General features: G+C 64.4%; 413 protein-coding genes, 10 tRNA genes and 7 pseudogenes (1 of these 430 cut by a window edge). 214 read left to right on the top strand and 216 right to left on the bottom strand.

What is annotated here, in order from left to right:
- The first annotated feature begins 172 nt into the window (after positions 1-172).
- Positions 173-2,386, top strand: a complete 2,214-nt coding sequence (locus tag ACJ70B_RS08880) for a heterodisulfide reductase-related iron-sulfur binding cluster (protein ID WP_408960035.1) — start codon at positions 173-175, stop codon at positions 2,384-2,386.
- A 215-nt stretch (positions 2,387-2,601) separates the two neighbouring features.
- Here ACJ70B_RS08880 and ACJ70B_RS08875 read toward each other — a convergent pair whose 3' ends face one another.
- The 4 genes from ACJ70B_RS08875 to alaS form a co-directional block, all read right to left on the bottom strand.
- Positions 2,602-3,327: a type 1 glutamine amidotransferase gene (locus ACJ70B_RS08875; RefSeq protein WP_408960034.1), complete on the bottom strand. Its 726-nt coding sequence runs from the start codon at positions 3,325-3,327 to the stop codon at positions 2,602-2,604.
- A gap of 99 nt (positions 3,328-3,426) precedes the next feature.
- Complete coding sequence (locus ACJ70B_RS08870) at positions 3,427-4,671, bottom strand: AMP-binding protein (RefSeq protein WP_408960033.1); 1,245 nt, start codon at positions 4,669-4,671, stop codon at positions 3,427-3,429.
- Positions 4,672-4,933: 262 nt separating this feature from the next.
- Positions 4,934-5,719 carry an alpha/beta fold hydrolase gene (locus tag ACJ70B_RS08865; RefSeq protein WP_408960032.1) on the bottom strand — a complete coding sequence of 262 codons (786 nt, stop codon included), beginning with the start codon at positions 5,717-5,719 and terminating at the stop codon, positions 4,934-4,936.
- 69 nt (positions 5,720-5,788) lie between these two features.
- A complete protein-coding gene (alaS, locus tag ACJ70B_RS08860; protein ID WP_408960031.1) occupies positions 5,789-8,563 on the bottom strand; it encodes an alanine--tRNA ligase in 2,775 nt (924 codons plus the stop codon).
- A gap of 199 nt (positions 8,564-8,762) precedes the next feature.
- Here alaS and ACJ70B_RS08855 point away from each other — a divergent pair, with 199 nt between their 5' ends.
- Positions 8,763-10,892 carry a GAF domain-containing protein gene (locus tag ACJ70B_RS08855; protein WP_408960030.1) on the top strand — a complete coding sequence of 710 codons (2,130 nt, stop codon included), beginning with the start codon at positions 8,763-8,765 and terminating at the stop codon, positions 10,890-10,892.
- A 20-nt stretch (positions 10,893-10,912) separates the two neighbouring features.
- On the opposite strand, the gene ACJ70B_RS08850 is transcribed toward ACJ70B_RS08855, so the two are convergent.
- The gene (locus ACJ70B_RS08850; protein WP_408960029.1) at positions 10,913-11,914 is read right to left on the bottom strand and encodes a replication factor C small subunit; all 1,002 of its coding nucleotides are present in this window, start codon (positions 11,912-11,914) and stop codon (positions 10,913-10,915) included.
- A gap of 132 nt (positions 11,915-12,046) precedes the next feature.
- On the opposite strand from ACJ70B_RS08850, the gene ACJ70B_RS08845 reads away from it, so the two are divergent.
- From ACJ70B_RS08845 to ACJ70B_RS08825, 5 genes are all read left to right on the top strand, one after another.
- Positions 12,047-13,141: a polymer-forming cytoskeletal protein gene (locus tag ACJ70B_RS08845; RefSeq protein WP_408960028.1), complete on the top strand. Its 1,095-nt coding sequence runs from the start codon at positions 12,047-12,049 to the stop codon at positions 13,139-13,141.
- Positions 13,142-13,234: 93 nt separating this feature from the next.
- Positions 13,235-13,516 carry a ubiquitin-like small modifier protein SAMP2 gene (gene samp2 / locus ACJ70B_RS08840; protein WP_408960027.1) on the top strand — a complete coding sequence of 94 codons (282 nt, stop codon included), beginning with the start codon at positions 13,235-13,237 and terminating at the stop codon, positions 13,514-13,516.
- Between the two features lie 75 nt (positions 13,517-13,591).
- A complete protein-coding gene (locus ACJ70B_RS08835; protein WP_408960026.1) occupies positions 13,592-13,744 on the top strand; it encodes a hypothetical protein in 153 nt (50 codons plus the stop codon).
- Positions 13,745-13,747: 3 nt separating this feature from the next.
- Positions 13,748-14,182, top strand: a complete 435-nt coding sequence (locus ACJ70B_RS08830) for a GNAT family N-acetyltransferase (protein WP_408960025.1) — start codon at positions 13,748-13,750, stop codon at positions 14,180-14,182.
- A 108-nt stretch (positions 14,183-14,290) separates the two neighbouring features.
- Complete coding sequence (locus ACJ70B_RS08825) at positions 14,291-14,659, top strand: hypothetical protein (protein WP_408960024.1); 369 nt, start codon at positions 14,291-14,293, stop codon at positions 14,657-14,659.
- A gap of 62 nt (positions 14,660-14,721) precedes the next feature.
- Here ACJ70B_RS08825 and ACJ70B_RS08820 read toward each other — a convergent pair whose 3' ends face one another.
- Both ACJ70B_RS08820 and ACJ70B_RS08815 read right to left on the bottom strand, forming a co-directional pair.
- The gene (locus ACJ70B_RS08820; protein ID WP_408960023.1) at positions 14,722-15,132 is read right to left on the bottom strand and encodes a hypothetical protein; all 411 of its coding nucleotides are present in this window, start codon (positions 15,130-15,132) and stop codon (positions 14,722-14,724) included.
- Between the two features lie 156 nt (positions 15,133-15,288).
- Entirely contained in the window at positions 15,289-16,467 is a 1,179-nt protein-coding gene (locus tag ACJ70B_RS08815) for an aspartate kinase (protein ID WP_408960022.1), read from the bottom strand.
- 213 nt (positions 16,468-16,680) lie between these two features.
- On the opposite strand from ACJ70B_RS08815, the gene ACJ70B_RS08810 reads away from it, so the two are divergent.
- On the top strand, positions 16,681-17,118 hold the full coding sequence (locus ACJ70B_RS08810; protein ID WP_408960021.1) for a hypothetical protein: 438 nt from the start codon (positions 16,681-16,683) through the stop codon (positions 17,116-17,118).
- 160 nt (positions 17,119-17,278) lie between these two features.
- Here ACJ70B_RS08810 and ACJ70B_RS08805 read toward each other — a convergent pair whose 3' ends face one another.
- Positions 17,279-18,871, bottom strand: a complete 1,593-nt coding sequence (locus ACJ70B_RS08805) for a DNA-directed DNA polymerase II small subunit (RefSeq protein ID WP_408960020.1) — start codon at positions 18,869-18,871, stop codon at positions 17,279-17,281.
- A gap of 136 nt (positions 18,872-19,007) precedes the next feature.
- On the opposite strand from ACJ70B_RS08805, the gene ACJ70B_RS08800 reads away from it, so the two are divergent.
- Both ACJ70B_RS08800 and ACJ70B_RS08795 read left to right on the top strand, forming a co-directional pair.
- A complete protein-coding gene (locus ACJ70B_RS08800) occupies positions 19,008-19,865 on the top strand; it encodes a S26 family signal peptidase (protein WP_408960019.1) in 858 nt (285 codons plus the stop codon).
- A 90-nt stretch (positions 19,866-19,955) separates the two neighbouring features.
- A complete protein-coding gene (locus ACJ70B_RS08795) occupies positions 19,956-20,900 on the top strand; it encodes a S26 family signal peptidase (RefSeq protein WP_408960018.1) in 945 nt (314 codons plus the stop codon).
- Between the two features lie 233 nt (positions 20,901-21,133).
- On the opposite strand, the gene ACJ70B_RS08790 is transcribed toward ACJ70B_RS08795, so the two are convergent.
- Positions 21,134-22,921 (bottom strand): Cdc6/Cdc18 family protein, encoded by a 1,788-nt coding sequence (locus ACJ70B_RS08790; protein WP_408960017.1) that lies wholly within the window; start codon positions 22,919-22,921, stop codon positions 21,134-21,136.
- A gap of 1,341 nt (positions 22,922-24,262) precedes the next feature.
- Between ACJ70B_RS08790 and ACJ70B_RS08785 the strand changes: the two genes are divergently transcribed.
- The 4 genes from ACJ70B_RS08785 (at position 24,263) to ACJ70B_RS08770 (ending at position 27,537) form a co-directional block, all read left to right on the top strand.
- Positions 24,263-24,901 carry a GTP-binding protein gene (locus ACJ70B_RS08785; RefSeq protein WP_408960016.1) on the top strand — a complete coding sequence of 213 codons (639 nt, stop codon included), beginning with the start codon at positions 24,263-24,265 and terminating at the stop codon, positions 24,899-24,901.
- Between the two features lie 4 nt (positions 24,902-24,905).
- Positions 24,906-25,307: a DUF2073 domain-containing protein gene (locus ACJ70B_RS08780; RefSeq protein ID WP_408960015.1), complete on the top strand. Its 402-nt coding sequence runs from the start codon at positions 24,906-24,908 to the stop codon at positions 25,305-25,307.
- Positions 25,307-26,329 (top strand): Zn-ribbon containing protein, encoded by a 1,023-nt coding sequence (locus ACJ70B_RS08775; RefSeq protein ID WP_408960014.1) that lies wholly within the window; start codon positions 25,307-25,309, stop codon positions 26,327-26,329. Before ACJ70B_RS08780 ends, ACJ70B_RS08775 begins: the two co-directional genes overlap by 1 nt.
- A gap of 425 nt (positions 26,330-26,754) precedes the next feature.
- On the top strand, positions 26,755-27,537 hold the full coding sequence (locus tag ACJ70B_RS08770; protein ID WP_408960013.1) for a hypothetical protein: 783 nt from the start codon (positions 26,755-26,757) through the stop codon (positions 27,535-27,537).
- A 92-nt stretch (positions 27,538-27,629) separates the two neighbouring features.
- On the opposite strand, the gene ACJ70B_RS08765 is transcribed toward ACJ70B_RS08770, so the two are convergent.
- Positions 27,630-28,208 (bottom strand): hypothetical protein, encoded by a 579-nt coding sequence (locus ACJ70B_RS08765; protein WP_408960012.1) that lies wholly within the window; start codon positions 28,206-28,208, stop codon positions 27,630-27,632.
- A gap of 354 nt (positions 28,209-28,562) precedes the next feature.
- On the opposite strand from ACJ70B_RS08765, the gene ACJ70B_RS08760 reads away from it, so the two are divergent.
- Entirely contained in the window at positions 28,563-29,243 is a 681-nt protein-coding gene (locus tag ACJ70B_RS08760) for a class I SAM-dependent methyltransferase (protein ID WP_408960011.1), read from the top strand.
- A gap of 231 nt (positions 29,244-29,474) precedes the next feature.
- Here the strand turns inward: ACJ70B_RS08760 and ACJ70B_RS08755 are convergent, their stop codons facing one another.
- Positions 29,475-30,056 carry a DUF1684 domain-containing protein gene (locus tag ACJ70B_RS08755; RefSeq protein WP_408960010.1) on the bottom strand — a complete coding sequence of 194 codons (582 nt, stop codon included), beginning with the start codon at positions 30,054-30,056 and terminating at the stop codon, positions 29,475-29,477.
- A 463-nt stretch (positions 30,057-30,519) separates the two neighbouring features.
- On the opposite strand from ACJ70B_RS08755, the gene ACJ70B_RS08750 reads away from it, so the two are divergent.
- Complete coding sequence (locus ACJ70B_RS08750) at positions 30,520-32,889, top strand: ATP-dependent DNA helicase (protein WP_408960093.1); 2,370 nt, start codon at positions 30,520-30,522, stop codon at positions 32,887-32,889.
- Between the two features lie 45 nt (positions 32,890-32,934).
- Here ACJ70B_RS08750 and ACJ70B_RS08745 read toward each other — a convergent pair whose 3' ends face one another.
- Positions 32,935-33,243, bottom strand: coding sequence for a hypothetical protein (locus tag ACJ70B_RS08745; RefSeq protein WP_408960009.1), 309 nt, complete (start codon positions 33,241-33,243; stop codon positions 32,935-32,937).
- A gap of 252 nt (positions 33,244-33,495) precedes the next feature.
- Here ACJ70B_RS08745 and ACJ70B_RS08740 point away from each other — a divergent pair, with 252 nt between their 5' ends.
- Positions 33,496-35,412, top strand: coding sequence for an SLC13 family permease (locus tag ACJ70B_RS08740; protein WP_408960092.1), 1,917 nt, complete (start codon positions 33,496-33,498; stop codon positions 35,410-35,412).
- A gap of 55 nt (positions 35,413-35,467) precedes the next feature.
- Here the strand turns inward: ACJ70B_RS08740 and ACJ70B_RS08735 are convergent, their stop codons facing one another.
- The 4 genes from ACJ70B_RS08735 to ACJ70B_RS08720 form a co-directional block, all read right to left on the bottom strand.
- Positions 35,468-35,779, bottom strand: a complete 312-nt coding sequence (locus ACJ70B_RS08735; protein WP_408960008.1) for a carboxypeptidase regulatory-like domain-containing protein — start codon at positions 35,777-35,779, stop codon at positions 35,468-35,470.
- A gap of 79 nt (positions 35,780-35,858) precedes the next feature.
- Positions 35,859-36,896: an ABC transporter ATP-binding protein gene (locus tag ACJ70B_RS08730; protein ID WP_408960007.1), complete on the bottom strand. Its 1,038-nt coding sequence runs from the start codon at positions 36,894-36,896 to the stop codon at positions 35,859-35,861.
- Positions 36,893-38,806 (bottom strand): ABC transporter permease, encoded by a 1,914-nt coding sequence (locus ACJ70B_RS08725; protein ID WP_408960006.1) that lies wholly within the window; start codon positions 38,804-38,806, stop codon positions 36,893-36,895. The genes ACJ70B_RS08730 and ACJ70B_RS08725 overlap by 4 nt, the downstream gene beginning before the upstream one ends.
- Positions 38,807-38,810: 4 nt before the next feature.
- Positions 38,811-39,932 (bottom strand): thiamine ABC transporter substrate binding subunit, encoded by a 1,122-nt coding sequence (locus ACJ70B_RS08720; RefSeq protein WP_408960005.1) that lies wholly within the window; start codon positions 39,930-39,932, stop codon positions 38,811-38,813.
- A 137-nt stretch (positions 39,933-40,069) separates the two neighbouring features.
- On the opposite strand from ACJ70B_RS08720, the gene ACJ70B_RS08715 reads away from it, so the two are divergent.
- Positions 40,070-40,582 (top strand): DUF5518 domain-containing protein, encoded by a 513-nt coding sequence (locus ACJ70B_RS08715; protein WP_408960004.1) that lies wholly within the window; start codon positions 40,070-40,072, stop codon positions 40,580-40,582.
- A gap of 33 nt (positions 40,583-40,615) precedes the next feature.
- Here ACJ70B_RS08715 and ACJ70B_RS08710 read toward each other — a convergent pair whose 3' ends face one another.
- Both ACJ70B_RS08710 and ACJ70B_RS08705 read right to left on the bottom strand, forming a co-directional pair.
- Positions 40,616-41,923: an ABC transporter permease gene (locus ACJ70B_RS08710; protein ID WP_408960003.1), complete on the bottom strand. Its 1,308-nt coding sequence runs from the start codon at positions 41,921-41,923 to the stop codon at positions 40,616-40,618.
- Positions 41,920-42,684, bottom strand: a complete 765-nt coding sequence (locus tag ACJ70B_RS08705) for an ABC transporter ATP-binding protein (protein WP_408960002.1) — start codon at positions 42,682-42,684, stop codon at positions 41,920-41,922. The genes ACJ70B_RS08710 and ACJ70B_RS08705 overlap by 4 nt, the downstream gene beginning before the upstream one ends.
- Before the next feature lie 181 nt (positions 42,685-42,865).
- Here ACJ70B_RS08705 and rpiA point away from each other — a divergent pair, with 181 nt between their 5' ends.
- The gene (rpiA, locus tag ACJ70B_RS08700; RefSeq protein ID WP_408960001.1) at positions 42,866-43,573 is read left to right on the top strand and encodes a ribose-5-phosphate isomerase RpiA; all 708 of its coding nucleotides are present in this window, start codon (positions 42,866-42,868) and stop codon (positions 43,571-43,573) included.
- A 31-nt stretch (positions 43,574-43,604) separates the two neighbouring features.
- Here rpiA and ACJ70B_RS08695 read toward each other — a convergent pair whose 3' ends face one another.
- Both ACJ70B_RS08695 and ACJ70B_RS08690 read right to left on the bottom strand, forming a co-directional pair.
- The gene (locus ACJ70B_RS08695; RefSeq protein ID WP_408960000.1) at positions 43,605-44,060 is read right to left on the bottom strand and encodes a hypothetical protein; all 456 of its coding nucleotides are present in this window, start codon (positions 44,058-44,060) and stop codon (positions 43,605-43,607) included.
- 163 nt (positions 44,061-44,223) lie between these two features.
- Positions 44,224-44,391, bottom strand: coding sequence for a DUF1931 family protein (locus ACJ70B_RS08690; RefSeq protein WP_207586259.1), 168 nt, complete (start codon positions 44,389-44,391; stop codon positions 44,224-44,226).
- Positions 44,392-44,663: 272 nt separating this feature from the next.
- Between ACJ70B_RS08690 and larB the strand changes: the two genes are divergently transcribed.
- From larB to ACJ70B_RS08665, 5 genes are all read left to right on the top strand, one after another.
- The gene (gene larB, locus ACJ70B_RS08685) at positions 44,664-45,422 is read left to right on the top strand and encodes a nickel pincer cofactor biosynthesis protein LarB (RefSeq protein ID WP_408959999.1); all 759 of its coding nucleotides are present in this window, start codon (positions 44,664-44,666) and stop codon (positions 45,420-45,422) included.
- A 119-nt stretch (positions 45,423-45,541) separates the two neighbouring features.
- A complete protein-coding gene (locus ACJ70B_RS08680; RefSeq protein ID WP_408959998.1) occupies positions 45,542-45,691 on the top strand; it encodes a hypothetical protein in 150 nt (49 codons plus the stop codon).
- Positions 45,692-45,763: 72 nt separating this feature from the next.
- Positions 45,764-46,012: a GIY-YIG nuclease family protein gene (locus ACJ70B_RS08675; RefSeq protein ID WP_408959997.1), complete on the top strand. Its 249-nt coding sequence runs from the start codon at positions 45,764-45,766 to the stop codon at positions 46,010-46,012.
- A gap of 89 nt (positions 46,013-46,101) precedes the next feature.
- Entirely contained in the window at positions 46,102-47,142 is a 1,041-nt protein-coding gene (locus ACJ70B_RS08670; protein WP_408960091.1) for a hypothetical protein, read from the top strand.
- An 89-nt stretch (positions 47,143-47,231) separates the two neighbouring features.
- The gene (locus ACJ70B_RS08665) at positions 47,232-48,623 is read left to right on the top strand and encodes a phosphoglucomutase/phosphomannomutase family protein (RefSeq protein WP_408959996.1); all 1,392 of its coding nucleotides are present in this window, start codon (positions 47,232-47,234) and stop codon (positions 48,621-48,623) included.
- Between the two features lie 71 nt (positions 48,624-48,694).
- On the opposite strand, the gene ACJ70B_RS08660 is transcribed toward ACJ70B_RS08665, so the two are convergent.
- Entirely contained in the window at positions 48,695-49,282 is a 588-nt protein-coding gene (locus tag ACJ70B_RS08660; protein ID WP_408959995.1) for a hypothetical protein, read from the bottom strand.
- Positions 49,283-49,443: 161 nt separating this feature from the next.
- Entirely contained in the window at positions 49,444-50,895 is a 1,452-nt protein-coding gene (locus tag ACJ70B_RS08655; protein WP_408960145.1) for a hypothetical protein, read from the bottom strand.
- Here ACJ70B_RS08655 and ACJ70B_RS08650 point away from each other — a divergent pair.
- A pseudogene (locus ACJ70B_RS08650) lies at positions 50,896-51,654 on the top strand (phosphoglucomutase/phosphomannomutase family protein); the annotation flags it as partial.
- 71 nt (positions 51,655-51,725) lie between these two features.
- Here the strand turns inward: ACJ70B_RS08650 and ACJ70B_RS08645 are convergent.
- From ACJ70B_RS08645 to ACJ70B_RS08605, 9 genes are all read right to left on the bottom strand, one after another.
- Positions 51,726-52,244 carry a hypothetical protein gene (locus ACJ70B_RS08645; protein ID WP_408959994.1) on the bottom strand — a complete coding sequence of 173 codons (519 nt, stop codon included), beginning with the start codon at positions 52,242-52,244 and terminating at the stop codon, positions 51,726-51,728.
- A 46-nt stretch (positions 52,245-52,290) separates the two neighbouring features.
- Positions 52,291-52,470 carry a hypothetical protein gene (locus ACJ70B_RS08640; protein WP_408959993.1) on the bottom strand — a complete coding sequence of 60 codons (180 nt, stop codon included), beginning with the start codon at positions 52,468-52,470 and terminating at the stop codon, positions 52,291-52,293.
- Between the two features lie 99 nt (positions 52,471-52,569).
- Positions 52,570-52,908: a hypothetical protein gene (locus ACJ70B_RS08635; protein WP_408959992.1), complete on the bottom strand. Its 339-nt coding sequence runs from the start codon at positions 52,906-52,908 to the stop codon at positions 52,570-52,572.
- A gap of 136 nt (positions 52,909-53,044) precedes the next feature.
- Positions 53,045-53,362: a hypothetical protein gene (locus ACJ70B_RS08630; RefSeq protein ID WP_408959991.1), complete on the bottom strand. Its 318-nt coding sequence runs from the start codon at positions 53,360-53,362 to the stop codon at positions 53,045-53,047.
- Between the two features lie 152 nt (positions 53,363-53,514).
- Positions 53,515-54,207, bottom strand: a complete 693-nt coding sequence (locus tag ACJ70B_RS08625; protein WP_408959990.1) for a hypothetical protein — start codon at positions 54,205-54,207, stop codon at positions 53,515-53,517.
- Entirely contained in the window at positions 54,200-58,474 is a 4,275-nt protein-coding gene (locus ACJ70B_RS08620) for a VWA domain-containing protein (RefSeq protein ID WP_408959989.1), read from the bottom strand. The genes ACJ70B_RS08625 and ACJ70B_RS08620 overlap by 8 nt, the downstream gene beginning before the upstream one ends.
- 262 nt (positions 58,475-58,736) lie before the next feature.
- On the bottom strand, positions 58,737-59,246 hold the full coding sequence (gene cysE / locus ACJ70B_RS08615; RefSeq protein WP_408959988.1) for a serine O-acetyltransferase: 510 nt from the start codon (positions 59,244-59,246) through the stop codon (positions 58,737-58,739).
- Between the two features lie 203 nt (positions 59,247-59,449).
- Positions 59,450-60,118, bottom strand: a complete 669-nt coding sequence (locus ACJ70B_RS08610) for a metallophosphoesterase family protein (RefSeq protein ID WP_408959987.1) — start codon at positions 60,116-60,118, stop codon at positions 59,450-59,452.
- Between the two features lie 98 nt (positions 60,119-60,216).
- The gene (locus tag ACJ70B_RS08605; protein ID WP_408959986.1) at positions 60,217-60,807 is read right to left on the bottom strand and encodes an IMP cyclohydrolase; all 591 of its coding nucleotides are present in this window, start codon (positions 60,805-60,807) and stop codon (positions 60,217-60,219) included.
- 222 nt (positions 60,808-61,029) lie between these two features.
- Between ACJ70B_RS08605 and ACJ70B_RS08600 the strand changes: the two genes are divergently transcribed.
- Both ACJ70B_RS08600 and ACJ70B_RS08595 read left to right on the top strand, forming a co-directional pair.
- Positions 61,030-61,102 (top strand) — tRNA-Gln (locus ACJ70B_RS08600).
- A gap of 129 nt (positions 61,103-61,231) precedes the next feature.
- Positions 61,232-61,933 (top strand): rhodanese-like domain-containing protein, encoded by a 702-nt coding sequence (locus ACJ70B_RS08595; RefSeq protein ID WP_408959985.1) that lies wholly within the window; start codon positions 61,232-61,234, stop codon positions 61,931-61,933.
- 9 nt (positions 61,934-61,942) lie between these two features.
- On the opposite strand, the gene ACJ70B_RS08590 is transcribed toward ACJ70B_RS08595, so the two are convergent.
- Positions 61,943-63,310, bottom strand: coding sequence for an NADH:flavin oxidoreductase (locus tag ACJ70B_RS08590; RefSeq protein WP_408959984.1), 1,368 nt, complete (start codon positions 63,308-63,310; stop codon positions 61,943-61,945).
- A 147-nt stretch (positions 63,311-63,457) separates the two neighbouring features.
- Positions 63,458-64,501 carry an NAD(P)-dependent alcohol dehydrogenase gene (locus ACJ70B_RS08585; RefSeq protein ID WP_408959983.1) on the bottom strand — a complete coding sequence of 348 codons (1,044 nt, stop codon included), beginning with the start codon at positions 64,499-64,501 and terminating at the stop codon, positions 63,458-63,460.
- A gap of 186 nt (positions 64,502-64,687) precedes the next feature.
- Between ACJ70B_RS08585 and ACJ70B_RS08580 the strand changes: the two genes are divergently transcribed.
- A complete protein-coding gene (locus ACJ70B_RS08580; RefSeq protein ID WP_408959982.1) occupies positions 64,688-65,752 on the top strand; it encodes an amidohydrolase family protein in 1,065 nt (354 codons plus the stop codon).
- Entirely contained in the window at positions 65,752-66,564 is an 813-nt protein-coding gene (locus ACJ70B_RS08575) for an iron-sulfur cluster assembly protein (protein WP_408959981.1), read from the top strand. Before ACJ70B_RS08580 ends, ACJ70B_RS08575 begins: the two co-directional genes overlap by 1 nt.
- 18 nt (positions 66,565-66,582) lie before the next feature.
- On the opposite strand, the gene cgi121 is transcribed toward ACJ70B_RS08575, so the two are convergent.
- Positions 66,583-67,092 (bottom strand): KEOPS complex subunit Cgi121, encoded by a 510-nt coding sequence (cgi121, locus tag ACJ70B_RS08570; protein ID WP_408959980.1) that lies wholly within the window; start codon positions 67,090-67,092, stop codon positions 66,583-66,585.
- Positions 67,092-69,458 (bottom strand): ATP-dependent DNA helicase, encoded by a 2,367-nt coding sequence (locus ACJ70B_RS08565; protein ID WP_408959979.1) that lies wholly within the window; start codon positions 69,456-69,458, stop codon positions 67,092-67,094. The genes cgi121 and ACJ70B_RS08565 overlap by 1 nt, the downstream gene beginning before the upstream one ends.
- Positions 69,459-69,932: 474 nt before the next feature.
- On the opposite strand from ACJ70B_RS08565, the gene ACJ70B_RS08560 reads away from it, so the two are divergent.
- Positions 69,933-70,367 carry a universal stress protein gene (locus ACJ70B_RS08560; RefSeq protein ID WP_408959978.1) on the top strand — a complete coding sequence of 145 codons (435 nt, stop codon included), beginning with the start codon at positions 69,933-69,935 and terminating at the stop codon, positions 70,365-70,367.
- Positions 70,368-70,379: 12 nt separating this feature from the next.
- Here the strand turns inward: ACJ70B_RS08560 and ACJ70B_RS08555 are convergent, their stop codons facing one another.
- A complete protein-coding gene (locus ACJ70B_RS08555; RefSeq protein WP_408959977.1) occupies positions 70,380-71,585 on the bottom strand; it encodes an anion permease in 1,206 nt (401 codons plus the stop codon).
- Positions 71,586-71,680: 95 nt separating this feature from the next.
- A complete protein-coding gene (locus ACJ70B_RS08550; RefSeq protein WP_408959976.1) occupies positions 71,681-72,466 on the bottom strand; it encodes a class I SAM-dependent methyltransferase in 786 nt (261 codons plus the stop codon).
- Between the two features lie 114 nt (positions 72,467-72,580).
- Between ACJ70B_RS08550 and ACJ70B_RS08545 the strand changes: the two genes are divergently transcribed.
- Together ACJ70B_RS08545 and ACJ70B_RS08540 are read left to right on the top strand one after the other, a co-directional pair.
- Positions 72,581-72,826, top strand: a complete 246-nt coding sequence (locus tag ACJ70B_RS08545; protein WP_408959975.1) for a ferredoxin — start codon at positions 72,581-72,583, stop codon at positions 72,824-72,826.
- Between the two features lie 318 nt (positions 72,827-73,144).
- Positions 73,145-74,350, top strand: coding sequence for a carbohydrate-binding protein (locus ACJ70B_RS08540; protein ID WP_408959974.1), 1,206 nt, complete (start codon positions 73,145-73,147; stop codon positions 74,348-74,350).
- 67 nt (positions 74,351-74,417) lie between these two features.
- Here ACJ70B_RS08540 and mdh read toward each other — a convergent pair whose 3' ends face one another.
- A complete protein-coding gene (mdh, locus tag ACJ70B_RS08535; RefSeq protein WP_408959973.1) occupies positions 74,418-75,332 on the bottom strand; it encodes a malate dehydrogenase in 915 nt (304 codons plus the stop codon).
- A gap of 171 nt (positions 75,333-75,503) precedes the next feature.
- Between mdh and ACJ70B_RS08530 the strand changes: the two genes are divergently transcribed.
- The 4 genes from ACJ70B_RS08530 to ACJ70B_RS08515 all read left to right on the top strand — a co-directional run bounded on the left by ACJ70B_RS08530 (position 75,504) and on the right by ACJ70B_RS08515 (position 78,677).
- Positions 75,504-75,962, top strand: coding sequence for a TIGR00725 family protein (locus ACJ70B_RS08530; protein ID WP_408959972.1), 459 nt, complete (start codon positions 75,504-75,506; stop codon positions 75,960-75,962).
- A gap of 71 nt (positions 75,963-76,033) precedes the next feature.
- A complete protein-coding gene (locus tag ACJ70B_RS08525) occupies positions 76,034-76,822 on the top strand; it encodes an Sjogren's syndrome/scleroderma autoantigen 1 family protein (RefSeq protein ID WP_408959971.1) in 789 nt (262 codons plus the stop codon).
- Between the two features lie 245 nt (positions 76,823-77,067).
- Entirely contained in the window at positions 77,068-77,928 is an 861-nt protein-coding gene (locus tag ACJ70B_RS08520) for a phosphatase PAP2 family protein (RefSeq protein WP_408959970.1), read from the top strand.
- A gap of 254 nt (positions 77,929-78,182) precedes the next feature.
- Entirely contained in the window at positions 78,183-78,677 is a 495-nt protein-coding gene (locus ACJ70B_RS08515; protein WP_408959969.1) for a hypothetical protein, read from the top strand.
- 108 nt (positions 78,678-78,785) lie between these two features.
- On the opposite strand, the gene ACJ70B_RS08510 is transcribed toward ACJ70B_RS08515, so the two are convergent.
- Positions 78,786-81,221 carry a DEAD/DEAH box helicase gene (locus tag ACJ70B_RS08510; protein WP_408959968.1) on the bottom strand — a complete coding sequence of 812 codons (2,436 nt, stop codon included), beginning with the start codon at positions 81,219-81,221 and terminating at the stop codon, positions 78,786-78,788.
- A 159-nt stretch (positions 81,222-81,380) separates the two neighbouring features.
- Here ACJ70B_RS08510 and ACJ70B_RS08505 point away from each other — a divergent pair, with 159 nt between their 5' ends.
- Positions 81,381-81,881: a TspO/MBR family protein gene (locus ACJ70B_RS08505; RefSeq protein ID WP_408959967.1), complete on the top strand. Its 501-nt coding sequence runs from the start codon at positions 81,381-81,383 to the stop codon at positions 81,879-81,881.
- 24 nt (positions 81,882-81,905) lie between these two features.
- Here ACJ70B_RS08505 and ACJ70B_RS08500 read toward each other — a convergent pair whose 3' ends face one another.
- The 4 genes from ACJ70B_RS08500 to ACJ70B_RS08485 all read right to left on the bottom strand — a co-directional run bounded on the left by ACJ70B_RS08500 (position 81,906) and on the right by ACJ70B_RS08485 (position 86,714).
- Positions 81,906-83,117: an MFS transporter gene (locus ACJ70B_RS08500; RefSeq protein ID WP_408959966.1), complete on the bottom strand. Its 1,212-nt coding sequence runs from the start codon at positions 83,115-83,117 to the stop codon at positions 81,906-81,908.
- 116 nt (positions 83,118-83,233) lie between these two features.
- Positions 83,234-83,818, bottom strand: coding sequence for a dolichol kinase (locus tag ACJ70B_RS08495; protein WP_408959965.1), 585 nt, complete (start codon positions 83,816-83,818; stop codon positions 83,234-83,236).
- A 231-nt stretch (positions 83,819-84,049) separates the two neighbouring features.
- Positions 84,050-85,867, bottom strand: coding sequence for a glycine--tRNA ligase (glyS, locus tag ACJ70B_RS08490; RefSeq protein ID WP_408959964.1), 1,818 nt, complete (start codon positions 85,865-85,867; stop codon positions 84,050-84,052).
- A complete protein-coding gene (locus tag ACJ70B_RS08485; RefSeq protein WP_408959963.1) occupies positions 85,860-86,714 on the bottom strand; it encodes a CBS domain-containing protein in 855 nt (284 codons plus the stop codon). The genes glyS and ACJ70B_RS08485 overlap by 8 nt, the downstream gene beginning before the upstream one ends.
- Before the next feature lie 133 nt (positions 86,715-86,847).
- Between ACJ70B_RS08485 and ACJ70B_RS08480 the strand changes: the two genes are divergently transcribed.
- Complete coding sequence (locus ACJ70B_RS08480; protein ID WP_408959962.1) at positions 86,848-87,009, top strand: hypothetical protein; 162 nt, start codon at positions 86,848-86,850, stop codon at positions 87,007-87,009.
- A 15-nt stretch (positions 87,010-87,024) separates the two neighbouring features.
- Here ACJ70B_RS08480 and merB read toward each other — a convergent pair whose 3' ends face one another.
- On the bottom strand, positions 87,025-87,675 hold the full coding sequence (merB, locus tag ACJ70B_RS08475) for an organomercurial lyase (RefSeq protein WP_408959961.1): 651 nt from the start codon (positions 87,673-87,675) through the stop codon (positions 87,025-87,027).
- A 76-nt stretch (positions 87,676-87,751) separates the two neighbouring features.
- Here merB and ACJ70B_RS08470 point away from each other — a divergent pair, with 76 nt between their 5' ends.
- A complete protein-coding gene (locus ACJ70B_RS08470) occupies positions 87,752-88,108 on the top strand; it encodes a winged helix-turn-helix transcriptional regulator (protein ID WP_408959960.1) in 357 nt (118 codons plus the stop codon).
- A gap of 170 nt (positions 88,109-88,278) precedes the next feature.
- On the opposite strand, the gene ACJ70B_RS08465 is transcribed toward ACJ70B_RS08470, so the two are convergent.
- The 6 genes from ACJ70B_RS08465 to ACJ70B_RS08440 all read right to left on the bottom strand — a co-directional run bounded on the left by ACJ70B_RS08465 (position 88,279) and on the right by ACJ70B_RS08440 (position 94,886).
- On the bottom strand, positions 88,279-88,437 hold the full coding sequence (locus tag ACJ70B_RS08465) for a hypothetical protein (protein WP_408959959.1): 159 nt from the start codon (positions 88,435-88,437) through the stop codon (positions 88,279-88,281).
- Between the two features lie 203 nt (positions 88,438-88,640).
- Positions 88,641-89,978, bottom strand: a complete 1,338-nt coding sequence (locus ACJ70B_RS08460; RefSeq protein ID WP_408959958.1) for an ABC transporter ATP-binding protein — start codon at positions 89,976-89,978, stop codon at positions 88,641-88,643.
- A complete protein-coding gene (locus ACJ70B_RS08455; protein WP_408959957.1) occupies positions 89,971-91,134 on the bottom strand; it encodes an ABC transporter ATP-binding protein in 1,164 nt (387 codons plus the stop codon). The genes ACJ70B_RS08460 and ACJ70B_RS08455 overlap by 8 nt, the downstream gene beginning before the upstream one ends.
- 2 nt (positions 91,135-91,136) lie before the next feature.
- Positions 91,137-92,180, bottom strand: coding sequence for an ABC transporter permease (locus ACJ70B_RS08450; protein WP_408959956.1), 1,044 nt, complete (start codon positions 92,178-92,180; stop codon positions 91,137-91,139).
- A gap of 2 nt (positions 92,181-92,182) precedes the next feature.
- Positions 92,183-93,184 carry an ABC transporter permease gene (locus ACJ70B_RS08445; protein ID WP_408959955.1) on the bottom strand — a complete coding sequence of 334 codons (1,002 nt, stop codon included), beginning with the start codon at positions 93,182-93,184 and terminating at the stop codon, positions 92,183-92,185.
- A 115-nt stretch (positions 93,185-93,299) separates the two neighbouring features.
- Positions 93,300-94,886, bottom strand: a complete 1,587-nt coding sequence (locus ACJ70B_RS08440; protein ID WP_408959954.1) for an ABC transporter substrate-binding protein — start codon at positions 94,884-94,886, stop codon at positions 93,300-93,302.
- Between the two features lie 265 nt (positions 94,887-95,151).
- Between ACJ70B_RS08440 and ACJ70B_RS08435 the strand changes: the two genes are divergently transcribed.
- Positions 95,152-95,571, top strand: a complete 420-nt coding sequence (locus ACJ70B_RS08435; RefSeq protein ID WP_408959953.1) for a PPC domain-containing DNA-binding protein — start codon at positions 95,152-95,154, stop codon at positions 95,569-95,571.
- A gap of 1 nt (position 95,572) precedes the next feature.
- Positions 95,573-99,211, top strand: coding sequence for a DNA polymerase II large subunit (locus ACJ70B_RS08430; RefSeq protein ID WP_408959952.1), 3,639 nt, complete (start codon positions 95,573-95,575; stop codon positions 99,209-99,211).
- Positions 99,212-99,435: 224 nt separating this feature from the next.
- On the opposite strand, the gene ACJ70B_RS08425 is transcribed toward ACJ70B_RS08430, so the two are convergent.
- Entirely contained in the window at positions 99,436-100,347 is a 912-nt protein-coding gene (locus ACJ70B_RS08425) for an alpha/beta fold hydrolase (protein WP_408959951.1), read from the bottom strand.
- Between the two features lie 389 nt (positions 100,348-100,736).
- Here ACJ70B_RS08425 and ACJ70B_RS08420 point away from each other — a divergent pair, with 389 nt between their 5' ends.
- The 4 genes and pseudogenes from ACJ70B_RS08420 to ACJ70B_RS08405 form a co-directional block, all read left to right on the top strand.
- Positions 100,737-101,075: a hypothetical protein gene (locus ACJ70B_RS08420; protein ID WP_408959950.1), complete on the top strand. Its 339-nt coding sequence runs from the start codon at positions 100,737-100,739 to the stop codon at positions 101,073-101,075.
- Between the two features lie 96 nt (positions 101,076-101,171).
- Positions 101,172-101,465 (top strand): hypothetical protein, encoded by a 294-nt coding sequence (locus ACJ70B_RS08415; RefSeq protein ID WP_408959949.1) that lies wholly within the window; start codon positions 101,172-101,174, stop codon positions 101,463-101,465.
- A gap of 91 nt (positions 101,466-101,556) precedes the next feature.
- A complete protein-coding gene (locus tag ACJ70B_RS08410; RefSeq protein ID WP_408959948.1) occupies positions 101,557-102,462 on the top strand; it encodes a ketopantoate reductase family protein in 906 nt (301 codons plus the stop codon).
- 134 nt (positions 102,463-102,596) lie between these two features.
- Positions 102,597-102,785, top strand: a pseudogene (locus tag ACJ70B_RS08405) (ketopantoate reductase family protein); the annotation flags it as partial.
- Positions 102,786-102,877: 92 nt separating this feature from the next.
- On the opposite strand, the gene ACJ70B_RS08400 reads toward ACJ70B_RS08405, so the two are convergent.
- Both ACJ70B_RS08400 and ACJ70B_RS08395 read right to left on the bottom strand, forming a co-directional pair.
- Positions 102,878-103,243, bottom strand: a complete 366-nt coding sequence (locus ACJ70B_RS08400; protein ID WP_408959947.1) for a NifU family protein — start codon at positions 103,241-103,243, stop codon at positions 102,878-102,880.
- Positions 103,244-103,326: 83 nt separating this feature from the next.
- Positions 103,327-103,644, bottom strand: coding sequence for a DUF5783 family protein (locus ACJ70B_RS08395; protein ID WP_408959946.1), 318 nt, complete (start codon positions 103,642-103,644; stop codon positions 103,327-103,329).
- Between the two features lie 194 nt (positions 103,645-103,838).
- Between ACJ70B_RS08395 and ACJ70B_RS08390 the strand changes: the two genes are divergently transcribed.
- Positions 103,839-104,231 carry a hypothetical protein gene (locus ACJ70B_RS08390; RefSeq protein ID WP_408959945.1) on the top strand — a complete coding sequence of 131 codons (393 nt, stop codon included), beginning with the start codon at positions 103,839-103,841 and terminating at the stop codon, positions 104,229-104,231.
- 24 nt (positions 104,232-104,255) lie between these two features.
- On the opposite strand, the gene ACJ70B_RS08385 is transcribed toward ACJ70B_RS08390, so the two are convergent.
- Positions 104,256-105,074 (bottom strand): hypothetical protein, encoded by an 819-nt coding sequence (locus tag ACJ70B_RS08385; protein ID WP_408959944.1) that lies wholly within the window; start codon positions 105,072-105,074, stop codon positions 104,256-104,258.
- Positions 105,071-105,991, bottom strand: a complete 921-nt coding sequence (locus ACJ70B_RS08380) for a hypothetical protein (RefSeq protein ID WP_408959943.1) — start codon at positions 105,989-105,991, stop codon at positions 105,071-105,073. Before ACJ70B_RS08380 ends, ACJ70B_RS08385 begins: the two co-directional genes overlap by 4 nt.
- 930 nt (positions 105,992-106,921) lie before the next feature.
- Here ACJ70B_RS08380 and ACJ70B_RS08375 point away from each other — a divergent pair.
- Positions 106,922-107,677 (top strand): PHP-associated domain-containing protein, encoded by a 756-nt coding sequence (locus tag ACJ70B_RS08375; protein ID WP_408959942.1) that lies wholly within the window; start codon positions 106,922-106,924, stop codon positions 107,675-107,677.
- A gap of 120 nt (positions 107,678-107,797) precedes the next feature.
- Here the strand turns inward: ACJ70B_RS08375 and ACJ70B_RS08370 are convergent, their stop codons facing one another.
- From ACJ70B_RS08370 to hemC, 4 genes are all read right to left on the bottom strand, one after another.
- Positions 107,798-109,276, bottom strand: coding sequence for a DHH family phosphoesterase (locus tag ACJ70B_RS08370; protein WP_408959941.1), 1,479 nt, complete (start codon positions 109,274-109,276; stop codon positions 107,798-107,800).
- A 78-nt stretch (positions 109,277-109,354) separates the two neighbouring features.
- Positions 109,355-110,092, bottom strand: a complete 738-nt coding sequence (locus tag ACJ70B_RS08365) for a uroporphyrinogen-III synthase (protein ID WP_408959940.1) — start codon at positions 110,090-110,092, stop codon at positions 109,355-109,357.
- Between the two features lie 3 nt (positions 110,093-110,095).
- Complete coding sequence (gene cobA, locus ACJ70B_RS08360) at positions 110,096-110,905, bottom strand: uroporphyrinogen-III C-methyltransferase (protein ID WP_408959939.1); 810 nt, start codon at positions 110,903-110,905, stop codon at positions 110,096-110,098.
- 15 nt (positions 110,906-110,920) lie between these two features.
- Complete coding sequence (hemC, locus tag ACJ70B_RS08355; protein WP_408959938.1) at positions 110,921-112,066, bottom strand: hydroxymethylbilane synthase; 1,146 nt, start codon at positions 112,064-112,066, stop codon at positions 110,921-110,923.
- A gap of 206 nt (positions 112,067-112,272) precedes the next feature.
- Here hemC and ACJ70B_RS08350 point away from each other — a divergent pair, with 206 nt between their 5' ends.
- Both ACJ70B_RS08350 and ACJ70B_RS08345 read left to right on the top strand, forming a co-directional pair.
- Positions 112,273-112,638 carry a group I truncated hemoglobin gene (locus ACJ70B_RS08350; RefSeq protein WP_408959937.1) on the top strand — a complete coding sequence of 122 codons (366 nt, stop codon included), beginning with the start codon at positions 112,273-112,275 and terminating at the stop codon, positions 112,636-112,638.
- Between the two features lie 251 nt (positions 112,639-112,889).
- A complete protein-coding gene (locus ACJ70B_RS08345; RefSeq protein WP_408959936.1) occupies positions 112,890-114,062 on the top strand; it encodes a sensor histidine kinase in 1,173 nt (390 codons plus the stop codon).
- A gap of 9 nt (positions 114,063-114,071) precedes the next feature.
- Here the strand turns inward: ACJ70B_RS08345 and ACJ70B_RS08340 are convergent, their stop codons facing one another.
- The 3 genes from ACJ70B_RS08340 to hemB all read right to left on the bottom strand — a co-directional run bounded on the left by ACJ70B_RS08340 (position 114,072) and on the right by hemB (position 118,755).
- Positions 114,072-115,418, bottom strand: a complete 1,347-nt coding sequence (locus ACJ70B_RS08340; protein ID WP_408959935.1) for a glutamate-1-semialdehyde 2,1-aminomutase — start codon at positions 115,416-115,418, stop codon at positions 114,072-114,074.
- Positions 115,419-115,506: 88 nt separating this feature from the next.
- Positions 115,507-117,216, bottom strand: coding sequence for an ammonium transporter (locus ACJ70B_RS08335; protein ID WP_408959934.1), 1,710 nt, complete (start codon positions 117,214-117,216; stop codon positions 115,507-115,509).
- Positions 117,217-117,720: 504 nt separating this feature from the next.
- The gene (gene hemB, locus ACJ70B_RS08330; protein ID WP_408959933.1) at positions 117,721-118,755 is read right to left on the bottom strand and encodes a porphobilinogen synthase; all 1,035 of its coding nucleotides are present in this window, start codon (positions 118,753-118,755) and stop codon (positions 117,721-117,723) included.
- Between the two features lie 183 nt (positions 118,756-118,938).
- On the opposite strand from hemB, the gene ACJ70B_RS08325 reads away from it, so the two are divergent.
- The 3 genes from ACJ70B_RS08325 to ACJ70B_RS08315 all read left to right on the top strand — a co-directional run bounded on the left by ACJ70B_RS08325 (position 118,939) and on the right by ACJ70B_RS08315 (position 120,359).
- Positions 118,939-119,088: a hypothetical protein gene (locus ACJ70B_RS08325; RefSeq protein WP_408959932.1), complete on the top strand. Its 150-nt coding sequence runs from the start codon at positions 118,939-118,941 to the stop codon at positions 119,086-119,088.
- An 82-nt stretch (positions 119,089-119,170) separates the two neighbouring features.
- Positions 119,171-119,971, top strand: a complete 801-nt coding sequence (locus ACJ70B_RS08320; protein ID WP_408959931.1) for a TrmB family transcriptional regulator — start codon at positions 119,171-119,173, stop codon at positions 119,969-119,971.
- A gap of 64 nt (positions 119,972-120,035) precedes the next feature.
- Complete coding sequence (locus ACJ70B_RS08315; protein ID WP_408959930.1) at positions 120,036-120,359, top strand: ferredoxin family protein; 324 nt, start codon at positions 120,036-120,038, stop codon at positions 120,357-120,359.
- Between the two features lie 2 nt (positions 120,360-120,361).
- On the opposite strand, the gene ACJ70B_RS08310 is transcribed toward ACJ70B_RS08315, so the two are convergent.
- A complete protein-coding gene (locus ACJ70B_RS08310) occupies positions 120,362-120,526 on the bottom strand; it encodes a DUF6757 family protein (protein ID WP_006110911.1) in 165 nt (54 codons plus the stop codon).
- A 51-nt stretch (positions 120,527-120,577) separates the two neighbouring features.
- Positions 120,578-121,363 (bottom strand): PHP domain-containing protein, encoded by a 786-nt coding sequence (locus tag ACJ70B_RS08305; RefSeq protein ID WP_408959929.1) that lies wholly within the window; start codon positions 121,361-121,363, stop codon positions 120,578-120,580.
- A gap of 159 nt (positions 121,364-121,522) precedes the next feature.
- Between ACJ70B_RS08305 and ACJ70B_RS08300 the strand changes: the two genes are divergently transcribed.
- Positions 121,523-121,810 carry a DUF2795 domain-containing protein gene (locus ACJ70B_RS08300; RefSeq protein WP_408959928.1) on the top strand — a complete coding sequence of 96 codons (288 nt, stop codon included), beginning with the start codon at positions 121,523-121,525 and terminating at the stop codon, positions 121,808-121,810.
- 312 nt (positions 121,811-122,122) lie between these two features.
- On the opposite strand, the gene ACJ70B_RS08295 is transcribed toward ACJ70B_RS08300, so the two are convergent.
- Positions 122,123-123,187, bottom strand: coding sequence for a zinc-dependent alcohol dehydrogenase family protein (locus ACJ70B_RS08295; RefSeq protein ID WP_408959927.1), 1,065 nt, complete (start codon positions 123,185-123,187; stop codon positions 122,123-122,125).
- Between the two features lie 588 nt (positions 123,188-123,775).
- On the opposite strand from ACJ70B_RS08295, the gene ACJ70B_RS08290 reads away from it, so the two are divergent.
- Positions 123,776-125,494: a PQQ-binding-like beta-propeller repeat protein gene (locus tag ACJ70B_RS08290; protein ID WP_408959926.1), complete on the top strand. Its 1,719-nt coding sequence runs from the start codon at positions 123,776-123,778 to the stop codon at positions 125,492-125,494.
- A gap of 26 nt (positions 125,495-125,520) precedes the next feature.
- On the opposite strand, the gene ACJ70B_RS08285 is transcribed toward ACJ70B_RS08290, so the two are convergent.
- Positions 125,521-126,528 carry a DUF5784 family protein gene (locus tag ACJ70B_RS08285; RefSeq protein WP_408959925.1) on the bottom strand — a complete coding sequence of 336 codons (1,008 nt, stop codon included), beginning with the start codon at positions 126,526-126,528 and terminating at the stop codon, positions 125,521-125,523.
- Positions 126,529-126,644: 116 nt separating this feature from the next.
- Here ACJ70B_RS08285 and ACJ70B_RS08280 point away from each other — a divergent pair, with 116 nt between their 5' ends.
- Positions 126,645-126,818: a DUF5786 family protein gene (locus ACJ70B_RS08280; protein ID WP_408959924.1), complete on the top strand. Its 174-nt coding sequence runs from the start codon at positions 126,645-126,647 to the stop codon at positions 126,816-126,818.
- Positions 126,819-126,977: 159 nt separating this feature from the next.
- Here ACJ70B_RS08280 and ACJ70B_RS08275 read toward each other — a convergent pair whose 3' ends face one another.
- Entirely contained in the window at positions 126,978-128,024 is a 1,047-nt protein-coding gene (locus tag ACJ70B_RS08275; protein WP_408959923.1) for a YkgJ family cysteine cluster protein, read from the bottom strand.
- A 104-nt stretch (positions 128,025-128,128) separates the two neighbouring features.
- Between ACJ70B_RS08275 and ACJ70B_RS08270 the strand changes: the two genes are divergently transcribed.
- Positions 128,129-128,374 carry a hypothetical protein gene (locus ACJ70B_RS08270; protein ID WP_408959922.1) on the top strand — a complete coding sequence of 82 codons (246 nt, stop codon included), beginning with the start codon at positions 128,129-128,131 and terminating at the stop codon, positions 128,372-128,374.
- A 127-nt stretch (positions 128,375-128,501) separates the two neighbouring features.
- Here the strand turns inward: ACJ70B_RS08270 and ACJ70B_RS08265 are convergent.
- Positions 128,502-128,590: transfer RNA gene (locus ACJ70B_RS08265), tRNA-Gly, on the bottom strand.
- Between the two features lie 192 nt (positions 128,591-128,782).
- Between ACJ70B_RS08265 and ACJ70B_RS08260 the strand changes: the two genes are divergently transcribed.
- Complete coding sequence (locus ACJ70B_RS08260) at positions 128,783-130,621, top strand: helicase C-terminal domain-containing protein (RefSeq protein WP_408959921.1); 1,839 nt, start codon at positions 128,783-128,785, stop codon at positions 130,619-130,621.
- Positions 130,622-130,836: 215 nt separating this feature from the next.
- Here ACJ70B_RS08260 and ACJ70B_RS08255 read toward each other — a convergent pair whose 3' ends face one another.
- From ACJ70B_RS08255 to ACJ70B_RS08245, 3 genes are all read right to left on the bottom strand, one after another.
- Entirely contained in the window at positions 130,837-132,075 is a 1,239-nt protein-coding gene (locus tag ACJ70B_RS08255) for a class I SAM-dependent methyltransferase (protein WP_408959920.1), read from the bottom strand.
- Positions 132,068-133,216 carry a 60S ribosomal export protein NMD3 gene (locus ACJ70B_RS08250; protein ID WP_408959919.1) on the bottom strand — a complete coding sequence of 383 codons (1,149 nt, stop codon included), beginning with the start codon at positions 133,214-133,216 and terminating at the stop codon, positions 132,068-132,070. The genes ACJ70B_RS08255 and ACJ70B_RS08250 overlap by 8 nt, the downstream gene beginning before the upstream one ends.
- Positions 133,217-133,555: 339 nt before the next feature.
- On the bottom strand, positions 133,556-134,317 hold the full coding sequence (locus tag ACJ70B_RS08245) for a creatininase family protein (RefSeq protein WP_408959918.1): 762 nt from the start codon (positions 134,315-134,317) through the stop codon (positions 133,556-133,558).
- 130 nt (positions 134,318-134,447) lie between these two features.
- Here ACJ70B_RS08245 and htpX point away from each other — a divergent pair, with 130 nt between their 5' ends.
- From htpX to radA, 5 genes are all read left to right on the top strand, one after another.
- Positions 134,448-135,338, top strand: coding sequence for a zinc metalloprotease HtpX (htpX, locus tag ACJ70B_RS08240; protein ID WP_408959917.1), 891 nt, complete (start codon positions 134,448-134,450; stop codon positions 135,336-135,338).
- A 24-nt stretch (positions 135,339-135,362) separates the two neighbouring features.
- Positions 135,363-135,968, top strand: coding sequence for a PspA-associated protein PspAB (pspAB, locus tag ACJ70B_RS08235; RefSeq protein WP_408959916.1), 606 nt, complete (start codon positions 135,363-135,365; stop codon positions 135,966-135,968).
- 345 nt (positions 135,969-136,313) lie between these two features.
- A complete protein-coding gene (locus ACJ70B_RS08230) occupies positions 136,314-137,963 on the top strand; it encodes an ATP-binding protein (RefSeq protein ID WP_408959915.1) in 1,650 nt (549 codons plus the stop codon).
- Positions 137,960-139,144 (top strand): PQQ-binding-like beta-propeller repeat protein, encoded by a 1,185-nt coding sequence (locus ACJ70B_RS08225; RefSeq protein ID WP_408959914.1) that lies wholly within the window; start codon positions 137,960-137,962, stop codon positions 139,142-139,144. The genes ACJ70B_RS08230 and ACJ70B_RS08225 overlap by 4 nt, the downstream gene beginning before the upstream one ends.
- Positions 139,145-139,310: 166 nt before the next feature.
- A complete protein-coding gene (gene radA, locus ACJ70B_RS08220; protein WP_408959913.1) occupies positions 139,311-140,342 on the top strand; it encodes a DNA repair and recombination protein RadA in 1,032 nt (343 codons plus the stop codon).
- Between the two features lie 205 nt (positions 140,343-140,547).
- Here the strand turns inward: radA and sufU are convergent, their stop codons facing one another.
- The 8 genes from sufU to ACJ70B_RS08180 all read right to left on the bottom strand — a co-directional run bounded on the left by sufU (position 140,548) and on the right by ACJ70B_RS08180 (position 146,858).
- Positions 140,548-140,967, bottom strand: a complete 420-nt coding sequence (gene sufU / locus ACJ70B_RS08215) for a Fe-S cluster assembly sulfur transfer protein SufU (protein ID WP_408959912.1) — start codon at positions 140,965-140,967, stop codon at positions 140,548-140,550.
- A gap of 180 nt (positions 140,968-141,147) precedes the next feature.
- Positions 141,148-141,600, bottom strand: coding sequence for a response regulator (locus ACJ70B_RS08210; RefSeq protein ID WP_408959911.1), 453 nt, complete (start codon positions 141,598-141,600; stop codon positions 141,148-141,150).
- Between the two features lie 628 nt (positions 141,601-142,228).
- On the bottom strand, positions 142,229-142,888 hold the full coding sequence (locus ACJ70B_RS08205) for a helix-turn-helix domain-containing protein (protein WP_408959910.1): 660 nt from the start codon (positions 142,886-142,888) through the stop codon (positions 142,229-142,231).
- A 399-nt stretch (positions 142,889-143,287) separates the two neighbouring features.
- Positions 143,288-144,577, bottom strand: coding sequence for an aminotransferase class V-fold PLP-dependent enzyme (locus ACJ70B_RS08200; RefSeq protein WP_408959909.1), 1,290 nt, complete (start codon positions 144,575-144,577; stop codon positions 143,288-143,290).
- A 344-nt stretch (positions 144,578-144,921) separates the two neighbouring features.
- Positions 144,922-145,785, bottom strand: a complete 864-nt coding sequence (locus ACJ70B_RS08195) for a sensor domain-containing protein (protein ID WP_408959908.1) — start codon at positions 145,783-145,785, stop codon at positions 144,922-144,924.
- Positions 145,782-146,132: a hypothetical protein gene (locus ACJ70B_RS08190; protein WP_408959907.1), complete on the bottom strand. Its 351-nt coding sequence runs from the start codon at positions 146,130-146,132 to the stop codon at positions 145,782-145,784. The genes ACJ70B_RS08195 and ACJ70B_RS08190 overlap by 4 nt, the downstream gene beginning before the upstream one ends.
- A 64-nt stretch (positions 146,133-146,196) precedes the next feature.
- On the bottom strand, positions 146,197-146,514 hold the full coding sequence (locus ACJ70B_RS08185) for a hypothetical protein (RefSeq protein ID WP_408959906.1): 318 nt from the start codon (positions 146,512-146,514) through the stop codon (positions 146,197-146,199).
- A gap of 2 nt (positions 146,515-146,516) precedes the next feature.
- Positions 146,517-146,858 carry an ArsR/SmtB family transcription factor gene (locus ACJ70B_RS08180; protein ID WP_408959905.1) on the bottom strand — a complete coding sequence of 114 codons (342 nt, stop codon included), beginning with the start codon at positions 146,856-146,858 and terminating at the stop codon, positions 146,517-146,519.
- 102 nt (positions 146,859-146,960) lie between these two features.
- On the opposite strand from ACJ70B_RS08180, the gene ACJ70B_RS08175 reads away from it, so the two are divergent.
- Both ACJ70B_RS08175 and ACJ70B_RS08170 read left to right on the top strand, forming a co-directional pair.
- The gene (locus ACJ70B_RS08175) at positions 146,961-147,938 is read left to right on the top strand and encodes an ABC transporter ATP-binding protein (RefSeq protein ID WP_408959904.1); all 978 of its coding nucleotides are present in this window, start codon (positions 146,961-146,963) and stop codon (positions 147,936-147,938) included.
- Positions 147,935-148,810 (top strand): ABC transporter permease, encoded by an 876-nt coding sequence (locus ACJ70B_RS08170; RefSeq protein ID WP_408959903.1) that lies wholly within the window; start codon positions 147,935-147,937, stop codon positions 148,808-148,810. Before ACJ70B_RS08175 ends, ACJ70B_RS08170 begins: the two co-directional genes overlap by 4 nt.
- Positions 148,811-148,979: 169 nt before the next feature.
- Here the strand turns inward: ACJ70B_RS08170 and ACJ70B_RS08165 are convergent, their stop codons facing one another.
- From ACJ70B_RS08165 to ACJ70B_RS08155, 3 genes are all read right to left on the bottom strand, one after another.
- Positions 148,980-149,273: a DUF424 domain-containing protein gene (locus ACJ70B_RS08165; protein ID WP_408959902.1), complete on the bottom strand. Its 294-nt coding sequence runs from the start codon at positions 149,271-149,273 to the stop codon at positions 148,980-148,982.
- The gene (locus ACJ70B_RS08160; RefSeq protein WP_408959901.1) at positions 149,274-150,209 is read right to left on the bottom strand and encodes a tetratricopeptide repeat protein; all 936 of its coding nucleotides are present in this window, start codon (positions 150,207-150,209) and stop codon (positions 149,274-149,276) included.
- Positions 150,210-150,302: 93 nt separating this feature from the next.
- On the bottom strand, positions 150,303-151,976 hold the full coding sequence (locus ACJ70B_RS08155; protein ID WP_408959900.1) for an FAD-dependent oxidoreductase: 1,674 nt from the start codon (positions 151,974-151,976) through the stop codon (positions 150,303-150,305).
- 139 nt (positions 151,977-152,115) lie between these two features.
- Here ACJ70B_RS08155 and thpR point away from each other — a divergent pair, with 139 nt between their 5' ends.
- From thpR to ACJ70B_RS08130, 5 genes are all read left to right on the top strand, one after another.
- Complete coding sequence (thpR, locus tag ACJ70B_RS08150; protein ID WP_408959899.1) at positions 152,116-152,673, top strand: RNA 2',3'-cyclic phosphodiesterase; 558 nt, start codon at positions 152,116-152,118, stop codon at positions 152,671-152,673.
- A gap of 129 nt (positions 152,674-152,802) precedes the next feature.
- A complete protein-coding gene (locus ACJ70B_RS08145; protein WP_408959898.1) occupies positions 152,803-153,753 on the top strand; it encodes a hypothetical protein in 951 nt (316 codons plus the stop codon).
- A 118-nt stretch (positions 153,754-153,871) separates the two neighbouring features.
- A complete protein-coding gene (locus tag ACJ70B_RS08140) occupies positions 153,872-154,024 on the top strand; it encodes a 50S ribosomal protein L39e (protein ID WP_004267621.1) in 153 nt (50 codons plus the stop codon).
- Between the two features lie 2 nt (positions 154,025-154,026).
- The gene (locus tag ACJ70B_RS08135; RefSeq protein ID WP_408959897.1) at positions 154,027-154,305 is read left to right on the top strand and encodes a 50S ribosomal protein L31e; all 279 of its coding nucleotides are present in this window, start codon (positions 154,027-154,029) and stop codon (positions 154,303-154,305) included.
- Between the two features lie 2 nt (positions 154,306-154,307).
- Positions 154,308-154,973 carry a translation initiation factor IF-6 gene (locus ACJ70B_RS08130; protein ID WP_408959896.1) on the top strand — a complete coding sequence of 222 codons (666 nt, stop codon included), beginning with the start codon at positions 154,308-154,310 and terminating at the stop codon, positions 154,971-154,973.
- A gap of 51 nt (positions 154,974-155,024) precedes the next feature.
- Here the strand turns inward: ACJ70B_RS08130 and ACJ70B_RS08125 are convergent, their stop codons facing one another.
- Positions 155,025-155,336 (bottom strand): ASCH domain-containing protein, encoded by a 312-nt coding sequence (locus tag ACJ70B_RS08125; protein WP_408959895.1) that lies wholly within the window; start codon positions 155,334-155,336, stop codon positions 155,025-155,027.
- Positions 155,337-155,486: 150 nt separating this feature from the next.
- On the opposite strand from ACJ70B_RS08125, the gene rpl18a reads away from it, so the two are divergent.
- The 6 genes from rpl18a to ACJ70B_RS08095 all read left to right on the top strand — a co-directional run bounded on the left by rpl18a (position 155,487) and on the right by ACJ70B_RS08095 (position 162,164).
- Positions 155,487-155,663 (top strand): 50S ribosomal protein L18Ae, encoded by a 177-nt coding sequence (gene rpl18a, locus ACJ70B_RS08120; protein WP_408959894.1) that lies wholly within the window; start codon positions 155,487-155,489, stop codon positions 155,661-155,663.
- Complete coding sequence (pfdA, locus tag ACJ70B_RS08115; protein WP_408959893.1) at positions 155,660-156,118, top strand: prefoldin subunit alpha; 459 nt, start codon at positions 155,660-155,662, stop codon at positions 156,116-156,118. Before rpl18a ends, pfdA begins: the two co-directional genes overlap by 4 nt.
- 25 nt (positions 156,119-156,143) lie before the next feature.
- Entirely contained in the window at positions 156,144-157,721 is a 1,578-nt protein-coding gene (gene ftsY, locus ACJ70B_RS08110) for a signal recognition particle-docking protein FtsY (RefSeq protein WP_408959892.1), read from the top strand.
- A 71-nt stretch (positions 157,722-157,792) separates the two neighbouring features.
- Positions 157,793-158,422, top strand: a complete 630-nt coding sequence (locus tag ACJ70B_RS08105; RefSeq protein WP_408959891.1) for a hypothetical protein — start codon at positions 157,793-157,795, stop codon at positions 158,420-158,422.
- A 321-nt stretch (positions 158,423-158,743) separates the two neighbouring features.
- Positions 158,744-160,444 carry a nitrite/sulfite reductase gene (locus tag ACJ70B_RS08100; protein WP_408959890.1) on the top strand — a complete coding sequence of 567 codons (1,701 nt, stop codon included), beginning with the start codon at positions 158,744-158,746 and terminating at the stop codon, positions 160,442-160,444.
- Positions 160,434-162,164: a Coenzyme F420 hydrogenase/dehydrogenase, beta subunit C-terminal domain gene (locus ACJ70B_RS08095; protein WP_408959889.1), complete on the top strand. Its 1,731-nt coding sequence runs from the start codon at positions 160,434-160,436 to the stop codon at positions 162,162-162,164. The genes ACJ70B_RS08100 and ACJ70B_RS08095 overlap by 11 nt, the downstream gene beginning before the upstream one ends.
- 132 nt (positions 162,165-162,296) lie before the next feature.
- On the opposite strand, the gene ACJ70B_RS08090 is transcribed toward ACJ70B_RS08095, so the two are convergent.
- From ACJ70B_RS08090 to ACJ70B_RS08075, 4 genes are all read right to left on the bottom strand, one after another.
- The gene (locus tag ACJ70B_RS08090; RefSeq protein WP_408959888.1) at positions 162,297-162,656 is read right to left on the bottom strand and encodes a nucleic acid-binding protein; all 360 of its coding nucleotides are present in this window, start codon (positions 162,654-162,656) and stop codon (positions 162,297-162,299) included.
- Positions 162,653-163,843, bottom strand: coding sequence for a thiolase C-terminal domain-containing protein (locus ACJ70B_RS08085; protein WP_408959887.1), 1,191 nt, complete (start codon positions 163,841-163,843; stop codon positions 162,653-162,655). Before ACJ70B_RS08085 ends, ACJ70B_RS08090 begins: the two co-directional genes overlap by 4 nt.
- Before the next feature lie 123 nt (positions 163,844-163,966).
- A complete protein-coding gene (locus ACJ70B_RS08080; protein ID WP_408959886.1) occupies positions 163,967-164,182 on the bottom strand; it encodes a MarR family transcriptional regulator in 216 nt (71 codons plus the stop codon).
- Between the two features lie 225 nt (positions 164,183-164,407).
- Positions 164,408-165,382, bottom strand: a complete 975-nt coding sequence (locus ACJ70B_RS08075) for an AEC family transporter (RefSeq protein WP_408959885.1) — start codon at positions 165,380-165,382, stop codon at positions 164,408-164,410.
- A 411-nt stretch (positions 165,383-165,793) separates the two neighbouring features.
- On the opposite strand from ACJ70B_RS08075, the gene ACJ70B_RS08070 reads away from it, so the two are divergent.
- The 4 genes from ACJ70B_RS08070 (at position 165,794) to ACJ70B_RS08055 (ending at position 168,308) form a co-directional block, all read left to right on the top strand.
- Positions 165,794-166,399 (top strand): N-acetyltransferase family protein, encoded by a 606-nt coding sequence (locus tag ACJ70B_RS08070; RefSeq protein WP_408959884.1) that lies wholly within the window; start codon positions 165,794-165,796, stop codon positions 166,397-166,399.
- A 50-nt stretch (positions 166,400-166,449) separates the two neighbouring features.
- Positions 166,450-167,115 carry a thiamine phosphate synthase gene (gene thiE, locus ACJ70B_RS08065; protein WP_408959883.1) on the top strand — a complete coding sequence of 222 codons (666 nt, stop codon included), beginning with the start codon at positions 166,450-166,452 and terminating at the stop codon, positions 167,113-167,115.
- On the top strand, positions 167,112-167,942 hold the full coding sequence (gene thiM, locus ACJ70B_RS08060; protein ID WP_408959882.1) for a hydroxyethylthiazole kinase: 831 nt from the start codon (positions 167,112-167,114) through the stop codon (positions 167,940-167,942). Before thiE ends, thiM begins: the two co-directional genes overlap by 4 nt.
- 93 nt (positions 167,943-168,035) lie before the next feature.
- Entirely contained in the window at positions 168,036-168,308 is a 273-nt protein-coding gene (locus tag ACJ70B_RS08055) for a hypothetical protein (RefSeq protein WP_408959881.1), read from the top strand.
- Positions 168,309-168,659: 351 nt separating this feature from the next.
- Here the strand turns inward: ACJ70B_RS08055 and ACJ70B_RS08050 are convergent, their stop codons facing one another.
- The 3 genes from ACJ70B_RS08050 to ACJ70B_RS08040 form a co-directional block, all read right to left on the bottom strand.
- Complete coding sequence (locus tag ACJ70B_RS08050) at positions 168,660-169,292, bottom strand: rubrerythrin family protein (RefSeq protein ID WP_408959880.1); 633 nt, start codon at positions 169,290-169,292, stop codon at positions 168,660-168,662.
- Positions 169,293-169,368: 76 nt separating this feature from the next.
- The gene (locus tag ACJ70B_RS08045; protein WP_408959879.1) at positions 169,369-169,605 is read right to left on the bottom strand and encodes a hypothetical protein; all 237 of its coding nucleotides are present in this window, start codon (positions 169,603-169,605) and stop codon (positions 169,369-169,371) included.
- A gap of 197 nt (positions 169,606-169,802) precedes the next feature.
- Complete coding sequence (locus tag ACJ70B_RS08040; protein ID WP_408959878.1) at positions 169,803-170,660, bottom strand: sulfurtransferase; 858 nt, start codon at positions 170,658-170,660, stop codon at positions 169,803-169,805.
- 281 nt (positions 170,661-170,941) lie between these two features.
- Here ACJ70B_RS08040 and ACJ70B_RS08035 point away from each other — a divergent pair, with 281 nt between their 5' ends.
- Together ACJ70B_RS08035 and ACJ70B_RS08030 are read left to right on the top strand one after the other, a co-directional pair.
- Positions 170,942-171,742, top strand: coding sequence for a sulfurtransferase (locus tag ACJ70B_RS08035; protein ID WP_408960090.1), 801 nt, complete (start codon positions 170,942-170,944; stop codon positions 171,740-171,742).
- An 80-nt stretch (positions 171,743-171,822) separates the two neighbouring features.
- Positions 171,823-172,305 carry a hypothetical protein gene (locus ACJ70B_RS08030; RefSeq protein WP_408959877.1) on the top strand — a complete coding sequence of 161 codons (483 nt, stop codon included), beginning with the start codon at positions 171,823-171,825 and terminating at the stop codon, positions 172,303-172,305.
- Here ACJ70B_RS08030 and ACJ70B_RS08025 read toward each other — a convergent pair.
- From ACJ70B_RS08025 to ACJ70B_RS08000, 6 genes and pseudogenes are all read right to left on the bottom strand, one after another.
- On the bottom strand, positions 172,271-173,851 hold the full coding sequence (locus ACJ70B_RS08025; RefSeq protein ID WP_408959876.1) for a sensor histidine kinase: 1,581 nt from the start codon (positions 173,849-173,851) through the stop codon (positions 172,271-172,273). The two genes, ACJ70B_RS08030 and ACJ70B_RS08025, sit on opposite strands and share 35 nt — an antisense overlap.
- A 30-nt stretch (positions 173,852-173,881) precedes the next feature.
- A pseudogene (locus tag ACJ70B_RS08020) lies at positions 173,882-174,049 on the bottom strand (dihydrolipoamide dehydrogenase); the annotation flags it as partial.
- Positions 174,050-174,342: 293 nt separating this feature from the next.
- On the bottom strand, positions 174,343-174,501 hold the full coding sequence (locus ACJ70B_RS08015) for a hypothetical protein (protein ID WP_408959875.1): 159 nt from the start codon (positions 174,499-174,501) through the stop codon (positions 174,343-174,345).
- Positions 174,502-174,809: 308 nt separating this feature from the next.
- Positions 174,810-176,309, bottom strand: coding sequence for a dihydrolipoyl dehydrogenase (locus ACJ70B_RS08010; protein WP_408959874.1), 1,500 nt, complete (start codon positions 176,307-176,309; stop codon positions 174,810-174,812).
- A gap of 123 nt (positions 176,310-176,432) precedes the next feature.
- Positions 176,433-176,960 (bottom strand): hypothetical protein, encoded by a 528-nt coding sequence (locus ACJ70B_RS08005; protein WP_408959873.1) that lies wholly within the window; start codon positions 176,958-176,960, stop codon positions 176,433-176,435.
- 94 nt (positions 176,961-177,054) lie between these two features.
- Positions 177,055-177,276: a type II toxin-antitoxin system HicB family antitoxin gene (locus ACJ70B_RS08000; RefSeq protein WP_408959872.1), complete on the bottom strand. Its 222-nt coding sequence runs from the start codon at positions 177,274-177,276 to the stop codon at positions 177,055-177,057.
- Positions 177,277-177,463: 187 nt separating this feature from the next.
- Between ACJ70B_RS08000 and ACJ70B_RS07995 the strand changes: the two genes are divergently transcribed.
- Both ACJ70B_RS07995 and ACJ70B_RS07990 read left to right on the top strand, forming a co-directional pair.
- A complete protein-coding gene (locus ACJ70B_RS07995) occupies positions 177,464-178,855 on the top strand; it encodes a signal recognition particle protein Srp54 (RefSeq protein WP_408959871.1) in 1,392 nt (463 codons plus the stop codon).
- Positions 178,856-178,980: 125 nt separating this feature from the next.
- Positions 178,981-179,964 (top strand): hypothetical protein, encoded by a 984-nt coding sequence (locus ACJ70B_RS07990; protein WP_408959870.1) that lies wholly within the window; start codon positions 178,981-178,983, stop codon positions 179,962-179,964.
- Between the two features lies 1 nt (position 179,965).
- On the opposite strand, the gene ACJ70B_RS07985 is transcribed toward ACJ70B_RS07990, so the two are convergent.
- From ACJ70B_RS07985 to ACJ70B_RS07975, 3 genes are all read right to left on the bottom strand, one after another.
- Complete coding sequence (locus ACJ70B_RS07985; RefSeq protein WP_408959869.1) at positions 179,966-180,901, bottom strand: CBS domain-containing protein; 936 nt, start codon at positions 180,899-180,901, stop codon at positions 179,966-179,968.
- Between the two features lie 164 nt (positions 180,902-181,065).
- A complete protein-coding gene (locus ACJ70B_RS07980; protein WP_408959868.1) occupies positions 181,066-181,479 on the bottom strand; it encodes an RNA-binding domain-containing protein in 414 nt (137 codons plus the stop codon).
- Positions 181,476-182,060 (bottom strand): AAA family ATPase, encoded by a 585-nt coding sequence (locus ACJ70B_RS07975; protein ID WP_408959867.1) that lies wholly within the window; start codon positions 182,058-182,060, stop codon positions 181,476-181,478. Before ACJ70B_RS07975 ends, ACJ70B_RS07980 begins: the two co-directional genes overlap by 4 nt.
- A gap of 413 nt (positions 182,061-182,473) precedes the next feature.
- Between ACJ70B_RS07975 and ACJ70B_RS07970 the strand changes: the two genes are divergently transcribed.
- From ACJ70B_RS07970 to ACJ70B_RS07930, 9 genes are all read left to right on the top strand, one after another.
- On the top strand, positions 182,474-182,824 hold the full coding sequence (locus ACJ70B_RS07970; RefSeq protein WP_408959866.1) for a hypothetical protein: 351 nt from the start codon (positions 182,474-182,476) through the stop codon (positions 182,822-182,824).
- A 151-nt stretch (positions 182,825-182,975) separates the two neighbouring features.
- Positions 182,976-183,050, top strand: a tRNA-Arg gene (locus ACJ70B_RS07965).
- A gap of 53 nt (positions 183,051-183,103) precedes the next feature.
- The gene (locus ACJ70B_RS07960; RefSeq protein WP_408959865.1) at positions 183,104-183,283 is read left to right on the top strand and encodes a glycosyltransferase; all 180 of its coding nucleotides are present in this window, start codon (positions 183,104-183,106) and stop codon (positions 183,281-183,283) included.
- 87 nt (positions 183,284-183,370) lie between these two features.
- Positions 183,371-184,900 carry a cellulase family glycosylhydrolase gene (locus ACJ70B_RS07955; RefSeq protein ID WP_408959864.1) on the top strand — a complete coding sequence of 510 codons (1,530 nt, stop codon included), beginning with the start codon at positions 183,371-183,373 and terminating at the stop codon, positions 184,898-184,900.
- Between the two features lie 455 nt (positions 184,901-185,355).
- A complete protein-coding gene (locus tag ACJ70B_RS07950) occupies positions 185,356-186,021 on the top strand; it encodes a YIP1 family protein (RefSeq protein WP_408959863.1) in 666 nt (221 codons plus the stop codon).
- A gap of 111 nt (positions 186,022-186,132) precedes the next feature.
- A complete protein-coding gene (locus tag ACJ70B_RS07945; protein ID WP_408959862.1) occupies positions 186,133-186,741 on the top strand; it encodes an FAD-dependent oxidoreductase in 609 nt (202 codons plus the stop codon).
- Between the two features lie 63 nt (positions 186,742-186,804).
- A complete protein-coding gene (locus ACJ70B_RS07940) occupies positions 186,805-187,425 on the top strand; it encodes a VOC family protein (RefSeq protein ID WP_408959861.1) in 621 nt (206 codons plus the stop codon).
- Entirely contained in the window at positions 187,422-188,075 is a 654-nt protein-coding gene (locus tag ACJ70B_RS07935; protein WP_408959860.1) for an alpha/beta hydrolase, read from the top strand. Before ACJ70B_RS07940 ends, ACJ70B_RS07935 begins: the two co-directional genes overlap by 4 nt.
- 655 nt (positions 188,076-188,730) lie before the next feature.
- Positions 188,731-188,898 (top strand): hypothetical protein, encoded by a 168-nt coding sequence (locus ACJ70B_RS07930; RefSeq protein WP_408959859.1) that lies wholly within the window; start codon positions 188,731-188,733, stop codon positions 188,896-188,898.
- Positions 188,899-189,074: 176 nt separating this feature from the next.
- On the opposite strand, the gene ACJ70B_RS07925 is transcribed toward ACJ70B_RS07930, so the two are convergent.
- From ACJ70B_RS07925 to ACJ70B_RS07900, 6 genes are all read right to left on the bottom strand, one after another.
- Entirely contained in the window at positions 189,075-190,205 is a 1,131-nt protein-coding gene (locus tag ACJ70B_RS07925) for an anion permease (protein ID WP_408959858.1), read from the bottom strand.
- Between the two features lie 371 nt (positions 190,206-190,576).
- Entirely contained in the window at positions 190,577-191,671 is a 1,095-nt protein-coding gene (locus tag ACJ70B_RS07920; RefSeq protein WP_408959857.1) for an aminopeptidase, read from the bottom strand.
- 98 nt (positions 191,672-191,769) lie between these two features.
- Positions 191,770-191,919 carry a hypothetical protein gene (locus tag ACJ70B_RS07915; protein WP_408959856.1) on the bottom strand — a complete coding sequence of 50 codons (150 nt, stop codon included), beginning with the start codon at positions 191,917-191,919 and terminating at the stop codon, positions 191,770-191,772.
- Positions 191,920-192,346: 427 nt separating this feature from the next.
- Positions 192,347-195,781, bottom strand: coding sequence for a molybdopterin-dependent oxidoreductase (locus ACJ70B_RS07910; RefSeq protein WP_408959855.1), 3,435 nt, complete (start codon positions 195,779-195,781; stop codon positions 192,347-192,349).
- Positions 195,778-197,412 (bottom strand): NADH-ubiquinone oxidoreductase-F iron-sulfur binding region domain-containing protein, encoded by a 1,635-nt coding sequence (locus ACJ70B_RS07905; RefSeq protein WP_408959854.1) that lies wholly within the window; start codon positions 197,410-197,412, stop codon positions 195,778-195,780. Before ACJ70B_RS07905 ends, ACJ70B_RS07910 begins: the two co-directional genes overlap by 4 nt.
- 75 nt (positions 197,413-197,487) lie before the next feature.
- The gene (locus ACJ70B_RS07900; protein WP_408959853.1) at positions 197,488-197,691 is read right to left on the bottom strand and encodes a hypothetical protein; all 204 of its coding nucleotides are present in this window, start codon (positions 197,689-197,691) and stop codon (positions 197,488-197,490) included.
- A 139-nt stretch (positions 197,692-197,830) separates the two neighbouring features.
- On the opposite strand from ACJ70B_RS07900, the gene ACJ70B_RS07895 reads away from it, so the two are divergent.
- On the top strand, positions 197,831-198,103 hold the full coding sequence (locus tag ACJ70B_RS07895) for a hypothetical protein (protein ID WP_408959852.1): 273 nt from the start codon (positions 197,831-197,833) through the stop codon (positions 198,101-198,103).
- Positions 198,104-198,141: 38 nt separating this feature from the next.
- On the opposite strand, the gene ACJ70B_RS07890 is transcribed toward ACJ70B_RS07895, so the two are convergent.
- Positions 198,142-198,663 (bottom strand): metallophosphoesterase, encoded by a 522-nt coding sequence (locus tag ACJ70B_RS07890; protein ID WP_408959851.1) that lies wholly within the window; start codon positions 198,661-198,663, stop codon positions 198,142-198,144.
- Positions 198,664-198,817: 154 nt separating this feature from the next.
- Between ACJ70B_RS07890 and ACJ70B_RS07885 the strand changes: the two genes are divergently transcribed.
- Complete coding sequence (locus ACJ70B_RS07885; protein WP_408959850.1) at positions 198,818-199,768, top strand: cation diffusion facilitator family transporter; 951 nt, start codon at positions 198,818-198,820, stop codon at positions 199,766-199,768.
- A 9-nt stretch (positions 199,769-199,777) separates the two neighbouring features.
- Here ACJ70B_RS07885 and ACJ70B_RS07880 read toward each other — a convergent pair whose 3' ends face one another.
- The gene (locus ACJ70B_RS07880; protein WP_408959849.1) at positions 199,778-200,200 is read right to left on the bottom strand and encodes a hypothetical protein; all 423 of its coding nucleotides are present in this window, start codon (positions 200,198-200,200) and stop codon (positions 199,778-199,780) included.
- A gap of 160 nt (positions 200,201-200,360) precedes the next feature.
- Between ACJ70B_RS07880 and ACJ70B_RS07875 the strand changes: the two genes are divergently transcribed.
- Entirely contained in the window at positions 200,361-202,511 is a 2,151-nt protein-coding gene (locus ACJ70B_RS07875; RefSeq protein ID WP_408960089.1) for an ATP-dependent DNA helicase, read from the top strand.
- Positions 202,512-202,535: 24 nt separating this feature from the next.
- Here the strand turns inward: ACJ70B_RS07875 and ACJ70B_RS07870 are convergent, their stop codons facing one another.
- Positions 202,536-203,036 (bottom strand): 2'-5' RNA ligase family protein, encoded by a 501-nt coding sequence (locus ACJ70B_RS07870; RefSeq protein ID WP_408959848.1) that lies wholly within the window; start codon positions 203,034-203,036, stop codon positions 202,536-202,538.
- Positions 203,037-203,282: 246 nt separating this feature from the next.
- On the opposite strand from ACJ70B_RS07870, the gene ACJ70B_RS07865 reads away from it, so the two are divergent.
- From ACJ70B_RS07865 to argF, 10 genes are all read left to right on the top strand, one after another.
- Complete coding sequence (locus ACJ70B_RS07865; RefSeq protein ID WP_408959847.1) at positions 203,283-204,404, top strand: helix-turn-helix transcriptional regulator; 1,122 nt, start codon at positions 203,283-203,285, stop codon at positions 204,402-204,404.
- 475 nt (positions 204,405-204,879) lie between these two features.
- Positions 204,880-206,112 carry an argininosuccinate synthase gene (locus tag ACJ70B_RS07860; protein ID WP_408959846.1) on the top strand — a complete coding sequence of 411 codons (1,233 nt, stop codon included), beginning with the start codon at positions 204,880-204,882 and terminating at the stop codon, positions 206,110-206,112.
- A 2-nt stretch (positions 206,113-206,114) separates the two neighbouring features.
- Entirely contained in the window at positions 206,115-207,671 is a 1,557-nt protein-coding gene (gene argH, locus ACJ70B_RS07855; RefSeq protein WP_408959845.1) for an argininosuccinate lyase, read from the top strand.
- A 228-nt stretch (positions 207,672-207,899) separates the two neighbouring features.
- A complete protein-coding gene (gene lysW / locus ACJ70B_RS07850; RefSeq protein ID WP_005554620.1) occupies positions 207,900-208,064 on the top strand; it encodes a lysine biosynthesis protein LysW in 165 nt (54 codons plus the stop codon).
- 91 nt (positions 208,065-208,155) lie between these two features.
- Positions 208,156-209,031, top strand: a complete 876-nt coding sequence (gene lysX, locus ACJ70B_RS07845) for a lysine biosynthesis protein LysX (protein WP_408959844.1) — start codon at positions 208,156-208,158, stop codon at positions 209,029-209,031.
- On the top strand, positions 209,031-210,107 hold the full coding sequence (gene argC / locus ACJ70B_RS07840) for an N-acetyl-gamma-glutamyl-phosphate reductase (RefSeq protein ID WP_408959843.1): 1,077 nt from the start codon (positions 209,031-209,033) through the stop codon (positions 210,105-210,107). Before lysX ends, argC begins: the two co-directional genes overlap by 1 nt.
- Complete coding sequence (locus ACJ70B_RS07835) at positions 210,108-210,977, top strand: acetylglutamate/acetylaminoadipate kinase (protein ID WP_408959842.1); 870 nt, start codon at positions 210,108-210,110, stop codon at positions 210,975-210,977.
- Entirely contained in the window at positions 210,974-212,119 is a 1,146-nt protein-coding gene (locus tag ACJ70B_RS07830; protein WP_408959841.1) for an aspartate aminotransferase family protein, read from the top strand. Before ACJ70B_RS07835 ends, ACJ70B_RS07830 begins: the two co-directional genes overlap by 4 nt.
- On the top strand, positions 212,116-213,186 hold the full coding sequence (locus ACJ70B_RS07825) for a [LysW]-lysine hydrolase (RefSeq protein ID WP_408959840.1): 1,071 nt from the start codon (positions 212,116-212,118) through the stop codon (positions 213,184-213,186). The genes ACJ70B_RS07830 and ACJ70B_RS07825 overlap by 4 nt, the downstream gene beginning before the upstream one ends.
- A 23-nt stretch (positions 213,187-213,209) precedes the next feature.
- Positions 213,210-214,133: an ornithine carbamoyltransferase gene (gene argF, locus ACJ70B_RS07820; protein ID WP_408959839.1), complete on the top strand. Its 924-nt coding sequence runs from the start codon at positions 213,210-213,212 to the stop codon at positions 214,131-214,133.
- A gap of 427 nt (positions 214,134-214,560) precedes the next feature.
- Here the strand turns inward: argF and ACJ70B_RS07815 are convergent, their stop codons facing one another.
- Positions 214,561-215,028 (bottom strand): histidine kinase, encoded by a 468-nt coding sequence (locus ACJ70B_RS07815; RefSeq protein ID WP_408959838.1) that lies wholly within the window; start codon positions 215,026-215,028, stop codon positions 214,561-214,563.
- A gap of 125 nt (positions 215,029-215,153) precedes the next feature.
- On the opposite strand from ACJ70B_RS07815, the gene ACJ70B_RS07810 reads away from it, so the two are divergent.
- The 5 genes from ACJ70B_RS07810 (at position 215,154) to ACJ70B_RS07790 (ending at position 218,624) form a co-directional block, all read left to right on the top strand.
- The gene (locus tag ACJ70B_RS07810) at positions 215,154-215,402 is read left to right on the top strand and encodes a hypothetical protein (RefSeq protein WP_408959837.1); all 249 of its coding nucleotides are present in this window, start codon (positions 215,154-215,156) and stop codon (positions 215,400-215,402) included.
- Between the two features lie 79 nt (positions 215,403-215,481).
- Positions 215,482-215,859 (top strand): helix-turn-helix domain-containing protein, encoded by a 378-nt coding sequence (locus ACJ70B_RS07805; protein ID WP_408959836.1) that lies wholly within the window; start codon positions 215,482-215,484, stop codon positions 215,857-215,859.
- A 52-nt stretch (positions 215,860-215,911) separates the two neighbouring features.
- Positions 215,912-217,171, top strand: coding sequence for a threonine synthase (gene thrC, locus ACJ70B_RS07800; RefSeq protein WP_408959835.1), 1,260 nt, complete (start codon positions 215,912-215,914; stop codon positions 217,169-217,171).
- 98 nt (positions 217,172-217,269) lie between these two features.
- The gene (locus ACJ70B_RS07795; protein WP_408959834.1) at positions 217,270-217,626 is read left to right on the top strand and encodes a hypothetical protein; all 357 of its coding nucleotides are present in this window, start codon (positions 217,270-217,272) and stop codon (positions 217,624-217,626) included.
- Between the two features lie 98 nt (positions 217,627-217,724).
- Entirely contained in the window at positions 217,725-218,624 is a 900-nt protein-coding gene (locus ACJ70B_RS07790) for a transcription initiation factor IIB (RefSeq protein WP_408959833.1), read from the top strand.
- A 1-nt stretch (position 218,625) separates the two neighbouring features.
- Here the strand turns inward: ACJ70B_RS07790 and ACJ70B_RS07785 are convergent, their stop codons facing one another.
- Positions 218,626-221,262 (bottom strand): ATP-binding protein, encoded by a 2,637-nt coding sequence (locus ACJ70B_RS07785; protein ID WP_408959832.1) that lies wholly within the window; start codon positions 221,260-221,262, stop codon positions 218,626-218,628.
- 305 nt (positions 221,263-221,567) lie between these two features.
- A tRNA-Pro gene (locus tag ACJ70B_RS07780) sits at positions 221,568-221,640 on the bottom strand.
- Between the two features lie 157 nt (positions 221,641-221,797).
- Here ACJ70B_RS07780 and ACJ70B_RS07775 point away from each other — a divergent pair.
- Positions 221,798-222,046 (top strand): pro-sigmaK processing inhibitor BofA family protein, encoded by a 249-nt coding sequence (locus ACJ70B_RS07775; RefSeq protein WP_408959831.1) that lies wholly within the window; start codon positions 221,798-221,800, stop codon positions 222,044-222,046.
- A gap of 18 nt (positions 222,047-222,064) precedes the next feature.
- Here the strand turns inward: ACJ70B_RS07775 and ACJ70B_RS07770 are convergent, their stop codons facing one another.
- On the bottom strand, positions 222,065-222,751 hold the full coding sequence (locus tag ACJ70B_RS07770; protein ID WP_408959830.1) for a hypothetical protein: 687 nt from the start codon (positions 222,749-222,751) through the stop codon (positions 222,065-222,067).
- 148 nt (positions 222,752-222,899) lie between these two features.
- Entirely contained in the window at positions 222,900-224,966 is a 2,067-nt protein-coding gene (locus ACJ70B_RS07765; protein ID WP_408959829.1) for a DEAD/DEAH box helicase, read from the bottom strand.
- 191 nt (positions 224,967-225,157) lie between these two features.
- On the opposite strand from ACJ70B_RS07765, the gene ACJ70B_RS07760 reads away from it, so the two are divergent.
- Positions 225,158-227,554 (top strand): methyl-accepting chemotaxis protein, encoded by a 2,397-nt coding sequence (locus ACJ70B_RS07760; RefSeq protein WP_408960088.1) that lies wholly within the window; start codon positions 225,158-225,160, stop codon positions 227,552-227,554.
- A 98-nt stretch (positions 227,555-227,652) separates the two neighbouring features.
- Here ACJ70B_RS07760 and ACJ70B_RS07755 read toward each other — a convergent pair whose 3' ends face one another.
- The 7 genes from ACJ70B_RS07755 to ACJ70B_RS07725 form a co-directional block, all read right to left on the bottom strand.
- Positions 227,653-228,783 carry an ABC transporter substrate-binding protein gene (locus ACJ70B_RS07755; RefSeq protein ID WP_408959828.1) on the bottom strand — a complete coding sequence of 377 codons (1,131 nt, stop codon included), beginning with the start codon at positions 228,781-228,783 and terminating at the stop codon, positions 227,653-227,655.
- Between the two features lie 56 nt (positions 228,784-228,839).
- A complete protein-coding gene (locus tag ACJ70B_RS07750; protein ID WP_408959827.1) occupies positions 228,840-229,946 on the bottom strand; it encodes an ABC transporter substrate-binding protein in 1,107 nt (368 codons plus the stop codon).
- A 43-nt stretch (positions 229,947-229,989) separates the two neighbouring features.
- Complete coding sequence (locus ACJ70B_RS07745) at positions 229,990-230,847, bottom strand: ABC transporter ATP-binding protein (RefSeq protein ID WP_408959826.1); 858 nt, start codon at positions 230,845-230,847, stop codon at positions 229,990-229,992.
- A complete protein-coding gene (locus ACJ70B_RS07740; RefSeq protein WP_408959825.1) occupies positions 230,847-231,956 on the bottom strand; it encodes a FecCD family ABC transporter permease in 1,110 nt (369 codons plus the stop codon). The genes ACJ70B_RS07745 and ACJ70B_RS07740 overlap by 1 nt, the downstream gene beginning before the upstream one ends.
- A gap of 108 nt (positions 231,957-232,064) precedes the next feature.
- A complete protein-coding gene (locus tag ACJ70B_RS07735; protein WP_408959824.1) occupies positions 232,065-232,442 on the bottom strand; it encodes a cupin domain-containing protein in 378 nt (125 codons plus the stop codon).
- 92 nt (positions 232,443-232,534) lie between these two features.
- Positions 232,535-233,407: a hypothetical protein gene (locus ACJ70B_RS07730; RefSeq protein WP_408959823.1), complete on the bottom strand. Its 873-nt coding sequence runs from the start codon at positions 233,405-233,407 to the stop codon at positions 232,535-232,537.
- A gap of 127 nt (positions 233,408-233,534) precedes the next feature.
- Positions 233,535-233,729 carry a cold-shock protein gene (locus ACJ70B_RS07725; RefSeq protein ID WP_005554588.1) on the bottom strand — a complete coding sequence of 65 codons (195 nt, stop codon included), beginning with the start codon at positions 233,727-233,729 and terminating at the stop codon, positions 233,535-233,537.
- A 323-nt stretch (positions 233,730-234,052) separates the two neighbouring features.
- On the opposite strand from ACJ70B_RS07725, the gene ACJ70B_RS07720 reads away from it, so the two are divergent.
- A complete protein-coding gene (locus ACJ70B_RS07720) occupies positions 234,053-235,069 on the top strand; it encodes an NADP-dependent oxidoreductase (protein WP_408959822.1) in 1,017 nt (338 codons plus the stop codon).
- Positions 235,070-235,229: 160 nt separating this feature from the next.
- On the opposite strand, the pseudogene ACJ70B_RS07715 reads toward ACJ70B_RS07720, so the two are convergent.
- From ACJ70B_RS07715 to ACJ70B_RS07695, 5 genes and pseudogenes are all read right to left on the bottom strand, one after another.
- A pseudogene (locus tag ACJ70B_RS07715) lies at positions 235,230-235,520 on the bottom strand (ABC transporter permease); the annotation flags it as partial.
- A 175-nt stretch (positions 235,521-235,695) separates the two neighbouring features.
- The gene (locus ACJ70B_RS07710) at positions 235,696-235,953 is read right to left on the bottom strand and encodes a hypothetical protein (protein WP_408959821.1); all 258 of its coding nucleotides are present in this window, start codon (positions 235,951-235,953) and stop codon (positions 235,696-235,698) included.
- A 206-nt stretch (positions 235,954-236,159) separates the two neighbouring features.
- Positions 236,160-236,927, bottom strand: coding sequence for an ABC transporter permease (locus ACJ70B_RS07705; RefSeq protein WP_408959820.1), 768 nt, complete (start codon positions 236,925-236,927; stop codon positions 236,160-236,162).
- A gap of 112 nt (positions 236,928-237,039) precedes the next feature.
- Positions 237,040-238,074: an ATP-binding cassette domain-containing protein gene (locus ACJ70B_RS07700; protein WP_408959819.1), complete on the bottom strand. Its 1,035-nt coding sequence runs from the start codon at positions 238,072-238,074 to the stop codon at positions 237,040-237,042.
- 140 nt (positions 238,075-238,214) lie between these two features.
- On the bottom strand, positions 238,215-239,465 hold the full coding sequence (locus ACJ70B_RS07695) for a site-2 protease family protein (protein ID WP_408959818.1): 1,251 nt from the start codon (positions 239,463-239,465) through the stop codon (positions 238,215-238,217).
- 253 nt (positions 239,466-239,718) lie between these two features.
- Between ACJ70B_RS07695 and ACJ70B_RS07690 the strand changes: the two genes are divergently transcribed.
- Both ACJ70B_RS07690 and ACJ70B_RS07685 read left to right on the top strand, forming a co-directional pair.
- Positions 239,719-240,249, top strand: coding sequence for a 50S ribosomal protein L16 (locus ACJ70B_RS07690; protein WP_408959817.1), 531 nt, complete (start codon positions 239,719-239,721; stop codon positions 240,247-240,249).
- 315 nt (positions 240,250-240,564) lie between these two features.
- Entirely contained in the window at positions 240,565-241,437 is an 873-nt protein-coding gene (locus tag ACJ70B_RS07685; RefSeq protein ID WP_408959816.1) for a RimK family alpha-L-glutamate ligase, read from the top strand.
- Positions 241,438-241,471: 34 nt separating this feature from the next.
- On the opposite strand, the gene ACJ70B_RS07680 is transcribed toward ACJ70B_RS07685, so the two are convergent.
- Both ACJ70B_RS07680 and ACJ70B_RS07675 read right to left on the bottom strand, forming a co-directional pair.
- Positions 241,472-241,873, bottom strand: coding sequence for an Hsp20/alpha crystallin family protein (locus tag ACJ70B_RS07680; protein WP_408959815.1), 402 nt, complete (start codon positions 241,871-241,873; stop codon positions 241,472-241,474).
- 95 nt (positions 241,874-241,968) lie between these two features.
- Complete coding sequence (locus ACJ70B_RS07675; protein ID WP_408959814.1) at positions 241,969-242,982, bottom strand: type II glyceraldehyde-3-phosphate dehydrogenase; 1,014 nt, start codon at positions 242,980-242,982, stop codon at positions 241,969-241,971.
- 228 nt (positions 242,983-243,210) lie between these two features.
- On the opposite strand from ACJ70B_RS07675, the gene ACJ70B_RS07670 reads away from it, so the two are divergent.
- From ACJ70B_RS07670 to ACJ70B_RS07650, 5 genes are all read left to right on the top strand, one after another.
- Complete coding sequence (locus ACJ70B_RS07670; RefSeq protein WP_408959813.1) at positions 243,211-244,167, top strand: aminopeptidase; 957 nt, start codon at positions 243,211-243,213, stop codon at positions 244,165-244,167.
- A 125-nt stretch (positions 244,168-244,292) separates the two neighbouring features.
- A complete protein-coding gene (locus ACJ70B_RS07665; protein ID WP_408959812.1) occupies positions 244,293-244,874 on the top strand; it encodes an LURP-one-related/scramblase family protein in 582 nt (193 codons plus the stop codon).
- Between the two features lie 51 nt (positions 244,875-244,925).
- On the top strand, positions 244,926-245,579 hold the full coding sequence (locus ACJ70B_RS07660; RefSeq protein ID WP_408959811.1) for an HVO_0476 family zinc finger protein: 654 nt from the start codon (positions 244,926-244,928) through the stop codon (positions 245,577-245,579).
- Positions 245,580-245,734: 155 nt separating this feature from the next.
- The gene (locus ACJ70B_RS07655; RefSeq protein WP_408959810.1) at positions 245,735-246,364 is read left to right on the top strand and encodes a protein-L-isoaspartate(D-aspartate) O-methyltransferase; all 630 of its coding nucleotides are present in this window, start codon (positions 245,735-245,737) and stop codon (positions 246,362-246,364) included.
- 71 nt (positions 246,365-246,435) lie between these two features.
- Positions 246,436-247,206, top strand: coding sequence for a protein-L-isoaspartate O-methyltransferase family protein (locus ACJ70B_RS07650; RefSeq protein WP_408959809.1), 771 nt, complete (start codon positions 246,436-246,438; stop codon positions 247,204-247,206).
- A gap of 574 nt (positions 247,207-247,780) precedes the next feature.
- Here ACJ70B_RS07650 and ACJ70B_RS07645 read toward each other — a convergent pair.
- The 3 genes from ACJ70B_RS07645 to ACJ70B_RS07635 all read right to left on the bottom strand — a co-directional run bounded on the left by ACJ70B_RS07645 (position 247,781) and on the right by ACJ70B_RS07635 (position 250,541).
- Complete coding sequence (locus tag ACJ70B_RS07645) at positions 247,781-249,949, bottom strand: bacterio-opsin activator domain-containing protein (RefSeq protein WP_408959808.1); 2,169 nt, start codon at positions 249,947-249,949, stop codon at positions 247,781-247,783.
- Between the two features lie 222 nt (positions 249,950-250,171).
- A tRNA-Asp gene (locus ACJ70B_RS07640) sits at positions 250,172-250,244 on the bottom strand.
- A gap of 224 nt (positions 250,245-250,468) precedes the next feature.
- Positions 250,469-250,541, bottom strand: a tRNA-Asp gene (locus ACJ70B_RS07635).
- A 324-nt stretch (positions 250,542-250,865) separates the two neighbouring features.
- Here ACJ70B_RS07635 and ACJ70B_RS07630 point away from each other — a divergent pair.
- The 6 genes from ACJ70B_RS07630 to ACJ70B_RS07605 are packed head-to-tail and all read left to right on the top strand — an operon-like array spanning position 250,866 to position 259,056.
- On the top strand, positions 250,866-251,093 hold the full coding sequence (locus tag ACJ70B_RS07630) for a DNA-directed RNA polymerase subunit H (RefSeq protein ID WP_408959807.1): 228 nt from the start codon (positions 250,866-250,868) through the stop codon (positions 251,091-251,093).
- Positions 251,094-252,674, top strand: a complete 1,581-nt coding sequence (locus ACJ70B_RS07625) for a DNA-directed RNA polymerase subunit B'' (RefSeq protein WP_408959806.1) — start codon at positions 251,094-251,096, stop codon at positions 252,672-252,674.
- 6 nt (positions 252,675-252,680) lie between these two features.
- Complete coding sequence (rpoB, locus tag ACJ70B_RS07620; RefSeq protein WP_408959805.1) at positions 252,681-254,510, top strand: DNA-directed RNA polymerase subunit B; 1,830 nt, start codon at positions 252,681-252,683, stop codon at positions 254,508-254,510.
- Positions 254,511-254,513: 3 nt separating this feature from the next.
- Entirely contained in the window at positions 254,514-257,441 is a 2,928-nt protein-coding gene (locus ACJ70B_RS07615) for a DNA-directed RNA polymerase subunit A' (RefSeq protein WP_408959804.1), read from the top strand.
- Positions 257,434-258,627, top strand: a complete 1,194-nt coding sequence (gene rpoA2 / locus ACJ70B_RS07610; RefSeq protein WP_408959803.1) for a DNA-directed RNA polymerase subunit A'' — start codon at positions 257,434-257,436, stop codon at positions 258,625-258,627. Before ACJ70B_RS07615 ends, rpoA2 begins: the two co-directional genes overlap by 8 nt.
- A gap of 3 nt (positions 258,628-258,630) precedes the next feature.
- Entirely contained in the window at positions 258,631-259,056 is a 426-nt protein-coding gene (locus tag ACJ70B_RS07605; protein WP_408959802.1) for a NusA-like transcription termination signal-binding factor, read from the top strand.
- 31 nt (positions 259,057-259,087) lie between these two features.
- On the opposite strand, the gene ACJ70B_RS07600 is transcribed toward ACJ70B_RS07605, so the two are convergent.
- The gene (locus tag ACJ70B_RS07600) at positions 259,088-259,711 is read right to left on the bottom strand and encodes a DUF4255 domain-containing protein (protein ID WP_408959801.1); all 624 of its coding nucleotides are present in this window, start codon (positions 259,709-259,711) and stop codon (positions 259,088-259,090) included.
- Positions 259,712-259,803: 92 nt separating this feature from the next.
- Complete coding sequence (locus ACJ70B_RS07595) at positions 259,804-261,990, bottom strand: ATP-binding protein (protein WP_408959800.1); 2,187 nt, start codon at positions 261,988-261,990, stop codon at positions 259,804-259,806.
- Between the two features lie 280 nt (positions 261,991-262,270).
- Here ACJ70B_RS07595 and ACJ70B_RS07590 point away from each other — a divergent pair, with 280 nt between their 5' ends.
- From ACJ70B_RS07590 to ACJ70B_RS07570, 5 genes are all read left to right on the top strand, one after another.
- Positions 262,271-263,488, top strand: a complete 1,218-nt coding sequence (locus tag ACJ70B_RS07590) for a DUF4157 domain-containing protein (RefSeq protein ID WP_408959799.1) — start codon at positions 262,271-262,273, stop codon at positions 263,486-263,488.
- Positions 263,489-263,574: 86 nt separating this feature from the next.
- Complete coding sequence (locus ACJ70B_RS07585; RefSeq protein WP_408959798.1) at positions 263,575-264,447, top strand: hypothetical protein; 873 nt, start codon at positions 263,575-263,577, stop codon at positions 264,445-264,447.
- Between the two features lie 20 nt (positions 264,448-264,467).
- The gene (locus ACJ70B_RS07580) at positions 264,468-265,211 is read left to right on the top strand and encodes a DUF4157 domain-containing protein (RefSeq protein WP_408959797.1); all 744 of its coding nucleotides are present in this window, start codon (positions 264,468-264,470) and stop codon (positions 265,209-265,211) included.
- 5 nt (positions 265,212-265,216) lie between these two features.
- Positions 265,217-266,179 (top strand): hypothetical protein, encoded by a 963-nt coding sequence (locus tag ACJ70B_RS07575; protein WP_408959796.1) that lies wholly within the window; start codon positions 265,217-265,219, stop codon positions 266,177-266,179.
- Positions 266,180-266,523: 344 nt separating this feature from the next.
- Entirely contained in the window at positions 266,524-268,035 is a 1,512-nt protein-coding gene (locus ACJ70B_RS07570; protein WP_408959795.1) for an aldehyde dehydrogenase family protein, read from the top strand.
- 69 nt (positions 268,036-268,104) lie between these two features.
- Here the strand turns inward: ACJ70B_RS07570 and ACJ70B_RS07565 are convergent, their stop codons facing one another.
- On the bottom strand, positions 268,105-268,755 hold the full coding sequence (locus tag ACJ70B_RS07565) for a hypothetical protein (protein WP_408959794.1): 651 nt from the start codon (positions 268,753-268,755) through the stop codon (positions 268,105-268,107).
- A 312-nt stretch (positions 268,756-269,067) separates the two neighbouring features.
- On the opposite strand from ACJ70B_RS07565, the gene ACJ70B_RS07560 reads away from it, so the two are divergent.
- On the top strand, positions 269,068-269,496 hold the full coding sequence (locus tag ACJ70B_RS07560; protein ID WP_004267302.1) for a 30S ribosomal protein S12: 429 nt from the start codon (positions 269,068-269,070) through the stop codon (positions 269,494-269,496).
- A gap of 2 nt (positions 269,497-269,498) precedes the next feature.
- Positions 269,499-270,113, top strand: a complete 615-nt coding sequence (locus tag ACJ70B_RS07555; protein WP_408959793.1) for a 30S ribosomal protein S7 — start codon at positions 269,499-269,501, stop codon at positions 270,111-270,113.
- A gap of 434 nt (positions 270,114-270,547) precedes the next feature.
- Here ACJ70B_RS07555 and ACJ70B_RS07550 read toward each other — a convergent pair whose 3' ends face one another.
- The 3 genes from ACJ70B_RS07550 to ACJ70B_RS07540 all read right to left on the bottom strand — a co-directional run bounded on the left by ACJ70B_RS07550 (position 270,548) and on the right by ACJ70B_RS07540 (position 274,330).
- Positions 270,548-272,179, bottom strand: a complete 1,632-nt coding sequence (locus ACJ70B_RS07550; protein WP_408959792.1) for a hypothetical protein — start codon at positions 272,177-272,179, stop codon at positions 270,548-270,550.
- 540 nt (positions 272,180-272,719) lie between these two features.
- On the bottom strand, positions 272,720-273,418 hold the full coding sequence (locus ACJ70B_RS07545) for a hypothetical protein (protein WP_408959791.1): 699 nt from the start codon (positions 273,416-273,418) through the stop codon (positions 272,720-272,722).
- 156 nt (positions 273,419-273,574) lie between these two features.
- Positions 273,575-274,330 (bottom strand): DUF5781 family protein, encoded by a 756-nt coding sequence (locus ACJ70B_RS07540; protein WP_408959790.1) that lies wholly within the window; start codon positions 274,328-274,330, stop codon positions 273,575-273,577.
- 236 nt (positions 274,331-274,566) lie between these two features.
- Here ACJ70B_RS07540 and ACJ70B_RS07535 point away from each other — a divergent pair, with 236 nt between their 5' ends.
- The gene (locus tag ACJ70B_RS07535) at positions 274,567-276,753 is read left to right on the top strand and encodes an elongation factor EF-2 (protein WP_408959789.1); all 2,187 of its coding nucleotides are present in this window, start codon (positions 274,567-274,569) and stop codon (positions 276,751-276,753) included.
- A gap of 318 nt (positions 276,754-277,071) precedes the next feature.
- Positions 277,072-277,956, top strand: a complete 885-nt coding sequence (locus tag ACJ70B_RS07530; protein ID WP_408959788.1) for a hypothetical protein — start codon at positions 277,072-277,074, stop codon at positions 277,954-277,956.
- A 55-nt stretch (positions 277,957-278,011) separates the two neighbouring features.
- On the opposite strand, the gene ACJ70B_RS07525 is transcribed toward ACJ70B_RS07530, so the two are convergent.
- Both ACJ70B_RS07525 and ACJ70B_RS07520 read right to left on the bottom strand, forming a co-directional pair.
- Positions 278,012-278,890 (bottom strand): hypothetical protein, encoded by an 879-nt coding sequence (locus ACJ70B_RS07525; RefSeq protein WP_408959787.1) that lies wholly within the window; start codon positions 278,888-278,890, stop codon positions 278,012-278,014.
- A gap of 329 nt (positions 278,891-279,219) precedes the next feature.
- Positions 279,220-279,672, bottom strand: coding sequence for a MaoC family dehydratase (locus ACJ70B_RS07520; protein WP_408959786.1), 453 nt, complete (start codon positions 279,670-279,672; stop codon positions 279,220-279,222).
- Between the two features lie 103 nt (positions 279,673-279,775).
- Here ACJ70B_RS07520 and ACJ70B_RS07515 point away from each other — a divergent pair, with 103 nt between their 5' ends.
- Positions 279,776-280,009 (top strand): hypothetical protein, encoded by a 234-nt coding sequence (locus tag ACJ70B_RS07515; protein WP_408959785.1) that lies wholly within the window; start codon positions 279,776-279,778, stop codon positions 280,007-280,009.
- Positions 280,006-280,401: a PIN domain-containing protein gene (locus ACJ70B_RS07510; RefSeq protein ID WP_408959784.1), complete on the top strand. Its 396-nt coding sequence runs from the start codon at positions 280,006-280,008 to the stop codon at positions 280,399-280,401. The genes ACJ70B_RS07515 and ACJ70B_RS07510 overlap by 4 nt, the downstream gene beginning before the upstream one ends.
- 85 nt (positions 280,402-280,486) lie before the next feature.
- Here the strand turns inward: ACJ70B_RS07510 and ACJ70B_RS07505 are convergent, their stop codons facing one another.
- Both ACJ70B_RS07505 and serS read right to left on the bottom strand, forming a co-directional pair.
- Positions 280,487-280,633, bottom strand: a complete 147-nt coding sequence (locus ACJ70B_RS07505; RefSeq protein WP_408959783.1) for a hypothetical protein — start codon at positions 280,631-280,633, stop codon at positions 280,487-280,489.
- A 134-nt stretch (positions 280,634-280,767) separates the two neighbouring features.
- Entirely contained in the window at positions 280,768-282,147 is a 1,380-nt protein-coding gene (gene serS / locus ACJ70B_RS07500; RefSeq protein WP_408959782.1) for a serine--tRNA ligase, read from the bottom strand.
- 119 nt (positions 282,148-282,266) lie between these two features.
- Between serS and ACJ70B_RS07495 the strand changes: the two genes are divergently transcribed.
- Positions 282,267-283,475: a potassium channel family protein gene (locus ACJ70B_RS07495; protein ID WP_408959781.1), complete on the top strand. Its 1,209-nt coding sequence runs from the start codon at positions 282,267-282,269 to the stop codon at positions 283,473-283,475.
- A 150-nt stretch (positions 283,476-283,625) separates the two neighbouring features.
- Here the strand turns inward: ACJ70B_RS07495 and ACJ70B_RS07490 are convergent, their stop codons facing one another.
- From ACJ70B_RS07490 to ACJ70B_RS07475, 4 genes are all read right to left on the bottom strand, one after another.
- Entirely contained in the window at positions 283,626-284,207 is a 582-nt protein-coding gene (locus tag ACJ70B_RS07490; RefSeq protein WP_408959780.1) for a magnesium transporter, read from the bottom strand.
- Positions 284,207-284,782: a magnesium transporter gene (locus tag ACJ70B_RS07485; protein WP_408959779.1), complete on the bottom strand. Its 576-nt coding sequence runs from the start codon at positions 284,780-284,782 to the stop codon at positions 284,207-284,209. The genes ACJ70B_RS07490 and ACJ70B_RS07485 overlap by 1 nt, the downstream gene beginning before the upstream one ends.
- Before the next feature lie 145 nt (positions 284,783-284,927).
- Positions 284,928-285,350 carry a fluoride efflux transporter CrcB gene (gene crcB / locus ACJ70B_RS07480; RefSeq protein ID WP_408960087.1) on the bottom strand — a complete coding sequence of 141 codons (423 nt, stop codon included), beginning with the start codon at positions 285,348-285,350 and terminating at the stop codon, positions 284,928-284,930.
- A 32-nt stretch (positions 285,351-285,382) separates the two neighbouring features.
- Positions 285,383-285,790 (bottom strand): CrcB family protein, encoded by a 408-nt coding sequence (locus ACJ70B_RS07475; protein WP_408959778.1) that lies wholly within the window; start codon positions 285,788-285,790, stop codon positions 285,383-285,385.
- A gap of 160 nt (positions 285,791-285,950) precedes the next feature.
- Between ACJ70B_RS07475 and ACJ70B_RS07470 the strand changes: the two genes are divergently transcribed.
- The 4 genes from ACJ70B_RS07470 to ACJ70B_RS07455 all read left to right on the top strand — a co-directional run bounded on the left by ACJ70B_RS07470 (position 285,951) and on the right by ACJ70B_RS07455 (position 292,071).
- On the top strand, positions 285,951-286,865 hold the full coding sequence (locus ACJ70B_RS07470; protein ID WP_408959777.1) for a cation diffusion facilitator family transporter: 915 nt from the start codon (positions 285,951-285,953) through the stop codon (positions 286,863-286,865).
- Positions 286,866-286,953: 88 nt separating this feature from the next.
- Entirely contained in the window at positions 286,954-287,874 is a 921-nt protein-coding gene (locus tag ACJ70B_RS07465) for an MBL fold metallo-hydrolase (protein ID WP_408959776.1), read from the top strand.
- Positions 287,875-288,044: 170 nt separating this feature from the next.
- Positions 288,045-289,991, top strand: coding sequence for an AMP-dependent synthetase/ligase (locus ACJ70B_RS07460; RefSeq protein WP_408959775.1), 1,947 nt, complete (start codon positions 288,045-288,047; stop codon positions 289,989-289,991).
- Between the two features lie 190 nt (positions 289,992-290,181).
- Complete coding sequence (locus tag ACJ70B_RS07455; RefSeq protein WP_408959774.1) at positions 290,182-292,071, top strand: cation:proton antiporter; 1,890 nt, start codon at positions 290,182-290,184, stop codon at positions 292,069-292,071.
- 59 nt (positions 292,072-292,130) lie between these two features.
- On the opposite strand, the gene ACJ70B_RS07450 is transcribed toward ACJ70B_RS07455, so the two are convergent.
- A complete protein-coding gene (locus tag ACJ70B_RS07450; RefSeq protein ID WP_408959773.1) occupies positions 292,131-292,544 on the bottom strand; it encodes an EamA family transporter in 414 nt (137 codons plus the stop codon).
- Positions 292,545-292,694: 150 nt separating this feature from the next.
- Here ACJ70B_RS07450 and ACJ70B_RS07445 point away from each other — a divergent pair, with 150 nt between their 5' ends.
- On the top strand, positions 292,695-294,380 hold the full coding sequence (locus ACJ70B_RS07445; RefSeq protein WP_408959772.1) for an aldehyde ferredoxin oxidoreductase family protein: 1,686 nt from the start codon (positions 292,695-292,697) through the stop codon (positions 294,378-294,380).
- 34 nt (positions 294,381-294,414) lie between these two features.
- Here ACJ70B_RS07445 and ACJ70B_RS07440 read toward each other — a convergent pair whose 3' ends face one another.
- From ACJ70B_RS07440 to ACJ70B_RS07430, 3 genes are all read right to left on the bottom strand, one after another.
- Positions 294,415-295,203 carry a TraB domain-containing protein gene (locus ACJ70B_RS07440; protein WP_408959771.1) on the bottom strand — a complete coding sequence of 263 codons (789 nt, stop codon included), beginning with the start codon at positions 295,201-295,203 and terminating at the stop codon, positions 294,415-294,417.
- Between the two features lie 57 nt (positions 295,204-295,260).
- Complete coding sequence (locus tag ACJ70B_RS07435) at positions 295,261-295,575, bottom strand: hypothetical protein (protein ID WP_408959770.1); 315 nt, start codon at positions 295,573-295,575, stop codon at positions 295,261-295,263.
- A gap of 472 nt (positions 295,576-296,047) precedes the next feature.
- Positions 296,048-297,184 (bottom strand): thiolase family protein, encoded by a 1,137-nt coding sequence (locus ACJ70B_RS07430; RefSeq protein WP_408959769.1) that lies wholly within the window; start codon positions 297,182-297,184, stop codon positions 296,048-296,050.
- Between the two features lie 175 nt (positions 297,185-297,359).
- On the opposite strand from ACJ70B_RS07430, the gene ACJ70B_RS07425 reads away from it, so the two are divergent.
- The 4 genes from ACJ70B_RS07425 to ACJ70B_RS07410 all read left to right on the top strand — a co-directional run bounded on the left by ACJ70B_RS07425 (position 297,360) and on the right by ACJ70B_RS07410 (position 301,360).
- Positions 297,360-298,043 carry a DUF5806 family protein gene (locus ACJ70B_RS07425; protein ID WP_408959768.1) on the top strand — a complete coding sequence of 228 codons (684 nt, stop codon included), beginning with the start codon at positions 297,360-297,362 and terminating at the stop codon, positions 298,041-298,043.
- A 68-nt stretch (positions 298,044-298,111) separates the two neighbouring features.
- Positions 298,112-298,540, top strand: a complete 429-nt coding sequence (locus tag ACJ70B_RS07420) for a hypothetical protein (protein WP_408959767.1) — start codon at positions 298,112-298,114, stop codon at positions 298,538-298,540.
- An 82-nt stretch (positions 298,541-298,622) separates the two neighbouring features.
- The gene (locus tag ACJ70B_RS07415; RefSeq protein ID WP_408959766.1) at positions 298,623-300,095 is read left to right on the top strand and encodes an aldehyde dehydrogenase family protein; all 1,473 of its coding nucleotides are present in this window, start codon (positions 298,623-298,625) and stop codon (positions 300,093-300,095) included.
- A 107-nt stretch (positions 300,096-300,202) separates the two neighbouring features.
- On the top strand, positions 300,203-301,360 hold the full coding sequence (locus ACJ70B_RS07410) for an MFS transporter (RefSeq protein ID WP_408959765.1): 1,158 nt from the start codon (positions 300,203-300,205) through the stop codon (positions 301,358-301,360).
- Positions 301,361-301,522: 162 nt separating this feature from the next.
- Here ACJ70B_RS07410 and ACJ70B_RS07405 read toward each other — a convergent pair.
- The 4 genes from ACJ70B_RS07405 to ACJ70B_RS07390 all read right to left on the bottom strand — a co-directional run bounded on the left by ACJ70B_RS07405 (position 301,523) and on the right by ACJ70B_RS07390 (position 305,730).
- Positions 301,523-301,606: transfer RNA gene (locus ACJ70B_RS07405), tRNA-Leu, on the bottom strand.
- A gap of 78 nt (positions 301,607-301,684) precedes the next feature.
- Positions 301,685-302,023 carry a ferredoxin gene (locus ACJ70B_RS07400; protein WP_408959764.1) on the bottom strand — a complete coding sequence of 113 codons (339 nt, stop codon included), beginning with the start codon at positions 302,021-302,023 and terminating at the stop codon, positions 301,685-301,687.
- Positions 302,024-302,950: 927 nt separating this feature from the next.
- Positions 302,951-303,727, bottom strand: coding sequence for an IclR family transcriptional regulator (locus ACJ70B_RS07395; protein ID WP_408959763.1), 777 nt, complete (start codon positions 303,725-303,727; stop codon positions 302,951-302,953).
- A gap of 467 nt (positions 303,728-304,194) precedes the next feature.
- On the bottom strand, positions 304,195-305,730 hold the full coding sequence (locus tag ACJ70B_RS07390; protein WP_408959762.1) for an aldehyde dehydrogenase family protein: 1,536 nt from the start codon (positions 305,728-305,730) through the stop codon (positions 304,195-304,197).
- A 136-nt stretch (positions 305,731-305,866) separates the two neighbouring features.
- On the opposite strand from ACJ70B_RS07390, the gene ACJ70B_RS07385 reads away from it, so the two are divergent.
- The 7 genes from ACJ70B_RS07385 (at position 305,867) to ACJ70B_RS07355 (ending at position 313,415) form a co-directional block, all read left to right on the top strand.
- Positions 305,867-306,604: a helix-turn-helix domain-containing protein gene (locus ACJ70B_RS07385; RefSeq protein WP_408959761.1), complete on the top strand. Its 738-nt coding sequence runs from the start codon at positions 305,867-305,869 to the stop codon at positions 306,602-306,604.
- 85 nt (positions 306,605-306,689) lie between these two features.
- A complete protein-coding gene (locus tag ACJ70B_RS07380; RefSeq protein WP_408959760.1) occupies positions 306,690-307,529 on the top strand; it encodes a proline dehydrogenase family protein in 840 nt (279 codons plus the stop codon).
- 569 nt (positions 307,530-308,098) lie between these two features.
- A complete protein-coding gene (locus ACJ70B_RS07375) occupies positions 308,099-309,550 on the top strand; it encodes a sodium-dependent transporter (RefSeq protein WP_408959759.1) in 1,452 nt (483 codons plus the stop codon).
- A 2-nt stretch (positions 309,551-309,552) separates the two neighbouring features.
- The gene (locus tag ACJ70B_RS07370) at positions 309,553-309,876 is read left to right on the top strand and encodes a hypothetical protein (RefSeq protein WP_408959758.1); all 324 of its coding nucleotides are present in this window, start codon (positions 309,553-309,555) and stop codon (positions 309,874-309,876) included.
- Between the two features lie 93 nt (positions 309,877-309,969).
- Positions 309,970-310,968 (top strand): proline racemase family protein, encoded by a 999-nt coding sequence (locus ACJ70B_RS07365; protein WP_408959757.1) that lies wholly within the window; start codon positions 309,970-309,972, stop codon positions 310,966-310,968.
- A 608-nt stretch (positions 310,969-311,576) separates the two neighbouring features.
- Entirely contained in the window at positions 311,577-311,966 is a 390-nt protein-coding gene (locus ACJ70B_RS07360; RefSeq protein ID WP_408959756.1) for an EamA family transporter, read from the top strand.
- Positions 311,967-312,605: 639 nt separating this feature from the next.
- Positions 312,606-313,415: a DUF6498-containing protein gene (locus ACJ70B_RS07355; RefSeq protein WP_408959755.1), complete on the top strand. Its 810-nt coding sequence runs from the start codon at positions 312,606-312,608 to the stop codon at positions 313,413-313,415.
- Between the two features lie 134 nt (positions 313,416-313,549).
- On the opposite strand, the gene ACJ70B_RS07350 is transcribed toward ACJ70B_RS07355, so the two are convergent.
- Entirely contained in the window at positions 313,550-314,500 is a 951-nt protein-coding gene (locus tag ACJ70B_RS07350) for an oxidoreductase (protein WP_408959754.1), read from the bottom strand.
- A 126-nt stretch (positions 314,501-314,626) separates the two neighbouring features.
- Entirely contained in the window at positions 314,627-315,145 is a 519-nt protein-coding gene (locus tag ACJ70B_RS07345; RefSeq protein ID WP_408959753.1) for a peptidylprolyl isomerase, read from the bottom strand.
- 147 nt (positions 315,146-315,292) lie between these two features.
- Between ACJ70B_RS07345 and ACJ70B_RS07340 the strand changes: the two genes are divergently transcribed.
- Positions 315,293-316,264, top strand: coding sequence for a succinylglutamate desuccinylase/aspartoacylase family protein (locus tag ACJ70B_RS07340; protein WP_408959752.1), 972 nt, complete (start codon positions 315,293-315,295; stop codon positions 316,262-316,264).
- A 9-nt stretch (positions 316,265-316,273) separates the two neighbouring features.
- Here the strand turns inward: ACJ70B_RS07340 and ACJ70B_RS07335 are convergent, their stop codons facing one another.
- Positions 316,274-317,032, bottom strand: a complete 759-nt coding sequence (locus tag ACJ70B_RS07335) for an SDR family NAD(P)-dependent oxidoreductase (protein WP_408959751.1) — start codon at positions 317,030-317,032, stop codon at positions 316,274-316,276.
- 661 nt (positions 317,033-317,693) lie between these two features.
- Here ACJ70B_RS07335 and ACJ70B_RS07330 point away from each other — a divergent pair.
- The gene (locus tag ACJ70B_RS07330) at positions 317,694-319,067 is read left to right on the top strand and encodes an MATE family efflux transporter (protein WP_408959750.1); all 1,374 of its coding nucleotides are present in this window, start codon (positions 317,694-317,696) and stop codon (positions 319,065-319,067) included.
- A 328-nt stretch (positions 319,068-319,395) separates the two neighbouring features.
- Here ACJ70B_RS07330 and ACJ70B_RS07325 read toward each other — a convergent pair whose 3' ends face one another.
- The gene (locus ACJ70B_RS07325; protein WP_408959749.1) at positions 319,396-320,169 is read right to left on the bottom strand and encodes an IclR family transcriptional regulator; all 774 of its coding nucleotides are present in this window, start codon (positions 320,167-320,169) and stop codon (positions 319,396-319,398) included.
- Positions 320,170-320,363: 194 nt separating this feature from the next.
- Here ACJ70B_RS07325 and ACJ70B_RS07320 point away from each other — a divergent pair, with 194 nt between their 5' ends.
- Complete coding sequence (locus ACJ70B_RS07320) at positions 320,364-321,560, top strand: acyl-CoA dehydrogenase family protein (protein ID WP_408959748.1); 1,197 nt, start codon at positions 320,364-320,366, stop codon at positions 321,558-321,560.
- Positions 321,561-321,569: 9 nt separating this feature from the next.
- Positions 321,570-322,568, top strand: coding sequence for an MBL fold metallo-hydrolase (locus ACJ70B_RS07315; protein ID WP_408959747.1), 999 nt, complete (start codon positions 321,570-321,572; stop codon positions 322,566-322,568).
- Here the strand turns inward: ACJ70B_RS07315 and ACJ70B_RS07310 are convergent.
- The 3 genes from ACJ70B_RS07310 to ACJ70B_RS07300 all read right to left on the bottom strand — a co-directional run bounded on the left by ACJ70B_RS07310 (position 322,541) and on the right by ACJ70B_RS07300 (position 326,173).
- A complete protein-coding gene (locus tag ACJ70B_RS07310; protein ID WP_408959746.1) occupies positions 322,541-323,530 on the bottom strand; it encodes a TIGR03617 family F420-dependent LLM class oxidoreductase in 990 nt (329 codons plus the stop codon). The genes ACJ70B_RS07315 and ACJ70B_RS07310 overlap by 28 nt on opposite strands.
- 90 nt (positions 323,531-323,620) lie before the next feature.
- On the bottom strand, positions 323,621-324,559 hold the full coding sequence (locus ACJ70B_RS07305) for a D-2-hydroxyacid dehydrogenase (protein ID WP_408959745.1): 939 nt from the start codon (positions 324,557-324,559) through the stop codon (positions 323,621-323,623).
- A gap of 3 nt (positions 324,560-324,562) precedes the next feature.
- The gene (locus ACJ70B_RS07300) at positions 324,563-326,173 is read right to left on the bottom strand and encodes a class I adenylate-forming enzyme family protein (RefSeq protein WP_408959744.1); all 1,611 of its coding nucleotides are present in this window, start codon (positions 326,171-326,173) and stop codon (positions 324,563-324,565) included.
- Between the two features lie 166 nt (positions 326,174-326,339).
- Here ACJ70B_RS07300 and ACJ70B_RS07295 point away from each other — a divergent pair.
- Together ACJ70B_RS07295 and ACJ70B_RS07290 are read left to right on the top strand one after the other, a co-directional pair.
- Positions 326,340-327,419: pseudogene (locus ACJ70B_RS07295) on the top strand (acetyl-CoA acetyltransferase); the annotation flags it as partial.
- Between the two features lie 122 nt (positions 327,420-327,541).
- Positions 327,542-327,757, top strand: a pseudogene (locus ACJ70B_RS07290) (Zn-ribbon domain-containing OB-fold protein); the annotation flags it as partial.
- A 189-nt stretch (positions 327,758-327,946) separates the two neighbouring features.
- On the opposite strand, the gene ACJ70B_RS07285 reads toward ACJ70B_RS07290, so the two are convergent.
- Positions 327,947-328,981 carry a MaoC family dehydratase N-terminal domain-containing protein gene (locus ACJ70B_RS07285; protein ID WP_408959743.1) on the bottom strand — a complete coding sequence of 345 codons (1,035 nt, stop codon included), beginning with the start codon at positions 328,979-328,981 and terminating at the stop codon, positions 327,947-327,949.
- A 582-nt stretch (positions 328,982-329,563) separates the two neighbouring features.
- Here ACJ70B_RS07285 and ACJ70B_RS07280 point away from each other — a divergent pair.
- From ACJ70B_RS07280 to ACJ70B_RS07245, 8 genes are all read left to right on the top strand, one after another.
- Positions 329,564-330,337 (top strand): SDR family NAD(P)-dependent oxidoreductase, encoded by a 774-nt coding sequence (locus ACJ70B_RS07280; RefSeq protein ID WP_408959742.1) that lies wholly within the window; start codon positions 329,564-329,566, stop codon positions 330,335-330,337.
- A gap of 98 nt (positions 330,338-330,435) precedes the next feature.
- A complete protein-coding gene (locus tag ACJ70B_RS07275; protein ID WP_408959741.1) occupies positions 330,436-332,016 on the top strand; it encodes a class I adenylate-forming enzyme family protein in 1,581 nt (526 codons plus the stop codon).
- A gap of 93 nt (positions 332,017-332,109) precedes the next feature.
- On the top strand, positions 332,110-333,417 hold the full coding sequence (locus ACJ70B_RS07270; protein WP_408959740.1) for an MFS transporter: 1,308 nt from the start codon (positions 332,110-332,112) through the stop codon (positions 333,415-333,417).
- A 112-nt stretch (positions 333,418-333,529) separates the two neighbouring features.
- Entirely contained in the window at positions 333,530-335,071 is a 1,542-nt protein-coding gene (locus ACJ70B_RS07265; protein ID WP_408959739.1) for a molybdopterin-dependent oxidoreductase, read from the top strand.
- A 257-nt stretch (positions 335,072-335,328) separates the two neighbouring features.
- Complete coding sequence (locus ACJ70B_RS07260) at positions 335,329-336,681, top strand: ABC transporter substrate-binding protein (RefSeq protein ID WP_408959738.1); 1,353 nt, start codon at positions 335,329-335,331, stop codon at positions 336,679-336,681.
- Positions 336,682-336,831: 150 nt separating this feature from the next.
- Positions 336,832-337,785 (top strand): carbohydrate ABC transporter permease, encoded by a 954-nt coding sequence (locus ACJ70B_RS07255; protein ID WP_408959737.1) that lies wholly within the window; start codon positions 336,832-336,834, stop codon positions 337,783-337,785.
- The gene (locus ACJ70B_RS07250; protein ID WP_408959736.1) at positions 337,782-338,654 is read left to right on the top strand and encodes a carbohydrate ABC transporter permease; all 873 of its coding nucleotides are present in this window, start codon (positions 337,782-337,784) and stop codon (positions 338,652-338,654) included. Before ACJ70B_RS07255 ends, ACJ70B_RS07250 begins: the two co-directional genes overlap by 4 nt.
- 46 nt (positions 338,655-338,700) lie before the next feature.
- Positions 338,701-339,786, top strand: coding sequence for an ABC transporter ATP-binding protein (locus ACJ70B_RS07245; protein ID WP_408959735.1), 1,086 nt, complete (start codon positions 338,701-338,703; stop codon positions 339,784-339,786).
- A gap of 94 nt (positions 339,787-339,880) precedes the next feature.
- Here the strand turns inward: ACJ70B_RS07245 and ACJ70B_RS07240 are convergent, their stop codons facing one another.
- The 4 genes from ACJ70B_RS07240 to ACJ70B_RS07225 form a co-directional block, all read right to left on the bottom strand.
- Entirely contained in the window at positions 339,881-340,456 is a 576-nt protein-coding gene (locus tag ACJ70B_RS07240; RefSeq protein ID WP_408959734.1) for an RDD family protein, read from the bottom strand.
- A gap of 96 nt (positions 340,457-340,552) precedes the next feature.
- Entirely contained in the window at positions 340,553-340,834 is a 282-nt protein-coding gene (locus ACJ70B_RS07235; protein WP_408959733.1) for a hypothetical protein, read from the bottom strand.
- A 189-nt stretch (positions 340,835-341,023) separates the two neighbouring features.
- Entirely contained in the window at positions 341,024-342,274 is a 1,251-nt protein-coding gene (locus tag ACJ70B_RS07230) for an acyl-CoA dehydrogenase family protein (protein ID WP_408959732.1), read from the bottom strand.
- 168 nt (positions 342,275-342,442) lie between these two features.
- The gene (locus ACJ70B_RS07225) at positions 342,443-343,612 is read right to left on the bottom strand and encodes a thiolase family protein (protein WP_408959731.1); all 1,170 of its coding nucleotides are present in this window, start codon (positions 343,610-343,612) and stop codon (positions 342,443-342,445) included.
- 161 nt (positions 343,613-343,773) lie between these two features.
- Between ACJ70B_RS07225 and ACJ70B_RS07220 the strand changes: the two genes are divergently transcribed.
- Positions 343,774-344,559: an SDR family NAD(P)-dependent oxidoreductase gene (locus ACJ70B_RS07220; protein ID WP_408959730.1), complete on the top strand. Its 786-nt coding sequence runs from the start codon at positions 343,774-343,776 to the stop codon at positions 344,557-344,559.
- Between the two features lie 35 nt (positions 344,560-344,594).
- On the opposite strand, the gene ACJ70B_RS07215 is transcribed toward ACJ70B_RS07220, so the two are convergent.
- From ACJ70B_RS07215 to ACJ70B_RS07205, 3 genes are read right to left on the bottom strand one after another with little or no spacing between them, the layout of a single operon-like run.
- Positions 344,595-346,031: an amidase gene (locus ACJ70B_RS07215; RefSeq protein ID WP_408959729.1), complete on the bottom strand. Its 1,437-nt coding sequence runs from the start codon at positions 346,029-346,031 to the stop codon at positions 344,595-344,597.
- Positions 346,032-346,035: 4 nt separating this feature from the next.
- Positions 346,036-347,256 (bottom strand): acyl-CoA dehydrogenase family protein, encoded by a 1,221-nt coding sequence (locus tag ACJ70B_RS07210; protein WP_408959728.1) that lies wholly within the window; start codon positions 347,254-347,256, stop codon positions 346,036-346,038.
- A 12-nt stretch (positions 347,257-347,268) separates the two neighbouring features.
- Positions 347,269-348,906: a long-chain fatty acid--CoA ligase gene (locus tag ACJ70B_RS07205; protein ID WP_408960086.1), complete on the bottom strand. Its 1,638-nt coding sequence runs from the start codon at positions 348,904-348,906 to the stop codon at positions 347,269-347,271.
- 208 nt (positions 348,907-349,114) lie between these two features.
- Here ACJ70B_RS07205 and ACJ70B_RS07200 point away from each other — a divergent pair, with 208 nt between their 5' ends.
- Positions 349,115-350,770 (top strand): acyl-CoA synthetase, encoded by a 1,656-nt coding sequence (locus ACJ70B_RS07200; RefSeq protein ID WP_408959727.1) that lies wholly within the window; start codon positions 349,115-349,117, stop codon positions 350,768-350,770.
- Between the two features lie 30 nt (positions 350,771-350,800).
- Here the strand turns inward: ACJ70B_RS07200 and ACJ70B_RS07195 are convergent, their stop codons facing one another.
- The 4 genes from ACJ70B_RS07195 to ACJ70B_RS07180 all read right to left on the bottom strand — a co-directional run bounded on the left by ACJ70B_RS07195 (position 350,801) and on the right by ACJ70B_RS07180 (position 354,736).
- Positions 350,801-351,964 carry a CaiB/BaiF CoA transferase family protein gene (locus ACJ70B_RS07195; protein WP_408959726.1) on the bottom strand — a complete coding sequence of 388 codons (1,164 nt, stop codon included), beginning with the start codon at positions 351,962-351,964 and terminating at the stop codon, positions 350,801-350,803.
- 75 nt (positions 351,965-352,039) lie between these two features.
- A complete protein-coding gene (locus ACJ70B_RS07190; protein ID WP_408959725.1) occupies positions 352,040-352,972 on the bottom strand; it encodes a ribonucleoside-diphosphate reductase in 933 nt (310 codons plus the stop codon).
- A 79-nt stretch (positions 352,973-353,051) separates the two neighbouring features.
- Complete coding sequence (locus ACJ70B_RS07185) at positions 353,052-354,488, bottom strand: APC family permease (protein ID WP_408959724.1); 1,437 nt, start codon at positions 354,486-354,488, stop codon at positions 353,052-353,054.
- Entirely contained in the window at positions 354,485-354,736 is a 252-nt protein-coding gene (locus ACJ70B_RS07180; RefSeq protein ID WP_408959723.1) for a hypothetical protein, read from the bottom strand. Before ACJ70B_RS07180 ends, ACJ70B_RS07185 begins: the two co-directional genes overlap by 4 nt.
- A 148-nt stretch (positions 354,737-354,884) precedes the next feature.
- Between ACJ70B_RS07180 and ACJ70B_RS07175 the strand changes: the two genes are divergently transcribed.
- Positions 354,885-355,622: a 3-hydroxyacyl-CoA dehydrogenase family protein gene (locus ACJ70B_RS07175; RefSeq protein ID WP_408959722.1), complete on the top strand. Its 738-nt coding sequence runs from the start codon at positions 354,885-354,887 to the stop codon at positions 355,620-355,622.
- 229 nt (positions 355,623-355,851) lie between these two features.
- On the opposite strand, the gene ACJ70B_RS07170 is transcribed toward ACJ70B_RS07175, so the two are convergent.
- Positions 355,852-356,649 (bottom strand): enoyl-CoA hydratase/isomerase family protein, encoded by a 798-nt coding sequence (locus ACJ70B_RS07170; protein ID WP_408959721.1) that lies wholly within the window; start codon positions 356,647-356,649, stop codon positions 355,852-355,854.
- Positions 356,650-357,246: 597 nt separating this feature from the next.
- Positions 357,247-358,317, bottom strand: a complete 1,071-nt coding sequence (locus ACJ70B_RS07165) for an anthranilate phosphoribosyltransferase (protein ID WP_408959720.1) — start codon at positions 358,315-358,317, stop codon at positions 357,247-357,249.
- 435 nt (positions 358,318-358,752) lie between these two features.
- On the opposite strand from ACJ70B_RS07165, the gene ACJ70B_RS07160 reads away from it, so the two are divergent.
- Together ACJ70B_RS07160 and ACJ70B_RS07155 are read left to right on the top strand one after the other, a co-directional pair.
- A complete protein-coding gene (locus ACJ70B_RS07160) occupies positions 358,753-360,903 on the top strand; it encodes an Ig-like domain repeat protein (RefSeq protein WP_408959719.1) in 2,151 nt (716 codons plus the stop codon).
- Between the two features lie 83 nt (positions 360,904-360,986).
- Complete coding sequence (locus tag ACJ70B_RS07155) at positions 360,987-362,039, top strand: DUF1616 domain-containing protein (protein WP_408959718.1); 1,053 nt, start codon at positions 360,987-360,989, stop codon at positions 362,037-362,039.
- Positions 362,040-362,047: 8 nt separating this feature from the next.
- Here the strand turns inward: ACJ70B_RS07155 and ACJ70B_RS07150 are convergent, their stop codons facing one another.
- The gene (locus tag ACJ70B_RS07150) at positions 362,048-363,862 is read right to left on the bottom strand and encodes a hypothetical protein (RefSeq protein WP_408959717.1); all 1,815 of its coding nucleotides are present in this window, start codon (positions 363,860-363,862) and stop codon (positions 362,048-362,050) included.
- A gap of 151 nt (positions 363,863-364,013) precedes the next feature.
- Positions 364,014-365,354, bottom strand: a complete 1,341-nt coding sequence (locus ACJ70B_RS07145) for a sulfatase (RefSeq protein WP_408959716.1) — start codon at positions 365,352-365,354, stop codon at positions 364,014-364,016.
- 258 nt (positions 365,355-365,612) lie between these two features.
- Here ACJ70B_RS07145 and ACJ70B_RS07140 point away from each other — a divergent pair, with 258 nt between their 5' ends.
- A complete protein-coding gene (locus ACJ70B_RS07140; protein ID WP_408959715.1) occupies positions 365,613-366,503 on the top strand; it encodes an alkaline phosphatase family protein in 891 nt (296 codons plus the stop codon).
- Positions 366,504-366,551: 48 nt separating this feature from the next.
- Here ACJ70B_RS07140 and ACJ70B_RS07135 read toward each other — a convergent pair whose 3' ends face one another.
- Together ACJ70B_RS07135 and ACJ70B_RS07130 are read right to left on the bottom strand one after the other, a co-directional pair.
- Positions 366,552-368,090, bottom strand: a complete 1,539-nt coding sequence (locus tag ACJ70B_RS07135; protein ID WP_408959714.1) for a lipopolysaccharide biosynthesis protein — start codon at positions 368,088-368,090, stop codon at positions 366,552-366,554.
- A gap of 52 nt (positions 368,091-368,142) precedes the next feature.
- Positions 368,143-369,294, bottom strand: coding sequence for a glycosyltransferase (locus ACJ70B_RS07130; protein ID WP_408959713.1), 1,152 nt, complete (start codon positions 369,292-369,294; stop codon positions 368,143-368,145).
- Positions 369,295-369,485: 191 nt separating this feature from the next.
- On the opposite strand from ACJ70B_RS07130, the gene ACJ70B_RS07125 reads away from it, so the two are divergent.
- The 5 genes from ACJ70B_RS07125 (at position 369,486) to ACJ70B_RS07105 (ending at position 375,446) form a co-directional block, all read left to right on the top strand.
- Positions 369,486-370,667: a glycosyltransferase family 4 protein gene (locus tag ACJ70B_RS07125; RefSeq protein WP_408959712.1), complete on the top strand. Its 1,182-nt coding sequence runs from the start codon at positions 369,486-369,488 to the stop codon at positions 370,665-370,667.
- Between the two features lie 88 nt (positions 370,668-370,755).
- Positions 370,756-371,835: a non-hydrolyzing UDP-N-acetylglucosamine 2-epimerase gene (gene wecB, locus ACJ70B_RS07120; protein ID WP_408959711.1), complete on the top strand. Its 1,080-nt coding sequence runs from the start codon at positions 370,756-370,758 to the stop codon at positions 371,833-371,835.
- 66 nt (positions 371,836-371,901) lie between these two features.
- Complete coding sequence (locus ACJ70B_RS07115; RefSeq protein ID WP_408959710.1) at positions 371,902-372,819, top strand: NAD-dependent epimerase/dehydratase family protein; 918 nt, start codon at positions 371,902-371,904, stop codon at positions 372,817-372,819.
- Complete coding sequence (locus tag ACJ70B_RS07110; RefSeq protein WP_408959709.1) at positions 372,806-374,113, top strand: nucleotide sugar dehydrogenase; 1,308 nt, start codon at positions 372,806-372,808, stop codon at positions 374,111-374,113. Before ACJ70B_RS07115 ends, ACJ70B_RS07110 begins: the two co-directional genes overlap by 14 nt.
- Before the next feature lie 7 nt (positions 374,114-374,120).
- Positions 374,121-375,446: a glycosyltransferase family 4 protein gene (locus tag ACJ70B_RS07105; RefSeq protein ID WP_408959708.1), complete on the top strand. Its 1,326-nt coding sequence runs from the start codon at positions 374,121-374,123 to the stop codon at positions 375,444-375,446.
- 194 nt (positions 375,447-375,640) lie between these two features.
- Here ACJ70B_RS07105 and ACJ70B_RS07100 read toward each other — a convergent pair whose 3' ends face one another.
- The 5 genes from ACJ70B_RS07100 to ACJ70B_RS07080 form a co-directional block, all read right to left on the bottom strand.
- Entirely contained in the window at positions 375,641-376,294 is a 654-nt protein-coding gene (locus tag ACJ70B_RS07100) for a class I SAM-dependent methyltransferase (protein ID WP_408959707.1), read from the bottom strand.
- Positions 376,295-376,370: 76 nt separating this feature from the next.
- Positions 376,371-377,405 carry a glycosyltransferase family 2 protein gene (locus ACJ70B_RS07095; RefSeq protein WP_408959706.1) on the bottom strand — a complete coding sequence of 345 codons (1,035 nt, stop codon included), beginning with the start codon at positions 377,403-377,405 and terminating at the stop codon, positions 376,371-376,373.
- Positions 377,402-378,415, bottom strand: coding sequence for an NAD-dependent epimerase/dehydratase family protein (locus ACJ70B_RS07090; RefSeq protein WP_408959705.1), 1,014 nt, complete (start codon positions 378,413-378,415; stop codon positions 377,402-377,404). The genes ACJ70B_RS07095 and ACJ70B_RS07090 overlap by 4 nt, the downstream gene beginning before the upstream one ends.
- Entirely contained in the window at positions 378,402-379,406 is a 1,005-nt protein-coding gene (locus tag ACJ70B_RS07085; RefSeq protein WP_408959704.1) for an NAD-dependent epimerase/dehydratase family protein, read from the bottom strand. Before ACJ70B_RS07085 ends, ACJ70B_RS07090 begins: the two co-directional genes overlap by 14 nt.
- Positions 379,407-379,409: 3 nt before the next feature.
- Positions 379,410-380,582, bottom strand: coding sequence for an NAD-dependent epimerase/dehydratase family protein (locus ACJ70B_RS07080; protein WP_408959703.1), 1,173 nt, complete (start codon positions 380,580-380,582; stop codon positions 379,410-379,412).
- Positions 380,583-380,759: 177 nt separating this feature from the next.
- On the opposite strand from ACJ70B_RS07080, the gene ACJ70B_RS07075 reads away from it, so the two are divergent.
- From ACJ70B_RS07075 to ACJ70B_RS07060, 4 genes are all read left to right on the top strand, one after another.
- Positions 380,760-380,909: a hypothetical protein gene (locus tag ACJ70B_RS07075; protein ID WP_408959702.1), complete on the top strand. Its 150-nt coding sequence runs from the start codon at positions 380,760-380,762 to the stop codon at positions 380,907-380,909.
- A 73-nt stretch (positions 380,910-380,982) separates the two neighbouring features.
- On the top strand, positions 380,983-382,464 hold the full coding sequence (locus ACJ70B_RS07070) for a DUF58 domain-containing protein (protein ID WP_408959701.1): 1,482 nt from the start codon (positions 380,983-380,985) through the stop codon (positions 382,462-382,464).
- Complete coding sequence (locus tag ACJ70B_RS07065; RefSeq protein ID WP_408959700.1) at positions 382,461-383,105, top strand: hypothetical protein; 645 nt, start codon at positions 382,461-382,463, stop codon at positions 383,103-383,105. Before ACJ70B_RS07070 ends, ACJ70B_RS07065 begins: the two co-directional genes overlap by 4 nt.
- Positions 383,102-383,980, top strand: coding sequence for a hypothetical protein (locus ACJ70B_RS07060; RefSeq protein ID WP_408959699.1), 879 nt, complete (start codon positions 383,102-383,104; stop codon positions 383,978-383,980). The genes ACJ70B_RS07065 and ACJ70B_RS07060 overlap by 4 nt, the downstream gene beginning before the upstream one ends.
- Positions 383,981-384,021: 41 nt before the next feature.
- On the opposite strand, the gene ACJ70B_RS07055 is transcribed toward ACJ70B_RS07060, so the two are convergent.
- The 3 genes from ACJ70B_RS07055 to ACJ70B_RS07045 form a co-directional block, all read right to left on the bottom strand.
- Complete coding sequence (locus ACJ70B_RS07055; RefSeq protein WP_408959698.1) at positions 384,022-385,107, bottom strand: AAA family ATPase; 1,086 nt, start codon at positions 385,105-385,107, stop codon at positions 384,022-384,024.
- 58 nt (positions 385,108-385,165) lie between these two features.
- Entirely contained in the window at positions 385,166-386,308 is a 1,143-nt protein-coding gene (locus ACJ70B_RS07050; protein ID WP_408959697.1) for a DUF4350 domain-containing protein, read from the bottom strand.
- 82 nt (positions 386,309-386,390) lie between these two features.
- Positions 386,391-386,672, bottom strand: a complete 282-nt coding sequence (locus tag ACJ70B_RS07045; RefSeq protein ID WP_408959696.1) for a hypothetical protein — start codon at positions 386,670-386,672, stop codon at positions 386,391-386,393.
- 942 nt (positions 386,673-387,614) lie between these two features.
- Here ACJ70B_RS07045 and ACJ70B_RS07040 point away from each other — a divergent pair.
- Positions 387,615-388,655, top strand: a complete 1,041-nt coding sequence (locus tag ACJ70B_RS07040; RefSeq protein ID WP_408959695.1) for an Lrp/AsnC family transcriptional regulator — start codon at positions 387,615-387,617, stop codon at positions 388,653-388,655.
- Positions 388,656-388,683: 28 nt separating this feature from the next.
- Here ACJ70B_RS07040 and ACJ70B_RS07035 read toward each other — a convergent pair whose 3' ends face one another.
- From ACJ70B_RS07035 to ACJ70B_RS07025, 3 genes are all read right to left on the bottom strand, one after another.
- On the bottom strand, positions 388,684-391,767 hold the full coding sequence (locus tag ACJ70B_RS07035; RefSeq protein WP_408959694.1) for an FAD-binding and (Fe-S)-binding domain-containing protein: 3,084 nt from the start codon (positions 391,765-391,767) through the stop codon (positions 388,684-388,686).
- A gap of 209 nt (positions 391,768-391,976) precedes the next feature.
- On the bottom strand, positions 391,977-393,743 hold the full coding sequence (locus tag ACJ70B_RS07030) for a lipopolysaccharide biosynthesis protein (RefSeq protein WP_408959693.1): 1,767 nt from the start codon (positions 393,741-393,743) through the stop codon (positions 391,977-391,979).
- Between the two features lie 483 nt (positions 393,744-394,226).
- Complete coding sequence (locus ACJ70B_RS07025) at positions 394,227-395,114, bottom strand: 3-hydroxyacyl-CoA dehydrogenase family protein (protein WP_408959692.1); 888 nt, start codon at positions 395,112-395,114, stop codon at positions 394,227-394,229.
- Positions 395,115-395,298: 184 nt separating this feature from the next.
- Here ACJ70B_RS07025 and ACJ70B_RS07020 point away from each other — a divergent pair, with 184 nt between their 5' ends.
- The gene (locus ACJ70B_RS07020) at positions 395,299-396,441 is read left to right on the top strand and encodes a thiolase family protein (protein WP_408959691.1); all 1,143 of its coding nucleotides are present in this window, start codon (positions 395,299-395,301) and stop codon (positions 396,439-396,441) included.
- A 202-nt stretch (positions 396,442-396,643) separates the two neighbouring features.
- Here ACJ70B_RS07020 and ACJ70B_RS07015 read toward each other — a convergent pair whose 3' ends face one another.
- From ACJ70B_RS07015 to ACJ70B_RS07000, 4 genes are all read right to left on the bottom strand, one after another.
- Positions 396,644-397,783 carry an acyl-CoA dehydrogenase family protein gene (locus ACJ70B_RS07015; RefSeq protein WP_408959690.1) on the bottom strand — a complete coding sequence of 380 codons (1,140 nt, stop codon included), beginning with the start codon at positions 397,781-397,783 and terminating at the stop codon, positions 396,644-396,646.
- 189 nt (positions 397,784-397,972) lie between these two features.
- The gene (locus ACJ70B_RS07010; protein WP_408959689.1) at positions 397,973-399,589 is read right to left on the bottom strand and encodes a long-chain-fatty-acid--CoA ligase; all 1,617 of its coding nucleotides are present in this window, start codon (positions 399,587-399,589) and stop codon (positions 397,973-397,975) included.
- An 81-nt stretch (positions 399,590-399,670) separates the two neighbouring features.
- A complete protein-coding gene (locus ACJ70B_RS07005) occupies positions 399,671-402,034 on the bottom strand; it encodes a TRAP transporter permease (RefSeq protein ID WP_408959688.1) in 2,364 nt (787 codons plus the stop codon).
- Between the two features lie 63 nt (positions 402,035-402,097).
- Positions 402,098-403,147, bottom strand: coding sequence for a TAXI family TRAP transporter solute-binding subunit (locus ACJ70B_RS07000; RefSeq protein ID WP_408959687.1), 1,050 nt, complete (start codon positions 403,145-403,147; stop codon positions 402,098-402,100).
- A 245-nt stretch (positions 403,148-403,392) separates the two neighbouring features.
- Between ACJ70B_RS07000 and ACJ70B_RS06995 the strand changes: the two genes are divergently transcribed.
- The 4 genes from ACJ70B_RS06995 (at position 403,393) to ACJ70B_RS06980 (ending at position 407,283) form a co-directional block, all read left to right on the top strand.
- Positions 403,393-404,556 carry an acyl-CoA dehydrogenase family protein gene (locus ACJ70B_RS06995; protein WP_408959686.1) on the top strand — a complete coding sequence of 388 codons (1,164 nt, stop codon included), beginning with the start codon at positions 403,393-403,395 and terminating at the stop codon, positions 404,554-404,556.
- A 138-nt stretch (positions 404,557-404,694) separates the two neighbouring features.
- Positions 404,695-405,465: an IclR family transcriptional regulator gene (locus tag ACJ70B_RS06990; protein WP_408959685.1), complete on the top strand. Its 771-nt coding sequence runs from the start codon at positions 404,695-404,697 to the stop codon at positions 405,463-405,465.
- 203 nt (positions 405,466-405,668) lie between these two features.
- Positions 405,669-406,280, top strand: coding sequence for a rod-determining factor RdfA (rdfA, locus tag ACJ70B_RS06985; RefSeq protein ID WP_408959684.1), 612 nt, complete (start codon positions 405,669-405,671; stop codon positions 406,278-406,280).
- 643 nt (positions 406,281-406,923) lie between these two features.
- Entirely contained in the window at positions 406,924-407,283 is a 360-nt protein-coding gene (locus tag ACJ70B_RS06980; RefSeq protein WP_408959683.1) for a hypothetical protein, read from the top strand.
- Between the two features lie 234 nt (positions 407,284-407,517).
- Here ACJ70B_RS06980 and ACJ70B_RS06975 read toward each other — a convergent pair.
- Positions 407,518-407,591, bottom strand: a tRNA-Ile gene (locus ACJ70B_RS06975).
- A 67-nt stretch (positions 407,592-407,658) separates the two neighbouring features.
- Entirely contained in the window at positions 407,659-408,246 is a 588-nt protein-coding gene (locus tag ACJ70B_RS06970) for an FxsA family protein (protein ID WP_408959682.1), read from the bottom strand.
- Between the two features lie 179 nt (positions 408,247-408,425).
- On the opposite strand from ACJ70B_RS06970, the gene ACJ70B_RS06965 reads away from it, so the two are divergent.
- Positions 408,426-410,060 carry a DUF255 domain-containing protein gene (locus ACJ70B_RS06965; protein ID WP_408959681.1) on the top strand — a complete coding sequence of 545 codons (1,635 nt, stop codon included), beginning with the start codon at positions 408,426-408,428 and terminating at the stop codon, positions 410,058-410,060.
- Between the two features lie 82 nt (positions 410,061-410,142).
- Positions 410,143-410,946 (top strand): TrmB family transcriptional regulator, encoded by an 804-nt coding sequence (locus tag ACJ70B_RS06960; RefSeq protein ID WP_408959680.1) that lies wholly within the window; start codon positions 410,143-410,145, stop codon positions 410,944-410,946.
- On the opposite strand, the gene mptA is transcribed toward ACJ70B_RS06960, so the two are convergent.
- Positions 410,943-411,869: a GTP cyclohydrolase MptA gene (gene mptA, locus ACJ70B_RS06955; RefSeq protein WP_408959679.1), complete on the bottom strand. Its 927-nt coding sequence runs from the start codon at positions 411,867-411,869 to the stop codon at positions 410,943-410,945. The two genes, ACJ70B_RS06960 and mptA, sit on opposite strands and share 4 nt — an antisense overlap.
- Positions 411,870-412,346: 477 nt before the next feature.
- Positions 412,347-412,550, bottom strand: a complete 204-nt coding sequence (locus ACJ70B_RS06950; RefSeq protein ID WP_408959678.1) for a hypothetical protein — start codon at positions 412,548-412,550, stop codon at positions 412,347-412,349.
- Between the two features lie 620 nt (positions 412,551-413,170).
- On the opposite strand from ACJ70B_RS06950, the gene ACJ70B_RS06945 reads away from it, so the two are divergent.
- The 3 genes from ACJ70B_RS06945 (at position 413,171) to ACJ70B_RS06935 (ending at position 415,868) form a co-directional block, all read left to right on the top strand.
- Positions 413,171-414,091, top strand: coding sequence for a DNA polymerase beta superfamily protein (locus ACJ70B_RS06945; RefSeq protein ID WP_408959677.1), 921 nt, complete (start codon positions 413,171-413,173; stop codon positions 414,089-414,091).
- Positions 414,092-414,307: 216 nt separating this feature from the next.
- Positions 414,308-415,078 (top strand): DNA-directed RNA polymerase subunit epsilon, encoded by a 771-nt coding sequence (locus ACJ70B_RS06940; RefSeq protein WP_408959676.1) that lies wholly within the window; start codon positions 414,308-414,310, stop codon positions 415,076-415,078.
- A gap of 109 nt (positions 415,079-415,187) precedes the next feature.
- Entirely contained in the window at positions 415,188-415,868 is a 681-nt protein-coding gene (locus ACJ70B_RS06935; RefSeq protein WP_408959675.1) for a DsbA family protein, read from the top strand.
- Between the two features lie 8 nt (positions 415,869-415,876).
- Here the strand turns inward: ACJ70B_RS06935 and ACJ70B_RS06930 are convergent, their stop codons facing one another.
- Both ACJ70B_RS06930 and ACJ70B_RS06925 read right to left on the bottom strand, forming a co-directional pair.
- Positions 415,877-416,713, bottom strand: coding sequence for an NAD(+)/NADH kinase (locus ACJ70B_RS06930; protein WP_408959674.1), 837 nt, complete (start codon positions 416,711-416,713; stop codon positions 415,877-415,879).
- A 60-nt stretch (positions 416,714-416,773) separates the two neighbouring features.
- Positions 416,774-416,896 carry a hypothetical protein gene (locus ACJ70B_RS06925; protein WP_408959673.1) on the bottom strand — a complete coding sequence of 41 codons (123 nt, stop codon included), beginning with the start codon at positions 416,894-416,896 and terminating at the stop codon, positions 416,774-416,776.
- Positions 416,897-416,917: 21 nt separating this feature from the next.
- Here ACJ70B_RS06925 and ACJ70B_RS06920 point away from each other — a divergent pair, with 21 nt between their 5' ends.
- The 6 genes from ACJ70B_RS06920 to ACJ70B_RS06895 all read left to right on the top strand — a co-directional run bounded on the left by ACJ70B_RS06920 (position 416,918) and on the right by ACJ70B_RS06895 (position 421,916).
- Positions 416,918-417,955: a KaiC domain-containing protein gene (locus ACJ70B_RS06920; RefSeq protein WP_408960085.1), complete on the top strand. Its 1,038-nt coding sequence runs from the start codon at positions 416,918-416,920 to the stop codon at positions 417,953-417,955.
- 118 nt (positions 417,956-418,073) lie between these two features.
- Positions 418,074-418,313, top strand: coding sequence for an amphi-Trp domain-containing protein (locus ACJ70B_RS06915; protein ID WP_408959672.1), 240 nt, complete (start codon positions 418,074-418,076; stop codon positions 418,311-418,313).
- A 1-nt stretch (position 418,314) separates the two neighbouring features.
- Positions 418,315-418,677 carry a hypothetical protein gene (locus ACJ70B_RS06910; protein WP_408959671.1) on the top strand — a complete coding sequence of 121 codons (363 nt, stop codon included), beginning with the start codon at positions 418,315-418,317 and terminating at the stop codon, positions 418,675-418,677.
- 98 nt (positions 418,678-418,775) lie between these two features.
- Entirely contained in the window at positions 418,776-419,204 is a 429-nt protein-coding gene (locus ACJ70B_RS06905; RefSeq protein ID WP_408959670.1) for a universal stress protein, read from the top strand.
- A gap of 151 nt (positions 419,205-419,355) precedes the next feature.
- On the top strand, positions 419,356-420,846 hold the full coding sequence (locus tag ACJ70B_RS06900; protein WP_408959669.1) for a hypothetical protein: 1,491 nt from the start codon (positions 419,356-419,358) through the stop codon (positions 420,844-420,846).
- Positions 420,847-420,953: 107 nt separating this feature from the next.
- Entirely contained in the window at positions 420,954-421,916 is a 963-nt protein-coding gene (locus tag ACJ70B_RS06895) for a transcription initiation factor IIB (protein WP_408959668.1), read from the top strand.
- 87 nt (positions 421,917-422,003) lie between these two features.
- Here ACJ70B_RS06895 and ACJ70B_RS06890 read toward each other — a convergent pair.
- A tRNA-Gly gene (locus ACJ70B_RS06890) sits at positions 422,004-422,074 on the bottom strand.
- Entirely contained in the window at positions 422,060-422,197 is a 138-nt protein-coding gene (locus ACJ70B_RS06885; RefSeq protein WP_408959667.1) for a hypothetical protein, read from the bottom strand. The genes ACJ70B_RS06890 and ACJ70B_RS06885 overlap by 15 nt, the downstream gene beginning before the upstream one ends.
- A gap of 253 nt (positions 422,198-422,450) precedes the next feature.
- Between ACJ70B_RS06885 and ACJ70B_RS06880 the strand changes: the two genes are divergently transcribed.
- Positions 422,451-423,245 (top strand): NAD+ synthase, encoded by a 795-nt coding sequence (locus ACJ70B_RS06880; protein ID WP_408959666.1) that lies wholly within the window; start codon positions 422,451-422,453, stop codon positions 423,243-423,245.
- Here the strand turns inward: ACJ70B_RS06880 and ACJ70B_RS06875 are convergent.
- Complete coding sequence (locus ACJ70B_RS06875) at positions 423,242-423,793, bottom strand: GNAT family N-acetyltransferase (protein WP_408959665.1); 552 nt, start codon at positions 423,791-423,793, stop codon at positions 423,242-423,244. The two genes, ACJ70B_RS06880 and ACJ70B_RS06875, sit on opposite strands and share 4 nt — an antisense overlap.
- A gap of 72 nt (positions 423,794-423,865) precedes the next feature.
- Positions 423,866-424,570, bottom strand: a complete 705-nt coding sequence (locus tag ACJ70B_RS06870; RefSeq protein ID WP_408959664.1) for an enoyl-CoA hydratase/isomerase family protein — start codon at positions 424,568-424,570, stop codon at positions 423,866-423,868.
- Positions 424,571-424,630: 60 nt separating this feature from the next.
- On the opposite strand from ACJ70B_RS06870, the gene ACJ70B_RS06865 reads away from it, so the two are divergent.
- The 3 genes from ACJ70B_RS06865 to ACJ70B_RS06855 all read left to right on the top strand — a co-directional run bounded on the left by ACJ70B_RS06865 (position 424,631) and on the right by ACJ70B_RS06855 (position 426,411).
- Complete coding sequence (locus ACJ70B_RS06865; protein WP_408959663.1) at positions 424,631-425,362, top strand: hypothetical protein; 732 nt, start codon at positions 424,631-424,633, stop codon at positions 425,360-425,362.
- Between the two features lie 99 nt (positions 425,363-425,461).
- A tRNA-Thr gene (locus tag ACJ70B_RS06860) sits at positions 425,462-425,533 on the top strand.
- Positions 425,534-425,709: 176 nt separating this feature from the next.
- Entirely contained in the window at positions 425,710-426,411 is a 702-nt protein-coding gene (locus ACJ70B_RS06855; RefSeq protein ID WP_408959662.1) for a plastocyanin/azurin family copper-binding protein, read from the top strand.
- 209 nt (positions 426,412-426,620) lie between these two features.
- Here the strand turns inward: ACJ70B_RS06855 and ACJ70B_RS06850 are convergent, their stop codons facing one another.
- From ACJ70B_RS06850 to ACJ70B_RS06840, 3 genes are all read right to left on the bottom strand, one after another.
- Positions 426,621-428,258, bottom strand: a complete 1,638-nt coding sequence (locus ACJ70B_RS06850) for a preprotein translocase subunit SecD (RefSeq protein ID WP_408959661.1) — start codon at positions 428,256-428,258, stop codon at positions 426,621-426,623.
- Positions 428,255-429,127 carry a protein translocase subunit SecF gene (gene secF / locus ACJ70B_RS06845; protein WP_408959660.1) on the bottom strand — a complete coding sequence of 291 codons (873 nt, stop codon included), beginning with the start codon at positions 429,125-429,127 and terminating at the stop codon, positions 428,255-428,257. The genes ACJ70B_RS06850 and secF overlap by 4 nt, the downstream gene beginning before the upstream one ends.
- A gap of 142 nt (positions 429,128-429,269) precedes the next feature.
- On the bottom strand, positions 429,270-429,743 hold the full coding sequence (locus ACJ70B_RS06840; protein ID WP_408959659.1) for a DUF5812 family protein: 474 nt from the start codon (positions 429,741-429,743) through the stop codon (positions 429,270-429,272).
- A gap of 237 nt (positions 429,744-429,980) precedes the next feature.
- Between ACJ70B_RS06840 and ACJ70B_RS06835 the strand changes: the two genes are divergently transcribed.
- Together ACJ70B_RS06835 and ACJ70B_RS06830 are read left to right on the top strand one after the other, a co-directional pair.
- A complete protein-coding gene (locus tag ACJ70B_RS06835; protein ID WP_408959658.1) occupies positions 429,981-431,276 on the top strand; it encodes a glucose-6-phosphate isomerase in 1,296 nt (431 codons plus the stop codon).
- Between the two features lie 79 nt (positions 431,277-431,355).
- A complete protein-coding gene (locus ACJ70B_RS06830; RefSeq protein ID WP_408959657.1) occupies positions 431,356-432,489 on the top strand; it encodes a lysostaphin resistance A-like protein in 1,134 nt (377 codons plus the stop codon).
- Between the two features lie 40 nt (positions 432,490-432,529).
- Here ACJ70B_RS06830 and ACJ70B_RS06825 read toward each other — a convergent pair whose 3' ends face one another.
- Together ACJ70B_RS06825 and ACJ70B_RS06820 are read right to left on the bottom strand one after the other, a co-directional pair.
- Positions 432,530-432,988 (bottom strand): NOB1 family endonuclease, encoded by a 459-nt coding sequence (locus tag ACJ70B_RS06825; RefSeq protein WP_408959656.1) that lies wholly within the window; start codon positions 432,986-432,988, stop codon positions 432,530-432,532.
- 4 nt (positions 432,989-432,992) lie between these two features.
- Positions 432,993-433,238, bottom strand: a complete 246-nt coding sequence (locus tag ACJ70B_RS06820; protein ID WP_408959655.1) for a PRC-barrel domain-containing protein — start codon at positions 433,236-433,238, stop codon at positions 432,993-432,995.
- Positions 433,239-433,540: 302 nt separating this feature from the next.
- Here ACJ70B_RS06820 and infB point away from each other — a divergent pair, with 302 nt between their 5' ends.
- From infB to ACJ70B_RS06795, 5 genes are all read left to right on the top strand, one after another.
- Positions 433,541-435,340 carry a translation initiation factor IF-2 gene (gene infB / locus ACJ70B_RS06815; protein WP_408959654.1) on the top strand — a complete coding sequence of 600 codons (1,800 nt, stop codon included), beginning with the start codon at positions 433,541-433,543 and terminating at the stop codon, positions 435,338-435,340.
- Between the two features lie 451 nt (positions 435,341-435,791).
- Positions 435,792-436,217, top strand: coding sequence for a hypothetical protein (locus ACJ70B_RS06810; protein WP_408959653.1), 426 nt, complete (start codon positions 435,792-435,794; stop codon positions 436,215-436,217).
- A 155-nt stretch (positions 436,218-436,372) separates the two neighbouring features.
- Positions 436,373-438,064: a glutamine hydrolyzing CTP synthase gene (pyrG, locus tag ACJ70B_RS06805; RefSeq protein ID WP_408959652.1), complete on the top strand. Its 1,692-nt coding sequence runs from the start codon at positions 436,373-436,375 to the stop codon at positions 438,062-438,064.
- Positions 438,064-438,981 carry a glutamine-hydrolyzing GMP synthase gene (gene guaA / locus ACJ70B_RS06800; protein ID WP_408959651.1) on the top strand — a complete coding sequence of 306 codons (918 nt, stop codon included), beginning with the start codon at positions 438,064-438,066 and terminating at the stop codon, positions 438,979-438,981. The genes pyrG and guaA overlap by 1 nt, the downstream gene beginning before the upstream one ends.
- Positions 438,978-439,310 (top strand): CTP synthetase, encoded by a 333-nt coding sequence (locus ACJ70B_RS06795; protein ID WP_408959650.1) that lies wholly within the window; start codon positions 438,978-438,980, stop codon positions 439,308-439,310. Before guaA ends, ACJ70B_RS06795 begins: the two co-directional genes overlap by 4 nt.
- 457 nt (positions 439,311-439,767) lie before the next feature.
- Here the strand turns inward: ACJ70B_RS06795 and ACJ70B_RS06790 are convergent, their stop codons facing one another.
- The 6 genes and pseudogenes from ACJ70B_RS06790 to ACJ70B_RS06765 form a co-directional block, all read right to left on the bottom strand.
- Positions 439,768-440,523: a 5-formyltetrahydrofolate cyclo-ligase gene (locus ACJ70B_RS06790; RefSeq protein WP_408959649.1), complete on the bottom strand. Its 756-nt coding sequence runs from the start codon at positions 440,521-440,523 to the stop codon at positions 439,768-439,770.
- Positions 440,516-441,091, bottom strand: coding sequence for a molybdenum cofactor biosynthesis protein B (locus tag ACJ70B_RS06785; RefSeq protein WP_408959648.1), 576 nt, complete (start codon positions 441,089-441,091; stop codon positions 440,516-440,518). Before ACJ70B_RS06785 ends, ACJ70B_RS06790 begins: the two co-directional genes overlap by 8 nt.
- Before the next feature lie 145 nt (positions 441,092-441,236).
- Positions 441,237-441,524: pseudogene (locus ACJ70B_RS06780) on the bottom strand (transcriptional regulator); the annotation flags it as partial.
- 1 nt (position 441,525) lies between these two features.
- Positions 441,526-442,152, bottom strand: a complete 627-nt coding sequence (locus tag ACJ70B_RS06775; RefSeq protein WP_408959647.1) for a hypothetical protein — start codon at positions 442,150-442,152, stop codon at positions 441,526-441,528.
- 2 nt (positions 442,153-442,154) lie between these two features.
- Positions 442,155-443,078 (bottom strand): ABC transporter ATP-binding protein, encoded by a 924-nt coding sequence (locus tag ACJ70B_RS06770; protein ID WP_408959646.1) that lies wholly within the window; start codon positions 443,076-443,078, stop codon positions 442,155-442,157.
- Positions 443,066-443,923, bottom strand: a complete 858-nt coding sequence (locus ACJ70B_RS06765; RefSeq protein WP_408959645.1) for an ABC transporter permease — start codon at positions 443,921-443,923, stop codon at positions 443,066-443,068. Before ACJ70B_RS06765 ends, ACJ70B_RS06770 begins: the two co-directional genes overlap by 13 nt.
- A gap of 136 nt (positions 443,924-444,059) precedes the next feature.
- Between ACJ70B_RS06765 and ACJ70B_RS06760 the strand changes: the two genes are divergently transcribed.
- On the top strand, positions 444,060-445,085 hold the full coding sequence (locus tag ACJ70B_RS06760) for a zinc-binding dehydrogenase (RefSeq protein WP_408959644.1): 1,026 nt from the start codon (positions 444,060-444,062) through the stop codon (positions 445,083-445,085).
- Between the two features lie 51 nt (positions 445,086-445,136).
- Here the strand turns inward: ACJ70B_RS06760 and ACJ70B_RS06755 are convergent, their stop codons facing one another.
- Positions 445,137-445,382 carry a hypothetical protein gene (locus ACJ70B_RS06755; RefSeq protein ID WP_408959643.1) on the bottom strand — a complete coding sequence of 82 codons (246 nt, stop codon included), beginning with the start codon at positions 445,380-445,382 and terminating at the stop codon, positions 445,137-445,139.
- Between the two features lie 209 nt (positions 445,383-445,591).
- Here ACJ70B_RS06755 and ACJ70B_RS06750 point away from each other — a divergent pair, with 209 nt between their 5' ends.
- On the top strand, positions 445,592-445,891 hold the full coding sequence (locus ACJ70B_RS06750; protein WP_408959642.1) for a hypothetical protein: 300 nt from the start codon (positions 445,592-445,594) through the stop codon (positions 445,889-445,891).
- 18 nt (positions 445,892-445,909) lie between these two features.
- Here ACJ70B_RS06750 and ACJ70B_RS06745 read toward each other — a convergent pair whose 3' ends face one another.
- Complete coding sequence (locus ACJ70B_RS06745) at positions 445,910-447,181, bottom strand: M24 family metallopeptidase (RefSeq protein WP_408959641.1); 1,272 nt, start codon at positions 447,179-447,181, stop codon at positions 445,910-445,912.
- Between the two features lie 380 nt (positions 447,182-447,561).
- Positions 447,562-447,879 carry a hypothetical protein gene (locus ACJ70B_RS06740; protein WP_408959640.1) on the bottom strand — a complete coding sequence of 106 codons (318 nt, stop codon included), beginning with the start codon at positions 447,877-447,879 and terminating at the stop codon, positions 447,562-447,564.
- Positions 447,880-448,100: 221 nt separating this feature from the next.
- Here ACJ70B_RS06740 and ACJ70B_RS06735 point away from each other — a divergent pair, with 221 nt between their 5' ends.
- On the top strand, positions 448,101-448,158 hold the 5' portion of the coding sequence (locus tag ACJ70B_RS06735; protein ID WP_408959639.1) for a hypothetical protein. The gene runs 1,007 nt beyond the window's last position; only the first 58 of its 1,065 coding nucleotides appear in the window; the start codon lies at positions 448,101-448,103; its stop codon lies off the right edge, out of view.

Here is a 448,158-nt window from a genome sequence, read left to right as displayed (position 1 = left end):
ACTCCCGACGGGCGGCTATTTAAGCCTGTTGCCGACCTGCATCGGCTACCAGATAAAACACGTACAATTATTATAAACTCGGAATAGTATGCAAATTTTCGCAAGAAGGCGCGGAGGTCGTCTACCAGACGGTGTGGCAAGAACTAAGTTATAGCCTTCCCCCTCAATGGACATGAACACCATAGCGCAAACGGAGGTCTCGAGAGAGACGTACTGGGGAATCACCAGCGTGGAGTACGCGGTGTTCTACCTCCTCGCGTTTATCACGGTGGCCGTCTTCGCGTACGGCGTCTACCGGCGGTTCGCCCGCTACGCGCAGGGGGACGACGATTCGTTCCCCCGAGTCGACGACCTGCAAAATCGCATCGCGAGCGCGGCCAAGATCGTGCTCTCGAACGAGAAACAGTTCAACCGGGATCTCTACGGCGGGCTGATGCACTCGTTTATTCTCTGGGGATTCCTGACGCTGTTTATCGCAACATCCATTCTGATGATCGACGAGTACGCGGCCAAGAAAATCTTGCATATGACGTTCTGGGAGGGAGACTTCTATCTCGCCTACTCGTTCATCGTCGACGCCATGGGCCTGCTGTTCGTCGTCGGCATTGGGATGGCCATGTACCGGCGCTACTGGGTCCGTAATCACCGGCTCTGGGACCGCCACACATCCACCGAGGACGACCTCTTCATCTGGACGCTGTTCGCGCTCGGTATCGGCGGCTTCCTGCTCGAGGGATTCCGGATCTACATCTCGGGGTTCCCGGACCACGAGATCGTCAGTTTCGTCGGCTACGGGCTCGCGCTGTTGTTCGACGGACTCGGGCTGCCGACCACCGGCGCCGCACAGCAGGCACTGAACGGCGGCCCGGAGTACAGCGCGGTCGCGAATCTCGGTGCCAACGCCGAGACGCTCCACTGGCTCACGTGGTGGTCCCACTCCCTGATCGCCTTCTTCTTCATCGCGTGGATCCCCTACGCCAAGCCGTTCCACATGATCTCTTCGTTCGCAAACGTCGTCACCCGGGACGAGAAGGCCGGCCAGCGCCTGCCGAACGTCCCCTCTGATCTGGACGCAACCAACGCCGAGTCCATCGACGATTTCACCTGGAAAGAGATTCTCGACCAGGACGCCTGTACCAAGTGCGGTCGCTGTTCGTCTGTCTGTCCCGCCAAGGCCTCCGATCGCCCGCTCGACCCGCGCAACGTCATCCTCGACCTCAAATCCTACCGCGAGGAGGTAGACGCCGGCGGCGAAGAGAAACCGATCATCGCTGACGGCGGCACGAGCGTCATCAATTCGGAGACGATGGACTCCTGTATGGCCTGTATGGCCTGCATGGACGCCTGCCCCGTCGAGATCGAACACCTCAAGAGCTTCACCCGACTCAACCGCCAGCAGACCGATCAGGGCGACGTCTCCTCGAGCATGCAAGACGTCTTCCAGAACGTCATGCAAAACGGCAACACCTTCGGCGACTCGCCGCGAAACCGCGGCGATTGGGCCGACGACCTCGAGTTCGACGTCACCGACGCCCGCGAGGAGGAGGTCGACTACCTCTGGTACGTCGGCGACTTCCCGAGCTACGACGAGCGCAACAAGCAGGTCGCCCGCTCGCTGGCGACGATCCTCAAGGAAGCCGACGTCAGCTTCGGCATCCTCTTCGACGACGAGAAGTTCGACGGCAACGACATCCGCCGCGTCGGTGAGGAACTGCTCTACGTCGAACTGGCCGGCCACCACGTCGAGACGTGGGAGGACTGCGAGTTCGACAAGATCGTCTGTACGGACCCCCACTCCTACAACACGTTCAAGAACGAATATCCGGAGGTCAACTTCGACGAGTTCTCGGACGACCCGATGATGCCCTTCGAGTACGACGAGCAGTGGAACGAGGACGGCGAGATCGACGTCCTCCACTGGACCCAGGCCGTCGAAGAACTCGTCCAGGACGGGCGACTCGACCTCACCGGTACCGAACTCGACTACACGGTCACCTACCACGATCCGTGTCACCTCGGCCGGTACAACGACGAGTACGAGGCCCCGCGCGAACTCATCAGAGCGACCGGCTGTGAACTCGACGAGATGCCCCGCAACCGCAGCAACTCCTTCTGCTGTGGCGGCGGCGGTGGCGGCCTCTGGATGGACTTCGAGGAAGAACCGAAGCCGAGCGAAGAGCGCATTCGGGAGGCGCTCGAGGACACCGACGCCGGCAGCGGCGTCGAGAAGTTCGTCGTCGCCTGCCCGATGTGCATGACGATGTACGAGGACGGCCGCAAGACCGGCGGCTACGAGGACGAGATCGAGATCGTCGACGTGGCCGAACTCATCGTCGAGGCCATCGGCAAGGAAGACGAGGCGAAGGTCGAAGTCGCCGCCGACTGATCGGCTCTTAGCCGCGCTGTTTCTCCGATCGACTCGCGTTCCTCGCAGTGTGTTCGCAAAAACAGCCATCGGTCGTACGGTACCGACCGTTCAGCTATGGCGAAGAACCGTCACGGAACTGGTCGCCTACTTCGTCTTTCGACTCGAACGATCCGCTCGTGTCGAACGTTCGAGTGCCGTGGGGGGAAAACTAGCTACCTGCGGTGATTCAGCGACTAGTCGGAACGGCCGACCGAAGCCGAAGCGTCGGCGGCAGCATCGACCCGTTTCGTTTCGCGGACGAACTCGAGAAAGTTCTCGAAGACGAGTTTCGCCTCGCAGGCCCGTTGATAGTTCTCTTCGGTGATCTCGTCGAGGATCGTCTCGCGGCGTTCGTCGGAGAGTTCCTTGCGGTGGACGAGTTCGCGGGCGGTCTTGGTGTCGTACTCGGGATGGAACTGGACGCCGAAGACCCGGTCGTTGCGGAAGCCGTGGTTTGAGTACTCGTTCTCGGCCAGTGGCTCCGCGCCGGGTGGCAGTTCGGCGACTTCGTCAGAGTGGCTGGTAAAGGCGAGGAAGGTGTCGTCGATGCCGTCGAACAGTCGCGAGTCGTCGGTGTGCTCGATCTCGCTGTAGCCAACCTCGTAGACGCCCATGTCAGCGACGGTGCCACCGAGGACGTCGGCCAGTAGCTGGTGGCCCCAACAGACGCCCAGGAAGGGAACGCCGCGGTCGATCGCCTCGCCGACCCACGCTTTGACCGGCTGCATCCAATCGTCGTCCCAGTAAACCGAGGCGCGGGAGCCGGTGACCACCGCACCGTCGTAGTCGAAATCGTCGGGGACCGTGCCGTCGGTGGCGTCGAACTCCGCCAGCGAGGCGTCGAGTTCACGCCGGAAGTTCCGCGTCGTGTTCTCGTCCCGATGGGCCGCGTTCAGGACGGCAATTCGGAGCTGCCTCATTGGACGCTAGTGGCGACTCGAGGAGAATAGGCCTTGCGCACGGTGCCGTCGTTGCCGTGACCGCCGACGGCGGCCGCGCGGTCGACCACCACGTCACCGTCAATCACCGAGGTAGTAGCGCTTGCCCTCGTCCCGGCGGAACCGCTTGCCGGTGTCGAACCAGCCGTCGACGTACCGGCCGCGCTCGTCGGCCGCGTCGTACTCGGCGCTCTCGAGGTCGGCCGGCTCATACCAGTTGTCGTCGTCGGTCCCGGCAGCGGTGACGTAGCCGTCGGCGACCACCGGTCCCGAAAGCTGAAGCCGGCCGGTCGCCACACCCTCGAGCGCATCGCCCGCTTCGTCGACCAGTCGGGCCCGACAGTCCGGCACCGGGCGGCCGACATCGGGATCGTCGTCGCTCGAGCCGTCCCGGTCGCCATCGAACCCCTGACTCAGCGCGGTCGGGCACTCGAGGCGGCCGTACGCCTGCGCGACCAAAACGTCTCGCTCTCGGTAAGGGGCGACGACATCGGCGGCGGCCGGTCCCTCGCAGATGACGCGCTCGAGCGAGTCGGCCGCGTCGTCGAACGCGGTTTCGGCGGCGATATCCTGAATCGCCGTCTCGCGACCGGCCAGAAACGTCGCGTTTTCGGCGGCCATCGCGGTCGCGGCGTCGCCGGGGTCGAACGCGCGGTCGAGCAGGAGCGTCCCGCCGACGTACAGCGTCGACAACGCGACGCGGAGCAGCCCGTGGGCGGTCGACAGCGGCGTCGTGAGGGGGACGACGTCGGTCGCGGCGAGTCCCCACGCGACGACGGCCGTGAGGCAGTTTCGCTCGAGGGAATCGGCTGAATACCCGGCGATCGGCCGTCCCGAGTCGCCGTGGAGGGCCAACAACGGGCTCGCGTCCGTCCGCCGGCCGTCGAGGTCGACGGAATCGCGCTCCGTCTCGGTGAGTTCCTCGAGCGTCACGACCCGATCGAACGGGAGCGACCGCAGCAGGTCTCGCTGGGCCGCCTCGCCGACGACGAGGTCCGGCTCGAGGACGTCGAACGGCCGCTCGACCGATGCGGGCGTCAGGAGATGCGAGACCGGCGCGAAGGTCGCCTCGAGCCGTCGACAGGCGAAAAGCAGCGCGAGCGAAGCGACTCGGTTGCGCGTGACGAGACAGACGGTGTCGCCCGAGCCGACGCCGCGCGTCGAGAGCCGCTCGGCCGTCCACGTCGCGATCGTCGACAACCCCCCGTAGGAGACCCGATCCTCGTCGATCGTCTCCGCGGGGGCGTACAGCCGATCCTCGGAGACGTCGACGACCGCCGTCCGATCCGGGAAGTGCTCGGCCCGACGAGCCAGCGAGAGGGTCACGGCCGACTCTCCCACGCTCGAGCACGTAGTAGGTCGGGGGTCAGTCGCAAGCACGGCCGGCGATGGTCGGCGAGGCTCGAGGACGCCCAGTCGACGACCGAGTCCACCATCACCGGTTCGGCGCGCTGCTCGAAACGCGAGGGATGAGTGAACGAGCGCAGCGAGCGAACGTTAGCGCGGGACCGAACCGGCGGCTCGTGGACGGACAGTTCCCGTCCGACGGTTCACAGGTGCGACTCCGGAATCCCCCGGCCGAGCGCAGCTACTGAGAATCGTCCGTCTGTGCCTCGAGAAACCCGAGCAACCGATCGTTGACCGTCCGCGAGCGCTCGACGAAACAGAGGTGGCCCGCCCCCTCGAGTTCGACGGCTTCCCCGCGGGGTAGCCCCCGTGCCAGGTCCCGGCCCGCGTCGGGAGAGACCAGGTCGTCCGCCCCGCCGTGGAACACCCGCGTCGGCTGGGTGACCTCCACCAGCCACTCGGTCGCATCGAAATCCTCGAGCGCCGCGACTTGGGCCGCCCAGCCCGCGCGGTCGGCATCCCCCTCGGCCCGCCAGTCGACGATGCCGTCGAGCACGTCGGGGTGCGCCTCGCAGAAGTCGGCCGAGAGCCCCGCCTCGAGCGATCGGCGAAGCGCGCCTCGATCGTCCGGCGACGCAAAGAGGGGCTCGAGGTCGAAGGCCTCGCCCCGCGCCGCCGTCCCGAACAGCGAAAGCGTCGCGACGCGAGTCGAAGTCCGGGCCGCCGCCAGCGCGACCACACCGCCGAGGCCACAGCCGACGAGGTGGGCGTTACGGAAGCCACAATCGGAGAGGACCGCCTCGAGATCGGCGACGAGCGTCTCGAGGTCGTAGGGGCCGACCGGCGCGTCCGAGCGGCCGGTCCCCCGGAGATCCCAGACGACGGCCTCGTAGGGGCCGGCGACGGCGGCGTGTTGCCAGCCCCAGAGCCAACCGCCGAGGCTGGCCTCGGGGACGAAGACGACCGGGTCGCCCTCGCCCGCGCGGTCGTAGTACAGCGAGACGTTCCCGTTCGATGCAGTCGGCATGGACGACCCGAGGGGACGGATGGTGAAAGAAGGGAACGGTTTCGACTGGAACGGACCGGCGCGTGTCGATCAGGCGTTCAGGACCTGCCGCAGCACGTCGGGGGCGTCCTCGAGGGCGTCGTCCAAGTCCTCGACGTTGGGGCCGCCACCCTGAGCGAAGTCCGGCGGACCGCCGCCGCCGCCGCCGACCTTGGCGGCGAGTTCACCGACGACCTCGCCTGCGTTGACGCCGACGCCGTCGGGAACGGCGACGACGAACTGAGCACCGCTCTCCCCGCTGCCGAGCACGGCGATCTTGCCGTCCTCGGCGAGGGCGTTTGCCGTCGCGCGGAGTTCGTCCATGTCGGCGTCGATCCGGTCGACGACGGCGGTCGTGTCGCCGACCTCGACTTCCTCGCCGCCGCCACCGCCGCCGGCGCGGGCCTCGGCGAGCTGTTCTTTCAGGTCCTCGATCTGCTTGCCGCGGTCTTTCCACTCCTCGAAGAACCGCTCGGCGGTGTCGGGGACCTCCTCGGGCGAGACGTCAAGGATTTCGGCGGCCGCGTAGAGAGCGTCCTCTTTCGTCTGCGTCGCCTCGATGGCGGCCTCGCCGGCGGCGAAGGTGATCCGTTCGACGCCGTCCTGGACGCGCTCCGTGGAGAGCACTTTGATCGTGCCGATCTCACCGGTGCGGGCGACGTGGGTGCCACCGCAGGCCTGAACGTCTTCGTCGACGGTAATCAGGCGGATCTGCTCGCCCGGCGGGATGCCACCCTGATAGAGGTCGAAGCCGTGTTCGGCCTCCGCGTCGTGGCGGTCGGGCCACTCCTGAGAGACGGTGGTGTTGTCCATCACGATCTCGTTGGCGCGGTCCTCGATTTTCTTGACGTCCTCGCGAGAGATCCGGTCGTAGTGGCGAACGTCGATCCGCGAGCTCTCGACGCCCTTCTGGGCGCCGGCCTGCCGGATGTGCTCGCCGAGTACCTGGCGGGCGGCGTGGATGACGATGTGGGTCGCCGTGTGGTGGCGCATGAGCTGTCGGCGGTGATCGCCATCGATCTGGCCGTTGACCAGTTCGCCCTTCCCCGGGTCCTCGTCGGTTCGGTGGAGGATAACGCCGTCGGCGATCTGTACGTCCGAGATCTCGACGGTCGTGTCGTCCGTCGAGAGCGTCCCCGTGTCCGACGGTTGGCCACCGCCTTCGGGGTAGAACATCGTCTGATCCAAGACGACATCGTAGCCCTCCTCGCGCTCGAAGACGTCCAGCACGACCGCCTCGAACTGCGTGCGCTCCTGATCGTCGTAGTAGAGCTTCTCCGTTTCCGGGAGATCGTCGAAGCGCTCGTCTTCGCCTTCCTCGGCCTCGGCGACGGCGTCGGGCGTGTCGTGGCGCTTCGCGACGAGGCTGTAGAAGTCGTCGGGCACGGCGACCTCCGCGCCGGTCTCTTCGGCGATCTCCGCGACCATGTCCGGCTGGATGCCGTGTGAGTCGTAGAGTTCGATCAGTTCGTCGGTCGGGATCGGTTCGCCCTTCTTCGCGTACTCTTCGGCCAGCGTCTCGACCCGGCGACCGCCGCGCTCTAACGTCTCGCGGTACTTCTCGACCTCGGTGCGGACGATGTCCCGAATCGTATCGCGGTTCTCGTAGTCTAGGCGCTCGGCCTGCATATCGACGAGTTCGTCGAGCGGCGCGTCGACGCCGGCGGTGTCACAGAGCCGTTTGGTCCGGCGCAGAACCATCCGCGCGAGGTAGCCCGTGCCGACGTTCGAGGGGACGATGCCGTCGCCGAGCATGTAGGCCAGCGTTCGGCAGTGGTCCGCGATGGCGTAGATGTCCTCGAGTGGATCCATCAGGGCCTCGAGGTCGCCGGTGTCGACGCCGAGTTCGGCGGCGATCTCGCTGCGGGCGGTCTCCATGTCCTCGGCCTCGTCAATGTCCATGTGGCCCGCGAGTTTGGCGGCGCGGTGGACGAGGGCTTCCTCGTCGTCGGTGTGCTCGAGCCCCGCGTTGTCCTTCAAGAAGGCGATCATGTCGGGGTAGACTGCTTCGTAGACGGTCGGGGTGCCCTGAGAGACCCAGGTCCAGCGCTCGAGCCCGTAGCCGGTGTCGACGATGTAGGTGTCCATCGGGCTGTAGCGGTTCCCGTCTTTCATCTCGTACTCGCCGTCGGGGTCTTGCTCCATGGACATGAAGACGAGCGTGGCGAGTTCGACGCCGCGGTAGATGACCTCGATTGCGGGCCCGGCGTTGCCGCCGCCGACCCACGGGTCCTCGATGTAGATGACTTCGTCGAGGTCGACGCCCATCGAGTCGAAGAAGCCGTCGCAGAGTTCGACGGTGCGGTCCTTCCAGTAGACCTCGCCCTCGTAGGCGTACTCGTCCGCGGCGTCCTCGCGCGTGTTGAACGCGTGGTGGGCCATCATCTCGAAGGCCATCGTGTGTCGGCCGGTCTTGCCGACGTTGTCGATGTCCTGCATCCGGATGCAGGGCTGGGAGACACACAGCGGGTTGGCCGGCGGCGGCGTCTCGCCGCTGGTCACCAGCGGCTGGAAGTCGTAGATCGACGCCTGGGTCAGCAAGACATCGTCGCGCCAGCGGTTTGCCGCGACCGGATAGGGATCGATTCGCTCGTGATCGTTGGCCTCGAAGTAAGAGAGAAAGGCCTCGCGCATCTCTGCGAGATCGTACGACTCGTCGAACCCGGCATTGTCGATAAAGCCATACTCCTCGCAGGGCGGCTCACCACAGGTCACCCTGTCGCTGTCGCGCGTCCAGAAGTGAGCGCCACACTCCGGACACTCCTTGCGCTCGAACCCTTCCTCCTCGAAGTACTCGAGGCGGTATTCCTCCGCCAGTTCGCTCATTACGCATCTAGTGGCCCTGCAGCGCGTAAAACAGTTCCGCAAACCGCCCCACGAACGTATCGTCGGCCGCGACCCGGCGGACCGCGGTCGGACGGGAGCGACCGGCGATGTCGGTGTCCGACTCGAGCGCCGAGACGTCCAGTAGAATCTTAACGGTGTAACGAGTCGGAGCAGATAGACTGTCACCGATCCCGACAGAATGACGCAGCCTCAAGCGACCGCGCGACCTCGGACGATCCTCTACGTCGCCGCGACCGACGCGGCGGCCAGCGACGGCGCTGCGGCGCTCGAGAACGTCGGTACGGAATCCGACCACGCCGTCCAGCCGGCGACGACGGTCGAGCGCGTTCGTGACTGTGTGCCGGCGGTCGATTGCGTCGTCTTCGCCGAGACGCCGACGACTCCCGAGGGGTCGTCCCTGCTCGAGGTGGCCGACGTTTGCGACGAGACGCCGCTGCTCCTCTTTTCCGAGGCGTCGTACGCGCCGACGGCTGCCCGGTCGACCAACGGGATCGACGGCTACGTCCGTCGCGATACCGACGACGCCGTCGCACACCTCGCAGACGAGATCGAGTGGGTCTGTCACGACGCCGGTGCGGGCAGCTCGGAAACCGAGGACGGACCGGAACCGGTCGTCGCGGCCGGCGAGACGGTCGCGGGCGACCGGCCGATTGAGCGGCTCCTCGAGTCACTCCCCGAACTCGCCGCCTGCCGCGACCGCGATCGGCTCTTCGAACTGGTGATCGAGGCCGCGACCGACGCCTGCGATCACGACCGATGCTGGCTGTCGACGGTCCATTTCGGCGAGTTCGTCCCGCGGGCGACCGCGCCGGCGGTTTCGGACGACGACCTCGAGCCCGTCGCGCGGACGGGCCCGCTCGGTGACGCTCTGCAGACACACGAGCCGATCCGTATCGACGACCTCGCAGCCGACGACCGACTGGACGCCCCGCTCGAGGGAGTCGGATCGTTGTGTTGCGTGCCCGTCGGCGATGGTGGCGTTCTGCAGGTCGCCGCCGACGAGCCGAACACGTTCGACGAGCGCGACGTCGACCTGCTGTCGACGTGGGGACGGGTCGCGGCTGCGGTCCTTGAACGGATCGACGCGGAGGCGAGCCGGGACGACATCGAACGCCTGCGGGAGACGCGAGATCGGCTCGCGGCCGAACGCGATCGAATCGCCAGAGAACGAGACCAGGTCGCCGCCGAACGCGACCGCTACCGGTCGCTGTTCGAAAACGTCCCCGAACCGGCGATCCGCTATGAGGTCGACGCCGGCCGACCCGTCGTCAAGACCGTCAACGACACCTTCACCGAAGTCTTCGGCACCGAGCGCGAATCGGTCGTCGACCGGCCCGTCGACGAAGACACCGTCCCGTCGGGACTCGAGCACCGGCGGGCGGCGTTGCTCGAGGCGCTGCGATCCGGCGAGCGCCGCCAGCTCGTTAGCCGCCGGGAGGCTGCAGACGGCGTCCGCGAGTTCCTGCTGACGCTGATCCCGCTCGAGGCGAGCGCCGACGGCGACGGCGGCAGTGATGAGGCCGAGAGCGGTGCGGCCGACGCCGCCGACCATAACTCCGAGGGACTGATCGTCTACAGCGACGTGACCGAGTCTAACCGCCGAGAGCGCGAACTGGCCGCCGCCGAATCGCGCCTCGAGACGATCGCAGAGCTGGTCGACGACGACGTTCGAACCTCGCTGAACGTCGCCTGTGGCTACCTCGACCTCGCCGCGGAGACCGGCGACCAAGAGCACGTCGCGGCGGTCGACGACGCGCAAGGACGGCTCCGCGACCTCGTCGATCGACTGGTCACGGTCGCACGAGAAGACGACGTGATCGTCGACACCGAACCCGTCGCCGTCCACGATCTGGCCCGGCAGGCTTGGGTCGCCGTCGAAACGGGCGACGCGCGGCTCGTCACCGAAGCGCCCGAGAATCGCGTCCTCGAGGCCGACAAGGCGCAACTCCGGGAGCTATTCGAGTGTCTTTTTCAGGCCGTCGCCGATGGGATGGGCGAGCGCGACGAGACGTCGGCCGCGAGCGCCAGTGACGGCGATGCGACGGCGGTGGTCACCATCGGCGCGACCGACGACGGCTTTTACGTCGTCCGGCGGTCGCCGGAGACCGACGCGGCGGCCGTCGAGGGTGGCCGCGACCTCGAGACGGGCCCCGTTCCCGACCGGTTGGTCGCGACCGACGGCACCGGCGTCGGGCTCGATGCGGTAGAACGCATCGCCGACGCCCACGGCTGGAACGTCGGCGTCGCCGAGGACGAGGGGCGGATCGCGTTCGCGTTCCGGGGAGTCGACGCTCACGGCGGAGCGTAAAAGAGACCGTTGTCGGACGGCTATACCTCGTCTTCGAGCGCCAGCGACGCCAGCATCGCCTCGAGTTGCAGGCGCTCGTTCGCGCCTTCGGTGATCCGGTAGTCGACTTCGCCGAGTCGCTCGAGCAGTCGCACGGTCGCCTGTTCGGGAATGTCGAACTCCCACGCGGAGCGATGCAGTTGGTCGATCACGTCGCCGCCGGCCAGCCCGCGGTCGGTCAGCAGGTCCTCCAAGGCGGCGCGGGCGGCGGTGAAGTCGCCGTCGATGGCGTGGTCGACCATCGCTTCGACCTCCTCGGGGCGGGCGGTGGCGGTGATCGCGAAGACGGTCTCCTCGTCGACGGTCTCGCCCATCACGGCCGCGGCCTGCAAGGCGTTGATCGCTTTGCGCATGTCGCCGTCGGCCGCGTAGACCAGGGCGTCGACGCCGTCGTCGGTGACCTGAATGTCCTCGGTGTCGGCGATTTCGCGGACCTGGGCCTCGATTGCCTCCTCGGTGAGTTCGGTAAACCGGAAGACCGCACACCGCGACTGGATCGGGTCGATGATCTGGCTCGAGTAGTTACACGAGAGGATAAAGCGCGTGTTGTTGGAGAACTGTTCCATCGTCCGGCGAAGCGCCGACTGGGCGTCGGAGGTCAGCGCGTCGGCCTCGTCAAGAAAGATGATCGCCGGTTTGTACCCTTTTCGGCCGCTCCAGTCGGTGCTCGCGAAGTCTTTGATCTGTTCGCGGACGACATCGATTCCGCGCTGGTCGGAAGCGTTCAGCTCGAGGAAGTTCTCGCGCCAGTCATCACCGTAGACTTCACGGGCGATTGCCTGCGCTGCGGTGGTTTTCCCGGTCCCGGCCGGCCCCGCGAACATGAGATGCGGAAGGTCGTTTTGCGCAATGTAACTCTGAAGCCGCGGGACGATGTTCTCGTGGCCCTTGATCTCGTCGAGCCGCTCCGGTCGGTATTTCTCGATCCAAACTTCCGTCTTCCCGGGAGTCGGCTCCGCCGCCTCGGCGTCGGCCTCGCTCATACCGGTCGAAGGGGCGGGCGCAAGATAAATCGCCCGAAGGTGTCTCTCGCGTCTCGCGCGGCCGACGGAAACCGGCACGGATACTGATACCTGCGTAACACGTTTTTCTATTTGCTCGTCGGAGGGCGACTCATGGAAGGGGAGAACCACCGATCACGGCTCGTCGTCGCGCTGCTGGTCGCAGTCGTGGTCATCGGTATCGTTCCGATGACGACCGCCGCTCAGTCCGGCGCACAGGCTGGCGGCACGGTCGTGGTCGAAGAGGGGGAGACAGTCGACGACCTCGAGGCGTTCGGCGGAACCGTCGTCGTCCGCGGCACCGTCACCGGCGACGTCAGCGCCGTCGGGGGCGACGTGACGGTCGCGGACACGGGCCAGGTCACCGGCGACCTCGAGGCGGCCGGCGGGAGCGTGACCATCGCCGGAGCCGTCGACGGCGGCGTCGAGACCGCGGGTGGAAGCGTGACGGTCACCGAGTCCGGCACCGTCGGCGGCGAGTTCACGGCCGGCGCGGGGAACGTGATCATCGACGGGACGCTCGAGGGCGACGCAGTGATCGGGGCCGACACGATCCGACTGGGCGATACCGCCTCGATCGCCGGCGATCTGCGATACGACGGGGACCTCGAGGGGAACACCGATGCGGTCGCTGGTGACATTCAAGAGGATTCCTCGCTCGGCGTCGACGTTGCGCCGGCGATCCAGCCGTTCGCGTCGTGGCTCTTCGCGATCTACGCCCTCGCGGTGAACCTGCTGCTCGGGGCCGCCCTGCTCGCGCTGTTCCCGCGGTTCTCCGCCGGCGTCGCCGACAACGTCGCGACGGGGCCGCTGCGCTCCGGGCTGGTCGGACTCGGCGTCTTCGTCGGGATTCCGATACTGCTGATCGCGCTCGCAATCACCGTCATCGGCATTCCGCTGTCGATCCTCGGTGCGATCGCGTTCGCCCTATTACTGTGGATCAGCACCGTCTACGGCCAGTTCGCCGTCGCGGCGTGGCTCCTCTCGGCGATCGGGCTCGGAAATCGCTGGCTGGCGCTCGTCGTGGGGCTGATCGGCGGGGCCGCCCTCTCGAGGCTTCCTCTCGTCGGCGGCGCAATCAACGTCGTCTTCCTCCTGCTGGGACTCGGTGCGATCGCCCGCGGGCTGTACGGCCACCGGCGGCGGGCGCGAGAGCGAGAGCGCGATCGACGAGTCGGTCCCGGTCCGGACGAACCGACGACCGACTGACGCGGACCCGCGGACCGATCGCGGACCGACCGCGACGGGCGTGTCGGCCCCGCGGAGCGACGCGCTCAAAAGCGTCCTCCCGTAACCCGAGGTATGCACGTCACCGTCGACGTCAAGGGCGAGGACACGTACGAACTCGAGCTCGAGGCGGTGGCAGACGCCGCGGCCGAGGAGAGCGCCAGCGGCTCCGCGGCCGGCACAGAGCCGACCTACGCGGATCTACTACGCGAGATCGACTTGAGCCCCCACGAGGTCAGCGTCCTCGTCGACGGCCGGCCGGTGCCGGAGGATCGACCGGTCGAGAGCGAGCAGGTGACGGTCCTGCGGCTCATCAAAGGCGGCAGCGATGCCTCGTCGAGCGACGAGCCGAGCTGACGACCGACGGACGGGACCGGGAACGCGGGACGGTGAAAGCCTGGCAATTTTCCCGGATCGGGCAGAAGGGAAGGTATGCGTCGCAACCCCACCGAGGAGTCCCCGTCGACCGTCGAGCCGGAACCGGCTCCGCTCGCGCTATCGGAGCTGACCGCGTCGGTCGCGCCGACGGCCCTGCAGACGACCGACATCGACGCCCTATCGGCCCGCGCCGACCGCTGGTCCTGACCCATGTTCGTCCGCACCGCCACCCCCGACGACACCCTCGAGGTCCGACGGATCCTCGACGCCGCGTTGCTCGAGCCCGGCGACGTCGAGGGCCGAATTGCCGACGGTGACGTCCTCGTCGCGGGCGATCGACGGGGCGGAGTGAGTCGTGACGACGGCAGCGGCGACGACGGCAGCGAGCGGATCCTCGGCACGGCCGTCCTCGAGCCCATAGCGACCGGCTCCGGCGCGCACGTCGGCGCGATCGGCGTCCGGCGTCGTCACCGGGGCCGGGGGATCGGCCGCGCGCTGATCGAGCGGGCTCTCGAGCGCGAGGGACGGCTCACGGCCCGGTTCGACGACGGCGTGCGCCCATTCTACGAGCGGCTGGGGTTTTCGATCGAGCCGATCGACGAGCGACGAAACCGCGGCGTCGCGGTGACGACAGAGCGCGCCTGATCGTCGACGGTGCGACTCGCGAGTCGAGCGCGCGGCGGCCGGACCGTTCAATGGGCCGTCTCCTGCCGGCGCAACTTTATCCGACGGAACGTGGTAGCCATCCCTCGCATGGCGCTCCAACGGATGCTCAGCGGCGATCCGTCGAAGAGTTCGAAGGTCTACCTGGCGATCGGTGCGCTCTCGCTGGTGAAAGCGATCGCGGTCCGAAACGATCGAGAGCGGTTTCGGCGCGAGTTGCTCGACGCCGGGCTGTTCCTCGGTGCTGGGTTAGTACTGCGCCGGTTCAGCAAAATCAAGGCCGAGAAACGGCGCGATCTTGAGTCCCAGCTACCGGAATGGGCGGCCGACATCGCGACCTCCGATGCCGCCTCGCGCGGTGTTCGGTCGCTCGCCCGACAGCGGCTCCGCGCCCAGTCCGAACCGGAGCCGGAACCGACGCTTCGAGACCGAGCCCGCAGCGTCATCGCGAGCCTGTAGCGCGACCTCGGCGCTCGGTTGCGTGCTCGAGGAGAAACGCCGTCTCGACGGACTGACACCGACTACGCTTCGAACCAGATGAACTCGCCCGTCGCGTTGCCGGTCGGTTCGAAGTCGACGCCGCCGAACGCGTCGTTTTCGATCCTCGTTTCCGTCGGCCTGGGACCGATAAGCGTCCAGTCACCCGCGGCGTCGGCACACGTTCTAGACGCTGACTCGCGGTGAGCGGCCGTCGCGGTCGCCGGTTCGTCCGTCGTGTCGGCAGCGGCCACCTCGAGCGAGGTCGCCTTGAGGCCGGCGAACACCTCGGCGGCGGTCACGTCGTCTGCGTCGACCTCGGCGGGCGTCTGATCGTGCTCACCGCCTCCTTCGAAGACGGCTTCGGGGGAATCCGCATCGGACGCCCCGAGAATCGCGTCCGGGTCGGGCTCGATCTCCTCGAAGACCTCCGTCACTGTCGGTTCGCTGCTCATAGCGCTGATGGCACCGTTTCCCCTCTTCGTTACGATGCCGTTACCGGCTGCTGACAGTGTGTTGCAGTCACTGCAACGATAGTCACGAGTCCATATCGGTTCGCGATTCGAGGCCGAGAGTCGACGGCGGCGATCGAACGAGCGACTCGAGCGGAGCTAAAACAGGTCCTGGGTGAGCTCGAGGGTCTCCTCGCGGTCGTCCCAGTCGACGAAGAGGGCAACGCTCGTCGCGCTCGTGATGATGTCGTTGAGTTGGATGCGGGCCTCGGCGAGCGGATTGACGATCTCGCTGATAATCCCCGGCTGATTGGGGAGTTCGCCGCCGGTCACGCGGACGACGGCGACCGGCGAGTCGACGGTGACAGAAGAGAGTTCGTCGCGAGCGATGACCTCGCGGTGGAGAATGTTCTCGGCGCGTTCGGCCTCCTCCTCGTCGATATAGAACGTGACGGTGTCCATCCCGCTGGCGACGGCGTCGATGTTGACGTCGCTCTCGGCCAGTGCCTCCGAGAGGTGGTTGAAGATGCCGGGCTGGTTGCGGATCGCGCGGCCGGCGACGGTCAGGCAGGCCAGGGGCCGCTCGCGGAGATCGACGAGATTTCGGAACTCGCCTTCGATACTCGTCCCGCCCGAGAGGAGGTCACCGTGTTGGTAGTGGACGACGCGTACGTCGAGCGTGCCATCTTTGTACGACAGCGCGGAGGGGGCGACAACTTCGGCCCCGCGAAACGAGAGGTTGCGAAGTTCGTCGACGGAGATCTCGCCGACGTTGCGGGCCCCTTCGACGACGTGGGGATCGCCGGTCATGACGCCCTCGACGTCGGTCACGATGACGACCTCGTCGGCGTCCATGTATTTACCCATCATGACCGCCGTGGTGTCGCTGCCACCCCGGCCAAGCGTCGTGATCGAGCCGTCCGGCCCCTCCGCGAGGAAGCCAGTGACGACCGGCACCGTTTCGTCCATCTCGGCGGCGACGTCCGCGGCCCGTTGCTGGGTCTCCTCGACGTTGACCTCGCCGTACTCGTCGGTGACGACCGGCCAGTCCTCGCTGCCCGGCTCTAAGAAGGTCGCGTCGATGCCGCGGGCCGACAGCGCGGCCTTGAGCATCCGAACCGACGTCCGCTCGCCCATGCTGACGATCTGGGCGCGGTCGGCCTCGTCGGTCTCGAAGGTAATCTCGTCGAGCAGTTCGTCCGTGGTCGACCCCATCGCGCTGGCGACGACGGCAATCTCGTGGCCGTCCTCGACGGCCGCGGCGATCGAGTCCGCGGCGCGATTGATCCGGTCGCCGCTGCCGAGACTCGTGCCGCCGAACTTGGCTACGACGCGCATACTGCCACCTCGTGGAGGGTCCACACTGCGATGCTGTGACTCATACCCGAACCGTTACCAGAGCGGGCAGATAACTGTGTCCAATCGTCGGCGGTTTTCCCATCCGGGGTTTCGAAGCGGTCGGACGTACCTCCGCAGTCGGTTCGCCGGCTGGCGGTCGTGTGCCCGGTCGCGACCGGGATTTATTGTCGTGCGCGGCATTACCATACGTCGATGAACGTACGGGACGCACTCGAGGCCGACGCCGACGCGCTCGCGTCGATCGCGGACTCCCCAACCGACGTGATGCGAAATCTCGTCCACGACCGGACGGTGCGCGTCGCCGAGGACGGAAACCACGATCCGAACGCCGACATCTCGGACTCGCAGTACGACGGCTCGGATCCGGAGGATCTGCTCGGATTTATCAGCTTCGACGCGCGCGAAGACACCGTTCACGTCACCCAACTCGACGGAACGAGCGAGGCCTGTGAACGGTTGCTGGCCGAACCCGTTCGGTTCGCCGAGCGCGAGTCGATGGCCGTCGAAGTGCTCGCCGCACAGGACGCCGATCCTGTTCACCGCGCCGCCGAGGAACTCGGCTTCGAACGGCGCGGCCGCGGCCCGCGGTTCGACGGCTCGCCGACGGTCCGGTTTCAACTCGAGCCGTAGGAGAACGTGAGCGGAACTCCTCGAGGCAAGGAATTGTACCGCGAGCAAGCCCGAAGGGTGAGCGAGCAGGCCGACGACCGTCCTAACGGAGAGGGAGGAGGCTTTTGATCGAAATGTTGCCGAGGGAGCGGCTTCGACGCGACCGAAGGGCAAAATTTCGTTACGAGAACTTCTGGACCGTCACGTCGAGCGTGTCCAGATCGACGATCGGGGCGAAGCCGGCGTCGGGGTCGATGTTGACGCTCTTCTGGAAGTCGGTCTGGGCCTGCCAGCAGCCGGAGTTGATCGCGAGGACGTCATGGTACTTGCCGAAGCCGAGTTTGTGGACGTGGCCAGTGTGGAAGATGTCAGGCACCTCCTCCATGATGAGGTAGTCCTGCTCCTCGGGCGCGAGTCGCGTGTGGCCGCCGAACTGCGGGGCGACGTGGCGCTTCTTGAGGAGGTGGTACATCGCTTTGTGAGGATCGTCGTAGCTGGCCTTCTCTTCGGGGAGTTCCGCGATCACTTCGTCTAACGAGACGCCGTGGTACATCAGGACGGAGACGCCCTCGAGAGTCACCGTCGACGGATTGCTTACGATCTGTGGATCGTGGGCGGACATGATCTCCCGGAGGTCCTCGTCGAATCCGGGTTGGGGTTCCGCGAGGCGGACCGCGTCGTGGTTGCCGGGGATCATGACGATCTCGATGTCGCCGGGAACCTTCTTTAAGTGCTCGCTGAACGCCTCGTACTGCTCGTAGATGTCGACGATGTCGAGTTCCTCGTCCTGATCCGGGTAGACGCCGACGCCTTCGACCATGTCGCCCGCGAGCAACAGATACTCGACGTGGCGGGCCTCTTCAGTGTGGAGCCAGTCGGCGAAGGCGTTCCAGGCGTCTTCCATGAACTCTTGGCTACCGACGTGGACGTCGCTGATCAGCGCCGCCTGCACGTGGCGATCGGCCGTCGACGGCTCGTGGGTCCGGGGCACGTCCGGGAAGTACATCGAATCGACGAAGGCGATCCCCGAGTCGTCCGCCAGAGTCCCCTCCATCGCCAACACCTCGTCGCAAAGCAGTTCGTCGACGCGGTCGACGTACTCCCGGTCTTTCATCACGAGCCAGGGGAACGTCCCGGTCGCGTCCTCGAGTTCGATCAGCCAGTGGCCGCTGGCGGTCGACCGAATGTCGTTGACCAGTCCGACCATCGCGGCCTCGCTGCCGCCGGGCATGCTCTGGATCGCCGAGGCCGGCCGGTGGTTGACCCGTCCCCGGAGTTTCCCTCCGAGCCTGTCGAGTCGGTCGCGGAAGACGGAGACGAAGTCGCTGTACTCGCCGGTCCCCGTGCTCTCACCGGTCATATCGCCGACGATCTCGAGCGACCGCTGGTCGGGATCGACGGCCCGTTCGATGCGGGAAGACCCCTCCGTTTCAACTGGAGAGTGAGCGGCCGCTTCACCGGCCGGAGGGCGGTCAGTTCCGGTTGAAACGGAGGAGGTCGCGTTCGGGGGAGAAGTCGCATCCGCGTCCGCGATAGTCGCATCGACAGCCCCCCCATCGGCGAGCCCCTGTCCGGCGACACCCTCCGTCGAGAGTGCGGCCGTCACGTGATCGGCCTGAACGACCAGCGCGTCGTCGGGGATATCCTCGAGGACGCGTTCGAGCGCCGCGCTCGGATCCTCAGCGGCGGCGAGACGGGTCACCGCCTCGCGCTCTGCGTTGTATCCGCGGGTTGTGAGTTCGCTGACGATCCGAGCCGGGGCCTCGAGTGGCACAGACCAGACATTCGCGAGCGACGGCAAAAGGGTAGCGAATCCCTGCGCCGTCGGGTAACGAGACGAGGAACCGCCGGCGACGAAACGGTGGGATTCGTCGGAAGGTTGATGGCGTGGACCGAGAAACGGGTGCCCGATGAACGGTCGCGACGGCGGCGAACCGACTCGCCCTCGTTCTGACGCTCGAGGCGACCGCTCGGGGTCCGGCGCGAACCCGGCCGATAGCACCTCGGCTGCCGGCCGCGGACCGCCGGCCGAGACATCGCCTCGGACCCAAAACGAAGAGTCCGTCCGAATCGAGGACGGGCTCGTCCGCTGGGTTCTCGAGACCGACAACCGCACGATGTCGGCAGTTCGCACCGTCCTGACGAGCCTCGCCATCGTCGCCGTCGTCGGCCTCCTGCTGTTCGGGATTAGCGGCCAGTTTCCGGTGCTCGTCGCCGTCGAGAGCGGGAGCATGGCGCCGAACATGCACACCGGCGATCTCGTCTTCGTCGTCGAAGAAGGACGGTTCGCCGGCGAGGGTGCCGTCGACGGGACGGGCATCGTCACCCTCGAGCAGGGGCGAGAAACCGGCTATCGGCAGTTCGACAAGCCGGGTGACGTGATCGTCTTCCGGCCGAACGGCGATCCGACCGTGACACCGGTGATCCACCGCGCCCGCTTCTGGGTCGAAGCGGGGGAAAACTGGGTACGGACGAAAGCCGATTCCGAATACCTCAACGGTGCGACCTGCGCCGACATCGCTTCGTGTCCAGCGCCCCACGACGGGTTCGTGACGAAAGGTGACGCCAACCCGGCGTACGACCAGTTGCCGCGCTCGGGAGCCGAGACCACGGTCGTCAGTCCCGGTTGGGTCACCGGCAAGGCGATGGTCAGGGCACCGAATATCGGCGACGTTCGGTTGATACTCGGTCCGATTCGCCCGGTGACCGCCATCGGATCGATCCTCGTCGTCGTGTCTGGGGCGGTTGCACTTTCCAGTTCGGAGTAGTTGTCAGATCGGACTGGACGGCTCGTGGCACCGCGTTTTGCGTTCCGGCGAACAGAAAGTTGATTGTCTGGCCCAGCAAAACGGGTGACGATGAGCGGTTCTAGCCCCGGGAATCCGCCTGACGGTCCCGGCGACGACGATCACGGCCGACAGGACGGAAGCGTTGAGCCGTCTCGAGCGTCAAGCGGCCCATCGCGGTCCACCGCCGACGCAGACCCTGTGACGATCGAGGATGACGGGATCGTCCGCTGGTTTCTCAAGACCAACGACGAGAACGTCATGATGGTTCGCGATGTGTTGAGCAGCGTCGCTATCGTCGCCGCCGTCGGTCTGTTGCTATTCGGAATCAGCGGCATCTGGCCTCCGCTCGTCGCCGTCGAGAGCGGCAGTATGGAGCCACACATGCACACCGGTGATCTCGTCTTCATCACCGAGGAGGGGCGTTTCACCGGTGACGGTGCCGTCCAAGGGACTGGCATCGTCACTCTCAAGCAGGGACAGGAGAACGGCTATACGAAGTTCGGGATGGCGGGAGACGTAATCGTCTATCAACCTAATGGTGATCCAACGGAGACACCGGTGATCCATCGGGCCCGCTTCTGGGTCGAAGAGGGAGAAAACTGGGTGAAGACGAAGGCCAGCGAGGAGATCATTGGCGATGCGACCTGCGCAGAAGTCAGCTCGTGCCCCGCAGAGTACGCCGGGTTCGTCACAAAAGGGGACGCCAATGACGGGTATGACCAGTACGGAGCCGGTGTCAGCGACATCGTTAAACCCGAGTGGATCACCGGGAAGGCAAAGTACCGCATCCCATGGCTCGGCAACGTCCGCCTGACCTTCGATAAACTCCTTGGCGGAATGGTCGTTCCGACAGCGCCCTCGGACCCGGCCCTTCAGGGATCGGTCCCAGAAGCGACGACATCGACCACCGCTAGCCCCGTTCCCGCCGGCCCCGGGTTCGACGGTGAATTCGCCGGCGCGGCCGCCGTTGCCGGTGTCGGAACCGCGGTGGCCGTCGGTCGATATCGTCACTGAATCGTCGTCGGAATTCTTCGTTCCATTCGGCGCTGATACACCTCCATCATAAACGGTAAGCGAGGCGAAAAACACGGCAACCGAGGCGAAGCAACGGCTCCGATGAACACTCGAGTCGAACGAAGGGATGAGACGGGGCGGCCGTGGCCGCTGCGGTGGCTCCGATACTGACTCAGCGGTTGCAGGTCGCTCTCGAGTGCTCTTGCTCTCGCCGCCTAATTCTCTCTCGCCGCCTAATTCTCGAATCGGGCCTGAACGAACGGCTGGACGTCGTCGATGTCGCTCAGTCGCGAGTCACTCAGGAGCACGGCCTCCGTCTCCTCAAGTGGCACCGAGAGGCTGATCTCCTTGGTCCGGCCGTAGCGGCCCTTCGAGACGACGATGGCGTTGACGATCCCCAGCATGTCGAGTTCGCTGATGAGGTCTGTGACTCGGCGCTGGGTCAGGACGTCCGCGTCGATCTCCTCGCAGAGGCGCTTGTAGATGTTGAACACCTCGCCCGTGTTGATGCTGTGGACGCCGTTTTTCTCGAGCAAGATGATCGCAAAGAGGACGAGTTTGCTCTGGGTGGGGAGGGTACGGACGACCTCGACGACGCGGTCGAGTTCGATCTTGTCCTGGGCCTGCCGGACGTGTTCCTCGACGATTGTCTCGGCCTGGGAGCGCTCGGCGAGTTCGCCGGCGGTCCGCAACAGATCCAACGCGCGTCGCGCGTCGCCGTGTTCCTGCGCGGCGAAGGCCGCACACAGCGGGATCACGTCTGCCGACAGCGCGCCGCCCTTGAACGCGACTTCGGACCGGTGCTCGAGGATATCCCGGAGCTGATTCGCGTCGTAGGGCGGGAAGACGATTTCTTCCTCGCCCAGCGACGACTTGACCCGGGGATCGAGGAAGTCGGTGAACTTCAGGTCGTTCGAAATACCGATAATCGAGACCCGCGAGTTCTCGAGTTCGGAGTTCATCCGCGAGAGATTATAGAGCGTGTCGTCGCCGCTCTTCTCGACCAGTTTGTCGATCTCGTCTAACATGATGACGACGACTCGTTCGTCGTAATCGACGGCGTCGAAGAAGACGCTGTAGACCCGATCGGTTGGCCAGCCGGTCATCGGGACCTCCTCGAACGAGTCCTTGTCGTCTTCGAGTTCCGCGATCCGATCCTCGACCTCGTCGCGCTCGTCGAACGGCGTCGACTCGAGGGGGTGATCTGGCGGCAGCGCCGTCGTATCAGTTGCAGGGTCGCGGTCGGAACGAGGATCGTCTCCAGCGACGTCCGGGCGGGACGAGCCGTCGATCCCCGACGGGGCTTCGCCGTCGGCAAACCCCTCCATTTCGGGTGGAGAATCGGTAGACTGCGGTCGAGTTCCATCTCCAGGTGAAATGTCCGAGTCGGATTGGGACTCTCTCTCCTCGTCGGAAACGAAATCGAACGGGTCCGAGGCCGTCGAATTCGTCGCCGGACCTGTCGCGTCGTCCGCGCCGGATTCGCGCGCGGTGGACGCGTCGTAGTCGTCGAGGGCCTCGAGCAATGACTCGAGTTCGGCGATTCGGTCGTCGATTCGTCCCTTGTTCTTCTCGATGAACTTGTTTGCGAGTTGTGCGAGGACGCGATACTGCGTGTCGGTGACCTCACAGTTGATGTACTCGACGTCACAGGGGACACTGTACTTCTGGGACGTGCTCTCGAGTTCCTTGCTGACGAATTTCGCACTTGCCGTTTTCCCGGTCCCCGTTTTCCCGTAGATGAGGATATTTGAGGGCGTCTCCCCACGGAGCGCGGCGACGAGGATCGTCGCCATTTTGTTGATCTGATCGCTCCGATGGGGTAATTCGTGTGGCGTATAGGACGGGCGGAGGACCTCCTTGTTCTCGAAGATCGGTTCGCCACTGAGTAGATCGTCGAACAGTCCTTGGTTCGACTCCTCGTCGTCGAGATTCGCGTTCTCGAAGTTCGTCGAGAACCCGCTCGTTCCGTCGATTTCGACCTCGTCCGAATCCGCGATCTCTGAATCGTCGTCTGACATTCGTCGTACACATACCCCCTTATTTCGAGTGGAGCGCCGAACCGGGTGCCGGAAATATAACGGTTTGACGGCCTCTAGACGCTGATCTGTTGTTCTCAAGATCAGGCTCGGGTCCAGTTGATGCAAACGAAGCAGAGGAAAAGTACGCTAATAAATTCTTCCTTTCCCGCTATCAGTACGGAGCCAATACCGGCGCTCGTTCGATGCGACTTCGGTCGATCGATTCCAGCTGAAGAGACGACTCGAGCCGAATTGGAGGGGAGCAAGTAGCCAGTGCAAGCCATCGCACGCGAGGAGATTTACTCTCACGAGTTATCGATGGGGAGTGCGATAACCGTTGTCGGTAAATTGTTCTCGGCAATTCGAATTGGAAATGAATGAATGGTGAACAAGTATACGAACCAAAGCACAGCACACATAGTACACGTCAGCAAGAGCATCTATCTATAAGACATCATTTTCTTTGAGGATTGATCTTGTGAAGAGCGGTGATGCTTTGAGCCGACCGATCAGGACACTTGTGGTCACGGGATGTGGTCACAGGGCGAAGGATCGACGGAGGATTCCGTGACCCCCCCCACCCCTTCGTTTCAGGTGGAACGGCTGAAAGGGAGGGGTGGGGTTGAGAGGGGGTTTGAAAACAGGAACATTTACCACCATGGGTGAAAAACAGTATCCGTAGAACTAGCAAGACAAAGATTTCTACTAGATGTTGCTTTTTCTTGCTAGTGTCTGCTAGACGTACGCCTCGAGCTATCTCACCTTACTAGATATTTCCAGATATTACTAGAGCAGTTCGTTTAGCCGTAATCACCAGTAAGACCGCCCAAATCGGCGACTCAGACGGAATTTGGGGGTCAATACCCACTCTCTTTCGATTCAGTAGTGCCGTCACCCGCCGCTCACCTCAGCACTCTCCAGTTGAAACGAAGGGGTGGGGGGTGCCCGACTATCTCGATCACCACCGGCATAGCATGTTACCGGTACCCTCATGGCTCTCTTTTCCACGTGGTACTCACTTTCGCACAACTCTCACTCTCACATGATTCTCGCTCTTGAATGATACCCGCTTTCGGTGGCTCTCCTTGGCGTGCCATGCCGACACAGTCCCTGATCTCTTCGAGCTTCACTTGCGTTCTAACTGGATACGTGCTCCGGCCCGTCGCTCGAGCCACAAATAATAAAATATGTCATTTCGTACCGATTGCTTCGACTGTTCCGAACGATCGTGTACGTGAATAATTCCGTCTCCTCGGACTGTATACATGTCTGACGTAGGCTTAAGTGGGTTCAGTTAGTAGTACGCGCAGATGCACCCCGCGGTGCTGGAGGCCCCCACAGATGGGACTGTTCACAGAACTCAAAGATAGTATCTCTCGGGTCACGGATCGCCTGTTTTCGGAACAGGAGCCCAAACGAATCGGTATCTACGGTCCGCCAAACGCCGGCAAGACGACGCTCGCAAACCGCATCGCACGTGATTGGACGGGTGACGCCGTGGGCGCGGAGAGTCGTATCCCACACGAGACGCGTCGCGCACGCAGGAAAGAAAACGTCGAGATCGAACGCAACGGCAAGACGGTGACCATCGATATCGTCGACACGCCCGGCGTGACGACCAAAGTCGACTACGAAGAGTTCACGGACGAACTGGACGAAGACGACGCCATCCGTCGCTCTCGCGAAGCGACCGAAGGCGTCGCCGAGGCGATGCACTGGCTTCGAGAAGACGTCGACGGCGTTGTCTATGTCTTAGATAGCGCAGAGGATCCGATCACGCAGGTCAACACGATGCTGATCGGTATCATTGAATCTCGCGATCTCCCGGTTCTCATCTTCGCGAACAAGATCGACCTCGACGAATCCAGCGTCAAGCGGATCGAGGACGCCTTCCCACAGCACACGACCGTTCCTCTTTCTGCGAAGGAAGGTGACAACATGGACGAAGTATACGACAAGATCGCGGAGTACTTCGGGTGATACCATGCCGAAAGCAACTAACGCGGACGATTCGGACCCGTCGGATGGCGTACAGATCGACCTGATCAGCGGTGAACGCATGGACGGCATGGCGACGATGGAAAAGATTCGAATGATCTTGGATGGCGTCCACGACGGCAACATCGTCGTCCTCGAGGAGGGGTTGACCCCCGACGAGGAGAGCCGACTCATCGAGGTGACGATGGCAGAGATCAGTCCCGACGAGTTCAACGGCATCGAGATCGAGACCTATCCCAAGTCCGACACCAGCGACTCGTCGATACTCGGCCGCATCATGGGCAACAATACGGCGGAAACGAAACTCACGGTGATCGGGCCGGCCAACCAGATCGAAACGCTCCACAAGGACGAAACGCTCATCAGCGCGCTCGTGTCCCGCAATTAATGCCTCATCAGTGTACGAACTGCGGCCGGACGTTTGCCGACGGCTCGAAAGAGATGCTGTCAGGTTGTCCCGACTGCGGCGGGAACAAGTTCCAGTTCGCGCCGAGCACAACGGCCGCAGCCGAATCGTTCGATGAGGGCGGTGGTTCCGGTTCGGTCGCTCCTACCGAGACTGAATCCGTCAATACAGCCGAGTCGGACGAGGACACCAGCGGAGCCCGAACCGCTACCGCCGAGTCGGACAGCGTTACGACGCGGGCCGCAGAGACCGTTCGCGAGTTCGTTTCGTCTCGTTCTTCGGACCAACCGTCCGACGATGTCGACGGCACCAATCAGTCACAATCGGCGGGGACGACGGTCTCGAGGTCCGACGGCTCTCGCCCTTCGAGTGCGAACTCCGACACCGTCGAGCGAGAATCACCGACCGGCGGGGAGTTCGACGAGTGGCCCGAGACGGCGCGACGACCCGAAGATCGGACGGCAGACTCGAGCGAGTCGACCGAGTCCGATCGCGCCGATCACGATGATTACGAGGATCACGACGCCGGTTCGGATGTCGAACGGGCCGAGGGGGCCGCCGCCGCGTCCACGGACGGCGAGCATCCCGCTGCCACGCTCGCGGACGACGAGAATTCGGCACAGGCCGACGCTCGCAGCGAGGTCGTCCCGTCCGATGACCTTCCGCCTCGCGCTGCCGATCCCGAGCGGCGAGAGACGGCACACGAGGCGAGTGGCTACACGGACGATCGTGACATGTCCGCCACGGCGACGCCGGGCGACGATTCCCCACCGGAACACGGCCGCGTCGTCAGCGAACCGAGTGGCGATCGCCCATCGATCGAAGAGCTCCGTGCGGAACTCAACGAGCAGTTCGAGAGCATCAAGATCGTTCGGCCGGGACAGTACGAACTCAATCTGATGGAACTCTACAACCGCGACGAATACATCATCTCGCTGCAAGAGGACGGTCGCTACGTGATCGACGTCCCCGACTCGTGGCGTGGTGACGACGGCGACGATTAACTCGACGGCCACCCTCTCGATCGCCTACGTAAATCGGTTCTTCACCTCTCGTCGATCGACCGTTCCGAATCGCTATACACCACCGGTCCGTTTCGGCTGCAATTTCCCATTCCATGTCTCATCGATTCATCTTGAGTCCGAAACTGAGTCCACACGAAACAATGGTGGTGCGACGATCACCGTCGACGCGACGACTGCCGTTCGCGCTCGAACGGAGTAAACTCGAATCGAGTTCGGCTCTCGGTCCGAACGGCTCGTGCTTCGTGAGACCCCTTGAGCAGACGCGGACGGCCGGAGACAGATGGATTTAAGCGACACGGAGACGACGCCTCGCATATGAGTACTGCAACCAAGGTCGTTCTCACCACGGTCGCTGTATCGGCGCTGCTGTCGATTCTCCTCGTCTTCCAGACCGCCTTCGCCTGATGTTCGAGGCCCGCGCGCTCTCGGACCGGGTCGCGGCCGTCCGGGAGGCACACGCGCCGGCCGCTCGCGTCGTCGATTGTGACCGCGATTTCGAGACGCTCCCGCCGGCACAGGCCGAGGATCTCGGCCTGCTCGTCGATGCGCTCGAGCCGACGACCTATCCCGCGGCCTGGCTTCCTGACGATGTGCCGACCCTGCTCGCTCGCTATGCAGGGTCGGATCTCACGATCGGGATGCCGGGCGACGGCAGTATCGCCTGGACTCGCCAGACCGATCCGCCGGTAGTCATCGTGAAGCCGCGCGTCGAGGGCTCGCCCGAGCCGTTCGTTGATTTTCTACTCGCCGAGGCGTTCGTCCAGTTGGGCCTCGACGTGCCCGAACACTTCATCGGGTTCTTCGGGGAGACCTACCGCGATCTCGATCGCGCGGTCTCACTCGATCCGAACGGCACTTATCAGGTCGCCGCCGCGCTCTACGACGGCTGGGTCGGCCTCCAGACCCGCGAGGTATTTGCGGACTGGCGTGGCGATCACCCGGAACTCGCCGACGCCTGGCAGGACGCCGGGAGCAGACTCGAGGATCGCGTCACCGATCTCTCACGTGCCGTCGCACGCGGTGACACCGACTTCGCGGACGCGACGGAACTCGCCTGTGCGGCGATCAAACACGCGATCGAGTTGCCGGCCCCCTTCGCCGCGCTCGACACCGATGCGTATCTGGATCACGGGCCCGAGTACGCGATCCGCTGGGCCGAGAAGACGTTCGACTCGCTCGAGGAGTGAGCCAGCGTCGGCTTGCTGGCCCTTCGTTTCGACTGGAGTATCGTCTCGGCACGTGCAATTTTCTGACGGGAACGGATCCACAACGCTCGTGTTCAGAACTCGGCGTCGACACTGCCGTCTTCGTCTAAATCGACCACGCCGTCGAACAGCGCGCGGAACTCGTCAACGGTCGCCTCGTCGTGTGGCTCCTCCGAGAGGTGAAAGAGGCCGACGGCGTCGTGGTCTACGAGCAACGCGAGAATTCGCTCGACGGCCTCGAGCGCCTTATCTTCGCCGGCGTAGTAAGCGAGTTCGGTCACGGAGTCGAAACTAACGCGGAGTTTGCCGTCGTGTTCGTCGAGGAAGCCGTCGATGTGCTCGACGATGCCGTCGATATCGTCGGGGGCAGCGACGTAGTGGACGGTGTCTGAGGAGCGCCGAGAGTAGCCGCGTTCGATGCTCAAGGTGTCCAGGATCTCGGCGCGCTCTTCGTCGACGTCGTAGTGTTCGAGTTTCTGTCTGACTTCTCGAGCGGTGGTTCGCGTGGAGATAACGAGGAAGTTGTCGGTGTCCGTTTTGAGGAATTCAGTGTCGATGCGGTCCGTTTCACCGGTGCTCGGATGGAGGAGGAGAATGCCGGTCCCACCCGGTACGGTTTCGGGTGTCCCGTCGATTTCGAGTGTGTACTCCATACTGCCGTGAACAACTTTCGGCAATCCCTTAATGGTGCGGATGTATCTCGTCGCATTCGATGTCGAACGCGGAGGAAGGGTCTGAAGCGGGTCGGGTTGGGACAGTACGACTCACCGAGTCAGACCGAGATCCGGATGCCCACGGATGTCGGTCAGTGCGACCCTTCACCCGTTATAATTTAGGCCAGCCTAAAGAATCTGTCGCCGGTTCCCAAAGCAATGAGAACGGTCGTCATCGTTCGATCGGACCGGCCGACGCAGTGACGGCCGGCCGTCGCCGGACGACTCGAGACCGAGAACGGGCACACGGATCGCATGCGAACGCGTTTAGTTCTGGGGGCCTACCCATCGATCATGAGCGTCCGCGAGGAGTTCGACGACTGGGCAACGAGCGGCCGAGATAAGGGGATGGAGGAGCGCCACTGGCACACCGCCAAACACGCGCTGGCGCGACTCCCCGTCGAACCCGGCGACACCGTCCTTGATCTCGGCTGCGGTAGTGGTTACGCCGGACGAGCACTCCGCGATACCAAAGACGCCGGCCGGGTCTACGGCCTCGATGGGTCACCCGAGATGGCCCGCAACGCCGCGGAGTATACGGACGACGGTCCCGTCGGCTACGTCGTTGGCGACTTCGACTCGCTACCGTTCGCAGACAACTCGATCGACCATATCTGGTCGATGGAAGCCTTCTATTACGCCGCAGACCCCCACGAGACGCTCCGCGAGATCGCCCGCGTGCTCCGGCCCGGCGGCACCTTCTACTGTGCTGTCAACTACTACGAGGAGAACGTCCACTCTCACGAGTGGCAGGAGTTCATCTCCGTCGAGATGACCCGCTGGGACCGCCGGCAGTACCGCGAGGCCTTCCGCGACGCCGGCCTCCACGTCGCCGAACAGGACAATATTCCCGACCGAGAGATCGCGATCCCCGCCGAAGCCGAGTTCCCACTCGAGGAGTGGGACACCCGTGACGCGATGGTCGAACGGTACCGGGAGTTTGGCACGTTACTCACCGTCGGCGTCGCGCCCTGACGGGGCGGCGACTCTTCATCACCTTGTGACCCGCGTTCGTCGGTCGACTCCGTTCCGACGCTTCGAACCCCCTGATTTCCACTCGAGGAGCTAAATCACCCGGGACAGCCCGTGTCGAGCCCGCTGACTCGAGTCGAAACGCTCCGGTGGTGTCAGTGAAAATCACGGGTATCGATATGTTGCTCTCCCGAGTCGCTCTCGGCCCTTCGACGGCCAGCCGTCGCGTAGTCGTTACTCGAACCGCTCGCCGGCCGGAACGGCCACCTCGAGCCAGTTTTCCTCCGGCGGGAGCGGGCAGTCGAAGGTATCGCTGTAGGCACAGAACGGGGAGTACGCGAGATTGAAGTCGACGACGATCTCGTCTCCGTCTGAAAGTTCATCCTCCGGCGCGAGTTCCATGTATCGTCCGCCCTCGTAGGTCTGCTGGCCGGTCGTCTTGTCTCGGAACGGTACGAACAGCGGCTGTTCGCCCGGACTCTCCTGCTCGTAGCCTGCGAGTTCGAACGTCCCGTCCTCGAGGTCGTCGTCATCGCGGGAGAGGTCGAACTCGAGGGTCACGACGCGGCGGTAGCGCATCTCGCGACCTGCGGTAGTGTCCATCAGGACGACGTCGGGGTCGTCGTGGACCGTCGCGGTCGCGGTCACGCGGTAGGTTGGGTCCGGCGCAAAGTAGTCGAGGCCGTCGAAGGCGTCGCGTTCCTCGGGCGGGATCGGCGACTGCGGGTGGTCGGCGAAGAACTCGTCTTTCTCGGCTCGTTTCGTCTCGAGTTCGTCGCGCCAGCGGTCGACGTCGATAGATTCGGTATCGCTCATGGCGGGGATAGGGCGTCGGGAGGGGAAGGCGTTACGTTCCGCTCAGCTCGGTTCGTTCAGACGTGCCGTCTGGTAGATCCCAGTTGCGCTGTCTGAGACGGTGATGTAATCGTGGGGGTTGGTCAGTGGTGTGATCGTGGAAATAAGGCGGTGATGTAATCGCAGAGCATTCTGCTCACGTGGACACGAGGGATTTCACGTCCTCCCCAACCGACTCGCTCACGCCTTACGGCGCTCACTCGTCCCTCGCGCAGGATCGTGCCGGGACTCGCGATTCGCTCGTCACGGCACAGCGCGCGCCACCGCAGGTAATCTCGAGACCGCAGTTGATGTCGAGACTGCAGTTGATCCCGATCAGCGTCACGTGCTATCGCCTGACTCGTTCTTGCTGACGTTTAAATACCATTACGCGGCCAGTTCGGTCCGTCAACCCTATGAGCGACCGACGATGAGTACGGCAGGAATGACGAACTGGCGGACGGTGTTCGGCCACGATAGCCCCTACGAGCCGCAGATCGACGGCATCGAGGCCGCCATCGAGACTGGGCGAGAGGGCGGCTACACCGTCATCGAAGGGGCCTGTGGCACCGGGAAGACGATGATCGCGCTCACGGCGGGGATCGACCTCGTGCGCGATCCGGACACCGACTACGAGCGTGTCCTCGTGCTGACGAGCGTCAAACAGCAACTGCGCCAGTTCGAGGCCGACCTCGAGACGATAAACGAGAACTTGCCCGCCGACTGGGACCCGATTTCGGGGCTGACCCTCGTCGGGAAGGCCGACGTCTGTCCGTACAACCGCGAGAATGCGGCGGGGATCGACGACGGCAACGTCTACGACCGCTGTGAGACGCTGCGAGACCGCACCCGCGACCTCACCGGCGAGGGCGGCGATACGACGGCACAGAACCTGGCGGCCCGCGCCCGGAGCCAGCAGATCGGGCTGGCCGACAGCGGCGCGCAGGCTACGAGCACCTTCCTCGAGACCGCGGGTGAACCGACGCCGTATCCGCCTGACCTACCCGAGTACGGCGAGGGCGGTCCCGTCGGAGCCGAAACCGAGTACTGCCCGTTCTACGCGCAGTACTTGGAGGACTTGCCGGACGACGAGGACGGCTCCGCCGCCGAAGCGGTCCCCTACGACTTCACGGCCGCCGGTATGGTCACGCCCGAGGACCTCGTCGCCCGCTCGGCGAAACACGGTACATGCCCCCACTCCGTGATGGGGGCCGCCCTCGGTGAGGTTGAGGTCGTCATCGGCAACTACTACCACGCGTTCGATCCTCGAACCGTCGGCTCCTTTACCGGTGCCTTGCTCGACGACTCCACCTTCGTCGTCTGTGACGAGGCCCACATGCTCGAGCCTCGCGTCCGTGATCTGGTCAGCGAAGGCGTCGCCGATGCGACGCTCCGAGACGCCGAAACCGAGCTCTCGCGGGTGATCCAGCCGATCAAATTCGAACGCGAGGGCCGACAGGCACAGGGCGGCTCGAAGACCGCCGACGCCGACCTCGTCCGCGCGGAGCTATCGGACAGCGACATCTCTTACGAGGAACTCAACCGAACCCTCGAGTTCGTCCGCGACCTCCGAGCCGAACTCGACCGTCGGGTCACCGCGTATCTCGACCGGAACCACAGGGGGTGGGAGTCGAACCTGAACGACCTCCCGGACGCCGAACTCCCGCTTCGTGACCCCGGGATGCCCGCGGAGGACGACCTCACCGAGTGGGCCCGCGAGGCCGGCTACGGCGACGCCGACTGGGTCCGCGCCGAGGCCGTCGGTGCCGTCGTCGCGCGGATTCTCGACGAGGCCGAGGACGAGGACCGCACCCGCGCCGCGCCAGCCGTCGGCCGCGTTCTCGGCGAGTGGTACCGGCGGGGCCACACCGACTACTTCCGCGAGATCGAACTCGAGCGTACCTGGGACGACACCGAACCCGCCGACTCCTGGCGGCGGGCGTACAATGCTCGCCTGTCGCTGCACAACTGCGTGCCAAGCGATGCGATCGGCGACCGACTCGGCATGTTTGGCGGCGGAATCCTGATGAGCGCAACCCTCGAGCCGATGGACGCCTTCACCGACGTCACGGGCCTCCAGTATCTCGCGCGTGAAGAAGACCGGCCGGTCGTCGAGCGCCGCTACGGCCTCCACTTCCCCGCAGAGAATCGCGAGAGCTTCGCGGTCGCCGCCCCGAAGTTCACGTACGACAACCGCGGCCGGCCGGGCGAGGAGAACCCGACCCGAACCCACTACGCGGACGCCATCGCGAAAGTCGCCCGCGTCTCGGGTAACGTCCTCGTCGGGATGCCGAGCTACGCCGAGGCCGAGTGGGCCGCCGGCGTCCTCGAGAATCGGATCGACAAGCCGGTCCTGCTCGACGCCGCCAGCGACGACGAGACCACCCAGTCGCTCAAAGACGAGTTCTTCGCCGGCGAGGGGAAGGTGCTCGTCACCAGTTTGCGGGGGACGCTGACCGAGGGCGTCGACTACAGCGGCGACCGACTGGCCGCGGCGGTCGTCTGTGGCGTTCCGATCGTCAACACCTCGAGCCCGCGAACGAAGGCGGTCCGGCGGGCTTACGAGGACGAGTTCGGCGACGGCTTCACCTACGCGTTGACGATTCCGGCTGTCCGGAAGGCCCGGCAGGCGATCGGTCGCGTCATCCGCAGCCCCGAGGACGTCGGCGTGCGCGTCCTGCTCGACGAGCGCTACGCCCGCGACAGCTGGGACTCCGTCCGCCCCTATCTGCCCGACGACGGCGAGTTCCAGCCCGTCAGCCCCGACATGCTTGAGGTCGGCTTAGAGCGGTTCCGGTCGCGGCGCTCGCCGTAGTCGCGGGCGTCGAACCGCCGGTTGCGGTCAGTATCGGTCTGTCAGTCAGAGCTGAATCTCCGTGGTGACGGTCACGTCTGACGTTTCGGCGTACAGCGAGTAGAGCAAGATTGCAAAGCCGAGGGCGGTCACCGCGCTCTGGAGGACGACGCCAAGAGCCACCGCGTCCCAGACGAGATGGAAACCGCCGCCGAGCACCGAGCCGGCGACGATGACACCGAAACCGATTGCGACCGCTCGCAGCGCCGTGGAGCCGGTCCGGCGAAACGCGCGGTAGGCCAGCAACGCGACGGCACCGCCGGTCAGCACCGTCGCCGTGTTCGCGATCGCGATCGAGAGCGCGTATTCGTTCATGGGTCTGTCTCGTTTCAGTCGCTCCGTACGATCTCTCGCCGGGGATAGAACTTGAGTACCGCTACGGTTCCTGCCTCGAGAGAATTTAGACGAATATGTTCGCGAAACGTCGCGCGGCGATCGTCGAACGCGGTGGCTGCGTGAGCGTCGAGTTCTGTCTGCCGCTCCGTTGAACCGGGGGCTTCAAGCGGGATCGTTACAGAATCTGGAGTGTAAACTGTGTCCGGACTGTTCCCGTTCGGTGTCGGTTCGATGCCGCTGGCCGCCGAATCCGGCGAGGTCGCGGTGACCCCCGAGATGCTGGTCGTGTTCGGGATCATCGTCGTCGCGCTGGTGCTTTTCGTGACCGAACTGCTGCCGATCGACGTGACCGCCATCCTCATCATGGTCTTGCTCATGGTGTTGGGGACCGACGGGGTGATAAACGTCACCAACATTTCGACGACCGAAGGAACGTCGGGGTTCTCGAATTCGGCGACGATCACCGTGCTGGCGATGCTCATCCTCAGTTCGGGGATCAGCCAGACGGGAGTCGTCCAGATTATCGGGCGGAAGATGTCCGCGTTCGCGGGCGACGATCTCGACAGACAGCTGTTTGCGACGATCGGCGTCAGCGGCCCTATTTCCGGATTCATCAATAACACGCCGGTCGTCGCCATTCTCGTCCCCGTCATCTCCGATATCGCACACCAAGGAAAGACCTCGCCATCGAAGCTCTTGATCCCGCTGTCCTACGCCTCGATGTTCGGCGGCATGCTCACGCTGATCGGCACTTCGACGAACATCCTCGCGAGCGACGTCTCCGCACGCCTGCTCGATCACCCCTTTTCGATGTTCGAGTTCACCAAGCTCGGAATCGTCGTCCTCGTCGTCGGCAGTCTCTATCTCATGACCGTCGGCCACCGACTACTCCCCGAGCGCGTCCCCGTCGAAGAGGACTACGTCCAGGAGTACGCCATCGAGGAGTACCTGACCGAAGTCACCGTCGACGACGATTCGCCGCTGGTCGGCACCACCGTCGAGGACGCCATCGACCACGTCGAGTTCGACGCGGACATCCTCCAGGTCGTCCGCGACGGACAGGAGTTCATCGAACCGATCGGTCAGAAGACGATTCGGGCCGGCGATCTGCTCCGGTTGCGCGCCGACCGCGCCACCGTTCAGCAACTCGTCGATCGCGAGACGGTCACGCTCGTCGGGAGCCCCGAGACGGACGCGGAGTTAGAGCCCGACGAGGTTCCCGAGCGAACGCTCGTCGAGATCGTCGTCCCGCGGGGCTCCTTTCTCGTCGGTGAATCCCTCGAGAGCTCGACCTTTCGCCAGCGCTACGATGCGACCGTGCTGGCCTTCCGCAGCCGGGGCGAGACGGTCCGGAGCAACATGGACGAGCGTCGGATCCGCGTCGGCGACACGCTGCTCGTCCAGGCCGCGCCGGACAGCATCGACCGCCTCTCGCAAACCGACGACTTCATCGTCGCCCACGAGCCCGAAGAGCCTGACTACCGGACCGAAAAAATCCCGCACGCGGCGGCGATCATGGCCGGCGTCGTCGGGTTCGTCGCCGTCCCGTGGGGCGTGATCGGCTCCGCGCTCGCCGCCGCGACCGGCATCGGCGCGCTCGAGGGGCTCACTGCTCTTTCGCTGCCGATCATGGTCACCGCGCTGGCGGGCGTTGTCGCGATGGTCGCGACGGGCGTTCTCCGGCCGACCGAGATCTACGACGCCGTCGAGTGGGATGTGATCTTCCTCCTCGCGGGGATCATCCCGCTCGGGATGGCTTTAGAACAGACCCACGGTGCGGATCTGCTTGGCAGTCTCGTCGCCGCGACCGGCACCTTCCTGCCGACGCTGGGCGTGCTCTGGGTGTTCTACCTCGCGACCGGTCTCATCACGGGCGTCATCTCCAACAACGCGAGCGTCGTGTTGATGTTGCCCGTCGCAGTCGAAACCGCCACGCAGATCGACGCCGACCCGTTCGCGTTCGTACTCGCAGTCACGTTCGCGGCCTCGACGGCGTTTCTCACGCCGGTCGGTTACCAGACGAATCTCTTCGTCTACGGCCCCGGCGGCTACAAGTTCTCGGACTTCGTCCGGGTCGGCGCGCCGCTACAGCTGTTGCTGTCGGTCGTGACCGTCCTCGGAATCGCGTTCTTCTGGGGCCTGGCGTAGCTCCGATTTTGCCCGTTCGGTCTCAGACCGCTCTTCTGGGTTCGTCGGCCCGCTCTCACCGCGACTTCTCGAGCCGGTGTGGACGGCGTCGAGACGGACTCGGGACGATGCGAACGAGCGTCGAGGCGGGCGCGTACGCCACGCGGTCGGTCGGTGACTTCGCGGCGACGAGTTTCCAGAAGCCGGGCGAGCGGAAATCGAAGCGACACAGTCCGCGTTCGTCGGTTCGCGCGATTTTCGTTCCGGTCTCGATGACGGCCCCCTCGACCGGCCGCCGCCGGTCGTCGCGAACGCGGACGGCGATCGCTTCCCCGACCGCCGCTTCGTGCGGTTGCGTGTCGATTCGAAGCCGGCGAGTGTGCTGCACGCCAATTAATACCACGGTGGGTGTCGAAAAGGGAGTACTTTCGTGTTCCGGCGGCCCGATTCGGCAGAGCGATACCGCTTCACCGTCGTGCGACGATGTGTGCGTCCTCCGGAGCGAACCCGATCGTGAGTTCGTCGCCGTCGGGGATGTCCGCCAGCCGTAACGTGATCTCTCGCCCGTTCCATCGGCCGTGGACGCGGACGGTCTCACCGAGGAACTCGCTCGTCTCGACGGCCACCGAGATGCGGTTGCGATCGGCGGTCCGCGAGAGCGCGCCGGGTCGCACACAGACGGTCGCGCGCTCGCTCCCGTCGGGCAGCACCGGCACGTCGAACGCCCGATCGTCGACGGCGATGCGAGCCTTGTCCTCGCCGTTCGCGATCACTTCGCCTTCGAGGACGGTGTTGTCACCGACGAACTCGGCGACGAACCGAGTCGCCGGCTGCCGGTAGATTTCCTGGGGCTGGCCGACCTGTTCGATACGACCATCGCGCATCACGGCGAGTCGGTCTGAAATCGCCAGCGCCTCGGCCTGATCGTGGGTGACGTAGACGGTCGTAATCTCGAGGTCGGACTGAATCCGCGCTACCTGCCGGCGCAGTGACTTCCGGAGCCGCGCGTCGAGTGCGCTCATCGGCTCGTCGAGCAAGAGGAGATCGGGAGCGGGCGCGAGTGCCCGGGCCAGCGCGACCCGCTGGCGCTGGCCGCCGGAGAGCTGTTCGGGCTCCCGGTCGCCCATGCCCTCGAGGTCGACCAGCGCGAGCAACTCGTCGATGCGTTCTTCGACCGACTGCTCGTCCGGCGGGTCGCGAAAGCGCAGCCCGTAGCCGACGTTCTCGGCGACGCTCATGTGCGGAAAGAGCGCGTAGCTCTGGAAGACGACGCCGACATCGCGACGTTCGGGGGGGACGCCGGCCATCTCGCGCGCGTCGAAGCGGACGCTGCCTGCGGTCGGTTCCTCGAAACCGGCGATCGTGCGGAGCGTCGTCGTCTTCCCGCAGCCCGAGGGTCCGACGAGAGTGAAAAATTCCCCGTCGCGGACCGTCAGTTCGACGTCCTCGAGCGCGTCGGTCTCGTCGTAGGCTTTCGAGACGCCCTCGAGTCGGAGGTCGGTCATCGCTCGAACCTCCCGCCGACGCGGTCGACGACGACGAAGCTCGCGGCCGTGACGACCAACAGCACCGTTCCCATGGCGATCGCGGGGCCAGAGCGGCGACCGAGGTAGCGCTCGACGGCGACGGGCATCGTGTAGGTGTCGCCGCCCCCGGCCAAAATCACCGTCGAAGAGAACTCGCCGATCGAGATGGCGAAGGCGAAGGCAGCACCGGCGACGATGCCGCTGGCGACGAGCGGGAGTTCCACGTCGACCAGCGCCCGGTACCGGGAGGCTCCCAGCGCACGGGCGGACTCGACCATCGCGGGATCGAGGGTCGACAGCAGCGGCGAGACGTTGCGCGTGACGAAGGGATAGGCCGCGACGGCGTGGGCGGCGACGATCGCACCCGCGCCCGTCAGCTGGAACCGCCAGCCGCCGGGCAGCGGGATCCCGAAGACCAGCCCCCGTAAGAGGCCGATGCCGAAGACGACGCCACTGACCGCCAGCGGGAGCATCGCCAAGGCGTCGACCACGGCCCCGCCGCGGCCGGCCCGCGTCGTCACGACCGAGACGACCACGCCCATCGGCACGGCGACGGCAAGCGTCGCAACGCCGAACAGCAGCGAGTTCTGGATCGCGGTCCACGGCAGCGTTTGATAGGACGCCCCCTCGAGTTGCCGCTCGAGCAGGAACGCGTAGTGGTCCAGCGTGAGCCCGCCGCCGTCCGTGACGCTCCCCGCGACGAGGCTCGCCACGGGGCCGACGAAGACGACCAGCGCGACGATCCCGTAGCCGACGATCGCCAGCCGGCGGGGCGACAGCGCCGTCCGAACGTCGGGGAACAGCGGCTCGCGCGGCGGCGGGGATGACGCTCGAGCCAGCCCCGCCTGGGCGGACTCGTACCGGAGGTAGGCGTAGGTGAGTGCAAGCGAGAGCAGCGTCTCGAGGACCGCGAGCGTGGCTGCCTCGCCGTAGGCCAGTCGGCGGACGCGGTCGTAAATCCAGACCTCGACGGTCGCCAGTTTGAGCCCGCCCAGCGCGAGGACGATGGGGAACGTCATGAACGTGAAGATGAAGGTCAACAGCGCGCCGGTCAGGATGGCCGGCAGGAGCTGTGGGACGACCACGTCGCGAAACGCGCGGCGGGGGCTCGCCCCGAGGCCGCGTGCGGTCTCGACGGCCCGAGCGTCGACCGACTCCCAGGCGGCGACGGTGACGCGGGCCACAAGCGGCGCGTTATAGAACGCGTGGGCGACGATCACGATCGCGAGCGGGTTCCACTCGATGAAGGGGAACGGTCCGAGCCCGACGAAGCCGAACAACGCGTTGAGCGTTCCGGCCCGCCCGAACATCGCGTAGAACCCGACAGCGACCATGATTCCCGGCAGCACGAAAGGCAGGATCGTCAGCGAGCGGATCGTCTGCCGGCCTCGAAACTCGTAGTTCGCGAGAACGGCCGCGGCGGGCAGCCCGAGCGCGACGCTCGCGATCGTCGACAGCGTCGCCTGATAGGCCGTGAAGCCGAACAGCCCCTTGCGCACTGCGGGCACGTCGACCCGAAGCCAGGGTATCGGCACGTCGAGGCCCGGAACCGGCGTCTCGAGCGAGGCCGACACCGAAATCGCGGCGATCCAGCCGGCGAGCCCCGAAAGGTGTGAACGGAGCGCCAGCGGCTCCGCGAAGACGTCCGCGAGGACGCCGACATAGAACGGGTCCGTGAGGACGTCAGCGACGTGGGACAGCGTCAGCCGTCCCTCTGCGAGCACGGCCTCGACGAAGACGATACCGACCGGCAGATAGAGCATGACGACGAGAACCGCCGCCGTGGCCAGCGCCGTCAGGGTGAGCGCGTGTCCCTCGAGCCAGTCGCGAGCGGCCGCCGAGCGGCGTCGAAACCGGGGAGTCCACCCGGTCGCTTCCGGTCGAGACACCGTCTTACTGGCCGGCGAACTCGCGGGCCCAGTCCTCGATCCAGCCGCCGAGTTCGCCCTGCAGGGCCTCGTAGCCGACCGTCACCGCCTCCGACGGCTCGTGGGCGTACTGGTCGAACTCCGCTTTCAGGTCGACGTGCTCGGAGGCGACGGCCGGGAACTGGACGTTGCGCTGGGCGATGACGGCCTGGGCCTCGCTCGAGAGGGCGAAATCGAGGAACTCGTAGGCGAGGTCGAGTTCCGACGCGCGCTCGAAAATCCCCATTCCCTCGGGGTTCGCGTACCCCTGACCGTTCGGGAACGCGATCTGATGGCGGCTCATGTCGTACCCTTCCGCGCTGGCGTACACCTGGTCGGTCGAGTAGGAGACGACCATCGGCCGCTCCTCGTTCATATACGCACCGTAGTAGGACTCGGACCAATCGTCGAGGATTCGGACGCCGTTGGCCTCGAGGTCGCGCCAGTACTCGAGGTAGCCGTCCTCGCCGAAGGCGTCGATCGTCCACAGGAGGAACGCCTTCCCGGGGTCCGAACTCTGGGCGTTCTGGGCCAGCAGCGCGTCCTCGTAGGCCGGCTGGGTCAGCGCCTCGATCGTCTCGGGTTCGGCGACGACGGTCTCGTCGTAAACGAGGGAGATGTAACCCGTGTCGTACGCGAGCACTCGACCGTGGGGGTCACCCATGTCGAGTCCGTCGCGAATCCGCCCCGAGTTGTCGATACGGTCGACGTTGAGTTTCCGAAGGAGGCCGCCTTCGCCGAGGGTGTCGTCGATCCGGACGAGGTCGTCCACGTTGAGCCCGAGATAGACATCGGCCTCAAGGTCGGCGTGTTGCTGTTCTCGCTCGATGTAGTGGTTGAGTCCCTGACTCGGAACGGTCCACGTTAGCTTGGCGTCGGAGTACTCCGTCTCGAACGCCTCCTTGAGCCACGGTCCCGCCGGGTTGTCGCCGTTGACCATCGAGTCGTAGGTCGCGACCGTGAGCTCCCCCTCGAGGTCCGGATTGTCCGGCTCGGGATCGCCGCTCTCGCCGGTCTCCGTTTCGTTACCTCCGTCGCGTGTCAGACAACCCGCGAATCCGGCGACCGCGCTCCCACCCATCGCACCGATAAACGTCCGTCGTCTCATTACGCGGTGGTTGTACCAGGTGGTCTTAAGGCCCTTGATCGACAGTCACCGAGACCGAACGACCGATCGCGGGCTGGCGCGTTCGCCCGAGATGACTGACCAGTGGTACTTTTCCCGCTCCTCCCCGTTCGTTCAGTATGGTCCGCAGCCGAACCGCCATCAACGCGATCATCGGAGCCGTCGTCGGTGTCGTCCTCTCGTTTATCCCGCTGTCGCCGCTCCTCGGCGGCGTCGTCGCCGGCTTCCTCGAGGGACCGGACCACCGCGACGGAACGGTCGTGGGCGCGCTGGCCGGCGCGATTGCCTTCCTGCCGATCGCGGCCGCCGGGGTTTTCGCGTTCGGAGTCCTCGGCCTCGGACTCGCCGGTGGAATCCCCGTCAGCGGTATCGCCTTCCTCTCGATCGTGATCGTCAGCGGGATCCTCTTTCTCCTGCTCTACACCGTCGGTCTGTCGGCGCTTGGCGGCTATCTCGGGGCGTACCTCGCGGTCGAGTATCCCAACCGCCGGCGTCGGACGAGAGAGACGATCGGCTTCGAGACGGACACCCGCACTCGGACCGCCGACGCCGCGCCGATCAGAGATCGCGAGTCGGAACCGGAGTGGGGCGTAGAGCGGGACCAGGACCGAGAACGAGAACGGGATCGATAGCCCGGCCGCGAGCGCGACGCCGCCCGTCTCTCCTTACTCGTACCGGAGCGCGTCGATCGGGTCCGTCCGTGCGGCCCGCCAGGCCGGATACAACCCGGCGACGACACCGACGAGCATCCCGACGACGACCGCGAGCGCGACGTACTCGAGGGGGTAGACCAGCGGCAGATCGATGTACTGTGCGCCGAGATAGCCGCCGACGAGTCCCAGTCCCGTCCCCAGGATCGCGCCGATCACGCCGAGGATCACCGCCTCGGTCAGAAAGAGACCCAGGACGTCGCGGTTTTGCGCACCGACGGCTTTCATGATGCCGATCTCGCGGGTGCGCTCGGTGACGCTGACGAGCATGATGTTTGCAATGCCGATCGAGCCGACCAGCAAGGAGATGGCTGCGATCCCGACGATGAAGTTTCGCAGGAGTCCCAGCACGTCCTGTAGCTGCTGGAGCAGTTCCGTGCTCGTCCGCAGTTGCACCTCGAGGTCGTCGCCCATTAGTTCGCTTGCGTCCGAGCGACTGCTCTCGAGGTAGTCGATCGCCGCCTGACGGGCGGCGTCGATGGCCGCATCGTCGTCGGAGGGTGCCTCGACGACGATCGCGAGGAAGCGAGCGGCGCTGCTGTTGGCGCTCCCGTTGCCGCCGTCGCTCGCGTTGTTACTGCCGGTTCCTCCACCGCCGACCCCCAGCCTGGCCGCCTGCTCGACGTAGTAGGGATCCGTCGGGACGTAGAGCCGCGGTGAGGATTCAAACCCCTCGAACGGGCTCAGTCCCTCGCTGGTCGTGGTGATACCCACTACCTCGACTGTCGTCCGCTCGCCGCCGAGAAACGTCACGGTGAGTTCGTCGCCGACGGTGACGTTCTCCTCGAACTGGCCCGCTGCTGCGGGGTTGATCACCGCCTCGCGCTCGCCCATTCGGAACCGCCTCCCCTCGGCCAACCGATCATCGCGGATGTACGACGGCCCCGAGGCGATCAGCCCGTTCCCCTGAGCGACCGTCTCGTTGCCGTTCGAGATCGCCTGCGTCTGGATCGTCGCGTAGCCGTAGGCCGCCGATACTTCCTCCAAATCCTCGACGGCCGCGAGGTCGTCCTGTGTGAAGACGGGTTGGGCTCCTGCCAGCGGCCCGCCCTCCGTGTCGGGTTCGGCCGCCCAGCCGTAGAGGCTGCGCTGATCGTCGGGGCTGATGTCGCCGATGATCCCCGCCTGTAGACTCGCGCCGAGGCTGACGAACGCGATCACCGCCGCGACGCCGATGACAATCCCCAGCGTCGTCAGCGCAGACCGGAGCTTGTGGCCGCGAATGGAGCGCCACGCGAGGCGCAGGCTCTCAAGCGGATTCACTCGGAATCACCCCCAGTCCCCGACCCGCCCGTCGCCGAATCGGCCTGCGACGCGCCGGCCCCACCGGTCTCGTCTCCCTCCTCGATGCGCTCGATCTTCCCGTCGAGGAGGTGGACGATCCGCTCGGCGCGCTCGGCGACGTGGCGCTCGTGGGTGACGACCAGCATCGTCGTCCCGGCGTCGTGGAACTCGTCAAAGAGATCCAGAATCTCGGCCTCGGTGTCGGTATCGAGGTTGCCCGACGGCTCGTCTGCCAGCACGATTGCCGGCTCGTTGATCAACGCCCGTGCGAGCGCGACCCGCTGGCGCTGACCGCCCGATAGTTCGTTCGGCAGGTGCTCGCCTCGATCTCCAAGCCCGACGCGCTCGAGGAGGTCGCGCGCTCGCTCTCGGCGCTCCGTCCGACCGACGCCCTGAAAGAGTTGCGGCAGCGCGACGTTCTCGACGGCGTCGAGTCGCGGCATCAGGTTGAACGTCTGGAAGACGAAGCCGACCTCGGTCCCCCGAAGGCGGGTGCGCTCGCGGTCTCCCAGCGCACCGACTTCGCGACCGCCGACGACGACCTCGCCTTCGGTCGCCGTGTCCAGACAGCCCACGAGGTTCATCAGCGTCGACTTCCCGGAGCCACTGGGTCCCATGATCGCAGTGTAGGACCCTCGGGGCACCTCGAGTGAGATCCCGTCGAGGGCGTGGACGGGTTCGCCGATGCGGTAGGTCTTGCGGACGCTCGAGAGAGAGACGGCCGTGCCCGACGTCGCCATGCGCGTTGGACCACGGACGATTTAAAAAAGGTTCTGCGCAACGACGGCCGGCGTCGACGCGTCGCGGCAGTCGGTGCGTTCGGGCGATTGCCGCTGGGTCGCCGGCGGTTCGACGCCGTCGATTGCTGTCCGTTCGCGACGAGATGCAACGCTTTTCCCGTCGCCGCTCGCTTGGGAAAGCATGAAGACGGAGGGTGGCTCCGACGCAGCGAAGCGCCGCGCCGGCGAACGCGCGGCCGAGGACGTCGAAGACGGGTTCGTCGTCGGTCTCGGAACCGGCTCGACGACCGCCCACGCGATCCGGGCGCTCGGCCGGGCCGTCGACGACGGCCTCGAGATCCGCGGGATTCCCACCTCGTTTCAGTCCCGCCAGTTGTCGCTCGAGGTCGGGATTCCCCTGACCGACCTCGACGCAGTCGACGGCGTCGACCTCGCGATCGACGGCGCGGATCAGGTGGTCGACGAGCCCGAGACGGCGGCCCACGGCGCGCTAATCAAGGGCGGCGGTGCGGCCCACGCGCGCGAAAAACTCGTCGATACGGCGGCCGATCGGTTCGTCGTCGTCGCCGACCCCTCGAAGCTAACCGATCGCCTCGAGCGCTCGGTGCCGGTCGAGGTCCTCCCCGATGCCCATCCGGTCGTCGCAGACCGGATCCGCGAGGCGGGCGGCGAGCCGACGCTTCGGGACGCCGAGCGAAAGGACGGACCAGTCGTGACCGACAACGGAAACCTCGTCCTCGACTGTGCCTTCGGTCCGATCGCCGATCCCGCCGAACTGGCGGCGTGGCTCTCGGAGGTTCCCGGCGTCGTCGAACACGGGCTGTTCGTCGATGTCGCCGACGTGACGTACGTCGGAGCCGACGACGATGTCTCGGTTCGCCGGTACTGAGTGGCAGTCCGGCCGTCGCGTCTGTCGGCGGTTAGCTCGAGGCGAGTCGGAGCCGACACGTCGATTCCTCGCAACCGGCGTCTTCCTCGTCGGTCGTCGTCTCTCCGCCTGTACTTCGAGAGAGCAGGGTGACGGTCAGGTAGAGAACGCCGAGCAGCCGCGCCGCCGGAACCACCCACGGCTGGAGCTCGAGGTCGTCGGTGTTCGCGTAGACCAGGTGCTGGCTGAGCGTGATCATCGGCCGCGGAAGCAATACGAGCACCAGTCCGGCCAATCCTAGGAGCCCGCTGACCAGCGTCGACCCCTTCCGGCCGCGGACGAGCAGCCAGACGAAGACCAACCCCTCGAGCCGAGCGCCGGTCAGCGCCAGTGGCCGTCGCTGGGTCGACGAGGGGTTTCGCAGGCCGATCCGTTCGCACGCTCCGATGATCGGCTCGGGTTTGACGATCTCGACGAGACCGAACCCGATCAGGAGGTTGCGCAACATGTGTCCCGGCCGTACCACGGCGGAGTGCAAAAAACTCGAGCCGGCAACCGTCTACCGACCGCGTTCCGACGTGGTTCCGTCGTCACTACTATTCGATGCTCTCGTCTGGACGGACGCGTCGCTATCCGATCGGCGGCAGAAAAAATGTCTCGCGTGGCGTTCCTTACAGGTCGCGGGGCTGGACCGTCTTCCGGTCGTTGGCCTCCGCTCGTCGGGCGGCGTCGTCGAGCAGCTCGGAGACTTCGTCGTCGAGCGCGTCGTAGAAGTCCGAGGCTACGTTTTTGTCATCGAGCGCTTCTTTCACGGCGGCTTTGACGATAAGGTCTGCCATACGATGTATCCGTTTCGCGTTACCTCATATAAATGCTTTGGTTAGCGGCGGAAATACGGGGTTGCAGCGGTTGATTCGGCCGTTTCGGCGACGGTTCCACCGGAAAGTATATGTTTGATGAGCCGGGGTGGACGGGAGTCACCCCGGTCGAACGGCGGAACGCGGCTCGCGCGCGCTCTCGAGGGCTTGCACGCGTGTTTGCGTCTCAGTGGCACGATCCGCTCCCGACAGCGGGACGACGGATTCGAGTGCATCGACCGCTGAAGACGACTATGCGCGAACTCCTCGAGGCCGTCGCCGACGGCTCGCTGTCGCCGGCCGAGGCCGAAGCCGAACTCAATGGCTACGTCACCGGCGAGGCAGGGCGGTTCGACGCGGCCCGCGATCGCCGTCGCGGCGTCCCGGAGGCGATCTTCGCCGACGGAAAGTCGACCGCACAGGTCGTTGCCCTCGCCGAAACCGCCCTCGAGACGACCGATCGTGCCTTGCTCACTCGCGTCTCGGAGACGCAGTTCGATGCCCTCGAGACGCTCGTCGCCGAGACGGTTCCCAACGCGACGATCGATCAGCGCGGACCGACGGTTCGCATCACGACGCCCGACTACGAACGCCCGCCGCTCGAGGCGACGGTGGGAATCGCCACCGGCGGCACGGTCGACGAGTGGGTCGCCGACGAGGCGGAACTCGTCTGTGAAGACGCCGGTGTGACCGTCGATCGGGTCGACGACATCGGCGTCGCGGCGCTGTCCCGAACGCTCGACCAACTCGAGCGGCTCCGCGAGGCCGACGTGCTGATCGTCGCCGCCGGCCGAGAGGGTGCTCTGCCGACCGTGATCGCCGGCCTCGTCGATACGCCGGTCATCGGCGTCCCGGTCGCGAGCGGCTACGGCCACGCGGGCGACGGCGAGGCGGCACTCGCCGGCATGCTCCAGTCGTGCACCGTGCTGTCCGTCGTCAACATCGATGCCGGGTTCGTCGCCGGCGCACAGGCGACGCTGATCGCTCGCGCGATCGACGCTGCCAGCGACTGACTGCCACACTCAATCTCGGAAAAATACTTTCCACAATCGAAAACCCAGGCAGTGTTTGGAGAAGGTTATTTAACCGTTCACCCGATAGTATGTAGTACCGGCTTCGGCCGGTGTGACCAATGCCCAAGTGTGATCACTGCGGCGCGCACGTCTCCGAACGGTTCGCACGCGTTTTCGCCGACGAACACGGTGAGATCCTCGCCTGTGTCAGTTGCTCGGCGAACGCTGGAATCGCGGAAGCCGCGAAAGAGCGCGCTCGCGGCGCGTAACGCATCGCGACCGACCACCACACGCCCCCGCGGACGTGACGCTTTTTATGCGCCCGCACGTTCCCACGGCCGATGGCCGATCACGTCGTCTACGTCCTCGAGTGTGCCGACGGCTCGCTGTACACCGGCTATACGACCGACCTCGAGCGACGCGTCGCAGAACACGACGCCGGCGAGGGCGCAAAGTACACGCGCGGGCGGACGCCCGTCGAACTTCGATATCACGAGCGCTTTGACTCGAAATCGGCCGCGATGACTCGCGAGTACGAGATCAAACAACTGCGACGTGCCGAGAAGGAACGGCTCGTCGGCCTCGAGTAACGCTGTCCGTTCGTCGTCTCCGCGCGTCTATTATCTCACACCTGTTGTCCGAAAAATAGATGTCAATTGGGCGTGATACTCTCCTCGAGATGCAAATCGACGTCGTTGACGACCTCAAGCAACCCGAGTACACCGGCGAGAACCGGTGTGAACCGTGTACTGTGTTGAACCTCGTCATTGCGGCGGTCGTGGGTTCGCTCGTCGCGCGCAAGTCTCGACTCGGCGGCCTCGTCGCCGTCGGCGTCTCGATCGCGCTGATCTATCTCCGTGGCTATCTCGTTCCCGGGACGCCGACGCTGACGAAGCGGTACCTCCCGCCGGCGGTCCTGCGCTGGTTCGGCAAGGACCCCGAACCCGAGGTGGCAAGCGGGCTCGGCGGTATCGAGCCGGTGACGCCCCACGATGCTGACTCGACCGACGCAGACGAACAGTCTTCGTCGGTCACGGCAAACGACATCGCCACCGTCGACGATGGCGACGTCGACGGATCCCGCGACGCGACCGTCGACGGTAACGACGTCGACGAGACCGACGTGGCCGACGAGACGGGGTCGGCCACCGACCAACCTACGGCCGAGCCGACCACTGCCGACGACGCGACCGCGATCACCGACCTCGAGACGTTCTTCCTCGACAACGAGGTTCTCGAGCCGTGTGCCGACAGGGACGACCTCTGTCTCACCGACGAGTTCGAGGCCGACTGGTTCGACGAGATCGATCCGCTCGACGAGGACGGCGTCGATGTCCCGGCGGCCGTCGACGCGTTCGGCTTCGACGCCGACCCCGACGAGTTCGAGCTCGATTCCCAAAACGAGACCTACCGGTTGCTCTCCCAATCCGGCGGCGCAGGTCGCTGGCCGTCCCGTGCCGCGTTGATCGCCGACGTCGCCGCCAGCCGCACCCTCTCGTCGTGGGTCGACGACTGGGAGACCGTCCCTCCGGAGACGAAAGGCGAGATCCTCAACGGCCTCCGGATGTTCCTCGAGACCTGTCCGACCGACGGCGGCGACATCCACATGGGCGAAGAGGTCGTCGAGTCCTGCTGTAGTTCCCACGAGGTCGTCGCGGTCACCTGCGAAGAGACCGGCGAGCGCCTCTTCGAGCAGCGCCTCGCCGACGTCGACGCCTGATTCGGATCCGGCGCTCGATTCGGCGATCCGAGTCGCACGCACTGGGCCGTCCCGTCGCTTTTTTCGCACCGGCTGCCGAGGGTCCGCGCATGGAGACGATCAGCTTCGGTACCGACGGCTGGCGGGCGACGCTCGAGGAGTTTACGGCACCTCGGGTCCAGATGGTGGGGCAGGCGGTCGCGACGTATCTCGCCGACGAGGGGCACGAGGGACCGGTCGCGGTGGGGTACGACGCCCGCGAGACCTCGCGGGGGTTCGCCGAGGAACTGACGCGCGTGCTGTGTGCAAACGGCTTCGATGTCCTCCTTTCCGACCGGGATCGGCCGACGCCGCTGATCGCCCACGCCATCGTCGACCGCGACCTCGCGGGCGGCCTCGTCATCACGGCCTCGCACAACCCGCCGGAGTACAACGGCGTGAAGTTCATCCCCGAAGACGGCGCGCCAGCCTTGCCCGCCGTCACCGACGCCATCGCGGATCGCCTCGCCGAGCCCGACCCGCTCCCCGAGGCCGACCACGGGACCGCTCGCGAGGTCGACTTCGCCGCCTCACACGCCGACGCCGCCCTCGAGATCGTCGAGGGAATCACCGGCGACGCCGACCTTTCGGGGCTGACCGTCGCCTACGACGCCATGCACGGCAGCGGCCGCGACACGACCGACGCCCTTCTCGAGCGCGCTGGGGCCACCATCGAGCGCCTGCGCTGTGAGCGCGATCCCGACTTCGGCGGCGGCTCGCCCGAACCGGCCGCCGTGAACCTCGCGGACCTGATCGCGACCGTCAGAGAGGACGACGGCGTCGACCTCGGGATCGCCAACGACGGCGACGCCGACCGTATCGCGATCGTCACGCCCGAGCGCGGCTACCTCGACGAGAACCTATTTTTCGCCGCGCTCTACGACTATCTGCTCGAGGATGAATCGGGCGCGGCGGTCCGTTCTGTCTCGACCACCTACTTGATCGATCGAGTTGCTGAGGCCCACGGCGAGACCGTCCGCGAGGTCCCAGTCGGCTTTAAGTGGGTCGCCGAGGCGATGGCCGACGGCGACGCCTTAGTCGGCGGCGAGGAATCCGGCGGCTTCACCGTCAGGGGCCACGTTCGCGAAAAGGACGGCGTCCTCATGGCCTTGCTCGCAGCCGCGATGCACGCCGACGAACCGTTAGATGACCGCGTGGATCGACTGCTCGAAGACCACGGCACCGTCGTCCAAGACAAGATCAGCGTCGACTGCCCCGACGACGAGAAAGAGCGGGTGATCTCGGCGCTCGAGGACGTAATTCCGGAGACCGTGGCGGGAACCGACGTCGAGGACATCAACACCGCCGACGGGTTCAAGCTCCTGCTGGCCGACGGCTCCTGGTTGTTGGTTCGGCCGAGCGGAACCGAACCCGTACTGCGGGTCTACGCTGAAGCTGCGGATGACGAGCGGGTTCGGACGTTGCTCGAGGCGGGTCGAGAACTGGTCGAACCGCTGGTTTGAAACACGGCCGGTGAGGCTATTTCTGGCCGCTCTCTGGAACGGTTTCGGTTTCAACGGCTCATCGGCTCGTGTTACTTCCGCCAGATCGTGTCGCGGAGTTCCCCCGTCTCCGGGTCGAACCGATATTCGTAGCCGTCGGTCGCATAGCCACAGAGGTCGCCGTCGTCGAGCCAGATATTGGTAAACGGCGGGGCCGATGGCGGCGCATCGCTGCGGAGATGGTCACCGACCCACCAGCGTTCGGTCCCGTCGCGATCGAACACGTAGAGGTTCCGCCCGTCCGAATCCGGGTGACTCGACGTCTCGAGCATGACGGCGACGAGATCGTCGTCGACGGGGAGAACCTTCCCGACCCAGCCGCCGTTGAACTCGATCTTCTCGCTGTCGAGATAGAGGACGTTCGCCGGCACGCTCTCGAGTAGTTCGCCAGAATTCCGATCGACGCGGTAGGCGTACTGATTCTTGTTTCGGACCCAGAGGGCGTCTTCGATCTGCCACAGTCCCATGTAGTGGGGTTCCGTTTCCTCGGGCGGTTCGTGGGGTGCGTCGGGGATGTGCCACTGAAGCTCTCCGTCGGTACTGAGCCCGATTACGTTTCGATACCGGCTTTCGAGAGCGATATCCGTGTCCCGTTCCGCATCGCTGAGCTCGAGCCCCATTTCCTCCCAGAATTCGAAACTGGGGTCTTTCCAGCTTCCTAATACGATTACTACCGTTCCATCAATTACCGCGTGATCCGTCGCCCCATACGGTAATGTGAGGGACTCGTTCTCTAATTCTACCGACGATATCGGACCCAGCCCCTTTATTTCAACCATGTCTATTTTAACCCGTTTATGAAGTTTTCAACTGACGTTGGTTTCTGTGGGAACCATTTCTCTTCAAGTCCTCTATGATAGCGGCGCACTTCTATTTGTGTTCCTCCTCCTGACAGTTCACCTTGGCGTCCTACAATACTCACACGGATCTGTTCTCCTTCAGGAACAGTCACTTCTGAGACGTACTTTGGGGTTCCGTCTAGTAACGCATATCTGTCTTCGAGAGCCGATTTCCCTCCGTTGGTTGCAGCATTGCGGAATTCATTGACTGGCATCATCCATGGTCCTTGTTGTATCTCTTCACCGTGAACCCTGACGAAACGACTTTCGGACTCAAGTTTTGCTTCGACGACGATACTGCTGGATTTATGCGGCGGGGAATAACCCGGATAGTCGTCGTTCGGCCTGTAATTATCCGGCAACTCTCCGTCGACTAAATCGCTTTGCGAAACCTTTCCATACCATACAGCATAGTATGGATCCCTCGTGTTAGCGTCTGAACCGACGCGGAGTGCGGTAACATCGTGATCTTGACTGAGCCTCTGTGCCCGCGTCAGCCCACGGGTCACTGCCTGTTGATCGATATCACCCTCGTCAAGACCACGCGCAATCCGCTGGATATCGTCTTCGTCAATTATATGCTGATCATATGCCCGTACTATCCGGTCCGTTGTCGCAGCGTCGAGCGTATCACTTGTGACGATCTGTTGGAATACCGGACCTCCATCTGAGGCGAGTTCTGCTCCGTCGTCACCGTATCTGTTAGTGAATTCCCCGATTTTCCGTTGCTCATCCGGTGAGTGGCGGTTCAGTTTTTCCCCATCGATATCCTGCCGATCGAGCAGTTTCGACACTCGATACTGCTTTCCGACCGTCGGTACCGGACTGAGTATCCGCTCGCCGGTCTTCTTCGTGACGCCGATTCCTGTAGAGAGCCCACGTGAGAGCTGCAGTTTGCCGTATCTGAGGGCCGTCGTCTTACCGCGTTTTGCTCGAGTCGCAAGCTTCGCCGCCCGACGGATTTTGGGCGTGCTGATAGAGTCAGCTACCTTCTGGAAGCGTTTGGAACTTTTAACAGCCTTGCCGGCTTTCCCGGTTGGGATCGAGGATTCGATAACGAACCAGGCGATGTACCCCTCGTACCATCCCATGCGGTAGGACTGGTAGAGTTTCGAATTCTCGTCGGGATCATGGGGGTTGTTTTGCTTCTGTTTGTCTTCGATCGACTGGGGTATCGCCGCGATGATCGCGCGGAAATTGAGGATGGCAGCCGGAATCTCCCGCAGTGCAGTGATGCTTCCGATCGGATCGTTATACAACGCACGAAGCGAGTCGATCGATTTCCCGGCACCGGTCGTCATCCCCTGCAGGGTGCCAAGGTTCTTCTCGACTACAACGTTAGAGACGCCCTGGGATCGGATCTCTTCGGATGCCGCAGCCCACACGCCGCCCACTTCGACGGCGGCTCGCCCGAACCGGCCGCCGTGAACCTCGCGGACCTGATCGCGACCGTCAGAGAGGACGACGGCGTCGACCTCGGGATCGCCAACGACGGCGACGCCGACCGTATCGCGATCGTCACGCCCGAGCGCGGCTACCTCGACGAGAACCTATTTTTCGCCGCGCTCTACGACTACCTGCTCGAGGATGAATCGGGCGCGGCGGTGCGCTCGGTCTCGACCACCTACCTGATCGACCGGGTCGCCGAGGCCCATGGCGAGACCGTCCGCGAGGTCCCAGTCTGCTTTAAGTGGGTCGCCGAGGCGATGGCCGACGGCGACGCTCTCGTCGGCGGCGAGGAATCGGGCGGCTTCACCGTCCGGGGCCACGTCCGCGAGAAAGACGGCGTCCTCATGGCCTTGCTCGCAGCCGCGATGCACGCCGCCGAACCGTTAGACGAGCGCGTGGATCGACTCCTCGAAGACCACGGTACCGTCGTTCAGGACAAGATCAGCGTCGACTGCCCCGACGACGAGAAAGAGCGGGTGATCTCGGATCTCGAGGACGAGATCCCCAAGACCGTGGCGGGAACCGACGTCGAGGACATCAACACCGCCGACGGCTTCAAGCTCCTGCTGGCCGACGGCTCCTGGTTGTTGGTTCGGCCAAGCGGGACCGAACCCGTACTGCGGGTCTACGCTGAAGCTGCGGATGACGAGCGGGTTCGGACGTTGCTCGAGGCGGGTCGAGAACTGGTCGAACCGCTGGTTTGAAACACGGCCGGTGAGGCTATTTCTGGCCGCTCTCTGGAACGGTTTCGGTTTCAACGGCTCATCGGCTCGTGTTACTTCCGCCAGATCGTGTCGCGGAGTTCCCCCGTCTCCGGGTCGAACCGATACTCGTAGCCGTCGGTCGCGTAGCCACAGAGGTCGCCGTCGTCGAGCCAGATATTGGTAAACGGCGGGGCCGATGGCGGCGCATCGCTGCGGAGATGGTCACCGATCCACCAGCGTTCGGTCCCGTCGCGATCGAACACGTAGAGGTTCCGCCCGTCCGAATCCGGGTGACTCGACGTCTCGAGCATGACGGCGACGAGATCGTCGTCGACGGGGAGAACCTTCCTGACCCAGCCGCCGTTGAACTCGATCTTCTCGCTGTCGAGATAGAGGACGTTCGCCGGAACGCTCTCGAGTAATTCGCTAGAATCCGGATCGACGCGGTAGGCGTATTGGTTCTTGTTTCGAACCCAGAGGGACCCGTCGGTCTGCCACAGGCTCATGTAATAGGGTTCCTCGTCCTCAGGCGGTTCGTGGGGTGCTTCGGGGATTATCCATTGTGGGTTTGCATCGACATCGAATCCCACGACGTTCCGATATTTGTTCGCTAACTCGAAGTCAGCGCCGCCAGTTTTATGACTTCATATCGACCCCGAGGTCTTCCCAAAACTCGATGTCGGGATCGCTCCAGCCGGTAAGCAACGCAATCGCTGTATCATCGACGACCGTACAGCTTTGCGCTCCGTGAGAGAGGGAAATCGTTCGGTCGTTGATCACGATCTCGGAGTGTCCTGTGTTAATTTGCAGGATCATCGGTGTCCCTCGTGCCAGTAGCTTGCCCGCAGAGAAATCTGTGAGACAGTCTGAGAACTCCGAGAGAACGATACATCTTGTCTGACGGATACCATTCTATTATTTCCTGAATTTCTTCTCGATCTGCTTGCCGTTCTGGGAATCGAGCTTGTACTCCATCCCCTTCCAATCACTCGCCCAGAGATCACTCCCCTCTCGTCGAATGTGCACGTACGTATTGGCGTCGTTCGATGGTTCGACTACTGGTTCAGCTTTCCATACGTGACTCCCGTCCATATCGAACGCCCAGACGTTATCTCGAGTCGAAGAACGCCCAGCGGTCTCTAATAAGACGAGGACTAGCCCGTTGACTTCCAAGACCGTCTCGATCCGATTCGGAAGTTCGATGGTCGTTCCGTCGATCGTAAGCTCCCGTCCACTTGCGGTTACAGTGGTCATGCTTGGAATCAGTATACTGCATCTCGGCGGTTCGTCGGACTTCCTCTTTAGAGTCGGCGAGCGCGTCCTCGAGCGTCTCACATCCCAAACTTCCTGACAAGATTGTAAATATACTGCTCCAATGCCACCCTCGATGCTATTTTGCGAGTTCACTATCCTCGATTTCTCCTGTAAACGGATCTATTCGGTAGTCCCCTCCCTTCCAGTTATACGCCCAGAGCTCCCCATCTTCGATTCGGAGACCAGTGTAGCGATACGATTCGCCTGTCGGCATCGTCGCCGGTTCTATCGACCACTGTTTTGTCCCAGATCGGTCATAGGCGCGAATATTCCTCTCGCTTATTTCTCCAGGCGGTGGGCGAAATAGTACCACGACTAGTTCATTTATCTCTACAATCTTTTGGACCGGGCCCGGAAGAACTACGCTCTCCCCATTGATCTCGATCTCTACCATGTCTGGATTCGGGCTCAGATACCGAGGTGATCTTTGAAGCGGTTTTTCTTTTCTTCGGAGTACTGATCCGGATCGGCCGTAACCACGATTCCGATTCCGTCGTCAGAGAGGAATTCAGTTTTCCAGACCGGCGATGTCTGCAAGGTCTGGGCTCAGTTGGTGGAGTGAGGACTCAAGCCTAAATATTCACGGAGAGTATCGTCGGTACTCTGTCTACCTTCTGATAATGGGAGCGGTGATTCCCAGAGGAAAACGCCACCATCTTCACAGTCATCGATACGCCAGGCAGGCGCGTGCAACAGTCGCTCCCGGCCGATCTGCGTAGTCATATTTGGACCGAATCCGTTCACCCAGTATACCTCTTCTAGATGACCTGCTTCAATTCCTTTCGTAGAGAGCGGTGCTTCGTCGAGATACGTATCTCCGTAGACGTAGATTGGGGAGAGATAGTCGTACAAGTCAAGTACGAAATCGTGAATGAGATTCGGTCTATCATTACGCCACGGCTTCACGTACGATTCGTCGATCGAGAGTGAAAGGTTCGGGACGGTCGGTCTGTCGACTGACCAGCCATTAATATGAATTCCGACGTTGAGATCGCCGTACCATACCCATACCGTTCCGCCGGCTTGTCGTGTGAGGCTATCGATCGCTTCGTCGATCGAACCGCCGTACCGAATACCGTCGGTTTCTTCGGTGGTATAGCCAAAATCGTTTGTCCGCTCGTTTTTTGGTGGTGATCGCGAACAGTCTAAATCAGCGAAACAAAACTGAAGAAACCTCTCGATACGGTGGGGCTCCATTTCTTCCTCGAGCAGATATGGGATCGATAGAAATTCACTCATTGTAGATCTCTGCCTCGACGTTATTGGTGTTAAGCATATCTTTGATGTCACCGTGAGGTTCCTTTCGGAACACAACTTCAATCGTTCCTCCCTCAACCGCTGTGTATTGTTGATAGTGACCGATCTGGTTCTCTAGATCAGTGTATCTATCGCTACCTTTTCTGGCCTGGGTATAGTCTCCGCTCTTTGTTTCAATTACTCGCCCATCTGTGGTTTCGATATCAATTTCACCACGCGAGTACGGATTTGATTTCCCGATCGCCTCTACGCTATCGGTCCCGCGATCGACGGCAACCTCTGCTTCGAACGCTGCTCCTTTCACGTTACTTCGACCTCCGCTCTTTAGACGTTTTGCAAGGGCATCCACACCCTCGATATCGGCACCCGGTCGATTCAGCTCTTCGAGATTATCGATGACGCGTTCGAAATCGACCTCAGTACTATGTCTGAACAGGTTCGATACGAGGTCCTCATTATCCACATCAAGATCTAATTGATAGGCACGAGCGACGGGATCTGGGCCGCCGTCAGCCATTGCTCGGCCTGCATCGTTGCCGCTACGCGCTATCGCATTTCCAATGGCTTCCTGTCCGTCAGCATCAAGTCGATCTATTTCCGTGGCATCGATATCGTGTCGGCTGAGCAGTTTCGACACCTGGTACTGCTTCCCGATGGTCGGTACCGGACTGAGTATCCGCTCACCGGTTTTCTTGGTGACGCCGATTCCTGTAGAGAGCCCACGCGAGAACTGTAGCTTGCCGTATCTAAGGGCCGTCGTCTTACCGCGTTTTGCTCGAGTCGCAAGCTTCGCCGCCCGACGGATTTTGGGCGTGCTGATAGAGCCAGCTACCTTCTGGAACCGTTTGGAGCTTTTAACAGCCTTGCCGGCTTTCCCGGCTGGGATCGAGGATTCGATAACGAACCAGGCGATGTACCCCTCGTACCATCCCATGCGGTAGGACTGGTAGAGTTTCGGATTCTCGTCGGGATCATGGGGGTTGTTTTGCTTCTGTTTGTCTTCGATCGACTGGGGCATCGCCGCGATGATCGCGCGGAAATTGAGGATGGCAGCCGGAATCTCCCGCAGTGCAGTGATGCTTCCGATCGGATCGTTATACAACGCACGAAGCGAGTCGATCGATTTCCCGGCACCGGTCGTCATCCCCTGCAGGGTGCCAAGGTTCTTCTCGACTACAACGTTAGAGACGCCCTGGGATCGGATCTCTTCGGATGCCGCAGCCCACACGCCGCCCACTTCGACGGCAGCAACTTCGGTACTACCGACCCCGTCGACGACTTCGTGACGATCGTCGGCCTGAACCGTGACTTGCGTGCCAATAAACGCATCAGTGAACGTATCGACTGTCCCAACGTCGAACGTGACAGATGCGTCATCCCGTATACCGTTCAGCGAGACCGCCTCTTCGACGTTTCCATCGCGAACGACCCGCGCTTCGTCGAGACCGGCCGGGTCGGTTACGACGAACTCGACGTCATAACTTCCAGATACCCGCGCATCCCAATCACGGGGATCCCAGCCTGGTGTCTCCACGTTTGGATCGTTGAACGAGGCATACGTGACGATAATCTCCGGTGAGTTGATGTCAAACAGCGTCGGATCGTACTCGCCGTTCCGTATCCGTCCGTCCGAAATCCCATCGCCCGTCGTGTCACGGGATTGGGGATCCGTCCCGAGCCGCACTTCTTTGGTATCTGCCACGCCGTCACTGTCACTGCCGTTTAGAAGGGGATCGGCGAAAACGGTCTCTGTCTCGAGGATATTCCCTTCCGGATCCTCTAACTCGTCGACGCTTTCAGCGTTCTGGAGTTCCGAAAGGAAGTCGAGCGAATCTTCACGCGAGGACGTGTAACTTATTTGCCATCCATCGAGCTGTTCAGCGTCTGTTAGTCCGTCACCCGTCGTATCGATCCGCGCGGGGTGAGCTTTGGCACTGTCGACCTCCGCTGCAAGTATCTGCTTACCTGCGTCGTACTCTTCGTACCGCCACTCGATGTCGACGACCTCGCTGTCGCGAAGTCCGTTACCGCTGGTATCCGCCTTCGTCGGATCTAGATTAAGCGGTTTGCCGACGGTGAACGGGAGGCCCGTGGACATCCTGAGATCCAACTTCTCGACTTCGTCCGGGAAGCCGCTCCCGGTGGAGTCGACGAGGGTTCCGACGTAATCGACCGTCAGTTCGGCGGTCCCCCGGGTCTCGAACTGTACCGTCACTTCCTCATCCGCGAATGCCGACAGATCCGCCTCGTGGGTCTGCCAGCCCGTCGACCCCTGCTCGTTCACGTCGATGACTTCAGTGTCGGACTCGCCGGTCACGACGATCGCGGTGCTCCCCTCCGAGACGGTACTCGAGGCGCGAGTCTCGAACCAGACGCGCTCCGCGCCGGCCGGAATTTCGAACGTGCGGGTGAGCCGTGTGCTCTCGCCGCTTTCCTGCGTCGCAACCTCGGCCGCCGTCTCAGTGGTCGACGCGGTCGAGAAGGGGAGCCACGGAACCGACCAACAGCCGACGATCGGCAGACAGACCTCCGGTGGATCGTCACCGGTATCGCCGCCGTCGCCACCATCTCCGCCGTCACCGTCGTCACCGCCGCCGCCGATACCACCACCGCCAGTGCTGTTCTCGGCCTCGCTAGCGAGCGTTGCGTGGCCGTCGGCGACCGAAACGTTCCCCGCCTGATCCCATCCCGCTGTCGACTCGAAATCCTCGAGTTGCGGCCACTCGAGCGCCGTTTTGTCCCCGGTTGACGGGATGAACGAGGACTCGAGTACCGTAAAAAACGAGAACGAAGAGACGTTGGCCGTCGCCGTCAGATTGGCCGCGTCGATCTCGGTCTCGACCTTGTGCCACCGCCCGTCCGTGCTCGGATCCCACTTGTGGATCGACAGGTTTCCATCGGTTCGCTCGAGTGCGCCCTCGTCGATCGGAATCGTCACCTCGGCTTGGTCGAAGGACGTCTCGTTAGTGATCCGGACCATCGGACCGGCGAGATCGTCGCTGGCCGACGCAGACGACTGGTTCTGAACCGAAATCAGGCTCTCGTGAACGCCGCCTCCCTCGACGGCAACGGAGACACCCGATTCCTCGTCGGTCACTTCGGCCCGTGCGTGCTCGTCGGGTGCCGGGAGGTCCCAGAAGATGTTGTCTGGTGTGAGGTTGATGTCGAGCGTCTCGTTGACGCTCCGACTCGGATCGTCGGTCGACGTTGCGGTCACCGTGACGGTCTGATTCTCCGGTTCAGGACCGAGATCCAGGACGGTACTGCCCCTCGTACTCGAGACCGTTAGCTGCGGTCCGAACCTGACGGGCGCTGCCGTTCCCGACTCGAGGCTCACGTTCGCTTCGTCGAACGCGTGTGCACGAACGTCGGAGAGCTCCACTCCGAGAATGACTCGTATCGATCCGTTCTCCTCGAACGCGTGTCGCTGCCGCAGCGTTAGCCTCGGCTCGGTGTGCTCGGCGATCGTGACGAGTGCTCGCTCGGCGTGTCGCCACGCCGTCCGATAGTGGGTGATCGCGTTCGCGTTCGACTGAATCGCCCCTTTGAGCGAGTCTTTCGGCGGTCCGCGCCGCGGCGTCTCGTCCGTGGCTGCACTACTGCCCCGGTTGAACGCCGCTTTGGCGTTGATGACCGCCTGATCGGTCTTGCGCTGCTGTCCGTAGTTCGGAAACGCGTTTTTGTGCCGATCGAACGCGAACTCGGCGTGAAAGATCGCTCGCTTCGCGTTGAGGGCGCTCGCCTCGTAGAGCAACCGACTCACGTTTCTGACCGCCGTCTCGTTTTCGGTCTCCTTCGCGACGGTCTTGAGCCGTTTCTGTGCGTCTTTCAGATGTTCGAACGAAGCTTCCGAGTTGGCCCGCCGGAACGACCGCGATTCTTTCAGCGAGGCGTTGATCGACTCGAGCGTCGTATTGACCGCGTTTCGCCCGGCCTGACTGTCCGGTTCGAGTTCACTGAGCTTCCTCGCCGCCTCGAACAGCGCACCGGTCGAGGTATTCGCACTGTACGTTTCGTTAGCGATCGTGACGTTGGAATTCCCACGCCCTGGTGAGTTCGGTGCTTTCGAACGACCCGGCGGGCCGCCGCTTCCTGCGTGGTCCGGAGGACCGTTTCCACCAATGACATTCGCTTGCGAGTTTGTCGATGGTCTGCTCGGCCCGCTCGCCAGTGCAGGCGTAACGACCATTGACGTTGTTATTAGTACTGCAAATATTATCGCTACTGCCCCCTTAGTCCCAAACCCCATGCCCCGAGATTTCACCATCAGTATATAACATTTACTAGTCATAATGATGCGTAGCAACAACGATTCCGAAGACGAGTAGTTTCGGCTCCTGACTGAACCGTGTTCGCAGAAGCTGATTCGAACGTGATTCGAGGCGTTCACCCTGGCAGAACACGGCGGACACGAACCGTCAATCAGCAATGGAACACGAGCCCGACGGCGCCTGGTGACCAACGGAATTGCGACTCGTCGGTGACTCGAGCACCGTCTCGCCGCTGGTTCGTCAGTCCACTCGTTCCGCCGGCACGCCGACGACGGTCGCGCCGGGGTCGACATCCTGCGTGACGACTGAGCCAGCGCCGACGGCCGCGTCCTCGCCGATCGTGATGTCGCCCAGCAGCGTCGCGTTCGCGCCCAGTTGCGCGCCCGATTCGACCGTGGGGTGGCGCTTGACCGGTTCGTTCGTGTCGCCGCCGAGCGTGACGCCGTGGTACATGTGGACGTCGTCGCCGATCTCGGCCGTCTCGCCGATGACGACGCCCATCCCGTGATCGATCGTCACCCGACGCCCGACCTCGGCGGCTGGGTGGATCTCTACGCCCGTCAGCAGGCGTACGACGTTCGAGAGCAGCCGCGCGGTCAGCCCGAAGCCGGCGTTCCAGAGCCGGTGACACAGTAGGTGCGCCCAGACGGCGTGCAGCCCCGGATAGCCCAGCAGGACCTCGAGCCACCCCTTCGCCGCTGGATCACGTTCGCGCATCGCCCGGACGTCTTCGCGGATGCGCCTAAACATCGCCCTCGCCGATCGCCACTGCGGACCCGATCTCGCGACGCCGCTGGTCTCGAGTCGACGGCCGCGTCGACGACTGACAACACCGGCCCGTGGCGCGACGAGGATCGTTCCTGTCAAGACACGCGGTGGGGCCGGTGGATACCATACCCGAACGTAGCGGTGGGGGCAGTGTAAAAAGGTTCGTTTCGGCCGCTCGCGGCCGTTCACTTGCCGCGTGCCAATCGCGTCCCGATGCGCTTTGGCAGCCCGGCCGCGTCGACTGCGTCCTGGACCGCCTCGATATCGTACTCGACGCGGTGCGTTTCGACGGTCAGCGCCTCGAGATCGACGACGGCGTAGCCCGCCCGCGGGTCCCCGTCGCGAGGCTGGCCGACGCTGCCGGGATTGACGACGATTCCCTCTGCAAACCGCTCTGTGCCCTGCACGTGGGTGTGGCCTAGCACCAACACGTCCTCGTCGTCGAGCAGCCGGGGCGAGAACTCCCTCGGGTACGTATACCGGGTGTACCGATCAGGATCGTCCGGGTGCCCGTGGACGAGTTTCATCCGCCCATCGCACTCGAGACGCTCTCCTGGGAGCGAGGCCAGCCACTCGAGTTGGTCGTCCGACACCTGCGTTTCGGCGTGTTCGACGCCCGCCTTGGCCATCCCGTTAAACCGGAATGGGGTCTCGACAGCGACCGCGGCGTCGTGGTTGCCCATCACTGTCGGGACGTCGCGTTCTCGTAACGCATCGACGCACTCCGCCGGCCAGGGGTTATAGCCGACCACGTCACCGGCACAACACAGTTTGTCGACGTCTGGCATGTCCTCGAGGACGGCCTCGAGGGCGACCCGATTGCTATGGATATCCGAGATGAGTCCGACCTTCATGCTCGAAGGGTAGCGGCGCGAGGGATTTGTAGGTTTCCAGCAGTCGTCCAGATGTGACTACGCTCGACGGCGGGAACCCACGAATCACTCCCGCGAAATCAGTCGCCGTTCTCGATCGCCGTCTCGAACCCGCTCTCGGTCCGCGCCACGCCGGCCGCACAGACGGCGTGCTCGAACTTGAGGTCGTAGACCTCGCTCGCGGTCGCCGAAGCACCGTCGGCTGCGAGCTCGATCGGCTCGGGCGCGTTTTTCTCGTAGGTCGCGACCAGCGTCGGCTCGTCGACGGTCTCGACCAGCAGCGCGTCCTTGCGAACCGTCCCGATCAGCGCCTCGCCGTCGCCGCCGATCGTCGCCGCGATACGGGGCGTGTCGTAGTCGTCTTTCTCGTAATCCAGCGCCAGCAGGCTCTCGGCCAGCGCGTCGCGGGCGGGGTAGCCCGACTCGAGTTTCTCCGCGATCGGATCGACGTGCGAGCCGTTACCGAACGCCGCGGTCTCACCCGTTGGCGTCTCGACTACGCGGAGGCAGTTGTACGAGACGTACGGGTTGTCCGTCTCCGGGGCGTCCTCGGTGGGGCCCACGGTGAGCGCTTCCTCTCGAGCGGTGATCTCGCGGTTGGGAAACGATCGCGAAGACACGCGGTACGCCCCGACATCGGGGCCGACGACGACGAATCGTCCGACGTACATACCCGGGGATGGACGCGAAAGGGGAAAAGGGGTATCGGTTCGCGCTCGAGGGGATTCTCTCCGCAACCATCGTCGAAGATGATATCACCCCTACGGGCCTATTCGGTTCGGTACCGCATTCGCTTCTCGGGCACGGATTGCAACCGAGTTCGTAACACTCTAATACGGAACCCAACTATGGTGTACTACGCCGTCGGAAACGGAGACCGACGGAGACATATCAGTCCATTGGGGTAGTGGCCAATCCTGAAGCCTTCTGGGGGCTTCGACCCTGGTTCGAATCCAGGATGGACTACTTCTCTGCTGTTTCGACTCGAGTACCTCCCCGACTACGCCCTGCGATTTCCAGTCGAAACGAAGGGGTCCGGCGGTAACTGTGGCGTCACCAGAAGCCATATTTCATCGCCGTCGTTAGATATCGAGTATGAATCGACGGACGTTCCTCGCTGTCGGGGGGGCGGCGGGGCTCGGCGGGATTGCCGGCTGTCTCGGTGGTAACGGTTCGACCGCAGCGAACAAATTCGACTATAAGACGAAAACAACTCCTGATGGAACCGAAGTACCGCTGGCACCGGTCGACGACGTGTACGAGTGGTACAAAAACGACGAAGCGAAATTCGCCGACGCGCGCGGCCGCGCCCAGTACGATGCAACTCACATTGCGGGTGCCGTCTTCTCGCCCGCGCCAGACGGAACGGAGAACGATCCGGTCGAGGAGTGGTCGACCGATACGCGGATCGTCACCTACTGTCGCTGCCCGCATCACCTCTCGTCGCTGCGTGCCGCGTCGTTGATCAACTCGGGATACCAACACGTATACGCCATCGATGAAGGACTCGACGGATGGATCAACAACGGGTACCCGGTCGAGGGATCGAACGTTTCGGCGAACAGATCGACCTACACCATTCAGGGCCAGTCCAACGCCACCTATGCTGGCGAGATGGTCATGCTCAAGCAAGTCGGTGTGGCTCGCCGCGAAGCCGCGCCGATCGCTGACGACGGCTCCTACACCCTGCAACTCCACTACGCAGGCTCGACCGACTCGCAGTTCCGCGTCGAGGCTCCCGACTACACGGTCAAGGGGACACTCGAGGAACTGACCAGCACCACCGTCACGGCCTGAGCCAGCCCGTTACGGTTTGAGGCGTTCGTAGGCCCCTTCTCGCTCGAGTTCGCCTCGTTTTCGAAGCACAGCCGGAGTACGACAGATCCCCGGCGCACCCGTCACTTGTGGCACCGTGCAGTTGTTGCAACTCTCGCAGACGACGCGCGGATTCGCTGTCTGCGAGTTGCGCTCGAGCAGCCGCGCCCCGAGCCGCGGCTCGGCGTAGAAGGGGCGGGCCATACCGACCATGTCGCAGGCCGGCTTCCGCTCGCCGACACCGTTCGTGCCCTTCTCGCTCGAGCCGAGCAATCGATCCATCTGTGCCCGCTCGCGAATGCCGCCCTCCGCGAGGACGGGAATCGACACCCGTTCGCGAACCCGCCGGCAGACATCCTCGTTCCACGCGGGCTCGAAATCGTACTGGAACGACTGGAGCCGATTCGCTAGCGCGACGACCTGCCTGCGAGCCGCTCCGCCGAAGGCCGCGTCGTACCCCTCGCGGAGCGCGTCGTTCTCCCACGCTCGAGCCGGATACTCCCCGCGGACGATGCTCATATCCCACGCGACCGACGTCTGTACGGGGACGACCGCGTCGTAGCCGATTTTCTCGAGCCGGCAGGCGATCTCGATCCCGTCCTCGAGTGAGAGCTTTCGGCGGACGATCGGCGACGGCGGTGCCGGCGTCTCGGCCGGCACCTTGGTCATGATCGGTACGTCCCCCGCCCGCTCACGGATCTCGTCGTGGACGACCGCGAGGAACTTGAGACGGGCCTCGGGCGAGCCGCCGAACTCGTCGTCGCGACGGTTGTAGAAGGGCGAGAGAAACTGCTGGACGATCCCCATGTTGGCTCCGGCGAGGTGGATCCCGTCGTAGCCCGCCGCGACTGCGTTCGCCGCCGCACGGCCGAAGTCAGCCGCGAGGTCGTACACCTCGTCGGTCGAGAGGACGTGCGGGTCGTACGCGAGAAACCCCAGCCGGTCGAGCAGTCGTAACTGCCACGGCGGGCGCGAGACGGCGAGTTGCTCGAGGTCCGGATGCGCTTCCCGGTACTCGGCGTGCCAGGTCTCCATGCTCCGGAGCCCGCCGTGCTCAAGCTGAATGAAAATACGGCTTCCGTGGTCGTGGATCCGGTCGGTCAGCCGCGACAGGCGCTCGACGAAGTCGGGGTCGTGGATCCGGGTCATCCCCGGCGCGGCACAGCCGCCCTCCCCGCGGACGATGGTCGCGCCCTGGCAGAGCAGCCCGACGCCCGATTCTGCGGCGGGTTCGAGATCGTCGATCAGCGCGTCGACCGCGTCGGGGCCGTTGCCCGCACACTCGAGCAGCGGCGCGCGGTAGAGTCGGTTGGGGACCGTCACGCCGCCGATTTCGATGGGGTCCTCGAGCGTGGCCATATCGGGCGTATCACGCGGTCACACAAGAGCGTAGCGCCAATTCCGAGTGCCGTGTCTCGTCGACGTCCCGACCGCTGCGGACTGGCCGGACGCGAAACGCCCCGTTTTTCGACCGATCCGTTCACCCGAGACGCGGTGCCCCCTCCGTCAGGGCGGCTGGACGACCGCTCGCCCCTCGATTTCGTTGTGCTCGAGTCGCTCCGCGACCGTGTTGATCTCGCTCAGGTCGTGGCGCTCGGTGCGGAGTTCGACCGCGCCGCGTTCGACGAGCGCGACCAGTTCCTGAAGTTCGGCGTACTTGCCGACCAGCGTCCCGCGGTAGGAGAACTCGCCGTTGACCAGGGCCTGACTCGGCTGGTGGACGTGACCGCCGTAGCCGACAACGTGGTGGTCGCCGCCGGCGGCGACGATATCGGGGGCCATCCCGGTCGTCTCGTCGCCGCCGACGAAGTCGATCACCTGCTGAGCCCCCTCGTTGTCGGTCAGGTCCGCGATCACGTCGGCGAGGTCCTCCTCGGCGGAGTTGACAGTGTGTCGCGCCCCCAGGTCTTCGGCCAACTCGAGCGCCTCGTCTTTGATGTCGACGGCGACGATGTCGGCGGCGCTCATCGCCTCGAGACACTGGAGGCCGATGTGGCCGAGGCCGCCGACGCCGATGATAACGCTGGTATCGCCGGGGTGCAGTTCGTCGACCGCCTTCTTCACGGCGTGGTAGGCCGTGATTCCAGCGTCGGCGTGCGGTGCGATATCGGTCGGGTCGACGCCGTCGGGGAGGGGAATTACCGCGCGCTCGTTGGTCTGCAGGTACTCGGCGAAGCCGCCGTCGGTCGTGAGGCCGTTGAACGCGCTGTTCTCGCAGTACATATCCTCGCCGAGTCGACAGGGGCGACAGATACCGCAGGTCTGGACGGGATGGCAGATTACGGGATCGCCCTCCTCGACCAGCGTCACCTCGTCGCCGGTCTCGGCGACGACGCCGGCGTTCTCGTGACCGAGGGTCATCGGCAGGTCCTGGGGCGCGTAGTCGGCCCACATTCCCTCGATGATGTGGTTGTCTGTCTGACACCAGCCCGCGCCCTCGACCGCGACTAGAACGCCGTCGGACCGCTCGATATCGGGTCGGTCAACCTCGTCGATCTGCAATGCATCGCTCATGTCGTCGGTGTACTCGTGGAGCCTGGCTGCTTGCATGAGACTGGCTCACAATTCACCGTCATCGGTGATAACGTTCACCGCCCGTATCGCTTCGTACGACTGTTCGATTGTTGCTGTCGATACCAGAGAATCCTCATTTAGGCGGGTAACAGTGATGTCGGAGCGTAACTCAGTCGTGTCTGAAAAAGAGTAATGTAGTGTGGTAACGATCTTCAGTGTGCGATGTACCAGCACAACGGAGCTGAAATCTTCGTCATCGACGGGCACGTGCACCTGTGGGACGCCACGGCGGAGAACATCGACCACGACGGCGGCGAGGAGTTCATCCAGTGTTTCTACGACTATCACACGACGTTCACGCCGGAGGACCGCCAGTGGAGCATCGAGGAGTACCGGAAGTACGGTCCCGACCGGATGGTCGAGGACCTGTTCGGAAACGCGGCCGCGGATATGGCGATCTTCCAGCCGACGTACCTCTCTGACTTCTACGTCGAGGGATTCAACACCACCGAGCAGAACGCCGAACTCGCAACCGAGTATCCGGAGCGATTCGTCCTCAACGGCTCCTTCGACCCCCGCGACGGGGAGGCGGGCCTCGAGTACCTCGAGGACCTCCACGAGAAATACGAAATTCCGGGGGTCAAGCTCTACACCGCCGAGTGGCGCGGTGACTCGAAGGGGTGGCGTCTCGACGACGAGGACGCCTTCGAGTACCTCGAGAAGTGCGCCGAACTCGGCATCGACAACATCCACGCTCACAAGGGCCCGACCATTCGGCCGCTGAATCGCGACGCCTTCGACGTCGCCGACGTCGACGACGCGGCCTCGTCGTTCCCCGAACTCAATTTCATCGTCGAACACGTCGGTCTGCCGCGGCTGGACGACTTCTGCTGGATCGCCGCCCAGGAGAACAACGTCTACGGCGGACTGGCCGTCGCCGCGCCGTTCGCCCAGAACCGACCGGGCAAATTCTCCGAGATCATGTCCGAACTCCTCTGGTGGCTCGGCGAGGACCGCATCCTGTTCGGCTCGGACTATGCGCTGTGGAACCCCGACTGGCTCGTCGAGGAAGTCCTCGAGGCCGAACTCACGCAGGAACACCGCGTGGAGTACGGCGTCGAGTGGGACACAGAGACGAAAAAGAAGGTGATGGGCGAGAACGCCGCCGAACTTTACGACATCGACATCGAGGAGAAACGCCGAGAGTTCCAGGACGACGAGATCAGCCGGGAGTTCGGTCTCGGTGACCACTACGCCAGCGAGGAACCCGCGGCGGCCGACGACTAATGACCGGGACCGAACCCGACGGCTCGACGTCCGCGCTCACTCGGGCGGCCGTCCGCGACCGACTGGACCGGGTCACGGATCCGGAACTCGACCGCTCGATCGTCGCCCTCGAGTACGTCGATCGGATCGAAATCGACGGTGCCCGCGTCGCGGTCGAGTTCACGCTCCCGACGGCGTGGTGCTCGCCGGCCTTTGCCTGGATGATGGCCGTCGACGCTCGCGACGAGATCGAGTCCCTGCCGACCGTCGAGACCGTCCGGATCACGCTCACCGAGCACATGCACGAGACGGAGATCAACCGCGGCGTCAACGACCACCTCTCGTTCGCCGAGGCGTTTCCCGACGCCGACGGTGACGTCGCCGCGGTCCGCGCCGAACTCGACGAGAAGGCCCGAGTGGCCCGTCAGTACGACGCGGTCGAGGCGCTGCTCGGGTCTGGTTTGGATCCGAAGACGATCGTCGCTCTCCGGCGTCGCGATCTCGAGGGGCTCGACGCTGGCATAACGGACGACTCGGCCGACGGCACGGACGAGACCGTCGCCGTCTACGTCCGCGATCGCGCGTTCGCCGTCGCCGTTCCGGCGGCCCCGATCGAGCGCTATCTCGAGAAGGCCCGCGAGACCGACCGCGTCTCCGACCCGGCCGATCGACTCTTCCGGACGCCCGAAGGCGAGCCGATCGATCCCGACTCGTTCGACCTCGTCCACCAGCGCGGCCGACTTGCTAAAGTCAACATGTCGAGTCAGGGCGGGATCTGCGACGGACTTCGGGAGGCGAAGGAGGGACGACTCGAGAAGCCGGCCGACGACTGATGGCGGTCGATCCGCGGGCTACTTCTCGACCTCGAGCAGGGCGACCCGCTCGCGGACGAGCGCCGACAGCGAGGCGTCGGTCGCCCCGCGCTCGGCGTCGGTAATCTCGAAGAACTCGCACAGCGTTTCGGCATCGGAGTCGGCGAGCGTCGATGTTCGCTCTAGGAACGCGCCCAGTTCTTCGAGGTCCTCGATCGCGGTCGCTTCGTCACCGCCGCTCGCTCCGCCGTCAATGAGGATCGCGGCCCGATTCTCGCCTTCCCCGACACCCATCTCGAGCGCGCGGTCGATCTGCCGGCGGCCGGCGGCGTACAGCAGGATCTCGACGGCGCGGTCCCGGGCGACGTTCTCGCCGTGCTCGATGGCGCGATCTGCGAGTTCGACGGCCCGCTCGAGGTGGGGACGATCGGCGACGTAGCGGGCGTCGACGGCCTGTATCGTCACTTCGTGGCGGTCGCCGATTTTGCCGAGGTCGGCCACGAACGCGTCCAGATCGTCGATCGCGAGTCGACACTCAAGTACCTCCATCAGAAATCACCCAGCCGAGATTGGCTCTCCTCGGCGTCTGTTTCTGTCGCCGTCGGATCGTTCGCGTCAGAACGGTCGCTCGAAGCCGCCGTCGCTCCACCGTCGCCAGCCCCCGGCGATTTCGCCTCGACGCCGTCCATCGACGGGTCCTCGCGCCCGGCGTTCTCGAGGATGGTCTCGGCGGTTTTCTCTCCTTTGAGCGCGCCGAGGACGACGCTCTTGTCCGCGCTTCGCAGGTCGGCGGGCACCTCGACCCCCGCGTCGTGGAGCCGCCGGGCGCGCTTGCGACCGACGCCGCCGACCGAGACGAGCTCGAGCAGCTCCTCGCCGACGCCGTGTTCGACGCGGGCACGAGCCTCTCGGACCGCGACGGTCCACTCGCTGTCGATCTCGGCGGCCAGCGACTCGGCCGCGCCGAGCAGCCACTCGGCGGTGTCGACCTTCCCCCGTAGATCGCCCGGGCCGATCTTGTACCGGTCCGTGAGCTGCTCTTCGTCCGTTTCCTCGGCCCAGTCCTCGAGTAGCTTGCCGGTCTTGAGCGCCGAGAGCCAGTCCTCGAAGCGGTCCTCCTCGAACTCGCTGGGCGCGTCGCCGAGCAGTTCGGCCTCGCGTTCGTAGTAGAGCTCGCCGAATTTCTCGTCCTCGCCCGAGCGCAAGTAGAGCTCGTACATGTCCGGCGTCCGCGAGACCAGTTGGTAGAGTCCGAGCGCGGTCGGGCGCTCGTCGGCGTCCTCGAGGCCGTGGACGATCTCAGCGGCGCTCATCGGATCGAGGTAGAGCCGCGAGACGGTGTGACCGAGGCTCGTGGCCTCGAGTTCTTCGTCGCGGCCGCCGCTGTCGGCGAGATCCGCTGCCGAGGTGAACGCGCCGCCGTCGGCTCCGTCAGCGTCGTTACTTTCGCCGCTGTCGCGGACAATGAAGTCGTTCGACTCGAGATACTGCAAGACCGTATCGGTCACCGTCTCGAGGCGGCCGGGCTCGGTCGACTGGCTCGCATAGAGGGTGGCCTCAAGGAACTCGAGGAGTCCCTCTCGCGTGCGAGCGAAGCCGGAGGCGATTGTCGCGAGCACGTGCGTCCGGAGGGCGGGCTCGGCCGCCAGCTTCGAGCGGACGGGTTCGGGATCTGCCCAGATGTAGCGGTCGAACAGCTCCTCGCTCTCGTCGTGGCTCTTCGCGAGCAAGACGGCCTCGCCGTAGGGGTCGCGGCCGGGACGGCCTGCCCGGCCCATCATCTGGTGGACCTCGAGTACGTCCAGGGGAGCCATCCCGCCGGCGCTGGGGTCGAAGCGCCGCCAGTCGCGGACGATCACGCGGCGAGCGGGCGTGTTGACGCCGGCCGCGAGCGTCGGCGTCGCCGAAATCACCTTCAGCAGCCGGTCGCGGAAGGCGTCCTCGACGAGGCTTCGCTGGGTGCTCGAGAGGCCGGCGTGGTGGAAGGCCGCGCCGCGCTCGACGCAGTCAGCCAGATCGTTGCTCGTCTCGGTGTCGCTGTCGTCGCGGATCTCGTCGGCCAGGTCCGCGAGTTCGGTCCGTTCCTCGGCGGTCAGTTCGGTGTTCGAGACCTCCCCGAGCCGACCCGCGGCGGCCTCGGCGTTGCGCCGGGAGTTGACGAACACGAGCGAGGAGCCCTCCTCCTGTAAGATATCGCGGACGAGGGCGGCCTCCTGCTTCTCGCTTCCTTGCACGGGCACCTCCCGCGTCGAGCCGTCGTCGAAGTTCAGGGCATTACCGTAGTGGACGCCCATCTGCAGGTCGATCGGCCGCCAGTCGGTGTCGACCAGCGCGGCGTCGAGCCAGTCGGCGATTTCGTCGGCGTTGCCGACCGTCGCCGAGAGCGCGACGAGTTGCATCCGCGGGTTGAGCTTGCGGAGCTTGGCCAGCGTCACCTCGAGCGTCGGCCCCCGGTGTCGGTCGTCGATGAGGTGGACCTCGTCGCTGACGACGCAGGTCAACTCCGAGAGCCAGTCCGCGCCGTTTCGCACGAGCGAGTCGACCTTCTCGCTGGTCGCGACGATGATGTCTTTCGTCGCAAGCCAGTCGCTGGTGCTCTCGTAGTTGCCCGTCGTCACGCCGACCGTGACGCCGAACTCCTCGTAGGCCTCGAACTCTTCTTTCTTTTCGCTGGCGAGCGCTCGCAGGGGAACGATGTACAGCGCCTTCCCGCCGCGTTCGATCGCCGACAGCATCGAGCACGCGGCGATCATGGTCTTCCCGCTGGCGGTCGGGACAGCGGCGACGAGGCTCTCGCCGTCGGTCGCGCCGGCCTCGACCGCCTCCGCCTGGGGCGGGTAGAGCTCCTCGATGCCCTCCTCCCGGAAGTGCCGGGTCGCACCGGGCGGGAGCCCCGACAGCTCCTCGATATTCATTGCCCGTCCTTGGCGCGTCCCGTGGTTTAAACTGTCGTCTCGAGGGCTCGGGTCGCTCTCTCGAGCGGTCGATACCGAGGAAGAACGGTTCGACTCTCGGCCACATCGGGACGTGTTCGGTTCTTATGGAGTGATCGGCTTGTTTCTAGATACGCCAATACGATACATCGCGATAGCCAGCGCTTGGACGAGTAGAACAAGTAAAACGCTGTTCACGATAAATACAGCACCGATACTGCAAACGAATACGCTACCGGCTACAACGAGCGGCGAGCGGCGGTTGTGAGTGGCGGCCTCGTGATATACGAGACGTGCGATGAACGCTTGGATACCGAGGTAAATCGGGGTGATAATCCCGAATGCGGGCATATGGTGGATATTTTACCGAACTAACATATATTGTTCGGAGTCATCGACCGATTCGCCGACGGACCGGGCGACAAACCGATGAGACCGGCGACCGAACCCCGTTCCATGGTCGACCCCGACCGCATCCTCGTTCCGACACTCGGTCGTCCGCGCGCGAACGAGGCGCTTTCCTACGCCCTCGAGACGTTCCCTGACGCCGAGATCACGCTGCTGTCCGTCGTCACGCCGCTCGACGCGCCGCTCAGCGAGGGCGGCGTCTTGGAGCGAGACGAGGAACGGACCGCAGAGGCGCGAGCCAGCGCGGCCGCGGTGCTCGAGTCGGTCGCCGATTCCACGGCGGCGGACCGCGTTCGAATCGAGACGGCCGAGGGGCGACCTGGAAACGTTGTTCCCCGCTACGCGTCCGAGGAAGGGATCGACCACGTCGTGATGGCCGGCACCGGCGGCGGGACGGACGGGTTTCTCAGGCACTTCCTCGGCCGCGGGATCGCCGCGACGGTGGTCGAGCGAACGGCGGAGCCAGTGACCGTCCTCGAGTGAGTTCCGGACGGGTTAGCCGACGACCGTCGCGAACACCCGATACAGCCCGTAGCCGACGACGACGGAACTGCCGAGCGTCAGTAGCCAGAATGCGATCGTGACGCCGATCTTGCGCCGCGAGACGCCCGCGGAGCCGCCGGCGAGCCCGCCGCCGATCACGCCGGAGAGGACGATGTTGTTCAGCGAGATCGGGATGCCGAGTGCGATCGCCAGTTGCGCGACGATAAAGCCCGGCACGAGCGCGGCGATCGAGCGCCGGACGCCGAGTTGGGCGTACTCTCGCGACGTCGCCTGCAGCAGTCGCGGCGCGCCCATCCAGGCTCCGGCGAGGATGCCCGTGGCTCCGATCGCGAGCAGTGCGATCCCCGGCAAGCCGAGTTCAGAACGAAAGAGGTTCTCGAGCGGCCCGGTCGCGAGGCCGACCTGCGAGCCGCCCGAGGAGAAGGCGACGATGCCGCCCAGCACGAGCAGGAACGAGCGGATGCCGTTTTCGACGGCGATGAGGACGCGCCGGCGCACCCAGTAAAAGGCCAGCGCGCCGACCGCGATCGTGACGAGGACGGTGCCGAGGTCGACGCCCGCGGCCAGCGTCGGGCCACCGCCGAACTGCCGGGCGACGAACCCCGCGAGGGTGCCTTGCTCGGCGGTCGGATCCGGAATGATCCCGAGTCGGACGTTCGCAACGATCGCGCCGACGAGTCCCGCGAGCGCCGGGACGGCGATCGGCTCGGGGATGTCGTCGCGGCGCAACGAGACCGCCGTCACGTACGCCAGCCCACCGGACATGATCGGGACGAGCAGCCAGAAGGTGCCGAGTCGCCGGTAGGTGGCTATCGCCGGGTCACCGCCCAGCGAGAGCCCGACGCCGATCATCGCACCGGTCGTCGCGAACGCCGCGGGGATCGGATACCGCGTGTAGATCCCGATCGCCATGAACGTCGCCGCCGTCAGCAGGCCGGCGGTGGCGGCCAGCGGCGTGATCGCGACCCCGTCGATCAGTTCCGCGCCGACGGTCTCGGAGATGCTCCCGCCCTGTAAGAGCGCCCCTGCGGCGGCGAGCAACCCGATAACGAACGCCGCCCGCATCGTCGAAATCGCGTTCGCGCCGATTGCGGGGGCAAACGGCGGCGAGTTGCTGTTCGCCCCGAGTACCCACGCCATGAACAGACAGGTGAGGATGGCGGTCCCGACCAGGACGGCGAACGACAATGCGACCATTTCGACCTTGTACGTCTCCGTTCTACGACCCGCTGGAAAAGCGTTCCCTCGGCATCGCTGCGGCTTGCGCTCGAGCGCTCCCGTCGACCGACTCGTCAGCCTGGTTTCTCGAGCACCGCTCTGTAGCGAGCTGCCCCGTCGTCCTGGACCGCGTCGCGGACGTCCCACGGCGTGCCGGTCGTCGCCTCCCGAAGCCGGACGGGCGAACACAGCAGGAACTGGAGCGTCCGCCCGACTTCTCGTTGCCGCTCGCCGTCGGCCGTTTCGCGTTCGAACTCGAGGTGGAAACATCGGTGGGCGATCCCCTCGCGAGGGTCCGAACGGTAGCCGAAAAAGTCCGCATTCAGCCGGTTCGGGTTGTAGCTGTCGACGACGGCGACCCCGTCGGCCTCGGTGACGCGAGCGAATTCGGCGAGCAACTCGCGGATACCGGCCAGCGAACGGCCGAGGCCGATTTGCGTTCCGACCGCCTGAACCGCTCCGAACGCGTCCGTCGCGACCGGCAGGTCGAACATATCGCCGACGAGCACGGCCTCGAGCCCGCGCTCGCGGGCCGTGCGCACTGCGTTCGGGCTCACGTCGACGCCGGCCGCCTCGACGCCGCGGTCGGCCCACCACAGGAGGTGGGTTCCCGCGCCACAGCCCACGTCGAGGACGGGGCCGGCATCAGACAGGTACTCGAGACACTCGATCGTTTCCGGTGCCCACGACTCCGGCGGCGCGAAGTAGAACTCGGCGACGTTCCCGTCCTGTGCGTCGGCTCCGTCGCGATAGACGAGCCGTCCGGGATCGCCGCGCTGCTGTGCGAGCATCGCCCGGCCGAGCGGGTCGCCCCGCTCGAGCCGTCCCTCCGCCGACGAACGGGATCGGTCGCGAGTCACGCTCGAGTCGATGAGACGACCGACAATAAAATTACGATGACATCTGGCCCCGAATAACGTGTCACACGACCGGCGACCGCTAACGATTTACGGAGATCAACCCAACCCTCGCCTATGAAAGTCGAGTACGACGAGGATGTCTGTATCGGGATGTTCCAGTGCGTCGCCGAGTGGGACGCCTTCGAGAAGGACAAATCGAAGGGGAAAGCCGTCCTCCAGGAGGCCGAGGAGGTCGAGGACGGCGTCTTCGTCCGCGAGGTGCCCGCGGACGCGGAACTTGACGCGAAGTTCGCCGCCCGGACCTGCCCCGTCGACGCCATCACGATCTACGACGACGACGGCGAGCAACTGATTCCCTGACCCGCGTCGACCGACGACCGTTTCGATCCGTCTCCGCTCGAGGCCGACTTTTCCGGCGGCGTTTCCGCTTGCGCTCATGTACCTCCACAGGCGGTTTTGTGACCGTTCTCGAGCCATCGTTTCGCCGTTCCCATCGACTTACACAGTTTCCGGGATCGTTGCCAGAAATAGAATACTTCGTAAATTCAATGATATATTACCTATAGTATTGTAGAGGTCTCGGTGTGGCACTTATGTGGGTCGGCGCGGCCCCGATCGACGCTGGCACCGCGTTCGCTCGTTCGATCGGTGACGACGCGTCGGCACACGGCACGAGCCATGACACGAGACGATTCCGACAACACGACGACAGGCGATTCGACGGCAGCGCTCGAGCGAGACGACCAGGACCGACTCCCGACGGGTGGATCTCGCAGACGATTCCTTCAAGTCGGTGCGAGCGCGCTCGCGGCCACGGTATTGGGCACCTCGAGCGCCGCCGCCCGGACCCGAACCGCTGAAAAATGCGGTTCGTTCGCCACGCTCGAGGTCGGCGGCGGCGATTTCCTGCTGATCAACAACGACTGGGGGACCGACGCGGCCGGCGGCGACATCGATATGTGCGTCTGGACCGCCGACGATGGCAGCTACGGCTACGAGTGGGGAACCAGAACCACCGGAGGTGAACCCAATTATCCGCAGGCGCTCGTCGGGACGAAGCCGTGGGGCGACGATACGGGTATCGAGTCGTTCCCCGTTGCGCGCGGCGATGTCGACGAACTCGAACTCACCTTCGACGCCGACGTAAGCATCTCCGGCGGCGAGTGGAACCTCGCCGAAGAGTGGTGGCTCATGGACGGCCAGCCCAACAGTCAGAACCCGCCCCACACCCACGAGATCATGCTCGTCCTCGACTGGGGCGGCGGCCACGACCACGGCTCGCCGGTTGCCGAGGGAGCGATCGAGGACGACCACGGGAACGTCATCGATCACTGGGCGACCTACAATTCCGGCGGGACCAGCGCGGATTTCCACATTTTCCGACTCGCCGGCGGCGCGACGTCGGGCACGGTCGACCTCACGGCCATCATGTCCTACGTCGAAACCGAGATCAGCGGCGTCAGCGACGACCTCCTGCTTAGCGGCATCGAACTCGGCACCGAATACTGGGTCGGCACCAGTGGCGACGTCAGGTTCGATACGTTCGACGTGACGATCAACGGCCAGACGTACTCGAGCGGCAGCGAGACGGCCGACGGCGGGAGCGGCAGTAGTGACGGCGGGAGCGGCGATAACGACGGTGGAACCGGAAGCGACGGGGGCAGCGGTAGCGATAGCGGCGGCAGCGATGGCAGTAGCGGCGACGGGTCGGCACCGGATAACGGGGGCGGTAACGGTCGCTCCCACCCGGCCTGGAAGCCCGGTCAGGTATACCGTCAAGGGGACCGAGTGACCCACGACGGCACCGTCTGGGAAGCCCAGTGGTGGACGCGCGGACAGGAGCCCCACAACGAAGCGTGGTACGTCTGGCAACCGGTCGACTAGTCGAAAGCGCTGAGACGGCCATCGCTGGCCGGCCGTTCTCGCGGAAAAACGTCGGAGTCGGGCGGATTTAGCTGATTTCGTCGTACTGCTCCGAGAGCTTCTCGGCGGCCTCGCCGAGCTGGTTGCGCTCGAACTCGGTCAGGTCCCACTCGACGATTTCCTCGACGCCGTCGGAGCCAAGCTTGACCGGAACGCCGAAGGCGGTGTCCTCGTGGCCGAACTCGCCCTCGAGTTTGACGCTGCCAGGCAGCACTTCGCCGGTATCGCGCAGGATGGCCTCGACCATGTGGCCGACGCCGGTCGCCGGCCCCCACTGGGTCGCGCCTTTCTTCTCGATGACGTTCATCGCCGAGGTCTGGAGTTCGGAGAGGAGTTCCTCCTTTTCGTCCTCGTCGAACTCGAGGTCTCGCCCGTTGACCCGAACCTTGGAGAAGACGGGGACCTGCGCGTCGCCGTGTTCGCCGAGAATGGTCGCGTCGACGTTCTGGACCGGCGCGTCGAACCGCTGGGAGATCACGTAGCGAAAGCGGGCGGAGTCGAGCCGGCCGCCGAAGCCGATTACTTTCTCGCGGGCGCGATCGCCCGTCTCGTAGAGATGCCGATTCAGGAGGTCGACGGGATTCGACGTGGTGACGGTGACGAAGTCGTCGTTGTGCTCGGCGATCGAGGTGCCGATGTCCTCCATGATCGGCGCGTTGTCGCCCGCCAGATCGATCCGCGTCTGGCCCGGTTGGCGCGGGATACCCGCCGTGATGACGACGACGTCCGAGCCGGCGGTGTCCTCGTAGCCGCCCTGCCGGATCGTCGTGTTCGAGTCGTAGGCCACGCCGTGGTTGGCGTCGGCGGCCTGTCCGATCGTGTCGTCTTCCTTGTCCGGAATGTCGACGAAGACGAGCTCGTCCGCGATGTCCCGAAGCGCAATGTTGTAGCCCGCAGCGGCCCCGACGGTGCCGGCCGCGCCGACCACGCTAACTTTCGTCATACCACGTTTTACTCCACCCGCATCCGCGTTAAATCCGTCGAAACCCACGACTTCGGACAGTTTGACGATGCATATTACGACGAACGACGAACGCTGTGGCCGTGGCCCGATTTCCCACGGTTCGCCGCGAGACCGAACCGATCAAATCTCGGGCTCGCGACCGTTCTCTCGATGCGCGTCAGCGTCATCGGCGGCGGCACGGTCACCGACGAACAGGCGGCCCGCGCCGAGGCGGTCGGCCGCGAACTCGGCAGCCGCGGACACACCGTCGTCTGTGGCGGCCGCGGCGGAACGATGGAAGCGGTCTGTCACGGCGCGAAAGAAGAGGGCGGGACGACGATCGGAATTCTGCCGAGCGAGGACCGCGAACGGGCGAACGACGACGTCGATATCGCCATCGCAACCGGCCTCGGCCACGCCAGAAACGCCCTCGTCCCGCTGAACGGTGACGCCGTCATCGCGCTTGCAGGCGGCGTCGGCACGCTCTCGGAAATCGGCTTCGCCGGCATCTACGACCGACCCATCGTCGGCCTCGAGACCCACGCGCTGTCGGATCTCGAGATCGACCTCGAGACCGTCGAAACCCCGGCGGCCGCGGTCGACGCCGTCGAGGTCGCCACAGACCGGTGATCGGACCCGTCGCGACTCGTTGACTGTCGGGTGTCGCAGCTTTTTCGACGCTCGGACACGTCTCAACGGACATGAGCGACTTCGACAAGGAAGCCGAGCGCGAGAAGCTTCGCGAGAAGTACGAACGCGACAAGGAAGAGCGCGAGGCGACCCAGCGGATGAGCGATCTGCTGCTCAAGGGCGCGACGATGACCAACGCCCACTGTGGTACCTGCGGCGACCCGCTCTTCCAGCAAAACGGGACCACCTTCTGTCCCAGCTGTCACGGCAACCCCGACGCCGTCGAGGGAACCGACCTCGAGGCCCAGCCGGCCGACGGCCAGTCGTCGACGGACGAGTCCGCCACGGAAGAGCCCGCCGGGCAAGCGACGGCTGACGCTGGACGCGCCGACGAAACGCGGACCGACGCGACGACCGCCTCGACGCCGGAGACCGCCGCCACCAGCGCTGAAGCCGACTCGGTGGCCGACGCCAACGCGGACTCGACCGCTGTCCGCCGCCAGCGCGGCGACGACGGTGCCCGTGACTCCCGCTCCGAGGCGGCCGCCTCGAGTGCCGACCCACAGCCACAGTCGCCAGCGCCTCGATCCGACGACCGCCGGCAGACACCGCCGTCTGACGGCGCGTCCGCCTCCTCCGACGCTGCCGACGGCCGATCGGCCACTGCCGCCTCGTCTCGGCGTGACGCCGCGATGAGTCCTCCCTCGGTCGACGGCGGTCTCGAGGCCGCCCGCGACGACCTCGTCCGCGCCCTCGAGAAGTTCGCCGCGGAGGCCGCCGCAACCGACGATCCTAAACACGCACGCGAGTGCCTCGAGGCAGCTCGAGAGGCCGGCGAGACGCTGTCGACGCTGCGGTAACACCTTCGGCTATGCGAGAGCAGACGCGCTTCGATTCAAGCCGAGACCGCATCGATCGATTCCGACGGGAAACATATACCAGCAGGTATAAGTTTAGCAAAAATATATAACCGTTCGATAAATCGCGTTCGGCCGGCCGGTCTCGCTGCTGTGGCAGTCGGGTTCCGACCGCGCCCGCCCTCCACGGCTGCCGGCGTGCTCGCCGCGACCGATCGTCGACCCAGTCACCCACTACATATCCAACGATGGCACTTGGATTCGTCGTACTACTCACGATACTCGTCGTTTGCACCGGCCTCGTCGGAACCACCACGCTCTGCGTCGGCCGAACGGGCCTCCGTCGAACCGCGGCCGAACTCGACGATCGGCTCCTCGAGATCGCACCGTATCTCGGCGTCGCGGCGCTGTTTTTCCTGGCGAAGCGGGCGACACATAAACGTAGCCTGAAAATCTCGCGCGCGCTCGACTGGGACCTCACCGCGGAGATCTACGCTATCGAAGGCGAGTTCGTCGCGGTCCTGCAAAACGTCATCCCGCACCCGGGCACGCTCGAGTTCTTCTCGGCGATGTACATGTTCGGCTTCCCGTTCCTGCTGGTGACCGCGCCGATTCTCTATTTCATGCTGCCGACCCAGCGCCACCTCAAGGAACTCCTCGTCGCCTACGTGTGCAACTACGCGATCGGCTCGCTGTGTTACACGCTATTTATCGTCTACGGCCCGCGAAATCACCTCTCGTCGGTCTCCGGACTTATGTACAAGTTCTATCCGCAAACACAAGACATGACGGCAGCCGTCTCGGCGAACACGAACGTTTTCCCGTCGCTGCACACGTCGCTGTCGGTCGTCGTGATGCTACTCGCCTGGCGATCGCGCGAGGAGTACCCGCGCTGGTTCCGAATCGCCTCGATCGTGGCGACCTGCGTCGTCTTCTCGACGATGTTCTTGGGCATCCACTGGCTGATCGACGTGATCGCGGGAATCGTCCTCGCCGTCGGCAGCGTGTTCGCAGCCGAGCGACTCGTCGGCCGGGCGGAGGGAGGGACCGATCCGACGCCGCCCCTCGACGAGGCGACGGACGGAATTACCTCTGAGTCCGACGACTGACTCCGCCGTCGCTCACTCGTTGCGCCGTCCTTTCAAACAACCTACTTATTATAGCAACATATTTACCACCTTCATCTAAATACCCGATAGGATGACAAATGATGAATAGGAAATCCCATTCCTTTGGAGTAATCCTTGTAGCAGTTGTCGTAATCGCTGCCGTTACGCCTTCCACCGTCGCCGCATCGGAGTCGAGCGTTCGGCTGGAACAGTCCACTTGGACTGCCGAACAGGGTGAAACAGTCACCCTCAACATGACCGTTACCGGCACTGACAAAGCGACGGTACGGATCAACAACACGGCGATAGACGGGACAGAGGACGCTGATTTCAGCGCGACCGCCACCGTTATAGATACTGACGGTGACGGGAAAGCACCTGTCTTCCTTGACACCGGTTCGCTCGGCGATGGCCCCGCCGACGATGCGTTCAGCGCAGGCGATGGGGCAGAAGTCACGAACAAATCACAAACCGACCTCGGGAAACGCCTCCAACCGGACCAGTACCCCGTCGCGATAACGACCGATGGGAAACGAGAGGATGCCGGAATACTCGTCGTCAACGAGGCGGTCACTGAGGACAATCAATCGGCGACGGACACTGGGGATGGTGGATCGAACACCACCGGTACCGAGGGTACTGCAACTGACGGCGGCGATGAGATCCCCGGATTCGGTATCAGCACAGCGTTAGTTGGTATCGTCATCTCAGTCGTCTTTGCCTTGCGAACGTCACCGAATCGAGACTGAACTGCGCTCGGTCGGTAATCCGTTCTTCGTGACTCGAAATGAGACGGCTGGCTTCGCCTGCTTCGCTCCTACGTGGTATCGGAATATCGTGCCGTTGATCCCGATCCGCTACCCCGAATAGTCGCTCCCGACGACCTCCCGAATCCGCTCTGCAGTTACCGTCCCGACGCCATCGGCCGCCTGTAACTCGTCTTCGGTCGCAATCATCACGCCCTCGACGGTGCCGAACTCCTCGAGCAACGATCGTGCCGTGACGGGTCCGATTTCGGCGATGGAGGCGACGACGTACTCCTGTTGTTCGCTCAGGGTCTTGCTGCCCTTCTCGCCGTGGACCGACACCTCGCGGTCGGCGGTCGCCTGTTCGCGGCCGGCGATCACCGCGAGCAGTTCGGTCGTGTCGTCCTCGCGTTCGGTCCGCAAGACGCTCGCGCCGAAATCGACGGCGAGACTCGAGAGCGCGCCTCGTACCGCGTTCGGGTGCACGTCGCGCTGTTCGTACAGTCCCTCGCCCTCGACGATCACGATCGGCCGTGAGTAGTGGCGGGCCATCGCGCCGACCTGCTCGAAGACCGACCGGTCGCCGCCGACCAGCGAGTCGACGAAGTCCGCGACGGACTTGCGCTCGACGACGACCCGATCCGACAGGACGTAGTCGCCGACCTCGAGCGTCTCGAGGCGCACGTCGATTTCCTCCCGTCGCGAGAGGTCTCGGGCGATGTTGGCGTCCATCTCGCGCTGATCGGCGACGATTTCGACGGTCTCGCCCTCGGCGTGCGGTTCGTGCGTTTCGGCCGCGTTGTCTGCCGACTCAGCGGTGTCGGCTCCGTCGTCGAACTCCTGCAGTCCCGGCCGGTCGCCGACCCCTCCGCTTCCGCTGGAAGAGTCGCCGACGGCGTCGGGGGTCTCGCCGTCGCCGTTTACTTTCGCTCCGCGTTCTCCGTCGTCCTCGAAATCGGCAAGCGACTGCTGGGAGTCGTCGAGTTCATCCGCTAAGTCGTCGGCCATCCCCTTCAGGTCGCGCAGCTCGGACTCCATCTCCTTCTCACGGCGGCGCGAGATCCAGAAGTAGGCCTCGTCGCGGGTGTCCTCGGCCATGAGGACGACGACGCGGCCCTCGGACTGGCGGCCAGTCCGACCCTTCCGCTGGATCGAGCGGATCGCGGTCGGGACAGGCTCGTAGAAGCACACGAGGTCGACTTCCGGCACGTCCAGGCCCTCCTCGGCGACGGAGGTCGAAACCAGCACCTCGAACTCGCCGGCGCGGAACTCGTCTAACACCTCCTGTTGCTGTTTCTGGGTCATCCCGTCGGAGCCCTCGCGGTCGCCCTGTCCGACGAACCGCTTGGCGTCGAAGCTCTCCGAGAGGAACTCCGTCAGCGCCTCGGCCGTGTCCCGGGACTCGGTGAAGACGATGACGCGCTCGCCGCCCTCGAGCCCCAGCGTTTCGGCGAGTAGCATCCGCGCTTTGCTGTACTTGGGGTGGAGCTCGTCGAAGCTCTCGGCCTTTCGCATGGCTTCGCGGACGCGAGGATCGGAGACCATCCGCTGGCTCGCCTTCGACGCGCCCGACGAGCGAGCCTGATTGCGCTGGCGCTCGAAGTACCGGCGCAGCGCCTCGACGCTCTGGGTCTCCACGAGGGTGACGGCCTGTCGGAGCTTCATCACCTCCGCGTGGATCGACATCCCCTCGAATCCCTCCGACTGGTCGTTGTCGATCAACTGCTGTAGTTCGGCCCGTATCCGGTTGAGATCCTTCTGGGACTGATCGGGTTGGGTCGAACTCGCTACGCCCAGTTCCTTGAGCTTCTCGAGGCGCTCTGTGATCACCTCGTTAAGCGCATCCCGGATTTCTATGACCTCCTCGGGGAGGTCGATCCGCTCCCACTCGACGTCGGTCTCGTGTGTGAACTCGTCGACGTCGGCGTCCTCTTCGGTCATCACCTCGACTTCCTGGAGGCCGAGATTTTCGCAGACCTCGAGGATGGCCTCCTCGTCGCCGCCGGGCGAGGCCGACATGCCCGTCACGAGCGGCTGATCGGCGTCTTCGTGGTAGCGCTCGGCGATGTAGTTGTAGGCGTAGTCGCCGGTCGCGCGGTGGCACTCGTCGAACGTGATGTGGGTCACGTCCGCAAGCGAGATGCGGCTCCCGACGAGGTCGTTTTCGATCACCTGCGGGGTCGCCATTACGACCGTCGCCGACTCCCAGGTCTCGGCGCGGTCGTCGGGGCTCACGTCGCCGGTGAAGACGACGATTTCATCGTCGGGGATCTGCAGGGCCTCGCGATAGAAGTCCGCGTGCTGCTGGACGAGTGGTTTCGTCGGCGCGAGCATCAGGGATGTCCCGCCGACCTCCTCGAGTCTGCGCGCCGTCACGAGCAGGCTCACCGTCGTCTTCCCCAGCCCCGTGGGGAGACAGACGAGGGTGTGGTGGTTCGCGGCCGTGCCCGCGAGTTTCAGCTGGTAGAGTCGCCGTTCCAAGAAGTCGGGTTCGAGGAGCGGATGCTCGATCGACGGCGTCGTCGCGTCCTCGTCCGTCGCTGCCATTACCGGGCGTTCATCCCCGCTTCGAATAAGGGTTCTCGTACCGCGGTGAAAGTGGTCCGGCGCTCGAGCGGTGACGAGACGCCACGTCGCGCTACCGATTCAATCCGTCGAGCCGATGGTCGGCCATCGGTATAAGCCCGCTCGCGACGGAGAGTGCGTATGGAAACGCGTACGAACTCCCTCCCCGTCCCCGATCCCGGATCGCTGCTTCGGGCAGCCGGGTTCGTCCTTCTGGTAAACGTCGTCGGCGGTCTTCCGGGCATCCTCTCCTCGCCGGAGAGCGCCTGGTTCCGGAGCCTCGCGAAGCCGTGGTTCTACCCGCCGACGATCGCGTTTCCGGTCGTCTGGACGACCCTGTTTACGCTGCTCGGCGTCGCGCTCTGGCTCGTCTGGCGCAGCGACGACGACGGCCGGCGGCTCGCGCTGGGGCTGTTCGCCGTACAGATGTTGTTCAACGTCGTCTGGACGCCGACGTTTTTCACGCTCGAGGCGCTGTTCGCCGCGTTCGCCGTCATCGTCGTCCTCTGGGTGCTCATCGCCGCGACGATCCTCGCATTCCGCCGGGTCGACCGCCGCGCGGCGGCGCTGCTCGTCCCGTATCTCGCCTGGGTGACGTTCGCCGCCGTCCTCAATGCCGAGCTCTGGCGGCTGAACGCGTAGCCGTAGCGGCTTCCTGGCCGGGGGTCACTGTTCGGGCAGCCACCACGTGAAAGCGATCGCGACGGCCACGAGCGCGGCCAGCACGAAGTACGCCTTGTCGAAGTAGCCCCGGTCGGCGAGCGCGCCGAACGCGACCGGACTCAGCGCGCCGATGGTCATGTAGACGGTCCGCAGGAAGCCGAGTCCCGTTCCCTGCATGTCCGAGGGAAACGCCGAGGTCATATACGGCAGGGTGATCGTCCCGTAGCCGAGGATGCTCGAGAGAAAGACGGTCCCGACGACGAGCGGCCAAAACCCCTCGAGGAAGGGAAGTGCGACCAGCGAGACGACGACGACGCCCAGCACCGGCGGCAGTGATTTCCGGATGCCGAACCGGTCGTAGAGCCGGCCGGTCAGCGGCTGGACGACAATTCCCGCCGCGAAAAAGGCGCTGAAGAGTCCGGTCGCGACACCCTCGGAGAATCCCTTGACCCGAATCAAGTAGGTCGGATAGAAGCCGGTGAACGCCTGCCAGACGCAGTAGGTAAGAATCTGGATCGCCGCAACGGTGAGGATCTCCGGGCGGCGAAGTTCGGAGAGCACGTACCGAACCGTCTCGAGCGAGACGCTGTCGACGGCGCTGGTCGACCCTGAGGTGCGCGATGGGACGGCGAACCGGAGGCCGATCGCGACGGCGGCAAACGCCGGGACGACGAGCCCGAACCCGTACTGCCAGGCGAACGCCGACGCGATGCCGCCGGCCGCAAGCGGCAACAGCGTGTTGCCGGCCTGGCCCGCCGCCATCGTCACGCCGATCGCGGTCCCGTCGTTGTCGGGATAGGTATTCGACAGCGTCGTAAAGCGGGCGACGCCGTACAGCGCCGTTCCGAAGCCGAACGCCGCCGTGGCGACGTAGACAACCGGTGCGGAGCCGGCGACGGCGACGAATCCGAGCGTCACCGCCGAGATCACGGTGCTCGCGACGAGGACGTTCCCCTCGCCGACTCGGTCGGCGAGCAGGCCGCCGGGGAGCTGTCCCAGCGCGTAGCAGAGCCAGAGCGCGGTGAGTAGGAATCCGGCCGTCGTTAGATCGAGGCCGTAGGTGTCTCCGAGGTACGGAAGTAGTACCGGATACGCCAGCCGAACTCCGATCGAGAGAAACCAGCCGGCGGCGACGGCGACGAGAATCGAACCGCGCCCGTCCGCGACGAAGGCCCGCACGTTCGACAGTCGGTCGATCGCTCCCAGAGATGACACGGTGAGTACTGTCGTTTCGCAGCGAGCGCCTTGATAGCTCCAGAACGATACGGGTTTGCCGATTTCGGAACCGGCCGATACGCCGTCGCGCAATCACCGTGGGCCACGCAATGGGATCACGCGGCGACGAGTTTCAGCGCGGCGAACGCCAGACAGGCGGCGTAGATCGGAATCGTCAGGTTGTCGTCGATGATGTAGGTGCGGACCTCGAGGGTGACGCCGTCGGCGATGGTCGCGCCGACTGCGGCGATCACCGCGACGGGCAGCGGCAGGAACGGGATTGCGACGAGCGTGGAGACGAGAAACATCGTTCCGAGCACCTTCGGCGGCTTGATCCGCTGGAGGCTGTTGTCCGAGACCGTGCCGCTGATCGGGTCGCCAAGCGAGAGCATCAACATCGCGGGGAGGGCGATGTCCGGGTCAAACGCCACCACGACGGCGGCCATGCTGATCAGGTACAGGGCGTAGGCGGCGGGGTTATCCTGTTCGTACTCGCGGGTCAGCACCTCGTAGAGCCGCCAGTCGAGCCCGATCCAGAGCCGAAAGAACTCGAGGATAAGCGCACCGCTTGCGAGGACGATCATGAACGCACGAAAGTGCGTCCACGTCAGCCCGACCGCCAGATAGTCGGCGAGCAGCCAGAGCACGACGAGGCCCGAGCCGCTGGCGTGGACGAGCCGCCGCTTCAGTTCGTCGGCCATCGTATCGTGCCTCGAGTGAAGTGACCTTCAGTGCGTCGATCAATTCCAACCTTTTACGCTGCGCTCACTCGCTTCGCTCGTTCGCTCGGTAAAAGGTTGATCAAAAGCCTCCTCCTTCCCCGCCAGCCGCGCCGTGCGCGGCTTCTGGGTCAGTCGTCGGCTCGATCGCTCACCTCGTTCGCTCGCGGATGCGACAGAGTTGGATGCCGCCAGCGCTGGCGAGACAACCGCTTACAGCTCCTCGAACTCAAGGTCGCCGGCCCGGATCGCCGACAGCGTCTCGGGGAGGTCGTCGATCGGGAGCCGTTTCTGGGCCGTCGAGTCGCGTTCGCGGACCGTGACGCCGCCGTTCGCTCGCGGGGTATCCCCGCTCGCGTCATCCGAGGCGCGTTGCGCCTCGCTCTCCTCGATGCTCTCGTAGTCGACGGTCACGCAAAACGGCGTGCCGACTTCGTCTTGCCGGCGGTAGCGCCGGCCGATATTGCCCGAGTCGTCGTAGGTGACCGACAGTCCCGCCTCGCGCAGGTCCGCAGCGATATCTCGAGCTTCGGCCTCGAGTTCGTCGTCGCTTTGCAGTGGGAAGACGCCGACGAAGGTGGGCGCGACTTCGGGCTCGAGCTCGAGGAAGGTACGCTCTTCGCCGTCGACCTCGTCCTCGCGGTAGGCGTGGTGGAGGACGGTGTAGACCAATCGGTCGATGCCGAAGGAGGGCTCGACGACGTGGGGCGTGATATGCTCGCCGGCCTCGGTCTGTTCCTCGACCGCGAAGCCGGTCTTCTCGACGGGAAGCTCGTGGCTCTCGCCCTCGAGGTCGATCTCGACCGCCTCACCGTCAAATGCGGAGCGGTCGCGAGCCGCGAGGTCCTCGAGTTTCCCGACCACTGCCTGCGCGTTGCCCCCGAACTCGGGGCCGAGATAGCTCATGTCGGGGTCGACCGTCGCGCGCTCGACGGTCTTTGGCTCGTCGTACTGCCGGAAGATCGTAAAGCGGTCGCCGGAGTGTTCGGCGTGTTTCGAGAGGTCGTAGTTGCCGCGGTGGGCGAAGCCGGACATCTCGATCCAGTTGCCGTCGATCTCGCTCTCGGCGTCCCAGCAGTCGCTGGCGTAGTGGGCTCGCTCGCCCGAGAGGTGCTGGCGGTAGCGAAACCGGTCCATGTCCACGCCGACTGCCTCGTACCACGGCTTCGCGACGCCGAGGAAGTACGCGACCCACTGGTCAGTGATGATGCCCTCGGCGACGGCCTCGCCGATGGTCATCTCGATCTCCGAACCGTCCTCGGCGTTTTGCTCGCTGGCCGGATACAGCGTCACCTCGACGTCCTCGACACTCGATAGGTCGGGTTCGTCGGTCTCGGGGTCGACGAAGTACTCGAGTTCGGCCTGTGTAAACTCCCGCGTGCGAATGATCGAGCGTCGGGGGCTGATTTCGTTGCGGTAGGCCCGGCCGATCTGGGTGACGCCGAAGGGAAGCTGGTTGCGCGCGTACTCCTTGAGCCGGGGGAATTCGACGAAGATGCCCTGTGCGGTCTCGGGCCGCAGATAGCCCGGCTGGGAGTCACCGGGGCCGATGTTCGTCGCGAACATGAGGTTGAACGTCTCGACGGCCTGGCCCGCGAGTCCCGCGCCGCAGTTCGGGCAGACGAGTTCGTACTCCGCGATGACGTCCTCGACTTCGGGAACTGGAAGGCTCTCGGCGTCCTCGTACTCCGTCTCATCTTCGACGACGTGGTCCGCCCGGTGGCTCTCGCCGCACTCGGGACACTCGACGAGCATGTCGTCGAATCCCTCGAGGTGGCCCGAGGCTTCGAAGACGGGCTCGGGCATGATCGTCGGCGCGTCGATCTCCATGTTGCCCTCCGCGACCGCGAAGCGCTCGCGCCAGGCGTCCTCGACGTTGCCTTTCAGCGCCGCGCCCTGCGGGCCGAAGGTGTAGAAGCCGCCGACGCCACCGTACGCACCCGACGACTGGAAGAAGTACCCACGCCGTTTCGCCAGTTCGGTCAGCCTCTCGCTCGTCGGTTCGATCGCCGTGTCTTCGCGCTCACTCATAGAGGACCTCCAGCAGATCGACGTCACGGACGATGCCGACCAGCTGCTCGCCCGTGACCAGCGGGATCTGTTCGATGTCGTTGCTGATCATCCGCTGGGCGGCCTCTTGGACCGACGTGTCGGCCGAGACCGTCACGACGTCGTCGCTCATGAACTCCCGGATCGAGCCCGCCGGAATCTCGATGTCGCGGGTCGGGAGGTAGCGGCTGCCGACGGCCTTGATCCCCTCCCAGGACCACTCGTCGTCCTGATCGCCGAAGTTGTTGCCGGTCGCCTCCTCGCCCTCGACGATCCGGGCGACCTCGAGGATGTCGACCTCGGTGAGGACGCCGCTCATCTCTCCGTCATCGTCTAACGCGACGGTGTACGGAACGTTCGCGTAGGAGAGCTCCCGTTCGGCGACCGGCAGGGGCGCACCCTCGTAGGTCGTGTTCACGTCGTCGCTGACGTAGGCCTCGACGCTTCCCGACGTCTTCTGGTCGCCCGTCGCGATCGCGTGGATCACGTCCGTCACCGTGACGATTCCTTCGAACTCGCCGTCGACGACCGGGACGCGCCGTGCGCCGTTTTCGACCATCGTCTGTGCGACCTCCTCGAGTGCGGTCCCGGCGGTCGTCGTCGGCACGTCCTCCTCCATCAGTATGACGAGCTGGTCCTCGTCGGGCTGTTCGATCAGCGTCTCCCGGGAGATCAACCCCCGGTACTCGAGGCCGTCATCCGTCGGCTTGACGACCGGAACGGACGAAAACGACTGTTCTTGGAGATACTCGAGGACGTCCGAGCGAGTACCTGGCAGGTCAGCGGTCACCACGTCCTCGCGGGGCGTCATCGCGTCGGCTACGTTCATATCCCGTCGGTACGGCGAAAATGAGTATAAACCCAGTGTTTCATAGCCCGCCATCCGTCCGATTACCGATTGGTATCATAAACGGACAGTCCGATTCGATGAGTTTATATACATGTGGGAGTGGATCTCACTCATGGCGACGGACCCCCACGCCATGACGTCCGACGACACCATCGTCGGTTCGATCGATTCGACGGCCGCGAGCGATGAGTACGTCATTGCAGACATTTCCGCCGACGGTGCCTGGCTCTCCATGCAGGCGGACGACGCGCCGACGCTTCCGGCCTGGCGATAACTGGGGTGTCCGTGACTAATCGTCGACGAGTCCGGTCGCGACCCCCGTCGCGGCCGATAACGGCATACCGATAGTCGCTGCGTTCGTTTCTGTTGCCCACTGTTCGTATGCGTCCCGCGTCGGAAACGCCCGGACCGTCGGACAGATCGCGGCGTAGGCGTCCTCGAGCGTCGGCTTCTCGCTCGCGGTTGAAGCGTCGGTCGCGATCCCGAACGAGACGGCCGCCGTCGACGGCGACGCGGTCAGTCCGCCGTCGCCCGTCGCTCGTGCCTCGACGACTTCCCCGCTCGGACTCTCCGTGCGAATCTCGATCGGTTCCGACGCCAGTTCGGCGAGCGCGACGGCGTCGTAGAAACATCGGAAGTGGTACCGGGTGCCGTCGAGGTCGCCCCAATGAGCCGTCTCCCCGTCGGCGTGACAGAGGTCGTCGGCGTCGATCGACCCGCCGCCGGTCCGCTCCCGGAGTTCGGCGACCCAGTCCTCGAGCGTCGCGATCGATGCGTCGCCGAAGAACTCCGCCATCGCCGTCCGAACGTCGTCGGGCAGGGGCGTTTCCATGACGGACGCACCGCCGAGCCAACGGTCGCCCGACGGCTCGTCCGCTCGAGATCCCTCGGCGGACTGTCGTTCGACTGTGCCACAGCATTCGCAGGATTGCTCCGTCATACACCGTTACTTCGAGCCGCGAAGTACTTGTACTGTCGAGTCCGAAGTAACGGAGTAACTTCGGTGACCAAAAGCGATGAGCGAATCCGCCGACGACCGACTCGAGCCGACCGATTCGCCCTGTGACGTCGACTGCTACTGCCAACTCGACGGCTTGATGGAGCTTCTCAGCCGCCGGTACGCGATGCAACTGATCTGCGTCGTCGGCGCGATTGGCCCTGCGCGCTACGGCGAGATCGAGGACGCCTTCGAGGACGTAAGCAGTTCGACGCTCTCGAACCGGCTCGAGGACCTCGTCGACGCCGGCTACTTGGACCGAGAGCAGTACGCGGAGATTCCGCCGCGCGTCGAGTACGATCTCACCGACGACGGCGAGGAACTCTGCCGGCGGCTCCAGCCGCTGCTCGAGTGGGCCGCCGACCGAGAGGCGTAGCGACGCGAGCGGGATCAGACCGATACCGGTCGGTCGCCATCACGCGACAGTGGAGTGCACAGATTACGCGGGTAGACGGTCGACCAGAACGGTAGCTGTCAGATCACTGTGATCGAGGACGGTGGAAGGAAAGAGCGGTCGTCTGCGAGTGCCGGTCATCTGTCGCCGCCTCACCCGGTGAGGAAGCCACCGGGTGGAATACGCGTCGCAGGGCGGCCGTCCTCGTCCGGCGTCTGATCGTCACCGAACGTTGGGGAGTGAGCGATCGTTCGTCGCGCTTTCGCGATTCGCTGCGTGCCTGCCGTGACGGTGGCGAATATCTTACTCATACACGAGTAAAGAAGAGCGAGAGACGTATAAGTATTTTCGAGATGAAAGATCGTGTTGATTCGACGGTGCGATCGTGTCAGTCGGCGTCGCCTGATATCTGACTCTCGAGCGACTTAATACGATATACGGCCAGATTCATGCACTATCGGATCTCGAGTGACGGAGGCGGACGAAACATAGTTTATATTATATACTCGCCGGGTCACCGATGCAGGTGACACGCGGCGAACCGTTCGCCCGTTCCGTCGGCCGACTCGAGTTCGTACGCCGGCCGTTCGCGCGCACAGACGCTCCGGTCGGCGAAGGACGCGAGCAGCAGGTCGGTCGCCGCTTCCCACTGCACCGTCTCGTCTTCCTCGCGGTCGCCGTCGGTCTCGCAATCGGTCGCGACGAGATCGATCGCCTCCGCGACGATCGACCCCGCCTCGCCCTGCGGCGGGTCGCCGTCGAAGAACTCGGCTTCGATTTCGGCGGCTGACAGCGGCTCGAACGTCCGGCGCTTGACTGCGCGCATGAACGTTCGCGTTCGCTCCCACTCCCCGTCGGCCCAGTCGTACTCGTCAGGCGCGATGAGGCACGGACATCGCGTTCGGAACCGACACCCGGAGGGCGGATCGGCCGGGCTCGGCACCTCGCCCTGGAGTACCCCTCTGGACCCCGCTTCTCGCGGATCGGGGACGGGAATCGACTCGAGCAAGGCCCGCGTATACGGGTGCTGCGGGGTTTCGAACAGCTCCTCTTTCTCCGCGAGTTCGACGATGTGGCCCAGATACATCACCGCCACGCGGTCGGAGATGTGGCGGATTACGGAGAGATCGTGGGCGATAAAGAGGTAGGTGAGGCCGAACTCCGCCTGAAGCTCCGCCATCGTGTTCAGCACCTGCGCCTGAATGGAGACGTCCAGCGAGGAGACGGGCTCGTCGCAGACGACGAAGTCCGGATCGACCGACAGTGCCCGTGCGAGGTTGATCCGCTGGCGCTGCCCGCCGGAGAAGGCGTGGGGATACCGGTTGTAGTGGCGCGGGTCGAGTCCTACCTTCTCTAAGAGTTCCTTCGCCCGCGCCTCTCGGCCCTCATCGTCGAGCATCCCGTGGGCCCGCATCGGCTCCTCGATGATCCGGCCGACTTTCATCCGCGGGTCGAGCGACGACTGCGGGTCCTGAAAGATCATCTGCATGTCCGACCGGGTCTGGCGCAGCTCCTCTCCGCCGAGGTCGGCCAGGTTCTCTCCCTTGAAGTAGATGTCCCCCTCCGTGGGCTCGAGCAGCCGCAGGATCGTCCGTCCGAGCGTGCTCTTGCCACAGCCCGACTCGCCGACCAGTCCGAGCGTTTCGCCCGGCCGAATCTCGAGGGAGACGTCCTCGACGGCCTCGACCTGGCCGCGGTCGACGCTGATCGGCGGGAACTGACCGGGATCGAACTGCACGCCCGCCAGCAGCCCCGACTCCTGGGCGAAGTGCTTGGTAACGCCCTCGAGTTCGAGCAGCGGTCCCGCTCGCTCGTCGCTGCGTTCTTCGTCCAGTCGAATGCCGCTACTCACCGTCCTCACCTCCGCTGTCGTCCGCGACCGGATTGGCCGCGAGTTCCGACTCCGGCTCGACCGTCTGCCGGCTCTTCTCGGCCGTCGCCCCCTCGAGCGGCGGGCTCCTGTCGTACTCGACATCGAACGCGTCGTGTTTCACGCAGGCCGCGCGGTGGGGCTGGCCGTCGGCGTCGGCGACGATCCTCGTTTCGGGATGGACCCGCTTGCAGGCCTCGTGCGCGTCGGGACAGCGCGGGTGGAACCGACAGCCCGACGGCGGGGTTATGGCCTCGGGCATCACGCCCGCGATCGGCTCGAGGTCGTCGACGGTCTGATCGGGCCGGGGGATCGAGTTCAGCAGGGCGTTCGTGTAGGGGTGTTTGGTGTCATAGAACAGTTCGTCGACGGGCGCTTGCTCGACGATCTCGCCTAAGTACATGACGTTGACCCGGTCACAGATCTCGGCGACGACGCCCAGATCGTGGGTGACCCAGATGAAGCTCGTCCCGTATTTCGCCTGAAGGTCGTCGACGAGGTCGAGGATCTGGCCCTCCACCGTCACGTCTAGGGCCGTCGTCGGTTCGTCGGCGATGATCAGGCTCGGCTCGCAGGAAAGCGCCATCGCGATGAGCACGCGCTGGCGCATTCCGCCGGAGAACTGGTGGGGGTACTCCTCGTAGCGCTGCTCGGGGTCGGGGATGCCGACCTCGCGGAGCATGTCGATCGCCTCCGCGCGGGCCTCGTCTTCGGGCAGGCCGCGGTTGAGTTCGATGACCTCCCGGAGCTGTCCTCCCACGGTGAAGACGGGGTTGAGCGACTCCATCGGGTCCTGAAAGATCACCGCGATCTCGTTGCCCCGAATGCGGGTCCGGATCGCCTCGTTCGAGAGGGCGTCCTCCCGCTGTCGGGGCTCGCCGTCCGGTCCCGCTTCGATGCCGACGATCGTCTCGCCCCTGTAGGTGATCTCGCCGGCGACGATCTCGCCGGGACTCTCGACGAGGCGCAAGAGGCTCATCGAGGCGACCGATTTACCGGCGCCGCTCTCGCCGACGAGGCCGACGATCTCGCCCTCGTAGACATCGAAGGAGATGCCATCGACGGCGCGTACTGTTCCGGCTTCCGTTTCGAACTGCGTCTTCAGGTTCTCGACGTGAAGTAGTGGTTCCGAACTCATTGTCAGTCGTCGATTCGCGGATCGAGGGCGTCCTGCAGGCCGTCGCCGAACAGGTTGAAGCCCATGATGGTGATCATGATCGCCAGCCCCGGCCAGATCGAGAGCCAGACGTTCGAGTGCATGTAGCCGTGTGCGGTCTGGAGCATCGCACCCCAGTCCGGGGTCGGCGGCTGTGCGCCGTAGCCGAGGAACGAGAGCCCGGCCACGATGAGGATCGTCACGCCGATCTGCAGCGTCGCGTACACCAACACCGGCGCGAAGCTGTTCGGGACGACGTGTCGCATGATGATGTGTCGGTCTTTCACGCCGGCCGCTCGAGCCGCCTCGATGTAGTCCATCTCGCGGATGCTCAGGACCCGACTGCGGATGATGCGGGCGAAGACGGGCACGAACGCGATCCCGACGCCGAGCACTGCATACCAGATGTTCGCCCCGCCAACGAAGACGGTAAAGACAATGATCAGGATCAGCGGCGGGATCGCGTAGATCGTCTCGACGAGCCGCATCAGCGTGTCGTCGACTCGGCCGCCGTAGTAGCCGGCGACCGCGCCGACGACCGTCCCACCGGAGAGCCCGATGAACGTCGAGATCAGCCCGACGAACACCGACACCTGCGTCCCGTAGACGATTCTGGTGAAGTAGTCCCGCCCGGTACTGTCAGTTCCGAGGGGGTGCTCGAGCGTGCCGCCTGCCGGTAACGGGTTCCAGGGCTGTTCGGCCAGCGGGAAATACGGCGGCATGTGCTGCGTTCCCTCGCCTGGGTCCGGAATGTGCGTCGGATGGTCGAAGATCGGGAGGAGTTTCGCGAACGTGAAATCCGACAGCCGCCCGAACGTGAGCACCGAGAGGTGGCTGTCCACGAACGCGTAGACCGCGACGAACAGGACGGTCGCGACGATGTACAGCCCCCAGCGCGCCGTCGTGTCTCGTCGAATCTGCGCGACGGTGTGACGCCAGCCGACGCGCGCCTCGACCTCGTCTTCGGCCGCCGCACCGCCGGTCGCCGAGTCTCGATCGCCGTCGTAGTGTGAGTCGCCGATTGCCATGGTTACTCTCGCTCTCCGTAGGTGACTCGCGGGTCGACGTACGCATACGAGATGTCGGTGATGATGACGCCGACCACGAATAGGACGCCGAGCATCATCGTGACGCCCATCACGAGCTGGTAGTCGTTCTGCTGGATCGCGTTGACGAACAGCTGTCCCATCCCGTTGATGTTGAACACCGTCTCGACCAGCACCGCACCGCCCAGCGCCGTCGACAGGTTGAGGCCGATGATGGTGATGATCGGCAGCTGGGCCACCTGGAAGGCGTGCTTTCGTAGAATCGTCCGCTCGGGCACGCCGTAGGCCCGCGCTAACTTGACATACTCGCCCTGCAGCGACTCGATCATCTGCGTGCGCTCGACGCGCATGATCGTCGCCATCTGCAGCGTCCCCAGTGCGATCATCGGCAACAAGAGGTGTCGTACCGTCTGGTAGTACAACTCGAGCCGGCCGTCGATTCCCCGGTAGGAACTGGGCGGTCGCCACGGGTAGACCAGCCCGCTCGAGGGGAGCCAGCCGAGTTTCACCGCGAATATCAGGATTAGGACAATCCCGATCCAAAAGGACGGGGTGCTGACGCCGATAAGCGCGGTGATCCGCGAGGCGTGATCGGCCGGGTCGTTGCGCCGGTCGGCAGCGACGATCCCGAGCGGGATCGCCGTCACCAGCGCGAACGCGTACGCCGACAGGACCAACAGGAGCGTCGGCCCGAGCCGGTCGATCATCAGGGCGGCCACCGGCCGTTCGTAGTAGATGCTCTGCCCGAGATCACCTCGGAGCAGGCCGCCCATATACGTCAGGTAGCGTTCGTGTAACGGTCGATCGAGTCCGTACTTCCGTTCGATTGCCCTGACCAGTTCCTCGCTGTGTTCCTGGCCCTGGAGCATCAGACTGACTGGATCGCCCGGCCCCAGGTTCGCGAGCAGGAACGTGATGACGGAGATCCCAATCAGGACCGGAATCGCCTGCAAGAGTCTGTACGTCGCGTATTTGAGCAGTTTCATTGATCCGCGAATTGGTCTGGTATCTCGTCGCGTTCGTCTCGAGTCGCCGTCGCCGCTGTCGGGTCGGCAAACTCGTTCGACGCCTCGATCGGGGAGATCGCTCGAGCGAATGCCGTCACTCGAGCGAGACGTTCGTGTACTCCGCGACGAGGGTCGGGTTTCGCGTCACCTCCGGATGCGCCTGGAGGCCGGAGACGTAGTCGCGCGAGGCCATCGTGTTGTCTTGGGTGAACGCCGGCAATACGGGCAACTGCTGGACGATCTCCCGGATGACGGGCTCGTAGATGTCGTAGCGCTTCTCTTGGCCGGCCGAGTTGCGGCCTTCGGCGATCGCCTGGTGGAACCCGTCGCTCCCGCCGTAGTAGTGGCCCTGATTCGTCCCCGCCTGACTCTCGTGGAAGAGCGGGTAGAGGTAGTAGTCGGGGTCGGGACCGCCGGTCCACCCCAGTAGGTACATGTGATAGTCGCTGGCCTTCCCGGTGGTGTACTTCTCGACGAGCGTCGCGAAGTCGAGCACCTCCACGTTGGCCCCGTAGCCGATCTCGTCCAACCGAGTGGCGATTCGCTCGGCGAGTTGTGCGCGGATTCCCTCCGGCGTGATGATCGTCGGCGCGAAGCCCTGGGGCGCGTGTTGGTCGAGCAGCGACTGGGCCTGATCGGGATCGTACGACGGCAGCATGCCCTTGTACTCGTCTTCCGGGAACCCCCAGACTTCGTTGACAACCGGCGGGATCGGGCTGTACATCGGCGAGGTCACGTTTCCCGCGTTCGACTCGATGAAATCCGACATCGAAAACGAGTGGGCGATCGCCTTCCGCACCTGCGGGTTGGTCGTCGGGCCCTCGTTGCAGTTGAAGGCCATGTACATGAACGTCGGACTCTCTGCCGAGTGAAGCGTGACGCCCTGCTCGTTCTTGAGGACACTCCAATCGTCGTTCGGAATCCCCGCGATGGCGTCGGTGTTCCCCGCTCTGATGTCGGAGACCCGGCCCGCGTTGTCGTCGTGGGCGACGAAGCGGACGCTGGGAACGTTCGGCTCGAGGTCGTCCCAGTAGTCGTCGTTGCGTTTTAGGTCGACGTACTCGTTTTCCTGCAATTCGGCGAACGTAAACGGGCCGGAGCCGACCGGATTCGTGTTATACGCGTCCCGATCCTCGGTTCGAACGCTCTTCGAGACCACCGTGACGCCCATCGTCGCGAGTTCGAACGGGCCGTACGGCTGCTCCCCGAGGTCGACCTGCAGCTGTGAGTCGTCGATGACCTCGGTGGTTTCAATCATGTCGTACTCGGAGGCGTTCTCCGTCTCCTCCTCGACGGGCGCGACGAACGAGTGTTCGACGTCTTCGGCGGTCACCTCGTCCCCGTTGTGGAACGTCGCACCCTGCTCGAGCTCGAAAATGAACCGCGTTCCCTCGCGCTCGACCGTCGGCGGCCCGGTCGCGAGTTTCGGCTGTAACTCGAGGTTCTCGCCGTACTCGTAGAGCCCGTCGAAGACGAGCTGAACCACCTGAAAGCTATATGCGTCGTTCGAAACGACCGGGTCGAACTGTTCCTCGCGCGATTGCTCCTGCGTGAAGTGGAACCGATCGTTGTTTCCGGACCCACCGCCGCCACCGATACACCCTGCGATCACTGACGCGGAGACGGCAGCTCCCGTGCCGAGGAGTCGCCGCCTGGTAATTTTTGCCACATTCTGTGACATACCGTAACACGTCCCATGGACTCTCCCTTATAACTTTTGATATATGGTCCATTTACTGTTGGATAGTTGGGTTAATATTCACATATTCGTTCAATACTTCGACGAAGTTGGACTATCTGGCGCTATTCTGTGCTCTAACGGGCAAACGAATCCATTGGCTACTGTTTATGGCCATCAGTTCGCACTATTGCGTGGTGTGGTATCATGAGCCAGTTACCGTGGCCGAACGCGGGACTTTTTCTACCGGCAGATACTGGTGTGTCGTATGAACTATCGAGCCGTCGAACCCACTGAGGAGTACGTTGCTCGCCTCGAGACGGGAGCCGACTGGCGGGCCGAGGTCGAGGCGCTCGCGGACGCGGTCGAGGCAGACGCCGCCTGGTTTACCGCCCTAGGCGCGGTCCAGGACGCCGAACTGTGGTTCTACGATCAGGACACCTGTGAGTACCACCCGATCGAGTTCGACGAACCGCTCGAGGTCGCCGGCTGTACCGGGAACGTGTCGTGGCTCGAGGGTGAGCGGTTTGCTCACACGCACGCGGTCCTCTCGGGGCCCGACGGCGAGACGGTCGCCGGCCATCTGAACGAGGCGACGGTCTGGGCCGGCGAGGTCCACATGCGCGTTTTCGAGGAGCCTCTCGAACGTGAATACGACGAGGAGACCGAACTGGATCTCTGGCTCTGACATGCGGGCCGAAGACGAGCGCTACTTCGAACGCCTCGAGTCACAGCTCGACGAGGCGTTCGACGTGGCCGAGCGGGCCAAAGAACGGGGCGGCGATCCGAAACCCGAGGTCGAGATTCCGGTCGCCAAGGACATGGCCGACCGCGTCGAGAACATCCTCGGGATCGACGGTGTCGCCGAGCGCGTCCGCGAACTCGAGGGGGAGATGAGCCGCGAGGAGGCCGCGCTCGAACTCGCGGAGGACTTCGCCGAGGGCCGCGTCGGCGATTACGAGACGAAAGCGGGCAAAGTCGAGGGCGCGGTCCGGACCGCGGTCGCCCTGCTGACCGAGGGGGTCGTCGCTGCTCCCATCGAGGGGATCGACAAGGTCGAGATCCTCGAAAACGACGACGGGACGGAGTTCGTCAACGTCTACTACGCCGGTCCGATCCGCTCGGCCGGCGGGACCGCACAGGCGCTGTCGGTACTGGTCGCAGACTACACCCGTGCACTCGTCGGCCTCGAGTCCTACGACGCCCGCGACGACGAGACCGAGCGCTACGCCGAAGAGATCTCGCTGTACGACAAGGAGACTGGCCTCCAGTACACGCCGAAGGACAAGGAGACGAAGTTCATCGCGAAACACATGCCGATCATGCTCGACGGCGAGGCCACTGGCGACGAGGAGGTCTCGGGCTTTCGCGATCTCGAGCGGGTCGACACCAACAGCGCCCGCGGCGGGATGTGTCTCGTCCTCGCGGAGGGGATCGCGCTGAAGGCCCCGAAGATCCAGCGCTACACCCGAAACTTAGACGAGGTCGACTGGCCGTGGCTTCAGGACCTCATCGACGGCACCTACTACGACGCCGGCGACGAGGAGAGCGCGGACGACGGGGGCGACACGGACAGCGACGACGAGAGCGAGGACGCGGCCGACGCCGAGTCGGCGGCCGACGAGACTGACGACAGCAACGGCGAACTCGCAGGCCCGCCCCGCGTCGACGAATCGACGAAGTTCCTCCGGGACCTGATCGCCGGCCGCCCCGTCTTCTCCCATCCCTGCGCGAAGGGCGGCTTCCGGCTGCGCTACGGCCGGGCGCGCAACCACGGCTTCGCGACCGCCGGCGTTCACCCCGCTGCGATGCACCTCGTCGACGACTTCCTCGCGACGGGCACCCAGATCAAGACCGAACGCCCCGGCAAAGCGGCGGGCGTCGTCCCCGTCGATTCCATCGAGGGACCGACGGTCAAACTGGCAAACGGCGACGTTCGCCGGATCGACGACCCCGAGGACGCCCTCGAGATCAGAAACGGCGTCGAGGAGATCCTCGACCTCGGCGAGTATCTGGTCAACTACGGCGAATTCGTCGAGAACAATCACCCGCTGGCCCCCGCCTCCTACACCGACGAATGGTGGATTCAGGACCTCGCGGCCGCCGGCGCAGACACCCAGGCCCTCGAGGACGACCCCCGGATCGACCTCGAGCATCCCGACGCCGAGGACGCACTCGAGTGGGCCCGCGAGTACGACGCGCCCCTCCACCCCGAGTACACCTACCTCTGGCACGACCTCTCGGTCGACGCCCTCTGTGACCTCGCGGCGGCGGTCACCGACGGCCGGATCGAGGACGATGGAGACGATAGCGTCCTCGTCCTCACGTACGATGAGGCCGTCAGTGACGCCCTCGAGACGATCGTCATCGAACACTGCCAGCGCGAAGACGAGGACCGCATCGAGGTCGACGACTGGCGGCCGTTCGTCCACACGCTAGGCTGTCACCCCCGGCGGACGGCCGCCGACGGCGCTGCACTCGATCCCGACGGCCGGGAAAGCGAGTCCGCGATCGAACTCGAGCGCACGTGGACCCGCGCCGACCTCTCCGATCGCGCGCGAACGTGGGGTCACGAAACCGAGGGCGACAACGCCATCGAAGCGGTCAACGAGGTCGCTCCCTTCCGAGTCCGCGAACGCGCCCCCACGCGGATCGGCAATCGAATGGGCCGGCCCGAGAAATCGGAGCGCCGCGATCTGAGCCCGCCGGTCCACACGCTATTCCCGATCGGGGAGGCCGGCGGCGCACAACGCAACGTCGCCGATGCGGCCAAACACGCCGAGACGATGTCGGACACGCCCGGCGTCGTCGAAATCGGGATCGGTCGCCAGCGCTGTGAGTCCTGTGGCACGGAGACGTTCAAGAACCGCTGTCCCGACTGCGACGCCCGGACCACGCCGGACTACCGCTGTCCCGACTGCGACCAGCGCCTCGAGCCAGACGACGCCGGCCGCGTCGAGTGCGACCGCTGCGAGCGCGAGGGCACCTGCGTCGAACCCCGCGAGATCGACATCAACGATGAGTACCGCTCCGCCCTCGAGTCGGTCGGCGAGCGCGAGAACGCCTTCGACATCCTGAAAGGCGTCAAGGGGCTCACCTCGACGAACAAGATTCCCGAACCCATCGAAAAGGGAATTCTACGGGCCAAACACGACGTTTCGGCGTTCAAAGACGGGACCGTCCGCTACGACATGACCGACCTCCCGGTCACGTCAGTTCGGGCGAGCGAACTCGATATCGACGTCGGCCAACTGCAGGCACTTGGCTACGAAACGGACATCCACGGCGAACCGCTCACCCACGAGGACCAGCTGGTCGAACTCAAAGTACAGGACATCGTCCTCTCGGACGGCGCGGCCGAACACATGCTCCAAACTGCCGACTTCATCGACGATCTCTTGGAGCAGTACTACGGCCTCGAGCCGTTCCACGAGTTCGACGATCGGCAGGACCTCGTCGGCGAACTCGTCTTCGGGATGGCACCGCACACCTCGGCAGCAACTGTCGGGAGAGTAATTGGATTCACGAGCGCGGCGGTCGGATATGCTCATCCGTACTTTCACGCCGCGAAGCGAAGAAATTGCGACGGTGACGAAGACTGCGTCATGCTCCTTCTCGACGGCCTTCTCAACTTCAGTAAGTCGTTCCTGCCCGACCAACGGGGGGGCAAGATGGACGCGCCCCTCGTCATGTCCTCCCGGATCGACCCCTCCGAGATCGACGACGAGGCTCACAACATGGACGTCGTCTCGCAGTATCCCCGCGAGTTTTACCTCGCAACCCGCGAGCAGGCCGACCCCGGGGACGTCGACGTCGAGATCGCCGAGGAGAACCTCGGTACCGATCTGGAGTACACCGGCTTCGAGCACACCCACGACACCACCGACATCGCGATGGGTCCCGACCTCTCGGCGTACAAGACGCTCGGCTCGATGATGGATAAGATGGACGCCCAACTCGAGCTCTCGCGGAAACTCGAGGCGGTCGACGAGACCGACGTGGCAGAGCGGGTCATCGAGTACCACTTCCTGCCGGACCTCATCGGTAATCTCCGTGCCTTCGCCCGCCAGGAGACCCGGTGTCTCGACTGCGGCGAGAAGTTCCGTCGGATGCCCCTGACCGGCGACTGTCGGGAGTGTGGCGGCCGCGTCAATCTCACCGTCCACAAGGGCTCGGTGAACAAGTACATGCAGACCGCGATCCAGGTCGCCGAGGAGTACGACTGCCGGCCCTACACGAAACAGCGCTTAGAGGTCTTAGAGCGCTCGCTCGAGAGCATTTTCGAGAATGACAAGAACAAGCAAAGCGGCATCGAGGATTTCATGTAGGAAATTTGCGCTGCGTGCGGTCGCGAAGCGATCGCACTCGGGAAAATTTCCATCAAAAGCACTCCTCCCTCCCCGTTGGGTCGGTCGTCGGCCCGCTCGTTCGCGCCGTCGGCGCTCACTCGCGGTCAGTGACTGGGTAACCGCCTGCCCTCCCCCGGGTCGTGCGCCTCTCGCAGTCGCTCGAGGCGCACTCCCGGCCACCGTAGAACGGACGAACGTCGGACTCAATCGCTGCCGACGCGCGTGATGCCCGGCATCTCCGCTTTGGTGTACTGTGGTTGGGGTGCACACTGCGGGTCCGGCAGCCACTTCCGGAGGCTCTCGTTGAACCGCTCGGGGCGCTCACGCGGCGTCCAGTGGCCGCAGTTCTCGATCAGGTCGAGTTCCGAATTCGGAAGCAGGTCCGCCGCGCGGATCGACCATTCGACGGGGACCAGTGGGTCCTGTTTCCCGTGGACGAGCAGCGTCGGGACGGACAGCGACTCGAGGTCGTCGGTGAAGTTCGTCTTGACGCGGCCGCTGAAGGAGAGTTCGTTTTCCTGGAATTCGGTAAACGCCCGTATCGAGCCGGGCTCCATCAGCTTCCGCCGGACGTCCTCGACGAAGGGGTCGGGTAGCGCGTCGGCGTCGGCGACGAGGCTATCGAGGACGCTGCGGACGCTCGCCGTGGTGGTGCTGGCGGCGATCTTTCCGAACTCGGTCATACCGGGGACCTGCGACAGGACTTTCCACTGGAGGGCGTTCGGCAGGCGGGCCCCGAGGCCGTAGCTATCGACGAGTGCGAGCCGGTCGACGCGGTCTTGATTGGCCAGCGCGTAGCCAAGCGCGACGCCCCCGCCCATCGAGATGCCGACCAGCGAAACGCGGTCGAAGGGCAGCGTCTCGAGGAACCCCTCGAGGACGTCGACGTACGTCTCGACGGTGTGGGCCACGTCGCCCGTGCTGTTGCCGTACTCCGGCCAGTCGATGGCGTAGACGCGGTAGTCGTCCGCGAGGGCGTCGATTGCGTGCCGCCACGAGACGGTCGCATCGTCGATGCCGGCACCGTGACAGAGGACGACGGGTGGCCCACTCGTTCCCGCTCGCCGGTAGGCGATCCGACAGTCGCCGATGGTAGCGACGCCGGTTCCGCTCATGATCGAATCACGTCGTCAGTACAATGGCCCGCGCTCGTATGAGGGACCGCATTGCCACTGAAGTTTTTTATCCGTGACGACGGTGAATCCGTGTCGTCCGTTCGTACCGGGCACCTGGTATCCAGTCTTGCTCCACCGATCAACGCCGGTCTCGGTCGTCGTGACCTGCGGGCCCCCATTCCGTCCGAAAAGACACCGTCGACCGACGCTGGGGTGCGACAAACTATCATGATACGCGTCTCTCGCTGGAGCGTGTATATCGGTTTCTATTATCGCACTGGCATCCACCGAGCCTCGCGACGGTTGAATCGCCGCGCGTGCGTCCTCGAGCGGCCGGGTCGAATAATGCGCGCTTGGGCTTTATCGGCGTCGCTGGCGTAGGCACTTCCATGGTCGAAACTGGCGAGACACCGGCGAAGGAAGGCGACGAAGAGGCAATCGAGGAAATTGAGGACCTCAGTTTCGGGCAGACGGTATACGACGAGGACGGTGAGGCGCTCGGGCGCATCCGCGGCTTCGAACAAAGCGGGTTCTTCGTCACCACTCGCGACGGAGCCGAAGGGCTGAGCGTCGATCACGCGCGCTCGGGCCAGGGGTTCGGCGAGGCAGAACTCATGTGGCGCTGCATGGAGTGTGGCGAGATGGGCGACATCGACGGTGGACTCCCCGACGAGTGTCCGAACTGTGGCACCGAGAAGGAGAACCTGATGTACTGGACCGAAGACTAAGTGTTCGTCGGCCGGTTCGCCTCCGTGGCCACCCTATTTCATATCGCACTCATAGGTTTATCTCAAAACGGAGCGTAGCGTCACCCGGTGAGTCACATGGCCGAAGAACGACCGCGATTGGCGTTTGGAACGACTGTCTACACCGAAGACGGCACAGAAATCGGCCGGATCCGTGGCGTCGACGAGAACGGACTTTACGTCACCCTGCAGGACGGACTCGAGGGGCTGAGCGTCGAGCACGTCCGATCGGGCCACGAGTTCGGCGAGGCGGAACTCATGTGGCGCTGCTGGGAGTGTGGCGAAATGGGCCGACTCGATAGCGATATTCCGGACGCGTGTCCGAACTGCGGCGCTGACCGCGAAGAGCTGTACTACTGGACCGAAGACTGAGCACCGAAGACTGAGACGGGCTACTGTCACTGGGTACCGGCGTCCGGCCGCCGACGGCAACCGTTTTTACCGCGCCTGCACACCTCGAGCCATGGACATCGTCGTCTTCGGTGCGGGCAGCCTCGGCAGCCTCCTCGGCGGCCTGCTCGCACGCGACCACGACGTGACTCTCGTCGCACGCGAGGACCACGCCCGCGCCGTCCGCGAATCGGGACTGCGCCTCGAGGGTGCCGTCGACGGCCAGACCCGTGTCACTCCCGCCGCGACGACCGACGGGACGGGACTCGAGGCGGACCTCGCCGTCGTGACGGTCAAGTCGTTCGACACCGCCGCTGCCGCGGCCGCGCTCGCGACGGGCTCGTTCGACGCCGTCCTCTCCCTGCAAAACGGGATGGGGAACGAAGCGACGCTGGCCTCGCGACTCGAGACGCCGGTGCTTGCAGGAACCGCCACGTACGGCGCGATCCGTCGAGAGGCGGGCGTCGTCGCGTGTACGGGCCGCGGCGAGGTCGTCCTCGGCGCTCGGGACGGCGGCCCCTCGGCGCTCGCAGACCAGGTCGGTGCGGCGTTTGCCGCCGCCGGCCTCGAGACGGTCGTCGCCGAGGACATGCCGCGTCGCCTGTGGGAGAAACTCGCGGTCAACGCCGGTATCAACCCCGTAACGGCGCTGACCGCGACCGAGAACGGGGCGGTCCTCGCCAAGCCGGCGAACGACCTCGCGCGCGCGGCGACCCGCGAAACTGCTCGCGTCGCCCGCGCCCGCGATGTCTCCCTCTCGAACCGCGAGGCGCTGGCTGCACTCGAGGCCGTCGCCGAGGCAACCGCGGCGAATACGTCCTCGATGCAACAGGACGTGCTAGCTGACCGGCGCACCGAAATCGACGCGATCAACGGCTACGTCGTCGACCGTGCGGCCGAGGCCGGGCTCGAGTCGCCGACGAATCGGACGCTGGCGGCGCTGATTAAGACGTGGGAGCGCGGCCGGGACCTTCGATAGCGCGTCTCGCTCGAGGGGTCGATGGTGAGGCCGCGACTGACCGAGTAACAACGAAAAACGACAGCGTTGGACCGAACGGGACGACCGAGGCGCTAGAACGGTGCTTCCGGGCCTTCGTCAGCTTCGCCACCGTCGTCGCCGAGGCAACCGCGGCGAATACGTCCTCGATGCAACAGGACGTGCTAGCTGACCGGCGCACCGAAATCGACGCGATCAACGGCTACGTCGTCGACCGTGCGGCCGAGGCCGGGCTCGAGTCGCCGACGAATCGGACGCTGGCGGCGCTGATTAAGACGTGGGAGCGCGGCCGGGACCTTCGATAGCGCGTCTCGCTCGAGGGGTCGATGGTGAGGCCGCGACTGACCGAGTAACAACGAAAAACGACAGCGTTGGACCGAACGGGACGACCGAGGCGCTAGAACGGTGCTTCCGGGCCTTCGTCAGCTTCGCCACCGTCGTCGTCGACGGTCTCACCGGGGAAGGAGGGGCTCATGCCGCCGCCCATGTCGTCGCCACCGTCCATGCCGGTGGAGGCGTTGACCGTCTCGATCTCGGGAATTTCCTTGACCATCCGGCTCTTAATTGCCTGGATCGTCATCGGGGAGATGCCACAGCCGCTGCAGGCACCGCCGAGAGCGATGCTGACTTCGCCGCTCTCGCGATCGATGTCCTGAATTGCGGCGCTACCGCCGTGCATCTGGATCTGTGGGAAGTTGCGTCGCAGGAAGTTCGTCACACGCTCTTCGAGGTCGCCCCCGTCGTTCTGGGTCTCAGTACTCATAGTACTGCCTTGGGTATCGGCCCCCCTAAACCTTCCGTCCGCCACGTTCGGCTGCCGGCGTCGCCCGCCGGCTGCGGTCACCCTCAGACGAAGCCGAAGACGCGCCGCAGTTCGGTCTCGATCTCCTCAATGTGGGTCTCGAGGACGTCTTCGAACTTGGATTCGTCGACGACGACTCCGGAAATCCGCCCGTAGGGGTCGTCGGGGAGTTCGATGCGGAACTCGCCGTCGCCTTCGTAGAAAGGCTCGCTCTCGTTTAGCACCTGCTGGTCGATCGCGTGGACGAGTTGGGAGTCGTAGCGGTCGTTCATCCGGTTGAATGCGTTTTTGTACGCCTGCTGGAGCTCGGGGAAGTAGTTGGCGTACTTGTCCTCGAACTTCTCGGGATCGAAATCGGCCATACCGGAGACAAGCGGTGGCGAGGACAAAAGTCGGACGATCGGCCGCGCTCGTCGCTGATCCGCTCGAGCAGCGGCCTGATCGGCGGTTCGGTGGTCGGACTCGAGACGGATCGCCGGTCAGCGCGACGCTCACATATAAGCGCCCGCACTTGCAAGCGGAACGAACACCCTCGCTCTCGGCGAGAGCGCCGCATATGGCCGTTGATCAGGACCCCATTCCGCGAGAAGCGCTGCCGCCGCGGTGGGGGCTCGCCGAGTACTGCGGCGATCGACTCGTCTATCGTCATAATCGGCCGTCGATCGAACTGATCGCGGACAGCACGCTCGCCGATCGGTCGCACCCGGGACTCGGCCTCTGTCGATGTTGGGAACTGCGCTACCGATATTTCGTGACCGACCAGACGGTCACGCAGTCGATCGGGCGCGTTTCGACGCGTCGGGCCGCGGTCGATGGGCTCCTCGAGTGCATGCGGCGGATCCACGACACCGTCTCGGCGGCCGACGGCCCGATCGAGGTCGGCGAGGTACTCAATGGCGTATCGCTTCGGGACCTCGTTCCGGAGGGGCTGTCACGGCCCGTGGAGTAGCCGCGTCCACCGGCCGATCGCCGTTCAGACGCGGCGTGCGAGGTGTGCCCGAACCGTTCGCTGGCAGTCGCCGCAGATTCCGTACAGCCGTGTCGCGGTCGACAACAGCGGATACCGAACGGAGAGGTCAGCGTAAAGTGATATTACTAGCGACCGGTGGTGCGTTCCGCCGGTCTCGTTCCGGTTCGTCGACTCGGTAAGACAATCTTGTCGCTCGCTCGTGAGCGTCTCGAGCCGATTACGGTAGCGCTCGAGGCGGTCGTGTTTCGCCCGCAGCACGTCGAAGCCACACTGAAGCAGCGACTCGTCGGCCGTCGTCCGCAGCCATGCGACGATCTCGTCGATGTCGTCGATCGCCGTCTCGAGTGCCTGTCGTTCCTCGTCCAGTGCGTCGCAAACCGCCGTCGCCTCGCGTTTTCTGTCGGCGGTCGCCTCGAGGACGGCGCGTTTGAGCGCCGGCGACCAGCCGGTTTCGGCCGCGAGCGCGACGGCGATGTCCTCGGTTAGCTCCGTTGCGATCGCTTCGACGGGGGAGTCGTCGGTCGCGACGTCGGCGGTGCTGTGTTGACGGACCGTCTCGGCGAACGCCTCGCGGACGGTGACGCAGCGATCGTCCGACGTCGACGGTGTCGATCCCGCCACTCCAACCGCCGTCGCCATCGCCGCCGCCGGTGTCCCGGTGGTTCCCCGCCGATATCGGGCCCCTTCGGCAGTGGGTGGTTCGGCCGGCACGTCTCGGACGCGGCGCTCGAACGCCTCGAACGCCGCTGCCCGATCCGTGGCCGCCTCGCGTTCCATCTCGACACGCGTCAGCGCCCGGTGGACGGCCGTGGTATCGCTCACGCGTTCTCACCTTGCGTACAGACCAGACCGCCGCGTTCCGCCTCGTCGCTGGTCAGGACGAACCGCCAGTCTCCGTCCCCGAGAGCGGTCACGTCGGTGATTCCGAACGTCTCGGTCGGCGTCGTCGTCCGCCGCAGGAGATCGATCCCGATCGGCAGGGTCGGGAACCGTCGCTCGTCGCATTCGATGGCGTATCCCCGCAGGGAGACCGTCCAGGAATCCCCGGCACCATCGGACTCGCGGCACACGCCGTATTCGCTCATCAGTGAAAGCGAGTCCAAGTGTGCGAGACTCGCTTTCACCGGATCCGTCGCGGCGTCGACCGGCGGGAGAGTCGCCGCGGCCGCCTTCAGGATCTGCGTCCGCTCGGCCGTATCGAGGTGCCGCTCGAGCTCCGACGCCATCGTCTCGAGCATCACCAGACAGAACGTGTCCCGGTCGGTCGGCGCTTCGGCCGCGGCCAGATACGTGTCCATGATTCCCCGTTCGGCAGCCTCGTGGCCGCGAGACGAGAGCGCCTCGAAGATGGCCCCCGAGACGTCGTGACAGAACTCGATCAGCGGGCTCTCAATCCGTCGATTCTCTGTGTCGACCCGCCCGAACGGCTCGTCGTTCGCGTGCGGTCGATCCGAACTGTCGGTTTCGGTCGCGACCGCGTCATCAGCTGTGCTCGCCGGCGGCTCCTGGCAGACGATGGGATCGTAAAACGGCACCTGCGGATCGTAGCGTCTGAGCGCGGCGCGGTACTGTTCGGTCGCTCGAGCGGCTTCGGCCGCGCCCGTCCGGGTCGCAAACCGGTGACCGGCGACCGGGACGGGCCGTTCGCCCGAGCGCGCGCCGACGACGTAGAACGCCCCGTCGTCGCTGGCCAGCCGCTCGATGTGATCGCGGATCTCTCGGAGTGTCGTTCCGACCATGGTTCCCTCGCGTCGTCCATTCGTTTAGGCTAGCCTAAAATATTATAAGTCCATCGGAACGTCGACCATCTCCCGAATCGTTTTTTCTCTCAACGGCCTACACGCGGCTCGAGGCGGGTTGTTTCCGGATCGACTGCCTGAATTCGGTGTGGGGAGCGGTCCGCGAGTCCCGCACTAATCGGTTTTGCGCCCGTCCTGAGCGTCGATTTGTGCTCGAGCATCGCTACTCGGCGTTCGACTCGCCAAGCGATGACGCTCATCGGATCGGTTTCATATATCGTCATAGGATTCATTCACGCCATTTTCCGAGATCGAACACGGTGACTCCCGCTCGAGCGGTTCGCACAGTGGTCAGGAGTTGTCACCGCCTGTTTCTCAGGTCGGATCCCGGTCGAACCGGTCGCCTCTCGGTGCCCCGCTCCTTTGGACGGCTGCAGGCACTGACACACGACGCCGGCCACTGTATACCGCCGGTCGTGCCGGCGGCCGCCGCTTCCCGGCCACGATACCACTGCGTCACCACCGCCTCCACGGATTCCGGCGAACGGGAGCACTCGAGCGGGTCACTCGGCCCGTCGCCTTTTCGGTATCGGTCGCCGGCGCTGCGCTCGAGTCTTGTCGGCGTTTACTGCCAGCGTCGAGTCGGCAGCCCCGGACGACTCGGATCGGTGCGGAGACATTGGTGTACAGCCGACGCAACTGCGAGCTCGGTGTCCGTCGCTATGGTCGCTGTCTGCCTCTATCGCCGAGGAGTCGCCTCTCATGCTCTCCTCTATCGGTTCTCGGTATCGATCACTTGCCCCGATATACCATATAACGATATATTGAATGCGTCCGGCAGCCTGCCACCGGGCGGCAGCACAGCGTTTATGCGCGCCAACGAGCTATTAGTGGTACACCCCCCGCTGTATCCGACAGTCGCCACCTCCCATGACCACGCAGATTCCGTTTGCGATCGACTTCCACGTTCACTCCGACGACTCCTACGACGGGCACGAACCGATCGAACTCATCCTCGAGCACGCTGCCGATATCGGGCTCGACGGGGTGGTCATCACCGACCACGACGAGATCGACGAGTCCCGCCGGGCTGCCGACCTCGCGCCCGAGTACGGCCTGATCGGCATCCCCGGCGTTGAGGTCTCGACTGAGCACGGCCACCTGTTGGCGATCGGGGTCGAGCGACGTCCCGATCCCGGGCAGCCGTTCATGGAGACCGTCGAGACCGTCCGCGAGTTAGGCGGTGTGGCGATCGTTCCACACCCGTTCCAGCGTAGCCGTCACGGCGTCCGCAAGCGCTGGATCGACGACGCGGACGCGATCGAGACCTACAACTCGATGCTCTTTACCGGCTACCGGAACCGTCGCGCTCGGACCTTCGCGAAGCGACGCGACTACCCCCAGATCGGGGCCAGCGATGCTCACTATCTCCCCAACGTCGGCAAAGCCTACACCGAAGTCCTGGTCACGCCCGACGCGGCAACTCCCACGAAGGCCGACATCGACGGCAACGATCTCATCGAGGCGATCCTCGAGGGACGGACCCAGATCTACGGCAAGCGGACGCCGATTCGCAAGAGCGCCGTCCAGTACGGAAAGGGGGCGGTACGCAAGACGGCGTACGTGTTCACCTCGCGTGCACCGCTGGTGCCGACAGTGCCGGCGTCGATGGATAGATCGACCTAGTGACGACACGGAACTGACCGGCCGATTTTGCCGATTTCGCCGATTTCGCCGTCGTCTCACACTTCGCTGTTGCTCACTGTGGACAGCGCAACACCGCATGCCACCTCGCTCGAGCGGCCGTCAGGAGAGTTGTTCGCCGACGATTTCGTCGGCGCGCTCGACGAACGCCTCCTCTTGCCCTTTCGGGACCGTCGCGCCCGCTGCAACGTCGTGACCGCCGCCGTCGCCGCCGACGGCGCGGGAGGCCTCCCCCATCACGGCCGAGAGGTCGAGTCCCTTGCGGACGAGCGAGTGCGTTCCTCTGGCGGAGACCTTGAGTTCCTCGTCGTTTTTCTCTGCGAAGGCGATGATCGGCTTCGAGCGGCTGATCCCCTGATTTCCCATCGCCATCCCCGCGACGATGCCGACGATGGTCTCACGGATCTCATCGCCCGCGTGGAACCACTGGACGTGCTCCTCCTGGGTCGTCCCCGTCTCGGTGACGAGATCGATCCCGTTTGAGAGATTCCGCCGGTGTTCGTCCAGAAGTTGCCGTGCGCGCTCGAGCGCGCCGTCTCGATCGCCGAGGCAGACGCCCAGTCCCACGTCGGCGCGTTCGTAGCGGGCGGTCGCGTTCAGCAGCGTCGAGAACTCGCTGGCGTCGCGGAGTTCGGTGCCGACGGGCTCTTCGCTCAGCACGTAGGCCGTGCCGACGAGCCCGTCGATCTTCGACGCCGGAACGCCACTCGAGACCGCTTTCCGGACCAGCGCGCTGGCGACGGTCTGCTTTTCCTCGTTCGTCAGGCCGGCCCAGCGCCGCCACTCGCCGTCGCGTTTCAACTCGAGCTCGAGTCCATCGAGAAATCGCAATGCGCCGTTGGCGTCGTTCGAGACGCCGGGGATGTGGACGTCGGTGGCGTACTCGAGCAGTTTGGGCAGTGGCCGGGTCTGTTTCCCGTAGAGCGCGAGGTCCTTGCCCGTCTCGAGGACGCCGGCGTCGACGCCTTCTTCGACGATCTTCGCGTTCGCGCCGTGGAGTTCGCCGCCGGAGGCCTGCATGTCGCCGACGGCCCCGACCACTGCGAGGGCGGCCAGATCGCGGTTGTCGGCGCGGGCCGTCGTCCCCGTGGGTTCCGTAACGGCCCCACCGTCGGTGGCAGCACCTCGAGAACTGCTGGCGACGCCCGCGAGCGCCCGCGCGAGGACGTAGCTCGCGCCGGCACCCGACAGCTCCGACGCGCCGTTGATCCCGAATAACAGCGGATTGAGGTGGTACTCCGTCTCCCGGTCGGCGGGCTGGTGATGGTCCGCGATGACGGGGGTGAAATCGCCCGCATCCTCGCGCTCGCCGATGAGATCGAGCTGGCCGCTCCCGAAGTCGGTAAAGAGGACCGTCTCGTAGTCGGTCGCCGCGATGTCCGCGATCGCGGCCTCGTCGAGCTGTTTCTCGAAGACGGTCTCGAACGGGATTTCGGCCCGCTCGAGCGCTTGTGCGGCGATCGCGGCACTGGTGAGTCCGTCAGCGTCGATGTGAGACGCGAGCAGCACGCGGTCGGCCGCGGACAAGCGCTCGGCGCACGCAGTGGCGCGATCCTCGAGTTCGGGAACCGGCCCTGTCATCGGTGCATCTGTCGATGATGGGTCGCCATCCGGGATAAGTTCCCGGATGCGCGTTCCGGCACCGCCGCTCGAGCTACGCTACTCGTCCCCGACCGCCGCGACCGTCTCTCGAGCGAGCGCCTCGAAGGTCGCTTCCTCGGGTACCACGTCGACCTCGAGTCCGTGCTCGGCGGCGGTCTCTGCCGTCGGCTCGCCGATGACGCCGACGGTCGCGTCCGCGAGCCCCTCGAGAGCCGCTTCTCGAACCCCGTGCTCGGCGGCGGCCGCGAGGAAGTGCTCGACGGTCAGCGACGAAGTGAAGCAGGCGGCGTCGAGCTCGCCGGCGGCGGCCAACGCGGCCGACTCGCCGCTCCCCTCGGGTCGCACCAGCCGGTAGAGGATCGTCTCGTGGACGTACGCGCCAGCCGCCTCGAGTCCCTCGAGCAGGACCGCGCTCCCGTGATCGCTGCGGGCGACTTCGACGCGCGCGCCGTCGACGGCGTCCGAAAGCGCGTCGACGAGGCCGCTCGAGGTGAACTCCTCGGGGACGAGGTCGACCGCGTACCCCTCCGTGCGGAGCGCGTCGGCCGTCGCGGGACCGATCGCGCAGACGGTCTCGTCGCTTGGCTCCCAGCCCGCCTCGGAGACGAGTTCGGCCCCGGTCTTGCTCGTAAAGACGACGTAGTCGGCGTCGGTCCGCGGCGTCGCGTCGGTCGATTCGACGGCGAGCATCGGATCGGGAACGGGCTCGGCACCGAGATCTGCGAGCAGTTCGACGGCGCGCTCGAGGCGGTCGTCGTCGGGGCGGAAGACGGCGGTGGTGGGCGTTTCGCGCATCCGTTACTCCTCGGCCCCCGGTTCGGCGGCGGCCGCGCCGTAGTCGGTTTGCAGGAAGTCCACGACCGACGCGCGCGTGCCGGCCACGTCGCCGATCACCGTCACCGCGGGCGGCGAGATGTCCTCCGCGTCCCGGACGTCGACGATCGTCTCGAGGGTGCCCGTCGCGACCCGTTGGCCGGGCCAGGTGCCACGTTCGACGAGCGCGACCGGCGTCTCGGGTTCCATGCCGGCCTCGCGCAGGGCTTTCGTGTAGTCGGGAAGGCGACCGACGCCCATCAGGACGACGATCGTGCCGCCGGTCGCGGCCAGGGCCTCCCAGTCGACGGCGGATTCCGGCTTCGTGGGGTCCTCGTGGCCCGTGACGAAGGAGACGGAGGAGGCGTGATCGCGGTGGGTAACCGGGATGCCAGCGACCGCGGGCGCGGCGATGGCGGCAGTCACTGCGGGAACGACCTCGAAGGGAACCTCGTGGGCCGCGAGGTACTCGGCCTCCTCGCCGCCGCGGCCGAAGACGAACGAGTCGCCGCCTTTCAGCCGGACGACGGCCTTGCCCTCGCGGGCGAGTTCGACCAGCCGCTCGTTGATCTCCGATTGGGGCGTGCGCTCGCCACCGGCGCGCTTGCCGACGTCCTCGCGGCAATCCTCGGGCAACTGCTCGATGATCTCCGGCCCGGGAAGCTTGTCGTGGAGGACGACATCGGCCGCCTCGAGCAGCCGCTTTGCTTTCACGGTCAACAGCTCGGGGTCGCCGGGGCCGCTGCCGACGAGGTAGACGGTGCCGGGCTCGGCGTCGGTGTCGGGTCCTGCCATGTCGATACTCGCTAGCTACTTCCCCTCGGGCTTATCTTCCTCGGAGACGCCGTCCTCGCGCTCGTCGCCGTCGGTCGCCTCGCGTGCGTCCTCGATCAACTCGGCCGCGCCGCGGTCCGCGAGATCTCGCGCGAACGCGCGGGCGGCCGCGGCGTGGTCTTCGATCGGCAGGTCGCGGCTGCCGGCCACCGACGCCTCGCCGTCGCGGTCGAAGACGCTGACGGTCGCGTGGACGTACTCGCCCTGGACGACCGCGTAGATGCCGACCGGCGCGATACAGCCCCCGCCGAGTTCGGCGAGGATCGCCCGCTCGACGGTCGTCTCGACGCGGCTCCGCGGGTGGTCGATCGCGGTCTGAATCTCCCGGGCGGTCTCGCCGTCGGGCGCGGTCACCGCGAGCGCTCCCTGTCCGGGCGCGGGGACGAACGACTCCGTGGAGAGCTTCTGATAGTCCACGTGGTGGGCGAGCCCGCTGCGCTCGAGGCCGGCCTGTGCGAGGACGATCGCGTCGTACTCCGTTTCGACTTCACGGCTCAGCGCCTGCTTTTCGAGTTCGGACAGCTCGTCGAACCACTCGTCGACGGTGCGGTCGTATTCGGGCTCGAAATCCTCGTTTCCGGTGTTCCCTTTCCGCTCTTTATCGGCCTCCGTCCGCTCCTGATGTTCTGCCTGCAATGCGGGCGCGAGCAGCTTCTCGAGGCGCGTGTCGACGTTCCCCCGGAGCGGCTCGACCGCCAGATCCTCGCGCGTCGACAGCAACTGGGCGCGCCGGCGCAGGCTCGAGGTGCCGACGGTCGCGCCGTCGGGTAGCTCCTCGAGCGTCGACCCGTCGGGCGTGATGAGCGCGTCGCCCGGTCGGCCCCGTTCGGGGACGGCGGCGGTCACGAGTTCGTCGGGCTGTTCGGTCGGCATGTCTTTCATCGAGTGGATCGCGCCGTCGAGGTCGCCCTCGAGGACGCGCTCGTCCAGTTCGCGGACGAACGCCCCCGTTTTCCCGAGGCGGTGGAGCAACTCGTCTCTGATCTGGTCGCCCGTCGTCTCGACGGTGACGAGTTCGACCTCGTACCGGCGGTCCTCCAGAGCCTCCTTCACTAGTGAGGCCTGCCGCCGGGCGAGTGCAGATCCCCTCGTCGCCAGTCGCAACGTCCCGCGCGTTCTCATAGGCGTCAGTCGGTGCCTGGGGTATGAAAAGCGCACGCTTGTCCGACGCACGCAGGTCACGGTCCTCGCTGACGCACTATCCGCGGGCTGGCCGGGCCTCTGGCCGACACTCCCTGCTCAAGAGCATGTGTGATAATACCACACAACTATTCTGCGTGACGTGTTCGGGGTGATATTTATGTACCTAACATGAGGACGTATGCCCGATGACGGACTCACTGTACGAGCGACTCGGCGGCGAGGACGCGATCGCGGCCGTCGTCGACGAGTTCTACGACCGTGTCGTGGCGGATGAACAGGTCGCCGACTACTTCGATGACGTCGATATGCAACGACAGCGCGCTCATCAGGCCCAGTTTATCAGTTCGGTCACTGGCGGTCCGGTCGAGTACACCGGCGCGGAGATGGAAGCGGCCCACGAGGGAATGGGCATCACGCCGTCGGACTTCCGGGCGATCGCGACCCACCTCGACGACGCCCTCGCCGAGTTCGATGTCGACAACGACGACCGCGAGGCCGTCCTCGAGGAGATCGCGAGCTATAAGTCCGATATCGTCACCGCGGCCGACTGAGCTAGGTCCACGACTCGGGCGAGACGTTCCTCCGGGCGAGCGACATGAGCGCGGAGCCACCGGCCCGTCGCGCTCCGCTGGACCGACACCTGCGCTGGTCGTTCCGGTACCGTTCCGTCGAAGTCGCGCTGTTTTCTCACCCTTGCTCCTGGCAGCCGGCTTTCTCCGAGGGTCGTCGAGAGACGGCTCGTCGAACACGGCGCGGTCGGCAGGGCCAGAACTGCTAACAGAACCGAACCAGATTACCGATTATGCGCTGGTCTACGGGCACCGGTCTTTTCGTCGCCGATCGAGTTCCACGGTACGTGATCGGCTTCGCGATCGCGCTGCTGATCGGGTTGATCGGCGAAATCACGGTGTACACCGCGTCCGGAACCGAATTCGTCACCAGTGGGCAGTTTCTGGTCGGCGTTGTCACTACTGTTCCCGCCATCGGTGGGATCGCGTACGGCGGACAGTGGCTTCGGAACGCGGACTTCTCGGCGGATCGCTATTCACGGGTCGTCAGGTGGGTCGTCGGCGGGCTGGTGGTATTCCTGCTTATCAACCTCGCGCTCATCGCCACGATGCCGCCCGAATCGTGGGCGGAGGTCGTGTCGTGGATCAGGTGGGCCGTCGTCCTCGGCGCTGCCACCGGCTTACTGATCGGCTGTCTCGAAGGGAAAGCCATCGAGCGCACGCTGGAGGCAGAACGCGCCTCGCTTCGGGCGACACACCTCGAGGAGCAACGAGAGTACCTCGATTATCTCAACAGCATCCTCCGTCACGAGGTGTTAAACACCGCGACGGTCGTCAACGGCTACGCCTCGCTGCTCTACGAGGAGGCGTCGACCGACCAACAGCGGCGATGGGCCGAGATCGTGATCGACGAGTCCGAGGAGATGTCGACGGTGATCGACGACGTCCGTATTCTGTTGCGATCGGTCGACGGCGAGTGGCGACTCGAGCCGGTCGACGCCTCGCAGGTCCTGACAAACGAAGTGCGGAAACTGGAACACAAGTCGGGCCCCATCGACGTGGAGACGTCGATTCCCGACGACGTCTTCGTCCGCGCGGACGAGCTGCTCGCCCGCGTCTTCGGCAACCTCCTCTCGAACGCGGTCGAACACAACGACGCCGAGACACCTCGCATCGAGATCACGGTTGAGCCCGGCCCAGAGACCGTTCGCTTCGAAATCGCCGACAACGGCCCCGGAATTCCGGACGCAAAGCTTGAGTCGCTCTTCGACCGGACCGAAAGCCACGGGAGCACGCACGGGCTGGGGCTTTATCTGGTCCACCAGTTGGTGTCTCGGTACGGCGGCTCCGTCGAACTCGTCGATACCGGGCCGGAGGGCAGCCGCTTTGCGGTCGAACTCCCGGCGGCCTCGAGCGCCCGGCACGACGCCGAAGACGCGCCGACGACCGCGCTCGTACTACTGTAGACCGGTCGCCTACAGCGCTTCCTTGTACGCCTCGAGCGTCCGCTCGACGTCTTCGTCGGTGTGGCCGTAGCTGACGAACTGACACTCGAACTGGTTCTGTGAGAGGAAGACGTTCTGCTCTTTCATCTGGCTCCAGAAGATGCGCCGCCAGCGCTCGGTCTCGGCGTGTTTCACGTCGGCGGCGTTTTTGGGACTGTAGTCGTAGCGCGGACAGTCCGGATCCTGCCGACAGCCGGCCGGACACTGGTCCTCGAGCGTGTCGGGGCTCGGCCCCTCTCGCGTGAAGATGACCTTGAACATGCTGTCGGTGCCGGTGACGGTGTAGCTGGGGGCCTGGTCGGCGACGATGTCGGTTAGCCCGCGACGCAGCCTGTCGCCTAGCCCGTTGACGTGGTCGTAGACGTCGTTTTCCGCGGCGAACTGCAGGGTCTCGAGGCCGGCGGCCATCGTGACGGGGTGGCCGGAGAAGGTGCCGGCCTGGAAGACGTCGCCGCTGGGGGTGAACTGCTCGATGATCTCGGCGCGACCGCCGATCGCACCGACGGGGAAGCCGCCGCCGATGATCTTGCCGAAGGTGGTCAGGTCGGGCGTGACGCCGAACTCGCTCTGGGCGCAGCCGAGGCCGCCGACGCGGAAGCCGGTGATGACCTCGTCGAAGATCAGCAGGGAGCCGTGCTCGTCGGTGAGCTCCCGGAGGAACTCGTGGTAGCCGTCTTCGGGGTAGACGATGCCGTAGTTGCCCAAGATGGGCTCGGTGAGGACGGCCGCGATGTCGTCGCCGTGTTCCTCGAAGACCTCGCGGACCGCCTCCTCGTCGTTGAACGGTACCGGCAGCGTGTGCTCGGCGAACGACTGGGGGATGCCGGCCGAGGAGGGGCGCGGATTTTCGGCGTCGCCCTCGACCAGCGTCGACTCCTGTGCGCCGTGGTAGCCCCCTTGCATGACGACGATCTTGTTCCGTCCGGTGTACCCCCGCGCGAGGCGGACGGCGGAGGTGGTCGCTTCGGTTCCCGAATTGACGAAGCGGATCTTCTCGACGCTCGGGACGTGCCGGACGACGAACTCCGCGAGATCGACCTCGACTTCGGTCGGCGTGCCGTACATCGGCCCCTCGCTGGCCTTCCGCTGAATCCCCGCCCGCACGGGCTCGGGGAGGTCGTGGCCGAGCAGCAGCGGCCCGAGCCCCATCACCCAGTCGACGTATCGGTTGCCGTCGGCGTCGATCACGTGGCCGCCCTCGCCTTTGCGGACGAAAAACGGATACGGCTCGATCGCCGCTCGCACCGCGGAGTTGACGCCGCCGGGCATCACCGACAGCGCCCGGTCGTACAGCGCTTGCGAGTTGTCTTCGGACATACGCGACTGTTGGGATTCGGACGGGAAAGTAGTACCGAGGTCCGTCGACATCGGCGTCGTTCGGACGCCGAACGTGTACGGCTCGAGTTCAGACGGCGTCGGGACCGGTCTTGCCGGTCCGGACCTGGGTTGCGCCCTCGACGGGGAGGACGAAGATCTTGCCGTCGCCGGGCTCGCCGGTTTCGGCGGCGTCGCGGATGGCATCGACGACCTCTTGGGCCGGGATGTCGGCGACGACACACTCGATTTTGACCTTCTGGTGGAGGTCGACCGTGTACTCCTCGCCGCGCCACTGGCCTTTCTTCGCGGGCTGTGAGCCGCGGCCAGAGACGTTGGTGACGGTCAGCGACGGTGCGCCGGCTTCGGCGAGAGACTGCTTGATCTGGCCGAGGCGGTCGGGGCGGACGATCGCGGTGACCATCTTGATCTCGCCGGCGTTGGGGTCGCCGCCGTCAGAGCGAACCGCTGACGAGGATCGCGACGCATCGAGTCGCTCACCGCCGTCGGTGCGGAGGGCTTCATCGGAGTTACCGCCGTCGGTGGCGACCTCGGGCTCGCCGAACTCGGGGTAGGTGTCGACGCCGTGTTCGGAGACGTCGAGCCCTTCACGCTCGTGCTCGGGCGTGACACGGGCCTGACCGGCGAGCTTGAAGGCGAACCAGATGAGGCCGGTCGCGGCGATCGTCCAGCCGGCGATGACGACGACGCCGATGAGCTGTGCGATGAACACGTCGACTCGGCTGCCGCTAACGCCGCTCATGTATTCGGGTGTGGCCACGACCGGGAGCAACAGCGTCCCGAGGACGCCGGCCGAACCGTGGACCGGGAAGACCGCACAGACGTCGTCGATCTGTAGGTAGTTCTCGACGATGTCGAAGACGATGGGGAGCTGGGCACCGGCGAGGCCGCCGACCAGGAACGCACCCCACCAGCTCGAGGCGTGTGGAATCGCGGTGATCGCGGCCAGGCCGGCCAGCAGACCGTTGGCGACGTACAGGGTATCGACTTTGCCGGTCTTGAGCCAGGCGACGAGTCCGGCACCCATCGCACCGCAGGCCATCGAGACCGTCGTCGTCAGGGCGACGCGACCGAGCTGATCGCCGAGGAACGCGCCCTCGCCGATGATCGCCGAGGTACCGACGTTGAAGCCGTACCAGCCGAAGGCGAGGATCAGCGTCCCGAGCGCGGCGAAGGTCAACGAGTGCCCGGGAATGACGTTTGCGCTCCCGTCGCTGTTGTACCGATCCATGCGCGGACCGAGGATCCACGCGGCGGTGAGACCGGCGATGCCGCCCATCCCGTGGACGATCATCCCGCCGGCGAAGTCGTCGAACAGCACACCGTTGTACGAGAGCAGTTCGCCCGCCCAGGTGAGTCCGGTGACGACGGGGTAGATCACCGCGGCCAGCAGGAAGGTGTAGGTAACGTACGCGCGGAGCTTTGCACGACCGGCGACGGCACCCGAAACGATGGTCGCTGCAGTCATGGCGAAGACCGCACCGTACAGCCAGTCCATCCAGTTGACCGCCTCAGCGTTGTACTGGAACGCGAGACCGTTTCCGGCGACGAGCCCCTCCACGGTGGAACCGATCAGGAAAAACACCGTTACGCCGACCGACCAGGTGAGCAGGTTCTTCGTCAACTGGTTCGCCACGTTTTTCGAGCGGACCTGCCCCGCCTCGAGCATGGCGAAGCCGGCGTGCATGAAGAAGATCAGGAACGTAGCGACCAGAATCCACGTGTAGTTGATCGCCTCGATCAGCATCTCGGCGTCGGCCTGCAGGAGCGTCGGCTCCATCAGTCCTTCACCCCCGTGTAGCCCGCTCTGCCACCACTAGATTGTAGACGTTTGTCCATGTCTGGGACGATCGAACTCATGGTTGTATTCTGAATCACGTCTGAACTCGATGGACTAGCCCAATATAAGGATTAGCGTTGACGTTTGGCTAAAAATATTTGGCTGGTAGGAACGAGCGCACAGATCTAGAGGGGATATAATGTGTACAAGGCAATTCGATCTCACGAATTTTTCGAGCTGTGGTTATATATTCTCTCTTTGTAAGGCTGGAAAAACTCCGGCCGAACGATCTCCCTGCGTACCAGGCCGATAGAGCGCCCTCGAAAGCCGACTACCGCTCGCGCGCGGCAGATGTTGCCACATGTTCGGATCGCGGACGAGCAAATGGCGGTTCGTCAAAATAGTACCGCGTCGTCCGATTCCACCGCTTGCCAGCGTCGACGATGGCGATACCGAGGTGGCTTCTCGGCGCACCGCGGGACCGCACGAACCGACGACCGCCGTCTATCGGCGTCGATCCGCGGTGAGGTGCGCCGCGACGTCCTCCGCGAAGTAGGTCACAATAAGATCCGCTCCTGCACGTTTGATCGAGAGCAGCGACTCGAGGGCTACCTCCTCGAGATCGAGCCACCCCTTTTCGGCGGCGGCCTGTAGCATGGCGTACTCGCCGGAGACGTTGTAGGCGGCGACAGGATGGTCGAACTCCCGGCGGACGGCACCGACGATGTCCAGATACGGCAGGGCGGGTTTGACCATCATCATGTCAGCGCCCTGCTCGGCATCGAGACGGGCCTCCCGCAGGGCTTCGCGGGCGTTCGCGGGATCCATCTGGTAGTGTCGCCGGTTCCCGAAGGCGGGCGCGCCGTCGGCGGCGTCCCGGAACGGACCGTAAAAGGCGCTCTCGTACTTGACCGCGTAGCTCATGATCGGGACGTGTTCGAACCCCTCGCGGTCCAACGCCGATCGGATGACGCCGACCATCCCGTCCATCATCCCGCTCGGCGCGACCATGTCTGCGCCCGCACGAGCGTGAGAGATGACGATCTTTTCTAAGGCCTCAAGCGTCGCGTCGTTGTCCACGGTCAGCGTCGGTTCGCAGGCTGGTCCGTCCGCTTCGACGACGTCCCCGTCGGTTCGTAACTCCTCCTCGAGCGGGCCGCAGTGGCCGTGGTCGGTGTACTCACAGAGACAGACGTCGGTGATGACGTAGGCGTCGGTCTCGCTCGTGATCCGGCGCAGTGCCTCCTGGATAACGCCGTCCTCGGCCCAGGCGCGGCTTCCCTCGGGATCTTTCGACTCCGGAATGCCAAAGAGCATGACCGCTTCGACGCCGGTCTCGAGGACTTCCTTGACGCGGGCGACCGCGTCGTCGATCGGGACCCGCTCGTGGCCAGGCATCGACTCGATCGGGACCCGCTCGTCGGTCGTGGCGTCGACGAACACCGGCGCGATCAGGTCGGCGGGCTCGAGGCTCGTCTCGCTGACGAGCCCACGAACCCGGTCCTGTCGGAGCCGCCGGGGACGATCTGTGAGATCCATATACGAGCATTCGACGGGAGTCGCAAAAGCGCCTCGCTCGCGAACCCGGTCTCGCCGACCGCGCTCTCCCGCTCGCTCGAGGGCACTCATGGCAGTCGCCCGTTGTCATGACTGGAGTACCCGCCCGTGCACTCCGGTCTCACTCGCGACTGCCTTATTGGGCCTGCGTGAAAATGCCGTTCGATGGCAGCACAGTCACGCCGAAAGGGTGCGGCACGGTGTATGGACTGCGGCAGAGCGCTGGCGGTCTGGCTCTCGCCGGACGGGATTCGACCGATCGGCAGCGCCGACGGCTGTCCCTGCGGCGGGACCGCGTTCCGGCCGTTCGAGTAGCCGACTGACGACGGCCGCTCGGTTATGATGCCGTGGCGAGAGCAGGCAGCGTCCTTTCCCGGAGATTGGCTATACACCCGCTATGTCTGACGCCGAGGAGGCGGTCACGGCGCTCGAGGAACTCGGCCTGACGGAGTACGAGGCCCGGTGTTTCGTCGCACTGACTCGGATCTCGAAGGGGACTGCCAAGGAGATCAGCCAGGTCGCGGACGTTCCCCGCTCGCGAGTATACGACACTATCGAGCGACTCGATCGAAAGGGGCTGGTCAGCGTCCAGCAGACCGAGCCCCGCGAGTACAAGGCCGTCTCGGTCGAAACGGCGTGCCGGCGGATCCGCGAGGACTACGATTCCCGGATCAACGCCGCCGAGAACGCCCTCGGCCAGCTCGAGGAGCCGGACTCGCCGGACGACGAGGGAATGTGGGCGATCACCCAGCGCGAACACGTCACCGAGCGCGTCGTCACCTTCCTCGAGGAGGCTGAGGACACCGTCCACTACCTCGTTCCGGCGACCGAGGTTGCGGACCGAGAGATCCTCGCGGCACTCGAGTCGGCTGCCGACCGCGGTGTCGACGTGTGTATCGAAGTTCCAACGGACGACGACCGCGACGACTTCATGGACGCGGTCCCGAGCGCGGACGTCGTTATCGCCTCGGACCTCGAGACGACACACACCGTCAACACCCAGTGGCCGGCCCAGTTGCTCATGGTCGATCAACGATCGATCATTGCGGCCGGGATCAAGGAAAGCGACCTGCCGAACGTGGTCAACGAAATGGCCGTCTGGACCTACGGTCGCGATCACGGCTTCGCCGTCTGGATCCGCGAACTACTCGACAACCGCCTCACTGACCGCGACGGGGACGCTACCCCGAGTCGCTGACCTTTCGCGCGACCGAACCGAAGACGTACTTTTAAGTAAACGTCCCTCGTTTGATCTGTTAGCAATGGCCATAGACCCACAGTTCCACGAGAACCGCGAACAGGTCGACGAACACGAGGGACACGTCGTCTGGGGACCCGTCGACGAACCCGAAGAGCTCGGCATTCACGGCACCCACGTCGCGGTCGATTTCGACCTCTGTATCGCGGACGGGGCCTGTCTCGAGGACTGTCCGGTCGACGTCTTCGAGTGGGTCGACACGCCGGACCACCCCGAGAGCGAAGAGAAGGCGGATCCGGCAAACGAAGCACAGTGTATCGATTGTATGCTCTGTGTCGACGTCTGTCCGGTCGACGCCATCGATGTCGACGCCGGACGAACGGCGTAAAATTACTCGGCGCGGTCGACGTCGACCTTCTCCTTTAAGTTCTCGAGGCCGTCGGCTTCCGCAAGCTCCTGTAGCCGCTCGCGGAAGTGTTCTTCACAGAGGCCGACTTTGAGCCCGTCGGACTCCGCGGCGAAGGCGGCCTCGCGGTCACAGTAGTGACAGTTCATACACGCCTGTAGGGACCAGGGTGCATTGAACCCTCCGCTATCGGCGAGTGTTCAGGGTGATCCCGCCGGGAGGTCGAGTCGCTCGTAGGCCCGCCGGGAGAGTCCGTCGACGCCGAGTCGGTCGTCGTGGGCGTCGCTCCCGCCAGTCGCGAGCAGGTCGTCCCGTTCGATCGCCCGTTCGACCGGCTTGCGGTCGACCTCGCGACCGTAGGGATATCGCAGTTCGACGGCGTCGAGTTCGGCCGCCAGCGCGAGCGCGCTCTCCGGATCGCGGTACCGTAGCGGATGGGCCAGCGAGACAAGTCGACACGACTCGGCCAGCGCTCCGTGGCCGCGCTCGAACGACGGCACCTCGCGAGGAACGTAACACGGACAGTCGGAGCCGATCAGGTGATCGAACGCACCCTGATAGTCGTACTCTGCCTCGGGGTGGGCCTCGATCGCCCGTGCGATATGGGGCCGCCCGAACCCGCCGTCGATCGTCACGTCCAGTTCGATCCCCAGCCGCGATTCGACGCAGTCGACGATCGCCCGCCCGCGCTCGATGCGGTTCGCTTGAATCTTCTCGAGGATCGCCTCGAGCTCCGCGCTCGGCTCGAGTCCGTACCCCAGCAGGTCGATCCGCTGGCCCCCCTCCGTCCCGACCCGGAGCTCGATCCCGTGGAGCAGCGTCACCCCGTCGCGCTCGACGACCGGCCCGTCGAACGGCTGGACCCGGTCGTGGTCCGTCACCGCGACGACGGAGACCCCGTCGCGGCGCGCGGCCTCGGGAACCTCCTCGAGTGTGAGGTTCCCGTCCGAGCGCGTCGTGTGGACGTGTAGGTCCGCGTATGGCATATCGTACCCGAACGGCCCCGCTCCCAAAGGCGTTTCTCCGCCCCCGCGTTTGGTTTTCCGCCGTCTCTAGGGGTATACTAGGAATTCTAGGTATGCAGTGCGACTAGGAAACATAGATGGACAATGTTTATAATTATCGTTCACAGAGGATAGGGTGTAATGCTGCTCAATGGCACCGGTGAGGTCATCGACGACCACGAGTACCCCGCGACGACCGAGGAACTGATCGAGGAGTACGGGGACCGCACCCTCGAACTCCCCAACGGAAGCGAGACGGTCGGCGATGTACTCGCCCGCCTCGAGTCCGAAACCTTCGAAGGGCCGGAGGACGCCCGCTTCGCCGTCTACTCCGCCGTCAGCGACAAGGCCGTCGGCCGCGTCGGCTACAGCGACCGCGACCCGAACCCGGTCGGCAGTCCGTACGCGCCCGACGCCGTTTCCTTCTAAGAACGAAGTTTTTTACTCTCGGGTCGGCCTCCGGCCAACCGCTCGAGCTAAAAAAGGCCGAGCGCGCCGACGGCGCGCTCGGTACTGCCACTTGCACTTTCGGCAGGCGGGGGGTCCACTAGTAGCACCCGCGAGCGACCGTTGGGAGCGATCGGGCCGACGACTGATGTGAGCGAGCAGCGCGATCAAACGGAAGGAGGAGTGTTCTCGTGAACGTAGTGAACGAGAGCTCGGAAGACACGAAGCGTCTTCCGGTGCTTTTATACTAACTTTTGCCGAGGGCGCGGCGAAGCCGTGCCCGTAGAGCAAAATTTAGTTGAATGTGTCGATGACCGGGATGCCTTCGGTCTCGAAGTCCGTCATGGCGTCGAGTTTGTCGCTGACGTCCTCGAGACCGATCGTGTCGGAGACGACCTTTTCGGGCTCGAGCTTGCCCGTCGAGACCATTCGGAAGATCTCGTCGTAGCGGGTCGGCGGCATGCCCAGCGAGCCGATGAACTCGATCTCCTGCATGACCATCGCGTCGGACGGGAGGGGGATCACGCCCTGTTCGTCCTGGGTCGTGAGGCCGACCTGGATGTGCTGGCCGTGGGCGTCGAGACTCGAGACGGAGTTTTGGCTGGTCGTCGCGATGCCGAGCGCGTCCATCGAGACGTTGGCACCGCCGTCGGTGATCGCCGAGACCTCGCCGGGGACGTCGTCGGCGTCCTCCGCGCTGATCGTCTCGACCGCACCGAGGGACTCGGCTGTCTCGAGTTTCTCGTCCTTGAGGTCGATGGCGACGACGTTCGCGCCGAGCGCGTCGGCGATGTGGACCGCCGAGAGGCCGACGCCGCCACAGCCGTGGATCGATACCCAGTCGCCCGCGCCGACATCCGCGCGGTGGGCCAGCGCGTGGAACGAGGTCATGAACCGACAGCCGAGCCCGGCCATGTCGACCGAGGAGACGCCGTCGGGGAGTTCCACGAGGTTGTGGTCGGCGACGGGGACGTGGACCTGTTCGGCGAACGCGCCCTGGGCTTGCTCGATGAACCCGAGCGGCATCACGTTCTCGCAGATGTTCGAGTGGCCCCGCTGACACCGGGGGCAGGTCCCGTCGCCGAGGTTGAACGGAACGGCGACGTGGTCGCCCTCCGCGACGCTTTCGACGTCGTCGCCGACGGCGGCGACGCGGCCGGCGGGTTCGTGACCCAGAATCTGACCCGGCTGGGTCTCGAGGCCGAGCCATCCCCAGTCGCCTTGCCACCCGTGCCAGTCGCTGCGGCAGACGCCACAAGCTTCGAGTTCGACGACGGCCCCGTCCGGCGCGGGCTCGGGCGCGTCGACGTCTTCGATCGATAGCGGTTCACCGTGTTCTTCGAGAACAGCTGCTCGCATGAGTATGACTAACTATGTCACAGTATAAATACGTGCAACCCCGCTGCAGCGATTGATAGCGATGCGAGCGAGGCGGTTCAGGTCCGGTCAGTTCGGAAACTCGAGCACGGTATCGCGCGAGGACACCGACCCGTTCCGGTAACCGTCGACGTGACCGTTCGACCGGATGCGAGAGGCGACGGCGGGGCGGTAGCGAACGTCGAGTTGTTCGCCGCAGACGGTAGTTCAGAGACCGTCGTGAACCTTCGACCCTCGACCTGCGGCAGAGCGCGACGGACGCGTCGTGTTCTGCCGTTCGCTATCGGTGCTCGAACCGGGATGAGACAACTGACGTCCGTTCGAATCCGATCACGCATTGTTGAGAGACGTGAAACCGTCGACATGAACCGTTCATCGCGAGGACGACTGCTTTCGGAATCCGGGCGAGATGCCCACGAAAAACCGGTCGGGCACGGATACGTGATCGAACTCGAATACACTGTTCGCTGCTGTGAAATACCATTTCAAGATACTATTTAGATTGATCTTATATCTACGAAACATCTTACCGATCAGGTAGCTAACACCATTCGTCTGGACCGTGGACGTATGGGTAAAAACGACAGTGGTGGCAGTGAGGATCAGTCATCCGTACTATCCCCCGGTCGCCGACGGTTTCTGGGAGGCGCTGCGGGCGTCTGCCTTGCATCGACCGTCGGCATCGGGAGCGTCGGGGCGACGGAATCGAGTCCAGGTGACGAACGGTGGCGAGTCGATTTCAGCAGTCCGGACTCCCTCTCCGATCCCTCCCTGTCACCCGTGGTGGACGGCTCCCTCTTCGTGAATAATGATGCCGTCCACGCACTGACCGCGTCGACGGGTGACGAGGAGTGGCAGTTCGACGTCGGCGAGACGAGACTTCTCGATTCGCCGATCGTGTCCGATGGCACCGTCTTCGTCGCGACTGACGTTCCCTACACCTCGGAAACACGGGACGAGAGCGACACCGCCGTGTACGCACTAGACGCGGCGACGGGGACACAGAAGTGGCAGTTCGACGCGTACGACCGGTCGGTCGCACCCCTAGTAGTCGCGGACGACACAGTCTTCATCCCGAGACAGTTTTGCGTCTACGCGGTGGATGCAGCCACCGGAGACCAGCGATGGCAGTTCAAGGTCGGCTACGGGGTCGAGGACAGATTGACGGTGTCGGATGGCACGCTCTACGTCGGTGATTCTGAGGGGAACGTGTTCGCCGTGGACGTAGCCACGGGTGAAGAAGTGTGGCGCTTCGACGTCGGCACGCGATTGACCACCGAACTGACGGTCGCCGATGGCACGCTCTTCGTCGGTGCGATGGGCGGGTGGGAGCGATACGGCGGAGCGGATATGGAGTACTACGTCTCCGCACTGGACGTGGCGACCGGTGACGAACGGTGGCGTTTCACGTTGGATACGGCGACGGGAGAAGACGCGTCCAGCAGCGAAGATCCGAAAATCGAGTTCGTGACCGTGGAAGACGACACGGTCTTCGCCGGATCGGACGAGTGCTACAGCGATTCTTCGGCGTGTTCGAGCCTGTACGCCCTCGATGCGACGACGGGCGAAGAGACGTGGCAGTTCGAGGCGACCGATTCGGTCGACACGATGACGAAGGTGAACGGAACGATCTTCGTCGGGACCGCATTCGAGCGGGGGGGCGACGCGGCCGTCTATGCGGTAGATGCGGACACGGGCACGGAACTGTGGTGCTTCAACGCGGACAATATGATAGACTCACCGATCACGGTGGTGAACGGAACCCTCTTCGTCGTCAACAGAATCATCAGAAGCTCTTCCCCGGATTTCGAGGACGCCTATCGGTTGAACGCGCTGGATGCGGCCACGGGCGACGAGAAGTGGAATTTCGTCGCCGAGAACGGCATCGACTCGCTGAGGTTCGCGGACGACACCGTCTTCTTTTCGGCTGACCAGACGACGGTGCACGCGCTGGACGCCGGCACGGCGGACTCAAGCGAGGAGTCCGAAACGACCGATACCGAACCGGACGCTGACGGTGACGAATCAGCCGCGTCCCGATCGAATGCTGGCGAGGGGAGCTCGGGGGAGACGGCGAACGACGGATCGAACGAGAGTCGCTCGGGCGGTGATGAGAACGAGTCTGCCACCACTTCGGTGGCCGCTGACGACACCGAGTCCGACGACGGGGCGGAAAATCCCGAAGACGAGATGCCCGGGATGGGAATTCCGGCGGCAGTGACGAGTCTCGGCGGTGCCGGATACATGTTGAAACGGCGACTCGAGCGCTTCGACTCTAACGACTCGTAGTCGAACGACGAGCGACGAGTCCGCCGTCAGTCCAGGAACTCGAGTGCGTCGCCGAACTCGAGGGGTACCCCGCCTTTCCGGTAGCCTTCGACGCGGCCGTCCGGACGGGCACGATAGACGATGGCCGGTCGATGGCGCACGTCGGGTTGTTCGCCGCGGACGGCAGACCAGGCGTCGTCCCGGAAACTCGAGCAGTCGACGAACAGGGTTGCACCGCCGCCGTGTTCGGCCAACTGACCGTTGGTCTTGGTCTCGGCGGTGTCGCGGACGGCGGCGACGGGGCCGGCGGCGGCGCGGGTCCCCGGCGGCTGGGGGCGGGTGACTTCGACGAGGACGTTGGTGTCGTCATCTTCGGCCCGGAAGTCGAGCGAGTGGCCGGTCGTCACCTCGATTTCGGGCACCACGTCGTAGCCCGCGTCGGTGAGTATCTTCGCGGCGATGAATTCGGCCATCGCGGCGCTCATCCGGACGCGATCGACGTGAGTACTGGTACCGAGCTTGCCCGACATGACGTGGCGATACTCGTCTAAGACGCCGGTTCGGAGGAAGTCCTCGAAGAAGCGAGTGGCCTCGCGGCTGCCGGTGTCGGGGAAGCCGGCGGCGTGTTCGCTGAAGAACGAGCGAGTGGAGTCGCGCCCGTCTTTGGACATAAATACCGGCAGGAAGAACCACGAGAGGTGCGGATAGTCGGCGAGCCAGGGGGATTCCTCGTGGAGCGTCGCGGTCAGTTCTCGCTTGGCCCACCGCGAAACGTGGTGGGGGACCTCCCGCCAGCCGAACTTGTCGGTCTTCCACAGCGAGGAGGGCGTTTCCGTATTGCCCATCCAGTAAGCCTCGTCGTCGGCGCGTGCAAAGAGGGCGACGTCGCCGTTGTCCATCTCGAACCGGTGTGATTGCCAGTCGCCGCCGATCGCAAACCACGGCGTGACGGCGCGAGCGCCGATATTCGATCGCAGGGGCTGGAGAATATCGTTGTGCACTCGCCCATCACTCCAGGACTGGGGCGAGTATCGAAAGCGAAGCGGCCGTGCCACGGTTTCCCGTAGGATCCGGGGGTGCATACGTCTTACGCGATTCGCGGACGAGCGGAAACGGTGTGAGGGACCGTTACATTAATGGTCGACAGCCGCCTATCTTGCGTATAGTTACCATGTCAATGGGTGCCTACGACGAAGACGAGCACGAGCGCCGTGAACGACAGGCCTCCGCGGTCGATACGGAGTTCGACGACGAGCGGACGGTTTACCACGGTGAGGTCGAGTACGACTCCGGCGACTCCACGGAGGAGCTTCTGGATCAGTTCGAGCGAATCAAGTCCGAGTGACGACCGGCTCTCGACCTGCGTCTTCCTCTCCGGACGATCGCTGCGGAAGCCGCTCCTCGAGTACGAACGGAACCACCGCGAACGGAACCACCGAGTCGGTAGACCGCCTCAATCGCCATCGCGGACTCAGTGCCGGACGCGGATAGCGCCGCTGCCGGCTCACTCGAGGTCGTCCCAGCCCGGCGTTTCGGGTGCGCCGCGGTCGCCCTCGACGGTGTCGGCGAGCTCCGGCGCTGGAACCGTCTCGCCGGCCTCCCGGCAGCGTCGGTGCCAATCGCAGATCGCCGGGCCGACCCAGGACTCGCCGTCCGAAGACGCTGATTCGGACGCTTCGTCGCTTTCACCGTCCTCGAGCAACCGCGATTTCGCCTGCTCGTAGTGGTGTTCCGAGATCGCGAGCGTCCCGGGACTCGAGGCCGCGGCCACCGCTACGGGTTCGGCGCGGTCTTCCCGTCTGAGCTCCCCGGCCGCGGCGCGGTCGACGATCCCCTCGAGATCGGCCGGTCGCGGGTGGCAGAACAGCTTCGCGCCGATCGCCTGTGAGCCCAGTAGCAGGCCGTCGGGATCGCCGTGCTCGGCGTCGCGCAGTCGGTCACCGCCGAAGGCCGCCTCGACGCGTTCGCACTCGGTCTCGTGCTCGAGCGCGAGGTTGTGTTCGGGATACGCGCCACACTCGTCGGGATACAGGTCGTCCCCGTGGATCCGACACTGCAGCGTCGTCGGGTCGAGGAAGACACAGGTCGGGAGCCACGTCGGCTCCTCCCGACCGAAGGGAGCGACCGGTTTCGGCGGCTTCCGCAAACCCACGAAAAACGCCGGCCGATCCGCGATGGCGGCGACGTTGCGGCCGTCGATCTCGACGCTGTCGCCCTCTCGTGGTGACTCTCCGCTCGAGGTGTCCGAGGCGCGTGGCTCTTTGCTCTCGCCGCGGACGTGCCAGAACCGCGGCGTCAGCGCGTCGCCCATCCCGTTCTCGAGAAACGCCCGCACCTCGTCGCGAGTCAGCGGGACGAAACTGGGATCGTCGTCGAGCGGGTCCCGCGACGGCGTCGCGTCCTCGCCGCCGTCGAACGGATCGCGTCGCCGGTGTCGCCAGTCGGCGTCCGCGCCGTCGCCGGCGTCTCGAGTGTCGGGCTCGGCTCCGTCCTCGAGCAGCTCTCGCCAGTCCAGACAACAGCCCGCACAGCCCTCGCAGTTCACCTCCATGCGCGCGGGTACGTCGCTTGCGCGTATAACCGCTGTGCGAGCGCGCGCCGCTTGGCAGCCCGCGCTGGGGAACGACTTTCACCCTGTGGCACCCACGCTCGCGTATGTCGAAAACCTCCTGTGACGGCTGCGGCCGAACGGTCACAGTCTCCGGCGGGATTGCAAACCTCTGGTCGTTCGGCACCGACGCCGGCACCGTCGGGACCGCAATGACATTGGAACTCGAGGACGGGACGTCGCACCTGCTGTGTTACCCGTGTATCGAAGCCGTTCCGGACTACCCGACCGCCGAGGACATCGAGCGCCTCGAGCAGGTCGACGAGGAGTCCTCGCAGTTTCGGACGCCGTAGGCTCGGCGGTCGTTCGATCGCTTCGAAGAAATGATGACGGTCGGGGAGTGGAGGCGATGTGACAGACGGCGCGACCGCCCGTGACAGGTATGGGGACGACGCGCCGCGGTGTGACTGCGGCCGTGAGCGGAAGGGGTGGGATTTGAACGCCACGGGGCGAAATGCCGCCGCGGAACCAGGTGGCACCGCGGTGCTCTACCGCTGAGCGACCCTTCCGCACGTCAGTGCAACGGCGGAGTTCGTATTTGTAATCGGTCGGCTACCCGCAGCGATCGTCCCGTAGGCGGTCGATAGCGAGCGGTAGCCGGCGGTTTCGGTGTCGGTAGCCGGCGGCTGTGCGCCGCCGCGAGTCACGGCGGGCGCGACGGTCCGCAGGGTTTAGGATGCGGCCGCGCCCTGCATCGAACGGTGAATTCCGAGCGGATCTTCGAGGCGTTCCCCGCGCCGAGCTACCGCGGGGCCCAGGAACAGGCCCTCCGCGACATTCGCGACGCCTTCGCGGCCGGCAACGACGTCGTCCTCGTGCGCGCGCCGACGGGCAGCGGCAAGTCCCTGCTGGCCCGCGCCGTGGCCGGCTGTGCCCGTCGCGCCGAGGAGGGCGACCCCAGCGACGCCACGGGAGCCTATTACACGACGCCGCAGGTCTCACAGTTAGACGACGTGGCGGCCGATGACCTACTGGCCGACCTCAACGTCATCCGCGGGAAGTCGAACTACACCTGTATCCTGCCCGACGAGCGGGACACGCCGGTCAATCAGGCCCCCTGCGTCCGCGAACGGGGCTACGACTGTTCTGTCAAACACCGGTGTCCGTACTTCTCCGACCGGGCGATCGCCTCGAACCGGGAGATCGCGGCGATGACGCTGGCCTACTTCATGCAGACCGCCGGCAGCGAGGTCTTTCGCAAGCGCGACGTCGTCGTCGTCGACGAGGCCCACGGCCTCGCCGAGTGGGCCGAGATGTACGCGACCATTCAACTGGGGCCCCGAACGGTGCCGTTCTGGGACGACCTCCGCGTCCCCGCGGTCGACTCGATCGAGCGCGCCGTCCGCTACGCCGAGAGCCTCGCGGGGACCTGCGAGCGCCGGAAAGATGACTTGCTCGCACAGGACTCCCTCTCGCCCGGCGAGGTGCGCGAACGCGACCGCCTGCAGGAGCTCATCGGCGAACTCGAGTGGTTCGTCTCGGACTTCCGGGACCCCGAGAGCCCGACGACGTGGCTGGTCGATCAGTCCGAACCGCGCTCCGGCGACGGTGGCGACGCCGATGATGGCGACGATCCGCAGGGCGGCCCCCTGACGATCAAGCCGATGAACCCCGAGAAGTACCTCCAGCACACCGTCTGGGATCGCGGGAACAAGTTCGCGCTCCTCTCGGCGACGATCCTGAACAAGGACGCCTTCTGCCGACAAGTCGGGCTGACCCCCGAGAACGTTGCGCTGGTCGACGTCGAGCACACCTTTCCCGTCGAGAACCGGCCGCTGTACGACGTGACCCAGGGGAAGATGACCTACGAGGAACGCGACGAGACGACGCCGAAGATCGCCCGCACGATCGTCCGGCTCATGCAGCGCCACTCAGACGAGAAGGGGCTGATCCACGCCCACTCCTACAGCATTCAAGAGCGCCTCGCGGACCTCCTCGACGACTTCGGGGTCGGTGACCGGGTCCGAACCCACGACCGCGACGGCCGCGACGCCGCCCTCGAGGCCTGGAAAGCGAGCGACGACCCCGATGTCTTCCTCTCGGTGAAGATGGAGGAAGCGCTCGATCTTAAGGGCGATCTCTGTCGCTGGCAGGTGCTGTGCAAGGCCCCCTTCCTCAACACCGGAGACTCGCGGGTGGCACATCGCTTAGAGGAGGGTCAGTGGGCGTGGTACTACCGGACGACGCTCCGGACGGTGATCCAGGCCTGCGGCCGGGTCGTCCGCGCGCCCGACGACTACGGCGCGACGTATCTGGCGGACTCGAGCCTGCTGGATTGTTTCGAGCGCGCTCGGACGGACATGCCAGACTGGTTCGAAGCGCAAGTCGACCGGATGGAACGACCGGAGTTGCCGGCGTTCGAACCACGAGCGGCGCTTTCCGACGCGCCGAACTCGGGTTCACGGACGAACACGAGAGCGACCGGCGGCGGCTCGAGCGGGACCGATTCCGGCGGCCAGCAGAACTCCAGCGGCTCGTCGCGCTCGCGGCGCTCGTCGCGCTCGAGTCCGCTCGCGGACGTCTGGGACACGGACGGCTGAGCGCTCGGTTCGGCGGGCCGTCGTCGGAACCACATTCGACCGCCGGATTGCGTTATAGGAACGCCGTCGCGCTGTAGGCGACCACCGAAGACACCATGAGGAACGCGAAGAGGAGAGCGATGAGCTGATTTCTGTCCATACGCCCCGGCAGTCGCCGCTCGAGTATCAATCCAACGACCTTCTCGACGTCTCAGCAGTAGCCGCGAGGGACGGCGCTACTCGAACCGAGCGTCGACGACGACGTGTGTGACGCCCGCACTGTGACTCTTCACCCGCCGTTTCTCGAGCACCTCGAACTCCCGTCCGGCCTCGTCTGCGGCCGACTCGAGGCGCTCGAGCGGGCAGTCCCACAGCAGCGATTCGGGCGTCGCCTCGTGGTAGTGGACGACGCCGCCGGGGGAAAGCGCCTCGAGGGCGTCGGGGAGGAACTCGTGGGCCTCGTCGGTGCGAACGCCGTGATCCGTCTCTTCGTCTTCCGCCGCGGTCGCGTCGGCGTCCGAACTGCCGTAGTAGCCCATGACGACGCGGTCGGCCTCGAGGTCGCTCGCGAGGTCCCGACAGTCGGTCAGATAGGCGTCGACCCGGTCGCCGACATCGTTGAGCACGGCGTTCTCGAGCAGGTAGCGGAAGGCGGTCGGGTTGAGTTCGGTGGCGGTCACCCGCGCGCCGGCCCGCGCCATCGGCAGCGTGAAGTAGCCGATCCCGGCGAACATGTCGAAGACGTGCTCGTCGTCGCCCGCGAGTTCGCCCATGCGTGCGCGTTCGGCCTGATTGCCGGGCGAGAACATCACCTTCGCGGGGTCGAGTCCGTATTTCGTGCCGTGTTCCGTGTGGATCGTTTCCGTTTCCCGCTGCCCCGCGATGAGCCGAGTCCGCGGCTCGCGGTAGGTGCCCGCGTCGCCGTCGTTTTTGATTCCCTCGTCGGCCAGCACGCTGTCGGCCTCGCCGTGGAGCTCGAGCAGGGCCTCTCCGAGTTCCGTCTCGTCGGGACACCCTTCAGGAACCGTGACGAGGATTACCGAGCCGATCACCGCCCACGAGCCGGGCGCGGACTCGCGGGCCGCCTCGCTCCAGCCCCGCTCGGCCAGTAGGTCCTCGAGATCCGGACTTCGAAGCTCGGGCTCGAGTTGTTTGACGACCTCGAGCACCCGCGTTTCGCTCGGCGGTTCCGTGACGGGGAGGGCGACTCTCTCGGAGCCACCTTCTCGGGTCGCCGACTCGTTCGCGCGGTCTGCAGGCACCGCGTTACGTCCCCCTCGTGCCTCGCGTACGCGCCTCGAGTCGTCGTAGACCCCCTCGGCGCGCAGCGACTCGATGGCCGTCTCTGCGCGGGGCGTCTCGACGATCACGGCCAGCGGGGCGTCGGCCTCGGCTCGCTCGAGGACGTCGTCGGCCGCGGGCTCGAGCGCGTCCGTCTCGGCTTCCGGGGACCGGTCGGCTCCGTCCTCAGTCATCGCGTTCGTCCGGCAGGATGTGCAGACCGGCGCGGCTCTTCAGCACGGGCACGGTCTCGGCGTCCGGATCGAAGTAATCCGGCCGCGAGACGGTTTTCGCCTGATAGGTCTCGGGATCAAGGACCTGGACGGCGTTGTCGTCCTCGACGGTGACGACCGTCGTCTCGACGGCGTCTTCCAGTTCGCCGAGTTTCCGCGCGTCGGGCGAGTTCCCCGCCTCGTAGCCGGCCTCGTAACGCTCGCCGGTCGTCGCGCGGACGCCCTTGAGGTTGCCGCGGGCGCTGCGGACGATGACCGGCCCGCTGTCGTCCTCGTCGAGGTCGATCACGTCGCCGGGGGTGTACGGCGGGAGGCGGACGGCGAAGGTAACGCGGTAGACTTCGTTGCCGTCCTCGTCCTCCGTGACGAGGGTCTCGGCGTCGTTGACGGTGCCGCCGAACTCCTCGATCATCTTGTTCGCGATCTTCTTGCCGATCTTGTTGGTCGAGACCTTGATGTTCAGCCCGTCGTCGATCTCACCGATTTCGGTGACGAAGGCGTTTCGGTCGCCGGTCGCTTCCATGTCGGCGACGATCCCGTTTGCGATCTCTTTGGCGCGTTCGGTCTCGTCGGTCGTCGGGGTGCGGTCCTCAGCGCGGATCTGGACGACGCTCGCGTAGTAATCGCCGGCGATCCGCCCACAGCGGGTGCAGGTCTGGCGGGAAATCTTGACCGGGACTGTCACCTGCTCGTCGACCGGCGTCCCGCGTACGACGCCGGTGAAGTAACAGTGCATCCGGATCGTGTTCTGATCGACCTGTTCGGGGTCAATCTGCCAGGCGACGTCTTCGACGTCGACGTGGACAGCGAGCGCCTCGCTGACCTCCTCGATGGCGATGTCGGTATAATCCTCCGCGCCGACGTCGACCCACCGCTTTCCCCGGTGGACCGCGCCACAGCGCGAACAGACGCGAACGTCGATCCGATCTGGCGCGTCCACGAAGTCGAAGTCCTCGAAGTAACACGAATCGCAGAGTTCGACCTCCGAACCGGGCCGTAGCGGGTCGTTTGCGTGTCCGCCGGCACCACCGTCAGCGTCGCTCGCCGACCGTTCGGGTATCGCGTCCCCGCATCGGGGACAAAACGCACGCGACTTACTCATTGCCCCCGATTGGGACTTCGCGGAGTTAAGCCACCCGCTCCATCCGCCGTTGCTGTTCCCCGCTGCTGTTCCCGTACTTTCCCGCTCGAGGCTCGAGACCAGTCGCCGTCCGTGACTGTCGCGTCCTTCCACGCGAAACGAAGGGGGTGTGTCGAGCCAACACCGATCAGACGAGCGTCAGCCGTCGTCGAATGCGAGTTCGTCAGACGTACCCGTGTCCCGTGGTCTCCATGCGAAACGAAGGGGTTCGACGGGGCCGCTGAACCGAGTCTCGATAGCGACCGAACGCGCCGCTGACCCGCCCGATGAGGCCGAGAATCGAGGGCAAACCTCACATCGCTATCGAACGGCGTCGCGTTCGGCTTCGATTCGCTCGACATACGCGGCCGTGACGGCCTCGAAGATCGCCTCACCGGCCTCGGCGGTGGCCTCGTTCGGATCGCCGAGCACGCCGCTTTCGGTGATCGATTCGAACCCCTCGCTCAGGAGTCGCGCGGTGGAGATCGATCCCTCCGGCCCCGTCTCGAGCCGATCCGTACGGACGAGCCCCTCGTCGATCGCGAGGATCATGGCGGTCTCGGCGGCACCGGCGTGAATGACGTCCTGCTGGTAGTCGACGCCAGCGTCGTGAAGCCCCTCGTTTAACAGTTCCATATGGTCGTCGAGATCGGCGAGGGCGATCACGTTCGCGTCGATCTCGCGGGCGATCTCCGGTGCAACGGTGGTGGCCGGCGCGAAATTTCCTCCGTGAGTCGGAACGAGAACGATGTGTTCGAACCCGTGGTCGTCCAGCGATCGACAGTAGGCCCGAATCAGGTCCATCAGGGTCTCCGGCGGCACCGTAATCGTTCCCGGGAACGCCATGTGGTGGCCCGAGCAGCCGGGCCGAATCGTCGGCGCGGCCAGCGCGTCGCCGAGTTCCGCGGCGATGCGCCGCGAGAGTTCATCACCGTCGAGCGCATCCATGTTCAGCGGCAGGTGCGGCCCGTGTTGCTCGATCGAGCCGACCGCCACGATTACCGTTCGCGTGTCGTTTTCGAGCGCCGTTTCGACCTCCGGCCACGTACACTCCTCGAGGAGTAGTGAATCGGGAGTAGCCATTCGACATGTCGACGGAACGAACCGACGGGAATACGTCTTCGGGTAGTGGTAGTGATCGACCCTGACTCGCCGTCTTGCAGTTGGTCGTTTCAACAGGGCACTTATTTCGTCGGAGCACGTCGTTTGAGATATGAACTGGCAGGCGGATTGGGGGCTGCGCGTTCGGATGTTCGTGACGATGTTCCTGCTGTTTGCGCTGTACATCGTCTTCGCCGGAGCGATCGCCGCCTACATGGGGAGTTTCGTCGTCTTCGTCGTCCTGTTCGGCGGCATGTCGCTCGCACAGTACTTCTTCAGCGACACCCTCACGCTGAAGAGCATGGGTGCGAAGACAGTCTCAGCCGACGAGTACCCGCAACTCCACGCCTCGATCGAACGGCTCTCCCAGCAGGCCGACCTCCCGAAGCCGAAGGTTGCGGTCGTGGACTCGCGGGTTCCCAACGCCTTTGCGACCGGGCGCAACCAGAAGAACGCGGCCGTCTGCGTGACGACCGGACTCATGAACACGCTCGATCGGGACGAACTCGACGGCGTGTTAGCCCACGAACTCTCCCACGTCAAAAACCGCGATATGATGGTGATGACGATCGCGTCGTTCCTCTCGACGATCGCGTTCATGATCGTCCGCTGGGGCGCGTTCTTCGGCGGCGGCCACAGCCGCGGCGGCGGTCGCGAGGGTGGCGGTGGCGGGATCATCGTCGCGATTCTCGTCTCGCTGGTCGTCTGGATCATTAGCTACCTGCTGATCCGGGCGCTCTCGCGGTACCGCGAGTACGCCGCCGACCGCGGCGCGGCCGCTATCACCGGCAACCCGTCGGCGCTGGCCTCGGCGCTGCTGAAGATCTCGGGACAGATGGACAACGTCCCGAAAGAGGACTTACGCGAGGAGGCCGAGATGAACGCCTTCTTCATCATCCCGATCAAGTCCGGCATTATCGGGCGGCTGTTCGCGACGCATCCGTCGACCGAGCGCCGCGTCGAACGGCTCCGCGACCTCGAGCGCGAAATACAGACTTTCTAAGGCGCTCGAGCCCTCACTCGAACTATGGGACTACTGGACGGGCTCCGGTCCATCCTCGGTTCGCGCGCCGAGACCGACGCCGGACGCGACGCCGACCCCGACGACCTATTCGGAATGAGCACTGCCTACCTCACGATGGAGGCCGATCTGGGCTACGAGTCGCTGGACGTCGGCGCGCTCTGTTTCTCCGGCGTCGATTCGGCGGACTTCCGGGACGCCGTCGACGAGGTCGAGGCGATCTTAGCGGCCGGCCAGGAGGAGACCGGCACCGACTTCTCGGTGACGGAAGACGACCACGGCTACCACTGGGTTGTCCTCACGGACGACGACCCCGAGGACCTGATCACGAGCATGCACTTCGCCGCCGATACGTTCATCGAGCACGGCTACGGCTCGCGGCTACTGGCGGCGGTGTTTGCGTATGCGGATCGCGATGGCACCGCCTACTGGATCTATTCGTTCCGGCGGGGCCGCTTCTATCCGTTCGTCCCGCGCGACGGCCGAGAACGCGACTCGAGCGCGGAGTTCACCCTCGAGTCGGCCTTGGACGGCGAACTCGAAGTCGAGGACGAGAAAGACTACTGGTATCCGCTCTGGCCCAGCAAGCGCGGCACGCATCCTTGGGAGTGAACGAGGGCGAGCGCCACCGGTCTACGTTCGCGGTCGGCGGACACCCAAATTCTGTTGGGAACAGCGGTATTGCGATGTGGTGCATACGATGAAATAGGCGGCAGGAGCCCACCAAAACCACTTCGAACCCATTGAAACCACATCATCACAACTGCGCACCACCCAGTTGCTCCCCTTTTCCTGCCGCTTTCCGTTTTCCGTGCCGAGCCACTGCTCGGCCGTCCCGCAGTTCGGGCATCCAGCGGTCGATCCAATGTGCCGTGGCTGTCACCGCTCGTACGTGTAACACCAATAACACCGGCCAGAGCACCTATATGGGCCGCTCCGTATGTCCGGATAAGCCGAATGCGTGATATTTCGAATCGACTCGTCGGTGGCATCCTCGCCACCGCGGGCGCGCTCCTCTCGCTGTTTCACGCGCAGACGCTTCTCGAGCCGAGTTCGGCCGTAGCGGGTGCGCTCGTCGCCGGCATTCCGCTCGTGTTGTCACTCGCCGTGACCGCGATCGGCTACTCGCTCGCTCGAGAGCGACTGCTTTCGAGCCAGTATCCGGGTCGGATGCTGGCCTGGACCGGCAGTGGTGTGCTGGCGCTGTCTGCGCTTAGCGTGTGGGCGTTGGCGGCGACCGCCGTGGTCGGCACCGTCACGATCGATCCCGTGACCGTGGTGCTCAACGTCGCGACCTTCGGCGCGCTCGTCGGCTTGCTGGTCGGGCTGTACGACGTTCGCGGACTGGAGCGCCAGCGGTCGATCGAGCGACTGAACCGAATCAACGACACGATCCGGATCGTGACACAGGAGGTGGCTAACAATACCGAACGAGCCGCCCTCGAGCAGGGGGTCTGTGACCGGCTCGACGAATCCGAGCCTTACGAGGGCGTCTGGATCGGTCGGTACGACGCCGACGACGACCGAGTACGGCCCCAGGTGTGGGCGGGCCTCGACGACGACTACGTCACGTCACTCAAGATCACCGTCGACGACAGTCCGACCGGGACCGGTGCCGGCGGTCGCGTGATCAAGACCCGCGAGATACAGTGCGTCCCCGATGTCTTCGCGGATCCGACGATGGAGCTGTGGTGGGAGGAGTTCGAGCGCCGCGGCGTCCGGTCGATTGCCGGTGTCCCGATTGCCCACGGCGAAACGGTCTACGGGCTCATCAGCATCTATGCTGACCGACAGACCGTGTTCGACGAGCACGAACAGTCAGTGCTGTCGGAACTCGGCGAGACGATCGGCCACGCTATCGCGTCGCTCGAGGCCCGCGAACGGCTCGCGGAGCACGAGGCCGAACTCGCGCGACAGAACGAGCGGCTGGACGCTTTCGCCGGTATCGTCTCGCACGACCTTCGGAACCCGCTGAACGTCGCGCTGGGTAACCTCGAACTCGTGCGCGAACAGCGTGACGTGGATGACGACCCCCTCGACGATGCCGCGGCCGCGTTAGAGCGCATGGAGGGTCTGATCCGCGATCTGTTGACGCTCTCCCGGCAGGGCGAGACGGTCGACGATCTCGAGGTCGTCCCGCTCGAGGCGGTCGTCGACGCGGCATGGTCGACGACGGCCGCGTCGGCATCGGCGACGCTCCGCGTCGACGGCGAACTCGGTGCGATCGCCTGCGATCGGGACCGATTGCAACGATTACTGGAGAATCTGTTTCGAAACAGCGTCGAGCACGGCTCCCGCGCCGACGACGGCGAGAAAGACACCGGACCGAACGTGACCGTCACCGTTCGGCGGACCGACGCTGGATTCGCGGTCTTCGACGATGGCCCCGGCATCTCGTCGGACCTCGAGCAGACCGTTTTCGAAGCCGGAGTGACGACGGACGACGAGGGAACCGGGTTCGGCCTCAATATCGTCCAGAGCATCGCCGACGCCCACGGCTGGGACGTCTCGCTTCGTGAGGCCCCCGACGGCGGTGCCCAGTTCGAATTCGCCGACGTCGAGACGCCCGACAGTTATACTCGTGGCGTCGGTACCGATACGCAGTGACCAAGTGGACCCAGTCCAACGGCGATACGCGCAACGCCGGCCTTCGACGCGATCTCGAGGGGCCGTCCCGCGTGACCGAATCGTGGACGGCCGAGTTAGACGGCCGACCGGGATCGCCGGTGTGCGACCGCGACACCGCCTACGTCGCCACGAGCGCCGGACCCTGCTACGCGCTCGAGCGGGAAACGGGCCGTCGCCGGTGGACCGTCGAGACGGCGGCGACGGTCGACGCGACGCCGGTGGTCACCCGCGACCGGCTCTATCTGGGAACCGACGATGGGACCGTCCGCGCGCTCGATCCCGCCACGGGCGACGAGGAGTGGCGGGTCGACCTCCCGGCCGCTCTCGAGTCTGCGCTCTCCCTCTCGGACGGCCGGCTCTACGCCGGACACGCGGCCGGCGTGTCGGCGCTCGAAGCCGAGACGGGCGCGGAACTGTGGACCCACGAGACCGAGTCGGCGGTGGTCGGCCGACCGGTGATCGCCGACGGCCGGGAGTACGATCCGTCGCGATCGACCCGGACCCCGCTTTCGGGACCGGTCGATTCGGACGTGCTCGCGGACGAACGGCGGGAACCCGAACGGCAATGGACCGACGAGCGCGTCTTCGCCGGAACCGCACACGGAACCGTGTTCGCACTGGAGGCCGAGACTGGCGACGAAACCTGGGCCGTGCCCGCCGCCGGCGCAGTCGCTGTCGGACCGACCGTCGCGGACGGCCGGGTCTACGTCGCCGACGACGCGGGGACGCTGCTCGCGCTGGACGCCGCAACCGGCCAGTCGTGGTTCACCTACGAGACCGGGACCGCCTTTACCACGTCTCCGACCGTGCTCGCGGCCGCCGAAACGACGTTCGTCGGAGCCGCCGACGGCCACTGCCACGTCACCGACACGACTGTCGGCCGACGCAAACTCCGCGGCCGGCTGTTCTCGCGGAAGGGCGTCGAACTTGACGGGCCGATTTGCTCCTGTCCGGTCGTCGTCGGCGACGTGCTCTGCGTCGGCGATGCCAGCGGCTCGCTCTACGGGATCGATATCGACGACGCCGACCCAATCTGGACCTTCCGAGCCGAGGAAGCCATCGCGGGCACGCCCGCGGTCGCTCCCGGTCGGCTCTTCGTCGGAAGCGACGACGGACGACTTCATTGCCTCGAGTGGGACGCGGACGACCGGGGCCGTTGAACCCGATCCGCGTTGCCCTCGCTCGCGGCCAATCTCGTGTCGGTACAGTCTCCATTCGTTCATAATCCGTGACTGTCGATTCGAACTCCCCCGACGCCCGCCGGCACTTTCACTTTCACTTCCCTGTAAACGGGGGTTTATGGGGGAGCCGGAACTACGGAGGAGTATGCCCGAAGCAGATCTCGAGACGCTCCCCGGCGTCGGACCGGCGACCGCAGACAAACTCCACGACGCTGGCTTTGACTCCTTCCAGAGTCTGGCCGTCGCGTCCCCATCCGAGCTGTCGAACACGGCGGACATCGGCGACTCCACCGCGGCGGACATCGTCAACGCCGCCCGCGACGCCGCCGACGTCGGCGGTTTCGAGACCGGCTCGACCGTCCTCGAGCGACGGAACAAGATCGGCAAGCTCAGCTGGCACATCGACGAGGTCGACGACCTGCTCGGCGGTGGGATCGAGACCCAGTCGATTACCGAAGTCTACGGCGAGTTCGGTGCCGGCAAGTCCCAGGTCACCCACCAGATGGCCGTCAACGTCCAGCTTCCCGAGGAAGTCGGCGGCCTCCATGGCTCCTGTATCTTCGTCGACAGCGAGGACACCTTCCGCCCCGAACGGATCGACGACATGGTCCGCGGGCTGCCGGACGACGCCATCGACGCGACGCTCGAGGACCGCGAGATCGAGGGCTCGGCCGACGACGAGGAAGCGGTCGACGAACTCGTCGACGACGTCCTCGAGAAGATCCACGTCGCGAAGGCGTTCAACTCGAACCACCAGATGCTACTGGCCGAGAAGGCCAAGGACCTCGCGAGCGAGCACGAGGAGTCAGAGTTCCCCGTCCGACTGCTCTGTGTCGACTCGCTGACCGCCCACTTCCGCGCCGAGTACGTCGGCCGGGGCGAACTCGCGGACCGACAGCAGAAGCTCAACAAGCACCTCCACGATCTGGACAAGGTTGGGAACCTCTACAATACGGCCGTCATCGTGACGAACCAGGTCGCGTCGAACCCCGATTCGTTCTTCGGCGACCCGACACAGCCGATCGGTGGCAACATTCTGGGCCACAAGTCGACGTTCCGGATCTACCTCCGCAAGTCCAAGGGCGATAAGCGGATCGTCCGACTCGTCGACGCGCCGAACCTCGCCGACGGCGAGGCCGTTATGCGCGTCCAAGACGAAGGCCTGAAGCCGGAGTAACTACTCGAACGTCCGTTCGTCCCGCCAAACCGAGTCCGTTACCGCACACGGCGGTCCCCGTCGTTCGTCGTCCCGCAGACGCCAGGCTATCTATGCGGTACAATACCCGCGACCGAACGACGGAAGCGTGCGGCTCGTTTTCAGTCCAGAGTCCCGCTCGAGCGGTGAGCGAGCGCAGCGGGCGACCTCGAGAGTAATACTGTCGTTAGTCCTCGGTCGTCGTCTTGTCTACGTCGAGTTCGCCCTGATAGATCTCCGCGCCGTCCTGTGCGACCTTCTCGGCGAGGACGGCGCACTTGACCCGCATCGGCGAGATATCGACGCCGAGCATGTCGATCACGTCGTCGCGGTCCATCTCGTGGAGTTCCTCGAGGGTCGTCCCGGCGAGTTTGCCCGAGAGCATGCTGGCAGAGGCCTGGCTGATCGCACAGCCGTCTCCCTGGAAGGCGACCCGCTCGATGGTCTCTTCGTCGTCGGCGAGTTCGACATCCATGCGAATCTCGTCACCGCACATCGGATTCTCGCCGACGTGGGTGAACGTGGGATCCTCGAGTTCCCCGTAGTTGCGCGGGTTCTTGTAGTGGTCGAGGATCTGCTGTCGGTACATATCCGAGCCCAGTCCCATTGCTGTATATGGATAGGCCAGTGAGTTGTAAAAGGGTTCCGGGGGGCGACACGGTGGTCGCGTCCGTCATCGGCGTCCTCGAGGCTGGTTTTCCTGGTTCGTCAAAAACCGATCCAGGACGCTCCCGCTACTGGCGCGTCGGTTCAGCGGGACCGCCACGTTCGCGAACCGATCAGCGGGTCACTGCGATGACTTCTCGACGATCGTAAACCAGAACTCCTCGACCGAGTGGACGAACTCGACGAACTCCTCGGGCGCGACCGGTTTCTGTAGGTAGGTGTCCGCCTCGAGACCGTGAGATCGCACGACCTTCTCTCCTGCGTCCGAACTCGTCAGCACGACGATCGGAATTTCCTCGAGTTCCGGCTCGTTTTTCACCGCCGAGAGGACCTCGATCCCGCTTTTGCCGGGCAACTGGGGCTCGAGCAGAACGATATCGGGCTGTGGCTTGTCGGCGTACTCGCCGCGCTGGGCGACGAAATCGAGCGCGGTCTCCCCGTCAGAGACGGTGTGGATGGTGTTCAGAAGCTTTGCATCCCGGAAGTTCTCTTCGAAGAGACGGCAGTCACCGGGATTGGGTTCGACGAGCAGAATCTCGATCGGGTCGGTCTGCTGTCCGCCTTCTGAAGACATTTGCATTACATAGCATGCGGACCAGTAAAAACTCGCAGTCACCGCGATCGGTCTTTCCTTTGTTCGGACGATTCACGCCGCTCACACAGGTGGCCGTAATTTCGTCTCCTAACGCTGAGCTGACGCTCTCTCGTTCTGTCGATGGCAGTCGCGTTCGGCGTTGCTCGAGCCGTCCGCGCCCATTTCTCCGGGGTGCTATAGGAGCCACTGAAACGATTCACACTGATTGCGATGAGGAGAAGTGGGTGATGGCGCAACACCGATTCATCTACGAGAGGAGACCCTGCGTGCCGAGTGCAGAGGATGTGTTCAGTGCGATCGTTTTGAATATCGCCTCCGATTTTCGAGTAGCCCGGTGTCTCACTAGTTAGCCGACCCCGTCTTCAGAGAGATCGGTAGCGGCCGTCTCTTCGACGATCTGAAACTCCGTTGAGCCACATTGGCAACCGTTTCTCGTTCCGATCGGTTGAATCGTTCCGTCTGGCCATTCCTTCGCCGCATAGGCATTTCCGCAACCGAGACATTCGGCGATTGTCCGTTCGCTCTCCCCGTCAGGCATATTTCACGGCTCTCTTAGCCGGAGACCGGGGTTAGCACCACTCTTGATTATACAAAATGCTTAAGTGGATTACCGGTTCGAGTCCGTCGTTTCAGAAAGGGTGCTCTCGAGAATATGGTTCATCCCACGGCGGAGGCGAGACGCGACGGCTTGCTGGGAAATTCCGAGCTCGTCGCCGAGTTCTTCCATCGTTGTCTGACGTGGAGACTCGAAGTAGCCACGATCATATGCAAGTACCAGCGCCTCTTGCTGGGCGTCAGTAAGTGCTGCTTCGCTCTCCGTTTCGACCGGGGTGAGTGCGTGTATCTTCGTGAGCGTAATCGGAATGTCCGACTCTATACAATAGCTCTGAAAGTCCGCGATATCGTTTCGATCGTCGCCACGAACCTCGAACGTCCATTGTTGACTCACACCAACGGCTTTGACGAGTGGAATCTCCATCTCGGTTAGCGCGCTTAGAACACCGGTGTATTCTCGTGCCCACTCGACACGTAACAGATACTCATCTTCAACGGAATCGACGAGACGTATATTCTTCACTCCGGGGTGGTCGGTGAACGCTCCCTCAATATCATCGACGGTAGTTCCTCGCACCCAGAAGTAGGGCACTACGACGTCCTGTGACGGGACAATTCGCTCCAGCGTCACCGTCACATCGGGTAACTGATTGAATACGGTTCCCAAGGGAAATTCGTCCGATGGGATGGTAAAGGTCGCTTCGGTGGCCATCAGTCGAATAGTGCCACGTTGCTCGTAAATATTCTCCCGGGAAATCTGACGCAGAACCGATAATTCTCACAAATATGTCTTTCAGACGACATGGTGATACGCGCTGTGTATTCTGCCTGACCCTGTCACCATCACCGATAGCTGCTCGTCGTACCAGCGGTAGATTCGCACACGTCCATCCCGAGCCGGCTGTTCCGATTCCATATTCCGAACCGATAGTGCCAACTGCCGTTATCGCACCGGCGAAAACAGGGTTCTCGCTGCCCTTCGCTCTGCGTTCGCGAAGACGCTCCGCAGTCAGCGAACGAGCCGACGCGCCCGGCGAGAGCGACACTCTCGCTGGCCGTTGTTCACTCACTCCGTTCGTTCATAACGACGCCGTCGACACCTCCTCGCGCGTCAGCGAAAGAGTTGACGCGCGTCGTCGATGGCGGCGACCAGCTTGTCGACCTCTTCTTTCGTGTTGTAGACATAGAACGAGGCTCGAGCGGATGCCGCGACCCCCAGTTTGTCGTGCAGCGGCTGGGTACAGTGGTCGCCAGCGCGGATCGCGACCGCGTGGTCGTTCATGATCGAGGCCAGATCGTGGGCGTGGACGTTTTCTAAGTTAAACCCGACAAGACCGGCGCGGTCGGGGCCGGGCTCGGGACCGTAGATCTCCACGTCCGGCTCGGCGTCGAGTTGCTCGTAGGCGTAGCGGGCGAGTTCCTCCTCGTGGGCCGCGATGCGGTCCATGCCGATTTCCTCGAGCCAGTCGATGGCGGCGACGAGACCGACGGCTTCGGCGATCTGGGGCGTGCCGGCCTCGAACTTCCAGGGAAGTTCGTTCCAGGTGGCGTCCTCGTAGGTGACCTTCGTGATCATATCGCCGCCGTAGAGGTAGGGATCCATCGCCTCGAGCAGCCCCTTCTTGCCGTAGAGCGCGCCGATGCCGGTAGGGCCGGCCATCTTGTGGCCGGAGAAGGCGTAGAAATCGGCCCCGATGGCCTCGACGTCGACGGACCGGTTGGGGACGGCCTGTGCGCCGTCGATGAAGGTCAGCGCGCCGTGGTCGTGGGCGATATCGACCAGTTCGGAGACGGGGTTGACGGTGCCGAGCGTGTTCGAGACGTGGACCGCCGAGACCATCGCAGTATCGTCGGTGATGATCTCGCGGGCATGGTCCATGTCGAGGCGGCCCTCGTCCGTGATCTGGACGTACTTCACGTCGGCCCCGGTGCGCTTGCCGATCTGTTGCCACGTGACCAGCGAGGCGTGGTGTTCCATCTCCGTCAGTACGACCTCGTCGCCGGGCCCGAGTTCGTTCAACCCCCATGAGTAGGCGACGAGGTTCTCGGCCTCGGTCGTGTTCTTCGTGAAAACGATCTCTTCGCGGCCGTCTGCACCGATGAACTCGGCGACGCGGTCGTGGGCCTCTTCGTAGGCGATCGAGGCCTCCTGGCTCAGGTGGTGGATTCCGCGGTGGACGTTGGCGTTGTACCCGCGGTAGTAGTCGCTCATCGCGTCGATGACCGGGTCGGGCGTCTGGGTCGTCGCCGCGTTATCGAGGTAGACGAGCTGCTGGCCGTCGTCGCCGGCGTCGCCGTCTGCTCGTTGCGTCTCCGACGCAACGTCGAACGTGCGCTCGAGGATCGGGAACTCCTCCCGGATCGAATCGACATCGAGCGACTCGAGATGTTGGTGACTCATTAGTGACTAAAACGAACCCCACGCAAAACACTTCTTCGGTCCGACCCCCGTCCGCGACTGCGGTCGTGTGGCTCGAATCACCGTTGTGGAACCCGACGGCTTCGGACTGTCGGCGTGATGAACGGAAAGGGGGAAGGGGAGGTGGGAGGGGGTGGTGGGGGTGGGGGTGGTCGGGTTCGGGAGGGAAAACGGCAGGAGTGGGGAAGTAGTACCCTGGTGGGTGCCCCTGCCGCGATATATCGTTTGTTGCCCTCGGAGATATCGGTGTCTCCAAACTTGTTTGGCACTCGGATGTGACACGAACGCGACGGCTCGAGAAATAGCGCTTTCCGACGGCCAGCGCGTTAGTCCCACGGCGGATCGGTGACGACCGACGGCTGCGTGTTCCTCAGCAGCAGCTCCGTGTACCTCGCGAGGAGCCAGCCGACGGCGTTGAACAAGTGTAAGACGACGAGCCCGACGAGGACGCCGACCGCCGAGACGGCGAGCGCCGCCGGGAGCGAATCGACGTACAGCGAGATTAGTTCGCCGTCGGCGATCGAGAGCGTGACCGGCGAGATGTCGATGGTCCAGCCCTCGTGTTGATAGGTGAACTGGGGGACGAACTTGATCGGATCACCGATGTGGATGCCGACGGTCTGATTCCGGTAGTGAAGCGGCGCGGCGACCAGCGCGTACGTGAACACGACGCCGAACGTAACGGCGACGAACGCGGCCGTCCCGTACAGGAACTTACTGAACACGTAGCCGACCCCCTTCCACGTTCCGCGGTCGGCGACGAGCCGTCGCGCCCGCTCGCGGACGCTTCGGGCCGGTTCCGCGGTCGGAATCTCGGCCTCGAGCAACCGTTCGGCGAGGAGTCGCTCGAGGGCGGTCAGTTCGGTCGCGGCGAACAGGGTGACCAGCGCGGCCGGCACCCCAGCCCCGAGTCCGAGCAGCGCGATCGGAATCCCGGCGAACAGGAACACGACCGGATCCGAGAAGCCGATCTGGACGAACGCGAACGCGAAGCCGGCGGGGAGCGCGAAGCCGGTCACGAGCACCGTGAAGTAGCCGATCCCGAGCGGGAACGCGAGCAGGAGATAGAGCAGGGTGTAGTAGGTCCGTCTTCGGGCGACGACGCCGACGAACCGGCGACACCACGTTCGAACGCGAGCGAGCGCGGCCGTGACCGCGGCGAGCGGAGCGGACGTGCGTGACGAACTCATGTGGGATCTGGTCTCCTGAACGAGCGAACGATCGCGACGAGTCCCAGCAGATGGCAGACGGTAACGACGAGCAACACCGTCGCATCGGCCGCGTCGGTCACTAAATCGACAGTATGCGAGAGGACGAACGGTACAACTGTCAGGAATGCGACGCCGACGGCCAGAAACAACATCGGCTGACTCTCGTTGCGAGCGTAGCCCCGGTAGGCCGTCCACGCGACCACCGATCCGAGCGCGGCACTGGCCAACCCGACGAAGAAGATCGTCGTCTCCTCGTCCAGCCCGAAGACCGTCGTCTCGAGGACGGTGCCGACGCTGGCTCCGACGGCGGCCGCCAATCTGATCATCGCTCCCACCTCGAGTGGCCGGCGGGCGCGGTCACGTGCGACGGGAGCGGGCGCGGTGTGGCGTTCATGGTCTGCCGTAGACGGTGTAGAGGATCGCCGTGAGGCCGGTAATCTCGCTCGTCGCCGCGACGACGCTCGTCGTCAACGAGGTGGCCCCGAGCAGCGTCGGCAGCAGGAACCGAACGACCGTCGGGACGGCAGCCAGCAGCGCGATTCCGAGCGCGAGCCAGAGCAAGGCGGGCCGGCGTGCGTCCCGATAGCCGTCGTAGGACCGCTTTGCGATCCAGCAGGCGAGTACGAACGCGATCGCCTGGCCGACAAAGACGGCGACGGCGACCGTTGGCGTACCGCCATCGACGGTCTGCAGCGGAGCCTCGAGCATCGTCACAGGTCCTCGAACAGCCGGGTGAACCGGTCGGCGGGGTCCTCGTCGCGGCGGTACACGTCCAACTCCATCGAGCCCTCGGCGATCTCGATCGCCACGCGCTCGAGTCGCGTGCTGTAGGTCTTGTAGTGGTGGCCATCGGGATCGAGCTCCTGGTATTCGTCGAGGAACCCCTTCGCCTCCAGCCGGTCGATCCGTCGATAGACCGTCGGCGGTGAGGCGTCACAGCGGTCGGTGAGTCGGTCGACGGACATCGGTTCCTCGCTGGCGGCGATGAGGATGCGGCGGGCGTACTCGTCGTCGAGTAACGCGAGCACTTCTTGGCCCTCATCGTCGGTCATCTGATGGATCGTATGGAAAGAAGATATAAAAGCCTCCACAGTTTCCGAGCGTGAAACCGTGGCTGACGGACTATTTATACGTCAACTGAAGTCGGCGGTGAGATGACCGCGATAGAGACGTCCGGTTTAACGAAGGAGTACGGCGACCTCACCGCCGTCGACGACCTCGATTTGACCGTCGACGACGGCGAAGTGTTCGGCTTCCTCGGCCCGAACGGGGCGGGGAAGTCGACGACGATCAACATGCTGCTGGATTTCACGCGCCCGACGACGGGCTCGGCGACGGTGCTCGGCCACGACGCGCAGACCGAGGCCGACGCGATCAGCCCCCGCGTCGGCGTCCTCCCGGAGGGGTTCGACGTCTATCCGCGCTTGACCGGCCGGCGGCACATCGAGTTCGCCATCGAGACGAAGGGCACGGACGACGATCCCGCCGAAATCAGAGAGCGGGTCGGGCTCTCGGCCGAAGACGCGGCCCGGCCGGCCGGCGACTATTCGAAAGGGATGCGCCAGCGCCTCGCGACCGGCGTGGCGCTGGTCGGCGACCCCGACCTGTTGATCATGGACGAACCCTCGAGCGGGCTCGACCCTCACGGCATCCGCGAGATGCAGGAACTCGTCCGGAGCGAGGCCGAACGCGGGACGACGGTCTTCTTCTCGAGTCACATTCTCGAGCACGTCGAGACCGTCTGTGACCGAGTCGGCGTGCTAAACGAAGGGGAACTCGTCGCCGTCAACACGATCGCGGGCCTCCGCGAGGAGATCGGCGGCGGCGCGACGATGACGCTCTCGCTCGGCGGTCCCGCGGCCGAACTGCGAGCGGTGGCCGACGACGTGCCAGGGAGCACCGACGTGATCGCCTCCGGTCGCACGCTCGAGTGTACGATCACCGATTCGGCGGCGAAAGCCGGCGTCGTGACCGCACTCGCAGATGCCGGCGCGACGATCGAAGACATGCGACTCGAGGACGTCTCGCTCGAGTCGCTGTTCACCGCGCTGACGAACGGCGACGCGGCCGAGTCGGGAGCGCCGGTGGAGACGCCGGACGCGCTCGAGGCGGAGACGGGGGTGGCGCGATGACCGCGCACATCACCACCGTCGCCCGCAAGGAGTTCGACGATGCGGGCCGGTCGAAGCTGCTCTGGGCGCTGACCGGGCTGCTCGTCGGCCTCGTCGCGATCGGCTACGTTGCGATCTGGTACACGATGGACGACGTGAGCGCGGCCGAGGTGCTCAGCTTCCTCGGGATGCCGCTGCAGGTGATCCTCCCGGTCGCCGCGCTGATCGCCGGCTACATGGCCGTCGTCGGGGAGCGCCGGTCGGGCAGTGTCAAACTCCTGTTGGGCCTGCCGCCGAATCGGACCGACGTCGTCGTCGGCAAACTGCTCGGTCGCATGAGCGTCGTCGGCCTCGCCGTCGCGCTCGCGTACCTCGTCTCGCTCGCCCTCGGCGGCCTCCTCTTCGGGTCGGTCCCGTTCGTCGACTGGCTCGGCTTCGCCGCCGTCTCGTTGCTGTTCGGCGTGACGTTCGTCGGGCTGGCCGTCGGCGTCTCCGCCGGCGTCTCCACGCGCGGGAAGTCGATGGCCATCGTCGTCGGCCTCTACATGGTGTTCGTCGCGCTGTGGGAGCTGCTCACCGCCGGTCCCTACTACCTCATCTACGACGAGGGACCGCCGGTCGCGGCCGAGACGTGGTATCTCCTCCTCCAGCAGTTCAACCCGATCTTCGCGTACGCACACCTCTCGAGCCAGGTTGTCGACGGGTCGGTCTTCCCCTTCCAGTTCCAGTACGGGCTTCAGTCGATGGAAGCCTACGGGATGACGCCCGCCGAGCGGTATCCGGGCGAGGCTCCGTTCTATCTACAGGAGTGGTTCGGCCTCGTCGTCTTGCTGTGCTGGCTGGTCGTGCCCGTCGCGATCGGTTACTACCGGTTCCGGAAGACGGATCTGTGAGCCGGCCCGCCGAGTTGGGTCGGCCGTTTCACACACCGCCCTGACGCGACGACCGACTGGTGTGTTCAAGACCTGCGTTCACAATCGCGGTCGCTGTCCCGTCAGCGAAGCGTTGGCGTCTGCTGTCGGGCGTGGGAGTGTCGACAACGAACCGGCTGCCAGACCGCGGTCACTGCATCCACAGTAACTGCGCGTGTAGCGTTGGCCCGATCTCGAGGACGTTCGCCTCGTCGACGAACCCTTCCTCGATGGCCAGTTCGACCGCGCGGGTGCCGACGATATTGGCAACGTCCGCTTGCGCGAGATGCTCGATGACCGCGGACTCGTCGGCCGCGTCACCGCCGTAGAACTCCTCGGTGACGGTCAGCGAGAGGTCGCCCTCCTCGAACGTCTCGCCGAGAATGTCCTCGTCGCAGACGGCGACGAGCACCCCCTCCTGAGTCTCCCGTTCGTTGACGAGCATCTACTCGAGTTCCCACTCGCGGTCGTCCTCGTCTGCGGCGTCGCCCGTGAGGTCGCCGAGCCCGAGGTCCTCGAGCCCGACATCGCCTCTCTGGGGTGACTGTCGTCCGGCTCCGAGTCCGGGCTGGCCGCCGGCTCCCGGTCCGGCACCCATACCGGCCCCGGCACCGCCGCCCGGCCCCTGGTCGACCATCTCCTCGCGGTCGTCCATCATTTCCCGCTCGGCGCGCTCGCGCATCTGGTTTGCTTCTTCTGCGATCTCTTCGGCCTGATCGAACTCGCCGAGTTCTTCCAGAATTTCGGCCTTCTCCTCGAGCACTTTCGCGTTGCGCAGGCCGAGCCGAATCGCGTTGTCGATGCAGTGTAAGGCCTCCTCGGACAGCCCGCGCTCGGAGAGGAAGAACGCGCGGTTGAACCAGCCCGCGGCGAAGCGCTCGTCGATCTCGATGGCGCGCTCGGCGTGTTCTAGGGCCTCGGAGGTCTCGCCGAACTCCCAGAGCGCGTAGGCGAGGTTCGTCTCGGCGGTCGCGGCGTGTTCACTCGAGTCGTCGAGCCGCAGCGCCTCGCGGTGGGCACCGATGGCCTCGTCCCACTCCTCGAGTTCGCCGTGGGCGACGCCCTTGTTCACCCAGGCCTCCTGCTCGAGTCGCTCGTCTTCGGCGAAGCGGGCAGTCCGCTCGAAGGCCTCGGTGGCCTGTTCGTAGCGGTTGATCTGCATGTAGTTCAGTCCAACGTCGAGCAGTTCGCTCGCGTCGACGTCGTCCCGGTCGATGTTGTGCTCGTCTAACGTGTCGGTGACGACGCGGGAGTCGACGGGATCGACCTTCGACGGGTCGACACCGAGCTCCGGCGGATCCAGGTCGAACTCCTCGTAGGGATCGTCGAACCCCTCTCCTTCGGAGAAGCGATGGTCGCGATCGTCGTCTCGGTCGGTCATTGCCCTGAATTGGCGGCGACGACTGTTAAGGGCTGCGACCCGGGTAGCGTCGGCGGCTCGAGGACGGCGCGCTGGAGTTTGGAACACCGCCGTTCAGACCCGCCCGCCGAACCGTCTGGTGACTCCTCGAATCGACTGCGTGACCGCGCCCGGATGGGGCAGGCCGAGGCGATAGCGTACCCGATCCTGGCGTTTGAACGGCTCGAACACGGCGGGCTCCGCGAGCGGCCAGATTCGGGCTTGCGACCCTCGACTTCCGCGCCGCTCGAGGACGGCGTTGGCCGCGCGCCGGCCGGCTTCGTTGGCCGACTCCATCGAGGCCAGATCAGCGTTCGTCCGGACGTAGTCGCCCGCCACCGTCAAGTTCTCGACCACCACGTCGGCCGGCGGCCGGTTTCGCAGCGAGCCGACGGTGTTGATCAGCAGCGGCGAGCGGTTCTCGACGCCGCCCTCGTCGACGGTTTCACCGTCTTCTCGTTGCGTCTCCGACGCAACGCTGGTCTCGACGATCGCCGGATCGAGAAACCAGTCGACGAGATGCTCGTCGCGCAGCCGTTGGTCGGGGCCGTTTAGATGGTGCTTCAACTGTTCCCAGATCTCCGTCGCGATCTCCTCGGGCGTGCACTCCCTCGCCGGCTTGCCGTAGACGATCCCCGGCGTGTCCCAGTCTGACACGATCACCGAGAGGACGCCCTCGACCGCCTCGGGTCCGTGTTCCTCGAGGTCGTAGCCCGTCCAGAACTGCCGCTGGGAGATCGATGTCAGCGCCCACGGCGCGTCGGCGTAGACCTGGTGACCGCGCGTCAGATCGACGTCGTCGGCGAGATAGAACTGGATGCCGTTCATCCAGGCCGTATCGAGCCGGTCGATCCGCTCGAGCGCCGGCGCGTTCCGGGCTAACTCCGTCGGGATCAGCTTCGGAGCGACCTCGACCGGCACGGCGAGGACGTACTCGTCCGCCGCGATCGTCTCCCCGTCGGCCAGCGTCGCGCCGGTGATGCGGCGGCCGTCGGTCTCGAGCCGCCGGACTGGGGCGTTCGGCCGGAACTCGACCCCCAGTGACTCGAGGTGACGGAGCCAGGGGTCGATCCAGGCCGCGCTCGTCGGTGCGTTCAGGACCCGCTCGGTGGGCCGCGTCGGGTCGAGCTGGCCGAACAGCAACTGGAGGTAGACGGTGCCGATCGTTCGGGCGCTGCCGACCTGCGGCCGGAGTGCGACCAGCGATTGGACGGCGAACGCAAGCCGATCGCGAAGCGCCGGCGAGCGGTTCTCGGCGTCGATGAACTCCCACCAGGAGATATCGTCGAGTTCCTCCTCCCGGCGGGCCTCACAAGCCGTCAGCAGGTAGAACAGCCGCTCGAGCAGGAAGCGGACGTCCCTGGCGGGCAGGTCCTCGGCGAAGGCCGGGCGCAGCGCCTCGAGCCAGCCTCGAACGGAGTCAGGCGTGCGCGTCTCGGCGATCTGGCCCGGCCCCGTCGTGTTCGCGATGAGCGTCGCCTCGGTCTCGACGAGGTTGTCCGCGACGGTGCCGTCGCCGTCGGGAATGCGCTCCATCGTGTCGATGACGTGGCGGTAGAACGCCGGGAAGAACCGAAAGCCGTGCTCGCCGTGTAAGGGTGCCGGCTCGTCGGAGATCGGCATCGATCGGGCCTTCCCGCCGAAGCGGTCGTTCGCCTCGTAGACGGTCACGTCGACCTCACGCTCGGCGAGTTCGTGCGCCGCAGTGAGACCACCGATTCCGCCGCCGAGGACGGCAACGTCAGTCATACGCGTACCAGGAAGCCCACGGGAATAACCAGCGCCCCTACCGATCCAAGGTTCCCGTATCCGCGATCGATTCGACGGTCGACGCGTCGCGACCGCGACGACCGTCATCGTTGAGTACGCCGCTCACGAGGACTCGAGTATGCGACTGTTCGTCAGCGTCGACCTTCCCGACGACCTCGCGGACCCGGTCGCGGACCTACAGAACGAGTTCGCGGACGCAAGCGGGCTCAATTTCACCGATCCGGAGCAGGTCCACGTCACGATGAAATTCCTCGGCGACGTGGGAAACGACCGGCTTCACGACCTCGAGCGAGAGCTCGCCGCCGCGGTCGCGGACGCCGACGTCGATCCCTTCACGGTCCGCTACGGCGGCCTCGGCGTCTTCCCGAGCCTCGACTACATTAGCGTGGTCTGGTTCGGCACCGAAACGGGCGGCGAGGAACTCACGCGGCTCCACGAGGCGGTCGAGGACCGGACGACCGCGATGGGGTTCGACCCCGAGGACCACGACTTCACGCCCCATGTCACGCTCGCGCGGATGGAACATGCCGGCGGAAAGGACCTCGTACAGGACCTCGTCCGGGAGCGCGATCCGACGATCGGCGAGGCCCGCGTCGACGAGTTGCGGCTCACCGAGAGCACCCTCACGGACGAAGGGCCGGTCTACTCGACCATCGAGTCGTTCCCGCTCGAGTGAGGCCAGCGGCGTCCAGTCGCCGAACGACGATTGTCTGCTATTCGTGATCGATAATGGCGCTCCCGCCGGTATAGTCAGGAATTACAGAACTAGGTATGATGAGCCGCTTCGGCGTACCGAGCGGGCACGATGCCGGACGACGATACCGCGAGCGCGAGGAGTCGGCTGGCCGTCACGCGACGGGAGGCCCTCGCTGCGATCGGCGGTGCGGCCCTCACGACTTCCACTGGCACCACCGCGACCGCCGTCGCCGGTGACCGTCGCGTCCCCGTTCTGGTTCGCGTCTATCCCGGAGCCGTGCCGCTCCGGGCGCGACTGTGGTACGGCCGCGACGCGCTTCGCGGAGACTGGCCGCCCCCGTTTCGGGACGCGCTGGCCGCCGTCGAGTCCGCCTTCGAGCAGGTCCTCGCCTACGCCCGCGACCGTGAGCGGCTCGCGGACCTCGATATTCGCGTCGAGCGCGGCCCGCCGATCCGATTTCCGCCCGCGGAGACACCGCTGTCGGCCGACGCCGTGGTGCCGTCGCTCGAGACACTGCTCGGCCGTTTTCGCGAGCGACTGCGAAAACGGGACGCGCTCACCAATCGGACCTGTCACCTCCTGTTGTGCTGGTCGCCGCTCAACTACCGCGTCGGCTACGGCGGGACGCTATCGCCGAACGCGCTGATCGGCGACCCCGACGGCGGCGGTGACGCCCAGACAGTCGCGAACGTCGGCGCGACCGAGGTCTGGGACTCGCGGTCGGTGAGCCGAAACGTCGCGATCCACGAGACGCTCCACACCATTCTCTCGAGCGACGTCGTCGCCGACATCGGCGCGGCGGTCTGCGACCACGAACTGGGGGCGGCCGTTCGGACGGCTCCGGACACCCTACGAATCTCGCCGATGGCGACCGCCTACGCCGGCCCGGACCGGCTCGGCGGCGGCACCCGGTTCCACGGCACCGGCTGCTACGATCACGACCGATTTTATCGCCACGACGGCACCGAGGGTATCGAGAACTGGAGCTACACGACCGAACTCAGTGAGGCCACCCGCGAGGGCGTGACGCGCTCCCTCGAGCGGCGATTCGGGGATTGACGTCGTTCCGACCGCCGATCACGGCTTGATCACGCTCGCAGTGCCGTCATCGGCGGTCAGCGCCGGTCCCTGCAAGATGGACAAGATTTTAAGCCAGCGTGGGCTACGTTCGGCCACTATGGGTAAGAAATCGAAGGGCAAGAAGAAGCGACTTGCCAAACTCGAGAACCAGAACAGCCGCGTGCCGGCCTGGGTCATGATGAAGACTGACATGGAAGTTCAGCGAAACCCCAAGCGACGCAACTGGCGGCGCAACGATACTGACGAATAACGATGAGTGCCAGTGATTTCGAGGAACGCGTCGTTACCGTTCCCCTGCGAGACGTCAAGAAGGGCGCGAACCACGAGGCCGCCGACCTCGCGATGCGACTCATCCGCGAGCACCTCGCAAAACACTTCGCGGTCGACGAAGACGCCATCCGACTGGACCCCTCGATCAACGAGGAAGTCTGGTCGAACGGCCGATCTAACCCGCCGCGAAAGCTGCGCGTCCGCGCGGCTCGCTTCGACGAGGAGGGCGAAGCCGTCGTCGAAGCCGAGGTCGCCGACTAAACTTGCAACGCCTCGCCTTCGCCGGGTCGGCGTACGTCGGCGTCTTCGCCCGCGCGACCGACTCGTGCGTACTCGTTCGCCCCGACGTCGATGACGACGTCGTCGCCGACCTGACCGACGAACTCGAGGTGCCCGCCGTCCGGACGACCGTCGGCGGCTCCTCGACGGTCGGTGCCTTAGCGACCGGTAACGAGAACGGTCTGCTCGTCAGCGCTCGCGTCCTCGAGTACGAACGCGAGACGCTCGAAGAGGAGGTCGACGTTCCCGTCGCGGAACTGCCGGGCAACATCAACGCCGCCGGCAACGTCGTCCTCGCGAACGATTACGGGGCCTACGTCCACCCGAACCTGCCCCGCGAGGCGCTCCAGATCGTCGAGGACACGCTCGAGGTGCCGGCCGAGCGCGGCGACCTCGCTGGCGTCCGGACCGTCGGGACGGCCGCCGTCGCGAACGACACCGGCGTCCTCTGCCATCCGAAGGCGACCGACGAGGAACTCGACGCCCTCGAGGCGGCGTTAGACGTCCGGGCCGATGTCGGGACGGTCAACTACGGTGCGCCGCTGGTCGGTTCCGGACTCATCGCGAACGAGGCCGGCTACGTCGTCGGCGAAGACACGACCGGTCCCGAACTGGGCCGGATCGAGGACGCGCTCGGCTATCTCGACTGACGCGGCTGGCACGACCATCCGACGCTCGAGGAATCCCTTCTTTGACCGTTCTCACTGTCGTTCGAACCGGTGTAACACGACCTCGCTGTCGTCGTTCCACTCGAAGTTCTCGTGGGCGCGCTCGAGCAGGCGCTCGTAGGCCTCGAGGTCTTCCATCCCCTCGGCCCGCGCGTCTTCGTCGGTCAGCTCGCCGAGCGTGCGGTCGCGGACCTCGGTGACCTCGAACGTCGTCCCGTCGATCGCGAACGTGTCGCCTTCGTCGGCGTACTGATGGCCGCGGTGGATTTGCGTGACCTCGCCCTCGAGGGCCTGCGTCCGCATTCGCTCGCTTGGCAACAGCTCGTCTGGGTCGAGTTCGCTCATGTTTGCGGGTTCGAGCCGATGACGTAAAACCGTTGACTGTTCGATCGTCGAGAGATCGGTGTCGATCAGTTCGGCGTTTTCCCTCGCGCCGGCTGCGAGGACCGGACCCGGAAGGGAAGATTCTTCCGACTGCCCGCCGGATGGAGACGTATGAGTCAATTCACGGTCAGTGGTCGGTTCAAGAGCCGCGACGGCTTCGCGCCGTTCGAGACGGCCATCGACGCCGAAAACGAGGATGTCGCCCGCGAACACGCCTACTCCCAGCTCGGGAGCCGACACGGGCTCAAGCGAACCGAAATCGAACTCGACGAGGTATCCGAACAATGAGTCAACAGCAGCTCCAGCAGCTTTCTCAGGAACTCCAGGAAATCGAAGAACAGATCGAGGCCCTCCAGACCAACGTCGAGGACGTCCAACAAGAGCAGACCGAGATCGACGAGGCCATCGAGGCCCTCGGCTCGCTCGAGACCGACTCGACCGTGCAAGTGCCGGTCGGCGGCGGCGCGTACCTCCGTGCGACCGTCGAGGACATCGACGAAGTGATCGTCGACCTCGGTGCTGACTACGCCGCGGAGTTCGAGGAAGACGACGCCGTCGACGCCCTCGAGAACAAGCAGGAGCGACTCGACGACCGGATCGACGAACTCAACGAGGAGATCGCCGAACTCGAGACCGAGAGCAGCGAGCTCGAGCAGCAGGCCCAGCAGCTCCAGCAGCAGGCGATGCAACAGCAGATGCAGGGAATGGGCGGCGGTCAGGGTCCGCAGGGCCCCGACGAGTAACGCGTCGGTCCTCACTCGATAACCCATGTTCGACAACCTGAAGGACAAGCTCGGAAGCTTCCGCGAAGACGCCGAAGAAGCCGCCGAAGAGAACGCCGAGGAAGTCGACGACGACCTCGAGGAGACGGACCTCGAAGACGCCGCCGACTCCGAGGCGGAGCAGCCCAACGCGGAAGCGGCCGATACCACCCCCGAACCGGCCGACGACGAGCCGTCCGAGACGGTGGCCGCGTCGACGGCCGATCCGGACTCCGAACTCGAGGATCCGGACGCGACGGGCGACTCGGTGGCGGCACAGACGGCCGAGTCTGCGGGCCAGAAGCCGGCGGGCGACACCGCTCCCGATTTCACGGAACCGGACGAGCCCGACGCCGCCGAACCGACGTCCGATACGGCGGCCCCTGACGAAGAAGCGGTCGATACGGCGACCGTAGACGAGAACGCGGCCGTCGCGGAAGACGAAGACGAGGTCGGGGCCGAAGACGAGGAAGCCACCGATGACGGCGGCAGGACCGGCTTAGGTGCACGAGCCAGGTCCCTCTTTGGCGGTTCGTCCGACGAATCGGACCCGACTGAGGCCGACGAGCCACAGCCGGAACCGGCCGAGACGGCTCCCGACGAAGAGCCAGCCGAGACAGCGACCACAGACGAGGACACAGCCGTCACGGAAGACGAGGCCGAGGCGGAGGAAGCAGCCGATACCGGCGGGACCGGGTTCGGTACCAAGGCGAAATCCCTCGTCAAGGGGAAATTCGTCATCGAAGAGGACGACCTCGAGGGACCGCTGCACGAACTCGAGATGGCGCTGCTCTCGAGCGACGTCGAGATGGGCGTCGCCGAGGAAATCCTCGACAACATCCGCGACGAACTGGTCGGCGAGACCCGTACCTTCACGACGTCGACCGGCGAGGTCGTCGAGGAGGCCCTGCATAACGCAATCTACGACGTGATCAGCGTCGGCCAGTTTGACTTCGACGAGCGGATTGCTATCGAGGACAAGCCGGTCACCATTATCTTCACCGGCGTCAACGGCGTCGGAAAGACCACGACGATCGCCAAACTGAGCCGCTACTTCGAAGAGCGGGGCTATTCGACGGTGATGGCCAACGGCGACACCTACCGCGCCGGCGCGAACGAACAGATTCGGGAACACGCCAACGCCCTAGACACGAAGTGTATCAGTCACGAACAGGGCGGCGACCCCGCGGCGGTGCTCTACGACGCCGTCGAGTACGCGGAGGCCAACGACGTCGACATCGTGCTCGGCGACACCGCGGGTCGACTTCACACCAACGAGGGACTGATGGACCAACTCGAGAAGATCGACCGCGTCGTCGGCCCCGATCTGACGCTGTTCGTCGACGAAGCCGTCGCCGGGCAGGACGCTGTCAACCGCGCTCGAGAGTTCAACGAGGCCGCCGAGACCGACGGCGCAATCCTGACGAAGGCCGACGCCGACTCCAACGGTGGTGCGGCGATTTCGGTCGCTCACGTCACCGGGAAACCGATTCTCTTCCTCGGCGTTGGACAGGGCTACGGCGACCTCGAGCGGTTCGACCCCGACGAGATGGTCGATCGGTTGCTCGAGGACGACGAGGAGTAGCCGGGGCGCTCGCCCCGTCGGCCGTCTATCGTTTCAGAAGACACTTATTGTACGATTGAGATGTCTCGCGTATGGACCGGTCCCGCTCTCGGCGTGCCTTCCTCGCATCGGCCGCGACGACCGTCGGGGTCACGGCGGGCGGCTTCGAGTACGACTCAAGTAAAACGAACTCGTCGCTCGAGTCGGGAACCGTTCCCGACGGCTGGTACGAGTGTAACGAGGTCACGCGCCCCGATCCCGACGCGCCGAGCGATGAGAACGCACTCGAGCCACGGACATACCCGTCGCCGCCGTCGTCGCTCCTCGACGGCGAGAGTGGCGGTTCGACGGACCGCTCATCACCGTCGGGAAACACGGCCAGCGCGGGCGAGTACGTCACTGCGTTCGAACAGGTGTATCGACGGAACGCGTTCGTCGCCCGGTACGGCGGCGTAACGCGGACGTTCGAGTTTCGACTCGACGCCCGTCGGACCTCGCCCGTCGGGTCAGACACCGACCCGGCCGCCGTTCTCGTGGCGCTCGTCTACGATCTGACGACCGAGACACGACGGTCACCGCCGAACGACGAGTGGGACATCCGGGTTACGTATTATCTCGACGAGAACGTTCTGCTCCGGGCACAGTACGAGGGCATCGCGGACAAACCGAGTGTGACGCCGGACCCGCGACGGCAGGGCGACCTCGTGGCGTGTTTTCAGTGAGGGTGTCCCGCGGTAAATCCGGCGGGGATCACACGCGGTGATCGCAAACTACAGGCAATAATTTCTGATATCACCGACGCTCCTGTCGCAGTGATCGGCGTCGGACGACGCGTTCCGATGTGCCGTCGGGGTTTTCGACTGCCTCGATCGGTTGTGGCCGGCTGAAGGGGCAATACTTGCTGGTGGAAGCGACCCACGTCAGGATTCGCCGAGTTGCGGGAGCGTATAGGGTCGGGGGAGAATGACCCGGTAAACGATGGTCCATCAGTCTCTCGAACGCGCAGATTCTTCCGACGTCGCACGAACCGCGTGGTGGTTCGTATGAACACAGTCGAAGAGCACAAACAGGAGAAACATCCCCTCGACGTCGTCGACGACGTCTACGACTACGCCGAGAACGAACTCTCGTTCGAGGAGATCGAAGCGCGCGCTGGCGGCGGCGAGTGGGAGCGCCTGAAGTGGGCCGGCATGTACGCCCAAAAGCAGGAGGGCTACTTCATGATCCGGACCAAGGTGCCGGGCGGGAAGCTCACCCCCGAGCAGGCCGAGGTCATCGGCGAGGTCACCGACGACCTCGCGGTCGCCCCCGAGGAGTACGGCGGCGAGGAACAGAACGAACTCTGGGGCGACGCCTACCTCGACATCACGACCCGGCAGGACATCCAGAAACACTGGATCCGCGTCGAAGACGTCCCCGAAATGTGGGACCGCTACGACGAAGTCGGCCTGACGACCGTCCAGGGCTGTGGTGACTCGGCCCGAAACGTGCTGGGCTGTCCCGCGGCCGGGCTCGATGACCACGAGTGTTTCAACGCTCAGCCGGTCATCGACGCCGTTTCGGAGTTCTTCACGAACAACCGCGAGTACGCCAACCTCCCGCGGAAGTTCAAGATAACGATCACCGGCTGCGCCCACGACTGCGCGCAGTCACAGATCAACGACGTCGGCCTCGTCCCGGCGAAAAAGGAGATCAACGGCGAGCATCTCTACGGCTTCCACGCCCGCGTCGGCGGCGGTCTCTCCGACGGACCGCGGATGGGCTCCGAACTCGACGTCTTCGTCAAGCCCGAAGACGCCGTCGAGTTCTGCCGTGCCGTCGCTCAGACGTTCAAAGAGATCGGCGACCGCAACAACCGCGGCGTCTGTCGCATGCGCTACCTCGTCGAACAGCTCGGCCCGGAGAAGTTCGAGGAAGCGATCCGCGACCGCTGTACGGTCGACCTGCCCACCGGCGGCCGGAACCTGACCGTCGGCTACCAGGGCGACCACGTCGGCGTCCACGACCAGAAACAGGACGGACTGAAGTACGTCGGTTTCAACGTCATCGCCGGCCGCATGGGCGGCGACGAGTTCGCCGAAGCCGCCCGCGCCGCCGAGAAGTACGGTACCGAGGACGCCTCCGTCCGCCTGGCGACCGATCAGAACTTCCTCATCACCCACATCCCCGAGGAGAACGTCGACGACCTCCTCGCGGAGCCGTTCGCCCAGGAGTACAGCCCCGATCCCGGCCCGTTCTCGCGGGGTGCCGTCGGCTGTACGGGCAACGAGTTCTGTAACTACGCCATCATCGAGACGAAAAAGCGCACCAAGCGCTGGGCCCGCGAACTCGACGAGCGCATCGACGTGCCCGACGACATCGAGGCCATCCGGATGCACATGTCCGGCTGCTCGGCCTCCTGTGCACAGCCCCAGATCGCCGACATCGGCTTCCGCGGCGAGACCGTCAAACTGGAAGACGAGGACAGCCCCAACGAGGAGGGCGACAACCTCGTAGAAGGGATGGACTTCGGCCTCGGCGGCTCGCTCGGTGCCGACAACGAGTTCTTAGACTGGATCCAGAACGCCGTACCCGCCGATTCGGTGATCCCGGCGCTCGAGCAACTGTTCGACGCCTACAGCGAGGATCGCAACGACGGCGAGAAGTTCTATCAGTGGTGTCGCCGCGTCGACAACGACCGGCTCCGGCAGGTTATGAACAGCGCGGACGCGCCAGTTGCGCGAGGTGTTGCCCATGGGGACTGATAGCGAGGACGAGCGCAGTGAGTCCTCGAAGAAGCGAGCGGGAGCGAAGCGACACGCGAGCCGCGAGGCCGAGCGCAGCGAGGCCTCGGACGGATCAAGCGGGGAGCGAAGCGACCCGCGAGGGAGCGAGGACGAACCCCGTTTCCCGCACGTCCCGGAATCGGACGACGATGACGACGCCGTCATCGTGCCGGACGCCGGCGCTGGCGCATCTCGCTCCCGTGAGCACACGGATCACGCTCGAGAGGGCGCAATCGCTACGGACGGCGGCGCGAACGCGGAGGGCGACAGCTGTTCGCCCGACACCTGCACCTGCGGCGAGAAGACGGCCGCCGACGTCGAGTCCGAAACCCAGCCCGTCGCCACCGACGGCGCAGGCGTGGCGAACGTCGACGAGATGGGCGAACTCGGCGACCTTGAGTTCACCGAGCCGGCCGAGGACGTCAGCCAGGACGTCGATAACGGCGCGCCAGATACGCGCGTCGGGGTCCCCGAGGGTGTCGATCTAGACACGCCGGAGTACTCGATCCGGTCGCAGATGAACGACATCGAAACGCCCGACGAGAAGACCTGGTTCATGGAACTGGACGAGGCCGTCATCGACGAGGGACGGTGTATCCAGTGTGGGACCTGCGTCGCCGCCTGTCCGTCGGACTCGATCGGCGTCGGCGACGACGGCCTGCCGAAGCTGGTCAAGATGTGTACCGGCTGTTCGCTCTGCTGGGACTTCTGCCCCCGCGGTGGGATGCGCTACGAGCGCCAGTGGAAGATCACCGGCGGCGAGGACAACGTCAAAGGTGCGGGGGACCCGATCACGGAATTCTCCGCGAAAGTCGAGGACGACTGGACCGACGAGGCCCAGGACGGCGGCGTCGTCACCGGCATCCTCGCGACCCTGCTCGAGGAAGGCGAAATCGACGGTGCGCTCGTCGCCACCGAGAGCGACGAGGAGGCCTGGAAGGCCGAGAGCTACCTCGCGACGACGACGGAAGAACTCATCGAGAACGCCGGCACGGTCTACAACCAGACGCTCGCGCTTGGCAACCTCGACCTCGAACAGTGGAAGCACAAACTCCCCGACAAGGACTGGGACGACCTCAGCCTCGCGATCGTGGGCACCCCCTGTGAGATCGAGGGCATCCGCGCGCTCCAGGACTTCGAGTGGGACTATCAGGCCCAGAACGAGGGTATCCGCGCGGTCGACTACACGATCGCGCTGATGTGTACGAAGAACTTCAACTACCACAGCCTCATGGGCGAACAGCTAGAGGAGCAACGCGGCATCTCGCCGTCGGAGATCGGCAAGATGGACGTCCTCAACGGGAAGATGATGGTCTACGACCACGACGGCGAGATGATCGTCGAGGAAGACATCGAAAACTTCCACGACGCCGCGCTCAAGGGCTGCGACGAGTGTGCTGACTTCACCGGCTTCTGTTCGGACATCACCGTCGGCTCCGTCGGCTCTTCCGACGAGTACTCGAGCGTCATCGTCCGCACCGAACAGGGGATGAACGCTTGGGACATGACCGAGCCGAAACTCGACTACCACGATCTCGAGGACAAGTCGGCAGTCGGTAAGCTCCAGGGCTGGGACAAGAAGAAGGCCTTCGAGAGCCTCGAGCGCCCGTTCGACCCCGACGCACCCCGCTTTATCGACTACACTGATCACGCCGAGAACTACGATACGGCGCTGAACCCCCACGACCAGGGACACTGATCGGACACGTTCGAGCACCGCTTTCTGCTGTTCGGTTCAGATATCCCCTCGCTGCCGTCCGTCTTGTGCCGGTTCAGCGCCGAGCGCGACCAAGCCGACGGCGGCACGTCGGAACGCCGGTCTGATACGTTCTCACACTGGCTCGAACTGGTAGCCGTCCCACGCTTGACTGTCGGGTTCTCGGATGCCGGCATCGGGATCGCGGAGTTCGTCGACGTGGACGGGCTGGACCTCGTCGCCGGTTTCGATATCGCCGGTGGTCAGTTGGCCGATCGCGCGAACCGTCTCCCCTTCGACGTCGAACTCGACGATCGCGAGATGGTTGGGTTCGCGGACGCCGGGCGGGGTCGCGGTGCTGGTCGTCCAGGTGACGATTTCGGCGGTGTACTCGCTGAGATCGATCGTTTCGGCCGGTTTTGCGCCGTTGGGGCCGCGGGGGTGGCCGGGATAACTGATCGTGCCGTCCTCGTATCGGGTCGCGTCCATGCTCATTGTGCGGCCTCCATGATGGTGGTGATGACGCAGTTGCCGAAGCCGCCGACGTTACAGCACAGCCCGACATCGGCGTCGACCTGTCGGGGGCCGGCCTCGCCGACGAGTTGTTCGTAGATCTCGACGCCCTGGGCGACGCCGCTGGCTCCGAGCGGATGCCCTTTCGATTTGAGCCCGCCGGAGGTGTTGATCGGCAACTCGCCGTCGCGCTCCGTATATCCCTCCTCGAGGAGGTGCCAGGCCTCGCCCTGGTCGGCGAAGCCCAGCCCTTCCATCTGCAAAAACTCGAGGATGGTGAACATATCGTGAAGTTCGGCCACGTCGATATCGTCTGGCTCGAGGCCGCTCATCTCGTAGGCTCCCTCGCCGCTCTTGACGACGCCGTCCATCACGGTCGGGTCCGCGCGCTCGTGGACGACGTGGGTATCGGTCGCGCCGTCGATACCCGAAATGACGACGTACTCGTCCGTATACTCCGCGGCGACGGACTCGGGACAGAGCATGAGCGCCGCCGAGCCATCCGTGATCGGACAGAAATCGTACAGCCGCAACGGGTCCGCCACCATCGGCGACTCGAGGACCGTCTCGAGATCGACTTCTTTCCGGAACTGGGCGTTTGGATTGTCGACGCCGTTCGCGTGATTCTTGACCGCAACCTTCGCGAGACTTTCGCGGGGCGCGTCGAAGCGCTCCAAGTAGTGGCGCGCGGTGAGCCCGGCAAACGAGGGCAGCGTGACGCCGTGTTTGTACTCGACTGGATGGCCCACGGAGGCGATGACGTCGGTCGCTTCGGTGGTCGACCGATGGGCCATCTTTTCGCCGCCGACGAGCAGCGTCATGTCGCTGTCTCCGCTCGCCACCGACCGACAGGCGGCGTAGATTCCCGCGCCGCCGCTGGAACTCGTCTGGTCGACGCGCTGGGTGTACGCCGGCATCGCGTTCAGGTCGTGAACCAGCGCGTTCATCACGCCGGTCATCCCCTCGAACTCGCCGCTGGTCATATTCGAGACGTACAGGTGCTCGACGTCGTCGGCGTCGACGCCCGCGTCCGCGAGACACTCGATTCCGGCCTCCGCGAGGAGGTCTAGTACCCATGCTCCCTCGCGCTGCCCGAACTGGGTCATCGATGCGCCGATCACGGCCACGCGGTCCGTCTGTTCCGCCGACGGGTGTCGGTGAGCGGTCATACGCGCTCACCGTCTGGTTTCGGTCGTCGGACCGTTCGCAGACGGTTCAACGAGCGGGGCTGAGCCGACGGAGCGGACGAACCGGTAAGTCCCGACGACTCGACCGTCGTGGAGAGAACGCACCTAGTGGCACTCATATGTGCCCTCCGTCCGTTGGACGTATCCCTGTGAGACGAGCGATCGGAGGATCGGTAGTAGCGTCAGCTTCGGGAGTCCGAGATAGTTCTGTAGTCGGTTTACCGTGGTCTCTTCGGTGACCCGAACGGTCACGTAGACGAGCTTGGTCTTCGGTGATGTCAGTTCTCTCGGCACCGTCAACGGTTGTTCGCTCGCGGACATCGACGTGACATCCAACGAACGTGTACATAAATTCGGGTGTGGGAAACCCTATCGAAGTTGTCCGGAAACGGCGGATCAACGGCGAACTATCGACGACGTCGGGGTAATGAACTATTAATAGTTTATTTTTGGCGGCCGCGATACGAGTTCGTTCGCTACGGTCGGACGGTCGTGCAACGACCACGTCTTTGGGCGATACAGAGCTGCGAACGGCGGTCGGTCGTTTCAGATCACGATTCCGGATTGTAAGAGCGCGATCAGGCCGGTGAGCGCCGGAATCGCCAGCACGGTCGTTAGAAACACGCAGGTCGAGACGTACTCCGAGACGAGCACGCCGTCCGAGCGAGTGTTGCCGGCAAACTCGATGACCAGAATCAGCGGCGTCACGGCGGCCGGCATCGCCGTCTCGAGGACGAACACGCGTGCGACGGTCGGGTTCTGAAAGCCAGCGCCGAGAACGGTATCGAGACCGAGCACGACTCCGAGGCCGACGACCGGCGCGACGCCGAGTTTCAGCGCCATCGCGGGCCACGCCCGCGAGACGGCTGCGGTGTCCGAACGGGCGAGCTGGATCCCGAGAATGAGTAGCATGAGCGGGATCGAGGCGTCGCCGACGAGCTGCAGGGTTTCCATCGCCGCCGTGTCCGCCGGCGGGACGAGCGCCAGCGCACGCGCGCCCAACGCGGCGACGACGGCGTACACAAGCGGGATGTAGAATACTCGCCGGACGCCCTCGAGCCCGGCGGAGCCGCTGCTTCGGGAGGCGACGTAGACGCCGACGGTGTACATCAGGACGGACTGGACAGAGAGGAAGAGGACGGCGGTCTGACGGCCGACCTCGCCGAACGCGAAATCCGAGACCGGAATCCCGAGGTTTCCCGAGTTACAGAAGATCGCAACGAGCACGAGACCGCTCAGCGCCGGTTCGCGTTCGCCGACGGCGCGCCCGGCGAGTTCGGCGATCAGCCACATCACTGCCGTGAACACGGCGATTCCGACCGTGACCCGTACCAGCGTCGCCGCCTCGAGGTTCGTAGTGGCGAGGCTGTGAAACACCAAGGCAGGTGCCAGCACGTAGACGACGGCCGTGTTCAACGGTTCCGGATCGATCTCTTTGACGGTTGCGAGCACGTAGCCGACGCCCGCGATGGCGACGATCGGCCCGACTGCGGAGGCGAAGATGCTGAGGAGGTCCGCCATTAGTCAGCGCGTTTCCCTGTACTGTCAGGGTCGTCTCGAGGTGCTTGTCGGTTCCAAACGGTCGTACCCTGCATTACAGCGTCAGCTACTCCCCGTGTTCACTATGGGAGTTACGATGCCGGCGTCGCGATCCGATCAGCGACCGACACCGCTGCTCGTCCTTGAAGTGTCTTTGATCACAAGGTGAAGCTATGACGGGACGTTGTCTTCTGCGTGATCTCTTCCGTCGGAGCGACGGCAGTGGTCTACCTACTCGAGCGTGACGCGGTCGACTCGCCACGGGCGGTTGCCCTTTAAGTGCCTCTGGTCACAAGGTGAAGATACGACGGGAGGCCGGTCGTTCTCGCGGGTATTCTGTTCGACCAGCCCGAGGTTCGGCGCGTTTATCCAGTCGGCCCCGAAACCCGGCGTATGGCATCCGACGTTCGGATTCGAGTTGCGACGCCGGCGGACGCAGCCGCCGTCCGTGACATCTACGCGCCGTTTTGTGAGTCGACGGCGGTCACCTTCGAGGAAGCCACCCCAACCGAAGCCGAACTGGCAGATCGAATCGGATCGACCCTCGAGAGCCATCCGTGGCTCGTCTGTGAAACCGACGACGAGGTCGTCGGCTACACGTACGCGGGGCCGCTGCGAAAGCGCCGCGCCTACGAGTGGGTCGTCGAACTGTCGATCTACGTCGCCGAGTCGGCCCGCCGATCGGGGATCGGCCGGGCGCTCTACGAATCGCTGTTCGCCGTCCTCGAGCGCCAGGGGATCCGGGACGCCTACGCCGTGACGACGGTTCCGAATCCCGAAACCGAACGGTTCCACGAGCGGCTGGGGTTCGAACGGCTGGTCGACTTCCCGGGAATCGGTTACGCGGACGACGAGTGGCGGGACGTGGCCTGGTGGCGGCGGCCGCTCGCCGAAAAGACCGACGACCCCGATCGCCCGCGCCCGCTTCCGGCGGTCCGCGAGGACGATGACTGGGAATCGCTCGTGCGGACGGGCGAGGCGTCGCTCGAGCGATTCTAACTGTTCGATCGACCGACACCGCTTAGTGCGACTACCGACTGGTATCGCGCATGAATCACTCGAGTTGGCGGACTTACCTCGTCACTCAGGCGTCGCTATCGAACGGCCGACCGACGACCGAGGTCGTCCGGGCGGCCATCGACGGTGGCGTCGACGCCGTCCAGTTACGCGAGAAGGACGCGAGCGCCCGCTCGCGGTACGAACTCGGACACGAACTGCGCGAACTGACGGCCGCAGCGGGGGTCGACCTGATCGTCAACGATCGGATCGACATCGCGCGGCCGATCGACGCCGACGGCGTTCACGTCGGCCAGTCCGACTTGCCGGTTGCGGTCGCTCGCGACCTGCTCGGGCCGGAAGCGATCGTGGGCTGTTCGACCTCGACGGTTGCGGAGGCCCGAGCGGCGGCGGCCGACGGAGCCGATTACCTGGGCGTCGGCGCGGTCTACGGCACCGCTTCGAAGGACGTAGACGACGATAAGAACGGGATCGGTCCGGAGCGGATCGCCGCGATCGCCGACGCGGTTTCGATCCCGATCGTCGGCATCGGTGGTATCACGACCGACAACGCCGGGCCGGTCGTCAAGGCCGGCGCGGCCGGCGTGGCCGTCATCAGCGAGATCACGGCGGCCCCGGACCCGCAGGCGGCGACGGCGGCGCTCGCGGCGGCCGTCGAAACCTCGAAGGCCGTCGGTCACGGAGGGGGAGACGAATGAGTGTCACTGACATAGAACCTGCGGATCTCGCGGACTCGGTCCGAACGCTCCGGGAGACCGAGCCGCTCGTCCAGCACCTGACCAACACGGTGACAATCAACGACGTGGCGAACGTGACGCTGCACTGGGGCGGCCTGCCGGTGATGGCCGATTCCGTCGGCGACGCCGGTGAGATGGCCGATCTCGCGCGCGCGGTGCTGATCAACAGCGGGCAGGTACCCGACGGCCGCGTCGAGGCCATGCACGAGGCCGGTCGGAAAGCCAACGAACGGGGGATTCCAGTCGTTCTCGACCCTGTCGGCGTCGGCTCGACCCCCTCGCGGCAGGCGGTCGTCGAGAGCCTCCTCTCGGAAGTCGACTTCGCCGTCATCAAAGGCAACTACGGCGAGATCAGTGCCCTTGCGGGCCTCGAGGCCGAGGTCAAGGGCGTCGAATCCGTCGGCGACTACGAGGAGATCGAGCGGACGGCCCGCTCGCTCGCCGAATCGACCGGCTCGATCGTCGTCGCCTCTGGCGTCGACGATGTCGTCGCGGACGAAGACAGGGCGGTCCGCGTCGCCGCCGGTCACGAGATGCTCGGCGAGGTCGTCGGCACTGGCTGCATGCTCGGCGCGACCGTCGCCACCTTCTGTGCCGCGCTCGAGGACGCCCGCAACGCGGCCATCCACGGGACGCTCGCGTTCGGAATCGCCGGCGAACGCGCGGCCGACCTCGAGTACGCGGGGCCGGGCAGCTACCGAACGAACTTCCGCGACGCCGTCCGCGGGGTCACCGGCGACACCGCCGCCGATCTCGACCTCGAAGATCGCCTCGAGGGAGTTCTCTGAGCGCGACCTGCCGGGACGTATCGTTTTCGGTGTCAGTCCCACCGTCCGGAACGTATTGAAACCGTTTTCATACCCCCGGGCGAACCGTCACGTATGGCTCGAGACGAACTCGAAGACGCGGCCGAGTCGATCGAACGGGCAGCCGACGCCGCAGCCGACGAGGAGGCGGCCGAACGGCTCCGGAATCAGGCGGCCAAGTTCGCGGACTACGCCGACGCCGACCGCGGGCCGGACCACGGCCAACTCGCGCGTCACGAACACATCCTGACCGACATCGCCGACGATGAGAGCGGCGATGTCGCGTCGAATCTCGAGGACGCGCTCGAATCGATCAGCGCGTTCCGGGAGACGGTCGAGGGCGTCTAGCGGTTGGGTTCGCGAGGCGATTTCGCGTTGCGGACGCGAACCAACCCGTCGTTTTTCAGCCGCTCGTCCGGATCGGACCGACCTCGAAATAGACGAGGCCGGCGTAGATCGAGCCGAGCACGAGCGGACCGGCGAGAAGAGCGACTAGCGACGGCACCGATGAGCGGATGGCGCTGATTCCGACTCTGATTGAGAGCACCCCGATCGCGATCGTCACGCCCTGTTTCGTGGCGTATCGAACTCGCTGGTTGCCTATACGGAAGCTACGTGTTGGAACTAAAATGTCTTTCTCCGGCGGACAGTCTGCGTTTCTGGGACGACCGCTATCGACGGGATCGTGCGACCGATCCGTCAACAGACGGGTTTCGGGTTCGCGCCCATTCCCTCGAGCGTCTCGACGTACTCGTCGTAGGCCGCCTGGATCGCGCCGGTAGCGGCCTCCTCAGCGCGGTCCCAGTCCTCGTCGGTCTCGCAGACGGCCGCGAGCAGTTCCGTAGCGCGCTCGAGTTGTTCATCTAAGTCCTCGCCGAAGCCGCGGAACAGGCTGGCGGTCTGGGGGTCGGCGTCGCCGACGAAGTAGCCGATGACCTGATCTTTCGAGCGCTGGCTCGCCAGAATGCGGCCGACGAACGCGCCGACGCGAGACACGGTGTCCTCGCGGTCGCGCAGATACTCGTGGAGGGTCGGGACCTCGTCCGGTTCGTACTCGTCGTCGAGCTTTCCGTCGACGGTCTCGTAGTGGTCTTGCTCTTCGTCGGCCGTGGCCTCGAAGGCCGCGCGGGCCTCGTCGTCGGCCTCGTCGTCGGCCCACGTGAGGAAGGTCTGCCAGGCGGCGTACTCGGCGTCGGCGGTCGCCTCGAGGACGGGTTCGGTGTCGATGTCGCCGCCGGTGTCGGCGTACAGCGACTTCGAGGAGCCGAGTCGCGAGAGGGCGGTCTGGTTTTCCTCCTGGACGGTCTCGACGAACGTGTCGGCGTCGGTCATGGACGGTCGTTCGGGGGGCCGGGAGTTAGGCCTATCGTCATCGGCGGTGAGTTCGCGATCTCGAGGCGGCAGCTGCCTATCGGTCGCCGTCTCGAGGATGCGCTCTATCGGCCGGAGGGGGACTGACAAGCTTGCCGAGAGCCAGGAGTAGCGCACTGGCGAGGACGACTACCAACAACAGTTTTGCGACCGCTCGTAAGCCACCGTATCCCTCGCCGATGCTGACAAACCCCGCAGCGAGGACGACGATTCCGACACAGAGCAGTTGGTTCGTCGCTTTGTGACTCGAGAACCATGAGTCGGCATCAGCCACCATTTTAGAAATCCAACTAGAGCGCGGTAACGGTTCTGGTTTATTACGGGATAGGACGGCTGCGCTCGAGTGGACGCAAAAACTGGAACTAGGTTCGACCGGCGAGAACGGGAGTGTGAGCGACAGCGACGGCTACGGCTACGGACTCGCAATAACAATAAAACCGATTCGGATCGCTTCGAACGACTACGCTGTCGTTAGTTGCCCTTCTCGATCGGGGCGTTGACGAGGTTGCCCCACTCGGTCCAGGACCCGTCGTAGTTGACGGCGTCGTCGTAGCCGAGCAGTTCGTGCAGGGCGAACCAGGCGACCGAGGACCGCTCACCGATGCGGCAGTAGGCGACGGTCGTTTCGTTGCCGTCGATGTCTTCCTCGGCGTAGAGCTCCTCGAGCTCGTCGCGAGTCTTGAAGGTGCCGTCGTCGTTGGTCACGGCGGCCCACGAGATGTTCTTTGCGCCGGGGATGTGGCCGCCGCGCTGGGCGGTTTCCTGGAGTCCTGGGGGCGCGAGGACCTCGCCGGAGTACTCTTCGGGCGAGCGGACGTCGACGAGGGGAACGCCGCGATCGATCGCGTTCTCGACGTCTTCGCGGTAGGCGCGGATGCTCTCGCGCGGACCGGCGGCGTCGTACTCGGTCTCGGAGAAGTCGGGCTCCTCGTCGGTGGTCGAGTAGTCGTTCTCGAGCCAGTACTCGCGGCCGCCGTCGAGCAGTTTGACGTCGTCGTGGCCGTAGTACTTGAACTGCCAGTAGGCGTAGGCGGCGAACCAGTTGGAGTTGTCGCCGTAGAGGACGACCGTGTCGTCCTCGCTGATGCCGTGGCTGCCGAGCAGCTCCTCGAAGTCCTCCTTCTCGAGAATGTCACGCTGGGTCTGATCCTGGAGTTGCGTCTCCCAGTTGAACCCGATTGCGCCGGGGGCGTGCTCTTCTTCGTAGGCTTCCGTGTCGACGTCGACCTCGACCAGCCGGAGGTCAGAGTCGTCGTCCTGGAACTCGTCGAGACGCTCCTCGGCCCAGTCGGCGGACACGAGGACGTCGTTGGCGTAGTCGCTTGCCATACTCGAGCGTTCGATGGCGACACACAAAGGGACTTCTTAACCGGTCAATTCGGACACCGATCGACTCTATCGGAAATATTTGCCTGTTCTGACGGCGCTCGAGCGCCGCTTTCGCCGTTTTCGCGGTCGAATTAGGCGGTGACGGGCCTCGTTCGATCCGTCGCCATCTCTACCGGTCAGCTAGCTCACTGGACACCAGCAATAGTTGCCACTGTCCCGGTAGTCCCAACGCCGTTCGAAACCGGTGCGTACTCGGGTCTGCGTCTCGTATGGCCTCCCTAATGGACGAAACCGTCGTCGTTTCTCCCGACTGGCTCGCATCGCGTTTAGACGATCCCGCCGTGTGCATCGTCGACGTCAGGGACGCCTGGGAGTACGACGGCATCGGCCACATCCCCGGCGCGGTGAGCATCCCGTTCGACAGCTACCGCGATGAGAGCGACGTCGACCGCGGTACCCTGCCCGGTGCCGACGCTTTCGCCGACCTGCTCGGCGAGGCGGGCATCGAACCCGACGACACGATCGTCGCCTACGACGACACCCACGGCGTCTTCGCCGCTCGCTTCGTCCTCACCGCCCTCGAGTACGGCCACGACGACGTGCGTCTGTTAGACGGCGACTACAGCGCCTGGAACCAGAAGTACGAGACGACGAGCGACGCCCCCGAGGTCGACTCGACCGACTACGAGCCCGATCCGCTCGCACCCGAGGAGAGCCCGCTGGTCGGCTACGATGCCGTCGCGGACGCCCTCGAGCGCGACGCCCTCTTCGTCGACACGCGCGAAAAGGACGAGTTCGAGGAGGCCCGCCTGCCCGGCGCGGTGCGCTTCGACTGGCGCGAGGTCGTCGACGACGAGACGCGGCGATTGAAGCCCGAGGCCGAACTCGAGGCGCTGCTCGCCGACCGCGGTATCACCCGCGACCGCGAAATCGTCCTCTACTGTAATACCGCACGTCGGATCAGCCACACCTACGTCGTCTTGCAAGCGCTGGGTTACGAGGACGTGGCCTTCTACGAAGGGAGTCTGACGGAGTGGCTCGAAAACGACGGCGACGTCGAGAGCGGCCCGGTCGACGCGTAATCGCCCCGGACGACCGATCTGTGGTCCTGAGTCCTGTCGTTGCCCCGTACGTTGATGGGCATCGACACGAATCGAGAGCCATGAACGAAGCCGTCGACCGGCGTCGGTTCCTCCTTGCGACCGCCGGCGCGAGCGCGCTCGCAGGCTGTTCGTCCTCGCCCGCCGGCGAATCGCCCTCGAGTCCCGACGCGTCGTCCTCGAACGAGACCGACGGACATCCGGACGCAGCCGCGACGGCGGACCTCGAGGGAATCTCGGCGGCGCTCCAGTACGTCCGTCCGGCGACCGATTCGCGACGGCCCGAGGTCCTCGCGACCGAGGGACGCCAGTATGTCGTCGTCACGGTCGGCGAATCGACGGTCGAGGCACGCGACGTCGCCCTCCGACTGGACGGGACCGAATACGCCAGTTCGTTCACCGCAGCGGCGGACGGCCGTCTTCGACACCGGATTCGAGCGGTACACCGTCCCGTTCACGGTCGTGACATCCGACTCGAGATAGTGCTGCACCCACCGACCAACCCGTTCGTCAGGCTTCGTCTCCGTCGACGGCCGGTAACGTGAACCGAAACGTCGCGCCCTCGCCGGGCTCGGTGTCGACCCAGATCTCGCCGTCGTGGCGCTCGACGATACGCCGACAGAGCGCGAGTCCGATCCCCGTTCCGGCGTGTTCCTCGCGGCTGTGAAGGCGCTCGAACACCTCGAAGATACGCTCCTCGTCGTCGGGATCGATACCGATCCCGTCATCGGCGACCGAAACGATCCACTGGCTGCCGTCTCGTTGGGCCGTGATATCGATCCGCGGAGACTCGTCCCCGCTATACGCGAGCGCGTTCGACAGCAGGTTCTGCAACACCTGTCGCAACTGGTCCGGATCACCTTCGACGCGAGGCAGCGACTCGCTCGAGAGGGTCGCGTCGGTCTCTTCGAGTCGCAGCCGCAGATCGCTCCGCACATCCTCGAGGACGGCGTCGAGGGCGACCGGCTCGAAGGGATCGCCCCGCGTTTCGACACGTGAGTACGCGAGGAGGCCGTCGATCATCGTCCGCATGCGCTCGGCCCCGTCGACGGCGTAGTCGAGGAACTCTTCGCCCTCTGTGTCAAGCTCGTCGCCGTAGCGGTTCTCGATGAGCGAGAGGTAACTGGAGACCATTCGCAGGGGCTCTTTGAGGTCGTGGGAGACGGTGTATGCGAACTGCTCGAGCCGTTCGTTCGACGCCTCGAGTTCGCGCTCGTACTCTCGGCGCTCGAGTTCGGCACCCATCCAGTTGCCGAGCAGTTCCACGAACGTGACCTCCCAGTCGGAGAACCCCTCGACGCGCGCCTCCATATCGTAGAAACAGAAGGTGCCATACACGTCGTCGCCGACCGAGACCGGCGTGCCGAGATAGCTGGAAATCCCCCACTCGGCGTTTCCCGCTCGGTCGGCGAGATCCGGCGCGTCCGCCTCGACGTCCTCGAGGACAAGCGTCTGTCCGGTGTCGACGACGCGCTCGCAGTTCGTTGTCGACAGCGAAACGACATCTCCCGCCGTGAGGTCGGCGTCGCTGGGCGCGTCGACGGCCTCGAAGATGTACTCGTCGGCGTCTTCGTGGACGCGCGACAGCGTCGCGTAGTCGGTGCCGATCGTGTCCCGAACGACGCTCAGCAGCGATTCGATCTGATCGGAGAACTGCCGATCGGGAGCCGCGATCACTTCGTAGGCGTCCTGTAACGCCCGTTCGCGCTCTCGGATTTGCGTCGTTCGTCGCGAGTGCTCGGTATCAATGCGTATCGAGACCGTCAGCCCTGTTTCGGAGGGATACGCGCGCCCGTCGAGGCCGACGGCGAGTAACTCGGAGACGCCCTCGAACGAGACCGGCTCTCGAGTCCGCATCGCTCGCTCGTACTCGTCTCGGCGCGCCGACCCGATCGCGTTGGGCACGGCGTCCCAGACGACCGTTCCGAGTAGCTCCGCCTCGGGCCGCTCGAGCAACCGTTCGATCCGCTCGTTGCAAAACGTGAGCCGCCACTCGTCATCGACCGCGAAGACGGCGTCAGTGATGCGCCCGTAGGCCGCCAGCGCGGCGTCACCGTCGTGCGGCTCGGGCAATTCCGGTCGCTCGACCATTGCTACCGTGAGGGGCTTGAGGCTCATAAGCTATCCGTCGCTCACGTTCCGCCAGTCGGGTGCCGTCGAGTACGTCGCGTCCGAGCGTTCGTCGAACGCCGAATAGACGACCTCGTGGAGCAGCGTTTCGGCCTGCGGGCCGACGATGTGACAGCCCAGAGTCTCGCCGTCGGGCGCGGCGAGCACCTTCGATCGACCTAATCGTGAACCGACGAGGTTCCGTCGCAGGATGAGCACCACGCACGTACGATCTCTTCGAACAGGTTGAGACCGATCTTCAGAGAACTGAATCGAAGCGGGTGCTGCCGACAAGGAAGCGACGGTTCGTGCGTTGTTGATGAGAACCACCTCAGCAGAGTAAATTCCGAAAATATACCAAATACGCTGATATATCTGGATATTATAACAAGAATATGTCGTTTGCACGATATCTCCGCCCTGTTCGAGTCCCGGCCTCCTTAACCCAAAAATATAAAATACCCAATACAATATTATAGGTGACCCTCATCACCATATTGTTGATAGAATGTCTCACCCATACCAAATCCTAATACCAGCCCAAAACCGGCACCATATATGTCAAAAAGCAAATAACCAATTATCATCCACATCATACCGGGTATTAAAATCGAGGCTGCTTTTGAGGTCATGTATTTACTTTAGGATCGGGAGCATTTATTCTTTCATGCAGCGTAAATTGATGGCCAATGGGCCTGATATGCCTTAATAGCTATCGCTAGATCGTACTGCTCCTGGCTTATCTATCGCCGAGTCGTTCGCCCACGAGAGGGCTCGATGGCAATCGATTCGAGCCTGATTCTCGACGGAAGCGTGACTCGAGTCATTGGTATCCCTCCTAACAGAGTAGCGGATTGAGGGTCCAATCGTGATGCGCCTCTCGAACTCTCACACGATCTGTTTTGATCAGCCGGTTCAAACATAGTCTATTGACGCCTCGTCACCCTCGATCGCTCACGTCCCGCCAGTCGGGTGCTGTCGAGTACGTCGCATCCGAGAGCTCGTCGAACGCCGAATAGACGACCTCGTTCAGCGCCGGATGGATGTGAACCGGCTCCGCGACATCGTCGACAGTCCCGTCGGCGCTGTCCATCGCAACGACCACCTCGTGGAGCAGTGTTTCGGCCTGCGGGCCGACGATGTGACAGCCCAGAATCTCGCCGTCGGGCGCGGCGATGGCCTTCACGAACCCGTCGTCGGCCTCGAGGATCATCCCCAGCGGCGCGGCCCCGTAGGGCGTGATCACAGCCTCGTACTCGCGGCCCTCGTCCGCGAGTTCGTCCTCCGTTTGCCCGACGCTCGCAACGCGCGGGCTGGTGAAGATCGCGTGTGGCACGGCCCGATAGTCGACCGCTTCCCCCGCGTCGTCTAAGACGTTCGCCGAGACCACCTTCGACTCGTAGTCGGCCGCGTGCTTGAACGGCCGTTCGCCGAGGACGTCGCCGAGCGCCCAGATTCCGTCCGCGGTCGTCTCGAGTCGGTCGTCGGTTTCGATGTGGCCCTTCTCGTCTACCTCGACGCCGGTCGCCTCGAGCTCGAGCGTGTCGGTGTTGGGTCGGCGACCGGTCGCCAGCAGGAGGTCGTCGCCGGTGAGTTCGACGGTCTCGGCGTCGCTCTCGTCGTCGGCCGGCTCGGCGGTCACGGTAACGTCACCGTCGGACTTCGGGTCGTCGACGGAAGTAGCCTCGTAGCCGGCGTACACGTCGCAGTGAGCCTCGAGCGACTCCGTCACGGCCGCGCTCACGTCGTCGTCCTCTCGAGGAACGAGCCGGTCGCTCCGGCCGACGATCGAGACCTCGGTTCCGAGCGCGCCGAAGAAGTAGCCCAGTTCGGCTCCGATGTAGCCACCGCCGACGACGACGAGCTCGTCGGGCCGTTCGTCGAGAAAGAGCGCGTCGTCGCTCGTAAGAAAGTCAGCGTCCTCGAGTCCGTCGATCGGCGGAACCATCGGCCGGCTCCCGACGGCGATGACGACCGTCTCGCCGCGGACCCGCCCGCCGTCTTCCCCCTCCTCGGTCGCGCCGTCTGCCCTCTCCTCAGTTGCGCCGCTTTCCCTCTCTTCGGTCGGTTCGACCGCGAGCGTCCGGTCGTCGACGAATCGTCCCTCGCCGCGGTAGAGGGCGACGTTCTCGCTGTTCCGGAGACTCGAGGCCTGGTTCGCCGCCTTCTCGAAGACCGTGTCGTGAATCGAGGTGGTGATCTCGTCGTAGTCGACTCCCGTTAGCTCCGCGTTGACGCCGAACGCGTCGGCGCGTCGCAGTTCGCGGACGACGTCCGCCCGGTGGATGAGCGCCTTCGAGGGAACGCAGCCCCGCGTCACGCAGGCCCCGCCGAGCGGGCCGCGCTCGATCACGGCCGCCTCGAGTCCCTGTTGGGCCGCCGCGGTGGCGACTTGACTTCCCGATCCCCCGCCGATGACGACGACGTCGTACTCGTCCATACGGGCGTCGACCACCGCCGACCGCCTAAAATAAGCGCCTGCGATACGATCGCCGACCGGCGCTCCGCAGTCGGCCGTTCGCTCGCCGCCTACGGCGCGCGGCCGACGCTATCGACGCCGTCGCTACTCTCTGTAGTGTCGACCGACGATCGTCACCGGCCCGGTACCGGCGAGTCCGTGGTGGCCGTCCTCGGTGCGCTCCCACTCGAGTCGGCCCACCGATTCGTCACCGTCGAACCCGGTCTCGTCGGCCCGGAAGAACAGGAGTCGGTCCGCGCATCCATCTCCGGTTACGTCGATGGCGTGGCCGTCGTCGATCGGTCGGGCCCCGCCGCCGTCAGCGACGACGTCCGGTGCGCCGAACCGGTATCGAACCGGTTCGCTCGCCGGATCGAACTCGTCCGTCCGGAGAACTGCGACTGGGACGATGCCATGGCTGTCCGGATTGATCGGCGCGCGACCGCCTCCCGGTCGGATGTCGATCTCGAGGTCCGTCGGGAAGTGTGCGGCGGCCTGCCCACCGAGGGTCGCGATTCCGAGCGCCGTCGCCGCGACCCCCGTCCCCGCTTGGAGGGCGCGTCGCCGACCAATCGCGTCATTCGTCTTCGTCGAGTCGACCTGCCGTTGCGGATTGTTCGGATTGTCTGCCATGTCGCAATCGACGATTCACTGCCGATGGTAATATTCAATCTGGTGCATGCATCGAAAAAATCAGCCCGAGCGCCCGCGTCGTCGTACGGCGGCGTCAGAGCCAGTCGTCGCCCGGGTCGTCGTCCACCGCCTCCTTGTGAGACTCGACCGCCGCTGCGAGGTTCGAAAGCGCCTCCTCGGGCGTCTGTCCCTGGCTCGAGACGCCGGTGATCTCGTCGTCGGCGATGTGGAGGCCATGCTCGTTCTGTCGCATCGTCACGTCGGCATCCTCGAGCGCCTCGTACTCCGAAGGGTCGACGTCTGCGTCGGAACTCATACGCGGTGGTTGTCGCGGTCGAGTGAAATACCCACCGACGCCGCTCGAGCGACCGTCGCGTCGACGTTCGGTGTCGGGAGATCGGTCGGCCACTCGAGACAGCGGCGGCCCGTCGAACGGTCGAGTCGGCACTCGCTCGTCAGACGTAGAAAAAGCCTTTAACGCCATCGCCCCGTAGACGAGGCAAATGGTACTCGACGATCTCGGGAGTTCTCTGCGGGGCACCTTGGACAAGCTCCGCGGGAAGTCGCGACTCAGCGAGGAAGACGTCGAGGAGATCGTCAAGGAGATCCAGCGCTCCTTGCTCTCCGCCGACGTCGACGTCTCGCTCGTGATGGCCCTCTCGGACAACATCAAAGAGCGCGCCTTAGAGGAAGAACCCCCTGCGGGCACCCCGGCGCGGGACTTCGTCCTCCGCATCGTCTACGAGGAACTGGTCGACCTCATCGGCGACTCGACCGAGTTGCCCCTCGAGGAACAGACCATCCTGCTGGCGGGGCTGCAGGGGTCGGGGAAGACGACCTCCGCCGCGAAGATGGCCTGGTGGTTCTCGACGAAGGGGCTTCGCCCGGCGGTCATTCAGACCGACACCTTCCGACCCGGCGCGTACGACCAGGCCGCGGAGATGGCCGAGCGCGCGGAGGTCGACTTCTACGGCAACCCGGACAACGACGACCCCGTCGAGATCGCCCGCAAGGGCCTCGAGGAGACCAGCGAGGCCGACGTCCACATCGTGGACACGGCCGGTCGCCACGCCCTCGAGGACGATCTGATCGACGAGATCGAGCAAATCGAGGGCGTCGTCGATCCTGACACCTCGCTGCTCGTCTTGGACGCCGCGATCGGACAGGGCGCAAAAGAGCAGGCCCAGCAGTTCGACGAGTCGGTCGGAATCGACGGCGTCGTTATCACGAAGTTAGACGGGACCGCGAAAGGTGGCGGTGCGCTGACCGCGGTCGATCAGACCGACTCCTCGATTGCCTTCCTCGGGACCGGCGAGGAAGTCCAGGACATCGAGCGCTTCGAACCCGACGGCTTCATCTCGCGACTGCTCGGCATGGGCGACCTTTCGCAACTCGCCGAGCGCGTCGAGCGCGCCATGCAGCAGACCGACATCGAGGAAGAGGAGTGGGACCCCGAGGACATGCTGCAGGGCCAGTTCACCCTCAAGGACATGCAAAAGCAGATGGAGGCGATGAACAACATGGGGCCGCTCGACCAGGTGATGGACATGATCCCCGGCTTCGGCGGCGGGATCAAAGACCAGCTCCCCGACGACGCGATGGACGTCACCCAAGAGCGGATGCGCACGTTCTCGGTGATCATGGACTCGATGACCGAGGCCGAAAAGGAGTACCCCAAGGCCATCGGCGCGAGCCAGATCGAGCGCATCGCCCGCGGCTCGGGAACCACCGAAGAGCGGGTCCGTGAACTCCTCCAGCAGTACAAGATGATGGAACGCACGATCAAGCAGTTCCAGGGAATGGGCTCCGATCAGGAGATGCAGCGCATGATGAAGCAGATGCAACAGGGCGGCGGTGGCGGCGGTGGCATGGGCGGCATGGGTCCGTTCGGGTAACGCCGCCTGCGCGTTCGTCGCGCCCTCGGAGTGCGCTCGCTTCCGGTTCCCGCGTTCGTTCTCGTTTGCCTGACAGTCGCGCTGCCGCTACGTTAATGCAGCTCTAGACGAACCCTCGAGTAGCAATGCATCGTCGACAGTACCTGACTCGCACCGGCGCAGTCGCCCTCTTCGCGGGCGGTGCCGGCTGTTTAGGCGGCCTCACTGGGTCGTCGGACGATACCGGTAACACCGACGTCGCCAGTCGGGCCGGCGTCCGCGCGCTCGATCGTGCCGCTGGTAAGCTGAACAAGGCCGCCAAATCGCTGAACGAACTCTCGCTCGAGACCCCCGAAACCGTCACGTTCGACCCGTCGGAGCCGCGAGCCAAGATTTCGGACGCGCGCGACCACCTCGAGACCGCCGAGTCCGAACTCGGCGACGATCGACAGGCCGACATCGAGACGCTCCGGTCGTACGCCGACGCGCTCGAGGGGCTGATCGCGGTGACGGTGACCGTCACCGACGACACGATTACCAACGATATCGACACCGTCACGACGGCGATCGAAGAGCAAGGTGACCTCGAGGCGGCCAGCGAGACCGTCGACGCTCGCCATACCGACATTTCGTCGGCCTACGAGCGGTTCAAGCAGGCGGAGACGACCATCCAGAATCTCGACGGCGATCGACTCACCGACCTGACCGGCATCGACCTCGCCGACCTCAAGGAGGGGGTGAGCGCACTCGGCACCGCCGTCGGCTCGCTCGAGACGCTCGCGGCGGCCTACGACTCGACGCTTGATACCGAGTCGGGCTACGGCGCGCTCGAGCGGGGCCGGACGAAGTTCGAGAACGGCGAGTACGCGGCGGCACAGAGTGAGTTCGCCACCGCCGAGTCGACGTTCGCGGACGCACGGCAGTCCCTCGAGACCGGAACCGGGTCGGCCCCGGAGGGGCTCGTCCAGTACTTCGAGACGGCGTCGTGCCAGACCATGCACCTGACGACGGCGGCGGGGGCGTTCGCCGAGGCCGCGGAGGCCGCAGCCGACGGGAACGCGGTCACGGCCAGAAATCGGAAGAACGACGGCGAGGACGCTCTCGAGGACCTCAGTAGCTGTACGAACTGACCTACTGCGTCACCGTCGCGTCGCGCTCGCGGGCCGCCGTCGGCGGGAGGTCGTCGACGAGGACGACCGCATCCCCCTCGAGGACCGGGGTCTCGTCGCCGTCGAACACGGTCGTCTCGATCCGATACTTCGCCCGGCCGAGGTCCTCGACGACCTCGCAGACGGCGGTGGCGCGTTCGTCGATCGGCAACGGCGCGCGGAAGCCACTCTCCTGTGAGAGGTAAATCGTCAGCCCCGGCAACCGAGCGAGCGCCGCGCTGATGAGGCCGTTCGCGAGGACGCCGTGGACGATCCGCTCGCCGAAGCGCGTTTCCGCGGCGTAGGCCGCGTCGAGATGGAGCCGGTTGGTGTCACCGGTCACGTCCGCGAACGCCTCGACGTCGTCCGCCGAGAGCGTCTTCGAGAACCGGGCGGTGTCGCCCACCGAAACCGTCGATTCGTCTGCACCGCGATATTCGAAGTCCCAGTCGTCGCGCTCGTAGAGGGTGTCGGTCCGGGTCCGTCGCTTCGGGTGCTCGGCCTCGCGGCGACCCGCTTCGTGGGCCAGATGCGGCACGTAGTAGGTGAGTTCCGTCGTCGTGAGGATGCCCGCCAGCGAACCGCGGCCGTCGCCGTCCGCGACCACCGGTAGGTGTTCGATCTCCGACGAGCGCAACAGTTCGGCGGCGTCGACGATCGAGGCGGTCGGCGCGACCGTCGTCAGCGGACGTGACATGACCGCTGACAGCTCGAGACGGCCGAGATCCCCCCGCTCGCAGAGTTCGGTCGCGAAGTCGCCCTCGGTGACGATGCCGACGGGGTCGCCGTCTCGAGCGACGATCACCGAACTCACGCGTTCGTCGCGCATCAGCGTCGCCGCCTCGGTCGCGGTCGCGTCCGGCGGGGCGGTGACGACGTCTTCGATCATGATCTCGGCGACGGGTATCGTGTCGTACATTTGACGGTCGTACACCGTCCAGCGGTATCAGTCGCCGGGGGTCGCTACTCAATCTCAATGGCAACGGCTTCTGTGTCAGCGAGTACGACCAGCAAGCGACCGCGAAAACGGCTCAAGACGACCGGTGAAACGGAGGACTGACGGGACGGCGAAATCGAACCGGTTCAGGCGTCGACCGGCCGGCCGTCCTCGGTCGGCGGCGCGATATGGTCGATGTACGCCTCGAGGCTCGGCTCGTCGACCCGCACCCGCACCGCAATCTCGCCGAGTTCGTCGGGTTCGCCGACCGAGAAGTTCACGCGGTCCTCGAAGGCAGCCTGCTTTTTCAGCGCGAAGGAGAAGGTGTCGCCCTCGCGGTTCGCGAAGAACTCGCCGCGGGCGGTATCAAGGATCTCCTGGCGGTGGAGCAGGTCCGAGAAGTGATCGAGCGAATGCGCCTCGCCCCGAACTTCGCCAAACTCCTCCTCGAGGTCGGCGGTGGGGAAGATGTTCGCTACGGCGTCGATCACGCGACTCGTGACCTCGGTGTCGTAGATCGGTGCCGTGATTTCGACGTCGACGCGGTAGACCTCGCTCATGGTTCGAGTTCCGGGTCCGCGGGTTTCTTATCGTCGGTTCCGTCTCGGATAACTGCCCGAATCCGCTCGCGGAACGTCTCGAGCGAATCGGCGTTTTCGACGACCACGTCGGCCCGCTCCATCGCGTCGTCCATTCCGAAGCCCCGTTCGCGCTCGTCGCGGGCGGCCAGCCCCTCGCCGCCGTCGTCCTCGCTCGCGTCCCGGCCGCGGGCGTCGATTCGTTCTGCGCGGAGGTCGAAGGGGGCCTCGATGCTGACCAGCGTGAACGCGTCGCCGAACTCGTCTTCGAAGATGTCGACCTCGACGTCCGAGCGAATGCCGTCGACTAGGACCGTCTCATGGTCCTCGAGGCGATCCTCGATCATCGGCAGCGACCGTTCAGCAATCGCCGTCGGGCCGTTCTCCTCGCGCAACGCCTGCGCGACCGTGCCGTGATCCTTCGCAGGATCGAGGCCACGGTCGGCCGTCTCCTGGCGGACGACGTCGCCCATCGTCACCACCGGGATTCCGTCCTCGCGTGCGACGGTGGCGGCCTCGCCCTTGCCGCTTCCGGGGAGTCCCACCGTTCCGATGACGTGCATCGAGCACACGTACCGGCGAGACGTGCATAAACGCTGTGTTCGCCGCTCGTCGAACGGGCTATCCCCTCGAGCGCCCGTCGTCACGCCGTCGACGCCCGAATCGCTTTCCCGTCTCAGTGCAACTGTTTTAGGATCGTCTTTCACGCGTTGCAGTTGCCTTCGGTGCACCGTTTAGATCTGTCTCGATATGGTCAGTCACTGTTCGAGGCGAAACCGGCACGCTTCGGCCTCGCTCGAGCGGGCTCCCTTATGTCCTCGTTAGCCGTCTTTTCTGTCGAATCAAAACGGACGGTTCGACGGTAGCGTCCCGCCAAACCGTTCGAATTCGGCGCAATTAGATAAAATCCAGACTGACGCGCGAAACGGACTCTCGCCGTTATATGCCAATCCGTTGCGGCCTCGAGTGTCGCACTATGACAGAAACGCGCATCAACCGGCGTCAGTTCGCGGCAGGACTCGGCGTCGGACTGGTCGCAGCAGTGGCCGGGTGTATGGACAGCGGCGAATCGAGCAACGAGTCGGGCAACGGCTCCGGCGACTCGAGCGCCGACTCCGGCGGCACCGGCGACCTCGGCTCCGACGATTCCAGTAGCAACGAGTCCGATAGCGGTGGTCTCGGTAACGAATCCGACGACGGTGGGCTCGGCAACGAGTCCAGCAACGAGACGAACGAGAGCACGACCAACTCGTCCACCAACGAGTCGGGTGCCGACACCGGCAACGAGACGAACGAGAGCAGCGAGGGCTCAGAAATCGAGTTTTGACGCCGGTTAGGCCGACGCTCACGCCATCCAGGACTTCTCTTTTTCGAAGCCGACGTCGATCAGTTCGTGACGCGTCGCGTTCGAAGCCGACAAGCGACAGCGGCCTACAATCCACACCGCTTATGCCGTTCCGCCGTGGATTCGGACTCGAGGGCACGTAGCTCAGTCCGGAAAGAGCGTCGGACTTCTAATCCGACGGTCGTGGGTTCAAATCCCGTCGTGCCCGTGATTCTGCGACGAACAGACCCGATAGCGAACTGAGAGGACGAATTGCCGCCGGTGAGCGTCGTTATTCCGGCCTACAACGAGGAACCGGTCTTGCCGGCGACGATCGAAGCCTGCAAGAACCTCGACTATCCCGCCGAGACACTCGAGGGTGGTCCTCTGTTACGAATCGGTGGTGCTATTGTGGCCACTTACCGCCGGTCTACGAGCATAGTTCGTCGTCCCTTCTTCTAGCCGTGACTTATCAGAGGAACGTGCATGCAACAGCCCCCATCGGTCTTAACCGCGCTTCCATCAAACACTCGAGGGACGGAACGACGGATGACACGCGAGCGTGTTTCGCGCCGCACCGCGATGAGGGGTGTCGCTGGTGGCGTCGTTGGAAGCCTGCTAGGGCGTCTTCCCGGGTGGTTCTCCGAGGGGTCGACGACCAACCGGTACGGCCCCGCGCTCGATCTGTCGGTGCCGGACGGGGGCTGTCCGCGACCCAGTCCGTCAAAGCTCCAAGCCCACACGTCGTCCAACGGTTCGTTCTTCGTGCGCGACGACGGTCGGATCGCCATCCTGCAGGGCGCGAATATGGTGGACAAAACGAAGCAGCCGCCACACTATCCGGCCTCGGAGATCAGCTCGGCCGACATCAAGCGGATTGCCTCGTGGGGCTTCAACTTCGTGCGCCTCGGAATTCAGTGGGCGAAACTCACGCCGACACGACCGCCGTCGCCGTCGGCCGTCGATTCCGCCGTCGACGAATCATACGTGACTCGGCTCCGCACGCTCGTCCGGAACCTCGCCCGTCATGACGTATCCGTCCTGCTCGACATGCACCAAGACTTTTTCAGTGATGTGTTCGACGGCAACGGGGCCCCGAAATGGGCGGTCTACGACGACAATATTCCGTTCGTAGATACCGATCCGTGGTGGACGAGCTACCTGCAACCTGCAGTGCTGGCAGCGTTCGACAACTTCTGGGAGAATCGAGGGCGGATCCAAGAATATTTCGCCCGGATGTGGCGGACAGTCGCCGACCGGTTCGGGACAGAGACGAACGTCGTCGGATATGATATCTTCAATGAGCCCACACCCGGCAGCGGGTCGCCGATTTCCTTCGAACGGGAGTGGCTCACCCCGTTTACCAATCGCGTCATCGAGCGCATTCGAGAGGTAGACGACGACACGGCTATCTGGGTCGAGCCCGGCATCTTCTTCGGCGGTGGTATTCCGAGCCGCATCGGACGCGTCGACGATCCGGCAGATAACGTGGCGTTCTCGTTTCATAGCTATCCCGAACTCCTCGCCGATGCGGATCGCGTGACGAACCGACTGCCGGTCGATTTCGACGTCAGTGCCGTCGGCCATCGACACATCGCTCGGAACGCCGTAGAGACGGCCGATCGACTCGGAGCGGTCCCCGTGATGACCGAGTTCGGCGCTCATCCCGATCCGGCGGACGTCCGCGACGGGCTGACCGCCGCCGCGGACGCAATGATTGGCTGGGCATATTGGCAGTACAAGCCGTGGAACGGAACGCCGCGGAGTTGGCTGTACAGCGACGGACACGTCAGCAAGAACCTCCATGAGTTGGTGCGCCCATATCCGCAGGCCATCGCGGGCTATCCGGAGTCGTGGTCGTACGACCGCGAGTCGCGACGATTCGCCCTCGAGTATCGGCCGCGCCGCGGCGTGAATCCGGACACCGTTGTGTACGTACCCGAACGCGCGTACGGCGGCGCATACGAACTGACGGTCAACGGCGGAACACCGGTCTGCCGAACCCGGGAGTACGTCCACGTTCGCCACCAGACGGCGGAGAAAAACGTCACGATCAGTATTACACCGGAAGACGCCTGACCGCTGCACGATGTGGCTCCCAACGCGGACTGAGAACGACGCGATACGTCGTCTACGGACTTTCGCTCGTTCCGGCGTCAGTACCGGGCGGTCGCCGAACTGCTGCGATCGAACGCTCGCCGCTCCTCTCGAGGACGCTCGCTTCTGAGTGGGCCGGTACTCGCACGAATCTCGAGCGAAGCGATATCTAAAATGACTGGTTCCGATACACTAATGTCGGCCACTAACGTTATATAGAATGTCGGCAGGGCCGACTGATGGCATCACAGGGGATACGGGGGAGCACCGATCATCGCCACGCACACACGACGATCGCCATCCCCGCTGCCGACTGTGTACACCCTTTCACCGGTTGCCACTCGTTTGTGAGCGGTGAGCCCCGTTTTCAATTCGCTATCTTCCGTCCCCCTTCGTGAGCCGGAACGCATGAATAGTCGGGGCGACGACACGACGGTATGGACGGGCGTATGCGACAGTTGGTGGTCGATCCCGCGTCGTTTTTTGACGCCGCATCCCCCTCGCTGTCGCAGTCGGCCGGCGTTCCCGCGGCGCTCAGCGCCGTCTGTCTGGGCGTGATCCCGCCGGTCCTCGCCCTGTTGCGCTCGCCGGTGATCTCCGACGCGGCGGTCTTCGACGCGTTTCCGCCGATCCGGTACGCCACGGCCGGCTGGGAGGTGTCCCTGCCGGGGGTCGTCGGCGTCCTCGTCGGCACGCTGATCGCAGAGCCGATAGTCGCCTGGATCGTCTTCGCGGCACTGTTTTATCTGCTCTCGTGGCCGATCGCGCGCGAGCGCGGGTTCGGCCGAACCGTCAGGCTCGTCGCGTGGGGGTTCGCTCCGCAACTCGTCGCGAACGTGTGCGTACTTGCCGTTTTGGCCGTGAAGTTCCCCGCGACGCCGACCGAGATCTGGGGACTCGGGGTGACGGTCCCCGCACGGATCTACGCCTATCCGCTCGAGTCCGAACCGCTGTTTGTGGCGGTGAACGCCGTCGGTGTGCTCTGTACGCTCTGGTCGGGATACCTCTGGGCGCACGCGGTCGCCGCCGCCCGCGGACTGACGGTTCGACGGGGGCTCGCGGTCGTCGCCGTGCCGACGGTGCTCGTTCTCGGGCCGATCTGACGCCCGCAGATCTCGTCGTCGGATTGCACGGACCACTGACATCAGTGTTACGTGGTAGCGTCGGGGTTGCTACCGGATTGATACCCTTGTAGTAACATTGTGCAACTACAGATGAGCGACGAGACGCCTGTAGACGATGCGCGCGTAATCGTTGTCGGTGGCGGCCCCGCCGGACTGAGTGCGGCGCTGTTCACCGCGAAAAACGGCCTCGAGACGACCGTGTTCGACACCGATGAGACGTGGATGCACAAGGCCCACCTCTTTAACTACCTCGGGATCGGCTCGGTCGGCGGCAGCGAGTTCATGGCGACGGCTCGCCAGCAGGTCGACGACTTCGGTGTCGACCGCCGGCAGGGCGAGGAAGTGACCGCGGTCAGCGAGTCCGGCGACGGCTTTACGGTCGAGACCGAAGCGGACAGCTACGAGGCCGAGTACGTGGTCCTTGCGACGGGCGCGAACCGCGACTTGGCCGAGGAGCTGGGCTGTGACCTGACCGAGGAAGGACCCGTCGACGTCGGCGTCTCGATGGAGACCAGCGTCGATGGCGCGTACGCGACCGGTGCGATGGTCCGCGCCGAAGAGTGGCAGGCCGCCATCGCCGTCGGCGACGGGGCCGCCGCAGCACTCAACATCCTCTCTGCCGTAAAGGGAGAACACTACCACGACTTCGATGTCCCCGACGACGCCGCGCAAGTCTTCGGGGAACACGTCGCGGAGTAATCGCAGACGAGCCACGAGACGGCTACGACCGATCGAATCGGTCCACGATCCACCCACCCTACCATGTCTAACGAATCCACGAATCCAGTCACGCCGGAACTGCCCGACAGCCCCGTCCACACGACCGGAACCGACCACATCACCGTCTGGGGGAGCAACGAGGCCGATACGATCGAGTTCTATCGCGATCTGCTCGGCATGCCGCTCGTGCTCCGCCAGCCGAACCTCGACGACCCCTCGCAGACGCACCTGTTCTTCGACACGGGCGACGGTCGTATCCTGACCTTTTTCGTCAGCGATGACCGCCCGTCCGCCAACGGCCAGCGCGGTGGTGTCGGTGCCGTCCACCACCTCTGTTTCAGCATCGCTCCCGACGAGTACGAGGACACGATGGACGCCCTCGAGGAGGCCGGCTACCATTACAACGTCTTCGACCGGGGCATCTTCCACTCGATCTACACCCGCGACAACAACGGGCTCGTGATCGAACTCTCGACGGACAAGTACGAGGTCCCCGACGACCGCCGCGGCGAGGTGCTGGCGAAAGCCCAGGAGCTTCGCGAAGAAGACGGCGCTGACTACGCGAAAGACGAGCACCTCCGCGGTGCCATCGAGGCCGTCGGCCTCGAGGTCGTCGAGCACGACCTGCCTGATGCCAGCGCCGGCGTCGGTGGTGTCGAATGAGCGCCGGCGCGGACGTGGACGGCCCCCATCAGGGCCAGCAACTCGTCACCGGCGGCACCGACCTCGCAGACGCCGAGGCGGCGGTCGTGCTCACCCACGGCCGTGGAGCCACGGCTCGAGGCATGATCCAGATGGCAGACGAGTTCCACCGAGAGGGCGTCGCTCTCCTCGCGCCGCAGGCGGCCCGCCAGACCTGGTACCCCAACTCGTTTCTCGCGCCCGTCGAGCGCAACGAGCCCGGCCGATCGTCGGGGCTACAGGCGATTACCGACGCCATCGAGCGAGCCAACGTCGCCGACATTCCGACCGAACGCGTCATGCTCGTCGGCTTCTCGCAGGGGGCCTGTCTGGCCAGCGAGTACCTCGCGCGCAATCCGCGCCGCTACGGCGGCCTCGCAGCGCTCAGCGGCGGGCTGATCGGCGAGGAACTCGACGACGAGTACCCCGGCGACCTCGAGGAAACTCCCGTCTTCCTCGGTTGCAGCGACGTCGACCCGCACATCCCCGAAGAACGGGTCCACGACACCGCCGCCGTCCTCGAGTCGATGAACGCCGACGTGACCAAACGCCTCTACGAGGGGATGGGCCACGGCGTCAACGAGGACGAACTCGCGTTCGTCTCGGACATGGTCGCAGACCTGCTCGACTGAACGCGACCTCAAAGCCCGACTCGCGGATCGAATCACGACGCCATTCGACGGCTGCCAGCGCCACGGCCCCACTTCGCTCTGTTCTCCGGCGTCGCGGTGGCGCGCGCTGGGCTGCGGTGAGCGAACGCGAGACGCGGCCAGACTGTGTGCGAGGGATGAGCGAGTGCAACGAGCGAATCGGCTGGGGAGGACGTGGAAATTCCCTGTTGTCACGTATGCGGATCGTGGCCCGCTACTCTGCTTCGTCTATTGCTCTGCTCCGGCTGCTACTCTGTTCTGTCCCTTCCTTCGATGCGGCGAATGAGACGCGTCGACCTCCGTCTCCCCTCGAGTGGTGTGAAAGCCGGCTCAGCGCTCCGTTCGAGGGGCGTGCAGACGACGCCGAACCCCATTCCGATGCATTTGCAGTAGATATAAGTCACTACTGACCAACAATTAGAACGGAAGCCATACTCCATCTGTCGCGGGGGGCATGCGCCGAAATGCCCCGGGTGCTGGAATCACCCGAGACGTGGCTTCCAAGCCGCGAGGCTTCGAAAGCCATGATTGCGTACATTCTGTCGGGATATAAACGTCCCGCACGACGATCGAATCGCACGCCACGACCAGCCTCGAGTCCGCGTTCGGCCTCGAGACGAACCGGAGGGCACGGCCAGTGAGTCCCGACCGCGAGCCAAGCGACGACGAGGACTCGCCGTTTCCGGCGTGCCCGCGCTGTGGCGACCCGGTGCTGTTCTCCGTTGCCACTGGTCCCCATACCGGCTCCGTCGGCCCCTGTGGCTGTTCGGTGCCGCCGGATGTGTTCGCACTCGAGCGCGAGTGATATGCCCGCCGGGCGCGTAGAGGAGTCGCTCGAGCCCCGGCGGACAGCCGACCGTCGCCGTCGGTCACCGCATCGAAACCACCGTCGACGGCGAGCGGCCGGTCCGAAAGCGGGGCTCGCGCCGTTTCGATCGCGCTCGTTCGCACTCGGCTCACGGTGGACGACGGTCGACCGTTTCAGAACTCGAACAGCGGACCGAACCGGAACAGGACGAACGCGCCGACCGTGGCGACGACCGGCACGACGTTTTGCATGAGCAGCACGCGAGCCGTCGTCGTCGGATCGAACAGCTCTGGTGTCGCTGTCACGCTGTCGGGATCGCCATCGACGGGGTCCGGTCCCTCGCCGTCAGTGGCGGTGGGACGGGTCGTCGTCCGCGTGGCCCGGCCCCAGCCGAGGCCGACGATACTCGTCGTCGCGATGACGACGAAGCTCGCGGGAATACCGAGCCAAGAGAGGAAGACGACGAGACCGGCGCTGATGACGGCGACGACGATCGCGGCCGTCAGCGGTAGCTTCGTGATGTCGCTGCCGAGCGTCTCGAGCGTGCGACGAGCGATCGTAAACGCGCCGATCGCGACGGCGGCCGAACCGAGCAGGGCCAGCGGGGTGAACGCTATCACGCCGGTCGCATAAAGGGGGGCGATGGCGTTGGCGATATTGCTCGTGCCCGACGCGTACGCCGTCACACAGCCGATGGCGATGACGCTCAGCGAGCCGGCCATTTCGCGTCGGTCGGCGCTCGAGCCGAGCCGAAGCCGAGGAACGAACCCGGACGCCCTCACGGACACCAGCGGCCGGTCTCGTGTGCGATCCTCGAGCGCGAGCCACTCCTCGAGTTGGGGGTAGAAGTACCGACCGACGACGCCGGCCACCCAGAAGCCGGCGATCGGTGCGACGAGCCACCAGACGGCGATTGCTCTGAGGACCGACCAGTCGAGGGTGCCGGTCGCGAGCCCGAGTGCGCTGATCGCGCCGACAGCGGTCATCGACGTCGAGGCGGGAACGCCGGCGTAGTTGCCGAGAAGCAGCGCGCTGCCGATCACGAAGAGGACGGCGGCGCTCGTCCGGAGGGTGAAGACGGCCGGGTTGCGAATGAGGTCTTGAGCGAGCGTCTCGACGACGGCCGGGCCGACGGTGAGCGCGCCGAGCAGGAAACAGACGGACATGAACGCGGCGGCGATGATGTTGCCGACGACACCCGCACCGACGGCCGGGCCGAACGCCGGCCCGGTCGTTGCGCCGCCGATGTTGTAGCCGACGAACGCCGCGACGAGGAGTCCGGCGGCCAGTAGCAGTACGTTCATCTGTCGTACGTATATTATATTGTGGTTATCGCTATTATATTTACTGACGTTCTCAGTAACTGGTCAGATCGATTTTACGCCGAAACTCACCTTCGATCGCACTGCCACCGCTTTCCGGACCGCCGCATCGACGGTGCAACGTCTGTTTCGGGCGCGAAGCCGTCTCGGTTGCTCGTGCTTGTCCGCCATCGAACCGAACGGGACCGTCTCGCCCACCGCGTCACGGTCACGTCGACGAACGAGTCACGCCGACGGTTGTCCGCTCGGGGTCGCTCTGCGACCGCTCTGTTGCTCGCGGGCGCTTTGCGCTCGTTCGCACGGCTCGCGAGATTTCACGCGCTGGCGCAAAACCGTCGATACAAAGCCGCTCGTTACTCCTCGAACCCGTCTTCGAACCGGAACGTTCCGTTACGCTGGACGACTTCCCCGTCCACTTCGATGAACGAGTCCTCGCTCATGTCGACGATCATGTCTACGTGGACCGCGGAGTCGTTGGCCTCGTTGCCCTCGCCGACGGTGTCGTCGTAGGCCCGACCGACGGCCATGTGGACCGTATCGCCCATCTTCTCGTCGAACAGCATGTTGTAGGTGAACCGGTCGATGTCGCGGTTCATCCCGATGCCAAGTTCCCCGAGTCGGCGCGCGCCGTCGTCCGTGTTGAGGACCTCCGTGAGCACGTCCTCGTTTTTCGCCGCCGAGTGGGAGACGACTTCGCCGCCCTCGAACTCGAGTGAGACGTCCGTGATCTCCCGGCCCTGGTGATAGAGCGGCATGTCGAACAGCACCTCGCCCTCCACGCTGTCGGGTTGGGGAGCGGTAAAGACCTCGCCACCGGGCAGGTTGTGCTCGCCGTGGTCGTTCAGCGTCGGATTGCCCGCGACGGACATCGTCACGTCAGTCGTGTCGCCGCTTTTGATGCGGACCTCCTCGGCGGGGTCCATGATCTCGACCATATGCGCTTGGTGTTCGCGTTGCTGTTCCCAGTCTTTGTTGACGGCGTCCCAGACGAAGCCCTCGTAGCCCTCGGTGCTCATCTCGGCGAGTTGGGCGTTCGCGGGCGCGGGAAACTGCGTGAGACACCACCGCTTCGAGAGCCGTTCCTCGAGGATGGGCCGGTGGGCCTGCTGGTGGGCCGCGCTGATCTCCGGATCGACGTCGCTGGTCTGGGTGACGTTGTCGCTGGCCCGGATGGCGATGTAGACGTCCGCGTTCTGGATCAGCGCGAGTTCGTGTTCCGGCGTCTCGAACTCGCCGTCTGACGCTCGCAGGTAGGCGCGCTGGCTGCGCTTGCCGGTTCGCTGGCTCGTTGTAACGGGGTTTGCACCGCGGTCGCCGATCACTTCGTGGAGCGCGACGACCAGGTCTTCGGCGACGGGGTGGGCGTCGATGATGACGTTGTCACCTTCTTCCAGATCGACCGAGTGGTTCGCGATGATCTCGGCGTGCTCGCGGATGCGTGGGTCCATGTCTCGCTATTGAGGCGGGGAGGAAAAAACGGTTCGTGATGAGGCAGCGGGCGGGGACTCGAGTCGACGACGGCCGTGCGATCGACCCGTCGTCGACATCAGCGCTCGCCGCCGCGCATCCCGTCGCGGAACTCGAGGACGGTCCGGCGCAAGAGCAGATAGAAGAAAAAGACCAGCGCCAGCAGGATCAGGACGACCGCGATGATGACGGGATCGTCGGGAAGGAGGCCGGTGATGAGGTCCAGCATACGCGCCGGCTACTCTGTCACCGCGGTTAATCGTTTCGACCCCGAGTCGTCGAAATCGACCCCGGCAACTAGCTGAAATCGACGCTTCAGCTTGCGCTGCGTATAACGTGGGTCGGTGCATAGGTCATCGTAGGCCTCGATCGCTGCCCTCTAGCCACCACCTCCCGTCCGAGGCTCGACCTCGGGATCGAGGCCTGCCGCCCGTCCCCACCGGCCGCGCCGGTTCGGCCGCCGCTCGCTCCCGTCTGACAGTCCGGTCCCGTTGCGGCGGCACCCCCCTCTGACACCGTTTTCGATTCAGTTCCCCGCTGGCGTCGTCGCTCGTCTCGCGACCGGACCCAGTCATCGCTCGAGCGACCGAGGCTCGCGCGTCCGTCGGGTTCCGTGTTCTTCCGATCGTGGGAAATGGGAGACGCGCCGTGGAGCGTTAGTCGGTTCCCGCCAGCGATTCGGAGTCGTCGTCGGCCAGCTCGTCGGGCGATGTCGGTTCGACGGCGGGATCCGTTCCGAGCGGTTCGACGCGGACGTTCGTGATCTTGTACTCCGGAATCTTGCTCCGCGGATCGAACTCCTCTTTGGTCAACGTGTTGACGGCACCGTGGACGAAGTGCATCGGGATGAACAACACGTCCGGCCCCGACGTTTCCTCGACGTTCGCCTTCACGACGATTTCGCCCTGTCGGGACTCGACACTGACGTACTCGCCGTCCGCGATGCCGAGCCGATCGGCCGCGTCCGGATGGATGGTGACGAAGCTCTCTGACACCTGCTTCATCGATGCGGTTCCGCGGCGCGTCATCGACCCCGTGTGCCAGTGGTAGAGGACCCGCCCGGTGGTGAGCGTGAACGGGTACTCCTCGGTCGGACCCGGATGCAGACCGTCCGCCAGTTCCGACGGCACGAACCGCGCGAGCCCGTCGTCGAAGTTGAACGCCTCCTCGTAGAGGTACGGCGTTCCGGGGTGATCCTCGTCCCAGCACGGCCACTGGAGGCCGTCTTCTTTCTCCTCGAGGCGGTCGTAGCTGACGCCGCCGTAGATGGGGGTGAGATCGCTGATCTCGTCCATCACGTCGGCGGGACTCTCGTAGTCCCAGTTGAACCCAAGCCGGCCGGCGAGGTCCCGGAGAATGGCGGCGTCCGTCCGCGCGTCGCCCGGTGACTCGACGGCCGGCCGAACGAGCTGAATCCGGCGCTCGGTGTTCGTGGTGGTGCCGTACTTCTCGGCCATCGACGCCGCCGGTAACACCACGTCGGCGTGCTTCGCCGTCTCGGTCATGAACAGCTCCTGAACGACGAGGAAGTCAAGCGCCGCCAGCGCCGCCTCGGCGTGTTGGATGTCTGGCTCGGACAGGGCGGGGTTTTCGCCGACGATATACATCCCGTGTAGGTCGGTGATCTGGGGACTGTATCCCTCGCCCGCGCCCGGATCGTCGGTACCGCGGTCCCCCTCGCCGGAGGTGGGATAGTCGCCGCCGTACGCGTCGGTCCCCGTCCCGCCGGCAACGGTCTCCTCGACGCCCGGAATGGCGCTGAACATCTCGGTGATACGGAGGCCGACCTCGTCCGGCGGCCGGACACCCCACGACGCTTCGAACTTGTCCAGTACGTCGTCGTCGGTGACGGACTGGTAGCCCGGGAGGTTGTTCGGGATCGGTCCCATATCGCCACCGCCGCCCTGGACGTTGTTCTGGCCGCGAAACGGCGAGAGCCCGGACCGCGGCTTGCCGACGTGGCCACAGAGCAGCGCCAGGTTCGCGATGGCGAGTGCGTTGCGCGTGCCGTGGGCGTGCTGGGTCAGCCCCATCGCCCAGCCGTAGACGCAGGTGTCCGCCGCTGCGATGGTCTCGGCCGCGTTCGTAAGCTCCGCCGCTGGGACATCCGTCACCTCCTCGACCCGGTCGGGAGTGTACGGTTCGACGGTCTCCTTCAGCTCGTCGAAGTGTTTCGTGCGCTCGTCGACGAACGCCTCGTCGTAGAGTTCCTCCTCGATGATGTGGTGCATCATCCCGTTGAGCCACGCGGTGTCCGTGCCGGGCTTGGTCCGGCTGTACTGGTCCGCATGCTCCGCGATGGTCATCTCCCGCGGGTCGAACACGAACAGATCGGCACCGTCACGGACGTTCTGGACGATCCGCGTCGCTAACACCGGGTGGCTCTCGGTCGTGTTCGAGCCGGTGATGAGATAACAGTCGGTCTCGCCGATGTCCTCGTTGATGCGGTTGGTCATCGCGCCGTAGCCGACCGTCTGCTTCAACGCGGCGACGGTCGAGGAGTGACAGAGCCGCGTGCAGTTGTCGACGTGGGGTGTTCCGAGCACCTGCCGGGCGAACTTCTGGGCGAGAAAGTTCTCCTCGTTCGTGGCCTTCGAGGAGGACGTTACCGCCAGCGAGTCTGCGCCGTACTCGTCGCGGATTTCGGTCAGGCGGTCGACGATGCGAGTCAGCGCCTCGTCCCACGAGGCCTCCCGGAACGTCCCGTCCTCCTTGACGAGCGGCGTGGTCAACCGTTCGTCGGAATTGACGTAGTCGTAGCCGAACTTCCCCTTCACGCAGGTCGAGAAGTCGTTAGCCGGCGTCTGGTCGGGGTCGGCGGGCCGGACGCCCAGGACCTCCTCGCCCCGACCGTACAGCTCGAACCGGCAGCCGACGCCGCAGTAGGTACAGGTCGTGTCGGCTACGGTGAGCTCGCGCTTCCGAACGCCGCTGACGACCTGTGCGGCGTCGAAGAGCTGTCCGATCGTCAGCGACTTCTCCGCGACCGACTCCGCGGCGTGCTCTACCGTCTCGGCCGCCCGGTCGGGAAGTGCCGACGCCCGCCGTTTCGCCGTCGCCATGAACTTCGAGACGCCCTCGAGCGCCTCGGCGTCCGTCCGGGGCTCGCCGTCCGGGTGATCCTCGACCTCGAGTGTGCCCCCGCCGAACGACGGCACCTCGCGGTTTGGTGCGTCGGCCGTGTCGGTCGTTTCGACGGGGCTCCCCTCTCGTACTTTTCCGATGGAGACCTTCTGCGTGAATCCGGGAAGCGGGATAGTTGTCGCGTCGACGAGCCCCTCTTCGACGAGTGATCCGGTCGGGCAGACGGTGACGCAGTGACCACAGGAGATGCAGGTCGAGTCCTCCATCGTGTCGGCGTCGGGTTTTTGGAAGTCGATGTGGATGTCGTCGCCCGTCCCGGACATCCGGAGGACGCCCGCGTTCTGTACGTCGTTGCACGCCTCGACGCAGCGATTACAGAGGATGCACTTGTTGCGATCGATCTGAATGACCGACGTGTCGTCGATGGGAGCGTACGCGTCGCGCTCGTCGAACACGCCGTACCGGGGCCGATTGACGCCGTGTTCGATGGAGACGTCCTGCAGTTCACAGCGGCCGTTCTGGCCGCAGGTCGTACACCGCAGGTTGTGGTTCCCGAGGACGAGGTCGAGGTTGACGTCCCGCGCCTCCGCCGCGTCGGTCGCGTCGGTGGCAACCTCGAGGCCGTCCTCGGCCGGGAAGCTACACGCTGGGACGACGCCGTACGCGTCGGTTTCGACCATACACGTCCGGCAGGTGCTGCGCGGGCCGATCTCGTCGGCCTGTTCGGTGTCGCGGTCGTAGTAACACAGCGCCGGCACGTCGGACGCGGTATCGACCGTCTCGAGGGCGTCGATGAGCGTCGATCCGGGGGCGACGGCGACGGGGTGGCCGTCGACCGTTACGGTCGTCATCTCGTCGCTCTCGACGCCGACGTCGGGGTCGTTTGCCGTCCCCGTGCGGAAGTCCTCGGTCAGCGGCGTGCTCGAGCGCGGGTCGTCGACGTCGGGAACGCCCGGCAGGTGTTCGGTCGGCCCGTGCTCGGTCGGGCCGGGGTCGTCCGCGCTCACGATCCGGACACCTCGCAGGCACCGCTCGGGCAGCGACCGGCCGCGTGGGCCTCGATTTCGGTCTCGAATCGGTCGAGGGCCGTCTCGACGCTCCGTGCCGCCGACCGGCCGACGTCACAGAGGCTCGAACTGTCCATCGTCCGGATGAGTTCTCGTACCATATCGTCGTCGTACGTTCCGTCGTAGATCTCTCGGAGGAGGCCGAGGAGCTGTTTCGAGCCCTCGCGGCCGGGGAAACAGCGACCGCAGTTCTCCTCGCTGGCGAACCGGATGCGCTCGCCGGCCGTCGCGAGCACGCAGCGATCCCGATCGAACAGTTCGACCACGCCCTCGGTGCCGAGATCGGCATTTCTCAGTGCCGACGCGGTCGCGGTGTGGTCAAGCGATCGAGTGAAGCCGCCGAACTGACCGCCGATACACGCCATCTTGATCTGATCCGGCGCGTCGACGGCGTCGCGGACGGCCGAAAGCAAACTCCCGGTCGGCACCTCGACGGTCGCCGGCGTCCCTACGTCGCCGGTGACGGTGACGAGCCGGGTTCCGGGGTCGGCGTCAGCGGCGTCGAAAGCACCGGGCTCGAGGAGCGCGGCGCGCACCTGCGCCAGCGTCCGGGGCGTCTGTACGATCGTCGGGCGGCCGTACAGCCCGTGTCGGGCGGGTCCCGGCGGGCGCAGGCGCGCTTCCAGCCGGTCGTTGCCCTCCAGGGCCTCGAGCGCCATGGTGAACTCCCCGGCGATGTACTCGTCCGGACCGGCGACGACCTGCGGAGACTCCGCGTCGTCGGCCGCGTCTTCGCCGAGGGCGTCGGTGACCGCAACGGCCGCGCTACGGGTTCGGTGACGGACGAGGTCGTCGTCTTCGTTCGTGTACACGACGATGTCGCCGGGGTCCGCGCCGACGATTTCGGCGATGGCGAGCGCCCCGTCGAGCACCGCCGCTGGCGACCCGCCGAGCAACGTTCGGTCGGTCTCGTTTCGGCGGTCGCTCTCGTTGGCGTTGACCACCACGACCGGATCGCCCGCGGCCTCGCGCACGGTGGCCACGGACTCGGCGAGCGCGGTGTCCTGACTCGCGTCGCCGCGACCGCGTCCGAGGAGGCCGATCTCGGACAGACGCTCGAGCGCCGCCGCCGGATCGTCGCGCGCGAGCGCCGTGGCGTCCGCGGTCGCGCCGGCGCTCTCCTCGGGATCCGTCCACCCGCAGCCGCCCAGTACGCGCCGCGTTCCGATCGCGAGCGGCCCGTCCGCCGGGGTCGGCAGCGTCTCGGTGTCGGGGTCGTGTTCGACGACCCACGCGGCGTCGTCTGCGCCGACGGTTCCCGCTTCGGCGCGGTCGACGAGCGTCTGCACTCGCTCGGACGAGGGTTGCGGATGGTAGGCCGTCCGCCCCTCGGTCGTAACGAGCACGAGCGGTTCGAGCGCGCGAGCGCCGGTCGAACCGACCTCGAGCACGGCTACTCGTTCGGCGGCGGTGCGGGCCGTCTGGAGGGTTTTCCGCCCCCGTTCGAGGGGGTGAGCCGTTTCGTCGGCATCGTCACCCGCCGGTTCTCGAGCAACGCTCGGCGGCCTACCGCGGCCGACAGTGACGCGGACGATCGGCCGTTCGTCACGGGAATCGTATGTGTTGTTCACTGCCGTAGCGTTCGGCGAGACCGTACGAAAAGATAGGACCTGCCGTCTCCGGTCCGTGACTGTCGTCGCGTCCGATCAGATCGGGTCCGTTCCGGGCGTCCGTTGCGGGTTCGGTCCGCGTTGCGTGCGTTCGTCACGCCGTCGTCGCGTCCGTCGGTACCACCGCGAGAGGGGGGCCGCCCGTCGCCACGCCAAGAAGGCGGCTCCGCCGACCGCCACGGACAGGGTGATCGCGATGAGGAGTTTCGAGACGCCGCTCGAGTCAGCGCTTCGGTCCATACGCCGCGTACGTCGCGAGGGAGGGTAGTGATTTCGGCGGTCGAGACGCGCTGCTCGGACCGGTGGTGAGCCGACTGAGTCGTCGCGGAGAGCGCCGGCCCATCCCTTGACTACGCTCCGCGTTGTTCTCTTCGACGCGATGACAGACCTCGAGTTCGAGGCGTTCCAGACGCGGGTGTCCGAAGCGGTTTCCGAGGACGAACTCCGATCCGTCTACGCCGGGATCGTCCACGAGAACGGCCAGTACGAGTACTACTTCGGAACCGACACCGAGGACGTCAGCGAGTTGCGATCGACGGCCGCGGTCCAACTCGGCATGCTCCTCAAAGTGCTCGCAGACCGATCCAATAGCGACATCGACGAGATCACCGACCTCGCGGTCGAACGCGCAGCAGAGATGCAACTGCGGTGACCCGTTCGGCGCGCCCGCACAGGCCCGCCGCCCTCGCGTCACACCGTCGGAATCTCGAGCGGTTCGATCACCGTCCCGTCGGGCTCTCGAATCTCGCCCGTCAGCCCGCCGTCCGCTTCGGCTGCAGGCTCGAGGACGGCGAATCCCGGCCGGTTCCCGCGTGGGTCGGCGTGGCTGCCGGGGTTTAACAGCGTCACGTCGTCGGTCTCGACGACCGTCGGCCGGTGGCTGTGGCCGAAGACGACGACATCGGCCCCTTTCGAGCGGCCGAACATCGCCAGCCCCGTCTCCCCACCCTCTCGACGGTGGGTGACGGCAACGCGGACGCCGCCCGCCTCGACGACGCGGGCCGTCGGCAACCGGTTGCGGACCGCCGCGCTGTCGGCGTTGCCGTGGACGGCGAACAGTCGGTCGCACTCGTCCTGAAAGACCTCGAGCGCGGCCTCGGTCGTGAAATCGCCCGCGTGGATGACGGTATCGGCGTCACGGGCCGCGGCCAGGGCCTCGCCCTCGAGGTCGTGGCCGCCGCTGCTGTGGGTGTCAGAGAAGATCGCGATCATAGTCGCGCTTCGGTCGCCGTTGTCAGATTCCTTTCGATGCGGTCGGGCGACGTTCGTCGCCTCCCAGCGAGATACGGTCTCGGCCGGCTTTCGGCGGCGGCCCTTGCTCTAGAACCGCTTACACTTTTAGGTGCCCCTTTCGTAGTCGCCGTCGATGGCCAGTAGCACTTCCGTCGTCATCGCCGCGCTGTTCGCCAACGCCGCGATCGCGGCGCTGAAGTTCGGCGGATTTCTGTTGACCGGGAGTCCCGCGATGCTGTCGGAAACATATCATTCGGTGTCGGACACGGGTAACCAGATCTTCCTGCTGGTCGGGATCAAGTACGGCGCACAGGAGGCGACCCGCGAACACCCCTTCGGCCACGGGAAAGCGCAGTTCTTCTACAGCCTGCTCGTCAGCGTCATGCTCTTCGGGATCGCCGGGTGGGAGAGCGCCCGCCACGGCTACAACGCCCTGACCCACGGCGGCGTCCACCGCGCCAGCGAGGACGTCACGCTGCTCGGGCAGCAGTTCGACCCCATCTTGGTCAACTACGCCGTGTTGATCGGCGCGATCCTCTTCGAGTCCTACGCGCTCTGGAAGGCCTACCAGGGGATGAGCCGCCAGATGGACGAGTACGGCTGGTCGACCTTCCGCGAGGCTTTCAGGAAAACGAGCGACGTGACGACGCTGACCGCGCTCACCGAGGACACGATCGCGCTTTCTGGCGCGGGGATCGCCCTGCTGGGGATCTACCTCCGCCGGGTCACCGGAAACCCGATGTACGACGCCGGCGCGGCGCTGATCATCGGCATCATGCTCATGGGCTTTGCCGTCGCGCTCGCTTGGGAGAACAAGCGGCTCATCATCGGGGAGAGTCTCCCGAAGGCCAAGGAGGACGAACTCCGCCGGATCGTCGCCGACTGGGACGGCGTCACCGAACTCATCGATTTCCGGACCGTCTACTTCGGTGCTGAGGAACTGCTCGTCACCGCCGACGTGGCGTTCGAATCCGACCTCGACGCCGACACGATCGACGAGCGCATCACGGCACTCGAGCGCGCCCTGCGAGAACACGACGATCAGGTCAACCGAATCTACATCGAACCACAGACGAACTCGTAACGACCGACATTACGCGCTCGCGTCGTCGGACTCCTCGCCCTCCCCTTCGTCGTGGGCCGCGACGATCGTCGAGCCGGGCGGCCGATCGTTCAACACCGCCGTCACCGTCGTCTCCTCGAGATCGACCGTCGAGTAGAGCGGTTCCCAGCCCTCGTCCGTTTCGACGGCGACCGTCACATCGGTGGGACTCGCACCCGGTGGCAGCTTCGACGGATCGTAGACGAGCGCGATCCGAACGGCTTCGACCGCTTTCAGGTCCTCGCAGGCCACGAGGTCGACCGGATCCGCGAGGCTATCCGCCGGCGGCTCGCTGACGCTCTTTTCGAGCCCGAAGGCGTCGGGAACCACGCCGGCGACGAGATCGACGCGTGCCCCCGCGCTCTCGAGGGCGTACTCGGAGACGCTACTGGAATCGTATCCGGGAATAGCCATACCGAGGGCAAGCACTCGAGATATATGGCCCTGTACCGCGCGCTCGCCGGCCGGTGATAGTCGTTCCCCCGCAGCTGTTTAAAGGGGATGACCGAATCGAGACGAATCCTTTTATCGCAGCGCGGACCTATCACGCACTGTGTCCGAGACTGCCGGGTACATGCGCTTTTTCCCGTACGATCAGCCGTACGAGAACCAGCGCGAGGCGATGGACCGCATCCACAACTCCCTCCACCGTGGCCAAGACGTGCTCTTCGAGGGTGCCTGTGGAACTGGTAAGACCCTCTCGTCGCTGGTGCCGGCCCTCGAGGTGGCCCGAGAACAGGACAAGACGGTGGTCATTACGACCAACGTCCACCAGCAGATGCGCCAGTTCGTCGCCGAAGCCCGCGCGATCACGCGCGAAGAAGACATTCGCGCGATCGTGTTCAAAGGGAAGTCCTCGATGTGTCACATCGACGTCGACTATGAGGAGTGTCAGGCCCTGCGGGACAACACCCGCGCCGTCGTCGACGCCGAACGCGACCGCGAACAACTCGAGCGCCGCCAGCGCGAACTCCTCGCGGAGAGTCAGGACGGCGACGGGTCGGCGGCCGACGCTCGCTCGGCGGTGATGGAGGAACTCGAGGACATCGAGGACCGACTGGAGGATCTCGAGGAGCAGAACGTCTGTGAGTACTACCGAAACAACCTGACCGAAGACACGGACGACTTCTTCGCGTGGCTCTTCGACGATGTCCGCACGCCCGACGAGATCTACGAGTACGCCGAGCGCCAGGGGTTCTGTGGCTACGAACTCCTGAAAGAAGGGATCGAGGGCGTCGATCTGGTCGTCTGCAACTACCACCACCTGCTGGATTCGACCATTCGAGAGCAGTTTTTCCGGTGGCTCGGCCGCGATCCCGACGACGTGATCGCCGTCTTCGACGAGGCCCACAACGTCGAGGACGCCGCCCGCGAGCACGCGACCCGGACCTGCTCCGAGCGCACGTTCGACTCCGCGCTCGATGAGCTGGCCGATACCGACGACCCGCGCTCGGAAGATGCCGCGAACGTTCTCTCGGCCTTTCACCGCGCACTCGTCGAGACCTACGAGGACTCCTTTGGCTTCGGCGACCGCGAAGCCGTCGGCGGGACCTGGGAAGATGTCCCAATCGCCAACGAGGACCGCAAGGACGACCTCACCCTCGAGTTCCTCCAGCGCTATTCAGGACGGGGCATCGACGACGATCTCGAGGCCGCGATGAAACTCGGTCAGGAGTTAGACGAGGAGTATGAGGAGGCCTACCGTGAGGGCGAGACGGCCACACGCACCGAGTGTCAGACGCTGCAGGCCGCCGGCTTCGTCAGCGCGTGGATGAACGAGGGCTCGAAGGAGGGGCTCTATCCCGTCGTCTCCGTCACGCGCGACGCCGGAACCGACGAGATCTACGGCCGAGCGGAGCTGTACTCCTGTCTGCCGCGCCAGGTGACCGGCCAGCTGTTCGACGAGATCTACGCCACCGTCCTCATGAGCGCGACGCTGCAGCCCTTCGACGTCACCGAAGACGTGCTGGGGCTCGAGAATGCCGTGACGATGGCCTACGGGCTGCAGTTCCCCGACGACAACCGCCGGACGTACGCCGTCGAGACGCCGCCGCTGTTCTCCTCGGATCGCGACGATCCCGCGGTACAAGACGAGGTAACGGAGGCGATCCGTGACGCCGTCCGCATGACGCCCGGCAACACGCTCGCCTTTTTCCCCAATTACGGCGAGGCCGGCCGGTACGCCGACCGACTCGAGCGCCGCGGCGACCGGCCGGTCTATCTGGACGAACCGGGCCAGTCCGTCGAGGAACTCCGCCAGGAGTTCGTCGCCGATGACGACGCAGTGTTGTGTACCTCGCTGTGGGGCACCCTCGCGGAGGGAGTGAGTTTCGACGGCGACGACGCCCACACGGTGCTGGTCGTCGGCGTTCCCTATCCCCATCTCGACGACCGGGCCGAGGCGGTCCAGGAGGCCTACGACGCGGCCTTCGACGGTACCGATACCGGCTGGCGGTACGCCGTCGAGATTCCGACGGTCCGCAAAACACGGCAGGCGCTCGGCCGCGTCATCCGCTCGCCCGAGGACGTCGGCGTCCGCGCGTTACTCGATCGACGCTACTCGCGCTCGGCGAAGTCCGATCTCGGGAAATACAGCGTCAACGGCACGTTCCCCCACGAGGAACGCGAGGAGCTGATCGATATCGACCCGGACAAGCTCAAATTTGCGATGCTCAACTTCTACGGCGACCACGGCGCGTACGACGGCGAGCCGCCGGCTCCCTGATCGCTTTGCCGTCGCGGGCCGCGCTCAGGACGGGAGCGAAACCCGACTCACCGGCAGCTTGTACGACCCGTCCCAGAACTCGAGTTCGCTGACCGTCCACCGGACGGGCTCGATCTCGCGGTCGGCCAGCCGTTTCGCCGTCGCGAGGTCACCGCCCCGGGCCAACGTCACGTGGGGGACGTAGTCGCTGCCCTCGAGTCCCTCGACGGTCTCGAAGGCCTCGGTGAGATCGGCGTGGATCCCCTCGAGGCCGGGGCTCTCGACGGCCAGATAGACGACCGGCGCGGAGCCAAGCGGCGGGTCCTCGAAGTAGTCGATACCCGTGATCTCGGCCTCGACGGCGGGCGCTCCCTCGAGCGCGCGGTGGGCGCGGTGTTGAAGCTGTGCGACGTGGTCGGCCTCGCCCAGCCGTTTGAGCAGACACGAGTGGTCCTCGCGGACGGTGTCGAACCCGACTAGATCGGGATAGAGCCGATCCGCGAGCCGGCGGACGCGGCCGGGGACAGGGACGTTGACGCTGTACACTTCGCCAGATATCGGGCCGCGACGGCTATCAGTCTGGTGATCCGTATTCGAGGCCCGCGGTGGAGCCGATCGAGCGGCCAACGGACGAGCAAACCGACGATCGGTCCGAGTGCGATCGACACAGCGCTTCGGCCTCGAGTTCACCGCGTCTGTCAGCCGTCCGTTCACGCTTGGATGACTCTCTGCAAAACGAACTACCGCTGTCGTCGGAAAGACCTATTTGGACGGCCACGGCATGTCCGGGTAATGGACGGGAAGGGGCTTCGAGCCCTTATCTGGGTGCTCGTGGTGGCCTGTTCGATCACGTCCGTGCCGGCCTCGACCGCCGCTGTGGCGGATACCAGTGCCCACCGTATGGCGCTACAGGCCGACAACGGCGGTAACGAGAGCATGACGCTCGAGGACGCCGATAAGATCCATATCGACGTTTTCATTGCCGAGAACGGTTCGGCACAGCTGTCCGTCGACTACCAGTTCCATCTCGATCGAGGGAATAACTCCACGTCTCAATGGGACCGGCTCCGCACCGATATCGAGACGAATACGTCTGCGTACGTCGCCGACGAACGATCGAAGTGGATTAAAACCCTCGCTGCGGGGGAAAACGCGACCGACCGGGACATGAATATCTCGAACGTCTCGATCACTACGGAGGAAAACACCGCACCGCGGACGATCGGCCACGTCACGGTCTCCTTCCAGTGGTCTAAGTTCGCGTTCGTCGAACTCAACCGCATCGAGGCGGGGGCTGCGCTCTCCGGGCTCACGCTCGACGACGGGACGACCCTGCAGTTCCACTGGCCGGAGTCGTACGCGATCTACCAGCACGAGGGCGAGCCACAGGTCGACCCCGCGCCCAGCGAGACGCCCGACGGCTCGGTCACCTGGAACGGTAAGGGGACATCGTTCACCGACGGCCAGCCACGGATCATTCTGGTCGAGAACACCGGTGCAACGACTGAACCAGCCAATCCCGATCAGGGGCCGCCGATGCCATGGACCATCGTCGCTCTGGCTCTGGCCCTGCTTGCAACCGTCGGTGCCGTCGGCTGGCTGCTCGGTCGACGCCGGCGGCACAATACCGTGCCGACGGACGCCTCCACGGAGACCGTCCGACGGACCGACGGCTCGAGCGACGACGATTCGACCGTCGACGAGCCACCGCCGGAACTGCTGAGCAACGAGGAACGAGTGTTGCGCCTGCTCGAGAACCGCGGCGGCCGGATCAAACAACAGGAAGTCGTCTCGGAACTCGATTGGACCGAGGCCAAGACGAGTCAAGTCGTCGGCGACCTGCGGGAGGACGACAAGATCGACGTGTTTCGGATCGGCCGGGAAAACGTCCTGACGCTGCCCGACGAGGAGTGATTTCGACCTGGCCTTCGGTGTTCCTACTCGCCAAGGACGCTGAGACGTCTACGAGGGAGCAGCTATCGTAGCCACTGAACGTCACTCTCATTCCGCGTAACGGCCTTCGACTGTCGGCACGTTGCCTGTTTTCCTCACGGCTACGACGCCACCTCGGGCTTCGAGACCGGTGCGTTCCGCTTTCACCCGCGAGCAGGCTATGTAGCAGGATTTAATACTGTGGATCGACACCGTTTCCCCAATGACCCAGTCCGTCGGCACTCTGCTCGCCGTTTTCGCCACCGACGGGACCGTCGCTCGAGTGCGGCGACCGCGACGGGCCCTTTGAGCCCGTATTCTACTTCACTCCACGTTCCTGGATCGTTCCACTGGCCCCGAAACCGCATAATTCTCCGTCAGCAGCCGCTCTATCGTTTATTTCCGGAAATGAAACCAATGATCTTAAGTCCTTCCTGGGAGTGGCTTCGAGTACGACATGACCCGCGTGGCACTTGCGTTTTCGGGCGGCCTGGACACGACTGTCTGTGTCCCGCTGCTCGAGGAAGAATACGGATACGATGACGTGATCGGCGTCACCGTCGACGTTGGCCAGCCGGCCTCGGAATTCGAGGAAGCCGAGGAGACCGCTGAAGCGCTCGACCTAGAGCACTACGTCGTCGACGCGAAAGACGAGTTCGCAAACCTCTGTTTCGACAGCGTTCGCGCGAACGCGACCTATCAGGGCTACCCGCTGGGAACGGCGCTCGCCCGTCCGGTGATCGCGGAAGCGATCCTCGAGGTCGCACAGGAACAGGACTGTACCGGCATCGCCCACGGCTGTACGGGCAAGGGCAACGACCAGCTGCGGTTCGAGGCCGTTTGGCGCGACTCGGACCTCGAGGTCATCGCCCCCGTGCGCGAACTCGGCCTCACCCGCGAGTGGGAACAGGAGTACGCCGCCGAGAAGGACCTCCCCGTCGAGGGTGGCAGCGGCGGTGACTGGTCGATTGACACCAATATCTGGAGTCGCTCGGTCGAGGGCGACGACTTGGAGGACCCGAGCTACGTTCCGCCGACGGATATCTACGAGTGGACTGACGAGCCCACCGGCGAGACCGAGGAGATCGAAATCGCCTTCGAGAACGGGTATCCCGTCGCCGTCGACGGCGAGGAGTACGAGCCCGTCGAACTCATCGAGCATCTGAACGAACTTGCCGGCAGCTACGGCGTCGGCCGCACCGACATGATGGAAGACCGCATGCTCGGGCTCAAGGTGCGCGAGAACTACGAACACCCCGGTGCGACGACGCTGCTGTCCGCCCATGAGGCCCTCGAGGGCCTCGTCCTCACCCAGGAGGAACGCCAGTTCAAACAGCAGATCGATCAGCAGTGGTCCCAGAAGGGCTACGAGGGCCTGATCGACGCGCCGCTCATGAGTGCACTCGAGGGCTTCATCGCCGAGACCCAAACGCGCGTGACGGGGACCGTCACGATCCGCTTCGAGGGCGGTCGGGCCCGTCCGGTTGCCCGCGACAGCGAGTTCGCAGCCTACTCCGCTGAACATGCTTCCTTCGACACCGAGACGGTCGGGAAGATCAAACAGGAGGACGCGACCGGCGTCGCGAAGTACCACGGCTTCCAGCGCCGTCTCGCGAACGAGGCGATCGCCGCCAACGCCGCGGATGAGGAGACCGAGATCGCAACCGACGGCAGCGGCGAGGACGAGTAACCATGACCGAGGAGAGTGCTCCCGACGACGGTACGCGGTCCGATGGACTGCGGACTGACGGCGGGGACGACGACGGAGTCGTCCGCCGGGACCGCTTCAGCGGCGGCCCCGCCCGGAGCTTCCTCTCCTCGCTCGCAGCCGACGAACGAATCTTCGCGGCCGACCTCGAGGTCGACCGCGCGCACACGGTTATGCTCGCCGAGCAGGACATCACCGCGGACGACGTGGCCGGTGAGATCCTCACGGCGCTAGACGCGATCGAGGTCGACGGTCACGGCTCCCTGCCCGACGGCGAGGACGTCCACGAGGCCATCGAGACGGCTGTCATCGAGCGCGTCGGCGCTGACGGCGGCAAGATGCACACTGCGCGTTCGCGAAACGACGAGGTCGCGGCCTGCATCCGATATCGCCTGCGCGAGGACGTCCTCGAGGCGATCGAAACGACGCTCGCCCTGCGCGAGTCGCTCGCCGAGGTGGCCGACGAGCACCGGGAGACGATCATGCCCGGCTACACCCACCTCCAGCCCGCTCAGCCGACCACCGTGGCCCACTGGGCGCTGGCCTACGAGGGTGCGGTGCGCCGCGACACCGAGCGCCTGCGTGAGGCCTACGCGCGGATCAACGAGTCGCCGCTCGGCGGGGCCGCGTTCGCGGGAACGACCTTCGACATCGACCGCGAGCGCACCGCCGACCTGCTTGGCTTCGAGGATGTCGTCGCCAACTCGATGGACGCCTCCTCGAGCCGCGATTTCCTGCTCGAGACGGTGCAGGCGCTGTCCACTCACGCGACGACGCTGTCGGGGCTGGCGGAGGACGTGATCATTTTCGCAAACCGCGGCTTCGTCGATCTTGCGGACGACTACTCCTCGACGTCGTCGATTATGCCCCAGAAGAAGAATCCGGACACGCTGGAACTCGTCCGCGCGGTCGCGGGCGACGCGGCCGGCGGCGTCCAGGGGCTAACGACGACGCTCAAGGGACTGCCCCGCGCATACAACCGCGATCTGCAGCGGGCGACGACCCACGCCTGGGAGACCGTCGACGCGGTGACGGAGGCCAGCGAGGTCGCTGCCGGCGCGGTCGCGACCGCCGACTGGAACGAGGAGACGCTGGCCGCCGAAGCCGGCGCTGGCTTCTCGACGGCGACCGGCGTCGCGGACCTGCTGGCGGCGAACGGATTGCCGTTCCGGACCGCGCACGAACTGGTCGCGATCGCGGCCGAAAATAGCGCGGAACGCAGTTCCGTGGAGAACGCGAGCGGTGACGAACCACGAGCGAACGGGGCGGACTACGACACCCTCGAGTCCGCGGCCCAGGAGGTCCTCGGCGAATCGCTCGAGGCCCACGTCGAACCCGAAGCCGTCGAGAGCGCGCTCGACCCCGTCGAGAGCGTTGCGAGCCGCGACTCGCAAGGAGGGCCTGCCCCCGAGGCGGTTGTAGACCAACTCGAGGCGGCCCGCGAGGCGCTCGCGGCAGACGAGGACGGACACGAAGAGCTGACTGAGGCGCTCGAGGCGGCCCACGAACAGCTTCGGTCGGCGGTGAACGACTATGTCTGAGCTGTCACCGCCGACGAGACCGACGAGTGGGGCGCCGCGATCGCGGCTTGTCGGGCGGCCGGTTCGGCGACGATCCCCGCGAGGGGATTACCTACCGACTTCATGATATGTCAAAATAAAGCTGCGGTTTGATGGCGTCCTCGTCCCGTTAGAGGGGTGTGCAGATAGTATAATTTTGCTGTTAAGTTCGAAGGCTTTAAGGGATCCGCGCTCCCACGTGCGAGTACAATGACTGAATGCGTCGAGTGTGGGGCCGAGGTGTCCCTGCACGACGATCTGGAAGTCGGAGAGATCGTTGACTGTACGACCTGTGGCGCCGAACTGGAAGTCGTCGACACCGAGCCGCCAGTCCTCGAGCGAGCCCCCGAGCTCGAAGAGGACTGGGGTGAGTGACCTTGCAGACGGGCACGACATCGGCCCGCCCTGCACACACGACTCGAGGGGCTCGTAGCGAGCCTCTCACGACTAGCCAGAGGTGGCTCGCGTGAACGTAGGTATACTCTATTCACGAATTCGCAAAGACGAGAAGCTCCTCTTGAACGAGCTCCGCGAGCGCGATCACGAGGTGACGAAGATCGACGTTCGCAAGCAGACGTTCGACATTTCGGACGCCCCTGACGAGTTTGCGGACCTCGATATCGTCGTCGATCGCTGTCTCGCCACGAGCCGGAGCCTGTACGCCACGCAGTTCCTCGAGGCGTACGGCATCCCCGTGGTCAACAGCCACGAGACCGCCGATATCTGCGCGGACAAGGTGAAAAATAGCCTCGCGCTCGAGCAGGCGGGCGTGCCCACGCCCGAGACGAAGGTCGCCTTCACCAAGGAGACCGCGATGGAGGCAATCGAGGACTTCGGTTATCCCTGTGTCCTCAAACCCGTCGTGGGCTCGTGGGGCCGTCTGATGGCCAAGATCGACTCCCGAGATGCCGCGGAGGCGATCTTAGAGCACAAGGCGACGCTGGGCCACTACGAGCACAAGGTGTTCTACGTTCAGGAGTTCGTCGAGAAACCGGGCCGCGACATCCGCGTGCTCGCGACCGACGGCGAGCCCATCGCCGGCATGGTCCGCTCCTCGGACCACTGGATCACCAACGCCGCCAAGGGCGCAGAGACGGACGTCTTCGAGCCGAACGAGGAAGCGAAAGAACTCGTGCAGAAGGCCAGCGATGCCGTCGGCGGCGGCCTACTCGGCATCGACCTCATGGAGACCGAAGACGGGTACACCGTCCACGAGGTCAACCACACCGTCGAGTTCAAAGCGCTCGACGGGGCCGTTGAGACCGATATCGCCGGCACCGTCGTCGACTGGCTCGAGGAGAAAGCGCAAGCGGCCGATCCGGAACTCGAGGTGACCGCCTGATGGCGGTCGGCACCGAGACCGGCGCGGACGCAAACGCTGAGACGGTCACCGCGAGCGTCATCGGCGGCAGCGGTTTTACGGGCGGTGAACTCCTTCGCCTGCTCGCGGGCCACCCCAATTTCGAGATCACGGAGGTCACAAGCCGCTCGAAGGCCGGCAAGAGCGTCGGCTCTGTTCACCCGCCGCTGCGCGGGTCGGACCTGCGCTTTACCGAGCCTGACGATCTCGAGAGCGTCGACGTGCTGTTCGCGGCGACGCCCCACGGCGTTTCGATGGGGCAGATCGACGACTTTTTCGAGATTGCAGATACGGTCGTCGACCTCTCGGCGGACTTCCGCCTCGAGAGCGAAGCACAGTACGACGAGTGGTACGACGGCCACGAGGCCCCCGAGTATCTCGAGAAAGCGGAGTACGCCTTGCCCGAGATCAACCGCGAAAACCTCGCGGGTGCCGAACTGATCGCCGGTGGCGGCTGTAACGCCACCGCGACCATTCTGGGCCTGTACCCGCTGTTCGAACACGACATCCTCGAGGGCGGCGAGCAGGTCGTCGTCGACGTCAAAGTCGGCTCCTCGGAAGGGGGAGCCGGCGGCGGCGAGGCCTCGAGCCACCCCGAACGCTCGGGCGTCGTGCGTCCCTACGCGCCGACGGGTCACCGCCACGAGGCCGAGATCGAGCAGTTCCTCGACACCTCGGTCGCCTTCACTTGCCACGCCGTAGACATGATCCGCGGCGCGAGCGCGACGAACCACGTTTTCCCGAGTTCGCCCGTCTCGAAGGGCGACCTCTGGCAGGCCTATCGCGGCTGCTACGAGGATGAGCCGTTCGTCCGCATGGCCGCGGGCGGCTCCGGCGTCTACCGCTACCCAGAACCGAAGGCGGTCGCCGGCACGAACCTCGCCGAGGTCGGGTTCGAACTCGACCCCTCGAACAAGCGCATCGTCGTCTTCTCGGCGATCGACAACATGATGAAAGGCTCGGCGGGTCAGGCGGTCCACGCCGCCAACGTCGCGCTGGGACTCGAGGAGACGGCCGGACTCGAGTTTACGGGGCTGCACCCCGTGGGGGCACCGTAAATGACCGTCGTCGTCAAGATCGGCGGCGCACGCGCCGTCGACCCCGAAGGCGCGCTCGCGGACGTCGCGAGCCTCGTCGCGGACGGCGAGGACGTGGTGCTCACCCACGGCGGCTCCACGGCGGTCGACGAGACCCTCGAGGACCTCGGCGAGGAGCCCACCTACGTCGAGACCCCCGGCGGCGTCGTCGGGCGCTTTACCGACGAGGAGTCGATGGACGTCTTCAAGATGGTGATGCCCGGCAAGCTCAACACCGATCTGGTCGAGAGCCTGCACAACGAGGGCGTCGACGCGGTTGGCCTCTCGGGCACGGACGGGAAGTTGCTCGAGGGCAAGCGCAAGTCCGCCGTCCGCGTGAAGGAAGACGGCAAGAAGAAGATCAAGCGCGGCGACCACTCGGGCAAAATCGAGTCGGTCAACGCCGACCTGCTCGAGACGACCCTCGAGGGCGGCTACACGCCCGTCGTCTCCGTTCCTATGCTCGGAAAGGAGAAGTCGGGCGGGTACACCGCCGTGAACGCCGACGCCGACCGCGCCGCGGCCGCGATCGCGGGCGCGCTCGAGGCCGATCTCGTCGTCCTCACCGACGTGTCGGGGATCTACGAGGATCCCAACGACGAGTCGACCAAGATCGAGTCGGCCGCCACACCCGCGGAGTTCGAAGCCGTCACAGATGCCGCGGAAGGGTTCATGACGAAGAAGGTCATGGCCGCCGAAGAAGCGCTCGAGGGCGGTGCGTCCTCGGTCATCGTCGCGACGGCGAACGCCGATGCACCGATCACGAGCGCGCTCGAGGGCGCGGGCACGACGCTCGAGCCCGGCGCGCTCGCCGACGAAGCGGACGAAACGGAAACGGAGGCTGCAGAATGAGCGATCTTGACTTTATCTCCGGCAGCAAGCCGATCGGCATCGAACGCGGCGAGGGACCGTCCCTCTACACCGCCGACGGCACAGAGTACCTCGACGCGGGTGCCAGTTTCGCCTGCACGCCGCTGGGGCACAGTCACCCGGCGGTCGTCGAGGCCGTACAGGAGCAGGTCGGCGACCTGACGTTCGTCGACTCCTCCTATCCCGTACAGTCGCGCGAAGACGCCTACGCCGCGTTCGTCGCGTCGACGCCAGACGGGCTCGAGCAAGCGTGGTTCTGCAACTCGGGGACCGAGGCCAACGAGGCCGCCTTGAAGTTCGCCCGGTCGGCGACCGGCGAGTCGAAGATCGTCGCCGCGACCCGTTCGTTCCACGGGCGGACGATGGGGTCGCTCGCGGCTACCTGGAAGGACAAGTACAAGAAGCCCTACGAGCCCCTGGCCGGCGACGTCGAGTTCGTCCCCTACGGCGACGGCGAGGAACTCGCCGAGGCCGTCGACGACGAGACCGCGGCCGTGATCCTCGAGCCGATTCAGGGCGAAGGCGGGATCAACGTCCCGCCCGCGGGCTACCTTGAGACCGCCCGCGAACTGACTGACGAGGCCGGTGCGGCGCTTGTACTGGACGAAGTTCAGACCGGCATGGGCCGCACGGGTTCGATGTGGGCCTGCCAGAACGCGGGCGTCACGCCCGACGTGCTGACGACCGCGAAGGGGCTGGGCAACGGCCTGCCCGTCGGCGCGGTCGCGGTCCGCGACTGGATCGCCGACGGCGCGGCCTCGCACAACGCCACCTTCAGCGGCGGCCCCGTCGTCGCCGCGGCGGTCCACGCGACCGTCTCGACGCTGGTCGAAGAAGAGTGGCCCACCCACGCCGCCGAGCTCGGCGACTACCTCGTCACCGAACTCGAGGCGGCGCTTGGCGATTCGGTCCGCGAGGTTCGCGGCAATGGGCTGCTCGTCGGCATCGAGTTGAAACGCGGCGCGAACCGCGTCGCTCGCGATCTGGCGATGAACGAGCAGGTGCTGGCGCTGCCCGCCGGCCGGACCGTGCTCCGCCTACTGCCGCCGCTGGTGATCGGCGAGGCAGAGGCGGATCGGCTCGTGGACGCGCTGACCGAGACCGTCGTTGACACCGAATCATGAGCGCGAACGTTGACCCCTCGAGTGACGTGTCGGCCGCCGAGGCCCGCGAGTTGCTCGTCGATCTCGTCTCGATCCCCTCGCCGACTCGCGAGGAACGCGAAGCGGCCAAGCGCCTCGTGGACTTCTTCGAGGCCCACGACCGGGAGGTCTGGATCGACGCGGTCGGGAACGTCCGCGCGCCGGCGGACGACGCCGTGTTGTTGACCTCACACATCGACACCGTCCCGGGGGACATTCCCGTCGAGGTCGAGGAGACCGGCGACGACGAGGTCCTCTGGGGTCGCGGCAGCGTCGACGCGACGGGGCCGCTCGCGGCGATGGCGGCCGCCGCCGTCCGTACCGGCGTCTCCTTCGTCGGCGTCGTCGGCGAGGAGATCGACTCGAAGGGCGCGCGCTATCTGGTCGACGACCGCGAGGAGCCACCGGACGCCGTCGTCAACGGCGAGCCCTCCGGGGCCGACGGGATCACGCTGGGCTATCGGGGACTGATCGCCGGCACGTACGTCGCGACCAGCGAGTCCGGCCACACCTCCCGGCCGGACCCGAACGCGATCCAACACGCCGTCCGCTGGTGGTCGGCCGTCGAAGAGCACTTCGAGGGCGACGAGTACGAGCCCGTCTTCGAACAGGTGACGACCAAGCCGGTCGACATCGAGGGCGGCGTCAGTGACGACGGGCTCTCCGTCGAGGCGACGATGGATGTCCAGTTGCGCGTCCCGCCGGCGCTCGATGTCGGCACCGTCCGCGAGGCCGCGGAGGCCGAACTCGAGGTCGGGACCGTGACCTGGAAGGACAAGGTCCCGCCGGTGATGATGAGTCCGCGAACGGAGGTCGCACGGGCGTTTCGTGTCGCCATCCGCGAGGAAGGCGGCGATCCCCGCCTAGTGCGAAAGACCGGCACGAGCGACATGAACATCTACGCTGGGGACTGGGACTGTCCGATGGTCACCTACGGGCCCGGCGACTCGGACCTCGATCACGCGCCCGACGAGCGACTGGCGCTGTCGGAGTTCGACCAGTCGGTGGCGGTTTTAGAGCGCGTCGCGCGGACGCTCAGTGAGCAATAAGATTTCAGACGAGTTTGCATACCATGACAACGAACGATACGCAGCCGAGACATTTCCTCGACGTCGACGACCTTTCCGAGGAGGAACTGCTCGCAGTGCTCGACAGGGCCGACGAGTACAAACGCGCCGTCGAAGCCGGCGCGGACCACGCCGACCTGTCCGGACAGACCCTGGGGATGCTCTTTCAGAAGGCAAGTACCCGGACCCGGGTCTCCTTCGAGACGGGGATGACCCAGCTGGGCGGTCACGCGATCTTCCTCGGGGAAGACGATATCCAACTCGGGCGGGGCGAACCGCTGAAAGACACGTCGCGTGCGCTCTCGCGGTACGTCGACGCGGTGATGGCTCGCGTCTTCAAACACGAGAACATCGAGGTGCTCGCGGAGTACTCCGCCGTGCCGGTGGTCAACGGCCTCACCGACGACGCCCATCCCTGCCAGACGCTCGCGGACCTGCTGACGATCCGCGAACACGAGGACGGCTTCGAGGACGTCTCGGCCGCCTGGATCGGCGACGGCAACAACGTCGCCCAATCGTTCGCGCTCGGCTGTGCGCTGACCGATATCGACTTGACGATTGCGACGCCTGAGGGGTACGAAGTCGACAACGACGTCGTAGAGCGCGCCCGCGACCTCAGCGGCGATCCGACGACCACGACCGATCCCGTCGAGGCGGCGACCGACGCCGACGTCATCTACACGGACGTCTGGATCAGCATGGGCCAGGAAGACGAACGCGACGTCCGGATGGCCGACTTCGAGGGCTTTCAGGTCTGCTCGGACCTGCTCGAGCACGCCCCCGAGGCGTCGGTCATGCACTGTCTCCCGGCCCACCGCGGCGAGGAGATCACCGACGACGTTATCGAGGGCGAGCGCTCGATCGTTTTCGATCAGGCTGAAAACCGGCTGCATGCCCAGAAGGCACTGTTGAGTTGGCTGCTCGAGTGACCGGCCGCGAACGAAGTGAGCGGGCGGGTTTTTTGGTCCAGATTTTTTCGTGAGCGGCGAGTGAAACGAGCCCAAGCGAAAAAAGGTGGCCCTGGAGGCGCTGTTGAGTTGGCTGCTCGAGTAGCCGGCTGTACGCCGGCGGCTCGACACGCCGTTGAATGTTGCTCTCGTCGAAGAAACCGATCGTTTACTCAGTCAACACTGTCTTGGTAGCTCTCTCTGAGCGTACTTATTTTCTAACTATCTGGCACAGTTATATTGGGTGGCGTCGATGAAACGAGTGGACAATGTCGTTCAGATTGCTGCTTGCGGCGCTACTCATGCTGGCAGGGCCCGCGGCCCTGATGGCGCTGGTCGTGCTGTGACGATTGGGGATGGGGTATCGGCGACTGATCGGGGGAGTGCGTTGCTCCGCCGTTGCGATTTCTCACTCGAGCAACGCGTACGCCGCGCCGAGGACGAACCCGTACGCGACGTGGCCGATGAGGCTCTCGACCGCGACGTTTGGCACGCCGGGTGCCATCGCGAAGCCGACCGCCGAGAGCCAGATCGGCATGACGACGGCCGCGAGGAGCGCCCAGACGACGATGCCGTAGCCGAGTCCGAGCGCGCTGCTGGTCGCGATCCCCGGATCGGGGTGGCCCGTCGCGACGAGCACCGCGGCGAAGACGACGCCGAGGACGGCCCCGTGAGCGACGTGAAGAATCATTCCCGCGAGGCCGCCCTCGAGGCCGTACAGCGCCGGAATCGCGGTCTCGAGGACGCCGGGCGTTTGCATCGCCAGCATCGCGCCGAAGACGATCGCACCGGCGATTCCGCCGACGGTGCCCGCCTGCCAGGGCTCGAGTTTCGTTTCGGTTCGGTCGGCCGTTCGAGTGGTGGTCTCTGATGCCATACGAGACCAGACGATCGTACTGCGTGTAGCGCTATCTCGGTCTGGTAACGGTGCTGCACAGCCGTCGGCAGGCGCGAACCGTCCGACACGAAACTTCATTGGACCGGCGGTCCCAGAACAACTCGATGTCGAACCCGCTTCGCATTGCGGCGGGCGAACTCGAGACGGACGCGATCATGGCCGCGATCGAGGACGGGCACCGAGTCGTGATCACGACGACGGCGGCACAGGACGAGTACGAGGTGACGCTGCGGTACGACGGGTCGGTGTACTACTGCGATACGCCGACGCGGCTCCACCGCCACGAGAGCGAACGGGAGATGCGGGCCTGTATCCAGAAGATGGGATATGGGGCGGACGGTGGGGACGCGTAACGTCGTAGTGGCCGTGGGGTCCTCGGCTTCGAACGCCGGCTGCGGCGATTTTTTCACGTTTTCGCCCGTACGGATGGGCATGACTGACACCCCTCAACACCGCCTCGGGGAACTGATGGAGCGGTCGAACCCGCCGTTCGAGGAGGTGATGAGTTGCGTGTTCGGAATCGAGACCCACGAGACGCGGGCGTACCTCGTCCTCTGTGAGCAACCCGGCAGCACGATCGAGGAACTGGCCGCCACGCTCGACCGAGATCGCAGTACGGTCAACCGCTCGCTGTCGACGCTGCGCGATCGAGGGCTCGTCCGACGGGACCGACGCCTGCTGGACGGTGGCGGCTACGTCTATCAGTACACCGCCATTGCGCTTCCGGAAGCCAAGGAACTGCTCCACGAGGCGCTGGACGCCTGGACGGCGACGGTCCACGACGTGATCGACGACTTCGACGCACAGTGAGTGCAGCGCCGAATCCGCTCACTTTTTCCCCTTCGCCTCCGTCTCGCCGACAATGAGTCTCAGCCTCTCCGCTGACCGGCCGGACGTTCCCGACAACGCCGACGACGGCGTCTGGCTCGAGTGCATCGACTGCGGCGAGACGTTCGCCCCCTTCGACGACGTCCGATACACCTGCGACGACTGCGATAGCCTGCTCGAGGTCCGCTACGCCGACCTCCCGACGTTCGACGACTTCGAGGGGCAGGGCGTCTGGCGCTACGCCGACGCACTCCCCTTCGAGACGGGCGTTTCAATTCAGGAAGGCGCGACGCCGCTGTACGAGGTTCCCCGCCTCGAGGACGATATCGGCGTCGAGGCCCTGCGGATCAAACACGAGGGAATGAACCCGACCGGCTCGTTCAAGGATCGCGGGATGACCGTCGGGGTCAAGGTTGCGGAGGAACTCGGCGTCGACCGACTCGCGTGTGCGTCGACGGGTAACACCAGCGCCGCGCTGGCGGCCTACGGCTCCCGCGGCGGGATGCAGACGCTCGTGCTCCTCCCCGCAGGAAAGGTCGCGGCGGGCAAGATCGCCCAGGCGAGTCTCCACGGTGCGCGCATCCTCGAGGTCGACGGCAACTTCGACGCCTGCCTCGACATCGTTCAGGAACTCGCGGGCCAGGGCGAGGCCTACCTGCTGAACTCGCTGAATCCCTTCCGACTCGAGGGCCAGAAGACGATCGGCCTCGAGATCCTCGAGGGCTTCCTCGCGGACTACGACACCGTCCCGGATCGGATCGTCCTTCCGGTCGGCAACGCGGGCAACACGTCGGCGCTGTACAAAGCCTTCCGCGAACTCGTCCAGGCCGGCGAGCTCGACGAACGCGACGTGCCGAAACTGACCGGTGTCCAGGCCGAGGGTGCCGCGCCGATGGTCGAGGCGATCGAGAACGGAGCCGACGAGGTCCGTCGCTGGGACGACGTAGAGACGCGCGCGACCGCCATCCGGATCGGTAACCCGGTCAACGCGCCGAAAGCCCTCCCCGGCATCCGCGAGACCGACGGCACCGCCGTCGCGGTCTCCGACGAGGAGATCACCGAGGCCCAGCGCGATATCGCAGGCGAGGGGATCGGCGTCGAACCCGCCTCTGCCGCTTCCGTCGCCGGACTGCGGAAACTCCGCGACGAGGGCATCGTCGGTGACGACGAGCGCGTCGCCTGTCTCACCACCGGCCACCTGCTCAAAGACCCCGACGCCGCAGCCGCCGCCGGTGGCGATCCCGAACCCGTCCCCGCCGACATGCAAGGGGTGCTCGAGCACCTCGACCGCTAACGTCGTCACGTCGGTCGGACGCACGACGCTCGTCGGACGCGTCTGACACCCGACTGACTGACCTTTTTCCGAATTCGTGTGGTAATCTGTGACGAGCCATGTCCGCCGAGCAACGAGGCTACACTCCCGTCACCGCCATCGACGAGCGGTCCCGGATCACGTCGATCGGTCCGACTCCCGGCACGGACTCCCGCTTCGAGAGTCCGTTCCGACGGTCGTCCACCGTCGACGCTGGCCGATTCGAACTCCCGCTCACCTACCGAATTGAACGAACAAGACTCCGCGCTCGAGTCGCCGCGCTCGAGCGAGCGGTCGAAACGAGCGAGCAACGGCGTCAAGACGTCATCGATCAGTACGAACGGCTGCTGGCCGACCGTGACGATGCAGACGGCCCAGAACGGTCCGGGCCGGCGTCGCGGTCACGCCCTCTCCTCTCGCGGTTGATCGGTCGATGACACTCCAATTCCGCCTTTCGACTCTTTTCTGATCCGTTAAACATCTCCACTTCTTTAAATACTACAGGCGTGATAGTAACGGACGGGAGGAGGTATTCATGTCAAACGCTGATTCGTCTGTGGTCTGCCCCGAGTGCAACAGCAGATTACGGTGGAGCGGTACCGAAGCGGTGTGTGAAGAGTGCGGACTCGTCGCCGGCGAAGACGCGATCGACCGCGGACCGGAGTGGCGATCGTTCGACGACGATGACGTCGACCGACGGCGGACCGGTGCACCGTTGACCCGCTCGAGACACGACCGCGGGCTCTCGACGAAGATCGGCTACGGCACCGGTTCCGGGTCGGCTCGGCGGACTCGACTGACCGGTCGAAAGCGCCGACAGATCACGCGACTCCGTCGGGAACACAACCGCGCTCGCATCGCCACGAAAGCCGACCGAAATCAGGTGTACGGCTTCACGGAGATCAGACGGATCACCGCTCGACTCTCGTTGCCCGACGCCATCCGGGAGCAGTCCTGTGTCCTCTTCGACTCCGCACAGTCCGAGGGGCTCTTTCAGGGCCGCTCTCTCGAGGGCTTTGCCGCCGCTACCGTCTACGCGACCTGCCGGACCAGTTCGAACGCCCGAACGATCGACGAGATCGTCGCTATCGCGCGCGCCGACGCCGACGAACTCTCGGCGGCCTACGACGCAATGAACCGAGAGCTCGGTCTGCCGACCGGGCCGATCGATCCCGCTGAGTATCTCCCGCGGTTCGCCTCGGAACTCGGCCTTGAGACACCCATCGAAACCCGAGCAATGGACCACCTCGAGGCGTTGCTCGAGGCAAAGCGGATCGGCGGCCGAAAGCCAAGCGGCGTTGCCGCGGCCTGTCTCTACAAAGCCGCCGGCGAACGCGAGGACTGGCCGACGGTAACGCAGGCCGACGCGGCCGATGTCGCCGATGTCGTGCCGGTAACGATTCGGTCGACGGTCACTGCGATCGACGACCTGTGATCTACGTCGTCCGGAGCGTGTCCGTACTCGGCTCGTAGACTTCGCCTTTCTGTTTGAGCTTGTCGATCTCGTGTTCGGCCTTGGACTGGTCCATCCCAATCTCGTCGGCTCGTTCCATGACGATGTCGACCGGCGCGCCGTCGTCGTACTCCTCTTCGATGTCGCTGATGAGTTGCTTGAGGTTCTTGATCCGGTCGCGCTGGGACTTCGAGGTGCCGGCCTCGACGATGTCCGCGTCGAACTCGCCGGTCTCGGGGTCGACGCCGATATCCTGCAGACACGAGCGGACGATTTCGACGGACCGTTCGGCGTCGTTCTGCTCGACCGTGTCCGAGAGCCGAACGCGGGCACTCGCCTCCGCGAGTCGAACCAGCGCCTCGAGCTTTCGGGCCGTGACCGGAACGGCAGCGTCCTCGTCGGTCCCTTTCGAGCGCAGGTCTACGTAGAAGTCCCGAATCGTTTCTTGGGCCGCTTCGGTCATCCGCGGGTGACAGTTCTGCTTGGCGTAGGCGATGTACTTCCGCAGAAGTTCGGCGTCGACCTCTGGATTGACCTGCTCGGTCATCTCGCCGATCTCGTCGGCGCTGACATCGAGCGAACTCATCTGCTCGCGCTGGGTGGTCAATTCGCCGGCGTAGTTGGTCGTGATGATGTGCTCGGCGAGGTTGCGGTCTTTCTCCTCGTCGGGCGTGTCCGTGACCGTGAAAATGAGGTCGAACCGCGAGATCAGCGCCGGCTCGAGGTCGATCTGCTCGCTGATGGGCTCGTACTGGTCGAACCGGCCGTACTTGGGGTTTGCCGCGCCGAGTAACGAACAGCGAGATTTAAGAGTTGCATTGATACCGGCCTTACTCACAGATATTTTTTGCTGCTCGAGGGCTTCGTGCATAGCTGACCGGTCTTCCGACCGCATTTTGTCTAGCTCGTCAACTGCTGCGATCCCTTGATCGGCGAGGACGAGTGCGCCGGCCTCGAGGCTCCACTGCTGGCCGTCGCCGAAGTCGTCTCGGACGGCGGCGGCCGTCAGCCCCGCCGAGGACGACCCTTTCCCGGAGGTGTAGACGGACCGGGGTGCAATGTTTTCGATGTACCCCAGCATCTGAGAGTTATGTGAGACAACCCCGTTCGAGATGTAGTTGTGGGTGCCTTCGACCTCGAGGTCGTATACCCACTCGTAATCGGGTTCGACCGTCTCGATCGAACTGATTCGATCGGTGGTGACAGTCGTCGGTGTAATAGCCGCCCCGCCGTCAGTGAGTACGGGGGCCGTAGCCGGCTGACCGCCTGTACCGGTACCACTCGTGACGACGGCGTCCCCGATCGAGAGGTCGTCGGCACGAACTGGCCGAACGCCGTCGGTAGTGGGTACGAACAGCGGATGCGACGGCGTCACCTCGAGTTCACGACCGCTCGAGGTCTGCACGCGATACATTCGGTCAGGTGCTTCGCGCTTCCAGACCTTCGTCGCTCGCTGCAGGGCGATCGAGCCGTCGTCTTGCAGAGACGGAACCTCGAGATCGATCTCGTCGTACCAGCCATCGTCGATCGGCGTCGGAGCGTCGAGATTCGATTCGACGAGTTCGCGAATCGGAACGTCTTGGCCGTCCGCGAGTGTGACCATCGTGTTACCGCGAACGCACTTCCCAGTACCGGGGTCCCCGATCAGGAGCATGTGAAGGTCGCCACGAATCCTCGAGCCGTCGGGTAACTGCTTTGTCACCCCCGAAAATAGCTGGAGGATCATCGCGAGCTTCTCCTGTTCGTAGCCGTAGATAGACGGCGCGATGGAGTCGACCATCTGCTCGTAGATATCCTCGCTCGAGGAGAGCCGGACGATTTCTTCCTTGTCGTCGTCGGTGATGTCCATGTCCTCGAACTGCTCTTCGTCGATGTCGACGGACATGCCCTCCATGTAGAAGTCGAAGACGGGCGATTTCTCCTGTTGGTCGCCCTGTTGCTCGAGTCGGAGGACGCCGGTCGCGGAGACGTGGTCGCCGGGGGTGACCTCACCGGTGATGTCGTCTTCGATGTTGACGTCCAGTGACTGGGGCGTCTCGCCGCCGCGGAGCCCTTCGGGGCTCTCCTGGATGCGGATCTTCTGGGAGTCGACAAATTCGGACTGGTCGAAGTTAACGCGGAACGGTCCCTGCCGTTCACAGCCCTGACACTCGTGGGGTTCCTGGAAGTCACCGCTGGACTGGGGGACACGGGTGAGCGTGCCACAGAGCTGACATTCGAAGGCGGCTTCCTCGATTTTCGGGCGGACGTCCGTTGCTTTGCGGACGATCCCGTGGACCTGGACGAGGGAGTTCATGTCCCGGGCGCGGATCTCCCGAATTTCGGGGGACTCGGTCTCGGGGAGGTTTCGAACGCGGACGTGGGCCTGCCCGAGGCTCACGTCGATCGGGAGGTCGTACAGCCGAAGCGCTTCCTCGGCGTAGCGCTGTAGCTGTTCGGGCTGGGCGATGAAGTCGTCGGCGAGATCGGGATCGAATCGATAGAGGTCCTGCCAGTCGACGTGCAGCGATCGCTGTTCGTTGGGGTAGCGCTGCGCAAGCCGTTTGATCTCGTTGTCGTAGTAGTTGCGAAAAAACTGCTCGAAAGAGTCGACGAGTTCGGAATTACCCGCTTGCGCCATTGCACCCTTCTAGGGCTGCCATCGGGTATAAATGGTCGTATACCGCGGTGAAACTGACCGAGTCCGTCGGGGGTCGTCCGCCGGCATGTCGGGGTCTTGCCTCGAGTCAGATCAGTGCCCAGTCGATGAACGTCGGTCGTCCGCGCGGCCACGATGATGGACTGCTTTGCGATTGGTGTGGAAATCGTTTCAGCAGCTACTATCGGACGCTGCCGTCACCCCAATAGTAGCCGGGATCAGCCACTGACCGGTATGAGAACGGACGCAGAGAAATGGCGAACCCCTCCACTTCGATTTTGTACGTATGGGATCGCCCGGATTTGAACCGGGGTCACGGGCACCCAAGGCCCGAAGTATACCAAGCTAACCCACGATCCCGTATCCCTGCTACCGTCCCGACCTCATAAAGCGTTTCGTTCTCCTCTCGGTGTCACTTGTCGGTCGGTCGCCGTGCCAGATTGGATGGTTTCCCCTTATGTCGCAGCGACGGAAGCTAGGCCGAACGATTTTGGCCGTTGCCGTGATAGCGTTCGCTATGACTGGCCTCGAGATCCTGCTTCTGGTCCTCGTGCTCGTCGTCTTGGTTGGCGCGGCCCAACTCGTTCAGACGGCCAGACCCTTCATCGTCAACGCGGTGGCCGGACTCGTGGTGCTGTATATCGCACAGGTCGTCTTCGGTGTCGGCGTCGCGGTGACGCCGATCGTCCTCGCGGTCGTCGCGATCGGGGGTGTCCCGGGCTCTGTACTCGTGATCGCGCTGTCGCTGGTCGGCGTCGCGTTCTGACCGCTCTCGCAGTCGGACTCACTTGCCGAGAATTCGGGCGATGTCCTCGTCGGTCGCCTCGGTACTGGCGTCGGGCTCGAGGTCGATCGTCGGCTCGTCTTCCCACTCGGCGAGGAGCGTTGCGACCTCCTCGTCGGTCGCTTCCGGGAGCGATTCGTCGGCGTCGTCGGCGACGACCGCATCGAAGATCGTACCGAACGTCGAGACGACGCGGTCTTCGTGGCGCGTCGGGTCGAAGTGGAAGTGAGCGTAGGCGTCGACGTTCGCGAGTCGGTTAGTGAGGACGTGTGTAAACTGGAAGACCTCCTTCGGCGAGGTGTGCCGAAGCAGGCCGTCGAGCGAGTCGAAACAGACCGTGATGTCCTCGTCGGCCTCGGACCAGTGTTTGCAAAAGCGGCTGATCGCGACGCCGATCGCCGAGAGGTCGGTCGGATCGGTCACCGAGTCGGTGACGACCGACCGGTCGAAGTCCGGCACTGACTCGTCGGCGGTCAACACGTTCCCGACCGTGAGCTGTCCGTGCTTTCCGTCGACTGCGTCCTCGTCCGGATAATCTGGCTCTTCGTCCGCGAACGTGACCGAGAGACGTGCCGTGCCACCGTCATCGTGACATAGCTGATCGCAGGTCTCCGGCTCCGTCCGTTTCGGATGGACGAGCAGGACATTCGCCGGTGGGTCGATCGCGGCTGGCGTACTCGTGTCCATGGTGACAATGCTGCGTGCGGTTCCCCGCGTCGGCCATCGATTGGTCCCTCTCGTCCTTTATCGTTCCGGCCGCAAACAGGTCAGCAAAAACGGTTACGGCCGCTCCGAGCTTCGCTATCGGTGGGTATCGATCTGCAGTGACACGGCGTTATAACTCTTCGTCGCGGAGTTCGATGTCCGCAACGAGGTCGTAGGGGTGGGCGTCCTTCCGAATGCCGTCGACGAGGGTAAACGCCTCGCCGGGTGCCAGGAAGTGTTCGGTGACGACACGACCGAGCGGCGTGGGTTCGAAGCCGTCGATGAAATCGTACTCGAGCAGTTTTCCGATCGCGTGTTTCGTCGGGATCTCGCCGATCATTCGGTCGCTGAGCGCCTTCGTGGCTTTTCCGCCGACCGTGACGTTGGCCAGCGTCTCCTCGACGGCCGCGGCCTCGTCGTAGTGGGTCATCACCGATTCCATCTCCCCTTTGAGGAGTTTGAAGGCGACCTCGTCTTCGGTCATCTCCATCGAGTTGTGGTAGGTGCAGTCGGGTTCGACGAGGACGTACACCTTGCCCTCGTCGTGGTAGTCTGGCCGGCCTGCGCGGCCGAGCATCTGGTGGAATTCCTGGACCGAGAGCCACTCGATGCCCATCGCCAGCGAATCGAAGACGACCTGTGAGGCCGGGAAGTCGACCCCCGCGGCCAGCGCGGCGGTCGTCACGACCGCCGACAGCTCCTGGTCGCCGAACTTGCGCTCGACTTCCTTCCGGCGTCCGTAGTCCAAGCCGGCGTGGTACGGTGCGGCCGAGTAGTCGAGTTTCCGCGAAATCTCGTGACAGCGCCGCCGGGAATTCGTGAAGATGATCGTCTGGCCGCGATACCCCTTCGAGGACTCGGTGTCGAACTCGCGTTTGACCAGCTTGTTCTCCACCCGGACTTTCTCTTGGCCGTCCGCGAAGGTGACGTGGCGCTCGATTGGGACGGGCCGCTCCTCGAACTCGATGAGCGTCGACTCGAGGCCCGCCGCCAACTGCTCGGGGTTTCCGACGGTCGCCGAGAGGGAGATCCACTGCGCTCCCTGGTAGTCGTCGCGGCGCTTTGCCCGTTGCTCGCAGACGTACTTGAGCCGCGAGATCAGGCCGTCGAGGCGGTGGCCGCGGTCGTCTTCCTTGAGCGTGTGGACCTCGTCGATGACGACGGTGCCGATGTCGCCCATGTCCTTGCCCGTCCGCAGGGCGTGGTCGATTCCCTCGTAGGTGCCAACGATCACGTCGGCGTTGGGGTCGAACTGGTTGCCGTTGTCGGCAATCCGGCTCGCGCCGACGCGGATGGAGACGTCGACGAGGTGGCCGTACTCGTCTTTGAAGTCCTCGTGCTTCTGGTTTGCCAGCGCGACGAGGGGAACGAGAAAGAGCATCTTCCCCTTGCCGTTTAACACGCGATTGATCCCGGCCATCTCGCCGATGAGGGTCTTCCCGGTCGCCGTCGCCGAGACGACCAGTTGGTCCTCGCCATCGAACAGTCCGTTCTCGACCGAGAGGCTCTGGACGGGTAGTAGGGTCTCGAACCGGTCCTCGAGTAGTCCCTGGAGCCCCGGGTGCAGGTTCAGCGAGTCCGTCCGAACGGGATCGACCTCGTCGGTCGTCGCCGAAATGGTATCGAACTTCGTGAGGTCGGGATCGAGACGGCCCTTGAGCAGGTTGACGATCCGCTCTAAGTCCTGAACCTCCATCATGAGGTCCTCGAGGCGCTCTTTCGCGGCACCGGTCACGTCGCCGCCGCCGGAAAAGGAGAGCTGGCGCTCGAGTTCCTGGCGCGCGCAGTCACGGCAGATCCAGTCTTCGTCGTCCTTGACGGCGGTCTCGGTCGTCACCGGCGAATAGCGGCCTGCGGAGGCGCAGTACCGGCAGGTCCGGACGGCTTTGGCCTTGTCCTCGAGCTGGTAGCCCGCGAGCATCTCCGTCAGCTCCCGGCGGGCTTCGGGGGAGGTCTGCTCGGAGACGCGGATACGCTCGGCACGGCGAGCGAGTTCGACGAACTCGTCGGGCTGGCGGGGCTCCTCGCTCGAGCCGTCCTTGAGCCGGAACTTCGCGGGGCGGGGGCCGGCCGAGGTCTCCGAGAGCTCGAGTTTCGCTCGGAAGAGCCGTTTTCCGTCGCGTTCGACGACGACGAGGTAGTCGTCGCCGGTCTGGTGACAAAAGATCGTTTCGACCTGCGGGACCTGCTTCGACACGCACGTTCGTATGGTGGCACGGTATTTCAGCGGTTCGGACTGGGGTGGCTGTCCCGATACCGGCGGCCGCTCGTAGGGCCGAGGCCTTCCGGTGAATTCGGTTGCGAGTTCAGTATCGAATGCATGCTACCTATAGTCATACGTAACACTCTTAGCGACTTACATGAATGGTGCATCGAATCCCCTATTCGATGATTCCGAATCCGTGGGAGGGTGTTCCGGGCGTTCGGCGCAGCTATGCGCTTCGATTTCTCTCCGCGCTCGTCGTCGTCTTTCTGGTGGTAGGGCTTTTCGGTGCGAGCATCTATGCGCATACCGGGAACGAACTCCGGACCGACGTTGAGTCGCAACTCGTCAGCGACGCACAGAAGGACGCCAATCGACTCGATATCTGGTTTCGGTCCACCGAGCGCTATCTGGGATCGCTGCCCCGGTCGGTCGCGTTTCGCAACGACGACCGGGTCGCGATCGCCGACTCGTTACACCGCATGAACGACCGGACCGCGTTCGAGGGGGCCTACTACGTCGACGCGGAGACGGGGGCCGTCCGCGCCAGCGCGGGAACGAACGCGGTCATCGACGACGGTAACCTGAGCGCCACGGTCCGCGATCGGCTTGCTGCCGCCACGGCAGACGAGTCTCAGGTCGTCTTTTCTGCCCCGTTCCGCACCGACGGCGGGCGGCCCGCGCTACTCGCCGTCAGCCGCGTTCCGGGTCAGGCCGATCGCATCGTCGTCGGTCTCGTCGACCTCGAGTCGCTGTCGCAGTACATGATCGGCTCCGACGAGACCAACGACGTGATCGTCGTCGATGGAAACGGGACCGTCGTTCTCGCGGAGGATCGATCGCTGTTGCTCGAAGACGACGCCCTCGATTCGTCGGCCGTCTCGGCGGCCAACGGGACGACCTCGCTCGCGGCCGACGGAAACACGTCGGGCGACACCGTCGTCGGCTACGCGGCGCTTACAAACGCGGACTGGACGCTGACGGCTCGCGTCCCCGCATCGCAGGCCTACTCGCTGCAGTCGGACATCTCGACGCAGATTCTGGCGATGCTCGCCGTGGTCTTCGGGAGCTTCCTCCTGCTCGGCGCGACCGTCGGTCGGAACACCGCCGGCTCACTTCAGGACCTCGCCGAACGGGCTGCGGCGATCGAGGACGGCGACTTGGACGAATCCCTCGAGTCAGACCGGTCCGACGAACTGGGCGACCTCTACCGGTCGATCGACCGGATGCGCCGGTCACTGCGCGAGCGCCTCGAGGAGACGGAGGCGGCGCGGGCCGAGGCCGAGCGGGCTCGGACCGAGTCCGAGCGCTTCTCCCGGCAACTCGAGCGGACGGCCGACGCCTACGGTGAGACGATGCGCGCCTGCGCCGACGGCGACCTCACGCGACGGCTCGACCCCGACGCCGAGAGCGAGGCGATGGCGACGGTCGCGACCGAGTTCAATGCGATGATGGACGACCTCGAGACGACGGTGGCGGCGACGCGGGCGTTCGCCGATGCGGTCGACGAGGCCGCCGCGTCGACGGCCGACGGCGTCGTCGAGGTCCGATCGGCCTCCGAACAGGTGACGACGTCCGTTCAGGAGATCGCCGACGGTGCCGAGCGCCAGAGCACCCACCTCGCGGCGATCGGCGACGAGATCGACGAGCTTTCGACGACCACCCAGCAGATCGCCGCGACCTCCTCGCAAGTCGCCTCCCTCGCAGAACGGACTGCGTCGACGAGCGCGGACGCCCGCGAGGCCGCCCAGCGTGCGATCGCCGGGATGAACGCCATCGAGGACGAGGCGACCGACGCCGTCGCGGAAGTCGACCGGCTCGAGGCCGAAATCGAGGCGATCGACGACCTCCTCGAGTTCATCGGTGACGTAACGGCGGAGACGGACATGCTCGCGCTGAACGCGAGCATCGAGGCCGCACGCTCGAGTTCCGAAGACGCCCAGTTCAGCGCGGTCGCCGAGGAGGTCAAGTCTCTCGCCGCGGACACGCAGGAGGCCGCGACGGATATCGAAGAGCGCCTCGAGCGGGTCAGCGCCCAGACCGAGCAGGTCGCGGCCGTAGTCCGGGAGACCGACGCGCGGATCGCGGACCACCGGAGTGCGGTCGAGACGACGGTCGATGCGCTCGAGGAAATCTCGGCGTTCGTCGAGGAGACCAACGACGGCGTCCAGGAGATTTCGGCGGCGACCCAACAGCAGGCCGGCGCGACCCAGGAGGTCGTCACGATGACCGACGACGTGACGGCGATTAGCGAAGAGACCAGTGTCGAGGCGGAGACGGTCGCGGCAGCAGCCGAGGAACAGACCTCCTCGCTCGTCGAGGTCTCGCACACCGCCACGTCGCTGTCCGAGCGCGCGCGAGAACTCGCCGACGCGCTCTCCTCGTTCGAGGTCTCGGCCGAACCATCCGATTCCGCTGCGATCGAACCGGCGGCGACGGACCGCGGCCTCCCGTCCGCCGACGCCCACGTAGTCGACTCCGCTGTGGCGGACGACGACTCGGAGTCCACTGTAGAGCCGAGTACCGACGACGAGGCGGCGTCAGCGTCACCTCGAGATTTCGACTGGACGAGTTCACAGTAGCCGGCGCTCGGACCGGTCGTCACGGCTCGCCTCGAGGTGGCCTCGTGACTCGAGTGTCACCGTCGGACGCGCCGAAAACGGGGTCGCGAAATCGCTCGTCAGCTATCGCTGTTGACGATGTTACTGACTTCCTGACGGTCGTAGAGTTCCTTGTCGATGTTGTACACCTGCCGAGCCGCTCGCTCGGTGACGACGAGGTTCGTGATTGGTCCCTGATAGAGCGGGCCGCCACGGTAGACGTTGCCGTTTTGAACGGCGCTCAGTTCGCGGGCAACGTCGTCGTTTTCCATCTGGGAGACGATCGCGTTCTGGAACTCCTCGGCGGTCTTGTCTTCCTGCCCGCGGAACATAATGTAATCGGGGTCGATCTCGAGCAGCGTCTCGTAGCCGACCTTCCCGCGCGTGCTGTGGAAGTCTCGCACGTCCGTCTCGGCGAACGCGTCTCTGACTTTGAGGTCGCGCCACTGCTTGAAACTCGTTCCTTCGCCGATCAGGTACGGCGAGAACGAGCCCATCTCGCCCTCAGTTGCCCACATGATGGCGACGTTCGGCCGCTCTCCCTCCGGTGGCACGATCTCCTCGACGCTCGACTGGAACTCGTCGTGGAGGGAAGCGAACTTCTGGTAACGCTTTTCCTGTTTGAATACCTGTGATAGCTTCTCGAAGGCTTCGTACAGCGAGAGGTAGTCGTAGTCGTGCCAGCCGTAGCCGGTCGAGAAGATGCTATTGCCGAAAAACGGCGTTCCGGTCGCCTCTATTCGGTCGATGTCCTTCTGTTTCCAGCCGTCGGCTCTCCCGACGACGAAGTTCGGGTCCATGACGAACATGTCAACGTTCTCGCTCAGCGTCATGAACTCCTCCGAAGTCAGACTTCCGTCTCCCCAGAGCGATGTCATGCCGCTCTTGTCGACGCTCACGTCCGGAATCTCGTCGTAGTACTGCGTGTGGTACCGTCCCGTCTTGTACATTGCCGCGGGCGGCTTCTGGCCCAGCGCGACCCCCATGTCGGCCCAGCTACCGTTATTGGTGGCCCAGTTTTCCGGGACGCTCTCGAATTCGACCTCGCCGACCGGCGGCATCGACACGGTGTACGGCCCTCCCTCCGACGATCCGCCGCCGTTTCCGCTGTTCCCGTCGCCGCCGATACAGCCGGCAAGTGCACTCACGCCAGCGATCGCTCCTCCCGTTCGAAGGACGTTCCGTCTCGTCCACGCTCCTTGGTCGCTCATCAATATTTAGGCTAACCTAAAACAGTAAAAGTCTTGCGGACTCACTCGTCCGCCGGTCAGAAGTCGCCGGTGACGATCGCTGCGACTCGCTCCCGGTCGAACAGTGCTTCGCCCCCGAACGTGTCCGGATAGAGCCCTTGCGCCGTCCGTTCGAGCTGAAAGAGATGGATGATTGGCCCCTGATAGGTCATACCGCCGTAGATGACGCGATCGTCCCGTACCGCTCGTAGCTCGCTCGCGGCGTCGTGATTGCGCATGTACGCGACGATTCCACGTTCGAACTCCGACTCCGTGACCGCACCCTGCTGTCTGATCGCGATGACGTCGGGATCGATCTCGAGGAGCGTCTCGTAGCCGATCGCGCCGCCGGTCGCTTGGGCGTCTCCGACGCCGTTCGCGGCGAGCGCGCCGTCGACTCGGAGATCGTTCCAGTGTTTGGACTGCGTCCCCTCGTCGATGTGATACGGATAGAACGCGTCGGGCTCGGCCGATTTCGGGACGAGGACCGCGACTGTCGGTCGCTCGTCGGGGAGCCGTGTGTGGACGTCGGTTAGTACCTCCTCGTGGAGGGTCGCAAACGCCTCGTAGCGTGCTCGCTCCTGAAACACGTCGGCGATCTTCTCAAAGGCCTCGTAGAGGGTGTAACGCGTGTAGTCGTGCCAGTCGTAGTTGACCGAGAAGATCGTGTTGCCAACGAACGGTCCAACGACCTCCGCGATTCTGTCGACGTCGTCTCGGCTCCAGTTCAACCGGTTGATCGCGAAATTCGGATCGACGACGTGGACGTCCGCCTCGAGTTCGTAGAAAAGTTCCGTGTCGGTTCCGCCGTCCCAGAGTTGGGTCAGATCACCGGGGTCGATCGCGACGCCCGGTAGTTCCTCGTAGTGATGCGTGGCGTACCGGCTTCGAAGTCCGATTCCCACCAGTCCGTCACCTTGGCCGAGCGCGACACCCATGTCGGCGTAGTCGCCCGTAAAGGCGAGCCACGTCTCCGGGACGGCGTCGAACTCGACGGTTCCGACGGGCTCCATCGTCACCGAGTACGCGCTCTCGCCATCGGCCGGCCCGGACGTACCCAGGCAGCCGGCGACCGCGCCGACTCCCGTTGCCGCCACGCCCGCTTTCAGCACAGTCCGTCTCGTCTGCCGCGTCTCGGCCACCATCAAGTTTTAGGCTGGCCTAAAAGTACAAAACCGTTCCGATCGGTCACCGGTCCGGCAGCGCCCGCTTTGGCAACACCTGTAGCTCGGGTTCGTACTCGACGGTCGCTTCCACGCCGAAAACATCGGCGAGTAACTGTTCGGTCACGACCTCCTCGGGCGGCCCCCAGTCGTAGAGTTCGCCGTCGCGCATCGCGACGAGGTAGTCCGCGAAGCGGGCCGCCTGCGAGATATCGTGGAGAATAACCGCCACGGTAACGCCTTTCTCCTCGTTCAGCTGGCGGATCGTCTCGAGGACGCGAAACTGGTGGTGGACGTCCAGAAACGTCGTCGGTTCGTCGAGCAAGAGCACGTCCGTGTCCTGTGCGAGCACCATGGAGATCCAGGCCAGTTGCTTCTGGCCGCCGCTTAACTGGCCGAGTTCGGTGTCTCGCAGGTGCTCGATCCCGGCCAGATCGAGCGCGCGCTCGACCGCCCTGCGATCGGTCTCCCCCACGCTGTCGAAGAACCCCCGATGGGGGTAGCGGCCGTGGTAGACGAGGTCCTCGACGGTGATCGAACCCAGCGAGTCGTTTTCCTGGGAGAGGACGCCCAGTTCGCGCGCCAGTTCCTTCTGACCGAACGAATCGAGGTCGTCGCCGTGGATCTTCACCGTCCCCGTATCGGGCTCGAGATGGTTCGAAAGCGCCTTCAGTAGCGTACTTTTCCCGCTGCCGTTCGGGCCGACGAGCGCGGTCACCGCCTCCTCGGGAACGTCGAGACGCGCACACTCGACGATCGTCTCCTCGCTTGTCGGGTAACTCAACTCGAGGTCGTCGCCGACGAGTGCGCTCTCGACGGCGACGCCGTCGCCGTCGGTGATCCGATTCGTTTCGCCGCTCGCGTCTTGATACGTTCGTGACATTATAGCTCACCCATCGATTGCTGCTTGCGCATCAGATAGAGGAAGTACGGGCCGCCGACCAGCCCGGTGACGACGCCGACCGGTAACTGAAGCCCGGGGATCGCGAGCCGAGCACCGACGTCGGCGACGACCATCAGCGCGGGGCCGGCGAAGAGACAGCCGACGATCAGCCGTCGGTAGTCGCCACCGACCGTGTTCCGGACGATGTGGGGGACGACGAGCCCGAAGAAGCTGACGATGCCGGCCACGGCGATCGCGACGCTCGCGGCTAAGATAGCCACGACCGAGAGGAGAAACCGGGTTCGCTCGACGCGCATTCCGAGCGAACGGGCGGTGCGCTCGCCGAGCATCAAGACGTTCAGCTGTCGTGCGCCGCCGATCGCGATCGCGATCGAGAGCAGCGCCGGCAGGATCGCGATCCGGACCTCGTCCCAACCGGTCCCGGTGAGCGATCCGGTGAGCCAGGCGATCGCCGTCTGGACGACGCCGAGGTCGTCCGCGAAGAAGAACAGTCCCTGCTGGAGCGACTGGAAGACCATGTTGACGATGACGCCGGCGAGGACAAGCCGAACGGGACTCGTACCGCCCTTCCAGGCAATCGCGTACACGGTCAGGAACGCCACCGCGCCGCCGACGGTCGCGACCAGCGGCAACATGTGAGAAAGCCCGCTGAAGACGATCAGCGTCGCTAAAACGGCAAAGCCCGCGCCGGAGCTAACCCCTAGCACGAACGGGCTCGCGAGTTCGTTGCGCGTCACGGCCTGAAAGATCGCGCCGGAGACCGCGAGCGTCGCGCCGGCGATGATCGCGACGAACACCCGCGGTAGCCGAAGTTCCCACACGACGATGCTGCCGGTGCTCATTTCCGGGATCTCAGTCCCAAGGAGGAACGCTGACCAGGCGTTGAGGTTGAATATCACTTCGGGGTTGAACACTGCCTGCCACGCCTCGACGAACGTCATCGAGTACTCTCCGAAGCTTACCTGTATCAGGCCGGCGACGACGGTGATGACTGCACTCGCCAGACAAAAGAGGACGAGCGTCCCCGTAACCCATCCCTCCCGCTCCCGGGTGGCCGCCTGCTCACCGACCGACTGCGCTTCTGCCATCGCATTTAGGTGTGCCTAAAAGACGTTTAGTAGTTGCGGTTGCGAGACGGCATGACAGAACCCAGCTACGAACCACGCCGTGTCGGCCCGCGGTCGGATAGCATCCGATTACTCGCGACTGCGCTCGAGCAACCGAATTTCGTCGTCCCCGTTCGGAACCGCACAGATGAACGCGCCGGGCTCGTCGCCCTCGTTGCGGTACCAGTGGGCCGTCCCAGCGGGAATCAGCAGTGAATCTCCCGGCTCGACTTCGTATTCTTCGTCCTCGATACCCACCGTGTACTCGCCCGCGAGTACGTACTGTTCGTGCTCGACATCGTTTGTGTGTTTCGGCACCTCCCCGCCGGGCTCGAGAGTGAACCGTCGAATCGCGAAGTTCGGCGCGCCGTGATCGTCGGCGATCAGAACGCCCTTCTCGAGGCCGTCGGCGGCCTCGACCGGTTCGTATTCGATCTCGTTGCCGCGTCGTAGTTGCGGATCGGTCACACCGTAAGTCGGTGGCGGAACCACAAAATCGTCCGGTTCGCCGGACGCTGATCCCCTAAAATGGGACTGAGCCCCGCTCGAGAAACACCGTGTCAGGGCTTTCGAACGGCCAGCGCGAGGAACCCGACTCCGAAGCAGCCCATCAGCAATGCGACGTACGAGAGGATCACGAGCGCATCGCCCCCGCGCTTGAATCCCAAGAACGCAGCGCCGACGGCCACGACGAGCACGCCGACGCCGAAGACGGCGAGGAGGACGCGTTCGGTCCGACTCCCTCGAGTCGTCCGCTCCGTCTCGCTCGCGGCGGCCTCAAGCACCGGTCGGGCCTCCTCGTAGACGTCGCGGGGCAGCGTGACGTACCCCGGTGCCGTTACCCCTCGCGTCTTGGTCGCGTACGATAGTCGGAGCACGACGACTTCGACCGCCGGCACGCGGTAGCCGCGAACGGCCGCGAGTTCCTTGAGCTCGAACGATTGGTCGTTTACGCAAACTGTTCCCGCCTTAGGATCGATCTCCCCATGGGAGGTCAGCGGCTGCATACCGACCACTGTTCCGAACAGGACTACGAGGAACAGCACGAACGGTGTTACCGGAGACACCGCGACAGAGCCGACGATCGCGATTGCACCGGCGAGGACGCTCACCGCTGCGGGGAGCGGACGGAGCCGATCGTACCCGGTGTGGCTCGCCCAGGTCCGTACCGAGGATCGAGCCGTCTCGTCCTCGATCAGCGGGAGCACATAGAGCAGTGAGAACGGGCCGCCGATTAGCAAGAGCAAGGCGAGTAGCGCGAATTGTTCGTACGCGCCATCGACAACGGAGAGAACGAGCGCCGTTGCTCCGAGTACGACCACGAGTAGCGCCATCCCGCCGACAAAGCCGACCTGAAGGTACAGACAGAACCGGCCGACCGTCGACGCCGACGCGGGTCGCGTCCACGTGATCGCGCCGGACCGATCCGTCATTACGTCCTGTACGTGTCAACCGTCTATAAGAATTCCGAACGAGGTGTGCCGACTTGCAATCGATGGCGCTATCGCTCGGGGGGAGTAAAATACTGCAGTCAAGTGCCGATACCGTTACGAATCCGCCTTACAGGCGCTCGACGTTCGTCGCGCGCGGGCCCTTGGGGGCCTGCTCGATGTCGAACTCGAGCTCCTGACCTTCTTCCAGATCCGGGCCGCCGATGTCTTCCATGTGGAAGAACACGTCGTCGTCCGCGTCCTCAGTCTCGATGAATCCGTAGCCGCCAGTGTCGTTGAAGAAATCAACGGTTCCTTTCGCCATTGCTTCTAAAGAGAACGGCCCGGGACTGATAAACCCTCCGACTCCGATCGACTCCCGTCTCTGTCTCTTGCGTGCCGTCTCGGACGGGGTACGCGAAACGACGCGAGGCGTTCGCGGTATGTGTCGGCTTCTTTTGATCTCATCTGCAACCCCCTCTCGGCATGTCTCGACGCGGCTTGAAGGCGCGTCCCCCGGTTGCGTCCGGCGACCGGACTGCATCGCCGGCGGCCGTTCTCGGCTCTCGGTCTCGAGCGGCCCGCGCTTGACCAGTTGCGAGGTTCCGCGAGCCCAATATTCACGTACCGGCGCACCTATACGAAGCTATGGCAGAGACCAGACAGTGGCGACTCGCGAGCCGTCCCGTCGGGGAACCGACTATGGAAAACTTCGAACTCGTCACCGTCGACCGACCCGAACCGGGTCACGGCGAGGTCCTCGTGAAGACGCTGTATCAGTCGGTCGATCCCTACATGCGCGGACGGATGCGCGACGCGGAATCGTACGCCGAGCCCTGGGACGTCGGCGAGCCCATGCAGGCCGGCGTCGTCGGCGAAGTCGTCGAATCCAACGCCGCCCGGTTCGACGAGGGCGACGTCGTCACGGGCAATCTCCTTTGGGCGGAACACGCTATAGCAGACGCAGACGACCTCCAGCGGGTGAACCCCGAACTCGGGCCGATCTCGACGGCGCTGGGCGTCCTCGGCATGCCCGGCGTGACCGCCTACTGGGGCTTGCTCGACGTCGGCGATCCCAAGCCCGGCGATACAGTCGTCGTCTCCGCCGCCGCGGGCGCGGTCGGCTCCGTCGTCGGCCAACTCGCCCGGATCAACGGCGCACGCGTGGTCGGTACCGCCGGCAGCGACGAGAAGATCGACTGGCTCACCGACGACCTCGGTTTCGACGCCGCGATCAACTACAAGACGACCGACGATCTCTCGAGCGCGATGGCGGAGGCCTGTCCCGACGGAGTCGACGTCTACTTCGATAACGTCGGCGGCCCCATCACGGACGCCGTCTGGCCCCGCCTGAACGACCACTCGCGGGTCGCGGTCTGCGGCCAAATCGCGCTGTACAACGAGACCGAGGTCCCGACCGGTCCCCGGAAGCTCACGAAACTCATCGAGACCCGCGCGAAAGTCGAGGGACTGCTCGTCGGCGACTACGAGAACCGGTGGGGCGAGGCCCTCGAGCGCCTTTCGAAATTCGTTCGGAACGACGAGATCCGGTACCGCGAGAACGTCGTCGAAGGCTTCGAGAACGCGCCCGACGCCTTCCTCGGGCTATTCGAAGGAGAAAACATCGGCAAGCAGCTAGTCAAAGTCGGCGAACGGAACGACTGATTCTCCCGTGACCGCAGACGTGGCGGTTCCGGCCACGGACTAGCACCTATCGCGGGCGAGCGTTCCTGCAGTGGGTGATTCTTGGTCGGCTTCCGGGCCGGAGTTGGGTTCGACCCTAATACGGTCCTTGACGCGGACAGCGGCGTCGGTGGGCCGTTTCTCACTCGGTAATCCCGAACCCGCGTTTGAACAGCAATAGGTCGATGAGGAGAACGACCGCAGTCGCGGCTGTGAGCACGAGAAGGGACGTATTCGGGTTGATTTCGGTGACTCCTAACATCCCGTATCGGACACCGTTGACCATGTAGACCATCGGATTAAGCAGGGACGCGGTGTGGGCCGCCCCCTCGAGTTGCGTCAACGAGTAGAACACCCCACTGAAGAACACCAACGGTCGGAGCAGGAATCGGTTCATGACCGTCAGGTGGTCGAAGTCCTCTGCCCACAGCCCAATAAAGAATCGAAGCAGTTTGCCAATTTCTGAAAATATGGATCTCTATATCTCCAAAGTGGAGGCTCGATCCTGTTCTTAGCGCACCGAGGAACCACTTCTACGTGCTTCTCAGAGAGGGCGTATTATGCACCGCAAGTACCATCAAAGAATCCAAGAAGAGAGGATTACCGATCTACTTGTCGTCTACTTTAATCTGGACTTCTTCTGCAGTGAAGTACTTGTAGATGGCATAAGCAAGATTGCCAATACCAAGAGTCCACCAAACTGTAAGAATGCCAATAATAAGATGTGTTCCTCCGCTTCCCCAAGTCTTCTTTTTCATCAGGGTACTGCGTTCTCCCTGATTTTTGACTTTATACCCTTGCGTAATAAAGTCATCAATCACTCGTTCCATCTCTCTTTTATCGTCAACCCGACGGATCCTTGCCATATAGCTGTCCCAGACATTCTGGTCTTAAAAGTATTAGGAAATTCTATTGCTATATGAAGTCTCCCTATTTAAGTTCGTATAATCACCATCGTGTCAGAATAGCACCATTTGGTCATCGTTTTCTTCGTCATAAGGATAGCCCCCTGTCTATGTTCTATTCGTGTCAGAGAGCACCGGCGCGCTGAGGATGCGGTGTCTGATCGTCTTTATTCGGAAATTCCAAACCCCCGTTCAAATAGTATAAGATTTATAAACAAGACAATTATGGTAGTGGCTGTAAGTACAATTAGAGATACATTTGGATTGATCTCGGTAACGCCCAACATGCCGTAACGAACCCCATTGACCATGTAGACCATTGGGTTGAATAGTGATACAGTGTAGGCTATTCCCTCAAGTTGATCCAGTGAATAGAAAACCGCACCAAAGAATACCAACGGTCGGAGAAGGAATTGGTTCATGACCGTCAGGTGATCGAAGTCTTCTGCCCATAGACCACCGATTATTCCTAAACCGGCGAAGAGAGTAGTGGTTACGATACCGAAACTAAGCAGGTAGAACGGGTGTGTAAAGGGAATTGACGTAAATATAAAGCCAACTCCGATTATCAGACACCCAATGATAATCCCACGAAGTGCGCTTGCTATTACGTAGCCAGCGACTGTGTGGGTATGGGACAATGGGGATGTAACCACCTCGTGAATATATTCGTTCCACCTCCCATGGAAAATGCTGAAAGATGCGTTTTCAAACGAGTTCGACATAGCACCCAGTACAACTAGACCGGGCAACACGTACTGAATGTAGGTTACGTCATTCACTGTTCCAATTCGACCGCCGAGAATCACCCCGAACACGGAGAAGTACAACACGTTCGTTATCAGTGGGGGGAGGAAGGTGTTGTACGGCCGTCTAACGAATCGAAGCACCTCTCGTCGGATCAGGGTCTGTAGCTGTGTACTGGTAACGCTCATGCTCGATCACCGTTCCGTGTGTCTCGAGTCCGAGTAGGACGGACGCGCTCGTTCCACCGACCGTGAGAGACCGCCTCGCGCCGGAACAGTGCGCGGAAACTAACCGCCGACATCAGACGACCCCCTCTTGTTCCCGCTCGCGGTCGCTGTTTGACTGCGCTTCCGCCTCGTCGCTTCCGGTCGCCGCTTCCTCGGTATCCGCGCTCTCTGCCGACGATCTCGTCACGGTTCGGTCCTCGCGCTCGGTCAGATCCACGAAAATCTCCTCGAGCGAGGTTCGCGTGATCTCGAGGTCGGCGATTTCGAAGCCCCGCGCCTCGAGGTCGTTGAGCAGGCGCGGCGCGGTCGAGCCGCCGTCGTCGACGCGGACCTCGAGGTGGTCGCCCGAGACCGTCGTTTCGTGTGCGTACGCGCCGAGGTCCGGGGCGGTGGCGGGTGGTGACTCGAGTCCTACGTCGATGGTGTCGGTACCCCGCTGTTTCAGTTCGTCCGGGGTCGCGACGGTTACCTTCCGGCCCTCGTTCATGATCGCGACGCGGTCACAGAGGCGCTCTGCCTCCTCGATGTAGTGGGTCGTCAACAGGATCGTCGTCCCCTCGTCGTTGAGTTCGGTGACGAGTTCCCAGAGGTCGTGGCGCAACTGGACGTCGACCCCCGCCGTCGGCTCGTCTAAGATAAGGAGGTCGGGGTCGGTGACGAGGGCGCGAGCGAGCAGTAGCCGGCGTTTCATCCCGCCGGAGAGCCAGTCGAAGCGCTCGTTTCGCTTGTCGTAGATGCCGACGCGTTTGAGCACCTCGTCGGCCCGCTCGGCGGCTTCGTCCTCGGGGATTCCGTGGTAGCCGGCCTTGTGCAGCAACACCTCTCGGATCGGGAAGAACCGGTCGACGTTGAACTCCTGTGGCGCGAGCCCGATCGCGTCGCGGGCCTGCTGGTAGTCGTCCTCGACGTCGTAGCCGAAGACCCGCGCCTCGCCGCCGGTCTTGCGGACCAGACCGACCAGCGTGTTAATGAACGTGGTCTTCCCCGCACCGTTCGGTCCGAGCAGTCCGAAGAATTCGCCCTCCTCGACGGTCAGCGATAGTTCCCGCAGCGCGCGCAGATCGCCGTACTCCTTTACGAGGTCGACGGTCTCGATGGCCGGTGACATCGGCCCAGCCTCGGCTCCGACGTCGGTTAAGAATAGTGGTAGCGGCACGCGAGCTATCCGTTTCTGTCTGTACCGTGGTCACACCGCACTAGCCACATCGCACTGTACCGTGTCGACGGATCCCCGGTGCGTCAGTGCGGTCAGTCCGCAGTTCGCGGACGGCTCGAGGGGGATATCGAGCCGCTCTGGCGGACGATGTCGAGGGCGGTCATCACGTCGCTGCGCGAGATCAGTCCCACGAGATCCCCGTCGTCGGGCGACGATTCCGCGGGGGTGCCATCGGCGGACGGCCGCCGACCGGAATCGATAACGAGCAGCCGGCCGATCCCGTGTTCCTGCATGCGCTCGATCGCGGTCATCGCATCTGAGTCGGGAGCGATCGTCTCCAGATCGGTCGTCATCACGTCCGCGACGGTATAGGCATCGCGCTCGACCGGCTCGACCTCGCGGGCGTCGGACAGCGTCACGAGCCCGATCAGTCGCTCGCTCTCGACCCCGCTGCTCTCGATGACCGGATAGCCGGTGTGGCGTTCGGTGAACATCCGCTGGATCAGCTCCGCGACCGTCGTCTCGGGCTCGACGGTGTGAAGTTCGCTCGCCGGCGTCATGATGTCGCCGACGGTGACGTCCTGAAAGGCGGCTTTCATCGTCACCTGTTGGGCCTCGCTCGAGGCGGCGATGAAGACGAAGAAGGCGACGCCGATGAGGATGATGTTGAACGCGAAGAGGCCGAACAGCCCCATAAGCACCGCGAACACCTTGCCGACGCTGGCGGCCTGCTGGGTCGCTCGAGCGTAGGGTTTGCTCCGAGCGAGCAGCGCACGGAGCACTCGCCCGCCGTCCATCGGAAACGCGGGCAGCATGTTGAAAATCGCAAGCGAGACGTTCAGGACGGCGAGATAGCCGAGGACGAACCGCGTGCCGTTGAGCAGCGCCGGCGACGCGTCGGAAAGGACCTCGGGGACGACCGCGTAGAGCCCGTACGAGCCGATGCCGACCAGCACGCTGACGATCGGTCCCGCGATGGCGATCGTGAGCTCCTGGCGCCAGTCCTCGGGCATCTCCGTGAACGAAGCGATGCCGCCGAACAGCCAGAGCGTGATCGAGTCGATCGGAAACCCATATCGCTGGGCGGTCAGCGAGTGGCCGAGTTCGTGGAGGACGACACCGACGAACAGCCCGACCGCGGCAGCTAACCCGAGTAGCCACGGCGTCGCGCCGCCGCTGATCACGCCGACGTCGATCCCTGCTCCGAGCGCACCGTTTAGGATCTCCGCGACGGGGTCGATCCGCGTCCCGATGAGATACGCGAACAGCGGCAGGACGAGCAGGAACGTGAGATCGAGCTTGATCGGGATGCCGAACAGCGAGCCGATCCGAAAACTCCTCATACAGACTAGTTTCGGCGGCGGAACCTTAAGCGCGCCGCCGATACTAGTTTGCGCGCACATCGCGCGCACATTGTTGCAGCTGTGGTAGTCGTCCGTTGCTCGCTCTCGAGTCGACGGTTCGTGTCGGGTCGACGGTGATGCTCCCACGTCGATCCGGACCGGCTCGCGGTCCTCGCCCGCAGAACCGGCCGACGCGGCGCTTCGAAGCCTTTATCCGCCCGGTGGGCCTGCGTTTTCGTAAGTAACCACAACCATGTCCGACAAACCCGCCTCCATGTACCGGGAAATCAGCAAGCCGGCGTACACGCGACGCGAGTACATCACCGGCATCCCGGGTTCGAAGATCGCACAGCACAAGATGGGCGACACCGCCGCGGACCCCGAAGACTACCCCGTTCAGGTCAGCCTCATCACCGAAGAAGAGGTCCAGATTCGCCACGGGAGCCTCGAGGCCTCGCGGCTGTCTGCCAACCGTCACATGCTGAAAAACGCCGGTGAGAACAACTACAAGATGATCCTGCGCAAGTTCCCCCACCACGTCATCCGGGAGAACAAGCAGGCGACGGGCGCGGGTGCAGACCGTGTCTCCGACGGAATGCGTCAGGCCTTCGGGAAGATCGTCGGCACCGCCGCTCGCATCGACGCCGGCGAGCGTATCTTCACCATCTGGTGTGACGTCGACGACGCCGAGTTCGCAAAGGACGCGCTCCGCCGTGCCTATAACAAGGTCTCGCCGCCGTGTCGCGTCGTCGTCGAGAAGGGCGAAGAGCAGCTAATCGCATAACGAAATTTTACGCTGCAGTCTATCGCGGTCGTGTCACCGCGACCGCGATGTCCTTCGGTAAAATTTCGATCAAAAGCACTCCTCCCTCCGTTCCGAACGCGTAGCGTTCTCCACATCGGTCGTCGGCCCGCTCGCTCACTGCGCGGCGCGTAGCGCCGCGCACGGCTTCGCTCGCGGTCGGTGTCGGGTAGCGGCCTGCCCTCCCCCGGGTCGTGCGCCTCTCGCGGTGCTCGAGCCACACTCCCGGCCACCGCGTTTTGAGCTCTCGGTCTCGAGCAGCGCACCTTTTTGCCGCTCTGCTCCCGAGTCCCGAGTATGATCGATCTCGCCGTGGCAAACGCAAAGGAGACGTTTCAGCGGATGCGAGAGCCGCTGGCCGAGCGCGGCATACGGGTTCATCACGTGCCCGCGAGCGAGCGCGTGGTGGCGCTGGGCGACCCGCCGTGGTCGCCCGACGACTACGACGTCGGCTTCGTCTATCCCGGTCGGCTCATGGAGGGCGGGGTCGCCGACGCCCTGCTCGAGGTCCCGTGGCTCAACGACCACGAAGCGGTGTTGACCTCGCGGAACAAAGCCGAGGTGCTGGCGCGCCTCGAGCGCGCGAGCATCCCAGTTCCGGACTCCGTCTACGTCTCGAACGACGTCTCGGAGCGCGAACTGGTCGACGTCTTCGAGCGGTTCGAGCCGCCGGTCGTGGTCAAGCCCAACTCGACGACGCGGGGCGTCGGCGTCGCGAAAGCGCACGATCTAGACTCGTTTCTGGGGATCTGCGACTACCTCTCGCTGGTCCACGACTACCGAGCGACTGGCGATCGATCGTTTCTCGTCCAGGAGTATCTGCCGAACGCGACCGACTACCGCGTGATGGTACTCGAGGGGGAGTACGTCGGCGCGGTCGAGCGTAAACTCCCCGACGAGGCGGTACGTGAGGGCCAGTGGAAACACAACGTCCACCGCGGCGCGGAGGCGACCGGGGTCGATCTGCCGGAGCCGTGGCGCGAACTGGCCGAGTCGGTCGCCGCCGAACTCGAGATCCCGTTTCTCGGCGTCGATCTGCTCGAGACGGGCGAGAAGCTGGTGGTCAACGAGACGAACGCGCGGCCGACGATCGACGAGGAAACGAAGTACGAACCGGAGTTTTACGATCACCTCGCGGCCGCGATTCGACGGGCCGCCGACGAGACGTAATCGAAACCGAGCAGCGACGACCGCGATCGGCCGCTCACTCGAGACTGATGTCCGAGGACTGCTCGGCGGGGTCGAAGACGACTTCGAGGACGCCGTTGTTGTAGGTTGCGGCGGCGGTGTGTTCGTTGACGCGGGTCGGCAGGGAGACGCGCTCGTCGTACTGACGGTGTTCGCTCTCGGCGGAGATGGTCATGGTCTTGCCGTCGCACTCGAGTTCGATGTTGTCCTTCTCGACGCCGGGGAGGTCGGCGACGACGCGGACTTCGTCGTCGGTCTCGTGGATATCGACGTGGGTGTCCATGCCGAAGCCGTTGTCGACGTTGGTCGTAGAGTCGAAGTTCACGTTAGTGTCGGCCCCGTTCATCATCTCGTTCATCATCCGCTCGATCTCGCGAAACAGATCGTCGAAGGGTTCGTCGCGGTCGTCTCGGCGCATGGGGGTACCTAGGGGACCGTGTGGCAAAAACTTTCTGTCGACCCTATACGAAGACAGGACGAGCGGAGATCGGTGTAGTCTCCCTTCTCGCGGCGTTACAGGCCGATTCCGAGCGTTTCGTTGGTCGTCTCGATGCTCTCTTCGGCGTCGGCGCTGCCGGTGACGGCGCGGATCGCGTCGACGTTCTCGGGGACGACGTCTGACTCCTGGTGGATGCCCTGGAAGAGGTAGAGGTCGTTGCCGACGGTCGAGACCGATTCCTCCCAGATGCAGTTCTCCCAGACGTCGCCGCGGGGCCGGCTTGCGTCGAGCGCGTACTCCTTGAGTTTGCCGCTGCCGTCGATATCCATCCGCTCGGGGATCAGGAACAGGCGCGACTCGTCGGCGAACAGGTCGCGGACCTCGGCGGCGTCGACCTCCTCCGCCAAGGTGACGTTGAGACTGTGCATGTGCATCAGCGTCGCGGGCACCTTCATCCCGAGGGTGTCGATGTCCAGATCGTCGAAGATGGTCTCGACGTCGGGGCCGTGATGCGAGGGGATCGTCACCGGGTTCGGCAGGATGTCGTTGATCGGACCGCGATCGGTCTGGCTGGGGTCGCCGCCGCGGCGGACGAGCGTCGCACGGACCTTCTCGACGCCGTATTCCTCGCGGAGGGGTGCGATCACGCGTGAGAGCCCGGTCGTGTTACAGGAGACGACGCGGACGTGGTCAGCGTCGACGGCGTCTTCGAAGTTCGAGCGCGCGTTGAAGCTCGTATCGACGAGATCGGCGTCCTCGCCGCCCTGGTAGAGCGCGGGCGTGTCATGGTCCTCGTAGAGGTTCTTGTTCTGCGCGCCGATTCCGGAGGGCGTGGCGTCGACGACCACGTCGGCCTCGGCCACGAGGTCCTCGACCGGCCCCGCAATCTCGAGGCCGGCCTCGTCGAACAGCTCCTCGCGCTCTTCGACGGCCGCGTAGAGCGGGAATCCCTTCTCGACCGCGGTCTCGGCCTCAAAGTTCGGGCGTGTCTTTGCAACACCCAGTACCTCCATGTCGGGCTGTGCCCGGACGGCGTCCGCGACGCGCTTGCCGATCGTGCCGTAGCCGTTGATGGCGACCTGTTGCATATACCCGGGAGTGATCCACCGAACGGGATAATCGTTTCGAGGACTCGTAGCCGATTTTTACTCGGAGCGGAGTTCTCGATCGCTCTCGAGGCCGATATCGTTGCTCGTTTACACCACACTTTCGATCCGTCCGATCTGTGAACCGGTGCCGGTCGAGGATGAAACCGCTCGAGAGCCCGGAGCCGACCGAGGGCAAGACATATCGGCCCGCTCGCCGCACACGCACGTATGACAGCACGTCGAGGTGCGGCGGAGACGGCGGTCCGCCAGTGTCTTGGTCTCGAGGTGGGGGAGTCCTGTACGATCGTTACCGACGACGAACGGCGTCCGATCGGGGAGTCGCTCTACGAGGTGGCACGCGAGATCACCGACGACGCGGTGATCGTCCGCTATCCGCCGGGCGAGACCCACGGCGGCGAGCCGCCGGAACCAGTCGCGGCGGCGATGGCCGGGGCCGACGTGGTGCTCGCGCCGACGACCAAGAGCCTGAGCCATACCCGCGCCCGAACCGAGGCCAACGAGGCCGGCACGCGAGTCGCGACGCTGCCGGGGATCACCGAGGACGTCTTCACGACGGGACTCGAGGCCGACTACGAATCGATCGCGTCCCACTGCGAGGCGGTCCGTCAGCAGGTCGCCGGTGCCGATGAGGTCCGTGTGACGACCGAGGCCGGTACCGACATCACGTTCGGCGTCCGCGACCGGGAGTGGCTCGCCGACACCGGCATCGTCCACGAACCCGGTACGATGTCGAACCTCCCGGCTGGCGAGGTGTTCATTAGCCCCGAGACCGCAAACGGGACGTTCGTCGTCGACGGAACGATGATGCCCCACGGGTTGCTCGAGGACGGCCGGACGCTCTCGTTCGTGGTCGAGGACGGCTTCGTCACGGACATCTCGGACGACGACATTCGCGAAGAGGTGGAAAGCGCGGCCGACGAGGTCGGCGATGCCGCGTACAACCTCGCCGAATTGGGAATCGGGACGAACGTCGCCGTCACCGAACTGGTCGGCTCGGTCCTGTTGGACGAGAAAGCGGGAGGGACCGTCCACATCGCGATCGGCGATGACGCGGGGATCGGCGGCGATACGGACGCGCCAATCCACCTCGACGGAATCATCCGCGAGCCGACGGTCTTCGCCGACGGAACACCGATCGACCTCCCCGCGCCGGCCGACACGTAACGCCGTCACCGCTCCGTGATTCTCGACGCTCGAGCCCCGATTTCACCCGATTGAACCGGGTTAAATCTTCGACCGAACTGTGTGTACCTAGTGGTTTCAAGTGCCCCTGGCGATAGTTCGGGACGATGAGCGACACGCGAGGATACGATATTCGGGGGATCGAGCTCACCGACGATCTATACACGGTCGAGCAGGGACTGATTCGAAACAAGTACAGAGCGCTCGACGCAGACGGGAACGTCGTTCTCAGGGGGAAACAGAAGATGCTCAAAATGAAAGAGGAGTTCCCCTTCGTCGACGCCGACGGCAACGAGGTCTTCACGGTGAAAGCCGGTGGGATCATCGACGTCGCGGGGAACTACGTCCTCACCGACGCACAGACCGGTGAGGACATCATCGTTCTGGACAACGACTACTCGATCTTTCAGGATACGTGGAAGATCCGCGACGCGACCACCGAGGAGAAACTGGCCGAGATCAACTCTCGGGGAGCCGCCGTGACGGTCGCCCGAAACATCGTTCCGTTTGGCGGCTGGATCCCGCACAAGTACGAAATCTCCGACCAGCAGGGGACCCACGTCGGCTCCATCAGCGGGCAGTTCTCGCTGCGGGACCGCTACGAGATCACCATCGACGACGCCAGCACGGTCCCGAAAGAGCCGGTCGTGGCCGCGGCGATGGTCATCGACGCCATTCAGGGGAACTAGACCGACGACCGCTTCAATCGCCTTTTAGGTACGTAGCCGCTACGGTGTGATATGAGCGATACTCCGGATCGGATTCCGACCCCCTGTCCGTCCTGCTCGCCGGACCTCGAGACGGTCCACGAGGTGCTGACGGAAGGCGGCGGTACACTGACCGTCCGCTGCAGCGAGTGCAGTCACGTCCACAAAGTACAGCCCGACACCGAGCGCGAAGTCACGCTCGACGTAGTTGTCTCTCAGGGCGGCGAGTCTTTCACCGCGAACGTCACGACGCCCGAGGGCGAATCGATCGAAGTCGGCGACGAGTTCATCCTCGAGACCGAGGCGGTCCTCTCGACGGTTCGCGTGACCAGCGTCGAACTCGACGGCCAGCGCCGGGTCGACGAGGCCCCAGCCGACGAAATTGAGACCGTCTGGACCCGCGAGGTCGACAACGTCGCGGTCAACGTCACGGTTCACCCCCAAGACGGATCGCGAGACGACAGCCGCGGTATCACCGTCCACGTCCCCGGCGACTACGAGTTCGAGGTCGGCGCGGTCGAATCGTTCGGCGACGACGAGTTTGAAATCGACGCCTTCGTCGTCCGCGACGACGCCGCAGGCTACGAGCGCGATCGCTATGAGATGGACGGCGATACCGTCCTAGCGAAGGACGCGAAACGGGTCTACGCCTACGACGAGCAGAGCAGCGCCTGGTCGGCCTGGTAACTATAGTCGCGACTGAAACGATTTACACGCTGATCGCAGTGCCGTCCAGCGATCGGGTGTCCAGTGACGGTCAATGGCCACTATCGGTCGGTCCGCCGAACCCGGTACTCGCCACCGAACGCCTACTGTTCTCGAGCGCGTACTCGAACCGATCCATGTCCGACAGCTACAAGTCTGCGCGCCAGCGGATGGTCGAGACCGTCGCGCCGCGCGTCGACGACGACCGCGTCCTCGAGGCCCTCGAGGCGGTGCCGCGCCACGAGTTCGTCCCGCCGGATCGGCGAGACAGCGCCTACGCGGACCGCCCGCTGCCGATCGGCGACGGGCAGACGATCAGCGCCCCGCACATGGTCGCGATCATGGCTACCCTGCTTACGGTCGATCCCGGCGACGACGTCCTCGAGATTGGTACCGGCTGTGGCTACCACGCGGCCGTCACGGCCGAACTGGTCGGCGACGAGCACGTCTACAGCGTCGAGTATGGTCCGGCACTCGCCCGGGAGGCCCGCGACCGGCTCGCGGAACTGGGTTACGACGGCGTCTCGGTCCGTGTCGGCGACGGCCGTGAGGGCTGGCCGGAACACGCCCCCTACGACGCCGCTTATTTCACCTGTGCGACGCCGGAACTCCCGTCGGCCGTCGTCGAGCAGGTCCGTCCCGGCGGTCAGGTGATCGCCCCCGTCGGAACCGGCCGCCAGACGCTCGTCGACGCGACGAAACGCCCCGACGGCTCGCTCGAGCGAACCGGCCGCGGAGGCGTTCGATTCGTACGGCTGCGTGGCTGAACCGAGCGCTCTCCGCTCTCGGCTGAGCGCGCAAGCGCGCCATTGATAACGGCCGGTGCGATAGCTGGCGTATGGACCCCGCGGTACTGCGAGAGGACATGGTCGACGGCCTCGAGGCCGCGCCCAAGAACGTCTTGGTCGACGAAGACGTGGCCGTCGCGATGCGTGACGTCCCGCGCCACGTGTTCGTCGACGACGAGCGGACGGCCTATGCGGACCGAGAGCACGAGGCGCTCGGAACTCGCGTCCTCGCCCCGCGGACGGCCGCTCGCCTCCTCCAGGCGCTGGCACTCGAGGACGACGACTCCGTCCTGATCGTCGGCGTCGGCGTCGGTTACACGGCTGCCGTCGCCGCCGAACTCGTCGGCGAGACCAACGTCCACGCCGTCGACATCTCGCGACCGCTCGTCGTCGAGGCACGCAGCAACCTCGCCGAAATTGGATACGACGGCGTCCTCGTCGACTGCCGCGACGGCGCGAACGGTCTCCCCGAATACGCTCCGTTCGACCGAATCCTGCTCGAGGCGGCCGCCGTCGAGCCGCCTCGCCCGCTGCTCGAGCAACTCGCCAAGGGGGGACGGCTGGTGTTTCCACGAGGGACGCACCGCCAGTCACTCGTCTCCGTCTCGGCCGACGGCGAGACCGATCGGTTTGACCCCGTTTCGTTCGATCCGTTGCTGGTCGAGGGCGAACAGTCGGGTGCCGTCGAACGCAACCGAACGACCCGCGAGGACCGCGAACGCGCCCGGCGGCGCGCCGAATCTCGCCGCGGCTGGGAACAGGATTGGATCGAGTGGGAGGAGACGACCGACGGCAACTCACAGCGCGGCCGATCGCGGTAGAACGCTGCTTTTGACGGGCTCACCGGCGAAGCGCCGATGAGCCGTCGAAAAGCGGCACCCGGCCCGTCGTTCGGCTCGCACCGCTCAGCCGGGTAACTCTCGAAACGCGGAAGGGGGAAAGGATGGGGGGTGGGGGGGGGGGAGTGGGGGGTGGCGACAGTCTGTCTCTCGCCGCCATCTATCGGTACGAACTACGGGACAGTAAATATGACTTCTAATCGTTTGGTGGAGTTCAGACAATGGCACTAATTAATTAGTACGTGCCGCGTCAGCGCCGACGACTACCCGCCGGCACCGACTCGTCGGGACTCGAGCCAAGGATGGCGATGACACGTCCGAAGCTGGCGCTCGTCGGTGATCGCACTGACCGTGCGGGAGAATCCGACTCGATACTGCAGAGACCGGTCGACCGACTACGCGAGTGCCGTCGCTATCGATTGTTGGTCTAAGGGGGAAAGGGGGTGGGGGATTAGGGGGTGGCGACAGTCTATCTCAGATCGCCACTTACGGGTAAGTCCGGGTGCTTGTTAAGTATACCTTCTAACTCTTTGGTACTCTGGTGACCCGGTACTAATCAATTAGATGTCCCATCAAACGCCAACGTGACGAGCTTGCGCTCTGCTGCGCGAAGGTGGTAGTGATACGTTGGCGGAGACACGTCCAGCGCACTTGCGAGGTCCTCCCCGGTGCTTTCCCGGGGCCACTCGAAGAACCCGCTGTAGTGTGCTGCCTGCAGCGCTTCGAACTGTTTGTCCGTCAGCCGTTCCGCGAGATGCGTATCGAGCTGTCGCGCCGACGGCGTGTCGGTCGTCTCTCGTTTGGCGATCAGTTCCGATTCGGGATACTCCTCTCCGATCGCCTCGACTAACGACCGCGTCTCGACCTGCTGTGGCACCTCGAGTATGAGCGTGGACGTGCCACCGTTGGCCGTCGCTATCCGTATCTGTACGTCGTACGTCCGCAAAACACTGAGAAGCGGCGTCGACGTCACCGTCAGTTCGAACAGCGTCTCGTCGTCCCCCTCGGAGACGACAGAGAGCGTTTCGATCGACGCCCACGCGTCCTCGAGCGATGCGAGCTCCGCTGTCGTCGGCGCGCTGAGAAACAGGACGATCCCGTTCTCGCCCCGATCGACGACGCCCTCGAGCGTTATCGGTTCCGCGTTCGGCGCGTGCTCTGACAGCCGATTGAGTAACAGACGCGAGTCACTCACGGCGAGTTCGAGCTCGAGCCGGCTGTCGGTGAGCATCGCCTTGGTCCGCTCTACCGACCGGAGCGCGTGCCCGATCGTCTCCCCGAGTTCTGCCAACACTTCGCGTTCGCGCTCGCCGATCGAATCGGCTCCTGCGACGTGTACTACTAGTACACCGTACTTGCGCTCACCGGCGGTCAACGGGACGCCGAGGACCGTCTGAAACCCGTATGTCAACGCCGCCTTCCGTCGCGCCTGCCACCCCCCAGTCTCGAGGACGTCGTCTATCAGTCGCACCCGGCTCGATTCGAGGACGTCGCGGACGAGGTCGATCTCGGGCGCGCACTCGCCATCGTCACGGATCCGATCGATGTAGGCCGTGTCGATACCGGACCAGGCGGTCGGAATCGGCGGATCGTCATCGCTCGCGCCGATCCAGGCGAAGCGGTACCGATCAGTCTCTGCGAGGCGATCACACACCGTCTCCTCGATCGCCGTTCGCGTCGACGCTTGTGCAACGCCGTGGTTGATCTCGCGAACGATCTCGTTGGTGTGATTGAGCCGCGTTAGTTCCTCGTTTTGCTGCGTGAGCGTCCGATCGTGGTCGCGGAGCAACTGCTCGCGTTCGGCGCGATCGAGCGCGGCCTCGGTGTTCGCCCCGAGGATGTGCAAGAGCTCGGTCATCGTCTCGTCGAACCCGTCGACGCCCTCGGTCCCGGCAACGAGAACGCCGTGGGTCCCGAGCGGCACGATCAGTTCGCTTCGGCTCGCCCTCTTCGCGGGTTCGACGCCGTCGACGGCTTCGCCGTCCACACACGGTGCTTCCAACCCCTCGCTGTCCTCGCAGGTTACGTCCTCGTAATAGGCGCTTTCGCCCTCCGAAAATACCTCCCAGACAAGTCCCTCGCCGCGTTCGAAGGTCCGTTCCGGATCGATCCGTCCGGGAGACCGCCGCGTCGACGCCGCGTGCTCGAGCACGCCGTCCGTCGGCTCGAATGCGTAGGCCGCCGCGACCGCCACGTCGAGAATCTCGCCCGCCGTTTCGACCGCCGACCGATAGATCTCCGCTTTGGTCTCCGCCCGCATCAGATCCCGCGTCGTCTCGTGTAACGTCGTCAGCGTCCGTTCGTAGCGGCGCTCGCTCTCTCGAAGCTCCGTCTCGGTGCGATACTGCGCAACCGCGTTCGTGATCTGATTCGCCAGCAACGCATACTGTTCGTTACCCGACCCCTTCTGGAGGTACTGGGTCACCCCTGCTGCGATTGCCTCGCTGGCGATCTCCTCGGATCCTCGCCCTGTAAACAACACGAACGGTAGATCGCGGTCCTCCTCGCGAACCGTCTCGAGCAACTCCAGTCCCGTCATCTCCGGCATCTCGTAATCGCTGACGATACAGTCGATCTCCCGGCGCTCGAGTATCGACAGCGCCTCCGTGCCATCGGTCGCTGCGAGCGCGGTGATCGAATCGCGCTCGCGCTCGAGCATCTCGCCGGCCAGTTCCGGGAAGCCGGGTTCGTTATCGACGACGAGTACGGTGATCGGTTTCGTCATTGCCCTGGTGGTGCCGACGGATTGTCGTCACGGACGGCCGTCCGCCGATGTGCTCGTCGGCTCACATTAGTGGGTATCACAGGGGCACTAATACATTCGGATATGGCTCCTACCTATGCTAACCGTTTAGAGCCTGCTTTCGCTACTCGTCTGATCGGTGTTCGGAATTCAGTCAGTCACACCACAACAAACCAGCTGCTCACGGATCAGCCGTCGAGAAAACGCCCGAGGCGGGATTTGAACCCGCGTCACGACCGTGACAGGGTCGTATGATGGGCCACTACACCACCCGGGCTCGCAACTCTCCGTTTCCCCGTCGAAGTATTAAGGGTTTTGCTCCTCTATCGTTATCATCGATTGCTGACAGAATTTGGTTCTTGTGTCTTCGTGTGTGTCTGTCTGCCTCACACTGGGTCGGTGGTGACTACCGATTAGCCGGTTTTCCCTACGAAGCGACGTTTCCACTACGAATCCGAAGCTAATAGCTCGTTTCACTCGTCGATTGATTTTGCGGAAAAGCGCCCGAGGCGGGATTTGAACCCGCGTCACGACCGTGACAGGGTCGTATGATGGGCCACTACACCACCCGGGCTTGCAATACACCGTTGCCCGCTGGTGGTATTAAGGCTTTTCAATCGGAGAGCGTGTGGTACGGCCAGCCTCAGCACGATCGCTCCCTCGAGCCCGGGTCTGTCGCCCACATCGTGCCACAACATCGCACGACCCACAAGGAATATAACCGAGAACCGGATACGTTCGAATGAGATCGTTCGTTCCGGTCCGGTTCGTCCGACCGGGTAGCCCTGCTTGTGCGTCGAGTTAGTAACCGTTAAATGCCTCCCGCCGGTATCTACCTGTAGTATCTCGTGACAGCCGCTTCTCTCCCGATAGCCGACATGCACACCCACACCAATCCATGGTAGACGTAAGCCAACACGACCTGGTTCCCGAGCACACGGTCCTCGAGGAGGATGTCCTCGACGAGGTGCTCGAGGAATACGATATCGACCGTACAGATTTACCGAAGATCGAGCGCAACGATCCCGCTCTGCCGGACGACGCCGAGATCGGCGATGTAATCAAGATCGTCCGGGACTCGCGAACAACCGACCAAGCAGTCGTATACCGACTTGTGGTGGAATAAATGGCAATGGAACTCAACCGCGACGAACGGCGAGAGATCTCGCGCGAATATTTCTCGAAGGAACGGATCGCCGAACACCACTATCGCTCCTTTAACTCCTTCCTCAACCGAGGGATGCAGGAGGTCGTCGACGAGAAGGAGACGATCGACACGGACATCGGCGATAAGGAAGGCGAGGAGCCGGTCCACGTCGAACTGGGCGACGTTCGCGTCGTCACTCCGCGGGTTCGGGAGGCCGACGGCTCCGAGGAGCTCCTCTACCCGCAGGAGGCCCGGCTTCGTAACATCACCTATTCCGCGCCGGTATTCATGGAAATGTCCATCGTCAAGGGCGAGGAGGGCGACCAACGAGTCGTCGACTCGACCGAGACGAAGATCGGTCGGATGCCGGTTATGGTTGGCTCCGACAAGTGTAACATCGCCGGCTTCTCCGACGAGGAACTGATCGAGATCGGCGAAGACCCCGCCGACCCCGGCGGCTACTTCATCGTCAACGGCTCCGAGCGAGTGTTGATGACCAGCGAGGACCTCGCGCCGAACAAAATCCTCGCCGAATACGACACCAAGTACGGCGATGAGATCCAGGTCGCCAAGACGTTCTCCCAGCGCCGTGGCTACCGTGCGCTGGTGCTCTGTGAACGGACGCGCGACGGCCTGCTCGAGGTCTCGTTCCCCTCCGTATCGGGTTCAATCAACTTCGTCACTCTCGTGCGCGCATTAGGCCTCGAGTCGGACGAGGAGATCGTCCACAAGGTCTCGAACGACCCCGAGGTCGTCAAGTACATGCTCGAGAACTTGGAGGAAGCGGAGGTCCAGACCGAGGAAGAGGCCATCGAAGCCCTCGGGAAACGGGTCGCCTCCGGCCAGGGCAAAAACTACCAGCTCAAGCGCGCGAACTACGTCATCGATCGATACCTCCTGCCACACCTCCACGAGGACGGCGTCGAGGAGGAAGACGTTCGGATCAACAAGGCCCATTACCTCTGTCGGATGGCCGAGGCCTGCTTCGAACTCGCGCTGGGCCGCCGTGAGGCCGACGACAAGGACCACTACGCGAACAAGCGCCTGAAGGTCAGCGGCGACCTGATGAAAGACCTGTTCCGGACCGCACTGAACAAGCTGGCCCGGGACGTGAAATACCAGCTCGAGCGCGCCAACATGCGCAACCGACAGCTCTCGGTGAACACTGTCGTTCGATCCGACGTGCTGACCGAACGTCTCGAGCACCCGATTGCGACGGGCAACTGGGTCGGTGGCCGTTCCGGCGTCTCCCAGCTGGTCGACCGAACGGACTTCATGGGCGTTCTTTCACACCTTCGCCGGCTTCGTAGCCCGCTCTCGCGCTCGCAACCGCACTTCGAGGCGCGGGACCTGCACGCGACTCAGTGGGGTCGCATCGGCCCCTCCGAGACGCCGGAGGGTCCAAACTGCGGACTGGTGAAGAACTTCGCGCAGTCGATGGAGCTCTCCCAGAACGTCGAGGACGAACAGGAACTCAAACGCGAACTGGCATCGATGGGCGTCGAGGGCATTCCCGGCCTCGAGGGGATCGAACGGACGACATCGGCCGCAGACGACTGATAAATCATGAGCAGCCAAGAACGAGAGGCGAAAGTCTACGTCAACGGGTCGCTGGTGGGGACCCATCCCGATCCGCACGAACTGGCAGAACAGATCCGCGAAGCGCGTCGTATCGGCGATGTCTCCGAGATGGTCAACGTCTCGGTGAAAGATCGCACTCGCGAAGTAATCGTCAACGCCGATGCGGGTCGCGCCCGACGACCGCTGTTGGTCGTCGAGGACGGCGAACCCCGCATCTCCGACCAGGAGATCGAGGCGCTCGAAGACGGCGACCTCGAGTTCGAGGATCTCGTCGATCACGGTTACATCGAGTTCATCGACGCCGAGGAGGAAGAGGACATCTTGGTCGCCGTCGACGAGGACGATCTGACCGAGAAACATACACACCTCGAGATCGACCCATCGCTGATCTTCTCGATCGGCGCGGGGATGATCCCCTACCCCGAGCACAACGCCTCACCGCGTATTACGATGGGTGCGGGGATGATCAAGCAGTCGCTGGGGCTGCCGAGCGCGAACTACCGAATTCGACCGGACACGCGCCAGCACCTGCTGCACTACCCGCAGCTCTCGATGGTCAAAACCCAGACGACCGAGCAGATCGGGTACGACGAGCGCCCGGCGGCGCAGAACTTCGTCGTCGCCGTGATGAGCTACGAGGGGTTCAACATCGAGGACGCGCTGGTCATGAACAAGGCCAGCGTCGAGCGTGCGCTCGCTCGCTCCCATTTCTTCCGCACCTACGAGGGCGAGGAACGGCGTTACCCTGGCGGTCAAGAAGACCGCTTCGAGATCCCGAGCCAGGACGTCCGCGGTGCCCGCGGTGAGGAAGCCTACAACCACTTAGACGAGGACGGCCTCGTCAACCCCGAGACGGATGTCGACGAGAACTCCGTCCTGCTCGGGAAGACGAGCCCGCCGCGGTTCTTAGAGGAACCCGACGATATGGGCGGTCTCTCGCCGCAGAAACGGCGCGAAACCTCCGTCACCATGCGCTCGGGCGAGTCCGGCATCGTCGACACCGTCACCCTCATGGAGGGCGAGGACGGTTCGAAGCTCTCGAAGGTCTCGGTGCGCGACGAGCGCATCCCCGAACTCGGGGACAAGTTCGCCAGCCGCCACGGCCAGAAGGGAGTCGTCGGCCACCTCGCACCGCAGGAGGACATGCCCTTCACAGAGGAGGGCGTGGTGCCCGACCTCGTGCTCAATCCCCACGCGCTGCCCTCGCGGATGACCGTCGGCCATATCCTCGAGATGATCGGTGGCAAACTCGGCGCGATGGAGGGCCGTCGCGTCGACGGGACGCCGTTCCTCGGCGAGGACAAAGACGAACTTCGCGAGGGACTCGAGGATGCCGGCTTCGATTCGGCCGGCAAGGAGACCATGTATTCGGGCATCACTGGCGAGAAGATCGAGGCGGAGATCTTCGTCGGCGTGATCTTCTACCAGAAGCTCTACCACATGGTCTCGAACAAGCTGCACGCCCGCTCGCGCGGGCCGGTGCAGGTGCTCACTCGGCAGCCGACTGAGGGTCGTGCCCGCGAGGGCGGGCTGCGTATCGGGGAGATGGAACGCGACGTGTTCATCGGCCACGGGGCGGCCATGACGCTGAAGGAACGACTGTTAGACGAGTCCGACCGCGAGTTCATCCACGTCTGTGCGAACTGCGGGATGAGCGCGGTCGAAAACGTCGAACAACGGCGCGTCTACTGTCCGAACTGCGACGAGGAGACCGATATCCACGAGATCGAGATGAGCTACGCCTTCAAACTCCTGTTAGACGAGATGAAGGCCCTGGGTATCGCGCCGCGACTCGACCTGGAGGACGCCGTCTAAACCATGCAAAACAGCACACCAAAAGACATCGGACAGATTTCCTTCGGGCTCATGGAGCCCGAGGAATATCGGGAGATGAGCGCGACGAAAATCATCACCGCAGACACTTACGACGACGACGGCTTCCCCATCGATATGGGGCTGATGGACCCGCGGCTGGGCGTCATCGACCCCGGACTCGAGTGCAAGACCTGCGGGAAGCACTCGGGGTCGTGTAACGGCCACTTCGGCCACATCGAACTAGCCGCGCCGGTCATCCACGTCGGCTTTACGAAGCTCATCCGGCGACTCCTGCGCGGAACGTGCCGAGAGTGTTCGCGACTGCTGCTAACTGAGGACGAACGCGACGAGTTCCACGATCAGTTAGAGGAGTCCCGGAAGCTAAGCCGGGACCTAAACGACGTGACCAAGGCCGCGATCCGGCAGGCCCGCAAGAAGGATCGCTGTCCGTTCTGCGGTGAGGTCCAATACGACATCGATCACGAGAAGCCGACCACCTACTACGAGGTCCAGCAGGTCCTCACTAGTGAGTACTCCCAGCGCATCGCCGGCGCGATGCAGGGCGACGAGGAGGCCGGCGTCGAGCGGACGACGCCGGACGAACTCGCCGAGAAGACCGACATCGAACTCACTCGAGTCAACGAGATCCTCTCGGGCTCGTTCCGGCCGCGTGAGAGCCAGCGCAAGGCTATCGAGAAGGCCTTAGATATCGATCTGACCGAGGAGGACACGAACAAGCTGATGCCGAGCGACATCCGGGACTGGTTCGAGAACATCCCGGACAAGGATATCGAAGTCCTCGGTATCAACCCCGAGCGATCCCGGCCGGAGTGGATGATCCTCACCGTCCTCCCCGTGCCGCCGGTCACCGCGCGACCGTCGATCACGCTGGACAACGGCCAGCGCTCCGAGGACGACCTCACGCACAAGCTGGTCGACATCATCCGGATCAACCAGCGGTTCATGGAGAACCGCGAGGCCGGCGCACCCCAGCTGATCATCGAGGACCTCTGGGAGCTCCTACAGTACCACGTCACGACGTTCATGGACAACGAGATCTCGGGCACGCCGCCGGCGCGACACCGCTCCGGCCGGCCGCTCAAGACCCTCTCTCAGCGGCTGAAAGGCAAGGAGGGTCGCTTCCGGGGCTCGCTGTCCGGCAAGCGCGTGAACTTCTCCGCCCGAACCGTCATCTCGCCGGACCCGACGCTGAGCCTGAACGAAGTCGGCGTTCCGGACCGTGTCGCCAAGGAGATGACCCAGACGATGAACGTCACCGAGCGCAATCTCCAGGACGCCCGCCGGTTCGTCTCGAACGGCCCCGAGGGACACCCCGGCGCGAACTACGTCCGTCGGCCTGACGGCCGCCGGCTGAAGGTGACCGAGAAGAACTGCGAGCAACTCGCCGAGAAGGTCGAGGCCGGCTGGGAGGTCAACCGCCACCTCATCGACGGCGATATCGTCATCTTCAACCGCCAGCCGTCGCTCCACCGGATGTCGATCATGGCCCACGAGGTCGTGGTCATGCCGTACAAGACGTTCCGGCTGAACACCGTCGTCTGTCCGCCATACAACGCCGACTTCGACGGCGACGAGATGAACATGCACGCGCTGCAAAACGAGGAGGCCCGCGCCGAGGCCCGCGTGCTCATGCGCGTTCAAGAACAGATCCTCTCGCCGCGCTTCGGGGAGAACATCATCGGGGCCATCCAGGACCACATCTCCGGGATGTACCTGCTGACCAACGACAACCCCCGGTTCAACGAGACCCAGGCGCTGGACCTGCTCCGTGCGACCCGGATCGACGAACTGCCCGAGCCCAGCGGTGTCGACGACGAGGGCAAGCCGTTCTGGACCGGCTACGATGTCTTCTCCGAACTCCTGCCCGACGATCTCAACCTCGAGTTCACCGGCACCATCGGCGACGAGGTCGTCATCGAGGACGGCCAGTTGCTGCAAGGTACGATCGCCGAGGACGAGGTCGGCGAGTTCGGCGGCGAAATCGTCGACACGATCACGAAGATCTACGGCAACACCCGCGCCCGGATCTTCATCAACGAGGTCTCGACGCTGGCGATGCGTGCCATCATGCACTTCGGGTTCTCGATCGGGATCGACGACGAGACCATCCCCGAGGAGGCCCAGTCCCGCATCGACGAGACGATCGAGGACGCCAACGACCGCGTCGAGGAACTGATCGAGGCCTACGAGCGTGGCGAACTCGAGAGTCTGCCGGGGCGGACGATCGACGAAACCCTCGAGATGAAGATCATGCAGACTCTTTCGCGTGCGCGTGACAACGCCGGGAACATCGCCGACGAGCACTTCTCGGACGAGAATCCTGCTGTCGTCATGGCCGACTCCGGCGCTCGCGGTTCCATGCTCAACCTGACCCAGATGGCCGGCGCGGTCGGCCAGCAGGCGGTTCGGGGCGAGCGGATCAACCGCGGTTACGAGGACCGCACCCTCTCTCACTACGAGCCGGACGACCTCTCGGCGGAGGCACACGGCTTCGTCGAGAACTCCTACACGAGCGGCCTCACGCCTCGAGAGTTCTTCTTCCACGCGATGGGGGGCCGCGAGGGGCTGGTCGACACTGCGGTCCGGACGTCGAAATCCGGGTACCTGCAGCGCCGGCTGATCAACGCCCTTTCCGAACTCGAGACGCAGTACGACGGCACCGTCCGGGACACCTCGGACACGATCGTCCAGTTCGAGTTCGGCGAGGACGGCACCTCGCCGGTCAAGGTCTCCTCCGACGACGAGAACAACATCGACGTCGCACAGATCGCCGACCGCGTCCTCGACTCCGAGTTCGAGTCCCAAGAGGAACGCCAGGAGTTCCTCGGCTCGCGCCCGCGGCCGACGAACCTCTCCGAGCACGCCGACGATCGCCTCACCGAGGGTACGGAGGTGAGCTCCGATGACTGAGGTCGAGTACAACGTCGATGACGACTCGATCGCGGTCGTCGAGGACACCGACCTCCCGCGACGACTCAAAAACGAGGTCTACGAGACGCTCGAGGTCCGCGACGGTGCCACCGTCGAGGACGCCGACGAACTCGCAAAGGCCGTCGAGACTCGCTATCTGGATACGCGAGTTGATCCGCTCGACCCCGTCGGCACCGTCAGCGCGCAGTCGATCGGCGAACCCGGCACGCAGCTGACGATGAACACGTTCCACTACGCGGGGGTCGCCGAAATCGACGTGACCCAGGGGCTGCCGCGGCTGATCGAACTGGTCGACGCTCGGAAGACCCCGGACACGCCGATGATGACTGTCTACCTCGAGGGCGAGTACGCCACCGAACGCGAGAAGGCCCACGAGGTCGTCTGGAACATCGAAGCGACCAAAATCCTCGCGCTGGGCGACGTCTCGACGAACGTCGCGGACATGCGCGTCCAAATCTCGCTCAACGAGGATACCCTCCGCGAGCGGATGATCACGCCCGAGGAGGTCGCCGAGATCATCGAGGACTCCCTCGGTGTGAGCGCGGTCCAACAGGGGACCCAGATCCAGTTCGGTCCCGAGGAACCGTCCTACCGCGACTTACTACAACTGGTCGAGGAGCTTCGCGACATCACCTTCAAGGGGATCGAGGATATCTCCCGCGTCGTCATCCGTCGCGAGGAACTCGAGGAGGGCGAGGAGTTCGTCCTCTACACCGAGGGGTCGGCCTTCGGCGACGTGCTCGAGATCGAGGGCGTCGACGCCTCGCGGACGACGTGTAACAACATCCACGAGATCCGGCGTAACCTCGGCATCGAGGCGGCCCGCGAGGCCATCATCGAGGAGACGAATAACACGCTCGCCGAACAGGGGCTGGACGACGTAAACGTTCGACACCTGATGCTCGTCGCGGACATCATGACTAACCGCGGCGAGATCGAGTCCATCGGCCGGCACGGCATTTCGGGCTCGAAGGAGTCCGTGTTAGCCCGTGCAGCGTTCGAGGTGACGGTCAACCACCTGCTCAACGCCGCGATCCACGGCGAGGTCGACGACTTAGACGGCGTCACGGAGAACGTCATCGTCGGCAAGCCGATCAAGCTCGGCACCGGCGACGTCGACCTCCGGATGGGATCGACCGCATCCGACGGCAGCCAGGCCGACTGATCGATGGGCGTCACCCTCGATGACGACGCCCGGCGGTACCTCGCCGTCTTCGAGGACGTGACGGGCGTCGACGGTCGGGACTGCCTCGTCACCGACGGCGGCGATCGGCTATTGATCGTCGTCGCGAGCGGCGGAATGGGCGAGGCAATCGGTCCCGGCGGCCGGACGGTCAAACGGTTCGAAGAACGAGCCGACGCGCAGGTCCGCCTCGTCGAAGGGGCCGACGATCCCGAAGCGTTCGTCGCGAACGCGCTCGCACCGGCGGCCGTCTACAACGTCACCATCAGCGAGAACAACGACACCGTCGCTTACGTCGAAGTTGCCGAGGACGATCACGGCGTTGCGATCGGTACCAACGGGCGGACGATCGACGCTGCCCGCACGCTGGCGGACCGTCACTTCGGGATCGACGACGTGCAATTGCTGTAACCGATCGTCCGTTTTCGACCCGATCCGGTCGCTACGACGAGTCATCGGACTCGTCCGACCGTCGGCCGATCGCCGTCTCACGTTCTTCGACACGTGCAAACGCCGCTTCGTTCAGCGACCGAACGACTACCGGGCTCACCTCTATCGTCGCCGATGGCTGGTGGGTCGCCTCCGGGAACTGCGACCACAGCGATAGCACTTCCTCGATCGGCTCGTCGATAATCGAAATCGAAAGCGGTCGCTCCTGGATCAGTGGAGCCGGTGCGTCGCTTGGTTCGATCCGACTGTTATCGTGGAATAGCTGGAGGGCCGCACCGAGGAGCTGCTGGCGGCGGAGCGGGTCCGTCTGCCCCGAGTCGTCATCGTCTTCGCCACCGTCATCGACGGCGTATGCGGTCACGAGATATCGGACCGAAAGCGCCAGCGGTGGGTCCTCGCGAGACGTTCCCTCGGTCTGTCGGTTGACCGATCCCAGCGTGGCGTCCGTTTCGATCCGATACGGATAGAGAGCGAGGTCGACGCTCGAGAGCGAATCGATATCGGCCGGCGAGGCCACCTCGACCCCATTCGGGTCGAGTGGACTCCGCTCGTCGGCGTTCGCCTTCACGAGTTCGGCCAACACGTTGCTGACGTCCGCGATGGCGCTGTATGTCATCGGTTATCTGCTGCCATTAGCGGCCAGTGCCATTACTTCTTCCACCTGAATATCGGCCTCGAGCGAATGGTGCCTGTGTCGCTGACGCCGGTTTATCCATCGCGTCGCTCCCGGTGGAGCCGTTCCTTTTCCTCTCGCTCGCTCGGCCCCTGCAGGTACTCGAGATACGGCTCGAAGTCGGGTTCGCGAATGCGACTGTTCCGATTCCGTTTGTACTCCTCGAGGGCTTCGACGACGTGGCGCATGGTGATCACGTCGTCGTCCCGACCGGCGACGTAGATGGCGATGTGTTTGGCGAGCTTCTCGATGTTGCCGCCGCTGTAATCGAACTCGGCGAGCCACTCCCAGTCGATTTCCTCGAAGGGACAGTCGTCGGGGAAGACGTGTTTCCAGATTTCCTCGCGTGCGCCCGCATCGGGTTCGTCGAACCGGACCGAGTGGGTAATGCGCCGGGTGAAGGCCGTGTCGATATTCTGGGCGTAGTTGGTCGTCAGGAAGATGACGCCGTCGTATGTTTCGACCCGTTGGAGGAGATAGTTCACTTCGACGTTGGCGTAGCGGTCGCTCGCATCCGAGACGTCCGCGCGGTCGCCGAAGATGGAATCAGCCTCGTCGAACAACAGGACGGCGTTTGACTGCTCGGCGGCACGGAAGATCCGTTCTAAGTTCTCCTCGGTCTCACCGATGTATTTGGAGACGACACTCGAGAGGTCGATCCTGTAGATGTCCATCCCGACGGAATCGGCGAGCACCTCGGCTGCGAGGGTCTTTCCCGTGCCCGGAAGCCCCTTGAACAGCGCGACGATGCCCGTGTTGCCGTCTGCCTCCCTGAACCCCCAGTCGTCGTAGATTCGCCCTCGGTTCGTGATGTGTGCCTCGAGAGTCCGCAGTTGTCGTTCGGTTCGGTCGTCGACCTCGATGTCAGCGCAGGTTTTCGCGGGTTCGACGTGTTGGGCCAGCTCTGCGAGTTCGCTACTAGACTGAGCGCGACAGCCCGCCCGCACGTCTTCGAGCGTCGGCTCGTCGCCGCCGGCCAGCGACTCGGCGGTCGCCAGCGCCGCCTCGAGTTGCCCCTGTGCCAAATCGAACGTACTGGCCATCGCCTCTGGATCGAGGTCGCTCGGAAGTTCGTCGGTGCGGGCGTCCCAGAACTGGCGGCGGAGCGCGATCGAGGGCCGGGGAAGCTCGCGGATGGCGTCGACGCAGGGCTGGCGACTTTCGGCGGGCGTCCACGACTCTTCGCCGGTCGCGAACAGGTCCCTGTCGAACGCCCGGAAGCGCTCGAGGACGCCCTCGAGAGTGTGGTCGGTCTCTCGGTCTACGACGGTGGCCGCGTCCGCGTTAGCAAGGTGAACGGGTCGGTTCTGAAGGAGCGCTTCGCGCACGAGCGCGTCCAGCGCGTCCGCCTCGAGGACGGCCGCGAGGTCGGCCCGGAGGTAGCGGTCGTTCCCACAGCAGGCCTCGACGGCGCGACCGACGCCCGACCCCGGCGGTCCGTGGAGGTAGACTCGACGGCCTGTTCCGTCCTCGTCCGCGGGCAGCGACGCCAGCGCCGCCCGGTGTTCGTCGTCGATCAGGAGGTCCTCGAGGGAGGCATCGGCGGCCGCCACGGTTAGATGGTCGTCGAGGTCTACCGGACTGCGGGCGTCAACGGCCGCCTCGAGGGACGGGTCGACGCCGTCGTAGCCCTTGAGGTACTCGAGGATGCGGTCGTCGACGCTGAACTGGCGGCCGCGTTCCGAGGGAAACCCCTCGGGCGGTGATTCGGCGGTGAGTAGACCGTGTTTTCGAAGCGGGGAAGTACTAGCGACGAGTGCACCGGCGGTGAGGCGTTCTTCGGGCGTACGACTGAATAGTTCCTCGAGAAGAATAATCGTCAACCGAGGGAGCGCCGAATGGTCCTGAATATACTGGTACTGGCCTGCGATGGTATCGTCGAGCCGTGGGGCGAGTGCCAGCAAGAGCACGTCAAGATGTCGACGGGAGAGACCGAAGCAATCCTTGAGGACGCGCAGGCGCAACGTGACGTTGGTAGCAGTTTCCTCGCAGTTTCGCTCGATGCTTTCGGTCCGTTCACTGATCTCGCGCCGATCGCCCTCGGGCAGTGCCAGCCGGAGATCCTCTGGCTCCGTCGCCACGGTTACCGCGTTGGGTGTCTCGTCGTCGAGCGCGGACTGCTGTGGGGCCCCGGACTCCAGCGCTGCCTCGTAGCGGTCGAGCATCGTCTCGATCCGCTCGAGTTCCGCGAGGAGGTGTTCGTGCGTCGTCGCATAGCTCATGGCTCCATCTTCATGCTAACCGTTATACCGATTTTGATTTACTATGATATGTGTCCTGGTCAAATAAATGGTGGTTGGGACGAAGCAGATCACGGCCCGATAGATTTTGTAAAGTTCATCTAACGCACAATATTTATGATGGTGGTGGGGAAACGCAACAGCAAGAATACCACGGATGGGATATCGATCATCGCGGTCAGCCGAGTCCGACTCTTCGGGTGTCAACACGACGCACACTCAGCTCGCGAAGGGGGCAGAGACGGCTGCGTCGGGTGGCTCAGTGGCGAGACACTGGTCGACGGGACCGACTGACGAGGCGGCCGAAGAGAAGTTCGGAATGGAGATTGCAGATCAGGAGACGAAAACGGAACTGGTGCGCCAGGAGAAGATGAACGGGCTCTCGCAGGTCCAGCGGTGGGTCGACGAGGGGATGACCGTCGAGGACATGGGCTCTCCGCGGTCGATGGAGGCGTTTCGACAGCGACAGGCCGAACGCCCTACAAGCGTCCCTCACAACATCGAGCGCCAGAATCGGCGCTCAGTTCTTCGCAGCGAGAAGGCCGCCAGCGACACGAATTCGGCCGGGAACGCAGGCGTTCCCGAATCCGTCCGCGAAGTAATTCAGTCGAAGGGACAGCCGCTAGACGGCGAGATCCAGCGCGCGATGGAAGACCGAATGGGCGACTCGCTGGGCGACGTCCGCATTCATACTGGGCCGAAGGCCGCTCAAGCCTGCCAGCAGATCAACGCGCGGGCGTTTACCGTCGGGAATCACGTCGCCTTCAATAGCGGCGAATACGATCCCTCGAGTCCGGAGGGTCAACACGTTCTCGCCCACGAACTCACACATGTGAGACAGCAAACCGGCGGGGCGGTGTCGATGCTTCCCCAAGAGGACCTCGGCCTCGAGATCGACCCGGATCCACGTTTAGAGCAGGAAGCCGAAGAAACAGCACAGCAAGTAATGAGCGGCGGGGAACTGGGCGTTCAGCGGCTGGCTCAGACCGAGGTTCACGTCCAGCGACTGCCAGAAGGCGACGGGATGCTCTACGGAGTGGTTGAAGACCTCCAGCAGCAGATCAGCGAACACGAAACTAGCATTGAGCAGAACGAATCAAACATTCAGGGTCTCGAAAATCGTCAAGAGCAGGTGATGGGGACGCTCTTGGAAGCCGCCCCAGGAGCACCCGACGAGTTCGATTGGCAAGGCGCGGCCACCAAGGGCGCGACCGGTGCCGGCGTCGGCTTTGGTATCGGCGCGATGACCGGCAGTCCTACCGCTGCTAGCACAGGCGCGTTCATCGTCGGAGGCACCGCCATTGCCAAGGACATCTCAAAGGAACTGATGGGAACACTGGTGAATAATCGGCCGGGCGGCGAAGCCGACAAACTCGAACAGATGTACCTCGAAATGGCCCAGATGTACCAGGAGTTCATTGAGGCTAAAGAGGGTACTGGCTTAGGTGACTCGACTGGCGATGCACAGAGTCGGAGGTAATTCGTATGGATGCTATCATAACTGGGGAATCTGAGAGAATCGGCCTGAGTATTATCGATAATGATGACATCGAACATCTCATTGAGATGGATGAAGCCGGCGCGATCAAGTATCACGAGCAGGACGGTTATCCAGACGACCCAGATGAGCGAACGAGCACAGACAACGAACACGTGAACCAGGCCCGTCGTTATGCGAAGTACTACGTCTTCGCCGAGCGTGGCTACGACACTGTCGAACACATCGAGAACCCGGCATACATCGATGCCGTCCGTCAGGCAATCGCTGGGCTCTCAGACGGTGAGTTCGAGCGGTATTTCGGCGCACTGTACCGCCAGTTGCGCAGCCACCACGACAATACCGACCGGCCCCGAGAACTCCCGTCAGGCGTGCGTAAACCCGACGCAGTCGTTTACGAACCAGAAGTCTACCTCGGCCTCGAGGTAGTCGGCGAGGACGTCACTGACCGCGCTATCGCGCTCGCGGAATCGTATGGACTCGCCGACGATGACACCACCGTCCAGCCCGCCTCCGAACTGGACGACGGCACCGTCGAGCGCTGGCAGGCCTTCGGTGACGAACTTGCCGACATCGTCGCCGCGGACGACCTCGAGACGGAGTTGACAATCACGGGCGTCTCGGGGCTGCATATCGGCTATCCGAACCGCCGTGGGCGTCACGAAGTCGATGAGGCCGACTCGCCGTTCACTCACCAGGCACAGGCGCGACTTTCGCTACTCCCACATGCGCCTGACAGCATCGACAAATTCAGTGACTACCTCGACCATCATCTGCGGTGTCAGGTGCGGGATTGCTTCCTGAAAATGGGTGTCGTTCCACCGAAACCGTATCGCGTAGTCGGGTTCGGAAAGTTCCGGGACGCACGCCGATACGATCACTTTGAACTGTATCCCGAAGTTCACAAACGAGATGGCGACCGCTGCCCACTACTGCAGTAGCAAAATACCCGACTCGCTCGATGTATTGTCATGAACTCGCGCACGTCCGGCAGCAAACCGCAAACCGGCGGGGCGGTGTCGATGCTGCCCAAGCAGATTTCGGCCTCGAGATCGATCCAGATCCACGCTTAGAGCGGGAGGCCGAAGAAACAGCACAGCGAGTAATGAGCGGCGGGGAACTGGGCATTCAGCGACTGGCTCAGACCGAGGTTCACGTCCAGCGTTCGGTCAAGAATGCACTGTCGTCGGTCCGTGACCGCTTTTCTAAAGAGAGTGAGTCCGCCCAGTCGCAGCCACAGTCACAGTTCCGAGAGTTCGACGGTGGCGATCTCGAGGAGACGGTGGGGACGCTCGTCGAGAACCAACAACAGCTACTCAAAGCGCTCGAGGCGTCCCAACAGTCAGCTGTCGAGAAGGTTGGTGTCGAAGCCGGGAAAGGCACGATGGGTGCACTGGGTGGGACGCTTGCGACCAGTGGTGGACTGGTATTGGGTGCGACCGTCGGGTCAGTCCTGCCGGGAGTCGGAACGACGATCGGCGCCGTAGCAGGCGGTGCAACCGGAAAGGTTGTTGGTGGTGCCCTCGGCGGTGCCATGGGTGCAGTCTACGAGCGCAACTTCGACGACGCTACGCAGACGCTGACCGACCAGACCCAACAGGCCAGCACCTGGCTGAATCAACTCATCGAGGAGAAGGTTCTCTCTGTCCTCGACCGCAACAATACTGGCTCGGGCAATACACAAGCTGACGAACTCGGTAAGTGATATCTATGGAAGCGAACATAACCGGCCAAAACGATGAACGAGTTGGCCTCTACGTATACGACAACAACGAAATCGAGCACTGGATTGAGATGGAGTTCGACGGCGAGATCAAGTACCACGAACAAGACGGCTATCCGGACAAGGCAGTAAAACGGACGAAAGACGGGAACGAACACGTCGAACAGGCGCGGAAATTCGCCCAGTACTACGTGTACCGCCAACGGGGCTACGACACGGTCCCGGCGTCACGCCACCCTGAACGGATCGAAGCCGTTCGGCAGGCCATCCACGGTTTGTCTGACGACGCGTTCGAGGACCTGTTCGGCGGCCTCTCCCAGCAGCTAGCGAGCTATCACGACCCGGAAGTCGACCGATCGATTACGATCCCACGTGGGGCCCCCGACTCCGACAGCGTGATCTACCGCCAGAATCTCTACCTCGAGATCGATCTCGGAGCAAGCGAGGTGGCTGATCAGGTAGCGGAACTCGCGGCCGTCCACGATATCGACCTCGAGGAGTTTGCAGATCGGTCGGCGACCGATCTCTCGAAGACCAATCTCGAGCGGTGGGACGAGTTCGTCGGCGAATTCACCGCTCTCGTCAGTGAGAGTGAAACGGACATCTCGGAGTCGGTATCCCTCGGGACGGTCTCATCGTTGTACACGTCGTACATCGACGAGACTGGTGACCAACAATTTCAACAGCCCGACCGTGATCCCCTCGAGCGGGAACCGGACACGGTCTTGGAGCTGCTCCCGGTCGAACCGGGCTCGCTGTCGGAGTTTCGAATGTATCTTGACCATCATCTGAAATGCCAGGTAAGAGATTCGTTCGTCCGGATGGGACTCGAACCGCCAGAGCGGTTCCGAGTCGTCGGCAACGGCCGGTTCAAGGCGGCTGTCGCGTACAACCTACTCGACCTGTACCCCAAGTACTATGACCCTGACTCCCTCGACGGACGATTCTGAATGAGGCTCGCTCACGAACTGGTTCACATCCGACAGCAAACGGGCAGGGCGGTGTCGATGCTTCCTCAGGAAACGAGCGGCCTCGAGATCGACGCTACCCGCACGCGGACCAGCACTTCGAGATCGACAATGTGCAGCTGATCTGACCGTTCCCGCTTTCTCGCCTTCTTTCCTTCCTCCGATACGGACCATCCGATAGCGGTTACTGATGGGCGAGTGAGACGCCGCGCGATTCGTGGTCGATCTTCTCCGACGGTGGCGCCCTCCTTCGAATGTATCTTAATATTCTCGATTGATATTATCATAACCAAACCAATAAACGCACTCACCGAAAACGGATCCGTATGACGGGAACGGAGACGCAATCTACCGACGAACGAGACGTAAACGAACTCGATATCGCACCAGAAAACGGGTGGAACGCGCTGTATCTCGACGGAGAGTGGATCTCGGACGGCAACCGCGACTCGATCGAAGTCGAAAACCCCGCGAGTCGGACGACCGTGACCACGGTGCCGTCGGGAACCGAGGACGACGTCGACGAAGCGTACGCGGTCGCGGCGGCCGCTCAAGAGGAGTGGGCCGAGCGACCGCCACAGGAACGAGCCGCGATCGTGTCCGAAGCCTGCGAGTTACTGGGCGAGTACGCCGCCGACCTCGAGACGCTGTTCGCCGTCGAGTGCGGCGGTGTCCAACTGAAAGCCGGCTTCGAAACCCAGCTCGCACAGGGGACGATGGAGGTCGGCGCTGGGCTGGCGATGCGCGACGGCGGCCGCCGCAAGGACTCGGTTACGCCGGGCAAGGAAAACCTGCTCGTGCGCGAACCGGCCGGCGTCGTCGGCGTCATCACACCGTGGAACTTCCCGCTGTATCTCTCTAGTCGAGTCGTCGCACCCGCCATCGCGCTGGGCAACAGCGTGGTGTTAAAGCCCGACGAGCACACCCCGATAACGGGCGGACTCGTGCTCGCGAAGGTCTTCGAAGAGGCCGGCCTTCCAGAGGGCGTCCTGAACGTCGTCCCCGGCTACGGCCACGAGATCGGCGATCACTTCTCGGGTCACGACGTTCCGTCGGTGATGTCGTTTACCGGTTCCTCGGAAGTCGGACGCGGTGTCGGCCAGCGCGCTGTCGGCTCGTACACAGAGCCCGCGCTGGAACTGGGCGGTAACAACGCTCACGTCGTGCTCGAAGACGCCGACCTCGAGCGGGCGATCGACGCCGGGGCGTTTGGGTCGTTCACCCATCAGGGACAGGAGTGCATCTCCATCAATCGCCACCTCGTCCACGAGTCGCTGTACGACGAGTACGTGGCGGGACTGGCCGACCGCGCCGAGCAGCTTCCCATCGGCGACCCGCTCAAGGAGGGGACCCTCGTCGGACCGGTAATCAACGAGAGTCAGCGCGACAAGATCGTCGGTTTCATCGAGGAGTCGGTCGAACGCGGCGCAACGGTCGAAACCGGCGGGGACCACGACGACCTGTTCGTCGAACCCACGGTGCTATCGGGCGTCTCCAACGACATGCCGGCGGCCTCCAACGAACACTTCGGGCCGGTCGCGCCGGTCATCCCCTTCGAGAGCGACGAGGAGGCGATCCGGATCGTTAACGACACCGAGTACGGCCTTTCGGGATCGGTTCACTCGACGGACGTGGCTCGAGCGCGCGATGTGGCCGATGCGATGGAGACGGGCATGGTCCACATCAACGATCAGCCGTTAAACGACGAGCCACATGTCGCGTTCGGGGGCGTCAATGCCTCGGGAATGGGCCGGTACAACGACGAGTGGATCATGGACACCCTGACGACGTTGAAGTGGATCTCGATCCAGCGCGAGCCGCGCGAGTATCCGTACTGATCCGGATTCGACACCCCCGACTCCGAAGAAAATCACGAGAGCGATTACGCGTCGCGACGCGGAACGCGATCAGATCCAGTTGACGCGATACTCGCAGTGCTGCCCCCCGTCCGATCGACACTCGTCGCCGACCTCCTCGACGTCGACGGGGTTGTCAGCGAACTTTCTGGCGACGCCTTGAATGAGTCCCTTATCGAACTCGCACGGATAGGGGTTCTCACAGGTCATCACACCCTCGTTTTCCCCGTCCATCCGGAACTCGTAGGACCCGATTCCGTCGCCGCGGTGGTTCTGGTGGTAGGCCTGATCGATCCCCCGTAACGCGTTATCGACGTCGGTGAGATTCGGTGGGAATTCGACGTGCTTGGGAACGTTCTGACCCATGTTCCGCATCCTGACGCCGCCGTACTCGTCGCGCATATCGTACAGCATAGCCAGCGGGATGGCGAGCGGGTACCACTCCTCAGACTCGATGTCCTCGAGTCCGTATTCGGCGAGTTTGTTGGTGATCTGTTTTCCGACGAACGACGAGACCGATTCGCCCGCGGCGACGTACGATAGCGGGCTCCGCCCGATCACTTCCGCGTCCTCGAGTGATCCGTCGTAGCCGATTCGGTCGTTTGTCGCCGGCAATTCGGTAGACTGGGACTCTTCGTCGCCGTTCCCGACGAGTCGCTTGAGCCAAGACGTCGTGATTAGTACCGTATTGATCGTACTCATAACGAGTGCAGAACGTAAGCGGTATAACTAATATCCTCTTGTTACTGTTCGGTGTGAGATCGCCATTTCATCGGGCGGAATACACTTTACGTCCCTGGGGCTCCTGTATCTCGGTCGACGAATCACCTGCCCTTACCCGAATTTGACATTCTTGTTACAGTTCCGGTGGTAGAACGCGGCGGACATCCTGAGAGCTTCCGCGCGGAGGTGAAACCCGCTCACATCTCTTCGTTGGCCCTGATCGAGCAATCTCGGGCCGTAACGGCGACTCGAAACAGGTCGCTTAAGTGCCTCCGACGGATAGCGGCCCCTATGGCAAACGGCAAATACGCCGCGCGCAAGCTCAAGAAGGACCGCCAGAACCAGCGGTGGTCCGACTCGGACTACGCGCGCCGCGCCCGCGGACTTCGCGAGAAGTCCGACCCGCTCGAGGGTGCACCCCAGGCTCGCGGTATCGTACTTGAAAAGGTCGGCATCGAGGCGAAACAGCCCAACTCGGCGATTCGAAAGTGCGTCCGAGTGCAACTGATCAAAAACGGGAAGCAGGTCACCGCGTTCTGTCCTGGTGACGGTGCGATCTCGTTCATCGACGAGCACGACGAGGTCACCATCGCCGGTATCGGTGGGGCAAAGGGTCGTGCGATGGGTGACCTCTCTGGTGTCAACTACAAGGTTGACAAGGTCAACGGTGTCGCGCTGAAGGAACTCGTACGCGGGAACGCAGAAAAACCGGTGCGATAACCATGGCGGCAGAAGATCAACCGGATCCGGATGCGCCGGCTGGCGGCGCAGAGGCAGACGTTTCGGCGAAGCTCTTCGGCCAATGGGAGATCGGCGAGATCGAGTACGCTGACCCCTCGACCGAACGCTACATCACGGTGACCCCCGTTGCTCACACCGCAGGTCGCCACGCCAGTAAGCAGTTTAAGAAGTCTCAGGTGTCGATCGTCGAGCGCTTCATCAACCGCCTGATGCAGACCGAGGAGAATACGGGCAAGAAACAGCAGTCGCTTAACTACGTCCGTGATGCCTTCGACCTCATCAACGAGCGAACCGAGGAGAACCCGATTCAGGTGCTCGTGACGGCCGTCGAGAACGCGGCGCCACGGGAGGAGACCGTCCGCCTGAAGTACGGTGGTATTTCAGTCCCGAAGGCCGTCGACGTCGCCCCGCAGCGCCGGGTTGACCAGGCCTTGAAGTTCCTCGCCGAGGGCGTTCACAGCGACTCGTTCAAGACGGCGACCTCCGTCGAAGAGGCTATCGCCCGCCAGCTTATCGGCGCGGCCAACTACGACGTTCAGACCTACGCGGTCAGCCAGAAAGAAGAAAAAGAGCGCGTCGCGGCAGCTGCACGCTAACGCGATTCGGTTTCTTTCGTTTCATTTTCGTTTCGATCAGCGGCAGTCTTCCGACTTAACTGAAGTTCCCTTTTATTCTGTCTGTGTCCATTAGACGAATATCGAGCAGGTAGGTCGGCGGAACTGTCCGTTGGACATCCGAATATAATTTTATAAGTTCAGTCTGGCGTTCTCATTCATACTCTCCTTCAGCTCGTTTAATTGACTTATTACCAATGGTGTATAATATTGATATTATCGGTTTTAGGAATAGTATATTGAGATAAATTAATTAACATCAGCACCGACATCATGGGTGCACCATGACGGGCATTACAGACCACTTAAAGAACCACCCTCGAACGATCGGCGTCCTGTTTACGACTTTGCTGTTGCTGGCACAGGCTGGGAATGCCGCAGCAGCAAATGCTGGTGTCTTTATGGGGCCGTAAAACTCAGACGCTATTCGAACGTAATTCGTTACTCCATCGGACTTCACCATCAAGCAGTACTGGGAATTTGCCTTCGCGATAGAATTCTTCAAGTTGTGATTCGGTCACCGATACATCATTAATTCCGTTTGGGATAATACTGTATAGATCAACTGGCTCCAGATATGGTGAAAAAACACCACCTCTTCTCATCTGTGCAGAGATGTAGGGTATTACATCTGCAGTTATTTCGTCGTCAGTTTGATCTAATAGGCATACGTTTGGTATCCGCGTCTCAGATTGCGCTATTGTAGTCCTAGAATCGCCAACCATGCAGTATTGTTGCCCAACAATACTCTTCTGACGGGCAATATCGAGCGCAGCGTAGAGCGGGAAGCCAAGGTTCAACAATTGAGCAATGAGGCATCCCACTCTAACTGCCCCGCTATTAACGATGTTGCCTAACGTTACGATCCCACCAATGCTCCCTGCTCTAATTAGGTGTAGCCCCTGTCTGTGCGACTGACACGCGTTTAGCAAGAACGCTTTCGCACTAACCGTGTCAATGGATACAGCGTCTAGTTTCCCGTTTGAGCATTGGAACCCCTCTTCATCAATGTGTCCAATATAGTGTAGAAAATCACTGTCGCGTGCTAGTACGCTTTCGAGAGCAGACGTAGTAAGCTCATAATGGATTGTAATATCAAACGGCAACTCTTCTCGATCCCCGTATGTCTCATTGACACTATTCATCTCCTCTACCATCTTCGAATCATTACAGATGACCTCGATCTCGATAGGACCGTCTTTCGGAGTCCGTCCGATATTGTTTTCGTACGCCACCAGCGGGGCTGTACTGCTAATTTCTGTATCTCCAATTCCTTCCCACCTTTGTGATATTTTTGTTAAGTCTGGCGGATCTATAGTCCGTGATATGGTCTTGTTGCCGCGAACATCTTTCGACCATGAACGTCTCACAAAATCGTTGTTAGCTCGAGTAAAATCGCTTACTGCTTTTTCCACTCTCTGGGTAGGTGATGGTGGTGTAATTGAATGATCTTGAATTTCAACGGTAGCGAGGTCATTCGCAACGAAGGGGAGAAATCGAATATATTCTGCACTTGGCTTGAGTTGTGTCTTCAACTGCCAGTTGGGTAGATACGATTGCAAGGCCGAATATGGGATATCAAGATAAGTCTCGACCCGTTCCGCGAGGGGTTGGTTGTACACGGTTTTAGGGTTAAATTCGAGTACGTCCTCTACTGCTTCACGCTCGTATAGTGAGAGAGGAGTTGATCCTTCGGTGCGGACGACGCAATCGAGAAAAAATATTTGTTTTAGTACTCGTGCGATCGCCGTTTCGATGTTATCTTCTTCTCCTATCGAATACCTGTATCCGGAGCTCGTTGTTAATTCTGGACGAGAGCCCGATATTACATCTGCGTTGAGATAATACGCTAATGGCGTAACTATGAATGCATTTTGCAGTGTTTCGGGTATCTTTATACGAATATCCGTTTCTGTCTGATTAAACTTCTCAGGAACGTGGAGCTCATCGCCAATTTCAACGCGGGGAGGATGGCCACGGAGTGTTGGATACGTTCGTTCTGGTGTCGTTGTTTTCAATGCCGAACCGAAAGCGGATACCGCTGCCATCACGTCCGTTGGCTCGGTTGTCGTGGTAATTGTCCCCGCTGGCCGCTCATGAAATGATCGCGCGCCGAGAGTTACTCGCGTTACCTCACCAAAGTTGATATACGTTTGCTCACTGTCTGAATAAATGTGAACTGGACTGGTGATGCGAGCATATACCTTCATCGGCCCAGAGATATCTAGTATGTACCGTCCGTGCGAGAAATCGCCCTGTTCGTTCGGGCGAACTTCTGCTAACATCGTTTTATCTGAATCACGAACCAAGATGTGGTCCGTGGTCGGCAACGTGACCGAATCAGCGGTAAATTGAACCACTCTTCTAACTGGAAACTCAATTTGATCAGTAGCCACTGACTCGAGCGAGACTGATTCGCCGGTTGTTAACAGATATCGGTGGCGTTCGATCGGATCGATTATCTCTACCCCATTCGGTGTTGGCTCGAATTTCGGTTTCATCGGAGCGGATGCTCGTATTAGACGGCCATGGTTAGGTCGATTGCAATACCGTCTCGAGGTTTGGCCCGACGCTGTGACGACGAGACGTTACTTCGGGTCGACCGATAGCCATCCGGACGAACGGTCTCCGTCATCCATAACCCACCGCTCTTGCCAGTCGCCGTTTTGCTCCCGAAGTTCGACGACCACGTCGAACAGCGGTGAGAGGGTCGGAACGATCTTTGCATCCCGTTCTACCGGCAGATGATAGTGCGCCATTCCGTTGGCGTTTCGGGTTCGCCCGTTGGTCAGATGTAGGAACTTGAAGAGCTGTTGTCTGCCGTACTCTTCGAGTAGGGGGAGCAGCGAGTCGACGCCGACCCGCAACTCCGCGGGCTCGAGTCGGGTCGTGTCAGTTTCGAAGGAATCGATCGCACTCGAGATGGCGATGCCAAGATCGGCGAGGGTGTCGACCTCGTTCGATGATGCGGGAGTTGATGGTCCGGCCGACGGGGTGCTCACAGTGGCGTTGCGGGCCTGTGCCTTGTAGCTGATCGGTGAGATCGTTTCCGGATCGACGTCGTCGACGAGGAAGGGAAGTCGATGTGGGTCATCGGTCGTCGAGACGAGGACCCGTCGGCGGACCTGATCAGATCGCTGTCCTAACAGCCGCTGACAGGTATCGCGCCACTGGCTCGGACGGACGGATCCGACGACGAGGACGCTTGCCCCTCGGCGTTTCAATCGCGAGAGTTCGTCGGAGAACGCGTCCCCGTTTGCTTCTGTGCAGTCCGTTCCCGAGAGCATCACGTATATGTTCCAACAATCAGAAGTCTCAAACAATAAACGTTCGGGTTGAAGCGTACACTATTGGCCGCGACTCTCGAGTACTGTGGCTTGTTTTTGTCTCCGTTCTCTGCCTCTCGACGGCGGTAGTACGGTGCTGGTCGCGGCTAGCTACGGTCAGTCGGCAGCGGGGCCGTCACCGCCGACGTACGAGCGAGTCGCGTCGACGAGTACCTGGCGGTAGGTGCTCGCGTCGGGCTCACGAGCGAGTTCGCGAAACCGGCGCTTGAACTCTCTGAAATCGATCTCGGGGGCGTCCATCGCGGCCGCGTGGGCGAGGTCGTAGAGCCGGTGGTCCTCGTCGACGAGATCGTGGCGCTCTGCGAGTGCCAGCGCGAAGGCCGCGTTCACCGCCGTGATCTCCGGATCAGCACTCGGCGACAGACGCTCGAGTCCTGGTCGGGGCGGTGTCTCGGGTCGGTTAGCGACCGCGACGGCGAGACTCGACTCGAGGAACGAAAGCAGTTTTTCGCCGGGGCCGACGGAGAGGGTGATATCGTCGGCGTAGATGTCTTTCATGTGGTTTGCGATCTGGTAGCAGTGGGAGAGTTTGCGGCGCTCGACGCTGCGGCCGGTCAGTGCGAGATAGAGGACTTCCTCGGTCGATTGCGTATGCGACGGATGTTGTTGTTCGTGACGGGCCATGTGGGAAAATTCGTGGAGGGCGAGTTCGCGAGCCATCGCCGACGAGGCGGCCTGTCGCGAGATATTCAGGACGTGGCGGTCGTCGTAGTGGGCGGCCCAGGTCCGTTCGTCAGGGTCGTCCCGGAGCTGGACCTGCACTGGCAACGAGAGATCGTGTTCGGTCTCGAAGAGATCTTGGGCGCTGAGAAACGGCGCGGTCGGGCCCGGTCCCTGTACGCGTATATTCATGTGTGTCGATACCAGGGGCTGTCGCTGTATGTCTCTTACGCCCCGCTGTAATTTCGGTGGACGCACGGTGTCTGCCGGATAGCGGTACCGACGCCGTGACCGCTGCCGTCGTTGCTAGCTGCGTGGTATTCACTCACGCAAATTAGACGTTCCGGCGTCCGGACGGGGTAAGGCGACGAAATCCGGCGGCGACGAAACACTACCCTTTTGACCCCGCTGGCGGTAAAGGGGTGTATATGGGCCGACGCAAGAAGATCGTCCAAGAATGTGAACGGCTGATGGACGAACCGGAGAACATCCGGAACATCGCCATCGCCGCTCACGTCGACCACGGAAAAACAACGCTTTCTGACAATCTCCTCGCCGGTGCCGGCATGATTTCCGACGAGACCGCCGGCGAACAGCTCGCGATGGACACGGAGGAAGACGAGCAAGAACGTGGGATTACCATCGACGCGGCGAACGTTTCGATGACCCACGAGTACGAGGACACCAACCACCTCATCAACCTCATCGACACGCCGGGCCACGTCGACTTCGGTGGCGACGTGACCCGGGCGATGCGCGCCGTCGACGGTGCGCTCGTCGTCGTCGACGCCGTCGAAGGGGCGATGCCCCAGACCGAGACGGTGCTGCGACAGGCGCTCCGCGAGGGCGTCAAGCCGACCCTGTTCATCAACAAGGTCGACCGTCTCATCTCCGAACTTCAGGAAGGTCCCGAGGAGATGCAAAAGCGACTCCTCTCGGTTATCCGCGACGTCAACGAACTCATTCGCGGGATGACCGAGGACATGGACGACATCGACGACTGGACGGTCTCCGTCGAAGACGGTACCGTCGGCTTCGGTTCGGCCCTCTACAAATGGGGCGTCTCGTTGCCCTCGATGCAGCGCACCGGCATGGACTTCGCCGATATCATGGAGATGGAGCGCAACGACAAGCGCCAAGAACTCCACGAGCGCACGCCGCTGTCAGACGTCGTCCTCGACATGGTCTGTGAACACTTCCCGAATCCCGTCGACGCTCAGCCCCGCCGCATCCCGCGGATCTGGCGCGGCGACGACGACACGGACCTCGCCGAGGGAATGCGCCTCGTCGATGAGAACGGCGAGGTCGTCTTCATGGTCACCGACATCTCGATGGATCCCCACGCCGGTGAGATCGCATCCGGTCGCGTTTTCTCCGGCACTTTGGAGAAGGGTCAGGAGCTCTACGTCTCCGGGACCGCGGGCAAGAACCGTGTCCAGTCCGTCGGTATCTACATGGGTGGCGAGCGCGAGGAAGTCGAGGAAGTCCCTGCGGGGAACATCGCGGCTCTCACCGGCCTCAAAGACGCCATCGCCGGATCGACCGTCTCGAGCGTCGAGATGACGCCCTTCGAGTCGATCGAGCACATCTCGGAACCGGTCATCACGAAGGCCGTCGAGGCCCAGAACATGGACGATCTGCCGAAGCTCATCGAGACGCTTCGACAGGTGTCCAAGGAGGACCCGACGATCCAGATCGAGATCAACGAAGACACCGGCGAGCACCTGATCTCCGGGCAGGGCGAGCTCCACCTCGAGGTCATCACCCAGCGCATCGAGAAGAATCAGGGCATTCCGGTCAACACCGGCGAACCGATCGTCGTCTACCGCGAGCAGCCCCAGAACCCCAGCGACGAGGTCGAGGGAATCTCGCCGAACCGCCACAACCGCTTCTACATCTCCATCGAGCCGATGACGGACGAACTCGTCGATACGATCCAGCTCGGCGAGGCGTCGATGGACATGCCCGAGCAGGAACGCCGTGAGGCCCTGCAAGACGCCGGTATGGGCAAGGACACGTCCCAGAACGTCGAGCATATCCACGGGACGAACATCCTCATCGACGACACGAAGGGGATTCAGCACTTGAACGAGACGATGGAGCTCGTCATCGAGGGGCTCGAGGAGGCGCTGGACAACGGTCCACTCGCCAACGAGCCCGTTCAGGGGACGCTTATCCGCCTGCACGACGCCAAGCTCCACGAGGACACCATCCACCGCGGTCCGGCACAGGTCATTCCCGCGACCCGCGAAGCCGTCCACAAGGCACTGATCGACGGTAAGATCAAGATGCTCGAGCCGATGCAGGACGTCCGTATCGACGTGCCCAACGACCACATGGGTGCCGCCTCCGGCGAGGTCCAGGGTCGCCGTGGCCGCGTCGACGACATGTATCAGGAAGGCGACCTCATGGTCGTCGAGGGCATCGCGCCCGTCGGCGAGATGATCGGCTTCGCGTCGGACATTCGGAGCGCGACCGAGGGTCGGGCCTCCTGGAACACCGAGAACGCCGGCTTCGAGGTCATGTCCGACTCCCTCCAGCGCGAGAAGATCATGGAGATCCGCGAGCGCAAGGGCATGAAGCTCGAGCTCCCGCCGAGCATCGACTACATCTAACTGTTGTAGCCGGCCACCTGCGGTTTCTATTTTTTATGGTTAGTGCCCCGAGTAGTGACAATCATTCCTAATGCGATAAGGAAGATCTCAAAACCAATCTTGAAAAAGTGTTTTGATGTAGGAATAAGACTCTACAAAGAATTAAATATATAGTTATTTCATTCTATACTTTCTGTATTGAATATTCTGGCACTATAGAAATATGTTTGGCCTCTGCTACTTAGGCTTGTTATCGTTATAATAGTTAATATAGAAAAGTGTTTAACCAATGGTGAAAAGAACATAATTGCGGATAGTAGATAATATCCGCAATAAAAAATGAACAGGAGAAAACTCTTAGAAACGCTTGGAGGTTCAGCGCTGATCGGAGTAACACCGGGATTAGCGGGCGCAAACGCCGGAGAGGCCGACAGTGAATTACGAAAGTCAGAAAAGACTCCCTCAAAGCGTCGAGTTGAGACCGCACTCGATAATCCAATTTCGAATAATATATTCGACGTATTAGGACTACCACCTAAAAAATCAGGAGAACCAACTCAAGTCGAAATACATATTGATGGCAGCCGCATATCGCATTCGATCCACATACCGACCCATCTTGGTAATCTCTCGGTCTGCTACAAGGATGCTACCCTAATGTATGCTGCTCTTCAGTTAGACCGTCAGAACGTCTCCTCTCACATACGCCGCAAGATTGCAGGCAAAAGAGGCTGGCCGTCTAATACAAACGGTCAGATCATCAATTTTAAAACGAGGGATGGTATCTATTTCACTAGGTCTGCCACCCGTGGAGAAGCAGTGAGGGCTACGAACGAAATAGGGGGAGATATTGAACATAACAAAGTCACTTGGAGGAATGAGATATCCAATAAGACTTCTTCTGGTGAGTATACCGTAACAAATAAGAATGAAGTATACACGCTCTCCCATTCACCTATTGAAGTAAAGACAAGGAAACCTGTTGGAAAGAGACAAGGAGTTAGTATACAAGCTTCAAGATGTTCAGGTAGTATCGGAGCCTGTGCTCTGGATATCGTTATGTCCACCCCCCACTGTGGTCTTGCCGGAATTGGATGCATGACTTGGGGCCCTACCTCACTTGCCTGTTTATTGGTCGTAATTGATCTCTGTTTGCCGAATGCTTATATCATGCACGTATCCGGAAACTGTTATGATGTGGCGAAAAACTGTGATTTGCCGTGATCGGCCCATATGGATACATTCGATAATGGATAGGATGGAGTTGAATATTACTTGATCAAAATCCCATCTTCCTGAAGTCACGAATAGACATTACAAGAAATACCAAAGCAAGGACACCTACGAGTGAAGCTAGCCAATACAGTACTGCCCCACCTTCTTGAGTACCCATATAGACCAACCCAATAGCGCCAATGAGCGCTCCAACGCCGAAAACTGCAAGAATAATCCTCTCTACAGAACTTGACGGATTTACTGGTTCTGTTTTATTTTCCTGCGCTGCTACGAGTACTGGCTCTATTTTCTTATATATGTCTGCTGGAATAGGAATTATTAGTGGAGTGGTTATCCAAGCTATTTCGTTCGCAAAAGAGAGCCGAAGAAATGCGAATTCATCCCATTCATAAACGGAGAATTCGTTAATGTCCTCGATGGCATACGACTGGGATCCAACGCGAAACGTTCCCGTTTTAGTGTTAATTTTCCCCTGAGATTCAAAGAGACCGACGCCACCAAATGCGACCACAGGGCCACCGACAAATACGATCAATATCAGTAGTGGATGCGTGAAAAAAGAACTAATGGAGATCACCGCTCCGAATACTGAACTTATAACGACCCAGCCAATACTCAGCCGATTATAGCTGGTGAGACCAAACTGTCTGCTGAAGGAAGCGTCCCGCCCTGAGTTACTTATTGATGATAAAAGATAGAGTATCGAAACTGGGCCGCCTATTAAAATAGCTAAGACAAATAGGATAAGAGTCTGAGATTCCCCCACATCAGTAGTGGCAGCAGTAGCTAATAATAGTAAGTAAATTAGAAGAGATACCACTCCGCCTATCAACGCGATCTGTAGATAGAGAAAAAAACGCCCTTGTCGAGATTCCGATGCCCGATATGACCAAGTGATAGTATCAGAGCTTTCCATTACCATCAATAACGACGAGGTCAGGCATAAAATCAACGCTTTCACCAGTGATCCCATTTTGTAATTGAAGTGGCAACAAGGTTACACAACTAAATCTATCCTGATATTCGATGGATGAGTTGGCGCAGTTTAAGAACTAAAAATTATAATAAAATAATAACTATCAATGAGAATAGGGAAACGTCTCGAACCGTTACTCCTGTTCGCCGGCACCGAGCGCGCTCGACGCGCTTCCAGCGCGGTTGCGGTTTTTCTTCCGCTTCGGCGATCGACCAGCGACGGCCGTCGACGGCGACCGGCAGTGAGCGCGGTCGGTCCCGCCAGGTCGCCGCCGGTCAGCCGTCGGCCGGCTCCCGTCGCTCGATCAGCCCCAGCGCGACGTAGGAGATGATCGGCTCGTCGCGTTGGTTGTAGCCGGTCGTTCGGGAGTGAATGCGGCCGATCGACGGATGCTCCGGGTCCGGTCGTTTCTCGACGAACTCCGTCTCGACCGACAGCGTGTCGCCGGGGCGAAGCGGTCGGATCCACCGCAGGTCGTCGATCCTGCGGGCACCGGCGATCGCCTTCTCGTCCATCTGCTGGACTTTCAATCGCATACAGAGCGCGGCGGTCTGCCAGCCGCTGGCGACGAGCCCACCGAGGAAGCTCTCCTCGGCCGCTTCTTCGTCGACGTGGAACGGCTGCGGGTCGTACTTCTCAGCGAATTCGATGATCTCGGCCTTCGATACCTCGTAACTGCCGCAGTCGGTGGTCTCCCCGACTTCGACGTCTTCGTAGTATCGTGTCACGTGCTGACTTGACAAAGCGACACGAAAAGCCGTTCGACCGCGGATCGGTCAGACTGCTGAGACCAAAGAAACGCTTTTGACTCTGTAAATTCCATTTTACGGCATGGCCAAGATGATTCGCGTCCCCGACGAGTACCACGCGTGGGTAAAAGCACACAATGAAGAGGGGGAAACGATGTTCGAGACGCTTCGGCGATTGACTCGAGAGCCGGATCCAGAGGCGCTCGCGGGAATTCTGTCTTCTGACGAGGTCGACGACGCACGGCAGGCAGCGGAACGGTTCGGCGGGAGAGACGAGGAGCGACTGAAGCGAGCGCGAGAGGCGTTCGAAGAGTGATTCTCGATTCGTCGTACATCTTCGATCTGATGGACGGCCGTCCGGAAGCAGTCGAGGAGGGGCATCGACTGACGAAAACGGGAGAGGTGCAGTGGCTCCCATCGCCGGTGGTGGCCGAGGTGTACTACGGCGTGGCGTATACGAGAAGCGAAGACGAACGGCGACAGGTACAGAACGCGCTACTCGGCTACCCGAGAGTAGACGTCGACGAAGAAATAGCTCAAGTTGCAAGTACGCTCCTCGCAAAAGCCGACAGAGAGGCGAGCGGGGATAGCGGTGTCGAGACGAACGACGCGTATATCGGCGCGGTTGCCGACGTCCTCGACGATGCTGTTGTAACGGCTAACCCAACGGACTTCGAGACGTTGGGCGTCGACGTCGTCACGTACTGATGGTTCGACCGTTCGCCAGTCCATTCCCCGTCTCACGACCGCGGCGACTGTCGGTTCCGTCTCGGTGTGCGGACGCGTCGGACCGTCAGGCGGGGAGAATCTTCACGTAGAAGGGCGCGAGGACGAAGGCGACGAGCAACGCGACCCACCACGGGAACAGGGCCAGCGCGCCGACGACGAACGCCACGCCGACGATCGACGCGACGACCTTCTGGCGGAGATCGACGTGCATACGTCCCGACTCTCCGTTCGGTCTATAACTGTTTCGCTGACAGGAATCGAACGTGGCTCGAGCGGCGCTCCGGGTTCGCGTGCCGGATCGGCCGCGTCGTCGAATCGCGACGGGCAGAAAAACGCGGTCCCGCGCTACTCCCGCTCGCCGGCACCGAGCGCGCTCTCGCCGACCTTCTCGTGGCCCTCGATGACCTCTTTGCCGCCCATGTACGGCCGCAAGGGCTCGGGAATCGTCACCGTGCCGTCCTCGTTTTGGTAGTACTCGAGGATGGCCACCATGACCCGCGGAATCGCGAGCCCAGAGGCGTTCAAGGTGTGCAGGTACTCGGCCGACTCGTGGCGTTCGGGGCGGTAGCGCAGGCCGGCCCGGCGGGCCTGAAAGTCCTCGAAGTTCGAGGCCGAGGAGACCTCGAGCCAGCGGCCGCCTTCCTCGGGGCCGTCGTCCATGTCGTCGCCGGGTGCCCAGACCTCGATGTCGTAGGTCTTGGCGCTGGCAAAGGTAAGATCGCCGGTACAGAGCTCGAGGATGCGGTAGGGGAGCCCGAGTCGTTTGAGGACCGTCTCAGCCTCGTCGAGCAGGTTCTCGAGGCGGTCGTAGCTCTCTTCGGGTTCGACGAAGTTAACGAGTTCAACCTTGTTGAACTGGTGGACGCGGACGATGCCGCGGGTCTCGGTGCCGTGCTCGCCGGCTTCGCGCCGGAAGTTGGGAGTGTAGGCCTGGTGTTTGAGCGGGAGATCGTCTTGAAGGAGGATCTCGTTGGCGTACATGTTGGTGACTGGCACCTCCGCGGTGGGACAAAGCCAGAGGTCTTCCTCCTCGTAGTCCTCGTCGTTGCTGTCGCCGAGCCGGTAGGCGTCGTCGGCGAACTTCGGGAGCTGGCCGGTGCCTCGCATCGACGCACTTTTGACCGGAATCGGCGGGAAGAGGTCGACGTAGCCCTGCTCGCGGTGGAGGTCCATCATAAACTGGATCAGGGCGTGCTCGAGCTGTGCGCCCTCGCCTTTGAGGAAATAAAAGCCGGAGCCGGTCGTCTTGGCGGCGCGTTCCTCGTCGATGATGTCTAGGTCCTCGCCGAGGTCGTAGTGGGGCGTCACGTCGGCGGGTAGGTCGCGTCGGTCGTCGAAGCCCCAGCGCCGGTCTTCGACGTTGTGGCGTTCGTCGAGTCCTAGCGGAACGCTCTCATGGGGGATCTGCGGGATCTCGAGGATCCGCTTGTTGAGTTCCTCCTGTAGTTCGACGCCTTCTTCCTCGACTTCCTCGATTTTGGCTTTGAGTTCTCGCGAGCGCTCGATGGCCTCCTCTCGCTCCTCGTCTTTCCCCGCGGCGACGAGTTTGCCGATCTTCTCGGTGATCCGGTTGCGGTCGTGGCGCAGGTCGTCGCCTTTGGCTTTGAGTTCCCGCCAGCGCTCGTCGAGTTCGAGGAACTCGTCGATGTCGACGTCGGCCCCGCGGTTCTCTAAGGCCTCGCGCACCTCGTCGGTATTCTCACGCAGATAGGTCCGGTCGAGCATTGGTATTGCTCGTGCGTTCTTTGCGCCCGGCCAAAACCGTGTCGGAAGGTCGCGTCGCGCGCCGACCGAGACGCCGCCGGCGGGAAACGCTTTTTCCGCGGGGCTTCGTCTCTCGAGGTATGGACCCGCTCGAGGGCGAGACGTCGTCGGCCCCGATCGAGTACGAGCCCGTCAGCGTCAAGGACGTACTCGTCGAGATGAAAGACACCGCGGAGTTGCTGATCGACCTCTCGTACTCGGCCGTCCTCCACCGCAGCGAGGAGCTCGCGACGGAGGTGCTCCGATTAGAAGAACGGATGGACGTCCTCGAGATGCGGGCGCGAATGAGTCTCCTGATGGCCGCTCGGAAGCCGGCCGACGCCGAACAACTCGCGCCGGTCTTGGGGATCGTCGGCGCGGCCGACGAGATCAGCGACGCCGCCGGCGATATCGCGAAGATCGTCCTCGAGGACATGGGGCTGCCAGAGGCGATGCGGGCGGCCCTGCCGGACGCCGCGGGAACCCTCGTTCGAGGCGTCGTGGCGTCGGGGTCGACCTACGCCGGGCACAGCTTACAGGAGATCGACCTCGAGTCAGAGACGGGCGTGCGCGCGATCGCGCTCCGGCGGGGCAGCGATTGGCTGCTCAATCCGGGGCCGAACACGCGGATCGAGGCCGACGACGTGGCGTTCCTTCGGGGCCCTGACACGGCGATCGGCGACGTCTACGAGACGCTGACCGGCGACGGCTACGAAGCCCCGACCGCTGCGGATCCGGATATTGACGACTTAGAGCGGGCCGTGGACACGATCGTCCACATGAAGGACTTCTCCGAACTCGCGGTCGATCTGGCCTACAGCAGCGTGTTGTTCGACAGCGAGGAGCTCGCCGAGGAGGTTCGTAACCTCGAGGTGGAAGTCGACGCGATGCAGTCGCGGTTCGAGGCGTGGACGCTCCGGGCGGCCGCAGACGCGGCGGATCCGGTCGTTCTGCGAGGGTTGATCCAGCTGGGAAGCAGCACCGAACGGATCAGCGACACCGCGATCGAGATCAGCGAGGGCGTCCTGCGGGACATCGACGTCCACCCGGTCGTGCAGTTGGCCGTCCAGGAGAGCGACGAGATCATCACTCGCATCGCGGTCGAACCGGGGAGCGACCTCGACGGCACTCCGGTCACGGCCGGCGTTCCTGACGCCGAGTCGACGATGTCGGTGATTGCCATCCGCCGACCGAGCGACGGCTGGCTGCTGGTTGCGGACGCCGACGCCGAACTCCGCGGCGGCGACGTGCTCATCTCGAAGGGGACCCGAACCGCCGCGGCTGACTTTCGGGAGCTCGCGTCCGCGTAGCTGCGCCGGTCCGGATTCGGGGATTCGATCTTTACGTGCTTCCCGTCACAAAGCAAAGCTATGACGCGAGGCCGTCCATTCTCGAGTCGGTACACCGCGTAGCCGATGGCTTTTCTCGTGCAGTATATTGCCTTTCTTCCGCAGCATCGGTCAGTTCAGGACGATGAGCGCGACCCCCGAGAGGACGACCACACCGAGGATGTCACAGAGGTTCGTGACGACTGGAATCGTCGTGTCGTCGGGGTCTAACCCCTGCGTGTAGGAAACGTACGTCGCACCGACGCTCAGTACGACGGCGATAACGGCCAGCAGCATGCCGCTGACGATCGAGATCAACAGGAGATCGACGAGGGGCATCGGTTGGGCGATGACCTGCCCGACGAGCCAGGCGGCGATCCCGAGCGCGGAGAAGACCGTCGCAGCCAGCCCCAGAATCGCCAGTATATTCGTCCAGAGTACGTCGTCCCGCGGATCGAACTCGAGCACCCCCAGATGCAGTCGGGTCGAAAGCCGCGAGGAGAGGATCGCGCCGAGGTTGCCGCCCATCCCGATCATCACGGGAACGAGTACGAGCAGCGTCGGGTTCGAGAGGTACGTCTTCTCGAGTTCCTCGAGGACGTAGCCCGATCCCATCTCGAGTACCGAGAGCGCGAGGAGGATGGGGAACATCGTGGCGACGATGTGGCGAATCGACCACGCGTCGAGCGAGTCGTCGGGACCCGCGGCGGCCATCAGAAGATCACCTCGACGACGGTAAGCGCGATGAAGAGGAAGACGACGCCGAAGACGTCGCCGAGGGTGGTGACGATCGGGCCGATCAGGTTGTCAGGATCGAGCCCGTACTCGTAGCTCGCGAAGACGAGCGCCAGCAGGCCGAAGATGAGCGTGAACGAGGTCAGAATTCCCGAGACCAGCATGATGGAGACGAGTTCGACGAGTCTGGCGGATTCGCGCCCGAGGACGTGCAGGATGCCCCACGAGAGGACGGCGATGAACACCGAAATGCTGATTCCATTGATGAACGATGCTGTCACGGCGTTGACCAGCCGCCGGTCCCACGAGAATTCGGGGTCGATCATCCCCTGATGGAGGCCACTCGAGATGCGCGCGCCCAGCGCGCCGTAGACGTTCCCCCGCGTCGCGAGAAAGGCCGGCAGCAACAACAGCATGCCGGGAAACCGCTGGAAGCCTTCGGTCATCCCCTCAGAGCCAAGCACCGACCCCGCGAAGATTCCGCCGGCGAGGCTGACTACGAGGATCGGCAGCGACTCGCGGTAGATTCGCCACGCGGATTGGCGAGCCTCCATACCGGCGTCTCACGCAGGCCGAACATAAACCTACCGCGGGTCGAACGCGAGCGTATCGCTCGAGGTAGTGTGGTTCGGTACCACTTTTGACCGATCGCTAACCCGTTCCGAGTTCGACTCGAGCGGGCCGCTGTTCACCCGCGTTTCAGAGCGGTATCGTGACGACGAGCCCCCACGCGAGGCCGATCGCCGCGAGCGAACACAGCAGGTTGGCCGCGGCGTTGCCGACCGCGAGCGCCCGATCCCCGCGCTCGTACAGTCGGACCGTCTCGACCGAAAACGAGGAGAAGGTCGTAAAGGAGCCACAGATCCCGGTCCCGACGAGTCGCAGCGTCGACTCGTTCACCCCCGCAAAGACGAGCAGCCCGAGGGCGAAGCTACCGACGACGTTGACCGCGAACGTCGCCAGCGGGAACCGGGAACTCGAGACGCGACTCGAGACCTGTCGGCCGACCCAGTGTCGGCAGACCGCGCCGATCGCGCCGCCGGTGCCGACGACGTGGGCCGGCGCTGGATCGACGGCGACGATCCCATCGGCGAGCAGCGGTCCAAAAAGCGCGGTTGCGATGACACCGATGTCTGAGAGCACGCTCGCCGCGTTCACGCCGTCTCACCACCTGTTGGCTGTGACTCGCCGACGCGGCGGGCCAGCGCCCGACCCGCGAGGACGCCGACAGCGCCGAGACCGTAGTTGGCGGCGACGATCCCGCCGATCGCGAGCGGCCCCGACGCGGACACGGTCTGCAGCGCGAACGTGCTGTAGGTAGTCAGCGAGGAGAGAAAGCCAGTCGCGAAGACGGTCCGCGTCTCGGAGCCGATGTGGCCCGCGTACTCGGCCTCGTAGACCAGAAAGCCCAGCACCGCGCTCCCGACGCCGTTGGCGAGGACGATCGAGGGGACCTCGGAGACCAGCCCCATCGCGAACAGCCGGAGGTTCGCGCCGGCGAAGCCACCGACGGCGATCAGCGCGACCGTCTCGAGTCGAACGAGGGGGTGATCGGCTGTCATGGCTGTGTCACGGTGCTCGAGCGGCGTGATCCCGTCGCTCAGTTATCTCTGGACTCTCACGGCGTCCGTATGAGCGTTGCGAAAGTCCCGAATCGACGCCGATACTCCCGCCAACGGTGGAAGGAAAAGAGACAAGGTTAGACTGCCTCTAAACCAAGCCATGGACGGAGACGTTGCCGCGGACGGCGGTCGAAGCGGATTCGCGCGGGCGTCGTGGGTGAACGTCCTCGGGAACGTCGCCAAAATCATCGCCGAGGGGGCGGCGGGGTACGTCTTCGGCAGCGTCGCTCTGCTGGCGGACGCGGCCCACTCGCTTGCGGACCTAGTCGCCAGTGTCGTCGTTCTCGTCTGGGGCCGGAGCGCGTTCGACGAACCAGACGATACGCATCCCCACGGCCACGACCGGATCGAACCGCTGACCGCACTGTTCGTCGGAGCCGTCATCGCCCTGCTCGGGCTCAACTTGCTCTACCGATCCGTCCAGGGGCTGCTATACGGCACCGATATCGAGTTCAGCGTGTTGCTGCTCGTGGCGCTTGGCTTTGCGATCGCTGACATGTACTTCGTCTACCGCTACACCGTCGCCGTCAACGAGGGACTGCAGTCGACCGCGCTCGCGGCGCTCGCCAAGGACTGTCTGAACGATATCTACACGTCGATCGCGGCCATCGTCGGTGTCCTCGGCGTGCTAGTGAACCTGCCGCTGCTCGATCCCGCCGCCGGCGGCCTCGTCAGCCTGCTGGTCGTCTACCAGGGCATCGAGGTCGGCAAGGAGAACGTCGACTACCTCATCGGTGCCGCGCCCGGTCCCGAGAAGCGCAGCGAGATCACGGGGGCGCTCCGGCGGCATCCGGCCGTCGAAGGTGTCCACGACCTCGCCGTCTTCTACGACGGCACCGTCCTCGAGGTCGAGGTCCACGTCGAGGTCGACGGCGACATGCCGTTTCGCGAGGCCCACGATATCGAGTCGGAACTGGTCGATCGACTGCGCACACTCGAAGAGGTCGGCGACGCGCACGTCCACCTCGATCCCTCGGGCATCGGCGAATGGAAGGAGTCTGCCGACGAGCGCTGACCGGGACTCGGCCGCGTCGCCGGCGTCGCCCGGGAACCAGGCCGCCGCGACGGGTGCTTTTATCCCGCCCGGTGACGGGGTTCTCGATATGGATGTCGGAGACGTCCGCGAAGTCACGACCGGTGACTGTTCGGACCTCTACTACCTGGATACGGGAATGTACGGGACCAGCGGGTACGGAGCCGTCTACATCATCGACGACGACCGACCCGCAGTCGTCGACACCGGTATCGGCACGAATTACGACCTGCTTCTCGAGGCGCTCGCCGAGGTCGGCATCGATCAGGCAGCCCTCGAAGTCATCGCCGTCACGCATATTCATCTCGATCACGCCGGCGGTGCGGGCTTTCTCGCTCGCGACTGTCCGAACGCCGACGTCTACGTCCCCGCGCTCGGGGCCGATCATCTGGCCGACCCCTCGCGGCTGGTCGCAGGGACGAAAGCGGCCGTCGGCGAGCAGTGGGACTACTACGTGGAGCCGCAACCGATCCCCGAGGACCGGATCGTCGAAATCGAGGACGGCGACGCGATCGACCTCGGAATGCACGACCTGCGCGTCCACGCGGCCCCCGGCCACGCCCCGCATCAGGTCGTCTTCGAAGACCCGGCAAACGATGCGGTCTTCGTCGCTGACGCGGCCGGGATCTGGGTGCCACAGACCGAGGAGATCAGGGAGACCTCGCCGCCCTCGCAGTTTGATCTCGAGGGGTGTCTCGCGGACGTCGAGACCCTGACGGAACTCGATCCGAGCGTGTTTCTGTACCCTCACTTCGGGCCCCGCTACGTCGGCGACGACGCTGCCGCGGCGCTCGACGAGTACGCGACCGTCCTCTCTGAGTGGGTCGCGGCGGTCGAGGCAAAGCACGACGAACTCGCGGACGACGAGGCGGTTGTCGAGCACTTCGCCGAAACGGCGACGATGGACGACGTTTGGGGCGAAGAGAAGTCGAGCGCGGAGGCGGCGATGAACGCACGCGGCGTGCTGGGCTACCTCGAACGGCGGGAATGAGCCGCCGGAGACCGCCGGGACGGCCGAAATCGATAGTTTGAGTCCCGCGAGACGGAAGGTTGCGACGGCACAAGTGGGGGTTCAGCGCCGCGATCGAGAACGGTAAACGCGGTGGTGAATGAAACCCGTTTCAGCACATTTTATCGCGCAGGCGCAACTTTCACGCGTATATGGACTGGCTGGACGCCGAACGGGACTACCAAGACGAGGTCGTCGGAGAGACGACGCTCGCGCGGATGTTCGAGGAGTCAGCCGACCGGAACGCAAATCGGCCGGCACAGAAGTACAAGGGGGGAATCTACGACCGATCGCTGACCGAGTCGGTCCTGGCCGCCGCGACGCCCGGTGAGTTCCGGACGATCTCCTACGCCGAAATGCGCGATATCGTCCGCACCCTCTCGGCCGGCTTTCGAGACCTGGGGGTCGAAACGGGGGATCGCGTCGGCCTCTTTTCGAACACGCGAATGGAATGGGCCCAATCCGACTTCGCTTTGCTCTCGGCCGGTGCAGTCGTCACGACCGTCTACACGAGTTCCTCGCCCGATCAGGCCCGGTACCTGCTCGATGACCCTGACGCCACCGGCGTCGTCGTGGAAAATCAGGCCCTCCTCGAGACGGTACTCGAGGTCGAGGACGACCTCAACCTCGAGTTTATCGTCTCGATCGACGAACTCGAGGGCTATGACGACCGCGACGACGTCTGCACCCTCGGCGAGGTCTACGCCCGCGGCGAGGAGGCGTTCGATCTCGAGGCTTACGAGGACCGGATCGACGAGACGGAGTGGGACGATCTGGCGAGTCTGATCTATACAAGCGGAACGACGGGACAGCCAAAGGGCGTCCGGCTGACCCACGGTAACTTCCGGTCGAACGTCAACGCGATCCGGAAACGGTTCGCACCGCGCCCGGACAGGGACGACGACGTGCCGGTATTAGACGAGGAGTCGCTGGCGATGTCGTACCTGCCATTGGCCCACGTCTTCGAGCGGACGGCGGGACACTTCGTGCTGTTTGCGAGCGGGTCCTGCGTCGCCTACGCGGAGGGCCCGGACACGCTACAGGCTGACTTCAGTATCGTCAATCCGACGACGGCGACGAGCGTCCCGCGTGTCTACGAGAAAATCTACGATAGCATCCGCGAGGAGGCCAGCGGCTCGAGCGTCTCCGAGCGGATCTTCGAGTGGGCGACGGACGTGGGCGTCGAGTACCAGCAGACCGAGTCGCCGGGGCCGATTCTGTCGGCCAAACAGGCGGTCGCGGACAAACTCGTCTTCTCGTCGGTCCGCGAGGCGCTGGGCGGTGAGATCGAACTTCTCATCAGCGGCGGCGGCAGCCTCTCGCCGGAGCTCTGTCGGCTCTATTACGCGATGGGGCTACCGATCTCCGAGGGGTACGGATTGTCCGAGACCGCGCCGGTCGTCTCGACGAATCCGCCGGACGCCGCCAAGATCGGCACGATCGGCGCGCCGCTTTCCAACGTCGAGGTGACCGTCGACGAGACCGTCGCCGATCAGGACGCCTTCGCCGACGATCCCGGCGATGTCGGCGAACTCCTCGTGAAGGCCCCAAGCGTCACGCAGGGTTACTGGGACAAGCCCGGCGCGACCCAGGGCGCGTTCACGGACGACGGCTGGTTCAGGACCGGCGACATCGTCCACATCCGCCCCGACGGCTACCTCGAGTTCCGCGATCGCGTAAAACAGATTATCGTCCTCTCGACGGGGAAAAATGTCGCACCTGGGCCGATCGAGGACGCCTTCGCGGCGAACGAGGTCGTCAAACAGGCGATGGTCGTCGGCGACGGTGAGAAGTTCATCGGCGCGTTGTTGGTCCCCAACGCGGATCACGTCCGCTCGTGGGCCGCGACGGAAGGGATCGACCTTCCCGATGACCCGAAGGCGATGTGCGACGACGAGCGAGTCCGCGAATACGTCCAGCGAGAGGTGGACCGAGTCAACGAAAACTTCGAGAAACACGAGACGATCAAGCGATTCGAACTCGTTCCCCAGGAGTTCACCGAGGACAACGACATGCTCACCCCGACGATGAAGAAAAAGCGCCGTGTAATTCTCGAGCAGTTCGAAGACCGCGTCGATCGGATCTACGAGAACGCGTAACTGCACGCGATCGAGAGACGGGGCGGCCGACCGATCCAACACGTCCCTCGACCGCTACTATCTTGCGACAGATTCGCACGATTCGCGTCGATTCTCGTAGGAGTTAACCGCCTGGGGTGAGTCTGCCGACACGAATGGACGTGTCAGCAGTGTCGTCGCGCCGACCGTTTGCGGACCGACAGTCGCAACGATGACGGGTGCTGCTGGTGGCGGGAATCTGCTTATTCTCGTCGCCGCGATCGTCGGGCTCGGAGTCGTCTCGCAGCTCCTCTCGGCGAAGTTCCGCGTGCCGAGCGTCCTCTTTCTCATCGTCGCCGGAGTGGCGATCGGACCGGAAGGGATCGGCGTGTTGTCCGTCGAGTCGTTCGGCGGGAGCAGCGGCCTCTCGACGATCGTCGGGTTGAGCGTCGCAATCATCGTCTTCGAGGGCGCGTTCCATCTCAAGATCGACAAGATCCGAGAAGCACCGTCGGCTGTGTTGCGGTTGACGACCGTCGGCGCGGCGATCGCGCTCGTCGGAACAGCAGCCTCGGTCCGGTTGTTCCTCGGGGCCTCCTGGGAGATGGCACTGTTGATCGGGGCATTGCTGGTCGCGACGGGCCCGACGGTGATCACGCCGATCCTGAACGTCGTCGCCGTCCGCGACCGCGTCGCGGCGACCCTCGAGACGGAGGGGATCGTCAACGACGTGACGGCAGCGATCATCGCGGTCGTGGTGTTCGAGGCGATGGCTGAAAGCGAGCACGCGACCTTGAACGACTACTTACAGCTGTTCGCCGAGCGACTCGGGACCGGGCTACTCGTCGGCGTCATCGTCGCCCTGGTCGTCTGGGGTGTGCTCCAGTACATCGACATCTCGCCCGATGACGCGCCGCGAAATGCCCGATTGCTCACGCTGGCCGGGGCGATCGTCGCTTTCGGGACGGCCGATTACATCTTCCCCGAAGCGGGCGTCGCGGCCGCGGCGACCGCCGGACTCATTCTAGGCAACGCCGACCTCCCCTACGAAGGCGACATCGAGTCGTTCAAAGGCGACGTGACGCTGCTCGTCCTCTCGTTCGTCTTCATCACGCTCGCTGCGTTGCTCGATTTCGACCAGCTGTTCGCGCTCGGCCTCGGCGGCGTCGCCGTCGTCGTGATCGTCATGTTCGTCTTACGGCCGCTGCTGGTCATCATTTCGACTCGAGGGGACCGATTTACGTTCAGGGAGACGCTGTTCATGAGCTTCGCCGGTCCGCGCGGGATCATCCCGGCGTCGGTCGCGACCCTGTTCGCGATCCGACTGCAAAACGACGGCATTCCGGGTAACAACGCCGGTGCGGACCTGCTGGTCGGCACGGTCTTTCTCGTGATCCTCGTGACGGTCGTCATCGAGGGCGGGTTCGCCAGACAGATCGCAGAGAAACTCGACGTGATACCTATGCGTGTACTCATCGTCGGCGGCGGCCGCGTCGGTCGCTCGCTGGCAGAACGGCTGGAAGTGCGCGGTGAAAACGTGGTCCTGATCGAGGAGGACCGGTCGGTCCTCGAACAGCTCCGCAACGAGGGCTTCACCGCCCGGCAAGGTGACGGGACCGATATCGACGTGTTACGCGGCGCGGGCGCGGATAACGCCCGAATCATCGTCGCCGCGACCGGCGACGACGACGCCAACCTCCTTGTGGCACAGCTCGCAAAGTCGAACTTTGACGTACAGACGGTGATCGCCCGAGCGAACAACCCATCAAATGCGGCGGCGTTCGAGGATCTGGGCGTCGAGACCATCTCGGCGGCCGAGTCGACCGCGTGGGCGATCGACAACGTGATCGAACGGCCCGCGCTCTCGAACTGGATGTCCGAACTCGGCCGCTCCGGCGACGTTCAGGAGATCGAGGTCACAGACGAGGACCTCGTCGGTCGGGAAATCGCCGAAGTCGGGAGCGAACTCCCTAACGGTGTCCTCATCGCGCTCGTGAGTCGTAACGGTACCAGCGAGGTGCCGACGCCGGACGTGGTACTTGAGCGCGGCGACCACATCACGCTCATCGGCCGGACCGAGGCGGTCCGCGAAGGGATCGAACGCTGCGGAACGCCGGTGTAGCGCCGACGGTCGCAACCGCCGCGATCGCGACGGCTCGTCTCTCGAGCGGGTGGTTCCGCTCAGGCCGCGACGAGGACGACGGCGACGACTGCCAGTGCCAGTCCGGCGACGTTCGTCGCGGAGAGCGCGGCATCGAAGTAGACGACGCCGACGATCGCCGGTACGACGAAGTAGAGCGCGGTGATCGCCGAGACAATCGCCATGCTTCCGCGGGCGAGGCCGGCGTAGAAGCTGATCGAGGCGGCCGCGAGGAACGCACCAGAGACGAGCGCGGCGGCGACGTCGACGCGCGCTCCGTCGATGGGACGGCGCAGCCAGAGGACGTAGCCGCCCACGATCACGAGACTTGCGACGTACGAGAGGAATACCGCGTTTACGGGCGAGAGCGACCGTGTCGCGATGCCGCCGGCTACCGCCCAGCCGCCATACAACAGTAACGCGCCGAACGCGAACGCGATCGCCGTTCCGACCATGCCCGCGGCTGTCGCGTCGGGCCGGAAAACCGTTTCGCTCGAGAGCCGTCAGTCGCGATCGGCCACAGTCGACGTAATCGTTGGATACGCGGCTCGTTACCGCTCGAAAAACCGATACCGTTTTGCGCTCGTGACCACCACTGTGGCACCATGAAACACGTACGGGGGCCGCTGTGTTCGATCGACGTCGGCGAGCGAACCGCCGAGACCGAGGCGATCGACGACATCCTCGAGTCCTACGTCGGCGGGCGGGCGCTGGGGACGAAACTCGCCCACGACCGAGTTCCGTTCGACGCCGATCCGCTGGGAGCAGAGAACCGGCTCTACTTCGCAACGGGGCCGATGCAACACTCGACGATGAGCTTTACAGGGCGGATGTCCGCAACCGGGGTCTCGCCGCTGACCGACGGGTTGCTCTCCTCGAACGCCGGTGGGTTCCTCTCGCGGAACTTCACCGGAACCGGCTACAGCGCCGTCGAGCTCACCGGTGCGAGCGACGAACTCGTCATCGTCCACGTCACCGACGAGGGCGTCGAGTTTGAGCCGGTACCCGAACTCGAAGAGGCGACCGTTCCCGAGACCTGTGAGTATATCGAGGACGAACACGGCCTCGGCTCGGAGCACACCACGGTCATCGGTCCGGCCGGCGAAAACCAGGTGCGGTTCGCCTCGATCATGACCTCCGAGGAGCGGGCCTTCGGCCGCGGTGGGCTCGGCGCGGTGCTGGGCGCGAAGAACGTCAAGGCGATCACTTTCGACGGCGACTCGACTCGTGAGGTCGAAGTGCCGCCGATCCAGATGGAGATCCACGGCGAGGCCGCCCAAGCCGAACATCCCATGAAGGCTCAGGGGACGACCTCGGTCGCAGAGTACGCGAACATGGTCGAAGCCCTGCCGAGCTACTACTTCGAGGAACTGTCCTTCGAGGGGATCGACGGGATCAGCGGCGACCGCGTCGAGGAGAAGAAGTACAAGAAGGGCACCTGCTCGTCGTGTGCGTTCGCCTGCAAACTGCCGACCAAAGACGAGGAGTCCGGCCTCGAGACCGAGGGGCCGGAGTACGAGACGTTGATGGCGTTCGGCTCGAACTCCGGTATCGACGACATCGTCGACCTGATGAAGTCGAACAAGCTCTGCGACGAGTACGGTCTCGACACCATCTCGGCCGGTGACACCGTCGCGGCCTACCTCGCAAGCGAAGACGAGTTCGGCAACGCCGACCTCATCCACGATCTCGTCGAGAAGATCGCCTACCGCGAGGGCGTCGGCGACACGCTCGCCGAGGGTGTCGACCGCGTCCACGACGAACTTGGCGTCGAGAACTGGTCGGTCAAGGGCATGGAGTTCGCCGCCCACGACGGCCGCACGTTGAACGGGCAGGGTCTCGCCTTCGCCACCTCGAACCGCGGCGCAGACCACATGTACGCCGAGTTCTACCCCTACGAGTACCCGCTGGTCGACGCCGACGACGCCTTCGACAAAGCGGGACTGGAGGGCAAGCCGCCCAAGCTCGTCGAACTCGAGAACGTCAACGCCGTCAAGGACAGCGCCGTCTTCTGTAAGTTCTCGCGGGACTTCATGACCGAAGAGCGCATGGAGACCCTGCTGGACGCCGCTTACGAGGAGCTGCTCGAACTCGGCGGCGAAGTCGTCGCGATGGAACGTCACTTCAACAACCAGCGCGGCTTCGACCGCAGCGACGACGCCCTGCCATACGAAATTCCGGACTTCGAGCAGGGACTGGCGGAGTACTACGACGAACGCGGCTGGAACGACGACGGCACCGTCCCCGAGGCAGCGTTCGAGAGTGGCCACGGCGCGCCGGCCGACGACTGAGCGGTCGCGGCTGTCGGCTGCTTTGCCGTCCGCCTTACTGAATCGGAATTCGGGTCACCGACCGAGCCGGCACTCTGATCGGCACGGTCGTTGTCGAGACGTCGTCGATACCGGCGGCGTTCGACTCGAGGTCGGCGAGAGCGCGCTCGATGCCGTTGTGATGACCCGCGCCGATCACCGCGACCACGTCGTAGCCCTCCTGACGGAGTACGTGGAGTCGCTCGGCCATCGCGCGGTCGCGCCGGTCGATCAGTACGTTGGCGACCTCTGGGAGGAGGTGTCGCAGGTGATCGATCGCCGGTTGCACGTCGTCGCCACTTCGTACGTCCTGCAGCGGCAGCGACACCATTTCGAACTGGTTTGCGTACTCTTCGGGCCCCATCGCCCACGTACGAACCATGACCTTCGGGAGCGTCTCCGGCCCAAGCCGGTTCGCGATCGCGGTCATGGTTTCGGAAATCGGTTCGTCGATGAGCGCGACCTGGCGATCCAGTTCGGCGGCGGTCTCGATGGCCGCCTCCATATCGGTCTGTTCGGGATCGAGCCCATACAGCCGGACGACCGTCCGCTGGATCGCCTGCAGGGTAGCGTAGGCCGCCGCGGCCGGTACCGGTAGCTCGGGAGCCAGTTCGCCCGGCACCGGCCGGTCGTGTTGCTCGAGCCGGTCGAACCGCGTTTCGTCGAGTTCGACGGCGATGAGGTCGGGCTCGGTCTCGCGGATCGTCTCCCGAACCCGGCGGCGGTGGGCCGCCGAGAAGTGGACGCTCGGGACGAGGGTGATGGTACCGGTGGCTGTCATCTCGGTCGCCCGTTCGACGGCCACGTGCTTGAAGTTACGACCCCGGCGGCGGTCGGGCGTCGACTGCGCTCGAGTACCACGTTACCCGTCTTCGTCGTCCTCAAGCGGCGAGAGCCGGTCGTCGCCCCGCGACGGCAGTGGCGTGTCGTCGGCTCGAGAAGGGTGGACGTTGAAGTTGTTCCCTCGATAGGGGTCGGTCTCCGGGTCGTATGAGAGTTCGCTGCGCTCGAAGAGGTAGATGAAGAAGCCGATAATCGGGAGACAGAAGGTGATCGCCGCCCACTTTTTCGGGGGCTCGAGGCCGACGCGGCCGGCGTCCCAGTATGCGACGGCGGTCAGGCCGAGGTGCCAGGCGAGCGGGATCCCGACGATGATCGCCTGTAAGACCGTACTCATACGCGTCTCGACGCGCTCGAGTACCCTAAATCGTCGGTCGTTCGCTCGACGTGACCAGTCAGTTCCCAGTGGCTCGAGCGTTGACGAGAGGTCGACCGTACTACCAGAGTCGGTGAGGAGGCGAGCGTTCTACCGAATCCGATGCGGAACGCAGCGTAATCCGCTATCGTGGCGGCAGGGAATCGCCACGTCCTCCCCAACCGATTCGCTCACTTCGTTCGCTCATCCCTCGCACTGCTTTGAGCTGCGGTTCGCATTCGCTCACCGCTGCACAGCGCGCGCCGCCGCTATGGATTGCATCCGCTGTCGCTCTTTCTCGGCAAAAGAAACACAAAATGCGGGTTAGCCGACTCTCCGTCTCAGTTGACGTCGAACTCGATCGCCGCGCCCTGGCGCAACCACCTTTTGTCTCGGTCGGCTGCTACGCAGCCTCCCTCGCAAAATCTGGACCAAAAGGTCCAGTTTCCGTTGCTCAGTTGACGTCGAACTCGATCGCCGCACCCTGACCGAAGCCGACGCAGAGCGTCGCCAGCCCGAGGCCGCCGCCGCGCTTCTGGAGTTCGTTGATCAGCGTGACCGGCAGGCGGGCACCCGACGCGCCGAGCGGGTGACCGAGCGCGATCGCGCCGCCGTTGACGTTGAAGATCTCGGGGTCGATTCCGAGTTCGTCGCGGGAGTAGATCGACTGGCTGGCGAAGGCCTCGTTGAGTTCCACGAGGTCGTAGTCGTCGATGTCGCGGCCGTTGCGCTCGAGCAGGCCCCTCGTGGCTGGGACTGGGCCGATGCCCATAACGGTAGGGTCGACGCCAGCGACGTTGTTCTGGCCGACTTCGGCCATGATCTCGAGGTCGTGTTCCTCGGCGAAGGCCTCGCTCGTGACGAGCAGGGCGGCCGCGCCGTCGGAGATCTGGGAGGCGTTCCCGGGCGTGACGCTGCCGTCTTCCTTGAAGACGGTCGGGAGTTCGGCGAGTTTCTCGGCGGTGGTGCCGGGGCGGAGGCCCTCGTCTTCCTCGACGGTGCCGTCCTCGGTCTCGATCGGGACGATCTCGTCGTCGAAGCGGCCGGATTCGGTGGCCTCGACGGCGCGTTGCTGACTTCGCGCGGCGTACTCGTCCTGTTCCTCGCGGCTGACGCCGTACTTCTCGGCGACCTTCTCGGCGGTCATCCCCATCTGGAGATCGCCCAGATCGTACATCTCGGCCAGTCGCGGGTTGATGTCCTCGAAGCCGCCGCCCATCGGGACGCGGCTCATGCTTTCGACGCCGCCGGCGATGATGGCGTCGCGGTTGCCGGCCGCGATGGCGTCGGACGCGGAGATGACCGACTGCATCGAGGAGGCACACCAGCGGTTGATCGTCGTCGCAGGCACGTTCTCGCCGAGTTCCGACAGTAGTGCGATGACCCGGGCGAGGTTGTTGTCCTGCTCGCCGCGCTGCTGAGCGCAGCCCCACATCAGGTCGTCGATCTCCTCGCCGGTGAGACCGGTTTCGGCGAGAATCTCGTCGATCAGCGGGACCGAGAGCGCCTCGCTACGAACGTCGGCGTACACGCCGTCTTCTTTCCCCTGTGGCGTCCGCACTGCCTTCACCACGACTGGTGTCTGTGACATGTACTATCGAATGTCCCTCACGGACTTAAATCCGGTCGAACTCGCGTTCCTCCGTAAAGCGTTTACAGCCGCCGACGGCACCGTCGCGGCCGATATCCGGACTTCGACCGTGAGTCGTCTATGACCGTCTCGCTCGAGAACAACCCTTATCTCGGGCTGCTGGTAATACGCGGGCATGGACGAGGACGGACCGAACGCGGCTCGAGTCGACGACGACGCGGAATCGGCGACCCGTGAGGAACGTGACGCCGATGACGCTGCCGAGGCTGCTCCCGGCGGTGACCCCGACGCGGGTGCCCCCGAAGACGCCGCTGGAGACTCCATGCCGAGCGTTCCGGATCCCGAACCCGAAGCGAACGACGTGCCGGAAGACGTACAGAAGTACGCCCGCTTCAAGAAAATGGACGGCGCACAGTACGAGCGCGTCAACGAGTTCTTGCGCGATCGGACCTACATCACCGCCCGCGAGTGGGCCATCGCGCGGCTCTGCTCGGACTTTCGGACTGAGACCGGCGTCGAGATGACGAAGATCGGCGAGAACCTGCCCGAACTCGTCCCCTTCATGACCGACACTTACACGCCCCAGGCGGTCAATCAGGCCCGCTCTTCGTTCGAGGAGAAGGTCCGCACGGCCGGCGCGACGTTCCTCTACGGCGCGATGTGTGACTTCTTTACCGCCGAGGAACTCGACGACGTGATGTACGAGGCCACCGAGGTCGCTAAGTTCCTCCTCGAGGTCGAGGGCGTCGACCTCTCGGTCGAGGACGAACTCGAGGCCGAAGAGCGCATCTCGAGCGTGATGCGCGAGGTCCGCGAGGCCAGTGAGGAACTCCGCGACCGAGACGAGGACGCCGAGTAGACCACCGAGCGACGAAACGGGCCGACAGAGAACTATAATATGGCTGCAGTGACTCGGTCGGCATACGAATGAACGGCTCACGCGACGCACAGGAGAGTTCCGTCGACGATGGAGGACCTCCGCTTCAGCTGATCGCGCTCGGTGCCGGTGCGATAGACGTCCCGGTGTTCGCCTACGTCAGCCTCGTACTGTTCGACGATCTGGCCTTCGGCGCGTTCGTCGGCCTCGTCGTCGGCCTCGGGATGTACCTGCTGTTGCCTGAGATCATGGCCGACAACGGTGAAGCCGACGACGAGGTCCCGTCGGTCGAGGTCGGGACGCGACTCCGCGGCTTCCACCGGACGGCGGCCGGACTCGCGCTCCCGCCGGCCGCGGTCACGCTATTTGGCTGGCGGTTCGTCTCGGAGGCCCTCCTCATGGGCGTGCTCGTCGCTCTTTTCATCGCGGCGGTGATCTACGTCTCGCTCGCGGTGTTGCTCCCCCAACGGCTCGCGTAGCGACGGCGGGGCCGCTTGAGCCCTCGACCCGTTGCGTCTGCGCGTCCGCTCTTTTTGCTCGCTCGAGGGATAGCCTACCTGCATGACCGACCTTCCTCTCGAACCAGAGAACGGCTGGGAGTCGCTGTATATCGCCGGCGAGTGGACCGATGCCGGCGATCGGGAGACGATCACCGACGAGAACCCCTATACGCGCGAGGAGATCGCGACCGTCCCCGCGGGAACCGACGGCGACATCGATGCGGCCTACGAGGCCGCGGCCGAGGCACAGGAGGCGTGGGCCGAACAGCCGCCCCAGGCCCGTGCGGGCGTGATCAACGCCGCGATCCAGTTTGTGAGCGACAACCGCGAGGAGATCGCCGACCTACTGACCCTCGAGGGCGGCAGCACGCAGGTCAAGTGCGAGGCCGAGATCCAGACCGCCCGTGGGATGATGCAACAGGCCGCGAGCTACCCGTTCCGGATGGACGGCCAGCACATGGACTCGATCACTCCCGGAAAGGAGAACATCGCCGAGCGGGTGCCTGTCGGCGTCGTCGGCGTCATCTCGCCGTGGAACTTCCCGCTGCACCTCTCGATGCGTGCCGTCGCACCGGCGATCGCGGCCGGCAACGCGGTCGTCCTGAAACCCGCCTCGAACACGCCGATCACTGGCGGCCTCCTGCTCGCGCGCATCTTCGAGGCGGCCGGCGCGCCCGAGGGGATCATCAACGTCGTCACTGGCCGGGGCTCCGACATCGGCGACGCGGTCGCCGACCACGAGACGCCACGGGTGTTGGCCTTCACCGGCTCGACCGAGATCGGCCAGCGCGTCGCCGAGAAGGCCGCCAGCAACTGCGCGCTACCGGCCCTCGAACTCGGCGGGAACAACGTCCACGTCGTCACCGAGAACGCCGACATAGAGCGGGCCGTCGACGGCGGGACATTCGGCTCGTTCCTCCACCAGGGCCAGATCTGCATCTCGATCAACCGCCACCTCGTCCACGAAGACGTCTACGACGACTACGTCGACGCACTGGCCGACCGGGCCGCTTCGCTACCGACTGGCGATCCGCGCGAGGAGGACACCGTCGTCGGCCCCATCATCGACGAGAGCCAGCGCGACCAGATCATCGAGTACGTCGAGGGATCGGTCGACGAGGGCGCGACCCTCGCGGCCGGCGGCGATCACGACGATCTCGTCGTCGAGGCCACCGTCCTCGCCGACGCCAACAACGACATGGCCGCGGCCTGCAACGAGCACTTCGGCCCTGTCGCGCCCGTGATCCCCTACTCGAGCGACGAGGAGGCGATCGAACTGGCAAACGACACGATCCACGGGCTTTCGGGCTCGGTCCACAGCGAGGATCTCGAGCAGGCTCGAACGATCGCCGACGGAATCACCACGGGGATGATCCACATCAACGACCAGCCAATTAACGACGAGCCCCACGTTCCCTTCGGCGGGATGAAGCAATCCGGCATGGGCCGGTACAACGGCGACCAGATCCTCGAGGAAGTGACGACGACGAAGTGGATCTCGGTCCAGCACGAGCCCCGCGAGTACCCGTTCTGAGGCGCTTGGGCCGTCCCCGGAAGAGGCGCTCGGTTGACCTTCGGGGCTCCGGTCGACGAATCGGCCGGTTTCGGAACACTTGAGCCCCGGCGGTAGAAAGAGCGGCCGTGTCCCGCGATCGCCTGTTCGCCTCTCTCTGCGGCTTCGTCTTTCTCATCAATCTCGCCAGAATCGTCTTTGCGCCGCTGCTGGACGTGTTCATCGCCGAATTCGGGATCACCGAGGCGACCGCCGGCCTCATCGCGACGCTGGTGTGGATCGGGAGTGCGTCCCTTCGACTGCCGACCGGCTGGCTACTCACGAAAGTCCCGCGTCACCGCGTCGTGCTCGGCTCCGGCGTCGTGCTCGCGCTCTCGAGCGGGATCGCCGCGACCGCGACGACGGTCCCCCACCTCATGGCTGGTTCCTTCCTCATGGGCATCGCGTCCGGAATCTACTTCGTTTCAGCGAACCCGCTCCTGAGCGAACTCTATCCGGCCCGCGTCGGTCGTGTCATGGGAATCCACGGGGCCTCGAGCCAGATAGCCGCGGTAGTCGCCGCACCGTTCGTCGCACTCGCGCTCGTCGTCGACTGGCGGCTCTCGCTGTGGGCGATCGCCGCGGGTGCGGCGGTCATTACGGCCGCGACGTGGACCGCCGCGAAGCGAACCAAACTGCCGACGGCCGGCGCGGCGGATCGAGACTTCGTCGACGGCGCGCTCTCGGAGTGGCGCATCATCGCGACGGCGCTGGCGCTCGTCGGCGCGGCCGTGTTCGTCTGGCAGGGCGTCTTCAACTTCTACGAACTCTATATGCGGTCGAAGGGGCTCTCCGAGCAGGCCGCAGGTGCGTTGCTCACGCTCGTTTTCGCCGCCGGCGTGCCCGCGTTTTTCGTCAGCGGTGATCTCGCCGACCGACTCCCGCACGTCTCCTACCTGCTCGGTATCGTCGGCGCGTTCGCCGCGAGTCTGCTCGTACTGACCGTCGTCGAAGGCCTGCTCGCGATCGCCGCTGTCACCGCGGTCCTCGGCGCTACTGTCCACGCGGTGTACCCGGCCGCGGACACCTACCTCCTCGATACGCTGCCGGATTCGACGCGGAGCAGTGCCTACGCCACGTTCAGCTCCGTCTGGATGCTGACCCAATCGCTGGGATCGGTCGCCGTCGGCCTGTTCCTCGAGCGCGGGTACACCTACGACGCGGTGTTTACCGGTGCTGCACTGTGTCTCGGCGCGACGATCGTCGCTCTTGCCGCGCTCGAGCGGGCGGGGCGGCTGCCGAGTTGAACCGTTTCAGAACGGATGGCCGCTGCTCGAGCATCGCTTGTAGCGGTATACGAGGGGTGTTGAACCACGCGAAGACGATCACCTCGCTTCGCTCGGTGCTGTGACTTCTCTCTTTCACATCCCGCGTCTCGCACTCGTCACTCACGAGTTGCTCGTGACGAGTGCGAGGGTTGGGATTTGAACCCAAGGACCCCTACGGGAGCGGGTCTTAAGCCCACCGCCGTTGGCCTGCTTGGCTACCCTCGCACAGAATGCAGTCGGTCGTTGTCCCGGGGTGGGGATGTGCGTTTCGATGTTCGTGCCCGCTCGAGGCGCGACGTCGGCCTACCAGTCGACGCTCAGCGTACCGTCGCCGTGTGGGTCGGGTGCGATCTCCTCGTCGGTCCGGCGGTCGACGACGTGGATGCAGCCGTCGTCTTTCTTCGCGGGACAGACCTCCGCCGCGCGGACGTTGTGTTCCAAGTCCTCCTCGCCGAAGAAGTACTCGTCGGGCTGGGCCATGCCCGACGCGATGGACATCTCCCAGTTGTCACTGACCTCGGCGCACTTGCCCGCGCCGAAGCACTTGTTCGCCTCGAAGATGATCTTGTAGGGTTTCTCCTCGACTGGCGGCGCGTCGCTGGAGCCGACGTCGCTGGCGCGCTGGATACCGTCGTCGCTCATGTGTACCCGTTCGAGCGAGCCGTCTTTCGCGTTACGGTTGGCGCGAACCGTGACGAGAAGCGACTCGAGGTCGCGTCTCCGGACTGATCGCTTTTGCGAGCCGACGCCGATTCCATGTCGGGAAAGACGACCACTTCAAAAACATTCAATGAGTTTATTCTCTATCGAGAACTATCGAGAAGACCAATGTGACAGAACGAGTACGAGTATACAACTCCATGTCAGATACGTATCGACCTGGGGGCGATTCGTCCGGTTACGGTTTCGGCCGACGGCGAACGACTCGACGCGACAACGAGTGAGACGGGCGTCCGCTGTGATCGTGCACGGGGCAGGCGATACTGTGGCCCACGGCGAATCGGACTGAGCGACTTCGCAGTAAAATTGCACACTCGAGACTCGCATGCGGCCGCGTCGTCGACGCTGAGTCCGTGTCTCGCCGGTGAACCGTCGACCGATCTCTGATAGCGTTTCGGTTTCGGTCTCGGTTCCGAAATCGATGACAGTCCGTTGGCCACCCACGCCTGCGTTGGTAGGAATATTTAATTCCATGGATGTTTATATGTCTATCCACACCCAGAAGTAAACTATAGAGAAGTTTATCAACTATCTTCGCACTATCGACTCTTTCGAATGGCGCTTGGCTCACTGTCTCTTCGAGCCGCCCGTACTCGGTCGGGCGCGTCAATTCTCTCGCTTCGGCGTCGGTCTCTTGAAGCGACCGTCCGACGGATGGTGATTTGATCGGTAATCACATCGGTTCGTTCTCCTTCGGCCTAGTTCGGTGTCCAGCGGCGGCGCGACTACCGCTTACGGAAACCGCGGTGCCGGAACAATGTATCCCGTGAACGCGCTTGTCGACGGTTGGTATCACCGAGATAGCGCTTGGAACGCAAGAGGGTTACAAGCATAGGTCTGTAATGGATATCAGAACAGTTCCGACTCGAGCGATCCGACTTCGTCCAGTAGCACCTGTCCGATCTCCTCGGTGGTCGACTCGTCGATGCCCAGCCGATACGTCGGCCCCCCGATCGAGAACGCGCCGACGACCTCGCCGTCGGGACTCATCACGGACGCGCCGACAGAGCGGTAGCCGTCGATCAGTTCTTCGTCGTTGATTGCGTACCCGCGGCGCTGTACCGCCTCGAGTTCGTCGTACAGCGTCGACTCGTCGGTGATGGTACGATCTGTTGTCGCCGGTAGCCCCCAGCGGTCGATAATATCGCGTACACGAGAGTCGGACATCGACGCCAGCATGGCCTTCCCGGAGGCACAGTTGTGCATGTGAAAGCGATTGCCCGCCCGAAACGGGCCGGATTCGGACAGCCCCCGGTGATTCGATTCACCGATCGCGTACTCGAGGGAGTACGCGCGGCCGTGTTCCTCGACGATGAAATCGGCTTCGTGCCCGCTCCTCTCCGCGAGGGTGTGGACCCGTCGTCGCGCCGTCGCATACTGCGGGTTTCGCTCCCGCGCGTGTTCGCCGAACGGCAGGAACTCGAGACCGACGTGGTACGTGTCCTCGTCGCGGACGAGAAACCCCTCGTCGACCAGCGTGTGGAGGTGGTTGTGGACGGTGCTTTTCGCCAGATCGAGACGGTCGGCCAGCTCGCTCAGCGTGGCACCGTCGTCGTCGTAGACCGCCCGAACGAGTGCGAGCGACGTCTTCGTCGTCTTGACCGGTCGGGGGCGATCGTTCGTCATGGGTTTAGCTCCCATCCCGTCGGCGCATAAGCGTTCGGGATGTGTGAACAGTATTTTGAAACATCTTCCGGAATCTCTGTTATTTTCTTTATAGAGGGATCGAAAGTATGATTTCGGAGACGCGATATGCCGACCGGCTTACGAGATCGACCGCGACGACGGTTGACACCCGATCAAAGCTCGTCCGACGGGTTGCTTCGACGGAGTCGCGTTCGGACTGTGTGAACTGACGAGAGCGCGCGCCGCTCCGTATCGGTTAGGCACGGTCATCGGCCGCACCGCCAGCGAACGTCCGGCGGACCGTTCACACGTTTCGAAACAGGGGCCGGGCATCGGGACCGTCGTCTCGGTCCGCGTGTAGCGTGGACGGGCGGCGTTAGTCGGCACCGCAGCGACCAGTCCACCCACACCGTCGACACCACTCGTCCGACGCGTCGGTCGGTCGCCCGCAGAGCGGACAACTCGTTTCAGTCATCGTCGGTCGTGATGTCGGCGGACAGCCCCTGTGCCATTTCGATGTCGTTCGAGTTGTTCAGCGTCCACGCGGTGCGTTCGGTGACGGCCTCGATCACTTCCCGACCGCTCGGATAGCCGTTGCCGGACTTGCCGACGCCGCCGAACGGCAGGTGAACCTCCGCGCCGATACACGGCAGGTTGCCGTACGCGAGCCCGACCTCGGCGTTATCGCGGTAGTAGTTGATTTCGCGGTAGTCCTCGGAAATAATCGCGCCCGCGAGCCCGTACTCGGTATCGTTGTGGATTTCGACGGCGTCCTCGATATCGCCCGAGTACTCCATGAGCGCGACGTGGGGGCCGAAGACCTCCTCTCGCGTACAGCGGCGGTCCGCCTCGTGATCTGCCTCGTAGACGAACGGGCCGATCCAGTGGCCTTCGTCGTGGCCGTCCGGGATTTCGTCGTCGGCCAGTTCGTCGCGGTCGACGAGGACGTTGACATCTTCGCTTCGCGCGAGTTCGTTATACTCGAGGACCTTCTCCTTGTGCTCGCCTTCGATCAGCGGGCCCATGAAGGTGTCTTCGGCGAGCGGATCGCCGACGGCGACGTTCTCGGCGACCTCGACGAATCGCTCCTTGAACTCGTCGTAGATGTCCTCGTGGACGATCAGGCGCTCGGCCGAGACGCAGCGCTGACCGGTCGTCTTGAACGAACTCATCACGGCCGAGTGGACGGCCGTGTCGAGGTCGGCCTCGTCGGTGACGACGACCGCGTTCTTCCCGCCCATCTCGCAGGCCGCGATCTTTCCGGGCTGTTCGGCGACGGTCTGGCCGACTTGTTGGCCGACCTCGGCCGAACCGGTGAAGAGGACGGTGTCGACGCGCTCGTCCTCGACGATGGCCTCGCCGGCGTCGCCGAAGCCCTGCACCATGTTGAAGACGCCGTCGGGGATGCCGCTCTCCTCGAACATCTCGGCGACGATGTGTGCACACCACGGCGTCTGTTCGGCGGGCTTCCAGACGACGGTGTTGCCCTCGACCAGCGAGACGGCCATGTGCCAGAAGGGGATCGCGACCGGGAAGTTCCACGGCGTGATACAGCCGACGACGCCGCGAGGTTTCCGCCGCATGTACGCGTCCTTGCTCCCGATCTCCGAGGGCACGACGTCACCGTGGGGATGGCGGGCGTTACCGGCGGCCCATTCGACCATGTGTGCGGCCTCGACGACGTCGGCTTTCCCTTCGGAAATCTCCTTGCCACACTCTTTCGTGACGATCTCGCCGAGTTCGTCAGTCCGCTCGCGCAGTTCGTTGTAGATCTCCCAGAGGTACTCCGCGCGGTCGATATGCGACAGGGAGCGCCACTCGGCCTGGACGCTGTCAGCCGCCTCGAGTGCCGCGTCGACGTCCGCTTCGGTTCCCCGGTGGAAGGTCCGGAGCGTCTCGCCGGTCGCCGGGTTCTCGCTCTCGAAGGTCTCGTCGCCCGCACCGTCGGTCCACTCGCCGTTGATGTAATGACGTTCGGGCTGGGCCGTCGTCTGTTGACTCATATGATCTCCCTCGCGGATCAGTCCGGAATAACAGTGGCCTCCCATGGTCGGGCACTCCCACCACCGGCTGACACGCCGGTCGGCAGACAGTATGCTTATGGTGCTCACACGAAAACGAACGATGCGAAACCGAGCCATGAGCAGCACGAGTTCTACAACGACCGCGACAGGGTCCGGGGCGGCGGATGGGACGCGACTCACACTCGAGATCTGGCATCCAGACTGCTGGGGACTGCAGGCGACCGAGGCGGCCGATGCCGGATTGCTCGTCCACACTGCCCACCGGACCGTCGAGGGAACGGTCAAGGGTCACTTCACCGCCTACGCCGATACGGCGGGTCAACTCGACGAGTTCGTCGCGTTCGCCGACGAATCGCCGCTGACGCACTCGACGGTCGAGCTTGGCCAGGGCTCGACGGGGACGGCACCGGATCCGGGAAACGTGACCCGCGAACTGTTCGTCGAATACGAGCCGGAACACAGCATCAGCGACACGCTCGCCTCCCACGGGTTCATCCACGAGGCGTCGGTCCGCGTCGAGGCCGGCCTCGAGCACTGGCCGGTCTTCGTCGCTGACGACCGGACGGCGATCCGGGACCGACTCGAGGCGATCCGTGCCGAGACCGACGCCACCATCTCGGTCAGCAAGATCGCCTCGCCGGCGGGCGATCCGTCGGGGACGCCGGATCGAATCGATCGCTTGACGCCTCGCCAGCGGGAGGCGTTCGAACTCGCCTGCGAACACGACTACTACGCGTGGCCCCGCGAGATTAGCACGCGCGAACTCGCCGACGAACTCGGCGTCTCGAAGACGACGCTGCTCGAGCACCTCCGAAAGGCCGAGGCGAAACTGCTCAACCCCGACGACGCCTGACCGCGGCCCGATTAATTCACTCCGAAAACGAACGAATCTTGTGGTCGGGTATCCATTTAGGATCGCTCCGTCCCAGCGATACGGTATGATTCCGCCGATCGCGAGCCGCTTCGTCGCCGATACGACCGTTTCAGGGACGTTAGATCACGTCTCAGACTGCAACGACGAGGACCTGGGCGCTATCGTCAATCTCCTCGGCGAACACTACCACGAGCGTAGCCCCGCGGACGAGGACGCCGACGAGTACTGCCGGCTCGCGTCCGAACTGGCTAGCCGCGATCTCAACGGTTGTCTCTCGGTCAAGCCGTCCCAGATCGGGATCGACGTCGGCCCCGACGTCTTCACGGCGAACTTCGAACGGATCGTCGAAGCCGCGGCCGCCGAAGACGTGTTTGTCTGGTGTGATATGGAAGATCACACGACGACCGACACGACCCTCGACGCCGTTGAAGCGACGGCCCGCGACCACCCCGACGGCGTCGGCGTCGCCATTCAGGCGAATCTCAAACGGACGCGTGAGGACCTCCGCCGTCTCGCCGACGTTCCGGCCGCAGTCCGACTCGTCAAAGGTGCTTACGACGAACCGCCGTCGGTCGCCTACGAGTCGAAGTCGGCCGTCAACGACGCCTACGAGGAGCACCTCGAGTACCTGTTCCGCGAGTTCGACCGCGGCGTCGCGGTCGGGAGTCACGACCCGCAGATGCTCGAGCACGCTACCGAGCTCTACGAGGAGTACGGAACGCCGTTCGAGATCCAGATGCTCATGGGTGTTCGCGAGGACGCCCAACGCGAACTCGCCCGGAAGGGCTACGAGGTCAACCAGTACGTTCCGTACGGCGATAAGTGGATGCAGTACTTTTACCGACGGGTACGCGAGCGCAAAGAAAACGCGTTGTTCGCGCTTCGGGCCGTCCTCGGCGTCTGATCGAGTGCAGGTCAGTAACGCCGAGGAACCGCTCCTACTGACGACAGCGCATAAGACCCGTTTCAGACGAGAGACGATACTATTCCTGTCGGTTCGCGAATCACCGAGTACACGTGCTCAGCGTACACGGAGTTCACAGTTTTAGTCATTGATCGCTGAACGCATCAGCCACCGGCAATATAGACATCTGTGCGTAATCGTATAGTACTGCGATCTGCTGTTTGCTCAGCGAGACATTGATAGATCGAGGCTGAGCCGAAGGGAGTTCCTCCTTGGAGAATGAACACTGATCGAGGACCCCCGCACTGACCTACGGGTTCTTCGAATATACTGATTTTGAGACCGATACAATGGGGGACCGAACGATTTCACGAGATATGGTACGGCAGTCAGACCAGCACAGAGCGATGGCTGATCGCCTCCACGACCTCTACAACTACTTTAGAATCACCAAGTACTGGAGGGTCGACCCTGGTTATAGCATTCGAGCAGGCGGTTTGATATAACGATATCCACGATACGAGAACAGGAAGGTTTATACAAACGTATCATTCATGTTTTTTCGTAGCATGGGAGAAGATACAGGACTCGCCCGTGATCAGTGGGCAACACGGTTTGGTTTCGTTATGGCACTGGTCGGAGCTGTGGTGGGGTCTGGCAACATCTGGCGAATGCCGTATGTTGCTGGAATGAACGGAGGTGGGGCGTTTCTGGTTATATATCTCGTCCTACTGTACCTCATCGCCGTCCCTGGATTAATGGCAGAAACGCTTCTCGGCCGGTACACGCAAAGTGGAGTCATTGGCGCGTTTAAGAACTTCCTCGGAGAGGGGTGGTCCGAAGGGTTGGGCCTCGTAGTCGTCATCGTCAATATCGGGTTGATGTCTTACTACGCCCCGGTAATCGCGTGGACAATCTACTATCTAGTGCACGCAGTACTGGGAACGTTCTACCAACCTGGATTCGACCCCACGGCGTTCTGGGCCGCGTTCTCTGGGTCACCACTGTTAGTCGTGGGACTGCACACGTTAGTTGCGGTTCTAGTCGGATTCGTCTTACTTTTCGGTATCTCGGATGGTATTGAACGAGTCGTTAAATGGATGATCCCGGCTTTGGTGGTGACGCTGTCCGCAGTCGCTATCAAAGGACTAACGCTCCCTGGAGCAATGGAAGGGCTCGCGTTTGCGTTCAATCCTAAGTGGGAGTACATGACCGATGCAGATACGTGGATTGCTGCTCTTGGTCAGGCACTCTTCTCAACCGGGCTGGGATGGGGTATTGCACTCACTTACGGTAGCTACCTCGGAGAGAACGACGACGTTCCGCTCGGCGGCGGTCTGATCACCGCGGTTGGGAACACGAGCATCGGTTTACTTGCCATCTTTACCGTGTTTCCTGCCGTCTTCGCGTTCGGTCTAGAACCGACTACGGGAACTGAGTTGACCTTCGTTTCGCTCGTTTCTATCTTCCCAAGTATGACCGGCGGCTACATCTGGGGCCTTCTGTTCTTCCTTGGCTTCCTGTTCGCTACATACTCGTCCGGCCTCGGTATCACAGAGGTCGGGGTAACGACGGTCAAAGAAGAGACGCGTCTGACCCGTACTCAGTCCGTGATAGCAGTTGTCGGCGCTTGGTGGTTGCTCGGGATTCCGAGCGCGTATTCCTCTGAGTTCCTCGGATGGATGGACTTCATGTTCGGCAACTTCGGACTCCCGCTCGCGACGTTGATGATACTCCTCCTTGTCGGCTGGGTGATTGATTCGAAACGCGCTCGCATCCTCGACTTAAATCACAACAGTGACGTCTATATTGGCTCTTATTGGGATCCGATCATCAAATACGTGATTCCGACCGTGATGGTCTTCATTATGGGATATTACTTCGCAACCAATATCGAGGACCCGCGGGCAATCAGCGGTCTCGCCCTCATGGCTGGGCTTACTATCGGGAGTATCCTACTCATGCAGTTCATTCGGAGAGGAAAGACGAATGAACCCGCTCTGACGCCAGGAGGTGACTGATAATGGCGGAGACATTAACTGCATTCGGTTGGGGCGTCATGCTGTCGATGATAATTACTCTGTGGTGCGCTTCCCTATTGGCTCTCAGAAAAACCCTTTCTGAAGAGGACAAGAAAGCCGAGTTAATCACCCAACAGGGGGCGATAGAGAGCTACTCCCCACGCGCTCTGTTCGAACTCCGTGAGTGGATCGAGAACCACCCTAACGACCCGTATCGTGAGATAGCGGTCCAGCGGTACAACGAGTGTGTTGAGACTCTGAAAGAGATCGATGAGCCGTTTTACAACTGGAACGACTCTCAGATATCCAACTTAGAGAGACTATAGGTTGCCGTTGCGGATCTAACTGCCGTCTTTTTCATTGGCACTGAGATCCCCCAGGAGCGAAATCATTATACTTGAACTTGCGGATGATAGGATATGCAGTCTGACGTGCTTATTGAGTCGATCGACACGCATACAGGTGGCGAGCCGACTCGCATCATCACTGGCGGTCTCAATCGAGAAGTATTCGAGGGCGGAACAGTTCAAGAGCAACGCGATAAGTTTGCCGAAGAATTCGACCACTTACGTAAGTTCCTAATGAAGGAGCCACGGGGCCATGACGATATGTTCGGGGCGATTACGGTCCCACCCTCTTGTGACGAAGCAGACCTTGGATTATTCTTCATGGATAATGAGGGGTACCTCGACATGTGTGGGCACGGGACTATGGGCGTCGTGACCGCATTGATAGAAACGGGACGACTAAAAGCGAAATCACAGTTACGAATCGAAACGCCAGCAGGTATCGTCTCAGCGCGTCCAGAGATGAGTAAGGACGGGAGGGTTGACCGAGTTGCGGTCCAGAACATCACCTCATATATTGTTGATAAAGTCGAAGTTACCCTGTCGCTTGGCAGCAGAACGGTCGTAGTACCGGTAGCCGTTGTCCACGCTGGTAACGTATTCGCACTCGTCCCTGCGTCCGCAGTTGACCTCGCAGTTACGACGGAGAATACGGACAACTTCGTGGAATTAGGTCTCGAAATTCGGCGGACCATCAACCAAGAGATCGACCTTCAAGACCCACTTTCTGGACAAAGTACGACAGTAGATATTACGGAGTTCTACGAGTCAGCCAACGACGCCGACCGAAACGTCGTTATTTTCGGCGAAGGGCAAGTTGATCGGTCCCCGTGTGGAACCGGGACTTGTGCCAAAATGACCCTTCTTCACGACGAGGAGGAACTTGACCTTAACGAGCCGTACCGGTACGAAAGCGTGGTCGGAACGCGTTTTGAAGGCGAACTTCAAGACCACGAGGACAGAGACGGTACCCGTGTGATGACATCGGAGGTTGCCGGATCCGCGTCTATCGTCGCGACCCACAAGTTCTTACGTGATCCTGACGACTCGGTCCCACATTTCAGTGTCTAAATCTGACAACATTTCGATACTAAGAAATTCGGGCTAAACGACGTTAGGAGGGTCAGTAAGTCGAAGGGGTTGGATCGGAGAGGATTCGGTTGTTCAGAACGAAAATTTCCTGCTCCACGAGGGTTGCGTCGCGGATAAAGAGTTACGAGAGAACGAGCGAATCCACTGCCCCAAGCGGTAGCGGTGGATTCTCCGCTATACCCTGATTTCGTTGTTGGCCTTCCCCAACTACGGGCTCTCGTTCGCCGACGCGCGTCCGTCGGACGGACAACTAAAACCCTCGGTCATGATCAATCGCAGCCCAGCGGAACTGTCGAGCACGAGCCGGTTCTGCCCGTACTGCGGTGGTGGCAAGTTCGTAGAAACCGATCTAACGACGGCGAACGAAGGTTCAACGATTACCGTTCTCACGCCCGCGTTCACCCTCGCGCTTGGAGTTTCCCGGTCGGCAAGGACGTGACGGCTCGAAAGCTCGTTGGGACGGCGATCGCGCTCGGCGGAACGACGCTCGTCCTCGCCGACTAGTACGAACTGGCGACGATCGGAACTGGGAGCCTCGTCAGAATCGCGTTGCTCGTCGTCGGGAGCGCGGGCTGGGCAGCCTATAGGTGTATGGAAAGCCGTTGGTCCGTCGGTACTCGGCTCTCGAAACCGTGACGTACTCGACGCGGCTCGCGGTTCCGATGCTCGCGGTCTTGGTGCTAATCGAACTCAGCCGTTCGAACGCGACGGTTCGATCGATCTCGGTGACCGACCCGCTCGTCGCCGCCGTCCTCTATCTCGGCGTCTTGAGCACCGCTATCGCCTGGGTCTGCTGGTACAAGGGGCTCGAGCGCAGCGACACGGGAACGGTAGCGGTTTCGTTTTTCGCCCAGCCGGTCGTCGGCGCGGCCCTGGGTGTCGTATTCCTCGGCGAATCGGTCGGCACCGCGTTCCTCGCCGGCGGGGGACTGCTGGCGCTTGGCGTTTCAGCCGTGATGACCTCGCCGTCCTCGTAACAGCGGCGAATCGGCGATCTATCTGACTCGATACTATTCTGTATAGGCGATACTAACGTCCGAGAAGCCTTACGGAGGTGGCCGCTCGAGGAAGACGGCAACATCAGATCGAGCGCGGTCTCGGTTCGCTCGAGGTTCCCGAAGATGGCGGGAAGAGGGCGATAGGCGACCGATATCGAGAAGACGGTGATATCGAAGTAGGTGATCCGCCGTCCACAGACTGCAAGGAACGAAATCGGGACCGGATTAACCACGGAAAGCGCTGTTCTGCGATAATGGGCGCGTATCGTCCGTAGACAGGCAAATCTACTCAGACGGAGTCGTCGTTGTGTGGCTGGCCGTCCACACCGCGCTCCCAGTGAGACGGTCGGCTGCTGTATCGCTCTGAACTACGCTCTTATTGAGACATATATTGTAATATATTTGAGTTCCGAAACGAGAACGGTCGTCAGTGATTCCCTCATCGGTGCGGCGGTCGAGGACACGGACGCGGCCGTTGTCGTTCCTCGCGGAGTCGCTGTTGTCGCCTACATATACCGTTCGAGCGCGGTCTTTCGCGGTACGGGTGAGACGGAGATCTGCGCCTGCAGAAAGTGAAAACGAATTGCTATATAACGCAGAATGCTATACGGGACAGTAATGGCCAGTGAATTGAACGTGAACGCTCGAGGTGGACTTTTGCTCCTCGGGAATCTATTTCCACTTGCTGAAATCGCAGTTCTCGGATGGCAACTGCATGAAGTGCTGTTCGTGTATTGGCTCGAGGTCGGATTCATTGTCATCCTCTACAGTGGACTAGTACTGTTTGCGAGCCGAGAACCGAAACCGGATGATCGGGATCTCAACCCACCGAAGCCCAAGATTCCGCTTTTGGATACACGGTCGGGTGTCATACAGCCGGTCGACTGGCTACCACCACTATACCGCCGAAATGTTCCATACGCTGTCGGACAATTCGTCTGGGGAATCGTTTTCTGGTGGTCTCTCTCGGTACTGCTGATCATCTTTTCGTATCCCGGATCGGTCGAGACCGGTGCCGAGGGACGGGCCCTTTTCGGCGAAGGGCTAGCCGCCATAGTAGCGACATCCTCTCCCGTACTTCTCCTCAATGGACTCGTACTGCTCGTCTCACAGCTTCTATTTATTCGTCATTTTTTCGCACATCACACGTACAAAACCCTCTCAGCACCCATGATCGCTGAAATCCCAGCTCGGAAGATCGGATTTTGGATAGTTGTGGGGGTCATCGCACAAATCGTCGTCCCGCTACTACTCTGGCCAGTGGCTATCGTGTTCGACGCGAAAAGCGCTATCGAGAGCGCGATTCCCCTGTTCCCGATTTTCGCAAAGCTCACGATGGAGTGGTCGATCTACGGGGAACGCTGGGTCGATCAGTCCGATGGCCTTGCCCGTTGGTTCACTCCCAGTGATCCACGAACAGGTAAGTGATGGTCGGTAATCGCTGCACGTGCCTCTCTTCTTGCGCTGCGTCTCTCTGCTCGCGCAGTCATTCGAGAACTTCGACGGACGAAGCGTGAATTCGACGGAGCCATTCGCTCGCGAACAGATCTGTCGTAAATCGATTACGCCGGGACCTCCCCTTTTGGCTTCGGCAGATCGTACGTGACGCCGGTTAGCTCGCTCGAGACCCGCCACAGCCGGCGGGCCGTCTCCTCGTTGTAGGACCGGTCCGAGGAGGCCTGGCGTTCGGGCGTGCCGCGCATGTTCTGGAAGCCGCCGGGGCCGTAGTACGCGCCGCCCTCGGCGTCGGGCGAAGTGGCGGCGTACAGCGTCGGCAGCGCTCCCATTTCGGCGGATTGTGCGGCCACCGTGTTCATGACTTGCATCGCAGCCTTCCGGAGGCGGCTGCCGCGCTGTTCGGGGCCGCGCAGCTGTAGCTGGGTGTCGGCGTAGCCCGGATGCACCGCCATGCTCTTGGCGTGTGCGTCGGCGGTGAGCAGCCGGCGTTGGAGTTCGTAGGCGAAGAGGACGTTCGCCAGCTTCGACTGGGCGTAGGCGTCCCACTCGTCGTACGAGTCCTCACTTTGGAGATCGTCGAAGTCGATCTCGCCGCGTTCGTGGACGCCGCTCGAGACGGTGACGATCCGCGAGTCGGGCTCGTCGTCGAGGCGCAGGTTCTCGAGCAGGAGGCCGGTGAGCGCGAAGTGGCCGAGGTGGTTGACGCCGAACTGGGTCTCGAAGCCGTCCTCGGTTTCCGAGCGGGGGATCGCCATCACGCCGGCGTTGTTGATCAGGACGTCGATCGGCTCATCGCCGAGGCGGTCGGCGAACGTGTGGATCGACTCGAGGCTGCCGAGATCGCACTCCTCGACGCGGAGATCGGCGTCGGGGATGTCCTTGCGGACATCGTCGGCCGCCTCTCTGCCACGCTCCGTGCTCCGGCAGGCCATGATCACCGTCGCGCCGTTGCGCGCGAGTTCGCGGGTCGCCTCGAGACCGATGCCGCTGTTCGCGCCCGTGATGGCGATCGTACGTCCGTACTGGTCGGGAACGTCGTCGGCTGTCCAGCCCATATCCGCGCTACGCCGTCCGTGACCTAAATAGCCACCCTGTAAGCAGCGCTCGAGCGGGGCGAAAATCCGCACTCGAGCGAGTAACCTGCGAAAAATTGTTTCGGACTCGGCCGCAGTCGGGCTGTCTTACTCGTAGTCGACTGAAACCGACTCGAGGACGACGTCTTCTTTCGGCTGGTCGTTCGCGTTCGTGTCGACGTTTCCAATCTCGCGGACGACGTCCATGCCGTCGGTGACCTTGCCGAAGACGGAGTGGCGGTCGTCGAGGTGGGGCTGGGCGTCGAGCGTGATGAAGAACTGCGAGCCGTTGGTGTCTGGCCCGGAGTTCGCCATGCTCAGGATGCCCTCGTCGTCGTGGCGCAGGTCGTCGTGGAACTCGTCGTCGAACTGGTAGCCGGGGCCGCCGCGACCGGTCTCGGTCGGGTCGCCGCCCTGAATCATGAAGCCCTCGATAACGCGGTGGAAGGCCACGTCGTCGTACAGCGGCTCGCCCTCGACCTCTTCGCCCGTTTCGGGGTCGGTCCAGGTCGTGCCGCCGGTCGCCAGGCCGACGAAGTTGTCGACGGTCCGCGGCGCGCGCTCGTCGTAGAGTTCGACCTCGATGTCGCCCTTGTTCGTGTGCAGCGTGGCAGTAACGTCTCCCATACGTCGGAATCGACGGGCCGACTGAAAACGGTAGTGGTCTCGAGTCGACGGTCGTCCGCATTTCGCTCGACGCCGCGGACGACACGACCGGCGCTGCGGTCGACGGCCGGCCGCAGCTACATACCGCCGGACGTGGAACGGCGTCTTATGAGCGGTGGTACGCACACGGCGGAGGAACTAACGCTCGCGCGGTTACCGTCGGGGGTCGAACTGACGACGACGGTTCATACCTACCACGGCGACGAGCCGGGGCCGACGCTGTACGTGCAGGCGGCCCAGCACGGCCGCGAGATCAACGGTACGGAAGTGCTCCGGCGGTTCCACGACCGCCTGCCCCTCGAGTCGCTATCGGGTACCGTCATTGCCGTTCCGGTCGCGAACCCGCTGACGTTCGACCGCGTCTCCTACACTACGCCGGAGCAACTCGACAGCGCCAACCCGAACATGAATCGAATCTGGCCGGGCGACGAGGATGGCAGCCTCCACCAGCGCATGGCCGCCCGCCTCTGGGAGTCGGTTACGACGGCCGACGCCATCGTGGACCTCCATACGGGCAGTCCGGACATGCTTCCCCACGTCGTCTACCGCGAGGGCGACGAGCGCTCGCGGCGACTCGGCGAAGCTTTCGGAACCGACCTCCTGCTGTCCGAGCGGGCCGACGATGACGCCACCGACGAGTGGCACCAACGAGGCTTTGCGGGCAAACTCCGCGTTGCCGCCGCCGACGAAGGGGTCCCATCGATCACGCCCGAACTCGCGCACAACAGACAGATCGTCGAGGAGGTTGTCGAGAAGGGCGTCGAAGGCCTGCTCGACGTTTGCCGGTCCCTCGACTCGCTCCCCGGCGACGTCCCCGACCGTGATCAGACGATCGCCCGGAACCACCTCGGACGGCTCACCGCCGCCGAGTCGGGACTCTTCCGGCCGAATCCGTCGCTCGAGGTCGGTGATGCGGTCGACGAAGGTGTCTCGGTCGGCACCGTGTATCATCCGACGACGTACGAGCCGCGCCACGAAACGTCGGCCGATCGGAGCGGTATCCTCTACGCACTCACGCGAGAAGCGACCGTCACCGCGGGCGACCAACTCGCGAGCGTCGCGCTCGTCCGCAATGAGTGACGCCCGGTTTCAGGCCGAGAACCCGCCGTCGACGACCAGTCCGTGACCGTTGACGAACGAGGACTCGTCGCTGGCCAGGAACAAGATCGCGTCCGCGATCTCCTCCGGTTCGGCGAGGCGCTTGAGCGGATACTGCTGAATCATCTGCTCGCGAGCGGCCTCGGGATCGTCCTGCTCCTCGAGGTACTGATCGAGCAGGGCGGTCTCGGTGAAACCGGGACAGACCGTGTTTGCGCGAACGCCGTGAGGGCCGGCCTCGGCGGCGACGGCTTTGGTCATGTTCAGGACCGCACCTTTGCTCATCGAGTACGCCGACTGCTGGGGCAGTCCGAGGATGCTTGCCAGCGAACCGACGTTGACGATCCGGCCGTGGCCCTGCTCTTTCAGGTGTGGCAACGCCGCGTGGCAGCCGTTCCAGACGCCCTTGACGTTGATATCGATGACGAAATCGCGGATCTCGTCGTCCAGATCCTCAAGGCTCCCGCCGGGATGGCCGGTACCCGCATTGTTGACCATCACGTCCAGTCCGTCGTCCTCGGCGACCGCGTCGACGACCGCGTGGAACTGATCGCTGTCGGTGACGTCGAGTTCGTGAAACTGAGCCTCGCCGCCGTCGGCCTCGATGGCCTCGGCGACCGCTTGGCCCGCCTCGGTATCGATGTCCGTAACGATGACGCGCGCTCCCTCTTCGGCGCAGCGCTCGGCCGTCGCCCGCCCGATTCCCGTCGCTGCTCCCGTGATAACCACCGTTTCGTTCTCGAGTCGCATAGCTTCCGTATCGAACGGCTGATACATAAATTCGTTCATGGCTGTGCGCCACATGGCCGATATTGTTTGCAAAGTGGTGCATTATATCGAACACTGGTAACTAACTCTCCCTCGAGCGTGGCTAGACCCCGGCCGATGCGCTCGTCCGACTGCGGTTTCGTCGATCGATGGCGGCTCGAATCGCCACTGTCGACTGTGTCGCGACGTTGCAATCGCGTCGCTCCGGATAGCATAAACAGGCCAACTTATATCTGATACTATCTACTCACACACATCTATCTCGGCCGTGCGTCGTTCCTCGTCGTCACAGCCACGGCCGCGAAATTCGAACGACGAAGCCGTCGGATACCGTCCGCTCGAGCCGTGATACCGCTATCACGTATCGCCGAACGTCTTCCCGAAGATGGACGAGACGAACCAAAGCCTCGGCGCGGAAGAACGTGGACGAGACGGTTTCATTCGCCGAAAGGAACGGAAAGCAGTGACCCGCTGTGCCTCGTGTGGCGAGCGAGATCGATTTCGGCTGCTCAGCGAGAATCAACGCCTACCGGAGCTATCGAATATATTATCTACCTCTAATAGTGGTAGGTTTCGCCGATCTCGCGTCGTTTGGATGCGTATCAACACCTTGATCCGTCAGGTTCCCGTTTTCGGACGACGTATGGCCGACTCCGGAGTTCGGGTCCGCGACGTGTGGCGACGGACCGCCGCCCTCTCGTGGCCGGTCGCGGTCCAGCAAACGCTTAACACGCTGATGCGGACGGTCGACATCCTGATCACCGGTGTTTTCTCGCCGGCGGCCGTCGCCGCGGTTGGACTGGCGGACCTCTACGCCCAGCTTCCTTTACGGATCGGGCTCGGACTCGGGACGGGGGCGATCGCCCTCTCGAGCCAGGACACCGGTCGCGGTGCCGAGGCGACTCGAGACGAGGCGATCACGCAGGCGCTTAGCATCGGATTTCTAATGGGGGTGCCGCTGGTCGTCGCCGGACTGACGCTGTCGGAGCCGCTGATCGCCCTGCTGGGTGCCGATCCTGCGGTCGTCGAGATGAGCGGCCGCTATCTCGCGCTGATCTTCGCCGCCGCGCCGATGCGTATCGTCGGTATCGTCGGCGCGCGCTCGCTGCAAGGGACCGGCGACACGCGGACGCCGATGGTCGTCAACGGCACCGCAAACGGCATCAATATCGCGGCGACGGTCGGTCTGGGACTGGGTCTCGGCCCGCTCCCGTCGCTCGGGATCGTCGGCGTCGGGCTGGCGACGGCGATCGGCCGAACGCTCGAGGCCGTCGCGATGACGGTCGCGATTGCCAGCGAGCGGACGGCGCTCTCCCTCACTCGGCCAGAGAGCGCGGTGATCACACGACAGCTCGTGGCGGTCAGCCTGCCGAACTTCGCCGAGGGACTAAGCACCTCGCTCGCGAACTTCCCTTTTAACGCCCTCCTGCTCACCTTCGGGACCGAGGTGACGGCCGCCTATTACATCGGTCGGCGGGCCTATCAGCAGTTTAGCGGCCCGCTGTATCGCTCGGCCAGCGTCGCCGCGAGTATCGTCGTCGGCCAGACGCTCGGCGAAGGCCGGCCCGACGATGCGCGCTTTGCGGGGCTTGCCATCACCGCGCTGTCCCTCCTCGCGCTCTCCTGCTCTGCGACCGTCCTCGTCGTCGGTGCGGGGCCGATCGCTCGACTGTTCACCGACGACGCGGCCACGCTCGAGTACGCCGTCACCTTCACTCGCGTCTTCGGCGGTTCGATGGTCGCCTTCGGCCTGTTCTTCCCGCTGTCGGGGTGTCTACGCGGCGCGGGCGAGACGCGAACGCCGTTTTACGCCCGCTTTACCGGTTCGTTCGGGTTCTTGCTCGCCTTTTCGTATCTCGCCGCGATTACCGCCGGCTACGGCCTATCCGGCGTCTACGCGGGCATCGTGTTGAACTACGCGTGGTGGGTGCTCGTCGTCGGGGTCGGGTTCGTGCGCGGCGACTGGGCGGAGACGGCGGCGACGATGATGGCCGAGCGAGCGGACGCGTCTGACTGAGCGCGACCGCCAGACCGTGACCGCCCGAGCGGTCGATGCCCGCAAGCGTGTTCCGCTACTCCGTCGGCGATGCGGGCGAGAGCGAGAGGGCCCGATCGGTCGGGCCGCCGTTCGTTCGTCTCGAACGCGACGGGACCCCCCACGCAAACGGATCGACCGCCTTTGGATTACATCCCTATGATTGTAACTCTCGTTGGGCGAACGGATTCGGTGGTGGCCGATAATCGCTCGAGTACCGGCCTACGCCCGCGCGGACCCGGTGGGGAACGCAGTCTCATCAATTGAATCATGTTGGCAGTGTGCACGCTCGTTCAACAGGGCCGAACGGTTAGGAAAACATCACGTTCACTTCGATCGTGTTCGCCGTCGACAGCAACTTGGTCCGAAGGTCGTTTTCCTCCCACTCGTTCTCGAGTCGGTGCTCGGGGCCAGTGACGGTGACCGCGCCGTGGACGGTGCCGTCGTTGTCGAGGATCGGCGCGCCGACGGCACTGATTCCGGGCAGGTACTCCCCGCGGTTGTACGCGACGCCTTCGTCGCGAATCGTCGTGAGCTCGTCGAAGAGGGTTTCTCCGTCCGTGATCGTTTTTTCGGTAAAAGCGGGCAGGCCCCACTGATCGATGATCGCGTCGACGCGTTCCTCCGTGAAGTGTGCGAGCATGGCTTTGCCGCCGGCCGAGCTGTGGAGGTAGACGTGCGTACCGACGTCGATGTCGCTGGTAAACGATCGGCTCCCCTCGCTGACGTTGATGATCGTCCCGAGCCCGTTCTGATGTGTCGAACAGAGCACTCGCTGGCCGGTTTCCGCCGAGAGTTCGTCGATCGGCGTCTCGGACGCGGCGTATAGCGGTTCGGCGTGTTTGACGTGTTCGCCGAAGGAGAGAAACCGGAGGCTCAGGCGGTATTCGTCGCCTTCTTGGACGACGTATCCCTTCGAGCGAAGCGTCGTCAGATGGGCGTGGACCGTGCTCTTTGCAAGTCCCGTTCGCTCGGTGAGTTCCGTGACCCCGGCACCCCCAGCCTGCCACAACGCCTCGAGAATGTCCAAGGTCTTTACCACCGCCGCCACCCGGCTTCCCCCGTTCGTGTCCGGTGTTGCCATACTACTCATTCCACGAAACGGATCAAAACTGTTCCGCTCTGCTGAACGCGAACCTCGGACGAAAAAATCTCGCCGGTTCGAATTCCGCCGCGTTCATCACCGGGCTGGCCGATATCCGCCGATCGCTCGTTTCCGTGCTAATTGAAAGTCAATCACACGGTAACGTTTAAGTAGTACGTTATGTGACATTGGCTATGGACTTCAGCGAACCGTCCGAAGCCGTGCAGATCAAGAAGGCCCTCGACGACTTCATCGAACAGGAGGTCGCGCCCCTCGAGAACGAGTACGATCAGTTTCTCGACGCTGACTACGAGAAAGAGATCGTCGACGACGAGCACCGACAGATTCCCGAGTACCGCAACATCGTCGAGCAGATCCGCGAGAAGTCCGTCGAAGCCGGCTTCTACGGGATGACGATGCCCGAGGAGGTCGGCGGCGGCGACGTCGATATCCTCACGCGAGCGATCGTCGGCGAGCACATGTCGAATCGGCCGCCGGGCTTTCACAGTTCGATTTTCGGCGGCGCGGGGGGGCCGACCCCCATCCTGCTCGCCTGCGACGAGCGACAGCGCGAGCAGTACCTCGAGCCGCTGATGGACGGCGAGATCACGACCTGCTTCGCGCTGACCGAGCCGGGTCACGGCAGCGACGCCCACCACATGGACGCTCGGGCGGAGAAAGACGGCGATGAGTGGGTGATCAACGGACAGAAGTGTTACATCACGAACGGTCCGTACGCCGACTTCGCGATGGTGTTCGCTCGCACGAGCGGCGAGGACGGTGATCTGGGCGGCATCACGTGCTTCCTCGTCGACGACGACAACCCCGGCTTCGAGGTGGGCACGATCCACCGCGCGATGGGGATGACCCCCGGGACGCACTCCGAACTGTACTTCAACGACTGCCGCGTCGGCGAGGAGCAGGTGCTCGGCGAGGTCGACAAGGGCTTCCAGTCCGCGATGGACTGGATCGGCGGCGGCCGGATCAACATCGCCGCCGGCTCCGTCGGGACGGCGCAGTTCCTGCTCGACATGTCCGTCGAGTACGCCCGCGACCGGGAGACGTTCGACAAACCGATCGGTCACCGGCAGGGGATCTCGTTTCAACTGGCCGAACTCGCGACGGACATCGAGCAGGTCCGCCAGCTCTATCGCTACGCCGCTTGGAAGATGGACAACGGCGAGCGCGCCCGCAAGGAGGAGTCGATGGCCAAACTCCGGGGCGCGAAGCTGGCGAACGACGCCGCCGATATCGCCATGCAGGTCCACGGTGGGGCCGGCTTCATGAAGGAGCTCCCGATCGAACGCAACTACCGCTCGGCCCGCGTCTTCCGCATCTTCGAGGGGACCGACGAGATCCAGAAACGGACGATCGCCCGCGAACTCATCTGAGAGTCGACGATGGACGATCCGACGGAACAGCGGACGACAGCCGTTACGACGCAGGTTTCCAGGCTCGACTTCGATATCGAGTGGCCGCCGAAACACGCCGCGGCCTACCTCGTCGAGGAACCAGTCCCGATCCTGATCGACGCCGGCGATCCGCAAGACCGCGCCGAAGCGACCATCCGCGAGGGGCTGGCCGCGAAGGGGTACGACCGCGAGGACGTCGAGGCGGTCGTCGTCACCCATCCGCACAGCGACCACATCGGGCAGGTGCCGCTGTTGCGCGAGGCCGGCGCGACGGTGTACGCCTCCCGACCCGTCCTCGAGCAACTCGAGCGCGACGCGGCCGACCTCGCCGACGGCGTCCGCGAGGTCGGTCGCTCGGCGGGCTACCGCGGTGAGGCGATCGACCGCGAGGTCGAACGCGCCCAGTCGTCGCTGGAGCGCAATCGGCGGTTGCTTGCGCCCAATGAGGCCGTCGCCTTCGAGTTCGGCGAGCCGTTTACCGTCGCGGGCCGCGAGTTCGAGGCCCTGCACACGCCCGGTCACCAGATCCACCACGCGAGCCTCGCGACGGACCTGAACGGCGAGCGCGCGCTGTTCAGCGGCGACGCGCTCATCGAGCCGTTCCGGCCCGGCGCGATCCACGTCGGCATCGATTACGGGGCCTACGACGCCGTCGACGCGTTCCACCGCGCGATGGACCGCCTCGAGGGCCGTAAGATCGACCGGGTCTACCCCGGCCACGGGCCGGTCTTCACCGACTACGAGGGTGCCATCGAGGGCACGCGCTCCGCGCTCGAGTCGCTCGCGGGCGAGACGTTCGAGGCGGTCGCGAGCGTCGGCCCCGCGACGCCGATGGAGGTCACCCGCCACCGCGCCGGCGAGGTCCGGTATCCGGCGCAGTTGCTCGACACGCTCGGCGCGCTCGGCACGCTTGAGGGCCGCGATCGGGTGCAGTACAGAGAGCGTGACGGGGTCCGCCACTACTCGGTCAGGAAGGCCTCGCCGTGATCGAGCGGGAGGACGACGCGGTCGGCGATGCCGCCGTAGACGTCCTCGGCCTCCGCGAGTAACGCTTCGGGCGGCGCTTCGATCGCGAACGTCGCCACCATCTCGTCGGTAATCAGGTCGGTCATTTCGTCCCAGCGCTGCTCTTTCGAGAGTTCGTGTAGCTCCTCGCCGACGGAGCGCCAGCCGTGGTGGTCGAGCACGTCGTGATAGGTCCGCGTGCTGCCGTAGAAGGCGATTCGCCGCTTAACCTCCGCGCGGGACCGCTCGCGCTCGGCTTCGGTCTCGCCGGTCACGACGAACGGGCTCGCCGAGAGCGACACGTCCTCGAGCGAGCGGTCCCCGCGGTCGGCCCCCTCGGCGACGGTGGGAGCGATGACCTCGTCGGTGTAGCCGGGGGTGTTGAAGACGTGCATGTCGAGCCCGTCGCAGAGCTCGCCCGCGAGCCGAATGTTGTACTCGTTGACGCCCGCGATGTAGATGGGCACGTCGGGGTGGTCGATCGGCCCCGGATTGAAGTTGTCCGTCATCAGCGAGAACGAGTAGTGCTCGCCCTCGTAGTCTAAGTCGTCCTCGCCCTGGAACACGTCGAAGATGTGCCGGAGGGACTCGACGACCTCGCGCAGCCGCGGCCCGGGCGACTCCCAGTCGACGCTGAAGCGCCGCTCGTTGTGGCCCTTGACCTGCGTGCCGAGACCGAGGACGAACCGGCCGTCGGAGTATCGGGCGAGGTCCCAGGCGGTGTAGGCCAGTGCCATCGGACTGCGGGTAAACGACAGCGCGATGCGCGTCCCCTGCTGGATCTCGTCGGTCCGGTCCGCGATCAACGGGTGGGGAAGGAACGCGTCGTTGTCCATCTCGGGCGTCCAGACGCCGTCGAACCCGAGTTCCTCGGCGCGGGCAGCCGCGTCGCCGGAGTCGGTCGATAGGCCGGGCACCATCGCGTCAATGCGAAGATCTGACATACCTGACAGTCGACGTGACGGGGCTTCAATCTATGGCCGCGGTGCGGTCCGCTCGAGCGGAAACCGCCCCACGAAAACCCCCCGCCCTACTCAGACGACGCGGTTCTCCAGGGCCTCGCCCTCGCGGAACCGGTCGTAGTTTCGCAGGAAGACGTCGGCGCAGCGCTCCCAGTAATGGGGCGTGCTGCCGGCCATGTGAGGGGTCACGAGCACGTCGTCGCGGTCCCACAGCGGCGATTCCTCGGGGAGGGGCTCCTCTTCGAAGACGTCCAGCGCGGCCCCGCCGAGTTCGTCCGTCTCGAGCGCGTCGACGAGGGCGGACTGGTCGACGACTCGCCCGCGGGCGATGTTGACTAGCACGGCATCGTCCGGGAGGGTCGCGAGGGCGTCTGCGTCGATCAGTCCCTGCGTCTCGTCGGTCAGCGGGCATGCGAGCACGAGGTAGTCGCTCGCCTCGAGGACGGACTCGAGGGCGTCCGACCCGTAAATCTCGTCGACGGCCTCGGGCGCGTCGGTCGGGTCCCGTTTCGTCCCGATCACGCGGGCGTCGAAGGGCCGACAGTACTCGGCCACTGTCGAGCCGATCGCGCCGACGCCGACGATACCGACCGTGCGGTCGCCGAGTTCGCCGCCCGTGTACCGCTCCCACTCCCGCCGGCGTTGCTGGGCGACCGCCCGGTCGAAGCCGCGCTCGAAGTGCAGCAGGTAGCCCAGCACCTGCTGGCCGATCGGCTTCGCGTGGATCCCCGAGACGCTCGTCAGCGCCACGCTGCGGTCGGCCAGCGCGTCGTGATCGAAGATGTCGGTGCCCGCGCTCAGCGCCTGCACCCACTTGAGGTCGCCGGCGGCCTCGAGCACCGCGTCGGGGAGCCGGTGGGTGACGAACACCTCGGCGTCGTCGACGGCCGCCGAGAGCTCGTCCTCGTCCTCGACGTGCTCGAGGTCGATGTCTGGCCGGCGTTCACGGATCGCCGCGACCAGCCGCGGCCCGCCGCCCGAGAGGATGTGCGGGCTGACGACGATCGTCACGAGTCAGTCGTCCTCCGAGTCCTCGGCATCTTCGGTCTCGTTCGATTCCTCGGTCTCATCTCCTTCCTCGAGCTTGTACTTCTGGATCTTCCCGCTCGTGGTCCGCGGGAGTTCGTCGATGAACTCGATCTCGCGGGGGTGCTTGTAGGAGGCGACGTTGTCGAGAACGTACTCTTTGAGCTCTTCGGCGGTCACGTCTTCGCCGGGCTCGACGCCCGGTGCGGTGACGACGTAGGCTTTCGGTACCTCGTTGCGGCGCTCGTCCGGAATCCCGACGACCGCGCCCTCCGCGACGGCTTCGTGTTCGGCCAGCAGTTCCTCGAGCTCGCTGGGGTAGATGTTGTAGCCGGCGGAGTTGATCATGTGCTTTTTGCGGTCGACGATCTCGTAGTAGTTGTCGGCATCGCGGCGGGCGATGTCGCCGGTGCGGAACCAGCCGTCCTCGGTGAACGCCGTCTCGGTGGCCTCGGGCATCCCGTGGTAGCCCTTCATCACCTGCGGGCCGCGAACGAGCAGTTCGCCCTCCTCGCCGATGGCGACCGTCTCGTCGCTATCGTCGATGATCGTGGCCTCGGTCATCCGGGTCGGCTGGCCGATCGTCCCGTGTTTCAGGCCGAACGTCGATCCCTGTTGGGAGTGGGTCGCGCCGTTGGTCTCGGTCAATCCGTACCCCTCGGCCATCTCGACGCCTGCGGTCTCCTCGAACTCCTCTTGGACTGCGACGGACATCTTCGCGCCGCCCTCGCCGACTGACTCGAGGCTGGTCAGGTCGTACTCGCCGAACTGTTCGCTGTTGACCATGTCGACGTACATCGCGGTAACGCCGACGTAGTGGGTGATGCCTGCCTCCTCGATCAACGCCATCGCGGCGTCGCCGTCCCAGTTGGCCGCGCTCCGCAGGTAGACGCTGCCGCCCCGGATGAGCGGCTGCCACGCGGTGTGGGTAAAGCCGGTGATGTGGTACAGCGGCAGCCAGACGAGACTCTTGACATCCTCGTCGTCGAGCGCCTGCTCCTGGGAGAGCACCGAGAACATCTGGGCACGGAAGTTGCGGTGGGTCAACTGGACGCCCTTCGGTTTCCCCGTCGTTCCCGACGTGTAGGGCAACAGCGCCACGTCGTCGTCGGCCCGCTCGACGAACGTCTCCTCGCCGCGGACGTCCTCGAAGGCGTGGACTCCCTCGCTGTCGGTGTCCACCGAGATGACTTCCGGGTCCCAGTCGATGGCCGCGAGCGCTTCCTCGAGGTGGGGCTCCAAGGCGATGTGAGTGAACACGGCCGTAGCTTCGGTGTCCTCGAGTTGGTAGGTCAGTTCGCGTTTGCGGTACTGCGGGTTGACCGGCGAGACGATCGCGCCGGCTTTGAACGCGCCGAGCGCGCCGATCAGGTACGGCCGACAGTTCGGCAGGTACTGCAGTATCACGTCGCCGGGTTCGATTCCGAGGTCGGCCAGCCCGCCGGCAAAGCGCGAACTCGCGGCCTGCAGGTCCCCGTGGGTCAGCGTCTGCCCGTGGTACTCGATCGCCTGCGCATCGCCGTGGTGGCGCACCGTCTCGTCGTGGAGTCGCGCGACGTTCCCGGCGCTGGCAGCCTCGCTAACATGTGCCAAATCCATGGGCCATGCTATCATGGAATAATATAAAACAGTATCCATGTGTCTCCGGGGCTGTGGCTGCACGATTCGGAAACCACGTTCATTGGTGCCTCCTACCACAATCTATTTGCGTCCGGTTCCGATATCGGGAAGACGATGACACGGTCCGTGAGACGGAGGGACACCCGTGGCTGAACCGATCCTGGCGGGCGTCGCCGAGAGCGATCTCGGCGAGACCCCCGACCGAAACTGGCTCGACAACGCGGCGATCGCGACCGTCCGCGCCTTAGAGGACGCCGGCTGTCCCCTCGCGGACGTCGACGGCGTCGCGGTCGCCGGCGGCGACGACTACATGCCGGCGCTGCTCCTCTCGGAGTACCTCGATCTCGAGGAGCCTTCGTTCCTCGAGGGCACCGAGATCGGCGGCTCGTCGTTCGAGCACTTCTGTGGCCACGTTCGTGACGCGATGGCCCGCGACGAGGCCGACGTGGTGGTCGTCGCCTACGGGTCGACGAGCAAGACCGGCCCGAGCGACGAGCGGTCGCTCGAGGTCACGCATCCGATCGACGGCTTCGTTCGGCCCACCGGCCTGTTCCGGCCGCCGGGCGCGTACGCGATGGCCGCCCGCCGGCACATGCACGAGTACGGCACGACCGAGGAGCAACTCGCCGAGATCGCCGTCGCGACCCGCGAGTGGGCGTCGATGAATCCCAAAGCGGCCCAGCAGGAACCGATCACCGTCGACGACGTACTCGAGTCGCGGCAGATCGCCGAGCCGTTCACCCTGCTGGACTGCTGTTTGGTCTCCGACGGCGGCGGCGCGGTCGTCCTCGTTTCCGAGGAGAAGGCCCGCGAACTCGGCGTGCCGCCGATCTCGGTCGCGGGCGTCGCCTCGACGAGCACGCACCGCCAGGACGTAAGCGAGATGCCCGATATGACGACGACCGGCGCGGCGGTCACGGGTCCGAAGGCATTCGAGCAAGCCGGAATCTCCCACGACGACGTCGATGTCGCCCAGCTATACGATTCGTTTACCTACACCGCGCTGGTCACCCTCGAGGACCTGGGCTTCTGTGAAAAGGGCGAGGGCGGCGCGTTCGTCTCGGGTGGGACGACCGCTCCCGGCGGCGAACTGCCGATGAACACGCAAGGCGGCGGGCTCTCCTACTGTCACCCCGGCCACTTCGGCGTCTTCGTCCTCATCGAGGCCGTCCGCCAGCTGCGGGGCGACTATACGGGCGAGCGCCAGGTCGACGACGCCGAGGTCGCGGTCGCCCACGGCACCGGCGGCGTGCTGTCCTCGAGTAGCACCGTCGTCCTCCGGAGGGACCGGTTCCCGTCCCGTCCGGCGCGACGCAACCGTTCTGGGAGGCGACGCTCGAGGGCGACCTGCTATATCAGGAGTGTGAGTGCGGTCACCGCCAGCTCTACCCGCGGGCGATCTGTACCGACTGCGGCGCAGAAGACCCGCCGTTCGAGGAAAGCGAGGGCGTCGGGACGATCTACACCTACACCGTCTGCCACGTCCCCGGCGAACCCGGCTTCGGCGATCGAACGCCGTACGTCGTCGGCGCGATCGAACTCGCCGAGGGACCGCGCCTTCTCGCGATGATCGACGCCGCTCCCGACGCCCTCGAGGTCGGGATGCCCGTCGCGGTGCGGTTCTGGCGGATTTCGGACGAGGCTGCGATGCCGGTGTTCGCGCCGGAGTAAGCCGGGAGGAGCGCGCGAGCGCCGCGCTGCTTGCTCGGGAAGTGCGCTCGCGTGCTCGTCTCGAAAACAGCGCGCGGGTGGCTACTCGAGGTCGGCCGTCGCCGTGCCGGTGAGCAGCGTCTCGCCGTCGTCGGTCCACGCCTCGAGTTCCGTTTCCACCGTTCCGTCGCCCTCGTCGATGTCGACGACCTCGCCGCTGGCGACGACGGTGTCGCCGGGGAAGACCCGCGACTGGAACCGGACGCCGAAACTGGCGATGTCCCGCAGTTCGAACCAGTTCGCGACAACCCGAGAGGCGACGCCGGCGGTGAACATCCCCTGGCCGAAGACGCTCTCGTTGCCCGCGGCCGTGGCGTAGGGCTCGTCGTAGTGAATCGGATTGAAGTCCCCGCTCGCGCCGGCGTACTTCACGAACTGCTGGCGGTCGAGATCCTCGACGACGACCGTGGGACCCGTATCGCCGACCGCGATGTCGGCGAGGGCGCGGACGTGATCGAACTTGTCGACGGTCGCCGGCGGGACCGCTGCCTCGGCCGCGGCGGTGCCGCCGTTTGCCGCGGGTGCAGTGGACTTGCTCGAGGCGTCGTCCGCCTCGCTTTCGGCGCTCTCCTCATCGCCGGCGTCGTCGTCGACCGCGCCCGAGGTCTCGATCGCGGTCGAGCGATCGGTCAACACGAGGTCGCCGTCCCGATTCCGATATTCGGTCTCGAGGACGGCGAAGGTCATCGTGCCCGCGCGACCGCCCTCGCGCTGGAAGACGTTCGCGAGCGTGGTCGTCCCCTCGAGCACGTCGCCGACGGCCATCGGGCGCTCGTACTCGTGGTGTTGCTCGCCGTGGAGGACGTACTCGGGCTGAAAGCCCAGCTCGAAGCCCTTCCCGTCGACGTCTGCGGGCGTGTACCGCGGGAACCGGCCGACCTGGCTGTAGGTCAGCGGCGCGGGGACGTGGTCGTAGCCCCGCTCGGCGGCCGCCGCCTCGTCGCGGAAGACCGGGTCATCGGCCGTGATCGCACGCGCGAACTCCTCGACCTTGCCGGCCTCGACGCGGAACTCCTCGACGGTGACGCGGGTGTCCCCGACCATCGCCTCGAGTTCCTCGAGCGGTCTAGTTGGCATCTCGAGTCACCTCCGCGGGGTCGCTGCCGAGCGTCGCCGGTCGTTCGGTCGTCCTGCGCTGTCGGTCGGGGCCGTCTCCGCCGTTCATCGCCACGACGGTTTGGGCACGATCGGCATAACAGTACCTCTCTCGGAACTCGGTTCGATCGATCGTATTCTGGGTAGTCGCGATCGATGCCCATCCACGCCCGTCTCGAGCAGACCGAACGTCTTGCTCACGTGGACACGAGGGCTCTCCACGTCCTCCCCAGCCGATTCGCTCGCTGCTCACGGTTCCGTTCGTCACCGTTCGCGTTCGAGGCCTCACTCCGTTCGGCCTCGCACCGCTCGCTCATCCCTCGCGCAATTTCGGACCGCGGTTCGCCGATGGCCAACCGCGCCCTAGCGCGCGCCGACCGCACGTAGTCAGTCTCTTCGGGCGCTGTCCCCGATCCCGGATTCATCGACTCGAGCGATCCCCTCGTTCTGGTCGAATGGCTTATGCTGTCCGTCGATGAACCCGTAGACGCGAATGTCAGACAGTGTCACTCTTGGGATAGGAGTATCGGCTGTAGGGATCACTACGCGGACGGAGGGGCGGCGATGACGACCGACCAGTTCAGCGTCGCGGGCCAGACGGCGATCGTCACGGGCTCCTCGAGCGGGATCGGGAAAATGATCGTCGAGCGGTTCGCCGACGACGGGGCGAACGTCGTCGTCACTTCGCGGGAACTGGAGAACGTCGAGCCGGTCGCCGACGCAATCAACGAGAGCGACCGGCCGGGCGAGGCGCTGGCGATCGAGTGCGACGTGACCGACCGCGAGGCGGTCCAGGAGATGATCGATGAGACCGTCGAGGAGTTCGGCGGCCTCGATATCCTGATCAATAACGCGGGGGCGAGCTTTCAGGCCCCGCCCTCGGAGATCAGCGAGAACGGCTGGAAGACCATCGTCGACATCAATCTCCACGGCACCTTCCACTGCTCGCAACTCGCCGTCGAGTACATGCGCGACGACGGCGGCGGTCGGATCGTCAACTTCGCTAGCGTCGCGGGCACTCGCGGCTCGAAGACGATGAGTCACTACGGCGCGGCCAAGGCCGGCGTCGTCAACTTCACCACCTCCTCGGCGGCCGACTGGGCCGAAGACGACATCTGGGTCAACTGCATCGCGCCCGGCCTCGTCGCGACCGAGGGCGTCCGCACCCAGATGGGTGTCGAGGACGATGCCGAGGAGATCGCCCGCGACACGCCGGATCGCACCATCGGTAAACCCGAGGAGGTCGCCGACCTCGCGCAGTTCCTCGCCAGCCCGGCTTCCTCGTATATGGTCGGCGAAACGGTCGAGATCAAGGGACTGCCGCGTCTCGGAGAGTAGCCCGATTGGGGCCGAGACGTGTCGCTCGTGAGACCGAAACACGTCCTCTGTTACCACCACCCGTATATTTTTCATCCCCAGCGACAAACGCGGGGCACATGGAACTCGATGTCGTTCCCGCGGAGACGCTTTTCGCGGCACCGTACGACGGAAACGTCGCCCATCTACTCGAGCGAGCGGTGGCAGACCAGCCCGAGACGATCGCGATCGAACACGCCGGGGAAATGATCACTTACCGCGACTTTGGCGACCGCGTCGCGCAGTTCGCCGACAGCCTCCGGGAACTCGGCCTCGAAGCGGGCGATCGGGTCGGGCTCTACATGCCGAACGGGATTCCGTTCTGTACCGCCGTTTGGGCCTGCTGTCACGCCGGGATCATCGCGAGCCCGCTGAACCCCGAGTACCGCCGCCGGGAGATCGCCTACCAGCTTGAGCACGCCGACGCCGAGGCGGTCCTCGTCGAGGGCGAGCCCGACGACCACGTCGTCGAGGCCGTCGCCGACCTCGAGACGGACATCGTCAGCGCGACGGCCGGCGGCGACTTCCGGTCGCTGCCCGACCTCGGCGCGGCCGACGCCGACCCGGCGATCGTCGACCGCGAGGACGACGACGTGTTGCTCCAGCCCTACACCTCGGGGACGACGGGGAAACCGAAGGGCGTCCTGCTAACCCACCGCAATTTCCGGGTCCAGATCGCACAGAGCGTCTCGAGTTACAGCGCCGGCCCGATCGAGGGCGACGGGATCATCGTCCTGCCGATGTACCACATCACCGGGATGATTCAGATGATGGCCTCGCTGTGTGCCGGCCGGACGCTGCACCTGCTCCGGCCCGATCAGTGGGACCCGGAACTGGTCCTCGAGAAACTCGACGAGCACGACATCCCGGCCTTTACCGGCGTCGCCGCGATGTTCGTCGACCTGCTCGAGGCCCACGACCCCGACGAGTACGACCTGTCGACGTTGATCAAGGCGGGGCAGGGCGGGGACAAGCTCCCGAAACCGACTCAGGAGCGGTTCGAGGAGGCGTTCGACGTGCCGCTCTCGGAGGGGTACGGCCTCACGGAGACGACCGCGACGAGCCACACGATTCGGTGGTCGTCGCTGGGCAACAGACCCGGGAGCGTCGGCCAGCCGGTCGGCCACACGCGCTCGAAGGTCGTCGACGAGGAGGGGAACGAACTCGGCGCGGGCGAGGAGGGCGAGATCCTCATCGCCGGCTCGCAGGTGATGAAAGGCTACTACAAGAACCCCGAGGCGAACGAGGCGGCGTTCACCGAGGACGGCTACTTCCGCACGGGCGACATCGGCATGCGTGACGAGGACAACTACTACTACATCAAGGGCCGCGAGAAGGAGATGATCCTGACCGCGGGCTACAACGTGTACCCGCGCGAAGTCGAGGACCTGCTCTACGAGCACCCCGATATCCACGAGGCCGCGGTCTTCGGGCTCCCTGACGAGCGCCGCGGCGAGACCGTCGCGGCCGCGATCACGCCGACGGAGGGCGTGGAACTGACCGACGACGACGTCGAGGAGTACGTCCTCGGGGAGCTCGCCCCCTACAAGCACCCTCGAGTCGTCGAGATCCGCAGCGAACTCCCGAAGACCGGCAGCGGAAAGATCCGCAAAACGGCACTGCGAGACGAGTTCGCCGAGGAACGCGGGCTGGAGTCGTGACGGGACGTACGCGACGGGCCGCTCGAGGGGTTGCCGGACGGAGTGCGACGCCGCCCGGGTCGCGAACGACTCCGGCGACCGCCTGGATGACCGATGACTGACGAGACCGCCGACTCCACGTATTCGAACGGAGAGATCCGGACGATCGCGCTCGCGGTCATCGCCGGCATCTTCTTCGGTGGCGTGGCGACGGGGGTCGCGTTCCCGACGCTGCCGCTGTTAGACGAGAAGCTGGTGATCAGCGCGGTCATGCTGAGCGTGATCCTCTCGGCCAACCGCATCGCGCGGTTGGTGATGAACACGCCCGCGGGGACGATCATCGACCGGTACGGCTCGCGCAAACCGATGATCGTCGGCCTGTTCACCCAGGCGCTGGCCCCATTCGGCTACGTCGTCGGCCTCCATACGCCGCCACTCGAGCTCGGCACGGTGGCGATACTCGGGAGCGTCTCGCTCCCGGGCGTCGTCTTCGTTCTGGCGCGGCTGTTCTGGGGCGTCGGCAGCGCGTTCGTCTTCATTGGCGCGTTCGCGACGGTCACCTACGTTACGACGGCCGACAACCGGGGCCGATGGGTCGGCTACATGCGCGGCGGTCAGTCGCTTGGCTTCCCGACCGGGCTCATCCTCGGCGGCATCCTGACCGACCTCGCTAACATGAAGACGGCGTTTCTCGCCGCCGGCGGACTCGCGTTGCTCGCGGGGATCGTCGCGACGCTCGTCCTGCCGGACGTCCACGCGGGCGCGGGCTCGGAGAGCCGGTCGGTGAGCCTCCGCGAAGTCCCCTCTCTGCTGGCCGGCAATCCGACCGTCGTCCTCGTCGGCTACGGGAACTTCGCCGTGCGGTTCCTCTGGGGCGGCGTCATCCTCTCGACGCTCGCGAGCTACGCGAGCGCCACCGGCCTCGAGCTGTCGTTTCTGGACGCGGCCGGGATCAGCGGCATCGTGATGGGACTGGGCGTGCTCACTACGGGGTCGCTGACGATCGTCACCGGTTGGGCGTCGGATCTGGTCGACGATCGGACGGTCTTGACGGTGCCGGCGTTTCTGTCGATGGCGGCGGGGTTTCTGATCATCGCCTCCGTCCCGACGATCGAGGCGCTACTCGGCGCGATCGTCCTCATCGGGGGCGGGATGGGCGCGGCTGCGCCGTCGCTGCTGGCGATCATGGGCGATCTCACGCCCGGCGACGAACTCGGCCGGATGGGGGGTGCCTATCAGGTGATGGGCGACATCGGCCTCAGCCTCGGGCCGCTGCTGGCGATTCCGGCCGTCGATAGCTGGTTTGGCTACCAGTTGACGTACCTCCTCTGTGCGGTGCTCGTGTTGAGTTGCCTGACGATCGTCTCGCTGCCGCTCTTGCGAAACCCCGAGGTCACCCGCTCGAGGGTGAAAGCGGACTGAGGGCCGATCGACCGGCAGATTCCATCGTTGGAGCTGCCAACTCGACCGCGAAACTGCGACACGACCGCCGGTCGCGAAGCGTTCATAACCGTCCACACCATATTGTGACACAATGTCTCCCACACGGAAGCAGTGGGCCGCCCGCGTCCGCCCGTGGCTCCCACCGATCGCCGTGGCACTCGCCGCGGGACTCGCCGCAGTGGGGGGCTCGTATCTGTCCGTCGGCCGACGGCCGGCGTTCGTCGTGACGCCGATCGACCGCTTCGTCATCACCCACAGCCCCGACGCGCTCGTGACCGTCGCGATCACCGTTCTCGGACCGCTCGGTCATCGGTTGGCCTTCCTGACGGCCATCGCACTGACGTGTGCCGTCCTCGGGCTCGCGGCCCTGCCCGGCGTCGCGATCCTCCTTGACGGCCCGCCTGTCGTCGGCGCGATCTCTCGCCCGGGTTCCGTTTCCACCGCCGTCGGCGTGCTCGTCGGAACGGCCCTTCCGGCCGCCGTTGCGTTCGGACTGACAGGGTCGCCGGCCTCGAGCGCCGGAGCCGCCGCCGGGGCCGGGCTCGTGGCACTCGTAACGGTCGGGATCGGCCTCCTCGCGGAAGGAGACGCCGCAGTCGACTCGTTCGGGCGGCGGCGCGTCCTCGGGGCCGTCGGCGCGGCGATCGGCTCGAGCGCGCTCGGACTCTTCGTTCGTGGCACCGGTACGACGTCGTTCCCGCCTCCGTTCGATATCCCCGAGGATGCCCGGCCAGCGGTGCAAACGTTGCTCGAGCGGGCCAACGACCGGTCGCTCGCCGTCGAGGGGCTCGAGCCGCTTGTCAGCACGAACTTTTACCAGGTCGACATCGGCAACGTCGATCCCGCCGTCGACCGCGAGGAGTGGACGCTCTCGATCACGGGGGCCGTCGCGGAGGCGGCGGAGTACGACTTCGCCGATCTCGAGACCATGGCTATCGAGGATCGGTTCGTCACGCTGCGCTGCGTCGGGGATCAACTCAACGGGCGACAACTGGACACCGCCCTCTGGAGCGGCGTGCCCGTCCGAAAGCTGCTCGAGGCGGCGGGTCCCGAGGGCAACTACGTCGTCCTTCACGGGGCCGACGGCTACTACAACGAGTTCCCGCTCGAGGCGCTGTGGCCGGGATTGCTGGCCTATCGGATGAACGGGCGCTCGCTGCCGCGGGCACACGGCGCTCCGGTTCGCGCGCTCGTCCCGGGACACTGGGGCGAGATCAACGTGAAGTGGCTGACCGAGATCGAGGTCCGCGAGGAGGAGACAATGGGCTACTGGGAGCACCGGGGCTGGCACGGCACCGGCCCGGTCCACACCGTGGCCAAACTCTGGCAAACGAACCACCTCGGAAGCGGGCGCTTCGAGGTGGCCGGACACGCCTACGCCGGCACCAGAGGCATCGGGGCCGTCGAGGTCTCAACCGACGGCGGCGACACGTGGGACGACGCCGAGTTGTCCGAGCCGCTTCCGGGCGACGACGTCTGGCGGCAGTGGCGCTACGAGTACGGGGCGGCGGGAAGCCACGAGGTGATCGTCCGGGCCCGCGATGCCGACGGCACGCTTCAGATTCCCGAAACGGACGGCCCGAAGCCCGACGGTGCCACGGGGTGGGTGTCCGAAACCGTCGACCCTCGATGACCGCTCTCGTCTTTCACGATTCGGCCCGATTGTGCGTGTCGTTCGGGCGATGAGACATCCGTGTGATGACTTACAGCAGCGGCCGAAACGGGTCGGAGCTAAAAACAGCCCCATACATTATCCGGAAAAAACGTGAACGTTTATGTGGCTGTGCTTGGATGGTAGCAATGGACAAGAGTGATTGTGTACCAATGACATGGGACAATATCGACAGGCGTCGAGTACTCACGGGTGCTGGTGCAGGACTCACCGCAGCGATGGCAGGGTGTATCGGTGGCGGTGGTGGTGGGAACAACGAGATACACTTCATCACGGACTACTACAACAGCTCCTGGGAGGGCTTGTGGAGTGAGATGGAGTCACAGTTCGAGAGCAATACCGACCACTCCATGAACATCGAGAACGGCGGGATGTCCGGTACACAAGAGGGCCGGCTTGCCCGCCTGATCCAGGCGGGCAATCCGCCGGACGCGAACACCTCCACGTTCGACCAGGTAGCGGACATCTGGGCGACCGAGCAGCTCAGCTCCGTCGGCGACGTCGTCTCGTCGATCGAGGAGGTCAACGGAAAACTGAACGTCGGCGGGGCGTTCCTCGGGGGCGACGAGATTTATCAGGTTCCCCACGGCGTGTACGTCTCTGACTTCGTGTACCGGCAGGACGTCTACGACGAACTCGGTCTGTCGGAACCCCAGACCTTCCAAGACGTCCTCGACAACGCCAAGGCGATCGACGAGGCCGGCGGCCAGTACTCCGACATGCGCGGCTACGGGCTCGCGGGGATGCCGACCGGTAAGAGCCAAGACGAGTTCCAGGTTCTCCTCTCGAGTGCGGGCATCTCCGGGCTCGGCATTCGCTGGAAAGATCCTGAGGCCCAGAACGAACTCGAGATCCACTTCCCCGAGAACGTGGTGACCACGGTGTTACAGTATATGAAGGATCTCGCGCAGTATTCGCCCGACCCGACCAGCATCGGCTGGTCGAAGTCGCTCAGCGGGTGGCTTCAGGGACAGTACGCCCAGCAGTACCACCTCAACGCCTGGCCGATCGGGCTCACCGCGGCACAGGCCGAGGCCCAGGACAGCGACGCCTTGCGCGGGCTGGCCAAGGCCACGCAGGTCAGGGCGTACCCGACGTGGGGGAACATCGACAAGAACGAGAACTGGCTGTCCGCCCCGGCACCCGACGGCTACCACGTCTTCGCGAACGGTGGGAACACGCAGGGGGCCAAAGAGTGGTTCAAGTGGCTCTACGCCGACAGCATGGAGAAGACCGTCCAGTTCTACGCGGCGGACCCAGGGCGGTTCCTGCCGAGTTACGCCGACGTGCTCGGCTCCGATGCGTTCCGGAACCAAGATATCATGCAGGCCCACCCCCACCTGCTCGAGAAACTACAGTACGTGCAAAACGAGATCTGGGGCAACCACTACGGCAGCGTCGACGCGGCCAACATCTCCTCGCCCGTGGCGCTGTACCTGCAGCGCCAGTGGTTCTACGGAGAGATGGTCAACCGCGTCGTCACTAACTCGATGACCGTACAGGAAGCCTACGACTGGGGCTACGGCCAACTCGAGAGTGCATTCGCGGACGCACAGGAACAGTTCGGATAGCCGACCGCGGCTCTATCCATCTCCCGTTTGAACCGGGCGGTGCGGAACGTAACCTACACGAACAACCGTGAGATTAACATACATGGACGGAGAGAATCGCACACGGATGACCATGAGATTGATAGACACGGATGCAGAGGAGAGCTAACTATGGCCGGGAAAACTGGTGAATCGGTTCGACCGCACGGGGCGTATATCCCGTGGGACGACCTTCCCGTGAGCCGGGAGACGATCGCCGGAATCGGGACCGTCCTGCCGGTCGTCGCCCTGTACATACTAATCGCGTTGCTCCCGATCGGCTTTGCGTTCTGGGCGTCGTTGCACAACATCCACACGCTCAACCCCGTCTGGGAGTGGGCCGGCGTCTCGAACTACTCGGCGGTCCTTGAACTCTCTCGGTTCTGGGGCTCGCTGTGGCGAGGGATCATCTACATGGTTGGCAGCACGCTCATCCAACTCGCCGTAGGCCTCTGGATGGCGCTCGTGCTAAACCGGATCACGTACGGACAGAAGCTGCTGACTGCAGTGGTCTTTACGGCTTACCTGATCCCGACGATCATCGTCTCGCTGATCGCGCTTCGGGTGTTCGACCCGCAGGGTGGCGTGTTTCAGATGATGGGTGCCGAGTGGCTGAGTCTGTGGGCGGCCGGTGAGGCACCGCTGGGGTCGCGCCAGTGGGCGATGCCCCTGTTGATCCTCATCGGTACCTGGAAGTTTTCCGTCTTCATCACCATCTTCACGCTCGCGCAGCTACGTGCGATCCCGAACCGGTTCTACGAGGCGGCGAAGGTGTGCGGCGCGAACCGATGGCAGATGTTTCGGGACATCACGCTGCCGCGTCTCATGGGGATCATCCTGGTCGTCGTCTTGCTCCGGTCGGTCTTCATGTTCAACAAGTTCGACATTATCTGGCAGCTCACGCAGGGCGGGCCCGGCAACGCAACGACTACGCTCCCCGTGCTCGCGTACAAGACGGTCTACACCGATCAGGCGTACGGACTTGCGAACGCGATCTCCGTCGTTATGTTCCTCTTCCTGCTCGCGGCGGCGATCGGCTACTTCATGGTCTTCAATCCGAGCGAGGAGGTGGAAACGACGGCATGAGTCAGAGCGAACCCCCGGGAGGCGTCTTCGGCCTCTCATACGACCGCGAAAGTCACGTCTTCGAAGCGCTGAAACTCGTCAGCACCGCGATCATCGTTCTCGTCGGTGTCTGGCCGATCTACTGGATGGCCCAGCTCGCCTTCACCGAGTACAGGATCGTCGAAGGCACGGTCACCGCCTTCCCCACGCCAGACATATTCACCCTCGATAATTTCACCATCCTCACCGACCCGAAGATATACACGTACATCTTCAACACGACCGTGGTGGCCATCGGGACCATCGTCACGGTCATCGCCATCTCGCTGATCGCCGGCTACGGGCTCGCGCGGCTGGACTTCCCGCAAAAGGAGAATTTCGCGCGAGTCCTCCTGATCGGCTACCTCTTTAGCCCCATTGTCATCGGCATTCCGCTCTACCAGATCTGGCGGGGCCTCGGGCTGCTTGGCACCCGCGTCGGGCTCATCATCGCACTGTCGGCGATCTCCATGCCCTTCGCAGTGTGGCTGATGTGGAAGTACATCATGACGATCCCGGAGGCCCACGAGGAGGCCGCGTGGGTCGACGGAGCCTCGCGCTGGCGGGGCTTTCGCGACGTCGTCGTGCCCCAGTGCCGACCGGCGATCATCGCCGCGGCCCTGTTCGCCTTCGCGCTGGCCTGGAACGACTTCACGTTCGCACAGATCCTCCTCCCGTCGACCGAAACCACGACGTTCGCCCCCGGCATCCTTCGGGAGATGAGCCAGTCGCAGTTCCTGCCGGACGCCTACCTGATGGCGGTCTCGCTGGCCATGACGCTGCCGCCGCTGCTGTTCGCCTACTTCATGCAGAGCTACCTGCTGAAGGGGTTCCAGGTCAGAGCGCTCTGAGAACGTATCGAATTCCGACCACCATTCACAACTAACACGACAACATATGCCAGACATCGAAATCCGGAATCTGACGAAGGTATACGAGGAATCGGGTAACAAAATCGTCGCCGTGGACGACGTCGACTTGACCATCGAGGACGGCGAGTTCGTGACGCTCGTCGGCCCCTCGGGCTGTGGGAAGACCACGACGCTTCGCTGTGTCGCCGGGCTGAACAAGCCGACGAGCGGCACGGTCACGTTCGGCGACCGCGACGTGACGGACAAGCCGGTCCAGGAGCGCAACATCGCGTTGCTCTTCCAGGACATCGCGCTGTACCCGCACATGAGCGTCAAGGAGAACATCGCCTACGGCCTCAAGATCGCCGGCTTCTCCAAGGAAGAACGGAACGCCCGCGTCGAGGAAGCGGCCGAGTTGCTCCAGATCACCGACCAACTCGAGAAGATGCCCTCGGAGCTCTCGGGTGGCCAACAACAGCGCGTCGCGCTCGGCCGGTCGCTCGTCCGCGACCCGGAGGTCTTCCTGTTCGACGAACCGATGTCGGACTTAGACGCCAAACTCAAGGCCGAGCTGCGGCCGGTCATCGAGAAGGTGACCGACGAGATCGGCTGTCCGACGCTGTACGTAACCCACGATCAGGAAGAGGCGATGACCATGTCCGACCGCGTCGCGGTCATCAACGACGGCGAACTCGAGCAGGTCTCTCCGCCGAAGGAGATCTACGACGAACCCGACTCCCAGTTCGTCAGCCAGTTCATCGGCCAGCCCTCGACGCAGTTCTTCGAGGGGAACGTCCAGTCGGTCAACGGGACCGCCGAACTGGCCGTCGGCAGCTACGAGTACGACCTCGCCCGCGACGGCCTCGAGGGCTGGGCCGGCGAGGACGTCCGCGTCGGCCTTCGGCCGCAGTACATCCGCGTCAGCGACGACCCCGGTGCCGGCGTTCCGGCGACGCATCTGCTCGACGAGCCGCTGGGCGATTCGACGCACAGCTTCTTCGAGACGGAGTTCGGCGAGATCGTCGTCGTCACCGACCCGGACTTCGAGGGGAACGGCGAGGAGTACGGACTCGTCTTCGAGCAGGATAACATCCAGCTGTTCGACGCCGACTCCGGCGTTCGAATCGCCTGATACGGGCTGGTGTCACTGGGTACCGGCGTCCCCCGAACGCGGCGGGTGCCGGAACTGCCTTCCAGTGGGCCGTATGAGTCGCTGTTTGTGACGATCAGTTCGTTCGGTTTTCGCCGGCTCGAGCGGCGGCGCTTGCGTCTGTGTCCGCAGACACGCCCTCGCCGTGGTCTGGCGGACGCGTCGTGCGAACGACGACCGTCCCGGCGGCGAGATCCCCGAGGCGACGGCCGTCAGTCGCCAGCGCCGTCACGAGGCCGATCACGAGCGGCGGAACGCCGAGTAGATCGACGTATAGGAGGAGATTCCGCACGGCGCTGGCGCGGTAGGTACACGGGCGGCCGTCGGCCGTGACGACCAGCAGACCGCGATTGACTTTTCCCGGCGTCCGGCCGTAGCGCCACTCGAGGACGAACGAATAGGTGGCGAAAACGGGAAAGAGCGCGAGCAACGAGAGGAGGACGACGTAGCCGCCGAGGGCTTCGTAGGTCTCGCCAAACGCCACGCTCGCGACGTAGATCGCAGGCATCTCGAGGAAGACGTAGCAGACGAACAGGTCGATCGCCGCTGCAGCGCCGCGAGCGAGCACCACGTCGCGGTCGTCTGCGGTTTCGAGTACCGGTGCCGGTTGTCGTTCGGTCGGGAGGAAGGCGTCTAATTTCCAGTCGATCACGGTGCGACCGCCTCGCCGTTCATGGCGAACCCATTCGCTAGCGCGTACAAAATACCTGCCCCTCCGCCGGCGATGAGGGGGCCGACGCGGCCTCGATCACTCGAGGCTGACGTCCGTCCGGAGCGTCGTGAGGAAGTAGAGCAACAGGAGGATGGTGATGCCGCCGAACACCTGCGAATCGATCGACAGGTAGCCATCCATGCGGTACAGCATGACGCTGGTGGCTGCCAGCACAATGATGGAGCTGACGGTTCGCCACCGTTCGACGGTCTTCTCGACGGTTATCGCAAGCGTTGACTTCTCCACCGCGTCCGACGCCTCGCGGATGTTTTCCAGACTCACGTCTTCCGAGGCGCGTCGCGTCGTATCTCCGCTCATGTATGCCATTCATTGGCAGCCGACCATATATAGCTGTGGGTGGCCCAGAGCGCGTCTCTCCCGCCGGTGACGGTGATCGCGGCTCGGTGCGATCGCTGGGGACAGCGAGGCGCTTCTCGAGCCGTGCGTCGCTCGGCGAGCCGTCGAACGAGAGAGCTAGAGAACGAGAGAACGGAAGAACGTGGTCGGCTACTCGTCGAGGGCGTCGATTCGCAGGTTCTCGTCGAACTGCAGGGTGTTCTCGATTTCGGTCTCGTCGACGTCCTCGAAGGCCCAGCGGGCGATCGAGCGACGGTGGACCTCGTCGGCCCCGTCGACGATGCGGAACGCGCGGACGTTCTCGTAGAAGTGCGCGATTGGCAGGTCCTTGCCGATCCCGTTGCCGCCACAGCACTGCAGCGCGAGGTCGATAGTCTCGTTAGTGACGTTCGCGGTGAACATCTTCGACATCGCGACCTCGATGCGGGCGTCGCTTTCGTCGAGTTCGCGCGCTGCGTGGCGGACCATCGTTCGCGCGGCGTGCAGGCGCGTCTCGGCGTCGGCGATGCGGTGGCGCAGCGCCTGCTTCTCCTCGAGTTTCGAGCCGAAAGCCTCGCGCTCTTGCAGGTAGGCTTTCGCGATATCGAGCGAGCGCTCGGCCATCCCGGAGTAGCGCATGCAGTGGGTGAGGCGGCCGCCGCCGAGTCGGAGCTGGGCGATACGGAACCCCTCGCCTTCCTCGCCGATGGTGTTCTCGACGGGGACGCGGACGTTGTCGAACTTCACCTCGGCGTGGCCGCCCTCGCGTTCGGTGATCCCATGGCCGCCCAAATGGGGGATGTTCCGCTGAACTTCGACGCCATCGGCGTCACGCGGAACGAGGATGATCGAGGTGCCCTCGTAGGGGTGGGCGTCCAGATCGGTCCGCGCCATCAGCAAGTAGAAGTCGGCGTCGAGTCCGTCGGAGGTCCACCACTTGTGGGCGTTGATGACCCACTCGTCGCCGTCTTTGACGGCGGTGCTCTGGAGCATCTTCGGGTCCGAGCCGGCACCGACTTTCGGCTCGGTCATGGCGAACGCCGAGGAGATGTCGCCCTGGACGAGGGGGCGGAGGTACTCCTCTTTCTGGTCTTCGGTCCCGGCGAACTCCAAGGTGTGCATGTTGCCCTCCTGAGGTGCGTTCGCCCGGATCGAGAGCGCGCCGATCAGCGAGCGGCCGACCTGTTCGAACGAGGGCAGCATGTCGCTGAAGTCCAGTCCCTGCCCGCCGTACTCCTCGGACACCTGTGGCGCAAACAGGTCTCGCTCCTTGGCCAGATCCCACATGTCGTGGATCTCGTCCATCGTGATCTCCTCGCCCGTGGCGAGTGCCTCGCGCTCGCGCGGGATGACGACCTCGTCCATGAAGTCCGCTACGCGACCCGCAACCTCCTTCGCCTTCTCGGAGTCGTGGTACTCCATATCACTCATGATCGGATACAGCATTGTAAAGCTATAGGTAACGGATCGCATTAATTGGCAAGCGGCGGCGAGACTATCGGCTCCCCGAGACCCGCCGCCACCCCATCCGATCGCGTCGCCCCGATCTATCCGTCGCCAGTTCGCCGCGTCGGTCCCCGCTCGAGCGGCTCAGACCCGTTCTATGATCGTCGCGATCCCCTGGCCGAAGCCGATACACATCGTCGAGAGTGCGGTGTCCTGGCCGGTGCGCTCGAGTTCGTGGGCCAGTTTCGTCAGTAACGTCGCGCCGGTCGCGCCCAGCGGGTGGCCGTGGGCGATCGCGCCGCCGTTGACGTTGACGTCCTCCCAGGACGCGCCGGTCTCCTCGAGCCAGGCCGCCGGGACCGACGCGAACGCCTCGTTGACCTCGAACAGGTCGATGTCGCCGATCGTCATGTCGGCCTGCTCGAGGACGTTCTCGGTGGCGGGGATCGGTCCCTTCAGCATCGTAATCGGGTCGACGCCGACGACCTCGGTCTGGACGATACGGGCCATCGGCTCCCAGCCGTGTTCCTCGGCGGCCTCCTCGCTGGCGATCAGCAACGCGGCCGAGCCGTCGACGATCCCCGAGGAGTTGCCGGGGTGGTGGAATCCCTCGCCCTCCTCGCGGAACGACAGCGGCAGTTCGGCCAGCGTCTCCTCGTCGGTGCCGGGACGCGGGTGCTCGTCCTGCTCGACGACGACCTCCTCGCCGTCGAGTTCGGTCTCGACGGGCGTGATCTGGTCGTCGTAGCGCCCCTCGTCCCAGGCCTCCTTCCAGCGGCGCTGGGAGTCGGCGGCGATCTCGTCGAGCTCCGAGCGGGTGAGGCCGTAGTTCTCGGCGATGCGTTCGGCACCCTCGCCCTGATGGGTCACTTCGTCGAAATGCTCGAAGTAGGTGTCGGTGAGGCTGTCGGCGCTGTCCGCCCCGTCGGCACCGTCCGACCCCATCGGGACGCGAGTCATGTGTTCGACCCCGCCGGCGATGAGCACGTCGTGCTGGCCGGCCATGACGTTCGCCGCGGCGAAGTTCGCGGCCTGCTGGCCCGACCCGCACATCCGGTTCAGTTGGACGCCGGGGACGATATCGCCCCAGCCGGCGACCATCGGCGCGAGTCTGGCGATGTTCAGCCCCTGCTCGTCTACCGGCGTGACACAGCCGTAGATAACGTCCTCGATCGTCTCCGGCTCGAAGCCGTTGCGCTCGCGAAGCGCCTCGAGCGGTTCGGCGGCCAGATCCTGCGGGTGCGTATCTCGGAACGAGCCGCCGCGTTTCCCGAACGGCGTGCGAACGGCGTCGACGATGACTGCTGAGTTCATGACGTACTCGTGAGTATTCCGCCATCGTTCATAGAAGTTGTGCATAAATTCGTGATCGAGGGAGTTGGAGACTGTACCGTCGAATATTTCCATCGGTCGATAGCGGACTCTGGTACCATTCCCCAATGATTAAGTCAGATAGCGAAGTAGTCTCTCGGGCGATGGATTTCGGAATTCAAGACCGGACCGCGGTGATCACCGGCGGGGCCGGACGCATCGGAAGCGCCGACTGTCGAACGCTCGCCGAGGAGGGCGCTGACGTCGTCGTCCTCGACGTCGACGCCGACGGCGCACACGCAGTCGCCGACGAAATCGACGAGACGGCCGACACCGGCGAGGCGATGGCCCTCGAGTGCGATCTGACCGACCGAGGAGACGTGGCGGACTCGATGGACGAGGTCCGCGACGCCTTCGGCGGCATCGACATCCTCGTGAACAACGCCGCGATGGTCGACGCGCGCTCGAGACTGGCTGACTACGACGACGACGTCTGGAACCGAGACGTGGAGATCAACCTGACCGGGACGTACAACATCAGCGCGGAGATCTTCCCCGAGATGTGCGACCGCGGCTGGGGTCGTGTCGTGAACATGTCCTCGATGGCCGGCTGGTACGGCGGCTTCGGCCAGATTTCCTACTCGGCGACGAAGGCCGCCATGATTGGCGTCGGCCGCACGATGGCCCTCGAGGGGGCCCAGTCGGGTGTCACCTCGAACGTCATCGCGCCGAACATCGTCGTCGGCCAGTGGGCCGATATGAGCCCCGACGAACTCCGCGAACAGGTCGACGAGTACTACGCTCGCATCGCCGAGGCGACGCCGATGCGCCACCTCGGGACGGAGGAGGACGTGGCCAACATGGTCGCCTACCTCTGTTCGGAGCAGGCCTCCTACGTCACGGGACAGATCGTCGGCGTCACCGGGGGGATCGACCTCTTCAGCTTCTGAACGGGAATTCGCCCTCGAATTCGCCGTGCGTTCCGTCACTCGGGATACGCGTCATGCCACGGCCGCCGGCGCTCGAGGGCGGCGCTGGCGGCGAGCACGTCGCCATCGGCGTGTCGCGGACCCGCGATCTGCATTCCGACGGGGAGTCCATCAACGAATCCGGCCGGAACCGAGGCCGCCGGCTGCCCGGTGAGGTTGAACGGCTGCGTGAGCACCCAGCCGCGGTACGGCTCGATCTCGACGCCGTCGATCTCTTCGGGCTCCTCGCCATGTGGGAACGGCGTGGTCGCGCAGGTGGCCGTCGCGAGGAGGTCGTACTCCGCGAACAGGTCGACCAGTCCGTCGAGGACGCGCGTCCGAACGACGTCCGCGCGCTTGTACTCCCGCGTAGTCGGTTCCTCGGCATCCATAATGAGATCGACGAGAGACGGCCGCAGGCGGTCGCGGTCCTCGCCGAGCGGGTCGAAGCCCTCGTCCTCCAGGGTCTCGAGCAGCGACCCCCACCGGACGGTCGCCATCGTGTAGTAGGCGTCGAGGATCTCCTTGTTACTGTGCCCGAGTTTGGGATCGACTTCGTCGACGGTCGCGCCGGCGCGCTCGAGCGCCGAGACGGCCTCCTCGAGCGTCTCTCGCACGGCGGGATCGACGGGATAGGTTCCCATACCGGGGCTGAAGGCGATTTTCAGCCCGTCGATCGGGCGGTTGACCGCGTCGCGGTACTCGCCTTGCTTCGGGACCGAAAAGGGGTCGCGCGGGTGGGTCCCGGCCATCACGTCCAGTGACAGCGCCGCATCTTCGACCGTCCGGGCCAGCGGTCCGTTCGTCGAAAACGGCGTATGGCTTGCAAAGGCGTTCGGTCGGCTGACGTTCGGGATCACGCCCTGCGTCGGTTTGAGTCCGTAGACGCCGCAGAAGCTCGCCGGAATTCGGACCGAGCCGCCGGCGTCGGAGCCGGGTGCCAGCGGCACGAGCCGATCGGCGAGCGCCGCGCCGGCTCCGCCGGAGGAGCCCCCCGAGACCCGGTCGGGATCGAACGGGGTCCCCGTCGGCCCGGCGACGCGGTTGTCGGTCGTGACGCCGAGCCCGAACTCGGGCGTGTTCGTCTTCCCGACCACGACCGCGCCCGCCGCCTTGAGCCGGGCGACGAACGGCGAATCCGACTTGGCGACGCGGTCCTCGAAGAGCAGCGAGCCCGAGGTCGTCCGAACTCCCTCAACGTCGTCTAAGTCCTTGATCGCGACTGGGACGCCGTGGAGCGGCCCGAGCGGCTCGCCTTCGTCGATCGCGCGCTCGGCCTCGGCGGCCACCTCGCGGGCCAACTCGTCCGTGACCGTCACGAACGCGTTCGTCCGGTCGTTTCGCTCGTGGATGCGCTCGAGGACGGCGTCGACCACCTCCGTGGGCGAGTGCTCCCCGTCTCTGATCGCTCTCGCGAGCCCGGCGGCGGTCAGTCGCGTGGGTGGAGAGACCATCGGGTCAGTCCGTGATCCCCATCGATTTCGCGATGGTGTTCAGCTGAATTTCGTCGGTCCCCTCGACGATTCGCAGGATTCTGGCCTGATGAACCAGATCCATATAGGGGCTCTCTTCCGCCAGCCCGTTGGCCCCGTTGACCTGGACGGCCGCGTCGGCGACCTCCCAGAGGACGTTCGTCGCGAACCACTTCAGCACCGACGAGTCCATGATCGTCCGTTCGTCCTGAGCCATCTTCCAGGCGAGTTTGAGCCCCGCCGCGTCGGCCGCGTAGGTCTTCGCCCGCCCCTTCGCGAGCTTCGCGGAGACCTGCTGGAAGTTCCCGATCGGCTCGCCGAAGGCCTCGCGCTCGGTGACGTACTCGCCGGCCTCCTCGAGTAAGTACTCTGAGTACCCCACGGCCTCGGCCCCCAGCTCGAGCCGGCCCAGCGAGAGAAAGTCCATCGCGGCGTAGAAGGCCTCGTCCACCTCGCCGAGGACGCGGTCGTCGGGAACGCGCACGCCGTCGAGAATCACTTCGGCCTGGGTCCCCTCCGCGCCGACGGCGTTGTTGTACGACCCGATTTCGTACTCGTCTGCCTCGACGATGAAGCAGGTGATGCCGCCGTAGCGGCCGGCCTCCTCCTGGGGCGTCGTCCGCGCGAAGAGCTGGATGAAGTCGGCATAGGGAGCATTGGTGATCCACTGCTTGCGCCCGTTAATGATCCACTCGTCGCCGTCCTTCTCCGCGGTCGTCTCCATGTTCGGCGAGTCCGACCCCACGCCGGGCTCGGTCTGGCCGAACGCCGTCGACTTCTCGCCGCGGACCACGGGCTCGAGGTAGTCCTCGCGCTGGTCGCCCTCGGCCTGCAAGAGCAGCGGCTTCGGCCCCTCGGGACCGGCGAGGACGTAGCGCTCGAGGCCGCCGCCGTGGGTCGCGAGGTGCTTTTTGGCTCGATACCACGTGACCGGCGAGATGCCGTCGCCGCCCGCGTCTTCGGGCAGGTTCATCGCATAGAAGCCGGCTTCGGCCGACTTCCGCCTGATCTCCTCGCGAGCCGCGAGCAGTTCGTCGGTCCAGCGGCCGTTCTCGTGGTGGCCTTTCCGCGGATTCGTGTAGGTGTCGCCGAGATCCTCGACGATCGGCTCGACCTCCCGGTCGATGAACTCGTCGATGCTATCGAGGATCAGTGCGGTCTCTTCGTCGGTGTCGAAACTCACGCCGCCTGTGGTGTTTGATACCATTTATATATCACTTCACTGGTGCGGCGCGGGCTCGTCGTCCTCGGCCTCGAGGACGATATCGAACTCGTCGCGCAGCGATTTTTTGTCGAACTTCCCCGTCGAGGTCTTCGGAATCTCCTCGACGAACCGGTACTCGTCGGGCAGCCACCACGAGGGGAACGTCTCCGCGAGGTGTGCCTCGAGGTCGTCCTCGTCTCCGTCCGCGTCGGCGGTCGACACGACGACGGCCAGCGGCCGCTCCTGCCAGCGCTCGTGGTCGACCGCGATGACCGTCGCCTCGCGGACGCCCTCGTGGGCGATGAGTTCGTTCTCGAGTTGGACCGACGAGATCCACTCGCCGCCGGACTTGATGACGTCCTTGTCCCGGTCGACGACGTCGATGTAGCCCATCTCGTCGCGAGTGGCGATGTCACCGGTCCGCAAGTAGCCGTCGTCGGTAAAGGACTGCTCGTTCTCCTCGGGCCGGTTGTGGTAGCCGTCGGTCACCCAGGGGCTACGGACCTGGAGTTCGCCCATCGTCTCGCCGTCGTGGGGCACTTCCTCGCCGTCGTCGTCGACGATGCGGGTCTGCATGCCCGGTACTGGCAATCCGGCCTTCGCGCGGTACTCGTACTGGTCCTCGCTCGGCAACTCCGCGGTCTCCTTGCGGAGCGTGCTGAGGGTGCCAAGCGGCGAGGTCTCGGTCATCCCCCAGCCCTGCATGATCGGCGCGTCGTACTCCTCGTCGTACTTCCGGATGAGCGACTCGGGTGGCGCGGAGCCCCCGACCGTCAGCCGGTCGATGTTCGAGATGTCGACCGCCGGGTTCTCGTCCAAGAACTCGGCCATCTCGAGCCAGATCGTCGGCACCGCGGCCGAGAACGTCACGCCCTCCTCGTCGATCAGACGGGCGATCGACTCTGGATCGGTGTGGACCGAGGGGAAGACCTGCTTCGCGCCGACGAACGTCGCGCCGTAGGGGATCCCCCAGCCGTTGGCGTGGAACATCGGGACGACCGGGAGCACGGTGTCGCGCTCGCCGATCGCGTTGGCGTCGACGTGGCCACCCATGACGCTGTGGAGGTACATCGCCCGGTGGGAGTAGGCGACGCCCTTGGGCAGCCCCGTCGTCCCGGAGGTGTGACACATCCCGTACTCTGCGTCCTCGTCGATATCGGGCCACTCGTACTCCGTCGACTGCCCCTCGAGGAGCGACTCGTAGTCGGTCACCGGCTCGAGGCTCGTCTCGGGCACCTCGTCGTCGAGGACGACGTACTGCTCGACGGTGTCGAGGTCGTCGGCGTTGGCCTCCACCTTCTCGATGAGCCCCGGATCGACGAAGATCACCCGGTCCTCGGCGTCGTCGATCGTGTGGACGAAGTGGTGATCGGGCAGCCGCATGTTACACATGTGGATCGACCGCCCCGAACACGCCGGCCCGAAGTAGAGTTCGTAGTGGCGGTAGTGGTTCGTCGCGACGACGCCGACCCGGTCGCCCGTCTCCAGACCGAGGTCGTCGAGCGCGCCCGCGAGCTGGTTGATTCGATCGTACGCGTCGGCGTACGTGTACCGGTGTGTGCTCCCGTCGGGCAGTTTCGTCACCAGTTCCCGGTCGGGGAACAGGTCGACCGCCCGCTCGAGGAGCTTGTCAAGTGTTAACTGGACACCCATCATGGTCGTCTGCAGAGATTTTGTCCAGCGACTTATGGTTTGGGTCGATAGCAGTTCTGCACACACGTCGCGGAAACACCACCTGCCTCGTTCGCCTGCTCAACGCGGTGTTTCAGGGGTCGACATCGCGACCATCGCCTACAGTTCACCGTCGAATTTCTGTCAACGTGGGCGAAGAATTATGTGCGCGGTCGTGGATCGGTGGGCCGTGTTATACGATAGCATATACGAAGCAGTCGCCGACCGGTACGAGTCGGGGATGGGCTGGGACGAACACGTCCACGTCGGCGACGAGGAGTCGCTCAACGTCGCCGAGGAGGCGCTGGGTCGCCACGCCGATGCCGACGAGACGGGCCTTCGCATCCGCGACTTCGAGCGCGGCGAGACCGAGACGTACACCTTCGCCGACCTCGCGGCGGCCGCCAACCGCGTCAGTAACTACGTGGTCGAACACACCGAGCGCGGCGACCGCGTCGGCGCGATGCTCCCGACGCGACTCGAGCTCTACGCCGTCGTCTTCGGCACCATCGCGGCCGGTCGGATCTACCTCCCGCTCGCGCCCGTATTTGGCCCTGACGCGCTGAACTACCGGCTCGAGGACTCGGGCGCAGTCGCGCTGTTCACGACGAGCGACGGCTGCGAGGCCGTCGACGGGAATCTGCCGGCGCTCGAGCGCGTCGTCACGGTCGACGATGGAGACGCCGGTAGCGGGACTGGCGACGATGGCGAGGCGGTCACGGGCGACGCGACGGTCGACGACTACGACGCCGTCCGCGCCCGTGATGACGAGTTCGAGACCGTCGAGACGCACCCGAACGATCCCTACTCGCTGACCTACACCTCGGGGACGACCGGCCCGCCGAAGGGCGTGCCGACGAGTCACCGCGGCCCGATCGAGCTCTACGCCTACACCGAGTACGTCGTCGACCTCCGGCCGGACGACGTCTACCTCGTCGCGGCGTCGCCGTCGTGGTCCTACGGGCTCACCATGGGCACGATCATGTCCGGCATCCGGGGGACGGCCATCGGCTGCTATCGCGGCCAGTTCGACCCGCACGCGTTTTTCGAGACGCTCGAGGCGTGGAACGTCGACAACGCGATGATCCCGCCGACGGCGCTCAGGCAGTCCCGGGCCGCCGGGATCGACCTCGAGGCGTGGGACATCGACCTCCGGGTGCTGATCTCAGCCGGCGAGTCGTTAGACGAGGAGACCGTCAACTGGTGCAAGGACGGACTGGGCGCGCCGCCACAGGACGCCTACGGGCTGACGGAGGGCGGGATGGTCGTCTGCAACTACGCGTTCGACGATTGGGAAGTAAAGCCCGGCAGCATGGGGAAGGTCACCCCCGGCGAAGAGGTAGCGCTGCTGGACGAGGACGGCGACGAGGTCGATCGAGGCGAGGTCGGCGAGATCGCGATCAGGCGCGACGAAGACGCGCGGGGGTCGTACTGGGGGCGACCCGAGGAGACCCTCGAGACCTTCACCGGCCCCTGGCTCCGGACCGGCGACCTCGCGCGTCAGGACGAGGACGGCTACGTCTGGTACGTCAGCCGGGCCGACGACGTCATCATCTCCGCGGGCTATCGGATCGGCCCTGCGGAGGTCGAGGAGACGCTGCTCGACCACCCCGCGGTCGAGGAGGCCGCCGTCGTCGGGGATGACCACGAGACGCGCGGTCAGATCGTCACAGCCTACGTCACGCTGGTCGGCGACCACGAGCCGTCAGCGGAACTCGCGGACGAACTGAGCGAGTTCGCCCGCGCGGAGCTCTCGAAACACGAGTATCCACGTGAGATCGCGTTCCTCGAGCAACTCCCAAAGACCGCCAGCGGGAAGATCAAGCGCTCCGCGCTCGCGGAGTAAGATCGGATTGCTCCCCGACCACTGCGCCGCTCAGAGGATCGACCCGGCGTCGCGGAGGTTGGTCAGTTCGTCCTCGTCGTACCCCACCGACGCGAGCACCTCGTCGGTGTGCTCGCCGTGATCGGGCACCGATTCGTCGTGGCTCTCGGGAAGGTCCGATCCGACTGCGGGGAAGCCGACTCGCGGCGGCGCGTCGTCGGGTCGCTCGACCAGCCCGCGGGCCTCGAGTTGCGGGTGTTCGACGGCCTCGGCCGGCGTGCAGACCGGCCCGGTCATCGTCTCGTCGCTCAGTTCGTCGAGCCACGCGTCCCGCTCTCGGCTCGCGAACAGGGTCTCGAGCTCCTCGCGAACGGCCGCCAGTTCTGCGGGATCGTCGGTCCCGTGTGCGTCCGCGAGGTCCTCGCGGCCGGTCTCCTCGCAGAAGGCCTGCCAGAACTTCGGCTCGAGCGCGGCGAACGTGACGTACCGGCCGTCGGCGGTCTCGTAGACGTCGTACCAGGGGACCCCGCCGGTCAGCGCCGTCTCGCCGGGCCGCGGATCGCCGTCGGAAAGCGCCTCGTGGGCGACGGCCTGCGAGAAGGAGGCGACCACGTCGGTCATCGCCACGTCGATATACTCGCCGCCGTTGCCGAGTTCGCGTGACAGGAGCCCGCCGACGATCGAAAAGGCCGCGAACAGCCCGCCGCCTAAGTCGCCGATCTGGTAGCCTGGGAGCTGCGGGGCCATCGCCTCGTCCTCGCGGGTCATGTCGAGCAGGCCGGCGACGCCGACGTAGTTCAAGTCGTGGCCCGCGCGCTCGGCGTCGGGACCGGTTCCCCCGTAGCCCGACAGCGAGCAGTAGATCAGGTCCTCGTTGTACTCGCGCAGCGTCTCGTCGTCGATCTCGAGGCGTTCGGCGACGCCGGGCCGGAACTGTTCGAAGACGACGTCGGCCTCCGCCACGAGCCGGTAGAACGCCTCGCGTCCGCCCTCCGATTTCAGGTCGAGCGCGACGCTTCGCTTGCCGCGGTTGACGCCGTCGAACAGCGCGCCGACGCCGCGTTCGGTCGTCGGCGGAGTATAGCGGGCGTAGTCTCCCGCGTCGGTGTCCTCGACTTTCACCACGTCGGCCCCCGCGTCGGCCAGCAGTTGCGTCGCGTACGGCCCTGGCAGGAGCCGCGACAGATCGAGTATCCGCACCGAATCGAGTTGCATGCTACCATGTCCCGGTCGCGTTCCAAAAGCCTACCGTCGCCGGGTTGCAGTGAGTCGTCCGCCGACTCGCCGTCCTCAGTCGTCGCCCTCGAGCGAGACCAGTTCGTCGACCTCCGGGATGTCGGCCGCGGCGTCGGTGATCTGTCGCATCCGGTCGGTGTGCTTGTCGACGGCGTAGGCGGCGAGTTTCCCCTCCTCCAGGCCGACGCGCTCATCGGGGTCGTCGGGCTGGAACCGCTCGTCTTCGGTGATCCCCTGGACGAGTGGGAGGAGGTCGTCGACGGTGTCCTCGATGAGGTTGGGGTCGACGCCCTCGGCGATGAGCTTCTTGAGCTGGTTCATCCCGAAGCCGACGTGGCGGCCCTCGTCGCTGCGGATCTTCGTAAAGCCCTGAACGAGCCCTGGGAGGTGGGGCAGTTCCTCGAAGTCGCCGCCGTAGGATGTCTGCATCCCGTAGTAGCCGGTCTGGGCCAGAATGCCCTCGACCGTGAGGTGGTAATGGCAGTACGCTTTCGCCCGATTTTCGGGGGTGTCCTCCTCGAGCAGCCGGAACTGCGCCTTCCGGTTGCGGTCGAACAGCTCGATGTAGGGTTCGTTGAACCACCTGTCATGGCGGGGGTTCGACCGCTCCCAGCCGAGTTCGTCCTCGACCGTCCAGACGACCTCCCGCCAGTACCGGTCGAAGAAGTCCGCGTGTTTGGCCTCTTCATACATCTGGGTCGTCAGGAACAGCTGATCGTCGATGTTATCGAGCACTGCGCCAAGCGGTGCGAGGTCCTCGGTGACCGCGTCCTCGCCCGCGCCGAACTTCGCGATGCCGTTTAACGTGCCATACCACGATTCCCGATCGTATTCGTCAGCGCCCTCGATGTACGCGAGCAAGTGCTCGACGTCTCGCTCGAGGTCGATCTCCCCCGGGTCCCAGTGGCGCTCGACCGCGTTACGGTAGTACCGGTTCGATCGTGACTCTCGGTCCATCATCTCCGTCGGTGTGTATTCAGTTGCCATATCACACACTACTCGCCGCAGCTATTAAATGTGCAGTCTCTGTCATTCGGTCGATCGCGATATCGACCCCCTCGAGCGCTCAGTCGTCGGTCTCGTCGGCGTCCGCTCGCGGGGTGTCCCCGCTCGCGTCACCCGAGGCGCGTTGCGCCTCGCTCTCCTCGACGCGCTCGTGACGCTCGAGGGTGGTCATCGTTCGGTATGTCTCGACCCGGTCGGTCTTCGCGAGCCGGTAGCGATAGTAGCCGTACGCGACGACGAACCAGCCGATGAGGACGACGCCGACGAGCGGCCGCTGGAGGAGCGTGATGAGCCAGAACGCGCCCGTCGCGAGCGCGCCCCCGAGGACCGCGAGGAGGAGGCCGCGGTATCGACGGAGTGTAAACGGGGCGTTGGCGTAGTGGGCCGGGAACTCCCGGGGGAGGTTCCAGAGCCCGATCGCGCAGAAGAAGTACGCGGTGAGGCTGGCGAGACCGATGAACACCGAGAGGCCGACGATCTCGTTCGCGATCGGGACGAGCAGAAACGGCGGCACGCCCAGTATCGCGACGGCGTAATGGGGCGTCTCGAACCGCGGATGAAGCCGCGATAGCGACGCCGGGAGGATGCCGTCGCGACTCGCGCGCATGAGCGTCCGGGAGAAGACCAGCAGCGTCGTGTTCACGGTCGTAACGACCGCGAAGACCGCCCCGGCGGCGACGACGGACTCGCCCCACCACGGGAGGAACCGGGAGGCGGCGAGCGCGAGGTCGGCCTCGTTGCCCAGGTCGGTGTAGGGGACGACGCCGACGAGAACGGCGATCAGCGCCACGTAGAACAGGGCGACGATCCCGATGCCCAGTCCCAGTACGAGCGGGATCGTGCGCCCGGGATCGTCGATCTCCTCGCCGAGTTCGACCAGCAGTCCGAACCCGAGAAACGGATAGAACAGGGCGACGACGGCGAGGCCGAACGCGCCGTAATCCGGGACGAAGGGTGTGTAGTTGGCGGCGTCGACTGCAGTTGCACCAGGGACGATGAACGTCAGCAGGGCGAGTACGAGGCCGACGACGAAGACGAGCTGGACCCGTGTGACGACTCTGAGCCCGATCAGATTGATGAGCAAAACGAACGCGAGCAGGACGTAGACGAGCAGCGTCGACGGCACGTCGAGAAAGAGCCGCGTGTACTCGGCGAAGCCGGTCGCCGTGATGAGCAACGACGCCCACGCGACGAGCGGGATCGTAAACGGTACCAGAAATCCCCAGTACGGTGCCGTGAGCCGAGAGATGTAGACGTACAGGCCGCCGGCGACCGGCATCGCGGAGCCGAGTAGGGCGTTGTAGAGGACGACGAACGACGCCGGAATCGCCGCGAGGACGATCGCCACCACGAGCGCCGGTCCGGCGGCCCCCGCCAACGGCCCCGGCAGGACGAATATCGGCACCGAGATCGCGTTGCCGACCAATAGGGCGAGCACGCCGACAAGACCGATGCTCGAGGAGAGCGTCTCCGCGTCTGTGCCGCCGATGTCGCTCATTCCCCCGTCGACCGATCGGCCCGCCGGCGTCGGACGGCGGCGTCGCGGACCCGTCGGCCGAGGGTGAACCCGAGGACACCTCCGAGAAACGGCGCGACGACCAGCAGCGCCGGAACCGTCAGCAGCGGGAGGACGATCCCGAGTCCGAGGCCGACCACGAGCCCGCCCTCGGGGTACTGTGCCGCGGCGACCTCGCGTTCGATATCGTCCATCTCCGACGGCTCGTCGCGGTACCGTCCGATTGCCATGTCATAACTCACCACACTATAGGTGAAATATCTTCGGCCGGTTGACAACCCGTGGAGCGTCGATCGCCAATCGGCGGCGTCGGGTAGTCAGTGCCGGTCTCCACGATCGTTGATAAGAACTAAGTCGATACCCGTGAAGGATGGTGCCATGGCACAAGAGAGTGCTGCCGTCGTCGGTGGCGGCATCATGGGAGCCGGTATCGCACAGGTACTCGCACGCAGCGGCTACGAGGTCTCCGTCCGCGAGATCAACGAGGAGCTGGCCGAGGAGGCCGAGGAGCGGATCGTTTCGGGCAACTACGGCCTCGACGACGCCGTCGACGGCGGCTACCTCTCCGAAGCGGAGAAGGCAGCCGTCCTCGAGCGGCTGACGTTTACCACCGATCTCGACGAGGCGACCGACGGCACCGACTTCGTCATCGAGGCGGTGACGGAGGACCTCGCGATCAAGGGCCAGGTCTTCCGCGACTTGGACGAGGTCACCGACGACCAGCCGCTGTACTCGAACACGAGCGGCTTCGCGGTAACCTCGATCGCCAACGCCGTCTCCGACCCTTCCCGCGTCGCGGTGACTCACTTCTTCAATCCGGTCCCGATCATGTCGATGGTCGAAATCGTCCGGGCTCCTGAAACCGACGCGGCCGTCGTCGAGCGCGCCGAGGAACTCGTCGACGAACTCGACAAAACCAGCGTCACCATCGACGACGACCCCGGTTCCTACGGCTTCATCGCTAACCGCTGTCACGCCGCCATGCGCGAGGAGGCCCAGAAGATCGTCGACGAGGGCATCGCCACGGAAGAGCAAGTCGACACGGCCCTCGAGGAGGGGTATAACCTCCCCGTCGGGCCGTTCTCGCTGCGCGGCATCGGCGAGGAGTGGGACTAACGGACACTTCTTTCGTTCCCGTTTCGGAGTGACGTCCGATACCCGATGGCGCGCACTGTCGACCGTCCGAGTACTGTCGACCGTCCGTGTATCACGAGGGCAGTCGACGACGCTGCGTGGTTCGTTGAACACTCACCCCGACACGGCACACGCCACCGCAACGTAAAATCCGGGCCGTTTTCTGCGTTGCACCGGTCCGGTGTCGGACGACGGTCGCCCGTCTAGTGCGTTACTTCCCTTCGAACTCGGGCTCGCGGTCCTCGGAGAACGCCGCTGCGCCCTCGGCGTGGTCCGCTGTCTGGAGGAGCCCCTCGAAGAGCCGCCGGTCGTACTCGAGGCCCTCCTCGAGCCCGCTGTGAACCGCCATGTCCGCGGACTGCTTGATCGCCTGGATGGCCAGGGGGGCCTGACCGGCGAGGTCGGTGACGAACTCGTCGACCGCGTCCTCGAACTCGTCGTCGTCGTAGACGTGGTTGACGATGCCCTCCTCGCCCGCCCGCTCCGCGGAGATGTGCTCGCCGGTCATCGCCAGCTCCTTGGCGACGGCGGGACCCGCGATCTTCGTGACGTACTGGACGCCGCCGGCCCCGGGGAGGATGCCGAGGTTGACCTCGGGGAAGCCGAACGTACTCGACTCGCTGGCCAGCCGGAAGTCACAGGCCAGCGCGGTCTCTAAGCCGCCGCCGAGACAGTAGCCGTCGATCTTTGCGATGATGGGCGCCGGGAAGTCCCGGATGAAGTCGTAGTGAGACCGCGCCGAGGAGCCACCCGCCGACTCGTCGGAGAAGCCGCCGATGTCCGCACCGGCACAGAAGGCCTTCTCGCCGGCCCCCTCGAGCACGACGGCGCGTAGCGCGACACCGTCTGCGTCCTCGTTTTGCTCCTCTAAGAGCTCGAGGCCCGCGATAATATCGTCTCGAAGCTGGGCGCTCAGCGCGTTCAGCGCGTCCGGCCGATTCATCGTGAGCGTGCCGACGCCGCGGTCCTCGTCGTACTCCACCAGGACAGTATCCAGTGATTCGTCCATAGAGGTCGGTCTCGGGCGACGATCAAAAAGGTACGCTCGCCGGCGAATTCGCGGGGTCGGCCGACGACGCAAGGCGACTCGAGTTCGAAGCCGCAGCGTCCGTTCGGCGGCGCAAACCGTATTCGAATGCTGATCGAATGCTGATGGGTATTGGATTGTCTCTTCTGTCGGACAAGTCTCCGATCCGTTTCACGATCGGAGTCCGTCCCGTCTACACTCCGCGGTCGGGCTATCGACAAGAACGTCGCTGTCGTCACCTGAGACCTGGTTACACCGGTGTTTTCACCGCGAAGACTCGAGATCGGTCGAGGGCTGCCGTCGAACCGGGGTCCTTAGCTCGACCGGTGATGAATACCATCGAGACAGCGCCAAACGTGGCCGTGTCGCTTCGTCACCGCCTCTCCCGGGTCGTCACAGCGACTATATCGCTCGTCTCGCTGACCGGAGAGTAAGTGCCCGCTGTGGTTCTCCGCTGGCCGACTGAGGAGCAAGACATGACACGTTCGAATATATGTTCGAATACGTAGAGAAATACGAGGGCGCAATCGAGCGCAAGCCACGAAACGGAAGCGAGCCGCCGCGAAAGTGAGCCGCCGCTTAGAACGACCGCAGGTCCTCGAGGACGGCTGCCGCGCTGCCGTCGGCGATGACCTCGCGGGCTCGCTCGAGTCCGTCCTCGAGGCTGTCGACGTCCTGCCGGGCGTACATCCGGAACGCACCGTTGAGTGTGATCGCGTCGGCGAAGTGGTCCTCGCGGTCGCCGGCGAGGACCTCCTCGGTGATCGTCGCCGAGTCGACGGTCACGTCGTCGACCTCGAGGTCCTCGGCTTCCATCTCCATGCCGTACTCGGCGGTCTCGATCTCGTAGTCCTCGAGCGCTTCGCGTCCGGCATCCCATTCGGCCACCTTCGTGTAGCCGGGCCGGATGTCGTCGTACCCCTCCATCCCTTGGAAGAAGATGGCCCGGGAGTAGTCGAGTTGCTCGCTCTCGATGAGCGTGTCGGTTAGTTTCTTCGCGAACGCGAGGTGGTAGAACGAGCCGAGGTGGACGTCGGCATTCGCCGGGTTCGCGATGGTCTCGACGGTGTTGACGAACGTGCGCACGCCCATCTGGTCGCGCCGGCCGTGGAGTTCCTGAACCCCGGGATTGAATCCGGGCTGGTAGTAGAAGCCAAAGCCTGTCTCGTCGACCATGTCGGCGCTCTCCGTTGGCTCGAGGTCGGTCCGGACGCCGAGTTCGTCGAGGACGTGTTTGTACGCCGTCGCTTTCTGTGTAGGGACGCGGTCCCCGGAGTGGACGACGACGGGGGTGTCGGCCGCGGCGGCGACGATGCCGGCCCCGACGCCGAGGACGGCGGAGGTGTGTTTGCCGTCGTAGTTAGCCCCACAGTCGACCGGATCGCAGTCTGGCTCGGCGGTGACGACCGATTCCTCGCGCATGACGTCAGTGTAGGCCGCCAGCTCCTCGGGGTTGTTTCGCTTCCAGCGGTTGGCCAGCCAGAACGCGCCGAGTGTCGTCGCGTCGGGCTCGCCCGCCAGAATGCGCTGGAACGCGTCGCGGGCTTGTTCGCGGGTCATGTCGTCGGCCGACTTCGGGCCGGAGCCGACGACGTCGGTCATGAGCCGCTTCAACGGCCAGTCGCCGAATTCCTGGGTTGCCTGCGTCATATCGTGCGAGGGTTGGGTCGGACCGCGCAAAAATCTCCCGCTTCCGGCGGACGTTCGCCCGTCAACGGTGGGCGTTCGCACTCTGCGGTCCGATTCTTCTCGGCCTATCGACGCGTGTCGACCTGTCCCAGCGAGTACAATTGGGCCGAGAGGCGCGATAGCTGGGCCGAGAAGTGAGTTGCTTGCTGACAAGACACATACGTACGAAAAGCACATTTTACTCACGTTTTAACCGAAACTATTTCCCGTGTCAAGCAAGTAATGGACGGTTCTCGGACCACGTCGTCGGCTCTCATCGCCACCGTTGTTGACCGACGGGCCGGCTCGCTCTTTCGACGAACCAGTACGGCGTAAGGACGGATTGAACGCGGCCGAAACGTTTCCGCGAGCGAGAACGGCACGAATAGCTATATATCGGCAGCCGAATGAAAGACCGTGGTCGAGTTACGCACCGGGAGCGTCGTCTTCGTCACCGTCGTCGTCGTTCTCGCTAGCGGTGGCGTTGGCGTCGCTGCCGCAAACGCCGCGATCCCCGCAGCGGCGTCTCCCGATCAGGTCGGCGATGCGCCACCGTCTCGGCTAGCGCTGCAGTCAGACGGCACTACCGATAGCAACGATACCCGCCAGCACAGAAATCCTCGCCAATACGATGAGAGCGGGGATCTCACCGGACTGGAAAATCGACTCGCGACCCGCTTAGCCCAATCCCTCGAGACGGGCGCGATCAGTCTCGAGGACGGCGAGTACGCGGCTGCGGCGGCATCAGTCGACGAGGCGTACGCCGCCGATCTGGCCCGGTACGCCGACGTTGCGGACGCAACGGCGGGCGAAGACTACGGCGACCTATTCGAACTCGCGGGCGAAAATCAGGCGCGCCTCGTCGAGGCGGTACGCCAGTACAACGCGACCAGATCCGAATACGAGCGGGCGCGGGCGATCGGCGACGATGAGCGGGCGCGCGCGCTCGCTCGCGAACTCGAGTCGCTCGCGGGGACGGTCAACGAATCGAGCAGCGAGCTGCAAGCCACTTACGACGGCCTCGAGAGGTCGACCAACGCGAACCTCTCCGAGTCCGACGCGGCGGTCGAGTCGGTCGCCGCGGAGATCCGGCGCGAACAGGCGGCGATTCGCGAGGCGGAGTTCGTGACGACAGAACTCACCGTCGAGGCAGAGCGCGAGCAAATTTCGTTTCGCGAGCCGTTGACGGCGACCGGGCAACTGCGAACCGCCGACGGCCGGCCGGTCGGGTCCGAGACGATCCGACTCGAGATCGGGAACGGATCCGTTCGAACCGAAACGGCCGCCGACGGCTCGTTCTCGGTGACGTACCGACCGACGACCGAGTCGCTGTCGACCGACCGGCTCAACGTCGAGTACGTCCCGATCAACGAATCGATCTATTTGGGCAGCGAGACGAGCGTGCCCGTCTCGATCTCGCAGGTCGAGCCCACCGTGTCGAACCTCGAGACGCCCGATACGGTCGCCTACGACGAGAACACGACCGTTCGCGGAAATCTCCTGGTCGGCGAAACGCCCGTCGACGGCGTCCCGCTCGCGGTGACGCTCGGTGACAAGCGGATCGCGACCGTCGAGACGTCGAATGGGTTCTTCGAGACGGACGTGACGGTACCCGCGTCGGTCGCCGACGGCGACCGCGAACTCGGCGTTCGTTTCGACCGCGAGGGCCGGGCGTTGGCCGCGATGACGGCGACCAACGACGTGACGGTCCGCGAGACCTCGACCGATGTCACTATTTCCGCGACTCGCGTCGGCGACGACGAGCGCACGGTCGCGGTCGACGGCACTCTCGAGACGGTCAACGGCTCTGCGATCGCCGGCCGCTCGATCCGTCTCAACGCAGGCGACACGACGATCGAGACAGTGACGACCGGCGACGACGGCTCGTACGCCACGACGATCGAGATCCCTGCCACGGCCGGCCGCGACGTGCGTGTCGTCGCGGCGTACGACGGCTCCGGATCGAACCTCGAGTCCGAAACCGCCGCGTCGACCGTGTCGTTCTCGAGCGGTTCGCGTGCGTGGTCTGGCCTCCCCGCATGGGCGTGGCTCGGATTCGGCGGCGGGGTGGCCGCGTTCGCGGCTCTCGTTGCGTTCGCGTGGCGCTCGCGTGCCCGCTCGAGCGACCGCGAGTCGGCGACCGCACCGGGTGACGGAACGGCAGACCGGGGGACGACGCCGGGCGACGGCCGTTCGCGACCCGAAATCGCCCGATCGGTGCTCGAACACGGACACGACGCCCTCTCGAGCGGACGGCCGGACAGGGCCGTCGAACTGGGATATGCGGCCGTGCGTCACGCTCTGACCGGGGCCGTCGATTCGAGTACGACGAGTACCGCGTTGACTCACTGGGAGTTCTATCGGCGGTGGGCCGACCGTCGGGACGACGGGGCTGACGACTCCGACGCCGATCTCCTCCGGACCGTGACCGAACGCTACGAGCGGGCGACGTTCGACGTCGCGACCGTCTCGGCCGCGGAGGCCGAGCGCGTTCTCGAGGTCGGTCGTCGCCTGTGCGATCGATACGCGGACGGCGATGACGCTCGTTCGGCGGTGGACGACGAGTGACCGTGTGGCCGGTACCGTTTGCTTCGCAGCCATCGTAAATCATCCCGGTTAATTTTCACCCTCGATCACGTCTGTCGATATCAATGGCAGTGTTCAGTTCGCTGTGGCGACTGCTTCCCCGATCGATCCGTACCATGCCGGCCGACCTCGTCGCGGTCGTCGTCGTCGTCCTCGCGACGGATCTGGCCGTCGTCACGCCGGTACTCAAGGAAACGGCGATCCGCGTCCCGCTCGGACTCGCGTTCGTGCTGGTCGCGCCGGGGTATGCCTTCGTCGCGGCGCTATTTCCCGAACGCGGCGCTCAGTTCGGTCGCAACGGTACCACGACGGATGATGCCGACGGACCAGCGACGGGAATCCGTCGGTCGCTCCCGCTTGACGATCCGATCACCGACGTTGAACGGATCGTTCTTACTGTCGCCTCGAGCGTCGCGATCACGCCGCTGCTCGGTCTCGCGATCCACTTTTCGCCGGTGTCAGTCCGACTGCAATCGATCGCGGTCGTGCTGACCGGGACGACGGTCGCGCTGACGGCCGTTGCGACGTACCGTCGGCGATCGGTTTCTCCGGAAGCGCGCTTCCGAGCGCCCTATCGACAGTGGCTCGCGTCGACCCGAGAGCGGGTGCTCGATGCGGATTCGCGGGCCGAAACGACGCTGACGCTGTTGCTAGCGACGACGCTCGTCCTCTCGGTCGGTGGCGTCGGATACGCCGTCACGTACTCCCAAACCGGCGAGACGTTCACCGAAGTCGCCATTCAGACCGACGACGGCGAACGCGTTACCGACTCCTATTCGTCCTCGGTCGGTGCCGACGGCCGGGACCTCGTCATCACCCTCGAGAACAGGGAACAGCGTTCGATCAGCTACTCCGTCGTCGTCGTCGAGCAGCGGATTGCATCCGACGGCACCGCCATCAACGCGACCGTCCGTGAGCAAAACGAGCTACGACGGTTCGAGACGCGACTCGCCCACGGCGAATCGTGGTCGCGTTCGCACGATGTCGAACCGACTTTGACCGGCGATAGCGTTCGCATCGCCTGGCTCGTCTACGCAGACGGGTCCGTTCCACCGACGCCGTCCCTCGAGAACGCCGACTACTCGACGCACCTCTGGGTCAACACGTCGACGGGCTAGCCCTCGAGTCACCCGTCTGGAGCGACGAACCACACGCTGAAATCGCCGTTGTTGTAGATGCGATGGGCCGCGGGATCGGCTTGCAGTCGGGCGAGATCGGACGCGGTGTAGTAGGTAATCTCCGCTTGGCGATCCGGCGATCGGTCACTTGCCCACTTGACGTCTGCCGTCTTCGTGACGAGGTACGTTTCGTTCTCGTAGACGCCGGCGACCGATTCGTTGCCGTCGTACCCCAGTCTCGTCGGGAGCTGATATCCCGGGAGCGACCGATGGAACTGCCGGTCGCCGGGTTTCGCGCCGGTCGTCCCCTCGAAATACCGCTGGAGCTGTTCTGACATCCGGAACGCTCGCGTGTTGACGCCGGGCTCGTGGTTTTCGTGTTGCCACTCCGCGCCGGCCATCGTCGCGTGGGTCACGTGGCGATTCTCCTCATACGCGACCGCACCCGCCAGCAGCGCGACGAGGATGACGGTCACGCAGAGACCGCCGAGTGCGACCGTCGCTCCACGGCGCTTCCAGCGACCGCCAACACCGTCGCGGGCCGAGGCCAGCCCCGTGACCGCCAGTCCGAGCAGCAAGATCGCCCCGATCACGGTGTAGTGGTTGATCCGGACGATGTTTCGGGAGAGCACCCGCGCACCGATAAAGAAGACTGCGACCGTGAGCCCCCCGCCGTACTGAACGGCACAGAGTAGCTCGAGGCGGCTACTTCGCCGCCGGAGGACGCGGACAAGGATCGCAGCGCTGATACATGCCCCGATACCGGCATAGGCGAGTACTGTTCCCCATTTCAGAACGAGGAACTCCCAGAGCAACTCCCACGCCGAATAGCTGGTCTGCTGGGCGGTGTCGGCGTAGCTGGCGGCACCGCCGTCGAGGTCGGTCGTTAACACCGTCTCGAGGAAGTGAGTGATATGGCCGATCGAGAGGTACCACAGAGCGCCCGCGATCGCAAGGATGATCGGATACCGGTACGGGATCGCGTACGCGTGCACAGAGCGCTCGGCTTCTGCGCCGCCGAGCGAGAGGTGTCGACGGAGCCGCGGCGCGGCGATGCTACCCGCGTACAGGACGAGCGCGAAGACGGTCACGAGTGCCGTAATGGGGTGATAGAACACGAGTGCGACGCCACAGACCAGCGTCACGCCGACGATCCCTGTCCGATTCGAGCGGCGGCGGTTCGCCCAGCGGTGAGCGAAGTAGAGCGAGAGCGGGAGATACGGCAGGGCGAACAGCCAGGGGAGCGTCGTGAGGTGGTGCGAGACGAGGATAAGCGGCGTCGCCGCACCGAGGGTCGCAAGTCCGCCGCGTCGGCCGAACAACGACAGGCCGAGGAGGAGACACGCCCCGATGAGCAACAGGAAAAAGCACAACGCGACGAGCGGTTGTAACTCGCGTACCGGAACGCCCGTGACGAGCGTCAGTGCAGAGTACAACAGGTGCGTGGCCGGATAGCCGGTTTCGGGGAGAGAACCGGTTTTCAGCACGTCCCGGACGATCCCGAAATGGTAGAGTGCATCTGACATCGGCGTACCGTAGATATAGTACCCGCGAAACAGCGGGAGTGCGAAGAAGACGGCGTAGGTGCTTCCGAGCGCAATTGCGCCGTGACGCCAGCCCGAACGGCCGGTGATCGCCGAGCGAAACACCAGCGCAATGCCGCCGACGAGGGCCACCCCGAACCCCGCCCACGTCCACACGGAATAGGCGTCGTAGATCGACGATTCGTATCCGGTCGCCGGTGGCGTCACGAGGACGCTTCCGACAAAGCCGATCGCGGCAAGCGCCGTCACCGCCGAACCGATTCGCCACCGATCGTTCATGAAGTCCGTCTAATTCCGACTGCCATTCCGACCGGTAAAAGCCCATCGCAACGGGTCCGTCGCCGAAAACGACCGGTCTTGGTCGATGCACGTCGGGCCGACTCGAGGCGATGGCTTGAGGGCAATCTCGCCCGCGGTCCGTTCGCTGCCGTCATTCTAAGTAGCCAAGGTCGCTGAGATTCTCCTCGACCGCCGCCGAGAGGTCGTCATCTCGCTCGAGAGCCGCCGTTCCGCCGCCTACACGGTCGATTTCCAGTCTGCGCTCGAACGCGTCCAACCGCGCGTGAACGTCATCCGGAACGGCACCGTCGTCGGCCGCGTCCGTCTCGCGTTCCGTCCGCGTTAGTGCATATCCCGTCCGGTCGCCGTCGCGCTGGACGAGTTTCCAGCGGTCGGTCTGTACGCCGAGATGGCCAGACTCGAGCGAGTAGCACGTCGGCGTCGACAGCGTGCGATCGTCGACGCGTTGTAACGGGTCGCCGACGTACTGCTCGGGAACCGAGATGTCGGCGGCCACGAGCAGCGTCGGAGCGATATCGACGTGCTGAGCGAAGTGATCTTCGACGACGCCCGCCTCGAGGCCGGGCGCACGCACGATAATGGGAACGTTCGTCATCGACGAGTACAGGGAGGCCTCGTGGAACTCGCCGTAGCGGCCGAACTCCTCGCCGTGGTCGCCGACGATCGCGACGACCGTGTCGTCGTCGACGACCTCGAGGATCCGACCGAGTTGCTCGTCGACGCTCCGGATGCATGCGTCGTACGTGTCGATCACGCGCTGTTCGGGTGGCTCGCCGCGAACGACCGCGCCCGCTTCGTTCGGTGCGACGACGTGCTCGACGTCGGCATCGCCCCGGATCGCGCGGAGGTGGTCGTCGTATCGCCCGTACGGGGTGTGTGCGTCCATGAAGTGAATCCACGCGAAGTAGTCGTCGTCGGCCGATCGCCGGTCGCGGAGCCACTCGACTGCCTCGTCGACGACGTCCGCGTCGGTCGTCGGTGGCCGATACGCGCCGGACTCACCGCCGCCAGCGACGACCCTGTAGGCGGGCCGGAGCAGTCGCCGTTTGAGAACGTCCGAATCGACCGCACTCGCGACTTCCTTGCCGGCTTTGACCAGCAGCGAGTCGTCCTCGTCGAAGTCGGCGACGCCGATCCATCGGTCAAACCCCCTGTCGTAGCCGTAGTCCCGACTCAGGAATCCGTTGTGCGCAGCCCCAAACGTTTCGACGCCGGCCGAGCGGAACCGCTCGGCTAGCTGGTCGCGGTAGCCGCCGGGGATGCCGAGGCCGTCGATCTGCCCGGCGTAGACGCCGGTGTGAATCGACTGAAAGGCCCATCGCGTCCCTGGACAGTTGGCGTAGCTGAACCGGTATTGCGTTGCGTCGGCGGCGAACGAATCGATGTTTGGCGTCGTCGGACGGTCGTACCCGTAACACCCGACGTGATCTGATCGAAGGCAATCGACTGACAGGAGGATCGTTGCTGGCATTCGTTTGTACACCTCTTGAACAGTTGGTTACACGGACAATAACGACGAACGGAGTGAAAAGCGTACTCACTATTCAAACGGAGTGACAGTCGTACCGATAAATAAGTCCGAACGAACTCACTCGCTGGCGTCGAAGGTCCGATTCGGCGATGACCGCTAGCGCTGGCCCATTCACGGCCGTTTCCGCACGCGAACTCTCGCTCTGTAGTCCGCTGTCTGGCACCTAGTTTTAAGATCACGTATGGGTTCGTCGAAACTATGTCAGCGACGCTCTGTGTCATCGGTCTTGACGCCGCCGACTATCGCCTCGCAACCCGTTGGGACTGCGAGAACATGCTTCTCGATGCCCACGGCGGACTCGAGTCGATATCGCACTCGCTTTCGGTGCCGGCGACGCTCGAGGTCTGGCCGACGATCGCGACCGGCCTCTCGCCGGCGGACCACGGCGTCACGCTCGACGGCGTCGGCTGGGACGGGACGCCCGGCTTGCGCGCCGTCGTTCGCGCGGTCCAACTGCTCCCTGATCGAATCCGTGACCAGTTCGTCGAGTTCAAAGAGCGAATTTCGGAGGGAGGATACCCACAAACCGACGCGCCGACGGTCTTCGACGAGGGAAGCGTTCACAACTGGCCCGGTGTGACGCCCTGTCACGTCTGGGAACGCGAGGGCGAGTGGTTCGCGAGGGCGACCGAGGGGGACATGTCGTCCGACGCGTTCGTTCGGCGCTCTCTCGGTACCACCGGCTCCTGTTTGGGCTGGCTCGCCGGGCAATCGCTGTCGCCGGTCGCGATCGCGGGCGCTCACGCGCATCTCCTCGACCATGCGGGCCACATGTTCGCACGGCGGCCGGCGGAACTCCGCCGCGTCTACGAGCAGGTCGATTCGCTGCTCGGCTGGCTTCGCGAGCGAGTCGACCGACTCGTCATCGTCTCCGACCACGGGATGCAGACGACCGCGACGGACGATCCGGATCCCGGCGTTCACTCCGAGCACGCCCTGATCGCGACGACCGAGTCCGGCCCGCTACCGACGGACGTGCGCGCCGTTCGCGCGTGGCTCGAAGAGCGGGTCGACGACGGGCCGGACGAGTCGGCCGACGCGACGGTCGACGCGCCGCGCGAGCACCTCGAGGAACTCGGGTATCTCTGACGGGCCGCTGTCCCTTCCGACCGCGGGTGACTCCGGTTCTCGAGTGGGTTAGCCGTCGCGCTCTATCGATCCGACCGCCTCGACGATCCGATCGGGACAGAGGACCGCCAGCCGAGCCGTCGGAACGGGACTGGCCGACGCGACGCGCCGAATCTCGCCGACAGACACTGCGCCGGTCGTGAGTGCAAGCGCGGCGAACGTCGCGGCTCCGATCGGCGGGACGACGACGAGCGAGAGCGACTCCGACGCGAGGAGTTGCGGGAGGCCGAGTATCGGAATCGCCGCGAGCAAGATCGTTCCCGCGACCGGGCCGGTGCGAATGTCCTCGAGGGGATCGTACCCGAGCCGGCGGGCGTTCCAGACGTGGAGGCCGAACATCGACCCGTACCCGATGCTTGTCGCGATCGCGGCCCCGCTGGGTCCGAATCGCGGGACGAGAAGCAGGTTCAAGACGGCGTTTAGCAGCGCTGCGACGGCCGTGACGCCGATCAGCAGGCGGAGGTTCTCTTGGCCCTGACTGATCGCGAAGACAGGCCTCGCGATCGCAAAGCCGACCGCGCCGGGGAGCAACAACAACAGCGGTGTGACGGCCGCGTCGAACTCCGGACCGAAGTAGAGCGTAAGGACCGGCTCGGCGAGTCCGGCGACGCCGAGGGCAAGCAGTGCCGTACAGAGGAGCGTGTATCGGACCGCCCGCGTACTGACCGACGTCAACCGGTCGTACCGTTCGTCGACCCAGAGCTGCGAGGTCGAGTGGATGAGTGTGATCTGGATCGCAGTGGGGATGAACCACAGGAACTCGGCGATGACCAGTGCCGAACGGTAGTACCCGGTCTGCGTGCTCCCGACGAGCAGCCTGAGGAGGATAATATCGACGTGATACAGCGAGAGCAACAGAAACGACAGCGCCATGGTCGAGCCGCCGTAGATCGCGAGGCGTTTTCCCGACACCGGTCCCGTCGAGCGACGCAGCAGCGTCGAGAGATCGATCCGCCGTGAGACGAGCGCGAACGCGAGCACGGCCGCGACCCCGGTCGAGATGACTCGGCTCGTCAGGACGGCCGCGATGTCACCGCCGACGACGCTCACTCCGACGACGAACGACGCGAACAGCACTCGATCGACGACCTGTAACGGCTCCGAATACGACTCGAGGCCAAAGCCCATGAGGGCGCTTCTGGCGACCCGGAAGAAGGCGCGCACCGGGATGATGAGCGCGAGGACGGCGAAGTAGCGGGTAAACTCCGGGCCGAGAATCGCGGTGAGGCGCGGCGATCGAGAGAGCAGGGCGATGCCGGCCACTGCGATGGCTGCGAGGACGAACACGAGCCGGAAATAGAACGCGAACACGTGGTCCGCCCAGTCGCCGGACCGATCCTCGGCGATGTATTTGCGGATCCCCTTGAACGCGCCGCCGTAGACGAACACCAGCAGCCACTGCAGCGTCGAGAGCAGGAACGAGTAATCACCGTAGCCGCTGCTGCCGAGCAGGCGCGTGATGATGGGCGTCGTGATGAGCGTCGCCGCCAATACACCGACCTTGGAGCCGAAGACGGCGCTGAATCGCTGGATGACGTTTGGGCTCATGGTCGCCTCTGTTCTCGCATATCAGCCGCCCTCGAGTCGATCGTTGAGGTGATCATCGTTCGTCGGACGCCCGGAGGATGCGGCGGTATCGGTCCCTGATCGGCTCGTAGGCGTAGTCTCGCTCGATATCGTCGCGTGCGGTGTCGCTGAGCTCGTCCAAGTCGTCGTGTTCGAGCGCGGCCGTCACCGTCCGTTCGATCGACTCCGGCTCGGCGTCTGGAAGCAAGAATCCGTTCGAGCCGTCGGTGACGATGTCGGGGATGCCGCCGACGGGCGTCGCGACCGGAACGGTGCCACAGGCCATCGCCTCGAGGAGGGCTTTCGGAACTCCCTCCGACCTCGAGGGGAGCAACAGCGTTCGCGCGTCGTCGAGGCGGGCCGGAAGCTCGTCGTGGTCGACCCAGCCGGTAAGCGTCACGTTCTCCCCGAACCCGCGGCGGTCGACGAACGTTTCAACCTCGTCCCGCAGGTTGCCGTCGCCGATCAGTTCGATCCGGATCTCCGGGTTCGAGTCGACGAGCAGCGGGATCGACCGCCGGATCGCGTCGACCCCTTTAACGGTCTCGAACCGCCCGACGAAGGCCACGTCGACCGACCGGTCCTCGACGGGCGTCTGCTTCGAGAACTCCTCGCAGTCGACGTAGTTGAAGTTGCTCGTCCGAATCGTCGGTGAGATCGGCCACTCGAGGGCGGGGTGGTCCATCCCGCTCGAGAGGAGGATCACGTCGTCGGCCAGCGTACACGTGAGACGTTCGACGGTGCTGACCACGCGGACGAGGCCCGCCGTCACCGGTCCGGGACCACGTTGGGCAGACACGCCCTCAGTGACCGTGCCAGTCACGAAAATCAGCGTTCGAACGGCGGCCAGTTCACTCGCGAGCAGCGGGAGGAGGAGCAAGGTACCGCCGATATGGAAGAACGCGGCGTCGAGTCGATCTCGTTCCCGCCAGAGCGCCGCCGCGATCCGAAGCTGGTAGCCGACGTACTCGAGGATCGTCGCCGGCGGAACGCTCGATTGTGGACGCTGGACCGGCACCGCTTCCACCACCGGGCGATCGATATCGATCCGTTCTGGGCCGAGGACGGTGATCCGGTCGACCTCGTCCTCGTACACGTCGACGAAGTTCTGCACCGCCTCGTAGGCCGCGTGTTCGCGATCCAACTCACTCGCGAACAGCACGAGCGCTATCGAACTCGAGGGCATCTGCTCTGGTCTTCCACCGACCGTGACTTAATTCTTGACGCGATACTCCGATCGACATCAACGAACACTGGACAGCGAACGCGTTCGGCCGACGGTCGCCGCTCCCAACCCGAATCGGAAGTGAACGACGAGCGGTTCCGCCGACGGCCGGTACGTTTTATACGCCGTCGGATCGAACGATTCGAATACGAATGCGAGTTCTCAACAGCCTCGCCGACCCGCGAGTGGGCGGCCCCCAGCTCCGAGCGCTGACCGTCGCGAGGGGGCTTCGCGACCGCGGCATCGAGACGGTGTTTCACGTGCCCGACGGCGACGACGCCTTCGAGCGCATGGCGACGGACGCCGACTTCGAGGTCGTTCGGCCCGGACCGTCACAGATGCGGCCGCCCCCGAACCTCCTCGCGAACGCGCGGTTTGCGGCTCGGTTTCTGCCGTCCGTGGCCCGACTCGCGTCGACGATCGAACGCCGGGAGATCGACGTGGTCCACCCGAGCATGACGCTCGCCCTCCCGGCCGCGATCGCCGCCTGGCGGACCGACACACCGCTTGCGTGGTTTTTCAACGACACCGGGACGCCGTGGCCGCTCGACCGCGTCGCGGCTCGTCTCGCCCGCGCGACGGCGGACGAGATCGCCCTCGCCGCGGACGCCGTCGGCGACTACTTCTTCGAGGAACCGGTGGCGACACAGACGGTGTATCCACCGGTCGACATCGACGAGTTCGATCCGTCGACGGTCACCGCCGACGAGGCGGCGCTCCGCGAGGAGTTGGGCGTCGGCGAGGACGTGCCGATCGTCGGCACCGTCGGCAACGTCAACCCTGTCAAGGGTCACGAGTACCTGCTCCGGGCGATCGCCCGCGTCCGCGACCGAGTCGGGCCGGTAGTCGTTCCGATCGTCGGCAAACTGCTCGAGTCCCGCCGGGAGTACGCAGACCGACTGCGCCGTCTTCGCGCGCGTCTCGATCTCGAGGACGTCGTTCGGTTCCTCGGCCACCGCTCGGACGTGCCGGCGCTGCTCTCGGCGTTCGACGTATTCGTCCTCCCGTCGGTCACCGAGGCGTGTCCGATCGCCGTTCTCGAGGCGATGGCGATGGAATCGGCCATCGTCGCGACGCGGGTCGGCGGTGTCCCCGAACAGCTCGAGGATGGCACCCACGGCTGGCTCGTTCCCCCGACCGACCCGCCGGCGCTCGCGACGGCGATCGAGAACGCGCTTGCGTCGCCCGCCGAGCGTCGTCGTCGCGGCACGGCGGCCCGCCGCCGCGCAGTCGCTGCGTTCTCGGTCGAGCAGTGCGTCGACCGTCACCGCGACCTCTACGAGGCGGCGCGGGAGTCGCGAACGCGGCGGCCGACCGAACCGGTACGCACGTGAGCGAGACGGCGGCCGCGTCGTTCGCGTCCCGAAACCGGCCGTTACGCACCGGGTATTTTTCACGCAGAAGCAATTGTACAACTCACATATGAGCGCCCCCAGAATCGCGTTCGTGCTCGGCACCCGACCGGAGATCATCAAGCTCTCGCCGCTGCTTCGCTCGTGTCTCGAGCGGGACATTCCCCACGTCGTCGTCCACACCGGCCAACACTACTCGGACTCGCTCGATACGGTCTTCTTCGAGCAACTCGAGTTGCCGACGCCGTGTCACGACCTCGGTGTCGGCTCGGGCGAGCACGGCGAACAGACGGCCGCCATGATCCGCGGCCTCGAGTCGGTCCTCGACGAGGAGCGACCGGACCACGTCGTCGTTCAGGGCGATACAAACTCCGCGCTCGCCGGGGCGATCGCGGCGAGCAAGCGGCCGACCTCGCTCGCACACGTCGAGGCGGGGTTGCGGAGCTTCGATCGCGAGATGCCCGAGGAGGTAAACCGCGTTCTGGTCGATCACGCGGCCGATCGCTGCTTCGCACCGACCGACGAGTCGGCCCGCTTGCTCGCGGCAGAGGGGATCGACGGCGACCGGGTCGTCGTCACCGGCAACACGATCGTCGACGCCGTCTTCGAGCACCGCGAACTCGCGGCCGAGAAGAGCACCGTGCTCACGGACCTCGACCTCGAGTCGGGCGAGTTCGTCCTGTTGACCGCTCATCGGGCCGAAAACGTCGACGATCCCGACCGCTTTGCGGGGATCCTCGAGGGGGTCGAGCGGTTCGCGACCCGAGCCGACCGCGAGGTCGTCTACCCGATCCATCCGCGGGCGCGAGAGCGCGTCGAGGCGTTCGACCTCTCGGTCCCGGAGCCGATCCGTCTCGTCGAGCCGCTGGATTTCCTCGATTTCCTCACACTCGAGTCGCACGCGCGCCTCGCGATCACCGACTCGGGTGGCGTACAAGAGGAGACGTGCATCCTCGGAACGCCGTGTGTCACGGTCCGAGACAACACCGAGCGGCCGGAGACGATCGATGTCGGTGCCAACCGCCTCGTCGGCATCGAGCCGGCGACCATCGTCGACGGTGCCGAGGCGATGGCCGATCGATCGGGTTCGTGGTCGAACCCGTTCGGCGACGGTGACGCTGCGGCTCGCATTGTGGACGCCTTATCGTAACGCATCGGAATCATTCGAAGTGGTGCTGTCATAAGATAATTATAACTGCACGTGGAGCGTCGAATCATGGCATCAGTGCTGGTAACCGGCGGCCTGGGAGCAATCGGTGCACCCCTGACTGAGGAGCTCGAACGACGCGGTCACGACGTCTGGGTCGCCGACCGCCCGTGGAACGAACGCGAACGGTACTATCGGTGTGACGTCAGCCAATACCGCCAACTCGAGCGAGTCTTCGAGGACCGGACGTTCGACTACGTCTACCACCTCGGCGCGGAGTTCGGCCGGCGAAACGGCGAGGACTTCTACGAGACCATGTGGCAGTCAAACGCCGTCGGCACGAAGAACGTCCTTCGGCTGCAAGCCGAGTACGACTTCCGGCTGATCTTCTCCTCGAGCAGCGAGGTGTACGGCGACTACGACGACGTGATGGCGGAGTCGGTGCCACTTGAGGAAGGACCACGTCAGCTAAACGACTACGCGATCTCGAAGTGGGTCAACGAACAGCAGATCATGAACGCGGCTGACCGCCACGGCACCGAGTCCGTCCGGGTCCGGTTTTTCAACACGTACGGACCGGGCGAGCGCTACAGCGAGTACCGGAGCGTCGTCTGTAAGTTCTGCTACCGGGCGCTTCACGACCTGCCCTACCACGTCTACGAGGATCACCACCGCTCGTTTACCTACATCGACGACACCATCCGCACGCTCGCGAACATCGTCGACTCCTTCCACCCCGGCGAGGTGTACAACATCGCCGGCGAGGAGTACTACGGAATCAAGGAGCTCTCTGACATGGTGCTTGGCTACCTCGATATGGACGACGAGCAGGTCGAGTATCGGGGCACCGAGGAACACAACACCCTCAACAAGAAGGCCAGCGTCGAGAAAGCCAAACGCGACCTCGACCACGAACAGCGCGTCTCCCTCGAGGAAGGAATCCCGCGAACGATCGACTGGATGCGCGAGCACTATGACCTCGAGTGAGCCGTTCGCCGGTGACGCGGCGGCCCGAACTGGAGCCGACGACGAGACGGCCCGAACCGACTCTGCCCTCGAGCCGATCGAGGAGGTCGTCGTCGTCGGCACCGGCTTCGTCGGCCTGCCGCTGGCACTGTTGCTTGCCGACCGCGGCAAGCGGGTCGTCGGCGTCGACATCGACCAGACCCTCGTGCGGGCGATCAACGACGGGACGCTCAACCTCGACGAGGACGACCTGCAGGCGCTGCTCGAGACCGACGCGGTCGAGCGAAACCTTGAGGCGCGGACCGAGCCGACCGACGCCGACGCGTTCGTCGTCTCGGTGCCGACGCCGCTGACCGAGCCGAACAAGAGTCCGGACCTCTCGGCGCTCGAGGACGCCCTCGCGTCGATCCGACCCTACCTCGAGCCCGGCGACCTCGTAAACGTGGAGTCGACGGTGCCGCCGTTGACCTGCGCCGAGACGGTCGTCCCCGCACTCGAGGACGCCGACCTCGAACCCGGCGCGGAGATCCAACTCGCCCACTCGCCCGAGCGGATCCTCCCCGGCAACGTCTTCGACGAACTCGTCACCAACGACCGCATCATCGGCGGGATCGACGACCGGAGCCGTCGTCGCGCCGCCATGCTCTACGAGCCGTTCCTCGAGGGAGCGGTCTACTACACCGACCTGCTGTCGGCCGAGCTCTGTAAACTGGTCGAGAACACGTACCGCGACGTCAACGTCGCGCTGGCTAACGAGTTCGCGCTGATCGGCGAGGAACTCGACGTCGACGCGAGCGAGGTGATCGACCTTGCGAACAACCACCCGCGCGTCGACGTCTTGCAGCCGGGGATCGGCGTCGGCGGCCACTGCCTGCCGATCGACCCGTGGTTCTTAAACGAGGTTGATCCCGAACACACGAACCTCATCACCACCGCACGCCGGATCAACGACAAGATGCCGACCGTCGCCGCGCGAAAGGTCCGCCGGGCGCTCGCCCCGCTTGCCGACCCGACGGTCGTCGCGCTCGGAGCCGCGTACAAGCCGGGCGTCGACGACCGCCGGAACAGCCCCGCCGAGCGGATCGTCGCCGACCTGCGCGCGGACGGCTACCGCGTTCGCCACTACGACCGCCACGTCGACGAACTGGCCTACGACGACCTCCGATCGGTCCTCGAGCACGAGGCGGCCGATGTCGTCGTCCAGTTGGTCTCCCACGAGGAGACGACGGCGGCCCTCGAGGAGCACCGCTCGTGGCTCGCCGATGCGGGCATCGAACTGCTGCAGTTCGGCGTCGAGAATCCGATCGACCCCTGAAAACACGATGGCAACGACGACACGACAGCGCAAGCGACGGTCGACGCGCGACAGCGCGGCCGGGACCGACGACGCGTCCGTCCTGGTCGTTTCGCAACTGTTCCCCCCGGAGTCGATGGCCGGCGCACACCGGTGGGAGAAGCTCCTCCGGCACGCGCCCGACGGCGTCGACGCACGCGTCGTCTGTCCGCAGCCGTCGGTCCCGGTCGGCGAGTTCGAGCGCCGCTACAGTCCGTGGTCGCGCGAGCGCGTCGCTGGCGTCCCCGTCACCCGACTGTTCACGTATCAGCCCGTCGACGACCGGACCGACCTCGAGCGAATCCTCAATCACGTCATCTTCGCCGCGCTGGCTACACTCTACGTCCTCGTTCACGGCCGGAAGTACGACTGCGTCGTCGTCCAGATCGGCCCCCACACGACGCTGGTGCCCGGGCTCGCGGCGCTGGCGACCGGCCGCGGACTCGTCATCGACGTCTACGACCGCTGGCTCGACAACGCGGTCGACTTCGGCTTTGCTGACGAGGATTCGGTCGCCTACCGGCTGTTACGGTGGGCAGAGCGAGTGGCCATGGAGCGTTGTGACGGGGTCATCGCGCTGACGCCGACAATGGCGGCCCACTACCGGGAGACGTACGATCTCGAGGACGCGACCATCGAAACGGTCCCCTTCGGCGTCGACGAGGACCGCTTCGACCCGTCGGTCGCAGACGAGGAGCGCCCCCGGATCATCTACACCGGTAAACTGGGCGAAGGTCAGGCCTTCGAGCCGTTTTTCCGCGGCTTTCGCCGCGCCGACCTCGAGTACGACCTCGTCGTTTACGGTTTCGGCGAACGGCGGGCCGAACTCGAGGCGCTGGCCGCCGACCTCGGCATCGACGACCGCGTCGAGATCAACGGGCCGGTCCCTCGCGAGACGGTGCCGGAACTGGTCGCGTCGTCGGCGATCAGTCTGGTGCCCCTCGAGACGGGCCGCACCCTCGAGTACGCGCGGCCGACGAAGTTCCTCGAGACGATGGCGCTTGGCACGCCCTACGTCGCCAGCGCCGTCACCGAGATCGAGTCCGTCACCGAGGACGTCGGCGCGGGCATCGCCGTCGAGAACGAGCCTGATGCCGTCGCGGCTGCGCTTCGCGAGCTCGCCGCCGACCCGGAGCGGCGGCGGTTGATGGGCCAGCAGGGCGTGGCGTTCGTCGATCGCGAACACCGCTGGGACGACCTCGGCGACCGAGTCGGAGACCTCCTCTCGAGGGTGGCTCGAGAGCGTCGGACCGGCGACGCTGGGATTCGGACACGGATCGATCGGCTCGTCGCGGCCGCCGGTCGCCGCCGATAGGCGGCGCGGCCGTCCATCGGTCAGCGGTGGCCCCGTTTCTCTCTCTTTCTCGACCGAGCGCGGAACGACTCGCTGGGCCGCAGACGTCGCCGATCGCTCGTTCGCGAGTTCGACGCCGACCCCCGTCGCTTCGCTGTCGACTGCCTGTGGTGAGACGTGACGGCTGAAAATCGATGCCCGACGCGGGCGACCGGCTACTCGTCGTCGCGACGCGCGACGACAGCGAGCGTACTCTTTCCGACGCGGTCCGGCAGGATGCGCTCGCAGAGCCAGCCGCCGACCTGGAGCGGGTCCGCGAGCGTGAGCCGACAGTCTCCGACGTACGTGATTTCGACCGGCTCGAACCCGTATCGCTCGAGGAGCTGGGTCACCGTCGTGGCGTCGAACCAGCAGGTGTGCCCGCTGTTGACGAACTCCTGGTCGAGGAGCCGAAGGGCGGTCCAGTGGACCGCCATCGCGTTCGGCGTCGTGATGATGACCTCGCCGCCGTCGGCGAGGTGGTCGTCGATCGATCGCAACAGCCCGTCGAAATCGACGAGGTGCTCGATCAGTTCGCCGACGACGATCACGTCGAAGGTCTCCCCGAGCGCGAGGTCTTGAGCGTCGCCGTGGACCACGTCGTATCCCGCCGCTTCGAGGTCGGCGAGTTCGTCCTCGAGGACGTCGACGCCGAGCGCGTCGCCGGCCGCCCGGACGACGAGTTCGTGGAGCCACGCTTCGTCGTGTCGCTTCTCGGAGTCGTGGGCGACGCAGCCGACGTCGAGGACGGTCTCGCCGCTGACGTGGGGCTTGATACAGCGTTCGAACGTCGCTTCGACGCGTCGTTTGCGCGTTTCGTTCGCTCTCATGGGTGCCGTGTTCGTGGGTACCGGAGCCGCATCGCCGGCGGCCGCGGGGCGACGGCTGCGACCGGTCGCGGCGGCTTCATCGCAGCCACGCGACCACGATGATGCGAGTCAGGCCGATCGCGAAGCCCAGCTTCGGTTTCTTCGTATCGCCGTCTTTCCGGTCTTCGATCTTGACCGGAATCTCCGTGAGCCGTAGCCCGTTCTTTCGCGCCTCGATGATCAGTTCGGGCGCGTTGAACCGCTCTTCGGTGAGCGTGAGTCGATCGAGCATCGAGCCGCGGATGGCCCGATAGCCGTTCGTACAGTCGGTGATGTCGGTGTCCATCAGGACGTTGATCGCGCCGGTAAAGAACCGAATGCCGGTCCGGCGAACGATGCCGTTGTCGGTGCGATCGATGCCGAGGAACCGCGATCCCATTACGTAGTCGGCCTCCCCGTCGACGATCGGTGCGAGCAGGCGGTCGAGTTCTTCTGGCGGGTGCTGGCCGTCGCCGTCCGCCGTGACGACGATCGCCGCGTCGTTCGCGAGCGCGATTTCGAACCCCGTTTTCAGTGCTCCACCCTGCCCCTGATTGATCGGGTGTTCGACGACCATCGCGCCGGCGGCCGCGGCGTTCGCGGCGGTTTTGTCGTCCGACCCGTCCGATACGACCAGCGGTTGGACCGCGTAGCCGTGGATCGTCTCCGGCAGCGACGAGACGACGGTCCCGATGGTATCGCTCTCGTCGTATGCGGGAATCACGACGAACACCGTTTCGCCGCCGCCGTCCGTCCGCGGGGCCTGTTCGATGGTCAACGATCGCGTCAGCGCCGCGACCTCGTTTTGCGCCCCGCTGGCGAGGCTCATCACGTACAACGCGATGCCGAGCAAGACGAAGTTTGCGAGCAGCGAGACGACGATGTAACGCCGTTCGATCTCGAGGAGAGAGCCGACGAGGTCGAACGTTTCCGGGACGAACACGAACGACGCCACGCCGCCCGCGAGCGCGAACGCGATAGCGAGGTCGCGCCGCTTGAACCGCCGGCGATATCGGTCGAACCCCCAGTAGAGGACGCCGCCCGCGAGCGCGAGTAACAGGACGTCGAGCGGATCGGGCGGGACCGAAATCATGCGTTCCGTTCGATGAGTCGCCGGATCGTATCTTCGACCGTGTGCGTCGGGTCCCACCCGAGAACGTCGTGTGTTCGCGCCGTCTCGATCGGGAAGGCGTCGACGAGCGTCTCGTCGCCGCGAGGGTTCTCGACGACCTCGGTCGGGACGTCGACGCCGAGTACGTCGGCGGCGCAGTCGCTGACGAACTCGGCGAGCCGTTCGACGCTCGGATCCTCGTTGCTCGCGATCGTAAACGCCTCGACCCCGGTCTCGCCGTCGTCGAGCCGGTCGACGAGGACGTCGGCGCTGTGCAGGTAGGCACGAGCGACGTCTTTGACGTGGACGAAGTTCCGCGATTGGGTTCCCGGCTCGTAGACGGACAGCGGTTCGGCAGCGAGCGCCCGCTCGACGAAGAAGTTGATCACCGTTCCCTTCGTGACGACTTCCCCATCGATCGTGTGATCGCCGTAGAGGTTCGATTTGAGGAAGAGATGCGCCGGAAACGCGTCGTCGGCGAGGGAGTCGATGAGGCGCTCGCTTGCGAGTTTGGTCCGACCGTACCAGTTCAGCGGCTCCCGCGGGTGATCGGCCGTGATCGGGAACTCCTGTGGATCGCCGACGACCGCCATGCTCGCGGGGAAGATCAAGGCCGCGCCGCGGTCCCTGCAGAACCGAACGACGTGTCCCGTCCCGGTGACGTTGCTCTCGTAGGCGAGGTCCGGCTTCGATTCGCAGTCCTCGACGCCGCTGATCGCGGCCAGGTGCATCACGATGTCGGCCCCCTCGAGGGCTTCCCACAGGCGGTCGCGGTTCCGAATGTCGACGTGCTCGACGGCGACATCGCCAATCTGCCGAAGCGAGCCCCGATAGAAGTTATCGATCGCCGTGACCGACCACGACGGCCGCTCGGACTGGAGCAGGGAGACGACACGGCTGCCGATATACCCCGCTGCCCCGGTGACCGCGATGCGGATCGGCCGCGACTCGTCGTCGGCCGCAAGAGGGGCCCGCTCGTTATCGGTAGCCATCGGCGTTCACCTCCCGCGACGGCGATCGCTCTCGGGCCGCGTCCGTCGCCCCGTCGGCCCGCGATCGGGCGAACTCGTTTGCGAGCGTGCGGACGCCCTCTCGCAGCGTCCACGTCGGCTCGAACCCCGTTTCCGAGAGCCGATCGAACTCGACGTGGTAGGACGGCCCCGACCGCTCGTCTTCGAGGAAGACGACCTCGAGATCGCGGTCGAGTTCCTCTGCGACGATGCGCGCGACGTCCTCGATGCGATAGTTCTGGTCGGTGCGCCCGACGTTGTACAGGTCACGCGGCCAGCGGTCCGGAGACACTGCCGCGTGTTCGTACGCCCGTGCGGCGTCTTGAACGTGGATGAACGGTCGCCAGTTCTTCCCGTCGCCGTACACCGTCAGCGGGCGGCCGGTCAGTCCACGGAAGACGAACCCGTTGACGACGAGATTGAATCGGATCCCGGGCGCGTAGCCGTAGTTCGTGCTCATGCGGAGCGACGTCGCCGAGAAGCCGTGTTCAGCGGCCGCCTCTTGTACTACCCGCTCGGCCTCGACTTTCGCCTCGCCGTAGGGATTGAGCGGTGCCGGTGCCGCCGTCTCGTCGATGTCCGTGTCCGCGACGCGTCCGTAACTGTTACACGAGGAGGCGAACACGACCGACTCGACGCCGACTTTCCCCGCCGCCGTCACGACGTTCTCGGTCCCTCCGACGATGACCGCCCGCGTCTCCTCGCGGCGGTCATGCGTGCTCGCAGCGCCGGTGATCGACGCGAGGTGGATCACCCGGTCGACGCCGCGCATCGCGCTCTCGACGTCACCGTACTCCCGTACGTCCCCGCGACGGAACTCGAGTCCGTCGTCCACCATGCCGAGCAGCGCTCGGGGCGAGCCGCCGGCGAGCGAATCGAAGATGACGACGTCCGAGACCGCCTCGTTTTCGAGGAGCCGACGAACGAGGACGCTTCCGATGTAGCCACAGCCGCCGGTGACGAGTACCCGCACGAGTCAGCCCTCGCTCAGGACGCCCGGGAGGAATCTGTCCTCGTGTGCGACGATGGTGTCTTCGCACTCGAGCAGCGTCTCGAGCGTCGATCGAATACCCGCTTCGAACGTCGTCGACTGCCCGTCGATCAACGCGTCGTAGCGGTCGTTCTCGATCTCCATCGCGTGACTCTCGTCTTCCGACCGCGGGTTCTCGAAGTGTTCGACCGCGACGTCGAGTCCGAACTCCTCGGCCACGCCAGCGACGGTCGTGGCGATCTCGACGATGCTGATCGCCCGCGTGGTCTGGTTGTAGACCGTGTGCTCGTCGGGTCGCTCGGCCGGATCGGACAGCGCCAGCCGGGCCAACCCTTCGACGGCGTCCTCGAGCGCGATGAACGGCTTTCGCTGTTCGCCGCGTCCGTAGACGGTCATGGGGTAGCCGGCGACGGCCTGTGCACAGAAGCGGTGAGCGACCACGCCGAAGTAGTAATCGAAGTCAAACCGCGTGCCGAGTCGCGGATCCACCGCCGTCTCTATGGTGTCGGTGCCGTACGTGATCGCCGTTCGAACGTCCGAAATCGGGATATCGAACTGTTCGTGTGCCAGCCGCATGTTGGCCGCGTCGTGGGACTTCGTCAGGTGGTACCACGAACCTGCCATCGCCGGGAACGGGACCTCGTCGCGTTCGCCGCCGTGTTCCATCGTCGCGCCACCCTCGGGGATCGGAAACTCGGGCGCGCCGTAGACGCCGGTCGTCGTGGTCTCGATGAAGTGCGTGTCCTCGAGACCGCGTTCTTGTAGCGACCACAGGAGGTTCCGCGTGGCCTGTAGGTTGTTGTGCTGCGTATAGTTCGCTCGCTCGCGACCGATTTGGGAGTACGGTGCCGACGGCTGCGCCGCCGTGTGCACGATCGTTTCGGGCTCGTGGACCCGGAGCAACCGGTCGACGAACTCGCCGTCGGTGAGATCACCCTCCACGAACGAGAGGTTCCGAACGCCGAGAACGTCTTCGGCCGCCTCGAGCCGGCTGTCCATCGGCTCGACGGGCGTCGCGCTGGTCGAGCCGACGCCGTCGACCCAGTCCCGTCGCGCGAAGTTATCGACGAGGACGACCCGATCGTCGGTTCGCGTCGCGATTCGAAGCGCCGTGGGCCAGCCGATGTAGCCGTCTGCACCAGTCAGTAGTATTGACATACTGTCGTTCCAACGTGCCTCGAACAACGATAAAAATGTAACCACTAGCAACATCTTGTGATAATCACGGTGTGGTTATATAATAAATAGCTCTCGCGTTTGTGAGTAGAAAGACAATGATAGTCCAATCGAATATGCCAGCAAATTTATTACCGTCGGTGTGGCACCTCGGTTCGTATGGCCGAGACCAGCGATTCGGACGAGCAGTCAGAGACGAGCGATCGAGCCGATGAAGCGGCGGACGAGGAACGACTCGACGACATCGACGACGGCGCGGGGTGTGTGGAGATCTGGTCCCATCTCACCGAAAACCGCGAGGAGGATTAATCGCTGGCGACCATCATCGCAGGTGCCAGTGACCGGTACTTTCAACACCGTCCCAATGAACCTCTAAAAGCGTATGCGCTTGACACGTCACCTGTGGGGCTGTCTGTCTCTTGCGGGCTTTCTGGCGGCCTTCGCGGTCGTCCTCGGACGCCCCCTCCCGCTGGCGGGTACGGCACTGATCGGCGCGTGGGTTCTCGCGACGCAGTCTTCCTTTCTCGCCGCGCTCGATCGAACGACCCGGCGGCTCTCGGTCACGCGAACGGTTCCGTCTCCGACCGTTCGGGTCGACGAATCGACGCCGGTCACGGTCTCCGCCGCGTTCGCCGACCCCGTCTTCCTGTCGCTCGACGTCGAGGTGGGTCTCCCGGTTGCGACGGCGACCACCGATCCGGTCACTCCGGTTCTCGAACTCGAGCCGGAAACGACGACCGTGACGGAGACCGTCGTCACCACGTGGCCGACCGCGGGCGAGCACCGTTTCGGACCCGCTCGAGTGACCGCCACCGACGGCCGATTCGTCGAGACGTTCGCCGCGGGCGAGCGGCCGACCGTCTCGGTCGAGCCGCGAGGCCCCGGGCGTGTCCACGTCGGCGAGGGTGGCGACCGACGCGCGACCCTCTACGGGTCGCACACGCTGCGCCGGTCCGGTCGCGGGATCGAACCGTCGGAACTGCGAGAGCAGGTTCCCGGCGATGCGGCCAAGCGGATCGATTGGAAGGCGACCGCGCGGCTCGAAACGCCCCACGTACGGGAGTACGAGACCGAGACGACCCGCCGGACCCTCCTCGTCGTCGATCACCGACAGTCACTCGCGGTCGGTCCGTCCGCCGAGACGAAACTCGATTACCTCCGTGAGGTGATGCTCGCGACCGCTGAGATCGCCCGCGAACTCGACGATCCTGTCGGTCTCGTCGGGGTCGACGACCGCGGCGTGACGGAGCGCATCGAGCCCACGGCGACGGCCGAAACGTACGCGACGGTTCGCCGAACCCTCCGCGAGGTCGAGCCGACATCGACCCGCGCGACCGCCACCGGGCGGGCCACCGGCCATTCAGAGAGGCTGTCGGGGGTGGCCGCTCCGCCGTCGGTTCACGACCAGCCGACGCGGTCGACGGCCCGCCGCTCGATCCTGCATCTCGAGGACGAATCGAATCCGTTCGCCGAGACGCTTCGCCCGTTCTACGCCGATTCGAAGCGATATCAGCGCCTCCTTCGGGACCGACCGCTCGCCGATGCGGTTCGAACGGCCGCGACCGACACCGCGTCCGCGATGTGGACGGTCGTCTTCACCGACGATTCCGATCCGGCAGAACTCCGCGAGACAGTGTCACTGGCCAGCGCGAACGCCGCGGTCACGGTGTTTCTCGCCCCGACCGTGCTCTATGAACCCGGCGGTATCGACGACCTCGAGCAGGCCTACGAGCGCTATCTCGCGTTCGAGGAGCTCCGTCGCGATCTCAATCGACTCGAGCGCGTCCGCGCGTTCGAAGTCACTCCCGGCGATCGACTCGCGTCCGTGCTTGAGGCGGGCCGCGAGCGGGGTGATCGACGGTGACTCCCCCGCGACGGACGGCAGCCGAGGCGAGCGACGACGGTGACGGGCGAACCGAACGCAGCGGGACCGTGCAACCGATCGCCGACGGCCGACCCACGGACCGCCCGGTTTCGGCGGTCCTGGCGCTTGTGACCCTCGTCGCCGCGCTCTCGGCCATTGCCGGACTAGCGGGTGCGGCCTGTGGCATCGCGACCGCCGTCGTCTGGTATGCGGCCGGAACGCCGTACGCGGTGGGAATCGGCCACGTCGCGCTCGTCGGCCTCTTCCCGGCCGGCATCGATCCGACGTCGCTCGCGCTCGCGGAAGTCGGATTCGGTGCGCTCGTCCTCGCGTCGGCCCCTCGGCGGACGACTCGCGTCCCCGTTCGCTATGCCGTGACCGCGGCCGCAAGCGCCGGGACGCTCGGCGGAATCGCCTGGCTCGTTCTCGGCCCGGGCGGATGGCCGATCTGGATGGCGGCCGTCGCAACGCTCGCCGCACTCGCCTGCGGCGTGTACGGCCTTCACCGATACGGACTCGTCTTCGTGCTCGATCGAGACGGTCGTGCGAACGGTTCGCAAAGTGAGGGTCGCGAGCCGACAGCCGACGGCCCATCGACTCCGGACGCGGACCCGACAGCCGACGTTGATACCCACTCATGACTCCGACTATTGACGACCCCGATCGAACGGACACGCGACCGTCTCCAAACGACGACGGCGTCTCGCACTCCGGCCCGGACCCGACCGAGTTGGCCGCCAGAGCCGACCTGCTGGCGGCGGAGAACAGTCGCCTCCGGGACGAATACGCACGCGCGATGCGGACGACCTACCGGCGCACCGCACAATGGCTCGCCGTCGTCGGCGCGGTCGCCGCCCTTGGCGGCGTCTTGCTCCCCGACGGACGGGAGGTGCTGTTCTCCCTCGGTGCGATCGGCCTATTCGGCGCGATACTCACGTACTATCTCACCCCCGGTCAGTTCGTCGCCGCCGACGTCGGCGAGCGCGTCTACGCCGCCGCCGCGGCGAACGCAACGGCCCTGGTCGACGAACTCGCCCTCCGAGACGACCGGCTCTACCTTCCCGGACGCGACTCGTCGCCGGTCCGGCTGTTCGTTCCGCAACGCGCCGACTACGACCGTCCCGACGACCGCTCCGGCCCCGTCGTCACCCACGCAGCGGAGCGCGGCCTCCTCCTCGAGCCGACCGGCGGGCGGCTCTTCGCGTCGTTCGAGCGAACGCTCGCCGAACCGCTCCCGACCGACCCGACGGCGGCCACGGCACAACTTGCCGACGGCGTCGTCGAACAGTTCGAACTCGCGACCAGCGCCGAGCCGTCGGTCGACGCCGATGACGGTCGCGTCACCGTCGCCGTCGAATCGAGCGCGTTCGGTGCCGTCGACCGGTTCGACCATCCCATCGCCTCGTTTTTCGCCGTCGGGCTCGCCGACACCCTCGATCGACCAATCGAACTCACCGTCGAGCCGGGTGACGACCGATCCCACTGGCTCGTGACCTGTCGGTGGGACGCGACGTGAGCCGGCTCGGAGCCGCCCGCCGGTGACCGCGCCGGTACTCGTTACGACTGGCGACCGTCCTCGCCGCCCGTCCCGCCGCCCGATGCGGATCGGTTCGCGTCGTTCGCTCCACCGCCGTCGCTCACCGCCGTCGGCTCAACCGCCGCGTCCGCCGCCGGCACGTCGACCGACTCGAGGACGTCCGCGACGACCTCGGCCGACGCGGTGTCGCTCAGTTCGGCGTCGGCGGTCAACACGAGCCGATGTGCCAGCACCGGCTCGGCCAGTGCCTTCACGTCGTCGGGAATGACGTACTCGCGGCCCCGGATCGCGGCTCGCACCTTGGCCCCGTCGAGGTACGCCAACGTCGCCCGCGGCGAGGCACCGTGGGTGACGTCGGGGTGTTCCCGCGTCGCGGCGACGAGGTCGACGAGATAGTCTTTGACCGGTCCGGCTACGTAGACGGCGGCGGCGCGCTCTCGAGCGGTGCGGATTGCCTCGCGGTCGACCACCTGTTCGATCGCCGTCGGACCGAGCCTCGGGTCGTCGTCGAACCGATCGACGAGCGCTCGCTCTCCCGCCTCGTCGGGCAAGTCGATCCGGTGTTTGAACTGGAAGCGATCGCGCTGTGCCTCCGGCAACTCGAAGACGCCCTCCATCTCGATCGGGTTCTGAGTCGCGATGACCATGAACGGCTGGGGCAACTCGAGCGTCTCGCCACCAATGGTGACCTGGCGCTCCTGCATGGCCTCGAGCAGGGCGCTCTGGGTCTTCGGCGTCGCGCGATTGATCTCGTCGGCGACGACGACGTTCGCAAAGACCGGTCCGCGCCGAAGCTCGAACGTCTCCCTATTTTTCCGGTAGATTTCCGTTCCCGTGATATCCGCGGGGAGCACGTCCGGCGTCATCTGAATCCGGTTGTACTCGAGGCCGCTCGCCCGCGCGAAGAGGTTCGCAAGCGTCGTCTTCGCTACGCCGGGGACGCCCTCGAGCAGGAGGTGCCCGCGGGTCAGCAACGCGGTCGTGAGCAACTCGACCGCGTCGTCGTTGCCGACGAGGACGCGATCGATCTCCGCGCGGAGCGCGTCGTGAATCGCTGCTGGATCGCCTGTACGTGTGTCGTCCGCTCTCGAATCGTTCTCGCTCATCTGTCTCGATGTAGGGTCGCGTTCGGCCGCCGATCGCCCGTCTTGCCGGTCGGCCCGTTCATTCGACATCGTCTCGCCGAGGCCAGTTACGTTTACCGTCCGCTATCACGCGCTGGATTCGGTCCTCGTCCCAGTCGGGGTGTCGCTCCCGGAGAGCCGCTGCTCGCTCCGCGTCCGACGGGTTCGGGTCTCGCCCGCGGCGCTCGAGACCGCCACTCCCGTCACGGATACCGGGCCACAGTCTCCGTCCCCGCATCCGAATCGAGCGGCCGAACCGACCGAAGCAGACCGCGATCGCGGCGATGCCGGCGACGCCGAGCAGCGGCTGAAGCGGCTCCACGGACCGGACCGTCAGCATCGCCGCGGCCAGTGGCGGCGGGTCGGTGACGTGCGAGGCGTCCAACAGCACGTGCTCCTCGTCGGCGTACAACTCGCGGACGAAGCGACCGTTGTCCGACCGCTCCATCATGGCGTTGATCACGATACTCGGATCGCCGATCGTGACAACTCGTCCGCGACCGACGCTCTCGACGGTCGCGACCGGGTACGCCCCGAGTTCGTCTCCGTTCTCAAGGGGGTCGTCCTCGGCGGTGAGATACGCGACGTCGCTCGTCGTCGCCAGTACCGTCGTGTTCGCCGAACCTGGGTCGATCGCCGTCGCGTAGTTGAGCGTCAGCCGATCGACGCCGTCCGTCAGCGAGTGGTTCGTGACGTTGGGGGCGACCGGCATCGCCGGCCCGCCGCCGTTGCGGTAGTCGTCGCGCACGATCCGCCCGTCCGCGCGGGCCGTCGCACCGACGTCGGCCAACAGCGTGTTGCCGTGTTCGCCGAAGCTCTCGAGGACGACCAGCGTACCGCCGTTCTCGACGAACGCCTCGATTTGGGCCGCCTCGTCGTCGGTATAGGGCTCGTCGGGCGCGATGACGAACGCGACCGTCTCGTTGGCGACCGACTCGTCCGTGAACGCGCCGTATCTGTCGGGGTCGCGCACGAGTTCGCCGTCTACGCCGGGATCGTCTTCGATCCGCTCACGGAGAGCGGTCGAACCGTCCCACGAGGGGTTGTACGGACTGAACGACGCCGTGGACGTCGCCGTGAGGACGCCCACCACGAGGACGGTCGCGATCGCGAGTGTAAGAAGCAGGGCGCGCGGCCAGACGATGTCGTTCGCCTCGTCCAGGACACCGATGTCTCGGCTCATTCGATCACTCCCCATCGCGCTGGCCCTCTCCGTTGTGATATCGGCACTCGCACCCCCGTCGTGAGACCCGAACGACACCCGGTCACCATGGGAGCACCTCCGGGGGGAGCAGTGCCTGCAGTCGGCGTGCGACGAGAATCACGAATCCGAGGAGCCCGAGCACCGTGAGCCACTTCAGGCGCGTCCGCCACGTCGGCGTCGCTGCGACCGGTGCCGTGAATTCGCCGATGACGAGGAGTCCGATCAGCGAGCACACGAACGCGAGCTCGTACGTAAACGACCCGAGCAGCGACAGGACGAGCACCGTCGCCACCATCCAGCCGAGCTGTCCGCGGACGAATCGCATCCGTCGCTGTGTCGCCATTCATTGAACCCACAGCACACCTTCATCTAATTATGACGGCAGTAAATATCCATAAGCTATCATTGTGGATAACTATTTTCGATCTCTCGACCGTTGTTAGATTTGAAATTATCGGACAACGGCCCTCAAGCGGGTGGTTTCCCGAATACGGGATACAATATGTTCTCCTATATATAGATGGTTCAAGCGCATATAGGATCATATTTTCTGTGCTCTGAGCCGCTGTCTGGGATGGAGGAATCGGTTCGAATCGACCGTTCCGCGACTGTTCGATGACCGTCGTTCGGTTCGATTCGGCCCTCGACGTGGCAGTCGCCGACGGACTTCCAGCAGGCGCCGATTGTATTACAGATGTACGGCTGTAATCAGTAGCCGCGCGGTCGTCGCAGTGAAGCACGGCTCCAAACTCGGCCGATCGAAATTAAATAAAAGAAAAGCGACTATTGGTGAGTCATACTAGATTTAGTATGCTACATTCGTTCGGTTTTCTCGAGATCACCTCGAAGCGCCGGCTCGAGCGGTTTTTGTCCTGTATCCAATGGAGAATGGCCGAAAAAGGCTCACCGACGACGATTTTAGCACGACCGGACGGACCGTTCTCGACCGTCGCGGCCGTTCCGTTCGTCATCGGCATCCACTCCCGAAACCGGCGGAATAGGGGCGACAGCGACGCTAATCGACGTACACGGTCGATGCGGCCGTGTAGTTGATCGTATGGCCTACGCCAGGTCAGCGTCCGACTCCGTCGTCGCAGCTCCGATTTCGGCTATTATCCCATTCTACGTATCTATATATAAATTTGGTAGGTATGTCGATATACGTCGACCGCGGTGTGCCAGCACCGTGCCGACCGATGTCGAGTTGGCACCAGCATGGACCGTTTCCGCCCGCGGTTCAGGCGGACCCGAAAACGATACGGCCCCCTTCTCCCTAGGGCAATCAATGAGTGGCCTGACGGGGGACTGGCGCGAGGCGATCGACGATGCGGACGCGGCGCTGATCGACGGCTATCAGAGCGGCTTTCCCGTCGTCGAGCGCCCGTTCCGCCGCGTCGGTGCCGAGATCGGCCTCGAGGAGTCGGCGGCGGTCGATCGCGTCCGCGCGCTGCGGGAGGCGGGCGTCGTCCGCCGGTTCGGTGCCGTCCTCAACCCGCCCGTCATCGGCTCGTCGACGCTCGCCGCGGTGCGAGCCCCCGACGAGCGGTTCGACGAGATCGCGGCGATCGTCAACGAGTACCGGCAGGTCAACCACAACTACGCCCGCGATCACGAGTGGAACATGTGGTTCGTCGTCACCGCCGGCTCGCAGGCGGCCCGCGACGACATCCTCGCCGAGATCGAAGCGCGCATCGGCTGTGCGGTGTTGAACCTGCCGATGCTGACCGACTACTACATCGACCTCGAGTTTCCCGTGGTCAACGCCGATCGCTTCGCACGCGAATCCCTCGAGGAGCGCACCGATTCCTCGGCCACCCGGATCAGCGAGGCGGCGACCGGCGATCTCTCCGCGCTCGAGGCCGAACTACTGCTCGAGATCCAGGACGGGTTTCCGCTGTCGGCGACGCCGTACCGCGACATCGCGGCGGCGGTCGGCTACGCCGTCGAGGACGTGCTCTCGGCGCTCGAGCGCCTGCTCGAGAACGGCTGTCTCAAGCGCATCGGCTGTGTCATCAACCACGTCGTGACGGGCTTCGACGCCAACTGCATGGTCGTCTGGGACGTGCCCGACGACCGCCTCGACGAGTGGGGCGAGCGCGCCGGCGGCCTGCCCTCCGTCACGCTCTGTTATCACCGCCCCCGCAGACCCAACCAGGAATGGCCGTACAACCTGTTTACGATGATCCACGGCCGGGACCCGGCCGCCGTCGATGAGAAGATCGACGAACTGGCGGCCGACTACCTCCCCGTCGACCACGACCGGCTCTATTCGACTGAGACGTTGAAGCAGACGGGCGCGCGCTACGACGATCTGGTCGGCGTCTAACGGCGCGATCCGTGCTACGCCGATGGCGCTATCGCCGTCCCTCGAGCGCCTCCGCGACGACCTCGACCGGCGTCGGCGGCTCCGCGCTCGCGTCCGGCCGGTTCTCGAGTTGCGTGCGACAGGACGCGCCGGGTGCGACAACGCGGTCGCCGTCGCTGTCGTCGACCTGTTCGTAGAGGATGTCGCCGATGGCGTCGCTCATCGAGGCGTGTTCGGCCTCGTAGCCGAAACTGCCGGCCATGCCACAGCAGCCCGAATCGAGCGGGTCGACGGCGTAGCCCGCTCGTCTGAGGACGCCGACGGCGTGGTGGTCTTTCGCGACGGACTTCTGGTGGCAGTGGCCGTGGTAGACGAGGTCCTGTTGGACCGCCGTCGGGTCGAAGTCGATTGCCTCGTCCAGTCGGAAGGTGTCGACGTACTCGCAGACGCCGTAGGTCGCGTTCGCGAGCGTCTCCGCCGCCTCCGTCGAGAGCAAGTCGAGGTAGTCTGACTGGAACATGACCGCGTCGGAGGGCTCGATGACGACCACGTCCCAGCCGTCCTCGACCCGCGGCGCAAGCGCGGTGACGTTTTCGCGGGCCGCGTCCCGCGCCTTCTCGAGGAAGCCCTTCGAGAAGGCCGGCCGGCCGGTATCGCCGAGGCCGTCGGGGACGGCCACGCGGACGCCGGCGGCCTCGAGGACGCGGACGGCCGCCTTGCCGGCTTCTGGGTGGCTGTAGTTGGTATACGTGTCGGGATAGAGGAGGGCCGTGCGCCGGGCCTCCGTCTCACTCACTCGCGAGCCGCCTCGCGCGTCGAACCAGTCGCGGAACGTCTCCGCGTGGAACGTCGGCAGCGGCCGCCCGGTATCGATCCCGACGACGACCTCGAGCGCCTTTCGCGCCCCAGGCACCTTCGACAGCGCGTTCGAGAGCGGGGCGAGCCGCGAGCCCCACCTCGAGAGGGTCGCGACGTTGGCGAAGAGCCGATCGCGCAGCGTCGCGCCGTTTCGCTGGTGGTACTCGTGGGTCACCTCGGCTTTGAGCTTCGCCATGTCGACCTCGCTGGGACAGTCGATGGCACAGCCCTTGCAGCCGATACAGAGGTCCATCACCTCCTCGACGAATTCGTCGGAAACGGCTTCATCGGGCTCTAAGTCGCCGCTCATCGCCTGACGAAGCGCATTCGCCCGGCCGCGCGTCGCCGTGATCTCCTCGCGGCTGGCTCGGTAGGTCGGACACATCACGCCGCCCGTGGTCGACTGCTCGCCGCGACAGCCGCCACAGCCGTGACAGAGTTCGACCATGCCCTGCATCCCGTTGTCGTTGTCCCACTCGAGTTCGGGCTCGAAGCCCGCCTCGAACTCGTAGTCGGGATCGAACCGCAGGTGCGCTCGCAGGTCCGTCGGATCGTCTTCGCGGAAGACGACCTGTCCAGGATTCAGGATCCAGTCGGGGTCGAACGCCGTCTTGAGCGCTTGAAACGTCTCCCAGAGCTCGTCGCCGTAGAGCTTCTGATTCCACTGCGTGCGGGCACGGCCGTCGCCGTGTTCGCCCGAGACCGAGCCGCCGAGTTCGACCACGAGGTCCGTCACGTCGTCCGCGATGCCGTGTACCTGCTCGAGCCCGATTTCGGTCTTCGTGTTCACAAGCGGTCGGACGTGGAGCACGCCCGGACCGGCGTGGGCATAGAAGCTAGCGTAGGTGTCATGAGACTCGAGGATCTCCTCGAAGCGCTCGACGAACTCCGGGAGCTGCGCGGGCGGGATCGCGGTATCCTCGATGAAGGAGATGTGCTTTGCGTCGGTCGTCCGCGAGAGCAGGATCGGCAGCCCGGACTTGCGGAGCTTCCAGAGCTGGGCGCGTTCCGCCTTCTCGTAGGCCTCGAGGGCGTCGATCGCGAGCGTCTCGGCCTCGCCCCGTGGCGCGTCGGCGGCCGGTTCGCCTGCTGGTGTCGCCGACGGCACCCGGTCGGCGAGCAGGCCGGCGACCTGCTCCCTGCCGTGGTCGGCGTCTGCGGCGTAGAATTCGACGAGGAGGACGGCGTTGGTCCCCTCTGGCAGCATCTCCGTGACGGGACCGAACTCGGCGGTATCGCGTGCGAGGTCGATCAGCACGTCGTCGAGGACCTCGACGGCCGATGGCTCGTGTGCGAGGATCGGCTCGATGTCCCGCATCGCCTCGTGGAGATCGGGATAGCAGAGCAAGGAGACCGCCTTCGTCTCCGGAACGGGCTCGAGCGAGACCGTCGCCTCGGTGACGACCGCCAGCGTCCCCTCGCTGCCCGCCAGCAGGCGCGCGAGGTTGACGGTTCCCGGGTCTCCGGTGTCCTCGCCGCCGGGCAGGCCCTCGCCGCGAGCCTCCGCGACGAGTCGATCGAGGTTGTATCCCGAAACGTTTCGCTTGAGATCGGGATACGTCTCCGCGATGCGATCGGCGTCTTCGTCGAGAATTCGGTCGACTGCGGCGTAGATCCGGCCCTCGAGGCCGCCGTCGTGAGCGGCCCGTTCCGCGATTTCCTCGAGTGTGACCTCGCCGAATCGAGCGACGGTGCCGTCGGCGAGGACGGCTTCGACTTCCTCGATGTAGGCGTCGGTCTTGCCGTATTTGAGAGAGTGCGAGCCGGTCGAGTTGTTGCCGATCGCGCCGCCGATGGCGCTCTTGTCGCCCCACGCGGGATCGGGTGCGAATTTGAGGCCGTGGGGGGCGAGGACCTCGTTCAGTGTCCCGAGGATCGTCCCTGGCTGGACCGTCGCCGTCCGTCCGTCGGGATCGATCTCGCGGATCTCGGTCATGTGGCGGCTGAAATCGAGGACGACGGCGCGGTTGACCGTCTGGCCGGCGAGACTGGTACCGCCGCCCCGCGGGAGCACTGGAATCTCCCGTTCGGCGCAGTACTCGACGATCCCGCTGACGTCGGCGGTCGATTCGGGGAAGGCGACGGCGATCGGCGTCATCTCGTAGGCGCTCGCGTCGGTCGCGTACAGTTCACGGGAGTAGGAGTCGGCCCTGACCTCGCAGTCGACGAGTCGCTCGAGGTCGTCGACCAGGGCCGGCCGATCGACCTCGTCGCTCCGGTAATCGTAGTTCGCACGTCCGTCGGCGGCCGGGTCGGCGCTCGGCTCCAGTGACATACTCTTCCTTACTCGGGGGCGGCCAAAAGCATCGGCATTGTCGATCACGGCGAAGCCGACAGGTGCACCGCTACGCGTCTCGGTAGCGGCGTCTCGACTCGAGATGCTCGGGCGTCAGCATGCATTGCCGTCACTCCCCGATCCCATGCGACGCACCGGGAGTTCGCACGCCGCGCGGTACTCTCGATCGCTCGAGGAGACCGAGCCCGTCACCGCCCTCGGCGGAGTTCGTCGATCAACTTCTCGATCGTCTGCTGCTGGCTCTCGATCCGTTCGTTCTGTCGTTCGGCCTTCGTTTCGATCGTGTTCAGTCGGTCGTGAGCGTCCGAACTCGAGACCGTCTCTCCCTCCGTCGCCGCGTCCCCCTCCGTCGCCACGTTCCGTTTTTCCGGAGTCTGCCTCTCTCCCTCCGTCGACGCGTCGTCCGGGATCTCGTTACCGTCCGCTTTGCGGTCATCATCGACACTGTCGAGTTTAGTGCGGAGGGTCGAGCCGACCGCACCGATCGGCCCCGGCACGGCCTCGAGGAAGGTGATAACTTCGTCTGCATCGATCGCACCGGCGAGGATCGCGGCCACGAAAAAGAGCGCCGCTCCGGCAGGAGGGATGACGACCAGTGAGAGGATCGAATCCCCGAGAAATCGTGCTAGCAGACCGAGCGGAACCGCGGCGACGCCGCCCGCGAAAATGACCCGCGGAATCCGCGCGCCGGCGACCGGGTTGAATCCGATTCGTTTGGCGCTCCAGATGTGGAACACGAACATGAACCCGTAGCTGAGGCTTGTCGCGACGGCTGCACCGTACATTCCGTACCGGGGGATCAACAGCGCGTTGAGCACGACGTTGCCGATCGCCGCAGCGCCGGTCGAGACGATCAGCACGTGCAGATCGCCTTTCCCCTGCCCGATCGCGAGAACCGGTCGCGCCAGCGCGAACCCGACGCAGCCGGGAAGCAACAGGAGGATCGGCACGTAGCTCGCGATGTACTCGTCGGGGTAGATAACCGGTAGCGCAACTGGGGCGAGCATGCCGATGCCGACCGCGAGCAGTAACGTGAACAACAGCGTATATCGAGTGACGCGGGCGGCGAGCGCGTTGATCCGTTCGTGGTCGTGATTCGACCAGATGTTCGAGGTCGAGTGCAAGAGCACGTTCTGTAACGCCAGCGGGACGATCCAGAGGAACTCCGCGATCGTGAGCGAAATCTTGTAGTAGCCGGTTTCCTGTGTCGTCGTGAACATCCTGAGCATGATGACGTCGAGTTGGTACAGCGTCGTCAAACAGAGGATCAAGACGATGCTGAGCGCGTTGAAAGTGAACAGTTCGCGGCGCGGAAAGTCTCTGGGCGGAATCCGGGCGAGCGCGGTTCGCAGCGATACCGTTCGGTTTATCAGCACGAGCCCGATGATGGATGTCGTGACCGCGCCGGCCATGTGGCCGATCAGCACGCCTGGGACGCCGTAGCCGAGGAACGCGAGGCCGACACCGACGGCGATAAACAGGATCTTATTGAGGAAGACCAGCGGCTCGGAGTAGCGCTCGAGACCGAACCCCATGAGCGTCCGCCGCGTGTACTCGCGAAACTGGGAGGTAAACACGAGTAGCGAGAGGAGATAGAAGTACGTCCGATACGACGTTCCGAGCAGGGACGTGACGATCCCTGCTCGAGCCGCGAGCGCGAGTCCCAGGCACCCGATCGCCGCGAGCAGGATCGCCATCCGGAGGTAGAATCCGACGACGTGTTCATCCCAGCGGGCTCTGTCGCGTTCCTCGGCGACGTACTTTCTCACGCCGTCGCCGACGCCCGAACTGACGAATATCATGTAGATCGCGAAGATCGACATCAGAAACGCGTAGTCACCGTACCCCTTCCCCAGAAACCGGGTCAACAGCGGTGACGAGAGGAAATCGAGACCGATGAGGAGAAACTTGATGCTGACAATCGAGAGAAACCCACTCGTGATGCTTCGCTTCATACCTCGTGAGACAATCGCCGTGATACGGTGTCGTCCGTGCCGCGCGTGATCGAGTCGGCCGGCGTCGGTCCGCCGGCCCTGACTCGCCGGTTGGACGCGTCGACGGTGCAACGAAAGCGAGCAGCGATGCCGAGCCGCGCGCAGTCGATGGAGGCGCTGTCTCGTGTGCACGCCGGAGAACACGTCCATGCGTTCGACCGCTGGAGCGGAGAGAGCGCCGACCGACAGATCAGATACATCGTTCGCTCGTAACAACCGTCCCGGGATTATTATACAGCGACTAAGCGACCGAGAACCGGTTTTCTCGGTTCCGGCGAACGGTATTCGGTTCGAGGAGGCGGCCGCGACGGCCGCCATGAGTTCGGCAGGCCTGCCGTTGACGCATGGGCCCCGGGCGCTCGATGACGACTGTCGTTTCCCTTGAGCGTGTTCGTCTCTCGAGCGGAAGACCGCGTCGAGTGTCACGGCGAGCGTATGAATTCGCTAGCCGTCCATACCCCAGTCGCCGCTCATGCCGACGCGCTCGCCGTCCTCCCAGACGTAGTAGCCTTCGCCGGTCTTCTTGCCGAGTTTGCCCGCGCGAACCTTTCGACGCAGGGATTGGGGCGGCTTGAACCGCTCGCCGAGTTCCTCGCGGAGATGTTCGGCGATGTGCAGGCGCACGTCGAGGCCGACGTGGTCGGTCAACTCGAGGGGACCCATGGGGTGGCCGTAGCCGATCGACATGCCCTCGTCGATGTCGGCCGGGCTGGCGACGCCCTGCTCGACCATCCGGATCGCCTCGAGACCCAGCGCGAGGCCGAGCCGGGAGGTAGCGAAGCCGGCCGTGTCGCGCACGACGACGTCTTCCTTCTCGATGCCCTGTACGTACTCGACCGCGAACTCCTCGGTGCGCTCGTCGGTTTGTTCGGCGACGATAATCTCGACGAGGTCCATGATGTGGGGCGGGTTGAAGAAGTGCAGCCCCACCGCGCGCTCGGGGTGCTCGAGGGCGCTTGCCATCTCGGTGACCGACAGTGAGGAGGTGTTCGAGGCGATGATCGTGTCCTCGCCCGTCGCGGCCTCGATGTCCGAGAAGACCTCCTTTTTGAGGTCCATCTCTTCGGGCACGGCCTCGACGACCAGATCAGCGTCCTCGACGGCCGCCTCGAGATCGGTCGTTCCCTCGATTCGCTCGAGGGCGGCGTCCATCTCGTCTTCGGTGACCTTATCCCGGTCGACGCCGCCCTGGAGGTTCTCGCGAATCCCCTCGAGGCCGTTCTCGACGAACTCCGCTTCGATATCCCGGAGGACCACGTCGTGGCCCGCCATCGCCGAGACCTGTGCGATTCCGTGTCCCATACTTCCCGCTCCGAGGACTGCGATTTGCATGTGCGACACCTCTGGTGAGACGGGCAAAAGCGTTCCCATCCGGGGAAGCGAGGGCGGTGTTAACGGATGGTCGCCACCGCGGTCGAAGCGTCAACTCGGAGTGACAGGCGGTCGTGGGACGGTCACGAAACGGCACGACAGAACGGAGCTACTTTACCGCCGGAGGGCGAGGTAGTCGCTACCAATGAGCGATCGGCAGCCAGTCATCGTACACGCAGTCCGGACTCCACAAGGGAAACACGGCGGCGTCTTCGCCGAGACGCCCAGCGAGCAACTCTCCGTGCCGCTCGTCGACGAACTGCTCGAGCGAACGGGGCTCTCCGGCGCGGATGTCGACGACGTGCGCTGGGGATGTGCCAAGCAGGTCAACGAACAGAGCAACAACATCGCGCGGGTCATCGCCTTGCTCTCCGAACTGGGCGAGGAGGTACCCGGAACGACGATCGACCGGCTCTGTGCCTCCTCGGCGGAGGCGATCATGAGCGCCAGTGACGCCATCCGGGCGGGCCAGCGCGACGTCATCGTCGCTGGCGGCGTCGAGAACATGTCCCGCAACGAGCGTCGCAAGGGGATCGGCTCCTACGACGGCATCGCAGAGCAGTACGACGCGGCCGGCCTCGCGATGGGCCAAACGGCCGAGAAGGTCGCCCGCGAGTACGATATCTCCCGCGAGGCCCAAGACGAGTACGGCGCGCGCAGCCAGCACCGCGCGGTCGACGCGACGGAGGCCGGAAAGTTCGACGAGGAAATCGTCCCGATCGAAACGGAGGACGGCACGATCACCGAGGACGAGGGCCTTCGCCCCGGGACCACCAAAGAGAAGATCGCCGGTCTCCCGCCGGCCTTCGAGGAGGACGGCACCGTCACCGCCGCCAACGCCTCTCAGATCTCCGACGGCGCGGCCGGCGTTCTCATCACGAGCCGCGAATTCGCCGAGGATCGCGGCCTCGAGATCATGGCCGAGATCGAGGCTCACAACGTCGCCGGCGTCGATCCCACCGTCATGGGGATCGGGCCGGTGCCCGCGGTGCGGGGCATCTGGGAGCGAAACGGCCGCTCGGCCGACGACTACGACCTCGTCGAACTTAACGAGGCCTTCGCCAGCCAGACGATCTACTGCCGGGACGAACTCGGCTTCGACGACGACATCTTCAACGTCAACGGCGGCGCGATCGCCATCGGCCACCCGCTGGGTGCCTCGGGTGCGCGCCTGCCCGTCACGCTGATTCACGAACTCCAGCGCCGCGGCGGCGGTCTCGGGCTCTCGACGATGTGCGTCGGCTACGGCCAGGGCGCGGCCGTCGAATTCCGCGTGCCGGACCAGTAGGCTGTCGGCTCGCCCGCGATCGGGCGGACTCGAGTCGAGACGAGCAACGTCGAGTGCGAAGTCGATGACCGACCCGCGACACGACTCTCCTAATCGGGCGCGATAGCGATCCGATTGCGGGTTGTGAAAAGACGAGGTCCGATTGCGGCCTATAAAAAGACGAGGTGTTCGCGTACCGGCTCCGTCCTCGAGCGGGGCCCGCTTACAGAATCTGGTCGGCGATGATGTTCTTCTGGATCTCGCTGGTGCCCTCGTAGATCTTCGTGATCCGGGCGTCGCGGTAGTAGCGCTCGGCGGGGTAGTCCGTGACGTAGCCCGACCCGCCGTGGACCTGCACGCCCTCGTCGGCGACCTCGACGGAAATCTCGCTCGCGAAGTACTTCGCCATGCTCGAGTACTGCGCGGCAACGTCCTGGTTGTTCTGCTCGACCTGGGTCGCGGCGCGGTAGGTCAGCGAGCGGGCGGCTTCGACTTTGGTGGCCATTTCGGCGATCTTGTGCTGGATGGCCTGGAATTCCGAGATCTTCTGGTCGAACTGCTCGCGCTGGTTAGCGTACTCGATGGCGGCGTCGAGTGCGCCCTGGGCGGCACCGACGGCCTGTGCGGCGACGCTGGTGCGGCCGGAGGCGAAGAACTCCATCAGCTGGTAGAAGCCCTTGTCGACCTCGCCGATGACGTTCTCCTCGGGGACGCGCACGTCGTCGATGACGACCTCGGCGAGGTCGGAGGCGCGGATGCCCAGTTTGTTCGTGATCTTCTCGGTCTTGACGCCGTCGCGGTCCATCTCGACGAGGAAGGCGGTGATGCCGCGGTGGCCCTCGTCAGGGCTGGTCTTGGCCATCAGGACGCCGACGTCGGCGACGGTGCCGTTCGTGATCCACATCTTGTTGCCGTTTAGGACGTACTCGTCGCCGTCCTTCTCGGCGACCGTCTCGATGCCGGCGACGTTCGAGCCGTGGGCGGGCTCGGAGATCATCGAACAGGAGGCGGTCTCCCCGTTGGCGATCTTGGGGAGCCACTCCTCTTTCATCCACTCGTCGCCGAACTCGATGATCATGTCCGTCCCGAAGCCGGCAGAGCCGACGGCACTCCCGATCCCGGGGTCGGCACGCCAGAGTTCTTCGGTGACGATCGTCGAGGAGATCTTGTCCATCCCGGCACCGTCGTACTCGAGCGGGATGTTCGGTGCGACGAAGTCGTACTCGGCCGCCTTTCGGCGCAGTTCCTCGGGATACTTGTGATTCCGGTCGTGCTCTTCGGCAACCGGTTCCATCTCGTTTTCGCCGAACTCGCGGACTGCCTCGCGGATCGCCTCGTGCTCAGCGGATAGCTGGAACGCCATAGTACGTTGCTCGTTGCCGTCTTACAAAGTAGCTTCGGATACGCGCGGAATTTGTTTTTGTTAATCAGTTGGCGGATTACTCGCCGCGATGGAAACGAACGACGACGTCGTGGTTCGCTCGAGCACTCGCCCCGTGTGCCGTCGACCGTTCGTTCGCTCTGAGCCGCGGGACCCGCTCGAGGCGGACGTTCAGGCCTCGTCTTCGTCGCGAAGCTCGAATTTTTGGACCTTCCCGGTGGTCGTCCGCGGGAGTTCCTTGACGAACTCGACCTCGCGGGGGTGTTTGTACTCGGCGAGGTTCTCGAGGCAGTACTGTTTGATCGCTTCGGGGGTCGCCTCGGCGTCCGGCGTCGGGACGATAAAGGCCTTGACGGTCTCGCCGCGGCGCTCGTCCGGAACTCCGACGACGGCGGTGTCGGCGACGTCTTCGTGTTCGAAGAGGAGTTCCTCGACTTCCCGCGGGTAGACGTTGTAGCCGCCGGTGACGATCATGTGTTTCTCACGGTCGACGACGTAGAAGAAGTCGTCTTCGTCCCAGTAGCCGATGTCGCCGGTGTGGAACCAGCGCTTCCCGTCTTCGTCGGTGAACGCCTCCGCGTTGGCCTCGGGCAGGCCGTCGTACCCCTTCATCACGTTAGGACCGTGGATAACGAGTTCCCCGGTGATCTCGTGGATCGCGGCCTCGTCCTCGTCGATCGGTCCCTCCTCGACTCGCGGGACCTCGGTGAGCTCGTCGTCTTCGGGCGACTCCTCGCCGCCCGAACGGTCAGCGGACCCTCGGTCCGCACTCTCGACGATCTTCGCCTCGACGCCCTCGAGTGGCTTGCCGATGCTACCCTTTCGGCGGGCTTCCCCGCGGTTAGCGTGGGTGACCGGGCTCGTCTCGGTGAGCCCGTACCCCTCGTAGAGCTCGACGCCCCACAGGTCCTCGAAGCGCTCGAGGACTTCGATCGGCAGACTCGAGCCGCCGGAGTTGACGAAGCGCAACGCCTCGAACTCGAACTCGTCGGCGTCGGGCTGGTTGATCATGTCGTTGAACATCGCGGGAACGCCGAACATGATGGTGATATCCTCGTCCTCGAGGAGCCCCATGACTTCGGCGGCATCCCACTCGGGAACGGGGTAGTAGGTGCCGCCGCTGTACATCGCGCCGTTCATGACGACGGACATGCCGTAGATGTGAAACAGCGGCAGGGTTCCGACGAGCCGGTCGGAGGCTTGGAACCCGTTCGGTGGAACGTCCGCGTTCGCTCGCGTCGTCCACGCGATGTTGTGATGGGTCAGCAAGACGCCCTTCGGCGTCCCGGTCGTCCCGGACGTATAGGGCTGGACCGCGACGTCGTCGTCTGCGCGCTCGACGATGGCTTTCGTCGCGTCGGCCAGGAAGTCGTCGAACTCGGTCGCGCCGTCGGCGTCAGCGCCCACGCTGATGACCTCCTCGACATCGGTCTCCTCGAGAACATCGAGGACGTTCGGGACGTTCTCGGCGAGCGAAACGACTGCCTTCGCCTCGCTGTCGCCCAACAGGTGGCTGATCTCGCGAGCCTTGTACTGTGGGTTCATCGGGACGATGACCCCGCCGGCGCGCAGGGTGCCGTAGAAGGCCGTGACGAACTGCGGCAGGTTCGGCAGATAGACCCCGACGCGGTCGCCTTCGCCGATTCCACGGTCCTCGAGCGCCTGTGCGAACTGGCCGGCTCGCTCCCAGAACCGTTCGTACGTCAGTTCCGTCTCGCCGTATACGATTGCGGGCGAGTCCGGATACTCTTCGACGGTCTCGGCGACGTTGGTCACGAGATTCGTCATTCTTTGGGTAGGTGTCGCACGCATTTACAAAAGGATTGTTACTCGCGATTGATCCGACGGAACGGGGGCCGGTCGTGTCGGCTAGTCCTTGCCTCCGGTGGCTGATGCGCCCGTGGTTGGCAATTGACTCATGTAGGACAGGCTGAACCCACCGAGGGCGAGGACCGCGGCGGCGAGTTGTACCATCGTGGTCAGGCTATCGCCGAGGGCATAGCCTAGTGCAGGCGCGTACATTGCCGTGAACGAGAGGACGAGGTAAACGAACCGCTGGGGGAGCTTCAGGACATTCCACCCGTCGTAGCCGATCGTGGTGGCGGTCAGCGCAACGACGCCGATGAAGACGGCGAACGTCGCGATCGGTGTAGCCGTCAGGGACCAGTTAACGAGGCTGTCGTTGACGACCAGCGCGAATGGGATAAGAAAACCCGCTGCGCCGATGCGCAGTGCTTGCTTCGCGGAGGTCATAAATCCGCTGTCGGCGATGCGTGAGCCGACGGCCACTGCCACCGCGACTGGCGGTGTGATCGCCGACAGCATCGCGAAGTAGAACACGAACAGATGAGCCGTGATCACGGTGACGCCCAGTTCCTTCAGTGGAGACGTCAGCAGTGTCGCGACCAGAATATACGCCGCGGGCGTCGGCATTCCGAGACCGAACAGGATGCTAGTGATCATCGCCAGCAGGAGCACGACGAGCAGCACGCCGCCGCCGAGCGATACCATCCGGACGCTGATCTCGGAGGTAAGTCCGGTTTGAGTAAACATCGAGATGATGATTCCCATCGCCGCTAGAACGCCCACCAGTGGCGTCATGTCGAGCGCACCATCCTTGAAGCCTTTCGCAGTCGTATACATCGTCAGCAGGTAGGTATAGACTGCTTCCTCGAGATAGCTCGAGTATTGTTCGCTGGCGCCGGGGTTATCCTCGGTGTTGGCGGCCGATCCTCGGACCCAATCGTCGAGGATGAGCGCTTGGTCGCGAATGACCATCGTTCCGACAAGCGCTATAATGGTGTAGAGGCCTGCAGCCATCGGTGAGAGCCGCTGGACGACCAGCGTTACCAGTAGGACGCCCATGGGAATGCCGAAGTGTGCGCCGCTGAAGAACACACGGGCGGCGCCAAAGAATTCACTGATGATACTCTCGTCGGTTCGGGAGACCAGCGTTGCTTGCAGCACCCGCGCGATGGCAAGCACCAAACCCGTAGCGGCCGCCGTCAAGAGCACGAGCCCACCCTCCATGCGAAGGAAATAGAACGTGGCCCCGGCGAGCACGAAGTAGAACACCGATGTCATCGTCTTGAGGCTGAACAGTGAGCCGAGGAGGCCGCCCTCGTTGACCTGGTCAGTGGTCCAGCCAAACCGGAGAACGGCGAACTGGACGGCGATGCCGGTGCTAAAGTAGAACAGGACCGCTGGGATCAGCGCCGCCTGGACGATGCGGGCGTAGGGGACGCCGATTATATTGGCCATCAGGAAGGCGGCCACGCCCATCACTGGCGGCATGATCTGCCCGCCGGAGGAGGCGACGCTCTCGATGGCGGCCGCGTAATCGTCGCGGACGCCCTGGCGCTTCATCATCGGAATGGTGAAGGAGCCGGTGGTCGCGGTATTTGCGGCTGCGCTTCCGGTGATCGATCCCATCGCCATGCTCGAGATGACGGCGATGTGGACCACGCCGCTACGGAGGTTGTTGCCGATTTTCTCGCCGAGTCCGAGGATGAAGTCGAGCGCGCCGTAGGCGCGAGCGAGGCCGGCGAACATGATAAAGACGGCGACCCAGGTAGCCCCGACCTCCATGATGAAGCTGAACGCACCGGAGATACGCATCGCGCCGAAGGTCACGATGTCGGTCTTCGAGAAGCCCGGATGTGAGAGGAAGCCGGGCATCGATTCGCCGAACAGCGCGTACAACACCGATGCCAGTGCAACCAACGAGATTGACAAGCCGTACGCGCGACGGGTCGCGTCGATAGTCAGTACGATCACCACGAAGCCGACGTAGAGGTCGGTGGTGTTGAACCCGAAGACGATGGCATCCTGGGATAGCCGCATATAGTCCTGATACGTGTAGTAACCTGCAGTTAGCGCTGCGATAGACAAGATGACACAGATGCCGGCGTCGATTCGCCGGAACAGGCCGAACTGGCGCTCGCTCATCCAGCTCGTCAGACGGGTCCGGGCGCTCGCGTCTGTCGGGTTCTCGACCCGCTCGAGCGCCTGCGTGAGGTAGTAGAGGAAGATGGCGACGCCGAAGAACAGAACCGCAAACTTGGTTCGGACGATGGGGCGGACGTAGGTGTAGACGAGTGTCCAGAAGGTCAGCGCGATGCTTACAATGGTGATGGCGGCAACCAGTAGCTGTTCGATGAGTGGGCGTTGCCGGAAGGCGGCGAACGCCTTCCTGGGTTGTGGTACGTCGGGTTCTGTCGAAGTTTCGCTCATAATATGGTGGGGCAGTGGAGACTGTAAGTGTTGGTCGATCGTACTATCGTGCGGTAGATCGTCCTACTCGCCGATCTCGTACTTATCGTTCCAAATGCCCTTCTCCTTGTAGAACTCCGCAGCGGCGGGGTGGAACGGCAGAGTCGTATAGCCGTTTTTCAGCCAGTGGTCACCCTGAGCCATCGAACCGAGGAGCGCGTTGTCTTTGCCTAGCCCTTTCCGTTGCTCCCACAACGTGTTGAGGAACGTTTTCAGCGTCTCGCCGCTAAAGTCATCACGGACGACGAAGTTGTATGACAGATTAGGCGTGTTTAGCGTGTCCGGCGCATACCCGTAGTTGTCGAACGTGGTTGTGTCGATCGAGTTTATGATGACGGCGGGGTCCTGCTCGAGCTTCGAGACGGCGTCCTCAGGCCATTGGAGCAGACGTAGGTCAACGGACCCTTTCATCTGCTGGAGCCACGGCGGTTCGACGCTGCCGTTGATGAACGTCCCCGCACCGGCGTCGAGGCGACCTTCGCTCATAGCACCGCCTTGGTTGCCGTATTCGATGCTGACGCGCTTGTAGCCATCGGTGACGGTGTCTAGCGCGTATTCGAGCATCTCGGCGGTCCCGGAGCCGCTCGGGGTTGGCGAGACACGGTCGTTAGATCCGATGTCGGAAACGCTCGTCCAGCCGTCGTTGCCGGTACAGAGGAACCACGCGAGGTCGTACATGTGGAACACCTGATACGGCGTATAGTCGAGGTTCTCAAAGGGATCTTCTCCGTTCGCGACCTTGCTTGCCGTCCAATTCTGGATGTAAGAGATGTCGGACTCGTCGCGCTGAAGGCGACCGATGTTGGCGTTGGTTCCTTCGCTCGGCAAGGCCTGCACCTTGAGTTCGGAGTTCTGCGCGACCGCATTGGCGATGACCTGGGTCATAGTGTACGCCGAGGTCGTTGGCCCTGATGTGGTCATGACCATCTCGCCGTCCGCACCTGGAACCGACCCTCCGGAGCTACTCGAGCTCTTAAAACAGCCGGCCAGCGCCGTCGTGGCTCCGATACCGGTCGCTGCGAGAATCGATCGTCGAGTCGTTCTTTTCTCCGAGAACTTGTGTCCGTTCGCCATGCCAAGTCTCTTCATATTTACCTATTATAGTACTTCCGCTATCCATCGAACTTACGGAGCGTGACAGAACGCGCTATTACGCGCGTTCTGATCTGCGTCTCGCGTCGATCAGCTCCGGGAGGAATTCCCTTCTTGAGGCGTGAACGCTGACGACAGCCGAAATCTACCGCCGGGTCCGTCTCGGCGGCTGCTCGTGTGACACTCCGTATCGCAATACCTATTGCGCCGTTCGCGTAGGCCTAAGTATGCTGGATTTCGTTCAGCTCGAGGAGGACCTCGACCAGGAAGAGCGAATGATCCGGGACACGGCCCGGGAGTTCGTCGACGAACATGTCAAGCCAGACATCGGAGATCACTTCGAGAACGGGACGTTCCCGACGGAGCTCATCCCGAAGATGGGCGAACTCGGGTTCTACGCGCCGAACCTCGAGGGATACGGGTCGCCGAACGTCTCCGAGACGGCCTACGGGCTCTTGATGCAGGAACTCGAGGCCGGTGATTCGGGGCTGCGCTCGATGGCATCGGTTCAGGGCGCGCTCGTCATGTACCCCATCCACGCGTTCGGGAGCGAGGAGCAGAAAGAGGAGTGGCTGCCGGCGCTGGGCAAAGGTGAGGCGGTCGGCTGCTTTGGCCTGACCGAGCCCGAGCACGGCTCGAACCCATCGGCGATGGAGACTCGCGCCGAGCGCGACGGCGACGGCTACGTCCTCAATGGGTCGAAGACGTGGATCACGAACTCGCCGATCGCCGACGTCGCCGTCGTCTGGGCGCGCGACCAGTCGGCCGAGGACGCGCCGGTGCGGGGCTTCCTCGTCGAGACTGACCGTGACGGTGTCACGACCAACAAGATCACCGAGAAGCTCTCGCTGCGCGCCTCGATCACGGGTGAGATCGGCCTCAACGACGTCTACGTCCCCGAGGAGAACGTCCTTCCGGGCGTCACCGGCATGAAGGGGCCGCTGTCCTGTCTCACGCAGGCCCGGTACGGCATCGCCTGGGGCGCGGTGGGCGCAGCGCGAGACTGCTTCGAAGAGGCTCGCCAGTACGCACAGGACCGCGACCAGTTCGGCGGCCCGATCGGGCGGTTCCAGCTCCAACAGCAGAAGCTCGCGGAGATGGCCACGCAGATCACGCTCGGCCAGCTACTCGTCTACCGCGTCGCCGAACTCAAGGAGCGCGGTGACCTCCGTCCACAGCACATCTCGATGGCCAAGCGCAACAACGTCCGCATGGCTCGCCAACAGTCTCGCGTCGCCCGCGAGATGCTCGGCGGCAACGGCATCACCACCGACTACTCGCCGATGCGCCACCTCGCAAACCTCGAGACGGTCTACACCTACGAGGGCACCCACGACATCCACACGCTGATCCTCGGCGAGGACCTGACCGGTCTGAAGGCGTACCAGTAACCCCGACGTCTCGTCTCTCCGTTTTTCCGCGCCCGCAAGCCGACTCGAGTTTCGTCTGTCCACCGAACCCGTTCCGACACACACGCACTCCGTCCCAGTCTCCGGAACATTGATTGCGTCCTGTGAGTAGGTCCGGATATGGACACGGACCGAGACGAGATCGAAGCCGACTCCGTCGGCGTCTCGACGACGCGAAAAACGTTCGCCCTTCTCGAGACGCTCAAAGACGAGGAAGGCGTCACCATCGCGGAGCTCACCGATCGGACGGATCTCACCAAGAGCACCGTCTATCGGCACTTGCAGACGCTCACCGACCTCGGCTACGTGATCGAACGCGACGGGCGCTACTATGTCGGCTTTCGCTTCGTCGAACTCGGCGAACAGGCACGATCCCGAAAGGTGGGATACACGGCGGCCAAGCGAGCGGTGTTCGAACTCGGTCAGGAGACCGACGAGCGCGCCGTTTTCATCGTCGAGGAGGATAACGAGGCCGTCTACGTCCATCGATACGGGAGCCTCTCGAACACGATGATCGGTCACCGGCGACCGCTCCATTCGATGGCATCGGGGAAGATCATTCTCGCAGAGTGGGACGACGACGCGGTCTCCGACTACGTCGATAGCGTCGGCCTCGAGGCGGTCTCGCCGAACACAATCACGGATTCCGACGCGCTGTTCGACGAACTCGAGACGATTCGCGATCGAGGGTACGCGGTGAACGATCAAGAGCACATGGACGGCCTTCGTGGGGTCGCCGTTCCCGTTTACACGCCCGATGACGAGTTCCTCGGTGCGCTGGCCGCGTTCGGACCGACCAGCCGGTTTACGGACGAGTACGTCCACGACGACCTCCGGACCCAACTTCGAGACAAAGCCGGCGAGATCAGGGTCACGCTCGCGTACGGCTAACGGGAGCGATGCCATCCGTTCCGACCGTCCGTCTCGGTTCGCGGTCGGAACGAAGCGACCGAATCGAGCCCGCCGTACCGGCGACATCGACGATCTCGTCTGCCGGGGCACTCGACCCGAAACCCGAACGACTCGTTTCGTATCGCGGATTTCTGCCGCCGATCTCCGCAATCACTTTCCCGAACCAGTCGCATTTTCACACGATGACCGAGCGACCGACGGGGCCGGGGCCGGACCCGAAAGTACTGCGGCTGATCCGGAAGTACGACCTCGAGGGCGTCGGCGATGACCTCGAGGCACAGTGGACTCATCCCGAGGACCGAACGAGTCTGCGAGCCCTCGCCGACTCGTTTAACGAACGGCTCCTCCGGGCCGCTCTTACGGACGCCGATGTCGAGACGATCACCGACGACGTCAGCCGGCTCTATGCCCTCTTAAACGGTGAGGCGGGAAGCCGCGGCGAACGGACCGCAGCTACTCGACGGCTCGAGCGGGCGGGCGTCGACGTGGAGGCGATCACCGACGAATTCGTTTCCTACGGCGCGATCAGATCGTACCTCACCGGCTACCGAAATGCCACGCTTCCAGAAGACGACGACGCGCGAGCGACCGACGTGAGTGCGATCGAAGGACTCCGCCAGCGGACGGTCGCCGTCACCGAGAGCAAACTCGACCGCCTGTGCGACACCGATCGTTTACAACTCGGCTCTCACCGCGTCCTCGCTGACGTACGGGTCCTCTGTGAGGAGTGTGGCCGACAATACGATATCGCCACGCTGCTCGAGGCCGGTGGGTGCGCGTGTGACGATTCGTAGCGATTTGGTCCGTAAGCGAGCGTCCGGGTGTCGCGAGCGACGAGTCAGCGCCGGAAACCCGTAACAGTCGTACCGTTGTTATGGGTGCCTTTCGACGTATAGTCCTCGCCTCTCCGCAGTACGTCTAAGAATGTTATATATCTGGTTCGGATGATGAATGCAAATCAGATAGGTTATTCTATCTCGCTGTTTAGCGTTCGCTCCTCGGTAATCGCACCATATCCGACGAAACGACTTTCAGCGCTTTTCTCGGCGCGTTTGCGGCTCAGTAGAATACCTCCTCCATCAGTTCTCTGATCGTCCCGGCGGTGACGAGGGGATCTCAGAGAAAGTCATATTTGGCCGTATAACTCCCATATTTATGCGTTTCAGACTGTGTCCTGAGTGGCAATAGTATAATCGCTATATAGTACCGTATTATTATGTAATGGCTGTCTACTCGAGAGACGTATCTTCGGATGTAACTGCTCGCGATGGCATCGGAAACCGGCAAAGACGCTGACCGGTCGATGGCCGCGTCGCTTTCGGTCACCGGCTCCGAGCGTCGGGTCGTTTCACTGTCTCCGTGGAGACAACATATCGATCCTCGCGGCCATAATCAGCAAGTAGCACGCCTATCCACGACGGACGCTTCATTTTCGGTATGGGTCACGAACCCTCGTTCGAGCGCCGAGTAGATCCTCCGGGGACGATCAGGCTACGCGCCGCGTTTTTCGGCGTCTGGTTCGTCGACCTCGTCGCGACGATCCTGTTCTTCTCCGTCCCGTACGCGTCCGAACTGAATCCCGTCACGGTCTTTCTACACGAGCTGTTCGGGGTCGCCGGCGTCGTTCTCGCCGCCCTCATCTACGCCGGCTTCGTGGTCGCGATCGGTAACGTTCTCTCGCGGCCACTCGACGTTGGCTTCGTGACCGCAATCGTCGTCCTGTACGCCCTCTTTGCGAGCCACAACGTCGTGCTCCTCGTCTTTCAACGCCCGTTGTTGTTCGCGCTCGTTCCCTGACCGGCCCGTTCCCCGCCCCGATCGGACGGGTCGCTCTACAGGACGACTCGTTCTGGCTGTGGCTGCGTTCTCGACGCTCGGCTCACGGAGTCACGCACTGAAAACGACGAGCCGACTCGAGTCCGGATCGACGGAAACCGGCCTCATTCGCTTTGTTCACGACTATGCGACTTCCATCGAGTCACCTCCTTATGAGCTGTACGTGGGACTCATGACGTAGTTGGTCGCCAGAAATGGGCCAACTCGGATTTGAACCGAGAGCCTCCACCTTATCAGAGTGGCGCTCAACCTAATTGAGCTATTGGCCCGCTTCGCATTCGATAGTTGCTCGGTGGGACGTTTAAGCGTTTCTTTCTTTCGGGACCGTGGGAACCGCTACCGGGCGAAGGGATCGTCGTCCCGGTCGTCGTCCGCGTCGTCCGTCCGGTCGTCACCGAAGTCGATCGTATACGAATCCTCTCCGTCGACGCTGTAAGCGTCATCGCCGAGGTCGTAGGTACCACCGTCGCTCGAATCCGCCCCGCCGGCCCCGCCCTGATCGGGGAAGCCGAACGTCCAGACGTTGCCGCTTGCGAACCCGCCCGTCTTCTTGTCCGCGTAGGGGACGATCACGAAGCGCTTGAGCGCCGCGCGAATCGGAATCCGCGTTACCGGAATCGCAAGCAGGAATCCGATGGCGTCGGTCACCAGCCCGGGGGTCAGTAGGAACGCTCCGGCGGCGATCAGCAAGCCGCCATCGAGCAGTTCGTTGGTCGGTGGCTTGCCCGCGGCCAGCGATCGCTGCATCTTCCCGATCGTCCGTCGGCCTTCCGCACGGACGAGCAACATCCCGATCAGGCCCGTCAGAACGACGAGCAACACCATTCCGACCCAGCCGACGTAACTCGTCTGGCTGACGACGACCGCGAGCAACACGGCGTCGAGAAACGGAATGAGCAACAGCGCGAAGATCCACCGGAGCATACCCCAACTAGCGCCCGAAGGGTGAAAATCCTTTACTCTCAACGCGACAACGGAATCGCGGCCGCTTCCGACTCCATCTGCAGGCCGCTTCCGGCACTCGTCCGCGACTCGAGGCCGTCCGAACGTTTGGCCTTACGGGCGAACGAAGGGCTTACGCCCGCGACTCCCGTCGCTCCGGTATGAACGACACGACCCGCGTCGAGTGGCGCGAGTGGGGTCAAGACGCGTTCGACGAGGCGTCGGAGGCCGACACTCCCGTCTTGCTCTCATTGACCGCGACGTGGTGTGATCACTGCCACGAGATGGACGCCGAAACGTACGCAGAGCCCCGTATCGCGGCCAACATCAACGATAGTTTCGTGCCCGTGCGGGTCGACGTCGATCGTCACCCGCGCGTCCGCGATCGGTACAATATGGGCGGGTTCCCGTCGACGGTCTTTCTCGCGCCCACCGGAGAGGTCCTGACCGGCGCGGGCTATCTCGGTCCCGACGGAATGCGTCAGGTCCTCGATAGCGTCCGGACCATGTGGCAGACGAAAGGCAGCGGCGCGGCGCGAGTCCCCCGCCCGCTTCGAGAGGACAACCCACCGGCCGGCGAGCTAACCGCCGAGATCGAACGGGGGATGCTCGGCCATCTCACCGACACCTACGACGAGGTCGCCGGCGGCTGGGGCCAGAGCCCGAAGTTCCCGCTGCCCGACGCCCTCGAGTTCGCGTTAAAGCGCGATCGGGAGATGGCGCTGCGCTCCTACGACGCGGTCAGTGCGAACCTGTTAGACGAGTACGACGGCGGTTTCTACCGCTTCGCGACCGAACGCGACTGGTCGGGCCTCCAGCGCGAGAAACTGCTCGATTCCAACGGCGCGCTCGTCCGCGCGTTTGCGAACGCATATCTGGTGACTGGCAAGGACGAGTATCGCGAACCCGCAGAGCGCGCGGTCGAGTATCTGACGACGACGCTGTGGAACGACGAGGCCGACGCCTTCGCGAACAGCCAGGCCCCCGGCGAGGACGACGCTCACAGCCTCGACGCGACCGATCGGGCGGCCGCCGCCGAGCCGCCGGTCGACGACGGCGTCTTGGCCGGCCCGAACGCGCTGGCGATCGAGGGCCTGCTGACCTACTCCGCGTACACCGACGACGAGCGCGCCCGCCGGTACGCCGAACGCGCACTTGAGACCCTCCGTGCTGACCTGCTCGCCGACGGCGTCGTCGTTCACGGACTCGAGACCGACGACGACGAGCCGACTCCGCTCCTCGCGAATCAGGCGCGCGCGCTGGCCGCGCTGACGACGGCCGCGAGCACCCTCGAGACGGACGTTCTCGAGGACGCGACGGCGGTCGCCGACGCGACGATCGATCGGCTCCACGACGAGGACTCGTTCCTCGACGGCCCCGCCGCGGGCGTCGGTCTCTGTGACCGGCCGCTGCGGCCGCTGGACTCGAACGTCGCGTTCGCCGACGCCTCGCTCGAACTCGCCGCGCTTACCGGCGAGGACCGCTACCGCGAGCGCGCACGAGAGACGCTCGAGGCCTTCGCCGGCGCAAATGAGCGCTTCGGCGTCCAGATCGCCCGCTATGCGACGGCGGTCTCCCGGCTGCTCGAGGGGCCGCTGGCGATCCGGCTCGCCGCCGAGCCCGGGTCGGACCTCCACCGCGCGGCGCTCCGGATGGCCGACCACGAGAAGGTCGTCGTTCCCGACGCTGATGACCTCGAGGCGGGCACGGCGCGCGTCGAACGCGGCGACCGCATATCAGATGGCGCTGAAACTCCCGGTGAGTTGAGCGAGCGCGTCCAGACCGTTCTCGACTGACGTTCGGCCGCGAGCCGGCCGTCCCCGATACCGCGCCAAACTACCACAGCGTTTATGTTTCTTCGGTAGGTCAGTTCCCGACATGGCCAGTCTCAGGGATCTCGGGCTCTCCGAATACGAAGCTCGAGCCTATCGATCGCTGCTCAACACCGGCCCCACAACGGCCAAAGAGTTGTCGCGTGCGAGCGACGTGCCGATGGGGCGGATTTACGACGTGCTAAACAGCATCGAGCAGTACAATCTCGTTCGGAGTCAGACCGCGAGCCGGCCGAAGAAGTACGTCGCCGTCGAGCCCACGACGGCCCTCGATCGGCTGCTCGAGGACAAGAAACGCGAACTCGAGGAGAAGGCCGACCAGTACGAGTCGATCGTCGACAACTTGGCCGACGAACTCGACGCGGCCGAACCGGTCGAAGAACAGTTCTGGACCGCCGCCGTCGGCCCCGAGGAGACGATCGACCTCCTGTTAGAGCGGCTCGCGGCCGCCGACCGCGACATCGTGATGGTCTCGGCGGATCCGTCTCCCCAGTGGGACATGCAGTCGGTCAGCGAGGAGGTCACCGCACAACTCGAGGACGCCCTCGATCGGGGCGTCTCGGTCGATCTCTTGATGTCCCGCGAGATGGTCTCCTCGATGTCCGAAGCGGTCGGGGAGCGCTACCGCGAGACGTTACAGCAGCGCGATGACTTCGACGTCCGGACGAACAACGATATCTCGGGCTCGTTCGACATCATCGACGGCGTCGAGATCTGTATCCAGGTGCCGAACCCGCTCTCGTCGGGCGAGGCCTTCGGCATGATCGATCTCAAGGATCCGGAGTTTGCCGCCAACGTCCACGAGGAGTTCGTCCCGCGGTGGGAGGAAGCGGAGTCGCTCGAGTTTTAGTCCTCGATCTCCTCGCGCAGCGCCCCCATCTCGACGACGCGCTCGGCGTGGGCGTTGTGCTGGTGAATCGACTCGTCGTTGGACTGGCTCATCGTGATCACCGCGTCGTCGGGCAGGTGGCCGAACTCGTCGACGACGCCCTCGGCTAACGCACGTACACAGTCCTCGACGAACTTCGCGTCGGCGTGGGCCTCGTAGGTCATGTGATCCTCGTCGGGTCGCTTCGCGAGGTTGTAAATCCGCGCGCTCATCGAGTCCCGGGCGATGTCGATGATATCGTTCAGATCGACTGCGGGATCGCCGTTCGATTCGACGGTCAGCGTCGCGTGGCCCCGCTGGGAGTGACCCGGCTGGGGGACTTCGTCGAGGAACGTCGTGATCGTCTCCTCTTCGACGCCTAGCTCCTCGAGCGTCTGTTTTGCGCGGGCGGCGGACATCCCCTGTGAGCACGGACAGACGGTCATTCCGGTGACCTGCGCGCCGATCTCCTCGCGGGTGCCGTCTTCGGTCGCCGTCGCCGACGCGACGATGTCGACCATGTGTTGGGTCTCTCGGTCGCTCGCCGGCGTCTGCTCGCGGCGCATGAACTCCGCCTCCATCGAGACCTCCGCCTTCGAGGTATAGTCGTGTTTCTCGAGTAGCCGTTCGGCGGCCTCGCCACAGACCTCCTCGACGCTGTAGGCCTCCTCGCGGGTCGCATCCTCCAGGATCTCGTCGATGACCTCCATGTTGCGGCTCATGTCCGCGCCTTTGCGCCAGGCGGGCAGATCGACGAAGACCTCGAACTCGGCGGTGAGCACGATCGGTCGCTCCCCCTCGCGGGCGAGTTTGACGAGCTTGTCGACGCCGGTGACGCCGACCCGGCTCAGACCCACGGTGATGTCGGGCGACGTCGCCTGCACGTCCGGCAGCTGATGACTCATTGACCGCATTCAGGGCAGCGGGCGATTCAACCTTTCGGAACCGGGAGTCGCTTGCGTCGTCCCGTTCTCGTCGCCGAGTCGGTCTGGTCAAGCCGTCGTTTGTTTAAGTGCCTCTGATCACAAGGTAGAGCTATGACGGGAAGTCGTCGTTCTCGAGTTCTCATGATTCACTAGCGACGGTGTCCGTGCTCAGTGGACTATCACACCAGTCTCCGATCCGCATTTAAGTACTTCTGATCACAAGGTGAAGCTACGACGGGAGACCGGACGCTTCTCGATCGACTCACGTTCGCCAGCGTTGCGTCCGGCGTCGACCGACTTGAGCCGTCGTTTCTTTAAGTTCCTCTAGTCATAAGGTGGAGCTATGACGGGAAGTCGTCGTTCTCCGGCGCTCGCTTCTCCAGCCGTGCATTTGGCCTACTTCCGATCGGTCGTCCGACAGCGACGCCGTCGCTCGCTCGAGGCCGTGCGACTAATTCACGAATCGTGCGACCGATCGAGGAGTCGGTCCGCTATCTCCCACGGAACGGTGAACACGGCCAGAAAGAGGAACGTCGCCCCCAGTCCTGTGACGAAGCCGTCCGTGAGACGGAGCGCGAGAAAGACCGCCAGCCCGGAGACGACGACCCTGGCGACTCGGTTCCAGTCCCACTCGAGCAGCACGGATCGGACCGCTGACATCGTGCTCTCAATCGTCGCCGTCACCTATAATAGTGGTAGTTTGACACCAACTCGGAGTGACTCGAGCCGTCGACCCTTTACGTCCCACTGGTCACAAGATAAAGATATGACGGGAGATCGTCGTTCTCGGCCTGCCACGTTCCAGAGCGACGACACTGGCGAGCCGGCGGATCGCTGCCTCGTCCGTGCTCGCGTTTAAGTGCTTCTCATCACAAGGTGAAGATACGACGGGAGACCGGACGCTTCTCGAGTCAGTCTCGACCTATGTAGCGCCGCGTCCGGGTCGATCGCCGCCCTGTTCAGTTTTCAGTGTTGCCGCGACCACGGAGTACGTGCTCGGTTCGTGCTCCCCGAATGCGCGAGCACTGCTCGCCGTTCTTTACGTCCCTCTGGTTACAAGGCAGAGCTATGACGAGGGTGCCATCGTTCTCGAGGATCGACATCCGATAGCGACGGCCACGCATCCGTCGGTGGTCACGACGATTCCGGGGCCAACCGAGCGCCGTTCGCCCTCGAGTCCCGCCGTTCTTTAAGTACTTCTGGCCACAAGGTAAAGCTACGAAGGGCATTCGTCACCCGGCATTCTCGGGTTTTCGTTCCGTGTTCCTCGAGCAACAGCCATGCCCACCGTCCCGGAACACGTCCACGAGACCATCGACGAGCATCTGACGGCGATCGAACGCGACCGCCACGTCGCGGTCACGCTGGCGGTTGCCCGCGGCAGCCACGCCTGGGGCGCGGCGAGTCCCGATAGCGACTACGACGTGGGGTTCGTCTACGTGCCGACGGATCTTCGCCGGTACGCTCACCTCGAGCAGCCGCCCGAAACCATCGTCGAGGACCGCGGCGCGTTCGAGTACCAGGGCTGGGACGTGCGGACGTTCGCGGGTCTGCTCGCCGACTCGAACGACGGCGCGATCGATCTCTTGCGGAGTCCGATCCGCTACCGCGTCGGCTACGATCCCGCCGAGCTCGCCGACTACGTCGAGCGGACGTACAATCCGATCGACCTGTATCACGCATGGCGCGGGATCGCGACGAGCAACTATCGGAAGTACGTCTCTCACCACCTGGTCCGCAGCGACGACGAACTGTTTCCGATCCTCGAGGCGGACGACGATTCGTACCTCGTCGCGACCGACGACGGCACGACGACGGTCGCGGCTGACGACGAGCGGTTCACGGAAACCCAGACGAAGCCGACCGTCAAACGAAACCTCACGATCTGTCGCGCGGCCATGGCCGCGCGCTATCTCAAAGCGACCGGCGAGCGCGGCGACCACGATCTACCCGCGCTCGCGTTCGACCGATTCCTGCGCGAGCAGGCCCCCGCCGTCTTCGACGCTGACCGGATCGAACGCGCTCGAGCCCTCCTCGAGCGCAAGCGGGCGGGCGAGGGGGCGGCCCGGATCGGCGACGCCGTCGGCCGCGAGTTCGCGCACCCGCCCCTGGAGGTCGACCCCGCGACCCACGCCCGCGACGGTCCTGATACCGCCCGCTTGGACGAGTTCGTCGACGACCTGATCGCGGCCGTTCGATAGCCGCGTCGGCCCGGTCGCCGCGCGATTCTTTATGTCCCTCTGGTCACACGGTGAAGCTACGAAGGGCTTTTCGCGACTCCGTCTCCGAACGAGAAGCGATAGCGACGGCCATCGTTCGACTCGTCTGTAACTCCCGATAGCATCTGTGTCAGGCCGAGTGAAATGCATCGCGGTCGGAGCGAGCCTTTTTCACTCTCCCTCTCTGAGCGACAGACGATGCAAGACGACGGTGCCGACCCAGATCGCTTCCCGGCGGGGGACGCGGCCGCCGCGGACGGCGTCGAGTACGGCCCCGAACGCGAGCGCCGCCTCGAGACGCGGCCCGGTTCCGGCTCGCTCTCGCGGGCGGACGTCCAGCGCGATTCGACGGTCCGACGCTGGGGCGTCGTCACGCCGAGCGCGACGGTCATCGGCCGCGCGGAGTCGGCCGACGCGGACCTCTCCGAGAGCGTGCGCCGCCTCCACGACGAACAGCACGCGGCGACGCCGGGCTACAGCGAGCGCGCCCATCACTTGGACCGGCTGCGGACGACGCAGGCGCTTTGCAACGCCCTCGAAGTGACGCCGTGGCAGCGCGATCTGGCACTCGGCGTCATGGACGAGATCGATCTCACCGAGTTCGGCAGCCAGCGCGCTATCGAGAAGGTCGCACTAGTGGTGGTCCGTCACGTCGTCGACGTCGACCGCCAGCAGTACTTCGGGCTCGACGACATCGACGCCCAGGCGCTCTCTGCCGATCGAATGGAGGAGCTGTTCGCTCAGTATCGGGCCCACGATATCACTGACGAGGAGACGTTCAAGCGCCTCGCGGCCGATTACGGCCTCGACACGACGAGCCTGAACCGGCTGCGCCGCGTCCTGAAGGAGCAACTCGAGGACGAGTTGCCGGCCTACGGCCGTAACCCGTATCGGGACCCGAACCTGCCGGACGTGACGGAAGCCGACGCCGACGGGGCTGGTGTGGCGGCCACCGGTTCGGAGCGCTGATCGCGCGTCGTCCGCGTTTGCGGTCCATGTCTGTCACCCGTCGCGGCCCGTTCCCCGACCCGTCTGCCGGTGGGCGGCGACTTTTCAGTCTCAGATTCCTAGCGGGGCTATGGCTGACGCTGACACCGACGCCGACGACATCGCGACGACGAGTGATCGGATCACGGTTTATGCCGACTACGTCTGTCCGTTCTGTTATCTCGGGACGCGCTCGCTCGAGCAGTACCGCGAGGATCGCGACGCCCCGCTTGACGTCGAGTGGCGTCCGTTCGATCTCCGCCGGGGGAAGCGAAACCCCGACGGCTCGATCGATCACGACGCCGACGACGGGAAAGACGAGGGGTACTACGAGCAGGCCAAACAGAACGTCCGCCGGCTGCAAAAGGAGTACGGCGTCGAGATGGCTCAAGAAATGGTGTCTGAGGTCGACTCGTTCGACGCGCAGGTCGCTTCGTGGTACGTCAAAGAGGACTACCCAGAGCAGTGGGAGGCGTTCGACGAGGCGATCTACACCGCGCTCTGGCAGGACGGGCGCGATATCGGCGACGCCGACGTACTCGCCGATCTCGCCGACGACGTCGATCTGCCGGCCGACGAGATCCGCGACGCGATCGCGGACGAGAATCTTCGGTCGGAACTCGAGGACCGCTTTGCCGAGGCCCAGCAGACGGGCGTCACCGGTGTGCCGACGTTCGTCTCGGACGGCCGCGTCGCCCGCGGCGCGGTCCCTCCCGAGCACATAGAGCGACTCGTCGACGGCGGTAACGGCGACGCCGGCGGCCGCCGATAATCCTACTCCTACTCGAGTTTGTCGAGTCCGTCGAAGAAGTTCGCCTGTGGCCCGACGAGCGTGACGGGATCGGCCGCCAGCGAGACCGACACCGTCGCGGGCGGCTCGAGTTCGACTCGATTCCGGCCGTCGCTGATCGCGTAGGCGGTGTCGGAGCCGGTGACGGTGAGCGTGAGTTCGGTATCTGGTTCGACGATCAGCGGCGGCATCGCCTCGGTGGCGGCCATCTGGGTGACGATCAGCGCGTCGGCCGTCGGGTGGACCAGCGGCCCGCCCTCGCTTAAGTTGTAGGCCGTCGACCCCGTCGGCGTGGCCACGAGGACGCCGTCGGCGTGGCTCTCGACGTACTCCTCGCCGTCGACGCGGACCTCGATCGTTGCGCCGCCGCCGTGGCCCCGTCGCGGCCCGTGGATGACGACTTCGTTGAGCGCCGGCTCGAGCGTCCAGTCGTCGTCGACGCCCATCGCTCGCAGCCGCGCCAGTTCGCGTCCCCCGACGGCACCCGTCTCCGCGATGTCGGTGACGACGTCGGTGACGACGCCGAGCGCGTCGGCGGGGGCGACGGCGTTGAGAAAGCCGACCTCGCCGAGATTAACCCCGAGAATCGGCGTCGAGCCGACCTCTCGGGCGACGAACAGCAGCGTGCCGTCACCGCCGATGCTCACGACGAGATCACGACCGGCCATCGCGTCGACCGGCACGGCGGTCGCCCCGATCGCCCCGCCGGTTGCCTCGTCGACGACGACACCGGCACCCTCGCGCTCGAGGGCGTCGACGAGGCTCCCGGCGAGTTCCTGTGCACGCTCGTTGTCGCGCTGGGCGACGATTCCGACGGCGACGTCCATCGACGGCGGCTACCCGCCCCGTCGTCAAAAAGCCACGCTTGTCCGCCGACGGCAACAAGGTTAATCGGGCTGGAATGACTCCGGACACGTGTACTCTCGCGACGACCCCGTCGCGGTGACCAGCATGGCGTCCGTCCACTCGACCAGTCCCCCGTCGCGTCGCAGCGGTGTCGACAGCTGCATCTCTCCGCGGCACTCGGTCCGATTTCGGGCGGATCCGGTGACGGTCTGCGGGTGGTCGCCGTGAGCGACGACGCCGACGACTGGTTCGAACGCGCACTCGACGAGGAGGGCGACGACGAGCCCGCCGACCCTGAGGCGACCGACTCGAGTGCCGACCCCGATGAGGGCGAAACCGATGTCGATTCGGCGGAGGAGTCGCTGTTCGAGGATGATTTCGGCTCGGCGCTTCAGGACGTCGACGTACCGTCGGCCGGTGCCGGCGGTGACGATGCGCCCCCGGCCGCCGGTCCGGACGGGTTCGACGATCTCGACTTCGTGCTGGGGGGCGACGACCCTGACTTCGACGAGGAGCTCGACTCGGAACTCCCTCGTCTCGATCTCGGGATTGACGGGCTCGATCGGATGATACAGGGCGGCGTCCCGGAACGCTCGCTGATCGTCGCCATGGGCAGCGCTGGCACCGGCAAGACCACCTTCGGACTCCAGTTTCTCAACTGCGGTCTCGAGCAGGGCGAACGCGGCGTCTGTATCACCTTAGAGGAGAGCCGCGAGCGAGTGATTAACAGCGCGACCGAGAAGGGGTACGCCTTCGACGAGTACGTTTCGGAAGGCCGGCTGGCGGTCGTCGACGTCGACCCGATCGAGATGGCCAACAGCCTGGCGTCGATCCGCAACGAACTCCCCGCGCTCGTCGAGGAGTTCGGCGCGTCTCGGCTCGTCCTGGACTCGGTCTCCCTGCTCGAGATGATGTACGAGGACCGAGCGAAGCGGCGCAACGAAATCTACGATTTCGCCCGGAGCCTAAAGGAGGCAGGCGTCACCGCGCTGTTGACGAGCGAGGCCGCACCGGAGACGCCGTACGCCTCGCGATACGGCATCGTCGAGTACCTCACGGACGCCGTCTTCGTCCTGCAATACGTCCGCCCGGACGACTTCCGGGAGACGCGGCTGGCGATCGAGATCCAGAAGATCCGCGACGCGAACCACTCCCGGGAGAAAAAGCCCTATGAGATCACCGGCGATGGGATCTCGGTCTATCAGCAGGCGAACCTGTTTTAGGTCGATCTGGTCTCGGTTTCGATCAGTTGAACGTTACGGCGCCGTTCGAGCGGGTAACAGTGCGTTGTGACGGCGTTCGCTGCCCATACTTTTGCGGGCACGACTGGCATATTCCCGCATGGCGCAACGGACGACGGCCGACGAAACACTGCCACGAGAGGAACTTGCAGCGTATCTGCAGGGCCTCGCGACGGAGTTCGAGCGGGGCGACGAGCAGGTCTCCATCTCGGTCGGGAACAAGAACGTATCGCTCAACCCACCCCAGAACGTCGACCTGTCGGTCGAAGTCGTCGAACGCTCCTCGATGCTCCGGGGGAATCGCGAGACGATCGAGATCGAACTAAGCTGGAAACCCTGACATGGCCGTCGCGGACTCCGTCCTGATCTTCGTCCTAAGCCTGCTCGTGGGGACGATCGCCATCCTCGCGGGCGCGCGACTGGTTCTGGACAGGGACGCCGGCTTCGCAAACGCCACGGTGACCGCGTTGATCGGCGCGGTCGCCTGGGCAGTGACGAGTTTCTTCGTCGGGTGGATCCCGATTTTGGGCGTCCTGCTCATGTTGATCATCTGGGTCGGCATCATCAACTGGCGCTACCCCGGCGGCTGGGGGTCGGCCGTCGCGATCGGCTTCGTCGCCTGGATCGTCGCGGTCGCGATCGTCTACGCCTTCGCGGTGATGGGTCTCGTCACGCCCGACGCGCTCGGCATTCCGGGCATCTGACCGGTCGCGACCGACGAGTGCACGCCGCGTCGAATTTTCACCGGGAGAGAACGGAGCACCCATTCTTTTCCGTCCGCTCGAGAGATATCTAGACAGCGATGTACGAGACGATCCTGTTTCCCACGGACGGCAGCGACCACGCGGCGACCGTCGCCGAGCACGCGATCGACGTCGCAGCCACCAGAGAGGCGACCCTCCACGTCTTCTCCGTCGTCGACGATCGCGCCTTCCTCGTCCTCGACGACGACCGCGTCGAGCACGTCCGTAACGACCTCGAGGCGACCGCCAACGAGGCGGTCGACGAGGCGGCGACCCGCGCGGCCGACCGCGGCGTCGAAACGACGACCGCGGTCGACACCGGTCACCCGGCCGAGTGTATCGTCGACTACGCCGCGGCCGGCGATGTCGATCTGATCGTCATGGGAACCAGCGGCGACGAGTACGAGCGCAACGTCGTCGGGAGCGTCTCCCAGCGCGTCGTCCGCGAGGCACCCGTCCCCGTCACCACTGTCGGGCCGAGTGTCTGACCGATTTCGGCGTCGGTGTGACCTCTCGTCTCGAGCCGTTTGCACTGACAGGAACCGACTCGTCCGGAGGTCCCGTCTCGAGCCGCTTCGAGCGATCGTGTCGAATTCGGCACACGCGGTTTGATATGTGTGCCGTTAGTACCGCCGAGAGATGCGTCGCTCGTTCGTCATCGCGGCCGTCCTGCTCGTCCTCGCGTTCGCGCTCGTCGGTGGTCCGTCGCTGTTGTTGTCGCTCTCGACCGACGAGAGCGCTCCTGCGGGGCCAAGCACGACGACCCCAACAAAGACCGCCGAACCGGACCCCGACCTCATTTCGTTCGACGACTCTGAGAGCGGCTTCTGGCGGTACCTCAGTCCGAGCACGGCGTTCCGAAAGCGGAGCCCGATCAACGTCGTCGTCCGCGGCGATGTCACGGACGTCGAGGCGGCCTTGACCGAGGCGGACGGCGGCCACTGGTCGGCGGTCAACGAATCGGAGGAAGCCGCCCTCCCCGATACGTACGCCCTCTTCGGCGGGAACGACTCCGACGAGACGCGAGCAGGGAACGGAACGGCCACCAACGAATCGCCACCGAACGCGAACGGGACGAATAACTCGTCCGCTATCCCCTCCGATCGCAATCGAACCGAATCAGAGCCGACGAGGGGCCGTCTCCCCGACCTCGAGTGGGGTGAAGCCGACGGCGGCATCCGCTACGCCTACGTCGACCCCGGCCCGAACGAGAGCGGCCACTGGACGACCGAGACGCTGCAACTCGAGGACGGTACCTACTACGGCCAGCGCTACCACATCCGGCTCTACGAGAGCCCCAACGCGGACGACGATTGGATCGCCATGCAGACTCACTCGGAACACTTCGACTGGTTCACCCTCCGCCACCGCGTTCACGGCTCCCAGGACGCCCAGCGGAACGTCGAGTCCGATTTCATGGCCCATCCGGCGATCGACGTCCAAGACGACGTCAGCCGCATCTACCTCGACAACGGCAACTCCTCTGACGCCGACGGCTGGGCGACGCTCGTCGAGCTCGCCGGCCTGATCGTCGTCCCCACCCTCGTCGGGGTTCGAGCCAGCGGACGCGATGGCAGCACCTCGAGCGAGACCGAGCACGCCTCTCGGCTCACCGAACGGACGCCCGCCGCCATCGACGACCGCCTGACCGACGTCGACCGCCGTCGCCTCGCCGCCGCTTACGACCGCCTCGAGGCCGGCCACCTCTTGCTTGCACTCGCCGTCGTCGCGCTGTTGCTCGGCGTGCGGGCGGGCGGCATCTTCCTCGAGCGCCACGCGGCGTTTCTTACGCCCCATCAGATCGCCGCCTTGCTCTATCCGGTGATCGGCGTCGGCATTCCGGCGGCGACGTACCTGATCGCGCGCGGACTCACGCGTCGACTCGACGCCGCCGTCGTCGCCGCAGGCTCGCTCGCGGCCGCGATCTGGCTCGATTACGGGATGCTCGGCGTCGATACGCTCCCCGTCGATGTCGTCGTCCAGCGGATGCTCGTCGTCGTCGCACTCGGTCTGATCGCCGGTGGCGCGGCCGAGCGCGCGGCTCGCGACGCGAAGATCAACGATATGTTGCTGGTCGGCACCGCGATGTGGCTGGTGGTCCTCGCCGGAACGCTCTTTGGCTATTTCTGACCCGCTGTGGCCTCGCTCCGCCGTGACACCGACGGTCTGACCTCGGCTCGAGGCCGACTCCATTATGGCGAGTCCTTAAGTCCATGCACCGTCGTTTTCGATACGATATGGCAAGCCCACCCCGTCAGCGCGAACGCACCTCTGAAACGACTGCCGAAACTCAGGACGAAACGCGCGAGCGGGCGTGTGACGAGTGTGAGAGTGGCACACTCGTCAAGAGCGACGGTCACGGTGAACTCGTCTGTGACGAGTGCGGGCTGATCGTCGAGGGCTCGAACATCGACCACGGACCGGAGTGGCGCGCGTTCAACCACTCCGAGCGACAGAACAAGTCTCGCGTCGGCGCGCCGACGACCCAAACGATGCACGATAAGGGGCTGACAACCTCTATCGACTGGAAGAACCAGGACGCCTACGGCCGCTCGATCTCCTCGGACAAGCGCAGCCAGATGCGCCGCCTGCGAAAGTGGCAAGAGCGCATCCGCACCAAAGACGCCGGCGAACGCAATCTGCAGTTCGCGCTGTCTGAAACCGACCGCATGGCCTCCTCGCTCGGCATTCCCCGGTCTGTTCGCGAGGTCGCCTGCGTCATCTACCGGCGTGCGTTAGACGAAGACCTCATCCGCGGGCGCTCGATCGAAGGCGTCGCGACCAGCACCCTCTATGCCGCCTGCCGCATGGAGGGCATTCCGCGCTCGCTCGAGGAGGTCGCCGCCGTCTCCCGCGTCGAGCGCAAGGAGATCGGCCGCACCTATCGCTACGTCGCCCAGGAACTCGGCCTCGAGATGGAGCCGGTCAATCCAAAGAAGTACGTCCCGCGTTTCTGCTCCGAACTCGAACTCTCCGAGGAAGTGCAGACGAAGGCAAACGAGATCATCGACACCACGACCGAGAAGGGGCTCCTCTCGGGTAAGTCGCCGACTGGCTACGCCGCCGCCGCCATCTACGCCGCCTCGCTGCTCTGTAACGAGAAGAAGACCCAACGGGAGGTCTCGGACGTCGCGCAGGTGACCGAAGTGACGATCCGGAACCGGTATCAAGAACAGATCGAAGCGATGGGGATCTACTAGCGCGTAGAGACGAAGCCGGATAGTTACTAAAACCACCTACCCGCGATGGTACCCGCCGGCCGTCCTACTGACCGTGCGTTACAGAAATGCGTCGGCCGGGAATTGAACCCGGGCTATGAGCTTGGGAAGCTCATGTCCTACCACTAGACCACCGACGCTCGCGTGCGCCGACACTCGAGCGTATCCGCCCATCGCACTTCAACGTAGCGCTCTCGAGCGCCCCCGTCGTCGGCGACCGTGATTCCGGCCTCGAGTCGCGATTTCTGCGGCCCTCGATGCATACCGCGGGTCGGCCGTCGTCCCGATAGCTGCGGCAAACTGTCGGCAGCGTGGGGTTCGTGCCCGTTTTCGACTCGAACGGACTGGGTCGCGGAGTTCGATGCTCGCATCCATTCTCACCTTAGGTCACCCGACCGACCGCCAGATAACCGCTACAGCGCCCCCTTCCCCCCTCGAGAGGGCGGAAATCGACCACTCGGTCATTTTTCTCCGGTGAGGGGAGGGTATTAGGTTATACCGGCCATAGGGGGTGATATGCTCGACCTTCGGTTTTCCGAGCGGGAACTAACGTTGCAGCGCGACCACATCACGCAGTTCATTCGCAAACAGGTCGACGCTGCGGGGGCTGACGGCGTCGTGCTCGGGCTCTCGGGTGGGATCGACAGCACGCTGACCGGACACCTCGCGGTCGAGGCCCTCGGAGCCGACGACGTTCACGGGCTCGTCCTCCCGGCGACGGTCAGCAGCGAAGGCAACATGAGCGACGCCGAACGGGTCGCACAGACGCTGGAGATTACCTACGACGTGATCGAAATCGAGCCGATCGTCGACTCGCTGCTGGCGGCCTATCCCGAGGCCGAGGGCGACCGCGAGGCCGTTGGCAACGCACGCGCCCGCGTTCGGGCGGTCATGAACTATCTCGTCGCCAACCACGAGAGCCGGCTGGTGTTGGGAACGGGCAATCGAAGCGAGGCCGCCGTCGGCTACTTCACGAAGTACGGAGATGGGGCCGTCGACTGTCACCCGATCGGCAACCTCTACAAGGCACAGGTCCGCCAGCTCGCCCGCCACGTCGGCGTCCCCGAGGAACTGGCCGCGAAGACCGCCACCGCGGAGCTGTGGGCCGATCAGACCGACGAGGACGAACTTGGGATCAGCTACGAGACGCTCGACTCGATCCTCGTGACCCATATCGACGGCCCGCTGTCGGTCGCCGCGACCGCCCGACTGCTCGAGGTCGACGAAGCCACCGTCGAGAAAGTCCGCGGACTCTACGAGCGCAGCGAACACAAGCGCACCGCGCCGCCGGCACCGGAGAAGCTGGATTAGTCGCCGCCCTCACGGCGCTCGCTTCGCCACTCGTCCTCGAGTAGCCCGTACCAGTACGCGTCCTGATACGCGCCGTCGATGAACGCGACGTCGCGGTGGACGCCTTCCTGCGTGAACCCGACGGACTCGAGCAGCCGTCGCGACGGCTCGTTGAGTTCGAAGACGCGGGCCTCGATTCGGTGGAGCCCAAGCTGGTCGAAGGCGTACCGGACGACGCGCTCCGCCGCCTCGGAGCCGTAGCCTCGCTCGTGGTGGTCGGTTGCGACCCAGTAGCCGAGTTCGGCCTTTTGTGCCTCCAGATCGATCCGGTTGAGCGCGATGGTTCCGATCGCTGTCGATTCGTCGACGATCAGGAGCGACACGTTTTCATCGCCACAGACGACGTCATCGAAGAACTCGCGTTCCTGCTCACGGTTCATCGGCCTCGAGCGACCGATGAGCCGCCAGATTCGCGGATCGTTGATCTGCGCCTGCAGGAACTCGAGGTCGGCCTCTTCGATCGGCCGGAGCGTGACCCGGTCGGCCTCGAGAAACACCGGTTCGGGCATACCACTCTCGTATATGTAAGCTACTAAATCACTTTCGCACGGCCCGACGGCGAGGACGTACGAGCCGCGATCCTACTCGAGCAGCGCGTCTATATCGTCGGCGTGGGCCGTCACGAGGTCGGCGAACGCCTCGGCCTCGCGTCGCTCCTGAGTCGCGCGTTCGCCATCGTCTCGAAGCCGCCGTTTCAACGCAGCCAGTGCGTCGGGCGCGTTTTCAGCGATCTCCTCGGCGACCGATCGAGGCTCGTCTTCGAGCCGCGAAATGAGGCCCATCCGCAGGGCCTCCTCGGCGTCGATCGACCGCCCGGAAAGGGCGAACTCGAGGGCGTCGCCCTCGCCGAGCACGCGGGGTAGGCGGACGGTGCCGCCCCAAGCACCGAACAGGCCGAAGCTGACGCCCGGTTCGCCGTAGGTCGACTCCGGCGTCCCGACGCGAACGTCACAGGCCAGCGCGAGCTCGAGACCGCCGCCGCGGGCCGGGCCGTCGATCCCCGCGACGACGACCGCGGGCGAATCCTCGATGGTCTGGGCGACGCGCTGGCCCAGCCGTGCGAACTCGGCGGCGCGGTCGCGCTCTCCCTCGAGCGCCGCGACCTCGGTTACGTCCGCGCCCGCCGAGAAGGCCGGCCCGCGTCCACGGAGGTAGATCACCGACTCGTCGGCGTCTTCGATCGCCGTCTCGAGGTCCCTGAGGCCGTCGACGGAGAGGGCGTTTCGCACCTCAGGACGGTCGATCGTGACGGTACGGACCGCACCGTTCGTGTCAACGTCGATCATGGCAGCAGTCGACCGGGCGTTTCCAAAGGTCTTTGGCTCCGCCCTCGTAACCCCCCGCTAATGGAGAAGGCCGACAGCTGTCGGCGTGCCGCCGTCGAGGCCGTCGCGGACGTCGAACCATCGCAGCTACACGACTACCTCGAATCCGTTCTCGATCGGGCGTCGATGCTCCCTGGCACGCTCACCATAGAGAGCGCCGCGGCCACGGCAGCCGAGGGACCCATCCTCGAGGACGCGTCGCGGCCCGCCGATGCGGTCGATTCTGAATCCGACGATGTCGTCACCCACGCGGCCGGCGTCCAGCTCATCTACGAGGGCCTGCGCCTAACGCGCTCGCTCGCCCGCGACGAACCCTGGACGGCGACCGACGCGGACGCGGGCGACGGCGACCTCGCGATCCTCGCCGCCGACATCCTCGTCGCCCGCGGCTTCTACCTGCTCGCTCGCACGGACGCCGCCGGCAAAGCCGTCCGAACCGTCCGGTCGTTCGGCCGCGACCAGACCCGCCGGACCAACCTCGAGACCAGCACCGCCGTCGCCGACGCCGACCCCGCGGCAATCGACGCCAACCTCGAGCGTGACGTGCTCGAACTCGCCGTCCTCACCGGGGCCGTCGCCGTCGACGAAACGCCCTCGCCGCGCCTGCTCGCCGTCGCCGAGGACCTGGCCGATCTCGCCGACTCCTCGTTTCCCCCAGCCGCGGAGTGTCTCGCCGACTTCGACGCGCGAACTCGCGATCGCTCGCTCGAGGAGGGTCCGACCGATCGAGCGACGTCGGCGACCGATCCCTGATCGTCGGTCGCAATCGTGGGACGGGACCGAGACAACCTACCGCACGGCCCGACCGAATCGAAACCCATAAAGACGACTCCGAACAACGAAAAGATGCGCGCCTGGGTAGCTTAGCGGTAAAGCGCGTCCTTGGTAAGGACGAGAGCCCGGGTTCAAATCCCGGCCTAGGCTTCCTTCGTTCCTCGAGATACCTAGTAGCTTCGCTGGCCGGTTCGCTATCAGTTCTTGAGCGGGTCGACCACGTTCTGCGAAGAGTCGGTCTTATACGTTGGGTAGGATGATTGTCGCGGCGATACCGTTCTACATACCGGATAAGAAAAGTGGGTGATCGGCATCGCTTCGGTGGAATGACGAAGCACGATCAGCCGCCTCGACGAACGGTGCTCGGGATTGCGGGCAGTGCGATCGGCATCGGGCTCGCGGGTTGTCTGAGCGGCCAAAGCGAGACCGACCAGCACGGCGACGGCAATCACAGCCACGACGGCGGCGACGAAAACGGGAGTGTGACCAACGAGACGAGCCACAACGAGCCTCATGGCGGCAACGAGAGCCACGGCCACGACGCGGCACTCGAGGGGCCGTCCGAAACGGCCGAGGTAGCCATGGCAACGACCGATTCGGGACAGCACTTCGAGCCACACGTCGTCTGGGTCGAGACGCGCGGGCGCGTCACGTGGACTAACGAGAGCGGCAATCACTCGACGACTGCCTATCACGCCGACAACGGCGAACCGCAACTCGCTCCTGACGGGGCGGCGGCGTGGGACAGCGGTGTCCTCTCGAAAAAGGGTGCTACGTTCGAACACACGTTCGAAACTGAGGGCGTCTACCAGTACTACTGTACGCCCCACGAGACGGCCGGGATGATCGGCAGCGTCATCGTCGGACGCCCCGATCCGAGCGAGCAACCCGCGCTAGCGGACCCGCCGTCGGAAAAACCGGACGCCGTCCAGCGGAAGCTGACGTCGTTGAACGACCGAGTCACGAGCGCACTCGGCGGCGACGGGCATGGTGATCAGGACGGCCATGGCGACCACGGCGGGCACTGAGAGCGCCCGTCTCGCTCGAGCGGGTTGCACTCGCAACCCGATCGCTCTTGACTATCGAACCAGTGTGTATGCGGGTGATTGCGATGCCGGTCTGTACGTCCTGTGAGAGCCCCGTGTCGTACGATTTCGCACGCGCTTATGGCGACGGCAAGCGCGTCGACTGGTGTCCGCGGTGTCGAAACAAGCGGTAAAGCGGCGGGAAAAGAGCGCTACCGATCGGTCAGCAGCCGCCGCAGGATGTCTCCGTAGGCGGGTCGGGTGATGAGGACCCCGATGAAGACGCCGAGGATGGTGATGATGGCGAAGCCCTGGAGGTCGCCGAGGCTCAGCACGGCCAGCGGCGAGAGGGCGACGACGGTCGTCGCGGCGGCGCCGCCGATGACCCAGAACGCTTTGCGGAACCGCGACTGGAAGACGCGAGCGGAACTGACGTCCCCCTCGTCCATCACCTCGTCAGCGATGATCACGAGGTCGTCAACCCCGGTCCCGATGACGGCGATGAATCCGGCGATGTGGGAGAGATCGAGCGGCATGCGTATCACTGCGGCGAAGCCCAGCAGAATCACCACCTCCGCCATCGCGGTGAGGATCATCGGCAGGGCGACGCGGGTGTCCGTATAGCGGGTATAGACGACGCCGCTGACGGTGATCACCGAGAGCAGGCCGATCAGCAGCGAGTACTGCTTGAACTGCTCGGCGTGGGAGGCGTCGATCGAGTAGATCTGGCTCCGGTCGAAGTCAAGCGGCGCGCGCAGGCTGCCAGCTTTGAGGTTGAGCGAGAGCGACCGTGCGTCCTGCTGGTTCTGTGCCCCCATCTGGAACGTCGGATCGTTTTCCCAACTACCCTGTCTCATGGATGTTGCGAGCCCGGTTCGCCCGCTTCCTCCACTGTCGCCCATGCTGTGGGCGGCGACGGGCTTCTTGTCAGTGACAGTCACCAGACAGTACTGTTCTCCCTCGTGATCGAAACTGACGGTCCCGTTCTCGGTGCTGAGGCTACACTTCCCAATCCCCTCGTCGGTGAAGCCGAGTTCGTTCATCTGTCGCTGGAACTGGGATGCAGCGCTCTCACGGACCTGAACCGGGACTACATATTCGCCACCGCGGGTATCTGGCGGATCCACCTTGGCGATGCCGTCGCCGGTCAGCACCGTCGTGTTCGTCTGGTTCCCATTCTCGTTCGGATGGTAGGCGACGACCTCGACGACCCCGCGTTCCGAGAGCAGATCACGGAGTTCGTCGCTTCCCATGTTCGGGACCTCGACGACGATGTAATGGTCGCCGTTCACCGTCGACGCCTCGTAGACCGTGCCGCCGGAGAGTCCGGCCGCGTTGATCTTCGTCTGGATCGTCCCGATCATCTGATCGCGGGTTTTCTGGGTGACGCCGGGACGGATGTCGTCTTCGGACACATCGACGTTCGCCGCTTGCAGCGCCGCGGCGAATTCGGCCTCGCTTACGTTGTCGGTGAACACCTCGGCGGTGACGGTGCCGTCGTCCTGTACGTCGACGCTGGCGTTGCCCGTGTCGAGGCCGAGTTCCTGGTACAGCGTCGACTCGATCTCGTCTAAGCGCTGCTGTTCATGTTGCTTGATCTTGTTGTCCTCGGTAATTCCCGGTGCGATGTTCTCGGCGGTCATGCCGGTGACGGGAACCCGGATCCGAGTCCCGCCGTCGAGGCTGAGGCCAAACTCGAGATTGGTCGGGCCGCTCTGGACGTTATCGGCGGCGACGCCATCGTTGGCCAGAATCCCACTGGGGATAAACAGCGCGACGGTAGCCAGACAGACAAACAGCGTGAGCAGGAGGATCCGCCAGTTTTCCTTGACGGCGGTAATCGGATTCATGAGCGGATCCCCTCGAATTTGTACCAGCGGAGTAGACTCAGGTTCAGCATGTACGTGTTCATCAGGTCGGCCGCGAGGCCGACGAACAGGATGATACCGATCGACGCCAACAGCTCGATGCCGAAGACGAACGCCGTGACCCCCATGACGAGCATGGCGGCCATCGACGTGACGGTCATCGTGACGCCGGTGCGCATCGCGCGGTGGGTACTCTCGTAGAAGTCACCGCTCCGTCGCAGGATATGGTTGTTCAAGAGGATGTCCGAGTCGACGGAGTACCCGATCAGCATCAGTAAACCGGCGACCGTCCCCAGCGAGAGCGGGATCCCAACCAGCCGCATGAACGCCAGCGGGATCATCAGATCGGAAAACGCCGAGATGACGATCGCGATCGACGGGACGAACGTCCGAAAGAGCAGGAAGGCGACGGCGCTCATCCCGAGAAACGCGACGACGAGCCCCAGGAGGGCCGTCTGCTGGCTCTGCTGGCCGAAACTCGCCGATGTCGAGGAGGTCATCTGGACGATCTCGGCGTTTCCGTCCTGCTCGAGGTTCTGTTCGGCCTGATCTCCCAGCGTTTGTGCGTCGGTCGAGGAAAACCGGACGATGTACTCGTTTCCGCCAGCGCTCGTGACTGACTCGGGCTGTTCGTCGAACGCCGCCGGAATTTCAGACTGCGGCGTCGTCGTCTGTACGGTCAACTCGGAACCGCCGGCGAAATCCATCCCCAGCGAGACCGGCGTCCCGTATACGAGAAACGATCCGCTCAGGACGAGCAGTGCCACCGCGAGGACCGCAAGCGGCACCGCCGCCAACTGGCGGTTACTGTACCGGGTATAATCGATCTCCGGTACGTTGAAATACGCCATATACCGGACACTTGTAGCCCCGCGAAGTAAGCTTTCTCCATTTCGCCCGCCTCTCCCGGCCGTCCGCAAGTGACCGGAAGACGGCTGGCTCTTGATATCATGTCGTATGTTGCGTTCGGAACCGACGCAGCGCCGACGCCGCTCAGTCCGGGAGATAGCGGACGCTCAACACGCCGTCGTCGGCTGACCGCCGGACCTCGACGCGGACCGCCTCGAGCCGGGCCGCTCGCGCGATCGTCTCCTCGTCTTCGAGCACGTCTTGCGCTGCAGGTTCGACCCCTCCGTCGGGGACGCGGAACACGTGGATTTCGCCGGTGCCGGCCCGCTCATCTTGCACCAGGTCGCCGACATCGCTGTCGGCCGCGAGGTCCTTGGCGTGCTGGGTCGGCTCGAGGTCGCTGTCGACCAGGTCGATCGAACGCCGCTCTTCGACGTTGATCACCTCCCAGGCGACTTCCAGCGGCGGTTCCGGTGCGACGGTCGCCTCGAGGACGTCGTGGACCTCGAGGCCGGGGTTCGACGCGAGGGTGTGGACCTGTGCGGTCTCGACGTCGCGGACGACGGCCGATTCGTCTTCGGCGTGCGTGACGACGAACGTGCCCGTCTTATCGGTCATGGGCATCCGTAGACGGGGGACCGATTTCCGGGTTTCGGCTTCTATCCGCCGTGCGACCGGTTGCTGTCGGAGCCACCGATCGTCGTGCTATCACAAACACGGTGAAAGCCCCTTTCATTCCCACCCCGGCGGTGGATGGCTGGGGTGCCGATACAGGTGGTCGGGCGGGGTTGCTGGATGGAGACCCGACCGATACAGTCAGGAACGCCTTTAGCCCAGGCGGGTGCGTGCTGGGACGTGAACGTCGATATCGGAAACGCGCTTTCGTCCGTCGCATCGCCGGGCGTCTCGAGGGAGTCCCTCGAGCGCTTAGACGAGCAGGTGGCCGATGCCCACGAGCGCATCGAACGCGGAATGGCAACCGGGGAGCACGGCTACGAGTCGCTGAATCTCCCTGAGCGGACCGACCCGGCCGAAATTCGGGCGGCGGTCGAGCCGGTCGCCGACGCCGACGCGCTGATCACCGTCGGCATCGGTGGCAGTTCGCTGGGCGCGGCGACGATCGCGAACGCACTCGAGTCCGACACCGAGACGGTCTTTCTGGACAACGTCGACCCAGAATGGGTCACGCGCCGCCTCGATGGCCTCTCGCTCGCGGACGCGGCGATCAACGTCGTTTCGCGCTCGGGGACGACGGCGGAGACGTTGGCAAACTTCCTCGTCGTGCGCGAGGCCTTCGAGTCGGCCGGCGTCGACTGGACCGAACGGACGATCGTCACGACCGGCGAGGCCGGCCCGCTGCGTGATCTCGTGGAACGCCACGATCTGCCCTCGCTCATGGTGCCCGATGGAGTGCCAGGCCGCTTTTCGGCCCTGTCGGCCGTCGGCATGGTCGCCGCAGCCGTCTGCGGGCACGATCTCGAGGCGCTGCTCGAGGGCGCGGCGGCCGAAGCCGAGACCCTCTCGGGCTCGCTGTTCGACTGTCCGGCCTACGCCTACGGTGCGACGACCTACGCGTTAGACCAGCGCGGTGCGGGGGTCAACGCGATGATGCCCTACGCGGAATCTCTCGAGACCTCGGCCGAGTGGTTCGCCCAGCTCTGGGCCGAGAGCCTCGGCAAAGACGACCTCGGCCAGACGCCGGCCCGGGCGCTCGGCGTCACCGATCAGCACTCGCAACTCCAACTGTACCGGGCCGGCCCGCGGGACAAACTCGTCACCTTCGTTACGCCGCGGGGCGGCGGCGACCGCGAGATTCCGGCCACCGACGTCGACGAACTGGCGTATCTCGGCGATTCGACGCTGGGCAAGCTACTCGAGGCCGAATTTGAGGCCACGGAGGCTAGCCTCGCCGCCGCCGGCCGGCCGAACGTTCGGATCGAAATGGAGCGCGTCGACGAGTACGAACTCGGCGGGCTGCTCTACGGGATGGAAGCCGCCTGCGTGCTCGCGGGCGAACTCTACGGCGTGAACACGTTCGAACAGCCGGCCGTCGAGTGGGCGAAGAAGGCGACTCGCGGTCTACTGGGCGGCGGCGAGTTCGAGGAAGCCGAGGCGGTCGCCGAGAAGACGGAGCTTCGCGTCGAACGGTAGCCACTCGAGTCGTTCGCCGGTTCCCCGCGGCGTCGTCCGGTTGCGGTGCGCCTATGAGTCCTCGCACGAACACTCGCGTATGACAGAGACTGCACGGGCCGACGACACCGGCTCGATCGCGTCCGACGCGGTTCCCGGGATCGGAACCGCCCTCGCGGGCATCACGATGGTCGCGATGCTCGTTCCCGTTCGCCGCGGCGTCGACGATCCCGTCGTCTGGGCAGGGGCCGCCTTCGCCGCCACCGCCGTCCTCGCCTTTCTGGTCCGCCGCCACGCCGACATCGCGCGCCGCATCGTCGCGTCGATCGCCGCCGTCTCGAGCGTCGGCGTCGTCTTGCTCGCCGGCTACGCGCTGAATCAGGGGGTGCTAGCGTCGACTGCCTTGCCGACGGTTCCGGTGTCGATACCGATCGTCCTCGTCGCGTTCCTTACGGCGGGGCTCACCGCCGGCGTCGGCGTCGCAGACTACTTCGGTATTGGACTCGCGGGTCTCAAGCGCCGAAGCCAACGGACGCTCGTCCTGTCGGTTGTCGGACTCGCCGGTCTCCTCGTGCCCCAGATCGTGATGGCTATCCTCTATCTTTTCGCCGTTCCGTTCATCGAGACGCTGCCGGAGTTCGAGCGCCTCATCGCGAGACAGGTTGTCAGTCAGTCCGGCGTCATCATCGGGACGGTGCTCGTGGTCGGTGCGTTCCTCCGTACGACGGACCGCGATCTGTCCTATATCGACGTTCGGTGGCCGACGCTCCGGGAGATCGGCTGGATCGTCGGCGGAGTGATCGTACTGCTAGGGGCGATTCAGGCGATCTCGATTCTCATGCAGTCGACCGGCGTCGAGAGCGCAGAGCACTCGACGACCCAGCAGGCAGCGGACAACCCCAAACTGATGTTGCTCCTGGTTCCGATCGCCATTCTGGTCATCGGCCCGTTCGAGGAGGTGCTCTACCGAAACGTGATCCAGAAATCGCTGTACGAGCCCTTCTCCCGGTTCGGTGCTGTCGGTGTCGCAAGCATCATCTTCGCGGGCGTCCACGTGCTCGCGTACGCGACTGCCGGCATCGGTGCGGTGATCGCGAGTCTCGGTACCGTCTTTGGGCTCTCGATCGTACTTGGGGTGAGCTACGAACGCACCGACAATCTACTCATTCCGGCGCTGATCCACGGCGTGTACAACGCGTTAACGTTTGCGAACCTCTATTTCATCTACAGCTAACTGCGTTCGAGTCGACGGTCCAACGCGTTTCACAACGCCGTTATGACGGATTCTTCCGAGCCAGCGCCGACCCACAGATCGGACACCGGTCTTTCTCCTCGTCGAACTCGCGGCCACAGCCCTGACACTGGAACAGCCAGTGGCGCTGTTCGTCGATACCCTCGCGAGCGATCACTTCGACGTCGACGTTCAGCTTCTCCGCGACGTTTTGCATCGCGTAGTCGTCGGTCACGAGGACGCCGTCGAGTTCGAAACTCGCCGCAACGAGGCGAACGTCGGTGTTCGAGAGCACCTCGAGGTCGCCGGATTCCTTGGCGGCGCGCTTTACCTTCTCGGTGGTGTCCTCATTGGGAATGTGGATATGCATCCCGGAGCCTTCCATCGCGTCGTAGCGATAGGCGCTCTCGTCCTCGAGTTCCTCGCGGACGAGCGGGATGGTCGCAGTCTGTTCTGTCGTATGGAAGTCGTGGATAAAAGCCGAGGAGTCGAGAACGTACATACCGTTAGCGCTGGACGACGATGTAGTCTTTCACCGCTTGAACGCGGTTGACGGGGACGAGAAAGCGGCCGTCGTCGTCGCTATCAAAGTCGACGGCACGCCCGGCTAGTTCTTCGTCGGGTTCGATGACGAGGTCGCGAAGCTTCCCGGATTTGAGATCCATCGTGATGTTGTAGAGCAGTCCGAGCTCGGTGCCGTCAGACCCCATGACGGACTTCCCCGAGAGGTTTTCAGCGAGTATATCGCTCATGCATGCCCGTACTTACTAATCGGTATTAAAGACACGGGGACCGCCCGAAACCGCGTCGGAGTCCGGCCGTCACCGCCGAGTCGGCGATTGAACACCGTGTTACGATCCGCTCTCAGCCGGGTGAAATGAACGAATCACCGCAGGCGACGGCGGCGACGGTCGACCCGCGACCGGTCGCGATCGACCCGGCCGACGGCGCTTGCGGCTCACCGGTGCAGCCACAATGTCGGGACCGGCGATGACGATGGGTTTAACTACGGCGCTACGGACGATTTAGGTACGACCTTCTCGGGTGGTTCATCATGTCGGACACGGACACACGCGACCCTACATCCCTCAGAACGCCGATCGTCGCCGTCCTCGGACACGTCGATCACGGCAAGACAAGTCTCCTCGATAAGATCCGCGGCTCCGCGGTCATCGAGGGCGAAGCAGGCGCGATCACCCAGCATATCGGCGCGACCGCCGTCCCGCTGGATATCATCTCCTCGATCGCGGGCGATCTCGTCGACCCGGACGACTTCGACCTGCCGGGCCTCCTCTTTATCGACACGCCGGGCCATCACTCCTTTACCACGCTACGCTCTCGAGGCGGTGCGCTCGCCGATATCGCCATCCTCGTCGTCGACGTCAACGACGGCTTCCAGCCCCAGACCCTCGAGGCGCTGGACATCCTCCGTCGCTCGCAGACTCCCTTCATCGTCGCGGCAAACAAGATCGACACCGTGCCGGGCTGGAACGCCCACGAGGACTCGCCGATCAACGACACCTACGAATCCCAGTCCGACCGGGTCCGCCAGCGCTTGGACGAAAGCCTCTACGAGATCATCGGCAACCTCTCAGACGAGGGCTTCTCCGCCGACCTCTACTGGCGAGTCCAGAACTTCCAGCGCAACGTCGGCGTCGTCCCCGTCTCGGCGATGACCGGCGAGGGGGTTCCCGACCTCCTGACGGTCATGATGGGGCTCTCCCAGCGCTACATGAAAGAGGAGATGGAGATCGATGTCGCCGGCCCCGGCGTCGGCACCGTCCTCGAGGTCAAAGAGGAGAAAGGCTTCGGGACGACGGTCGACACCGTCCTCTATGACGGGACGATCAGGGCCGACGATCAGCTCGTCGTCGGCGGGATGAACGAGCCGATCGTCACCGACGTACGCGCGCTCCTCCAGCCCCGGCCGCTCGCGGAGATTCGCACCGAGAGTCGCTTCGAGAAAGTCGACGAGGTCTCGGCCGCATCCGGGATCAAGGTCGCTGCGCCGGAACTCGCCGACGCGATGGCCGGCGCGCCGGTTCGGGTCGTCCGCGACCGCGACGTGGATGAAGTCATCGAGGAGGTACAAGCCGAACTCGCAGACATCGCCGTCGACACCGCCGAAGAGGGCGTCGTCGTCAAAGCCGACACGCTCGGCAGCCTCGAGGCGATGGCCGACGCCTTAGACGACGCGGAGGTGCCGATCGTCCGCGCGGAGGTCGGCGACGTCGCACCGCGGGACGTGTCGGTCGCCTCGACGGCCGACGACGGCAAGCAGAAGGCCATCCTCGGATTCAACGTCGATGTCCTCGACGACGCGGAAGACCGGGCGGAGGTCGAGGACGTGACGATCTTCACCGATCAGGTCATCTACCAACTGATCGAGGAGTACGAGGAGTACGTCGAAGGGATCGAACAGGCCCAACAGGACACCATCCTCGAGAACATTACCCGGCCCGCACGCTTTCGCATCCTGCCGGACCACACCTTCCGCCAGAACGACCCCGCGGTTGTCGGCGTCGAGGTGAACTCCGGGACGGTCCAGAACAACACGAACGTCGTCAAATTCGAGGGCAACGAACCCGAGCGCGTCGGCCAGGTCAAAGGCATTCAGGAGCAGGGCGAAGACGTCGACGAGGCCCGCGCGGGCAATCGCGTCTCCGTCGCCATCGACGGCCCGACGGTCGGCCGCCAGATCGAGGAAGACGACGAGCTCTGGGCCGAGATCCCCGAGAAACACGCGAAGATCTTAGAGCAGGAACTCGCGAGCGAAATTCCGGCCGACGAACTCGAGGCGCTGAACATGTACCTCGACAAGCAGCGCAACCGGGACCCCTTCTGGGGGAAGTGAGCCGTGAGTCAGTGAACCGCGGCACAACCTCGTGCGAGGGATGAGCGAACGACCGCAGGGGTGAGCGAATCGAGTGGGGAGGACGTGGAGATGCCCTGTTGCCACGATAGCAGAACGCGCTTTCTTCTTCGTAGTCGTCGTTGACTGGTGAGAGGCCCGCGGTTCGTCCCCGTTGGCTCGCGGCTCCATCCGTCATCGCTCGCCGTATCGAGGTCTTCGCCCTACTCACCCCTCGCGTTTCGCCGGCGTCGGTCCCTAGTACAGACAGCCCTCGTTCCCGGTCGGCCATTTGGTTTCGGGTGCGTCGTCGGTCCAGATCGCCTCGAGGTCGCGGCCGTCGACGGTGGCGCGGGAATCGGTCATGCTCGAGGCCACGGGCGAGAATCCTTTTCGGTGCCGACCTTGCGATGTCCCCTGTAAGGATTACCATGCTACTCGTGGTGGGTTCTGTATGCTTGTACAGCTCCGACAGTACAAACACGAGGAGGTCCAGTTCGACGACAATAGGACGACCGGCGAGTCCCAGACCGAGGACGCGGTGAATCCGGAGTCGGAAGACTACTTCGGGAAAGACATGGACGAACTCGACATTGAGACGTGGGATACCATCGAGTACGAGGACGATCCGATCGAGCGCCGTTCCGTCACGATCGACGGGGTCACCGCCGTCTCCGTCCCGAAGGAGCCGACCGACGCGGACGATCCGGACCTCCCCGGGCAGACGATTCAGTTGCGCATGGGCGGGGGGATCGAAAACATCGCACAGGCCGAGATCGTCGAGGTGCAGGACCTCGAGGTCGAAGAAGAGGAAGCCGAGGGGAAGGCGTCGCAGGACGACGAACCCTACGGCAAGGAATCGATGGACGAAGAGCCCTAGGGACGTACCCGTCCGGGGAACACCGTCTTCGCTCGGACGGACACAGGCCTGCAAAGCGGACACCGAACGGCGAGCGCACCGCCGATGAATGACAACGCCTGTCGGAGGCAGTGCGGTCCCGAAATCGTTTTCAGGCGGTCGCGCGCACACTCGGTATGCCGACGGAATCGGACACTCATTATGACCCCTCGCTGGGGAACAAGTTCATCTTCGTCACCGGCGGCGTCATGTCGGGACTCGGCAAGGGGATCACGGCCGCGAGCACCGGCCGGCTCCTCAAAAATGCCGGGTTCGACGTCACCGCGGTGAAGATCGATCCGTATCTCAACGTCGACGCGGGAACGATGAACCCCTACCAGCACGGGGAAGTCTACGTCTTAGAGGACGGGGGCGAGGTCGACCTCGATCTGGGGAACTACGAGCGGTTCCTCGACATCGACATGACCTCGGATCACAACATCACGACGGGCAAGACCTACCAGCACGTCATCGAGAAGGAACGCGCGGGAGACTATCTGGGGAAGACCGTCCAGATCATCCCGCACATCACCGACGACATCAAGCGGCGCATCCGCGAGGCCGCCGAAGGCACCGACGTCTGTATCATCGAAGTCGGCGGCACCGTCGGTGACATCGAGGGAATGCCCTACCTCGAGGCGTTGCGACAGTTCGCCCACGAAGAGCCCGAGGAGAACGTCCTCTTTACCCACGTCACACTCGTCCCGTACTCGAAAAACGGCGAGCAAAAGACCAAACCGACCCAGCACTCGGTCAAGGAGGTCCGCTCGATCGGGCTCCAACCCGACGTGATCGTGGGTCGGTGTGAGGACCGACTCGACCCCGAGACCAAAGAGAAGATCGCACTGTTCTGTGACATCCCGACCGAGGCGGTGTTCTCGAACCCCGACGTCGAGGACGTCTACCACGTCCCGCTGATGGTCGAAGAGGAGGGGTTAGACCAGTACGTCTTGGAGCACTTCGGGCTGGCCGACGAGGCGCTGCCCGAAGGCGAGCGGGCCAACGAGTGGCGGGAGATCGTCACCACCGAGAAAAACGGCGCAGTCGACATCGCGCTGGTCGGCAAGTACGACCTCGAGGACGCCTACATGTCGATTCACGAGTCGCTCAAACACGCCGGCTTCGAGGTCGGCGTCGACGTGAACGTCCACTGGGTCGCGGCCGACGAGCTGAGCGCCGGTCACGACGGCCAGCTCGCGGACATGGACGGCGTCATCGTCCCCGGCGGCTTCGGCATGCGCGGCTCCGAAGGCAAGATCCGCGCAGTTCAGTACGCCCGCGAGAACGGCGTTCCGTTCCTCGGGCTCTGTCTTGGCTTCCAGATGGCCGTCGTCGAGTACGCCCGGAACGTACTCGGTCTCGAGGACGCCCACTCCGCCGAGATGGAGGCGGACACGCCCCATCCGGTCATCGACATTCTGCCCGAGCAGTACGAGGTCGAGGACATGGGCGGGACGATGCGCCTGGGCGAGCATACGACCGTGATCGAGCCCCAGACGCTGGCCTACGACCTCTACGGCGACACCTCGTGTTCGGAGCGCCACCGCCACCGCTACGAGGTCAACCCCGAGTACTTCGATCAGTTCGAAGACGAGCCGCTGGAGTTCTCCGGCACGGCCGGCAACCGAATGGAGATCCTCGAGCTCGAGGACCACCCATTCTTCTTCGGGACGCAGTTCCACCCCGAGTACACGTCACGGCCCGGTCAGCCGAGTCCGCCGTTCCTGGGGCTGGTCGAGGCCGTTCTCGGGCAGGTCGACGGCGGAGCCGAACCTGAATCCGCCGACGCGGATACCGATACCGACACCGAAACGGAGGTCACCCACTGATGGTAGACACCGAAACGTTCGTCCCCGACGCAGTCGCAGAGATCGAGACCGAAATCGGCGACGCCAACGCCGTCATCGCCCTCTCGGGCGGCGTGGACTCGTCGGTCGCCGCCGCGCTGGCTTACGAGGCCATCGGCGACCGCCTGACGCCGGTCTACGTCGACACCGGCCTGATGCGGAAAGGCGAGACCGACCAGATCCGCGAGACGTTCGACTACATGGAGTCGCTGCGGATCGTCGACGCGAAGGATCGCTTCCTCGAGGCCCTCGCTGACGTGACGGACCCTGAGGAAAAACGCGAAGTCATCGGCGAGCAGTTCATCCGCGAGTTCGAGCGCGAGGCCACAGACGCGGACGCCGACTACCTCGTCCAGGGAACGATCTACCCCGACCGCATCGAGAGCGAGGGCGGGATCAAGTCCCATCACAACGTCGGCGGCCTGCCCGATGTGGTGGACTTCGACGGGATCGTCGAACCGGTCCGGGACCTCTACAAGGACGAGGTCCGCGAGGTCGCCCGCAACCTCGGCTTAGACGAAATCGTCGCCGAGCGGATGCCGTTCCCTGGCCCCGGTCTCGCAGTGCGCGTGATCGGCGAGGTCACCGAGGAGAAACTCGAGGTTGCCCGCCACTCGTGTCACGTCGTCGAGGAGGAACTCGAGGAGTACGAGCCCTGGCAGGCCCTTGCAGCCGTGATCGGCAAGGCCACGGGCGTCAAGGGCGACAACCGGGTCCACGGCTGGGTCGTCTCCGTGCGCTCGGTCGAGTCTCGCGACGGGATGACCGCCCGCGCTCAGGAGATCGACTGGGACACCCTCCAGCGCATCCAGTCGCGCATCACCGGCCAGAACGACAACGTCGCCCGCGTCGTCTACGACGTGACCCACAAACCGCCTGCGACCATCGAGTACGAATGAGTTCCGCTACGACCGCGGTCGTCGCCGGCCCCGACGAGGACGGTATCGGCGATGCCCTCGAGGCCGAGGGCGTCGACGTCACGCGCGTCGACGGCGTCGTCTCGAGACCGCAACTCGAGGAGGCGGGCATCGTCGCCGCCGATCTGTACGTCCTGACCGACATCGGTCAGGCGACGACGATCCCGATCGTCTGTGATCTAAACGACGACGTGCGGACCGTCGTCTACGCCCGCAAGACGGCTCCCGAATTCGTCAAGGGCCAACTCGATCTCGCGATCGATCCGCAGTTGATGGACGCGAGCGTCGTTGCCGACGAACTCGTCGGCTGACGCCGTCGTCCGAGCGCGACCGCCTTAACGCCGTATTACTTACCTTATGCACGAGTTTGATAGCAACGGGCTCGGGAGCGCGCCCCGTGACCGATGCGTAAACTTTCTCGTGGCCGATATCGGCGGCGTAAATCCGTAGTGAATTCGGCAGAATTCGGCGTAAGGCCGGTATACCATCACCCCCGTTCAAGTGACGTTCGCCCATAGACATTATTGGAGGTCGACGGGCAGACCCCACCGATGGCACCCACCACCTGTTCCCGCGACTTCCAGCAACCCCACCACAGCACCCTTTCCCCACCACTGCCAACCGATTCTCGCTGGCGGGGGCCCGCCCCACCGGCCCGCGTCACACCCTGGAATTCTGGCATTCGGGGCGCGGCGGGTTCGCCGCGTCCCGGGGGTAGAACTACTCGACTTCGTCTCGGACACCGATCGATCGTCGGCCACTGCGTTACTACCGCTCTTGCTCCGCGAGCCGCTGCAACACCGGAATCTCCGCGAGCCGCTCGTCCTCGAGGAGTTCCCAGTCGATGCCGTCCGGCTGTTCGCTCTCGTCGGGTCGGAGCACTCGCTCGGACGTGACGACGAGATCCATCGAGACGTCGTGTGCGCCGATTGTCACTGGTTCGTCGATCAGCTGGCGCTCGTGGACCGTCGTCGCGACCGTCGTCGAATCGTTGACCAGGCCGAGCTCGCGGAGGACGGCGTACTCGAGGTCGCTGTAACCTTCGCCTTTGCCGATTCGGCCACCGTCTTCCGTAACGCCGACGCTGCCGGAGACGATCAGATCGACTCGATCGACCTCGTCCGGTCTCACTTGCTCGCCGTGCTCGGACGAGCCGGAAACGGTCGTCGCCGCGTCGTAGTCCTCGAGTTCGTCTGGGTCGAGTTTGAGGAAACATGCCTCGTCGCGGAGCCGCGGGACGGCCATGTAGACGGTCTTCCCCTCGCGTAACGCCGTCCGCCTGACGGGTAGTTGCGGCGCGTCGGGGTTCGCCTTGATTGCTGTCGCCGCCTCCCATTCGGGCTGTTCGGCCAGTCGATCGGCGGCCGCGTCCGCGCCGGCGACGTTCGGAATGCGGCCGTGTGGCGGGAACGGAAATCGTGCCTCGCCGCTCTCCTCGAGATCGTCCCAGACGCGTTCACGGACGGTCTCCTTGTCGACGCGATCGGTTCCGTCACCGCCGCCGTCGCCATCCACGTTAGACACCCCCGTTCGCCGCGTCGGTTTCCGTCCCGCCTTCGTCGGCATCAAGGTCGTCCGCTCGCGCGAGGTCCACGATTGCGACCGCCTCCGACAGAACGATCTCCTCGAGTCCGATACGCGCCACGTCGGCGACACCGGGGAGACAGAAGACCGGTGTTCCTCTCCCTTTAGCGACGCCCGCGAGGCTCCGTGCGGTGACGACTCGCGTGCCGAGCCGCTCGTAGGCCAGTGCGGTAAACAGGTCGCCAAAGGACGTGAGCTCTTTTTCCAACAGCGGTTTGACGGCTTTGACGGTCACGTCGCCGGGTTCGATGCCCGTCGCGCCGGCGGTGATCACGATGTCGACATCGTCGCGGTCGATCTGGCGCGAGACGATCGACTGTACCCGATCGTGGTCGGCCCTGACGTGTTCTCGCACCGCGATCTCGTGTCCCGCCTCCTCGAGCGCCGCGGTGACGGCTTCGCCGGCCGGATCATCCTCGAGCGATCGGTCGGACGAGATCGTGACGACGCCGGAACGGAGCGTCGCATCGTCGGGTTCGGGAACGTCGCCCGCGTCCGTCTTGTTCATATGCCGCTTTCGAAAGCCGGCGAGTAAAAACCACGCACCCGGATCACGCGGTCGGGTCCGGACCCGGGCCGAGAGTCGAATCGGCGTTTCGGTCCGGAATCGGTTCGGTATCGGACGCCGACTCGGCGTCCGACTCCGGCGACGAATCGGTCTCGAGGCCGTCGATGAGCGATTCGAGCGTCCGGACGTGGTCCTCGAAGAGGTCTTCGCCGCGCTCGGTGAGTCGGTACGTCGTCTGTGGCGTCCCGTCGACGAACGCCTTCTCGACGGCGACGCAATCGGCGTCTTCCATACGGTCGATATGACTGGCGAGGTTCCCTTCGGTCACCTCGAGAGCCGACGTGAGGTCGGTAAACGCCGTCGCGCCGTGTGCGTAGAGGTGGGCGAAGATGCGGAGCCGAGTCGGTTGGTGGACGAGTTTGTCGAATTCCATGTCAGTGGTGTGAGAGTGCGACGTAGGTAGCGACGTGGTGCAGTGCGATCCCCGTTCCGAGCGCAGCGTACTCCCAGCCCTCGAGGGCGGGGACGTACGGAATCACCGCCGAGAGGGCCATGATCCACGCACCGCCACCGATGAACGCGTACCGGTCGGCGGCCCTGATATCGTACGCGGCAAGCAGTTGGCCCATGAGGACGTAGCCGACGCCGACGACGGCCCCGGCCGAGACGAGCGCCAGCCGAACCGCGTTCGTCGGGCCGAGCGCGTCGAAGACGGGGCGCAGCCCGGCGATCAGAACCGCGACCCCGGCGAGCATGGCGAGAAACCAGCGCCGTTGGCTCGGCAGTCCCGTGGCCGGCGGTTCGTAGCTCGACCGGAGGCGTCGCTTCGTGAGTTCCCCGCAGCCGATGACGCCGGCGACCGCGACAGCGATCCACGACTGAAACCCCTCGCGAAGCCAGAACTGGACGACGGCAAAGAGGACCCCGGTACAGATCCCCTCGACGATCCAGAACCGCCACCAGTAGGGATGGTCCGACGCGAGCCCCATCGCTCCCCTGATCTCTTCGACCTGGGTCCGGAGCCTGTCCGCGTCGACCTCGTCTGAGACGTCTCGAGCCATCGTCACTCAGCGGTCATCGTCTGTATACCGGTCGTGTAGTAATTAAAGAGGTCGGTGTAGGTCGGTTCGACGATCGATAGGTCGGACCGATCGATCCCCGTCTCCGCCGCCAGGTCGGCGAGAACTCTCTCTGGATCGTCGGCGGCGTCCTCGTATCGCGGCGGGACGACGGCTCGAACGTTCCCGGCCACCGCGAACGGTTCGCCTGCGGCTCCATCGGCGAGCGCGCTCGCGTTCGCCGCGCGGGTCTCGAGGACCGGTGGAACCGACGCCAGCAGCTCCTCTGGCGATCCCGTTGCGACGATCCGACCGTCCGCGAGGAAGGCCAGTCGGTCGGCCACGTCGGCGTTCATCGGCCGATGGCTGGCGACGACGAGGGTTTTCCCGGCCGCTCGCTTCTCGCGAAACAGTTCGTGGACCGTCGGAATCGTCGCCAGATCCAGCGCGGCCGTCGGCTCGTCGAACAGATACAGCGGCACGTCGATGCTGGCCGCGATCGCGAGCTCGAGTTTCCGTACCATCCCGCCGGAGTAGTCCGCGACGGACTTCTCGAGGTCGTCCGCGATGCCGAGGCTCTCGACGCGATCGCGCCACTCGTCGGTGAACTGCGGGTGAAGCTGCCGGTAGAAGTCGACGTTCTCGCGCCCGGTGAGCTTCTCGAGTGCCAGTGCGTCCTGTAAGAGGAAACTCGTGGTGTCCGCGCGGGCGGTCGCGGGCTCGCCGAAGACTTCGATATCGCCCGCCGAGGGCCGCTGGCTGCCGGCGAGACAGGACAGCAGGACCGACTTGCCGACCCCGTTAGGTCCCATGAGGACGAGTAGTTCGCCCTCCTCGACGGTGAGATCGACCGACTCGAGGACGCCTTCGTCGCCGAAGGATTTGCGGAGACCGTCGGCGGTCGCGATCGGGTCGGTCACGCCGACCACCCCCGGTGGTAGAGCGTCCTGTTTACGAGCACCGTTCCCGCGAGGACCGCGAGCAGCGTGTAGACGGCCAACAACGCGAGAAACGTCGGCTCGGTCGGGAGTGCGGGCGGCGAGACGCCGAGTGCGGTCCAGCTCTCGGCCGGGACGAGGTGGGCGACGAGCAGCCGCGTCGCCAGCGTGTTCGGGAGGTAGTTCAACACGTGCCCGTCGATCGTCGACTGCGCCGGGACGACTCCGTTGAGGCCGGTGAGGATGAACGCCATGACCGCAACGAGCGTCGTCGCCATCGAGGCGACGCGTTTGTTCCCCGCGACGACCACGAACGGGATCGCGACGACCATCCAGAACAGACAGGTCGACACGCCCGCGAGCAGGACGATCGGTATCGACTCGAGACCGCGGAGTCCGAAAGACGCGCCGGTCGCGACCCCGATGAGGATCGTGACGCCAAACGCGCCCGCGGCGAGGACGAGCCCGGCAGCCATCCGGCCGGTCAGTTCGGCCACCGGCGAGATCGGCATCGACCGGTAGGCTTCGTACCGCCGATCCTCGAGATCCGTCGCAAGCTGGTTTCCGAAGACGAACAGACAGACGAACATCGCACCGAGGACGCCGGTACCGAGCGCGACGCTTGCGTCCGCGGCGGCCGATGTCTCGCCGCCCTGCGTCACCCGGAGCAGGTACATGATCGCGGGAAACGAGACCACCCACGTCAGCATGAGCCAACTGTGTCGAACCTCTCGGAGACTTCGGACGGTGAACGCGCGGGCCTGTGAGAGCCGGGTACCGCGGTTCTCGGCCGATGCTCGCTCCGTTTCTCCCGCCGTTGCTGTTTCGGTCGCCATCACTTTGCATCGATCCGACGGCTCGCTGAAACATAGTAGTTTGCATCGCAAAGTCACTTTGCAGTGCAAACAGACCGCGCCATCAGCGTGCTGGTAGCCCAACTGTTATGGACGGCGTTTCCGTTGCTAACGGTATATGCAGGCAGTCAAAGTCACCGAACACGGCGACACGGACGTCCTCGAATACGGCGAGTATCCCGACCCCGGGGTCGGCACAGACGAGGTGCTGGTCGACGTCAAGGCGGCCGCGCTCAACCACCTCGACATCTGGACGCGCCGGGGGATGCCGGGACTGGACCTCGAGATGCCACACATCCCCGGCAGCGACGGGGCCGGAATCGTCGAGGAAATCGGCGAGAACGTCACCCGCTTCGAGGAGGGCGACCGCGTCGCGCTTTCCGCCGGCGTGGGCGACCTGCGGATGGACGATCCGACGCTCGACCCGCGCTTTCACATCATCGGCGAACACGTTCCCGGAATTCACTCCGAGTACGCCGCGATCCCCGAGGACAACCTGATCCCCGTCCCCGAGGGCGTCGACTGGGCAGTCGCCGGCTCGAGCTGTCTGGTCTTCCAGACCGCCTGGCGGATGCTGATCGAGCGCGCCGACCTCGAGGCCGGCGAATCGGTGCTCGTGTTGGGTGCAAGCGGCGGGGTCGGCCACGCGGCCCTCCAGATCGCCGACTACGCGGGCGCGGAGGTATACGCGACCGGCAGCACGGCGGAGAAACTCGAGTACGCAAAAGAGCGCGGTGCCGATCACGTTTGCAACTACGAGGAGGAGAACTTCGCCGACTGGGTCCGTTCCGAGACGGACGGCCGCGGCGTCGACGTCGTCGTCGAACACGTCGGCGAGCCCACCTGGCAGGACTCGCTGGCGAGTCTGACCAAGGGCGGGCGACTCGTCACCTGTGGCGGCACCGGGGGCGGCGCGCCGGAGACGGACATCCCGCGGATCTTCTGGAACCAACTTGAGATCATCGGCTCGACGATGGCCACGCCCGGCCAGGTCGACGACGTGATGGAACTCGTCTGGGACGGGACCTTCGAGCCCGCGATCCGCGAGGAACTGCCGATGAGCGAAATCGACCGCGCCCACGAGATCATCGAGAACCGAGAGGGCTTCGGCAAGGTCGTCGTTCGGCCGGACAGCGAACTCTAGGAATCGACGACGGCGATTCGGAATCGGCTCGGCGCTGCCGAGGTAGCGCCGTTACCGTTCGGCGTCGTCCGACTCGAGCTCATAATCTTCCGGATCGTACGTATCTGCCACGGAGAGGATCAATAGCGCCCCGAACACGAGCAGGGTACTGTAGAAAGCGTCGACCGTTATCGGCCCGATGGTGTAGTGGTGTGTTCCCGGACTAGAGCGCACGACCGTTACGATCAGCCCGACACAGGCGAGAACGGGGTAGTGGTAGTGGTGGATCTTCGTCACTGTCCGCAGCCACGTTCCCATGCTATGATCGATCGTCGTTGCAGTACAAGTAACTTCATGTAACTTCATTGTCCACGAGACAGCGGTGACGGTGACTCGAGTCGCGTTGTGTCTCCGTTCAAATCGGCTTTCAGCGGCCAACTCAAGTCATACGCCGAACCGGTTCGGCCGCGACGCAACATCTCTTCGGAACCACAGATCCTTTTACTACCGCCTCGAAACGCCCAAATATGAGCCCGAGCGACGATGGCGGATACGTCCACGACCCGTCCACGTTCGACGAGGGTGGGAAGCGGACCAAAACCGCCGGCGGTTCCGACCCACCACATCCCGATTCGACCGACCGGGAGTTCGACTGGCGTGGCTGGACGCTCGTTGGCGTCATCGTCTTTGCCTTTCTCGTCGCTCCGACCGCCATCTATCTGTTCCCGCCGGGTGCGGAGGGCTACCGCTTTGCGCTGCTGATTCTCCCACTTGCCCCCGCCGTGTTGCTCGCGGTGGCGGCCGTTTGGGCGACGACGCGGCCCTGACGCGCCCAGCGGAAGAGTCTACGAGTTCTTGTACAGGATGTCGGGCCGAGTGACGGTAGCGTCCTCCACATACGACGCCGCATCGAGAGTCGGCCACTCTCCAGTCGTCGTGAGCGGTTCGATCGCGTCGTCCGTCACCAAGACCGTCCCTTCGCTCTTTGCCCCTTTTACGGTCGGATTCCACGCGTACGCCATCGGTGCCGTGACCCTCGTCTGTAGCCCCGGCGTCGCGACCCACTCTCGGCTCGCGTACCCAGCCGCGCCACCTTGGTGGTGTTCCTGCCACTCGGTCGGAAGGCCCGCTTCCCTGTACCCGGCCTGAATGGCCCGGAAGACGTCGCCGGCCGTTCCGTCCGACCGTGCGGCCGCTCGTGTCGAGACCAGCGCGGTCGCGTCGATGCGCGTCGCGATTCGATGTCGTTTCTCGAGCCACTCCGGCGGGTCGAAGGCAACCGTGCGCGTACAGCTGGCGTACTCCCCGAGTCGTCGGCCGACGACGGAGACGACGACGTACTCGCCGAGTTCGACGTCCCGCGGAACGGGATGGCGATACTTCCGTGCCCGTTCTCCGCCCGCCACGAGTACGACCGGATGATCGATACCGTATTGATCGAGCGCACAGCCCAGTGCGTTTGCGACCTGTTGCTCGGTGTCGCCCGACTCGGCGTTTCGACAGACTCCCTCGACCGCGGCGGCCGTCTCGGCGCTCAGCGTCCGATACCGTTTGATATCGCCGGCCGTGAGCGGCTGTCGGAGCGCGCTCGCGTTTAGCGATTCGAACCCGGGTACGTCGAAGGCCGCGGCTGCGGGCGTCGGCGAGTGTTCCGCAACGGCGTCGCCGAGCGACGTAGCGTACCACGGGAATGTCTCGATCGTCACGTCGGGGAGTGCCGGCGTCAGGTGGCAGTCATCCGAACCGCCGCCGTCGAACCGCTCTTCCCGAACGAGCGCGCGTTCGTCGTTGTCGACGACGATAGTAAGACCCGACCCGTCGTAGCCGACGGCGGCGACGCCGGTCGACGAACTCCGGTCGATGATGTTGCTTCGGCCGGTGAGCCACACGTAAGCGTCCGAATCCGCGAACCAGACGGCTTCGAGGCCGTTCTCGTCGAGATACGTGTCCAGTCGGTCGAACTTTTCCTGACGAGAACGGGTGACGTTCGAGGGCGCGTCTTCGGCGTCGTCGCTCTGTGCGCCCACCGCACTACTCAGCGCGGGAATCGACACAGCACCGCTGGCCATCTCGAGATACGTTCGCCTATCGATATCGAGTGTCTCTTGTAGTGTCATCTCATATCACGCTCTGCCCCGCCGTATTCCATCATAATATAAATGAGTTCTGGTATATTATTTATCACTATTCGATTGGTTCCTACATAGGTGTACAATACTCGAGGACGGCCGCGGAATCGAAGTGGAGTACCGACCGACCGTCGCCGTCTGTCGACGTCCTCGTCGTCGCCCGCTGCACGCCGTAGATGCTGTCCGCCGGGTTCTCGGCGCCGTGATCCAGTAGAAATAGCGGCTGATCCAACTGCACTATATTGGCCGGCTCTCAGCGATCTGCTCGCGATCACAGCCGTCCGAGCGACGACCCGCCACTGACGGACGCCGGCGAGAGTATCGACTGCGGAGAGCCGGTCTCGCCGAGAGAAAAACTGCGTGCCGAGCTACGCTCGGGCTTCGCGGACGTCCTCGAGCCGGTCGAGGACGGCCGAGCCGTGGCCGACGTCTCGGTCGGGCGTCTCCTCACGGTCGACGTACGCGGCGAGCGCGTCATAGACGCGGCCGGCCTGATGGCCAGTGAGTCGTTCCGTAGCGCCGTCGGTCTCGACCGCCTCGAGTACCTCGATGACCCACTCGGGTGGGGTTTCTTCGGCGTTGAAGGCCTCGTCGAGGCGGTTCGAGAGAACGTGGTGAACGACCCACTGCTCGTCTCTGGAGAGCGTGACTTCGTACGTCTCGGTTTCCGGTGGTGAGGGGCTCATTTCGTCACACGGACCTGTTTGACGGTCCTCATCGAACGTTACGAACAGCGATGTAATAAGCCTTGTTACCGTATGGCATAGTTGCTGCGAGTCGGGACGACCCGTCGGTCGAACGTCGGCCGACCGTGTGACGCGGGGCTTCGTTCGGTCGGCGAACGAGTCGGTGTTCGATCACAAGCTTCTAACAGAATCGGCACCAGTGAGTAGACAGAACGACGCCAATGGACTTCGCGACGGTATCCGAGAAGCTCGCGACCGGGCGTCTGGGCGGTGCGCTCT

Source organism: Natrinema sp. 74, assembly GCF_046097095.1.
Taxonomy (GTDB): Archaea; Halobacteriota; Halobacteria; order Halobacteriales; family Natrialbaceae; genus Natrinema.
Note: the sequence above shows the minus strand (reverse complement) of the source record. Positions and strands in the feature narration are given on the sequence as shown.

What these genes read in the sequence shown, in the direction of transcription:
- ACJ70B_RS08430 (WP_408959952.1), top strand. Translation starts at nt 95,573, where the DNA reads ATGCGGGCCGAAGACGAGCGCTACTTCGAACGCCTCGAGTCACAGCTC.
- ACJ70B_RS07495 (WP_408959781.1), top strand. Translation starts at nt 282,267, where the DNA reads ATGGACCCGCTCGAGGGCGAGACGTCGTCGGCCCCGATCGAGTACGAG.
- ACJ70B_RS06910 (WP_408959671.1), top strand. Translation starts at nt 418,315, where the DNA reads ATGGCCGTCGCGGACTCCGTCCTGATCTTCGTCCTAAGCCTGCTCGTG.
- ACJ70B_RS08415 (WP_408959949.1), top strand. Translation starts at nt 101,172, where the DNA reads ATGGCCGAAGAACGACCGCGATTGGCGTTTGGAACGACTGTCTACACC.
- ACJ70B_RS07195 (WP_408959726.1), bottom strand. Translation starts at nt 351,964, where the DNA reads ATGCAACTCGATTCGGTGCGGATACTCGATCTGTCGCGGCTCCTGCCA.
- ACJ70B_RS06745 (WP_408959641.1), bottom strand. Translation starts at nt 447,181, where the DNA reads ATGACACTACAAGAGACACTCGATATCGATAGGCGAACGTATCTCGAG.
- ACJ70B_RS07275 (WP_408959741.1), top strand. Translation starts at nt 330,436, where the DNA reads ATGGAACTCGATGTCGTTCCCGCGGAGACGCTTTTCGCGGCACCGTAC.
- ACJ70B_RS07335 (WP_408959751.1), bottom strand. Translation starts at nt 317,032, where the DNA reads ATGCGACTCGAGAACGAAACGGTGGTTATCACGGGAGCAGCGACGGGA.
- ACJ70B_RS07950 (WP_408959863.1), top strand. Translation starts at nt 185,356, where the DNA reads ATGGACGGGCGTATGCGACAGTTGGTGGTCGATCCCGCGTCGTTTTTT.
- ACJ70B_RS07515 (WP_408959785.1), top strand. Translation starts at nt 279,776, where the DNA reads ATGGCCAAGATGATTCGCGTCCCCGACGAGTACCACGCGTGGGTAAAA.
- larB (WP_408959999.1), top strand. Translation starts at nt 44,664, where the DNA reads ATGCGCGAACTCCTCGAGGCCGTCGCCGACGGCTCGCTGTCGCCGGCC.
- ACJ70B_RS08705 (WP_408960002.1), bottom strand. Translation starts at nt 42,684, where the DNA reads ATGGCGACGTCGGGCACGGCCGTCTCTCTCTCGAGCGTCCGCAAGACC.
- ACJ70B_RS07665 (WP_408959812.1), top strand. Translation starts at nt 244,293, where the DNA reads ATGAGCGACACGCGAGGATACGATATTCGGGGGATCGAGCTCACCGAC.
- ACJ70B_RS07365 (WP_408959757.1), top strand. Translation starts at nt 309,970, where the DNA reads ATGCAGTCTGACGTGCTTATTGAGTCGATCGACACGCATACAGGTGGC.
- ACJ70B_RS07815 (WP_408959838.1), bottom strand. Translation starts at nt 215,028, where the DNA reads ATGGCATCAGAGACCACCACTCGAACGGCCGACCGAACCGAAACGAAA.
- ACJ70B_RS07260 (WP_408959738.1), top strand. Translation starts at nt 335,329, where the DNA reads ATGGCAGGGTGTATCGGTGGCGGTGGTGGTGGGAACAACGAGATACAC.
- ACJ70B_RS08135 (WP_408959897.1), top strand. Translation starts at nt 154,027, where the DNA reads ATGAGTGCCAGTGATTTCGAGGAACGCGTCGTTACCGTTCCCCTGCGA.
- ACJ70B_RS08410 (WP_408959948.1), top strand. Translation starts at nt 101,557, where the DNA reads ATGGACATCGTCGTCTTCGGTGCGGGCAGCCTCGGCAGCCTCCTCGGC.
- ACJ70B_RS07745 (WP_408959826.1), bottom strand. Translation starts at nt 230,847, where the DNA reads ATGTCACGAACGTATCAAGACGCGAGCGGCGAAACGAATCGGATCACC.
- ACJ70B_RS08470 (WP_408959960.1), top strand. Translation starts at nt 87,752, where the DNA reads ATGAGCGAATCCGCCGACGACCGACTCGAGCCGACCGATTCGCCCTGT.
- ACJ70B_RS06935 (WP_408959675.1), top strand. Translation starts at nt 415,188, where the DNA reads ATGGCTGACGCTGACACCGACGCCGACGACATCGCGACGACGAGTGAT.
- ACJ70B_RS08825 (WP_408960024.1), top strand. Translation starts at nt 14,291, where the DNA reads ATGGCGCTCCAACGGATGCTCAGCGGCGATCCGTCGAAGAGTTCGAAG.
- ACJ70B_RS07180 (WP_408959723.1), bottom strand. Translation starts at nt 354,736, where the DNA reads ATGGCAATCGGACGGTACCGCGACGAGCCGTCGGAGATGGACGATATC.
- ACJ70B_RS07560 (WP_004267302.1), top strand. Translation starts at nt 269,068, where the DNA reads ATGGCAAACGGCAAATACGCCGCGCGCAAGCTCAAGAAGGACCGCCAG.
- ACJ70B_RS07035 (WP_408959694.1), bottom strand. Translation starts at nt 391,767, where the DNA reads ATGTCACTGGAGCCGAGCGCCGACCCGGCCGCCGACGGACGTGCGAAC.
- rpoA2 (WP_408959803.1), top strand. Translation starts at nt 257,434, where the DNA reads ATGACTGAGGTCGAGTACAACGTCGATGACGACTCGATCGCGGTCGTC.
- ACJ70B_RS08810 (WP_408960021.1), top strand. Translation starts at nt 16,681, where the DNA reads ATGAACGTACGGGACGCACTCGAGGCCGACGCCGACGCGCTCGCGTCG.
- ACJ70B_RS08590 (WP_408959984.1), bottom strand. Translation starts at nt 63,310, where the DNA reads ATGGCCACGCTCGAGGACCCCATCGAAATCGGCGGCGTGACGGTCCCC.
- ACJ70B_RS07165 (WP_408959720.1), bottom strand. Translation starts at nt 358,317, where the DNA reads ATGACGCAGGCAACCCAGGAATTCGGCGACTGGCCGTTGAAGCGGCTC.
- mptA (WP_408959679.1), bottom strand. Translation starts at nt 411,869, where the DNA reads ATGAGTCATCAGCTGCCGGACGTGCAGGCGACGTCGCCCGACATCACC.
- ACJ70B_RS07285 (WP_408959743.1), bottom strand. Translation starts at nt 328,981, where the DNA reads ATGCCAACTAGACCGCTCGAGGAACTCGAGGCGATGGTCGGGGACACC.
- ACJ70B_RS06795 (WP_408959650.1), top strand. Translation starts at nt 438,978, where the DNA reads ATGAGTTCCGCTACGACCGCGGTCGTCGCCGGCCCCGACGAGGACGGT.
- ACJ70B_RS07760 (WP_408960088.1), top strand. Translation starts at nt 225,158, where the DNA reads ATGATTCCGAATCCGTGGGAGGGTGTTCCGGGCGTTCGGCGCAGCTAT.
- ACJ70B_RS08755 (WP_408960010.1), bottom strand. Translation starts at nt 30,056, where the DNA reads ATGAGCGATACCGAATCTATCGACGTCGACCGCTGGCGCGACGAACTC.
- ACJ70B_RS07940 (WP_408959861.1), top strand. Translation starts at nt 186,805, where the DNA reads ATGTCTAACGAATCCACGAATCCAGTCACGCCGGAACTGCCCGACAGC.
- ACJ70B_RS08395 (WP_408959946.1), bottom strand. Translation starts at nt 103,644, where the DNA reads ATGGCCGATTTCGATCCCGAGAAGTTCGAGGACAAGTACGCCAACTAC.
- ACJ70B_RS08785 (WP_408960016.1), top strand. Translation starts at nt 24,263, where the DNA reads ATGGGACTGTTCACAGAACTCAAAGATAGTATCTCTCGGGTCACGGAT.
- ACJ70B_RS08435 (WP_408959953.1), top strand. Translation starts at nt 95,152, where the DNA reads ATGAACTATCGAGCCGTCGAACCCACTGAGGAGTACGTTGCTCGCCTC.
- ACJ70B_RS06960 (WP_408959680.1), top strand. Translation starts at nt 410,143, where the DNA reads ATGGCCAGTCTCAGGGATCTCGGGCTCTCCGAATACGAAGCTCGAGCC.
- ACJ70B_RS08465 (WP_408959959.1), bottom strand. Translation starts at nt 88,437, where the DNA reads ATGAGTAAGATATTCGCCACCGTCACGGCAGGCACGCAGCGAATCGCG.
- ACJ70B_RS07545 (WP_408959791.1), bottom strand. Translation starts at nt 273,418, where the DNA reads ATGCTCTCGGGAACGGACTGCACAGAAGCAAACGGGGACGCGTTCTCC.
- ACJ70B_RS07605 (WP_408959802.1), top strand. Translation starts at nt 258,631, where the DNA reads ATGGGCGTCACCCTCGATGACGACGCCCGGCGGTACCTCGCCGTCTTC.
- ACJ70B_RS07900 (WP_408959853.1), bottom strand. Translation starts at nt 197,691, where the DNA reads ATGGACCGAAGCGCTGACTCGAGCGGCGTCTCGAAACTCCTCATCGCG.
- ACJ70B_RS07210 (WP_408959728.1), bottom strand. Translation starts at nt 347,256, where the DNA reads ATGGTATCAAACACCACAGGCGGCGTGAGTTTCGACACCGACGAAGAG.
- ACJ70B_RS07255 (WP_408959737.1), top strand. Translation starts at nt 336,832, where the DNA reads ATGGCCGGGAAAACTGGTGAATCGGTTCGACCGCACGGGGCGTATATC.
- ACJ70B_RS07955 (WP_408959864.1), top strand. Translation starts at nt 183,371, where the DNA reads ATGACACGCGAGCGTGTTTCGCGCCGCACCGCGATGAGGGGTGTCGCT.
- ACJ70B_RS08290 (WP_408959926.1), top strand. Translation starts at nt 123,776, where the DNA reads ATGGGTAAAAACGACAGTGGTGGCAGTGAGGATCAGTCATCCGTACTA.
- ACJ70B_RS06915 (WP_408959672.1), top strand. Translation starts at nt 418,074, where the DNA reads ATGGCGCAACGGACGACGGCCGACGAAACACTGCCACGAGAGGAACTT.
- ACJ70B_RS08155 (WP_408959900.1), bottom strand. Translation starts at nt 151,976, where the DNA reads ATGACTGACGTTGCCGTCCTCGGCGGCGGAATCGGTGGTCTCACTGCG.
- ACJ70B_RS08095 (WP_408959889.1), top strand. Translation starts at nt 160,434, where the DNA reads ATGGGGACTGATAGCGAGGACGAGCGCAGTGAGTCCTCGAAGAAGCGA.
- ACJ70B_RS08815 (WP_408960022.1), bottom strand. Translation starts at nt 16,467, where the DNA reads ATGCGCGTCGTAGCCAAGTTCGGCGGCACGAGTCTCGGCAGCGGCGAC.
- ACJ70B_RS07235 (WP_408959733.1), bottom strand. Translation starts at nt 340,834, where the DNA reads ATGAGCGGAGATACGACGCGACGCGCCTCGGAAGACGTGAGTCTGGAA.
- ACJ70B_RS07920 (WP_408959857.1), bottom strand. Translation starts at nt 191,671, where the DNA reads ATGGACCCACGCATCCGCGAGCACGCCGAGATCATCGCGAACCACTCG.
- ACJ70B_RS07420 (WP_408959767.1), top strand. Translation starts at nt 298,112, where the DNA reads ATGAACGGCTCACGCGACGCACAGGAGAGTTCCGTCGACGATGGAGGA.
- ACJ70B_RS08540 (WP_408959974.1), top strand. Translation starts at nt 73,145, where the DNA reads ATGACACGAGACGATTCCGACAACACGACGACAGGCGATTCGACGGCA.
- ACJ70B_RS06925 (WP_408959673.1), bottom strand. Translation starts at nt 416,896, where the DNA reads ATGCAGCTGTCGACACCGCTGCGACGCGACGGGGGACTGGTCGAGTGG.
- ACJ70B_RS07110 (WP_408959709.1), top strand. Translation starts at nt 372,806, where the DNA reads ATGACCTCGAGTGAGCCGTTCGCCGGTGACGCGGCGGCCCGAACTGGA.
- ACJ70B_RS08750 (WP_408960093.1), top strand. Translation starts at nt 30,520, where the DNA reads ATGACGAACTGGCGGACGGTGTTCGGCCACGATAGCCCCTACGAGCCG.
- ACJ70B_RS07980 (WP_408959868.1), bottom strand. Translation starts at nt 181,479, where the DNA reads ATGAGCGAGGTCTACCGCGTCGACGTCGAAATCACGGCACCGATCTAC.
- ACJ70B_RS08675 (WP_408959997.1), top strand. Translation starts at nt 45,764, where the DNA reads ATGGCCGATCACGTCGTCTACGTCCTCGAGTGTGCCGACGGCTCGCTG.
- ACJ70B_RS07740 (WP_408959825.1), bottom strand. Translation starts at nt 231,956, where the DNA reads ATGGCAGAAGCGCAGTCGGTCGGTGAGCAGGCGGCCACCCGGGAGCGG.
- ACJ70B_RS08200 (WP_408959909.1), bottom strand. Translation starts at nt 144,577, where the DNA reads ATGAGTCACCAACATCTCGAGTCGCTCGATGTCGATTCGATCCGGGAG.
- ACJ70B_RS08510 (WP_408959968.1), bottom strand. Translation starts at nt 81,221, where the DNA reads ATGGCAGCGACGGACGAGGACGCGACGACGCCGTCGATCGAGCATCCG.
- ACJ70B_RS06740 (WP_408959640.1), bottom strand. Translation starts at nt 447,879, where the DNA reads ATGAGCCCCTCACCACCGGAAACCGAGACGTACGAAGTCACGCTCTCC.
- ACJ70B_RS07450 (WP_408959773.1), bottom strand. Translation starts at nt 292,544, where the DNA reads ATGGTCGGAACGGCGATCGCGTTCGCGTTCGGCGCGTTACTGTTGTAT.
- ACJ70B_RS08480 (WP_408959962.1), top strand. Translation starts at nt 86,848, where the DNA reads ATGGCGACGGACCCCCACGCCATGACGTCCGACGACACCATCGTCGGT.
- ACJ70B_RS07380 (WP_408959760.1), top strand. Translation starts at nt 306,690, where the DNA reads ATGATTCCGCCGATCGCGAGCCGCTTCGTCGCCGATACGACCGTTTCA.
- ACJ70B_RS08400 (WP_408959947.1), bottom strand. Translation starts at nt 103,243, where the DNA reads ATGAGTACTGAGACCCAGAACGACGGGGGCGACCTCGAAGAGCGTGTG.
- ACJ70B_RS07280 (WP_408959742.1), top strand. Translation starts at nt 329,564, where the DNA reads ATGACGACCGACCAGTTCAGCGTCGCGGGCCAGACGGCGATCGTCACG.
- ACJ70B_RS08855 (WP_408960030.1), top strand. Translation starts at nt 8,763, where the DNA reads ATGACGCAGCCTCAAGCGACCGCGCGACCTCGGACGATCCTCTACGTC.
- ACJ70B_RS07090 (WP_408959705.1), bottom strand. Translation starts at nt 378,415, where the DNA reads ATGGCTACCGATAACGAGCGGGCCCCTCTTGCGGCCGACGACGAGTCG.
- ACJ70B_RS07095 (WP_408959706.1), bottom strand. Translation starts at nt 377,405, where the DNA reads ATGATTTCGGTCCCGCCCGATCCGCTCGACGTCCTGTTACTCGCGCTC.
- ACJ70B_RS08585 (WP_408959983.1), bottom strand. Translation starts at nt 64,501, where the DNA reads ATGCAAGCAGCCAGGCTCCACGAGTACACCGACGACATGAGCGATGCA.
- ACJ70B_RS07945 (WP_408959862.1), top strand. Translation starts at nt 186,133, where the DNA reads ATGAGCGACGAGACGCCTGTAGACGATGCGCGCGTAATCGTTGTCGGT.
- ACJ70B_RS08575 (WP_408959981.1), top strand. Translation starts at nt 65,752, where the DNA reads ATGACCGGGACCGAACCCGACGGCTCGACGTCCGCGCTCACTCGGGCG.
- ACJ70B_RS06765 (WP_408959645.1), bottom strand. Translation starts at nt 443,923, where the DNA reads ATGGCGACCGAAACAGCAACGGCGGGAGAAACGGAGCGAGCATCGGCC.
- rpl18a (WP_408959894.1), top strand. Translation starts at nt 155,487, where the DNA reads ATGAGTCAATTCACGGTCAGTGGTCGGTTCAAGAGCCGCGACGGCTTC.
- ACJ70B_RS08610 (WP_408959987.1), bottom strand. Translation starts at nt 60,118, where the DNA reads ATGAAGGTCGGACTCATCTCGGATATCCATAGCAATCGGGTCGCCCTC.
- thiE (WP_408959883.1), top strand. Translation starts at nt 166,450, where the DNA reads ATGAATCACTCGAGTTGGCGGACTTACCTCGTCACTCAGGCGTCGCTA.
- ACJ70B_RS08080 (WP_408959886.1), bottom strand. Translation starts at nt 164,182, where the DNA reads ATGTCCGCGAGCGAACAACCGTTGACGGTGCCGAGAGAACTGACATCA.
- ftsY (WP_408959892.1), top strand. Translation starts at nt 156,144, where the DNA reads ATGTTCGACAACCTGAAGGACAAGCTCGGAAGCTTCCGCGAAGACGCC.
- ACJ70B_RS07750 (WP_408959827.1), bottom strand. Translation starts at nt 229,946, where the DNA reads ATGGTGGCCGAGACGCGGCAGACGAGACGGACTGTGCTGAAAGCGGGC.
- ACJ70B_RS07265 (WP_408959739.1), top strand. Translation starts at nt 333,530, where the DNA reads ATGTCTCCCACACGGAAGCAGTGGGCCGCCCGCGTCCGCCCGTGGCTC.
- ACJ70B_RS08365 (WP_408959940.1), bottom strand. Translation starts at nt 110,092, where the DNA reads ATGCGCGAAACGCCCACCACCGCCGTCTTCCGCCCCGACGACGACCGC.
- ACJ70B_RS07865 (WP_408959847.1), top strand. Translation starts at nt 203,283, where the DNA reads ATGGACGGGAAGGGGCTTCGAGCCCTTATCTGGGTGCTCGTGGTGGCC.
- ACJ70B_RS07685 (WP_408959816.1), top strand. Translation starts at nt 240,565, where the DNA reads ATGATCGATCTCGCCGTGGCAAACGCAAAGGAGACGTTTCAGCGGATG.
- thrC (WP_408959835.1), top strand. Translation starts at nt 215,912, where the DNA reads ATGAGTCTCAGCCTCTCCGCTGACCGGCCGGACGTTCCCGACAACGCC.
- ACJ70B_RS07705 (WP_408959820.1), bottom strand. Translation starts at nt 236,927, where the DNA reads ATGAGCGTTACCAGTACACAGCTACAGACCCTGATCCGACGAGAGGTG.
- sufU (WP_408959912.1), bottom strand. Translation starts at nt 140,967, where the DNA reads ATGGGACTGGGCTCGGATATGTACCGACAGCAGATCCTCGACCACTAC.
- ACJ70B_RS08620 (WP_408959989.1), bottom strand. Translation starts at nt 58,474, where the DNA reads ATGGGGTTTGGGACTAAGGGGGCAGTAGCGATAATATTTGCAGTACTA.
- ACJ70B_RS08300 (WP_408959928.1), top strand. Translation starts at nt 121,523, where the DNA reads ATGCTGCTCAATGGCACCGGTGAGGTCATCGACGACCACGAGTACCCC.
- ACJ70B_RS08315 (WP_408959930.1), top strand. Translation starts at nt 120,036, where the DNA reads ATGGCCATAGACCCACAGTTCCACGAGAACCGCGAACAGGTCGACGAA.
- cgi121 (WP_408959980.1), bottom strand. Translation starts at nt 67,092, where the DNA reads ATGGAGGTACTTGAGTGTCGACTCGCGATCGACGATCTGGACGCGTTC.
- ACJ70B_RS08515 (WP_408959969.1), top strand. Translation starts at nt 78,183, where the DNA reads ATGACCGTTACCGGCACTGACAAAGCGACGGTACGGATCAACAACACG.
- glyS (WP_408959964.1), bottom strand. Translation starts at nt 85,867, where the DNA reads ATGAGTGAGCGCGAAGACACGGCGATCGAACCGACGAGCGAGAGGCTG.
- ACJ70B_RS07135 (WP_408959714.1), bottom strand. Translation starts at nt 368,090, where the DNA reads ATGAGCCCAAACGTCATCCAGCGATTCAGCGCCGTCTTCGGCTCCAAG.
- ACJ70B_RS07700 (WP_408959819.1), bottom strand. Translation starts at nt 238,074, where the DNA reads ATGTCACCGGCCATCGAGACCGTCGACCTCGTAAAGGAGTACGGCGAT.
- ACJ70B_RS07585 (WP_408959798.1), top strand. Translation starts at nt 263,575, where the DNA reads ATGGATGAAGCCGGCGCGATCAAGTATCACGAGCAGGACGGTTATCCA.
- ACJ70B_RS08845 (WP_408960028.1), top strand. Translation starts at nt 12,047, where the DNA reads ATGGAAGGGGAGAACCACCGATCACGGCTCGTCGTCGCGCTGCTGGTC.
- ACJ70B_RS07570 (WP_408959795.1), top strand. Translation starts at nt 266,524, where the DNA reads ATGACGGGAACGGAGACGCAATCTACCGACGAACGAGACGTAAACGAA.
- rpiA (WP_408960001.1), top strand. Translation starts at nt 42,866, where the DNA reads ATGAAGACGGAGGGTGGCTCCGACGCAGCGAAGCGCCGCGCCGGCGAA.
- ACJ70B_RS08830 (WP_408960025.1), top strand. Translation starts at nt 13,748, where the DNA reads ATGTTCGTCCGCACCGCCACCCCCGACGACACCCTCGAGGTCCGACGG.
- ACJ70B_RS08730 (WP_408960007.1), bottom strand. Translation starts at nt 36,896, where the DNA reads ATGACCGACCTCCGACTCGAGGGCGTCTCGAAAGCCTACGACGAGACC.
- ACJ70B_RS07505 (WP_408959783.1), bottom strand. Translation starts at nt 280,633, where the DNA reads ATGCACGTCGATCTCCGCCAGAAGGTCGTCGCGTCGATCGTCGGCGTG.
- ACJ70B_RS07125 (WP_408959712.1), top strand. Translation starts at nt 369,486, where the DNA reads ATGCGAGTTCTCAACAGCCTCGCCGACCCGCGAGTGGGCGGCCCCCAG.
- cobA (WP_408959939.1), bottom strand. Translation starts at nt 110,905, where the DNA reads ATGGCAGGACCCGACACCGACGCCGAGCCCGGCACCGTCTACCTCGTC.
- ACJ70B_RS06875 (WP_408959665.1), bottom strand. Translation starts at nt 423,793, where the DNA reads ATGCCCGAACCGGTGTTTCTCGAGGCCGACCGGGTCACGCTCCGGCCG.
- ACJ70B_RS07330 (WP_408959750.1), top strand. Translation starts at nt 317,694, where the DNA reads ATGGCCGACTCCGGAGTTCGGGTCCGCGACGTGTGGCGACGGACCGCC.
- ACJ70B_RS06990 (WP_408959685.1), top strand. Translation starts at nt 404,695, where the DNA reads ATGGACACGGACCGAGACGAGATCGAAGCCGACTCCGTCGGCGTCTCG.
- ACJ70B_RS07790 (WP_408959833.1), top strand. Translation starts at nt 217,725, where the DNA reads ATGTCAAACGCTGATTCGTCTGTGGTCTGCCCCGAGTGCAACAGCAGA.
- ACJ70B_RS08440 (WP_408959954.1), bottom strand. Translation starts at nt 94,886, where the DNA reads ATGTCACAGAATGTGGCAAAAATTACCAGGCGGCGACTCCTCGGCACG.
- argC (WP_408959843.1), top strand. Translation starts at nt 209,031, where the DNA reads ATGGCGGTCGGCACCGAGACCGGCGCGGACGCAAACGCTGAGACGGTC.
- ACJ70B_RS07080 (WP_408959703.1), bottom strand. Translation starts at nt 380,582, where the DNA reads ATGTCAATACTACTGACTGGTGCAGACGGCTACATCGGCTGGCCCACG.
- ACJ70B_RS07245 (WP_408959735.1), top strand. Translation starts at nt 338,701, where the DNA reads ATGCCAGACATCGAAATCCGGAATCTGACGAAGGTATACGAGGAATCG.
- ACJ70B_RS07985 (WP_408959869.1), bottom strand. Translation starts at nt 180,901, where the DNA reads ATGTACGACACGATACCCGTCGCCGAGATCATGATCGAAGACGTCGTC.
- ACJ70B_RS08450 (WP_408959956.1), bottom strand. Translation starts at nt 92,180, where the DNA reads ATGGCAATCGGCGACTCACACTACGACGGCGATCGAGACTCGGCGACC.
- ACJ70B_RS07695 (WP_408959818.1), bottom strand. Translation starts at nt 239,465, where the DNA reads ATGAGGAGTTTTCGGATCGGCTCGCTGTTCGGCATCCCGATCAAGCTC.
- ACJ70B_RS06905 (WP_408959670.1), top strand. Translation starts at nt 418,776, where the DNA reads ATGTACGAGACGATCCTGTTTCCCACGGACGGCAGCGACCACGCGGCG.
- ACJ70B_RS07730 (WP_408959823.1), bottom strand. Translation starts at nt 233,407, where the DNA reads ATGACGGATCGGTCCGGCGCGATCACGTGGACGCGACCCGCGTCGGCG.
- ACJ70B_RS08800 (WP_408960019.1), top strand. Translation starts at nt 19,008, where the DNA reads ATGAACGGTCGCGACGGCGGCGAACCGACTCGCCCTCGTTCTGACGCT.
- ACJ70B_RS07415 (WP_408959766.1), top strand. Translation starts at nt 298,623, where the DNA reads ATGACCGACCTTCCTCTCGAACCAGAGAACGGCTGGGAGTCGCTGTAT.
- ACJ70B_RS06930 (WP_408959674.1), bottom strand. Translation starts at nt 416,713, where the DNA reads ATGGACGTCGCCGTCGGAATCGTCGCCCAGCGCGACAACGAGCGTGCA.
- ACJ70B_RS08145 (WP_408959898.1), top strand. Translation starts at nt 152,803, where the DNA reads ATGCCGGACGACGATACCGCGAGCGCGAGGAGTCGGCTGGCCGTCACG.
- ACJ70B_RS07055 (WP_408959698.1), bottom strand. Translation starts at nt 385,107, where the DNA reads ATGAGCGAGAACGATTCGAGAGCGGACGACACACGTACAGGCGATCCA.
- ACJ70B_RS08565 (WP_408959979.1), bottom strand. Translation starts at nt 69,458, where the DNA reads ATGAATATCGAGGAGCTGTCGGGGCTCCCGCCCGGTGCGACCCGGCAC.
- ACJ70B_RS08305 (WP_408959929.1), bottom strand. Translation starts at nt 121,363, where the DNA reads ATGCCATACGCGGACCTACACGTCCACACGACGCGCTCGGACGGGAAC.
- ACJ70B_RS07215 (WP_408959729.1), bottom strand. Translation starts at nt 346,031, where the DNA reads ATGGTCTCTCCACCCACGCGACTGACCGCCGCCGGGCTCGCGAGAGCG.
- ACJ70B_RS08625 (WP_408959990.1), bottom strand. Translation starts at nt 54,207, where the DNA reads ATGAGTGAATTTCTATCGATCCCATATCTGCTCGAGGAAGAAATGGAG.
- ACJ70B_RS08160 (WP_408959901.1), bottom strand. Translation starts at nt 150,209, where the DNA reads ATGACCGACCGAGACGACGATCGCGACCATCGCTTCTCCGAAGGAGAG.
- ACJ70B_RS07890 (WP_408959851.1), bottom strand. Translation starts at nt 198,663, where the DNA reads ATGATCGCGATCTTCTCTGACACCCACAGCAGCGGCGGCCACGACCTC.
- ACJ70B_RS07895 (WP_408959852.1), top strand. Translation starts at nt 197,831, where the DNA reads ATGACAGACCTCGAGTTCGAGGCGTTCCAGACGCGGGTGTCCGAAGCG.
- ACJ70B_RS08850 (WP_408960029.1), bottom strand. Translation starts at nt 11,914, where the DNA reads ATGAGCGAGGCCGACGCCGAGGCGGCGGAGCCGACTCCCGGGAAGACG.
- ACJ70B_RS07540 (WP_408959790.1), bottom strand. Translation starts at nt 274,330, where the DNA reads ATGAATATACGCGTACAGGGACCGGGCCCGACCGCGCCGTTTCTCAGC.
- ACJ70B_RS06865 (WP_408959663.1), top strand. Translation starts at nt 424,631, where the DNA reads ATGGAGAAGGCCGACAGCTGTCGGCGTGCCGCCGTCGAGGCCGTCGCG.
- ACJ70B_RS07175 (WP_408959722.1), top strand. Translation starts at nt 354,885, where the DNA reads ATGGCACAAGAGAGTGCTGCCGTCGTCGGTGGCGGCATCATGGGAGCC.
- ACJ70B_RS07885 (WP_408959850.1), top strand. Translation starts at nt 198,818, where the DNA reads ATGGCCAGTAGCACTTCCGTCGTCATCGCCGCGCTGTTCGCCAACGCC.
- ACJ70B_RS07935 (WP_408959860.1), top strand. Translation starts at nt 187,422, where the DNA reads ATGAGCGCCGGCGCGGACGTGGACGGCCCCCATCAGGGCCAGCAACTC.
- ACJ70B_RS07460 (WP_408959775.1), top strand. Translation starts at nt 288,045, where the DNA reads ATGGACTGGCTGGACGCCGAACGGGACTACCAAGACGAGGTCGTCGGA.
- ACJ70B_RS07075 (WP_408959702.1), top strand. Translation starts at nt 380,760, where the DNA reads ATGGCCGAGACCAGCGATTCGGACGAGCAGTCAGAGACGAGCGATCGA.
- ACJ70B_RS06825 (WP_408959656.1), bottom strand. Translation starts at nt 432,988, where the DNA reads ATGTACGTTCTCGACTCCTCGGCTTTTATCCACGACTTCCATACGACA.
- ACJ70B_RS07555 (WP_408959793.1), top strand. Translation starts at nt 269,499, where the DNA reads ATGGCGGCAGAAGATCAACCGGATCCGGATGCGCCGGCTGGCGGCGCA.
- ACJ70B_RS07970 (WP_408959866.1), top strand. Translation starts at nt 182,474, where the DNA reads ATGACAGAAACGCGCATCAACCGGCGTCAGTTCGCGGCAGGACTCGGC.
- ACJ70B_RS08790 (WP_408960017.1), bottom strand. Translation starts at nt 22,921, where the DNA reads ATGTCAGACGACGATTCAGAGATCGCGGATTCGGACGAGGTCGAAATC.
- ACJ70B_RS08010 (WP_408959874.1), bottom strand. Translation starts at nt 176,309, where the DNA reads ATGGACGAGTACGACGTCGTCGTCATCGGCGGGGGATCGGGAAGTCAA.
- ACJ70B_RS08495 (WP_408959965.1), bottom strand. Translation starts at nt 83,818, where the DNA reads ATGGCCGACGAACTGAAGCGGCGGCTCGTCCACGCCAGCGGCTCGGGC.
- ACJ70B_RS07880 (WP_408959849.1), bottom strand. Translation starts at nt 200,200, where the DNA reads ATGGCTATTCCCGGATACGATTCCAGTAGCGTCTCCGAGTACGCCCTC.
- ACJ70B_RS07580 (WP_408959797.1), top strand. Translation starts at nt 264,468, where the DNA reads ATGTATTGTCATGAACTCGCGCACGTCCGGCAGCAAACCGCAAACCGG.
- ACJ70B_RS08485 (WP_408959963.1), bottom strand. Translation starts at nt 86,714, where the DNA reads ATGAACGTAGCCGACGCGATGACGCCCCGCGAGGACGTGGTGACCGCT.
- ACJ70B_RS07145 (WP_408959716.1), bottom strand. Translation starts at nt 365,354, where the DNA reads ATGCCAGCAACGATCCTCCTGTCAGTCGATTGCCTTCGATCAGATCAC.
- ACJ70B_RS06950 (WP_408959678.1), bottom strand. Translation starts at nt 412,550, where the DNA reads ATGTCAGCGGTCCGATCCGTGCTGCTCGAGTGGGACTGGAACCGAGTC.
- ACJ70B_RS08580 (WP_408959982.1), top strand. Translation starts at nt 64,688, where the DNA reads ATGTACCAGCACAACGGAGCTGAAATCTTCGTCATCGACGGGCACGTG.
- argF (WP_408959839.1), top strand. Translation starts at nt 213,210, where the DNA reads ATGACAACGAACGATACGCAGCCGAGACATTTCCTCGACGTCGACGAC.
- ACJ70B_RS07025 (WP_408959692.1), bottom strand. Translation starts at nt 395,114, where the DNA reads ATGCAAATCGCAGTCCTCGGAGCGGGAAGTATGGGACACGGAATCGCA.
- lysW (WP_005554620.1), top strand. Translation starts at nt 207,900, where the DNA reads ATGACTGAATGCGTCGAGTGTGGGGCCGAGGTGTCCCTGCACGACGAT.
- ACJ70B_RS08280 (WP_408959924.1), top strand. Translation starts at nt 126,645, where the DNA reads ATGTCAATGGGTGCCTACGACGAAGACGAGCACGAGCGCCGTGAACGA.
- ACJ70B_RS07385 (WP_408959761.1), top strand. Translation starts at nt 305,867, where the DNA reads ATGAGCAGCACGAGTTCTACAACGACCGCGACAGGGTCCGGGGCGGCG.
- ACJ70B_RS08760 (WP_408960011.1), top strand. Translation starts at nt 28,563, where the DNA reads ATGAGCGTCCGCGAGGAGTTCGACGACTGGGCAACGAGCGGCCGAGAT.
- rdfA (WP_408959684.1), top strand. Translation starts at nt 405,669, where the DNA reads ATGACCGAGCGACCGACGGGGCCGGGGCCGGACCCGAAAGTACTGCGG.
- ACJ70B_RS08665 (WP_408959996.1), top strand. Translation starts at nt 47,232, where the DNA reads ATGGAGACGATCAGCTTCGGTACCGACGGCTGGCGGGCGACGCTCGAG.
- ACJ70B_RS08695 (WP_408960000.1), bottom strand. Translation starts at nt 44,060, where the DNA reads ATGTTGCGCAACCTCCTGATCGGGTTCGGTCTCGTCGAGATCGTCAAA.
- ACJ70B_RS08000 (WP_408959872.1), bottom strand. Translation starts at nt 177,276, where the DNA reads ATGAGTTCCGACGCAGACGTCGACCCTTCGGAGTACGAGGCGCTCGAG.
- ACJ70B_RS07425 (WP_408959768.1), top strand. Translation starts at nt 297,360, where the DNA reads ATGGACGAGGACGGACCGAACGCGGCTCGAGTCGACGACGACGCGGAA.
- ACJ70B_RS07370 (WP_408959758.1), top strand. Translation starts at nt 309,553, where the DNA reads ATGGCGGAGACATTAACTGCATTCGGTTGGGGCGTCATGCTGTCGATG.
- ACJ70B_RS07600 (WP_408959801.1), bottom strand. Translation starts at nt 259,711, where the DNA reads ATGACATACAGCGCCATCGCGGACGTCAGCAACGTGTTGGCCGAACTC.
- ACJ70B_RS07140 (WP_408959715.1), top strand. Translation starts at nt 365,613, where the DNA reads ATGTCAGCGACGCTCTGTGTCATCGGTCTTGACGCCGCCGACTATCGC.
- alaS (WP_408960031.1), bottom strand. Translation starts at nt 8,563, where the DNA reads ATGAGCGAACTGGCGGAGGAATACCGCCTCGAGTACTTCGAGGAGGAA.
- ACJ70B_RS07170 (WP_408959721.1), bottom strand. Translation starts at nt 356,649, where the DNA reads ATGGACGAATCACTGGATACTGTCCTGGTGGAGTACGACGAGGACCGC.
- ACJ70B_RS08745 (WP_408960009.1), bottom strand. Translation starts at nt 33,243, where the DNA reads ATGAACGAATACGCGCTCTCGATCGCGATCGCGAACACGGCGACGGTG.
- ACJ70B_RS07130 (WP_408959713.1), bottom strand. Translation starts at nt 369,294, where the DNA reads ATGCCCTCGAGTTCGATAGCGCTCGTGCTGTTCGCGAGTGAGTTGGAT.
- ACJ70B_RS08210 (WP_408959911.1), bottom strand. Translation starts at nt 141,600, where the DNA reads ATGTCTTCAGAAGGCGGACAGCAGACCGACCCGATCGAGATTCTGCTC.
- ACJ70B_RS07470 (WP_408959777.1), top strand. Translation starts at nt 285,951, where the DNA reads ATGGACGGAGACGTTGCCGCGGACGGCGGTCGAAGCGGATTCGCGCGG.
- ACJ70B_RS06810 (WP_408959653.1), top strand. Translation starts at nt 435,792, where the DNA reads ATGCTTGTACAGCTCCGACAGTACAAACACGAGGAGGTCCAGTTCGAC.
- ACJ70B_RS08325 (WP_408959932.1), top strand. Translation starts at nt 118,939, where the DNA reads ATGGCAGCACAGTCACGCCGAAAGGGTGCGGCACGGTGTATGGACTGC.
- ACJ70B_RS07485 (WP_408959779.1), bottom strand. Translation starts at nt 284,782, where the DNA reads ATGGAGGCTCGCCAATCCGCGTGGCGAATCTACCGCGAGTCGCTGCCG.
- ACJ70B_RS06855 (WP_408959662.1), top strand. Translation starts at nt 425,710, where the DNA reads ATGACGAAGCACGATCAGCCGCCTCGACGAACGGTGCTCGGGATTGCG.
- ACJ70B_RS08715 (WP_408960004.1), top strand. Translation starts at nt 40,070, where the DNA reads ATGGTCCGCAGCCGAACCGCCATCAACGCGATCATCGGAGCCGTCGTC.
- ACJ70B_RS08640 (WP_408959993.1), bottom strand. Translation starts at nt 52,470, where the DNA reads ATGATCCTGCAAATTAACACAGGACACTCCGAGATCGTGATCAACGAC.
- ACJ70B_RS07875 (WP_408960089.1), top strand. Translation starts at nt 200,361, where the DNA reads ATGCGCTTTTTCCCGTACGATCAGCCGTACGAGAACCAGCGCGAGGCG.
- ACJ70B_RS06940 (WP_408959676.1), top strand. Translation starts at nt 414,308, where the DNA reads ATGCAAGACGACGGTGCCGACCCAGATCGCTTCCCGGCGGGGGACGCG.
- ACJ70B_RS06785 (WP_408959648.1), bottom strand. Translation starts at nt 441,091, where the DNA reads ATGAACAAGACGGACGCGGGCGACGTTCCCGAACCCGACGATGCGACG.
- ACJ70B_RS08170 (WP_408959903.1), top strand. Translation starts at nt 147,935, where the DNA reads ATGACCGCGCACATCACCACCGTCGCCCGCAAGGAGTTCGACGATGCG.
- ACJ70B_RS07345 (WP_408959753.1), bottom strand. Translation starts at nt 315,145, where the DNA reads ATGGGAGACGTTACTGCCACGCTGCACACGAACAAGGGCGACATCGAG.
- ACJ70B_RS08390 (WP_408959945.1), top strand. Translation starts at nt 103,839, where the DNA reads ATGGCCGTTGATCAGGACCCCATTCCGCGAGAAGCGCTGCCGCCGCGG.
- ACJ70B_RS08795 (WP_408960018.1), top strand. Translation starts at nt 19,956, where the DNA reads ATGAGCGGTTCTAGCCCCGGGAATCCGCCTGACGGTCCCGGCGACGAC.
- ACJ70B_RS08345 (WP_408959936.1), top strand. Translation starts at nt 112,890, where the DNA reads ATGCGCTGGTCTACGGGCACCGGTCTTTTCGTCGCCGATCGAGTTCCA.
- ACJ70B_RS08835 (WP_408960026.1), top strand. Translation starts at nt 13,592, where the DNA reads ATGCGTCGCAACCCCACCGAGGAGTCCCCGTCGACCGTCGAGCCGGAA.
- mdh (WP_408959973.1), bottom strand. Translation starts at nt 75,332, where the DNA reads ATGACGAAAGTTAGCGTGGTCGGCGCGGCCGGCACCGTCGGGGCCGCT.
- ACJ70B_RS07445 (WP_408959772.1), top strand. Translation starts at nt 292,695, where the DNA reads ATGAAACACGTACGGGGGCCGCTGTGTTCGATCGACGTCGGCGAGCGA.
- ACJ70B_RS07810 (WP_408959837.1), top strand. Translation starts at nt 215,154, where the DNA reads ATGTCGAACCCGCTTCGCATTGCGGCGGGCGAACTCGAGACGGACGCG.
- ACJ70B_RS08350 (WP_408959937.1), top strand. Translation starts at nt 112,273, where the DNA reads ATGACGGACTCACTGTACGAGCGACTCGGCGGCGAGGACGCGATCGCG.
- ACJ70B_RS07050 (WP_408959697.1), bottom strand. Translation starts at nt 386,308, where the DNA reads ATGAGCCGAGACATCGGTGTCCTGGACGAGGCGAACGACATCGTCTGG.
- ACJ70B_RS07105 (WP_408959708.1), top strand. Translation starts at nt 374,121, where the DNA reads ATGGCAACGACGACACGACAGCGCAAGCGACGGTCGACGCGCGACAGC.
- ACJ70B_RS08205 (WP_408959910.1), bottom strand. Translation starts at nt 142,888, where the DNA reads ATGGCCACCGAAGCGACCTTTACCATCCCATCGGACGAATTTCCCTTG.
- ACJ70B_RS08380 (WP_408959943.1), bottom strand. Translation starts at nt 105,991, where the DNA reads ATGGTCGGAACGACACTCCGAGAGATCCGCGATCACATCGAGCGGCTG.
- ACJ70B_RS06895 (WP_408959668.1), top strand. Translation starts at nt 420,954, where the DNA reads ATGGCAAGCCCACCCCGTCAGCGCGAACGCACCTCTGAAACGACTGCC.
- ACJ70B_RS08545 (WP_408959975.1), top strand. Translation starts at nt 72,581, where the DNA reads ATGAAAGTCGAGTACGACGAGGATGTCTGTATCGGGATGTTCCAGTGC.
- ACJ70B_RS08520 (WP_408959970.1), top strand. Translation starts at nt 77,068, where the DNA reads ATGGCACTTGGATTCGTCGTACTACTCACGATACTCGTCGTTTGCACC.
- ACJ70B_RS07225 (WP_408959731.1), bottom strand. Translation starts at nt 343,612, where the DNA reads ATGAACTCAGCAGTCATCGTCGACGCCGTTCGCACGCCGTTCGGGAAA.
- ACJ70B_RS07650 (WP_408959809.1), top strand. Translation starts at nt 246,436, where the DNA reads ATGGACCCCGCGGTACTGCGAGAGGACATGGTCGACGGCCTCGAGGCC.
- ACJ70B_RS08245 (WP_408959918.1), bottom strand. Translation starts at nt 134,317, where the DNA reads ATGGCTACTCCCGATTCACTACTCCTCGAGGAGTGTACGTGGCCGGAG.
- ACJ70B_RS07355 (WP_408959755.1), top strand. Translation starts at nt 312,606, where the DNA reads ATGGCCAGTGAATTGAACGTGAACGCTCGAGGTGGACTTTTGCTCCTC.
- ACJ70B_RS07755 (WP_408959828.1), bottom strand. Translation starts at nt 228,783, where the DNA reads ATGAGCGACCAAGGAGCGTGGACGAGACGGAACGTCCTTCGAACGGGA.
- ACJ70B_RS07975 (WP_408959867.1), bottom strand. Translation starts at nt 182,060, where the DNA reads ATGCACGTCATCGGAACGGTGGGACTCCCCGGAAGCGGCAAGGGCGAG.
- wecB (WP_408959711.1), top strand. Translation starts at nt 370,756, where the DNA reads ATGAGCGCCCCCAGAATCGCGTTCGTGCTCGGCACCCGACCGGAGATC.
- ACJ70B_RS08780 (WP_408960015.1), top strand. Translation starts at nt 24,906, where the DNA reads ATGCCGAAAGCAACTAACGCGGACGATTCGGACCCGTCGGATGGCGTA.
- ACJ70B_RS07925 (WP_408959858.1), bottom strand. Translation starts at nt 190,205, where the DNA reads ATGAACGTACTGCTACTGGCCGCCGGACTCCTCGTCGCGGCGTTCGTC.
- hemB (WP_408959933.1), bottom strand. Translation starts at nt 118,755, where the DNA reads ATGGATCTCACAGATCGTCCCCGGCGGCTCCGACAGGACCGGGTTCGT.
- ACJ70B_RS08005 (WP_408959873.1), bottom strand. Translation starts at nt 176,960, where the DNA reads ATGGCAGACAATCCGAACAATCCGCAACGGCAGGTCGACTCGACGAAG.
- ACJ70B_RS08690 (WP_207586259.1), bottom strand. Translation starts at nt 44,391, where the DNA reads ATGGCAGACCTTATCGTCAAAGCCGCCGTGAAAGAAGCGCTCGATGAC.
- argH (WP_408959845.1), top strand. Translation starts at nt 206,115, where the DNA reads ATGACCGAGGAGAGTGCTCCCGACGACGGTACGCGGTCCGATGGACTG.
- ACJ70B_RS07625 (WP_408959806.1), top strand. Translation starts at nt 251,094, where the DNA reads ATGGCAATGGAACTCAACCGCGACGAACGGCGAGAGATCTCGCGCGAA.
- ACJ70B_RS08445 (WP_408959955.1), bottom strand. Translation starts at nt 93,184, where the DNA reads ATGAAACTGCTCAAATACGCGACGTACAGACTCTTGCAGGCGATTCCG.
- pfdA (WP_408959893.1), top strand. Translation starts at nt 155,660, where the DNA reads ATGAGTCAACAGCAGCTCCAGCAGCTTTCTCAGGAACTCCAGGAAATC.
- ACJ70B_RS07720 (WP_408959822.1), top strand. Translation starts at nt 234,053, where the DNA reads ATGGCAGAGACCAGACAGTGGCGACTCGCGAGCCGTCCCGTCGGGGAA.
- ACJ70B_RS07020 (WP_408959691.1), top strand. Translation starts at nt 395,299, where the DNA reads ATGAGCGATCGGCAGCCAGTCATCGTACACGCAGTCCGGACTCCACAA.
- ACJ70B_RS07835 (WP_408959842.1), top strand. Translation starts at nt 210,108, where the DNA reads ATGACCGTCGTCGTCAAGATCGGCGGCGCACGCGCCGTCGACCCCGAA.
- ACJ70B_RS07725 (WP_005554588.1), bottom strand. Translation starts at nt 233,729, where the DNA reads ATGGCGAAAGGAACCGTTGATTTCTTCAACGACACTGGCGGCTACGGA.
- ACJ70B_RS08175 (WP_408959904.1), top strand. Translation starts at nt 146,961, where the DNA reads ATGACCGCGATAGAGACGTCCGGTTTAACGAAGGAGTACGGCGACCTC.
- ACJ70B_RS07475 (WP_408959778.1), bottom strand. Translation starts at nt 285,790, where the DNA reads ATGACAGCCGATCACCCCCTCGTTCGACTCGAGACGGTCGCGCTGATC.
- ACJ70B_RS07100 (WP_408959707.1), bottom strand. Translation starts at nt 376,294, where the DNA reads ATGAGAGCGAACGAAACGCGCAAACGACGCGTCGAAGCGACGTTCGAA.
- ACJ70B_RS08420 (WP_408959950.1), top strand. Translation starts at nt 100,737, where the DNA reads ATGGTCGAAACTGGCGAGACACCGGCGAAGGAAGGCGACGAAGAGGCA.
- ACJ70B_RS07990 (WP_408959870.1), top strand. Translation starts at nt 178,981, where the DNA reads ATGCATCGTCGACAGTACCTGACTCGCACCGGCGCAGTCGCCCTCTTC.
- ACJ70B_RS07630 (WP_408959807.1), top strand. Translation starts at nt 250,866, where the DNA reads ATGGTAGACGTAAGCCAACACGACCTGGTTCCCGAGCACACGGTCCTC.
- ACJ70B_RS06900 (WP_408959669.1), top strand. Translation starts at nt 419,356, where the DNA reads ATGCGTCGCTCGTTCGTCATCGCGGCCGTCCTGCTCGTCCTCGCGTTC.
- merB (WP_408959961.1), bottom strand. Translation starts at nt 87,675, where the DNA reads ATGACGGAGCAATCCTGCGAATGCTGTGGCACAGTCGAACGACAGTCC.
- ACJ70B_RS08375 (WP_408959942.1), top strand. Translation starts at nt 106,922, where the DNA reads ATGACCACGCAGATTCCGTTTGCGATCGACTTCCACGTTCACTCCGAC.
- ACJ70B_RS07390 (WP_408959762.1), bottom strand. Translation starts at nt 305,730, where the DNA reads ATGAGTCAACAGACGACGGCCCAGCCCGAACGTCATTACATCAACGGC.
- ACJ70B_RS07680 (WP_408959815.1), bottom strand. Translation starts at nt 241,873, where the DNA reads ATGCGCCGAGACGACCGCGACGAACCCTTCGACGATCTGTTTCGCGAG.
- ACJ70B_RS06945 (WP_408959677.1), top strand. Translation starts at nt 413,171, where the DNA reads ATGCCCACCGTCCCGGAACACGTCCACGAGACCATCGACGAGCATCTG.
- ACJ70B_RS07400 (WP_408959764.1), bottom strand. Translation starts at nt 302,023, where the DNA reads ATGAGCGACGACGGTATCCAGCGCGCCAGCGACGTCGGCTCCAGCGAC.
- ACJ70B_RS07115 (WP_408959710.1), top strand. Translation starts at nt 371,902, where the DNA reads ATGGCATCAGTGCTGGTAACCGGCGGCCTGGGAGCAATCGGTGCACCC.
- ACJ70B_RS08880 (WP_408960035.1), top strand. Translation starts at nt 173, where the DNA reads ATGAACACCATAGCGCAAACGGAGGTCTCGAGAGAGACGTACTGGGGA.
- ACJ70B_RS07395 (WP_408959763.1), bottom strand. Translation starts at nt 303,727, where the DNA reads ATGACGAACGATCGCCCCCGACCGGTCAAGACGACGAAGACGTCGCTC.
- ACJ70B_RS07995 (WP_408959871.1), top strand. Translation starts at nt 177,464, where the DNA reads ATGGTACTCGACGATCTCGGGAGTTCTCTGCGGGGCACCTTGGACAAG.
- radA (WP_408959913.1), top strand. Translation starts at nt 139,311, where the DNA reads ATGCCCGAAGCAGATCTCGAGACGCTCCCCGGCGTCGGACCGGCGACC.
- ACJ70B_RS08185 (WP_408959906.1), bottom strand. Translation starts at nt 146,514, where the DNA reads ATGCTCGAGGCTCCGCTGCAGACCGTCGATGGCGGTACGCCAACGGTC.
- ACJ70B_RS08035 (WP_408960090.1), top strand. Translation starts at nt 170,942, where the DNA reads ATGGACGAAACCGTCGTCGTTTCTCCCGACTGGCTCGCATCGCGTTTA.
- ACJ70B_RS06970 (WP_408959682.1), bottom strand. Translation starts at nt 408,246, where the DNA reads ATGCTCCGGTGGATCTTCGCGCTGTTGCTCATTCCGTTTCTCGACGCC.
- pyrG (WP_408959652.1), top strand. Translation starts at nt 436,373, where the DNA reads ATGCCGACGGAATCGGACACTCATTATGACCCCTCGCTGGGGAACAAG.
- ACJ70B_RS07300 (WP_408959744.1), bottom strand. Translation starts at nt 326,173, where the DNA reads ATGGATTTGGCACATGTTAGCGAGGCTGCCAGCGCCGGGAACGTCGCG.
- ACJ70B_RS07185 (WP_408959724.1), bottom strand. Translation starts at nt 354,488, where the DNA reads ATGAGCGACATCGGCGGCACAGACGCGGAGACGCTCTCCTCGAGCATC.
- ACJ70B_RS07150 (WP_408959717.1), bottom strand. Translation starts at nt 363,862, where the DNA reads ATGAACGATCGGTGGCGAATCGGTTCGGCGGTGACGGCGCTTGCCGCG.
- ACJ70B_RS07220 (WP_408959730.1), top strand. Translation starts at nt 343,774, where the DNA reads ATGGATTTCGGAATTCAAGACCGGACCGCGGTGATCACCGGCGGGGCC.
- ACJ70B_RS08275 (WP_408959923.1), bottom strand. Translation starts at nt 128,024, where the DNA reads ATGGAGGTGAACTGCGAGGGCTGTGCGGGCTGTTGTCTGGACTGGCGA.
- ACJ70B_RS07010 (WP_408959689.1), bottom strand. Translation starts at nt 399,589, where the DNA reads ATGACGAATCTCGTGACCAACGTCGCCGAGACCGTCGAAGAGTATCCG.
- ACJ70B_RS08560 (WP_408959978.1), top strand. Translation starts at nt 69,933, where the DNA reads ATGGTCGACCCCGACCGCATCCTCGTTCCGACACTCGGTCGTCCGCGC.
- ACJ70B_RS07005 (WP_408959688.1), bottom strand. Translation starts at nt 402,034, where the DNA reads ATGAGCGAAACTTCGACAGAACCCGACGTACCACAACCCAGGAAGGCG.
- ACJ70B_RS07350 (WP_408959754.1), bottom strand. Translation starts at nt 314,500, where the DNA reads ATGGGCTGGACAGCCGACGACGTTCCCGACCAGTACGGACGTACGATC.
- ACJ70B_RS07435 (WP_408959770.1), bottom strand. Translation starts at nt 295,575, where the DNA reads ATGAGTACGGTCTTACAGGCGATCATCGTCGGGATCCCGCTCGCCTGG.
- ACJ70B_RS06880 (WP_408959666.1), top strand. Translation starts at nt 422,451, where the DNA reads ATGCTCGACCTTCGGTTTTCCGAGCGGGAACTAACGTTGCAGCGCGAC.
- ACJ70B_RS07860 (WP_408959846.1), top strand. Translation starts at nt 204,880, where the DNA reads ATGACCCGCGTGGCACTTGCGTTTTCGGGCGGCCTGGACACGACTGTC.
- ACJ70B_RS08740 (WP_408960092.1), top strand. Translation starts at nt 33,496, where the DNA reads ATGCCGCTGGCCGCCGAATCCGGCGAGGTCGCGGTGACCCCCGAGATG.
- ACJ70B_RS07375 (WP_408959759.1), top strand. Translation starts at nt 308,099, where the DNA reads ATGGGAGAAGATACAGGACTCGCCCGTGATCAGTGGGCAACACGGTTT.
- ACJ70B_RS08770 (WP_408960013.1), top strand. Translation starts at nt 26,755, where the DNA reads ATGTTCGAGGCCCGCGCGCTCTCGGACCGGGTCGCGGCCGTCCGGGAG.
- ACJ70B_RS07155 (WP_408959718.1), top strand. Translation starts at nt 360,987, where the DNA reads ATGGCAGTGTTCAGTTCGCTGTGGCGACTGCTTCCCCGATCGATCCGT.
- ACJ70B_RS08180 (WP_408959905.1), bottom strand. Translation starts at nt 146,858, where the DNA reads ATGACCGACGATGAGGGCCAAGAAGTGCTCGCGTTACTCGACGACGAG.
- ACJ70B_RS07205 (WP_408960086.1), bottom strand. Translation starts at nt 348,906, where the DNA reads ATGGGTGTCCAGTTAACACTTGACAAGCTCCTCGAGCGGGCGGTCGAC.
- ACJ70B_RS07615 (WP_408959804.1), top strand. Translation starts at nt 254,514, where the DNA reads ATGCAAAACAGCACACCAAAAGACATCGGACAGATTTCCTTCGGGCTC.
- ACJ70B_RS07490 (WP_408959780.1), bottom strand. Translation starts at nt 284,207, where the DNA reads ATGGCCGCCGCGGGTCCCGACGACTCGCTCGACGCGTGGTCGATTCGC.
- ACJ70B_RS06840 (WP_408959659.1), bottom strand. Translation starts at nt 429,743, where the DNA reads ATGACCGATAAGACGGGCACGTTCGTCGTCACGCACGCCGAAGACGAA.
- ACJ70B_RS07455 (WP_408959774.1), top strand. Translation starts at nt 290,182, where the DNA reads ATGACGGGTGCTGCTGGTGGCGGGAATCTGCTTATTCTCGTCGCCGCG.
- ACJ70B_RS07805 (WP_408959836.1), top strand. Translation starts at nt 215,482, where the DNA reads ATGACTGACACCCCTCAACACCGCCTCGGGGAACTGATGGAGCGGTCG.
- ACJ70B_RS08635 (WP_408959992.1), bottom strand. Translation starts at nt 52,908, where the DNA reads ATGACCACTGTAACCGCAAGTGGACGGGAGCTTACGATCGACGGAACG.
- ACJ70B_RS06820 (WP_408959655.1), bottom strand. Translation starts at nt 433,238, where the DNA reads ATGAGCGATATACTCGCTGAAAACCTCTCGGGGAAGTCCGTCATGGGG.
- ACJ70B_RS08335 (WP_408959934.1), bottom strand. Translation starts at nt 117,216, where the DNA reads ATGGAGCCGACGCTCCTGCAGGCCGACGCCGAGATGCTGATCGAGGCG.
- ACJ70B_RS08865 (WP_408960032.1), bottom strand. Translation starts at nt 5,719, where the DNA reads ATGCCGACTGCATCGAACGGGAACGTCTCGCTGTACTACGACCGCGCG.
- ACJ70B_RS06750 (WP_408959642.1), top strand. Translation starts at nt 445,592, where the DNA reads ATGAGCCCGAGCGACGATGGCGGATACGTCCACGACCCGTCCACGTTC.
- ACJ70B_RS06850 (WP_408959661.1), bottom strand. Translation starts at nt 428,258, where the DNA reads ATGAATCCGATTACCGCCGTCAAGGAAAACTGGCGGATCCTCCTGCTC.
- ACJ70B_RS07775 (WP_408959831.1), top strand. Translation starts at nt 221,798, where the DNA reads ATGACTGGCCTCGAGATCCTGCTTCTGGTCCTCGTGCTCGTCGTCTTG.
- samp2 (WP_408960027.1), top strand. Translation starts at nt 13,235, where the DNA reads ATGCACGTCACCGTCGACGTCAAGGGCGAGGACACGTACGAACTCGAG.
- ACJ70B_RS08015 (WP_408959875.1), bottom strand. Translation starts at nt 174,501, where the DNA reads ATGACCTCAAAAGCAGCCTCGATTTTAATACCCGGTATGATGTGGATG.
- ACJ70B_RS07040 (WP_408959695.1), top strand. Translation starts at nt 387,615, where the DNA reads ATGAGTGGCCTGACGGGGGACTGGCGCGAGGCGATCGACGATGCGGAC.
- ACJ70B_RS07770 (WP_408959830.1), bottom strand. Translation starts at nt 222,751, where the DNA reads ATGGACACGAGTACGCCAGCCGCGATCGACCCACCGGCGAATGTCCTG.
- ACJ70B_RS08505 (WP_408959967.1), top strand. Translation starts at nt 81,381, where the DNA reads ATGGAAACGCGTACGAACTCCCTCCCCGTCCCCGATCCCGGATCGCTG.
- ACJ70B_RS08295 (WP_408959927.1), bottom strand. Translation starts at nt 123,187, where the DNA reads ATGCGAGCAGCTGTTCTCGAAGAACACGGTGAACCGCTATCGATCGAA.
- ACJ70B_RS06755 (WP_408959643.1), bottom strand. Translation starts at nt 445,382, where the DNA reads ATGGGAACGTGGCTGCGGACAGTGACGAAGATCCACCACTACCACTAC.
- ACJ70B_RS08075 (WP_408959885.1), bottom strand. Translation starts at nt 165,382, where the DNA reads ATGGCGGACCTCCTCAGCATCTTCGCCTCCGCAGTCGGGCCGATCGTC.
- ACJ70B_RS08190 (WP_408959907.1), bottom strand. Translation starts at nt 146,132, where the DNA reads ATGATCAGATTGGCGGCCGCCGTCGGAGCCAGCGTCGGCACCGTCCTC.
- ACJ70B_RS07015 (WP_408959690.1), bottom strand. Translation starts at nt 397,783, where the DNA reads ATGGCGTTCCAGCTATCCGCTGAGCACGAGGCGATCCGCGAGGCAGTC.
- ACJ70B_RS07830 (WP_408959841.1), top strand. Translation starts at nt 210,974, where the DNA reads ATGAGCGATCTTGACTTTATCTCCGGCAGCAAGCCGATCGGCATCGAA.
- ACJ70B_RS07575 (WP_408959796.1), top strand. Translation starts at nt 265,217, where the DNA reads ATGGAAGCGAACATAACCGGCCAAAACGATGAACGAGTTGGCCTCTAC.
- ACJ70B_RS06995 (WP_408959686.1), top strand. Translation starts at nt 403,393, where the DNA reads ATGCTGGATTTCGTTCAGCTCGAGGAGGACCTCGACCAGGAAGAGCGA.
- guaA (WP_408959651.1), top strand. Translation starts at nt 438,064, where the DNA reads ATGGTAGACACCGAAACGTTCGTCCCCGACGCAGTCGCAGAGATCGAG.
- ACJ70B_RS07000 (WP_408959687.1), bottom strand. Translation starts at nt 403,147, where the DNA reads ATGGCGAACGGACACAAGTTCTCGGAGAAAAGAACGACTCGACGATCG.
- ACJ70B_RS08270 (WP_408959922.1), top strand. Translation starts at nt 128,129, where the DNA reads ATGTCGAAAACCTCCTGTGACGGCTGCGGCCGAACGGTCACAGTCTCC.
- rpoB (WP_408959805.1), top strand. Translation starts at nt 252,681, where the DNA reads ATGAGCAGCCAAGAACGAGAGGCGAAAGTCTACGTCAACGGGTCGCTG.
- ACJ70B_RS08140 (WP_004267621.1), top strand. Translation starts at nt 153,872, where the DNA reads ATGGGTAAGAAATCGAAGGGCAAGAAGAAGCGACTTGCCAAACTCGAG.
- ACJ70B_RS07045 (WP_408959696.1), bottom strand. Translation starts at nt 386,672, where the DNA reads ATGGCGACACAGCGACGGATGCGATTCGTCCGCGGACAGCTCGGCTGG.
- ACJ70B_RS07030 (WP_408959693.1), bottom strand. Translation starts at nt 393,743, where the DNA reads ATGAAGCGAAGCATCACGAGTGGGTTTCTCTCGATTGTCAGCATCAAG.
- ACJ70B_RS08820 (WP_408960023.1), bottom strand. Translation starts at nt 15,132, where the DNA reads ATGAGCAGCGAACCGACAGTGACGGAGGTCTTCGAGGAGATCGAGCCC.
- ACJ70B_RS07660 (WP_408959811.1), top strand. Translation starts at nt 244,926, where the DNA reads ATGAGCGATACTCCGGATCGGATTCCGACCCCCTGTCCGTCCTGCTCG.
- hemC (WP_408959938.1), bottom strand. Translation starts at nt 112,066, where the DNA reads ATGAGAACGCGCGGGACGTTGCGACTGGCGACGAGGGGATCTGCACTC.
- ACJ70B_RS08055 (WP_408959881.1), top strand. Translation starts at nt 168,036, where the DNA reads ATGGCTCGAGACGAACTCGAAGACGCGGCCGAGTCGATCGAACGGGCA.
- ACJ70B_RS07530 (WP_408959788.1), top strand. Translation starts at nt 277,072, where the DNA reads ATGAACAGGAGAAAACTCTTAGAAACGCTTGGAGGTTCAGCGCTGATC.
- ACJ70B_RS08090 (WP_408959888.1), bottom strand. Translation starts at nt 162,656, where the DNA reads ATGAGCATGGACGCGACCCGATACGAGGACGGCACGATCAGTTATCCC.
- ACJ70B_RS08250 (WP_408959919.1), bottom strand. Translation starts at nt 133,216, where the DNA reads ATGAGTAAGTCGCGTGCGTTTTGTCCCCGATGCGGGGACGCGATACCC.
- ACJ70B_RS07690 (WP_408959817.1), top strand. Translation starts at nt 239,719, where the DNA reads ATGTCCGACAAACCCGCCTCCATGTACCGGGAAATCAGCAAGCCGGCG.
- ACJ70B_RS08030 (WP_408959877.1), top strand. Translation starts at nt 171,823, where the DNA reads ATGAACGAAGCCGTCGACCGGCGTCGGTTCCTCCTTGCGACCGCCGGC.
- ACJ70B_RS07310 (WP_408959746.1), bottom strand. Translation starts at nt 323,530, where the DNA reads ATGTCAGATCTTCGCATTGACGCGATGGTGCCCGGCCTATCGACCGAC.
- ACJ70B_RS07190 (WP_408959725.1), bottom strand. Translation starts at nt 352,972, where the DNA reads ATGGCAACTGAATACACACCGACGGAGATGATGGACCGAGAGTCACGA.
- ACJ70B_RS07070 (WP_408959701.1), top strand. Translation starts at nt 380,983, where the DNA reads ATGCGCTTGACACGTCACCTGTGGGGCTGTCTGTCTCTTGCGGGCTTT.
- ACJ70B_RS08040 (WP_408959878.1), bottom strand. Translation starts at nt 170,660, where the DNA reads ATGGCAAGCGACTACGCCAACGACGTCCTCGTGTCCGCCGACTGGGCC.
- ACJ70B_RS08025 (WP_408959876.1), bottom strand. Translation starts at nt 173,851, where the DNA reads ATGGTCGAGCGACCGGAATTGCCCGAGCCGCACGACGGTGACGCCGCG.
- ACJ70B_RS07785 (WP_408959832.1), bottom strand. Translation starts at nt 221,262, where the DNA reads ATGGCGCAAGCGGGTAATTCCGAACTCGTCGACTCTTTCGAGCAGTTT.
- ACJ70B_RS07315 (WP_408959747.1), top strand. Translation starts at nt 321,570, where the DNA reads ATGGACGATCCGACGGAACAGCGGACGACAGCCGTTACGACGCAGGTT.
- infB (WP_408959654.1), top strand. Translation starts at nt 433,541, where the DNA reads ATGTCGGACACGGACACACGCGACCCTACATCCCTCAGAACGCCGATC.
- ACJ70B_RS07645 (WP_408959808.1), bottom strand. Translation starts at nt 249,949, where the DNA reads ATGACGAAACCGATCACCGTACTCGTCGTCGATAACGAACCCGGCTTC.
- ACJ70B_RS07270 (WP_408959740.1), top strand. Translation starts at nt 332,110, where the DNA reads ATGACTGACGAGACCGCCGACTCCACGTATTCGAACGGAGAGATCCGG.
- ACJ70B_RS08595 (WP_408959985.1), top strand. Translation starts at nt 61,232, where the DNA reads ATGAATCGACGGACGTTCCTCGCTGTCGGGGGGGCGGCGGGGCTCGGC.
- ACJ70B_RS08875 (WP_408960034.1), bottom strand. Translation starts at nt 3,327, where the DNA reads ATGAGGCAGCTCCGAATTGCCGTCCTGAACGCGGCCCATCGGGACGAG.
- ACJ70B_RS08070 (WP_408959884.1), top strand. Translation starts at nt 165,794, where the DNA reads ATGGCATCCGACGTTCGGATTCGAGTTGCGACGCCGGCGGACGCAGCC.
- ACJ70B_RS08125 (WP_408959895.1), bottom strand. Translation starts at nt 155,336, where the DNA reads ATGAGCGAACTCGACCCAGACGAGCTGTTGCCAAGCGAGCGAATGCGG.
- ACJ70B_RS08670 (WP_408960091.1), top strand. Translation starts at nt 46,102, where the DNA reads ATGCAAATCGACGTCGTTGACGACCTCAAGCAACCCGAGTACACCGGC.
- ACJ70B_RS08370 (WP_408959941.1), bottom strand. Translation starts at nt 109,276, where the DNA reads ATGACAGGGCCGGTTCCCGAACTCGAGGATCGCGCCACTGCGTGCGCC.
- thpR (WP_408959899.1), top strand. Translation starts at nt 152,116, where the DNA reads ATGCGACTGTTCGTCAGCGTCGACCTTCCCGACGACCTCGCGGACCCG.
- ACJ70B_RS07430 (WP_408959769.1), bottom strand. Translation starts at nt 297,184, where the DNA reads ATGTCACAGACACCAGTCGTGGTGAAGGCAGTGCGGACGCCACAGGGG.
- secF (WP_408959660.1), bottom strand. Translation starts at nt 429,127, where the DNA reads ATGGCGTATTTCAACGTACCGGAGATCGATTATACCCGGTACAGTAAC.
- ACJ70B_RS08555 (WP_408959977.1), bottom strand. Translation starts at nt 71,585, where the DNA reads ATGGTCGCATTGTCGTTCGCCGTCCTGGTCGGGACCGCCATCCTCACC.
- ACJ70B_RS07915 (WP_408959856.1), bottom strand. Translation starts at nt 191,919, where the DNA reads ATGCTGGACCTCATCACCGGCCTCCTTCCCGACGATCCCGTCATCATC.
- ACJ70B_RS08230 (WP_408959915.1), top strand. Translation starts at nt 136,314, where the DNA reads ATGCGTGATATTTCGAATCGACTCGTCGGTGGCATCCTCGCCACCGCG.
- ACJ70B_RS08425 (WP_408959951.1), bottom strand. Translation starts at nt 100,347, where the DNA reads ATGAGCGGAACCGGCGTCGCTACCATCGGCGACTGTCGGATCGCCTAC.
- ACJ70B_RS07710 (WP_408959821.1), bottom strand. Translation starts at nt 235,953, where the DNA reads ATGGCAAGGATCCGTCGGGTTGACGATAAAAGAGAGATGGAACGAGTG.
- ACJ70B_RS08455 (WP_408959957.1), bottom strand. Translation starts at nt 91,134, where the DNA reads ATGAGTTCGGAACCACTACTTCACGTCGAGAACCTGAAGACGCAGTTC.
- ACJ70B_RS08100 (WP_408959890.1), top strand. Translation starts at nt 158,744, where the DNA reads ATGAACACAGTCGAAGAGCACAAACAGGAGAAACATCCCCTCGACGTC.
- ACJ70B_RS08105 (WP_408959891.1), top strand. Translation starts at nt 157,793, where the DNA reads ATGGACCGGTCCCGCTCTCGGCGTGCCTTCCTCGCATCGGCCGCGACG.
- pspAB (WP_408959916.1), top strand. Translation starts at nt 135,363, where the DNA reads ATGGGACTACTGGACGGGCTCCGGTCCATCCTCGGTTCGCGCGCCGAG.
- ACJ70B_RS07565 (WP_408959794.1), bottom strand. Translation starts at nt 268,755, where the DNA reads ATGAGTACGATCAATACGGTACTAATCACGACGTCTTGGCTCAAGCGA.
- ACJ70B_RS06885 (WP_408959667.1), bottom strand. Translation starts at nt 422,197, where the DNA reads ATGCATCGAGGGCCGCAGAAATCGCGACTCGAGGCCGGAATCACGGTC.
- ACJ70B_RS07340 (WP_408959752.1), top strand. Translation starts at nt 315,293, where the DNA reads ATGAGCGGTGGTACGCACACGGCGGAGGAACTAACGCTCGCGCGGTTA.
- ACJ70B_RS07670 (WP_408959813.1), top strand. Translation starts at nt 243,211, where the DNA reads ATGACAGCACGTCGAGGTGCGGCGGAGACGGCGGTCCGCCAGTGTCTT.
- ACJ70B_RS08310 (WP_006110911.1), bottom strand. Translation starts at nt 120,526, where the DNA reads ATGAACTGTCACTACTGTGACCGCGAGGCCGCCTTCGCCGCGGAGTCC.
- ACJ70B_RS07230 (WP_408959732.1), bottom strand. Translation starts at nt 342,274, where the DNA reads ATGGAGTACCACGACTCCGAGAAGGCGAAGGAGGTTGCGGGTCGCGTA.
- ACJ70B_RS06775 (WP_408959647.1), bottom strand. Translation starts at nt 442,152, where the DNA reads ATGGCTCGAGACGTCTCAGACGAGGTCGACGCGGACAGGCTCCGGACC.
- ACJ70B_RS08630 (WP_408959991.1), bottom strand. Translation starts at nt 53,362, where the DNA reads ATGGTAGAGATCGAGATCAATGGGGAGAGCGTAGTTCTTCCGGGCCCG.
- ACJ70B_RS07675 (WP_408959814.1), bottom strand. Translation starts at nt 242,982, where the DNA reads ATGCAACAGGTCGCCATCAACGGCTACGGCACGATCGGCAAGCGCGTC.
- ACJ70B_RS08660 (WP_408959995.1), bottom strand. Translation starts at nt 49,282, where the DNA reads ATGGGGCTCGAGCTCAGCGATGCGGAACGGGACACGGATATCGCTCTC.
- ACJ70B_RS07320 (WP_408959748.1), top strand. Translation starts at nt 320,364, where the DNA reads ATGGACTTCAGCGAACCGTCCGAAGCCGTGCAGATCAAGAAGGCCCTC.
- ACJ70B_RS08050 (WP_408959880.1), bottom strand. Translation starts at nt 169,292, where the DNA reads ATGACCGACGCCGACACGTTCGTCGAGACCGTCCAGGAGGAAAACCAG.
- ACJ70B_RS06980 (WP_408959683.1), top strand. Translation starts at nt 406,924, where the DNA reads ATGGGTCACGAACCCTCGTTCGAGCGCCGAGTAGATCCTCCGGGGACG.
- ACJ70B_RS07465 (WP_408959776.1), top strand. Translation starts at nt 286,954, where the DNA reads ATGGATGTCGGAGACGTCCGCGAAGTCACGACCGGTGACTGTTCGGAC.
- ACJ70B_RS07655 (WP_408959810.1), top strand. Translation starts at nt 245,735, where the DNA reads ATGTCCGACAGCTACAAGTCTGCGCGCCAGCGGATGGTCGAGACCGTC.
- ACJ70B_RS08320 (WP_408959931.1), top strand. Translation starts at nt 119,171, where the DNA reads ATGTCTGACGCCGAGGAGGCGGTCACGGCGCTCGAGGAACTCGGCCTG.
- ACJ70B_RS08775 (WP_408960014.1), top strand. Translation starts at nt 25,307, where the DNA reads ATGCCTCATCAGTGTACGAACTGCGGCCGGACGTTTGCCGACGGCTCG.
- cysE (WP_408959988.1), bottom strand. Translation starts at nt 59,246, where the DNA reads ATGTTTAGGCGCATCCGCGAAGACGTCCGGGCGATGCGCGAACGTGAT.
- ACJ70B_RS08680 (WP_408959998.1), top strand. Translation starts at nt 45,542, where the DNA reads ATGCCCAAGTGTGATCACTGCGGCGCGCACGTCTCCGAACGGTTCGCA.
- ACJ70B_RS06830 (WP_408959657.1), top strand. Translation starts at nt 431,356, where the DNA reads ATGACAGAGACTGCACGGGCCGACGACACCGGCTCGATCGCGTCCGAC.
- serS (WP_408959782.1), bottom strand. Translation starts at nt 282,147, where the DNA reads ATGCTCGACCGGACCTATCTGCGTGAGAATACCGACGAGGTGCGCGAG.
- ACJ70B_RS07595 (WP_408959800.1), bottom strand. Translation starts at nt 261,990, where the DNA reads ATGAGCTATGCGACGACGCACGAACACCTCCTCGCGGAACTCGAGCGG.
- ACJ70B_RS07795 (WP_408959834.1), top strand. Translation starts at nt 217,270, where the DNA reads ATGTCCGCCGAGCAACGAGGCTACACTCCCGTCACCGCCATCGACGAG.
- ACJ70B_RS08720 (WP_408960005.1), bottom strand. Translation starts at nt 39,932, where the DNA reads ATGAGACGACGGACGTTTATCGGTGCGATGGGTGGGAGCGCGGTCGCC.
- ACJ70B_RS08340 (WP_408959935.1), bottom strand. Translation starts at nt 115,418, where the DNA reads ATGTCCGAAGACAACTCGCAAGCGCTGTACGACCGGGCGCTGTCGGTG.
- ACJ70B_RS06965 (WP_408959681.1), top strand. Translation starts at nt 408,426, where the DNA reads ATGAACGACACGACCCGCGTCGAGTGGCGCGAGTGGGGTCAAGACGCG.
- ACJ70B_RS07550 (WP_408959792.1), bottom strand. Translation starts at nt 272,179, where the DNA reads ATGGCAGCGGTATCCGCTTTCGGTTCGGCATTGAAAACAACGACACCA.
- ACJ70B_RS08765 (WP_408960012.1), bottom strand. Translation starts at nt 28,208, where the DNA reads ATGGAGTACACACTCGAAATCGACGGGACACCCGAAACCGTACCGGGT.
- ACJ70B_RS07535 (WP_408959789.1), top strand. Translation starts at nt 274,567, where the DNA reads ATGGGCCGACGCAAGAAGATCGTCCAAGAATGTGAACGGCTGATGGAC.
- ACJ70B_RS08195 (WP_408959908.1), bottom strand. Translation starts at nt 145,785, where the DNA reads ATGAGTTCGTCACGCACGTCCGCTCCGCTCGCCGCGGTCACGGCCGCG.
- ACJ70B_RS07825 (WP_408959840.1), top strand. Translation starts at nt 212,116, where the DNA reads ATGAGCGCGAACGTTGACCCCTCGAGTGACGTGTCGGCCGCCGAGGCC.
- ACJ70B_RS06870 (WP_408959664.1), bottom strand. Translation starts at nt 424,570, where the DNA reads ATGATCGACGTTGACACGAACGGTGCGGTCCGTACCGTCACGATCGAC.
- ACJ70B_RS07060 (WP_408959699.1), top strand. Translation starts at nt 383,102, where the DNA reads ATGACTCCGACTATTGACGACCCCGATCGAACGGACACGCGACCGTCT.
- ACJ70B_RS08085 (WP_408959887.1), bottom strand. Translation starts at nt 163,843, where the DNA reads ATGACCGCTCACCGACACCCGTCGGCGGAACAGACGGACCGCGTGGCC.
- ACJ70B_RS08525 (WP_408959971.1), top strand. Translation starts at nt 76,034, where the DNA reads ATGAGCGACTTCGACAAGGAAGCCGAGCGCGAGAAGCTTCGCGAGAAG.
- ACJ70B_RS08530 (WP_408959972.1), top strand. Translation starts at nt 75,504, where the DNA reads ATGCGCGTCAGCGTCATCGGCGGCGGCACGGTCACCGACGAACAGGCG.
- ACJ70B_RS07525 (WP_408959787.1), bottom strand. Translation starts at nt 278,890, where the DNA reads ATGGTAATGGAAAGCTCTGATACTATCACTTGGTCATATCGGGCATCG.
- ACJ70B_RS08255 (WP_408959920.1), bottom strand. Translation starts at nt 132,075, where the DNA reads ATGACTGAGGACGGAGCCGACCGGTCCCCGGAAGCCGAGACGGACGCG.
- thiM (WP_408959882.1), top strand. Translation starts at nt 167,112, where the DNA reads ATGAGTGTCACTGACATAGAACCTGCGGATCTCGCGGACTCGGTCCGA.
- ACJ70B_RS08165 (WP_408959902.1), bottom strand. Translation starts at nt 149,273, where the DNA reads ATGCTCGTCAACGAACGGGAGACTCAGGAGGGGGTGCTCGTCGCCGTC.
- ACJ70B_RS06760 (WP_408959644.1), top strand. Translation starts at nt 444,060, where the DNA reads ATGCAGGCAGTCAAAGTCACCGAACACGGCGACACGGACGTCCTCGAA.
- ACJ70B_RS07325 (WP_408959749.1), bottom strand. Translation starts at nt 320,169, where the DNA reads ATGGCAACACCGGACACGAACGGGGGAAGCCGGGTGGCGGCGGTGGTA.
- ACJ70B_RS08605 (WP_408959986.1), bottom strand. Translation starts at nt 60,807, where the DNA reads ATGTACGTCGGACGATTCGTCGTCGTCGGCCCCGATGTCGGGGCGTAC.
- ACJ70B_RS07250 (WP_408959736.1), top strand. Translation starts at nt 337,782, where the DNA reads ATGAGTCAGAGCGAACCCCCGGGAGGCGTCTTCGGCCTCTCATACGAC.
- htpX (WP_408959917.1), top strand. Translation starts at nt 134,448, where the DNA reads ATGAACTGGCAGGCGGATTGGGGGCTGCGCGTTCGGATGTTCGTGACG.